Source organism: Streptococcus sp. 45, from assembly GCF_900108865.1.
GTDB classification, from domain to species: domain Bacteria; phylum Bacillota; class Bacilli; order Lactobacillales; family Streptococcaceae; genus Streptococcus; species Streptococcus ruminicola.
Map to the genome: position 1 here is coordinate 1 of NZ_FNXZ01000002.1, position 443870 is coordinate 443870.

428 protein-coding genes, 4 tRNA genes, 1 other RNA gene, 3 pseudogenes and 5 riboswitches are annotated in these 443870 nt (G+C 37.6%); of the genes and pseudogenes, 374 read left to right on the top strand and 62 right to left on the bottom strand.

Annotation, left to right across the window (positions count from 1 at the left end):
• The first annotated feature begins 21 nt into the window (after positions 1-21).
• Positions 22-93: transfer RNA gene (locus tag BMX18_RS03775), tRNA-Glu, on the top strand.
• 52 nt (positions 94-145) lie between these two features.
• Here BMX18_RS03775 and BMX18_RS03780 read toward each other — a convergent pair.
• From BMX18_RS03780 to recX, 3 genes are all read right to left on the bottom strand, one after another.
• Positions 146-457, bottom strand: a complete 312-nt coding sequence (locus BMX18_RS03780; RefSeq protein WP_074601281.1) for a DUF960 domain-containing protein — start codon at positions 455-457, stop codon at positions 146-148.
• Positions 458-510: 53 nt separating this feature from the next.
• The gene (locus BMX18_RS03785; RefSeq protein ID WP_006531621.1) at positions 511-1044 is read right to left on the bottom strand and encodes a nucleoside tri-diphosphate phosphatase; all 534 of its coding nucleotides are present in this window, start codon (positions 1042-1044) and stop codon (positions 511-513) included.
• Between the two features lie 85 nt (positions 1045-1129).
• A complete protein-coding gene (gene recX / locus BMX18_RS03790; RefSeq protein ID WP_093815172.1) occupies positions 1130-1906 on the bottom strand; it encodes a recombination regulator RecX in 777 nt (258 codons plus the stop codon).
• A gap of 56 nt (positions 1907-1962) precedes the next feature.
• On the opposite strand from recX, the gene BMX18_RS03795 reads away from it, so the two are divergent.
• From BMX18_RS03795 to BMX18_RS03805, 3 genes are all read left to right on the top strand, one after another.
• Positions 1963-2865 (top strand): tetratricopeptide repeat protein, encoded by a 903-nt coding sequence (locus BMX18_RS03795; protein ID WP_093815174.1) that lies wholly within the window; start codon positions 1963-1965, stop codon positions 2863-2865.
• Positions 2865-4217, top strand: a complete 1353-nt coding sequence (gene rlmD, locus BMX18_RS03800; protein ID WP_093815176.1) for a 23S rRNA (uracil(1939)-C(5))-methyltransferase RlmD — start codon at positions 2865-2867, stop codon at positions 4215-4217. Before BMX18_RS03795 ends, rlmD begins: the two co-directional genes overlap by 1 nt.
• A 136-nt stretch (positions 4218-4353) precedes the next feature.
• Positions 4354-4926, top strand: a complete 573-nt coding sequence (locus BMX18_RS03805; protein ID WP_074964908.1) for a GNAT family N-acetyltransferase — start codon at positions 4354-4356, stop codon at positions 4924-4926.
• An 83-nt stretch (positions 4927-5009) separates the two neighbouring features.
• Here BMX18_RS03805 and pnuC read toward each other — a convergent pair whose 3' ends face one another.
• The 3 genes from pnuC to BMX18_RS03820 form a co-directional block, all read right to left on the bottom strand.
• Positions 5010-5741: a nicotinamide riboside transporter PnuC gene (gene pnuC, locus BMX18_RS03810; protein ID WP_074869338.1), complete on the bottom strand. Its 732-nt coding sequence runs from the start codon at positions 5739-5741 to the stop codon at positions 5010-5012.
• Between the two features lie 6 nt (positions 5742-5747).
• Positions 5748-6386, bottom strand: coding sequence for a deoxynucleoside kinase (locus BMX18_RS03815; RefSeq protein ID WP_074563216.1), 639 nt, complete (start codon positions 6384-6386; stop codon positions 5748-5750).
• A 399-nt stretch (positions 6387-6785) separates the two neighbouring features.
• Entirely contained in the window at positions 6786-7553 is a 768-nt protein-coding gene (locus tag BMX18_RS03820; protein ID WP_074563217.1) for a nucleoside phosphorylase, read from the bottom strand.
• A 248-nt stretch (positions 7554-7801) separates the two neighbouring features.
• Here BMX18_RS03820 and BMX18_RS03825 point away from each other — a divergent pair, with 248 nt between their 5' ends.
• The 10 genes from BMX18_RS03825 to asnA all read left to right on the top strand — a co-directional run bounded on the left by BMX18_RS03825 (position 7802) and on the right by asnA (position 19530).
• Positions 7802-8056, top strand: a complete 255-nt coding sequence (locus BMX18_RS03825) for a DUF1912 family protein (protein WP_004230643.1) — start codon at positions 7802-7804, stop codon at positions 8054-8056.
• A gap of 1 nt (position 8057) precedes the next feature.
• Positions 8058-8375 carry a helix-hairpin-helix domain-containing protein gene (locus tag BMX18_RS03830; RefSeq protein ID WP_074559400.1) on the top strand — a complete coding sequence of 106 codons (318 nt, stop codon included), beginning with the start codon at positions 8058-8060 and terminating at the stop codon, positions 8373-8375.
• Between the two features lie 250 nt (positions 8376-8625).
• Entirely contained in the window at positions 8626-9204 is a 579-nt protein-coding gene (locus BMX18_RS03835) for a GNAT family N-acetyltransferase (RefSeq protein WP_093815178.1), read from the top strand.
• Between the two features lie 59 nt (positions 9205-9263).
• Positions 9264-11915: a valine--tRNA ligase gene (locus BMX18_RS03840; protein ID WP_074559403.1), complete on the top strand. Its 2652-nt coding sequence runs from the start codon at positions 9264-9266 to the stop codon at positions 11913-11915.
• 189 nt (positions 11916-12104) lie between these two features.
• Positions 12105-13175, top strand: coding sequence for a hypothetical protein (locus BMX18_RS03845; protein ID WP_093815180.1), 1071 nt, complete (start codon positions 12105-12107; stop codon positions 13173-13175).
• 97 nt (positions 13176-13272) lie between these two features.
• The gene (locus BMX18_RS03850; protein WP_093815182.1) at positions 13273-13836 is read left to right on the top strand and encodes a TetR/AcrR family transcriptional regulator; all 564 of its coding nucleotides are present in this window, start codon (positions 13273-13275) and stop codon (positions 13834-13836) included.
• A 111-nt stretch (positions 13837-13947) separates the two neighbouring features.
• Positions 13948-15726, top strand: a complete 1779-nt coding sequence (locus tag BMX18_RS03855; protein WP_093815184.1) for an oleate hydratase — start codon at positions 13948-13950, stop codon at positions 15724-15726.
• A gap of 72 nt (positions 15727-15798) precedes the next feature.
• The gene (locus BMX18_RS03860; protein WP_093815186.1) at positions 15799-16884 is read left to right on the top strand and encodes an MmcQ/YjbR family DNA-binding protein; all 1086 of its coding nucleotides are present in this window, start codon (positions 15799-15801) and stop codon (positions 16882-16884) included.
• Between the two features lie 101 nt (positions 16885-16985).
• Positions 16986-18194: an MFS transporter gene (locus BMX18_RS03865; protein WP_093815188.1), complete on the top strand. Its 1209-nt coding sequence runs from the start codon at positions 16986-16988 to the stop codon at positions 18192-18194.
• Between the two features lie 343 nt (positions 18195-18537).
• Positions 18538-19530 carry an aspartate--ammonia ligase gene (gene asnA / locus BMX18_RS03870; protein ID WP_074563225.1) on the top strand — a complete coding sequence of 331 codons (993 nt, stop codon included), beginning with the start codon at positions 18538-18540 and terminating at the stop codon, positions 19528-19530.
• 102 nt (positions 19531-19632) lie between these two features.
• On the opposite strand, the gene BMX18_RS03875 is transcribed toward asnA, so the two are convergent.
• Positions 19633-20376 carry a hypothetical protein gene (locus tag BMX18_RS03875; protein WP_093815190.1) on the bottom strand — a complete coding sequence of 248 codons (744 nt, stop codon included), beginning with the start codon at positions 20374-20376 and terminating at the stop codon, positions 19633-19635.
• Between the two features lie 120 nt (positions 20377-20496).
• Positions 20497-21342 carry a hypothetical protein gene (locus tag BMX18_RS03880; RefSeq protein ID WP_093815192.1) on the bottom strand — a complete coding sequence of 282 codons (846 nt, stop codon included), beginning with the start codon at positions 21340-21342 and terminating at the stop codon, positions 20497-20499.
• Between the two features lie 132 nt (positions 21343-21474).
• Here BMX18_RS03880 and rsmD point away from each other — a divergent pair, with 132 nt between their 5' ends.
• From rsmD to trpA, 22 genes are all read left to right on the top strand, one after another.
• Complete coding sequence (gene rsmD / locus BMX18_RS03885) at positions 21475-22014, top strand: 16S rRNA (guanine(966)-N(2))-methyltransferase RsmD (protein WP_039697336.1); 540 nt, start codon at positions 21475-21477, stop codon at positions 22012-22014.
• Positions 22015-22045: 31 nt separating this feature from the next.
• A complete protein-coding gene (gene coaD, locus BMX18_RS03890; RefSeq protein ID WP_093815194.1) occupies positions 22046-22543 on the top strand; it encodes a pantetheine-phosphate adenylyltransferase in 498 nt (165 codons plus the stop codon).
• Complete coding sequence (locus BMX18_RS03895; protein ID WP_074869306.1) at positions 22521-23606, top strand: SepM family pheromone-processing serine protease; 1086 nt, start codon at positions 22521-22523, stop codon at positions 23604-23606. Before coaD ends, BMX18_RS03895 begins: the two co-directional genes overlap by 23 nt.
• Positions 23607-23736: 130 nt before the next feature.
• Entirely contained in the window at positions 23737-23985 is a 249-nt protein-coding gene (locus BMX18_RS03900) for a DUF3923 family protein (RefSeq protein ID WP_093815196.1), read from the top strand.
• 102 nt (positions 23986-24087) lie between these two features.
• On the top strand, positions 24088-25416 hold the full coding sequence (locus BMX18_RS03905) for a bifunctional metallophosphatase/5'-nucleotidase (protein ID WP_093815198.1): 1329 nt from the start codon (positions 24088-24090) through the stop codon (positions 25414-25416).
• A 29-nt stretch (positions 25417-25445) separates the two neighbouring features.
• Complete coding sequence (locus tag BMX18_RS03910) at positions 25446-26006, top strand: YutD family protein (protein ID WP_074563232.1); 561 nt, start codon at positions 25446-25448, stop codon at positions 26004-26006.
• 20 nt (positions 26007-26026) lie between these two features.
• Positions 26027-27127, top strand: coding sequence for a dual-specificity RNA methyltransferase RlmN (gene rlmN / locus BMX18_RS03915; protein ID WP_039697319.1), 1101 nt, complete (start codon positions 26027-26029; stop codon positions 27125-27127).
• A gap of 9 nt (positions 27128-27136) precedes the next feature.
• The gene (locus tag BMX18_RS03920) at positions 27137-27643 is read left to right on the top strand and encodes a VanZ family protein (protein WP_039697318.1); all 507 of its coding nucleotides are present in this window, start codon (positions 27137-27139) and stop codon (positions 27641-27643) included.
• Positions 27644-27757: 114 nt separating this feature from the next.
• Positions 27758-29503, top strand: coding sequence for an ABC transporter ATP-binding protein (locus BMX18_RS03925; protein WP_074481836.1), 1746 nt, complete (start codon positions 27758-27760; stop codon positions 29501-29503).
• Positions 29493-31238, top strand: coding sequence for an ABC transporter ATP-binding protein (locus tag BMX18_RS03930; RefSeq protein WP_093815200.1), 1746 nt, complete (start codon positions 29493-29495; stop codon positions 31236-31238). Before BMX18_RS03925 ends, BMX18_RS03930 begins: the two co-directional genes overlap by 11 nt.
• Before the next feature lie 152 nt (positions 31239-31390).
• Positions 31391-32269 (top strand): ABC transporter ATP-binding protein, encoded by an 879-nt coding sequence (locus BMX18_RS03935; RefSeq protein WP_074481838.1) that lies wholly within the window; start codon positions 31391-31393, stop codon positions 32267-32269.
• The gene (locus tag BMX18_RS03940) at positions 32266-32997 is read left to right on the top strand and encodes an ABC transporter permease (protein ID WP_074481839.1); all 732 of its coding nucleotides are present in this window, start codon (positions 32266-32268) and stop codon (positions 32995-32997) included. Before BMX18_RS03935 ends, BMX18_RS03940 begins: the two co-directional genes overlap by 4 nt.
• On the top strand, positions 32994-34085 hold the full coding sequence (locus tag BMX18_RS03945) for a sensor histidine kinase (protein WP_180366622.1): 1092 nt from the start codon (positions 32994-32996) through the stop codon (positions 34083-34085). The genes BMX18_RS03940 and BMX18_RS03945 overlap by 4 nt, the downstream gene beginning before the upstream one ends.
• A 1-nt stretch (position 34086) precedes the next feature.
• The gene (locus BMX18_RS03950; protein WP_074481840.1) at positions 34087-34683 is read left to right on the top strand and encodes a response regulator transcription factor; all 597 of its coding nucleotides are present in this window, start codon (positions 34087-34089) and stop codon (positions 34681-34683) included.
• 127 nt (positions 34684-34810) lie between these two features.
• Complete coding sequence (locus BMX18_RS03955) at positions 34811-35968, top strand: permease (RefSeq protein ID WP_074481841.1); 1158 nt, start codon at positions 34811-34813, stop codon at positions 35966-35968.
• Between the two features lie 728 nt (positions 35969-36696).
• Positions 36697-38052 (top strand): anthranilate synthase component I, encoded by a 1356-nt coding sequence (gene trpE / locus BMX18_RS03960; protein ID WP_074481842.1) that lies wholly within the window; start codon positions 36697-36699, stop codon positions 38050-38052.
• On the top strand, positions 38049-38618 hold the full coding sequence (locus BMX18_RS03965) for an aminodeoxychorismate/anthranilate synthase component II (RefSeq protein WP_074481843.1): 570 nt from the start codon (positions 38049-38051) through the stop codon (positions 38616-38618). The genes trpE and BMX18_RS03965 overlap by 4 nt, the downstream gene beginning before the upstream one ends.
• Positions 38619-38633: 15 nt before the next feature.
• Positions 38634-39638, top strand: a complete 1005-nt coding sequence (gene trpD, locus BMX18_RS03970) for an anthranilate phosphoribosyltransferase (protein ID WP_074481844.1) — start codon at positions 38634-38636, stop codon at positions 39636-39638.
• Complete coding sequence (gene trpC / locus BMX18_RS03975) at positions 39635-40402, top strand: indole-3-glycerol phosphate synthase TrpC (protein ID WP_093815202.1); 768 nt, start codon at positions 39635-39637, stop codon at positions 40400-40402. Before trpD ends, trpC begins: the two co-directional genes overlap by 4 nt.
• Positions 40389-40970: a phosphoribosylanthranilate isomerase gene (locus BMX18_RS03980; protein WP_074481846.1), complete on the top strand. Its 582-nt coding sequence runs from the start codon at positions 40389-40391 to the stop codon at positions 40968-40970. The genes trpC and BMX18_RS03980 overlap by 14 nt, the downstream gene beginning before the upstream one ends.
• Positions 40967-42169 carry a tryptophan synthase subunit beta gene (trpB, locus tag BMX18_RS03985; RefSeq protein ID WP_074563251.1) on the top strand — a complete coding sequence of 401 codons (1203 nt, stop codon included), beginning with the start codon at positions 40967-40969 and terminating at the stop codon, positions 42167-42169. Before BMX18_RS03980 ends, trpB begins: the two co-directional genes overlap by 4 nt.
• Before the next feature lie 3 nt (positions 42170-42172).
• Complete coding sequence (trpA, locus tag BMX18_RS03990; RefSeq protein WP_093815204.1) at positions 42173-42955, top strand: tryptophan synthase subunit alpha; 783 nt, start codon at positions 42173-42175, stop codon at positions 42953-42955.
• 35 nt (positions 42956-42990) lie between these two features.
• On the opposite strand, the gene BMX18_RS03995 is transcribed toward trpA, so the two are convergent.
• Complete coding sequence (locus BMX18_RS03995) at positions 42991-44337, bottom strand: Nramp family divalent metal transporter (protein ID WP_093815206.1); 1347 nt, start codon at positions 44335-44337, stop codon at positions 42991-42993.
• 220 nt (positions 44338-44557) lie between these two features.
• Here BMX18_RS03995 and BMX18_RS04000 point away from each other — a divergent pair, with 220 nt between their 5' ends.
• Positions 44558-45184: a class I SAM-dependent methyltransferase gene (locus BMX18_RS04000; RefSeq protein WP_093815208.1), complete on the top strand. Its 627-nt coding sequence runs from the start codon at positions 44558-44560 to the stop codon at positions 45182-45184.
• A 215-nt stretch (positions 45185-45399) separates the two neighbouring features.
• On the opposite strand, the gene BMX18_RS04005 is transcribed toward BMX18_RS04000, so the two are convergent.
• Positions 45400-46050 (bottom strand): prepilin peptidase, encoded by a 651-nt coding sequence (locus tag BMX18_RS04005; protein ID WP_093815210.1) that lies wholly within the window; start codon positions 46048-46050, stop codon positions 45400-45402.
• Positions 46051-46189: 139 nt separating this feature from the next.
• Here BMX18_RS04005 and BMX18_RS04010 point away from each other — a divergent pair, with 139 nt between their 5' ends.
• The 18 genes from BMX18_RS04010 (at position 46190) to ileS (ending at position 64746) form a co-directional block, all read left to right on the top strand.
• Positions 46190-46714, top strand: coding sequence for a Dps family protein (locus BMX18_RS04010; protein WP_074559453.1), 525 nt, complete (start codon positions 46190-46192; stop codon positions 46712-46714).
• A 130-nt stretch (positions 46715-46844) separates the two neighbouring features.
• Positions 46845-47054: a YqgQ family protein gene (locus BMX18_RS04015; RefSeq protein ID WP_006531568.1), complete on the top strand. Its 210-nt coding sequence runs from the start codon at positions 46845-46847 to the stop codon at positions 47052-47054.
• The gene (locus BMX18_RS04020) at positions 47047-48015 is read left to right on the top strand and encodes an ROK family glucokinase (RefSeq protein ID WP_039697292.1); all 969 of its coding nucleotides are present in this window, start codon (positions 47047-47049) and stop codon (positions 48013-48015) included. The genes BMX18_RS04015 and BMX18_RS04020 overlap by 8 nt, the downstream gene beginning before the upstream one ends.
• Before the next feature lie 10 nt (positions 48016-48025).
• Complete coding sequence (locus BMX18_RS04025) at positions 48026-48406, top strand: rhodanese-like domain-containing protein (protein ID WP_039697291.1); 381 nt, start codon at positions 48026-48028, stop codon at positions 48404-48406.
• 14 nt (positions 48407-48420) lie between these two features.
• Positions 48421-49470 (top strand): hypothetical protein, encoded by a 1050-nt coding sequence (locus BMX18_RS04030; RefSeq protein WP_093815212.1) that lies wholly within the window; start codon positions 48421-48423, stop codon positions 49468-49470.
• A gap of 173 nt (positions 49471-49643) precedes the next feature.
• Positions 49644-51488: a translational GTPase TypA gene (typA, locus tag BMX18_RS04035; protein WP_074559456.1), complete on the top strand. Its 1845-nt coding sequence runs from the start codon at positions 49644-49646 to the stop codon at positions 51486-51488.
• Between the two features lie 89 nt (positions 51489-51577).
• Positions 51578-51850 carry a DUF3165 family protein gene (locus BMX18_RS04040; protein ID WP_039697289.1) on the top strand — a complete coding sequence of 91 codons (273 nt, stop codon included), beginning with the start codon at positions 51578-51580 and terminating at the stop codon, positions 51848-51850.
• 142 nt (positions 51851-51992) lie between these two features.
• A complete protein-coding gene (gene murD, locus BMX18_RS04045) occupies positions 51993-53348 on the top strand; it encodes a UDP-N-acetylmuramoyl-L-alanine--D-glutamate ligase (protein WP_093815214.1) in 1356 nt (451 codons plus the stop codon).
• A gap of 2 nt (positions 53349-53350) precedes the next feature.
• Positions 53351-54427, top strand: coding sequence for a UDP-N-acetylglucosamine--N-acetylmuramyl-(pentapeptide) pyrophosphoryl-undecaprenol N-acetylglucosamine transferase (locus BMX18_RS04050; RefSeq protein ID WP_093815216.1), 1077 nt, complete (start codon positions 53351-53353; stop codon positions 54425-54427).
• Positions 54428-55663: a cell division protein FtsQ/DivIB gene (locus BMX18_RS04055; RefSeq protein ID WP_093815218.1), complete on the top strand. Its 1236-nt coding sequence runs from the start codon at positions 54428-54430 to the stop codon at positions 55661-55663.
• Between the two features lie 135 nt (positions 55664-55798).
• The gene (ftsA, locus tag BMX18_RS04060; protein WP_039697286.1) at positions 55799-57172 is read left to right on the top strand and encodes a cell division protein FtsA; all 1374 of its coding nucleotides are present in this window, start codon (positions 55799-55801) and stop codon (positions 57170-57172) included.
• A gap of 19 nt (positions 57173-57191) precedes the next feature.
• A complete protein-coding gene (ftsZ, locus tag BMX18_RS04065) occupies positions 57192-58517 on the top strand; it encodes a cell division protein FtsZ (RefSeq protein ID WP_039697285.1) in 1326 nt (441 codons plus the stop codon).
• Positions 58517-59191, top strand: coding sequence for a YggS family pyridoxal phosphate-dependent enzyme (locus BMX18_RS04070; protein WP_006531551.1), 675 nt, complete (start codon positions 58517-58519; stop codon positions 59189-59191). The genes ftsZ and BMX18_RS04070 overlap by 1 nt, the downstream gene beginning before the upstream one ends.
• A 12-nt stretch (positions 59192-59203) precedes the next feature.
• Positions 59204-59812 carry a cell division protein SepF gene (locus BMX18_RS04075; RefSeq protein ID WP_074563268.1) on the top strand — a complete coding sequence of 203 codons (609 nt, stop codon included), beginning with the start codon at positions 59204-59206 and terminating at the stop codon, positions 59810-59812.
• A 3-nt stretch (positions 59813-59815) separates the two neighbouring features.
• Complete coding sequence (locus BMX18_RS04080; RefSeq protein WP_006531549.1) at positions 59816-60073, top strand: YggT family protein; 258 nt, start codon at positions 59816-59818, stop codon at positions 60071-60073.
• Positions 60070-60855 carry a YlmH family RNA-binding protein gene (locus BMX18_RS04085; protein WP_074869249.1) on the top strand — a complete coding sequence of 262 codons (786 nt, stop codon included), beginning with the start codon at positions 60070-60072 and terminating at the stop codon, positions 60853-60855. Before BMX18_RS04080 ends, BMX18_RS04085 begins: the two co-directional genes overlap by 4 nt.
• 10 nt (positions 60856-60865) lie before the next feature.
• Entirely contained in the window at positions 60866-61624 is a 759-nt protein-coding gene (locus tag BMX18_RS04090; protein ID WP_074559481.1) for a DivIVA domain-containing protein, read from the top strand.
• 323 nt (positions 61625-61947) lie between these two features.
• Positions 61948-64746, top strand: a complete 2799-nt coding sequence (gene ileS / locus BMX18_RS04095) for an isoleucine--tRNA ligase (RefSeq protein WP_093815220.1) — start codon at positions 61948-61950, stop codon at positions 64744-64746.
• A gap of 88 nt (positions 64747-64834) precedes the next feature.
• On the opposite strand, the gene BMX18_RS04100 is transcribed toward ileS, so the two are convergent.
• The 5 genes from BMX18_RS04100 to BMX18_RS04120 form a co-directional block, all read right to left on the bottom strand.
• Positions 64835-65137 (bottom strand): DUF1827 family protein, encoded by a 303-nt coding sequence (locus BMX18_RS04100; RefSeq protein WP_020916381.1) that lies wholly within the window; start codon positions 65135-65137, stop codon positions 64835-64837.
• A 71-nt stretch (positions 65138-65208) separates the two neighbouring features.
• Positions 65209-65655, bottom strand: coding sequence for an NUDIX hydrolase (locus BMX18_RS04105; protein ID WP_074563273.1), 447 nt, complete (start codon positions 65653-65655; stop codon positions 65209-65211).
• A 199-nt stretch (positions 65656-65854) separates the two neighbouring features.
• Positions 65855-68140 carry an ATP-dependent Clp protease ATP-binding subunit gene (locus BMX18_RS04110; protein ID WP_093815222.1) on the bottom strand — a complete coding sequence of 762 codons (2286 nt, stop codon included), beginning with the start codon at positions 68138-68140 and terminating at the stop codon, positions 65855-65857.
• A 139-nt stretch (positions 68141-68279) separates the two neighbouring features.
• Positions 68280-68813 carry a DUF3278 domain-containing protein gene (locus tag BMX18_RS04115; RefSeq protein ID WP_074964854.1) on the bottom strand — a complete coding sequence of 178 codons (534 nt, stop codon included), beginning with the start codon at positions 68811-68813 and terminating at the stop codon, positions 68280-68282.
• Positions 68814-68842: 29 nt separating this feature from the next.
• Entirely contained in the window at positions 68843-69040 is a 198-nt protein-coding gene (locus BMX18_RS04120; RefSeq protein ID WP_039697275.1) for a helix-turn-helix transcriptional regulator, read from the bottom strand.
• Positions 69041-69214: 174 nt separating this feature from the next.
• Here BMX18_RS04120 and argF point away from each other — a divergent pair, with 174 nt between their 5' ends.
• The 23 genes from argF (at position 69215) to BMX18_RS04235 (ending at position 90895) form a co-directional block, all read left to right on the top strand.
• Positions 69215-70195: an ornithine carbamoyltransferase gene (gene argF, locus BMX18_RS04125; RefSeq protein WP_074564742.1), complete on the top strand. Its 981-nt coding sequence runs from the start codon at positions 69215-69217 to the stop codon at positions 70193-70195.
• Positions 70196-70311: 116 nt separating this feature from the next.
• Positions 70312-70542, top strand: a complete 231-nt coding sequence (locus BMX18_RS04130) for a DUF1797 family protein (protein WP_004230761.1) — start codon at positions 70312-70314, stop codon at positions 70540-70542.
• Positions 70543-70850: 308 nt separating this feature from the next.
• Complete coding sequence (locus BMX18_RS04135) at positions 70851-71537, top strand: amino acid ABC transporter permease (protein WP_020916387.1); 687 nt, start codon at positions 70851-70853, stop codon at positions 71535-71537.
• On the top strand, positions 71537-72271 hold the full coding sequence (locus BMX18_RS04140) for an amino acid ABC transporter ATP-binding protein (protein ID WP_006531536.1): 735 nt from the start codon (positions 71537-71539) through the stop codon (positions 72269-72271). Before BMX18_RS04135 ends, BMX18_RS04140 begins: the two co-directional genes overlap by 1 nt.
• Before the next feature lie 365 nt (positions 72272-72636).
• Positions 72637-73113: a FeoA family protein gene (locus tag BMX18_RS04145; RefSeq protein WP_074559490.1), complete on the top strand. Its 477-nt coding sequence runs from the start codon at positions 72637-72639 to the stop codon at positions 73111-73113.
• On the top strand, positions 73110-75248 hold the full coding sequence (gene feoB / locus BMX18_RS04150) for a ferrous iron transport protein B (protein ID WP_093815223.1): 2139 nt from the start codon (positions 73110-73112) through the stop codon (positions 75246-75248). Before BMX18_RS04145 ends, feoB begins: the two co-directional genes overlap by 4 nt.
• A 5-nt stretch (positions 75249-75253) precedes the next feature.
• A complete protein-coding gene (locus tag BMX18_RS04155; protein ID WP_074563280.1) occupies positions 75254-75400 on the top strand; it encodes a FeoB-associated Cys-rich membrane protein in 147 nt (48 codons plus the stop codon).
• Between the two features lie 138 nt (positions 75401-75538).
• Positions 75539-76393 (top strand): bifunctional methylenetetrahydrofolate dehydrogenase/methenyltetrahydrofolate cyclohydrolase, encoded by an 855-nt coding sequence (locus tag BMX18_RS04160; RefSeq protein WP_039697272.1) that lies wholly within the window; start codon positions 75539-75541, stop codon positions 76391-76393.
• Positions 76390-77223, top strand: coding sequence for an NAD(P)H-hydrate dehydratase (locus BMX18_RS04165; RefSeq protein ID WP_093815225.1), 834 nt, complete (start codon positions 76390-76392; stop codon positions 77221-77223). The genes BMX18_RS04160 and BMX18_RS04165 overlap by 4 nt, the downstream gene beginning before the upstream one ends.
• A 322-nt stretch (positions 77224-77545) precedes the next feature.
• On the top strand, positions 77546-79609 hold the full coding sequence (locus tag BMX18_RS04170) for a GBS Bsp-like repeat-containing protein (RefSeq protein WP_093815227.1): 2064 nt from the start codon (positions 77546-77548) through the stop codon (positions 79607-79609).
• Positions 79610-79670: 61 nt separating this feature from the next.
• Positions 79671-80240, top strand: a complete 570-nt coding sequence (locus tag BMX18_RS04175) for a L,D-transpeptidase (RefSeq protein ID WP_093815229.1) — start codon at positions 79671-79673, stop codon at positions 80238-80240.
• Positions 80241-80502: 262 nt separating this feature from the next.
• A complete protein-coding gene (gene xseA, locus BMX18_RS04180) occupies positions 80503-81831 on the top strand; it encodes an exodeoxyribonuclease VII large subunit (RefSeq protein ID WP_093815231.1) in 1329 nt (442 codons plus the stop codon).
• Positions 81821-82036, top strand: a complete 216-nt coding sequence (locus BMX18_RS04185; RefSeq protein ID WP_006531527.1) for an exodeoxyribonuclease VII small subunit — start codon at positions 81821-81823, stop codon at positions 82034-82036. The genes xseA and BMX18_RS04185 overlap by 11 nt, the downstream gene beginning before the upstream one ends.
• On the top strand, positions 82036-82905 hold the full coding sequence (locus tag BMX18_RS04190) for a polyprenyl synthetase family protein (RefSeq protein ID WP_074563286.1): 870 nt from the start codon (positions 82036-82038) through the stop codon (positions 82903-82905). Before BMX18_RS04185 ends, BMX18_RS04190 begins: the two co-directional genes overlap by 1 nt.
• Positions 82898-83722 carry a TlyA family RNA methyltransferase gene (locus tag BMX18_RS04195; RefSeq protein ID WP_074563287.1) on the top strand — a complete coding sequence of 275 codons (825 nt, stop codon included), beginning with the start codon at positions 82898-82900 and terminating at the stop codon, positions 83720-83722. The genes BMX18_RS04190 and BMX18_RS04195 overlap by 8 nt, the downstream gene beginning before the upstream one ends.
• Positions 83709-84179, top strand: coding sequence for an arginine repressor (locus tag BMX18_RS04200; protein WP_074563288.1), 471 nt, complete (start codon positions 83709-83711; stop codon positions 84177-84179). Before BMX18_RS04195 ends, BMX18_RS04200 begins: the two co-directional genes overlap by 14 nt.
• A gap of 13 nt (positions 84180-84192) precedes the next feature.
• A complete protein-coding gene (recN, locus tag BMX18_RS04205) occupies positions 84193-85851 on the top strand; it encodes a DNA repair protein RecN (protein WP_093815233.1) in 1659 nt (552 codons plus the stop codon).
• Between the two features lie 138 nt (positions 85852-85989).
• A complete protein-coding gene (locus tag BMX18_RS04210) occupies positions 85990-86832 on the top strand; it encodes a DegV family protein (RefSeq protein WP_039697266.1) in 843 nt (280 codons plus the stop codon).
• Positions 86825-87673, top strand: coding sequence for an SGNH/GDSL hydrolase family protein (locus BMX18_RS04215; RefSeq protein WP_093815235.1), 849 nt, complete (start codon positions 86825-86827; stop codon positions 87671-87673). The genes BMX18_RS04210 and BMX18_RS04215 overlap by 8 nt, the downstream gene beginning before the upstream one ends.
• Positions 87642-88244 carry a YpmS family protein gene (locus tag BMX18_RS04220; protein ID WP_039697264.1) on the top strand — a complete coding sequence of 201 codons (603 nt, stop codon included), beginning with the start codon at positions 87642-87644 and terminating at the stop codon, positions 88242-88244. The genes BMX18_RS04215 and BMX18_RS04220 overlap by 32 nt, the downstream gene beginning before the upstream one ends.
• A gap of 94 nt (positions 88245-88338) precedes the next feature.
• Positions 88339-88614, top strand: a complete 276-nt coding sequence (locus BMX18_RS04225; protein WP_009853724.1) for an HU family DNA-binding protein — start codon at positions 88339-88341, stop codon at positions 88612-88614.
• 178 nt (positions 88615-88792) lie between these two features.
• Entirely contained in the window at positions 88793-88990 is a 198-nt protein-coding gene (locus BMX18_RS04230; protein ID WP_074559520.1) for a hypothetical protein, read from the top strand.
• Positions 88991-89410: 420 nt separating this feature from the next.
• Entirely contained in the window at positions 89411-90895 is a 1485-nt protein-coding gene (locus BMX18_RS04235) for a peptide MFS transporter (protein WP_081341867.1), read from the top strand.
• Between the two features lie 109 nt (positions 90896-91004).
• Here the strand turns inward: BMX18_RS04235 and BMX18_RS04240 are convergent, their stop codons facing one another.
• On the bottom strand, positions 91005-91940 hold the full coding sequence (locus tag BMX18_RS04240) for a dihydroorotate oxidase (RefSeq protein WP_074601406.1): 936 nt from the start codon (positions 91938-91940) through the stop codon (positions 91005-91007).
• Positions 91941-92261: 321 nt separating this feature from the next.
• Between BMX18_RS04240 and BMX18_RS04245 the strand changes: the two genes are divergently transcribed.
• The 10 genes from BMX18_RS04245 (at position 92262) to BMX18_RS04290 (ending at position 102937) form a co-directional block, all read left to right on the top strand.
• Positions 92262-92576 carry an ArsR/SmtB family transcription factor gene (locus tag BMX18_RS04245; protein ID WP_006531516.1) on the top strand — a complete coding sequence of 105 codons (315 nt, stop codon included), beginning with the start codon at positions 92262-92264 and terminating at the stop codon, positions 92574-92576.
• 2 nt (positions 92577-92578) lie between these two features.
• Complete coding sequence (locus BMX18_RS04250; RefSeq protein ID WP_093815237.1) at positions 92579-94462, top strand: heavy metal translocating P-type ATPase; 1884 nt, start codon at positions 92579-92581, stop codon at positions 94460-94462.
• A 372-nt stretch (positions 94463-94834) separates the two neighbouring features.
• Positions 94835-95527: a phosphoglycerate mutase gene (locus BMX18_RS04255; RefSeq protein ID WP_020916409.1), complete on the top strand. Its 693-nt coding sequence runs from the start codon at positions 94835-94837 to the stop codon at positions 95525-95527.
• 175 nt (positions 95528-95702) lie between these two features.
• On the top strand, positions 95703-96224 hold the full coding sequence (locus tag BMX18_RS04260) for a transcription repressor NadR (RefSeq protein ID WP_039697260.1): 522 nt from the start codon (positions 95703-95705) through the stop codon (positions 96222-96224).
• 176 nt (positions 96225-96400) lie between these two features.
• Complete coding sequence (locus BMX18_RS04265) at positions 96401-96949, top strand: hypothetical protein (RefSeq protein ID WP_039697259.1); 549 nt, start codon at positions 96401-96403, stop codon at positions 96947-96949.
• Positions 96950-97102: 153 nt separating this feature from the next.
• Positions 97103-99184: a penicillin-binding protein PBP2B gene (gene pbp2b / locus BMX18_RS04270; protein ID WP_093815239.1), complete on the top strand. Its 2082-nt coding sequence runs from the start codon at positions 97103-97105 to the stop codon at positions 99182-99184.
• A 59-nt stretch (positions 99185-99243) separates the two neighbouring features.
• Positions 99244-99840, top strand: a complete 597-nt coding sequence (recR, locus tag BMX18_RS04275) for a recombination mediator RecR (RefSeq protein ID WP_014334442.1) — start codon at positions 99244-99246, stop codon at positions 99838-99840.
• 104 nt (positions 99841-99944) lie between these two features.
• Positions 99945-100448 (top strand): MarR family winged helix-turn-helix transcriptional regulator, encoded by a 504-nt coding sequence (locus tag BMX18_RS04280; RefSeq protein ID WP_050482984.1) that lies wholly within the window; start codon positions 99945-99947, stop codon positions 100446-100448.
• On the top strand, positions 100426-101658 hold the full coding sequence (locus tag BMX18_RS04285; RefSeq protein ID WP_180366630.1) for an acyl-CoA thioesterase/BAAT N-terminal domain-containing protein: 1233 nt from the start codon (positions 100426-100428) through the stop codon (positions 101656-101658). The genes BMX18_RS04280 and BMX18_RS04285 overlap by 23 nt, the downstream gene beginning before the upstream one ends.
• 232 nt (positions 101659-101890) lie before the next feature.
• Positions 101891-102937 (top strand): D-alanine--D-alanine ligase, encoded by a 1047-nt coding sequence (locus BMX18_RS04290; protein ID WP_093815245.1) that lies wholly within the window; start codon positions 101891-101893, stop codon positions 102935-102937.
• Positions 102938-103015: 78 nt separating this feature from the next.
• Here BMX18_RS04290 and BMX18_RS04295 read toward each other — a convergent pair whose 3' ends face one another.
• The gene (locus BMX18_RS04295; protein WP_093815247.1) at positions 103016-103573 is read right to left on the bottom strand and encodes a folate family ECF transporter S component; all 558 of its coding nucleotides are present in this window, start codon (positions 103571-103573) and stop codon (positions 103016-103018) included.
• A gap of 44 nt (positions 103574-103617) precedes the next feature.
• Positions 103618-103708, bottom strand: a riboswitch (THF riboswitch).
• Positions 103709-103887: 179 nt separating this feature from the next.
• Between BMX18_RS04295 and BMX18_RS04300 the strand changes: the two genes are divergently transcribed.
• The 5 genes from BMX18_RS04300 (at position 103888) to BMX18_RS04320 (ending at position 111050) form a co-directional block, all read left to right on the top strand.
• Positions 103888-104835 carry a bile acid:sodium symporter family protein gene (locus BMX18_RS04300; RefSeq protein WP_093815249.1) on the top strand — a complete coding sequence of 316 codons (948 nt, stop codon included), beginning with the start codon at positions 103888-103890 and terminating at the stop codon, positions 104833-104835.
• A 67-nt stretch (positions 104836-104902) separates the two neighbouring features.
• Entirely contained in the window at positions 104903-106267 is a 1365-nt protein-coding gene (murF, locus tag BMX18_RS04305; RefSeq protein WP_093815251.1) for a UDP-N-acetylmuramoyl-tripeptide--D-alanyl-D-alanine ligase, read from the top strand.
• A gap of 10 nt (positions 106268-106277) precedes the next feature.
• The gene (locus BMX18_RS09455; protein ID WP_093815253.1) at positions 106278-107426 is read left to right on the top strand and encodes a polymerase; all 1149 of its coding nucleotides are present in this window, start codon (positions 106278-106280) and stop codon (positions 107424-107426) included.
• A gap of 155 nt (positions 107427-107581) precedes the next feature.
• A complete protein-coding gene (locus BMX18_RS04315) occupies positions 107582-109126 on the top strand; it encodes a peptide chain release factor 3 (protein WP_006531502.1) in 1545 nt (514 codons plus the stop codon).
• A gap of 346 nt (positions 109127-109472) precedes the next feature.
• Complete coding sequence (locus BMX18_RS04320; RefSeq protein ID WP_074964834.1) at positions 109473-111050, top strand: degradosome RNA helicase CshA; 1578 nt, start codon at positions 109473-109475, stop codon at positions 111048-111050.
• Between the two features lie 39 nt (positions 111051-111089).
• On the opposite strand, the gene BMX18_RS04325 is transcribed toward BMX18_RS04320, so the two are convergent.
• Both BMX18_RS04325 and BMX18_RS04330 read right to left on the bottom strand, forming a co-directional pair.
• Entirely contained in the window at positions 111090-111365 is a 276-nt protein-coding gene (locus BMX18_RS04325; RefSeq protein WP_093815254.1) for a GIY-YIG nuclease family protein, read from the bottom strand.
• Positions 111340-112101, bottom strand: a complete 762-nt coding sequence (locus BMX18_RS04330; RefSeq protein WP_074481911.1) for a tRNA1(Val) (adenine(37)-N6)-methyltransferase — start codon at positions 112099-112101, stop codon at positions 111340-111342. Before BMX18_RS04330 ends, BMX18_RS04325 begins: the two co-directional genes overlap by 26 nt.
• Positions 112102-112217: 116 nt before the next feature.
• Here BMX18_RS04330 and BMX18_RS04335 point away from each other — a divergent pair, with 116 nt between their 5' ends.
• The 8 genes from BMX18_RS04335 to BMX18_RS04370 all read left to right on the top strand — a co-directional run bounded on the left by BMX18_RS04335 (position 112218) and on the right by BMX18_RS04370 (position 120073).
• Positions 112218-112964 carry a lysophospholipid acyltransferase family protein gene (locus tag BMX18_RS04335; RefSeq protein WP_074481912.1) on the top strand — a complete coding sequence of 249 codons (747 nt, stop codon included), beginning with the start codon at positions 112218-112220 and terminating at the stop codon, positions 112962-112964.
• Positions 112965-113060: 96 nt separating this feature from the next.
• The gene (locus BMX18_RS04340) at positions 113061-113741 is read left to right on the top strand and encodes a helix-hairpin-helix domain-containing protein (RefSeq protein WP_074559558.1); all 681 of its coding nucleotides are present in this window, start codon (positions 113061-113063) and stop codon (positions 113739-113741) included.
• Positions 113731-115965, top strand: coding sequence for a DNA internalization-related competence protein ComEC/Rec2 (locus tag BMX18_RS04345; RefSeq protein ID WP_180366632.1), 2235 nt, complete (start codon positions 113731-113733; stop codon positions 115963-115965). The genes BMX18_RS04340 and BMX18_RS04345 overlap by 11 nt, the downstream gene beginning before the upstream one ends.
• Before the next feature lie 169 nt (positions 115966-116134).
• Positions 116135-116713, top strand: a complete 579-nt coding sequence (locus BMX18_RS04350) for an HD domain-containing protein (RefSeq protein ID WP_093815258.1) — start codon at positions 116135-116137, stop codon at positions 116711-116713.
• An 11-nt stretch (positions 116714-116724) separates the two neighbouring features.
• On the top strand, positions 116725-117405 hold the full coding sequence (locus tag BMX18_RS04355) for a hypothetical protein (protein ID WP_257609210.1): 681 nt from the start codon (positions 116725-116727) through the stop codon (positions 117403-117405).
• A 94-nt stretch (positions 117406-117499) separates the two neighbouring features.
• Entirely contained in the window at positions 117500-118537 is a 1038-nt protein-coding gene (gene holA, locus BMX18_RS04360; RefSeq protein ID WP_093815260.1) for a DNA polymerase III subunit delta, read from the top strand.
• Positions 118538-118631: 94 nt separating this feature from the next.
• Positions 118632-119243: a superoxide dismutase SodA gene (gene sodA, locus BMX18_RS04365; RefSeq protein ID WP_093815262.1), complete on the top strand. Its 612-nt coding sequence runs from the start codon at positions 118632-118634 to the stop codon at positions 119241-119243.
• A gap of 104 nt (positions 119244-119347) precedes the next feature.
• Positions 119348-120073 carry a YebC/PmpR family DNA-binding transcriptional regulator gene (locus BMX18_RS04370; RefSeq protein WP_024344280.1) on the top strand — a complete coding sequence of 242 codons (726 nt, stop codon included), beginning with the start codon at positions 119348-119350 and terminating at the stop codon, positions 120071-120073.
• A gap of 51 nt (positions 120074-120124) precedes the next feature.
• Here the strand turns inward: BMX18_RS04370 and queA are convergent, their stop codons facing one another.
• Positions 120125-121153 carry a tRNA preQ1(34) S-adenosylmethionine ribosyltransferase-isomerase QueA gene (gene queA, locus BMX18_RS04375; protein WP_093815264.1) on the bottom strand — a complete coding sequence of 343 codons (1029 nt, stop codon included), beginning with the start codon at positions 121151-121153 and terminating at the stop codon, positions 120125-120127.
• Between the two features lie 163 nt (positions 121154-121316).
• Here queA and BMX18_RS04380 point away from each other — a divergent pair, with 163 nt between their 5' ends.
• The 25 genes from BMX18_RS04380 to ribE all read left to right on the top strand — a co-directional run bounded on the left by BMX18_RS04380 (position 121317) and on the right by ribE (position 145604).
• Complete coding sequence (locus BMX18_RS04380; RefSeq protein WP_093815266.1) at positions 121317-121823, top strand: VIT1/CCC1 transporter family protein; 507 nt, start codon at positions 121317-121319, stop codon at positions 121821-121823.
• Between the two features lie 131 nt (positions 121824-121954).
• Positions 121955-122659, top strand: coding sequence for a glucosamine-6-phosphate deaminase (gene nagB / locus BMX18_RS04385; RefSeq protein WP_093815268.1), 705 nt, complete (start codon positions 121955-121957; stop codon positions 122657-122659).
• Between the two features lie 32 nt (positions 122660-122691).
• On the top strand, positions 122692-123408 hold the full coding sequence (locus tag BMX18_RS04390) for a pseudouridine synthase (RefSeq protein ID WP_093815269.1): 717 nt from the start codon (positions 122692-122694) through the stop codon (positions 123406-123408).
• A gap of 50 nt (positions 123409-123458) precedes the next feature.
• A complete protein-coding gene (locus BMX18_RS04395; protein ID WP_093815271.1) occupies positions 123459-124421 on the top strand; it encodes a competence protein CoiA in 963 nt (320 codons plus the stop codon).
• Entirely contained in the window at positions 124421-126223 is a 1803-nt protein-coding gene (gene pepF / locus BMX18_RS04400) for an oligoendopeptidase F (protein ID WP_093815273.1), read from the top strand. The genes BMX18_RS04395 and pepF overlap by 1 nt, the downstream gene beginning before the upstream one ends.
• A 72-nt stretch (positions 126224-126295) precedes the next feature.
• Positions 126296-126802: a GNAT family N-acetyltransferase gene (locus BMX18_RS04405; RefSeq protein ID WP_093815275.1), complete on the top strand. Its 507-nt coding sequence runs from the start codon at positions 126296-126298 to the stop codon at positions 126800-126802.
• 1 nt (position 126803) lies between these two features.
• Positions 126804-127415 (top strand): HAD-IA family hydrolase, encoded by a 612-nt coding sequence (locus tag BMX18_RS04410; protein WP_093815277.1) that lies wholly within the window; start codon positions 126804-126806, stop codon positions 127413-127415.
• A gap of 47 nt (positions 127416-127462) precedes the next feature.
• A complete protein-coding gene (locus BMX18_RS04415; RefSeq protein ID WP_093815279.1) occupies positions 127463-128164 on the top strand; it encodes an O-methyltransferase in 702 nt (233 codons plus the stop codon).
• A 69-nt stretch (positions 128165-128233) separates the two neighbouring features.
• On the top strand, positions 128234-129292 hold the full coding sequence (locus BMX18_RS04420) for a peptidylprolyl isomerase PrsA (protein ID WP_039697203.1): 1059 nt from the start codon (positions 128234-128236) through the stop codon (positions 129290-129292).
• 359 nt (positions 129293-129651) lie between these two features.
• Complete coding sequence (alaS, locus tag BMX18_RS04425; RefSeq protein ID WP_093815281.1) at positions 129652-132270, top strand: alanine--tRNA ligase; 2619 nt, start codon at positions 129652-129654, stop codon at positions 132268-132270.
• A gap of 1 nt (position 132271) precedes the next feature.
• Complete coding sequence (locus tag BMX18_RS04430; protein ID WP_006532280.1) at positions 132272-132457, top strand: hypothetical protein; 186 nt, start codon at positions 132272-132274, stop codon at positions 132455-132457.
• A gap of 111 nt (positions 132458-132568) precedes the next feature.
• The gene (locus tag BMX18_RS04440; protein WP_180366623.1) at positions 132569-133549 is read left to right on the top strand and encodes a M50 family metallopeptidase; all 981 of its coding nucleotides are present in this window, start codon (positions 132569-132571) and stop codon (positions 133547-133549) included.
• A 157-nt stretch (positions 133550-133706) separates the two neighbouring features.
• Complete coding sequence (locus tag BMX18_RS04445; protein WP_093815283.1) at positions 133707-134489, top strand: carbon-nitrogen family hydrolase; 783 nt, start codon at positions 133707-133709, stop codon at positions 134487-134489.
• A gap of 12 nt (positions 134490-134501) precedes the next feature.
• A complete protein-coding gene (locus tag BMX18_RS04450; RefSeq protein ID WP_093815286.1) occupies positions 134502-135680 on the top strand; it encodes a pyridoxal phosphate-dependent aminotransferase in 1179 nt (392 codons plus the stop codon).
• 112 nt (positions 135681-135792) lie between these two features.
• Positions 135793-136815 carry an N-acetyl-gamma-glutamyl-phosphate reductase gene (gene argC, locus BMX18_RS04455; protein ID WP_093815288.1) on the top strand — a complete coding sequence of 341 codons (1023 nt, stop codon included), beginning with the start codon at positions 135793-135795 and terminating at the stop codon, positions 136813-136815.
• A 19-nt stretch (positions 136816-136834) separates the two neighbouring features.
• Positions 136835-138028 (top strand): bifunctional ornithine acetyltransferase/N-acetylglutamate synthase, encoded by a 1194-nt coding sequence (gene argJ, locus BMX18_RS04460; RefSeq protein WP_074601509.1) that lies wholly within the window; start codon positions 136835-136837, stop codon positions 138026-138028.
• 12 nt (positions 138029-138040) lie between these two features.
• Positions 138041-138775, top strand: coding sequence for an acetylglutamate kinase (gene argB / locus BMX18_RS04465; RefSeq protein WP_093815291.1), 735 nt, complete (start codon positions 138041-138043; stop codon positions 138773-138775).
• 18 nt (positions 138776-138793) lie between these two features.
• Positions 138794-139924: an acetylornithine transaminase gene (locus BMX18_RS04470; RefSeq protein ID WP_074563343.1), complete on the top strand. Its 1131-nt coding sequence runs from the start codon at positions 138794-138796 to the stop codon at positions 139922-139924.
• 96 nt (positions 139925-140020) lie between these two features.
• The gene (locus BMX18_RS04475; RefSeq protein WP_093815293.1) at positions 140021-140578 is read left to right on the top strand and encodes an NAD(P)H-dependent oxidoreductase; all 558 of its coding nucleotides are present in this window, start codon (positions 140021-140023) and stop codon (positions 140576-140578) included.
• 197 nt (positions 140579-140775) lie between these two features.
• Positions 140776-141000 carry a helix-turn-helix transcriptional regulator gene (locus BMX18_RS04480; protein WP_074601513.1) on the top strand — a complete coding sequence of 75 codons (225 nt, stop codon included), beginning with the start codon at positions 140776-140778 and terminating at the stop codon, positions 140998-141000.
• On the top strand, positions 141000-141767 hold the full coding sequence (locus BMX18_RS04485) for a DUF3169 family protein (protein WP_093815295.1): 768 nt from the start codon (positions 141000-141002) through the stop codon (positions 141765-141767). The genes BMX18_RS04480 and BMX18_RS04485 overlap by 1 nt, the downstream gene beginning before the upstream one ends.
• Positions 141768-141820: 53 nt before the next feature.
• A riboswitch (FMN riboswitch) is annotated at positions 141821-142075 on the top strand.
• 219 nt (positions 142076-142294) lie between these two features.
• Positions 142295-143350, top strand: coding sequence for a bifunctional diaminohydroxyphosphoribosylaminopyrimidine deaminase/5-amino-6-(5-phosphoribosylamino)uracil reductase RibD (gene ribD / locus BMX18_RS04490; RefSeq protein ID WP_093815297.1), 1056 nt, complete (start codon positions 142295-142297; stop codon positions 143348-143350).
• Positions 143350-143952, top strand: coding sequence for a riboflavin synthase (locus BMX18_RS04495; protein WP_093815299.1), 603 nt, complete (start codon positions 143350-143352; stop codon positions 143950-143952). Before ribD ends, BMX18_RS04495 begins: the two co-directional genes overlap by 1 nt.
• Entirely contained in the window at positions 143953-145131 is a 1179-nt protein-coding gene (gene ribA / locus BMX18_RS04500) for a GTP cyclohydrolase II (RefSeq protein ID WP_093815301.1), read from the top strand. It abuts the gene before it with no gap.
• An 11-nt stretch (positions 145132-145142) separates the two neighbouring features.
• Complete coding sequence (gene ribE, locus BMX18_RS04505; protein ID WP_093815303.1) at positions 145143-145604, top strand: 6,7-dimethyl-8-ribityllumazine synthase; 462 nt, start codon at positions 145143-145145, stop codon at positions 145602-145604.
• A gap of 62 nt (positions 145605-145666) precedes the next feature.
• Here ribE and thiT read toward each other — a convergent pair whose 3' ends face one another.
• From thiT to nrdH, 4 genes are all read right to left on the bottom strand, one after another.
• The gene (gene thiT / locus BMX18_RS04510; protein ID WP_093815305.1) at positions 145667-146233 is read right to left on the bottom strand and encodes an energy-coupled thiamine transporter ThiT; all 567 of its coding nucleotides are present in this window, start codon (positions 146231-146233) and stop codon (positions 145667-145669) included.
• A 68-nt stretch (positions 146234-146301) separates the two neighbouring features.
• A riboswitch (TPP riboswitch) is annotated at positions 146302-146399 on the bottom strand.
• Between the two features lie 99 nt (positions 146400-146498).
• A complete protein-coding gene (gene nrdF / locus BMX18_RS04515; protein ID WP_093815307.1) occupies positions 146499-147461 on the bottom strand; it encodes a class 1b ribonucleoside-diphosphate reductase subunit beta in 963 nt (320 codons plus the stop codon).
• 261 nt (positions 147462-147722) lie between these two features.
• Positions 147723-149882, bottom strand: a complete 2160-nt coding sequence (gene nrdE / locus BMX18_RS04520) for a class 1b ribonucleoside-diphosphate reductase subunit alpha (RefSeq protein ID WP_093815309.1) — start codon at positions 149880-149882, stop codon at positions 147723-147725.
• Positions 149883-149952: 70 nt separating this feature from the next.
• The gene (gene nrdH, locus BMX18_RS04525; RefSeq protein WP_043895000.1) at positions 149953-150180 is read right to left on the bottom strand and encodes a glutaredoxin-like protein NrdH; all 228 of its coding nucleotides are present in this window, start codon (positions 150178-150180) and stop codon (positions 149953-149955) included.
• 284 nt (positions 150181-150464) lie between these two features.
• Between nrdH and acnA the strand changes: the two genes are divergently transcribed.
• The 9 genes from acnA to BMX18_RS04570 all read left to right on the top strand — a co-directional run bounded on the left by acnA (position 150465) and on the right by BMX18_RS04570 (position 166941).
• Positions 150465-153128, top strand: coding sequence for an aconitate hydratase AcnA (acnA, locus tag BMX18_RS04530; RefSeq protein WP_093815311.1), 2664 nt, complete (start codon positions 150465-150467; stop codon positions 153126-153128).
• Between the two features lie 3 nt (positions 153129-153131).
• Complete coding sequence (locus tag BMX18_RS04535; RefSeq protein ID WP_039697180.1) at positions 153132-154250, top strand: citrate synthase; 1119 nt, start codon at positions 153132-153134, stop codon at positions 154248-154250.
• A gap of 30 nt (positions 154251-154280) precedes the next feature.
• A complete protein-coding gene (gene icd / locus BMX18_RS04540; protein ID WP_093815313.1) occupies positions 154281-155456 on the top strand; it encodes an NADP-dependent isocitrate dehydrogenase in 1176 nt (391 codons plus the stop codon).
• A 77-nt stretch (positions 155457-155533) separates the two neighbouring features.
• Complete coding sequence (locus BMX18_RS04545) at positions 155534-156334, top strand: putative ABC transporter permease (RefSeq protein ID WP_093815315.1); 801 nt, start codon at positions 155534-155536, stop codon at positions 156332-156334.
• 219 nt (positions 156335-156553) lie between these two features.
• The gene (locus BMX18_RS04550) at positions 156554-156817 is read left to right on the top strand and encodes a phosphocarrier protein HPr (RefSeq protein WP_003064009.1); all 264 of its coding nucleotides are present in this window, start codon (positions 156554-156556) and stop codon (positions 156815-156817) included.
• A gap of 4 nt (positions 156818-156821) precedes the next feature.
• Positions 156822-158555, top strand: coding sequence for a phosphoenolpyruvate--protein phosphotransferase (gene ptsP, locus BMX18_RS04555; protein WP_093815317.1), 1734 nt, complete (start codon positions 156822-156824; stop codon positions 158553-158555).
• 350 nt (positions 158556-158905) lie between these two features.
• Positions 158906-160336, top strand: a complete 1431-nt coding sequence (locus BMX18_RS04560) for an NADP-dependent glyceraldehyde-3-phosphate dehydrogenase (RefSeq protein ID WP_074563359.1) — start codon at positions 158906-158908, stop codon at positions 160334-160336.
• A 183-nt stretch (positions 160337-160519) separates the two neighbouring features.
• Positions 160520-162163, top strand: coding sequence for a phosphoenolpyruvate carboxykinase (ATP) (locus BMX18_RS04565; protein WP_074559644.1), 1644 nt, complete (start codon positions 160520-160522; stop codon positions 162161-162163).
• Between the two features lie 203 nt (positions 162164-162366).
• Positions 162367-166941, top strand: coding sequence for a S8 family serine peptidase (locus BMX18_RS04570; protein ID WP_093815319.1), 4575 nt, complete (start codon positions 162367-162369; stop codon positions 166939-166941).
• A gap of 43 nt (positions 166942-166984) precedes the next feature.
• Here the strand turns inward: BMX18_RS04570 and BMX18_RS04575 are convergent, their stop codons facing one another.
• Positions 166985-168067: a DEAD/DEAH box helicase gene (locus tag BMX18_RS04575; RefSeq protein ID WP_093815321.1), complete on the bottom strand. Its 1083-nt coding sequence runs from the start codon at positions 168065-168067 to the stop codon at positions 166985-166987.
• A gap of 154 nt (positions 168068-168221) precedes the next feature.
• Here BMX18_RS04575 and udk point away from each other — a divergent pair, with 154 nt between their 5' ends.
• From udk to BMX18_RS04620, 9 genes are all read left to right on the top strand, one after another.
• Complete coding sequence (gene udk / locus BMX18_RS04580) at positions 168222-168854, top strand: uridine kinase (protein WP_039697172.1); 633 nt, start codon at positions 168222-168224, stop codon at positions 168852-168854.
• Positions 168855-169162: 308 nt separating this feature from the next.
• Entirely contained in the window at positions 169163-170728 is a 1566-nt protein-coding gene (locus BMX18_RS04585) for a 2-isopropylmalate synthase (RefSeq protein WP_074563365.1), read from the top strand.
• A 49-nt stretch (positions 170729-170777) separates the two neighbouring features.
• Positions 170778-171815, top strand: coding sequence for a 3-isopropylmalate dehydrogenase (gene leuB, locus BMX18_RS04590; protein ID WP_093815323.1), 1038 nt, complete (start codon positions 170778-170780; stop codon positions 171813-171815).
• The gene (locus BMX18_RS04595) at positions 171812-172090 is read left to right on the top strand and encodes a DUF1294 domain-containing protein (RefSeq protein WP_093815325.1); all 279 of its coding nucleotides are present in this window, start codon (positions 171812-171814) and stop codon (positions 172088-172090) included. Before leuB ends, BMX18_RS04595 begins: the two co-directional genes overlap by 4 nt.
• Before the next feature lie 38 nt (positions 172091-172128).
• Entirely contained in the window at positions 172129-173517 is a 1389-nt protein-coding gene (gene leuC / locus BMX18_RS04600; protein WP_093815327.1) for a 3-isopropylmalate dehydratase large subunit, read from the top strand.
• 12 nt (positions 173518-173529) lie between these two features.
• Positions 173530-174120: a 3-isopropylmalate dehydratase small subunit gene (leuD, locus tag BMX18_RS04605; RefSeq protein WP_093815329.1), complete on the top strand. Its 591-nt coding sequence runs from the start codon at positions 173530-173532 to the stop codon at positions 174118-174120.
• Between the two features lie 152 nt (positions 174121-174272).
• Positions 174273-174770: a GAF domain-containing protein gene (locus tag BMX18_RS04610; RefSeq protein WP_014334492.1), complete on the top strand. Its 498-nt coding sequence runs from the start codon at positions 174273-174275 to the stop codon at positions 174768-174770.
• The gene (gene dnaX / locus BMX18_RS04615) at positions 174770-176449 is read left to right on the top strand and encodes a DNA polymerase III subunit gamma/tau (protein WP_093815331.1); all 1680 of its coding nucleotides are present in this window, start codon (positions 174770-174772) and stop codon (positions 176447-176449) included. The genes BMX18_RS04610 and dnaX overlap by 1 nt, the downstream gene beginning before the upstream one ends.
• Before the next feature lie 87 nt (positions 176450-176536).
• Positions 176537-176731: a DUF3272 family protein gene (locus tag BMX18_RS04620; protein ID WP_043878416.1), complete on the top strand. Its 195-nt coding sequence runs from the start codon at positions 176537-176539 to the stop codon at positions 176729-176731.
• Here BMX18_RS04620 and birA read toward each other — a convergent pair.
• Entirely contained in the window at positions 176712-177644 is a 933-nt protein-coding gene (gene birA / locus BMX18_RS04625) for a bifunctional biotin--[acetyl-CoA-carboxylase] ligase/biotin operon repressor BirA (RefSeq protein ID WP_093815333.1), read from the bottom strand. The genes BMX18_RS04620 and birA overlap by 20 nt on opposite strands.
• A gap of 385 nt (positions 177645-178029) precedes the next feature.
• On the opposite strand from birA, the gene metK reads away from it, so the two are divergent.
• The 7 genes from metK (at position 178030) to BMX18_RS04660 (ending at position 185508) form a co-directional block, all read left to right on the top strand.
• Positions 178030-179220, top strand: coding sequence for a methionine adenosyltransferase (gene metK / locus BMX18_RS04630; RefSeq protein WP_074563374.1), 1191 nt, complete (start codon positions 178030-178032; stop codon positions 179218-179220).
• Positions 179221-179335: 115 nt separating this feature from the next.
• Complete coding sequence (locus tag BMX18_RS04635; protein ID WP_093815334.1) at positions 179336-180181, top strand: AraC family transcriptional regulator; 846 nt, start codon at positions 179336-179338, stop codon at positions 180179-180181.
• 266 nt (positions 180182-180447) lie between these two features.
• Positions 180448-181707, top strand: a complete 1260-nt coding sequence (locus tag BMX18_RS04640; protein WP_039697159.1) for a UDP-N-acetylglucosamine 1-carboxyvinyltransferase — start codon at positions 180448-180450, stop codon at positions 181705-181707.
• Positions 181708-181782: 75 nt separating this feature from the next.
• Positions 181783-182337, top strand: a complete 555-nt coding sequence (locus BMX18_RS04645; protein ID WP_093815597.1) for a GNAT family N-acetyltransferase — start codon at positions 181783-181785, stop codon at positions 182335-182337.
• The gene (gene spxR, locus BMX18_RS04650) at positions 182330-183613 is read left to right on the top strand and encodes a CBS-HotDog domain-containing transcription factor SpxR (protein ID WP_093815336.1); all 1284 of its coding nucleotides are present in this window, start codon (positions 182330-182332) and stop codon (positions 183611-183613) included. Before BMX18_RS04645 ends, spxR begins: the two co-directional genes overlap by 8 nt.
• A gap of 112 nt (positions 183614-183725) precedes the next feature.
• Positions 183726-184586: a methionyl aminopeptidase gene (locus tag BMX18_RS04655; RefSeq protein ID WP_006532325.1), complete on the top strand. Its 861-nt coding sequence runs from the start codon at positions 183726-183728 to the stop codon at positions 184584-184586.
• Between the two features lies 1 nt (position 184587).
• Positions 184588-185508 (top strand): YihY/virulence factor BrkB family protein, encoded by a 921-nt coding sequence (locus tag BMX18_RS04660; RefSeq protein WP_074559668.1) that lies wholly within the window; start codon positions 184588-184590, stop codon positions 185506-185508.
• A gap of 13 nt (positions 185509-185521) precedes the next feature.
• Here BMX18_RS04660 and BMX18_RS04665 read toward each other — a convergent pair whose 3' ends face one another.
• Positions 185522-185947, bottom strand: coding sequence for a GtrA family protein (locus tag BMX18_RS04665; protein WP_074559669.1), 426 nt, complete (start codon positions 185945-185947; stop codon positions 185522-185524).
• Between the two features lie 28 nt (positions 185948-185975).
• A riboswitch (PreQ1 riboswitch) is annotated at positions 185976-186088 on the top strand.
• On the opposite strand from BMX18_RS04665, the gene BMX18_RS04670 reads away from it, so the two are divergent.
• The 20 genes from BMX18_RS04670 (at position 186086) to addA (ending at position 210579) form a co-directional block, all read left to right on the top strand.
• Positions 186086-186595, top strand: a complete 510-nt coding sequence (locus BMX18_RS04670) for a QueT transporter family protein (RefSeq protein WP_074559671.1) — start codon at positions 186086-186088, stop codon at positions 186593-186595. It overlaps the preceding riboswitch by 3 nt.
• A 110-nt stretch (positions 186596-186705) precedes the next feature.
• Positions 186706-188664 carry an NAD-dependent DNA ligase LigA gene (gene ligA / locus BMX18_RS04675; protein WP_093815338.1) on the top strand — a complete coding sequence of 653 codons (1959 nt, stop codon included), beginning with the start codon at positions 186706-186708 and terminating at the stop codon, positions 188662-188664.
• Between the two features lie 20 nt (positions 188665-188684).
• A complete protein-coding gene (locus BMX18_RS04680) occupies positions 188685-189710 on the top strand; it encodes a diacylglycerol kinase family lipid kinase (protein ID WP_039697152.1) in 1026 nt (341 codons plus the stop codon).
• Positions 189711-190028: 318 nt separating this feature from the next.
• A complete protein-coding gene (locus BMX18_RS04685; protein ID WP_039697151.1) occupies positions 190029-190232 on the top strand; it encodes a F0F1 ATP synthase subunit C in 204 nt (67 codons plus the stop codon).
• Positions 190233-190270: 38 nt separating this feature from the next.
• Positions 190271-190990: a F0F1 ATP synthase subunit A gene (gene atpB / locus BMX18_RS04690; protein WP_093815340.1), complete on the top strand. Its 720-nt coding sequence runs from the start codon at positions 190271-190273 to the stop codon at positions 190988-190990.
• A gap of 14 nt (positions 190991-191004) precedes the next feature.
• Positions 191005-191502: a F0F1 ATP synthase subunit B gene (gene atpF, locus BMX18_RS04695; RefSeq protein WP_039697149.1), complete on the top strand. Its 498-nt coding sequence runs from the start codon at positions 191005-191007 to the stop codon at positions 191500-191502.
• Positions 191502-192038, top strand: coding sequence for a F0F1 ATP synthase subunit delta (locus BMX18_RS04700; RefSeq protein ID WP_039697148.1), 537 nt, complete (start codon positions 191502-191504; stop codon positions 192036-192038). Before atpF ends, BMX18_RS04700 begins: the two co-directional genes overlap by 1 nt.
• 15 nt (positions 192039-192053) lie before the next feature.
• Positions 192054-193559, top strand: coding sequence for a F0F1 ATP synthase subunit alpha (gene atpA / locus BMX18_RS04705; protein ID WP_039697147.1), 1506 nt, complete (start codon positions 192054-192056; stop codon positions 193557-193559).
• Between the two features lie 14 nt (positions 193560-193573).
• Complete coding sequence (locus tag BMX18_RS04710) at positions 193574-194449, top strand: F0F1 ATP synthase subunit gamma (RefSeq protein ID WP_020916491.1); 876 nt, start codon at positions 193574-193576, stop codon at positions 194447-194449.
• Between the two features lie 64 nt (positions 194450-194513).
• On the top strand, positions 194514-195920 hold the full coding sequence (gene atpD / locus BMX18_RS04715; protein ID WP_039697146.1) for a F0F1 ATP synthase subunit beta: 1407 nt from the start codon (positions 194514-194516) through the stop codon (positions 195918-195920).
• A 12-nt stretch (positions 195921-195932) separates the two neighbouring features.
• Entirely contained in the window at positions 195933-196349 is a 417-nt protein-coding gene (locus BMX18_RS04720) for a F0F1 ATP synthase subunit epsilon (RefSeq protein WP_074481984.1), read from the top strand.
• A 122-nt stretch (positions 196350-196471) separates the two neighbouring features.
• Entirely contained in the window at positions 196472-196708 is a 237-nt protein-coding gene (locus BMX18_RS04725) for a DUF1146 family protein (RefSeq protein WP_004231090.1), read from the top strand.
• Positions 196709-196769: 61 nt separating this feature from the next.
• A complete protein-coding gene (gene murA / locus BMX18_RS04730; RefSeq protein WP_307770178.1) occupies positions 196770-198044 on the top strand; it encodes a UDP-N-acetylglucosamine 1-carboxyvinyltransferase in 1275 nt (424 codons plus the stop codon).
• 3 nt (positions 198045-198047) lie between these two features.
• On the top strand, positions 198048-198236 hold the full coding sequence (locus BMX18_RS04735; RefSeq protein WP_020916495.1) for a DNA-directed RNA polymerase subunit beta: 189 nt from the start codon (positions 198048-198050) through the stop codon (positions 198234-198236).
• 104 nt (positions 198237-198340) lie between these two features.
• Entirely contained in the window at positions 198341-199207 is an 867-nt protein-coding gene (locus tag BMX18_RS04740; protein ID WP_093815342.1) for a DNA/RNA non-specific endonuclease, read from the top strand.
• Between the two features lie 291 nt (positions 199208-199498).
• Complete coding sequence (gene pheS / locus BMX18_RS04745; protein ID WP_014334511.1) at positions 199499-200542, top strand: phenylalanine--tRNA ligase subunit alpha; 1044 nt, start codon at positions 199499-199501, stop codon at positions 200540-200542.
• A gap of 32 nt (positions 200543-200574) precedes the next feature.
• Entirely contained in the window at positions 200575-201099 is a 525-nt protein-coding gene (locus BMX18_RS04750; protein WP_074964792.1) for a GNAT family N-acetyltransferase, read from the top strand.
• A 69-nt stretch (positions 201100-201168) separates the two neighbouring features.
• A complete protein-coding gene (gene pheT, locus BMX18_RS04755) occupies positions 201169-203574 on the top strand; it encodes a phenylalanine--tRNA ligase subunit beta (RefSeq protein ID WP_093815344.1) in 2406 nt (801 codons plus the stop codon).
• A gap of 146 nt (positions 203575-203720) precedes the next feature.
• Positions 203721-206963 (top strand): ATP-dependent nuclease subunit B, encoded by a 3243-nt coding sequence (gene rexB / locus BMX18_RS04760; protein ID WP_093815346.1) that lies wholly within the window; start codon positions 203721-203723, stop codon positions 206961-206963.
• On the top strand, positions 206953-210579 hold the full coding sequence (gene addA / locus BMX18_RS04765; RefSeq protein WP_093815348.1) for a helicase-exonuclease AddAB subunit AddA: 3627 nt from the start codon (positions 206953-206955) through the stop codon (positions 210577-210579). Before rexB ends, addA begins: the two co-directional genes overlap by 11 nt.
• A 103-nt stretch (positions 210580-210682) precedes the next feature.
• Here the strand turns inward: addA and BMX18_RS04770 are convergent, their stop codons facing one another.
• Positions 210683-211828 (bottom strand): cobalamin-independent methionine synthase II family protein, encoded by a 1146-nt coding sequence (locus BMX18_RS04770; protein WP_093815350.1) that lies wholly within the window; start codon positions 211826-211828, stop codon positions 210683-210685.
• Positions 211829-212011: 183 nt separating this feature from the next.
• On the opposite strand from BMX18_RS04770, the gene BMX18_RS04775 reads away from it, so the two are divergent.
• On the top strand, positions 212012-212452 hold the full coding sequence (locus tag BMX18_RS04775; protein WP_074869076.1) for a cytidine deaminase family protein: 441 nt from the start codon (positions 212012-212014) through the stop codon (positions 212450-212452).
• A gap of 25 nt (positions 212453-212477) precedes the next feature.
• Positions 212478-213212 carry a PHP domain-containing protein gene (locus BMX18_RS04780; RefSeq protein ID WP_093815352.1) on the top strand — a complete coding sequence of 245 codons (735 nt, stop codon included), beginning with the start codon at positions 212478-212480 and terminating at the stop codon, positions 213210-213212.
• Between the two features lie 49 nt (positions 213213-213261).
• On the opposite strand, the gene BMX18_RS04785 is transcribed toward BMX18_RS04780, so the two are convergent.
• Positions 213262-213438 carry a DUF3042 family protein gene (locus BMX18_RS04785; protein ID WP_074481996.1) on the bottom strand — a complete coding sequence of 59 codons (177 nt, stop codon included), beginning with the start codon at positions 213436-213438 and terminating at the stop codon, positions 213262-213264.
• A gap of 185 nt (positions 213439-213623) precedes the next feature.
• On the opposite strand from BMX18_RS04785, the gene miaA reads away from it, so the two are divergent.
• The 24 genes from miaA (at position 213624) to BMX18_RS04905 (ending at position 238134) form a co-directional block, all read left to right on the top strand.
• On the top strand, positions 213624-214523 hold the full coding sequence (gene miaA / locus BMX18_RS04790; protein ID WP_093815354.1) for a tRNA (adenosine(37)-N6)-dimethylallyltransferase MiaA: 900 nt from the start codon (positions 213624-213626) through the stop codon (positions 214521-214523).
• Between the two features lie 84 nt (positions 214524-214607).
• Entirely contained in the window at positions 214608-215846 is a 1239-nt protein-coding gene (gene hflX, locus BMX18_RS04795) for a GTPase HflX (RefSeq protein ID WP_093815356.1), read from the top strand.
• Positions 215839-216477 (top strand): cystathionine beta-lyase, encoded by a 639-nt coding sequence (locus BMX18_RS04800; protein WP_093815358.1) that lies wholly within the window; start codon positions 215839-215841, stop codon positions 216475-216477. Before hflX ends, BMX18_RS04800 begins: the two co-directional genes overlap by 8 nt.
• 41 nt (positions 216478-216518) lie before the next feature.
• Positions 216519-217448, top strand: coding sequence for a ribonuclease Z (gene rnz / locus BMX18_RS04805; protein ID WP_074869067.1), 930 nt, complete (start codon positions 216519-216521; stop codon positions 217446-217448).
• Positions 217445-218203 (top strand): SDR family NAD(P)-dependent oxidoreductase, encoded by a 759-nt coding sequence (locus BMX18_RS04810; RefSeq protein ID WP_074869065.1) that lies wholly within the window; start codon positions 217445-217447, stop codon positions 218201-218203. The genes rnz and BMX18_RS04810 overlap by 4 nt, the downstream gene beginning before the upstream one ends.
• Positions 218204-218238: 35 nt before the next feature.
• On the top strand, positions 218239-220443 hold the full coding sequence (gene recJ / locus BMX18_RS04815) for a single-stranded-DNA-specific exonuclease RecJ (RefSeq protein WP_093815360.1): 2205 nt from the start codon (positions 218239-218241) through the stop codon (positions 220441-220443).
• A 172-nt stretch (positions 220444-220615) separates the two neighbouring features.
• A complete protein-coding gene (locus tag BMX18_RS04820; protein WP_093815362.1) occupies positions 220616-221881 on the top strand; it encodes a DUF4352 domain-containing protein in 1266 nt (421 codons plus the stop codon).
• Positions 221882-222065: 184 nt separating this feature from the next.
• Positions 222066-223043 (top strand): choloylglycine hydrolase, encoded by a 978-nt coding sequence (gene bsh, locus BMX18_RS04825; RefSeq protein ID WP_093815364.1) that lies wholly within the window; start codon positions 222066-222068, stop codon positions 223041-223043.
• A 101-nt stretch (positions 223044-223144) separates the two neighbouring features.
• On the top strand, positions 223145-223663 hold the full coding sequence (locus BMX18_RS04830; protein WP_004231134.1) for an adenine phosphoribosyltransferase: 519 nt from the start codon (positions 223145-223147) through the stop codon (positions 223661-223663).
• 107 nt (positions 223664-223770) lie between these two features.
• On the top strand, positions 223771-224715 hold the full coding sequence (gene metA, locus BMX18_RS04835; protein ID WP_093815366.1) for a homoserine O-acetyltransferase MetA: 945 nt from the start codon (positions 223771-223773) through the stop codon (positions 224713-224715).
• Between the two features lie 78 nt (positions 224716-224793).
• On the top strand, positions 224794-225468 hold the full coding sequence (locus BMX18_RS04840; protein ID WP_074601616.1) for a DnaD domain-containing protein: 675 nt from the start codon (positions 224794-224796) through the stop codon (positions 225466-225468).
• Entirely contained in the window at positions 225468-226118 is a 651-nt protein-coding gene (gene nth / locus BMX18_RS04845) for an endonuclease III (RefSeq protein WP_093815368.1), read from the top strand. Before BMX18_RS04840 ends, nth begins: the two co-directional genes overlap by 1 nt.
• 91 nt (positions 226119-226209) lie before the next feature.
• Positions 226210-226896, top strand: a complete 687-nt coding sequence (locus BMX18_RS04850; RefSeq protein ID WP_093815370.1) for a tRNA (adenine(22)-N(1))-methyltransferase — start codon at positions 226210-226212, stop codon at positions 226894-226896.
• Positions 226883-227671: a Nif3-like dinuclear metal center hexameric protein gene (locus BMX18_RS04855; RefSeq protein ID WP_093815372.1), complete on the top strand. Its 789-nt coding sequence runs from the start codon at positions 226883-226885 to the stop codon at positions 227669-227671. Before BMX18_RS04850 ends, BMX18_RS04855 begins: the two co-directional genes overlap by 14 nt.
• A gap of 138 nt (positions 227672-227809) precedes the next feature.
• Positions 227810-228679: a glucose-1-phosphate thymidylyltransferase RfbA gene (gene rfbA, locus BMX18_RS04860; protein WP_074482010.1), complete on the top strand. Its 870-nt coding sequence runs from the start codon at positions 227810-227812 to the stop codon at positions 228677-228679.
• Entirely contained in the window at positions 228679-229272 is a 594-nt protein-coding gene (locus tag BMX18_RS04865) for a dTDP-4-dehydrorhamnose 3,5-epimerase family protein (protein WP_020916519.1), read from the top strand. Before rfbA ends, BMX18_RS04865 begins: the two co-directional genes overlap by 1 nt.
• Positions 229273-229440: 168 nt before the next feature.
• Complete coding sequence (gene rfbB, locus BMX18_RS04870; RefSeq protein ID WP_006532368.1) at positions 229441-230490, top strand: dTDP-glucose 4,6-dehydratase; 1050 nt, start codon at positions 229441-229443, stop codon at positions 230488-230490.
• Between the two features lie 193 nt (positions 230491-230683).
• The gene (locus BMX18_RS04875; protein WP_093815374.1) at positions 230684-231169 is read left to right on the top strand and encodes an NUDIX hydrolase; all 486 of its coding nucleotides are present in this window, start codon (positions 230684-230686) and stop codon (positions 231167-231169) included.
• A 34-nt stretch (positions 231170-231203) separates the two neighbouring features.
• Complete coding sequence (locus tag BMX18_RS04880; RefSeq protein WP_074559722.1) at positions 231204-232391, top strand: AI-2E family transporter; 1188 nt, start codon at positions 231204-231206, stop codon at positions 232389-232391.
• Positions 232381-233616, top strand: a complete 1236-nt coding sequence (locus tag BMX18_RS04885; RefSeq protein WP_074563420.1) for a tetratricopeptide repeat protein — start codon at positions 232381-232383, stop codon at positions 233614-233616. The genes BMX18_RS04880 and BMX18_RS04885 overlap by 11 nt, the downstream gene beginning before the upstream one ends.
• Positions 233600-233776 (top strand): sec-independent periplasmic protein translocation protein TatC, encoded by a 177-nt coding sequence (locus BMX18_RS04890; protein WP_074964779.1) that lies wholly within the window; start codon positions 233600-233602, stop codon positions 233774-233776. Before BMX18_RS04885 ends, BMX18_RS04890 begins: the two co-directional genes overlap by 17 nt.
• 271 nt (positions 233777-234047) lie before the next feature.
• Positions 234048-235721 (top strand): acetolactate synthase AlsS, encoded by a 1674-nt coding sequence (alsS, locus tag BMX18_RS04895; RefSeq protein ID WP_074563422.1) that lies wholly within the window; start codon positions 234048-234050, stop codon positions 235719-235721.
• Between the two features lie 73 nt (positions 235722-235794).
• Complete coding sequence (gene budA, locus BMX18_RS04900; protein WP_093815376.1) at positions 235795-236514, top strand: acetolactate decarboxylase; 720 nt, start codon at positions 235795-235797, stop codon at positions 236512-236514.
• Between the two features lie 216 nt (positions 236515-236730).
• Entirely contained in the window at positions 236731-238134 is a 1404-nt protein-coding gene (locus BMX18_RS04905; RefSeq protein WP_093815378.1) for an APC family permease, read from the top strand.
• A 51-nt stretch (positions 238135-238185) separates the two neighbouring features.
• Here BMX18_RS04905 and BMX18_RS04910 read toward each other — a convergent pair whose 3' ends face one another.
• Both BMX18_RS04910 and BMX18_RS04915 read right to left on the bottom strand, forming a co-directional pair.
• Positions 238186-239847 (bottom strand): Rqc2 family fibronectin-binding protein, encoded by a 1662-nt coding sequence (locus BMX18_RS04910; protein WP_074563425.1) that lies wholly within the window; start codon positions 239845-239847, stop codon positions 238186-238188.
• Positions 239848-239988: 141 nt separating this feature from the next.
• A complete protein-coding gene (locus BMX18_RS04915; protein WP_093815380.1) occupies positions 239989-240849 on the bottom strand; it encodes a LysR family transcriptional regulator in 861 nt (286 codons plus the stop codon).
• A gap of 218 nt (positions 240850-241067) precedes the next feature.
• Between BMX18_RS04915 and BMX18_RS04920 the strand changes: the two genes are divergently transcribed.
• From BMX18_RS04920 to BMX18_RS05125, 44 genes are all read left to right on the top strand, one after another.
• Positions 241068-241805 carry an amino acid ABC transporter ATP-binding protein gene (locus BMX18_RS04920; protein WP_374057265.1) on the top strand — a complete coding sequence of 246 codons (738 nt, stop codon included), beginning with the start codon at positions 241068-241070 and terminating at the stop codon, positions 241803-241805.
• Positions 241806-241825: 20 nt separating this feature from the next.
• Entirely contained in the window at positions 241826-243379 is a 1554-nt protein-coding gene (locus BMX18_RS04925) for an ABC transporter permease subunit (protein ID WP_093815383.1), read from the top strand.
• Between the two features lie 12 nt (positions 243380-243391).
• Positions 243392-244228: a dimethylarginine dimethylaminohydrolase family protein gene (locus BMX18_RS04930; RefSeq protein WP_093815385.1), complete on the top strand. Its 837-nt coding sequence runs from the start codon at positions 243392-243394 to the stop codon at positions 244226-244228.
• A gap of 63 nt (positions 244229-244291) precedes the next feature.
• Positions 244292-245377 carry a histidinol-phosphate transaminase gene (gene hisC / locus BMX18_RS04935; protein ID WP_093815387.1) on the top strand — a complete coding sequence of 362 codons (1086 nt, stop codon included), beginning with the start codon at positions 244292-244294 and terminating at the stop codon, positions 245375-245377.
• Positions 245355-246320 carry an NAD(P)-dependent oxidoreductase gene (locus BMX18_RS04940; protein WP_093815389.1) on the top strand — a complete coding sequence of 322 codons (966 nt, stop codon included), beginning with the start codon at positions 245355-245357 and terminating at the stop codon, positions 246318-246320. The genes hisC and BMX18_RS04940 overlap by 23 nt, the downstream gene beginning before the upstream one ends.
• A complete protein-coding gene (locus BMX18_RS04945; protein ID WP_093815391.1) occupies positions 246310-247932 on the top strand; it encodes a zinc-binding metallopeptidase family protein in 1623 nt (540 codons plus the stop codon). Before BMX18_RS04940 ends, BMX18_RS04945 begins: the two co-directional genes overlap by 11 nt.
• A gap of 348 nt (positions 247933-248280) precedes the next feature.
• Positions 248281-249282: a tryptophan ABC transporter substrate-binding protein gene (gene trpX / locus BMX18_RS04950; RefSeq protein WP_074869018.1), complete on the top strand. Its 1002-nt coding sequence runs from the start codon at positions 248281-248283 to the stop codon at positions 249280-249282.
• Between the two features lie 21 nt (positions 249283-249303).
• Positions 249304-250173 carry an ABC transporter permease gene (locus BMX18_RS04955; protein WP_074869015.1) on the top strand — a complete coding sequence of 290 codons (870 nt, stop codon included), beginning with the start codon at positions 249304-249306 and terminating at the stop codon, positions 250171-250173.
• On the top strand, positions 250170-250928 hold the full coding sequence (locus BMX18_RS04960; protein WP_093815393.1) for an ABC transporter ATP-binding protein: 759 nt from the start codon (positions 250170-250172) through the stop codon (positions 250926-250928). Before BMX18_RS04955 ends, BMX18_RS04960 begins: the two co-directional genes overlap by 4 nt.
• Positions 250929-251126: 198 nt before the next feature.
• Positions 251127-252788 (top strand): ribonuclease J, encoded by a 1662-nt coding sequence (locus BMX18_RS04965; protein ID WP_074869010.1) that lies wholly within the window; start codon positions 251127-251129, stop codon positions 252786-252788.
• A gap of 124 nt (positions 252789-252912) precedes the next feature.
• Positions 252913-254793, top strand: a complete 1881-nt coding sequence (locus BMX18_RS04970; protein WP_180366624.1) for a DUF2207 family protein — start codon at positions 252913-252915, stop codon at positions 254791-254793.
• A gap of 162 nt (positions 254794-254955) precedes the next feature.
• Complete coding sequence (locus BMX18_RS04975; protein WP_074559748.1) at positions 254956-255669, top strand: matrixin family metalloprotease; 714 nt, start codon at positions 254956-254958, stop codon at positions 255667-255669.
• A 77-nt stretch (positions 255670-255746) separates the two neighbouring features.
• A complete protein-coding gene (gene abc-f / locus BMX18_RS04980; protein WP_093815397.1) occupies positions 255747-257666 on the top strand; it encodes a ribosomal protection-like ABC-F family protein in 1920 nt (639 codons plus the stop codon).
• Positions 257667-257711: 45 nt separating this feature from the next.
• Complete coding sequence (locus BMX18_RS04985) at positions 257712-258569, top strand: Rgg/GadR/MutR family transcriptional regulator (RefSeq protein WP_093815399.1); 858 nt, start codon at positions 257712-257714, stop codon at positions 258567-258569.
• Positions 258570-258650: 81 nt separating this feature from the next.
• Positions 258651-259859 (top strand): MFS transporter, encoded by a 1209-nt coding sequence (locus BMX18_RS04990; RefSeq protein WP_093815401.1) that lies wholly within the window; start codon positions 258651-258653, stop codon positions 259857-259859.
• 228 nt (positions 259860-260087) lie between these two features.
• Positions 260088-260534: a MarR family winged helix-turn-helix transcriptional regulator gene (locus tag BMX18_RS04995; protein WP_074482029.1), complete on the top strand. Its 447-nt coding sequence runs from the start codon at positions 260088-260090 to the stop codon at positions 260532-260534.
• The gene (locus tag BMX18_RS05000; RefSeq protein ID WP_074868999.1) at positions 260527-262278 is read left to right on the top strand and encodes an ABC transporter ATP-binding protein; all 1752 of its coding nucleotides are present in this window, start codon (positions 260527-260529) and stop codon (positions 262276-262278) included. Before BMX18_RS04995 ends, BMX18_RS05000 begins: the two co-directional genes overlap by 8 nt.
• The gene (locus BMX18_RS05005) at positions 262278-264155 is read left to right on the top strand and encodes an ABC transporter ATP-binding protein (RefSeq protein WP_074868994.1); all 1878 of its coding nucleotides are present in this window, start codon (positions 262278-262280) and stop codon (positions 264153-264155) included. Before BMX18_RS05000 ends, BMX18_RS05005 begins: the two co-directional genes overlap by 1 nt.
• 129 nt (positions 264156-264284) lie before the next feature.
• Positions 264285-264956, top strand: coding sequence for an LXG domain-containing protein (locus BMX18_RS05010; RefSeq protein ID WP_257609223.1), 672 nt, complete (start codon positions 264285-264287; stop codon positions 264954-264956).
• 233 nt (positions 264957-265189) lie between these two features.
• Entirely contained in the window at positions 265190-265426 is a 237-nt protein-coding gene (locus BMX18_RS05015) for a hypothetical protein (protein WP_093815403.1), read from the top strand.
• Positions 265427-265723: 297 nt separating this feature from the next.
• Positions 265724-266548 carry a hypothetical protein gene (locus BMX18_RS05020; protein WP_074482033.1) on the top strand — a complete coding sequence of 275 codons (825 nt, stop codon included), beginning with the start codon at positions 265724-265726 and terminating at the stop codon, positions 266546-266548.
• Between the two features lie 47 nt (positions 266549-266595).
• On the top strand, positions 266596-267429 hold the full coding sequence (locus tag BMX18_RS05025) for a hypothetical protein (RefSeq protein WP_093815405.1): 834 nt from the start codon (positions 266596-266598) through the stop codon (positions 267427-267429).
• Positions 267422-267730, top strand: a complete 309-nt coding sequence (locus BMX18_RS05030; RefSeq protein WP_074482035.1) for a DUF4176 domain-containing protein — start codon at positions 267422-267424, stop codon at positions 267728-267730. The genes BMX18_RS05025 and BMX18_RS05030 overlap by 8 nt, the downstream gene beginning before the upstream one ends.
• Positions 267731-267842: 112 nt before the next feature.
• Complete coding sequence (locus BMX18_RS05035) at positions 267843-268721, top strand: hypothetical protein (protein WP_093815407.1); 879 nt, start codon at positions 267843-267845, stop codon at positions 268719-268721.
• Positions 268714-269022 (top strand): DUF4176 domain-containing protein, encoded by a 309-nt coding sequence (locus tag BMX18_RS05040; RefSeq protein WP_093815409.1) that lies wholly within the window; start codon positions 268714-268716, stop codon positions 269020-269022. The genes BMX18_RS05035 and BMX18_RS05040 overlap by 8 nt, the downstream gene beginning before the upstream one ends.
• A gap of 78 nt (positions 269023-269100) precedes the next feature.
• Complete coding sequence (locus BMX18_RS09460) at positions 269101-269406, top strand: hypothetical protein (protein ID WP_257609224.1); 306 nt, start codon at positions 269101-269103, stop codon at positions 269404-269406.
• Between the two features lie 59 nt (positions 269407-269465).
• Positions 269466-270041: a hypothetical protein gene (locus BMX18_RS09465; protein WP_257609225.1), complete on the top strand. Its 576-nt coding sequence runs from the start codon at positions 269466-269468 to the stop codon at positions 270039-270041.
• 1 nt (position 270042) lies between these two features.
• Positions 270043-270792, top strand: a complete 750-nt coding sequence (locus BMX18_RS05050; protein ID WP_093815411.1) for a hypothetical protein — start codon at positions 270043-270045, stop codon at positions 270790-270792.
• A 7-nt stretch (positions 270793-270799) separates the two neighbouring features.
• Complete coding sequence (locus BMX18_RS05055; protein WP_074482238.1) at positions 270800-271531, top strand: hypothetical protein; 732 nt, start codon at positions 270800-270802, stop codon at positions 271529-271531.
• A gap of 16 nt (positions 271532-271547) precedes the next feature.
• Positions 271548-272276, top strand: coding sequence for a hypothetical protein (locus BMX18_RS05060; protein ID WP_074482040.1), 729 nt, complete (start codon positions 271548-271550; stop codon positions 272274-272276).
• Positions 272277-272283: 7 nt separating this feature from the next.
• On the top strand, positions 272284-273015 hold the full coding sequence (locus tag BMX18_RS05065) for a hypothetical protein (RefSeq protein ID WP_074482041.1): 732 nt from the start codon (positions 272284-272286) through the stop codon (positions 273013-273015).
• 12 nt (positions 273016-273027) lie between these two features.
• Positions 273028-273252 (top strand): hypothetical protein, encoded by a 225-nt coding sequence (locus BMX18_RS09345; protein WP_074482042.1) that lies wholly within the window; start codon positions 273028-273030, stop codon positions 273250-273252.
• Positions 273253-273282: 30 nt separating this feature from the next.
• The gene (locus BMX18_RS05075) at positions 273283-274002 is read left to right on the top strand and encodes a hypothetical protein (protein WP_074482043.1); all 720 of its coding nucleotides are present in this window, start codon (positions 273283-273285) and stop codon (positions 274000-274002) included.
• A gap of 84 nt (positions 274003-274086) precedes the next feature.
• Positions 274087-274416 carry a hypothetical protein gene (locus tag BMX18_RS05080; protein WP_074482044.1) on the top strand — a complete coding sequence of 110 codons (330 nt, stop codon included), beginning with the start codon at positions 274087-274089 and terminating at the stop codon, positions 274414-274416.
• Positions 274417-274422: 6 nt separating this feature from the next.
• Positions 274423-275307 (top strand): hypothetical protein, encoded by an 885-nt coding sequence (locus tag BMX18_RS05085; RefSeq protein WP_074482045.1) that lies wholly within the window; start codon positions 274423-274425, stop codon positions 275305-275307.
• Positions 275300-275608, top strand: a complete 309-nt coding sequence (locus BMX18_RS05090) for a DUF4176 domain-containing protein (RefSeq protein WP_074482046.1) — start codon at positions 275300-275302, stop codon at positions 275606-275608. The genes BMX18_RS05085 and BMX18_RS05090 overlap by 8 nt, the downstream gene beginning before the upstream one ends.
• 178 nt (positions 275609-275786) lie before the next feature.
• Positions 275787-276779, top strand: a complete 993-nt coding sequence (locus tag BMX18_RS05095) for an LXG domain-containing protein (protein WP_257609226.1) — start codon at positions 275787-275789, stop codon at positions 276777-276779.
• Positions 276780-276947: 168 nt separating this feature from the next.
• Positions 276948-277118, top strand: a complete 171-nt coding sequence (locus tag BMX18_RS09350) for a hypothetical protein (protein WP_159427427.1) — start codon at positions 276948-276950, stop codon at positions 277116-277118.
• A gap of 125 nt (positions 277119-277243) precedes the next feature.
• Positions 277244-277792: a hypothetical protein gene (locus BMX18_RS05100; protein WP_074482047.1), complete on the top strand. Its 549-nt coding sequence runs from the start codon at positions 277244-277246 to the stop codon at positions 277790-277792.
• Positions 277793-277813: 21 nt separating this feature from the next.
• Positions 277814-278359, top strand: coding sequence for a hypothetical protein (locus tag BMX18_RS05105; RefSeq protein WP_142349352.1), 546 nt, complete (start codon positions 277814-277816; stop codon positions 278357-278359).
• Entirely contained in the window at positions 278356-278937 is a 582-nt protein-coding gene (locus tag BMX18_RS05110; protein WP_093815415.1) for a hypothetical protein, read from the top strand. Before BMX18_RS05105 ends, BMX18_RS05110 begins: the two co-directional genes overlap by 4 nt.
• Positions 278934-279524: a hypothetical protein gene (locus tag BMX18_RS05115; RefSeq protein WP_093815417.1), complete on the top strand. Its 591-nt coding sequence runs from the start codon at positions 278934-278936 to the stop codon at positions 279522-279524. Before BMX18_RS05110 ends, BMX18_RS05115 begins: the two co-directional genes overlap by 4 nt.
• A gap of 1 nt (position 279525) precedes the next feature.
• Entirely contained in the window at positions 279526-279819 is a 294-nt protein-coding gene (locus BMX18_RS05120) for a DUF4176 domain-containing protein (protein ID WP_093815419.1), read from the top strand.
• Between the two features lie 293 nt (positions 279820-280112).
• Complete coding sequence (locus BMX18_RS05125; protein WP_074625900.1) at positions 280113-280577, top strand: DUF2798 domain-containing protein; 465 nt, start codon at positions 280113-280115, stop codon at positions 280575-280577.
• 36 nt (positions 280578-280613) lie between these two features.
• Here BMX18_RS05125 and BMX18_RS05130 read toward each other — a convergent pair whose 3' ends face one another.
• A complete protein-coding gene (locus BMX18_RS05130) occupies positions 280614-280913 on the bottom strand; it encodes an ArsR/SmtB family transcription factor (protein ID WP_074482053.1) in 300 nt (99 codons plus the stop codon).
• A gap of 230 nt (positions 280914-281143) precedes the next feature.
• Here BMX18_RS05130 and BMX18_RS05135 point away from each other — a divergent pair, with 230 nt between their 5' ends.
• The 13 genes from BMX18_RS05135 to BMX18_RS05195 all read left to right on the top strand — a co-directional run bounded on the left by BMX18_RS05135 (position 281144) and on the right by BMX18_RS05195 (position 292932).
• The gene (locus BMX18_RS05135) at positions 281144-282298 is read left to right on the top strand and encodes an MFS transporter (protein WP_093815422.1); all 1155 of its coding nucleotides are present in this window, start codon (positions 281144-281146) and stop codon (positions 282296-282298) included.
• Positions 282299-282326: 28 nt separating this feature from the next.
• The gene (locus BMX18_RS05140; protein ID WP_093815425.1) at positions 282327-282845 is read left to right on the top strand and encodes a chorismate pyruvate-lyase family protein; all 519 of its coding nucleotides are present in this window, start codon (positions 282327-282329) and stop codon (positions 282843-282845) included.
• Positions 282846-283024: 179 nt separating this feature from the next.
• The gene (locus BMX18_RS05145) at positions 283025-285814 is read left to right on the top strand and encodes a cation-translocating P-type ATPase (protein ID WP_093815427.1); all 2790 of its coding nucleotides are present in this window, start codon (positions 283025-283027) and stop codon (positions 285812-285814) included.
• 79 nt (positions 285815-285893) lie between these two features.
• Positions 285894-287075: an Mbeg1-like protein gene (locus tag BMX18_RS05150; protein WP_093815429.1), complete on the top strand. Its 1182-nt coding sequence runs from the start codon at positions 285894-285896 to the stop codon at positions 287073-287075.
• 102 nt (positions 287076-287177) lie between these two features.
• A complete protein-coding gene (nmlR, locus tag BMX18_RS05155) occupies positions 287178-287570 on the top strand; it encodes a stress response transcriptional regulator NmlR (protein ID WP_093815431.1) in 393 nt (130 codons plus the stop codon).
• 23 nt (positions 287571-287593) lie between these two features.
• Entirely contained in the window at positions 287594-287917 is a 324-nt protein-coding gene (locus BMX18_RS05160; RefSeq protein WP_093815433.1) for a carboxymuconolactone decarboxylase family protein, read from the top strand.
• A 15-nt stretch (positions 287918-287932) separates the two neighbouring features.
• Positions 287933-288358, top strand: a complete 426-nt coding sequence (locus BMX18_RS05165; protein ID WP_093815435.1) for a cupin domain-containing protein — start codon at positions 287933-287935, stop codon at positions 288356-288358.
• Between the two features lie 130 nt (positions 288359-288488).
• Complete coding sequence (locus BMX18_RS05170; protein WP_093815599.1) at positions 288489-289343, top strand: hypothetical protein; 855 nt, start codon at positions 288489-288491, stop codon at positions 289341-289343.
• Between the two features lie 80 nt (positions 289344-289423).
• Positions 289424-289924 (top strand): YkgJ family cysteine cluster protein, encoded by a 501-nt coding sequence (locus BMX18_RS05175; RefSeq protein WP_021142109.1) that lies wholly within the window; start codon positions 289424-289426, stop codon positions 289922-289924.
• A gap of 152 nt (positions 289925-290076) precedes the next feature.
• Positions 290077-291129 (top strand): ABC transporter permease, encoded by a 1053-nt coding sequence (locus BMX18_RS05180; protein ID WP_093815437.1) that lies wholly within the window; start codon positions 290077-290079, stop codon positions 291127-291129.
• Positions 291130-291138: 9 nt separating this feature from the next.
• Positions 291139-291822, top strand: coding sequence for an ABC transporter ATP-binding protein (locus BMX18_RS05185; RefSeq protein ID WP_074601668.1), 684 nt, complete (start codon positions 291139-291141; stop codon positions 291820-291822).
• An 83-nt stretch (positions 291823-291905) separates the two neighbouring features.
• Positions 291906-292235 (top strand): potassium channel family protein, encoded by a 330-nt coding sequence (locus tag BMX18_RS05190; protein ID WP_074563462.1) that lies wholly within the window; start codon positions 291906-291908, stop codon positions 292233-292235.
• Positions 292236-292245: 10 nt separating this feature from the next.
• Positions 292246-292932 (top strand): pyrimidine 5'-nucleotidase PynA, encoded by a 687-nt coding sequence (locus tag BMX18_RS05195; RefSeq protein ID WP_093815439.1) that lies wholly within the window; start codon positions 292246-292248, stop codon positions 292930-292932.
• A gap of 40 nt (positions 292933-292972) precedes the next feature.
• Here BMX18_RS05195 and BMX18_RS05200 read toward each other — a convergent pair whose 3' ends face one another.
• Both BMX18_RS05200 and BMX18_RS05205 read right to left on the bottom strand, forming a co-directional pair.
• A complete protein-coding gene (locus BMX18_RS05200) occupies positions 292973-293644 on the bottom strand; it encodes a Crp/Fnr family transcriptional regulator (RefSeq protein ID WP_074482065.1) in 672 nt (223 codons plus the stop codon).
• Positions 293645-293723: 79 nt separating this feature from the next.
• Complete coding sequence (locus tag BMX18_RS05205) at positions 293724-294590, bottom strand: LysR family transcriptional regulator (RefSeq protein ID WP_093815441.1); 867 nt, start codon at positions 294588-294590, stop codon at positions 293724-293726.
• 106 nt (positions 294591-294696) lie between these two features.
• Between BMX18_RS05205 and BMX18_RS05210 the strand changes: the two genes are divergently transcribed.
• From BMX18_RS05210 to BMX18_RS05245, 8 genes are all read left to right on the top strand, one after another.
• Positions 294697-295722, top strand: coding sequence for a YeiH family protein (locus tag BMX18_RS05210; RefSeq protein WP_093815443.1), 1026 nt, complete (start codon positions 294697-294699; stop codon positions 295720-295722).
• A 177-nt stretch (positions 295723-295899) separates the two neighbouring features.
• Positions 295900-297276, top strand: a complete 1377-nt coding sequence (locus BMX18_RS05215; protein WP_093815445.1) for an NAD-dependent succinate-semialdehyde dehydrogenase — start codon at positions 295900-295902, stop codon at positions 297274-297276.
• Between the two features lie 119 nt (positions 297277-297395).
• On the top strand, positions 297396-299180 hold the full coding sequence (gene uvrC / locus BMX18_RS05220; RefSeq protein WP_093815601.1) for an excinuclease ABC subunit UvrC: 1785 nt from the start codon (positions 297396-297398) through the stop codon (positions 299178-299180).
• Positions 299181-299194: 14 nt separating this feature from the next.
• Positions 299195-300394 carry an AbiH family protein gene (locus BMX18_RS05225; protein WP_093815447.1) on the top strand — a complete coding sequence of 400 codons (1200 nt, stop codon included), beginning with the start codon at positions 299195-299197 and terminating at the stop codon, positions 300392-300394.
• A gap of 55 nt (positions 300395-300449) precedes the next feature.
• Positions 300450-302168, top strand: coding sequence for a hypothetical protein (locus tag BMX18_RS05230; protein WP_093815449.1), 1719 nt, complete (start codon positions 300450-300452; stop codon positions 302166-302168).
• Between the two features lie 142 nt (positions 302169-302310).
• A complete protein-coding gene (locus BMX18_RS05235) occupies positions 302311-302913 on the top strand; it encodes a nitroreductase family protein (protein WP_039697084.1) in 603 nt (200 codons plus the stop codon).
• Between the two features lie 162 nt (positions 302914-303075).
• Positions 303076-304482 carry a dipeptidase PepV gene (gene pepV, locus BMX18_RS05240; protein ID WP_074563476.1) on the top strand — a complete coding sequence of 469 codons (1407 nt, stop codon included), beginning with the start codon at positions 303076-303078 and terminating at the stop codon, positions 304480-304482.
• 70 nt (positions 304483-304552) lie between these two features.
• Positions 304553-305137 carry a uracil-DNA glycosylase family protein gene (locus tag BMX18_RS05245; protein ID WP_093815451.1) on the top strand — a complete coding sequence of 195 codons (585 nt, stop codon included), beginning with the start codon at positions 304553-304555 and terminating at the stop codon, positions 305135-305137.
• A gap of 36 nt (positions 305138-305173) precedes the next feature.
• Here the strand turns inward: BMX18_RS05245 and mnmE are convergent, their stop codons facing one another.
• Positions 305174-306547 carry a tRNA uridine-5-carboxymethylaminomethyl(34) synthesis GTPase MnmE gene (mnmE, locus tag BMX18_RS05250; RefSeq protein ID WP_093815453.1) on the bottom strand — a complete coding sequence of 458 codons (1374 nt, stop codon included), beginning with the start codon at positions 306545-306547 and terminating at the stop codon, positions 305174-305176.
• A 210-nt stretch (positions 306548-306757) separates the two neighbouring features.
• On the opposite strand from mnmE, the gene rpiA reads away from it, so the two are divergent.
• The 6 genes from rpiA (at position 306758) to BMX18_RS05280 (ending at position 312381) form a co-directional block, all read left to right on the top strand.
• Positions 306758-307432: a ribose-5-phosphate isomerase RpiA gene (rpiA, locus tag BMX18_RS05255; protein WP_093815455.1), complete on the top strand. Its 675-nt coding sequence runs from the start codon at positions 306758-306760 to the stop codon at positions 307430-307432.
• A 158-nt stretch (positions 307433-307590) separates the two neighbouring features.
• Positions 307591-308802 (top strand): phosphopentomutase, encoded by a 1212-nt coding sequence (locus BMX18_RS05260; RefSeq protein WP_093815457.1) that lies wholly within the window; start codon positions 307591-307593, stop codon positions 308800-308802.
• A gap of 10 nt (positions 308803-308812) precedes the next feature.
• Positions 308813-309625 (top strand): purine-nucleoside phosphorylase, encoded by an 813-nt coding sequence (locus BMX18_RS05265; protein WP_074482086.1) that lies wholly within the window; start codon positions 308813-308815, stop codon positions 309623-309625.
• A 29-nt stretch (positions 309626-309654) separates the two neighbouring features.
• Positions 309655-310947, top strand: a complete 1293-nt coding sequence (locus tag BMX18_RS05270) for a chloride channel protein (protein ID WP_093815459.1) — start codon at positions 309655-309657, stop codon at positions 310945-310947.
• Positions 310904-311611 (top strand): purine-nucleoside phosphorylase, encoded by a 708-nt coding sequence (gene deoD, locus BMX18_RS05275; protein ID WP_014334572.1) that lies wholly within the window; start codon positions 310904-310906, stop codon positions 311609-311611. The genes BMX18_RS05270 and deoD overlap by 44 nt, the downstream gene beginning before the upstream one ends.
• Positions 311611-312381 carry a LytR family transcriptional regulator gene (locus BMX18_RS05280; protein WP_093815461.1) on the top strand — a complete coding sequence of 257 codons (771 nt, stop codon included), beginning with the start codon at positions 311611-311613 and terminating at the stop codon, positions 312379-312381. Before deoD ends, BMX18_RS05280 begins: the two co-directional genes overlap by 1 nt.
• 36 nt (positions 312382-312417) lie before the next feature.
• Here the strand turns inward: BMX18_RS05280 and BMX18_RS05285 are convergent, their stop codons facing one another.
• Positions 312418-313326: a LysR family transcriptional regulator gene (locus BMX18_RS05285; protein WP_039697075.1), complete on the bottom strand. Its 909-nt coding sequence runs from the start codon at positions 313324-313326 to the stop codon at positions 312418-312420.
• A 450-nt stretch (positions 313327-313776) separates the two neighbouring features.
• Here BMX18_RS05285 and BMX18_RS05290 point away from each other — a divergent pair, with 450 nt between their 5' ends.
• The 32 genes from BMX18_RS05290 to BMX18_RS05445 all read left to right on the top strand — a co-directional run bounded on the left by BMX18_RS05290 (position 313777) and on the right by BMX18_RS05445 (position 343585).
• Complete coding sequence (locus BMX18_RS05290; protein ID WP_093815463.1) at positions 313777-315291, top strand: LCP family glycopolymer transferase CpsA; 1515 nt, start codon at positions 313777-313779, stop codon at positions 315289-315291.
• A gap of 5 nt (positions 315292-315296) precedes the next feature.
• The gene (gene cps4B / locus BMX18_RS05295; protein ID WP_093815465.1) at positions 315297-316028 is read left to right on the top strand and encodes a capsular polysaccharide biosynthesis protein Cps4B; all 732 of its coding nucleotides are present in this window, start codon (positions 315297-315299) and stop codon (positions 316026-316028) included.
• Between the two features lie 8 nt (positions 316029-316036).
• On the top strand, positions 316037-316726 hold the full coding sequence (locus tag BMX18_RS05300) for a Wzz/FepE/Etk N-terminal domain-containing protein (protein WP_093815467.1): 690 nt from the start codon (positions 316037-316039) through the stop codon (positions 316724-316726).
• Between the two features lie 20 nt (positions 316727-316746).
• Complete coding sequence (locus BMX18_RS05305; protein WP_093815469.1) at positions 316747-317499, top strand: tyrosine-protein kinase; 753 nt, start codon at positions 316747-316749, stop codon at positions 317497-317499.
• A gap of 34 nt (positions 317500-317533) precedes the next feature.
• Positions 317534-318910: a sugar transferase gene (locus BMX18_RS05310; RefSeq protein WP_093815471.1), complete on the top strand. Its 1377-nt coding sequence runs from the start codon at positions 317534-317536 to the stop codon at positions 318908-318910.
• Positions 318911-318948: 38 nt separating this feature from the next.
• Positions 318949-319398, top strand: a complete 450-nt coding sequence (gene pssD, locus BMX18_RS05315; protein WP_093815473.1) for a PssD/Cps14F family polysaccharide biosynthesis glycosyltransferase — start codon at positions 318949-318951, stop codon at positions 319396-319398.
• A complete protein-coding gene (locus tag BMX18_RS05320) occupies positions 319398-319889 on the top strand; it encodes a glycosyltransferase (protein ID WP_093815475.1) in 492 nt (163 codons plus the stop codon). The genes pssD and BMX18_RS05320 overlap by 1 nt, the downstream gene beginning before the upstream one ends.
• A complete protein-coding gene (locus BMX18_RS05325; RefSeq protein WP_093815477.1) occupies positions 319889-321040 on the top strand; it encodes a polysaccharide pyruvyl transferase family protein in 1152 nt (383 codons plus the stop codon). Before BMX18_RS05320 ends, BMX18_RS05325 begins: the two co-directional genes overlap by 1 nt.
• Positions 321024-322013 (top strand): glycosyltransferase family 2 protein, encoded by a 990-nt coding sequence (locus tag BMX18_RS05330; RefSeq protein WP_093815479.1) that lies wholly within the window; start codon positions 321024-321026, stop codon positions 322011-322013. Before BMX18_RS05325 ends, BMX18_RS05330 begins: the two co-directional genes overlap by 17 nt.
• A gap of 30 nt (positions 322014-322043) precedes the next feature.
• Positions 322044-323135, top strand: a complete 1092-nt coding sequence (locus tag BMX18_RS05335) for a glycosyltransferase family 1 protein (RefSeq protein WP_093815481.1) — start codon at positions 322044-322046, stop codon at positions 323133-323135.
• 261 nt (positions 323136-323396) lie between these two features.
• The gene (locus tag BMX18_RS05340; RefSeq protein WP_093815483.1) at positions 323397-324071 is read left to right on the top strand and encodes a DUF1919 domain-containing protein; all 675 of its coding nucleotides are present in this window, start codon (positions 323397-323399) and stop codon (positions 324069-324071) included.
• 24 nt (positions 324072-324095) lie between these two features.
• Positions 324096-324998 (top strand): glycosyltransferase family 2 protein, encoded by a 903-nt coding sequence (locus tag BMX18_RS05345; RefSeq protein ID WP_093815485.1) that lies wholly within the window; start codon positions 324096-324098, stop codon positions 324996-324998.
• A gap of 40 nt (positions 324999-325038) precedes the next feature.
• Positions 325039-326082, top strand: a complete 1044-nt coding sequence (locus BMX18_RS05350) for a glycosyltransferase family 4 protein (RefSeq protein ID WP_180366625.1) — start codon at positions 325039-325041, stop codon at positions 326080-326082.
• 29 nt (positions 326083-326111) lie between these two features.
• On the top strand, positions 326112-327350 hold the full coding sequence (locus tag BMX18_RS05355; protein ID WP_093815489.1) for an O-antigen ligase family protein: 1239 nt from the start codon (positions 326112-326114) through the stop codon (positions 327348-327350).
• A complete protein-coding gene (locus BMX18_RS05360; RefSeq protein WP_093815491.1) occupies positions 327343-328383 on the top strand; it encodes a DUF6625 family protein in 1041 nt (346 codons plus the stop codon). The genes BMX18_RS05355 and BMX18_RS05360 overlap by 8 nt, the downstream gene beginning before the upstream one ends.
• The gene (locus tag BMX18_RS05365; protein WP_093815493.1) at positions 328380-329822 is read left to right on the top strand and encodes a flippase; all 1443 of its coding nucleotides are present in this window, start codon (positions 328380-328382) and stop codon (positions 329820-329822) included. The genes BMX18_RS05360 and BMX18_RS05365 overlap by 4 nt, the downstream gene beginning before the upstream one ends.
• A 21-nt stretch (positions 329823-329843) precedes the next feature.
• The gene (locus BMX18_RS05370) at positions 329844-330122 is read left to right on the top strand and encodes an acyltransferase family protein (RefSeq protein WP_093815495.1); all 279 of its coding nucleotides are present in this window, start codon (positions 329844-329846) and stop codon (positions 330120-330122) included.
• A 357-nt stretch (positions 330123-330479) separates the two neighbouring features.
• Positions 330480-330791, top strand: a complete 312-nt coding sequence (locus tag BMX18_RS05375; protein ID WP_180366627.1) for a hypothetical protein — start codon at positions 330480-330482, stop codon at positions 330789-330791.
• Between the two features lie 198 nt (positions 330792-330989).
• Positions 330990-332150, top strand: a complete 1161-nt coding sequence (locus tag BMX18_RS05380) for an acyltransferase family protein (protein ID WP_093815499.1) — start codon at positions 330990-330992, stop codon at positions 332148-332150.
• Between the two features lie 499 nt (positions 332151-332649).
• Complete coding sequence (locus BMX18_RS09555) at positions 332650-332868, top strand: Fic family protein (RefSeq protein WP_093815501.1); 219 nt, start codon at positions 332650-332652, stop codon at positions 332866-332868.
• An 82-nt stretch (positions 332869-332950) separates the two neighbouring features.
• A complete protein-coding gene (locus BMX18_RS05390; protein ID WP_257609270.1) occupies positions 332951-333181 on the top strand; it encodes a helix-turn-helix domain-containing protein in 231 nt (76 codons plus the stop codon).
• A gap of 65 nt (positions 333182-333246) precedes the next feature.
• Positions 333247-334236, top strand: a complete 990-nt coding sequence (locus BMX18_RS05395) for a hypothetical protein (RefSeq protein WP_093815505.1) — start codon at positions 333247-333249, stop codon at positions 334234-334236.
• 125 nt (positions 334237-334361) lie between these two features.
• Complete coding sequence (rfbD, locus tag BMX18_RS05400; RefSeq protein WP_074868861.1) at positions 334362-335216, top strand: dTDP-4-dehydrorhamnose reductase; 855 nt, start codon at positions 334362-334364, stop codon at positions 335214-335216.
• Positions 335217-335399: 183 nt separating this feature from the next.
• Entirely contained in the window at positions 335400-336953 is a 1554-nt protein-coding gene (locus tag BMX18_RS09560; RefSeq protein WP_093815507.1) for a hypothetical protein, read from the top strand.
• A gap of 418 nt (positions 336954-337371) precedes the next feature.
• Complete coding sequence (locus BMX18_RS05410) at positions 337372-338178, top strand: dihydroorotate dehydrogenase electron transfer subunit (RefSeq protein ID WP_074868857.1); 807 nt, start codon at positions 337372-337374, stop codon at positions 338176-338178.
• Between the two features lie 12 nt (positions 338179-338190).
• Positions 338191-339135: a dihydroorotate dehydrogenase gene (locus BMX18_RS05415; RefSeq protein WP_093815509.1), complete on the top strand. Its 945-nt coding sequence runs from the start codon at positions 338191-338193 to the stop codon at positions 339133-339135.
• Positions 339136-339352: 217 nt separating this feature from the next.
• On the top strand, positions 339353-340045 hold the full coding sequence (gene pyrF, locus BMX18_RS05420) for an orotidine-5'-phosphate decarboxylase (RefSeq protein ID WP_074559858.1): 693 nt from the start codon (positions 339353-339355) through the stop codon (positions 340043-340045).
• 44 nt (positions 340046-340089) lie between these two features.
• Positions 340090-340413 (top strand): inorganic diphosphatase, encoded by a 324-nt coding sequence (locus BMX18_RS05425; protein ID WP_039697056.1) that lies wholly within the window; start codon positions 340090-340092, stop codon positions 340411-340413.
• Between the two features lie 14 nt (positions 340414-340427).
• Positions 340428-341057: an orotate phosphoribosyltransferase gene (gene pyrE, locus BMX18_RS05430; RefSeq protein ID WP_006532509.1), complete on the top strand. Its 630-nt coding sequence runs from the start codon at positions 340428-340430 to the stop codon at positions 341055-341057.
• A gap of 74 nt (positions 341058-341131) precedes the next feature.
• On the top strand, positions 341132-341632 hold the full coding sequence (locus BMX18_RS05435) for a YbhB/YbcL family Raf kinase inhibitor-like protein (RefSeq protein ID WP_093815511.1): 501 nt from the start codon (positions 341132-341134) through the stop codon (positions 341630-341632).
• A gap of 18 nt (positions 341633-341650) precedes the next feature.
• Positions 341651-342304: a uracil-DNA glycosylase gene (locus BMX18_RS05440; RefSeq protein ID WP_074559862.1), complete on the top strand. Its 654-nt coding sequence runs from the start codon at positions 341651-341653 to the stop codon at positions 342302-342304.
• Positions 342305-342316: 12 nt separating this feature from the next.
• Complete coding sequence (locus BMX18_RS05445; protein WP_074559863.1) at positions 342317-343585, top strand: dihydroorotase; 1269 nt, start codon at positions 342317-342319, stop codon at positions 343583-343585.
• Positions 343586-343605: 20 nt separating this feature from the next.
• Here the strand turns inward: BMX18_RS05445 and plsY are convergent, their stop codons facing one another.
• The gene (plsY, locus tag BMX18_RS05450) at positions 343606-344250 is read right to left on the bottom strand and encodes a glycerol-3-phosphate 1-O-acyltransferase PlsY (RefSeq protein ID WP_074563511.1); all 645 of its coding nucleotides are present in this window, start codon (positions 344248-344250) and stop codon (positions 343606-343608) included.
• Positions 344251-344473: 223 nt separating this feature from the next.
• On the opposite strand from plsY, the gene parE reads away from it, so the two are divergent.
• From parE to BMX18_RS05495, 9 genes are all read left to right on the top strand, one after another.
• Positions 344474-346423, top strand: coding sequence for a DNA topoisomerase IV subunit B (parE, locus tag BMX18_RS05455; protein ID WP_093815513.1), 1950 nt, complete (start codon positions 344474-344476; stop codon positions 346421-346423).
• A 69-nt stretch (positions 346424-346492) separates the two neighbouring features.
• Positions 346493-347305, top strand: coding sequence for a phosphate ABC transporter ATPase (locus BMX18_RS05460; RefSeq protein WP_074559868.1), 813 nt, complete (start codon positions 346493-346495; stop codon positions 347303-347305).
• Between the two features lie 47 nt (positions 347306-347352).
• Positions 347353-349812, top strand: a complete 2460-nt coding sequence (gene parC, locus BMX18_RS05465; RefSeq protein ID WP_093815515.1) for a DNA topoisomerase IV subunit A — start codon at positions 347353-347355, stop codon at positions 349810-349812.
• A gap of 126 nt (positions 349813-349938) precedes the next feature.
• Complete coding sequence (locus tag BMX18_RS05470) at positions 349939-350961, top strand: branched-chain amino acid aminotransferase (RefSeq protein WP_093815517.1); 1023 nt, start codon at positions 349939-349941, stop codon at positions 350959-350961.
• A gap of 66 nt (positions 350962-351027) precedes the next feature.
• Positions 351028-351258 (top strand): DUF2969 domain-containing protein, encoded by a 231-nt coding sequence (locus BMX18_RS05475; RefSeq protein ID WP_006532018.1) that lies wholly within the window; start codon positions 351028-351030, stop codon positions 351256-351258.
• A gap of 61 nt (positions 351259-351319) precedes the next feature.
• Positions 351320-351400 (top strand) — tRNA-Tyr (locus BMX18_RS05480).
• Positions 351401-351439: 39 nt separating this feature from the next.
• Positions 351440-351511, top strand: a tRNA-Gln gene (locus BMX18_RS05485).
• 127 nt (positions 351512-351638) lie between these two features.
• On the top strand, positions 351639-352835 hold the full coding sequence (rpsA, locus tag BMX18_RS05490; protein ID WP_009854084.1) for a 30S ribosomal protein S1: 1197 nt from the start codon (positions 351639-351641) through the stop codon (positions 352833-352835).
• A 71-nt stretch (positions 352836-352906) separates the two neighbouring features.
• Positions 352907-352978: transfer RNA gene (locus BMX18_RS05495), tRNA-Arg, on the top strand.
• Between the two features lie 188 nt (positions 352979-353166).
• Here BMX18_RS05495 and BMX18_RS05500 read toward each other — a convergent pair.
• From BMX18_RS05500 to BMX18_RS05510, 3 genes are all read right to left on the bottom strand, one after another.
• The gene (locus tag BMX18_RS05500; protein WP_180366628.1) at positions 353167-353862 is read right to left on the bottom strand and encodes an LrgB family protein; all 696 of its coding nucleotides are present in this window, start codon (positions 353860-353862) and stop codon (positions 353167-353169) included.
• Complete coding sequence (locus tag BMX18_RS05505; RefSeq protein WP_039697045.1) at positions 353855-354235, bottom strand: CidA/LrgA family protein; 381 nt, start codon at positions 354233-354235, stop codon at positions 353855-353857. Before BMX18_RS05505 ends, BMX18_RS05500 begins: the two co-directional genes overlap by 8 nt.
• Before the next feature lie 131 nt (positions 354236-354366).
• Positions 354367-354981: a TVP38/TMEM64 family protein gene (locus BMX18_RS05510; RefSeq protein ID WP_074601748.1), complete on the bottom strand. Its 615-nt coding sequence runs from the start codon at positions 354979-354981 to the stop codon at positions 354367-354369.
• 93 nt (positions 354982-355074) lie between these two features.
• Here BMX18_RS05510 and ssrA point away from each other — a divergent pair.
• Positions 355075-355425, top strand: a transfer-messenger RNA (tmRNA) gene (gene ssrA, locus BMX18_RS05515).
• A gap of 209 nt (positions 355426-355634) precedes the next feature.
• Here the strand turns inward: ssrA and BMX18_RS05520 are convergent.
• Genes BMX18_RS05520 through BMX18_RS05530 form a run of 3 tightly spaced genes read right to left on the bottom strand, consistent with a single transcriptional unit; the run spans position 355635 to position 357480 of the window.
• Complete coding sequence (locus BMX18_RS05520; protein ID WP_074868833.1) at positions 355635-356402, bottom strand: ABC transporter permease; 768 nt, start codon at positions 356400-356402, stop codon at positions 355635-355637.
• Between the two features lie 9 nt (positions 356403-356411).
• Entirely contained in the window at positions 356412-357110 is a 699-nt protein-coding gene (locus tag BMX18_RS05525) for an ABC transporter ATP-binding protein (protein WP_039696991.1), read from the bottom strand.
• A 1-nt stretch (position 357111) separates the two neighbouring features.
• Positions 357112-357480, bottom strand: coding sequence for a GntR family transcriptional regulator (locus BMX18_RS05530; RefSeq protein WP_006532025.1), 369 nt, complete (start codon positions 357478-357480; stop codon positions 357112-357114).
• 216 nt (positions 357481-357696) lie between these two features.
• Here BMX18_RS05530 and BMX18_RS05535 point away from each other — a divergent pair, with 216 nt between their 5' ends.
• The 9 genes from BMX18_RS05535 (at position 357697) to BMX18_RS05575 (ending at position 369073) form a co-directional block, all read left to right on the top strand.
• Entirely contained in the window at positions 357697-360804 is a 3108-nt protein-coding gene (locus BMX18_RS05535) for a DNA polymerase III subunit alpha (protein ID WP_093815519.1), read from the top strand.
• Positions 360805-360894: 90 nt separating this feature from the next.
• On the top strand, positions 360895-361911 hold the full coding sequence (pfkA, locus tag BMX18_RS05540) for a 6-phosphofructokinase (protein ID WP_074559978.1): 1017 nt from the start codon (positions 360895-360897) through the stop codon (positions 361909-361911).
• Positions 361912-361992: 81 nt separating this feature from the next.
• Positions 361993-363495 (top strand): pyruvate kinase, encoded by a 1503-nt coding sequence (gene pyk / locus BMX18_RS05545; RefSeq protein ID WP_074563519.1) that lies wholly within the window; start codon positions 361993-361995, stop codon positions 363493-363495.
• Positions 363496-363720: 225 nt separating this feature from the next.
• Positions 363721-364278 (top strand): signal peptidase I, encoded by a 558-nt coding sequence (gene lepB / locus BMX18_RS05550; RefSeq protein WP_074559982.1) that lies wholly within the window; start codon positions 363721-363723, stop codon positions 364276-364278.
• A 208-nt stretch (positions 364279-364486) separates the two neighbouring features.
• Positions 364487-366301: a glutamine--fructose-6-phosphate transaminase (isomerizing) gene (gene glmS, locus BMX18_RS05555; RefSeq protein ID WP_093815521.1), complete on the top strand. Its 1815-nt coding sequence runs from the start codon at positions 364487-364489 to the stop codon at positions 366299-366301.
• 98 nt (positions 366302-366399) lie between these two features.
• Positions 366400-366735 carry a zinc ribbon domain-containing protein YjdM gene (locus tag BMX18_RS05560; RefSeq protein WP_039696985.1) on the top strand — a complete coding sequence of 112 codons (336 nt, stop codon included), beginning with the start codon at positions 366400-366402 and terminating at the stop codon, positions 366733-366735.
• Between the two features lie 188 nt (positions 366736-366923).
• Complete coding sequence (locus tag BMX18_RS05565; RefSeq protein WP_014334657.1) at positions 366924-367565, top strand: amino acid ABC transporter permease; 642 nt, start codon at positions 366924-366926, stop codon at positions 367563-367565.
• Between the two features lie 11 nt (positions 367566-367576).
• Positions 367577-368206: an amino acid ABC transporter ATP-binding protein gene (locus tag BMX18_RS05570; protein WP_074482136.1), complete on the top strand. Its 630-nt coding sequence runs from the start codon at positions 367577-367579 to the stop codon at positions 368204-368206.
• Positions 368207-368230: 24 nt separating this feature from the next.
• Positions 368231-369073, top strand: a complete 843-nt coding sequence (locus BMX18_RS05575) for an amino acid ABC transporter substrate-binding protein (RefSeq protein ID WP_093815523.1) — start codon at positions 368231-368233, stop codon at positions 369071-369073.
• 158 nt (positions 369074-369231) lie between these two features.
• Here BMX18_RS05575 and BMX18_RS05580 read toward each other — a convergent pair whose 3' ends face one another.
• Positions 369232-370434: a cation diffusion facilitator family transporter gene (locus BMX18_RS05580; RefSeq protein WP_093815525.1), complete on the bottom strand. Its 1203-nt coding sequence runs from the start codon at positions 370432-370434 to the stop codon at positions 369232-369234.
• A gap of 175 nt (positions 370435-370609) precedes the next feature.
• On the bottom strand, positions 370610-371938 hold the full coding sequence (locus tag BMX18_RS05585) for an alanine/glycine:cation symporter family protein (protein ID WP_093815527.1): 1329 nt from the start codon (positions 371936-371938) through the stop codon (positions 370610-370612).
• Between the two features lie 374 nt (positions 371939-372312).
• On the opposite strand from BMX18_RS05585, the gene BMX18_RS05590 reads away from it, so the two are divergent.
• The 4 genes from BMX18_RS05590 (at position 372313) to radC (ending at position 376402) form a co-directional block, all read left to right on the top strand.
• Entirely contained in the window at positions 372313-373776 is a 1464-nt protein-coding gene (locus tag BMX18_RS05590) for a glycoside hydrolase family 1 protein (RefSeq protein ID WP_093815529.1), read from the top strand.
• Between the two features lie 67 nt (positions 373777-373843).
• Positions 373844-374458 carry a histidine phosphatase family protein gene (locus BMX18_RS05595; protein WP_093815530.1) on the top strand — a complete coding sequence of 205 codons (615 nt, stop codon included), beginning with the start codon at positions 373844-373846 and terminating at the stop codon, positions 374456-374458.
• Between the two features lie 92 nt (positions 374459-374550).
• Complete coding sequence (locus tag BMX18_RS05600) at positions 374551-375666, top strand: AI-2E family transporter (RefSeq protein WP_093815532.1); 1116 nt, start codon at positions 374551-374553, stop codon at positions 375664-375666.
• A gap of 55 nt (positions 375667-375721) precedes the next feature.
• On the top strand, positions 375722-376402 hold the full coding sequence (gene radC, locus BMX18_RS05605) for a RadC family protein (protein WP_014334663.1): 681 nt from the start codon (positions 375722-375724) through the stop codon (positions 376400-376402).
• Between the two features lie 96 nt (positions 376403-376498).
• Here the strand turns inward: radC and BMX18_RS05610 are convergent, their stop codons facing one another.
• From BMX18_RS05610 to BMX18_RS05630, 5 genes are all read right to left on the bottom strand, one after another.
• Entirely contained in the window at positions 376499-377140 is a 642-nt protein-coding gene (locus tag BMX18_RS05610) for a redox-sensing transcriptional repressor Rex (protein ID WP_093815534.1), read from the bottom strand.
• Positions 377141-377273: 133 nt separating this feature from the next.
• Positions 377274-377621 carry a DUF1831 domain-containing protein gene (locus BMX18_RS05615; protein WP_039696976.1) on the bottom strand — a complete coding sequence of 116 codons (348 nt, stop codon included), beginning with the start codon at positions 377619-377621 and terminating at the stop codon, positions 377274-377276.
• 1 nt (position 377622) lies between these two features.
• Positions 377623-378738, bottom strand: coding sequence for a cysteine desulfurase family protein (locus BMX18_RS05620; RefSeq protein WP_093815536.1), 1116 nt, complete (start codon positions 378736-378738; stop codon positions 377623-377625).
• Between the two features lie 8 nt (positions 378739-378746).
• On the bottom strand, positions 378747-379718 hold the full coding sequence (locus BMX18_RS05625; RefSeq protein ID WP_039696974.1) for a ribose-phosphate diphosphokinase: 972 nt from the start codon (positions 379716-379718) through the stop codon (positions 378747-378749).
• An 86-nt stretch (positions 379719-379804) separates the two neighbouring features.
• Entirely contained in the window at positions 379805-380374 is a 570-nt protein-coding gene (locus tag BMX18_RS05630) for a CYTH domain-containing protein (RefSeq protein ID WP_014334666.1), read from the bottom strand.
• A 137-nt stretch (positions 380375-380511) separates the two neighbouring features.
• Here BMX18_RS05630 and BMX18_RS05635 point away from each other — a divergent pair, with 137 nt between their 5' ends.
• The 5 genes from BMX18_RS05635 (at position 380512) to BMX18_RS05655 (ending at position 384717) form a co-directional block, all read left to right on the top strand.
• Positions 380512-381177, top strand: coding sequence for a GTP diphosphokinase (locus BMX18_RS05635; RefSeq protein WP_039696973.1), 666 nt, complete (start codon positions 380512-380514; stop codon positions 381175-381177).
• The gene (locus BMX18_RS05640) at positions 381152-381988 is read left to right on the top strand and encodes an NAD kinase (protein ID WP_039696972.1); all 837 of its coding nucleotides are present in this window, start codon (positions 381152-381154) and stop codon (positions 381986-381988) included. Before BMX18_RS05635 ends, BMX18_RS05640 begins: the two co-directional genes overlap by 26 nt.
• Positions 381985-382875: an RluA family pseudouridine synthase gene (locus BMX18_RS05645; RefSeq protein ID WP_074868817.1), complete on the top strand. Its 891-nt coding sequence runs from the start codon at positions 381985-381987 to the stop codon at positions 382873-382875. The genes BMX18_RS05640 and BMX18_RS05645 overlap by 4 nt, the downstream gene beginning before the upstream one ends.
• Positions 382876-382892: 17 nt before the next feature.
• Positions 382893-383891, top strand: coding sequence for a phosphate acetyltransferase (gene pta, locus BMX18_RS05650; protein ID WP_039696970.1), 999 nt, complete (start codon positions 382893-382895; stop codon positions 383889-383891).
• Between the two features lie 70 nt (positions 383892-383961).
• A complete protein-coding gene (locus tag BMX18_RS05655; protein ID WP_093815537.1) occupies positions 383962-384717 on the top strand; it encodes an SDR family oxidoreductase in 756 nt (251 codons plus the stop codon).
• Positions 384718-384748: 31 nt separating this feature from the next.
• On the opposite strand, the gene BMX18_RS05660 is transcribed toward BMX18_RS05655, so the two are convergent.
• On the bottom strand, positions 384749-385144 hold the full coding sequence (locus tag BMX18_RS05660) for a sodium transporter (RefSeq protein ID WP_093815539.1): 396 nt from the start codon (positions 385142-385144) through the stop codon (positions 384749-384751).
• A 163-nt stretch (positions 385145-385307) separates the two neighbouring features.
• Here BMX18_RS05660 and BMX18_RS05665 point away from each other — a divergent pair, with 163 nt between their 5' ends.
• Positions 385308-386150 carry a Cof-type HAD-IIB family hydrolase gene (locus BMX18_RS05665; protein WP_093815541.1) on the top strand — a complete coding sequence of 281 codons (843 nt, stop codon included), beginning with the start codon at positions 385308-385310 and terminating at the stop codon, positions 386148-386150.
• A 167-nt stretch (positions 386151-386317) separates the two neighbouring features.
• Positions 386318-387736, top strand: a complete 1419-nt coding sequence (locus BMX18_RS05670) for a glycoside hydrolase family 1 protein (RefSeq protein ID WP_039696966.1) — start codon at positions 386318-386320, stop codon at positions 387734-387736.
• Positions 387737-387781: 45 nt separating this feature from the next.
• Here the strand turns inward: BMX18_RS05670 and BMX18_RS05675 are convergent, their stop codons facing one another.
• Together BMX18_RS05675 and BMX18_RS05680 are read right to left on the bottom strand one after the other, a co-directional pair.
• A complete protein-coding gene (locus BMX18_RS05675; protein WP_093815543.1) occupies positions 387782-388438 on the bottom strand; it encodes an ABC transporter ATP-binding protein in 657 nt (218 codons plus the stop codon).
• A 13-nt stretch (positions 388439-388451) separates the two neighbouring features.
• On the bottom strand, positions 388452-389975 hold the full coding sequence (locus tag BMX18_RS05680) for an ABC transporter permease (RefSeq protein ID WP_093815545.1): 1524 nt from the start codon (positions 389973-389975) through the stop codon (positions 388452-388454).
• A gap of 383 nt (positions 389976-390358) precedes the next feature.
• Here BMX18_RS05680 and guaC point away from each other — a divergent pair, with 383 nt between their 5' ends.
• From guaC to BMX18_RS05695, 3 genes are all read left to right on the top strand, one after another.
• Complete coding sequence (gene guaC / locus BMX18_RS05685; RefSeq protein WP_093815547.1) at positions 390359-391342, top strand: GMP reductase; 984 nt, start codon at positions 390359-390361, stop codon at positions 391340-391342.
• 108 nt (positions 391343-391450) lie between these two features.
• A riboswitch (purine riboswitch) is annotated at positions 391451-391546 on the top strand.
• 179 nt (positions 391547-391725) lie between these two features.
• On the top strand, positions 391726-392307 hold the full coding sequence (locus BMX18_RS05690) for a xanthine phosphoribosyltransferase (RefSeq protein WP_074560020.1): 582 nt from the start codon (positions 391726-391728) through the stop codon (positions 392305-392307).
• Positions 392300-393577: a nucleobase:cation symporter-2 family protein gene (locus tag BMX18_RS05695; RefSeq protein ID WP_374057264.1), complete on the top strand. Its 1278-nt coding sequence runs from the start codon at positions 392300-392302 to the stop codon at positions 393575-393577. Before BMX18_RS05690 ends, BMX18_RS05695 begins: the two co-directional genes overlap by 8 nt.
• A 54-nt stretch (positions 393578-393631) precedes the next feature.
• Here the strand turns inward: BMX18_RS05695 and BMX18_RS05700 are convergent, their stop codons facing one another.
• Positions 393632-394567 carry an FAD:protein FMN transferase gene (locus BMX18_RS05700; RefSeq protein WP_093815549.1) on the bottom strand — a complete coding sequence of 312 codons (936 nt, stop codon included), beginning with the start codon at positions 394565-394567 and terminating at the stop codon, positions 393632-393634.
• 116 nt (positions 394568-394683) lie between these two features.
• The gene (locus BMX18_RS05705) at positions 394684-394869 is read right to left on the bottom strand and encodes a 4-oxalocrotonate tautomerase (protein ID WP_002888803.1); all 186 of its coding nucleotides are present in this window, start codon (positions 394867-394869) and stop codon (positions 394684-394686) included.
• A 1082-nt stretch (positions 394870-395951) separates the two neighbouring features.
• On the opposite strand from BMX18_RS05705, the gene BMX18_RS05715 reads away from it, so the two are divergent.
• The 9 genes from BMX18_RS05715 to BMX18_RS05755 all read left to right on the top strand — a co-directional run bounded on the left by BMX18_RS05715 (position 395952) and on the right by BMX18_RS05755 (position 405536).
• Positions 395952-396533 (top strand): thymidine kinase, encoded by a 582-nt coding sequence (locus BMX18_RS05715; RefSeq protein ID WP_039696960.1) that lies wholly within the window; start codon positions 395952-395954, stop codon positions 396531-396533.
• Between the two features lie 36 nt (positions 396534-396569).
• Entirely contained in the window at positions 396570-397649 is a 1080-nt protein-coding gene (gene prfA / locus BMX18_RS05720) for a peptide chain release factor 1 (RefSeq protein WP_039696959.1), read from the top strand.
• Positions 397649-398479: a peptide chain release factor N(5)-glutamine methyltransferase gene (prmC, locus tag BMX18_RS05725; RefSeq protein WP_093815553.1), complete on the top strand. Its 831-nt coding sequence runs from the start codon at positions 397649-397651 to the stop codon at positions 398477-398479. Before prfA ends, prmC begins: the two co-directional genes overlap by 1 nt.
• Positions 398472-399071 (top strand): L-threonylcarbamoyladenylate synthase, encoded by a 600-nt coding sequence (locus BMX18_RS05730; protein WP_074868788.1) that lies wholly within the window; start codon positions 398472-398474, stop codon positions 399069-399071. The genes prmC and BMX18_RS05730 overlap by 8 nt, the downstream gene beginning before the upstream one ends.
• 83 nt (positions 399072-399154) lie before the next feature.
• The gene (glyA, locus tag BMX18_RS05735; protein ID WP_074868785.1) at positions 399155-400405 is read left to right on the top strand and encodes a serine hydroxymethyltransferase; all 1251 of its coding nucleotides are present in this window, start codon (positions 399155-399157) and stop codon (positions 400403-400405) included.
• 41 nt (positions 400406-400446) lie between these two features.
• The gene (locus tag BMX18_RS05740) at positions 400447-401424 is read left to right on the top strand and encodes a nucleoid-associated protein (protein ID WP_039696955.1); all 978 of its coding nucleotides are present in this window, start codon (positions 400447-400449) and stop codon (positions 401422-401424) included.
• On the top strand, positions 401424-402026 hold the full coding sequence (locus BMX18_RS05745; RefSeq protein WP_074563562.1) for a lysozyme family protein: 603 nt from the start codon (positions 401424-401426) through the stop codon (positions 402024-402026). The genes BMX18_RS05740 and BMX18_RS05745 overlap by 1 nt, the downstream gene beginning before the upstream one ends.
• Positions 402027-402071: 45 nt before the next feature.
• Positions 402072-403796, top strand: a complete 1725-nt coding sequence (locus BMX18_RS05750) for an ABC transporter ATP-binding protein (RefSeq protein WP_093815555.1) — start codon at positions 402072-402074, stop codon at positions 403794-403796.
• Positions 403797-403799: 3 nt separating this feature from the next.
• Positions 403800-405536: an ABC transporter ATP-binding protein gene (locus BMX18_RS05755; RefSeq protein WP_093815557.1), complete on the top strand. Its 1737-nt coding sequence runs from the start codon at positions 403800-403802 to the stop codon at positions 405534-405536.
• Positions 405537-405612: 76 nt separating this feature from the next.
• On the opposite strand, the gene BMX18_RS05760 is transcribed toward BMX18_RS05755, so the two are convergent.
• Positions 405613-407070 carry an alpha-amylase gene (locus BMX18_RS05760; RefSeq protein WP_093815559.1) on the bottom strand — a complete coding sequence of 486 codons (1458 nt, stop codon included), beginning with the start codon at positions 407068-407070 and terminating at the stop codon, positions 405613-405615.
• Positions 407071-407184: 114 nt separating this feature from the next.
• A complete protein-coding gene (locus tag BMX18_RS05765) occupies positions 407185-407784 on the bottom strand; it encodes a TVP38/TMEM64 family protein (protein ID WP_074601811.1) in 600 nt (199 codons plus the stop codon).
• A 357-nt stretch (positions 407785-408141) separates the two neighbouring features.
• Between BMX18_RS05765 and BMX18_RS05770 the strand changes: the two genes are divergently transcribed.
• The 6 genes and pseudogenes from BMX18_RS05770 (at position 408142) to BMX18_RS05790 (ending at position 413705) form a co-directional block, all read left to right on the top strand.
• Positions 408142-409107, top strand: coding sequence for a thiamine pyrophosphate-dependent dehydrogenase E1 component subunit alpha (locus BMX18_RS05770; RefSeq protein WP_093815561.1), 966 nt, complete (start codon positions 408142-408144; stop codon positions 409105-409107).
• Positions 409108-409137: 30 nt separating this feature from the next.
• Positions 409138-410142, top strand: coding sequence for an alpha-ketoacid dehydrogenase subunit beta (locus BMX18_RS05775; protein WP_093815563.1), 1005 nt, complete (start codon positions 409138-409140; stop codon positions 410140-410142).
• 54 nt (positions 410143-410196) lie between these two features.
• Positions 410197-410325: pseudogene (locus tag BMX18_RS09565) on the top strand (biotin/lipoyl-containing protein); the annotation flags it as partial.
• A gap of 183 nt (positions 410326-410508) precedes the next feature.
• A pseudogene (locus tag BMX18_RS05780) lies at positions 410509-411501 on the top strand (dihydrolipoamide acetyltransferase); the annotation flags it as partial.
• A 26-nt stretch (positions 411502-411527) separates the two neighbouring features.
• Positions 411528-413267 carry a dihydrolipoyl dehydrogenase gene (lpdA, locus tag BMX18_RS05785; protein ID WP_093815567.1) on the top strand — a complete coding sequence of 580 codons (1740 nt, stop codon included), beginning with the start codon at positions 411528-411530 and terminating at the stop codon, positions 413265-413267.
• Between the two features lie 105 nt (positions 413268-413372).
• Positions 413373-413705, top strand: coding sequence for a DUF1648 domain-containing protein (locus BMX18_RS05790; RefSeq protein ID WP_093815569.1), 333 nt, complete (start codon positions 413373-413375; stop codon positions 413703-413705).
• 184 nt (positions 413706-413889) lie between these two features.
• Here BMX18_RS05790 and BMX18_RS05795 read toward each other — a convergent pair whose 3' ends face one another.
• The gene (locus BMX18_RS05795; RefSeq protein ID WP_093815571.1) at positions 413890-414783 is read right to left on the bottom strand and encodes a DMT family transporter; all 894 of its coding nucleotides are present in this window, start codon (positions 414781-414783) and stop codon (positions 413890-413892) included.
• Between the two features lie 90 nt (positions 414784-414873).
• On the opposite strand from BMX18_RS05795, the gene BMX18_RS05800 reads away from it, so the two are divergent.
• Positions 414874-416280: a MocR-like pyridoxine biosynthesis transcription factor PdxR gene (locus tag BMX18_RS05800; RefSeq protein ID WP_093815573.1), complete on the top strand. Its 1407-nt coding sequence runs from the start codon at positions 414874-414876 to the stop codon at positions 416278-416280.
• Between the two features lie 71 nt (positions 416281-416351).
• The gene (locus tag BMX18_RS05805; protein WP_093815575.1) at positions 416352-417341 is read left to right on the top strand and encodes a lipoate--protein ligase; all 990 of its coding nucleotides are present in this window, start codon (positions 416352-416354) and stop codon (positions 417339-417341) included.
• A gap of 45 nt (positions 417342-417386) precedes the next feature.
• Here BMX18_RS05805 and BMX18_RS05810 read toward each other — a convergent pair whose 3' ends face one another.
• The gene (locus BMX18_RS05810; protein WP_257609266.1) at positions 417387-417896 is read right to left on the bottom strand and encodes a hypothetical protein; all 510 of its coding nucleotides are present in this window, start codon (positions 417894-417896) and stop codon (positions 417387-417389) included.
• A 191-nt stretch (positions 417897-418087) separates the two neighbouring features.
• Positions 418088-418393 (bottom strand): annotated as a pseudogene (locus tag BMX18_RS05815) (DUF898 family protein).
• A gap of 244 nt (positions 418394-418637) precedes the next feature.
• On the opposite strand from BMX18_RS05815, the gene BMX18_RS05820 reads away from it, so the two are divergent.
• The gene (locus BMX18_RS05820; RefSeq protein ID WP_093815579.1) at positions 418638-420002 is read left to right on the top strand and encodes an MATE family efflux transporter; all 1365 of its coding nucleotides are present in this window, start codon (positions 418638-418640) and stop codon (positions 420000-420002) included.
• Positions 420003-420047: 45 nt separating this feature from the next.
• Here BMX18_RS05820 and BMX18_RS05825 read toward each other — a convergent pair whose 3' ends face one another.
• The gene (locus tag BMX18_RS05825) at positions 420048-420830 is read right to left on the bottom strand and encodes a protein-ADP-ribose hydrolase (protein WP_074563584.1); all 783 of its coding nucleotides are present in this window, start codon (positions 420828-420830) and stop codon (positions 420048-420050) included.
• Positions 420831-420961: 131 nt separating this feature from the next.
• Positions 420962-421222: a metal-sensitive transcriptional regulator gene (locus tag BMX18_RS05830; protein WP_074563585.1), complete on the bottom strand. Its 261-nt coding sequence runs from the start codon at positions 421220-421222 to the stop codon at positions 420962-420964.
• 169 nt (positions 421223-421391) lie between these two features.
• Here BMX18_RS05830 and BMX18_RS05835 point away from each other — a divergent pair, with 169 nt between their 5' ends.
• The 23 genes from BMX18_RS05835 to BMX18_RS05950 all read left to right on the top strand — a co-directional run.
• Positions 421392-421691, top strand: a complete 300-nt coding sequence (locus tag BMX18_RS05835; RefSeq protein ID WP_074563587.1) for a rhodanese-like domain-containing protein — start codon at positions 421392-421394, stop codon at positions 421689-421691.
• Complete coding sequence (locus BMX18_RS05840; protein WP_093815581.1) at positions 421688-423343, top strand: FAD-dependent oxidoreductase; 1656 nt, start codon at positions 421688-421690, stop codon at positions 423341-423343. Before BMX18_RS05835 ends, BMX18_RS05840 begins: the two co-directional genes overlap by 4 nt.
• On the top strand, positions 423336-423635 hold the full coding sequence (locus BMX18_RS05845) for a rhodanese-like domain-containing protein (protein WP_074563590.1): 300 nt from the start codon (positions 423336-423338) through the stop codon (positions 423633-423635). Before BMX18_RS05840 ends, BMX18_RS05845 begins: the two co-directional genes overlap by 8 nt.
• A gap of 75 nt (positions 423636-423710) precedes the next feature.
• Entirely contained in the window at positions 423711-424361 is a 651-nt protein-coding gene (locus BMX18_RS05850) for an HD domain-containing protein (protein ID WP_074563591.1), read from the top strand.
• 15 nt (positions 424362-424376) lie between these two features.
• Positions 424377-424841 carry a GNAT family N-acetyltransferase gene (locus BMX18_RS05855; protein ID WP_074563592.1) on the top strand — a complete coding sequence of 155 codons (465 nt, stop codon included), beginning with the start codon at positions 424377-424379 and terminating at the stop codon, positions 424839-424841.
• Positions 424842-424972: 131 nt separating this feature from the next.
• Complete coding sequence (guaA, locus tag BMX18_RS05860; RefSeq protein ID WP_074482188.1) at positions 424973-426535, top strand: glutamine-hydrolyzing GMP synthase; 1563 nt, start codon at positions 424973-424975, stop codon at positions 426533-426535.
• Between the two features lie 384 nt (positions 426536-426919).
• On the top strand, positions 426920-427405 hold the full coding sequence (locus BMX18_RS05865; RefSeq protein WP_074868730.1) for an NUDIX hydrolase: 486 nt from the start codon (positions 426920-426922) through the stop codon (positions 427403-427405).
• Positions 427406-427532: 127 nt separating this feature from the next.
• On the top strand, positions 427533-427994 hold the full coding sequence (locus tag BMX18_RS05870) for a LytTR family DNA-binding domain-containing protein (protein ID WP_074563605.1): 462 nt from the start codon (positions 427533-427535) through the stop codon (positions 427992-427994).
• Complete coding sequence (locus BMX18_RS05875) at positions 427991-428728, top strand: LiaF domain-containing protein (RefSeq protein ID WP_257609267.1); 738 nt, start codon at positions 427991-427993, stop codon at positions 428726-428728. Before BMX18_RS05870 ends, BMX18_RS05875 begins: the two co-directional genes overlap by 4 nt.
• A 147-nt stretch (positions 428729-428875) precedes the next feature.
• Positions 428876-429643 (top strand): CPBP family intramembrane glutamic endopeptidase, encoded by a 768-nt coding sequence (locus tag BMX18_RS05880; RefSeq protein WP_093815583.1) that lies wholly within the window; start codon positions 428876-428878, stop codon positions 429641-429643.
• A gap of 27 nt (positions 429644-429670) precedes the next feature.
• On the top strand, positions 429671-430411 hold the full coding sequence (locus tag BMX18_RS09470; protein ID WP_257609268.1) for an alpha/beta fold hydrolase: 741 nt from the start codon (positions 429671-429673) through the stop codon (positions 430409-430411).
• Between the two features lie 81 nt (positions 430412-430492).
• The gene (locus BMX18_RS05890; protein ID WP_180366629.1) at positions 430493-431314 is read left to right on the top strand and encodes a CPBP family glutamic-type intramembrane protease; all 822 of its coding nucleotides are present in this window, start codon (positions 430493-430495) and stop codon (positions 431312-431314) included.
• A 19-nt stretch (positions 431315-431333) separates the two neighbouring features.
• A complete protein-coding gene (locus BMX18_RS05895) occupies positions 431334-432005 on the top strand; it encodes a methyltransferase family protein (protein ID WP_093815587.1) in 672 nt (223 codons plus the stop codon).
• Between the two features lie 219 nt (positions 432006-432224).
• The gene (locus BMX18_RS05900) at positions 432225-433121 is read left to right on the top strand and encodes an Rgg/GadR/MutR family transcriptional regulator (protein WP_074563613.1); all 897 of its coding nucleotides are present in this window, start codon (positions 432225-432227) and stop codon (positions 433119-433121) included.
• 53 nt (positions 433122-433174) lie between these two features.
• A complete protein-coding gene (locus tag BMX18_RS05905; protein WP_093815589.1) occupies positions 433175-437524 on the top strand; it encodes a glycoside hydrolase family 70 protein in 4350 nt (1449 codons plus the stop codon).
• 227 nt (positions 437525-437751) lie between these two features.
• Positions 437752-438414: a CPBP family intramembrane glutamic endopeptidase gene (locus BMX18_RS09475; protein WP_257609269.1), complete on the top strand. Its 663-nt coding sequence runs from the start codon at positions 437752-437754 to the stop codon at positions 438412-438414.
• Positions 438415-438563: 149 nt separating this feature from the next.
• The gene (locus BMX18_RS05920) at positions 438564-439889 is read left to right on the top strand and encodes an MATE family efflux transporter (protein WP_074560095.1); all 1326 of its coding nucleotides are present in this window, start codon (positions 438564-438566) and stop codon (positions 439887-439889) included.
• 156 nt (positions 439890-440045) lie between these two features.
• On the top strand, positions 440046-440636 hold the full coding sequence (gene dhaL, locus BMX18_RS05925) for a dihydroxyacetone kinase subunit DhaL (RefSeq protein ID WP_074625784.1): 591 nt from the start codon (positions 440046-440048) through the stop codon (positions 440634-440636).
• Positions 440629-441006 carry a dihydroxyacetone kinase phosphoryl donor subunit DhaM gene (gene dhaM, locus BMX18_RS05930; protein WP_074482202.1) on the top strand — a complete coding sequence of 126 codons (378 nt, stop codon included), beginning with the start codon at positions 440629-440631 and terminating at the stop codon, positions 441004-441006. The genes dhaL and dhaM overlap by 8 nt, the downstream gene beginning before the upstream one ends.
• Positions 441007-441106: 100 nt before the next feature.
• Positions 441107-441379 carry a TIGR04197 family type VII secretion effector gene (locus BMX18_RS05935; protein ID WP_093815591.1) on the top strand — a complete coding sequence of 91 codons (273 nt, stop codon included), beginning with the start codon at positions 441107-441109 and terminating at the stop codon, positions 441377-441379.
• A gap of 1 nt (position 441380) precedes the next feature.
• On the top strand, positions 441381-441713 hold the full coding sequence (locus BMX18_RS05940) for a hypothetical protein (protein WP_074482204.1): 333 nt from the start codon (positions 441381-441383) through the stop codon (positions 441711-441713).
• A gap of 21 nt (positions 441714-441734) precedes the next feature.
• Positions 441735-443366, top strand: coding sequence for an LXG domain-containing protein (locus tag BMX18_RS05945; protein WP_093815593.1), 1632 nt, complete (start codon positions 441735-441737; stop codon positions 443364-443366).
• A 9-nt stretch (positions 443367-443375) separates the two neighbouring features.
• On the top strand, positions 443376-443870 hold a 495-nt coding region (locus BMX18_RS05950; protein WP_093815595.1), incomplete at its 3' end, for a TipC family immunity protein.

Below are 443870 nucleotides of genomic sequence, written 5' to 3' on the forward strand. Positions count from 1 at the left end.
CTTGTGCCCATTTATTAATATGGTCCGTTGGTCAAGGGGTTAAGACACCGCCTTTTCACGGCGGTAACACGGGTTCGAATCCCGTACGGACTATTTTATTTATTTTTGTTTAAAAGGTTTAAAAAGAAGGCGAAAGCCTTCTTTTTTAGTCTAGTTCATGTGGTAATAAAAGTGTTTCTGTTCCTGATTGATCAATCAGATAGACAATATTTGGAAAGAATGGGTCATACGGGTAATTATAATCAAAAGCAATAGTTGTTTGCTGCTTTTGATTTTGGTAGCAAATCGTTAATTTTCCTTTTTTCTCAGTTAAGCGAAAGCTGATGATTGACTCTAGTGGGATAACACCTTTTAGGTAGTTATCTAAGATATCCCAGAAGGTATCAATGATTTCGTGTGGAAGGCTTGTTGCTACGCCAAAACTGGCGTATCTTTCTTTACTGATTTCAAATGCCATATAGTAACTCCTTTCTTTAGTGTAAAAGCACCCCTATCGGAGTGCTCGCAACTTTAACGATTCTTAAGTTCAAGATAACGTTTGTACCAAATATTAATATAGGCTTCTGAGAACGGTCCTTTTCCATTGTTAATCCAATCAACAAGGATTTTGACATTCTCTTTTAAAATAAAATCAATGTCTGGAGAGTAGCCCATTTCTGCTTTGTGTATTTCGTACTCGTCGACGTCGAGTAGTCTTTTTTCACCGTCTGCAAAGACTTTGACATCCAAGTCGTAATCGATATACTTAAGAGCTTCTTCATCCATGACGTATGGACTAGCAAGATTGCAGTAGTATGAAACACCGTTATCTCTTATCATCGCAATGATATTAAACCAGTATTTTTTATGGAAATAAACAATGGCTGGTTCTCGCGTAACCCAACGTCTCCCGTCACTTTCTGTTACTAGTGTGTGATCGTTAACTCCTATAACAGCATTGTCTGTTGTTTTTAGTACCATAGTGTCGCGCCATGTTCGGTGCAAACTACCATCATGCTTATAACTTTGAATTGTAATAAAGTCGCCTTCCTTAGGTAATTTCATGCCTTACCAACTTTCTACAATTAAACTTATCTGTTATAGTTTATCATAATTTTCTGAAAAAGGACACTTAGAAATGCAATTTATTTCACAAATAATCTCTAAGAGCGCTCTTAATATCATCATATGAAAAACCTTTTCGAGCGAGAGCTTGCGTTAATCGTTGATTTAGTTCATATCCTTCGTATTTTTTACTAAATTTTCGATATTGTTTATCAAGTTCTTTATTTAAAAGTTCGAATTCTTGTTCTTCATCTTTTTCGATATCAAGTGTTTCAAAGGCATCTTTTGCTTCTGTGTATGAGAAGCCTTTATTCATCATATTTTGGATGATTTTATCTTTAAGTGTTTTTGTTGAGAGCTTGTTTTGATATTTACGTAAAAGTTTTTGAGCTGTTTTTTCAGCTAGGTCTGAAAAGTCTAATTCAGCTAATTTTTGGTCAATGAGTTGAGCATCAACTCCTTTTTGAAGTAATTTTTGTTTTAAAACGTAGCCACCCTTATCACCTGATGTTAGATTTTGTGATAAATAGGTTTCAACATATTGAGAATCATTAATCCAGTTTTCTTTTTTGAGGTTTTCAATGATTTCTGGGATATACTGACTATCAATTTCATGTTTTTCTAAGTATTTTTTGACTTCGTCTGCGGTACGTTGCTTGAAAGAAATTTGGTAAAGTGCCAGGTTTTTACCGTATGAAAATTGAGCGTATCTTTGAATATCTTTTAAGGTTGTTTCGTCAATTTCCATATTTTTACTTAACATAAAGTGAACAATAGTGTCTTCTGTTACGTAAAGTTTATCTTTTTCATCAATTTCTAAAAGATATAGCCTTTTTTTCTTTTCGATTTTAGTGATTTTCATACATTCATTATAACAAAAATGTTAAAATAGTAGTGATTAAAGTGTAGGGAGGTGATATGGTGAAAGATAGTAAAATCGTTGATTTAGATGAATACCGCATGCTTAAGTCTTTAAGTGATGACCTTGAAGAGTTTCCGTTTAATGATGACTTTTTAGAAGATGAAGAAGATGAGCTAGACTCTGAAAATTGGAATTTATTTGAGGATTTAACAGAGCTTAGAAAGCGTGTGGATTATTACCAAGAGCTTCATGAGAAGGGTGAAATATCTGAGAAAGATTATTATTTTTCAAAAGTTAATCTTGGTATGCTTTATAAGCAAAATGGACTTTATCAGAGAGCTCTTGAGCAATTTGAAGCGGTTTATGAGCTGGATTCATCGGATTTGTTTGCTTGTCGTCATGAGATGATGGCATTGTATATTTTGACGTCTCAATATGATAAGGCTTTGGTATTCTTTAAGAAACAGTCTGATGTTAAACATGATATTTTACTGGAAATTCCTTTGTTAGTTGGAGCTATTTTAGATGGTCATGATGAGATGGCACACTATTTGATTGAAGTTTTGAATGCTGATGTTAAGGATTTTGCTATTTTTTGTCAATCACCCGAGCTTTTGATGGATGATATTATGTCTGTCGGCTCAGCTGGCATTCATCGTCCAGATAGTTTAGAAGCGGTCTATGTAGGACTTTATCGTATTTTACCTTTACTGATGACTGCTGGAAATTATGTGCAAGCTTATTTGAATGATTATTTTTCAGAGCACAAGGCAGGTCAGGCAGAAGTTGAATCGTTAGCCTTTTTATCAGAATACCAAATTGAAATCTTGCTGGCGCATGATATTTATGATTTGCAGGATTTTCAAGTTTGGACAGAAGCAGATATTTTAGCTTTACCTCAGTTTGGTAAGGCAACTTTAGAAAAATTGAAAGAAGTAGGAGTTATATTTAGTCACTAATGAATTTGAAAGTAAAACAAAGAATTCCTTTGAAAATCAAGCGTATGGGAATCAATGGCGAAGGAATTGGATTTTATAAGAAGACTTTAGTCTTTGTTCCAGGTGCTTTGAAGGGGGAAGATATTTTTTGTCAGATTACGGCGGTTAAGCGTAATTTTGCTCAGGCAAGACTTTTGACAATCAATAAGAAATCTAAGTTTCGTGTGGAACCGAAATGTCCCATTTATCAAAAATGCGGTGGCTGTCAGATTATGCACCTACGTTATGATAAGCAGTTAGAGTTTAAGGATGATTTGATTGGTCAATCTTTGAAAAAATTCAAACCAGCTGGTTATGAAAATTATGAAATTAGGCACACACTTGGAATGGAAGTACCGTATCATTACCGTGCCAAGTTACAGTTCCAAACACGTTCTTTTAAAGGAAATGTTAAGGCGGGGCTTTTTGAAGAAGGCAGTCACCGCTTGGTCGATATCAAGGATTGTTTTGTTCAAGATAAATTGACGCAAGCGATTATTAATCGTGTGGCAGAATTGCTAACAAAACATCATATTCCAATTTATGATGAGCGCAAGGTAGCTGGTATTCGAACAGTAATGATTCGTAAAGCAAAAGCTACTGGACAAGTTCAGATTATTTTTATTACTAGTCGAGATGTCTTTTTAGCACCGCTTATTAAGCAATTAACGGCTGAATTTGAAGCTATTAAGGGAATTGCTGTCAATTTTAACCGTTCAAAATCAAGTGAGATTTACGGCGGAAAAACAGAGGTTATCTGGGGCGATGCTGATATTTCAGAAGAGGTTTTGGATTATCATTTCAGTCTTTCGCCTCGTGCTTTTTATCAGTTGAATCCTGAGCAAACACAGGTCTTGTATAGTCAGGCTGTGGCTGCGCTTGATGTGACAGAAGATGACCATGTTATCGATGCTTATTGCGGTGTTGGAACAATTGGTTTTGCTTTTGCAGGTAAAGTTAAGAGTGTTCGTGGGATGGATATCATTCCTGAAGCTATCGAGGATGCTAAGAAAAATGCACAGCGTATGGGCTTTGACAATACTTATTATGAAGCTGGTCGTGCAGAAGACATTATTCCTAAGTGGTATAAGGAAGGTTATCGTGCGGATGCTTTGATTGTTGACCCACCTCGTACTGGTCTTGATGATAAACTCTTGGATACTATTTTGAAATATCAACCTGCTAAAATGGTTTATGTGTCATGTAATACGGCGACTTTGGCTCGTGATTTGGTTAAATTAAGTAAAGTTTACGATGTTCATTACATTCAGTCGGTGGATATGTTTCCGCATACGGCAAGGACAGAAGCAGTTGTTAAGTTAGTCAAGAAATAAGAAAATGATGAAACGTAAGGGGCTCCTTGCGTTTTTTAATAATCGTGAATTTGACAAGTGGTGTTATGTTTATTTTGACACTGGGCTACTTTACCGTTATACTAAATTGTTGATTATTTTTGGAGGACTTGTGAGAATGGCCATTACGATCCGTTTGGCAAGCTTAGATGATGCAAAAGCTCTGCTTGATATTTATCGTTATTATGTTGAAGAAACAGCTATTACTTTTGAATATGATGTGCCGACTTTAGAGGAATTTACGGGGCGTATGCGCTCAATCATGGCTTTTTATCCTTATCTTGTGGCAGAAGAAGATGGCAAGATTCTTGGCTATGCTTATGCTTCTAAATTCCATCCTAGAGCTGCTTATGCTTGGTCAGCAGAAGCGACGGTTTATCTGGATAAGGCTGCGCGTGGTAAGGGTGTAGGACGTCAAATCTATGGAAAGTTAGAAGATTATCTAACTCAAATGGGCATCCTCAATCTTAATGCTTGTATTGCTTCAACTGATGTCGAAGATACCTATCTGACAAATGGAAGCGAGAAATTCCATCGAGCACTTGGTTATCAATTGGTTGGAAAATTTCATGATTCGGGTTATAAATTCAACCGTTGGTATGACATGATTTGGATGGAAAAAATGCTTGGAGAGCATGGAGCGGACGTTGCACCAGTTAAGTCCATTCATGAGATTACAAAAAAAGCTTAACTCTTTTGAGTTAGGCTTTTTGACTATGTTTGCTGATGATATCAAAAAAATCTGAGACTGATGTCCCAGATTTTCGATTTATATTAAGCAACGGTTTCTTGAGCAAGACTTTCTTGTCCTTGGCTCTTCTTCCAGATGATAATTCCTACGAAACCTTGTGCTACCATACCTAGGTAACTAAAAGCAACGATTGGGTTACCGATAGATAGGTAAAGGACAAAGCTAAGCAAATCAACAACTAACCAAATATAGTAGCCGTCGAGGTGTCCTTTTACCTGACGTTGTTGGGCAGTAAAGGAAAGCCCATTTGTGATAGCATCTAGGATGATTTTTTGTCCGCCCATCCAATAAGAAATAAATCCTAAGCCAAATGTCCAGAAGAAGACAGCGATAAGCACGTCTTTTAGACTGAATTTTTTATCAATGACTAATTCACCATCGTTATTGCGGCGTTTTTTCCAGTTATAATGTCCGATAAATTCGGTTGCAAGGTAGTAGCAACTTTTGAACATTTCACCGTAAACCCCTTGAATACCAGCGACTAAGATACCAGCAACATTTTGAACACCATTTGCTTTAAAGGTGTGCTGCCATTGAATCGCTAGTGTCCATGTCCCAATAAAACCAAAGATAGACATGATAATTGAGAGGACATGTAAGATGTTAAGGTCTCCTGAAAAGAGTGTCGGAATCATCCCGTATAGGGTAAATCCGAGAGAGACTAAGAAGGCAAAGATTACGAAAATCTTTTCTTTTAAGTCAAAACGATTCCAAGCGTTGTTAAATGATTCTTTAAGTGAAAGTTCTTTTTTCAAAAAATGTTAATCTCCAATTCCAATTGATTTCATTTCTTGACGGATCATTTGGTACACTTTATCCCAGTCCTCAGGTTTTGTAACATCGAGGTTGTCGGTGTTAATTTTCATTTTTGGACTGTATTGGTAATCTTCATACCATTTTGTGTAGTGCTTGTGAAGGAGTTTGTAGTAATCTGTTAGACCATTTTCGTCATCTGGTTGTTCAAAATCACGTCCACGTTTTTTGATGTTGTTCATGATGTGGTCAAAACTACCTTCGAGGTAGATTAGCAAATCAGGAGCTTTTTTAGGAAGTCCGTCAATTTCCTCCATCATGTTGTCTAGCAATTCCAAGTAGATATTATATTCTTGATCGCTGATGCTTCCTTGAAGGGTATTAATGTAAGTAAATAAAGCATCTTCGTAGATTGAGCGGTCTAAGACATTGTTGTCTGCTTCGTAAGCTTCTTTGATTGATTTGAAGCGTTTGTTCAAGAAGTAAATTTGTAAAGCAAACCCGTATTTTTCAGGGTCTTCATAGTATTTATCTAAAATTGGGTTATTGTCAACAGGTTCAAAGAATGCTGTTGTGCCAAGTTCTTTGGCTAAGAGAGAAGTGTAGGTAGTTTTTCCGACTCCTATCATTCCTGCTAGAATAATCACGATGGTAATGCACCTCCAATATGCTAATTCTGTAGTAATTATTTAAAAATGTAATGTGTAAAATGTATTTTTGATAGCAAAGCTATCTGTCTAGAGTAAGGTTAGTAAATGTATGTTTGGTGAGTTATTATGGTTTGGAAATAGGTGAAACAAGTCCTCCTTTCCCAGTAGAGTATCTATATGTGACAAAGTCAAGGCCTTGTATTTGTCATAATAAATGATTTAAGCACAATATCTTGTGCCCGGATAAAATAGTAGCACTATATTTTGTGTTTGACAAGAGCGAAAACTTAATTATTTTTGACTAAAAAGTCAAAGATGGCTAAAAATCAGGCTTTTAGCGTAAGCAAAAAAATTTTTTAAAAAAAACTCAGCTAAAAAAGCTGAGAGTTTTTGAGCTTATTTGAAGACTTGGGTGGCAAAGTGTAAGGCGATACTAGCGATGCGGTCTTTTCTTTCAAGGTCAGCGTCGTTTGCAAGGGTACGTGGGTCCCATTTTTCGCTGTCAAGATTGTCGGCGGAATAGAAAAACTGAAAATGATTAATCTGTCTAAATTTAGCTAGCGCGGCAATAGCAGAGCATTCCATGTCAACAGCGATAGCACCTTGTGCCTTTCTAGCTAGCATTTTGCTTTGTGTTTCACGGTAAATGCCATCTGTAGACCAGACTTTTCCTTCAGTATAAGAGATGCTTTGATGACTAAGAAAGTTTTTAAAGCGCTCACGATAAGTTGGATTAAGAGCAATTTCATTAGTAGCAGGGGCATAGTGATAGCTTGTTCCTTCGTCGCGAATAGCAGAGCTTGGAATAATAATCGAGGTTTCTTTAATGCTATTATCAAGGACGCCACAAGTTCCAAAGACAAGGAGATTTTCTGCTCCCATGGCAATGATATCTTCTAAGACGGCAACGCAGCTACTTGCCCCGACGTAGGAGTTAAAAAAGCCGATTTTTTCTCCATGAAAGTCAAGCTCATAAATTGGAATTTCGAGATTAGCCACACTTGTTTTAGCGATCTGACGGTGAGGAACTTCGGCTAAAATTCTAGCAAAGGTTGCTCTTGCAAAGCAGGTTACGACTGTTTTTGGAAATTGAGGAAGACTTGCCACGATATCGCTGGGATTGATGATGGCTCTTTTTTCTGGGTCAAATTGCGATAGAATCATACTGCATCTCCTTTATAAAGTGTGTCGAAATATTTTTAATATTCTACTTTAAATAGTAGAAAAAGACAAGTTTATGTGAGAAAAAAAGCTGAGGGACTCTTTTTTAGCTCTATCTGAGCTTATTTTCAGAAAAATTTCTAAAAAAGGAAGGGGATTCATGGAAATCATGTTACAAATCCTTTACAAGGCTCTCATTTTTTCAAGGTTTGTGTTATAATATGACCTAGGAAATCAGACGAGAGGTATTTATGACTTACGAACAAGAATTTTTAAAAGAATTTGAAGCTTGGGTTGATTCACAAATTACAGTTAATGAGATGGCAATGGAAGCCAGCCGTAAGATTGTGGAAGAAGATAAGGATGAACGTGCTGCTGATGCTTACATCCGTTACGAAAGCAAACTTGATGCTTACCGTTATATCCAAGGCAAATTTGCTAATTATAAAGCCGGCAAAGGTTTCCACGAATTACCAGATAATCTTTTAGGGGAGAGAAATTACTAAAATGGCAAAGAAAAAGAATCGAAAAAAAGAGTACTTATTGAAATTAAAACGTGCAGGTATCATCAAAACAGCTGCAACTTCAACTGTTAAAGCTGCTGCTAACGTTGTTTCAAAAGCAACTCTTAGTTTGGAAGAATTTTCAGCGATTTCTGCCGTAGAAGGCATTCGACCAAAACTTGTTGAAACACTTTACAATGAAGGAATTAAATCAGTATCTGATTTCCAAAATTACACTGAAAAAGAAGTTTTGGCCTTTAAAGGAATTGGTCCAGCAACAGTTAACAAACTTAAAGAAAATGGCGTAGCTTTCAAAGCTTAATCCATTTGCGTTAGCTGACCAAATCTGTTAAAATAAAAACATTCAGAGGTGTCTTGAAGAACATTTGTTACAGGGAGCGGTGTTGTTGAGAAATCCGCACAAATGTCGAGGCTGGTTGCTGAAGGTTGTAACTGAATAACAAAGTTGCGAGTGCTAGTCACTCGAATGTGGGTGGTACCGCGGATTTATAAAAGTTCGTCCCTGTCGAAAGACAGGGGCGATTTTTTTATCCTAGAGTGGAGGAATTGCCATGATTAAGATATTAGGTCAGATAAACGACAATAAACTTCCTGAGGTAGAGACAGAACGTCTTTACTTGCGTCAGCGTTTGGTGTCAGATGCTAAGGATATTTTTGATTATGCCAGTTTGCCAGAAGTGACGTGGCCAGCTGGTTTTCCGCCTGTTAAGAATGTGGTAGAAGAGGAGAATTACCTAGCAAACATTATGCCAAAACGCTGGAGTGAGCAGAAGATTCCAGCTGGTTACGGTATTTGTCCCAAAGGTTCTGATAAAGTCATCGGCTCGATTGATTTTAATCACCGCCATGCTGATGATGTGTTGGAGATGGGCTACTTACTCCACCCAGATTATTGGGGTCAAGGTATTATGCCAGAAGCTGCGCGTGCGCTTTTAGAAGTTGGTTTTAATCTGGTAGGCCTCCATAAAATCGAAATTGAATGTTATAGTTACAACAAAGCTAGCCAGCGTGTAGCTGAAAAACTTGGCTTTACTCTTGAATCAAAAATCCGTGATCGTAAGGATGCACAAGGAAAACGTTGTGATTTATTACGTTATGGATTGTTAAAAAGTGAGTGGGAGAAGTTATAAGCAGCACCTGATAAATTGAATTGATTAACTTATTGAAAAAATTGTAGAAAGGACACATTATGTCAAAAGAACTTTCACCAAAATATAACCCAGCTGAAGTTGAAGCTGGTCGTTATCAAAAATGGTTAGACGAAGATGTTTTCAAGCCTTCTGGCGATAAGAAAGCACATCCGTATTCTATCGTTATTCCACCACCAAACGTAACAGGTAAACTTCACCTTGGTCACGCTTGGGACACAACTTTGCAAGATATTATCATCCGTCAAAAACGTATGCAAGGTTTTGATACTTTGTGGTTGCCAGGTATGGACCACGCTGGTATTGCAACTCAAGCAAAAGTTGAAGCACGTCTTGCTGAAGATGGTATTTCACGTTACGACCTTGGTCGTGAAAAATTTCTTGATAAAGTCTGGGAATGGAAAGATGAATACGCATCAACAATCAAACAACAATGGGGTAAAATGGGTATCTCTGTAGATTACTCACGTGAACGTTTCACCCTTGATGAAGGTTTGTCAAAAGCAGTTCGTAAAGTCTTTGTTCAACTTTACAAAAAAGGTTGGATTTACCGTGGTGAATTTATCATCAACTGGGATCCAAAAGCTCGTACAGCTCTTTCTGATATCGAAGTTATCCACAAAGATGTCGAAGGTGCTTTCTACCACATGAACTACATGTTGGAAGATGGTTCACGTAGCCTTGAAGTTGCAACAACTCGTCCTGAAACAATGTTTGGTGACGTTGCCGTTGCGGTTAACCCAAATGACGATCGTTACAAAGATTTGATTGGTAAAAATGTTATCCTTCCAATCGTTAACAAAGCTATTCCAATCGTTGGTGATGAACACGCTGACCCAGAATTCGGTACTGGTGTGGTTAAAATCACTCCTGCACACGACCCTAACGACTTCCTAGTTGGTCAACGTCACAACTTGCCACAAATCAACGTCATGAATGACGATGGTACAATGAACGAACTTGCTGGTGAATTTGCTGGTATGGATCGTTTCGAAGCTCGTAAAGCTGTCGTTAAAAAATTGGAAGAAATTGGTGCACTTGTTGAAATCGAAAAAATGGTTCACAGCGTTGGTCACTCAGAACGTACTGGTGTGCCAGTTGAACCACGTTTGTCAACACAATGGTTCGTTAAAATGGACCAATTGGCTAAAAATGCCATTGCTAACCAAGACACTGATGACGAAGTGAAATTCTACCCACCACGTTTCAACGATACTTTTCTTCAATGGATGGAAAATGTTCACGACTGGGTTATTTCTCGTCAATTATGGTGGGGTCACCAAATCCCAGCATGGTACAATGCTGAAGGTGAAATGTACGTCGGTGAAGAAGCTCCAGAAGGTGACGGATGGACTCAAGACGAAGACGTGCTTGATACTTGGTTCAGTTCAGCGCTATGGCCATTCTCAACAATGGGTTGGCCTGATACAGAAGCAGAAGACTTCAAACGTTACTTCCCAACATCTACATTGGTAACTGGTTATGATATCATCTTCTTCTGGGTGTCACGTATGATTTTCCAATCATTGGAATTCACAGGACGCCGTCCATTTGAAAACGTGCTTATCCACGGTCTTATCCGTGACGAACAAGGACGTAAAATGTCTAAATCACTTGGTAACGGTATTGACCCAATGGACGTTATCGAAAAATACGGTGCTGATGCCCTTCGTTGGTTCTTGTCAAATGGTTCTGCACCAGGTCAAGACGTTCGTTTCTCTTACGAAAAAATGGACGCTGCTTGGAACTTCATTAACAAAATTTGGAACATCTCTCGTTACATCTTGATGAATAATGAAGACCTTACACTTGACCAAGCAAGTGCAAACGTTGAAAAAGTTGCTGCTGGTACTGCTGGTAACGTGACTGACCGTTGGATCCTTCACAACTTGAACGAAACAATCGCTAAAGTCACTGAAAACTTTGATAAATTTGAATTCGGTGTGGCTGGTCACATTCTTTACAACTTCATCTGGGATGAATTTGCTGACTGGTATGTCGAGTTGACTAAAGAAGTGCTTTACAGCGACAATGAAGACGAAAAAGTTATCACTCGCTCAGTTCTTCTTTACACACTTGATAAAATCCTTCGCTTGCTTCACCCAATCATGCCATTTGTTACTGAAGAAATCTTTGAACAAATTTCTGAAGGTTCAATCGTAACAGCTGAATACCCAACTGTTAACCCAGCATTTGAAAATGAAGCTGCGCACAAAGGTGTTGAAAGTCTTAAAGACCTTATCCGTGCTGTACGTAACGCACGTAGCGAAGTGAACGTTGCACCAAGCAAACCAATCACACTTCTTGTTAAAACAAGCGACAAAGAATTGGAAGACTTCTTTAACAGCAATGTGAACTACATCAAACGTTTCACAAACCCTGAAAAACTTGAAATTTCTTCTGATATCGAAGCTCCAGAATTGGCAATGTCTAGCGTTATTACTGGTGCTGAAATCTTCTTGCCACTTGCTGACCTTCTTAACGTTGAAGAAGAATTGGCACGTCTTGACAAAGAACTTGCTAAATGGCAAAAAGAATTGGACATGGTTGCTCGTAAACTTGGCAACGAAAAATTCGTCGCTAACGCTAAACCAGAAGTTGTCCAAAAAGAACGCGACAAACAAGTCGACTATCAAGCTAAATACGACGCAACTGTTGCGCGTATCGAAGACATGAAAAAATTGGTGAAATAAGTTTAAGGTTTCTACAAGGATTCGTTAAGATTGCCTTAAGTAAGGAAATCTATACTATAAACAATCCTAGTTAACTTTCTTTTTCACAGATAACTACAAACAACCTAAATCCACAATAGTTATCAAAATAGCCCCACTTCAAAAAACTGAAGTGGGGTTTTTGGTATGTTGATGTAAGGAGAAGAAAAGATGATAATATTTCCAAATTTTTATTATAAAAAACTAAATTATATTGTCCACCATTTTTTAGACTGTTCAGTTTTTCTTAAAATGACTGATGTTGGGGATTGGATTGAAGATATTTTTCCTAAATATTTGTATCATGAGCAGTTTCAGAGATGTAAGTCTGTTTTAGATGAATTATATAATTGGACAGAAGACCAATTTACCCATCAAATGACAGCCTTTCATGAGTTTACTTTGTTCCGTTTTCTAGATTTACTTTGTTCAGAACAAGAAGCGGATAAAGAATATTTTAATAAAACGTATTTTGATGAAAAGAGTATTCAGCTTATTCAGGAAATGGCAATGGCAGACTTTGAAGAATTTGATGATAAGGAAATGACTCAAGAAGATTTTGTTGAATCATATATGGATGTTTCATTTTATCAAGATATTTTGTTTGATGATTGGGATTTTTTAGCAATTTCAAATTTACAAACTAATCGATTCTTTGATTATGATGAAGTTGAAACAAGGCTAGGAATAAACATTGATTATTATAAAGAATTGCTTCCGCAAGATATTAGAGATTCATATAAGTCTAATATTACTTTGGCAGGTGATGTTTCAGAGTTCATTAATTTTTTTAACAGACGTTGTGATACTTCAAATTTATATAAATTATTTTGGGAAAGTAATAAGCCTGTTAAGGAAGAAAAAATTCAAATTGTTATCGATAATATGCTGAGTGCTTATTTTAGTTTACAAGGTGTTGAGATTAATAGGGAAGTAAATCTTGGAAATGGTCAAGTAGATTTTAAGCTCTATAGGGGTAATCATAATGATGAGAAAGTGTTGATAGAGATAAAAAAAGCAAGCAGTTCCTACTTAAAAAAAGGTTATGAGAAACAATTAACGGGGTATCTAAAGGCTTCTAATTATAAAAACGCCTTTTATTTAATTGCTTGTTTCACTGATCAAGAATATAAATTAGCAAATGATTTTATACGTTCTCATGTTTATACGGATAGTTATCAGCTATATATTAATATTGCAATATTAGATTTAAGAGTTAGACAAACAGCATCTAAGAAATAAAAAATTACTAATCTATTTACAAGTGATATTGTCCCCTGCTTTATTAGTTTAAATAAGTTTTGTAGTATAATAAAGAAAAGTGATAAAGGGAGAAATTATGACTCAGGTTACGAAGCGGGCTTTGGAAGAGTCTTTAAAGCATTTGTTGTTAAAAAAGCCACTCACTAAGATTACTATTAAAGATATTGCAGAGGATTGTGGGATTAATCGAATGACTTTTTATTATCATTTCAAGGATATTTATGATTTGGTGGAGTGGTCTTGTGTTGAGGATGCTCAAAAAGCTTTGGGCGAGAATAGGCACTATGATAGCTGGGAAAATGGGCTTCTTGATATTTTTAAGGCAGTTAAAGAGAATAAGCCTTTTATTATGAATGTTTATCATTCTGTTAGTCGGGAACAAATTGAGCGTTACCTTTATCAGTTAACTTATCAATTAATGCTTGATGTTGTTGAAGAAAAAGCTGTCGGGTTAATGGTAAGTGATAAGCAAAAAGAATTTATTGCTGATTTTTACAAGTATGCTTTGGTTGGATTAATGTTAGATTGGATAAAAAATGATATGAAAGAAAAACCAGAAGATATCGTTGAACGGCTAGCTATTCTGGTTCATGGCAATATTGTATCAGCTTTAAATCACTATCATCAAAAAAATAATTAATCAAAAGACTTTAAATGATAAAAAATTTATCATTTGGTCTTTTTTGTTTATTGAAGTAAAATCTTTGAATTATCTATAATGAAGGTAACAAAAAAGATGGAGGTTCTCGATATGTATTATTCAAGTGGTAATTATGAAGCATTTGCCCGTCCGTTGAAGCCAGAAGGTGTCGATCACAAATCAGCCTATATTGTAGGTGCTGGTTTGGCAGCTTTGTCTGCAGCATGTTTTTTAGTGAGAGATGCTCAAATGCCTGGTAAAAATATCCATATTCTTGAAAAAGAGCCCATTTCTGGTGGTGCTTGTGATGGTTACCAATATAGCGACATTGGTTATGTCATGCGCGGTGGTCGTGAAATGGATAATCACTTCGAGTGTATGTGGGAATTATTTCGTTCAATTCCTTCAATTGAGACAGAAGGTGTTAGTGTCTTAGATGAATTTTATTGGTTAAACAAAGCAGACCCCAATTATTCTCTTTGTCGAGCAACTGAAAAGCAAGGTCAAGATGCTCATACGGATAAAAAATTTGGCTTGTCTGATAAAGCGGCTTTGGAAATTATGAAACTTTATTTTACGCCAGATGAAGAATTGTATAACAGAAGAATTGATGAATTCTTTGATGATGAAGTGTTTGGATCAAACTTTTGGCTATACTGGCGAACAATGTTTGCTTTTGAAAATTGGCATTCAGCCTTAGAAATGAAACGTTACCTTAAACGCTATATTAACCATATTAGTGGTTTACCAGATTTTACTGCTTTGCGTTTCACACGCTATAATCAATACGAATCAATGATTTTGCCAATGGTAAAATACCTAGAATCATTTGGAGTTGTTTTCCATTACAACACAAAGGTGATTAACGTCGAATTTGATTGTCAAAAGGATAAAAAAGTTGCTAAACGACTTGATATTCTTTCTGATGCTGAAAAAAGTAGTATTGATTTGACGGAAAATGATTTTGTGTTTATCACAAATGGTGGTTGTGTTGAAAATTCAAGTTATGGTAGTCAAGATAAGCCAGCTTGCTTTAATAAAGACATCAAAGAAGGAAATGGCTGGGATATGTGGCGAAAAATTGCGGTGCAAGATGAGTCATTTGGTCATCCCGATAAGTTTTGTTCGTCACCTGAAAAATCAAATTGGATGAGTGCGACCGTGACTACCTTGGATGATAAGATTCCAACATTTATTCAAAAAATCTGTAAACGTGATCCGTTTTCTGGCAACATTGTGACTGGGGGGATTGTTTCGGTAAAAGATTCAAATTGGCTTTTGAGTTGGACTGTTAACCGACAACCACAATTTAGAAATCAACCTAAAAATGAGTTAACTGTCTGGGTTTATGCGCTTTTTACTGATAGGGAAGGAAATTATATTAAAAAGCCAATGCGTGATTGTACAGGACAAGAGATTTGTGCTGAGTGGCTCTATCATCTAGGAGTTCCAGTTGAAGATATTGACAAGTTAGCTGCAAATAGTGCGAAAACCGTTCCATGTATGATGCCTTACATTACAGCTTTCTTTATGCCACGCGAAAAAGGTGATCGTCCTGATGTTGTTCCAGATGGCGCTGTTAATTTTGCTTTCTTGGGTCAATTTGCTGAGACAGAACGCGATACTATTTTTACGACAGAGTATTCTATCCGAACTGCCATGGAAGCCGTTTATACTTTGTTTAATGTTGATCGAGCAGTCCCAGAAGTTTGGGCAAGTACTTATGATATTCGTGATCTTTTACATGCGACAGTTGCTCTAAGGGATGGCAAGCCGATTACTGAGATGAACTTAAATTTTGTTGAAAAATTTATCTTAAAACAATTCTTACGAAAAGTTGAAGGAACAGACATTGAAAAACTTTTACGAGATTATCACTTGATTAAATAATGAAAAGAAAGGGCTGGAAAATGTTATTCCAGTCTTTTTTTGCTATACTTATGCTAAATGAAAGGAGCTTCTATGTCAGTTGAGTCAGATTTTTTTGCTAAGAAGCGGGTGGTCTTTGAGCGCTTGGTGCCGTTTGGTTTTGAGAAGTCGCTGGCTGGTTATGATTATCGTGAGAAGATTTTAAATGGTGATTTTGAGGTTTGGCTTCATATTTCAGCAGACGGTCAGGTCAGTGGCAAAGTGATGGACACAGACCTAGGAGAAGAGTATTTGGCGCTTCATGTGCCAGCAGCGAGTGGGAATTTTGTCGGACAAGTCAGAGAAGCTTATCAAGAGGTTCTTGAAAGAGTGGCTGAAGCTTGCTTTGAAGCTCTGCCATTTGCTAGTGACCAAATGAATCGTCTTACAAATCATCTAAAGGTAACTTATGGCGATGATTTTGACCATCCTTTTGAAAAATATCCTGAGTTCTCTTCTTTTCGCTATCCTGAAAATCAGAAGTGGTATAGTCTTGTGATGACGATTGCGCGTGGCAAATTAGACCTTGGTGAGGAGCAGTGGTCGCAAGAAGCGCTGGATGACAAAGTTGAAATAATCAATATTAAGGTTGAACAAGCTAAGTTGCCTGAATTGATTGAAATCAAGGGCGTTTATCCGTCTTATCACATGAATAAGAAGTCTTGGGTGAGTGTGGTTTTAGATGAGACAGTTCCTGATGAGCTCCTTTTTTCTTTGGTGGATAATAGCAGAGCTTTGGTAGCTGGAAAGGCCTTGGGGAGCAGTAGTGGTCCAGATTATTGGATTATTCCAGCCAACCCCAAGTATTATGATATTGATGCTGAATTTGCAGCAAGCAAAATCATTTTATGGACACAAAAAGCAAGCATTAAAAAAGGTGATTTCGTGGCAATTTACATGACAGCACCGACTAAGGCAGTGCGGTATTTTTGCCAAGTCTTAGAAGCTGATTTGCCAAATGAAGCTTACCGAGATGATACTTCCATCAAAAAATTAATGAAAATAGAACTGCTTCATACTTTCTCAGATGAGCAAGTGACTTTTGAAACGTTAAAAAGTTGTGGCGTCAAAGCCGTTCGTGGTCCACGACGAATGACAAAGGAATTGATTGAAAAACTCGATTCACTCAGAAATAAATAGATAAGCCGTACCGTTAGGTGCGGTTTTTTGAAAATAAAATTGAAAGAATATTGCAAAAATAACTTTTGAAGAGTATACTATCTAACAATCGGGAGGTACTTATGAGGAAAATCGAACGAAAAAATACAGGTCTTTTAGTAACGAGCAGTACGATTTCAAAGATAGGTGATACTTTATTTGATTATGTGAATAATTCGTTTTTAGCGAGTATGAACGTGAAATCAATGATGTTGGTGGGAATTTACCAGGCACTTGAAAATATCATTGGAGCCCTGTTTAATTTATTTGGCGGAGTGATTGCGGACCGTTTCAGACGAAAGAAAATTATCATTTTAAGTGATTTTTTGAGTGGCTTAATTTGTCTGTGCTTGTCTCTTATTTCCAAGCAAACTTGGCTCATCTATGCGGTCATTTTAACCAATGCTTTACTAGCATTTTTGTCAGCATTTTCGACACCAGCCTACAATGCCTTTACCAGAGAAATCGTCGAAAAGGACAATATTACTCGAGTGAATTCTTACCTTCAAACGCTTGCGACTCTGGTTAAAATCATTGTCCCGGTGCTTGCTTTAGGAATTTACCACATGATTGGCATCCGTGGAGCCTTGAGTCTTGATGGGTTGTCCTTTTTATTATCAGCTTTGATTGTTGCTTTTGTTCAACCGATTTTAGAAGAAGCCAGTAAAACAGATAAATTTTCAGTTAAGATAATTTTAGATGATTTGGTTAGTGGGTTTCACTATGTAGCAAAAAATCGCCAGATTTATCTTCTGATTGCTCTTTCTGCTGGGGTTAACTTTTTTATGGCTGGTTACAGTCTTTTACTGCCTTATAGTAATCAAATGTTCCCAAAAATCACTGGAAATAGTTATGCTATGTTTTTAACAGCTGAGGCGATTGGTGGAGTGATTGGAGCGGTAGTTAGCGGAAAAATTAGATACAAATTATCGACTGGTCAATTAATGGCACTTTTGTCTATTTTTGGAGGATTTGTTGCCTTAGCTCCCGTTCTTTATTTTTTGAAACCGAGTATTTTTCTTTTGGCACTGTCGCCAGTTGGTTCTGGAATTTTTATGACCTTGTTTAACATTCATTCTTTTTCGCTTGTTCAAAGAGAAGTAGCAAGTGAGTATCTGGGGCGAGTACTGGGAATCGTTTTTACGGTTGCTATTTTATTTATGCCACTTGGAACAGCTCTTTTCACGCTGATTTTCACACCAAGTAATCCATTTAATTTCTTCTATATTGGTTGTTCGGTTATTATTTTGAGTTTTATCTTTTTAAAATTGTTACAAGGGTCAAAAGAGTGATATTTGATAACTGTCGTTATTTAAACACTATTTTGACAACGGTTTAATTATTAGAAAAAAGTTGAGCTATTTTTGTTTGATGGTTCAATTTTTTTAATACTATAAAGTGAAATTTTCTTCTAAAAAATGCTTATAAATAGCTGATTTTCCATCCTTTGTTAGGTTATCTAACATAAAATTCAAAAATATTGCGAAAATTTGCAAAAAAGTGTTTATTTTTTAAAAACATAGGTGTATAATAGCTCTATCGTTGTAAAGCGATCACGAAATACAAAATATACCTCACTATCGTTCATTATCATTTTGGTATTTCAAATTTAAAAAAATTTTTAAGGAGGAGCATATGAAGAAAAGCTTTATTCATCAACAGCAGGAGATTTCTTTTGTCAAGAATACTTTTACTCAATATTTGATTGATAAACTTGGCATCGTTGAAGTGCAAGGACCTATTCTTAGCCAGGTCGGGGATGGTATGCAAGATAATTTGAACGGCGTTGAACATCCTGTATCTGTGCACGTTAAACGTATTCCTGATGCTGAATATGAAGTTGTTCATTCACTTGCTAAGTGGAAACGTCATACCTTAGCACGTTTCGGCTTCAATGAAGGAGAAGGGCTTTTCGTACACATGAAAGCTCTCCGTCCAGATGAAGAAGAATTAGACCCAATCCACTCAATTTATGTCGACCAATGGGATTGGGAAAAAGTTATTCCAAATGGTCGTCGCAACATCGAATACTTGAAAGAAACTGTTGAACAAGTTTACAAAGCTATTCGTTTGACAGAACTGGCAGTAGAAGCACGTTTTGATATTGAAGCTGTTTTACCTAAGAAAATTACTTTCATTCACACAGAAGAATTGGTGGAACGTTATCCAGATTTGACACCAAAAGAACGTGAAAATGCTGCTGCTAAAGAATTCGGTGCGATTTTCCTTATTGGTATTGGTGGTATTTTACCAGATGGTCAACGCCACGATGGTCGTGCACCTGACTACGATGACTGGACTTCTGAATCTGAAAATGGATACCATGGTCTTAACGGTGATATTATTGTTTGGAACGAAGTGCTTGGCTCAGCTTTTGAATTGTCATCAATGGGTATTCGTGTTGACGAAGAAGCTCTTAAACGTCAAGTTAAAATCACTGGTGACGAAGATCGTTTGCAACTAGAATGGCACAAAGCTCTTCTTAACGGTCTCTTCCCACTTACAATCGGTGGTGGTATCGGTCAATCACGTATGGCAATGTTCTTGCTTCGTAAAAAACACATTGGTGAAGTACAATCAAGTGTTTGGCCAAAAGATGTTCGTGATACTTACGAAAACATTCTTTGATAGAAGAAACTTAATTTAAGGACTAAAAAAGGTCGGCTGGCACTCCAGTCGACCTTTTTGAATATAAAAACTGAGATGATATTTATCTCAGTTAATCATTTTTTACCATGGCAAGCCAGCAGCTGCAATTTCTGCTTTTGAAGCGTATTGTCCATTTGGGCGGTGCCATCTACCGCGATAATCTCTTTTATATCCACCAGCAGCTTGTTCTTGTTGTTGCGCTTGTTGAGCGGCAGCAGCGGCTTGTTCCTGTGCTTGACGAGCAGCTTCAGCGGCAGCTTGCTCTTGTGCTTGTCTAGCTTCTTCAGCTTTTCTTGCTTCCTCAGCTTGACGAGCAGCTTCGGCTTCTTTGGCATCGATAGCTGAAACGACAGCATTGATACGGTTGTTAAAGGCATCCTTTTTAGCTGAATCAGATACCGCGTTTACTTTATTTTTGGCGTCATCAACGTTTTCACGGGTTTGATTAGCTTCTAAGTTTGCAACGGCGGCTTCGGCTGCAGTTTGAGCTGCCTGTTCTTGTTTTTGTGCCTCTATTGCAACTTTGACAGAAGCAATACGTTTTTTGAGTTGTTTTTTTGTCTTTTTATTTTTGACGGCTTTAACCTTTTTGTTGGCTAAGTCAAGGTTTTCTTGAGTTGGAGTTTTCTCAAGTTTTTTAACAGCTTTTTTAGCAGCTTTGATTGCTTTGCCGTCTTTTTTAACTGATTTACTTTTAGTCTTAGTATCAGCTAAAACGACATGATTACCTCCAAATGATGTAGAGACTAGGAATCCTTGGTCTTGAGATGTACCAAGAAGAAGAGCAGTCATTAATAATAGGGCTAATTTTAGTTTCTTTTTCATTGTATCCTCCAAATAATTTGAAATATAAAACTAATTACAATAGAAGAATATCACTTTGAAATAATTCTGTAAATATGGCTAAGAAAAAAATCGCTAGAAAAAATTCTAACGACTAAACTGTTATTCAAATTTACAGCGTGTATATCCAGCAGCAATAGCATTTGATAGTGTTGTTGGTGTAGTACTGTTTGAGCGGTTAAGACCACGGCAGTATGGGCTTAGGTGATAACGACGACCAGTGTTTGTGATGTAAACAGTAGTAGCATCACCTTGTTGTGCAGCAGCGGCAGCTTGCTCTTGGGCTTGACGTGCGGCTTCAGCTTCTTGAGCTCTTTTGGCTTCTTCAGCTTGTTTCGCTGCCTCAGCTTCTTTGGCATCAATAGCTGAAACGACAGCCTTGATGCGGTTATTAAAGGCTTCCTTTTTAGCTGAATCAGATATCGCATTTACTTTATTTTTAGCGTCATCGACGTTTTCACGTTTTTGGTCGCTTTCGAGTTTTTTAACAGCTGTTTCAGCTGCATTGATAGCTTCTTGCTGTTTCTTAGCTTCGATGGCTGTTTTTACAGTTGTGATATGCTTTTGGAGTTTTTCCTTCAGCTTGCTATCTGTGACAGCATTCACTTTATTAGTTGCAGCATCGAGGTTAGCTTGAGTTTGCTCGTTTTCAAGCTTTGTGACAGCAGCTAGGGCTTCATCTTCGATAGCTTTGACTTTTTGGTATTCTTTTTTACCAATTTCAATGTATTTGGCGTTTTCTTCTTTGAAATCGCTGAGTTCGTCTTGACTATCAATTAAGTCTGATTTGGTATCGTCAATTTCTCGGCTGAGTTGTTCAATCTTAGTTTCAGCTTGGGTAAGTTCATGATCTTTACTTCCTTGAGCAGAGAAGCTACCAATCAATAAGACTGACAAGACAGTAAGGGCAATATTTTTCTTGTCTTTAAAGAATTTTTTAAAATCCATCATAACTCCTTTATCCTAAAAAACTTTGATAATTAAAATTATCCGATTCATCATATCAAATCTTAGTTTTAGTGTAAACCTTATCAATAATTTTTTAAGGCATTTTAGGTTAATTTTGTTATAATGGTTCTTATGAGAGTTGTAGCAGGAAAATTTGGTGGGCGTCCCTTGAAGACGCTCGATGGAAAAATTACTCGTCCGACAACTGATAAGGTTAAGGGCGCTATTTTTAATATGATTGGCCCATTCTTTGATGGTGGGCGTGTTTTGGATTTGTTTTCTGGTAGCGGTAGCCTTGCTATTGAAGCTATCTCACGTGGGATGGATGAAGCGGTCATGGTTGAACGCAACCGTAAGGCGCAAGCTATTATCACAGAAAATATCAAAATGACGAAATCTGAACAGCAATTCCATTTGATGAAGATGGATGCTAATAAAGCACTCGGCATGGTCAAAGGACCATTTGATTTGGTTTTGTTGGACCCGCCTTATGCGAAAGAGGAAATCGTTAAAAATATCACTGACATGGAAGAAGCTGGGCTTTTGTCTGAAGATGTGATGATTGTATGTGAAACAGATAAAGCTGTGGATTTGCCAGAAGAGATTTCAAGCTTTGGCATTTGGAAACAAAAAACATACGGAATTAGTAAGGTGACGGTTTACATTAGATAGTAAATGTCATGATATCCTTGATGGAGGCAATATGACAAAAATTGGTTTGGTGACGGGATCTTTTGACCCTGTGACAAATGGACATCTTGATATTATAGCGCGTGCGAGTCGACTATTTGATACGCTTTATGTAGGGATTTTTTACAATAAAAATAAGAAAGGGCTGTTTAGCATTGCTGAGAGAAAGGCTATGTTAGAAGAAGCAGTCCAAGCTTTCCCAAATGTAAAGGTCGTAACAGCGCATGATTCTTTGACGGTTGATGTAGCTAAAGAATTGAATGTTGGCTATTTAGTGCGTGGAATTCGAAATGCCAAGGATTTGGAATATGAAGCTGACCTTGCTTTTTATAATCAACATTTGGCAAGTGATATTGAGAGTGTCTTTTTGTTAACCTCACCAGAGTGGCTTCATGTCTCATCTAGTCGTATTCGCGAATTGATGCATTTTCATTCGGATATTTCGGCCTTTGTTCCAGACAGTGTTGTGAAAAAAGTGGAGGAAAAATATGGCAATCTTAAACGCATTTAAAGGGATTTTGAAAAAGTTAGGTCGTATTTTATATCGCTTTAAATGGTGGATACTAGGAGTAGTGGGAACTGTATTTCTCATCTTTAGTTTATTTTATCCCCTCGACTATTATGTTGAAATGCCTGGGGGTGCTTATGATGTTCGTAGTGTTTTAACCGTTAATAACAAAACAGATAAAGACGAAGGTTCCTATAACTTTGTAGCGGTGACAGTGAGCCAAGCGACGCTTGCTCAGCTGGTTTATGCTTGGTTAACACCGCATACGGAGATTTCAACGGCTGCCGCAACAACAGGTGGCTACAGTAATGAAGATTACATGCGTATTAATCAATACTATATGGAAACTTCACAAAATACAGCGACCTACCAAGCTTTAACCCTAGCAGGGAAAGACGTTAAGCTTGATTATCAAGGTGTCTATGTCCTAAATGTAACCAAAAATTCAACCTTTAAAGGACTTTTACATCTAGCTGATACGGTTACTGGTGTAAATGGTAAAACGTTCAAGAGTTCACAAGAATTGATGGCTTATGTAGCAGACTTGGACCTTGGCTCTAAAGTCACTGTTCAAGAAATTTCAAACGGTAAAACAAAAGAGGTTTCTGGTAAAATCATTGAATTGCCAAATGGTAAAAATGGTATCGGTATTGGTTTAGTCGATCATACCAAGGTGTCATCTGATGTCGATGTGACTTTTGATACCAGTGGTGTTGGTGGACCTAGTGCAGGCTTGATGTTTACCCTTGATATTTATGATCAAGTTAATAACGAAGATCTTCGTAAAGGTCGTAAAATTGCTGGTACTGGTACCATTGAATCAGATGGTTCTGTTGGTGATATCGGCGGAGCAGGCTTAAAAGTTGTCTCAGCTGCCAAATCTGGTGCAGATATTTTCTTTGTTCCAAATAATCCAGTCGATAAAGAAACATTGAAAAAAGATCCTGATGCTAAGACAAATTACGAAGAAGCCAAAGAAGCTGCTAAAGACCTTGATACAGACATGAAAATTGTCCCTGTCAAGAATGTCCAAGAAGCGATTGATTACCTAAGAAGTACAAATTAATACAAGAAGCATCTCTTTTAGACTAGCTAAAAGAGGTGTTTTTTGATGCATCAGTTAACTTTTTCTTAAGCTTTATTGTTTACAATGGTTTAAAATGAAGAGGTGGAATACTAATAGATTGGAGGAGTGTATGACAAACTGGCAGAAACGTTTGGTGATTGGCTTTAATATTGCAGCCTTGTTTATCTTTTTAGATGTTAGTTTGTTAATTTTTATTAGATCTGTAAATGGTCATGGTATTTATCAGACCTTAGGCATGAAGGGGCTGACTTTCTCAGCTTGGGTACTTTGTTATGCTTCCTTATGGATGGTCCAAGGAATTGCTTATATGTTTGTTAAACGTCTCTCCTTGGCAAAAGAACAGCGAAATAGTCGCTGAGTATTGAAAAGCTAGATTTTTTATCTAGCTTTTTTGGTTGATAATAGATTTGTAAAGGCACTGAAATATCACTATTGGGGTGGAAAATGCTATAATATTGCTATGACAGAAAAGCTAACGATTTTACATCTGAATGATTGGCATTCTCATTTTGAAAACTATCCAAAAATCAAACGTTTTTTTCAAGAATATCCTGAGACAAATGAAGTTATTCGCCTTGATATTGGGGATAATATTGACCGCTGGCATCCGATGACAGATATCAGTAAGGGAAAATGTAATGTTCAATTTTTAAACGAGCTTAAGATTGACTTTGCGACGATTGGAAATAATGAAGGTATTGGTTTAGCTAAAAACTGGTTAAATCAAGTTTACCAAGAGGCTGAATTTGATGTTATTTTAGGAAACTTAGAAGACGATAATGGTCGCCCAGCTTGGGCTGAGCCTTATAAGATTTATGAAACGAAAGCAGGCACTAAGATTGCTTTTTTAGCTTATACTTTTCCCTATTATCTGACTTATAAACCAGGTGGATGGACAGTCCTTGACCCTTTAGAATGCTTAAAAAGAGACCTTGCTATTAAGGAAGTGCAAGAAGCAGATTTTAGAATATTATTAAGTCATTTGGGACTTCCTTGGGATGAAAAAATCACTGCTGCTTGTCCAGAAATTGATTTGATTATTGGGGCTCATACGCATCATGTCTTTGAAGATGGGGCATGCCTTAACGGCACCTATATGGCTGCAGCAGGAAAGTACGGTCAGTTCGTTGGTGAAATTAATCTCAGCTTTGATAATCATGAAATGACTGATATCACAATCCACGCTCATGAAACTAGTCATATGGCAAGTAAACCAGGAGATAAAGAATGGATTGAAAAAATTGTTTCAGATGGTCGCAAGCTTTTAGGGCAAGAAATGGTGAAGCAATTTGATGAGGATTTGAGTTTAGACGAGTCTTGTCAATTGGTTATGGATGCCATGAAAGATTATGCCAAAGCAGATATTGCCATGATAAATTCTGGCTTGGTTGTAGAGCCTTTTACTAAGGACATTACTAAAGATACTTTGCACCATTCGCTTCCGCATCAAATGCGACTAGCAAGGTTAGAAGTAAGTACCGATGAGTTAGCCGAAATCTGTCAAGATGTTTATTCGCAAGCAGAATTGTTAGCAAGACAACAAATCCGTGGTATGGGATTTCGCGGTAAGGAATTTGGGACCGTTTTAACGAGTGGCTTTGCTTACAAAAACGGAAAAATAGTGTATAATGAAAAGGTTACGAATGAAAAGGAGACTGTCAGTCTAGTCTTGGTTGATCAATATTATTTTGCTCGTTATTTTGAAAGCATTAAATCACATCAAGCTGAGTTGCTTTTTCCTGAATTGCTTCGAGAACTGGTAGAAGACTACCTCAGACATAAAGAATAAGTTTTACGATGGATGAAGAGAGGAGACCGATGAGAAAAGATATCTCTCCTGAAATGTACAATTACAATAAATTTCCTGGTCCACAATTCGTGGCATTTTCTGATCGTGTCAAAAGCGATGATATCGAGTTGTTGATTTTAGCCAATGAAAAAGATGCTTTTAACGCAACCGTGTTTAGTCAACGTTTTTCAGATATCTTGCTTAAATATGACTACATCGTCGGAGATTGGGGAAATGAACAGCTACGTCTAAAAGGTTTTTACAAAGATGACCGAGACGTTAAAAAGGCTAATCGTATTTCACGTTTAGATGATTACCTTAAAGAATATTGTAATTTTGGCTGTGCTTATTTTGTTCTTGAAAATAAAGAGCCACGTGCTGTGAAGTCTGAAGAAGAAAAACAAACAAGACGTCATAAATCACAAAAACGTTCGTCTGGTAAGAAAAAAGCTGATCGTTCGGGAAATCAACATTTTACCAGCCAAAAACGCAAAGAAAGCAAAGGACGCAGTGAGCGTCACCAAAAACGTGAACAACAAAAAGAAATTCAGTCGGCAAAACAATTTGTCATTCGCCGCAAAGAGAAATAGGAAGGAAATAAATTTACAGAATGCAAACAGAAACTAAGGACATGAAGCCCTCTATTTACGGTTTAACACGTGATGAACTCATCGAATGGGCAATCGAACACGGTGAAAAGAAATTTCGTGCAACACAAATTTGGGATTGGCTTTACCGTAAACGTGTCCAATCTTTTGAAGAAATGACAAACATTTCAAAAGATTTTATCGCTATTTTAAATGAAAATTTCTGCGTTAACCCATTGAAACAACGTGTCGTCCAAGAAGCATCAGATGGTACCGTCAAATACTTGTTTGAATTGCCTGATGGGATGTTAATTGAAACAGTTTTGATGCGCCAACACTATGGTTTGTCAGTCTGTGTAACATCACAAGTCGGTTGTAACATGGGTTGCTCATTCTGTGCCAGCGGTTTGATTAAAAAACAACGTGATTTGACAAGTGGTGAAATCACTTCACAAATCATGATGGTACAAAAATACTTTGATGAACGTGGTCAAGATGAGCGCGTGAGTCACGTCGTTGTTATGGGGATTGGTGAACCATTTGATAACTACGATAACGTGCTTCGCTTTGTTCGTACGATTAACAATGACAATGGTCTTGCTATCGGTGCTCGTCACATCACAATTTCAACATCAGGTTTAGCACACAAAATCCGTGAATTTGCTCATGAAAGCTTGCAAGTTAACCTTGCCGTTTCTCTTCACGCGCCAAATAATGAATTACGTTCACAAATCATGCGTGTCAACCGTTCATTCCCACTTGAAAAACTTTTTGCTGCGATTGAATACTACGTTGAAACAACTAACCGTCGTGTGACGTTTGAGTATATCATGTTAAATGATGTTAATGACTCACCAGAAAACGCACAAGAATTGGCTGATTTGACGAAAAAAATCCGCAAATTGTCTTACATCAACTTGATTCCATATAACCCAGTTTCTGAACACGACCAATACCGTCGTTCAAGTAAAGAACACGTTGCAGCCTTTTACGATGTTCTTAAGAAAAATGGTGTTAACTGTGTCGTTCGTCAAGAACACGGAACTGATATTGATGCCGCTTGTGGTCAATTGCGTTCAAATACAATGAAACGTGACCGCCAAAAAGCTGCTAAAGCAAAATAAGAAGGTAAAATGAGAAAGCTATTTGATGAAGAACTTGAGTTGACAAGCTTAGGGCGTAAGGTGGCAATAACTTTGGTGGGGATTTACATCCTTGCCCTTTGCTTCTTGTGTTTTAGTCCGCAACCATTTAAAATCGATGGGGTTGAGACACCCAATATCATTTATTATGGACGCTTACGTTTGCTTTTGGTGCCGTTTAACAGTTTGATTGGTATTGGTCAGCTTGATAGTGCCTTTGAAGCATTTTGGGTATTTGCGCAAAATGTCACCAATATGTTTCTTATCTTTCCTTTGATGTTGGGATTGATTTGGCTATTTCCAAAACTACGTCATTGGAAGAGAGCTTGGCTATTTGCTTTTGGAGTGAGTCTAGTGATTGAAACGACTCAATTGCTTGTAGACTTACTCTATAATGCTAATCGGGTCTTTGAAATTGATGATCTTTGGACTAATTCATTAGGTGGCTTACTAGCTTTGGGGCTTTACACAGTTATTTACAAAAAATATCACAAGTAGTTATTTATAGGTCAGGAAAAACTCCTGACCTTTTTCATATGAGAAGCTTAGGGCAGGAAACTTGACTTAGAGTCTACTCAAGGGTGTATAATATCAGCTAGAAAGCAGGTTTTAATGAAAATTATAAAGGATCTCTGGTGGTTTTTTAGGCTGGAGAAAAAACGGTATATTATTGGAATTCTTGCTCTTATTTTGGTGGCAATTTTAAACCTTGTCCCTCCAAAAGTTATGGGCGGAGTTATTGATCGAGTGACATCTGGTGAGTTAACACAAGGGCAATTGCTGATGAGCTTATTCTTGTTGGTTTTATCAGCTTTTGCTATGTATTTTTTACGTTATATTTGGCGAATGTATATCTTGGGAACGTCGTATCGTCTTGGTCAGATTATGCGTTTTCGCTTATTTGATCATTTTACAAAAATGTCACCTAGTTTTTATCAAAAACATCGTACGGGTGATTTGATGGCGCATGCTACTAATGATATTAATGCGCTGACACGTTTAGCAGGCGCTGGAGTTATGTCAGCAGTAGATGCAACAATTACGGCTTTTGTGACTTTGGTGACAATGGCTTTTAGTATTTCTTGGCAAATGACCTTGGTAGCGGTGATTCCTTTGCCATTTATGGCATATGCAACAAGTCGTTTAGGACGAAAGACTCACCAAGCGTTTGGAAAATCTCAAGCTGCCTTTTCAGAATTAAATAATAAGGTTCAGGAGTCCGTGTCAGGTATCAAAGTAACCAAGTCATTTGGATATCAAGAAGATGAACTTCAGTCTTTTCAAGAAATCAATGACATGACTTTTGTTAAGAACATGAAAACCATGAAATATGATGTCATGTTTGATCCTTTAGTGCTTTTATTTATCGGGGCAAGTTATGTTTTGTCATTGTTGATGGGAGCTTTTATGGTATCAGCCGGTCAAGTGACGGTTGGTAATTTAGTAACCTTTATCACTTACTTAGATATGCTAGTTTGGCCCTTAATGGCAATTGGTTTTCTTTTTAATATGATTCAACGCGGTTCTGTCTCTTATAATCGTATTAATCGTCTTTTGAAAGAAACATCTGATGTCCAAGAAAGTAAACAGCCTTTGCAGACTATTCAGAATGGTACTTTGGTTTATGATATTGATTCGTTTCATTATGAAAATGAGGAGACGTTATCAGATATTCATTTTGCTCTAGAACAGGGGCAAACGCTGGGATTAGTTGGGCAGACCGGTTCTGGTAAGACTACCTTGATTCGTTTGTTGTTACGTGAATATGATTTGACTGATGGTCGGATTATGCTTGATGGCAACAATATCAAGGATTACAAGTTATCTGATTTACGCCGTTTGATTGGTTATGTCCCACAGGATCAATTTTTATTTGCCACTAGTATTTTAGAAAATATTCGTTTTGGAAATCCCGATGCCTCTTTAGAAAAGGTTGAAGCAGCAACGAAGTTATCTCGAGTTTATGATGACATTATGGCAACACCAGATGGCTTTGAAACTTTGATTGGTGAGAAAGGGGTTAGTCTTTCTGGTGGTCAAAAACAGCGGATTGCTATGAGTCGTGCCATGATTCTTGATCCTGAAATTTTGATTTTGGACGATTCTTTGTCAGCAGTAGATGCTAAGACAGAACATGCTATTATTGAGAATCTTAAGCAAACTCGTCAACATAAATCGACAATTATCACAGCACATCGTTTGAGTGCGGTGGTTCATGCTGATTTAATCTTAGTCTTGCAAGATGGGCATATCATTGAACGAGGGCGTCATGAGGATCTTATTAAGCAAGGTGGCTGGTATGCAGATACTTATGAAGCTCAGCAATTAGAAATGGAAGGAGATAGTGATGAAGAATAATGCAAATCAGTGGCGTGTATTTAAGCGCCTCATGAGCTATCTCAAACCTTATAAATTCTTAACCGCCTTAGCTCTAGGTCTTTTACTACTAACAACGGTTGTTAAGAGTCTGATTCCACTGATTGCTTCTTACTTTATTGATCATTTTTTGACGGATATGAATCAGACTGCTATGCTGATTTTAGTTGGTTATTACCTCATGTATGTCTTGCAGACGCTTATCCAGTATTTTGGAAATTTCTTCTTTGCGCGTGTGTCTTATAGCATTGTTAGAGATATTCGAAGAGATGCTTTTGCAAACATGGAAAAACTCGGTATGGCTTACTTTGACAAAACTCCCGCGGGTTCTATTGTCTCTCGTATTACAAATGATACTGAAGCTATCAGTGATATGTTTTCAGGCCTTTTATCAAGCTTTATTTCGGCTATTTTTATCTTTTCAGTAACTCTGTTAACCATGTTGAAATTGAATGCGACATTGACAGCTTGGGTTGTGATTTTCTTGCCATTTATCTTTGTTTTGGTTAATCTTTATCGCAAAAAATCGGTAAGCGTGATTGAAAAAACACGTGCATTGTTGTCAGATATTAACAGTAAATTGTCTGAGAGCATCGAAGGGATCCGAATTATTCAATCCTTTAGTCAAGAAGAGCGTTTGAAAGATGAATTTGAAGCTATCAATGAAGAGCATGTGCTTTATGCTAATCGTTCGATGGCATTAGATAGTCTTTTCTTGCGCCCTGCTATGTCACTTCTGAAGTTATTAGCATATGCTATTTTAATGGCATATTTTGGTTTTTGGGGAATGGAAATTGGTATTTCTGCTGGTTTGATGTATGCCTTTATCCAATACGTTAATCGTCTTTTTGATCCTTTGATTGAAGTGACTCAGAATTTTTCAACTTTGCAAACCTCAATGGTTTCAGCTGGACGGGTGTTTGATTTGATTGATGAACAGCAATATGAACCTGAACAAAATGGTGTGTTAGATTTTGTGCAAGATGGCAATATTGAGTTTAAAAATGTGAGTTTTTCTTATGATGGAAAACGCCGGATTTTAGACAATATTTCCTTTAAGGTTAATCAAGGTGAGACGATTGCCTTTGTAGGATCGACTGGATCAGGAAAGTCATCAATTATTAATGTCTTTATGAGGTTTTACGAGTTCCAATCAGGTCAAGTTTTACTGGATGGTAAAGATATTCGTGATTATTCTAAAAAAGCTTTGCATAAAAATGTTGGTTTGGTACTGCAAGAACCATTCTTGTATCATGGTACTGTGAAATCTAATATTAAAATGTATCAGGATATTTCTGATGATGCTGTTCAAGCTGCCGCAGCCTTTGTGGATGCTGATCAGTTCATTCAAAAATTACCTGATAAATATGAGACAAAAGTGACAGAACGTGGTTCAAGTTTTTCAACAGGTCAACGTCAACTTTTGGCATTTGCAAGAACCGTAGCTAGTCAGCCGAAGATTTTAATTTTGGATGAAGCGACAGCAAACATTGATTCAGAAACGGAAAACACTGTTCAAGAGTCTTTGAAGAAAATGCGTCAAGGTCGTACAACCATTGCCATTGCTCACCGCTTATCAACCATTCAAGATGCTGACTGTATCTACGTCCTAGACAAAGGTAAGATTATTGAGTCAGGAACTCATGATGAATTGCTAAGTTTGAAAGGAACTTATCATCGTATGTATCAACTGCAAGCAGGTATGATGGAAAAATAAACTGATAACCAATTTGCTAAAGAGCAGATTGGTTTTTTGTTGCCATAAACATGACAAAAGTCATGTGATGTCATGACATTATAAGCTAAAAAGCTCAGCTATTTTTTTCTAAAATAAAATCATCAAATAAAGAGAAAAATGGAGCTTATGAAATGATTACGGTTGAAAATATCTCAAAGACCATTAAAGGAAAAACTATTTTACAGAACATCTCGTTTGAAGTGGCTGACGGAGATTGTGTGGCTCTGATTGGTCCAAATGGTGCCGGGAAAACCACTTTGATGTCATGCTTGTTAGGAGATTTGAAAATTAGTAAAGGAAAGATTGTCATCAATGGTTTAGCCCCAAATAGTCAGCGATTAAAAGATTCAGTAGCTGTTTTACCACAAGAAAATCGCTTGCCAGAAAAATTGAGAGTATGTGAATTAATTGCATTTTTTAAAGCGATTAGCAAGACCCCTTTAACTGATAAAGAGATTGATTACATTTTGCAATTTAGCAAGGAACAAAAAAATCAGCTAACTGAGAAATTATCGGGTGGTCAAAAGCGCTTGTTGGCTTTTACTTTGTGCCTTATTAGCCAACCCAAAATTCTTTTCTTAGACGAACCAACAGCAGCAATGGATACTTCAACGAGACAACATTTTTGGCAAATTATCCAATCGTTAAAGGGAAAAGGCGTGACCATTATCTACTCAAGTCATTATATCGAAGAAGTCGAACACACGGCTGAGCGCATTTTAGTTTTACATCATGGAAAGTTGCTACGTGATACGACTCCATTTGCTATGAGAGAAGCTGAACATGAAAAACAAGTTACCTTGCCAAAAACATTTTTACCATTTGTTAACGGTCTAGCAAATGGTTATCGCATTAAAGTAAAGAATGACTCAGTTACTTTTATGACAAAAGAGATTGATAGTGTCTGGCAGAAATTACAGAAACAAGGTTGCCAGATTTCTGATATTGAAATTCAAAATAAAACCTTATTAAATACATTATTTGACCAAACACAGGAGAATGAAAAATGATTGCTTTATTAAAAGTTGAATGGATTAAAACGAAACGTACTTGGATAACCTTTGTATTATCTATTGGAATGCCGGTTTTCTTTTTCTTGTTCTTTTCTGGGATGGAACTCTCCCCAGATTTAAAAGAGCAGAAGATGTTGGTGATGAGTTATATGTTAACCATGACAGCATTTTCAATGTCAAGCTTTGGCTTCTTCTCATTTCCGGCTATGCTTGTGGAAGATAAGACTAGCTATTGGTTGACTTATATTGAACATTCTTCGGTTTCAATTTGGCAGTATTATCTATCAAAAGTGATTCGAGTTTTGGTTTGCTTTTTATTGTCTATTTTAGCAACGTTTTTATTTGGTGCGATTTTTCGTGGGGTGACAATGTCGCTTAGCCGCTGGTTGGGTTCAGCAGCCTTATTGTTATTGTCAAGTTTACTATTTCTAGCTTTTGGTTTGTTGATTTCGCAAATGAAATCACAACAGTTAATGACAATTGTCGGTGATATTGCCTTTCTTGGATTGGCTATTATCGGTGGTTCTTGGATGCCAATCGAGACCTTTCCAGAGTGGATGCAAAAGCTAGCCAAAGTAACACCGATTTATCATGTGAATATCTTGGTGACGGACTTTGCTAAAAATGCTCAATTAAATTGGCAGTCCTTGATTATCGTGCTTGGCTATGCCATAATAATAGCAGCGTTAGCGCTTATGATTAAGAATAAAACTGAGGTTAAATGATGTTGAAAAGGATTAGGAATGTTCATCCCTTATTTTATATGCCCTTAGCTTTCTTAGCTTTTCCTGTTTTGGGTGTTTTCTTTTTAGGCTATCCAGTTTGGACTCTGGGGATAACAGCGGCTTTTTTGCTTGGCTACCTTTTTCTTGTCAATTTTGAAGAAAATCCCTTAACCAATTCTTGCTGGTTACTCATGCTATCTTATATTATCTACATGACACTTTGTGTTGATGGTGGCATGATGTGGTTTACTTTTTATTTTAATAGTTTGCTTGTTTTTCAATTTCAAGATGATTATCGCTCATTTCGTTTTATTTCCTATGATTTAGCCATGCTTTTGATGATGTTTGTAGGAATGACTTTGGCAGAGGACATAACGACACGTGTGATGATTCTTCTTGTTCCTGTTGTGAATTATGCCATTTTATTTCACTGGATGAATGCTCGAAAAAATGAAGCACAAGAAAAAGCTATCATGGAAAAGAATCGTACCATTAATTTGTTACTAGCTGAAAATGAGCGAAACCGTATTGGACGTGATTTGCATGATACCTTGGGCCATGTCTTTGCTGCCATGACCTTAAAAACAGAGTTAGCACTTAAGCAATTGGAGAAGGGAAAATACGACCTTGTCAAAAAGCAATTAGAAGAATTAAACCAAGCTAGCCGCTCTTCGATGCATGATGTTAGAAATATTATCAATAACCTCAAATTTAGAACACTGGAAGAAGAGATTGAGCAGTTGGAGCATTTCTTTGCTATGACGGAGATTGATTATCAGTTGAAAAATGATTTGAATTTAGAAGCGATGGCACCGGTTTTGCAATCAACTTTGTGCATGATTTTGCGAGAACTAAGCAATAACGTCATTAAGCATAGTCAAGCTAATCAATGTCGTTTTCATTTATTTGAAAAAGAAGATAAGGTATTTGTCAGAGTAGAAGATAATGGTGTTGGTTTTGGAAAAATAACTGGAGATGAACTTCAATCTATTCGTGGTAGGCTTCTTCTAGTTGAGGGGAATATTCAGATTCTGTCACAAGCTCAACCGACACTTATCCAAGTTGAATTGGGATTAAAGGAGAAATAGGATGAAATTATTAGTTGCTGAAGATCAATCCATGCTGCGAGATGCTTTGTGCCAATTGTTGCTCATGGAAGATGATGTTGACGACGTTTTGCAGGCTGGGGATGGTGAAGAGGCTATTGAACTAGTCAAAACTAACTCAATAGATGTAGCGATTCTTGATGTTGAAATGCCTAAAAAATCAGGACTTGATGTTTTAGAATGGATTCGAGAGCATAAGGATTTGAAAGTGATTATTGTGACAACCTTTAAACGAGTTGGTTACTTTGAACGTGCAGTAAAGGCAGGTGTTGATGCTTATGTGTTGAAAGACCGTTCAACTTCTGAGTTGATGTCAACAATCCACACAGTGCTTGCAGGCAAAAAAGAGTATTCACCGGAATTGATGGAATCTATGATAAGCCAGGATAATCCGTTGAGTCCTCAAGAAAAGCGTATTTTACAATTGATTTCACTTGGAAAATCGAATCAAGATATTGCTGATACTCTTTATCTTTCAAATGGAACGGTGAGAAATTACACATCATCAATTTTTAATAAATTATCAGCCAATAATCGTGTTGAGGCGGCTAGAATTGCTAAAGACAAAGGGTGGTTATAAAGTAAATTAGAACTCGGTCAAATGGGTTCTTTTTTATTTTCCTCAATTAAAAAACGATTTCTGATTTTTGACATTTTGTTTACAGTTCCTGTTTTACAAGATTTCATTAGCATAATATAATGAAGGTATGGAAAATAAAAAATTAAGTATTGTGCTAGATCAGGCAGTTGTCGATCAGTTAAATCTGAGTAAAGGGCAGCAATTAAAAGCTGAATTATACAATGATAAATTGGTTCTTCAAAAAGAGGGAAAACCAAAACAAGGACGTTTATCAAGCTGGGTTTTAATTTTATCAACTGTCATTTTATGTGTCTTATTTTATGCAGTGAGTTCTATTGAGAAGATGGATCAGATTTTGTTGGTTGGGGATTATTCTATTATTACCTTCTTGATTGGTTTTGGTGGGATACTTGGAATGACCATTTTTACAACAACGCTCATTCGCAACCGGACAGTCTTTCTTGGTGGCATCAAAGCGCGAGTTTTTTGGCGCATGCTTCCTGTTATTGTTGCCTCGTTTGCAGTGATTTTACTGTTAGCTCTTCTCGGATTTGGTTGGCTGCTGGAGCAGATTTTCACGGGTGCTTCTTTTGACAAGTTAACTTCGAGTTTGATTTTAGGTGCATCAATCTATGCGGTCAGTCTTTTTTGGGGGCAAATAGCAGAGATGATTAGGGCGACTTGGTTGACAACCGTTTTTACAGTGATTATGGTCAGTGGTGTCTTTGTCGCAATGGCGACGAATCGATCTTTGCAGTGGTGGCATTTCAACTTAAGCTTTTTGGGAACACAAGCTGCTAAGGAAAGTTGGCAATTTAATCTGACTTTGATTTTGTCAGCCTTAGTTTTGGTTGCTTTGGTGGATTACTTGTTTGTCGCTTTAGGTGAAAAATATGGTAAAAACTGGAAATTAAGAGCTATACGTATCATGTTGACCATCTTAGGGATTGATTTGGGAGCAGTTGGCTTTTTCCCGAATGACGCTAGCTCACATCTCTTGCATACCAGAGTAGCAGGGTATCTGGTTTTGATTATCATTGCCTTAATTATCAGTGTTAAATGGCTTTTGCCAGAAGTAACGCGAGATTTCTTGATTATGTCTTATGCTATTGGTGGCATGTTGGTTGGATTAGAAATCGCCTTTCAGGGTATTCATTACTTATCTTTAACAGCTTTTGAATTGAGTGCCTTCTTACTTGCTTTTGCTTGGTTGATTCGATTAATCACCCATTTAGAAGGACTCTTATCCCCTGAAACAAAAGAAATTACTTTAACCCTTGAATAAATTCTAAATCTCTGAGTTTGACTTAGCGTTCTTGCTAGGAAAAACTTAGAGATTTTTTAATTAAATCAACAAAACAATGAAAAATGTTGAATTTTTAGAAAATTCATAAAAAACACTTGACAAGTCAAAATCAGGTGTTTATAATGATAACCAATCAGAAAGTAGCAAGGATTTGCTTACAGGGAGCTCGTGGTTACTGTGAACGAGTAGCAGGTGGTTGTGAAATTGGGCTGATGGTATATTGTTGAAGATAAGAAATATTTTTCAGGTAGGCACCCCTTATCGTGCAACTCCTTGTTAGAGGAGATAGAGATGACGGAGTATGAGTTTTCCGTTAAACTGAGGTGGCACCGCGCTATACATTAGACGTCCTCACACAGAAGTTTTTTCTGTGTGAGGTTTTTTGTTTAGATTCGGTGATTGATATAATACTGAAGAAGATTTCAAGATACAAGTGAGATAAACATCGTGAGTGATGGTAAGTCTCAGGTAGGCACTCCTTATCGTGCAGCTCCTTGTTAGAGGAGATAGAGATGACGAAATATTTTTCGTTAATTGAGGTGGCACCGCGCTATACATTAGACGCCCTCACACAGAAGTTTTTTCTGTGTGGGGTTTTTTGTTTAATTGGGAGGAAATCATGAGAAGAAGAGATAAAGGCTGGCGAAGTAGCTGCTAGAATTAAAAAAATTAATCACTATTAAAAATTCATGTAGAGAGGACATGACATGCGAAAAATTCTAACTGCTGATACTTTAACACCTATTCTTGCTTATATGCGAGTTCAAGGTGAGCATAAGGTTATTCTTGAATCAATTCCACGAGAAAAAGAAAATGCACGTTTTTCAATCGTGGCATATAACCCAGTCTTTGAAATCAAATATGAAAATGGCGAGTTAACCGAAAATGGTCAAGTCATTACTGGTGACCCACTGGATTATCTTAATCACGTAACGGTCAAAGGAGAAGCTACTGATTTGCCTTTTGGTGGCGGTGCGATTGGCTTTGTCGGTTATGACATGATTAGCCTTTATGAAAATATCGGAGAGATTCCAGAAGATACAATTGGAACGCCAGATATGCATTTCTTTGTTTATGAATCTTATTTGATTTTTGACCATAAAACTGAAAAAGTTTACGTGGTTGAAGATAACATCTACAGCCATCGTGACAACGATGCGACACGTCAAGCACTTGGTAAGGTAGTGAAAGATTTGCAGACGCAAGCACCAAACGAATTTTCACCACAGGAATTACATTCTCTTGAGTTTAAACACCACATTGAAAAAGAAAAATTTGAACAGATGGTTGACACGGCCAAGCAATTGATTCGCCAAGGGGATATGTTTCAATGTGTATTGAGTCAACGTTTCTCAAGTCCGTTTGAGGGTGACCCGCTTGATTATTACCGTAATTTGCGCGTGACTAATCCGTCAAATTATCTTTATTTCTATGACTTTGGGGATTATCAAATTATCGGAGCAAGTCCTGAAAGTTTGGTTTCTGTGAAAAATGGTGAAGTAACAACGAATCCAATTGCAGGAACTCGTCCAAGAGGTGCTGATGATGCTGAAGATGCTGCGCTAGCTAAAGACTTGCAATCTGATATCAAAGAAACAGCTGAACATCGCATGTTAGTTGATTTAGGACGAAATGATATTGGAAGAATTTCTCAAAATGGTACGGTCAAAGTAACCAAATATATGGAAGTGGAGTATTTCCGCTATGTCATGCACTTAACCAGTGTGGTTAAAGGGCAACTGTTACCTGGTGTTCAAAGTATTGATGCCTTAAAAACAACATTGCCAGCTGGTACTGTATCAGGGGCACCGAAAATTCGTGCCATGAAACGCATCTATGAATTGGAAGAAGAAAAGCGTGGCGTATATGCGGGAGCGATTGGTTACCTTTCAGCAACTGGTGATATGGATTTTGCCATTGCTATTCGAACAATGATTCTTAAAAATCAAAAAGCATATGTTCAAGCAGGCGCAGGAATTGTTTATGACAGCGTTCCAGAAAATGAATTTTACGAGACCATCAATAAAGCCAAAGCCATGACACGAATAGGGGATAGCAAATGATTTTATTAATTGATAATTACGATTCTTTTACCTATAACCTAGCACAGTACCTTGGGACATTTGCAGAGGTAAAAGTTCTACGAAATGATGATGACACACTTGAAAAAACTGCTCAAGAAGCAGATGCCATTGTTCTATCACCAGGTCCAGGTTGGCCTGCAGATGCTGGAAAGATGGAAGATATGATTCAAGCTTTTGCGGGTCAAAAGCCAATGTTAGGCATTTGTCTTGGGCATCAAGCTATTGCAGAGAGCTTTGGTGGCAAACTTGGTTTAGCTAAAAATGTTATGCATGGTAAACAAAGTGAGATTGAAGTACTGACACAAACACCAGTTTTTGCAAGCTTAGCTAAGAAAATGCCCATCATGCGTTACCATTCAATCGTAGTGACAGATATGCCAGAAGATTTTGAAGTTACTGCAAAAACGACTGATGACCAAGAAATCATGGCTATCCAGCATAAACAGTTACCAATTTACGGCCTTCAATTTCACCCAGAAAGTATTGGGTCACCAGATGGTCTTAAGATGATTGAAAACTTTGTACGATTAGTTGTTGAAAAGTAAAGTGAGGGAAAGATAATGAAAGAACTCTTTAATCAAATTGCTAACAGAGAAGATTTATCAGAAGAACAAGTCGAAGCATTATTTGATAGCATTCTAAATAATACTATTTCAGAAAGTGAAATTGCCGCTTTTCTAATGGGACTTAAGGTTAAAGGTGAAACACCTTCTGAAATTACTGGTATTGTCCGTGCTCTGAAAAGTCATGCCGTTGATTTACCAGAAGATTTTACAGATGCTATGTGTAATTGTGGTACAGGTGGTGACCAATCTTACAGTTTTAATATTTCAACAACAGCTTGCTTTATTTTAGCAGCAGGTGGTATTCGTATTGCCAAAGGTGGTAATCGTTCGGTGTCATCAAAATCAGGTTCTGCTGATGTTCTTGAAGCTTTGGGCATTAATATTGCTGCTTCACCAGCAACATTATCAAAAGCTCTTGATGAAGTTGGACTCGCCTTTATCTTTGCTCAAACCATGCACCCAGCTATGCGCTTTATCGGTCCCGCACGTAAAACACTTGGGATTCCAACTATTATGAATATCGTTGGTCCTTTGGCAAATCCGCTTGACCTTGAAACGCAGTTGATGGGCTTGTATCGGGCAGACCTCCAAGAAACAGCAGCACAAGTCATGCAAAAACTCGGACGCAAACGTGCCATTATTGTCACAGGGCCAAATAACATGGATGAAGCAGCTCTTTACGGCAAAAATACTTATACATTGTTAGAAGACGGTCAAATCACTCAACACAGCTTTACTTACAAAGACCTTGGCATGCCAAGAGTTGAGTTAGATGATATTGTTGGCGGAGATGCTAAGCAAAATGCAGATATTTTAGTCAGCGTTCTTGAAAATCAGGCTAGCCCATATCTTGAAACAACCGTGCTAAATGCTGGTCTTGGCTTTTATGCTAACGGTAAAGTTGATAGTCTAGCAGAAGGGATTGACCTTGCTCGTCAATTAATTGCGGATGGTTCTGCTCTTGCTAAACTTCACCAATTGCAAGAGGTACAAGTATGAGTAAAGAATTTTTACCAACCATTTTAAAGCAAAAAGAAAAAGAAGTTGCCTCTCTAGAACTTGAGCCACTGCAACCTCTTCGTGAGACTTATAAGCTCTACGATTACCTTAAAAATAATGCGAATAAGCTGCAAATTATCGCTGAGGTAAAAAAAGCCAGTCCCAGTCTTGGTGACATTAATCTCGAAGTTGATATTGTTAAGCAAGCCAAAATTTACCAAGATAGCGGTGCTGTGATGATTTCTGTTTTGACAGACCCTTTCTTTTTCAAGGGGGACATTGATTATCTTCGTCAGATTTCAAATCAAGTAAAAATTCCAACCTTGGCAAAAGATTTTATCATCGATGAAAAACAGATTATTCGTAGTCGAAATGCAGGAGCAACTGTTATTTTACTGATTGTGGCAGCTCTTTCTGAGACGCGTTTGAAAGAACTTTATGACTTTGCAACAGGATTAGGACTAGAAGTTCTGCTTGAAACGCATAACTTAGCAGAGTTGGAAGTGGCTCATCGCATTGGTGCTAAGATTATCGGAGTTAACAATCGTAACTTGGTGACCTTTGAAACGGATATCAATACAAGCTTGGAGCTATCAACATATTTTAAAGAAGGTCCAGTTTATATTTCAGAGTCAGCTATTTTTACTAAAGAAGATGCTGAGCTCGTTGCTCCATTTTTCAATGGTATTTTAGTTGGTACGGCTTTAATGACCGCTGAAAATGTAGCCGAGAAAGTGAAGGAGTTGCAAATTGACAAAGGTTAAAATTTGCGGACTTTCAACCAAAGAAGCTGTTGAACAAGCGGTTAAAAGCGGAGCTGATTATATTGGTTTCGTCTTTGCCAAAAGTAAACGTCAAGTCGGCATAAAACAAGCTAGCCATTTAGCTCAGTTGATTCCAAAAACTGTCCAAAAAGTGGGTGTTTTTGTAAGTCCGACCCTCTTGGAGCTTCAAGAAGCCATAACTAAAGTGCCTCTTGATCTTGTGCAAATTCATGGTGAGTTTGCTGATGAGGACTTTGAAAAAATTGGAGTTCCAAGTATTCGTGCCATTCCTGTCCAAAAAACACTGGGAGAAATTCATACTAAAGCGGATTTTCTATTATTTGACGCCCCCCTAGCTGGTTCCGGAAAGACATTTGATTGGGAGCTGCTAAAGGATAAAAAAATAGCGAAGCCATATTTTTTAGCAGGTGGATTGAGTGTCGATAATGTCGGACAAGCTATAACTTTCTTTCGACCCTACGCTGTTGATGTTTCTTCTGGTGTTGAGACGGATGGTAAAAAAGATTTATTGAAGATTATGAGATTTATAGAAAGTGTGAAAAAATGAGCTATAACCAACCAGATATTAATGGATTTTATGGAAAATTCGGTGGACAGTTTGTCCCTGAAACGCTGATGACAGCCGTTATTGAACTTGATAAAGCTTACCGCGAAGCAAAAGCTGACCCAAGTTTTCAAGCAGAACTTGATGAACTACTTAAAAACTATGTTGGACGTGAAACACCGCTTTATTACGCAGAGCGCTTAACTAAGCATATCGGTGGTGCTAAGATTTACCTTAAACGTGAAGACCTTAACCACACTGGTGCTCACAAAATCAACAACGCCCTTGGTCAAGTTCTCCTTGCAAAACGCATGGGTAAAAAGAAAATCATTGCCGAAACTGGAGCTGGTCAACACGGTGTGGCAACAGCTACAGCAGCTGCACTTTTTGACATGGAATGTACTATTTACATGGGTGAAGAAGATGTCAAACGTCAAGCCCTCAATGTTTTTCGTATGGAGCTGCTCGGTGCTAAAGTACACGCTGTCACAGATGGTTCACGTGTCTTGAAAGATGCTGTTAATGCAGCTCTTCGCGCGTGGGTAGCTAATATTGAAGATACACACTATATCATGGGCTCAGCACTTGGTCCTGCACCTTTCCCAGAAATTGTACGTGATTTCCAATCAGTAATCGGTAAAGAAGCTAAGAAACAATATGCTGAGATTTCAGGCGGAAAATTGCCAGATGCTGTTCTAGCTTGTATCGGTGGTGGCTCAAATGCAATCGGACTTTTCTATCCATTTGTTGAAGATGAATCTGTTGCCCTTTATGGTGCTGAAGCTGCAGGACATGGTCTTGACACTGAAGAGCACGCAGCAACTTTTGCCAAAGGTCGTCCAGGTATCTTGCATGGAGCTTTGATGAATGTTCTCCAAGACCGTCACGGACAAATCATGGAAGCTTTCTCAATTTCAGCAGGTCTTGATTACCCTGGGGTTGGTCCTGAACACTGTCACTTCCAAGATATCGGTCGTGCAACCTATGATTCAATTACGGATGAAGAAGCACTTGAAGCATTTATGCTTTTGTCACGACTTGAAGGGATTATCCCAGCGCTTGAATCAAGTCATGCCGTTGCGCTTACCCAAAAAGTTGCTAAGGAGCTTGGGCCAGACAAATCAATTATCGTTTGTCTATCAGGACGCGGAGATAAGGATGTTGTTCAAGTAAAAGAACGTTTGGAAGCAGAAGGGAAGTAAACGATGACTAAGACACTTACAAAACATCTAAATGAGATTAAAGCCAGCGGCAAAGGAATTTTTGTTCCTTATATCATGGCAGGTGACCATGACAAAGCTTTAGACGGTTTATTTGATACCATTACTTTTTTGGAAAATAGCGGAGCTTCTGCCATTGAAGTAGGTATTCCTTGGTCTGATCCTGTTGCTGATGGGCCAGTCATTGAACTAGCAGGGCAACGCAGTTTGGCTAAAGGTGTGAATTTGACAGCAATTGTTAAAAAATTACAAGAACAAACAGTCGAAGTGCCTTTGGTCATTATGACTTACATCAATCCTGTTTACCAATACGGCATTGAAAAATTTGTTAAAGATTTGGCCAATACCTCTGTTAAAGGTTTGATTATTCCTGACTTGCCACATGAGCATGAAAATCTTATCAAGCCATACCTTGATAATACAGATATTGCCCTTGTTCCACTGGTCAGCTTGACTACTGGCATCGAACGCCAAAAGACTTTGTGTCAAAATGCTGAAGGTTTCATCTATGCGGTTGCTATCAACGGTGTTACAGGTAAAACTGGTAATTACCGAGATGATTTGGATAAACATTTGGCAAATCTTGAAGCTGTTGCTGACATTCCAGTATTAACAGGATTTGGAGTGTCAACAAAAGCTGATATCGAGCGTTTTAATAAGGTGTCAGATGGCGTCATTGTCGGAACTAAAATTGTTCGAGATTTACACGAAGGTAAAGCAGATGACGTCGCAGCATTTGTAACGTATGGCTCAAATTATCAAAAATAAAAGAAAACCACTCGATTGAGTGGTTTTTATGATATTTAAAACAAATCAACAATTAATTTTAAATTTAGGACGGTTAAGATAACGGCGACAAGGTATCCTAAAATGGTATTCCATTTGCTATTGACGAAGTCTCCCATAATCTTGCGATTTGATGTGAAATACACCAAAGGGAAAATAGAGAAAGGAAGTGCAAGAGATAGGAAGACTTGCGAGTAAACAATTAATTGATCAAGGACACTTTCTTGACTACCGTAAAGAAGTGCGATAATCAAGACTGGAGCTAAGGCAACTAGGCGCGTGACTAGTCGGATTAACCATTGAGGTAATCTCAGTTTTAAGAAACCTTCCATGACAATTTGTCCAGTTAGTGTACCAGTGATGGTAGAGTTTTGTCCGCTAGCTAAAAGTGCAATAGCAAATAGAGTTGACAAAGCAGCACTAGCAACAGCTCCTGCAATATTTGAATCTTGAAGGGCATCATACATTTGTGAAAAAGCGTTAATGTCATTAGCGTGTCCATAAAAGAGTGATGCTCCTAAGATAAGAAGAAGTGAGTTCACCACAAAAGCAACTGTTAGTTGAATATTAGAATCCCAAGTCATAAAACGAACCGCTTGTTTAATAGAAGATTGACTGGAATAATCAACTTTACGTGTTTGTGAAATGGATGAGTGAAGATAGAGATTATGTGGCATTACGGTTGCACCAATAATCCCTAAAGCAAGTGTCAATTTACTATTAACACCACTTTGATGCAAATCTATGATAGACGACTGAGGAATATAGCCATGTAAGATACCTGAGAAACTTGGTTTTGATAACAAGACTAAATATAAGAAGATAATCAAAATCGTTGCAATCAAGGTTGAAACCAAAGCTTCAATTTTACGAAAGCCAAGCTTCATCAAGGATAAGAGAATAAAAACATCTAAGATAGTTATTAAAATGGAAAATAGCAACGGCCATCCAAATAGTAAATGGAGCGCAATCCCAGAGCCGATAACTTCTGCTAAGTCTGTTGCCATCAAGGCTAATTCAATGACAATGAATAAAAGAATACGTAGTTTCTTAGGTAAATGAGCAGCAGTCGCCTGAGCTAAATCCTTTCTTGTAACGATTCCTAATTTTCCCGCCATCTGCTGTAACTGCATCGCAATCAGAGATGATATCAGTATAACTGATAAAAGGAGATATTTATAAGTAGCCCCACCGACAACACTAGTAATCCAGTTACCAGGGTCCATGTAACCAACAGCTACTAAAGCTCCTGGTCCAATAAAGGCTCGAAGTGTTTGCCAAAATGAGGCATTTTTTGGAACCGCAATACTTTGATTGACCTCACTAAGTGATTTTTGAGAAGTAACAATAGTTTCCAAAAGCATCCCTCTTTTCTAAAACTCTTATTTAAGGCCTATTATAGCAGAAGAATTTTAAAAATAAAGTATTTTTAACTATATTTAACAAAAAAATTAAGTGCGCTTAAAATTATATAAAGACTTGGATATGCTCCAAAAATAGAGTCTTTTGTGCACTTTATCTATGCTAAAAGTTTTTTAGAACTGAGAATTAGTGTATAGTATATGGATATAGGGGGTACTAGAAATGTTAGACAATAAGGGATTTGATTTATGGGCGGATGGATATGATGTTGCTGTTGGACTATCAGATGAAAGTGACACCTATCCGTTTGCTGGATATAAAAAAGTATTGGGTGGAATATTTGAAGAAGTTTTGTCAAAGAAAAATGCTGCTGTTTTAGATATTGGATTTGGCACAGGTACACTTACAACACAACTTTATGAGAATGGTTGCAAAGTATATGGGCAAGACTTTTCGGCGCGAATGATTGAATTAGCTAAAGAGAAGATGAATAACGCAACTCTCTTTCAAGGTGATTTTTCAAAAGGATTAGTGCCAGAATTAAAAGATTGCAAGTTCGATTATATTGTTGGTACTTACTCTTTGCATCATCTTACTGATGAGAGAAAAGTACTATTTTTCAATGAGCTATTGAATCAGTTAAACGATGGAGGAAAGTTGCTTATTGGAGATGTTGCTTTCAATACCAGATTGGAACTCGAAGAGTGTAAGGCAGAATCAGGTGATGATTGGGATGAGGATGAAATCTATTTTGTATTTGATGAAATCAGAGATTTCTTTCCGCAAGCAACATTTGAACCTAAATCATATTGTTCTGGAATACTCACAATTATAAAAGAGCAGAACTAGGTGCACAATTAGATTTTGTGAGGACAACGTGAACAGAAGAGTATTTAGATGGATACTGTGTATTTTGAGAATGTACTAACTATAAGAACATATCATGAATTAAGGGATTCCGTTTATTGGAATGTTTTGGTAGTGAATAATCAAAGAAAATATTATCAAAGATTTGATACAGATGACTTTTAAAAGTAAAGTATTTTTATTATATCTACTAAAAATTAAGTGTACTTAAAAAACGACACAAGAAGGTATCCGAAAAAGAGAAAAGGCACAAAAGGGATTCGTTTATTTTTGTGTAAAAGACAAAAAATAATTCCTGTAAATGACCCGATTTCTACAATCCATAAAATATTTTGTAAGTCCAAAAAAAGGCTCAAAGTTGCTAGATAAAAACAATCTCCACTACCAAGTTTCACATCAATCAGCTCTGCAATGATTCCAAACAACAAAAGGATAATAGTGAGAGTTTTGATTGGTGTAACTGGGAGTAAACAGCAACTCGGGAGCAACCATATTAGTAAAGGAAATGATTGGTATTTTAAATCGTAGATACTGAGCGTGAGACTTAAAAAGATGATAAAGAGTGTCGAGAGTGGTAGCATTCCTTGATAGCAGACGGCAGTTAATATTCCGCAGATGAATTCAAAAATGCCATACCATAAAGGAATTTTACTTTTGCAAAAATGGCAGCGAGAATGGTTAAAAATCTGAGAAAAAACTGGAATCATGTCCAGCGGTCTCAGTTGTTTACCACAGGTATTACAATGACTAGCAGGAAATAAAATAGATTCCTTTGGAAAGCGATCAACAACTAATCCGATAAATGAAGCCAGCGATGCTCCAAGAAAAAAGAATAATAAAGTGTCCATACCTTATTATTCGAAAAAAATTTTTAAAACTTGTGAGCATATTATTTGCTACTTATTTAGAATTATTCTAAAATAGAATCATAAAGAAAAGGAAATATTTCCTAAAACCATTGATTTTATTTTTTAGAGGAGGTCGCTTATGACTCAAACAATGACTGAAACTATTTACGCATCTGTAACACATAACATTTCACAAAATACAAAAAATGCTAAAACAAAGGCTGTGCTTAATCAAGCAGTAGCAGACCTATCAAAGGCTGCTTCAATCGTTCACCAAATCCACTGGTACATGCGTGGTGCTGGATTCTTCTACCTTCACCCAAAAATGGATGAATTGATGGACGGACTTAACGCTAACTTGGATGAAATCAGCGAACGTTTGATTACAATCGGAGGCGCACCATTCTCTACACTTAAAGAATTCGATGAAAACTCTAAATTAGAAGAAACTGCTGGTTCATTTGATAAGACAATGGACGAAAATCTTGCTCGTTTGGTTGAAGTTTACACTTACCTTACAGCTCTTTATCAAGTTGGTCTTGATGTGACTGACGAAGAAGGAGATGCCCCATCAAATGACATCTTCACAGCAGCAAAATCTGATGCTGAAAAAACAATTTGGATGCTTCAAGCCGAACGTGGACAAGCTCCAGGACTTAAATAATTAAGAAAAAACACGATAGTGGGCCGAAAGGTCCACTATTTTTTCATGAAAACAAATGAAAACGTAAAAATAAAGAAAACGATTGCATATCCTATTGAAAAAGAGCCTTATTTTTGATAAAATGCTTTGTATGAAAACTTTATTTGACGTGCAGCAACTGTTGAAACGGTTCGGCATTTTTGTCTATATCGGTAAACGTCTTTATGATATAGAAGTCATGAAACTTGAACTTGAGAAATTGTATGAAAATGGGTTGATTGACAAGGCTGACTACCTGAATGCAGAATTAATTTTGCGTCGCGAGCACCGTTTAGAAATGGAGAAAGAAAATAATGACTAAAAAACTTTTAGGGATTGACCTAGGTGGAACAACGATTAAATTCGGTATCCTAACTCTTGAAGGTGAAGTTCAAGAAAAATGGGCAATCGATACAAATACACTTGAAGATGGAAAACACATCGTTCCTGATATTGTTGAATCAATCAAACACCGTTTGAACCTTTACGGTTTGACAAAAGATGATTTTGCTGGTATCGGTATGGGTTCACCAGGTGCTGTTGACCGTGAAAACAAAACTGTTACAGGTGCCTTCAATTTGAACTGGGCTCACACTGAAGAAGTTGGTTCAGTGATCGAACGCGAACTTGGTATTCCATTTGCTATCGACAACGATGCTAACGTAGCTGCTCTTGGTGAACGTTGGACAGGTGCTGGTGCTAACAACCCTGATGTTGTTTTCGTAACACTTGGAACTGGTGTTGGTGGTGGTGTTATCGCTGATGGTAACCTTATCCACGGTGTTGCAGGTGCTGGTGGAGAAATCGGTCACATGAACGTTGAACCAGTTGATGGTTTTGAATGTACATGTGGTAACAAAGGATGTCTTGAAACAGTTGCTTCAGCAACAGGTGTTGTTCGTGTAGCTCGTCACTTGGCAGAAGAATACGAAGGTGATTCAAAAATCAAAGCTGCTATCGACAATGGTGATGTGGTAACAAGTAAAGATATCTTCGTAGCTGCTGAAGCTGGTGACCACTTTGCTGACTCAGTTGTTGAAAAAGTTGGTTTCTACCTTGGACAAGCAACTGCTAACATTGCAAACATCTTGAACCCAGACTCAGTTGTTATCGGTGGTGGTGTATCAGCTGCAGGTGAATTCTTGCGTAGCCGTGTTGAAAAATACTTCGTAACATATGCATTCCCACAAGTTCGTAAAACAACTAAAGTGAAAATCGCTGAACTTGGTAACGATGCTGGTATCATCGGTGCTGCAAGTCTTGCAAGCCAATTTGTAGATTAAGAGGCAAAAAATGAACTGGATGATTTTTCTAATTGCTTTAGTCGTTATCATTGGCTGGTTTGCATGGACATACATTAGTGTTCGTCGTTCAGCTAAATTCATTGATAATGCAGAATTTGAAAGTATGATTCACACAAGTCAATTGATTGATGTTCGTGAAGCAGCTGCTTTCAAAACAAAACACATTATGGGAGCACGTAATCTCCCAGCTAGCCAAATTCAATTGTCTTACTCAGCTATTCGTAAAGACAAACCAGTTCTTTTATATGACAGCAGTAGAAGTGCTGCCCTTCCACGTGTTATCAAAACATTGAAAAAAGCTGGTTACACAAATCTTTACGTCCTCAAAGACGGCTTTGATTATTGGACTGGTAAAATTAAAGAAGGTTAATCATTTACCAATATATGGAATTTGAAAAAGAAAATTTAAAGAGAAAAAATGATGAGAGTAAGGATGTTCTAAAATCCAAACACCTCAAAAATCAGATTTTTCAATTAGATTTGGAATTAAGTCAAGCAACTGATGAGGATGAAAAGAAGAAGCTTGAAGCGTTACGTAATGTTTATGTCGAAAAACTGCAAGAAAACAAGAAACGTCGTTTAATCAGGATTCTTTTAATCAGTCCATTGGTTTTCTTGGCTCTGATTATTTTGTATCTCGTCACAGCTTTCAATCGAGAAACAACTGCCAATAATAAGGCAGAGTGGTCACCGTCTACAGTAGCGACTTCATCAAGTACTTCAAGTTCATCAACATCAACAAGCACAACTGAAACTGAGAAATCCTCAGGTATCAAGCAAGGTGTTCCTGCGGAGCTTGTTGGAAATTGGAAAACAGCTGATTTTGACGGAGTTATTTTGACAATCAGTGAAGACGGTACAATGACCAAAAATCAGTCTAATTATATTGTTACAGAGCGTGTTTCTGGTTATGAAGAAGTGGCGCAAGGTGTTTATCGTTTTTATCCTGCTGATGGAAGTGATAGTGAAGCTATTGGTGCACTTATTTTTAGTGGTATCGGTGGTGCTGGTTATCAAACAACACCAAAATTTGCTTCGGGAATTTATGTCAAAAATGGCTATATTTATCCACAATTCTGGACAACAACCTCTAGCAAATTCACTTATTCGTTAAATACTAATCTCAAATTAGTACCAACCGACCAAGCAGCTCTTGCTGATGCCATTGATACTAAAAATTTAACGTCTGAGCAAGTGGAAGCTTGGGTTCTTTCTATTTATGCTTCACAAAATCAATTATCTGACGCAGAAAAAGATGATTGTTTCGTAAATGTTAAAGCTTATGATGACAATTTAGTGTATGCTAGCGTTCGTAAAAATAGCGATAGCAAAACACGTCTAGCCCTATATCGTGTTAATGCAGACGGCTATCTTGAACAAGGCACACTCGAAGCAACCAATTGGAGCGTTGTCAGCACCGCTTATGTCGAGTAAGATGAGAAATAGTTAAAACATAACAAAAGATGGGACGTGGTTCCCATCTTTTTACATACTATAGAAGCTAAATCCGTTTCTGAAAACATTTACACAGCTTTTAACGATGTTTTTTTAGGTGAAATATGATATAATTCAAAAGTTAGAATAAATTAAAAATAAATCGAGGAATCATGACTAAATTAAGAGAAGATATTCGTAACGTGGCGATTATCGCCCACGTTGACCACGGGAAAACAACCCTTGTTGATGAATTGTTGAAACAATCACACACACTTGACGAACGTAAAGAATTGCAAGAACGTGCAATGGATTCAAACGATCTTGAAAAAGAACGCGGAATTACAATCCTTGCTAAAAATACTGCAGTTGCTTATAACGGTGTTCGTATCAACATCATGGACACACCAGGACACGCGGACTTCGGTGGAGAAGTTGAACGTATCATGAAAATGGTTGATGGTGTTGTTCTTGTTGTCGATGCTTACGAAGGTACTATGCCTCAAACACGTTTCGTGTTGAAAAAAGCTCTTGAACAAAACTTGACACCTATCGTCGTTGTTAATAAAATTGATAAACCATCAGCTCGTCCAGCAGAAGTTGTTGACGAAGTTCTTGAACTTTTCATCGAACTTGGTGCCGATGATGATCAACTAGAATTCCCAGTTGTTTACGCATCAGCTATCAATGGTACATCATCACTTTCTGATGATCCAGCTGATCAAGAACACACAATGGCTCCTGTCTTTGATACAATCATTGACCACATTCCAGCTCCAGTTGACAACTCAGAAGAACCACTTCAATTCCAAGTGTCACTTCTTGATTACAACGATTTCGTTGGACGTATCGGTATCGGACGTATCTTCCGTGGTACTGTTAAAGTTGGTGACCAAGTTACTCTTTCTAAACTTGATGGCTCAACTAAAAACTTCCGTGTTACGAAATTGTTTGGTTTCTTCGGACTTGAACGTCGTGAAATCCAAGAAGCTAAAGCTGGTGATTTGATTGCTATCTCAGGTATGGAAGATATCTTCGTTGGTGAAACAATCACTCCAACTGATTGCGTTGAACCACTTCCAATCCTTCACATTGATGAACCAACTCTTCAAATGACATTCTTGGCAAATAACTCACCATTTGCAGGTCGTGAAGGTAAATTCGTAACATCTCGTAAAGTTGAAGAACGTTTGCTTGCTGAATTGCAAACTGACGTATCACTTCGTGTTGATCCAACTGATTCTCCAGATAAATGGACTGTATCAGGTCGTGGTGAGTTGCACTTGTCAATCCTTATCGAAACAATGCGTCGTGAAGGATACGAACTTCAAGTATCACGTCCAGAAGTTATCATCAAAGAAATCGATGGCGTAAAATGCGAACCATTCGAACGTGTTCAAATCGATACACCAGAAGAATACCAAGGTTCAGTTATCCAATCATTGTCAGAACGTAAAGGTGAAATGATTGACATGCAATCAACTGGTAACGGTCAAACTCGTCTTGTCTTCTTGGCACCAGCTCGTGGACTTATCGGTTACCCAACTGAGTTCCTTTCAATGACTCACGGTTACGGTATCATGAACCACACATTCGACCAATACATGCCAGTTATCAACGCTGAAATCGGTGGACGTCGTCGTGGTGCTCTTGTATCTATCGATACTGGTAAAGCAACAACATACTCAATCATGTCTGTTGAAGAACGCGGAACAATCTTCGTTAACCCAGGTACTGAAGTATACGAAGGTATGATCATTGGTGAAAACTCACGTGAAAACGACTTGACAGTTAACATCACTAAAGCTAAACAAATGACAAACGTTCGTTCAGCTACGAAAGACCAAACTGCTGTTATCAAAACTCCACGTATCTTGACTCTTGAAGAATCACTTGAATTCTTGAACGATGACGAATACATGGAAGTTACACCAGAATCAATCCGTTTGCGTAAACAAATTCTTGATAAAAACTTGCGCGCTAAAGCAGCTAAAAAGAAAAAATCAGCTGAAGAGTAAAATAGTCTGCTAGACTATTTTAGTTCCAAACTTAAAATAAACTCGGAAAACAATACACATAAATTTGAATTGTAGGAAGGAATCATGAAATGTTTTATTTAATTATTGCAATCTTAATTATTTCATACTATATTTTCATGGCTCCTAAAACAATTCGTAATACTCTTGGGATGATTGGTTTTGTTGGCTTAGTTGCAATGCTACTTGTTTTAGCGGTAATGAGCTTTGTTAAAATCATGCAATCACCACCAGAAATTTTTCTTGCACTTGCTATGGTTGCCTTGGGATTTTTCGCGCTAAGGGATGTCTATCGCTTACCTGTTAAGAAAAATGAAAATGAGCAATATAGCGAAAGAGGCTGAGTATTTACTCAGCTTTTTTTGTCATAAACACTCTATCAGACATTGCGACACTAAGATTGTCTTAAATGCCGTAGAATGATTGAAAAACGCCTTAAATAAAGGTAGAATATTATTATATTTGCAATGTTAGAATGGATATATTATGAAAAAAATTGAAACATTTGAAAATAAAAAAGTCTTAGTTCTTGGTTTAGCAAAATCTGGAGAAGCTGCAGCGCGTCTCCTTGAAAAATTAGGTGTTATCGTTACAGTTAACGACGGTAAACCATTTGATGAAAATCCAGCTGCACAATCTCTTCTTGAAGAAGGCATCAAAGTTATCTGTGGTAGTCATCCACTAGAACTTTTGGATGAAAACTTTGAATTGATGGTTAAAAACCCAGGAATTCGTTACGATAATCCAATGGTAGCTCGCGCTATTGAAAAACATATTCCAGTTATCACAGAAGTTGAGTTGGCTTACATGATTTCAGATGCCCCAATTATTGGTATCACTGGTTCAAATGGTAAAACAACAACAACAACTATGATTGCTGAAACATTGAACAATGGTGGTAAATCAGGTCTTCTTTCAGGAAATATTGGTTTTCCTGCTTCTGAAGTGGCACAGACTGCTACAGATAAAGACACTTTGGTTATGGAATTATCTTCTTTCCAATTGATGGGAACAGATACTTTCCACCCACACATGGCTGTTATTACAAACCTTATGCCAACACATATTGACTACCATGGTAGTTTTGAAGAATATGTTGCTGCAAAATGGAATATTCAAAAGAATATGACAGCAGAAGATTATTTGGTACTTAACTTTAACCAAGATTTGGCAAAAGAATTAGCACAAAAAACAGCAGCACAAGTTGTCCCATTCTCTACAACTGAGAAAGTTGACGGTGCTTACCTAGATGGTGATACTTTGTATTTCAAAGATGAAGCTATCATGAAAGCATCTGAAATCGGTGTTCCTGGTAGCCACAACGTTGAAAATGCTTTGGCAACAATCGCAATTGCAAAACTCTCAGGTATTGCAAATGAAGCTATTAAAGAAACTTTGTCACATTTTGGTGGGGTTAAACACCGTCTTCAAGCTCTTGGTGAAGTTAACGGCATTAAATTCTATAACGATTCTAAATCAACAAATATTCTAGCAACTCAAAAAGCTCTTTCAGGATTTGATAATTCAAAAGTTATCTTGATTGCTGGTGGTCTTGACCGTGGTAATGAATTTGACGAACTTGTTCCAGATATTACAGGTGTTAAATTGATGGTTATCCTTGGAGAATCAGCTCCTCGTGTGAAACGCGCAGCTGATAAAGCACAAGTTCCGTACGTTGATGCTAAAGATGTCGCAGATGCTGCTCGTATTGCTTACAGTAAAGCTGAAGCTGGTGATGTTGTTCTCTTGAGCCCTGCTAATGCAAGCTGGGATATGTATAAGAGCTTTGAAGTTCGTGGTGATGAATTTATCGCAACCTTTGAAGCTATCAAAGGAGAATAAGCATGGCTAAAAAAATCGTATTTACCGGTGGTGGTACAGTTGGCCATGTTACCTTGAACTTGATTCTTATCCCAAAATTTATCAAAGATGGTTGGGAAGTTCACTATATTGGTGACAAACATGGAATTGAACACGAACAAATTGAAAAATCAGGTCTAGATGTAACCTTCCATTCTATTGCAACAGGAAAATTAAGACGTTATTTTTCATGGCAAAACATGCTTGATGTGTTTAAAGTTTCATTTGGAATTCTTCAATCAATTGCAATTATCGCTAAAATTCGTCCACAAGCTTTATTCTCAAAAGGTGGCTTTGTATCTGTCCCACCAGTCATTGCGGCAAAAACACTTGGAGTTCCTGTTTTTGTGCACGAATCTGACTTATCAATGGGCTTAGCCAATAAAATTGCCTATAAATTTGCGACAACGATGTACACAACCTTTGAACAAGCCAAAGGCTTGGTGAAAGCAAAACATGTTGGTGCGATTACAAAAGTTGGTAGCAAAGTTGCTTATGATAGCAGCAAAATTGAAGAAATTAAAGCACACTTTAACCCTGAATTGAAAACACTTCTTTTCATCGGTGGTTCTGCTGGTGCACGTGTTTTCAATGACTTTATTACAAATACTCCAGAATTAGTTGACCACTATAATGTCATCAACATTTCAGGAGATAAAAGTTTAAACGGATTGAGTCAAAATCTCTATCGAATTGATTATGTCACAGATCTTTATCAGCCTTTGATGGATATGGCAGATGCTGTTGTGACACGCGGTGGTTCAAATACCATTTTTGAATTAGTGGCGATGAATAAATTGCACTTGATTGTGCCTCTTGGAAAAGAAGCAAGTCGAGGAGATCAGCTTGAAAATGCAGCTTACTTTGAGAAAAAAGGTTATGCTCGCCAACTTTCTGAAGATCAACTCACTTTCACACATTTGCAAGAAGAGCTCACACAACTCTTTGAACAAGAAAATAGTTATCACACACAAATGAAAAATTCCACTGAAATCAAGTCACAAGAAGAATTTTATGATCTGCTTAAACATGATATTTCTAAGACTGCAAAAGGAATTTAAATGACAAAAAAGAAAGAGCCTAAAAAAAGTCAAAAAGATAAATCAGAAAAAAAATCAGCTTTGACAGAATGGCAAAAACGTAATATTGAGTTTCTAAAGAAAAAAGAAGCCGAAAAAGCGGAAAAGAAAAAACGCCAAGAAAAATTACGCTTAGAGCGCAAGCCGAAAGCAACAGATACTGATACCAAAGCTGAAAAAGTCGAAGAAAAAGCTTTGACTGCAGAAGAGAAGAAAAAGACTAAAGAAGCTAAAAAAGAAGAAGCTAGAAAAGCCAAAGAGGCTAAAAAATTACAAAAACTGGAAGCTAAAAAAGAGAAAACGCCTCTTCAAAAAGCGATTCATCATGCGCTACCAGTTATCATCACTTCTGCGGTTATTCTTTTAATTTCAATCTTTTTGGTAACCCCATTTAGTAAAAAGAAAATTGTTACGGTTACGGGTGCGACAACGGTTAGTCAGGAAGAAGTGATTAGAGATTCAGGAATTAAACCGTCTAACTATCTCTTTTCATTGATTTTCCACCATTCAGCTTATGAAAAAAATATTATTAGCAAAAATAAAATGGTGAAAAGTGCTAACTTTATTTACCGTTTCCCAAATAAATTAAATATTGATGTTAAAGAGTACAGCATAATTGCTTATGCCCAAACTGATGATGGCTATCAGCCAATCCTTGAAAATGGGACACGTATTGGTCTTGTAGGAGCTTCTGAATTACCAGAAAGTTTCTTAACGATTAATTTATCATCAGAAAAAGACATTCAAAAACTGGTTAAGGCTTTTTCAAAATTGGATAAAGATTTGGTTAATCAAATTCAAATTGTCAGCTCAGCAGATTCTGCAACAACATCAGATTTATTGAAATTGGAAATGCATGATGGAAACGTTGTTCGTGTTCCACTATCTGAGTTGGCTAAGAAATTACCATATTATTTGAAAATAAAAGATAGCTTGCCAGAAAACAGTATTGTTGATATGGAAGTGGGAATTTATGCAACTTCTGAATCCATTGAAGCATCTGTTGCAGCGGATAAAGAAAAAGCTAAAAACGAAAACAAAGAAGAATCAGAATCTGATTCTAAATCTGACGAAGAAAACTCTCAAACCGAGTCGAGTGAGGAAGCTACAGCAACGGAATCAAGCGAAGCTGAAGGCGCAGAAAATCAAGCTCCAGAAGCTACAAATGAAGAGCATCCGAACGAAACCGCAGTAGTTGAACAAGTAGCTCAACAATAAAATTAAGATTCTATAACAAAAAACGTAAAATGATAACATTTTACGTTTTTTTATGATATAATATTTTCTGAATAATTCTGATTTTATGCAGATTTTAGAATAGTAAATGATTGGAAAGATAGTGAGGTCGAGTGAATGGCTAGAAATGGCTTTTTTACAGGATTAGATATAGGGACAAGCTCGATTAAAGTTCTAGTAGCAGAATTTGTTTCTGGCGAAATGAACGTGATTGGTGTGAGTAACGTTCCCAGCACGGGAGTAAAAGACGGTATTATTATAGATATTGAAGCAGCTGCAGAAGCAATCAAAACAGCGATTGAACAAGCAGAAGAAAAAGCTGGAATGACAATCGATAAGATTAATGTTGGTCTTCCAGCTAATCTTCTTCAAATCGAACCAACTCAAGGTATGATTCCAGTTCCAAGTGAATCAAAAGAAATCAAAGATGAAGATGTTGATAGCGTTGTTAAATCAGCATTGACTAAGAGCATCACTCCAGAACGTGAAGTTATCTCTTTGATTCCAGAAGAATTTATCGTTGATGGTTTCCAAGGTATTCGTGACCCACGTGGCATGATGGGAATTCGTTTAGAAATGCGTGGTTTAATTTATACTGGACCAACAACAATTCTTCATAACCTTCGTAAAACAGTAGAACGTGCTGGTATCAGTGTTGAAAATGTTATTATTTCACCACTTGCTTTGGCAAAATCAGTTCTTAACGAAGGTGAACGTGAATTTGGTGCTACTGTGATTGATATGGGTGGCGGTCAAACAACCGTTGCTTCTATGCGAGCACAAGAATTGCAATATACAAACATCTATGCAGAAGGTGGCGAGTATGTCACTAAAGACATTTCTAAAGTCTTGAAAACTTCTATGGAAATTGCTGAAGCCCTTAAATTTAACTTTGGTCAAGCAAACTTAGAAGAAGCAAGCTCTTCAGAAACTGTTCAAGTAGATGTTGTTGGTAGCGAATCTCCAATTTCAGTTAGTGAACGCTACTTATCAGAAATCATTTCTGCACGAGTTCGCCACATTTTAGATCGTGTTAAACAAGATCTAGAACGTGGACGTCTACTTGACCTACCAGGAGGAATTATTCTTGTTGGTGGTGGAGCAATTATGCCAGGTGTGGTAGAAGTTGCTCAAGAAATTTTTGGAACAACTGTCAAACTACACGTTCCAAATCAAGTTGGTATCCGCAACCCAATGTTTGCCAATGTTATTAGCTTAGTTGAATACGTTGGGACAATGAGCGAAGTTGATGTTATTGCTCAACGTGCGGTATCTGGTGAAGAATTACTTCGTCGTAAACCAGTTGATTTCGAACCACAGCCACAAGTACAAGCGCAACAACGAGTGGTTTATAATAACGAACCTGTTGTACCAGTTAATGAAAACATGGTACCACAGCCAGCTCCAGTTCAGCCTGTACAAAGACACGAAGAACCAAAATCAAAATTTAGCGAACGTGTTCGTGGTATTTTCGGAAGTATGTTTGACTAATAATAAGTGAGGAATAAAAATGGCATTTTCATTTGACACAGCATCAGTACAAGGTGCAGTTATTAAAGTTATTGGTGTCGGTGGTGGCGGAGGTAACGCCATCAACCGCATGATTGATGAAGGTGTTGCTGGTGTTGAATTTATCGCAGCAAACACTGATATCCAAGCATTGAGCTCTTCAAAAGCTGAAACTGTTATTCAGTTAGGCCCTAAATTGACTCGTGGACTCGGTGCTGGAGGACAACCTGAGGTTGGTCGTAAAGCCGCTGAAGAAAGCGAAGAAGTATTGACTGAAGCTCTTACAGGTGCTGATATGGTCTTCATCACTGCTGGTATGGGTGGTGGATCTGGTACAGGTGCTGCACCAGTTATCGCACGTATTGCTAAAAGTCTCGGAGCTCTTACAGTTGCAGTTGTAACACGTCCATTTGGTTTTGAAGGTAACAAACGTGGTAACTTCGCTGCAGAAGGTATCCAAGAACTTCGTGAACAAGTTGATACATTGCTTATCATTTCAAATAACAACCTTCTTGAAATTGTTGATAAGAAAACCCCACTTCTTGAAGCTCTTAAAGAAGCAGATAACGTGCTTCGTCAAGGTGTTCAAGGTATTACTGATTTGATTACAAATCCAGGTCTTATCAACCTTGACTTTGCCGATGTTAAAACAGTAATGGCTAACAAAGGTAACGCTCTTATGGGGATCGGTATCGGTTCTGGAGAAGAACGTATCACTGAAGCAGCTCGTAAAGCTATCTTCTCTCCACTTCTTGAAACAACAATTGATGGTGCTGAAGATGTTATCGTTAACGTAACTGGTGGTCTTGACATGACTCTTACTGAAGCAGAAGAAGCTTCTGAAATCATCAGTCAAGCAGCTGGTAAAGGTGTTAACATCTGGCTTGGTACATCTATTGATGATACTATGAAAGATGAAATCCGTGTAACTGTTGTAGCTACAGGTGTTCATCAAGATCGTGCAGAACAAGTCGCTGGATTCCGTCCACAAGCAACTCGTTCATTTGCTCAAAACAACGCACAACAAGCAGCTGGCGCTCAATACGCTTCAGAACGTGCTCAACAACCAGGTCAAGCCGCTTTTGAACGTCGTTCAAACTTTGACTATGATATGAGCGAAAACCATGCAATGCCAGCTCCACAACAACCAACAGCAAATCAATCACAACAAAAAGATAATTCATTTGGAAATTGGGACCTTCGTCGCGATAACATCGCTCGTCCAACAGAAGGTGAACTTGATAGCAAATTGACAATGTCAACATTTACAGCTAATGAAGATGCTGATGATGAACTTGAAACACCACCATTCTTCAAAAATCGTTAATGACCGATTTTCAAAAAAATAAAGACCTTGTTTTTGAACAGGTTGCGCAAGCAACAAAAGCAGCCAATCGTTCACAAGAAAGTGTCAAGATTATTGCTGTGACGAAGTATGTTGATAGTGGTGTTGCTGCTCGTCTTATTGACACAGGTATTGAACATATTGGTGAAAATAGGGTCGATATGTTTCTGGATAAGTATGAAGCGTTAAAAGATAAAAATTTAACATGGCACCTAATCGGTACTCTACAGCGTCGTAAAGTAAAAAATGTCATTAATTACGTTGATTATTTTCACGCTTTAGATTCTGTTAAATTAGCTGCTGAAATCCAGAAAAGAGCAGAGCATCCCATTAAATGCTTCCTACAGGTTAATATTTCCGAGGAAGAGAGTAAACACGGCTTTAAAGTTTCAGAAATTGATGAAGCTTTAGCTGAAATCTCTGACTTTGATAAAGTGGAAATTGTAGGATTGATGACGATGGCGCCTAAGAATGCTTCTGAAAGTGAAATTGACGACATTTTTGGAAAAGCCGACAAACTTAGACAAGAGTTGCAGGCACGACAATTAGCTCATATGCCGTTTACCGAATTAAGTATGGGGATGAGTGGTGATTTCCCAATTGCTATTCGCAATGGGGCAACTTTTGTCAGAATTGGTTCATCATTCTTTAAATAACGGGAGAAAAACATGGCTTTTAAAGATAAATTTGACAAACTAATCTCTTATTTCGATACTGATGAGGTAAGTGATGTTGAAGAAACTGTTGAAGATGAGGTTAGACAACCTCGTGTTCAACAACAAGTTGAGGCTAAGCCACAGCAAGCACCTAGACGCGCAGAACAGCAATTCTCATCAGCACGAGCTCAACAAGTTCAAGCTGGTGGTGCTGTTCGTCAACGTGTGCAACCTCAACAAAGACGTGCTACTGATGAAAATCCGCACGTTCATTCATTGAATCAACGTCGTGAAGAACAATTACAAGTTCGAAACAATCAAACGACTACAACAATTGCCTTGAAATACCCTCGTAAATATGAGGATGCTCAAGAAATTGTTGATTTATTGATTGTTAACGAATGTGTATTGATTGATTTTCAATATATGCTTGATGCTCAAGCACGTCGTTGTCTTGATTTTATTGATGGTGCAAGTAAAGTTCTTTATGGTAGTCTTCAAAAAGTTGGCAGTTCAATGTATTTGTTGACGCCATCAAATGTCATCGTCAATCTCGAAGAACTTCCAATCCCAAATGCGGGACAAGATGTTGGGTTCGATTTTGACATGAAGAGACGCTAATATATGATTTTTGTATTAATTGTACTATTAAAAACCATTCAATTTTACTCTTATCTGCTAATTGCGTATGCGCTCCTATCTTGGTTTCCTGGTGCGTATAACACTGGATTTGGTCGTTTACTGGTTCAAATTGTTGAACCAGTAATTAAACCTTTTCAACGTTTAAATCTTCAATTTATGGGATTGGACTTTACGATTTGGGCCGCGGTTATTGCCTTAAATCTCTTAAGTCGCTTTCTTATTATGTTATTGGTTCGATGAAAAAAGAAATTTACCAACATTTTCGACCTGAAGAGTATGATTTCATTGAAAAAATGGATGACATCGCTCAGAGGGTAGAAGAGACATACGCTTATTCATTAACAGATTTTCTAAATCCTCGCCAAGTTGATATTGCTAAAAGTATTCTTGGAAATCGAGGCTTGCGCTACTTTGTTTCGAGTGATTATTATCCTGCAGAGTACGCACGTATACTAGTTGCACCTGATTACTATGAGCTAAATTTGGAAGATTTCGAGTTAGCACTGCTAGAAGTGAACTATAATTCGAAATTTAATCAATTAACTCACGCTCAAATAATGGGAACTTTACTTCACAAGCTTGGAGTTAAGCGAACGATTATTGGAGATATTTTAGTTGAACAAGGCTACGCACAGTTATTAGTTACGAAAAATATGGTTGATTATTTTCGAGTTAATGTTACTAAGATTGCAAAAGCAAGTGTAAGCCTAAAAGAGATTCCACTTGACCAGTTAATTAAGGGAGAAAAAGAATCTCATCAGCTAGATATCATGGTTTCAAGTATGCGTTTGGATAAAGTTCTAGCAACAGTTTTGAAGCTTTCTAGAAGTCAAGCTATTCAGTTGATTAGTGCTGAAAAGGTAAAGCTTAACTATCAGACGCTTGATAGACCTTCAGAAATGCTTCAAGTTGGAGATTTGATTAGTGTTAGAGGATTTGGTCGGTTTTCTATCTTAAGTGAGAATGGGCTTACGAAGAATGGAAAATACAAATTGACCGTAGATAAGATGATACATAAATAAGGAGAAATCAATGGCACTTACAGCACTTGATATTAAAGATAAAACATTTAAATTAAAATTTCGTGGATACGACGAAGAAGAAGTTAATGAATTTCTTGATATCGTTGTAGATGACTACGAAGACTTGGTTCGTCGCAATCATGAACAAGAAAACAGAATCAAAGATTTGGAAGACAAACTTGCTTACTTCGATGAGATGAAAGAATCTTTGAGCCAATCTGTTATTCTTGCTCAAGAAACTGCTGAAAAAGTTAAAACATCAGCTAATGATGAAGCTGCTAACCTTGTTAGCAAAGCTAACTACGATGCACAACATTTGATTGACGAAGCAAAATCTAAAGCAAACCAAATCTTGCGTGATGCAACAGATGAAGCTAAACGTGTTGCGGTTGAAACAGAAGACTTGAAACGTCAAACTCGTGTCTTCCACCAACGTTTGGTTGCTGCTATCGAAGGTCAACTTGGTTTGACAAATTCACCAGAATGGACAGAGTTATTGCAACCAACAGCTGTTTACCTTCAAAATTCAGATGCAGCTTTCCGTGAAGTTGTTGAAAAAGTTTTGGAAGAAGAAATGCCTGAAGCTGATGATGAATTGTCAATGGATGCTACACGTCAATTCACTCCAGAAGAAATGGAAGAATTGCAACGTCGTGTAGAAGCAGGAAACAAACACCTTGAAGAAACACAAAAACTTCCTGTTATTGATGATGCTGATGACATCAATCTTAACGAAACACAAACATTTAAATTAAATATTGAAGAATAAGAAAAACGCGATTGATATGCTATATTAACAGCGAGTGGACGATGGTGCGAGGTCTGCAATCACTGGGATATCAGTTATCCTTTTCTAAGATTTTATCTGAATAGAGTAAGATAAAAGGGATAAACTCACCTTACGGGTTAAAGAGGGAAATTTAGATTTCTACCCTATTTTTAGTGTAGCTAAATTTCTAAACTAAGGTGGTACCACGAGCTTTCGTCCTTATTGAGACGAGAGCTCGTTTTGTTTTACCACTTAAAAAAGTCATTTTTCTGTCAATGAGTCAATCATGGGCAGTTGAATATTATTTATTATAAGGAGTAGTCATGAAATTAAAAGAAACGCTTAATCTTGGAAAAACTGCTTTTCCAATGCGTGCTGGACTCCCAAACAAAGAGCCTAAATGGCAAAAAGAATGGGAAGAAGCAGACATCTATGCTAAACGTCAACAATTAAACGAAGGCAAACCTTCATTCAATCTCCACGATGGACCTCCATATGCCAATGGTAATATCCACGTTGGTCACGCCATGAACAAAATTTCTAAAGACATTATTGTGCGTTCAAAATCAATGTCTGGTTTCCGTGCTCCTTATGTTCCTGGTTGGGATACACATGGACTTCCAATTGAACAAGTGTTGGCTAAAAAAGGTGTAAAACGTAAAGAAATTCCTTTGACTGAATACCTTGAAATGTGTCGTGAATACGCTCTTAGCCAAGTAGACAAACAACGTGAAGACTTCAAACGTCTTGGTGTGTCTGCAGATTGGGAAAATCCTTATGTAACACTTATCCCTGCATATGAAGCTGCACAAATCCGTGTCTTTGGTGCAATGGCTGATAAAGGTTATATCTACCGTGGTGCTAAACCAGTTTACTGGTCATGGTCATCAGAATCAGCTCTTGCCGAAGCTGAAATTGAATATCATGATATTGATTCAACTTCACTTTACTATGCTAACAAAGTTAAAGATGGTAAAGGTGTTCTTGATACAGATACATACATCGTTGTTTGGACAACGACTCCATTTACAGTAACTGCTTCACGTGGTTTGACTGTTGGTCCTGATATGGATTATGTTGTTGTTAAACCTGCTAACGATGATCGTAAATTTGTTGTTGCAGAAGCACTTCTTGATAGCCTTGCTGAAAAATTCGGTTGGGAATCATTTGAAGTTCTTGCAAAACACAAAGGTACTGAACTTGAATACATCGTTACTGAACACCCATGGGATACAGAAGTAGACGAACTTGTTATCTTGGGTGATCACGTTACACTTGATTCTGGTACTGGTGTTGTCCACACTGCCCCTGGTTTTGGTGAAGATGACTACAATGTTGGTGTTAAATACAACCTTGAAGTTGCTGTTACAGTTGACGAACGCGGTATCATGATGGAAAATGCTGGTCCTGAATTCCAAGGTCAATTCTACGATAAAGTTGTTCCAACAGTAAAAGAAAAACTTGGTGATCTTTTGCTTGCTAGCGAAGTTATCACTCACTCATACCCATTTGACTGGCGTACTAAAAAACCTATCATCTGGCGTGCAGTACCACAATGGTTTGCATCAGTTTCTAAATTCCGTCAAGATATTCTTGATGAAATTGAACGCACAACATTCTATCCAGAATGGGGTCGCACTCGTCTTTACAACATGATTCGTGACCGTGGTGACTGGGTAATCTCACGTCAACGTGCATGGGGTGTTCCGCTTCCAATCTTCTACGCTGAAGATGGTACAGCAATCATGACTAAAGAAGTGACTGACCACGTTGCTGACTTGTTCGAAGAATTTGGTTCAATCGTATGGTGGGAACGTGATGCTAAAGATCTTCTTCCAGAAGGATTCACTCACCCAGGTTCACCAAATGGTGAATTTACTAAAGAAACTGATATCATGGACGTTTGGTTCGATTCAGGTTCTTCATGGAATGGTGTTATGAACGCTCGTGAAGGTTTGGAATATCCAGCTGATCTTTACCTTGAAGGTTCTGACCAATACCGTGGTTGGTTCAACTCATCATTGATCACTTCAGTTGCTGTTAACGGACATGCACCTTACAAAGCTGTGCTTTCACAAGGTTTCGTTCTTGATGGTAAAGGTGAAAAAATGTCTAAATCAAAAGGAAACATCATTTCACCAAACGACGTTGCAAAACAATACGGTGCTGAAATCCTTCGTTTGTGGGTTGCTTCAGTAGATACTGATGCTGACGTACGTGTTTCTATGGAAATCCTTGGTCAAGTTTCAGAAACTTACCGTAAAATCCGTAACACACTTCGTTTCTTGATTGCTAACACAACAGACTTCAATCCAAACGAAGATGCCGTCGCTTACGAAGACTTGCGTTCAGTTGATAAATACATGACTGTTAAATTCAACCAATTGGTAGCAACAATCCGTAAAGCTTATGAAGACTATGACTTCATGGCTATCTACAAAGCTGTTGTTAACTTCATCACAGTTGATTTGTCAGCATTCTACCTTGATTTTGCAAAAGACGTTGTTTACATCGAAGCAGCAGACAATATTGCTCGCCGTCAAATGCAAACAGTCTTCTACGATATCTTGGTTAAAATCACTAAATTGTTGACTCCAATTCTTCCGCACACAGCTGAAGAAATCTGGTCATACCTTGAATTCGAACCAGAAGAATTCGTTCAATTGTCAGAATTACCAGATGCTGAAGTCTTTGAAGGACAAGAAAACATTCTTGAAGAATGGGATGCCTTCATGACACTTCGTAACCAAGCTCAAAAAGCTTTGGAAGAAGCTCGTAACGCTAAAGTTATTGGTAAATCATTAGAAGCTCACTTGACAATTTACGCTGGTGAAGAAGTGAAAACTCTTCTTGCTGCCCTTGATAGTGACATTGCTCAATTGTTGATCGTATCACAATTGACTGTTACTGACGAAGCTGCTCCAGCAGAAGCAGTTGCCTTTGATGGTGTTGCCTTTACAGTAGCGCATGCTGAAGGTGAAGTTTGTGATCGTTGCCGTCGCGTAGACCCAACAGCTAAAGAACGTTCATACGGTGTTACAATTTGTGACCACTGTGCTGAAATCGTTGAAGCTAACTTCCCAGAAGCAGTTGCAGAAGGCTTTGAAGTAAAAGCAAAATAATGCGATAACCTATAATAACTAAAAACGAACTCATTTGAGTTCGTTTTTTTATATGTAAACTAAAAAAAATCAGGTTTTTAAAACCTGATTAGTGAACTGTTGGGAAGGAAATTTCAATTAGATTCGCTGTATGCAAGGTTTTCAACTGATCTAATTGAACGGTAGATTTGTCAATTTTGCGTTTGAGGAAGAATTCCCGAATGGCTTCGATTTCACTTTCTTTGATAGCACGATACTTGTTTGAAATCAACAGTTCGTAATGACTTGGTGCTTTAGTGAAAACAACATCGGTATTTCCTGCAGAGTAAGTCTCAACGAGTTTAGCGTCCGTGTTTCGAAGCTGGTTACGAACTAGCTCGGAATGACTACTTGTTGTGTTGATTAACCTCATAAATTTCCTCCTATGAACTTTCTACCATTATTATAACACTATTTTAGGTGAAAAACCTAGATTATGAGATTTTAATGATGATTTTTTTTCCAAGCATCAACACCCCATTTATGGCTGCCACGTTTTAATTTTACAATAGCTTCATCGACTGGGAACCAAGCAAGGTGATTGAAATCTTCAAGCGGTGCCCCAATTTTTTCATAATGTGTGACTTCATAGAGGTAAGCTGGGTTATAAAAATAAGTATCACGATGACGTGAGTAGAAGTACTCGTCAGCTTGTCCGTAATAATAACCAAGTTCAGCTGAGAAGCCGAGTTCTTCAATAAGTTCGCGTTTTAAGGCTGAAAAATGATCTTCGCCCGCTTCGATTTCTCCGCCTGGAAGGAACCAAGAGCCGTTAGGGGCTTGAACTAAAATGATTTGGTCTTTAGTTGCATTTGGAATGATGGCATACACTCCGTAGCGAGCTTTGTAATCAACATTATCAATTTTTTCACCAAAGGTTGGATTTGACATAAACTTCTCCTATAAACATGTGCCAGAAAGAGTGGAGATAATATTTTTAATCTCTAAAATGGATTTGTAAGAGTGGCTATTAGTCTCATTATACTAAAAAAATCTGCCTTTTGCTAGAAAATTGTCGGAATATTTTGATTTTGAATTTGAAGATGTTAAAAAAGCCTAGAAAGCTAAAACTTCCTAGACTTTGATGGTATTATTCTGCTGAAACAGTTTCTTCTTTTTCAACTTTTTTAGCTGATTTGATGATGATTTTACCATTGCTTGTCATCACAGCTTTCAAATCTTTTTCAGTTGGGTGTTCAAGGTAGAAGTCTGTAATAGCATCTTCAATGTGATCTTGGATAGTTCGACGAAGTGGACGAGCACCCATCTTAGGATCATATCCAAGGTCAACTAGTTTTTCTTTAACTTTATCTGTTACTTCAAGGTGAATATCGTTGGTTGCCAAACGGTTATTAACATCGTCAAGCATGAGGTTAACGATATGAAGGAGATTATCTTTGCTTAGGGCTTTGAATTCGATAATGCCATCAAAACGGTTCATGAATTCAGGGCTGAAGAAGTCTCCAAGTTGTCCAAGAACAGAATTTGTACGTCCTTCACGAGCAGCACCGAAACCAACAGAAGCTTCAGCTTTGCCAGTACCAGCATTAGATGTCATAATGATGATTGTATCTTTAAAGCTTACAGTACGTCCTTGACCGTCAGTTAAACGACCATCGTCAAGAACTTGCAAGAACATGTGCATGACATCAGGGTGTGCTTTTTCAACTTCATCGAGCAAGATGAGTGAGTATGGATTTCGACGAACTTTTTCAGTCAATTGACCAGCTTCTTCGTAACCAACATATCCTGGAGGGGCTCCGACGAGTTTAGCGACGGCATGTTTTTCCATGTATTCAGACATGTCAAAACGAATCATGCTATCAGCTGAACCAAAGAGTTCGATAGCAAGTTGTTTTGAAAGTTCTGTTTTTCCGACACCAGTAGGACCGACAAAGAGGAATGAACCAATTGGACGGTTTGGTGTACCAAGACCAACACGGTTACGACGGATAGCTTTGGCAATCTTATCAACGGCTTCATCTTGACCAATAACGTGTTCTTTCAAGTCATCAGCAAGGTGAATTAATTGTGATTGTTCTTTTTCTTTTAAGTCACCAACCGGGATGTTTGTTTTTTCTTCAACGATTGCTTCGATAGTTTTCTCAGTAATCACTGGAATATCATCTTCGTTGATGGTTTGTTTTTGCATTTCCTTGTATTTAGCGATTTGATCACGGAAATAAGCTGCGCGTTCATAATCTTCTTCACGAGTAGCTTGAGTTTTTAGGTTTTCGGCTTGAACTAAACGTTTGTCAATTTCTTTTGGATCAACAAAGTTGAGTGTCAAGTTCATCTTAGAACCAGCTTCGTCGAGAAGGTCGATAGCTTTATCTGGAAGGAAACGGTCTTGAATGTAGCGATTTGAGAGGGTAGCAGCAGCTTCGATAGCATCATCACTGTATTTGACATGGTGATAATCTTCGTATTTCTTTTGAATACCACGAAGAATAGTAATAGTTTCTTCGACACTTGGTTCGTCAACTTTTACAGGTTGCATACGACGTTCAAGCGCAGCATCTTTTTCGATGATACGGTATTCGTTCAAAGTAGTTGCACCAACTAATTGTAGTTCGCCACGAGCTAGAGCGGGTTTCAAGATGTTACCAGCATCCATGTTACCGTCACCAGCATTACCAGCGCCGACAATTTCGTGGATTTCATCGATGAAGAGGATAACATCTTTACGTTCACGGATTTCTTCCATGAGTTTTTGCATACGTTCTTCAAATTGACCACGAATACCAGTTCCTTGAACAAGGCTTACCACGTCTAGGCGGATAACTTGTTTATTTTGGAGTTTTTGTGGAACGTTACCGTCTACAATTTTTTGGGCTAATCCTTCAACAACGGCAGTTTTACCAACACCAGGTTCTCCGATAAGAACAGGATTGTTTTTTGTACGGCGGTTAAGAATTTCGATAACACGAACAATTTCAGCATCACGTCCGATGACAGGGTCGATATCACCACGACGTGCGATATCAGTAACATTGATACCAAATTCTTCTAGCAAGCCCTTAGGTTCTTGCTGTGCTGGTCCGTTTGGGCGGAAATTGTTGTTGCCATTGCCACCGCGTCCGTTATTATTGCCTCCACCAGATTGAGTTGGAGGAGTATTTTGGAATCCTTGGCTTCCAAATGCTGGGAAGCCGCTGAGATTACTAAAGAAATCGTCGAAAGGATTCGATGATTGGTTTGTTTGGTTAGAAGATGATTGAGGATTACCCCCTAATCCTCCTAAAATAGCGTTATTTGGGTCAGTTTTCATAATTTGATAGCAATTTTGACACAAATCAATTTGCTTTTGCTGACCATTGACATTTGTATACAGGTGAATAGTAGATTCATTTAAATGACAATTTTGACAGAGCATATAAAATACCCTCCTTTCGTAATGTCTGACTAAAACAATAAAGGTCAAATATAGTCAGATTTCATACTTACATTATAGCACTAGCCACTAGGAAATCAAGTAAAAAGCATTAAAAATTAGCACTCTTATAAAAAGAGTGCTAATCCTTTTCAGGGTCAATTTGGCTAGCAGCCATAGACCCCATAACAGCTCCAAAAATAAAACCAGAAAAAATGAGGATGCTTAAGAAGAGAGGATTGAACAAGATTTCAAGAGGATTTTCACCTTCTTGCCATTTGCTAAACATGTTAAAAACAAGCATAAAAATGGCAAAAACAACTCCATTAAGCCAGCCTTTTTTCTTAGCTTTTTGACGCTCTTTCTCAAGCTTATCTCTAGGGACTTCAAGAGGTCCCTGTAAGTCTCTATTGGTCAGCATTGTCATCATAACCATTGGCATGACAAAAATAATGACAAAAGCGTTGCAGTAGAGAAAAATTTCAGCAGATACTTTCCAGACAGTGCTCAAGAGAAAGGTAAGAGCTGTTGAAATAAATTCAAAAAGGAAGAGCAAGATAAATAATTTATTTCCAATACGGTTAACTTCTTGTTCACGGTATTCGTCCAATGCTCCATTAATACCATAAAATCGTTTGATGAATCGTGGCCATAGCGGCCCTTTACTTTTTTTCATGACTAAATCTCCTAATTCCCAATTCCTTTTTAAAGATGGCGAGTCTCCCAAAATAGTGTATTTAGATCAGTTCCTAATGCCTCGGCTAACTTGATGCAAAGGTCAAGTGAAGGATTGTACTTGTTATTTTCAATTAAATTAACGGTTTGCCTTGCGATTCCTATTTGCTTAGCAAGGGCTAGCTGAGAAATACCTAAATTAGTTCGAAATTCTTTAACTCGGTTCATTATTCCATCCTAATCTTTCTTGTACCAAGTATAGTACAATATATGTGACATGTCAATTATAAATGACATGTTTTTCTGAATTAAAATTTATTTTTATTCAAAATAGACTTGACAAGATGTATAATTATGCTAAAATTAGGTATATTATTCAAGAAGAAAAGGATGGATTGGCCTATGGTTTTTAATAATTCGTTTTTGAAAGAGATTGATTTTACTAAGGAAGAGCTAACTAATCTCATTGATTTGGGATTGAAATTTAAAGAGTTGAAAAAGAAGAAAATTGCTCATAAATATTTAGAAGGCTTAAATATTGCTCTTATTTTCGAGAAGACAAGTACCAGAACACGTTCTGCTTTTACAGTAGCTGGACAAGATTTAGGGATGAATGTGACTTATCTTGGAAGCAGTGAAATTCAACTTGGCAAAAAAGAATCCGTAATTGATACGGCAAAAGTTCTAGGTTCAATGTTTGACGGGATTGAATATCGTGGCTTCAAGCAATCTGATGTTGAAGCTTTAGCGGAATTCTCTGGTGTGCCTGTCTGGAATGGTTTGACAGATACTTGGCATCCAACGCAAATGATTGCTGATTTTATGACGTTAAAAGAAGTTTTTGGAAAACTAGAAGGTTTGACAATCGCTTATGTTGGCGATGGACGCAACAATATGGCAAATTCTTTGCTAGTTACTTCAGCTATTCTTGGCGTGAATGTAAAAATCATTGCACCAGCTAGCTTACAGCCAGAAAAAGAAATCATCGAGATTGCACAAGCACACAATAACGGAGCTGAGTTGACTATTACTGATGAGCTTGATGCCGTTTGTGGCGTTGATATGCTTTACACAGACGTTTGGGTGTCAATGGGCGAAAAAGTTGATTTTAAAGAACGTATCGACCTTTTGTTGCCTTATCAAATTAATGCTGATTTGGTTGAAAAGACAGGAAATCCAGATGTGATTGTCATGCATTGCTTGCCTGCTTTCCATGATTTAAACACAGAAATCGGTCAAGATATCTATGATAAATATGGTTTAGCAGAACTTGAAATTACAGATGAAGTCTTCCAAAAATACAGTTCAGTCATTTTCCAAGAAGCTGAGAACCGCATGCATTCCATCAAAGCGATTATGTATAATTCCCTAAAAGAGATTTAAAACGTTCTTTTTTGACGAGAAATTGTGATAAATGTGAGAAAATGCACTCTCTTGTTGTTTGTTTAGGAGAAATTATGTTAAAATAGTATGGACAATAAACGAAGAGGAGAATAGTCATGGAATCACATTTGGTGAGAATTATCAATCGTCTTGAATTAATGACGACTGATGGTAGCAATCTTAAACGTAATTTTGAACGTGATGGTGTCGTTGTGGCAGAAGTGTCTTTCAGCAATGACCCTGAAAATGGTCCAGTTTTCACTTTGCGTGATGTTGAAGCACGTGAGTCTTACTCATTTGACAGCATTGATTTGATCGCAATGGAAATTTACGATCTTCTTTACTAAGATAAAGAAAAATTCAGACACAGTATAAGGGCAAAGGATTTTAAGTCCTTTCCATCCTATTTTAAGTGTGGTTTCTGTGCTTTCTTATATTGCTATTTTGAATTGATAAAAGCCTAGGATTTTCTAGGCTTTTTTGTTTTTTATAAATGCTTGATAGTTAGGCAAAAATTCTTTTTAATCGTTTTGACTAGAAGTGTCTAAAATCCCTATATATCAAGCTTTTTAAGCCAAACTATCCTTTAGTGTTGATTGGTATTTTTATTCAATATATGTTATAATTAATTGATTATTGCTTATAGGAGACACAAATGGATTTTTCATTTTTACCAAAGTATTGGGCTTATTTTAACTACGGTGTCCTTGTAACCATCATGATTTCAGCTTGTGTTGTCTTTTTTGGGACAATCATTGGTATCTTGGTTGCTTTAGTTAAACGTACAAATATTAAAATTTTAAATTGGATTGCTAGTTTTTATGTTTGGGTCTTTCGTGGAACTCCGATGGTCGTGCAAATCATGATTGCCTTTGCTTGGATGCATTTTAGTAATGCACCTATCGTAGGTTTTGGCGTTTTGGACCTTGACTTTTCACGTTTGCTTCCAGGTATTATTATTATTTCGCTAAATAGTGGAGCTTATATTTCTGAAATTGTTCGTGCTGGTATCGAAGCAGTGCCAAAAGGGCAACTTGAAGCGGCTTATTCATTAGGAATTCGCCCTGTGAATGCAATGCGTTATGTTATTTTGCCACAAGCCCTTAAAAATATTTTACCAGCTCTTGGTAATGAATTTATTACGATTATCAAAGATAGTTCACTTCTTCAAACAATCGGTGTTATGGAATTGTGGAACGGTGCACAATCAGTCGTAACAGCTACATATCTACCAATTACGCCATTGTTGTTTGCTGCATTCTATTACCTCATGGTGACTACAGTCTTGTCATTCTTACTTAAAAAACTTGAAAATCGTATGGGAAATGGAGGTAGCAACTAATGTCAGAGACTCTTATTTCAATTAAAGGCCTTCACAAATACTTCGGAAAAAATGAAGTGCTTAAAGGCATTGATCTTGATATTAAAGCAGGTGAAGTTGTTGTTATCATCGGCCCTTCAGGATCTGGGAAATCAACATTCCTTCGTACAATGAACTTGCTTGAAACACCTACTAAGGGTGTGATTACCTTTGAAGGTGTCGATATTACTGATAAGAAAAATGACATTTTCAAAATGCGTGAAAAAATGGGAATGGTTTTCCAACAATTTAATCTCTTCCCAAATATGACAGTGCTTGATAATATCACTTTGTCACCAATTAAGACAAAAGGTGTTTCTAAAGAAGAAGCGCAAGCTAAAGCTTATGATTTGCTAGATAAAGTTGGGCTTCGTGATAAAGCTGATGCCTATCCAACAAGTCTATCAGGTGGTCAACAACAACGTATTGCCATTGCACGTGGTCTTGCCATGGACCCAGACGTTTTGCTTTTCGATGAGCCTACATCGGCTCTTGACCCAGAAATGGTTGGTGAAGTTCTTGGTGTTATGCAAGATTTGGCGAAATCTGGTATGACAATGGCAATTGTAACGCATGAAATGGGATTTGCGCGTGAAGTTGCTGATCGTGTTATCTTCATGGATGGTGGCGTGATTGTTGAACAAGGTTCACCAGAAGATGTTTTCGAAAACACTAAAGAAGCACGTACAAAAGATTTCTTGAGTAAAGTTTTGTAAGAAAAAAATAACCCCAGTTGAGTTACAAACTCGACTGAGGTTTTTTTGTTATAAAAAAAGAAAGTTAAAGGCACTTAAAAATGAGTGAAATATTAACTATAAATTAGTAGGTTTTATACATTAAGCACACTTAATTTTTATGTTTTAGTTATTTTTAAGAGTGCTTTAGTCTATGAAAGGGCCGTGAAAACAGCTATATTATAACGATTCTAAATAAAAGCTGATTTTATTTAGAATGATTCTAATCAATGTATAAATAAAGAAAAAAATTAATTTTTATGGTTTTTTTCGTCTATGTTTATGATATAATGATTCGGACGGAAGGTCAATTATTTTATCAAAAAAATTTGGGGAGGTCAAGAATTTTGATTTTGCAGAATGCTAAAGTTGGTATTCCTTACACTATTGTCAGTATTGATTTACCTGATGAGAGTGTTAGACACTTGTCAGACTTGGGGCTAAAAGTAGGAGCCTCACTTAAAGTGGTTTCTAAAACGCCAACTAGTGCGATTGTTATGCTTAAATCAAGTCGTTTGGCTTTTGATCAATCGATTTTAAGTCAAATTGATGTCACAGAAGAAGAAGGTGCTCTATTATCCCTTCCTCTTTCAGAGTTAAAAGTAGGTGAGTATGCTTACGTTGACGGTATTTATGCAATGAATGAAGCAAAACGTCGTCTTATGGATATGGGCTTGACTCGCCATACAAAAGTTTATTTACGTAAAGTTGCTCCTTTAGGAGACCCAATTGAAATTAGCTTACGCGGTTACGAATTGACACTTCGTAAGTCTGAAGCGCAAATGATTAGTGTCGTAAAAGTAGATAGCGAGGGGGAAAAATGACAGAGATAGCCTTAATCGGTAATCCGAATAGTGGTAAAACAAGTCTTTTTAACTTATTGACAGGAACAAGTCAACGCGTTGGTAACTGGCCTGGTGTTACTGTTGAGCGTAAAAGTGGAACAGTTAAGAAACACGCAGACTGGAAAGTTCAAGATTTACCAGGGATTTATTCAATGTCACCTTACACGCCTGAAGAAAAAGTTGCGCGTGATTATTTATTGAGTAATGATGCTGACAGCATTCTTAATGTTGTTGACGCAACAAACTTGGAACGTAACCTTTACTTGACAACTCAATTAATTGAAACAGGTATTCCAGTGACTGTTGCTCTTAATATGAGTGATGCCCTAAAAGCTCAAGGTAAAACAATTAATGTTGATAAACTTTCTTATCAATTAGGTGTTCCAGTTGTTTCAACTAGTGCGGTTAAAAATACAGGTGTCGATAAAGCTGTTAAAAAAGCAGCTAATACGACAAAAGAAAGTGTTGATTTTATTCAATACCCAACTTACAGTGACCAATTCGAAGCAGCTGTTAAGCAAATTATCGATATTTTAGGAGATGTTGTTCCAGAACGTTCAGCGCGTTTCTACGCTATCAAATTGTTTGAACGTGATAGCTTGGTTCAAGACGAAATTAACTTGTCAGATTTCCAAAAAGGTGAAATCAACCAAGTCATTAAGATTACAGAAGAACTCTTTACTGAGGATTCTGAATCAATCGTCATTAATGAACGTTACGCATTTATTGAACGAGTTGCTAAAATGGCTCAAAACCAAGATAGCAATTTCAAAATGACAGTTTCTGATAAAATTGACCGAATTGTTACCAATCGTATCTTGGCCCTACCAATTTTTGCTGTCGTGATGTTCTTGGTTTACTATCTTTCAATTCAAACTGTTGGTACAATGGGAACTGACTGGGTTAATGATGTTCTCTTTGGTGAATTGGTTCCTGGTTGGGTTCAATCTGGTCTTGATGCTCTTCATGTTTCAGGATGGCTAGAATCACTTATCATTGATGGTATTGTAGCTGGTGTCGGAACTGTCCTTGGTTTCTTGCCACAAATCTTTGTCCTTTTTATCTGTTTGGGTATTTTGGAAGATATTGGTTACATGAGCCGTATCGCTTTCGTTATGGACCGTGTCTTCAGACGTTTTGGTTTGTCAGGTAAATCATTTATTCCAATGTTGATTGCAACAGGTTGTGGTGTACCAGCTGTTATGGCAAGTCGTACCATTGAAAATGAACGTGACCGCCGCATCACTATTATGACAGCAACATTCATGCCATGTTCTGCTAAATTAGCGATTATCGCTTTGATTGCAGGTGCTTTCTTCCCTGATAATCCAATCGTTGCACCATCTACTTACTTTATTGGTGTGATTACAATTATCCTTTCAGGGATTGCGCTTAAGAAAACGAAATTACTCGGCAGCTATGTCAGTCCATTTATCATGGAATTACCAGCTTATCACATGCCAAAAATCATGAGTGTGCTACGTTACGCTTTTGGTAAAGCTCTTAGCTTTGTGAAACGTGCTGGTACAGTTATCTTTAGCTTGACAGTTATTATTTGGTTCATGTCAACTTATAACTTTACTTTCCAAGCTGTTGATACTGACCACTCTATCTTGGCTTCACTTGGTAAATTGATTTCATGGCTCTTTGCCCCACTTGGTTTTGGTAACTGGAAAGCAACAGTGGCTGCTGCAACTGGTCTTGCTGCCAAAGAAGCCGTTGTCGGAACATTTGGTATCTTGTACAATGACAGCACAACTCATGGTTTGTACCACGCATTGCAATTGGATTACTCAGCTCTTGCAGGTTACTCATTCTTGATTTTCAACCTTCTTTGTGCACCATGTTTTGCCGCAATGGGAGCTATCAAACGTGAAATGGGTGATGCTAAGTGGACACTTGGAGCTATTGGTTTCCAAACAGGTCTCGCTTACGTTGTTAGTCTGATTATTTATCAACTTGGGCTTGTTGCTTTCTACGGTAAAGGTATTAACTTCTGGACAATCGTAGCTGTTGTTCTATTAATTGCGATTATCTACTTTATCGTGAGAAAACCAGCTCAAGAAAAAGAAGAAGTGATTACATTAGATAATCTAGAAAAAGTTGGAGAATAGTGTTTATGGCGACTATTATTATTGCATTGCTAATTGCATTTGCTGTCTTTATGGGCTTACGAAGTTTCATCAAGGGTAAAGGTTCTTGTGGTGATTGCAATTGTTCGTGTCCCGTAAAAGATAGCCAACATAAAAGTGTGAAAATGAAATAACAGAGGAATGCTTGCTCAGCTGAGCAAGTATTTCTTTTGTTGTATTTTTATAGAATATTCTGATAATTTATCAAAAAATATTTTATTATGAAGTCGCTTTCTGGTATAATAAAAGAAATATATTTTCAGGAGAATTTCATGGCAAAACTTATAGATGGTAAAGCTTTAGCTGCTAAAATGCAAAATGAATTAGTTGAGAAGGTTGAAAAATTAAAAGCTGAAGCTGGTATTGTACCTGGTCTAGTGGTGATTTTGGTTGGTGATGATCCCGCTAGTCAGGTTTATGTGCGTAATAAAGAACGCTCTGCTAAGAAAGCTGGATTCTTGAGTGAAACGGTTCGTTTATCAGAATCAACTAGTGAGGAAGAATTGATTCAAGTCATTGAGCAATACAACAATGATGATCGCTTCCACGGGATTTTGGTACAGTTACCACTTCCTGCCCACATTAACGACAAACGTGTGATTTTGGCAATTGATCCTAAAAAAGATGTGGATGGTTTTCACCCTATCAATACAGGACACCTTTGGAATGGACGTCCTGTCATGGTGCCATGTACGCCAGCTGGAATCATGGAATTATTGCGTGCTTACGAAGTTGATTTAGAAGGAAAAACGGCAGTTATTATTGGTCGTTCAAATATTGTCGGAAAACCAATGGCGCAGCTCTTGCTTGATAAAAATGCAACAGTGACACTAGCGCACTCACGTACTCGTGACTTGGCGCGTGTAACAAAACAAGCTGATGTCTTGATTGTGGCAATCGGTCAAGGACATTTTGTGACTAAGGAATTCGTCAAAGAAGGTGCTGTAGTCATTGATGTTGGTATGAACCGTGATGAAAATGGCAAATTAATCGGGGATGTTAAGTTTGATGAAGTTGAACCAGTAGCTAGTCTCATCACACCAGTTCCTGGAGGCGTTGGTCCAATGACAATTACCATGCTGATGGAGCAAACTTATCAATCAGCTCTTAGAAGTGTGAAAGCATGATTATTGACGAACGCTTAGCACGCAAGGTTGTTGTCAAACGTCAAGCGGATTCCCATAAAGGGACTTATGGGCGCGTGCTCTTGATTGGTGGCTTTTATCCTTATGGCGGGGCTATTATCATGAGTGCTTTAGCTGCTGTTAAAAGCGGTGCTGGGCTAGTGACAGTAGCAACTGAACGTGAGAACATTGTAGCACTTCACACTCAGTTACCAGAAGCTATGGCTTTTGATTGTGAGGACGAAGAATTTTTAGCAGAAAATCTTACTAAGGCAGATGTGGTATTGATTGGTCCTGGTTTAGGAGAAAATAGCAAAGCTAAACGTGTGTTTGAAGAAGTGCTTTCTAAAGTTTCTGAAAATCAGATTTTGCTTGTCGATGGCTCTGCTTTAAATCTTCTTGCCAAAGCTATGCCAGTTTTTTGTCAGGCAGGACACATCATTTTAACGCCGCACCAAAAGGAGTGGGAGCGTCTGTCTGGTTTGGCAATTGCTGACCAAAGTCTTGAAAAGACCCAAGCAGCTCTAGCTAATTTTCCAAAAGAGACGATTTTAGTAGCTAAAAGTCATCACACCAAAATCTTGCAAGGTAGCCAAGTTGGAGAATTAACCGTTGGTGGTCCTTATCAGGCAACTGGTGGCATGGGCGATACCCTTTGTGGGATGATTGCAGGCTTTGTAGCACAGTTTAAGGGAAATCTCTTTGAGAGTGTAGCAGTGGCAACTTATTTGCACTCAGCAATCGCTGAGCAACTCAGTCAAGAAGCGTATGTCGTTTTACCGACAACAATCAGCGCCGCTCTTCCAAAAGCAATGAAAAAATTATCAGAATAAAATAGCAAAGTACACTTTTTATAATAAAAAGTGTACTTTTTTGCTCTCGAAAATACTTACAAAACAAAATATTTCAAAAATGTTACAAATATTACAATTTTGTATTGACTTCTGTAAAAAACTACTCTATAATATTGGCAGAATTGGCCGATTCTAAGATGACAATAGTTGTTGAAAAGGTTATTTATCACGCTGTATTAGCTTTTTTCTAAAATTATCCAAAAGATTTTTTTAGAAAAAACAGTGTAATCTTTTTGTAACAAAAAACTGGTTATAAGCAAGTTTTTGGGAAATGTTTATTTTATCAAAGGGGAAAGATATTATGAAAAAAGGTAACTTTAATCAAAGAGCACAACGCTTTTCAATTCGTAAATATAGCATTGGAGTTGCATCTGTTTTGGTAGCAAGTGTGCTATTTATGGGAGGACATGTTGTAGCAGCTGAGGATATGTTGTCAGCGGATACCATGTTACAAGAACAAGTCACTCAATCAGGTAATAATCAGGTAGTAACTAACGAAAACACTAAGCAGGAAACAAGTGAGGGAGAACTTGTTTCTAAAATCAATCAGCCTAGTGAAGTGCCTGATATCGGTGACAAAGAAGAAACTGTGAATGCTGAACAAGACCTAGCTTTAAAGGATGATCAAGTATCTACAAAAGAAAATCAGCCAGAACAAGAGACAGTTGTTAGCGAAGAAATTAATCAGTCAGCGGATTTTCCTAAAACTGTCACTGTTGATGCGGCTGATTTAGTAGGTGAAGCAAAAGCCAATCAAGAGTCATTTGTTAGAGAATCAAAAGTGTCTGTTACTGCTCAAAGTAATTTGCCAAGCCAAGGTTATTACACTTATTCTCAAAAGACAGAAGTAAAAAATGAACCGAGTGCCTCAGCTCCAGTTGCTTTTTATGCTAACGCTGGTGACCGTGTCTTTTATGACCAAGTCTTAACACGAGACGGTTATCAATGGATTTCTTATAATTCTTATTCAGGTCAACGCCGTTATGCTGCTATTTTTAAATTAACAGCTGAAGTTGTTCAAAAATTATCTGGCTCACTTAATTTTCAAAATGTGACAAGCCAAGGCTTTGATGTCCTAGTAACAAATATCTCAGATCCTAAGGAGATTACAAGTGTTAAAGTTCCTGTTTGGACTGTTAAGGACGATCAAGATGATATTATTTGGTACGACGCCACTAGACAAGGTAATGGTGATTACAAAGTCCGTGTGAATATAGTGGATCATAAAGGTGAAACAGGAACCTACAATGTTCACTTGTATTATCAAGAAAGCGATGGACATCTTCAAGGGGTAGCGGCTAAGCAAGTAACTTTACCAGAAAAAACAGCTGGTGCCAAAACGATTCCAGCTCAAGGTTCTTATGTATTTCAAAATACAGTAGAAGTAAAAAATGAAGCTCGTATGTCAGCACCGACAGAATTTACCTTTGAAAAGGGTTATAAATTAGATTATTACGACCAAGTTTTAGAGGCTGATAATCATCAATGGATTTCTTACGTCAGCTATGGTGGCGTTCGTCGCTATATTCCAATTGCAATTTTGACAAATCAAAAATCAACAGGAGATATTTCGGTTAATAATCATGCTAACGGTGATTTTGATGTGGTTATTTCGAATATTTCAGATGCCAACGGTGTATCAGCCGTCAAGGTTCCTATCTGGACCGTTAAGAATGACCAAGACGATATCATTTGGTACGATGGTGCCAAACAAAACGATGGGACCTATAAGGTAACTGTCAAGCTTTCAGACCATCGTAATGAACGAGGAGCCTATAATATTCACCTTTATTATGTAGAATCAAATGGTCAGCTGCAAGGTGTTGCGGGAACTCAAGTGACGATTCCTGAAGCAAGATTGTCGGGCGATTTACACATTAGCAATCAGTCTGCAGCAGGTTTTGATATTTTGGTAACTAATGTGTCTAATCCTGGTTCACTGAAAGCAGTTAAGGTACCTGTCTGGTCAACGCAAGGAGGACAAGATGACATTATTTGGTACACTGCAACTAAACAAGCTGATGGTAGTTATAAGACAAGGGTTAATGTTAGTGACCATAAAAATAATTATGGTGAGTACAATATCCACCTTTATTATGAGCAAGCAGATGGTTCTCTGAAGGGTGTCGGTGGTGTTAAAACAACCCTTGAAGCACCTAAGACACCAGCAATGCCACAAAGTGGGACTTATACTTTTACAAGTTTAAAAGAGGTCAAGGGTCAACCGCGTTTATCAGCACCAACAGAATTCACGCTTGATGCAGGTTACCAAGTCCGCTATGACAAGGCTTTGTATGCGGATGGTCATCAATGGATTTCTTATCTTAGCTATGGTGGTTTAAGACGTTACGTTTTAATAGATTAAAAGGAGAAGGGGCTTCTACCAGTGCTTAAACTGGTAGAGGTAGAGTTTAGGAAAAGGGAAAATGCGAAAGAAGTTTTCAAAAAAGGTTCTTATCTTACTTTTGACTTTTACTAACCTAGTGGTTGGTTATGGTCTGTGTCGACAACTGATGGTTACTCATCAAGAATCTGAGGTTAAACTTGATGAGTATGCTTTTGAAAAAAGCATGAAGAAAACTCAGAAGAAAATTTATCCTGACTTGTCAAAGTATGATCATTTAAGTATTTTAGTGTCAATTTCACAGCAGAAAATGATTGTTTATTCTAAAAATGATGTCATTTTTAAAACCAAAGTATCGACTGGCGCTAAAGATACGCCAACACCAACGGGGAAATTTTCTATCGAGGCAGAACGTGGTGACTTTTCTTATGATGATAGTTTGAACCGAGGTGTTTGTTACTGGGTATCCTTTAAAGACCATGGAGCATGTCAGTTTCAAAGTCTTCCGACGGATTGGAAAGGAAAGGTCTTGAAAGGAGAGGCGAAAAAACTCGGAAAGGCATGTACTGATGGGAATGTAAGGTTATCAAAAGAAGATGCCAAGTGGCTTTTTGAGAACATACCAGAAGGAGTTATCGTTAGTGTGCATTAGTTAGAGGTCCTAGAATTAGAAAAAATTTTCGATTTTCAATAGAGCCGCTTTTGAATTTCTAGGCTCGAGAAAAAACTGTCCACTGGACATAACTCGCTTTTGAATTTCTAGGCTCGAGAAAAAACTGTCCACTGGACATAACTCGCTTTTGAATTTCTAGGCTCGAGAAAAAACTGTCCACTGGACAGTTTTTTTCTGCTATAATAGTAAATGATATGCAAAATTTGTATGAAGTCAAAAATACTATGGAAAGGAGCCTGTTATGTCAGATTATTTAAGTGTTTCGACTTTGACAAAATACCTTAAATTGAAGTTTGATCGTGATCCTTATTTGGAACGCGTTTATTTGACAGGTCAGGTTTCCAATTTCCGACGTCGTCCAACGCATCAATATTTTTCTTTGAAAGATGAAAATGCAGTGATTCAAGCGACGATGTGGGCAGGGACTTTTAAAAAACTTGGTTTTGAGCTTGAAGAAGGTATGAAAATCAATGTTGTGGGACGTGTCCAACTTTATGAACCGAGTGGGTCATATTCTATTATTATTGAAAAGGCAGAACCAGACGGTATTGGTGCTTTAGCACTGCAATTTGAACAGTTGAAGAAGAAATTAGCAGAAGCTGGCTACTTTGATGAGCGTCATAAGCGTCAACTGCCTCAATTTGTGAAGAAAATCGGTGTGGTAACCAGTCCAAGTGGTGCGGTTATTCGAGATATTATCACGACAGTGTCGCGTCGTTTTCCTGGGGTTGAGATTTTACTTTTCCCGACAAAGGTTCAAGGAGAAGGTGCTAGTCAGGAAGTGGCTGCTAATATCGCCAAAGCAAACGAACGTGATGACTTAGATCTTTTGATTATTGGTCGTGGTGGAGGTTCTATCGAGGACTTGTGGGCTTTTAACGAAGAAATTGTTGTTCAAGCGATTTTTGAATCTCGTTTGCCAGTCATTTCGAGTGTGGGACACGAGACGGATACGACATTGGCAGATTATGTTGCCGACCGTCGTGCAGCGACTCCGACAGCGGCTGCTGAGCTTGCGACACCTGTGACTAAGGCTGATATTATTTCTTGGATTGCTGAACGTGATAATCGTATCTATCAAGCTGCTCTACGTCGCATTAAGCAAAGTCAAGAACGTCTTGATAAATTAGCTAATTCAGTGATTTTTAGACAGCCAGAGCGTTTGTATGATGGTTATGTTCAAAAACTGGATCGCTTGATCATGTCCTTGACAAATACCATGCAAAATCAATTTAGCCAAGCTAAACAACGTCAAGAGTTATTACACCAGCGTTTACTTGCTTTGGATTTTGATAGTCAGATTAAGCATTACAAAGACAATTTGCAAAGTTTAAGACGTTTATTGTTATCAAATATGACTAGTCAATACGATAGTAAGTTAGCTCGATTTGAAAAGGCACAAGATGCCTTATTGTCCCTTGATACTAGCCGTATTATTGCTAGGGGCTATGCGATGGTGCAAAAAGATGATAAAGTCATCTCAAGTGTGACCGATGTCAATCTAGGAGACAAATTGACGGTTCAATTAAAAGACGGTCAACTCGAAGTGGAGGTAAAAGATGCCAAGTAAAAAAACATTTGAAGAAAATTTACAAGATTTAGAAGCGATTGTAACAAAACTTGAAAACGGCGATGTGGCTCTTGAAGACGCTATTGCTGAATTTCAAAAAGGAATGCTTCTTTCGAAAGAATTGCAAAAAACACTAGATTCAGCTGAAAAAACACTTGTCAAAGTGATGCAAGCTGACGGAACTGAAACAGAAATGGATGCCTAATGGATAAAGTAAGTAAAATTGGTCAAGCCATTCATCGATATTACGAACAAAAAGATTTAGTATCACCAGATTTGATTGAGTCAATCTTGTATTCTGTTGATGCTGGGGGCAAGCGTATCCGTCCATTGATTTTTCTAGAATTGCTAGAAGGTTTTGGAATTTCTTTGACAGATGCTCATTATGATGTGGCTGCCGCTCTTGAAATGATTCACACAGGTAGTTTGATTCACGATGATTTACCTGCCATGGATGATGATGATTATCGTCGCGGACGCTTAACAAACCACAAAAAATTTGATGAAGCAACAGCGATTCTGGCTGGAGATAGTCTCTTTTTAGACCCATTTGATTTGGTGGCAAATGCTGCGCTAGCAGCTGACATCAAGATTCGTTTGATTGCAGAATTATCGCATGCTTCAGGAACTTATGGTATGGTCGGTGGTCAAATGCTTGATATGAAAGGGGAAGAATGCAAACTCAGCCTTTCAGAATTGCAGTTGATCCATGCCAACAAGACAGGAAAATTATTAACCTTCCCTGTTGTGGCGGCTGGTATTGTAGCGGGTGTAGCTGCTGAAGAACTTGAGGAGCTGCGCAAAGCAGGAAGCTTGATTGGGCTTGCTTTCCAAGTTCGCGATGATATTTTAGATGTAACAGCAAGTTTTGAAGAAATTGGAAAAACACCGAAAAAAGATTTGCTAGCTGATAAAGCGACTTACCCAAGCTTACTTGGTTTAGATAAGTCTTATGAAATTTTGAATCAATCGCTTGATCAAGCGCTAGCGATTTTCAAAAATCTCTCAGCCACTCATGGCTTACATGCAGAAAAAATCACAGAAATGATAGAAAGGTTACGACTAAATGCCTAAGGAAAGAGTTGATGTACTAGCCTATAAACAAGGGCTTTTTGAGACACGTGAGCAGGCAAAACGTGGAGTAATGGCTGGTTTAGTAGTTAATGTTATTAACGGCGAGCGCTACGACAAACCAGGGGAAAAAATTGATGATGCAACAGAATTAAAACTAAAAGGTGAAAAACTAAAATACGTCAGTCGAGGTGGACTAAAACTCGAAAAAGCTTTGCAAGTTTTTGGGATTTCTGTTGATGGTCAAACAACGATTGATATTGGGGCTTCAACAGGTGGTTTCACAGACGTGATGCTACAAAATGGTGCAAAATTGGTTTATGCTGTTGATGTGGGAACTAACCAATTGGTTTGGAAATTGCGTCAAGACGAACGTGTGCGTAGCATGGAACAGTATAATTTCCGCTATGCTGAATTAGCTGATTTTACCGAAGGGCAACCAACTTTTGCTAGTATCGATGTCAGCTTTATTTCGCTGAATTTGATTTTGCCAGCACTTCATAATATTTTGGCTGATGATGGTCAAGTGGTAGCTCTTATTAAACCGCAATTTGAAGCTGGACGTGACCAAATTGGAAAAAATGGAATCATTCGTGACAAAGCTGTGCACCAAAAAGTTTTGGAAACTGTGACAAGTTTTGCTGTCGATTTCGGATTTACAGTTAAAGGGCTTGATTTCTCGCCTATCCAAGGTGGACATGGTAATATTGAATTTTTGGCGCATTTGCAAAAATCAGCTGATGCGAAAAATTTAGTTGCTGCTATGATTCCAGAAATTGTTGAAAAAGCGCATAAGGAATTTAAAGATGAAAAAGAGTGAACGTTTAGAATTAATTAAAAAGATTGTTGCTGAAAATGCTGTCGAAACACAGCATGATTTGCTAAAGTTGCTTGAGGCTGAAGGACTCACTTTGACACAGGCTACCATTTCTCGTGATATGAATGAGATTGGTATCATCAAAGTGCCGTCAGTTGATGGACCATACATTTATGGCCTTTCAAAAGATAAAACTAAAAAAGTTGGACAAGTGTCTGTTCCAATTAAAAGCACTGTCCTTGCAGTTTCAGAGGAAACTGCAGGTCTTGAAAACATGATTAATCTTGATGTCATTCCAGGAAACAGCCGCTTAATCAAACGTTTCTTGTTGGAAGATTTCAAAGATAGTCTTTTTAGCGTTATTGCTGATGATGATAGTTTGTTAGTGGTCGCAAAAACAGCAGAAGATGCTGCAGCCATTCGCCAAGAAGTTCGTAAATGGATGACAGACCACAAATAAGAAAGGTCGTTCTATGCTTTTAGAAATTTCCATTAAAAATTTTGCCATCATTGAAGAAATCTCATTGACTTTTGAAAATGGCATGACCGTTTTGACGGGTGAAACTGGTGCAGGGAAGTCTATTATTATTGACGCCATGAATCTCATGCTTGGTGCGCGTGCAAGTCTTGATGTCATCCGTCACGGGGCAAATAAAGCTGAAATTGAAGGTCTGTTTTCAGTTGGTGAAAATGCTGCGCTCACGCAAATTCTGGAAGAAAACGGCATTGAAGTTACGGAAGAATTAATTATCCGTCGTGAAATTTTGCAAAATGGTCGATCGATTGGTAGGATTAATGGACAAATGGTTAACCTGACAACGCTTCGTGCTGTTGGTCAATATTTGGTTGATATTCATGGACAACATGACCAAGAAGAATTGATGAAACCAAACATGCATATTCGCATGCTTGATGAGTTTGGAGACGGTCATTTTGCTTCGGTCAAGAAACACTACCAAGACCTTTTTGAACGTTATCGCCGCTTGCGTAAACGTGTTTTAACCAAGCAAAAAAATGAGCAAGAACATAAGGCTCGTATCGAAATGCTGGAATTTCAAATTGCAGAGATTGAAGCAGCTGCCCTAAAATCAGGTGAAGACCAAGTTCTAAACCAAAAACGTGATAAGTTGTTAAATCACAAACATATCGCAGACACATTAACCAATGCTTATGTCATGCTTGATGATGAAGAGTTTTCAAGTTTGTCAAACATTCGTTCAGCGATGAACGACTTGATGACCTTGGAAGAATTCGATGCGGATTACAAAGATATGTCATCAAATGTTTCTGAAGCTTATTATATTTTAGAAGAAGTGACTAAGCACTTAGGTGATGTTATTGATGAGCTAGATTTTGATGCTGGTAGTCTTCAACAAATTGAAGCTCGTTTAGAAGTGATTTACAGCATTACTCGAAAATACGGTGGCAGTGTTGATGATGTTTTGGATTATTACGAGAATATCACTAAAGAGTACAATCTTTTAACTGGAAATGATGAGTCGTCTGATGATATGGAAAAAGAGCTCAAACGCCTGGAAAAAGAATTGATTGTTGCTGCTGAAAATCTCAGCCAAGAACGTCATCGATTAGCTAAAAATTTGGAAGCTGAAATCAAGCAAGAACTGGCTGATTTGTACATGGAAAAGGCTGATTTTCAAGTGCAATTTAGCAAGGGAAAATTCAATCGTGATGGGAATGAAGCTATTGAATTTTACATTTCAACCAATCCTGGAGAAGGTTTCAAGCCTTTGGTTAAGGTAGCCTCTGGTGGTGAAATTTCACGTTTAATGTTGGCTATAAAATCTGCTTTTTCACGTAAAGAAGACAAGACAAGTATTGTCTTTGATGAGGTTGATACAGGAGTTTCTGGACGTGTAGCGCAAGCTATTGCCCAAAAAATCTATAAAATCGGTAGTCACGGGCAAGTTTTGGCGATTTCACACTTGCCACAAGTGATTGCGATTGCGGATTATCAATTCTTTATTGAAAAACGTAGTGATGAAAATACAACTGTTTCAACAGTGCGTTTGTTAAGTGAAGAAGAGCGTGTGGAAGAAATTGCAAAAATGCTTGCTGGTAGTGATATTACGGAAATGGCGCGTGAACAAGCGCGTGAATTGCTAAAGAAATAAAATAGGAGCCCCAGGGCTTCTTTTTTTTTGTCTTCTAAAACCTGGTTGATAAAATGTCCCCCAACTGCTAAAAATTTGGTATAATGGTTGTTAGGATAAATTTTGATATAAAGTTTTGAAAGTATGATAGGATAAAAAATGAGTAAAATTAAAATTGTTACAGATTCATCTTTAACGATTGAACCAGAATTAGTAGAAAAATATGATATTACAGTTGTGCCATTGTCAGTTATGATTGATGGTGTTGTTTATTCTGATAACGACATGAAAGAGGAAGGAAAATTCCTCAACTTGATGCGCAATAGCAAAGAATTACCTAAGACAAGTCAACCCCCTGTTGGTGTGTTTGCAGAAGTTTACGAAAACTTGATGAAAAATGGTGCTGAGCACATTGTTTCAATTCACATCACGCATACACTTTCAGGAACTGTTGAAGCAGCTCGTCAAGGGGCTAACCTTGCTGGAGCGGACGTAACGGTTATCGATTCAACATTTACAGACCAATGTCAAAAATTCCAAGTGGTGCAAGCTGCCAAATTAGCCCAAGAAGGTGCAAGCTTAGAAGAAGTTCTTGCAAAAGTTGAAGAAGTTCGTCAAAAATCAGAACTTTACATTGGTGTTTCAACCCTTGAAAATTTGGTTAAGGGTGGACGTATTGGACGTGTTACAGGTCTTCTCAGCTCACTACTTAACATTCGAGTGGTTATGGAAATGATTGATTGCGAATTGAACACAGTTATCAAAGGTCGTGGTGTTAAAACATTTAACAAATGGCTTGATAGCTTTATTGAGCATGCACAAACATCTGGCAAGAAAGTCGCTGAAATCGGTATTTCATACTGTGGAACGGCTGATATGGCAAATGGCTTTAAAGAAAAGCTGCAAGTTTTGGGTGCTCCAATTGCTGTTTTAGAAACTGGTTCAATCATCCAAACGCACACTGGTGAAGACGCTTTTGCGGTTATGGTACGCTATGAATAAGAAAAAGAATATTTTAACTGGGTTTGCTTTCTTTTTAGCAAGCCTTCTTCTGTTTATCGCCGTTTTTAATATTTTGATTCCAAAATCAGATCAAGAATTAACCAAAAAGGATTTCTTAGCTCAGAAAACAAAGTCATTTCGTTATGTGGCTATCGGTGATTCCTTGACCGAAGGGGTTGGCGATACAACTAATCAAGGTGGTTTTGTCCCAATTCTATCCCAAAGTTTAACAGATACTTATCATTATCAAGTCACACATGATAATTACGGGGTTTCAGGAAACACCAGTAATCAGATTTTGACACGAATGAAAGATAAGCAAGACATCCAAAATTCCTTAGCTAAAGCGGATATGATGACCCTAACCGTTGGGGGAAATGATGTTATGGCCGTCATTCGCAAGCATTTGACGAAATTATCTGTGGCGACCTTTAAAAAGCCTGCCAAATCATATCAAGAACGTTTACGTCAGATTATTGAGCTAGCTCGTTCTGAAAATGAAGATTTGCCAATTTATATTTTGGGAATTTATAATCCTTTTTACTTGAATTTCCCTGAAATGACGGAGATGCAAGAAATTATCAATGATTGGAATGATGCTACTGAGAGCGTGACAAAAGAGTATCATCGTGTTTACTTCGTTCCAATCAATGATCAACTTTATAAAGGAATTGATGGTCAAGAAGGAATTGTGTCAACATCTGGTGACCAAACAACGGTTATCAACGATGCTTTGTTTAGTGGTGACCATTTCCACCCGAATAATATTGGCTATCAAATTATGTCAGACGTAACAATGGAGAAAATCAATGAAACTAAAAACGAATGGAACAAAGACTAACTGGTGGAAGTGGGCGTGTCTCCTCATTTTAGCTATTAATGTGGCTTTTGTGGGAGTGATTGCTAGCCGCTTAATTCAAGTTAGAGAACCAGCAGCACAAACGATTACTTCAAAAAAGGTTAAAAGTGTCAAAGTTGGGACGGTCTCAACGACACGTGAGCAATTGAATGATACGGTTGCTGCTTATTTGAAAGATTATCAAACAAAAAATTCGTCTTATAATGTTTACGCAACTTCATCAGCGATTTTGTTTGAAGGAACTTATACTTTTTTAGGTTATGAAGTACCACTTTATATTTATTTCCAACCAAGTCGCCTAGAATCGGGAGCTATTCAGCTAAAAATCACCTCATTTTCAGTCGGGACATTGACACTGCCTGAATCAGAAGTTTTGAAATACTTAAAATCAAGTGTAGACCTTCCAAATTTTGTGGAAGTTTTGCCAAAAGAGTCTGTTATTAATATCAATATTCAGAGCATAAAAAACGATGCAGGTATCTTTTTGAAAGCGACAACAATCGATCTTGTAGGCGATCAATTTAACTTTGATATTTACAAGAAAAACAGCTAATTAAACGTTTAATACTTGACCTTAAGCCTTTTTTTGGGTATCATAGACTTTGTTAAAGTGTTAACGCTTAGAAATTAATTGGAGGATTTGTTAAATGGCTAACAAACAAGATTTAATCGCTAAAGTTGCAGAAGCAACTGAGCTTACTAAAAAAGATTCAGCAGCAGCTGTAGATGCAGTATTCTCAGCAATCGAAAGCTTCCTTTCTGAAGGCGAAAAAGTTCAATTAATCGGTTTTGGTAACTTTGAAGTTCGCGAACGCGCAGCTCGTAAAGGTCGTAACCCACAAACTGGTGAAGAAATTGAAATTGCAGCTTCAAAAGTACCTGCATTCAAAGCTGGTAAAGCACTTAAAGACGCTGTAAAATAATTACATAGAAAAGAACCTTGTCATATCAACCTTTGTTGAGTCTGGCAAGGCTCTTTTTTTCTTGTAAAGAAGAAAAGTTTTACAGTAATAAGTCAAAGTAATCCATGCTTTTATGTTATAATCGAACATAGAAATATCGTGAACTTACGTGTGATAAATGTAAAGAAAGAGTTAAATCATGGATAAAACACTTTTGTTAGTTGTTATTTTTTTAGGTGCTTTTTCACTTTTTAAGGCTGTGATGTTGATTATGGTTGGACTTGCCATGAAACCAAAAGTTGATGAAAATGGAAATATCATCACTCAAGATCAAGCAGAAGAAGACGATAAAACAAGCCCAGATGAAGACGACAGTGATTTTTGGGATAATTGGTAAAGAATAAGGAAGTTTGGGGTGAGAGCTGATTTCTCAGCCGATTGCGGCTAAGTCAGCAGTGAGTATTTGCTTTTATAATAAAAAAATGTCTAAAGCAGGAAATCTAACTTGCCAAATAAACTAAGTTAATTAAAGCTGGCATATTTTTGACAGTCATTTTCAAAAATTTATTTCCAGATTGTTGAAATGCGTATATTTATTACAATTTTATAAATTGAGAGGCTGAGTATTTTTGACTCAGCCTCTTTAAAAGCCCAAAAATAGCGCCTTTGTGGCGCTATTTTTTTGAGCAAGTCATTTGAAAAAGATGTTGATTTTGAGAGGAATTTGCTGTGATTATATCCATTTTCAAGAATTTACTTAATATTTTAAATAAAATTTCTATTGCCCAAATTAAAAAAAATCTATATAATGGATTGTATGGAAAAAAATAAAGAAAAAACATTTTTTGGACAGCCTAAGGCTTTGTTTACTTTATTCCAAACAGAACTTTGGGAACGATTCTCGTATTATGGAATGCGTGCAATCTTAATTTACTATTTGTACGCATCTGTTACTTCAGCTAACGCAGGGTTAGGACTTCCTAAGCCACAAGCAATGGCTATTGTAAGTATCTATGGAGCTCTTGTATACCTTTCTGGTATTATTGGTGGATGGTTTGCAGACCGCGTCCTTGGCGCATCTCAAACAATCTTTATCGGTGGTATTCTTATTACCCTAGGGCACGTTGTTTTAGCTCTTCCGTTTGGCTTGACGTCTCTTTTCATCTCACTATTCTTGATTATCTTGGGAACAGGGATGTTGAAACCAAACATTTCAAATATGGTTGGTCACTTATATGAACCAGACGATCCTCGTCGTGACACAGGTTTCAATATCTTTGTCATCGGTATCAATATCGGTTCATTGCTTGCTCCTATCGTAGTAGGAACAGTTGGACAAAGTATCAACTATCACTTAGGTTTCTCTCTTGCCGCTATTGGTATGGTATTTGCTCTATTTGTTTATTGGTATGGACGAATGAAGCAATTCCCAGAAATTGGAAACAAACCTTCCAATCCATTAACGACAGCAGAGAAAAAAGGGTTAGCAATCAAATCAGTTATTGGTTTTGTTATCTTAGCTGTTGCTGGAACATTACTTTACCAAGCAAGCCCAGCTAAATTCGTTGATAACGTCATCAATATTCTATCAATGGCTGGTATCTTCATCCCATTTATCTACTTTATCTTGATGTTCGCATCTAAAAAAGTTTCAAGTACAGAACGTAAGCAATTGTTGGCTTACCTTCCATTGTTCTTGTCTTCTATCGTTTTCTGGTTAGTTGAAGAACAAAGTGCGACAGTTATTGCTGTCTGGGGTGAAACTCGTACAAACTTGCATCCAACAATCTTTGGTATTAACCTTTACATTGACCCTTCATGGTATCAATTGCTTAATCCATTGTTCATCGTTATCTTGACACCATTATTTGTTTGGATTTGGAACAAAATGGGTGAACGTCAACCATCAGCGGTTACAAAATTTGGATTAGGATTGTTGTTAACTGGTGTGTCATACATGATCATGGCTTTGCCAGGTATGTTGTATGGAACAAACAACCGTGTAAGCTTTATCTGGTTGGTGGTAATGTTTGCCGTTCAAATGGCTGGTGAGTTGTTAGTTTCTCCAGTAGGTCTATCTGTTTCAACTAGACTTGCACCACTTGCATTCCAATCACAAATGGTTGCACTTTGGTTCTTGGCAGACTCAACTTCACAAGCAGTGAATGCTTTGATTACACCATACTTTACTAAAGACACAGAAGTAGCATTCTTCGGTATCTTAGGACTTGTATGTCTTGGTATTGGTGCTTTGTTGCTACTTATCAAAAAACCAATTTTGAACTTAATGCGTAATAATTAATCTTTTAGGAACTCTTTCTCTTATGAGAAGAGCTTCTATGTCAACTGTAGGAGGTGGCAAATCCTAAAAAGAGTGAGGACAACATGTCCTTGCTCTTTTTGTTTTTTTATTAGTCGATATATTTCAATTTGCCACGGAAGTCTTCTAGGGTTTCATAACCTTTTTCTTCCATGATAGCTTTAAGTTCTTCTGTGATGCGGGCAAAGGCAGCAGGACCTTCTTGGTGAAGAATTGTTCCTAGTTGAACCATACTTGCACCACACAAGATGTGTTCAAATGCGTCACGACCTGATTTGACACCACCAGTTCCAATGATTTGGATAGAAGGATTTAGGCGGTTGTAAAAGGCATGGACATTAGCAAGGGCAGTTGGTTTTACATAATCACCACCGATGCCACCAAAACCATTTTTAGGTTTGATAACAACAGTTTCATCGTCAACCACCAAACCATTTCCGACTGAGTTGATGCAGTTAACGAATGTTAGTGGAAATTGATTGAAGATAGCTGCCGCACGGTCAAAGTGTGCGATGTCAAAATATGGAGGCAGTTTAACTCCAAGAGGTTTTGTAAAGTATGTGAAGATATCTTTTAAAATTCGTTCAGTTGTTTCAAAATCATAAGCGATTTGTGGCTTACCTGGGACATTTGGACAAGAAAGGTTTAGTTCTACAAGTCCTTGGTAGTCAGATTCTTGAACTGTTTTTAAGATAGTATGTGTTTCTTCTTCAGACATACCAACAAGTGACAAGAAGTGATTTTTACTATTTGGTGTGTTTTGGAGTTCAGTAACGTAGTCAAGATAATATTGGAAACCATTGTTTGGTAGTCCCATAGAATTGATTGAACCAAGAGCTGTATCAGCGTAACGCGGTTCGGGATTTCCTGGACGCGCAGCCAATGTTCCAGTTTTTGTGACGAAAGAGCCTGCAGCAGAAGCCTCAATTTCAGCTAATTCTTCTCGAGTCATACAATAAACGCCAGCAGCGTTCATCAAGCAGTTGTCAAAATCGAAAGCTCCAATTTTTGTTGCAGTTGAAACCATAAAGTCCTCCAAAAATCTATTATCACACAATAGTGAATTTTCTGATATTACAAGAAACATTTTACTATTTCAGTAACCTGAAAGCAAGTGTTTTTCCGAACAATCTTAAAAATATTATAAAAAACAGAAAGATTTTGCTTAATTTTGGATACTTTTTGTGTTTTTTCTCTTGTTAATAGACTGAAAAAATGAAAAATACCTCTCGAATTAAACAAAATTAGTTCATGCTTGCATAGTTTTTGTGAAAGTGATAAACTGATTACAGTAGAACATTTGAGTAATTGTTCAAGTGTTTTATAAAAGATATTGGAGATAATTAAGATGATTGAGACTAATGAATCACAAAAATTGCTAAAAGGTGATTTGCTAACGGATGTTTCCAGCTTTTTTAAAGCTCTTGGAAATACGACTCGTTTGCAAATTATTTCTTGTTTAAGCAAGGGAGAGTTAAAATCTAGTGAATTAGCAGAAATTTTAGAGATGACGCCATCAGCGATTTCACATCAGTTGACTATGCTAAAAAATCTCAAGATTGTTTCTGTTCGACGCGAAGGGAAAAATCAGATTTATGCCCTTGCTGATAAGCATATTAGCCAAGTTTTGGAGTCTGTTGTAGAGCATTATCAGGAGGATTAATCATGTCACATAAACATAAAAAGAAGCTCGCTCGCATCTTGCTAGCAGCGCTAGTTTTTCTTGTCGTTTTCCTTGTGGTTCGCTTGAACCATCTGGGCTTAGTAGCTCAAGCTTTTTTATATGCCATTCCATTTTTAATGGCTGGTTATGATGTTTTGAAAAAAGCCTTGGTAAAAATAAGTCAAGGGAAAGTCTTTAGTGAACATTTTTTGATGTCACTAGCGACACTTGGAGCATTTGCTCTTAGTTTTATGACTGGTGAGGCTGAATTTGCCGAAGCAGTATTTGTAATGATTTTCTACCAAGTTGGTGAATTCTTTGAGCATATTGCTGAAGGTAGCAGTGAAAAATCAATTTCAGAACTACTAGATTTGCGACCAAATCTTGTTCATTTGGAAGAAGGTGGTCGAACAGTTGATGTTGATCCGAAAACCTTACAAGAGGGTCAGGTGATTGTGATTCAACCTGGGGAGAAGGTTGCGATTGATGGTATCTTGGTTTCTGGTGAGTCTTCGGTTGATACAGCAGCTTTGACAGGAGAAAGTTTACCGCAAAGTGTTCAGGTTGGTGACCAAGTTCTCTCAGGGATGATTAACATGACTGGTGTGATTCGTGTTAAAGTTTTGCATCGTGTTGAAGATTCTACTTTGAGTAAGATTTTAGATTTGCTTGAAAATTCAACAGCTAATAAGTCAAAGAGCGAACGTTTTATGACTAAGTTTGCAGAAGTTTACACGCCAACGGTAGTTATTGCTGCTTTGATTTTAGCTTTCTTACCGCCAGTATTTTCAGGTGATTTTGTAGGGAATTTTCCAGAGTGGCTGAGCCGTGCGCTGACTTTCCTTGTTATTTCTTGTCCATGTGCTTTGGTCATTTCTATTCCGCTTAGCTTTTTTGGCGGTTTGGGAGCAAGCTCAAAAGCTGGTGTTCTCATTAAAGGCTCAAACTATCTTGAAAGTTTAGCTTCACTTGAAACGTTGCTTTTTGATAAAACAGGGACTTTGACAGAAGGTGTTTTTGAGGTAACAGCTCTTCATTCAGATGATATTAAGAAAGAGCATTTACTACACTTGGCTAGTCACGTGGAACGTTTTTCAAGTCACCCGATTGCTCAATCACTTCGTGAAGCTTATGAGAAAGAAGCAGATGATTGTTCGATTACAGATGTGACTGAAAAATCTGGTTACGGTATTAGTGCTAAGGTAAACGGTCATGATGTGGCTGTCGGAAATACTAAATTTATGGATAGCTTAGGAGCTAAATGGAAAACTTGCCATAAAGTCGGAACGATTGTTCATGTGGCTATTGATGGTGCTTATGCTGGTCATATCGTTATTTCAGATTGCATTAAATCAGATACCAAGGAAGCTCTGGAACAACTTAAAAAAGCTGGTGTGAAAAATCTTGTCATGTTAACGGGAGACCGTCACGAAGTAGCTGAAAAAATTGCTGATGACTTGTCAATGACAGATTACAAAGCGGAGCTATTGCCAGCTGATAAGGTCAGTGAACTGGAAGGCTATTTGTTGAAAAAATCTCCTCGTGCCACAGTTGGATTTGTTGGTGATGGCATTAATGATGCTCCTGTATTAGCTAGAGCTGATATTGGTATCGCCATGGGGGGGCTTGGTAGTGATGTTGCCATTGAAGCAGCAGATGTTGTTGTTATGAATGACCATTTGTCAAAAATTGCGCAGGCTATCAAGATTGCACGTCAGACAATCACTATCGCTAGAGAAAATATTATCTTTTCAATCGGTATCAAAGTTTTAGTCTTGATACTCGCTAGTCTAGGCTTAGCTAATATGTGGTTAGCTATTTTCGCTGACGTTGGTGTGACAGTACTTGCGACCTTGAATGCCATGCGAACAATGAAATTGACATAGAAAATTTTTTGAATTATAATAGCCTTAATCATATAGAAAGCTACCATTTTCGTTAGAAAGTGGGGTGGTATGACTGCTTTTGAATCTCTCTTTTTGAGAATCGATTGCTGGTCATGCCATTTTTTATTTTGAAAAAAATGAGAGTAAACGGTTGGTAAAGGCAGACTCTTTTACAGAAAATTAGCAATTATACTAGCTTTTTTAGAGCTTTTTGGGTAGAATAGTAAGAGTAAACGACTTTTGTCGTAATAATAATTGGTTAAAATGCTGAGCCAAAAATAGTTTAATGATTTGCCATTCTGGTAAGGGTTAAGATCTATTTTTCGCTGTGTATTTATAGCCTTTGGACTATTTTAAAGGAGACTTTATCTAATGGTAAAATTAGTGTTTGCACGTCACGGGCAATCTGAATGGAACAAAGCTAACCTTTTCACTGGTTGGGCTGACGTTGACCTTACAGAAGAAGGTACTAAACAAGCTACTGAAGCTGGTAAATTGATCAAAGAAGCAGGAATCGAATTCGATGTTGCTTTCACTTCGGTTCTTAAACGTGCTATCAAAACAACTAACCTTGCTCTTGAAGCTTCTGACCAACTTTGGGTTCCAGTTGAAAAATCATGGCGCTTGAACGAACGTCACTACGGTGGTTTGACTGGTCAAAACAAAGCTGAAGCTGCTGAAAAATGGGGTGACGAACAAGTTCACATCTGGCGTCGTTCATACGATGTATTGCCACCAGCTATGGCTAAAGACGATCAATACTCAGCACACACTGACCGTCGTTACGCTAACCTTGATGACAAAGTTGTTCCAGATGCAGAAAACTTGAAAGTTACTTTGGAACGTGCCCTTCCATTCTGGGAAGATAAAATCGCTCCAGCTCTTAAAGATGGTAAAAACGTCTTTGTAGGTGCTCACGGTAACTCAATCCGCGCTCTTGTAAAACACATCAAACAATTGTCAGATGACGAAATTATGGATGTAGAAATCCCTAACTTCCCACCACTTGTATTCGAATTTGATGAAAAATTGAACGTTACTGACGAATACTTCTTGGGTAAATAATCTGATAAGAGATTATAAGGCGTAAAGCCCTTGATATGAAAGCATTCTAGGCTAGTCCCTAGGGTGCTTTTTTTGAATTTGGTACCCTTTTTGTTATCAGTTCGGAGAAATTCTGTTTTCGTTCAATTTGTGGTATGATTAGTAGTAAGTATTATATTTTGTAAAGGGGGCTTTTATGAAAGCAGCAGAACGCCGTCAAAAAATTATTGATATTTTGAGTCAGACGCAAGTTCCCATTTCAGCAAGTGTTTTAGCAGGTCAACTTGGTGTGAGTCGCCAAATTATTGTAGGAGATGTGGCTTTGTTGAGAGCAGCTAATCATGATGTCATTTCTACGCCACGAGGTTATGTCTTATCTCAGGCACTTTACTCACACCAGTTTATCGGGAAAATTGCTTGTCAACACGGTCCAGAGCATACTAAAGAAGAATTGGAGAGTGTCATCTCAAAAGGTGGCATTATGGTTGATGTGGAAGTTGAACATCCAATTTATGGGATGCTGACAGCACCTCTTAATATCAAAAGTCAGGAAGATATTGATAACTTTATGGAGAAGGTTGAACATTCAAATGCTACACTCCTTTCATCTTTAACGGATGGTATTCATACACATACCTTGTCATGTCATTCAAAAGATGAATTTGAAGAAATCAAATCTGACTTGTCTGATAAGGGCTTGCTTTTGAAATCAAATTAAAACAGCTACAGGTGTCTTGACACCTGTTCTTTTTTTCTTTATAATAGGCTAGGTCAGTTAGCTACTTTCAAAAAAACGTGTGTATTGCTTGTTAGTTAATTGATTAAAGCTATCGTCATACCTGAGTGATAATTGGGGATCATTCAGGTATTATCATATATAAAAGGAGTTGTCATATGAGACGTCATCAAACTAAGTCTCTTGCTTTTACAGCTATTTTAGTTGCCTTTGGGATTTTAATTCCTATGGTTATGCCGGTTAAGGTTGTCATCGGTCCAGCTTCATTTACACTAGCTAGTCACGTGCCTGTCTTTATGGCTATGTTCATTTCACCACAAGTGGCTGTTTTAGTCGCTTTGGGAACAAGTCTTGGATTCTTGTTAGCTGGTTTTCCAATTGTCATCGTTTTGCGAGCTGTATCACATTTGTTGTTTGCAGTCGTTGGTGCTGTCATGATTAAAAAGCGCCCAACCTTGCTTGAAAAGCCAGTTTTGACATTTGGATTAGCTATTTTCTTAAATATTTTACATGGTTTAGCAGAATTCATCGTTGTTCTTGCTTTAACAGCTGGTGCACATACAGGAGCAGCTTATATTTGGTCTTTGGTAGGCTTGATTGGGTTAGGTTCTCTCGTTCATGGAACAATTGATTTTTACATTGCGTATTTCCTTTGGAAATTCTTACGTGATAAAGTTGGCGTTGATTTTTCAGTTGATGCTAAATAGAGTGAAAGGAGTGTTAAATCACTCCTTTTTTGGTGTTCTTTTTTTCTTGAAAAGTGGGGATGTAAAAAAGTGAAAAGTTTTACATTTTGTGTCACTCTCTTTTAAGTAAATTGTGATAAAATATAAAACGAAGCTTTTAATTGTGAGGAAAGAATGTCAGTTAAGAAGAGATTGAGCAAAATCAAAATTGCCAAAAAAACAACCAGTATTACAAAACGTATTTATTTGATTTTTGCAGTTATCGTCGTCTTATTTTCAATTATTATTTTAAGATTGGCACAGATGCAAATTTTAAATAAATCTTTTTACGATGATAAGTTAAATTCATCAACTACCTACAAGGTAACGTCCTCAAGTCCTCGTGGTCAAATTTTTGATGCCGCAGGCAATCTATTAGTATCAAATAATGTTAAACAGGTCGTTGCTTTCACACGTAGTAATACCATCACTGCTGAGGAAATGAAAAACTTGGCAAAAACGCTATCGACCTTGGTTGATTTTACAGAAACAAATGTTACAACACGTCAGAAAAAAGATTATTATTTAGCTGATTCAGACACTTATGCTAAGGTAGTCAAGAGTCTTCCAAATAATCAAAAATATGATAATTATGGTAATAACTTAACAGAATCAAAAGTTTACGCCAATGCTGTCAAGGCTGTAACAGATGATGAGATTAATTATTCAGAAGACGAATTGAAGTTGGTGTACATTTTCAGTCAGATGAATGCTGCCTCAACTTTCAGTACGGTTAACTTGACGACTGGTGATTTGACAGACGAGCAAATTGCTTATATCACAGCTAATCGTTCAAAATTATCAGGTATTTCAATTGCGACTGATTGGGATCGTCAAACATCAACAGGTTCTCTATCAACCCTTATTGGTACAGTTTCTTCAAAACAATCAGGTTTGCCAGCTGAAGAGGCAGAAGAATATCTAGCTAAAGGTTATTCGATGAATGACCGTGTCGGAACATCTTATCTTGAAAAAGCTTATGAAGATGATTTGCAAGGAACACACACAGTTCGTGAAATCACTACCGATAAGAATGGTAACGTTGTGGCAGATGATGTTACTAGCGAAGGTAAAGCTGGTAAGAATTTGAAGTTGACTGTTAACTCTGATTTTCAATCAGGTGTTGAAAATATTTTGAATCAGTATTACGGAGCTTCAATTGCTGCTGGTTTTGCTACTTATTCTGAAGGGGCTTATGCGGTGGCTTTGAATCCTAAGACAGGTGCTATTTTAGCCATGGCAGGTTTGTCACATGAAACTGGTTCGTCAACAACAACTCTAGACGCTCTTGGAACAATTAATGACCTCTTTGTTCCAGGGTCAGTTGTCAAAGCTGCAACTATCAGTTCAGGTTGGGAAAATAATGCGATTTCTGGTAACCAAGTCATTGCCGACCAGTCAATCAATCTTGCTGGCTCTCCAGCCATTAAGTCGTGGTTCACAGGTAGTGGGGCAACGAATATCACAGCTGTTCAAGCCCTTGAGTACTCTTCAAATACTTACATGGTTCAAGTAGCACTTAAAATGATGGGGCAAGAATATTATTCTGGAATGGCACTTGCCACAACTGGAACAAAAGAAGCTATGGAAGAACTTCGTGCTACCTATGCCGAATATGGTTTAGGAACAAGCACTGGAATGGATTTGCCAGAAACAACGACTGGTTACCTCTCAGAAGATTACAGCCCTGGTAATGTCTTAACAGAAGCCTTCGGTCAGTACGATTCTTACACACCAATGCAACTTGCTCAGTACGCTGCAACAGTCGCAAATGGTGGTAACCGTGTTGCGCCACACATTGTCGATAGTGTTTATGATAATGATGGCACAACAGGACTTGGCAACTTGTCTAAAACGATTGATACTAATGTTTTAAACAAAGTTAATATTTCAAGCGATGAAATGGCTCTTCTTCAACAAGGTTTCTATCAAGTGGTAAATAGTACAAGTGGTTATGCTACTGGTACTCACATGCGTGGAAATGTCACTATCGCTGGTAAAACAGGTACTGCTGAAACTTATGCTATTGACGCCAATGGTAATGCAGTGACAACAGTTAACTTGAGTGTTCTTGCTTACGATTACTCAAAAAATGATGATTCTAAAATTGCGGTTGCGGTTATCATCCCTCACTTGACAAGTGATGATAATCACCCTAACCAATTAATTGCGCGTGACATTATTAACTTGTACATGTCAACATACGCTAATAAATAAAAAAGAAGTTCGAGTCGGCGAAGGTCGGCTCGTGACTTTATCAGAAGAAAGGAGAAAAAATGCTTTATCCAACACCGATTGCAAAGCTAATTGATAGTTTTACAAAGTTACCAGGAATTGGGATTAAAACGGCGACGCGTTTGGCCTTTTACACGATTGGTATGTCTGATGAAGACGTGAATGAATTTGCTAAAAACTTGTTGGCTGCAAAACGAGAATTAACTTATTGTTCAGTGTGCGGGAATTTGACTGATGAAGATCCTTGCCAAATTTGTAATGATCAGACACGTGATCGTTCAGTGATTTTGGTGGTTGAGGATTCAAAAGATGTCTCAGCTATGGAAAAAATCCAAGAATATCACGGACTTTATCATGTCTTACACGGGCTTATTTCACCGATGAATGGTGTCGGTCCTGATGATATTAATTTGAAGTCATTGATTACACGTTTGATGGATAGTGAGGTTAGTGAGGTTATTATTGCAACCAACGCCACCGCAGATGGTGAAGCAACATCTATGTATATCTCACGTGTCCTAAAACCTGCAGGAATCAAAGTAACACGCTTGGCGCGTGGATTAGCGGTAGGTTCAGATATCGAATATGCCGATGAAGTTACCCTACTTCGTGCCATCGAAAACCGAACAGAATTGTAGATAAGAAAGCAACTTTTATTTTGAAGTTGCTTTTTTGCTTGTATATTTTTTTTAAACATAGTAAACTTTTGTTAAGTTACTTAACAAAAGAGATGAGGAAAATTTTGGAAAATATTAATAAACATCTGTCTGCTTTTATTAAAAGTTATAACCGTTTAGAAAAAAGACAGCACAAAATGGAAAAGTATCCAGAACTATCTATAACTGAGGTTCATTTTTTGGTATTTATTGCTAAAGAAAAGCCAAAATATCTATCCGAGATAGCTAGAAAAAAGAAAATTTCTAGAAGTGCAGTTACTCAGATGGTTAATAAACTAAGTGAAAAAGGTTTTTTAATGAAAGAAACGAAAAATAAAACTTCCAATACTCATTCACTATATTTAACGAATACTGGGTGTGACGTCGTCCAACAACATGATTTGCAACAAAGCTACTTAGAAAAAGAAATTTATAGTATTTTAGCTTCCTATTCAGCAGAATTTTTAAATGAGGTTTTAGAATTGATGAAAACTATTGAAAATGTATGGGAAAGTACAAATAATCATGATTACTGGAAGGGAGATGAGGAAGTTAGTGAAGAAAACGATCAAAATAAATTTGAAGAGTGAAAGTCTATTAGCTGATGATAAATTCGATATTATGATTAATCAATTAAAACCAAATCAGATTATTGATGTTCATATGACCTTACTGGATTATTATAATATTAATGCGCCGATGAGAATAGGTTCTGAAACACCTTGGTATGCTTGGGCAAAATATCAAGCTGACGATAATGGGGTAGTTTCTGTTAATAATTGTATATCTCTAGAAGGAAATTATATAGGTAAAATTGATATGGGATTATTTTTTTCTTGTAGACCTTTAAAATCAAAGAAAAATCATTTGTTGGAAGACGTTAGGGATATTCCTGTTTATGACAGTTTTTATGTAAAAATTGAAATTTTTTCTAAAAGTAAAAAAATAGCTGAAAAAATCTTCAAACGCTATTATCAGTTACCAGAGATTTCGCATGAAACGATTATTTCTTCAAAATATCAAGCAAGATTATTTTATCCTAGCAATGCTCAAAATTTACCAGCAATCATTGTATTTAGTGGTAGTGATGGTCGAATAGAAAAAGCACAAAATATAGCTCAGTTGTTGGCAAGTAGAGGTTTTGTAACTTTAGCGGTTGCTTATTTTGGTCTTAGGGGAATAAGCAGGTATTTGGATCGAATACCTTTGGAAATTGTAAAGGAAAATTTAGATTATTTAGCCAATTTAGACATTGTAGATGAAAATAGAATTGGTTTATATGGTCGTTCTAAAGGTGCGGAGTTATCTTTGGTTGCAGCAAGTCTTTTTTCACAATTTAGGTGCCTTGTTGTCAATTCCCCCTCTTGTGCCATATTAGAAGGTTTAAAAGGCAGGATAAATTCTAAACACTCTTCTTGGACATATCAGAATAAAGAACTACCTTATACAAAATTTAGTATCAGAGAATTTTTTAAAGAAAAATTTTTAGGACAAAAGTTTAGCGATTATGAACTCAGTAGCTTGATTAAGGCGAAAGAGATAGGAGCTAATGTATTAATGATAGGTGAGAAATCTGATGAAATTTGGAATACAGAGTTTTCAATAAAGCTATTAGAGAAGCAGTTGCAGAAGAGAAAAAATGGATTGGTAAAGTCTATTTTATTGAACAATGGAGGTCATATGCTAACAATTGCTTATCAACCTAATCAGCGATACACTAATATTTTAAAAGAGAATTTGTTATCAGATTCTGTTATTTCTTGGAAAGCAACAATAGATTTTTTTAAGAATTATTTGTAAAAGTATCTTATTTGCACCCCCTCACCCTTTGTCATCTTTTCTTCCATCTAATGCCCAATCTTGTTTGAAAGGCGGCATCTTTTGTGGTATGATAATTAGGAAATTGTAATAGAAAAGGAATTGAACTTGAACTGAGATTTTGCTTATTTTGTGAGGTTTCTTGGTTCGATGAAAAATGTTATTAAGTGTATTAAAACTTAGTACCTTTTTTCTGTTCAGGTAATTAAAGTTTATGGCAAAAGAAACGCTTGTTTTACTTTATGGTGGACGTTCTGCGGAACGTGAAGTATCTGTTTTATCAGCTGAAAGCGTCATGCGTGCGATTAATTATGATAAATTCTTTGTGAAAACTTACTTCATCACAAAATCTGGTGATTTTATTAAAACACAAGAATTCTTTAGCAAACCTGCTGATGATGAAAAATTGATGACTAACGACACAGTTGTTGAAAGTCAAAAAATTAAACCAAGTGATATTTATGAACCTGGCGCAGTAGTATTCCCAGTTCTTCACGGACCAATGGGTGAAGATGGTTCTGTCCAAGGTTTCCTTGAAGTTCTTAAAATGCCTTATGTTGGAACTAACATTTTGTCATCAAGTGTTGCAATGGACAAAATTTCAACAAAACATGTCCTTGAATCTGCAGGAGTTCCACTTGTTCCTTACGTGACTTATGTTGAAGGTTCTAATCTTGATGAAGCAGTAGCAGAAGTTAATGAAAAATTGACTTATCCAGTCTTTGTTAAACCAGCTAACATGGGTTCTTCAGTAGGTATTTCAAAAGCTGAAGACGAAGCAGCTCTTCGCACTGCTATTGATTTTGCTCTTAAATATGATAGCCGTATTCTTATCGAAACTGGTGTTAACGCTCGAGAAATCGAAGTTGGTATTTTGGGAAATGCTGACGTGAAGACAACACTTCCTGGTGAAGTTGTTAAAGACGTTGCTTTCTACGATTACGATGCTAAATACATCGATAACAAAATTACCATGGATATTCCAGCTCATATTGATAGCGACATTATGGAAGAAATGCGTGGCTATGCAACAACAGCTTTCCGTGCTATCGGCGGCTGTGGTTTGTCACGTTGTGATTTCTTCTTGACAGAAGACGGTCATGTTTACCTTAACGAATTGAACACAATGCCTGGTTTCACACAATGGTCAATGTATCCACTTCTTTGGGAAAACATGGGACTTGCTTACTCAGATTTGATTGAAAAATTGGTTGAGCTGGCTAAAGAGATGTTTGAAAAACGCGAAAGCCATTTGATTTAAAAATGAAAAGCACCGTTAGGTGCTTTTTTGCTGCAAAAAAATACCTCAGAGATGGGATAACTCTCTGAGGTTTTTGATTTATAAATTAGCAAGCTTGCGTAGTTCAGGGGTGCGCTGCAACCTTGGAACAACAAGCATGATGACGATAATACGAATTGGAATTTCAAAGATTTTTAACCAGCGACCTGCTAGATATTGTGCCCAAAATGGAACGTGAAAATAAATCTGAACAAGCAGTGGTGTGAAGATAAAAGTACTAATCAGCATGGTAACAAGTACTGCCAGAGTGACGTGAAGCCAATCTTTTTTATTTGACCATTTGAGCTCTTTTCCATAGAAGAAAAGTCCATAAAAAAATCCTTGAACAGCTTCCATCAAAGTCCACCAGATAATAAAGTTTCCTTGACCGCTTAAGAGATTATCAACGACATCAAGGATGGCAAAACTAATAAATCCCCAAATAGGACCAGCAACCATTCCGATAATAGCATTGACAATGAAAGTAAAGCTTATGACCAATTGTTCTGGAATAACTGGAATAGAAAACTTTCCAACAATGAATGCCAGTGCAATTAGCATAGCTAGGGTCACGAGTCGCTTTGATGTGAGTTTTGGTGTTTGAAAAATGTTTTTCATTTTTTGCTCCTTTTTACATTTGAAAACTGGAGCTGTTAAAAAATAACAGCGGATGCAACGATTCACCGCGCAAATTGCTTCGTTGTGTGACGACATCCCATTCACACACACTTAACGCGAATCATCTACTCTGTGTAAGGTTTTATCTCCTTACAGGTTTATTGTATCACAAAAAAGATTCTTTTGAATATGACTTGGAAAATAAATGAAAATGATTACGTAAAAAGATTAAAAATTCTGAAAATAGTCGTATAATGAAGCTGTAAAAATCAAAGGCTTTACTTAGAAAATGCTTTTTAGTTAAGGAGAAAATGATGGAAAAACTAACTGATTTTTCAAGACAACTTAGTAAATGGTTCACCTTAGTTGTCATTATTTGGGCTTTCTTTAATTATTTCTTACCTCAGACCAGTATCTGGGTTATCCCTAATACATCGTATCTATTGGGAGTTATTCTTTTTGGAATGGGACTGACACTGAAGACTGAAGATTTTATTCGTATTTCTAAACGTCCAATTCCTGTTGTTTTAGGTACAGTGGCACATTATATTATTATGCCGAGTCTAGCTTGGCTCTTATGTCATATGTTTCATTTAACAGGAGCAACGGCAGCGGGTGTTATTTTAGTTGGGTCTTGTCCTAGTGGAACATCTTCTAGTGTAATGGCTTTTTTATCAGGGGGAGATGTTGCTTTGGATGTTTCTATTGAAATTCTTTCAACACTTCTAGCACCGATTATGCTTCCTTTATTGTTATCGATTTTAGCAGGGCAATTTATTGCTGTACCAGCAGTTAGCCTTTTTCTTTCAACTTTAAGAATTGTTGTTGTGCCAATCATTTTAGGGGTGTTAGTTCATACGCTTTTAGGTAAAAAAATTAATACCATTATTCAGTTGATGCCTCTAATCTCGCAAGTAGCGATTCTTTTGATTATTGGAGCTGTTGTTTCTGCTAACCATGCTAATATTTTTACGACTGCAACAGCGCTAGTTATTCCGGTTGTTATGCTACATAATTTATGTGGTTATGGTCTTGGTTTTGCCTTTTCAAAACTTCTTCATTTGAAAGAGCCACAACAAAAAGCTATTACATTTGAGGTGGGAATGCAGGACTCAAGTTTAGGTGCAACTTTAGCAATGAAGTATTTTGTTCCGCAAGCAGCTATTCCTTCAACAATTTTTTCAATTTGGCATAATATTTCTGGTTCAATTTTATCTTCATGGTGGAAGAATCATTCTAAGGTCCATAAGGAAAATGCTTGAGAGCACTTTATTTTGTGATATAATAAGAGGAGCCAAAAGGCTCTTTTTATAATGGAGATAATAAAAAATGAAACTTAATTTACATGAAGTCGCCAAAGTTGTTGGCGCAAAGAACACTATTTCGGATTTTGATGACGTTCCTCTGAGACAAATTGAATTTGACAGTCGCAAGATTGAAAAAGGCGATTTGTTCTTACCCCTAAAGGGTGCGCGTGATGGACATGACTTTATTGAAACAGCTTTTGAAAATGGTGCTGTTGCAACTTTTTCAGAGCGCGAAGTAGAAGGTCATCCTTATATTTTAGTTGACGATTGTTTAGAAGCTTTCCAAGCTCTAGCAAGTTATTATCTTGAAAAACAACGCGTTGATGTGATTGCAGTAACAGGGTCAAATGGTAAAACAACGACCAAAGACATGATTGCTGCGGTACTTTCAACAGAATATAAAACATACAAAACACAAGGTAACTACAATAATGAAATTGGCTTACCTTATACAGCGCTTCATATGCCTGATGACACAGAAAAAATTGTCCTTGAAATGGGACAAGATCACATGGGTGATATTCATCTCTTGTCTGAACTGGCTAAGCCACACATCGGTGTTGTGACTTTGATTGGTGAGGCTCACTTGGAATTCTTTGGTAGCCGTGAGAAAATTGCCAAAGGTAAACTTCAAATCGTTGACGGTATGGACTCAGATGGTATTTTGATTGCACCAGCTGACTCAATCGTTGATCCTTACTTACCAGAAAGTCAAATGGTTATCCGTTTCGGTGATGGTGCTGAGATTTTTGTCAAAGATTTGCAAGAAAGCAAAGACTCACTTACTTTTACGACAAATGTGATTGACCGTCCGATTACACTTCCTGTTCCAGGAAAATACAATGCGACAAATGCTATGGTGGCAGCTTATGTTGGTAAGTTATTGGCGATTTCAGATGATGACATTGTTGAAGCCTTAGAAAACATTGAATTGACACGTAACCGTACAGAATGGAAAAAAGCAGCTAATGGTGCAGATATTCTGTCAGATGTCTACAATGCTAACCCAACAGCAATGCGTTTGATTTTAGAAACATTCTCTAAAATTCCTGCTAATGAAGGCGGTAAAAAAATCGCTGTGCTTGCTGATATGAAAGAATTAGGTGAGCAATCTGTTGAACTTCACAAGCGTATGATTATGAGCTTGTCACCGGAAACACTAGATACACTCATTTTCTACGGTGAAGACATTGCTGAACTGGCACAACTTGCTAGTCAAATGTTCCCACTAGGTAAAGTCTATTACTTTAAGAAAACAGCTGATGAAGATCAATTTGATGACATGCTAAAAACAGTTCAAACAGTTTTACAACCAGCTGACCAAATCTTACTGAAAGGTAGTAATTCAATGCATCTCGCTAAAGTTGTAGAAGCATTGGAAAACTAGTGAGGTGGAGATGGTAGAGAAAAGTGTTAGGGAGGGAAATAAAGACTCGGTTATTATCTACCGAGCGTTGTATTTCCTTGAATGTTGTATTTTATTTTTAGCGTGGTTTTTAAAACGTTATCCATTTCCACAACAGGTCTTCTTGTTTATGTCTAGCCTGTCAATTATTGGTGGATTTGCTATTTATTTATGGAACTTCCGTCGAACGGGCTTTTCACTTGATAAAATTTTAGCTGGGGTTTTCGCGCTTGCTTTTATGATTCTATTGCCAGCATCAAGTTACCTTGATACGGCAATTGATGATTTAAGTATGATTGTTTTCTTCTTACTATCAGTAAGTGTTGATAAAGATGATGATAATTTAATCACCGCACTTTTTTATTTCAAGCTAGTCGTGGCTATTATGGTTTTATTGGCTTACAATGGCCATCTTATTCACGATGTCTCTGGAATAAGACCACATACAGATATTGTAAGACATTCTTATGGCTTTATGCATCCAAATTCTCTTGGAATGTTCTTCATTACTCTAATTTATGATTTTTCACTGCTTAGAAAACCTTATCGCTTTGTCAGTGGTCTAATCATGTTACTAGCTGCTTTGCTTATTTTTTCGGTGACGGATTCAAGAACATCATTTTTCATTGCACTTGGTATTATCTTGTGTTATTTCTTGAAACCAATGTTATCGAAAATTAAAGTTTCAGGATATGTTATCATGCCATTTGTTATAGGAATGTTTGCACTTGGCCTTGCTTTACCGAGATATTTTACACCAGATAATCCTATCTTTGTCACATTGAACCATCTATTTACTGGAAGAACTGGCATCGGTCATGCGTATCTAGAGCAATTTGGTCTCAATTGGATGCCAAGAAATATTCCAACATTTACAGAGATTAACGGTGTTCCAATGTATGATGATAGTTTCTATGTTGATGCACTTTTGCGTCAGGGAATCATTCTTTTTTGCATGTATCCAATCTTTTTGTTGGTTCAGTTAAAAGGGAAAAAATTCACACTTTTCCATAGTTTACTTTTCTTGTTGACATTCTTTATTGGTACTATGGAACATTATGGAGCAAGTGTTGAAATCTGCACTATCTTATTGCTGAATTATTTTGCGGTTTCTGGTGATAAGCTAGAGGAGAAATATTGAAATAGCGTTTAATTTTCGTTATAATAATAGAGTTATGGGAGTCCATGGCTCTATTTTTGTATTGCAGTGAAAAAGGAGTGGACCAATGTAGCCACTATAATCGTTAATGAGTGATACGTTTTTAAAGAGATAATTAAGATTAATAAGGAAATAAAATGACAATTCAAGATGACATTAAAAAACGTCGTACATTTGCCATCATCAGTCACCCGGATGCTGGTAAAACGACAATTACAGAGCAATTACTTTATTTTGGTGGAGAAATCCGTGAAGCAGGTACCGTAAAAGGTAAAAAAACTGGTAACTTTGCTAAATCTGACTGGATGGATATCGAAAAACAACGTGGTATCTCTGTTACATCATCAGTGATGCAATTTGACTACGCTGGTAAACGCGTGAATATCCTTGATACGCCAGGGCACGAGGACTTCTCTGAAGATACTTATCGTACTCTTATGGCCGTGGATGCTGCGGTTATGGTTGTCGATTCAGCCAAAGGTATCGAAGCACAGACTAAAAAATTATTTGAAGTTGTAAAACACCGTAACATTCCAGTTTTCACTTTTATTAACAAACTTGACCGTGATGGTCGTGAACCACTTGACCTTTTGGAAGAATTGGAAGAAGTACTTGGTATTGCAAGTTATCCAATGAACTGGCCAATCGGTATGGGAAAATCATTCGAAGGGCTTTACGACTTGTACAACAAACGTTTGGAACTTTATAAAGGTGATGAACGTTTTGCGGACTTGGAAGAAGGGGATAAACTTTTTGCTAACAACCCATTCTATCAACAAGTTTTGGAAGATGTTGAGTTACTAGAAGAAGCAGGAAATGAATTCTCAGAAGAAGCTATCTTATCTGGTGATTTGACACCAGTATTCTTCGGTTCTGCCCTTACAAACTTCGGTGTGCAAACTTTCCTAGATACTTTCTTGAAATTTGCTCCAGAACCACATGGTCACAAAACAACTGAAGGTAATGAAATCGATCCTTACGATAAAGATTTCTCAGGATTTGTCTTCAAAATCCAAGCTAATATGGACCCACGTCACCGTGACCGTATTGCCTTTGTTCGTATCGTATCAGGTGAATTTGAACGTGGAATGAGCGTTAACCTAGCACGTACGAAAAAATCAGTGAAATTATCAAACGTGACTCAATTTATGGCTGAATCACGTGAAAATGTTGAAAATGCCGTTGCTGGTGATATTATCGGGGTTTACGATACAGGAACTTACCAAGTTGGTGATACCTTGACTGTTGGTAAAAACAAATTTGAATTTGAACCACTACCAACCTTCACACCAGAATTGTTCATGAAAGTTGCTGCTAAAAACGTCATGAAACAAAAATCATTCCATAAAGGGATTGAACAATTGGTACAAGAAGGGGCTATCCAATTGTACAAAAACTACCAAACAGGCGAATACATGCTTGGTGCGGTAGGTCAATTGCAGTTTGAAGTTTTCAAACACCGTATGGAAAATGAATACAACGCTGAAGTTGTCATGACGCCAATGGGTAAAAAGACTGTTCGTTGGATTAAACCAGAAGATCTTGATGAACGCATGTCTTCAAGCCGAAATATTTTGGCTAAAGACCGCTTCGACCAACCCGTTTTCCTTTTCGAAAACGACTTTGCACTTCGTTGGTTTGCGGATAAATACCCAGATGTTGATTTGGAAGAAAAAATGTAATAATAAAAAGTCTGAGCATTGCTCAGGCTTTTTTGGTTATTAGCATAAAAAAACAGCTCTGACGAATCAGAGCTGTTTCCTTGAGATTATGAAAAAGAAAAGTTTTAGGATGTTTACATTTTATCTGTTATACCTTAAAGAAAACTTAAAAATCGTCAAAAAAAGCGCCAATAACTTTTTTACAGAATATTTAAATAATTGACACTATGAAAACGTGTTAATCATATTAAATGAAACTGTTTCCTATCTTTTTGACCTAGAATGTGTTACACTAGTTAAGTTGTTAAACAACGAAACTAAAGTTTAATAAGGCAGCTTCGCACTGCCTTTTAGAAAAGAGAAAAATTTGAAATTTACAGAACTTAACTTATCGGAAGCAATCCTTGCTGCTGTTGAAAAAGCAGGCTTTGTTGAGCCATCTCCAATCCAAGAATTGACAATTCCTTTGGCATTGGAAGGTAAGGATGTTATCGGACAAGCGCAAACTGGTACAGGGAAAACAGCTGCCTTTGGTCTACCAACATTGGATAAAATTGATACAAGTCGTAATCTTGTCCAAGCCTTGGTTATTGCTCCAACACGTGAATTAGCGGTTCAAGGTCAAGAAGAATTGTTCCGTTTTGGTCGTGAAAAAGGTGTTAAAGTCCGTTCAGTTTACGGCGGTTCAAGCATTGAAAAACAAATTAAAGCTCTTCGTTCAGGTGCTCACATTGTTGTCGGAACACCAGGCCGTTTGCTTGATTTGATTAAACGTAAAGCATTAAAACTTGAACACGTAGAAACATTGATTCTTGATGAAGCAGATGAAATGCTTAACATGGGATTCTTGGAAGATATTGAAGCTATTATCAGCCGTGTGCCTGAGACACGTCAAACACTTCTTTTCTCAGCTACAATGCCTGAAGCAATCAAACGTATCGGGGTTAAATTCATGCAAAATCCTGAACACGTTAAAGTAGCTGCTAAAGAATTGACAACTGATCTTGTCGATCAATACTACATTCGTGTTAAAGAACAAGATAAATTTGATACAATGACTCGTCTGATGGACGTTGACCAACCAGAATTGTCAATCGTCTTTGGACGTACAAAACGTCGTGTTGATGAATTGACACGTGGTTTGAAATTGCGTGGTTACCGTGCAGAAGGTATTCACGGTGACCTTGACCAAGGCAAACGTCTTCGTGTCCTACGTGATTTCAAAAATGATAACATCGATATCTTGGTTGCAACAGACGTAGCTGCTCGTGGTCTTGATATTTCAGGTGTGACACACGTTTATAACTATGATATTCCTCAAGATCCAGAAAGCTATGTACACCGTATCGGACGTACTGGACGTGCTGGTAAACATGGTCAATCTATTACTTTTGTTGCCCCAAATGAAATGGGTTACTTGTCAATTATTGAAAAATTGACGAAAAAACGTATGAAAGGTTTGAAACCAGCAACTGCTGATGAAGCCTTCAAAGCTAAGAAAAAAGTTGCCCTTAAGAAAATTGAACGTGACTTTGCTGACGAAAAAATCCGTAACAGCTTTGATAAATTCAAAGGAGATGCGGTTAAATTGGCTGCTGAATTCACACCAGAAGAATTAGCACTTTACATCTTGAGCTTAACCGTTAAAGATCCTGAAACTCTTCCTAAAGTTGAAATTGCGCGTGAAAAACCATTACCATTCAAACCATCAGGTGGTGGCTTTAACAATCGTAAAGGTGGACGTGGAAATAATGGCCGTGGACGTGATAACCGCCGCGGCGGACGTGACCGCAAACGTGATGACCGTGATAACGGCTACCGCGATTTCAAACGCACATCATCTAAGAACAAACGTGATTTCCAAAACAAAGATAACAAACGCCCACACCGCACATCAAGCGAGAAGAAAAATGGATTTGTTATCCGTAACAAAGGGGAAAGATAATAGTAAAACGCACTCTGCTTGAGCAGGGTGCGTTTTTGGTTATGCTTTGTGTTCGTTAATATAATCGAGTTTTTGTTGTCGTGTTTTTTGTTTAAAATAGCTTTCTGCGGACATGGCGGCTTCTTTGCTATCAAAGCTTTCTTGGTAAATGAGTTTGACAGGTAAGCGGCTTTTTGTGTATTTAGCGCCTTTACCTGCATTATGAGTTTTGATGCGGCGTTCTACATCAGTAGTGTAGCCAGTGTAGAATGTACCGTCTGCGCACTCTACCACGTACATATAAGCTTTTTTAGTCTTTCTTTCCGTTTTTTCCATAATAGATTTCAAAAATATCGTCGGTATACTCGCCGTTTTCTTTGTGAACAAAGAGTGGTGGAAGGATTTTTAGACCATCGGTTGAACCATCTTTGATAGCTTCAATCAAAAGCATATTAGCATCTTTTCCCATTTTTGGGTAAACGAATTGGATGCGTTTTGGTGCTAGATTGTACTGTCTCATGGTATCGATGATGTCTAGAAAACGATCTGGCCTGTGCACCATAGCAAGTCTTCCATTTGATTTTAGAGCGTGTCTTGCAATGTCACAAATTTCTTCAAGGTTTGTTGTGATTTCGTGTCTAGCTAGAAGATAGTGTTCAGATACATTTTTCTTAGAAGTCTCTGACACCTTGAAATATGGTGGGTTGCAGAGAATTAAGTCAACGCCAGTTCGCGGTACGTGAGTTAGAAGATTTTTCAAATCATCATTAATCATTTGAACTTGGTCTTCTAGGTGGTTCAAGTGGATTGAACGCTCTGCCATATCAGCTAAGCGCTCCTGAATTTCAACTTCGATAATTGGCGCTTTAGTGCGGGTGCTTGCAAAAAGTCCAACGGCACCATTTCCAGAACAGAGGTCAACAATCAAACCACGTGAAGGGATTTTTGGAAAACGTGACAAGAGGACACTGTCGATAGAATAGCTGAAAACCTCTCTATTTTGAATAATTTTTACATCTGTCGAAAAGAGCTGATCAATACGCTCACCTTCTTTTAAAATTGATTTAGTCATGACATTTATTATAGCAGATTTTGCGTGTTCTCACTAGCGAGGTCGTTAATTTTTACTTTCTAAAACCGCTTAAGCATGGTACAATGTAAGGTAATGAGAAAAAAAGGAGTAAATCTGTGTTTTATACTTATTTACGCGGGCTAGTGGTTTTCCTTCTTTGGATTATCAATGGTAATGCCCATTATCACAATGAAGACAAAATTTTGAGCAAAGATGAAAACTATATTTTGGTTGCACCACACCGTACATGGTGGGACCCTGTTTATATGGCTTTCGCTGCTCGTCCAAAACAATTCATTTTCATGGCTAAAAAGGAATTGTTCACAAATCGTATTTTTGGTTGGTGGATTCGCATGTGTGGTGCCTTCCCAATTGACCGTGAAAATCCTGGTCAAAAAGCTATCAAATATCCAATTAATATGTTGAAAAAAAGCAATCGTTCACTTGTCATGTTTCCAAGTGGAAGTCGTCACTCAACAGATGTTAAAGGTGGGGTAGCCGTCATTGCTAAAATGGCAAAAGTTAAAATCATGCCAGTTGTTTACGCAGGACCAATGCAATTAAAAGGTCTTTTGACTGGTGAACGTGTTGACATGAACTTTGGTAACCCAATTGATATTTCTGATATCAAGCGTATGAACGATGAAGGTATCGAAGAAGTGGCTAACCGTATTCAAACTGAATTTGACCGTTTGGATGCTGAAAATGCAACTTACCACATCAATAAAAAACCAAATCCATTGACATACATTTATCGTGTTCCACTTGGTTTGGTAGCTATTGTCGTTGTTCTTTTGACATTACTCTTTAGCTACATTGCAAGCTTTGTCTGGGATCCTGATAAACACCGTAAAATGAAATAAATAAGAAAAAGCTCGGATTTTCCGAGTTTTTTTTCGAATAATTAAGTAAGGGCTCCGAGGAGCCTTTTTCTAATGCTAAAAAGGTGAGGTAATAGGATGATTGAAGAGATGAAAGAAAGACTTTTGGAACATAAGACGGTAGCGGCGGTTTTAGGAACGGTGCTTGTTATGCTTGTGGCATTCTTTGTTTGGTCTAGTATGACTAGACCACAAGCGCAGCTACAAAGTGATTTACCTGCGCTTTCTAGTAGTATCTCAGCAAGTTCAAGTCTTGAACCATCAAAGACAAAGACTATGACATCACATTCTCAAGATGATTCTGGCAAGATTTTTGTTGATATCAAGGGTGCCGTTAAAAATGAAGGTGTTTATGAATTGTCAAATGGTAGCCGTGTCACGGATTTGGTCAAAAAAGCCGGCGGATTTACAGATGATGCTGACAAGAAGTCAGTCAATTTAGCCGAAAAATTAGCTGACGAAGCGGTTGTCTATGTGGCAAAAATTGGTGAAGAAGTCACACCAGCAAGTACACCATCTCAAGCTAAAACAACGACAGCTAGCGGGGTACAAGGTGACGATTCAGCGCAAATCAATCTTAACACCGCAACTATGGAAGAACTCCAAACTATTTCTGGGATTGGGGCTAAACGTGCGCAAGATATCATTGATTATCGTGATGCTAATGGTGGGTTCTCATCCGTTGATGACTTGAAAAATGTTTCTGGCATTGGTGAGAAGACTTTGGAAAAATTAAAAGCAGAGGTGACTGTTGATTAAGCATTTTCCCATTAAGCCAATTCAATTGGCTTTTTTGCTCATTTTACTTTATTATTTTTGTTTTGAAAAAGTTCTGTTATGCCTATTTTTACTCTTGTTAGCCTTGCTATTTTTATGGCGATATTACGGGTGGAAAGTTTGGTGCCAGATTTCACTGTGCTTGGCTTTCTTTGCGATATTTTTCCTGACTAAGGCTAATCAGACAGAACAGGCTTATCAAGCGGCACCAGCTCAGCTATCAAAAATCCAGATAATTCCAGATACGATTTCGGTTAATGGTGACTTGTTATCCTTTCGAGGTAAGGAAGCTGGGCAGACTTACCAAGTTTTTTATACCTTGAAGTCAGAAAAAGAGCAGGAATTTTTTAAAAATCTTAATCAAACAGTGCTTTTATCAGGGCAGATGGACTTAGAAGAGGCGACGCCACAGCGAAATTTTGGTGGATTTGATTACCGTACTTATCTTAAACATGAAGGGATTTATCGGATTGCTAATCTTTCTTCGATTACTGAGATGAGGCAGCAGAGCTCTTTAAGTTTTTTTGAGCGGCTACATGAACTGAGGAGAAAGGCGATTGTCAGTATTCAAAGGAATTTTCCTGCTCCCATGCGACATTACATGACCGGCCTTTTGTTTGGATATTTGGATAAGTCTTTTGATGAGATGAGTGATGTTTACACTAGCTTAGGGATTATTCATCTTTTTGCTCTGTCTGGCATGCAAGTTGGCTTTTTTGTCGGACTTTTTCGTTTTATCTTTTTGCGATGTGGGCTAAGGCGTGATTTGGTGGGCATACTTCAGATTCCTTTTTCTTTGGTGTATGCTGGCTTGACAGGATTTTCTGTCTCGGTGATTCGAAGTTTGATTCAGTCTGCTTTTGCAAATCTTGGCATTAAAAAATTAGATAATCTTGCCTTTACTTTAATGACCCTTTTTATTTTGATGCCAAATTTCCTGCTGACGACGGGAGGAATTCTTTCGTTTACCTACGCTTTTATCCTAAGTTTTATTGATTTTGATGAGCTTAGTCATTATCGAAAAATCCTTACAGAATGTTTGGCGATTTCACTGGGAAGTTTACCGGTTTTGATATATTTCTTCTCAGTATTTCAACCCTTGTCGCTTCTTTTAACAGCCATTTTTTCACTGGCTTTTGATGTGCTTATCTTGCCTGTTTTGACCTTTGTTTTTCTTTTATCACCTCTGGTTAAAATTACCGCGTTAAATCCATTTTTTGTTTTTCTAGAAACTATCATCAAATTTAGCAAGTCGCTGGTTGGCACACCACTTGTTTTTGGCAGACCAAGTCTAGGAATTTTATTGCTATTACTTTTAATAATAGGACTTCTCTATGACTGTTATCGACACAAAAAAGTGGCCATTTTCCTTTTTAGCATAATGGCTTTGCTATTTTTCCAAATCAAGCATCCGCTGGAAAACGAAGTGACGGTGGTTGACATTGGGCAGGGAGATAGTATTTTTGTGCGTGATGTTAAAGGGCATACGCTGTTAATTGATGTCGGAGGAAAAGTGAGTTTTAGTGAGAAAAAATCGTGGCAAAAGCGCTTAGCTGATAGCAATGCTGAGCGGACACTGATTCCTTACCTGAAAAGTCGAGGAATTGGTAAAATTGACCAGTTGGTTTTGACGCACACGGATACCGACCATATGGGTGATATGCTGGAAGTCGCAAAAGAGCTGAAAATTGGTCAAGTCCTGGTGAGTCCAGGAAGTCTCACAAAGCCAGATTTTGTGGTTAAACTTCGACAAATGAAGACGCCAGTTCGCGCAGTTTCTGGAGGAGATACCTTGCCAATTATGGGAAGTCACTTGCAGGTCCTCTATCCAAATGCTGTTGGTGACGGTGGAAATAATGATTCTGTGGTGCTTTATGGCAATCTTCTGGGCAAGAATTTTTTGTTTACAGGAGATTTGGAAGAAGAGGGCGAGCAACAGATGATAGCAACTTATCCCAATCTGCCAGTTGATGTCTTAAAAGCAGGGCATCACGGCTCAAAAGGGTCATCAAGTCCAGAATTTCTAGAGCATATTTCACCGCAAGTTGCTCTGATTTCCGCAGGACAAAATAACCGCTACAAGCATCCTCATCAAGAAACGCTTGAACGCTTTCAAGCACAAAACATGACTATTTACCGTACTGATGAACAAGGCGCTATCCGCTTTAGAGGGCTGAAAACTTGGCACATTGAAACAGTGAGGTAAAAGAGTGAAAATTAGCCAAAGAAATACATATTAATTTCTTACCAGTTTTAATTGAAGTATTAGAGTTAAAATTGAAAGCATACTAAAAACAGTAGTCGATTGACGGCTGTTTTTGCTTTGCAATTAGATTAGCATAAGTATATACTATGTTATAAAAAGGAGGATGAGAATGGAAGTAATAGAGAGCAAAGTTGATTTTGTTAAAGAAATCGAGAAATTAAAAACTGTGACGCGTTTTAATAGGACATTGGATGGGCGATTTGAAAATAGTGCGGAACATTCTTGGCAGGTTGCATTAGTAGCAAACTTTTTTCAAGATTATTTTCCTGAAAAATTGGACATAGGAAAAGTGACTTTAATGCTTTTACTCCATGATTTGGGAGAAATTTACGCAGGTGATACTTGGGTGTATGATACCACAGGCAAAGCCGTATCTCATGATAAGGAATACTTATCGTTACAGAAAAGTTTAGCAGTCTTACCAATTATTCAAGGCGAGAAATTTACAGAATTGTGGCTTGAATTTGAAAAAGGAAATAGTCCAGAATCAAGATATGCTAGAATTATTGATGCTTTGGTACCGCTGATTAATCATTTGGTTGTTTCAGAAGAAGGTTATAATCCCGATAAATTAACGGCTGATAGAGTTTTGGCTAAGAAAGCTTTCATTAAAGAAGATTCAGAAATTTTGTGGCAATTAGCAAAGGAATTAATCGAAAAAAGTGTTGAAAAAGGACTATATGACTGAAGGTGAAGTGTTTGAGTAACACTAAAAATGAATTGGAATTGAAATATCAGCTATCTGAAGAAGTTTTGAGTATTTATAAAGAGAAAGTGAAAAAGGTGTGCTTTGTCTCTGTGGGTGAATGTCTTGAAACAGATATTACGGTTGATTTACCTAATTTTGAAAGCAAATCTAAAGGAATAGTCATTCGCTATCGCATAATAAGTGTTGGGAGATACTTGTTGACGATAAAACTCAAACGTCAAAATAATCATTGCCAAGAATATGTAGAATTAGAGTATTCTAGTGATTCTGATGATAGTCTTGCTTTTTCTGATATTCAATGTTTATTACAAAAGGAATTGGGTGTAGTACTTCCTCGGATTATTCTAGAAGGAAAAGATGTGTCTGAAAATTGTATTTATCTGATAAATCAATTGTACGATTTGGGGTTCACACGTTGTCGCATGTTTTCTCAGAAGAAACGTCATGAGTACAAAAAAGAAAATACGGCTGTTTGTTTTGATCTTTTTCCTAGTCATGTTGGGGCTTTTATTGAGCTAGAAGCTTTTAGTGAGGAGAAACTTATAGCTTTAAAGGAATTAATGGCTTTACCTGAACATTGTCGCATTAGCAAGAACTACGGTAAGATTATTCAAGATAGCTTGAAAAAGCAGGGATTGGATAGCGATAGAAGTAGAATTTGTCTTTTTTGATGAAACATTAAGGCAGTTTGCTTATAAAAAATTCCATCGTTAACTTTCGCATGAACCATGAGTTTTTCTCAGGGTTTTTTGTTATAATATTTCTATGATTGCAATCGAAGAAATTGATAAATTACGAAAAGAAAATCTTAGCTTGATTACGGTGGTGACGGGTGAGGATTTGGGACAATTTTCTCAGCTAAAAGAGCGTATGATGGAGCGCGTGGGATATGATAAGGATGATTTGACTTATTCTTATTTTGATATGGCTGAGGTTGATTACCAAGATGCTGAGATGGATCTTGAAAGCTTACCGTTTTTTGCAGATCAAAAAGTGGTTATTTTTGATAATCTGCTTGACATCACGACGGCTAAAAAATCTTATTTGGATGATAAGGAACTCAAGCGTTTTGAGGCATATTTGGAAAATCCCTTGGATACGACGCGCTTGATTATTTTTGCACCAGGGAAATTAGACGGCAAACGTCGCTTGGTGAAAATTTTAAAACGTGATGCTCAGATTTTTGAAGCCAATGAATTGAAAGAAGCAGAGCTAAAAACGTATTTCCAAAAATTAGCTCACAAAGAGAACTTAGTTTTTGATTCTGGTGTTTTTGAGGCTTTACTTTTGAAATCAAATTATGATTTCAGCGAGATTTTGAAAAATATTGCCTTTTTGAAATCTTATAAAAAAGATGGTCATATCACTTCAGAAGATATAAATCAAGCTATTCCGAAAACACTTCAGGATAATATTTTTGATTTGACGCAGTTTGTTTTGAATGGCAAAATCGACGAGGCGCGTGACTTGATTCGTGATTTGCGCTTGCAAGGTGAAGATGAAATCAAGTTGATTGCGATTATGTTAGGACAGTTCCGTATGTTCTTGCAAGTCAATATTTTAGCCAGTCAAGGAAAGACAGAGCAGCAGATGGTAGCAACTTTGTCTGATTATCTTGGACGCCGTGTCAATCCTTATCAAGTCAAATTTGCTGTGCGTGATTCGCGAACATTGTCAATGACTTTCTTGAAAAAAGCTATCGCTGTTTTGATTGAGACAGATTATGCCATTAAGACAGGAACATATGACAAAGATTACCTCTTTGATGTGGCTATTTTAAAAATTGCTCATGAGCATCATTAAGTACACTTAAAAAAGCGGTCAAATAATTTGCTAGTTAGACTTGATTCTTATAAAATGATGATAAGAAATAACGAAAAGAAAGAAGGTAACTAGCATGGCTATTATTTTACCGGAACTACCATACGCATATGATGCACTTGAACCATACATTGATGCAGAAACAATGACATTGCATCATGACAAACATCACGCTACTTACGTAGCAAATGCAAATGCTGCTCTTGAAAAACACCCAGAAATCGGAGAAGACTTGGAAGCATTATTGTCAGATGTTAATAGCATTCCAGCTGATATCCGTCAAGCGGTTATTAACAATGGTGGTGGACATTTGAATCACGCACTTTTCTGGGAATTGCTATCTCCTGAAAAACAAGAACCAACAGCAGATGTACTTGCGGCAATTGAAGAAGCATTTGGCTCATTTGAAGATTTCAAAACAGCTTTCACGCAAGCAGCAACAACTCGCTTTGGTTCAGGTTGGGCTTGGCTTGTCGTTAACAAAGATGGCAAACTTGAAGTAACCTCAACTGCTAACCAAGATACTCCACTTTCAGAAGGTAAAAAACCAATTCTTGCTCTAGATGTTTGGGAACATGCCTACTATCTCAAATACCGCAATGTTCGTCCAGACTATATCAAAGCTTTCTTTGACATTATTAACTGGGCAAAAGTTGCTGAATTGTACGAAGCAGCACTTGCTGATTAATTTTTATTATCATAGCACTCTCTAATCTACGAGGATAGGCGGATGTCTATCCTCTTTTTATGTTTAAATATGATATAATATCAGGGAATAGGGAGGAATTTTGCATGTCAGGACATAATAAATGGAGCAAAATTAAAAATAAAAAAGGTGAAGCAGACGCTAAACGCGGTGCGATTTTTAATAAATTGTCACGTGAAATTTTTGTAGCTGCTAAAGCTGGTGGTGGTGATCCATCAATGAACGCCAGTCTTCGTATGGTTTTGGATAAAGCGCGTGCGGCTAATATGCCAAAAGATAACATCAATCGTGCGATTAAGAAAGCAACAGATGTTGGTGATACAACAAATTACGATGAAATCACTTATGAAGGTTATGGACCTGGTGGGGTAGCTATCCTAGTTCACACCTTAACTGACAACAAAAAACGTACAGATGCGAACATGCACACTATTTTCACACGTAATGGCGGTAACATGGGTTCAACTGGTTCAGTTGCTTACATGTTTGACCGTAAAGGTTATATTGTTATTGACCGTGAAAATTTGGACTTGGACGAAGACAGCATGCTTGAGTTGATTTTGGATGCTGGGGCAGAAGATTTAAAAACATCAGATGATGCCTTTGAAATCTTCACTGAACCAAAAGAATTTCCAGCCGTTAAAGAAGCTTTGCAAGCACAAAATCTTGAATTCGCGCAAGCTCAACTTAGCATGATTCCACAAAACTACGTTAGCCTTGATGCAGAACAAGCAGACATTTTGGAAACATTGGTTGATAAACTCGAAGACGACGATGACGTTCAAGATGTTTACACCAACATGGCTGATTAATAATGAAAAAAGAACTTCGAATTTTTTCGAAGTTCTTTTTAAGTAATTTTGTTATTTAACAAACATAGCATCGCCAAAGCTAAAGAAGCGGTAGCGTTCATCGATGGCGTGTTGGTAAGCTTCTAGGACGAATTCACGTCCGGCAAAAGCTGAAACCAACATCACAAGTGTTGATTTTGGCAAGTGGAAGTTTGTTGAAAAGGCATCAACCACTTTAAAGTCGTAACCTGGTTTGATGAAGATATTTGTCCAACCACTGTCAGCTTTGATTTCGCCGTTGAATTTTGAACCGATGGTTTCAAGGGTACGAATTGATGTTGTTCCAACTGCAACAACACGTCCACCAGCAGCTTTTACGTCGCGAAGGGTTTGGGCAGCTTCTTCAGATAAGCGGTAGAATTCAGAGTGCATTTCGTGTTCTTCGACATTGTCAACAGAAACTGGACGGAATGTTCCAAGTCCAACGTGAAGTGTCACGTAGACAAGTTTCACGCCTTTGGCTTCGATTTTTTCAAGCAATTCTTTGGTGAAGTGAAGTCCAGCAGTTGGAGCGGCAGCAGAACCATTTTCTTTGGCATAGACTGTTTGGTAACGGTCTGGGTCATCCAATTTTTCGTGAATGTATGGTGGCAATGGCATTTCACCAAGGCTTTCCAAAACTTCAAGGAAGATACCATCGTAGTCGAATTCAACAATACGTCCACCGTGGTCCAATTCTTCTACAACTGTGGCAGTCAAGCGACCATCACCAAATGATACTTTTGCTCCCACGCGCAAGCGTTTAGCTGGTTTTGCCAAAACTTCCCATTGGTCGCCTTCAGTATTTTTCAAAAGAAGTAATTCAACGTGACCGTGTGTGTCTGGTTTTTCACCGTAAAGACGAGCTGGGAGAACGCGTGTGTTGTTCATGACAAGAGCGTCACCAGGATTTAGCTCATCAAGAATGTGGTCGAAGTGTGCATCAACCATCTCGTGTGTTTTGTGGTCAATGACTAAAAGTTTAGAACTATCTCGTTTTTCAAGAGGTGTTTGGGCAATTAACTCCTCTGGTAAATTAAAATCAAAATCGTCGGTATGCATAATCTAACATGTTTCCTTAATATTATATTCTCAACTAATCATTATAACACGATAAGCATTTTCCGTCATCTGGTCGAGTTTTAATTGTAACAATTCTAAAGAGATGGTATAATGAAAACAACAAAGAAAACGCTTAAAAATTAATGGAAAGTGATGAAAAAAGATGAAAGAAAAAATTGGAGATTACGCGAAATCAATCGTCTATGGCGGTATGGACGGGATTGTGACGACATTTGCGGTTGTTGCTGGTGCGGTCGGTGGAAATCTTGGTATCACACCAATTGTTATTCTTGGCTTTTCAAATCTTCTGGCTGATGGCTTTTCAATGGCGGTCGGAGATTATTTGAGTTCAACGACAGAAGAATCAGTTGTAAAAGGTAAGGCAGTTAAGAATGCTGGGGCAACTTTTCTTTCATTCATATTTTTTGGCTTGATTCCTCTTTTGTCTTACCTTTTGATTAATGTTTTTAGCATTTTCAAAGTCCATACTTTTATGATGGCTTGTATTTTAGTATCGCTAGCGCTAACCTTACTTGGATTTGTTAAAGCTTTGATAACAAAGAAAAGCAAATTCAAAGAAATTTTTAGAACGCTACTGATTGGCTTAATTGCTGCGCTGTTTGCCTACTATGTCGGAGATTTCCTAGGACAGATTGCAGGAACAAGATAGAAAAATGATGTCTGAGATTAATTCTCAGGCTTTTTTATTTCTCGAAATATTTTTCTTGACAATAATTGGTATATACCATATAATAATTTTAGATAAATGGTATATACCAAAAACAAGAATGGGGAAATATGATGAGAGTAATTCGTGTTAATGATCAAATTGAAGGTGGTAAAGCAGCATTTGCTTTGTTAAAAGGAGCTTTGGAAAATGGTGCTAAAACATTAGGGCTTGCAACAGGTAGCACACCTCTTAGTTTCTATAAAGAAATTGCAAATAGTGACCTTGATTTTTCAGAAATGACAAGCATTAATCTTGATGAATATGTTGGTTTGGCTGCAGATAATGACCAAAGTTATCATCATTTTATGCAGGAAAATCTTTTCCAATATAAACCTTTCAAAAAAAGTTTTTTACCAAATGGTTTGGCGACTGACTTACAAGCAGAAGCTCGCCGTTACAATCAAGTGATAGCTGAGCACCCAATTGATTTTCAAATTTTGGGGATTGGTCGAAATGGTCATATTGGTTTCAATGAACCTGGCACACCATTTGATATGACGACTCATATCGTCGATTTGGCTGAAGATACGATTGAGGCAAATAGTCGTTTCTTTGACAGCATGGAAGAAGTGCCAAAACAAGCTATTTCAATGGGAATTCACTCAATCATGCAATCAAAAATGGTTGTTTTAATGGCTTATGGCAAGGATAAAGCTGACGCTATTAATCAAATGATTAATGGTCCAATCAGCGAAGATTTGCCAGCTAGTGTTCTTCAAAATCACCCAAATGTTGTAGTAATTGTTGATGAGGCTGCAGCGAGTGAATTAGACTAAAAAATTGCTTCAGAACATGGTAAAATAGGAGCATGCGTTTAGATAAATTATTAGGTCAAGCTGGCTTTGGTTCACGTAATCAAGTTAAAAAATTAATCAGAAGTCGTCAAGTTTATGTGGATGGCAGGCTAGCTGAGGCAGACAATTTGAATGTTGAGCCAAGTCTGCAAGAGATAACTGTTTCGGGAAAACAGGTTACACTATCTACAGAAAAATATTTCATTTTAAATAAGCCAGCAGGTGTTGTTTCTGCGGTGTCTGATAAAGAACATCAAACGGTCATTGATTTGATTGCTGAAGCAGACCGAGTGCCAAGACTCTATCCAGTTGGGCGTTTAGACCGCGACACGGAAGGGCTACTTTTGATTACCAATAATGGTCCTTTGGGGTTTCGCATGTTGCATCCAAAATATCACGTTACAAAGATTTACTATGTTGAGGTTAATGGTTTGTTAGCAGCTGATGCGTCAGTATTTTTTAAAAATGGTGTGACCTTTGATGACGGAACGGTTTGTAAACCTGCTAATCTTGAGATTATCGAGGCAAGTTCTGAAAAAAGCTCCGCTTATATCTCGATTGCAGAAGGAAAATTTCATCAAGTTAAGAAAATGTTTTTGGCTTATGGGGTCAAGGTTATTTACCTCAAACGAATGACTTTTGGTGCCTTTGAACTTGGTGACTTGCCGAGGGGACAATACCGAGAATTGAATACGAAAGAAAAAGAAATCTTGAAAAATTATTTGGATTAATCCGGTGGTTTTTCAGGATTTTTTTCGAATAAAGAAGTAGGAGGTTTAATATGCTGTCTGCTCTTGATGAAAAAGGTCGTTTGGTCTCCTTGTTAGATGAGATTCCTAAAAAACAAGCTTTTACTTGTCCAGCCTGTCATTCACCAGTTCGACTGAGACATGGTCAGATTATGCGTCCGCATTTTGCGCATGTGTCACTGGAAAATTGTGACTTTTATAATGAAAATGAAAGTGATGAACATTTGCAGTTAAAAGCAGGACTTTATCAGTCGCTTTCGCAAAGTGAAAAAGTGGTCGTTGAGGCTGTTTTGCCAGAGCTGCATCAGGTTGCAGATATTTTGGTCAATGATAACCTTGCTCTGGAAATTCAGTGCTCCAGATTATCAGAAAAGCGTCTCAGAGAACGCACGGCTTCTTATCACAAGGCTGGCTTTAATGTTTTATGGCTTTTGGGAGAAAAACTGTGGCTTGGCAAGCGTTTAACGCCGCTACAGCGACACTTTCTTTACTTTTCGCAGAATATGGGATTTCATCTGTGGGAGTTAGATGCTAAGAAAAGGCTTGTTCGACTACATTATTTAATTTATGAAGATTGGCATGGTAAAGTGCATTATTTGACAAAAAACTGCTCGTTCTCAGAAAACTTAATGGCATTTTTCAGACTTCCTTATCAAAAACAAAAACTCTCAACTTATGAGGTTAAACAAGATTCAAATCTATTAAGCTACATTCAAAGACAACTATCTTCTCGAAATACTTCTTGGTTAAAGCGCCAAGAAAAGGCTTATTTGCAAGGGAAAAATCTTCTCACACTGCCTTTGTCAGCTTTTTTTCCGCAAGTTAGACCCCCAGAAACTAAGGCTGGTTTTTGTCAAATTTCACAAGACTTATCAGACTTTTATGAGACCTTTAGGTGTTATTATCAAAATCAAAGTGAAAAAGGTGTTCAAAAACTTTACCCACCAGCTTATTATGGTAGAATGGTTAATAATATCAAGAAAAGGAGAACATAATGTCAGATAATCGTAGTCATATTGATGAAAAATACAAATGGGATTTGAGCACTGTCTTTGCGATAGATGAAACATGGGAGGCTGAATTAGCTAAGTTAGATGCTGACTTAGAAGATGCCAAAAAATACAAAGGTCACTTGACAGAATCAAGCAAGGATTTATTAGCAATTACGGAGCACTATCTTGATTTGTCACGACGTTTGGAAAAAGTTTACGTTTATGCATCAATGAAAAACGACCAAGATACGACAGTGGCAAAATACCAAGAATACCAAGCTAAAGCCACAGCACTTTACGCTAAATACAGCGAAGTATTTGCTTTTTACGAACCAGAATTGATGCAATTATCAGCTGAAGATTTTGCGGCATTTGTTGCTGAAACGCCAGCGTTATCAGCTTATGCGCATTTCTTTGAACAACTTTTCAAACGCCAAGCACACGTCTTGTCACAAAAAGAAGAGGAGCTCTTAGCTGGTGCACATGAAATCTTTGGTGCTGCTGGTGAAACTTTTGAAATTCTAGATAATGCCGATATTGTTTTCCCAGTGGTTTTAGATGATGAAGGCAATGAAGTGCAATTAACACATGGTAATTTCATTAGTCTTTTGGAATCAAAAAATCGCGACGTCCGAAAAGCAGCTTATGAAGCGATGTATGCCACTTACGAACAATTCCAACATACTTACGCTAAGACATTGCAGACAAATGTTAAGGTTCATAACTACGATGCGCGTGTTCACCACTTCAAGTCAGCACGTGAGGCAGCACTTTCTGCTAACTTCATTCCAGAAGCAGTTTATGATACATTGATTGACCGCGTGAATGCCCACTTGCCATTGCTTCATCGTTATGTGGAACTTCGTAAAAAAGTTCTTAAATTAGATGATTTGAAAATGTATGATATCCATACACCATTGTCTGAAATGGATATGAGCTTCACTTATGAAGAAGCTTTGAAAAAAGCAGAAGAAGTTTTGGCTGTCTTTGGTAAAGATTATTCTGAGCGTGTTCATCGTGCTTTCACAGAACGTTGGATTGATGTTCATGTCAATAAAGGAAAACGCTCAGGAGCTTATTCTGGTGGGGCTTACGATACTAATGCCTTTATGCTTTTGAACTGGCAAGACACCCTTGATAATCTGTTTACTTTGGTACACGAAACTGGGCACAGCCTTCATTCAACATTTACTCGTGAAAATCAACCATATGTTTACGGTGATTACAGCATTTTCCTAGCCGAAATTGCTTCAACAACCAATGAAAATATTTTAACGGAAACGCTTTTGAAAGAAGTTGACGATGATAAAGCTCGCTTTGCGATTTTGAATCATTTCTTGGATGGTTTCAAAGGAACAATCTTCCGTCAAGCACAGTTTGCAGAGTTTGAAGATATGATTCATAAAGCAGATCAAGCTGGTGAAGTATTGACAAGCGAATACCTTAACAATCTTTATGCAGACCTAAATGAAAAATATTATGGTCTTAGCAAGGAAGACAATCCAGAAATTCAATACGAATGGGCACGTATTCCGCATTTCTACTACAATTATTATGTCTATCAATACGCAACAGGTTTTGCAGCAGCAAGTTACCTAGCTGATAAAGTGGTTCACGGTACACAAGTTGATATCGACCGTTACCTTGATTATCTCAAGGCTGGTAATTCTGATTACCCACTTAATGTGATTGAAAAAGCTGGAGTTGATATGACAAGTAGTGATTATTTGGATGCAGCCTTCAAGATTTTTGAAGAACGTCTAAATGAATTGGAAGCTTTGGTCGAAAAAGGAGCACACCTTTAAAATGCTTTATGAGGTTGGATATTCCAGCCTCGTTTTTTATGTTATAATGGAAAAAATTTTGGAGGTGCTAGTATGGAAATTAGGAGACTAGATGTTAATGATGAAGCGGCTTACCGAGCTTATCAAACAGCTTTGGAAAATGACGATAACCCCTTTATTACGACACGTGAGATTGGTGATTTTAAAACCTTTGTGGAAAATAGCAGAGCGCAAGAAACACAAGCTACTAATCCTGATTATTCAACGATGACTACCTATTATGCTTTTGTGAATGGAAAAATTGCTGCGCGTATATCTTGTCGATGGCAGCTGGAAAAGGGTAATCTTGCGACGATTGGTGGACATATCGGCTATCAAACCTCACCAGAATTTAGACGACAAGGTATCATGACCAGGCTTCTCAGCTTTGCTCTTGAGCAATATGCCAAACGTGGCATCAATCCTGTGCTTATCACAGCGCGTGAGGACAATATTGCCAGTCGTAGAACCATTGAAAAAGCTGGTGGTATTTTGGAAAATATTATTGACTTAGAAGACGGGCAGCGTTTAGCACGTTATTGGATTAGATTGGAGAAATAGATTGACAACTTTGATTTGGGATTTTGATGGAACTTTGGTGGACTCATATGAGGCAATTGGTGAAGCTTTGAAAGTCACTTATGCGCATTATGACTTGGTTTTTGATGAAGAATGGGTCATGGATTTTATCATTAAAGAATCCGTAAAAGCTTTGCTTTTTCAAGTGGCGAAAGAGCAAGAATTAGATTTTGCGGAGTTATCAGCCTTCTTTAAAAAAGAGCAGGAAGCGCGTGACCACATGATAAAACCAATGCCACATTTGGCAGAGGTCTTAAAGCAAACTAAGCAGGCTGGCGTTAGCCATTTTGTCTATACTCATAAAGGCATTACGGCTAATGATGTTTTAGAAAGACTTGGGGTGCGTCAGTATTTCACAGAAGTAGTGACATCAGCCAATGGCTTTGCACGTAAACCTGAGCCAGAAGCTATTAATTATCTGCTTGAAAAATACCATCTTGATAAGGCTGATACTTATTACGTTGGTGACCGTCGTATTGATGTTGAAGCAGCTGAAAATGCAGGTGTTAAGTCAATCAATCTGGGTCAACCAAACTCAAAAATCAATCAAAAAATCGCAGATTTGTCTGATATTCCAGGACTTTTAACAGCATAAAAAACTAGCTATTCACATCGGCTTTATTTTGCTATATAATAAGAGTTATGGTTAAATCATATTCAAAAACAGCAAATCACAATATGCGACGTCCTGTTGTTAAAGAGGGAGTCGTGCGTTATATGCGAACACGTCAAAAGCAAAATGAAGACTTTTTAGCTGAATTGGAAGCTTTTGCACACCAAGAAAATATTCCAATTATTCAACACGAAGTGGTAGCTTATTTCCGTTTCTTATTGCAAACTTTGCAGCCTAAGAATATCTTGGAAATTGGAACTGCAATCGGCTTTTCAGCGCTTTTGATGGCAGAAAATGCACCGGAAGCTAAAATCACAACTCTGGACCGTAATCCAGAAATGATTGCTTTTGCTAAGGAAAACTTTGCAAAATACGACACTCGCAAGCAAATCACATTAGTTGAAGGCGATGCCGTTGATACTCTTTCAACCCTTGAAGGTGAGTATGACTTTGTCTTCATGGATTCTGCAAAATCAAAATACATCGTCTTTTTACCAGAAGTGTTAAAACACTTAAAAGTTGGTGGTGTTGTTATCTTTGATGATGTTTTTCAAGGTGGTGACATTGTCAAACCAATCGAGGAAGTACGACGTGGGCAACGTACCATTTACCGTGGACTTCAACGACTTTTTGACTCAACTCTTGACAATCCAAATTTGACGGCAAGTCTTTTACCACTTAGTGACGGGCTGTTAATGCTCCGTAAAAATGCAGAAGACGTAGAACTGTAAAATTAAGCAACATTTAAGTTATTGTGGTATACTAATGGAGTTAAAGACAAATTAAGGAGTTTAATATCAATGGCTAACAAAGAAAAATCAGGATTTTCAAAAATGATCCAAAGCAAGGCTTTTAAAGGTGTTTCTATTGCCGTAGCGTCAGCTCTTATCGGTGCTGGTGTAACTTACCTTGCTACAAACAACAATTCTGAAACTAAAGCTCTTGTTACAATGAAAGGTAACACAATTACAGTATCAGACTTCTACAGTGCAGCTAAAAGCACATCATCATCTCAACAAACAATGTTGAACTTGGTTTTGTCACGTGTCTTTGAAGATCAATATGGTGATAAAGTTTCTGACAAAGACGTTACCAAAGCTTATAACACAACAGCTTCATCATACGGTTCATCATTCTCAAGCGCTCTTCAAGCAGCAGGATTGACAACAGATACTTACAAACAACAAATCCGCACATCAATGCTTGTCGAATACGCTGTTAAAGAAGCTGCTAAAGACAAATTAACAACTAAAAACTACAAAGACGCTTATAAAGACTACAACGCAGACACAACTGCTACAGTTATCGCATTAACTGACGAAGATAAAGCAAACTCAGTTCACGATCAAGCAACTGCAGACGGTGCTGATTTTGATAAAATCGCTAAAGAAAACACAACAGCTAAGAAAACTGAATACACATTCGATTCAGCAGACACTAAATTGCCATCAGATGTTATGGCAGCTGCCTTCAAACAAGACGAAGGGTCAGTATCAGATGTGATTAAAGTGATGAACTCATCAACATACTCATACACTTACTACATCGTTAAAACAACTAAGAAAACAGAAAAAAATGCTGACTGGAAAACTTACAAAAAACGCTTGAAGAAAATCATCATGGCTAAATACCAAAATGATACAAGCTTCCAAAACCAAGTTATCGGTAAAGCACTTGATAAAGCTAATGTGAAAATCAAAGATCGTAGCTTCGCAAGCATTCTTTCACAATATGCTACAAGCACATCTTCATCATCTTCAAAAGCTTCATCAAGCTCAAGTGAAGCAAGTTCTTCAGAAGCTAGCTCAACTGAAGACTCTTCAACAGCAGAATCAAGTTCTACAGATTCAGCTGAATAAGCTACTTGACCAGACGCCTAAAATACAGTACAATTAAAAAGATTGAGAATCGTTTTTAAACATTCAGATTCAGAAAAGTGGCGGTTGCTGCGAGCCATGGATGAAGTTAAAAATGTGCTACTCATGTTTTCTAATTGTCAGAAGTGGTAACCGAGTTACCATGGTCAAATACAAGAAAAAACAATTTAAGAGATAAATGAAGAATGACAGGTTCATTGAAAAGAGGTGGTACCGTGGCTAACGTCACCCTCTGTGAGATGGACTTGTCGTTTTTTTCTCCTTTGAACGAGAGCAAAAGATGATTTCAATCTATGGCAAGCGTTAAAATCGCTTAGAGTAAGAAGAAAAGGAAAGATGTAATGAAACAATTGACTAGTGCGCAAGTGCGCCAAATGTGGTTAGACTTCTGGAAATCAAAAGGTCACTCTGTTGAACCTTCTGCAAACTTGGTCCCTGTAAATGACCCAACTTTGTTGTGGATTAACTCAGGTGTTGCCACACTTAAAAAATATTTTGACGGATCAGTAATTCCAGAAAACCCACGTATTACTAATGCTCAAAAAGCTATCCGTACAAACGATATTGAAAACGTTGGTAAAACAGCTCGTCACCACACAATGTTTGAAATGTTGGGTAACTTCTCTGTTGGTGATTACTTCCGTGATGAAGCTATTACTTGGGGATTCGAATTGTTGACAAGCCCAGAATGGTTTGATTTCCCTAAAGACAAACTTTACATGACTTATTACCCAGATGATAAAGATACTTACAATCGTTGGATTTCACTTGGTGTTGAACCAAGCCACTTGATTCCAATCGAAGATAACTTCTGGGAAATTGGTGCTGGACCTTCAGGACCAGATACTGAAATCTTCTTTGACCGTGGAGAAGACTTTGACCCAGATCACGTTGGTATCAAACTTCTTGCTGAAGATATTGAAAACGATCGTTATATCGAAATTTGGAACATCGTGTTGTCACAATTTAACGCTGATCCAGCTGTTCCACGTTCAGAATACAAAGAATTACCACACAAAAACATTGATACGGGTGCTGGTTTGGAACGTTTGGTTGCGGTTATGCAAGGGGCTAAAACAAACTTTGAAACTGACCTCTTCATGCCAATCATTCGTGAAATCGAAAAATTATCTGGTAAAACTTATGATCCAGATGGCGACAACATGAGCTTTAAAGTTATTGCTGACCACATTCGCTCACTTTCATTTGCTATCGGTGATGGTGCTCTTCCAGGTAATGAAGGTCGTGGTTACGTGCTTCGTCGTTTGCTTCGTCGTGCCGTTATGCATGGTCGTCGCCTTGGCATCAACGAAACATTCTTGTATAAATTGGTTCCAACAGTTGGTAAAATCATGGAATCATATTACCCAGAAGTTCTTGAAAAACGCGAATTTATCGAAAAAATCGTACGCCGCGAAGAAGAAACATTTGCTCGTACAATCGATGCTGGTTCAAACATGCTTGACCAATTGTTGGCTGATTTGAAAGCAGCTGGTAAAGACACTGTTGAAGGTAAAGACATCTTCAAATTGTATGATACATACGGATTCCCAGTTGAATTGACTGAAGAATTGGCTGAAGATAAAGGATTCAAGATTGACCACGCTGGCTTTGAAGCTGCTATGAAAGAACAACAAGAACGTGCTCGTGCAAGTGTTGTTAAAGGTGGTTCAATGGGTATGCAAAACGAAACATTGTCAAGCATCACTGAAGAATCAGTCTTTAGCTATGAAGAAGAAGTTCTTGATTCTACATTGTCAGTTATTATCACTGATAACGAACGTACTGAAGCTGTTTCAGAAGGTCAAGCATTGCTTGTCTTTGCTAAAACTCCATTCTACGCTGAAATGGGTGGACAAGTAGCTGACCACGGTGTTATCAAAAACGATAAAGGCGACATCGTTGCTCGTGTGATTGATGTTCAAAAAGCACCAAATGGTCAAGCTCTTCACACAGTTGAAGTACTTGCAAGCTTGTCAGTTGGTACAACATACACACTTGAAATTGACGCTAAACGTCGTCACAGTGTTATTAAAAACCACACTGCAACTCACTTGCTTCACGCAGCTCTTCATCACGTTATCGGTGAACACGCTACTCAAGCTGGTTCTCTTAACGAAGAAGGTTTCTTGCGCTTTGACTTCACTCACTTTGAAGCTGTTACTGCTGATGAATTGCGTCAAATCGAAGAAGAAGTTAACCAACAAATCTGGAACGCTATCCCTGTTGTTACTGTCGAAACTGATATTGACACAGCTAAATCAATGGGTGCTATGGCCTTGTTCGGTGAAAAATACGGTAAAAACGTACGTGTCGTAACAATCGGCGACTACTCAATCGAACTTTGTGGTGGTACACACGTTTCAAATACAGCAGAAATTGGAATCTTCAAGATTGTCAAAGAAGAAGGTATCGGTTCAGGAACTCGTCGTATCCTTGCTGTAACTGGTAAAGAAGCCTTTGAAGCATACCGTCAAGAAGAAGAAGATCTTAAAGCAATTGCTGAAACTCTTAAAGTGCCTCAATTGAAAGAAGTTACTAAGAAAGTTGTTAGCTTGCAAGAACAATTGCACAAATTGCAAAAAGAAAATGCTGAATTGAAAGAAAAAGCAGCAGCAGCACAAGCTGGTGACGTCTTCAAAGATGTTAAAGAAGCAAACGGTCTTCGCTTTATCGCTAGCCAAGTAACTGTTTCTGATGCAGGTGCCCTTCGTACATTTGCTGATAACTGGAAACAAAAAGATTATTCTGATGTTCTTGTATTGGCAGCAGCTATTGGTGAAAAAGTCAATGTTCTTGTAGCAAGCAAATCAAAAGATGTCCACGCTGGTAACTTGATTAAAGCTTTGGCACCAATCGTATCAGGTCGTGGTGGTGGTAAACCAGACATGGCTATGGCCGGTGGTTCAGATGCTGCTAAAATCGCTGACCTTCTTGCAGCAGTAGCAGAAAATCTTTAAGATGACATCAAAAAATATCTTTCTAAAACTCGCCATTGCCTTAATCAGTGTAACAATCATAATCCTTGCTGGAGTGCTTATTGTCAATAGCATCCAAGGAAAGGTAAACTGGGTACTTATTGTCATTCTCTTTGCAGAAGCAAGCCTACTCAGTAGCCTGATTAAAACCTTGCAAGAAAGAAAATAAAATGAAAGCTCACCAAACGGTGGGCTTTTTTGCTATAGTTAAAAAATCTTATGATAAAATGGTAATATCATTTAGGAATTCCAGAGATATTCAGGAATAAAAGGGAAATATATGAGAAAATTACCTTCGCCAGTTTGTGTAACATTTTTGTTCTTACTTTTGTTGATGATAATATTTCCATCAGTACGAGAAACATTTATCTTAAGTTATATTAGCATTATGTTGGCTATTTTATTTCATGAATTTGGTCATTTTGCAGTTGGTTATATTAATGGCGTAAAACCACAGCATCTTATTGTTGGCTTTATCAAATTTGATTTTGAAAATGGATTTCGTGTGAGATTTAATGATAACTGGATTTACTATGGGGGGATTTATCGCTATAAGGTAGCAAAGTATCCAGAAAAATCAATGTTAAAGTTACTAGTTGGAGGTCCATTAGTTAGTTTACTTGGTTCATTTGTCTTGTTTTCACAGTTAGAATTTTTGAAAGTATTTGGATATTCTAGCCTATTATTATTTATAGCAACGGCAGCTCCAATAAACTTTTTTGGCTTATGCAACGATGGTTTTAAGGCATATAAATTGTTAATGAAAGATGACTTATTTCTTTTATATCAAAGAGTATCTAATCAATTATTGCAAGATTATAGCGTTACGACTTTTGATGAAGTTTCAAAAGTTTGTAGCACTTTAGAAAACAAAAATATTCCTGACTATATGATAAATACTTTTTTATTGTATCTGATTTATGCTTGGTTATTGCAAGGAGAAATGTTGCAGATTAGAAATAGTTATCAAAGATTGACAGAGATAAAGCCAAGTAATCAGTTTAATCGAAATTATTACTATAGCCTTCTAGTAAGTTTAGAAGCATTAGTGTATAAGAGGGTGTCTAGTGACTTATTTGCTAAAGCCAACTTGGAGAAATTAGATAAGATTAGCCAAAAACGTCTGCAATATCTATCATGTTTTTATTTAGAAAATAGTGAAGATATAAGTGAGAAAAAAATCGCTTTTCAAGAGGTGTTATCATCATATAGTGAACAAAAATCAGTTTTAGTTCAAGCCGAAAAACAGTTTTTGGTATAAAGTATTCAAAGCTCACCTGATGGTGGGCTTTTTTGGGGTTATAGTTTTTAACTATCAAATCTATTTAAAATAACTATTTTACGAGGAGAAGGCAGACTGCTATAATAGTCACTAAGATTTCAGAAAATTTTCAACAAAAGATAGAATCGAGGAAATCATGAAAGTTTCACTAATTCAGATGGCTATTTACGAAGCTGAGCCGAAGAAAAACATTGAGAATGTCTTAGCTTGGTTAGAAAAAGCAGCGCTTGATGAGCCTGATGTGATTGTTTTGCCAGAAATGTGGAATACAGGTTATGCTTTGGAGCAAATAGCAGAGCTTGCTGATGAGAATGGTCAAGAAATCAAAAACTTGCTTGGAAAGTTTGCGAAGGATCACCAGGTTAATCTGGTGGCTGGTTCTGTGGCAACAAAAAAAGAAACTGGCTTTTTTAATACGACTTATGTTTTTAACCGATCTGGTCAGGTGATTGCTGATTATGATAAAGCTCATCTTTTTGGCTTGATGGGAGAAGATCGTTTTTTGCAGGCTGGGCATCGTGAAAGTACTTTTGAGATTGATGGTGTCAAGGCTGCTAGTGTCATTTGTTATGATATTCGCTTTCCAGAGTGGGTGAGAACCTTGATGGCAAGTGGAGCTAAGCTTTTATTTGTCGTTGCTGAATGGCCAGAAGCACGTGTAGAACAGTGGGAGATTTTACTTCGTGCGCGTGCAGTTGAAAATCAAGCTTTTGTAGTGGCTGTCAACCGTGTTGGTCAAGGAGTGTTGGACGATTTTTCTGGGCATTCATTGGTAATCAACACTTTGGGACAGATTATTTTGCAAGCGCCAGATAATCAAGAAGGTGTTTTTTCGGTAGATATTGACTTATCAGAGGTTGAAAAAGTTCGTGGGTATATTCCTGTTTTTGCTGACCGAAAACCAGAGTTGTATCATTAAGGGGGAGTTAGGATGTTTTCACAATCAGATATTTTACAAACATTACCAAAACAATTTTTTGCTAGCCTTGTTGCTAAGGTCAATGCAAAAGTGGCTGAAGGTTATGATGTGATAAATCTTGGGCAGGGAAATCCTGATCAGCCGACCTACGATTATATCGTTGATGCCTTGATTGAATCTGCTAAGAATCCAGCATCCCATAAATATTCACAATTTCGAGGCAATGCTAATTTTAAAGAAGCAGCTAGTCAGTTTTATAAGGATAATTATCAGGTGGAACTTGATAGTGAGAAGGAAATTTGTGTGCTTGGTGGGGCAAAGATTGGCCTGGTTGAGTTTCCTTTAGCAATGATGAATCCAGGAGACTTGCTATTGTTGCCAGACCCAGGTTACCCAGATTATCTTTCTAGTGTTGCATTAGGGAAAATTGAATATGAAACTTTTCCTTTAAAAGCAGAAAATGATTTTTTGCCAGATTTGTCAGCCATTCCTGAAGAAGTGGCAAAGCGTGCTAAATTTATCTACATCAATTACCCTAACAATCCTACCGGAGCTGTGGCAACGGCAGCATTTTATGAAGAATTGGTTGCTTGGGCGAAAAAATACGAAGTAGGTGTGGTCAGTGATTTTGCTTATGGAGCTTTGGGAGCAGACGGTTACCAAAATCCAAGTTTTCTCTCAACACCTGGGGCTAAAGAAGTTGGTATTGAACTTTATACCTTTTCTAAGACTTTTAATATGGCTGGTTGGCGTTTAGCTTTTGCGGCGGGAAATGCGGAGCTGATTGAGGCACTTAACTTATTGCAAGACCACCTCTTTGTCAGCATTTTCCCGGCAATCCAAGACGCTGGCGCAGCTGCCCTTTTAGACAAACGTGCGAAAGCAGCAATCGCAGACCTAAATCACAAATATGACGAGCGACGCCACGCCTTTGTCAAAGCTGCTGCTAAAATCGGCTGGCACGCCTTTGAGTCAAAAGGTTCGTTTTATGCTTGGATGCCGGTGCCAGAAGGTTATAACAGTGAAAGCTTCGCTGATTTACTCTTAAACGAAGCTCACGTCGCAGTCGCACCGGGAAAAGGTTTCGGACAAGCAGGAGATGGTTACGTCAGAATCGGACTCCTAGTTGAACCAGAACGCCTTGAAGAAGCCGTCGAGCGAATTAGCAAACTGAAATTATTTGAAAAATAATGAAAGTACGAATGAAAATTCGTGCTTTTTTAATATTTTATGCAAAAAATACTTGACTTATGAATAAATATACTATAAAATTGAATACATATTTATTCAAGGAGTGTATATTATGAGAGTGTCGATTGTTGGTATCACTGGATACAGTGGTCTTGAATTAGTTAAATTATTGAATAATCATAAAAAAGTAACGATTGCTTCGATTCATGCAACTAAGGAAATCGGTCGACGATTATCAGACTTATACCCTTACTTAGTTGGTGTCTGTGACTTGGTTATCGAAGAATTTGATGCCGAGAAAATCATGGCAAAATCAGACTTGGTATTCTTTGCAACACCAAGTGGGGTCGCAAGCAAGTTGGCACAGCCTTTTGTGGAAGCTGATTTTCCAGTGATAGATTTGTCAGGGGACCATCGCTTGCCAGCCTATCTTTATGAAAAATGGTATAAAAAAACACCTGCTAGTGATGAAGCGTTGAATAAATTTACATATTCTTTGGCTGAGTTTACAGATGTTAAAGGTAAAAAATTCATTTCAAACCCTGGTTGCTACGCGACAGCAACAGAATTAGCTTTGATACCTTTGCTAAAAGCTGGTGTGGTTGAAGAAGATTCTATTATTGTGGATGCCAAAAGTGGTTTGACAGGTGCTGGTAAGGCACTTTCTGAATCAAGTCATTTTGTTAATGTGCATGATAATTACGTGACTTACAAGTTGAATCGTCACCAGCACATTCCAGAAATTGTGCAAGAGTTGAAGTTGTTCGATGACAAGGTTAATCACATTCAATTTTCAACATCACTTTTGCCAGTTAATCGCGGTATCATGTCAACGGTTTATGTTAAGTTGAAAAAACCACTAACAAACGCAAATCTTTTTGCTATCTATGAAGATTCTTACAAAGATACGCCTTTTGTTCGTGTGCAAGATGATTTACCAGAATTGCACAATGTTATTGGCTCAAACTTTACAGATATTGGTTTCCTCTACAATGAGGTCACAAATGTCTTAACCATCGTTTCAGTTATTGACAATTTGATTAAAGGAGCGGCTGGGCAGGCTGTTCAGAACCTCAACTTGATGAATGGTTGGGATGGGACAGAAGGATTATTGATTTCACCAAATTATTTATAGTCTAGAAAGGGTATGAAATATGAAAGTTATTGAAGGTAATGTAGCAAGCCCACTTGGATTTTCAGCAGATGGATTACATGCAGGGTTTAAGAAAAGAAAACTTGATTTTGGTTGGATTGTATCTGAAGTGCCAGCTAGTGTTGCTGGGGTTTATACGACAAATAAAGTTATTGCAGCGCCATTAATTGTGACACGTCAGTCTGTTAAAAAAGCACAAAAAATGAAAGCCATCGTGGTGAACTCAGGTGTTGCCAATTCTTGTACAGGTGTGCAAGGAATGGAAGATGCTTACACCATGCAAAAATGGACAGCAGAAAAACTTGGTGTTGAACCTGATTTGGTCGGTGTCGCTTCAACTGGTGTGATTGGTGATTTGTTGCCAATGGATACTTTAAAAACTGGTCTTTCTAAACTTGTGGTGAATGGGAATTCAGATGATTTTTCAAAAGCTATTTTGACAACAGATACTATGGTTAAAACTGTTGCAGTTACGGAAAAATTCGGTCGTGATGAAGTTACCATGGCAGGTGTCGCTAAAGGGTCAGGCATGATTCACCCAAATATGGCAACCATGCTTGCTTTTATCACCTGTGATGCCAATATTTCAAGTGAAACTTTGCAACTAGCTCTAAGCCAAAATGTTGAAACGACATTTAACCAAATCACCGTTGATGGCGATACGTCAACAAACGATATGGTTCTTGTCATGTCAAATGGTTGTACTTTGAACGAAGAAATTTTGCCAAACACACCTGAATTTGATAAATTCTCAGCCATGCTTAATTACGTGATGCAAGAATTGGCTAAAATGATTGCTAAAGATGGTGAAGGCGCAAGTAAACTCATTGAAGTAAATGTTAAAAATGCTCCAAATGCCCTTGATGCTCGTATGATGGCTAAAAGTGTTGTGGGTTCAAGCCTTGTGAAGACGGCTATTTTTGGTGAAGACCCTAACTGGGGACGTATTCTAGCAGCAGTTGGTTATGCAGGGGTTGATGTTCCTGTTGATAATATTGACATTTTCCTTGGTGATGTTCCAGTTATGCTAAAATCAAGTCCAGTTGACTTTGAAGCAGAAGAGATGCAAGATGTCATGCACGAAGATGAAATTACCATCACGGTTGATTTACATGCAGGGGAAGCACAAGGAAAAGCGTGGGGCTGCGATTTATCATATGATTATGTGAAAATCAATGCCCTCTATCGTACATAAAGGGATAAGACTATGAAAGATACAATTGTGATTAAAATTGGTGGCGTTGCTAGCCAAAACTTGTCGCAAGACTTTTTAGCACAAGTCAAAAAATGGAAAGATGCCCATAAAAATTTGGTCATTGTGCATGGTGGCGGCTATGCTATTAATAAATTAATGGAAGATAACCAAGTACCAGTAAAAAAAATCAATGGTCTTCGTGTAACCAGTCAATCTGATATGAAGTTGGTCAGCTACGCTCTTCTTCACATGGTTGGTGAAAATTTGACTAAAAAACTAAACCAATCATCTATTGATAGTATTCAGTTGCTATCAAATATCAAAAGAGTGGTGACAGCTGATTTTCTTGATAAGGAAACTTATGGTTACGTTGGTGATGTTTCACATATTCAGACACCGATTTTGGAGCAAATGCTTGATAATCAAATGTTGCCAGTACTTGCTTCAATTGGTTATTCAAAAGAAGGCGATATGCTCAACATCAACGCTGATTATTTAGCAACAGCGGTTGCGATTGCCTTGAATGCTGAAAAATTGGTTTTGATGACAGATGTGAAAGGTATTTTGGAAAATGGTGAAGTGCTTGATAGCCTGACTTCGAAAGAATTTCAAGAAAAGATCGATCAAGGCATTATCACTGGCGGTATGATTCCAAAAATTGAGTCAGCAGTGAACACTGTTTTAGCAGGTGTTGGTGAAGTATTGATTGGCGACAATCTTGTAACAGGAACTTCAATCATCTGCTAGGGATAAGGGGAGCAAGTAATGACAAAGTTATTTCAAAATTATAAACGCGCAGCTATTGAATTTGTTAAGGCGCAAGGAAATTATCTGTTTGATCAAGATGGTAAAAAATACCTTGATTTCTCAACAGGAATTGGGGTAACCAACCTTGGTTTTCACCCACAAGTTAAGGCAGCTCTTCTAAAACAAGCAGAAGAAATCTGGCATATGCCTAACTTGTATCATAATTCTTTGCAAGAAGAAGTGGCCGGCAAATTAATCGGTGACAAAGACTACCTGGCTTTCTTTGCCAATAGCGGTGCGGAAGCAAATGAAGCAGCCATTAAAATCGCTCGTAAATCAACTGGTAAGCAAGAAATTATCACTTTTGTCAATTCTTTCCATGGTCGTACTTTTGGTTCCATGTCAGCGACTGGTCAAGATAAAATCAAGACTGGTTTTGGTGATGGTGTGCCACATTTCAGCTACGCTACTTACAACGATTTGGACAGCGTTAAAGCTTTGGTAACGGAAGATACGGCAGCTGTCATGTTAGAGTTGGTTCAAGGAGAATCAGGTGTTCGTCCAGCTGACAAAGCCTTTGTGACAGCTTTGAGTCAATTCTGTCAAGAAACAGGAATTTTACTGATTGTTGATGAAGTGCAAACTGGTATGGGACGTACTGGTAAGCTCTTCTCATTTGAGCATTATGGTATTGAACCAGATATTTTCACCTTGGCTAAAGGTCTTGGAAATGGTGTTCCCGTTGGTGCCATGATTGCCAAAGAAAAACTTGGTTCAGCCTTTTCATACGGTAGTCACGGTTCAACTTTCGGTGGTAATAAATTAGTCATGTCAGCAGCCTCAAGCGTACTGGATATTATGCTGGCTGACGGTTTCTTACCACAAGCACTTGAAAATGGTAATTATTTGCAAACGGAACTGAAAAAAGTCTTGGCTGACAATCCTAAAGTGACTGACGTTCGCGGTCTTGGCTACATGATTGGGATTGAAACCAGTGAAAACCTAGCGGACTTGGTTGAAAAAGCGCGTGATAAAGGTTTGATTGTGTTGACAGCAGGAACTAATGTCATTCGTCTCTTGCCACCATTAACCTTGACAAAAGAAGAAATCGACCAAGGTGTAGCCATTTTAGCAGATGTTTTTGCATAAAACCTAAGAAGCTGGACAGTTTGTTTCAGCTTTTTTTTAGGTTGACAAATTGTGTGTAATTGTATAGAATTTTCTAATAATAGAAGAGGTGAAAAAATGGCTAAAAAAGTTCTTGTTGTTTCAGGACACCCTGATTTGAAAAATGATTCTTTGGCAAATAAAACCATTTTAAAAGAAATTAAAAAGCTCTATCCAGAAGTTGAATTGGATATTTTGAGCAATTTGTATCCTGATTATCAGATTGATGTGGCTGCTGAGCAAGATAAGCTTCGTTGGGCGGATGTCATTGTTTTCCAATACCCGCTTTATTGGTACATGACCCCATCTTTGATGAATAAATGGATTGAAAAAGTTTTTGTGCATGGTTTTTCTCACGGGTCAAATGGTAATGCCTTGAAAGATAAATACTTGATTGCATCTTTGACGACTGGTGCGGGAGAAGCAGCTTATAGCGCTGAATCTGGTACAACGATTGAAGATCTTTTAGCACCAATTCGTTTGACAGCTAAATTGACGCAGCTTAACTTTGTCGGTCATGTTGTCACACATGGTGTGTCTTATTCACTGCGTGAGGACGGTGACAAAGCCCAAGAAATGATTGCAAAATCTCAAGCACATGCTAAAAAACTGGTTGAAATGATTGAAAGTTTGTAGGAAATAAGGCTCGGTTTTATTAACCGGGTCTTTTTTTGACAAAAATTATGTTCTTTTTGACAATTATCTTTGTGTTTTTGACAAATATCCTTGTCATTTTTAGAAGGTAGTGCTATAATCAATTCATCAAGGGGAAAAGGAGAATAAGACTTGGTAGGAAAATTAAACTCAAAAAGTAATTTTTATCGATTACTAGGATGGAGGAAAATTTGGTATTAAAAAATCGTCTGAAAGAATTACGTGCGCGAGATGGTTTGAATCAGACACAGTTAGCCAAATTGGCGAAAGTTTCCAGACAAACGATTAGTCTTTTGGAACGTAATGAGTATACGCCATCGGTGATTATCGCTTTGCGCATTGCAAAAATTTTTAATGAACCTGTCGAAAATGTTTTTAGTCTTGATGAAGAGGGAGAAGAATAATGAAAAAGACAAAACAATTAACAACAAAACAACGTGTTTTATTTTATCTAGGAATTGTTACTGTTAGTGCTCTTGTCGGAGGGGTAACTGGTGCTTTGGGACTTGGTCTTGGTGATAAGGTTTTAACGTTTAATTTTGATATTTTTATGATTTTTGTCTACATACTGACTGCTATGTCAATTCTCGTGACATTATGGTTTATGTACCAAGCGAATCATTATCAAAATCGTTATGAGGCTATGGACGAAGATGCTGATGAAGATGAAAGTTACGAGATTTATCGTAAGACATTTAAAAATTTAGGATTAGCATCGACTTTTTATAATGTTTCCGTAGCATTTATTTTCTTTTCAATAGGTGTTGGTATTTGCGATTTTCATGACAGAATTAGTAATGGTTTAGCCTTTAAGATAACGACCTATGTTGTAGAAGCTATCTTTTTTATTCTTTTATTTGTACTTCAAATAGCGATATTTAAATTAACTCAAAAAATTCGTCATTACAAAATTTCAGTTTTCCCGACTATTAAAGAAGTAAAAGAATTTGCCTATTCTTACGATGAGGGTGAACTTCAAGCAAATTATGAGCAAGCTTTTTTGATTGTTTTCAATCTTAATCAGTATTTACCATTTGTTTATGCTATCTTGTGTGTGTTAGCAGTTGTGAGTTCGCTCGATGTTACTTCAGGTTTGGTAGTAACGACAGGAATTTATATCTATATCAACCTTGCTAACATTCGTTTTGTGAATAAATATTTCAGAAAATAATAAAAATGATTGACAGCACTTCTAATTCGTGCTAATCTAAAACAGAATTGAATAGTTTTCTTCGGGGCAGGGTGTAATTCCCGACCGACGGTGATGTTGTCTCGTTGATTGCTATTTGCTTTTATTCGCTGTTGACACCTCTTGCCTAACACCTGTTATGTCTGTGAGGCTGTCGCCTAAACTAAAAGCAAATCATCAATCAACTTTGTTTGGTTTGATATCCAAGTGAGATAGTTAAGTCCGTGAGCGTAAGCTGATCTGGTGCAATTCCAGAACCGACAGTATAGTCTGGATGAGAGAAGAATTGATAGAGTGTCAAAAGGCAAGCTCTTGCTTTTTGGAATACTTTTTTACTTGTCTTTAATTCCCCGTGGTGTAAGCTGCGGGGATTTTAGTTTAGTAACTTTATGGTATTGTCAGAATTTTTCGATAATACCTTGAGTGTTATCCCGATGAAAATAACTAGCTAGGCCATTCTAGTTTAGTGATTTTTATCGGGATTTTTTAGTCTAGAAAGGAGGACGATTATGGATAATTATTATATGTCGCAGGCAATTGCAGAAGCTAAAAATGGTTTTCGTCAAACTTATACCAATCCTTTAGTTGGCGCAGTGATTGTTAAAGATAATCATGTGATTGCTCGTGGTGCGCATTTGCAGTATGGTTATGAGCATGCTGAAAAGAATGCTATTTTACATTGTCAAACTCCTGAAGAACTAGTCGATTCAACACTTTATGTAACATTGGAACCTTGTCATCACAGGGGAAAACAGCCCCCCTGCACCCAAGCGATTCTAGCAGCTGGCATCAAAAAGGTGGTGGTTGGTCAACTTGATCCCAATCCTTTGGTGGCTGGGAAAGGGCTAGCTTTCTTGAAAGAAGAAGGCATCGAAGTGGTGACTGGTGTATTAGAAGAAGAGGCTAGAGGCCTTAATCCTCACTATAATTTTTACTACGAAAACCAGCGACCTTACGTGGTTTTAAAACAAGCGGTTAGCTTAGATGGAAAAATAGCGGTGCTTGGTAAACGCACAGCTTTAACGGATGCTGAAACTAATCGTTTTGTTCATGATGAACGCGATGATTATCAGGCTATTTTGGTTGGTGCTGACACTGTCTTGATTGATAACCCACGTTTACTGGGAGCGGGGACAAGTTTGTATCCTATTGTCCGTGTGATTTTAGATGAAGCTGGTCGTGTTTTTGAGAGAAGAGACTTACAGTTTTTTACGGATGATTCAGCTCCAATTTTGATTTTTAGTAAGCATAAGGTCACAGATTTACCTAGTCATGTGAAGGTGATTGATTTGCCTGAGTTCTCGATTGCAAATATCTTGCGGGTACTTTATGATGAAAAGATTCAATCAGTTTATGTCGAGGGCGGAGCGGCTGTTCATGATGCTTTCTTGGATAGTGGACTTTGGGATGAAATCATTTCTTATGTGACGCCTAAGCTTATTGGAGGAAATGGCAAAGCAGCAATGTCAAGTTTTCGTTTGGTAGAAGAAGTGCTAGAGTTGCAAGATTTTTCATGTCAAAAAATTGGAAATACAATCAGATTGTCAGCGAAAAGGAGAACGTGATGTTTACAGGATTAATTCAAGAACAAGGTCGTATCAGTCGGATTGTCAAACACCAACACCATATCAAGTTAACTTGCAAAGCTTCACGAAAAATTTTAGCAGACTATAAAATTGGTGACAGTATGGCAATTAATGGAGTATGCCTTACCTGCGTGGCTAAATCTGGAGATTTATTTACTGTTGATGTCATGCCTGAAACCTTTAGACGGACAATTTTTTCAGAAAGTCGTGTGGGCGATTTGGTTAATTTAGAACTGGCCATGTCAGCCAATGCTCGTTTTGAAGGGCACCTTGTGACGGGGCACGTAGATGGTGTGGCAACTCTTGTCCAGAAAAAGAGCGATGAAACTGCTCTGGTACTCAGCTTTGCTTTTCCAAAAGAACTTGAAGGGCAAATTGTCGCACAAGGTTCAATCGCAGTCAATGGGGTTAGTCTAACGGTGGTGTCTGTTGAGTCGGGACAATTTAGCGTGTCTTTGATTCCGCATACGGCAAAAGAAACCAACTTGGCTAGTCTTAAAAAAGGCGACAAGGTCAATATCGAGACTGATATTTTAGCAAAATACATGCAGGCACAAGTAGCAAGGATGAAAGGAGAATAAATGTTTAAGGATGTTGAAAAGGCTCTTTTTGATTTGAGAGCAGGAAAATTAATTATCGTGGTTGATGATGATGACCGCGAAGCTGAAGGGGACTTGATTGGCCTGGCAGAATTAGCAAGCCCAGAAAATGTGAATTTTATGACCAAGCATGCGCGTGGCTTGATTTGTGCACCAGTGTCTGAAGAGATTGCTAATCGTTTGGAACTTGTTCCAATGTCAGAAGAAAATACGGATGCACATGGCACAGCTTTTACCATTAGCGTTGACCACAAAGAAACCTCAACAGGAATTTCAGCTTTTGACCGCGCTAAGACTATTCAAGAATTGGCGTCGATAAGTAGTAAAGCAAGTGATTTTCACAGACCTGGTCACATGTTTCCATTGGTGGGACGAAGTGGTGGCGTTCTAGAACGTCGTGGGCACACGGAAGCAAGTCTTGATTTGGCACGTTTAGCTGGTGTGAGAGAAGCGACTTACATTTGTGAGATTTTAAAAGATGATGGCACGATGGCTCGTAAAGCTGATTTGCATGATTTTGCTAGCAAGTGGAATTTGACCATGATTGAAGTTGGTGATATCGCCCGCTATGTGAGCTTTCAAGATAGTCCTAAGGTAAAGTTGCCATCAAGTTATGGTGACTTTGACCTTCAGTTATTTGAAGATGAAGAAAAGCGCGAGCATGTTCTCTTGTCAAAGGGAGATTTGACGACAGATGAACCGCTTTTACTGCGTTTGCACTCAGAGTGTTTGACTGGCGATATTTTTGGGTCTTTGCGTTGTGACTGTGGAGAACAGTTGCATGCTGCCATGGAAAAAATTGACCAAGTTGGTCGCGGAGCTATTTTGTACCTTCGTCAAGAAGGTCGAGGCATCGGTTTAAAAAATAAACTGAAAGCTTATCAGTTGCAAGAAGAAGGTTTGGACACTTATGAGGCAAATCTTGAGCTTGGCTTTGCCCCAGATGAGCGTGATTACCAGATTGCAGCGGATATTTTGAGCTTTTTGGATATCAAGCAGGTAAAACTCTTGACTAATAATCCTGATAAGTTGGAGCAGCTTGAAATGGCAGGTATAGAAATTGTAGAACGCTTGCCCTTGCAGATGCCAGCCCACCAAGAAAATAAAGCTTATCTACAAACCAAGCAAGAAAAATTTCATCATTTATTACACATCGTATAAGGAGAATAATTATGACAACATTTGAAGGAAAATTTATCGGAAAAGACTTGAAAATCGCTATCGTTGTGGCACGTTTTAATGAATTCATCACCTCAAAATTATTAGGTGGTGCCGTGGACGGTCTAGTTAGAAATGAGGTGGCTGAGGATGATATCGATGTTTATTGGGTCCCAGGCGCTTTTGAAATTCCATTTATGACGAAAAAAATTGTAGCCAGCGGTAAATATGATGGTGTGATCACCCTCGGTAGTGTCATTCGTGGGTCAACAAGTCATTATGATTTGGTCTGTAACGAAGTGGCTAAAGGGGTTGGACAAATCAATCTCACTAGCGATATTCCAGTTATGTTTGGTGTGATTACCACTGAGGATATCGAGCAAGCTATCGAACGTTCTGGTTCAAAAGCAGGTAATAAAGGTAGCGAATGCGCTCAAGGTGTGCTTGAAATGATTAATTTGGCAAAACAACTGTAATAGAAAAAAGCTAAGACGATTTGTCTTAGCTTTTATGGTGTTAAGCTTAGAAAATAAAGATTTTATTTCTTCACCAAGAAAAGTTTTCCTTGTGTTGGGATGATGATAGCTAGTGCTAAAATGACGAAGACTAGAGTTAAGAGTCCAGCAGTGCCATTGACGCTGAGAGAATAAAGGTAAGGTGACATGCCTTTTGGTGCGTAGCTTCCCCAGAAGATAAGGCCAGCGACATAGTGCCAGAAGTAGCGGACAAAAACAGCAAGTGTGGCACCGATAGTAGAGTAAATCAAAGCACGTCCTTTATTGTCTTTAGAAAGAGCATTTTGAAATGGCGCAGATAAAAATCCAGCTAAGCCCATTGAGATAAAGGCAATGATGTATTCGATGATAACTTGTGACAAAGCCAAATACCAAACTTTACCTAAAATGAAGTGAAGCAAGCCCCAGATAAGACCAGCTAGAGTTCCGTACTTTGGACCGCGACGTAGGGCAAAAAGGACGACTGGCACCGCACCGAATGAAGGGGTGAACCAGCTAGCAAAATCTGGAATATAAGATAAAGCCATAGCAAAAGCAGCAACCAATGCAGTCTCAATTAAAGCAGACAATTGAGAATTCTTCGACGACATAAAAAAGCTCCTTCTAACACAAAGGAGCTTTTCTGATAATATGTTCAATGCTATTTTAATCACGTTTAAAAAAGTCATATCACAATCCCTACGCTCGTCCTAACGAGATCAGGTTATCAGGATTTCGCAAATGCGATCTCAGCCGATGGCACTCCTTTGTGAATTCAATTTGTTTATAGTCTAGCATGAAAGAAACTTTCTTGTCAAGACAGTTCGAAAATATTTTTTGAAAATTCTAATCGTTTTTCGCCTTTTCTTGAAAAGCTTAGTCAAGGCCATAATTGTAATCATCATCTTGCATAGCTTCAACAGAACCAAGAAGGTATCCGTTTCCGACCTGACTAAAGAAGTCGTGGTTTGAAGTTCCTGTTGAAATACCATTCATGACGATTGGGTTGACGTCATTTGCGGTATCAGGGAAAAGCGGGTCTTGCCCTAAGTTCATGAGAGCTTTGTTGGCGTTATAACGTAAGAAAGTCAGAACTTCCTCAGTCCAGCCAACTTGGTCATAAAGTGTTTTGGTGTAATTTTCTTCATTTTCATAGAGTTGATAGAGCAAGTCATACATCCAATCACGCAGGTCATCTTGCTCTTTTTCAGACAATTCATTGAAACCAAGTTGGAATTTATAGCCAATGTAAGTTCCGTGGACAGATTCATCGCGGATGATTAGCTTGATAATTTCAGCGACATTTGCCAATTTATTGTTGCCAAGATAATAAAGAGGGGTGAAGAAGCCTGAGTAAAAGAGGAAGGTTTCAAGAAAGGTTGAAGCGACCTTCTTTTGCAGCGCAGTGCCATTTTCATAAATATCATTGATGATTTTGGCTTTTTTCTGTAAGTATTCGTTGTTGTTCGTCCATTCAAAGATTGCTTCGATTTCTGATTTTGTGTTAAGTGTTGAAAAAATGGAAGAGTATGATTTGGCGTGGACAGATTCCATAAATTGGATATTGTTGAGGACGGCTTCTTCGTGAGGTGTTCTGACATCTGCACGAATCGCTTCTACACCAGATTCGGATTGCATGGTATCAAGGAGGGTTAATCCACCAAAAACTTTACCGACCAAATCTTTTTCTTGGTCAGAAAGCTTGCGCCAATCATCAAGGTCGTTTGACAGCGGAATACGCGTATCAAGCCAGAATTGTTCTGTTAATTTTTCCCAAGTTGATTTATCAATGACATCTTCAATCTCATTCCAATTAATGGCTTTATAATATGTTGTCATGTTTTTTGATTTCTCCTAAGAGTAGTTGTAAGAAAGCCAACCAAAAGACCGGCATTTCAAATAGTGATTCAAGTTATGTCTTTTATCCTGTTTGGGTCGTAACGCCTACAGAGATAAAATAAAGTGTTCAATAAAGTCACGACACGAAACCAAACGACTTGATAATAGTCATTTGATGAAGTTAGTAAGTGAACTAGGGAATCCGCCATAGCGGTTGCCGTCTTGTTATTAGGTCCTTTAGGAGCAATAACAAGTGTTCAGTTAAATCACACAGCTTTCGCATTGGTTTGAACCAACTTCTTCCCCATCATCAGTGAAAGTACGGATGTAATAAATTGATTTAAGGCCTTTATTGAAAGCATAATGACGCAAGATAGACAGGTCGCGAGTAGTTTGTTTACTTTGCGTTTTCCATTCATAGAGTCCTTCTGGAATGTCACTGCGCAAGAACAATGTGAGTGATAATCCTTGATCGACGTGTTCAGTAGCTGCAGCATAAACATCAATCACTTTTCGCATATCCATATCATAAGCAGACGTGTAGTAAGGAATTGTATCTGTCGACAAACCAGCAGCAGGGTAGTAAATCTTACCAATCTTCTTTTCTTGACGTTCTTCAATACGTTGCGTAATTGGATGAAGTGAAGCAGAGACATCGTTGATGTAAGAAATAGAACCATTTGGGGCAACAGCTAAGCGATTTTGGTGATAGAGCCCGTCTGTCATAATAGCATCACGAAGTTCAGCCCAATCTTTACCACTAGGGATAAAATGATCTGCAAAAAGTTCTTTCACGCGATCAGATTTTGGTACAAATTCACCTGTGATGTATTTATCAAAGTAACTACCGTCCGCGTATTTTGACTTTTCAAATCCTACAAATGTCTGCTTACGCTCGCGAGCAATCTGATTAGACTCGACTAAAGTCCAGTAATTGAGCAGCATAAAGTAGATGTTTGTGAACTCGATAGATTCTGGACTTCCGTAGTGAATGTGATTTTGGGCTAGATAAGTGTGAAGTCCCATGGCACCAAGTCCAAAAGTGTGGGCTTGTTCATTGCCGTGCTTGATTGTTGGCACTGCTTCGATTGATGACGTGTCTGAAACGAAAGTTAGAGCGCGTGTCATAGCTTTAATAGAGCGACCAAAATCTGGAGAAGTCATCATATTAACGATGTTAGTTGATCCCAAATTACATGAAATATCTGTTCCCATTTTGACAAATTCTTGGGCATCATTGATAATGCTTGGCTTTTGAACTTGAAGAACTTCAGAACAGAGATTTGACATGATAATTTTGCCATTGATTGGATTAGTGCGATTAGCGGTGTCAATGTTAATCACGTAGGGATAACCAGACTCTTGTTGGAGTTTGGAAATTTCAGTTTCCAAATCACGCGCTTTAATTTTGGTTTTGACAATGTTGGGATTAGCGACCATTTTGTCGTACTCTGCTGTGATATCGACGTAACTGTATGGCACACCATACTCACGCTCGACACTATAGGGGCTAAAGAGGTACATGTCTTCATTTTTACGGGCCAATTCGTAAAATTTATCTGGGATGGTGATCCCAAGCGAAAGGGTTTTGACGCGCACTTTTTCATCAGCGTTTTCTTTTTTAGTAGATAAGAAAGCCATGATATCTGGGTGGAAAACATCGAGATAAACAGCACCTGCACCTTGACGTTGCCCGAGTTGATTTGAATATGAAAAACTATCTTCAAAGAGTTTCATCACTGGGACAACACCAGAGGCTGCGCCTTCGTAGCCTTTAATTGGCGCGCCAGCTTCACGCAGATTTGAAAGGCTAATACCAACACCGCCTCCGATACGTGACAATTGTAGGGCTGAATTGATAGAACGTCCGATAGCATTCATATCATCTGTCACAGAAATCAAGAAACACGATACAAATTCGCCACGACGACTACGTCCAGCATTCAAAAAAGAAGGTGTCGCAGGCTGATAACGTTGGTTTATCATCTCAAGCGCTAAATCACGTGCCAGCTCCTCATTTCCGTCAGCAAAATAAAGGGCATTAAAGAGCACACGGTCTTCGATACTCTCAAGGTATTGGCTGCCATCATTTGTCTTTAAAGCATACTGTTGGTAGAACTTGTAAGCTGCCATGAAAGATTTGAAGCGAAATTTGTGAGCTTGCAAGTCTTTAGCCAAGTTTTCAATAAAGTCTGGTGAGTATTTACGGATGAATTCAGCTTCAATGTAATCATTGGCAATCAGATAATTGATTTTTTCTATGATAGTCGTAAATGTCATGGTGTTTGGAATGACATTTTCAAGAAAGAAAGCTTTGAGAGCTTCTTTATCTTTGTTTAAAGGGATTTGTCCATTAACTGGACGGTTGATTTCATTATTAAGGCGAAAGTAAGAGACTTCGCCAAGATTTTTAAGACTCATAAATAAAGTAAGTTACCTAGTTCATAGATTGAGTAAGGTAATTCCTTTCTAATTCAAGATGGAAGGACGGTTAAATAATTTCTTTTAGTTTATTTGGTTGAAATCCTGAAAAGGCAATTTCGCCCGCTTTGATAACTGGAGCGGCTGTAAAACCAAGACTTTTAACGTAATCAATCATATCTGGACGTTCATCCATGTTAATTTCTTGGAAATCAGCACCAGCTTTTTCTAAAAGTTTTTTGGTCATTTTGCATTGCATGCAATTATTTTTTGAAAAAAGTGTAATTTTATTAGCCATTAGGCTTTCCTCCATATATCGTTATCTTTTTTTAATTCAATGTTTAATTAGAATAGCCAAAATATACCAAAAAAGCAACCAAAAAGGCTTACAAAAACACCATATGTAGTGGCTGGTAAGAATAATTGGTACAAAATGTAGTGATATCGGGGTTTGTCAGACTTTCTGTTTTCAAGTAACACACCATGTCAGGAAAGCTGACATGCACCTGTAAATTAATGTTGACAAAATTTTCTGAATTTTGTATAATTAAAAACAATATCATTATAATCGGGGGTCCGTACATGACAGAGTTCTTATCTAAATTTTCTTTCAAAGAGAATGACTATTCTTACCTAAATCTTGAAGAAGCCGTTTCTCATTATGGAGGAAATATCAAAAGAATCCCTTACACTATTCGTATATTACTTGAAAGTTTACTCAGAAAGTATGATGGAGTAGATGTTACAAAAAGTCACATTAAAAATTTAGCAACTTACAATCCTAAAAACATCCAAGGCGAAGTGCCATTCAAACCAAGTCGTGTTATCCTACAAGACTTCACTGGTGTACCAGTTGTGGTTGACCTTGCCTCAATGCGCGATGCCATTGTTTCAAACGGTGGTGATGCAGAACTTATTAACCCTGAAATCCCAGTTGATTTGGTTATTGACCACAGTGTTCAAGTCGACTTCTTTGGCTGTGACACAGCTTTAGAAGATAACATCAACATGGAATTTAAACGTAACAATGAACGTTATGAATTTTTGAAATGGGCTGAGAAATCATTTGATAACTACCGTGCTGTTCCACCAGCAACAGGAATTATCCACCAAGTTAACATTGAATATTTAAGTGATGTTGTCATTGAAAAAGATGGCATGCTTTACCCTGATTCAATGTTTGGTACTGATAGCCACACAACAATGATTAATGGTATTGGTGTACTTGGTTGGGGTGTCGGAGGTATCGAAGCCGAAGCTGCAATGCTTGGTGAAGCGTCATTCTTCCCGATTCCAGAAGTCATCGGTGTGCGTTTGACTGGTAAATTACCAAAAATTGCTACTGCGACTGACTTGGCACTTAAAGTAACACAAGTCCTTCGTCAAGAAAAAGTCGTTGGTAAATTCGTTGAGTACTTTGGTGATGGTTTATCAAATCTTAGTCTTGCAGAACGTGCGACAATTGCTAATATGGCACCTGAATACGGTGCTACATGTGGTTATTTCCCAATCGATGATGAAACACTTAACTACATGCGTTTGACAAACCGTGATGAAACTCACATCGAATTGACAAAAGAATATGCTAAACGTAACAATCTTTTCTACGATCCAGAACATCAAGCTGAATACACTAAAGTCGTTGAAATTGATTTATCTACTATTTCACCAAGTATCTCTGGACCAAAACGTCCACAAGATTTGATTGATTTGACACAAGCTAAACAAACTTTCCAAGAAAGCTTGGTACGTGAAGCAGGTGTTCAAGGATTTGGTCTAACAGCTGATGAAATTAATAAAACAGCAACTGTTCATTTTGAAGATCAAGATGTTGAGATTAAGACTGGACATGTGGCAATTGCAGCTATCACGTCATGTACGAATACCTCAAATCCTTACGTGTTGATGTCAGCTGGACTTCTTGCCAAAAATGCTGTTGAACGTGGTCTACGCGTAGCTCCGACAGTCAAAACATCACTTGCCCCTGGTTCAAAAGTGGTGACAGGTTATCTTCGTAACTCTGGTTTGCAAACTTACCTAGATACACTTGGCTTTAACATTGTCGGTTACGGTTGTACAACATGTATCGGTAACTCAGGTAGCCTTCGCCCAGAAGTCGCTGAAGCAATTACGAATACCGATTTGTTAGCGTCAGCTGTTTTGTCAGGTAACCGTAACTTTGAAGGACGTGTTAATCCACTCGTCAAAGCAAACTTCCTTGCTAGCCCACCACTTGTTGTGGCTTATGCGCTCGCTGGAAATACTAACATTGACTTGACAACAGAACCACTTGGTTTTGATCAAAACAATGAGCCAGTTTATCTTAAAGACATCATGCCAACAAATGATGAAGTAGCAAAATACGTTGACCAATTTGTCACACGTGAATTGTTCGAACACGAGTATGAGCATGTTTTCACTGACAGTGAAAAGTGGAACCAAATTCCAACAGAAGAAAGTAAAATCTATCATTGGAATGAAGCCTCAACATACATCCAAAACCCACCATACTTTGATAACTTGGGTGATGATTTAGCAATCAAACCACTTAAAAACCTTAAACCATTGGCTAAATTTGGTGATAGTGTCACAACTGACCATATTTCACCAGCTGGTAACATCGCTAAAAATAGCCCTGCTGCTAAATACTTGACTGAACACGGTGTAGATTACCTTGATTTCAACTCATATGGTAGTCGTCGTGGTAATCACGAAGTCATGATGCGCGGAACATTTGCCAACATTCGAATTCAAAACCAATTAGCCGACGGTAAAATTGGTGGTTATACAAAATACAATGGTGAATTAATGCCAATCTACGATGCAGCCATGCATTATAAAGAAGATAAGGTTGATACTTTGGTCATTGCTGGTAAAGACTATGGTATGGGATCAAGTCGTGACTGGGCTGCCAAAGGGTCAAATCTTCTTGGTGTTAAAGCTGTTCTTGCTGAAAGCTTTGAACGTATTCACCGCTCAAACCTTGTCATGATGGGTGTGTTGCCATTGCAATTCTTAGAAGGTGATACAGCTGAAAGTCTTGGATTAACAGGTTACGAAACATACGATATTAACCTTTCAGAAAATCCTGGTATTCACGATATTGTAGATGTGATTGCGCGTGATGAATCAGGTGAAAAACACTTTAAAGCCATGGTACGTTTTGATGCGGATGCTGACATCCGATACTACAAAAACGGCGGAATTCTACCAATGGTTGTTAGAAAGAAATTAGGGGGTGCTTAATATATGACAGGATCAAGTGGATTAAAAGATTTAATCGCCTGTAATACCCGTATTAGCTCGATTATTAATGATAATTTATCTTATGCAGGTTACAATATTTCAGAATTAATGGACAATGATGCTAGTTTTGAAGAAGTGATTTACCTTCTTTGGAACCTTCATTTGCCAAATAAGACAGAACTCGATGATTTTGTGAAATTGCTTCGTGATAACTATGAAATCAGTGATGCTGTTGTACAATGTATCATGATTCAATCACGTAATCACTTGCATCCAATGAGTGTTCTTCGTTCAACAGTTAGTTTGCTAGGTGTTTACAATGTTAATGCAGAAGATAACTCAGAAGAAGCAACTTACGAACAATCCATTCAATTAATGGCTAAAATGCCAACGATTATTGCAACTTTTGCACGTTTGCGTGAAGGAAAAACTCCAGTAGCACCTCGTAAAGATTTGTGTTTTGCGGCGAATTTCCTTTATATGTTAAACGGCGAAGAACCAACTGACTTGCAAGTTAAAGCTCTTAATCGTGCTTTGGTACTACATGCTGACCACGAATTAAATGCTTCAACCTTTGCAGCGCGTGTTTGTGCCTCAACGTTGGCAGACATTTATTCTTGTGTGACAACAGCAATCGGTACGCTTAAAGGCCCTCTTCATGGTGGTGCCAATGAACGTGTTTTTGACATGTTAACTGAAATCCGTGAAATGGGTGATACCAAAGCCTACCTTAAAGAAAAACTTGATTCACAAGAAAAAATCATGGGCTTTGGTCACCGTGTTTATAAAACACAAGACCCTCGTGAAAAATATCTTCGTGAAATGGCGCAAGCTTTGACAGAAGGAACTGAAAATGAAATTTGGTTTAATTTGTCTTGTGAAATTGAACAATACATGAAACACACTAAAGGTTTGATTCCAAACGTTGATTTCTATTCAGCGACAGTTTATCATGTGCTTGGTATTGATAGTTCAATCTTTACCTTGATTTTTGCCATGAGTCGTGTGGCTGGTTGGATTGCTCATATTCAAGAACAACAAAAACATAATAAATTGATTCGTCCACGTTCTCGTTATAAAGGTGAACTTGGTTTGAAATATGTTCCACTTGAAGATCGTTAAGAAAGATTACGAAAGGAAAAAAGGAAAATTATGGCTGATAAAATCACTTTAGAAAATGGCCAATTGGTCGTTTCTAATCATCCAATTATCCCTTTTATTGAAGGGGATGGTGTTGGTCGTGACATTTGGAAAAATGCGCGTGCTGTCTTTGACGCTGCTGTTGAAAAAGCTTATCAAGGTCAGAAAAAAGTTGAATGGCATGAGCTTTTAGCTGGTAAAAAAGCGCATGAAGCAACTGGGAAATGGTTACCAGAAGAAACGCTTGATACAATTAAAGAAGATTTGATTGCTATTAAAGGACCTCTAGAAACACCAGTTGGTGGCGGGATTCGTTCACTAAATGTAACGCTTCGCCAAGAATTGGATTTGTATGCTTGTGTTCGTCCAGTTCGTTATTTTAAAGGAATTGAAAGTCCACTTAAAGAACCAGAAAAAACAAGTATTACTATTTTCCGTGAAAATACTGAAGATATTTACGCTGGTATTGAATGGGAAGCTGGTACAGCAGAAGTGAAAAAAGTCATTGAATTCTTGCAAAATGAAATGTCTGTCAACAAGATTCGTTTTCCTGAATCAAGTAGTATCGGTATCAAGCCAATTTCAAAAGAAGGTAGTGAACGACTTATTCGTTCAGCTATTGAATACGCCCTTGCTAATCAACTAACAAATGTCACAATTGTTCATAAAGGAAATATCCAAAAATTCACTGAAGGTGGTTTCCGCAAATGGGGTTACGAACTTGCAGAACGTGAATACGCTGATGAATTGGCAAGTGGGAAATTGGTTATGAATGACATCATTGCCGATAACTTCTTGCAACAAATCCTACTAAATCCTGAAAAATTTGATGTTGTCGCTTTGACAAACTTAAACGGTGACTATGCGAGTGATGCTCTAGCTGCTCAAGTTGGTGGTATCGGTATCTCACCAGGTGCAAACATCAATTATGTAACTGGTCATGCCATTTTTGAAGCAACACACGGAACTGCACCAGATATTGCTGGAAAAGATATTGCTAATCCATGTTCGGTTCTTTTGTCTGGTTGTATGTTGTTTGATTATATCGGATGGACAGAAGTTGCAAGTTTGATTTCTCAAGCAATTGAAACAACTTTTGCCAAAGGTCAATTTACAGCAGATTTGGCGCAAGGAAAAGCCGCTTGCTCAACAAGTGAATTTGCAGCTAAACTCATTGAAAATATGTAAAAGCTAGCCTAGAACAAGTCTTGTTCTAGGTTTTTTGCTATAATGAGAATAGTTTGAAATTTAGAGGTTGACGTTTTATGGGCTATTCTATAACGGATATTATTTTTCTATTTTTTATTTATTCATTTATCGGTTGGCTATGGGAGACCATTTATTGCTCCATCCATGATAAAAAGTTTGCCTATCGTGGTTTCTTAGCTGGACCTTATTGTCCAGTTTATGGCTTTGCGGTGACGACGGTTTTAATCGGGACCAAACCATTTCAAGACAATCTACTAGGCCTTTTTATCAGCGGCATGCTCATTGCGACGATTTTTGAATTTTTGGCTGGCTGGTTTTTGGAACATTTCTTTCATATGAAGCTTTGGGATTATAGCAATTTATTTGGTAATGTCAAAGGTTGGATTGCTCCTGAAATTTCACTTTTTTGGGGAGTTAGTATTCTGATACTTGTTAAATTTGTCCAGCCGACGGTCATGGCTGTTATCAATCGTTTGAATGGCTGGTTTGCCTTAGCGATTGTTTCTATCATGACAGCAGATTTGATTTGGACGGTTATGGATACTGTGAAATTCCAACAAGCAGCTGCAACGGTTGAAAAATATGTTCGTTCTGAGCAAGAAAGATTGCTTCGATCTGTTAAAGCGGAATTTGACGACTGGACTAAACAAAGAGAAGCTTTTAGTAAACGCTTGGAGAAATTTAGACTTCAGCTAAATGAGAATTTAAAAGTCAAGGGTGTTCAGCCATTTCGTTTTAACCAACGCCGTATGTTGCGAAACTATAAAGATTTCAGCTTGACAACAGCACCATTCTTTAACGAGATTCGTAAACAAACAGCAGCCCTAAAAAAGAAAAAAGCTGAGAAAAAAGATTAAATCATAAATGGAAGCGAGTTCAACTTGTTTCTATTTATTTTTGAAAAAAACAGGTAATTTTACAGCTTGAAAGTGGCGTTTTTCCTTAATTTTTCAAAAAAGAAGGCGCATACAAGCTGCCTAACTATTGAAATAAAAAAGGGTTTATGCTATAATCATAGCTTGTAAGGGTTATCATAAGGTAATCCGAAAAAACACAAATAAAAGGAGAACCATAATATGGCTTCAAAAGATTTTCACATTGTTGCAGAAACAGGTATTCACGCACGTCCAGCTACTTTGCTTGTTCAAACAGCTAGCAAATTCGCTTCAGACATCACTCTTGACTACAAAGGTAAAGCAGTAAACCTTAAATCAATCATGGGTGTTATGAGTCTTGGTGTTGGTCAAGGTGCTGACGTAACTATCTCTGCTGAAGGTGCTGACGCTGATGACGCACTTGCAGCAATCGAAGAAACAATGACAAAAGAAGGATTGGCTTAAGAAAATGACAGAAATGCTTAAAGGAATTGCCGCATCTGATGGTGTTGCTGTTGCTAAAGCGTATCTACTCGTTCAACCTGATTTGTCATTTGAAACTGTTACAGTTGAAGATACAAGTGCAGAGGAAGCTCGCCTAGATGCCGCATTGAAAGCATCACAAGACGAGCTTTCTATTATACGTGAAAAAGCAGTAGAAACACTTGGCGAAGAAGCAGCTGCCGTATTTGACGCACATTTAATGGTTCTTGCTGACCCAGAAATGATCAGCCAAATTAAAGAAACTATTCGTGCAAAACAAACTAACGCAGAAGCAGGACTTAAAGAAGTGACTGATATGTTCATCACTATCTTTGAAGGAATGGAAGATAACCCATACATGCAAGAACGTGCCGCAGATATCCGCGACGTTGCTAAACGTGTATTGGCTCACCTTCTTGGTGCTAAACTTCCAAACCCTGCTACAATTGATGAAGAATCAATCGTTATTGCACACGATTTGACACCTTCTGATACAGCCCAATTGAACAAAAAATTCGTTAAAGCCTTTGTTACAAACATTGGTGGACGTACAAGTCACTCAGCTATCATGGCTCGTACTCTTGAAATTGCCGCTGTTCTTGGGACAAACGATATCACTAGCCGCGTTAAAGATGGCGATATCGTAGCTGTAAATGGTATCACTGGTGATGTTATCATCAATCCAACAGATGAAGAAATTGCTGAATTTAAAGCTGCTGGTGAAGCATATGCTAAACAAAAAGCTGAATGGGCTCTTCTTAAAGATGCTGAAACAGTAACAGCTGATGGTAAACACTTCGAATTGGCAGCTAACATTGGTACACCTAAAGACGTTGAAGGTGTTAATGCTAATGGTGCAGAAGCAGTTGGTCTTTACCGTACAGAATTCTTGTACATGGATTCACAAGATTTCCCAACTGAAGATGAACAATATGAAGCATACAAGGCTGTTCTTGAAGGCATGAATGGTAAACCAGTTGTGGTTCGTACAATGGATATCGGTGGGGATAAAGAACTTCCTTACTTCGACCTTCCAAAAGAAATGAACCCATTCCTTGGATTCCGTGCACTTCGTATTTCTATTTCAGAAACAGGAAATGCAATGTTCCGTACACAAATCCGTGCACTTCTTCGTGCATCTGTACACGGACAACTTCGTATCATGTTCCCAATGGTTGCTCTTCTTAAAGAATTCCGTGCTGCTAAAGCAATCTTTGATGAAGAAAAAGCAAACCTTAAAGCTGAAGGTGTTGCCGTTTCAGATGATATCCAAGTTGGTATCATGATTGAAATCCCAGCTGCAGCTATGCTTGCTGACCAATTTGCGAAAGAAGTTGACTTCTTCTCAATCGGAACAAACGACCTTATCCAATACACAATGGCTGCTGACCGTATGAACGAACAAGTTTCATACCTTTACCAACCATACAACCCATCAATCCTTCGTTTGATTAACAACGTTATCAAAGCAGCTCACGCTGAAGGTAAATGGGCTGGTATGTGTGGTGAAATGGCCGGTGACCAAAAAGCTGTTCCACTTCTTGTCGGAATGGGGCTTGACGAGTTCTCTATGTCAGCTACATCAATTCTTCGTACACGTAGCTTGATGAAGAAACTTGACACTGCTAAAATGCAAGAATACGCTAACCGCGCTCTTACAGAATGCTCAACAATGGAAGAAGTTCTTGAACTTAGCAAAGAATATGTTAATGTTGATTAATTAACATGAGAAAGCTTTTAACGTAATGTTAAAAGCTTTTTTTGATGTTAAAAATCAGGAAATCCTAATTGAATTCATTTGAAATGTTACTGTTTTTTCTAATGAAAAAATATACGATTATCGAATAAAATAAAAAGTTATTCAATTGAAAAAATTCACTAAATTCTGATATTACAAGCACATAGAGGTATTACAATGGGATTATAAACATTATTTATAAGTTTTATAATTATAACTATTTGACACCACAAAGTTTTTGTCTAAATTTTCAGAATTTTTTCGTGTTAAAATATTGAAAAAAGCTAAAAAAGTGATAAAATGGAGTTATCACATTTAAAAGGAGATATCGCTTGACTAAACAATATAAAAATTACGTCAACGGTGAGTGGAAACTTTCTAAAGAAGAAATCAAAATTTACGCTCCCGCAACTGGTGAAGAACTTGGTTCTGTTCCTGCAATGAGCCAAGAAGAAGTTGACTATGTTTATGCATCAGCTAAAGCTGCTCAAAAAGCATGGCGTGCACTTTCATATGTAGAACGTGCTGAATACCTTCACAAAGCAGCTGATATTTTGATGCGTGATGCTGAAAAAATTGGTGCTGTTCTTTCTAAAGAAATCGCTAAAGGTTACAAATCAGCTGTCGGTGAAGTTATTCGTACTGCTGAAATCATTAACTATGCTGCTGAAGAAGGCGTTCGTCTTGAAGGTGAAGTTCTTGAAGGTGGAAGCTTTGATCCAGCAAGCAAGAAAAAAATTGCTATCGTTCGTCGCGAACCAGTAGGTTTGGTGCTTGCTATTTCACCATTTAACTACCCAATCAACCTTGCGGGTTCTAAGATTGCTCCTGCCCTTATTTCAGGGAACGTTGTTGCCCTTAAACCACCTACGCAAGGTTCTATCTCAGGTCTTCTTTTGGCTGAAGCATTTGCTGAAGCTGGACTTCCTGCAGGTGTCTTCAATACAATCACAGGACGTGGTTCAGTTATCGGTGACTACATTGTAGAACATGAAGCTGTTAACTACATCAACTTTACAGGTTCTACACCAGTTGGTGAACACATTGGTCACTTGGCTGGTATGCGTCCAATCATGCTTGAACTTGGTGGTAAAGATTCAGCTATCATTCTTGAAGATGCTGACCTTGACTTGGCTGCTAAAAACATCGTTGCTGGTGCTTATGGATACTCAGGTCAACGTTGTACAGCTGTAAAACGTGTTCTTGTTATGGATAGCATTGCTGACAAATTAGTTGAAAAAGTTTCTGCACTTGTTAACGACTTGACTGTTGGTATGCCAGAAGATAACGCTGATATCACTCCACTTATTGATACAAAAGCTGCTGACTATGTTGAAGGTCTTATCAAAGATGCTCAAGAAAAAGGTGCTAAAGAAGTTATCTCATTCAAACGTGAAGGTAACCTTATCAGCCCAGTATTGTTTGATAATGTAACAACTGACATGCGCTTGGCTTGGGAAGAACCATTTGGTCCAGTCCTTCCATTTATCCGTGTAAACTCAGTTGAAGAAGCTATCGAAATTTCAAACAAATCTGAATACGGTCTTCAAGCTTCTGTATTTACAAACAACTTCCCATTGGCATTCAAGATTGCTGAACAACTTGAAGTGGGTACTGTTCACATTAACAACAAAACACAACGTGGTACAGATAACTTCCCATTCCTTGGTGCTAAAAAATCTGGTGCTGGAACACAAGGTGTGAAATATTCTATTGAAGCTATGACAACTGTCAAATCTACTGTATTTGATATTGCCAAATAATAGATAAAAGGTTAGAACATTGTTCTAGCCTTTTTGTTTTTTCAGAAATAGAAGGAAGGGAAGTTGTTCTTTTTTTGAAAATTTTTAGAAATTATTTCTTTTTTCTAATATTTTACACTTTTAATTATGAAAACGCATACTTTTTTGGTAGAATGAAATTAACCATACAATAGGAGGTAGAAAATGGTAACACGTAATCAATTTTCAACTTTAGAAATGCGCAAATCAAGTCCGTATTTTTCTGCATTAAAAACTATTGTCGAAACAGCATTTTATGAAAACCAGGTTCACCCAATTAAAACCTTAGAAGAGGCATATCAACTGGCTTCAAATGCTGCAGGTACAGTGATTTTAGACATGCCTGTCATTCATACTAAGGAATTGGGACTGCCTTCCTATGCTCGTGTGTTGTTAACAAATTCTGGTGCAGTCGTTGGACGAACAGCTAAAGCACGTCGAATTTTTGGCCAAGACGAAGAGGAAGATGAACGTTTGCTATCCATTGTTAGAAGTGCAGTTTATCAAGCGCATCGCCGTCAATTTTACAAAGCTGATGCTATTGTAGGGTTAGATGAAAAATTCATGGTACGCGCCCATTTGATGGTGCCAGAAGAAGAAGTCAATAATCTCTATTCATGGTTATTGAATTTCCAAATTCTAGATGAAGAATTCAAAAATCGTTTGAAAGTTTCTAAGGTCTACAATGAAGATGATATTTTTGTCTTCTTTAATCCAAGATGGTCTCATCCAGATTACCCAGATGGTTTGGTTTATTTTGATACTAATCACAACTGTGTAGCTATTTTAGGACTCAATTATTTTGGTGAATTGAAGAAAGCGACTTTGACACTTGCCTGGGGAACAGCTGCACGTAATGGTTACGTGTCATGCCACGGTGGTTTGAAGATTTTCCAAGGAAAAGAAGGTCAGAAGGATTATGTAGCTTCATTCTTTGGTTTGTCAGGTTCAGGAAAATCTACTTTGACTCACGCTAAACATAATGGAAAATATGATATCAAAGTTCTACACGATGATGCTTTTGTTATTTCTGAAAAAGATGGCTCATCAATTGCCCTAGAACCATCATATTTTGATAAGACAAATGATTACCCAACAGGACATCCTGAACAAGATTTCTTTGTGACAGTTCAAAACTGCGGGGTGACTTTGGATGAAAATGGTCGTAAAAAATTGATGACAGAAGATATCCGAAATGGTAACGGTCGAACGGTTAAATCTCGTTTTGCGACACCAAATCGTGTTGACCATATCGAAGAGCCGATTAATGCCATCTTTTGGATTATGAAAGACGATTCTCTACCTCCATTGATTAAGGTTAATGACCCTCTCATGGCAGCTACAATGGGTTGTACTTTGATGACCAAACGCTCAAGTGCTGAAAATATTGAAGGAAATAAACAAACACTTGTCATCGAACCATTTGCCAACCCATTTAGGGTTTATCCGCTCGTTGAAGATTATCAAAAATTCCGTTCACTATTTGAAGGAGATGTTGATTGTTACATCATCAATACTGGTACTTACATGGGACAAAGTATTCCGAAAGAAGTTTCTTTAGGTATTATTGAAAAGTTAGTTGATGGTGATGCTGAGTTTAAAGATTTTGGACCAATCGAAGGTTTCCAATATTTGGATTTGGCAGAATACCCTGTTCATCATTTTGACAGCAAGTATAAACAACTCATCCGTTCACGTATGCAGTTCCGTTTGAATTATTTACTTTCATTCAACCAAAACAACCCAAAACTTGCTTTGCCAGTAGAAGCCATTTCACGTTTGGAAAAAGTGATTAATAATTTGAAATAATTTTTCTAATCCTTGAGAGAAATCTCAAGGATTTTTTATGCTTTTGAGTGGGGTATAGAACTTACTTATATATACTTAAAACAAAAAAATATCATAAGATATAGAATTTTCAGAAAAATATATTGAATTTATTTTTTGTTTGTGCTTTAATGTGTTTTATATTGGTTGAACCAGTATGCAAAACTTTTTTTGGAGGTTTATTTATGGGGAAAAAAGAACGTTTCTCGTTGAGAAAGTACAAGGTCGGATTGGTTTCTGTATTGATTGGAGCAGTCTTCTTAGCGGGGCATGTAGCAGCAGATGAGGTTAATTCTGCGGTACAGCCTAATCAGGTGGGAACAGAGCAAGTTGTTCAAGTAGTTGATAGCAGTCTGCCGGTAGATGAAAATCAAGCTGAGCTTGCTACAGAACAAACATCAGAAGTTTTGTCTCAGACTGTTAATCAAGGTGATGTCACTTTGTCTGACAATCAAGAAGCAAGTCTTCCGACAGAAAATGAAGTGACTGACAACACTCAAGATAAAATCAGTACAGTCAGCAATCAAACACTTGACACGGCATCACAGCAAGAAGCAAGTCAAGCTAAACAACCAGAAACTCCACAAAGTATTGATACAGATGAGCAAATCAAGGTTCCAGAGGTTTGGGAGAGCGGCTATAAAGGTCAAGGAACTGTTGTAGCAATCATTGATTCAGGTTTGGATGTTGATCATGATGTTTTGCATATCACAGATCCATCAAAAGCAAAATACAAAAGTCAAGAGGAAATGGATGCGGCTAAGGCTGCTGCAGGCATTACTTACGGAAAATGGTTTAATGACAAGGTTATTTTTGGTTATAACTACGTTGATGGAAATACCAATTTGAAAGAGGGAATTGAAGATTCTCATGGTATGCACGTTACAGGGATTGCAGCTGGTAACCCAACTCAAAAAGCTGGAGATGAGTATATCTATGGTGTGGCACCAGAAGCTCAAGTCATTTTCTTGCGAGTTTTTTCAGATTTGAAAAATACAACTGGTCCGGCATTGTATGTTAGAGCAATCGAAGACGCTGTTAAGCTTGGAGCTGATTCTATTAATCTAAGCCTCGGTAGTACCACGGGTTCAACAGCTAATATTGAGGAGAGCCTGCTTGAGGCTATTGAAGCAGCCCAACGAGCAGGTGTAACGGTTGTTATTTCAGCAGGGAACGATGGGGCATTTGGTGATAATCAAAAACCTTTTGCTGAAAATATTGATTATGGCTTAGTTGGCAATCCTTCAACGGCAAAAGGAGCCATTTCTGTTGCGTCTTACAATAGCGATTATACCAGAGGTCAAGCCATTACATTTGTTGGAATGGAGAATAATGCGGACTTAAACTACGGAAGATGCCCATTTTCTGACCCAAATAAAAGTGAAAAGAAATTTGAAATTGGTAGAGATTATGACTATGTCTACGTAGGTACAGGTACATCAGAAGAAGTGCAAGGGGTTGATTTAACAGGAAAAATTGCTCTTATTAAGCGTGGTGGCTCAACTTTTTCTGAGAAAATTGCTAACGCCATTGCTCAAGGAGCTGAAGGTGTTGTTATTTATAATAACGACCCTCAAGGAGCAAATATCAGCATGTCTCTTGATGATTCAGCCATTGCTATTCCAGCCGTATTTATTCCATATAAATTTGGTAATGCTCTTGCAAACGGTAATTATAAAATTCGTTTCAATGGTAATCTTGAAAAATTTGATAATATTGAAGCTGGGCGTTTTTCAAGCTTTAGTAGCTGGGGATTGACGAGTGATGGTGAGTTAAAACCTGATGTTTCAGCACCCGGAGGAAGCATTTATTCATCGTTTAATGATGGTCAATACGGTTTGATGAGTGGTACAAGTATGGCTGCTCCTCACGTAACAGGTGTTGTAGCTTTGGTTAAGCAGTACCTCAAGGAAAAATACCCAGAAAAATCAGATGCTGAAATAGCTTACTTGGTAAAAGCTTTGATTATGAGCAATGCTAAGGCGCATTATGATGAACAAGCAGGTGAATTTAGTTCGCCACGCCAACAAGGAGCAGGGCTAGTTGATACAGCATCAGCTATTAGTTCTGGTTTATATTTGACAGGTGATGACGGTTATGGCAGTATCACTCTAGGAAATGTTGGAGATGCTTTTAGTTTTGATGTAACTATTCATAACATTAGCGATCAAGATAAGACATTAACCTATGAAACAAATCTTCAAACAGATGCTGTCGAGGATGGTAAGATTACTTTATCACCACGACACTTGGCAACTATCGCTGGTAGAACCGTTACTGTGAAGGCTAATAGTTCTGAGAAAGTAACGATTACTGTTGATGCACGTCAGTTTGCTGAGCTATTAACAAAAGAAATGCCAAATGGTTATTATCTTGAAGGTTTTGTTCGTTTCTTGGATTCGGTTGATTTTGCTGAAGTTGTCAGCCTTCCGTTTGTTGGATTTAGAGGTGATTTCCAAAATCTAGCTGTTGTGGAAGATCCTGTCTACAAATTGGTGGCTGATGGTAAAGAAGGCTTTTATCTAGAAATTGATGGTGACCATATTGTTTCTGGTTCTGATGATACGACAGCCTTGCTAACAAATTCGACTGATAGTTCAAAACCAATCGTTCTCGGTACTTATGCCAATAATGCTGGAGACTTTGTCTTGCACATGGACGAAAATGGCACAACGCGACTTGCTATCTCACCAAATAATGACGGCAAGCAAGATTTCGTAGCTTTCAAAGGTGTCTTTTTAAGAAATTATACTGATGCTAGTGCTGCGGTGTATGCAGCAGATGATGTCAATTTTGAGCATCCTTTATGGCAAAGTGAGACTTTTTCTGGAGTTAAAAATTATAAGAGCGAAAGAGGTTCAACAGCTCTTTCATCAACGATTTGGTATGGTGATAATCTGGACGGTAAGGACTTGTCAGATGGTTCATACAAGTATGTCTTGACTTACTATCCAACCGTTATTGGTGCACAAGCTCAACATTTAGCATTTGATATTATTGTCGATCGTAAAAATCCAGTTATCACAACAGCAACTTATGATGCAGCTAGCCAAAACTTTAATCCTAGAAAAGCTTTAGATGATGGTTCAGGCGTTTTACGTGGACGTGTTTATTATATCGATGACCATTACACCCCTGTTTATCTTGAACAAAATCCAGATGGCTCGTTTACTTTGCCGCTTGATGCTGCTTCGCTAGAAGATTTTTACTATGTGGTAGAAGATTTTGCTGGCAATACGGAAACGGCTAAAGTTAGTGATTTGGTCAATGTCGGGAATGAAAGTGGGCGTGTTACAATCAACCTTCTTGATGGTCAGACAAATGTTGCAAGTTATGTTGATTATACGTTTATTGTCAAAGACCATGATGGTAATGTTATCACTGATTTGAAGTATTATGGCAATGATTTATCTACAGTTAATTTGCCATTTGGTGATTATACTGTAGAACTTGCACTTTATGATACAGATGCTGCCGAATTAGCTGGTCCAACTAGCCAAATTATTAAGCTTTCAGATGCGGATAGTTACAAAACAGTGAATTTCTATGTTCATACGCGTAATCAGGCAGCATTGGTACTTGATTTTGATAAGGAACTTCCAAAAGGTACAACAGTTTCTATTTCAAATAAAAATGGCAAACTGACAGTTATTCCAGCAGCAAGATATGCTAAGAAAGATTATGGTAAAAACGTATATGTTGGAGACTACACATTAGAATTGCCACTTCCAGTTGGTTATGAGCTTTATGAGGATCCACATTTCACAGTTGTTTATGGAAAACAAAATCATATTGCTTTTAGTATTATTGATAAAACTGCTTTGATTGCGGCGACACAAGCAATAAATGGTATTGAAAATGAAGCGCGTTATTATAATGCTTCACTAGAAAAACTCTTAGCTTATCGAGATGCATTGACAAGCGCGCAAGCCATTTTGTCAGGAAAATACACACAAGTTGAAGTTGATGCAGCACTTCAAACATTACAAGATGCTATTGAAGCTTTAGATGGCAAAACGACAGACTTTAAGGCATTGACTGAAGAAGATAGTCAGTTTCAAGCAGAACAAGAAGACCCAGCTTATTACAATGCTGGAGTCGCAGCACGTACCACTTATGACACTCAGCACCGTAAAGCGAACTTAGTGCTTGCAAAAGGTTCAGTAACCCAAGAAGAAGTTGATGCGACATTGAAAAAATTGAAATCTGCGCGTGAAGCTCTTGATGGAAAAGCAACAGATTTCCGAGCACTTTCAAATTTTTCAAACAAATCAAAAGTCTTGAAAGTCACATCAGCTAAATATAAAAATGCAAGTGAACCAGCAAAAACAGCCTATAATCAAGCTTTAGTCGAAGCGCAAGCTGTTTTGAGCAACTCAGAAGCAACTCAAGGTGAGGTCGATGCTGCCTTAGCTAACCTAAAAGCGGCAGAAGCTGAGCTTGATGGAAAAGAAAAGCAAACCACATCTACTCAAACTGAGCTTAATGATTTCATTCCAAAAGAGGTTATTAAGAGTGAAACACCACCACAATCGATGAGAACTCAAAGTGCCAGTGAGAAAGGAGGAGAGGTAGTAGCACTAGGGGTGAATAAACGAGGTTTAGCAGGAAAATCTGCTTCGCCACTTAAACAATCCAAAGAGACTGCTTATCTTCCTACGACATCTAGTCAATCAGAATCATTCTTAGTTTCATTAGGATTTATAATCTTAGCAGGTGTTTCTCTTATCTGGGAAAATCGAAAACACGTACAAGAATAAAAAATAATGCATAGCCTAGATGGCTATGCATTTTTAGATATTATTATTTCAAATGAAGTTCTTGTTTTTTAAGATAAATTTCTGAGACATCAGCGAATTTTTTAAGTTTTTTCAAGTCTTCTTTGTGGCTGACAAATGTGATAACGATACCTGATTTTCCCATACGTCCTGTACGGCCAGCACGGTGTGTGTAGGTTTCCTTATCACGAGCAACTTCAAAATTGATGACATATTCAAGATTGTCAATATCGATACCGCGTGCCACCAAATCTGTTCCCAGAAGAAGTGAGATATCATGATTCTTGAATTTTTCAAGGATGACTTTACGGAATTTTACGTTGATATCTGAGGCTAAAGAAACAGCAGAAGCACGGTTGAACTGTAAGCGTTCCTCAGCTGCACCGAGGTCTGAAAGGCTATTGAAGAAGACGAGACCACGAAAATCAGGAATGTTTGCGAATTTACGAAGCAATTCAACACGGTCACGCTTGTCAACTGAAATGTAGTAGTGAGCAATCTGGTCAAGTTTTTGGTCAGAAAGATCGATAGTAATCGTATTTTCAGCTAAAACTTCAGGATCGACTTTATCTGTTGCGCTCATGTAAATCATTTGATGGTCGCGCGGAACACGGTGAATGATATTTTCAACAAAGTGATATTGTGAATCGCTAAGCAATTCGTCAAATTCGTCTAAGATGATTGTATCGACATTCATCATTTTGATTTTTTTATGTTTAACGAGTTCAAAGACACGACCTGGTGTTCCGATAAGAATTTCAGGACCTTTTTTCAAACGTTCGATTTGACGTTTTTGGCTTGAGCCAGAAATAAAGAGTTGTGTAGACAGGTTTAATGGCTCAGCCCATGTTTTTGTAACTTCAAAAATTTGCCCAGCCAACTCGGTGTTTGGAGCTAAGATAAGCAATTGCTGAGATTTTTTAGGCTTTAATTTTAGAAGTGCGGGAAAGAGATAAGCTAGGGTTTTACCTGTACCTGTCGGGCTAATACCAAGAAGGTTATCTCCTTGTGAAATAGGTTCAAATACCTGTTTTTGAATGTCTGTCAGCTCTGAAAAGCTAAGTGATTTTAGCTGTTCTTGCCAAACTTGTGGAAATTGTGAAATCATAGTTTTCCTTTTCTATGTTTTAAATCTTTACTTCATTATAACATAGAAAAAGCTAAGTTTTTTTATTTAAAGGGTAAGTAAGGGATTTCAATGTTTGAAAATTTTAAAAAAAGTAGTAGAATAGATAGGAAATATTTTTTATTTGGAGTAATAAATGCGTAAAAAACCTATTATTATTGGTGTGACTGGTGGTTCTGGAGGCGGAAAAACCAGTGTTTCTAAAGCAATTTTGGCTAACTTCCAAGACCAAAAAATTGCTATGATTCAACACGATTCTTACTACAAAGATCAAAGCCATTTGACTTTTGAAGAGCGTGTTTCAACTAACTATGACCACCCACTTGCTTTTGATACTGATTTGATGATTGAACACATCAATGAATTGATTGCAGGTCGCCCAGTAGATATTCCAATTTACGACTACACACTACACACTCGTAGTGAAAAAACATATCGTCAAGAACCTCAAGATGTTATCATCGTTGAAGGTATCTTGGTTCTTGAAGACAAACGTCTTCGTGATTTGATGGATATTAAACTTTTTGTTGATACTGATGACGATATCCGTATCATCCGTCGTATTAAACGTGATATGGAAGAACGTGGACGTAGCCTTGATAGTGTTATTGAACAATACACTTCTGTGGTTAAACCAATGTTCCACCAATTTATCGAACCAACAAAACGTTATGCTGACATCATCATCCCAGAAGGTGCTTCAAACGTTGTCGCGATTGACCTTATCAACACTAAAATTGCTGCAATTTTGAAAGAAAACGAAGAATAAGTGAAGGGCTGGAAAATCCAGCTCTTTTTACTTTCAGTAATTATTTTCAGAAAATTTGTTTTATTTAGATTATTCTGTTGACTTTTACCTTAGAAAGGGGTATTATGTTAAAAAACGAAAAACATCGAAGGGAAAATAAGTCAATGACATTCGCAACAATGACAGTCTTGCTATTGCGTAATGAGGGCTAGTGCAGCATAAGCATTAGTCCTGTTTGGCTTACCAAGCGGGATAAAAACATCTCGCTTGACCGTGAGATGTTTTTATTTTTATCTTATTGTTTTTGCTAGAATTAGAAAGAGGTTACTATGCGTAAAGTTGAATTTCTTGATACCACTCTTCGTGATGGCGAACAAACGCCAGGGGTGAATTTTTCAGTTAAAGAAAAAGTTGCGATTGCTAAGCAACTTGAAAAATGGGGCATTGCATCAATTGAGGCTGGATTCCCAGCTGCCAGCCCAGATTCTTTTGAAGCTGTTCGCCAAATTGCTGAAGCTATGACAACAACAGCGGTGTCAGGATTGGCTCGTTCAGTCAAAGCCGATATCGATGCTTGCTATGAAGCTTTGAAAGATGCTAAATACCCGCAATGTCACGTCTTCATCGCGACAAGTCCAATTCACCGTGAATACAAACTGAAAAAAACAAAAGAAGAGATTCTTGATATTATCAAAGAACATGTAACTTATGCGCGTAGTAAATTTGATGTGGTAGAATTTTCTCCAGAAGATGCTACTAGGACAGAGCTTGATTATCTTCTTCAAGTGGTTCAAACAGCGGTAGATGCTGGCGCAACTTACATTAATATTCCTGATACTGTTGGGTTTACAACGCCTGAAGAGTTTGGGCATATTTTCAAATACCTTATTGAAAATGTAACATCTGACCGTGAAATTATCTTTAGTCCGCACTGTCACGATGACCTTGGAATGGCGACAGCTAACACACTTGCTGCTATTAAAAATGGTGCAGGACGTATTGAAGGTACGGTCAATGGTATCGGTGAACGCGCAGGTAACGTTGCCCTTGAAGAAGTTGCAGTAGCTCTTAATATTCGTGAAGATTACTATCAAGCGACATCGGATATTGTTCTTAACGAAACGGTCAATACCTCAGAATTGATTTCTCGTTTCTCAGGTATTCCAATTCCTAAAAATAAAGCAGTTGTTGGTGGAAATGCCTTCTCACACGAATCAGGGATTCACCAAGATGGTGTACTTAAAAATCCACTTACTTATGAAATCATTACACCAGAGCTTGTTGGGGTTAAGCATAACTCACTTCCTCTTGGAAAACTTTCAGGTCGACATGCCTTTGTTGAAAAATTAAAAGAACTTGAAATTGCGTTTGAAGAGGCTGAAATTAAACCACTCTTTGGTAAATTCAAGAAATTGGCTGATAAGAAAACAGAAATTACAGATGCTGATATCCGTGCTTTGGTTGCTGGAACAGAAATCGAAAATCCAGAAGGCTTCCATTTTGGTGATTTGAAATTGACATCTAATCCAGACGAAACGGTTACTGCTGAAGTGACAATGATTAATGCTGAGGATGAAGAAGTCGATGTAACAGCAGATGGTAAAGGTTCTGTTGAAGCTGTTTACAATGCCGTTGATAAATTCTTCAACCAAAAAGTTCGTCTGCTTAGCTACACAATGGATGCCGTGACAGATGGTATCGATTCTCAAGCGCGCGTATCCGTTTCAGTCGAAAATGATGATACAGGTACTATTTTTAACGCCTCAGGTATTGATTTCGATGTTCTTAAAGCTGGTGCCATTGCTTATGTCAATGCTAATGCTTTAGTTCAAAAGGAAAATGCGGGAGAAATTGGCAAAGCTGTTTCATTCCGTGATGTGCCAACAAATGATTAAGAAAGGATAGAGCAAGAAAGTAGTTTGTTTTCTTGCGAGTGATACAAGGATGACTAAAAAAATTGTGACATTGGCTGGTGATGGTATCGGGCCAGAAATCATGGCAGCAGGGCTTGAAGTTCTTGAAGCTGTTGCAGATAAGATTGGGTTTGATTATGATATCGATGCTAAACCTTTTGGTGGTGTAGGGATTGACGCTTGTGGTCATCCCCTACCAAAAGACACTTTGGATGCTGCCAAAGCTGCGGATGCTATTTTGCTTGCTGCTATTGGTGGGCCAAAATATGATAATGCAACAGTTCGACCAGAGCAAGGCTTACTAGCTATTCGTAAAGAATTGAACCTTTTTGCTAATATTCGTCCTGTTCGCATTTTTGATGCTCTCAAACACTTGTCACCATTAAAACCTGAACGCATTGAAGGGGTTGATTTTGTAGTGGTTCGTGAATTAACAGGTGGCATTTATTTTGGCGAACACAAATTAGGAGATGAAGCTGCGCGTGATATCAACGACTACTCTGCTCAAGAAATCCGCCGCATCATTCGTAAAGCTTTTGAATTGGCACAAGTTCGTGGCAAAAAAGTGACTAGCATTGACAAACAAAATGTTTTGGCAACATCAAAATTATGGCGAAAAGTGGCTGAAGAAGTGGCCTTGGAATTTCCAGATGTGACTTTGGAACACCAATTGGTGGATAGCGCAGCCATGATTATGATTACTAATCCATCACGTTTTGATGTTGTGGTGACTGAAAATCTATTTGGTGATATTTTATCTGATGAATCAAGCGTGCTTCCAGGAACTCTTGGCGTAATGCCTTCAGCTAGCCATTCAGAAAATGGGCCAAGTCTTTATGAACCAATTCATGGCTCAGCACCAGATATTGCAGGCAAAGGGATTGCAAATCCAGTCAGCATGATTTTGTCAGTTGCGATGATGCTTCGTGAAAGTTTCGGTGAACTTGCTGGGGCAGAGATGATTGAGGGGGCTGTTGACAAGACCTTTAACCAAGGTATCCTAACACGTGACCTTGGTGGCCAAGCGACAACGACAGAGATGACGGCAGCCATTATTGCAAATCTATGAGTTTAAAAGATTATACAGTCCTTATTTTCATGTTGTGGAATGCCTTTGTGTTTATCACTTATGGGATTGATAAGCAAAAAGCAAAGTCAGGCTATTGGCGAATTCCTGAAAAAACTTTGTTGTGGGAAAGTCTTCTGCTTGGTGGTATAGGAGCTTTTCTTGGTGGCAAGCTTTTTCATCATAAAACTTTAAAGTGGTATTTTAAAGTATCTTGGTATTTAGGGATTATCGTTGACATTGCTTTTGTATACTGGCTTTTAGCTGTTTGGCACTAATCTTAGGGAAAATGAGAATAAAGACAGTGGAGGAAAATATGAGCGGAAAATCGATTTTTGATAAGCTTTGGGAACGCCATGTGATTACAGGCGAAGAAGGCGAACCACAGCTTATGTATGTTGACCAGCATTATATTCATGAAGTAACAAGTCCGCAGGCCTTTCAAGGTCTTAGAGATGCTGGGCGTAAAGTACGTCGTCCAGAGTTGACGTTTGGAACAACTGACCATAATGTTCCAACGGTTGATATTTTTAACATTCGTGATTTGATTTCAAAAAATCAAATTGATACTCTTGCTAGAAATGTTGAAGAATTTGGTATTGATGCAGCAACGCACGGTACGGAACGTCAAGGGATTGTTCATATGGTTGGTCCAGAAACAGGACGCAGTCAACCAGGTAAATTTATTGTCTGCGGGGACAGCCATACGGCAACACATGGCGCTTTTGGAGCCATTGCTTTTGGTATTGGGACATCAGAAGTGGAGCACGTATTTGCGACCCAATGTATCTGGCAAGTGAAACCGAAAAAAATGAAGGTTGAATTTGTCGGAAAACCACAAAAAGGGGTTTATTCAAAAGACTTTATTTTGGCTTTGATTGCAAAATACGGTGTTGATGCTGGTGTGGGTTATGCTGTTGAATATTGTGGCGAAGCTATTGATGCCCTTTCAATGGATGAACGCATGACGATTGCTAATATGTCAATCGAATTTGGAGCCAAAATGGGCTTGATGAACCCAGATCAAAAGACCTTTGATTATGTGAAGGGGCGCGAAGCTGCACCAAAAGGTGAGAAATTCGAAGAAGCAGTTGCTGACTGGAAAACATTGGTTTCTGACCCTGATGCAGAGTATGATAAGGTGATTACGATTGACGTTTCTGAGTTGGCACCTATGGTGACTTGGGGAACAAACCCTGAAATGGGTGTTGAATTTGGTCAACCATTCCCAGAAATTAAAGACATGAATGACGAACGTGCTTATCACTACATGGACATGAAACCAGGTGAGAAAGCAGAAGATATTGACCTTGGTTATGTCTTTATCGGATCTTGTACCAATGCTCGTCTTTCAGACCTTCAATTAGCAGCTAAGATTGTCAAAGGAAAACACATTTCACCAAAATTGACAGCTATCGTTGTTCCAGGGTCTCGTCCTGTTAAGAAAGAAGCTGAGCGACTTGGACTTGATAAGATTTTCTTGGATGCTGGCTTTGAATGGCGCGAACCAGGATGTTCAATGTGTCTTGGAATGAACCCAGACCATGTGCCAGAGGGTGTACATTGTGCCTCAACAAGTAATCGTAACTTTGAAGGACGCCAAGGTTTTGGAGCGCGTACACATCTTTGTAGTCCTGCTATGGCAGCAGCGGCAGCGATTGCTGGTAAATTTGTAGATGTTCGTCAACTATCAGAAGTGGAATAAAGGAGAGAGACCATGGAAAAATTTACCGTCTATACAGGGAAGTCTGTCCCTTTGATGAATGATAATATTGACACTGACCAACTGATTCCAAAGCAATTTTTAAAAGCTGTTGATAAAAAAGGTTTCGGGAAAAATCTTCTTTTTGAATGGCGCTACCTTAATGATAATTACGATGAAAATCCTGACTTTATCTTTAATCAGCCTGAATATCGTGATGCGACGATTTTGATTTCTGGAGATAATTTTGGGTCAGGGTCATCGCGTGAACACGCTGCCTGGGCACTTGAAGACTATGGCTTTCGTTGTGTGATTGCAGGGTCATTTTCAGACATTCATTACAATAATGAATTAAAAAATGGAATGCTTCCTATTGTTCAACCTTTGGAAGTGCGTCAAAAATTAGCTGCGCTACCAGCAGGAGAAGAAATTACCATTGATTTGCCAAACCAAGTCATCAAATCATCAGCTGGCGATTTTACGTTTGATATCGATAGTGAGTGGAAACGTAAGCTTGTTCTTGGGCTTGATGATATCGGCATTACTCTTCAGTATGAAGAATTGATTTCAGCCTACGAAAAAAATCGTCCAAGTTATTGGCAATAAAGTATTAAGCAGTAGGCAACCAAACTAAGCAGTCATTTTAATATAAACTGAGTTGAGATGCCATTGTCTCAGCTCTTTTTTACGTCAAATTCACCAAAATATCATTTTTTCAAAGTATGACGAAGTAGGCTTTTTTTGATATAATTAAGCTTATGGAAAATACTAAGAAAATTGAGAATTATGAAATCATGTTAGCGCAAGCAAATGCTTTGTTTGCTAACGAAAAAAACTTGTTGTCTAACCTTTCAAATGCAAGTGCGCTCTTGAAGATGACTTTGCCAAATTCTGTTTTTACTGGCTTTTACCTTTTCAATGGTGAAGAGTTGCTTCTTGGCCCATTCCAAGGTGGGGTATCTTGCGTACACATTAAACTTGGTAAAGGTGTTTGTGGAGAATCAGCAGCTAAACGCGAAACAATGATTGTCGCAGATGTGACAAAACATGCTAACTATATCGCTTGTGACTCAGCTGCCATGAGTGAAATCGTTGTTCCAATGGTCAAAGATGACAAACTTGTTGGTGTTTTAGATTTGGATTCACGTTTGACAGATGATTATGATGCTGTTGACCAAGAGTATCTTGAAAAATTTGCAGCTATTCTTGTCGAAAAATCATATTGGAATCTAGATATGTTTGGAGTTGAAAAATAATGTATCAAGCCCTCTATCGAAAATACCGTAGCCAAACCTTTGATGAAATGGTTGGGCAAACGGTTATTTCAACGACTTTAAAACAAGCAGTTTCTTCTGGCAAAATCAGCCATGCTTACTTGTTTTCGGGTCCACGAGGAACTGGTAAAACCAGTGCCGCTAAAATTTTTGCAAAGGCTATGAACTGTCCTCACCAAGTCAATGGTGAGCCATGTAATCAGTGTGATATTTGTCGTGATATTACAAATGGTAGTCTTGAAGATGTCATTGAGATTGACGCGGCGTCTAATAATGGGGTTGATGAAATTCGTGAAATTCGCGATAAGTCAACCTACGCACCAAGCCGTGCCACTTATAAAGTTTACATCATCGATGAAGTTCATATGCTTTCAACGGGGGCATTTAATGCGCTTCTGAAAACCTTAGAGGAACCAACAGAAAATGTTGTTTTCATCTTAGCGACTACTGAACTTCATAAAATTCCTGCGACAATTTTGTCACGTGTTCAACGTTTTGAATTTAAAGCGATTAAGTTAGCGGCTATTTGTGACCATTTGGCTAACATTCTTGACAAAGAAGGTATTACGTATGAAGAAGATGCTTTGACCCTGATTGCACGCTGTGCAGAAGGTGGAATGCGTGATGCTTTGTCTATTCTTGACCAAGCGCTAAGTCTTACAAGTGATAATTATGTTTCACTTAGCATTGCTGAAGAAATCACAGGAAGCATTTCAATGACGGCTTTGGATGATTTTGTGGCAAATGTTTTAGCCAATCAAACTAGCCAAGCTTTGACAAATCTTGAAACAATTTTCGATAGTGGCAAGAGCATGAGTCGTTTTGCGACAGATTTATTGAACTATCTTCGTGATTTATTAGTGGTTCAAAGCGGTGGTGAAAATACCCATACGAGTCAAGTTTTTCAAGAGAATTTGACTAATGTTCAACAAGAACGTATTTTTGCGATGATTGACTTGGTGACCAAAGCTTTACCTGAAATCAAAAATGGTGTTCAGCCTAAGATTTACGCCGAAATGTTGACCATTCAGTTGTCAGAATCAGGGAAACAAACTGCTCTAGCTCAGGTACCAGAAGGCTTGTCAGATGAGTTGGCTAGACTACAGTCAGAAATCAAAGACTTGAAAAATCAACTAGCTAATCTGGACAGCTCTGCGATTTCACCAAAATCAACCAAGCGTCCAAAAACAAATTCTAGCTATCGCTATAAAGTTGACCGTGTCAAGATTTTAACTATCATGGAAGAAACGATTGTTGATAGTCAGAAATCAAGAGAGTATCTTGAAGCCCTTAAAGGCGCTTGGAATGAAATTTTAGATAGTATTTCTGCTCAAGATCGCGCGCTTTTGCTTGGTTCTGAACCAGTTCTTGCAAATAGCGAAAATGCTATTTTGGCTTTCGATGCAGCTTTTAATGCTGAGCAAGCCATGAAACGAACAGACCTTAATGACATGTTTGGTAATATCATGAGTAAAGCTGCTGGTTTCTCACCAAATATTTTGGCAGTGCCACGAAAAGACTTTAACAGCATTCGAGCTGAATTTGCTCAAAATCTAAAAAAGAAAAAACAAAACCCAGTAGAGGAAGAAGTCAAAGATGACTCTTTCATCCCAGAAGGCTTTGATTTTCTAGCAGATAAAATTAATAAAGTGGAAGATTAAAAGGAAGTTTCGATTGAAACTTCCTTTTAACGTGAAAACATATCAGTGAAAACTGCTAAAAGCGGTTATCTATGCTATAATAAACGTATGACTATAAAACGTTTTATTTTAATGGCACTCATGTGCGCCTTTGAAACCTACTTTTTTAATGAATGTTTATTTAATGGTGATTATTTCTTTGCTTTCTTTTGGGGGTTATTTTTGCTACGTGACCTTCAACGTGCCTACACGGTTGATAAGGTCTTACAAACTTTGACATCAACTACCAAGAAGAAAGACTGATTTCGCCACTACGAAGTAATTTTTCTTGACCATTGTCAAGTTTGACAATCAGGTGCCCTTGATTGGTAATGTCTTGGGCAATTCCTGAGTATAGACAATCATTTTCTGTAAAAGTCACTTGTTTATCTAAGACAAGTGATTTTTCTTTGTAAACTTTTACCAAATCTTTTTCTGGAATTGTGAAGAAGAGTTTCCAAATTTCGGTGATGAGTTGATTGCGCGTGATACTTGGTTGCCAAGAAAAAAGTGAGCCAGCTTTTTCGGAAATGTCATCTGGAAAATCCGTAACGTGAAAATTAATGCCAACTCCGATAATGACATCGGTAATTAAGCCTGTTTCAACCGATGAGATAGCTTCGGTTAAAATGCCAGCGATTTTTTTACCATTGTAATAGATGTCATTGACCCATTTGATGTCTGTTTCGATACCAGTTAGTCGCGAAATGGCTTTAACAACGCTTGAGGCTACCATGAGTGTATAAGGTTTCACTTCTTCAAAAGGAACATTTGGTTTAAGGTGAAGTGACATATAAATGCCACCTTGTTTTGAGGCAAAAAATTGTCTACCAAAGCGTCCTTTGGCTTGCTCTTGACTTGGAGCTAAGTAGAGGTGCGCTTCTTTATCTTCATCTAAATGATTTTTAGCATCTAATTGAGTTGATTGGCTTTTTTCGTTGAGACTAACGGCTATCTTTAAATCTTTAGAAATGATTTCCGGAAGTAGCAATTCACCTGAGAGAATTTTATAGCCACGTTTTTTAACAGAATCAATCTGAACGCCTTTTTCTTCTAAAGTTTTGATGGCTTTCCAAATAGCGGTTCTAGAGAGTTCAAACTCACTTGCTAACGTTTCTCCGCTAATATATTCACTTTGGTTTTGTAAATAATGATAAATTTTTTCGTAGGTTTTCATACCAATAGTATAATATATTTTTTCTAAATATTCTTAATGAAAAATGAATTTGTTACGAAATGGTAAGAATTTTTCTATAGGCAATTTGGGTAAAACGTGGTACAATATTCTAGTCAATGAGTCCCGATAAGACAATCTGGCGGTTTAATAGTGTGTTCTTCTTCGTTAGCTCATCTTGATATTCTTCAGTATTATCTGCGATTTCGCTGACTTGACTAACACGCTATTGACCGCGCCATCTCTTTTTAGATGATTTAGATTGGTACTTTGTAACTCATTAGAAATGTCTACTTTTAATGTGGAGGTTTCGAAAGGGAAAAATTCCCGACATTTTAATGCCTATAGGTATTAAAATGAAAAATTAATGATATGGGGGGACATTTTTATGTCAGAACGTAAACTTTTCACGTCTGAATCAGTTTCTGAGGGGCATCCAGATAAGATTGCAGACCAAATTTCAGATGCTATTTTAGATGCTGTGTTGGAACAAGATCCTGATGCACACGTTGCAGCAGAAACAGCTGTATACACTGGGTCAGTCCATGTTTTTGGAGAAATTTCAACGACAGCTTATGTTGATATTAACCGTATTGTTCGCGATACTATCGCAGAAATCGGTTATACAAATGCTGAGTATGGCTTCGCTGCTGAATCAGTTGGGGTTCATCCATCATTGGTTGAACAATCACCTGATATTGCACAAGGGGTTAACGAAGCATTAGAGGTTCGTGGAAATGCCGATCAAGATCCACTTGACTTGATTGGTGCTGGTGACCAAGGTTTGATGTTTGGTTTTGCTGTTGATGAAACGCCAGAATTGATGCCATTGCCAATTTCACTTTCTCACAAATTGGTTAAAAAATTGGCAGATTTGCGTAAATCAGGCGAAATTTCATACCTTCGCCCAGATGCGAAATCACAAGTTACAGTTGAATATGATGAAAATGACAAACCAGTTCGTGTCGATACTGTTGTTATCTCAACTCAACATGACCCAGAAGCAACCAACGAACAAATTCACAATGACGTGATTGAAAAAGTCATCAAAGCAGTTATTCCAGCTAAATACCTTGATGACAAGACTAAATTCTTCATCAATCCAACTGGTCGTTTTGTAATCGGAGGTCCTCAAGGGGATTCTGGTTTGACTGGTCGTAAGATTATCGTTGATACTTACGGTGGTTATGCACGTCATGGTGGTGGTGCTTTCTCTGGTAAAGACGCTACAAAAGTTGACCGTTCTGCATCATACGCTGCACGTTACATCGCTAAAAATATTGTTGCTGCTGGTTTTGCAAGCAAAGCAGAAGTGCAATTAGCTTATGCTATCGGTGTGGCACATCCAGTTTCAGTTCGTGTTGATACATTTGGTACTAACACAGTTGCTGAAAGCAAATTGGAAGCTGCTGTTCGTGAAGTCTTTGACCTTCGTCCAGCAGGTATCATTAAGATGCTTGATTTGAAACGTCCAATTTACCGTCAAACAGCTGCTTACGGACACATGGGACGTACAGATATCGATCTTCCATGGGAAAAACTTGATAAAGTCGATGCTTTGAAAGAAGCTGTAAAATAAATATAGAAACGTTGCACTGATAGTGCGGCGTTTTTTTATCCTAGATTTTTTGTTTTAAAAATAAGGGGAAAATCTTTCAATCTTTTGCTAGACTATACAGTAGGAGGTGAGGGTAATGATTTCACGATTTAATCAAACAATGACCTACCTTGAAAGTGTATTAACGACCGAAATTGATAAACAAAAAGTTCAACACTTATCAGGATATTCCTATGCTATGTTTTCACGTTTATTTTCCATGTTAGCAGATATGACCTTATCGGAGTATTTGCGTAAGCGTAGATTATCAGAAGCGGTTAATGATTTGAAGATGTCATCTGATAAGGTGATTGATATTGCTATGAAATACGGTTATGATTCTGCGGATAGTTTTAGCGCAGCTTTTAAAAAATTCCACGGTTCAACGCCAACTGAAGTTCGTAAGGGAATGCCCTACAAAGTATTTCCAAAAGTTTACTTATCATTAACGGTAAGTGGAGGTAAGTCTATGAATGTCACAATTGAAAAGAAAGCGGCTTTTGCGGTTGCTGGTGTTTTAGCATCACACATTGAAAGTAAAGACTGCCCAGGAGTTTGGGATGAACTCTATGCTAAATTTGATATTGCTGATTTAAAAGCATTAGGAAATGGTCAAAGTTTTGGTGTCTGCTCAGAGCTCTCATCTGGTGTGGGACTTAATTACTTAGCGGGATATGATGTTACAGATAAGAAAAAGGCACAAGAGTTGGGCTTGAGTCTTTTAGAAGTAGCAGAAACGCAGTATGCGATTGTTCCAGTCAGAGGCAATGTTCCAGAGGCTATTCACGAAGCCTGGAAATATGTTCTTGAAGTATTTTTTCCAGAAAATGGTTATTGTCACTCTGGTGCTCCAGATTTTGAAGTTTATGCAGGAGGAGATATTCACGCTGAAGATTATGAAATGGCTTTGTGGATACCGATTGTTAAAGAAGAGGTTAAATAGCTGACCAATATTTTTAATAAAGTCCATCAGTTTGTTACACTTGCCATAAAGTAGACATTTGAAACAGGTTTAACCTTGATTTTAAAGTTTTTTGACTAAAAAAGTTTGAAAAATAAAAGTAGTAGTTTCTGCTTATGATATTAAAACACGAAAAAATATGACAAAATCTTAACAAAGTGTCAAAATATTCACCATAATCAGTTTGTCAAATGCCATAATCTATGATAAAATGTAAAGGTTGAATTCTAGCAGAAAGTTTTGAATGTATGCGTAAAATTGTTATTAATGGTGGCAAACCTTTAAAGGGAGAGGTTGCTATTTCGGGTGCTAAGAATAGTGTTGTGGCTTTGATTCCAGCAGCTATTCTATCTGATGATATTGTTATTTTGGATGGAGTTCCTGCCATTTCCGATGTTGATAGTTTGATTGAGATTATGGAAGTGATGGGAGCTAAGATTAAGCGAGAAGGCGAAACGCTTGAAATCGATCCACGTGGTGTTAAAAATCAACCAATGCCATACGGAAAAATCAATAGCTTGCGTGCTTCTTATTATTTCTATGGTAGTTTGCTTAGCCGATTTGGTGAAGCGACTGTTGGACTTCCAGGTGGATGTGATCTTGGGCCTCGTCCAATTGACCTTCACTTGAAAGCTTTTGAAGCTATGGGAGCTCAAGTATCTTATGAAGGCGAAGCTATGCGCCTTGCAACAGATGGAGAACCAATTCATGGAGCTCACATCTACATGGATACTGTTAGTGTTGGTGCAACAATCAACACTATGCTTGCTGCGACAAAAGCTAAAGGTCGTACTATCATCGAAAATGCCGCTCGTGAACCAGAAATTATTGATGTTGCGACATTGTTGAACAATATGGGGGCTCACGTACGTGGCGCAGGTACTGATGTTATCACTATTGAAGGGGTCGAAAGCCTTCATGGAACACGTCATCAAGTGATTCCTGACCGTATTGAAGCAGGTACTTATATTGCTATGGCAGCAGCAATCGGTGAAGGTGTTCGCATCACTAACGTCCTTTATGAACACTTAGAGAGTTATATTGCAAAACTCGAAGAAATGGGTGTTCGTATGACGGTTGAAGAAGATGCTATTTTTGTTGAAAAACAGTCAACTCTAAAAGCTGTATCAGTAAAAACATCACCATATCCTGGTTTTGCAACTGATTTGCAACAACCAATCACACCATTGTTATTAGTGGCAGAAGGTCGTGGTACGATTTTGGATACCATCTATGAAAAACGTACTAACCACGTCGCTGAATTGGTGAGAATGGGTGCGGATATTTCAATTGTTGGCGGACGTATTGCTTATCAAGGACCTAATAAATTGACAGGAGCACCTGTTAAAGCGTCAGACTTGCGTGCTGGTGCAGCTCTTGTGACAGCTGGTTTGATGGCAGAAGGTCAAACAGAAATTACCAACGTTGAATTTATTTTACGTGGTTACTCAAATATTATCGAAAAATTGACAGCCTTAGGTGCTGATATTAAATTAATCGAAGAATAAGAAGGAGCCTTAGGGCTTCTTTTTTGTTTGAATTCTGCTAAACCAAATTTTAAAGTCGTGTGTTATAATAAGGACATGGATATTTGGACGCGTTTAGGACGTTATGCCTCTTTTGAAACAGAACGCATGTATTTACGTCCTTTTACATACAAGGATAGTCAGGATTTTTTTGAGATTTGTAGCAATCCTGATAATCTTCATTTTATTTTTCCAAGTCGTGCCACACGTGAGGAAAGTGATTTTCTCATGGTTCATTATTTTATGAAGGAACCGCTCGGTGTTTGGGCGATTGAAGACAAAAAAACTCGTAAAATGATTGGTTGTATTCGTTTTGAAAAACTTGACCATAATCGTATGACAACAGAAATTGGTTATTTTATGAATCAAGCTTTTTGGGGTAAGGGATTAATGACTGAGTGTTTAAAAACACTTGCTTTTTTGAGCTTTCAGGAGTTTGGTTTACAAAGGTTACATGTGATTGCTCATGCAGAAAATATAGCCAGTCAACGAGTAGCGCAAAAATCAGGTTTTCGTTTGAAGCGTCAATTCAAAGGAAGCGACCGTTATAGCCGGAAAATGCGCGATTATGTTGATTATCAGTTGAGTAAAGGTGACTATCGTTATGAGTAAACATCAGAAAATATTAGAGTATCTGGAGAATTTGGCGGTTGGTAAGCGCGTGAGTGTGCGTAGTATCTCTAATCACTTAAATGTTAGTGATGGGACCGCTTATCGTGCCATTAAAGAGGCTGAAAATCGTGGAATCGTTGAGACCAGACCTCGAAGTGGAACGGTTCGTATTGAAAAGAAACCTGCCGTTCGCATTGAGCGATTGACTTATTCAGAAATTGCTCGTATCAGTGATTCAGAGGTTTTAGCAGGAAAAGCAGGACTTAGCCGTGAGTTTAGCAAGTTTTCAATTGGTGCTATGACTCAAGAAAATATCTTGCGTTATCTGGTTAAAGGTGGCCTTTTGATTGTTGGAGACCGTGAAAACATTCAATTGCTAGCGCTTGAAAAACATAACGCTATTTTGGTAACTGGAGGATTTTCTGTCTCAGAAGCTGTTATTCGTCTAGCTGATGAGCTTGGCATTCCAGTTATGGTGACTAATTACGATACGTTTACAGTTGCCACGATGATTAACCATGCTTTGTCTAATTTGCGCATTAAGACAGATTTGACAACGGTTGAGCAAGTTTATCAAGTCAAAGCAGAATACGGATTTTTGCACGAAGGTGACACCGTGCGTGATTTTAACACCTTGATTAAGCAAACCAAGAATGTTCGTTTCCCAGTTGTTAATAGTAAAAATGTAGTCGTCGGTGTTGTCAGTATGTTTGACGTTGTTGATAAGGAAAATAACGTCGATATCAAGAGTATCATGTCTCGCAATTTGATTGTTGCTAAACCGCAAGCAAGTCTGGCTAATATTAGTCAAAAAATGATTTTTGAAGACCTTAATATGCTGCCAGTTGTAGCAGAAGATTTGACTTTGCTTGGAGTGATTACACGCCGTCAGGCTGTTGAGAATCTACAGAACCTACAGCATTCAAGTCCCTACACTTACAGTGATCAGATGCTTTCTAATTTGAAGCAAGAAGATGGTGTTTACCAATTCATCGTTGAGCCAGCGATGATTGACCATGCAGGGAACTTTGCGCAAGGTGTTCTGACCGAATTTATCAAAGAAATTAGTGTTCGAGTCTTAACGAAAAAACATCAAAAGAATATCATTATTGAACAATTGATGCTTTATTTCTTGCAAGCTGTTCAAATTGATGATCGCTTAATTATTCAACCACGCATAATAACTGAAAAGCGTCGTAGCTCGGTGATTGATTTTGAAATTCTTTTAGATGATCAAATTGTCGCCAAAGCTCTGGTAACGACAAAAATCAATTAATTTTTTCTATCAAAAAGTGACTAGAACGTTACCTTTTTGACAGTTTGGTGACTATCAGTGTATAATTAAGAGTACTGATTCTTTTTAGAGTTTATTATAGGAGATAGATAATATGATTACATTAAAATCAGCTCGTGAAATCGAAGCAATGGATCGCGCAGGAGATTTCCTTGCTTCTATCCACATCGGTTTACGTGATGTTATTAAACCAGGTGTTGACATGTGGGAAGTTGAAGAATATGTTCGTCGCCGTTGTAAAGAAGAAAATGTTCTTCCACTTCAAATTGGTGTTGATGGTTCAATCATGGATTACCCATATGCTACATGTTGTGGTCTTAATGATGAAGTGGCTCACGCTTTTCCACGTCACTACATCCTAAAAGAAGGCGATTTGCTTAAAGTTGATATGGTTATGAGTGAACCACTTGATAAGTCAGTGGTTGACGTATCAAAACTAAACTTTGATAACGTTGAACAAGTTAAAAAATACACGCAATCATATTCTGGTGGTGTGGCCGACTCATGTTGGGCATACGCTGTTGGTGAAGTTTCAAAAGAAGTTAAAGACCTTATGGACGTCACAAAAGAATGCCTTTATATCGGTATTGAAAAAGCAGTCGTTGGCAACCGTATTGGTGATATCGGTGCAGCGATTCAAGAATATGCTGAAAGCCGCGGCTACGGTGTCGTTCGTGATTTGGTAGGTCACGGTGTTGGTCCTACAATGCACGAAGAACCAATGGTCCCTCACTATGGTAAAGCAGGTCGTGGACTTCGTTTGCGCGAAGGTATGGTATTGACTGTTGAACCAATGATTAATACAGGAACATGGGAAATCGATACTGACATGAAAACTGGCTGGGCTCACAAAACCCTTGATGGTGGGCTATCATGTCAATACGAACATCAATTTGTTATCACAAAAGACGGTCCTGTTATTCTAACAAGCCAAGGAGAAGAAAGAACTTACTAAGATGAAGCGAAAGCAATTCTTAGACAAATTATGGTCTAAATTAGAGTGGCAACCGCTGCAAGTTTATTTAAAACACTATCGCAGTGCTGAGATTGATTTATCAGCAATTGCTGTTGCTTATTATTTACTGCTGACAGCCTTTCCGCTGATTGTCATTGCAGCTAATATTTTCCCTTATCTGAACATTGATGTTAATATTTTGTTGGCATTTATGAAGAAAAATTTGCCAACTAACCTTTACCCATCGGTGTCGGCTATTACGATTGATATTTTCTCAAAACCTTCAGGTAGTATTTTGGGAGTTGCCACTTTAACAGCATTTTGGACTATGTCTAAATCGTTGACCTCTCTTCAAAAAGCAATTAATAAAGCCTATGGCGTAGCGCAACACAGAGATTTTGTGATTGGTCGATTAGTGGGAGTAATTGGAAGTCTCTTGATTCTTTTCTTACTGACTTTCGTCTTAATCTTTTCGACTTTTTCAAAAGCTGTTTTGCAAGTGATCAATTCATACTATGATTTAAGTGACACGATGGCTACCGTGATTTTGAATCTAGCACAGCCGGTGACTGTCTTGACCATTGTTATCGGATTGATGTTATTGTATTTTATTCTGCCTAATGTCAGAATTCGACGCTTTCGCTACATCTTACCTGGAACCATTTTTACCTCAGTCGTCATTGTGTTCTTGAATAACTTGTTTAGTAGTTATATTCTAAGAACCTTTGAGCGAATGGTTGACATTAAAACATTTGGATCGGTCGTGATTTTTGTATTAATGTTATGGTTTATTTTCCTAGCTCATATCCTGATTTTAGGAGCTATTTTTAACGCAACTTATCAAGAATTACGTCAAGGAAAAATGGAAAGTAGACGAGGCGATTTGTTGTCACTTTTGGCACAACGAGGCAAAAAAAAATAACACCTTCTGGGTGTTATTTTTTGTCTTTGAAAACTAATAGCTTGCTAAGAACATAATTCAGCACAATGATTAAGACTTGAGAAAAGAGTGTTTCAATAGCATTAACCATTGAAAGATTGTCATTTACAAATTGTCCGATGATGTGCGGGAATTTTGTGACCAAGAAGAATGCCAAAGCTAAATCTAAAATGAGTGTTGACAAACGTGCAATGGTGAATTTGACCAAACGCTCAAACCAACCTTTACGAACTTGATTGAAAACAAAATAATCATTGGTAAAGAAGGCAAATAAAATAGCAACAATATTAGCAATGACAGCTGAAAAAGTCGCCGAGCTAGTCAATGAAAAGATAAGTAAACGTGTTCCCATGTAGACAAGAGTTGTTAGAACACCAAAAAAGAGATACTTAAAAACTTCGCTTGTGATTAATTTTTTCATAGGTCTACTATATCAAATTTTAGAAAAATGTGCTATACTTTTAAGCGTTGTCTTGACGACCCTTGGTGCTTAGTTCCCTTTCGCCAAGCATATTACAAACGTTGAAACCTAAGCTTTCAAACGTCAAAGGAGAAGAAAATGGAAAAATTCACTATGCGTGATTTTGTTCGAGTTGCCCTTGTTGCGGCACTTTATGTTGTTTTAACAATCACACCGCCTTTAAATGCGATTTCTTACGGTGCTTATCAGTTCCGAGTATCTGAAATGTTAGTATTTTTGGCTTTTTATAATCGTAAATATATTATCGGCTTAACAGCAGGTTGTATGATTGCTAATTTATATAGTTTTGGTCTCATCGATGTCTTTGTCGGTGGTAGCCAGACTTTTGTTTTCTTGATGCTAGGTGTAACCTTGTTTGACCGCTATAAAGATCAATATCTCTTTAATGGTTTATTTAACAAAGCATTCTTTTATTTCTCACTATTATTTGCAGCTTCAATGTTTACCATTGCCACAGAGTTGCATATTGTTGCTAACGCACCTTTCTTGATGACATGGTTTACCTCAGCCGTGGGAGAACTTGCATCACTTCTAATTGGCTCACTTGTCATGGATAAATTAGCCAGTCGTATTGAATTGACTGCTTGATATACTAAAAGAATTTCCCAAAGTGGAAGTTCTTTTTTTCTATAATAATATCTTCAAAAAATGATAAGTTTTAAAGAGTATTTTTCTTTAGATGTGTTAAAATAGTATATATGAAAGAACGTATTCAAAAATTGGTTGACGAACTCAACCAGTATCGAAAAGAGTATTATACACAAGACCAACCAACGGTCTCTGATAGTGAGTATGACAAGCTCTATCGTGAATTGGTAGAGCTTGAAAAGGCTAATCCAGACTTAATTTTGCCGGATAGTCCGACACAAGCAGTTGGGGGTCTTATTTTAGATGGTTTTGAAAAATATCAACACGAAACACCACTGTATAGCTTACAAGATGCTTTTTCACGCGAGGAATTAGATGATTTTGACCGTCGCGTCAAGGCAGAATTTCCAAATGCATCTTACATGGCTGAGCTTAAGATTGATGGACTTTCAGTATCCTTAGTCTACGTAGACGGTGTGCTTCAAGTTGGTGCGACACGTGGTGATGGTTCAATCGGTGAAAATATCACTGAAAATGTCAAACGCATCAAAGATATTCCGCACAAATTGGAAGAGCCTTTAACAATCACGGTTCGAGGCGAAGCTTATTTGCCAAGAGAATCTTTTGATAAGATTAACGAAGAACGTCGTGAAAGTGGTCAGTCAGAATTTGCCAATCCTCGTAATGCCGCAGCTGGAACACTACGTCAGTTAAATACTGCAGTTGTTGCAAAGCGTAATCTGGCAACTTTCTTGTATCAAGAAGTGGCTTCAACAAGCATGACCACACAAAATGATGTCTTAGAAGAGTTGGCTCGTTATGGTTTTTCAGTTAATCCAAAACGCATTACAACATCTTCGATGGAAGATATCTGGGCATTCATTCAAGAAGTGGCTGCAGAGCGTGATAGTCTGCCATATGATATTGACGGTATCGTTATTAAGGTGAATAGCCTTGCTATGCAAGAAGAACTTGGTTTCACAGTTAAGGCACCACGTTGGGCGATTGCTTATAAATTCCCAGCTGAAGAAAAAGAAGCTGAGATTTTGTCAGTAGATTGGACCGTTGGGCGTACAGGTGTTGTTACTCCAACAGCTAATTTGACGCCAGTTCAGCTTGCAGGAACAACTGTTAGTCGTGCGACTTTGCACAATGTCGATTATATTGCTGAAAAAGATATCCGAATCGGAGATACCGTTATTGTCTACAAAGCGGGAGATATTATTCCAGCGGTGCTTCACGTGGTTGAAAGTAAGCGTGATAAGCAAGTCCCAATGCCAATTCCTGAGGCGTGTCCGTCATGTGGCAGTGAGCTGATTCACTATGAGGATGAAGTAGCGCTTCGCTGTATCAACCCACTTTGCCCAAGCCAGATTCAAGAGCGCTTAACGCATTTTGCCAGTCGAGATGCCATGAATATTACTGGTCTTGGACCTTCAATCGTTAAGAAACTCTTTACAGCGGATTTGGTTCATGACGTAGCAGATATTTATCGACTAAGTGTCGAAGATTTGCTGACGCTTGATGGCTTTAAAGAAAAATCGGCTGAAAAACTTTACAATGCTATCCAAGCATCAAAAGCTAATTCAGCAGAAAAATTATTATTTGGTTTAGGAATCCGTCATGTTGGTGCTAAAGCAAGTCGTCAGCTCCTAGAAGTTTTTGAAAGTATCGAAAATCTTGTGGCAGCAGACGAAGAAGCTATTGCTAATATTGATGGTCTTGGAACAGTTATTGCTAAGTCACTGCGCAGCTATTTTGCAAAAAAAGAAGCCGAAGAACTTTTGGCAGAATTGAAAAATGCTGGTGTTAATTTTGCTTATCTTGGAAAGAAAGTTTCCAAAGATGCTCAATTAGCTGGTTTGACAGTGGTTCTAACTGGAAAACTCCAACGCTTAACGCGAAATGAAGCTAAAGAAAAGTTGCAGGATTTAGGAGCTAAGGTTACAGGCAGTGTTTCTAAAAAGACAGATATTGTCGTTGCAGGAGCAGATGCTGGATCAAAATTGACAAAAGCCCAAGCTCTTGGAATTGACGTTCGTGATGAAGCTTGGTTAGAAAGTTTATAATCTTTTTGAGGTAATATAATATGGTCAAAAAACAAAAACGAGCACGTTTAATCTATAATCCGACCTCTGGCCAGGAAATTATGAAGAAAAATGTTGCCGAAGTTCTAGATATTTTAGAAGGCTTTGGTTATGAAACTTCTGCCTTTCAAACAACACCTGAAGAAAATTCAGCTCGCAATGAAGCTGAGAGAGCAGCAAAGGCTGGTTTTGATTTAGTCATCGCTGCAGGTGGTGACGGAACGATTAATGAGGTTGTTAATGGAATTGCTCCGCTAGAAAAACGACCAAAAATGGCAATCATTCCAACAGGTACGACAAATGACTTTGCGCGTGCCCTTAAAATCCCTCGTGGAAATCCCGTTGAAGCTGCAAAAATTATTGGTAAAAACCAACTGATTCACATGGATATTGGTCAAGCGCGTGAGGATACGTATTTTATCAATATCGCTGCTGCAGGTTCATTCACAGAATTGACTTACAGTGTGCCAAGTCAGTTGAAAACCATGTTTGGTTACCTAGCTTATTTGGCAAAGGGGGTTGAACTTCTACCAGGAATTCGTACAGTTCCAGTTCGAATTAAACATGAAAAAGGTGTCTTTGAAGGTGATGTGTCAATGATTTTTGCTGCCATCACTAATTCAGTTGGTGGTTTTGAACAAATCGCTCCAGACGCTAAACTTGATGATGGTAAGTTCACTTTGATTTTAGTGAAGACTGCTAACTTGATTGAGATTTTACGTTTGATTCGACTAGTTCTTGATGGTGGTAAACATATCGGTGATAAGCGCATTGAGTATATCAAGACAGACTTCTTGGAAATTGAACCTCTATCAGACAAGAAAATGATGATTAATTTGGATGGTGAGTACGGTGGTGACGCGCCAATCGTGCTTCGTAATCTTAAAAATCATATTACTTTCTTTGCTAACACGGATGAAATTTCAGATGATGCCTTAGTTTGGGATCAAGAAGATTTAGCGCTAGAAGCTATTGCTCAAAAATTTGCTCATGAAGTTGAAGACTTAGATGAGTCAATGGACAAATAATTCACACTTTAAATAGTAGAAAGTGTTTTCAAAATTATATGGAAAATTGTTTATGAAAGCAGTTTCTGGACATTCTGTCCAAAAACGCATTTTCCAACATGATTTGTATAGAAAATCTACCATAAAATGTTAGTAAATAAGGCTCATAAAGCCTAAAGGAAAGCGGATTTGACCGTTTTCCTTTTTTTATTGCTCAAAAACTAAACAAAGGTTAAGTATAGTTTGGGAAAACGTTTCCGAAAACGGTGATTTCGTTGACAATTCCTTAAAATAGGACTAAAATAACGAAGTAAAAAATTTTAAAAGGAGATTCATATCATGTTGAATTTAAAAATCTTAGCACTTGGTCTTGCCGTACTAGGAGTTAGTCTTGGTGAAGGTATCCTCGTTGCCAACATTGCAAAATCTGCAGCACGTCAACCTGAAATGTTCAGTAAATTGCAAACACTTATGTTCCTTGGAGTAGCCTTCATCGAAGGTACATTCTTCGTCCTTCTTGCATCTACATTCTTCGTTGGATAATTCTAACTAAGAACTTATAAAAAGAAGGAGGGATAAAGTTGGAAACATCTGTAAATCCAACAGCGCATGTCTTTGGTATTGAGTTTGACTTAACCATTTTAGCGATGTCTCTCTTGACGGTGATTATTTCCTTCGGTATCATTTTTTGGGCAACTCGAAAAATGACTCTGAAACCTAAAGGAAAACAAAATTTCATTGAGTATGTCTACGAGTTCGTACAAAATACGATTAAACCTAATCTTGGAGAATACACTCCTAAGTACAGCTTGTTGATGTTCACATTCTTCTTTTTCATTCTGATTGCTAACAACCTTGGGTTGCTAGTTAAATTGGAGTCTGATGATTATAACTTTTGGACATCTCCAACATCAACTTTTATGGTCGATTTTACACTATCTTTAATCATCGCGATTGTTGTCCATGTTGAAGGTATTCGAAAGAAAGGTGTTAAAGCATATTTGAAAGGTTATCTAAGTCCTTTCCCAATGATGCTCCCAATGAACATCTTAGAGCAACTTACTAACGTATTGTCACTTGCTCTACGTTTATTTGGTAACATTTATGCTGGTGAAGTCGTTACTGCTTTGATTGTAGGCTTTGGTACAAAAAGCTTAATTTTTGCACCATTGGCATTTGCCCTTAACTTGGCTTGGGTTGCTTTCTCAGCCTTTATCGGATGCATTCAAGCGTACGTATTCACTATTTTGTCATCTAAATATATCTCAGAAAAACTCCCAGAAGATGAGGATGAATCTTAAGAAAGGAATAATCAATGGAAACACTAATCAATAGTACAAGTATTGGTAATATTATTATTACTGCTGGTTCAGTGATCCTTTTGTTGGTTCTCATCAAACTTTTTGCTTGGGAACAATTGACAGGGATCTTTACCGCTCGTGAAGAAAAAATTGCTAATGATATTGATGGTGCAGAAGCAGCACGTAAAGAAGCAGAAGCTCTTGCTGCTAAACGCCAAGAAGAGTTAGCTGGCGCTCGTACTGAGGCAACTCAAATTATTGATGATGCCAAAGAAACTGGTAAAAATCAAGAGGCTAAAATTGTCGCTGAAGCACGCGAAGAAGCTAGTCGCTTGAAAGCTAAAGCTAATCAAGATATCGAACAAAGTAAAGCAGAAGCTCTTTCAAGTGTTAAAGGTGATGTCGCTGATTTGACTGTCCTTTTGGCAGAAAAAATCATGACAGCTAATCTTGACAAAGAAGCTCAAAGCAATCTCATTGATAGCTATCTTGACAAGCTAGGAGATGCCTAATGGATAAAAAGACACAAGCTCTTGTTGAGCAATATGCGAAAAGTCTCGTAGAAATTGCTATTGAAAAAGACAGTTTAGCTGAACTCCAATCAGAAACAGAAGCTTTGTTGTCTGTTTTTGAAGAGACAAACTTAGCTGACTTCTTGTCAAGTTTAGTCGTTTCACGTGATGAAAAAGTAAAACTTGTTAGGTTGCTTCAAGAGTCTAGTTCAGTTTACATGAACAATTTTCTTGAGGTAATTTTACAAAATGAACGAGAAGCGTTCTTGAAAGCCATCTTAGAAGGTGTTCAAAAAGATTTTGTTATTGCTACAAATCAACACGATATTGTTGTGACAACCGCAGTAGCTTTAACTGATGAACAAAAAGAACGTATCCTAGCTTTAGTTGCTGAAAAATTCGGTGTTAAAGCTGGAAAACTCGTTGAAAACATTGATGAATCAATCCTAGGTGGATTTGTTATCAATGTTAACAATAAAGTAATTGACACAAGTATTCGTCGTCAATTGCAAGAATTTAAAATGAATTTGAAATAGAAAGTGGTGTGACTTTTGGCAATTAATGCACAAGAAATTAGCGCTTTAATTAAAAAGCAAATTGAAAACTTCCAGCCAAATTTTGACGTCACAGAAACTGGTGTTGTCACTTATATCGGTGATGGTATCGCTCGTGCTCGTGGACTTGATAATGCCATGAGTGGAGAACTTCTTGAATTTTCAAATGGTGCTTTCGGTATGGCTCAAAACCTTGAGTCAAATGACGTTGGTATCATCATTCTTGGAGATTTCTCTACAATTCGTGAAGGTGATGAAGTAAAACGTACTGGTAAAATCATGGAAGTACCAGTAGGTGAAGCTCTTATCGGTCGTGTTGTTAACCCACTTGGTCAACCAGTAGATGGTCTTGGTGATATCAAGACAACTGCTACACGTCCAGTTGAAACACCTGCACCAGGCGTTATGCAACGTAAATCAGTTTCTGAACCACTCCAAACAGGTCTTAAAGCGATTGACGCTTTGGTTCCAATTGGACGTGGTCAACGTGAATTGATCATTGGTGACCGTCAAACAGGTAAAACATCTGTTGCGATTGACGCAATTTTGAACCAAAAAGGACAAGATATGATTTGTATCTATGTTGCGATTGGTCAAAAAGAATCAACTGTTCGTACACAAGTTGAAACTCTTCGTAAATACGGTGCCCTTGATTACACAATCGTTGTGACAGCCTCAGCTTCACAACCTTCTCCATTACTTTACATCGCTCCATATGCTGGTGTTGCAATGGCTGAAGAATTCATGTACAACGGAAAACATGTCTTGATTGTTTATGATGATCTATCAAAACAAGCGGTAGCTTACCGTGAACTGTCACTTCTTCTTCGTCGTCCACCAGGACGTGAAGCTTACCCAGGTGATGTCTTCTATCTTCACAGCCGCTTGCTTGAACGTTCTGCGAAAGTTTCTGATGCTCTTGGTGGTGGTTCAATTACAGCCCTTCCGTTTATCGAAACACAAGCTGGTGATATCTCAGCTTACATCGCAACTAACGTAATCTCAATCACTGACGGACAAATCTTCTTGCAAGAAAATCTTTTCAACTCAGGTATTCGTCCTGCGATCGATGCTGGTTCTTCAGTATCACGTGTTGGTGGTTCAGCACAAATCAAAGCAATGAAGAAAGTTGCTGGTACACTTCGTCTTGACTTGGCTTCTTACCGTGAACTTGAAGCCTTCACTCAATTTGGTTCTGACTTGGATGCCGCAACTCAAGCTAAACTTAACCGTGGACGTCGTACAGTTGAAGTGCTTAAACAACCTGTTCACAAACCACTTCCTGTTGAAAAACAAGTTGTAATTCTTTATGCACTTACTCATGGTTTCTTGGATGATGTGCCAGTAAATGATATCCTAGCATTCGAAGAAGCTTTGTATGATTACTTTGATGCACACTACGAATCAATCTTTGAAACTATCCGTACAACCAAAGATTTACCAGAAGAATCTGTCTTAGATGCAGCTATTCAAGCCTTTAAAGATCAGTCAGAATTCAAATAAGAGGGAGGTAGCATATGGCAGGCTCTCTTAGTGAAATCAAAGGGAAAATTATTTCAACTCAGAAAACAAGTCACATCACAGGTGCCATGCAAATGGTATCTGCTGCGAAATTGACTAAATCTGAGCAAGCAGCAAAAGATTTCCAAGTTTACGCTTCAAAAATTCGTCAAATCACTACTGACTTATTGAAATCAGAACTAGTTAATGGTTCAAAAAATCCAATGCTAGCCGCTCGTCCGGTTAAAAAGACTGGTTACATTGTTATCACGTCTGACAAAGGACTTGTTGGTGGATATAACTCAAAAATCTTGAAAGCAATGATGGATCTTATTGAGGAATATCACCAAGATGGCAACTATGCTATTATTGCCATCGGTGGTATTGGTGCAGATTTCTTTAAAGCTCGTGGAATGAACGTTGTCTTTGAATTGCGTGGTTTGGAAGATCAGCCATCATTTGAACAAGTTGGAAATATCATCGCAAAATCTGTTGAGATGTATAAGAACGAATTGTTCGATGAATTATATGTATGTTACAATCACCACGTGAACAGCTTGACTAGTCAAGTTCGTGTGCAACAAATGCTTCCAATTGCTGAATTGGATGCTGATGAAGCAGCAGAAGAAGGTGTAAGTGGATTTGAATTGGAACCAAATCGTGAAATGATTTTAGAACAACTCTTGCCACAATATACTGAAAGCCTTATTTATGGTGCCATTGTTGATGCTAAAACTGCTGAACATGCCGCTGGTATGACAGCTATGCAAACAGCCACTGATAATGCCAAAAACGTTATTAACGATTTGACTATTCAGTACAACCGTGCACGTCAAGCTGCTATTACACAAGAAATCACAGAAATTGTAGCAGGTGCTAACGCACTAGAATAATATGAGAGCTTCTTAGCCTCATAAAAAGGGAGAAAATCCCTAAAAAATCTAAAAGGAGAAAAACATGAGCTCAGGCAAAATTGCTCAGGTTGTAGGTCCAGTTGTCGACGTTGCGTTTGCTGCTGGTGACAAACTACCTGAGATTAATAATGCATTGATTGTTTATAAAGATGGCGATAAATCTCAAAAAATCGTGCTCGAAGTTGCTCTTGAACTTGGAGACGGTCTTGTACGTACTATCGCTATGGAATCAACTGATGGGCTTACACGTGGATTAGAAGTTTTCGATACTGGTCGTCCAATCAGTGTACCAGTTGGTAAAGAAACTTTGGGTCGTGTGTTTAACGTTCTCGGGGATACAATTGACCTTGACGAACCATTTGCAGAAGATGCACCACGCGAACCAATTCACAAAAAAGCACCAGCTTTTGATGAATTATCAACATCATCAGAAATCCTTGAAACGGGTATCAAAGTTATTGACCTTCTTGCCCCTTACCTAAAAGGTGGTAAAGTCGGACTTTTCGGTGGTGCCGGTGTTGGTAAAACCGTTCTTATCCAAGAATTGATTCACAACATTGCCCAAGAACACGGTGGTATCTCAGTATTTACCGGTGTTGGGGAACGTACACGTGAAGGTAATGACCTTTACTGGGAAATGAAAGAATCTGGCGTTATCGAAAAAACAGCCATGGTCTTCGGTCAAATGAATGAACCACCTGGAGCACGTATGCGTGTTGCCCTTACTGGTTTGACTATCGCGGAATACTTCCGTGATGTTGAAGGACAAGATGTACTTCTCTTCATCGATAACATCTTCCGTTTCACTCAAGCAGGTTCTGAAGTATCAGCCCTTCTTGGTCGTATGCCATCAGCCGTTGGTTACCAACCAACATTGGCAACTGAAATGGGTCAATTGCAAGAACGTATCACATCAACTAAAAAAGGTTCTGTTACATCAATCCAAGCCATCTACGTGCCAGCCGATGACTACACTGACCCAGCGCCAGCAACAGCATTCGCTCACTTGGATTCAACAACTAACCTTGAACGTAAGTTGACTCAAATGGGTATCTACCCAGCCGTTGACCCACTTGCTTCAAGTTCACGTGCCCTTGCACCAGAAATTGTTGGTCAAGAACACTATGAAGTAGCAACAGAAGTTCAACGTGTTCTTCAACGTTACCGTGAATTGCAAGATATCATTGCCATCCTTGGTATGGATGAATTGTCAGACGAAGAAAAAACATTGGTTGGACGTGCTCGTCGTATCCAATTCTTCTTGTCACAAAACTTCAACGTTGCTGAACAATTTACAGGTATGCCTGGTTCATACGTACCAGTTGCTGAAACTGTTCGTGGCTTTAAAGAAATCTTGGAAGGTAAATATGATGATCTTCCAGAAGATGCTTTCCGTAACGTAGGTCCAATCGAGGATGTAGTTGAAAAAGCTAAGAAAATGAATTACTAATGAGGTGATACCATGACATTTATGACTGTTCAGGTAGTAACACCAGATGGTATTCGCTATGATCACCATGCTAATTTTATTTCAGTAAAAACACCGGATGGTGAGATGGGGATTTTGCCAGAACACATTAACCTCATTGCTCCGCTAACAGTTCACGAAATGAAGATTCGTCGTACAGATGATGACAATCACGTGGATTGGGTAGCTATCAACGGTGGTATTATTGAGATTAAAGATAATCTTGTGACAATTGTTGCAGATTCTGCAGAACGTGAACGCGATATCGATGTTAGCCGTGCTGAACGTGCTAAACTTCGTGCTGAACGTAAATTGGAACAAGCTCAAAGTACTCACGATATCGACGAAGTACGTCGTGCACAAGTTGCACTTCGTCGTGCTTTGAACCGTATCAGTGTTGGTAACAAATAAACATAAAAAGTCTGAGATTTTATCTCAGACTTTTTTGTTACTTTTTGATGATTTTTTCATGAAGAAAGCTTACACTTGTGCAGTTTTTTGTTGTCGAAAATGAAATCTGATATAATAGTTCTATGGAAATTTTAAATAGTTCAGTGACTTTGATTAGTCACCTTGTTTTTATTGCAATGACACATCAAATTCTTCGAAATTTATTTGATTGGTCAAAATTAATTAAAAATACGCCTGAGAATATTGGTCGCCTTAAAGTATTTATTCTTTTGGTTAGTATTGCACTTGGTTATATGGTAAGCCATTTTATTTTAGAAATCATTACAGTTAGTCAGACTTTCTTCTTTGGTTTTCAATAAAAGCAATAATCGCTAAACTATGATATAATTTTGATATTATAATATAAGAATGGAGTTCATTTTGGATAAAATTATTATTGAAGGCGGTAATACACGCCTAGAAGGAGAAGTAATCATTGAAGGAGCAAAGAATGCGGTTCTTCCTCTTCTTGCAGCGACAATTTTACCGAAGGAAGGAAAGACAGTTTTAACAAATGTCCCAATCCTTTCAGATGTCTTTACGATGAATAATGTTGTCCGTGGTTTAGATATTCAAGTTGATTTTGATGAAGCGAATAACACGATTGAAGTGGATGCTTCAGGAGATATTTTGGATATTGCCCCATATGAATATGTTAGCAAAATGCGTGCTTCAATCGTTGTTTTAGGACCAATTTTAGCACGTAAAGGTCATGCAAAAGTATCAATGCCTGGTGGCTGCACGATTGGTAGTCGTCCAATTGACCTTCACCTTAAAGGTTTGGAAGCTATGGGGGCAAAAATCACACAAGCTGGTGGTGATATCACAGCGACTGTTGATGGGAAACTTAAAGGGACAACAATTTACATGGATTTCCCATCAGTTGGTGCAACACAAAACTTGATGATGGCAGCAACTTTGGCAGAAGGTGTGACTGTTATTGAAAACGTCGCACGTGAGCCAGAAATCGTTGATTTAGCGATGCTACTTAATAAAATGGGTGCTATCGTTAAAGGTGCTGGTACAGAGACTTTGACCATTACTGGTGTTGATAGCCTTCATGGTGCTGAACATGATGTGGTTCAAGACCGTATTGAAGCTGGAACTTTCATGGTAGCGGCAGCTATGACATCAGGTAATGTTCTTGTTAAGGATGCTATCTGGGAACACAATCGTCCTTTGATTTCAAAATTGATTGAGATGGGTGTGACCGTTATTGATGAACCTGAAGGGATTCGTGTTATTGCTGATACAGCGAAATTGAAACCTGTAACGGTTAAAACACTTCCTCACCCAGGTTTCCCAACTGATATGCAAGCGCAATTTACAGCTTTGATGGCAGTTGTCAATGGCGAATCAACAATGATTGAAACGGTCTTTGAGAATCGTTTCCAACATTTGGAAGAAATGCGCCGTATGGGCTTGCAGTCAGAAATCATGCGCGATACAGCTATGATTCATGGTGGGCTAGAGCTTCAAGGTGCTCCAGTTATGTCAACTGACCTTCGTGCTAGCGCAGCCCTTATTTTGACAGGGATGGTGGCAAAAGGAACAACAACAGTTGGTCGCTTGAATCACCTTGACCGTGGATATTACAAATTCCATGAAAAATTGGCTAAACTCGGTGCAAATATTAAACGTGTAAGTGAGGCTTAAAAAATGACAAGTGGCTGGAAATACGTAGCAAAACAGTTAGGATTAGTTCTAGTGGTTGCTCTTTTGGCTTGTTTATTTTTAGCAGTTGGATTGATGATTGGATATGCCGTCATTGGTGATGGTAAAAATCCATTCTCAATTTTATCGATTGATAAATGGCAAGCAATTATTGGCAAATTTACAGGCCAATAAGCTATTTGTATTTTAGAGCAGCTTGACGAAAATGTAGAAGTGGGATAATCGACTTTATGATTTTGATAAAGCACGATGTTCCACTTTTTTAGTGAAAGGATTTTATGGCAAAGAAATCGAAACTGTCTAAACAGACAAAATCATTTATTTCTTTATTAGTTTTATTGGTTAGTATTGGTGCGGGTTGGCTGACAACTTCAGATTCAAGTGATCCTGTTAATCAAGTTATTTCCTTGATTACGGGAGAATCATCTGCAAAGATTGTGTCAAATCAGTCTTCTGCTAATCAAGCAACACCAAGTCAAGAATTAGCAGACTCAGTCTTAACAGACAGCGTTAAAGCTCAGCTTGGTTCAAATTTTGAATGGAACGGTGCGGGAGCTTATTTGGTTAACGGAAATAAAACCGATTTGAATGCAAGAGTAGCCAGCAAACCTTATGCCAATAACAAAACAAAAATTGTGCAAGGTCAGACTATTCCAACGGTCGCAAATGCTTTGTTGAGTAAGTCGACACGTCAGTATAGAAGCCGTGAGGAAACTGGAAATGGCTCAACTTCATGGACACCAGCGGGCTGGCATCAAGTGCAAAATCTTTCTGGAACATACAGTCACGCCGTGGACCGTGGGCACTTGCTCGGCTATGCTTTAGTTGGTGGCTTAAAAGGCTTTGATGCTTCAACAAGCAATCCTGAAAATGTAGCCACTCAGACAGCCTGGGCAAATGAAGCTAGTTCAGAAGACTCAACGGGTCAAAATTACTACGAAGGTCAGGTCAGAAGAGCACTTGATCAGAATAAACGTGTTCGTTACCGCGTGACTTTAATCTATGATGGCGATAATATTCTTGCTAACGGGACACATTTGGAAGCAAAATCATCTGACGGTAGTTTAGAGTTTAATGTTTTCATTCCGAATGTCCAAAGTGGTTTAAGCTTTGATTATTATTCAGGTCAGGTTAGTGTGAATTAAGCTGCTATATTCAACCTTGTCAAATGGCAAAAAATTTGCTAGAATGGGGTGTAAATTGAATAGTGTCTTATGAGACTAGTAACCTTATGGCAGTTTAACAGGGAATGGAAGTCGTGACTGGAAGCTTCCTAGATGAAAGTTTGGCGAATTCACTCATGTTAAAGACGATGAATTAAGGTCTGCTAGTCAGATAAAAAACGGATGGTACCGCGTGTCAACGCTCCGCTATTGGAGTGTGGCACGCTTTTTTCGTTTAAAAACATTAGGGGTTGCCCCAAGGAAGGAATTTTAATGGATTTACAAGCGCAGTTAGAAGAATTAAAATCATCTACGCAAGCTAAATTGGCTGAAATGCGTGGAAACAATGCAAAAGAACTTCAAGAATTACGTGTGCAAGTTCTTGGTAAAAAAGGATCATTGACAGAATTATTGAAAGGTTTGAAAGATCTTTCTAAAGAAATGCGTCCAGTTGTCGGAAAACAAGTTAACGAAGTACGTGACGTTTTGACAAAAGCTTTTGAAGAACAAGCTAAAATTGTTGAAGCTGCTAAAATCAAAGCACAATTGGAATCAGAAAGCTTGGATGTGACTCTTCCAGGACGTCAAGTTAACCTTGGTAACCGTCACGTTTTGACACAAACAAGTGAAGAAATTGAAGATATTTTCCTTGGTATGGGATTCCAAGTTGTTGATGGTTATGAAGTTGAATCAGATTACTACAACTTTGAACGCATGAACTTGCCAAAAGATCACCCAGCTCGTGACATGCAAGATACTTTCTACATCACTGAAGAAATCTTGCTTCGTACTCACACAAGTCCAGTTCAAGCTCGTACACTTGATAAACACGACTTTTCTAAAGGTCCATTGAAAATGATCTCACCAGGACGTGTGTTCCGTCGTGATACAGATGATGCGACACACAGTCACCAATTCCATCAAATCGAAGGTCTTGTTGTTGGTGAAAACATTTCTATGGGTGACCTTAAAGGAACTCTTGAAATGATTATCAAGAAAATGTTTGGTGAAGATCGTAAAATCCGTCTTCGTCCTTCATACTTCCCATTCACTGAACCATCAGTAGAAGTTGACGTATCATGCTTCAAATGTGGTGGTAAAGGTTGTAACGTATGTAAGAAAACTGGTTGGATTGAAATCCTTGGTGCTGGTATGGTACACCCTCGCGTTCTTGAAATGTCTGGCGTTGACTCAGAAAAATATTCTGGATTTGCTTTTGGTCTTGGTCAAGAACGTATTGCGATGCTTCGTTACGGTATCAATGATATCCGTGGCTTCTATCAAGGCGATGTCCGTTTCTCAGATCAATTTAAATAATTAATTAGTAAGAAAAAGAATTGGAGGTCATCATGGCAGAAATCAAAGTTGAAAAAGTGACCTTGGATAAGTTAGATGTGCTACAAAAGCTTAGTATCGATACTTTCCGTGAAACCTTTGGTTTTGATAATACCGAGGAGGAACTTCAACAATTTTTCGATGAGAATTATACTTTAGCGCAACTTAAAAAAGACGTGACAGATAAAGAATCTGATGTTCGCTTTGTCAAAGTTGATGGGCGTGAGGTTGGCTTTATGAAAGTGAACTGGGGCGCAGCACAGACAGAGCATGAACTAAAAAATGCTTTTGAAATCCAACGTATTTACATTCTTAGTGAATGTCAGGGACTAGGCTTAGGTAAGAAATTATTTGAGCTGGCGCTTGATATGGCTAAGGCAGGCGAATTTGATTGGGCTTGGTTAGGTGTCTGGGAAGGCAATGTCAAAGCTCAAGGTTTCTACCGTAAATACGGCTTTGAAAAATTTTCAGAGCACTCATTTAAAGTTGGCGATAAAGTAGACACAGATTGGCTTATGCGAAAAGCCTTAAAAGAATAAGAGTAGAAAGGGATAAAGAAGCTTACCTGTCAAACGTATTTTGACTGCGAAAAGCTTTTAACACATATTATGTTAGTAAGTTATAAATGGTTAAAAGAGCTTGTTGATGTTGATGTAACAACACATGAGCTTTCTGAAAAAATGTCAACAACAGGGATTGAGGTTGAAGGAGTTTCATCACCATCTGAAGGATTGACAAAATTGGTTGTTGGTCACGTTGTATCTTGTGAAGATGTTCCTGAAACACACTTGCACCTTTGCCAAGTAGATACTGGTGATGATGAATTGCGTCAAATCGTCTGTGGTGCTCCAAACGTGACTGCAGGTATTAAAGTTATCGTTGCAGTTCCAGGTGCACGTATTGCTGACAACTACAAAATTAAAAAAGGTAAAATCCGTGGTATGGAATCACTTGGTATGATTTGCTCACTCCAAGAACTTGGTTTGCCAGAATCAATCATTCCAAAAGAATTTTCAGACGGTATTCAAATCTTGCCAGAAGATGCTAAACCAGGTGACAGCATTTTCCCATACCTTGATTTGGATGATGAAATTGTTGAGTTGTCAATCACACCAAACCGTGCAGATGCCCTTTCAATGCGTGGGGTTGCACATGAAGTAGCTGCTATCTACGGAAAAGAAGTTCACTTCCCAGAAAAAGAACTTAAAGAAGTTTCTAAAGCTGCAAAAGACGTTATCGATGTTGCTATCGAGTCTGACAAAGTCTTGACTTACAAAGCACGTGTCGTTGAAAACGTGACTGTTAAACCAAGTCCACAATGGTTGCAAAACCTTTTGATGAACGCTGGTATTCGTCCAATCAACAATGTTGTCGACGTGACAAACTACGTGCTATTGTACTTCGGTCAACCAATGCATGCTTTTGATTTGAATAAATTTGAAGACAATAAAATCGTCGCTCGCAATGCGCGTGCTGGTGAAAAATTGGTCACTCTTGATGGCGAAGAACGTGAATTGACAGAAGAAGACCTTGTTATCACAGTTGCTGACAAACCAGTTGCTCTTGCTGGTGTGATGGGTGGTCAAGCTACTGAAATCGACAACGCTTCTAAAAACGTTGTTCTTGAAGCTGCTGTCTTTGATGGTACAGCTATCCGTCGTACTGGATCTCGTTTGAACCTTCGTTCTGAAAGCTCAGCTCGTTTTGAAAAAGGTATCAACTACGCTACTGTTGATGAAGCGCTTGATTTTGCAGCAGCAATGCTTACAGAATTAGCTGAAGGCGAAGTTCTTTCTGGTCGTGTGGAAGCTGGTTCAGTTCCAACTGAAGATGTTGAAGTATCAACAACACTTGACTACGTTAACGTTCGTTTGGGAACAGAATTGACATATGCTGATATTGAAGATGTCTTTGCAAAACTTGGTTTTGGTTTGTCAGGAAATGCTGATAAATTCACAGTTTCAGTACCACGTCGTCGTTGGGATATTGCTATCCAAGCTGACTTGGTTGAAGAAATTGCTCGTATTTACGGTTACGAAAACCTTCCAACAACACTTCCAGAAGCTGCTGGTACTGCAGGTGAATTGACAGCAACACAAAAATTGCGTCGTAAAATGCGTTCAATCGCTGAAGGTGCTGGATTGACTGAAATCGTATCATATGCTTTGACAACACCTGAAAAAGCAACTGAATTCACATTGCAACCAAGCAACTTGACTGAATTGATGTGGCCAATGTCAGTAGAACGTTCAGTTCTTCGTCAAAACGTTGTTTCTGGTATGCTTGATACCATTGCTTATAACGTTGCTCGTAAAAATAGTAACATGGCAATCTATGAAATTGGTAAAGTCTTTGAACAAAAAGGTAATCCAAAAGAAGAATTACCAAACGAAATCAGCACATTTGCCTTTGCTATTTCAGGTTTGGTAGCTGAAAAAGATTTCCAAACAAAAGCAACTCCAGTTGATTTCTTCTATGCTAAAGGTATCGTTGAAGCTATCTTTAACAAACTTGATTTGACAGTTGAATACGTTGCCGAAAAAGGTCTTGAAAGCATGCACCCAGGTCGTACAGCAAGCATCTACTTGGATGGTCAATTGGTTGGTTTTGTTGGTCAAATTCACCCACAAACAGCTAAAAACTATAACGTTCCAGAAACTTACGTAGCTGAATTGAACTTGGATATCATCGAAGCTGCTCTTCAAGCTGATAAAGCATTTGTTGAAATCACTAAATTCCCAGCAGTTTCTCGTGATATTGCTTTGCTATTGCCAGCAACTACTACTCACAAAGAAATCGTTGCTGCTATTGAATCAGCTAAAGTGAAACGTTTGACTGATATCAAGCTCTTTGACGTTTATGCTGGTGCTAATATCGCTGAAGGTATGAAATCAATGGCTTACAGCCTTACATTCCAAAATCCAAACGATAACTTGACTGATGAAGAAGTTACTAAATACATGGATAAAATCACTAAAGTCCTTGTTGAACAACTCGGAGCAGAAGTTCGTTAATCATTTGATACAATATTAGGCTATTTGGGTTAATATAGATAAACCACCGCTACGAAAGTAGTGGTGGTTTCTTGTTTATCAAAAGGCCAAACCAACAGCAGAATTTGGTATAATAGGATTATCTAGTGACATGACGAAGGATTATTATGAAATTATTATATACAGATATTCAGTTTGATATGACTGAAATTTTGGCAAGAAAAGCGATGGAAGAGGCTAAAGCTGGAAAGCGTGTTTTTTACATCGCTCCAAACTCTTTGTCTTTTGAAAAGGAAAGGGCAGTTTTGGAACTTTTGCCTGACCAAGCGTCTTTTGCCATTACTATTACACGTTTTGCTCAAATGGCGCGCTATTTTGTCTTAAATGAACCTCAGACCAAAGAAACGATTGATGACAATGGCTTAGCCATGATTTTTTATCGTGCGCTGTCTCATTTTTCTGATACGGATTTGAAAGTTTTCGGGCGTCTAAAACAAGATACGAATTTTATCAAGCAATTGGTTGATTTGTATAAGGAATTAAAAACGGCTAACATGACCGTGCTTGATTTGACAGAATTGCATTCAGCTGAGAAGCAAGAAGATTTGGTGAAAATCTTTTTGGCAGTTAATGACATTTTGTTAGCTAACCAGTATGACAATCAGTCAAAAATTGCATTTTTTGCTAAGCAAGTAGCTTCTGGCCATTTGGATGATGCGCTTGAAAATGTTGTTTTGGTTATCGATGGCTTTACTCGTTTTTCAGCAGAAGAGGAAGACCTAGTCAGCCTTTTAGAGGAAAAATGTGCTCAAGTGATTATCGGAACTTACAGTAGTCAAAAGGCTTATAAGGCTACATTTTCAACGGGAAATGTCTATCAGGCAAGCTTGGATTTTTTGCGTTCTTTGGCAGCAAAATTTCAAACACAACCAGAGTATGTTGAGAGTTCTCAAAAATCTCAAGAAGCATTTGCTAAATTGTCAAAACTCTTTGAAGCGAAGCACGACTTTACAACATCAGACATTACTTTAACGCAAGATGATAAGAAACATTATGCCATCTGGGATGTTATTAATCAAAAAGAGGAAGTTGAGCATGTGGCAAAGGCTATTCGTCATAAGCTTCACCAAGGCTATCGTTATAAGGATATTTTGGTACTTTTGGGTGATGTGGATAGCTATCGTCTGCAGATCGGTAAAATTTTTGATAAATATGAAATTCCCTATTATTTTGGGAAGGCAGAGTCGATGAGTGACCATCCTTTGGTGCATTTTATTGATTCCTTGGAGCGTGTGAAACGTTATCGTTTTCGTATGGAAGATGTTGTTAATCTTTTGAAAACAGGTCTTTATGGTTCCTTCAAGCAAGATGATTTGGATCTTTTTGAGCAGTATTTGATTTATGCAGATATCAAGGGGCAAAGTAAATTTGCTAAAGAGTTTACCATTGCTTATAAAGGTGAGGAGCATTTAGACTTTGTTAATGGTATGCGCGAGCAAATCATGGCGCCTTTGCTAGCTTTATTTAAGGCACAAAAGCAGCTTGGCTCAAGTTTACTTGAAAAATTGATGACTTTCTTACGTGCGATTTCTTTGCCTGAGAATTTGGAGCGTATGGTAGCCACTTTCTCAGAAAATGAACAAGAAAAGCACGAGCAAGTTTGGCGAACATTTACTGGCATTCTCGAGCAATTTCAAACGATTTTTGGGCAAGAAAAATTATCTTTGGATGAATTTTTATCCCTTTTAAGAAGCGGCATGTTGGCTGCCCAGTACCGTGTGGTGCCGGCAAGCGTTGATGTAGTTTCTGTAAAATCTTATGATTTGGTTGAACCACACACCAATAAATTTGTCTTTGCACTTGGTATGACGCAGTCGCATTTCCCAAAAATTGCGCAAAATCGTAGTTTGATTTCAGATGAGGAACGTGCCAAGGTCAATGAAACAACAGCTGAAAATCAACGTTTTGATGTGATTAGTCGTGAAAACATCAAGAAAAATCATTTTGCTGCCTTGTCACTGTTTAATTCAGCGACGGAAGAACTGGTGCTCAGTTTGCCACAAATTGCTAATGAGTCAGAAGATAAGGAATCTTCTTATCTTGCGGAATTAGCTAGCTTTGGTGTGCCTGTTTTGGTTAAGGGACGAAATCGCTTGTCGACAGATGCTGAAGACATTGGAAATTACAAAGCGCTCTTATCTCGTGTGATTGAGGTTAATCGCTTGGCTATTGAAGAAGACCGCGAGCTTAGCAAAGAAGAGCAAACCTTCTGGTCAGTAGCTGTACGTTATCTTCGTAAAAAACTGGCTAACGAAGGTGTTGAATTGCCACTGATTAAGGATAATATGCAGACCAAACCAGTTTCTGCCGAAGTGATTGAGACACGTTTTCCAAGTGATCAACCGATTAATTTATCTTCTTCTGCGGTGACAACTTTTTATAATAACCAATACAAGTATTTCTTGCAGTATGTCCTTGGGTTACAGGAAGTTGAGACAATCCATCCGGATGCTAGAAATCACGGGACTTATCTTCACCGTGTCTTTGAATTGGTCATGAAAGATGGTTCAAATCAACCATTTGATCATAAACTCAATCGTGCTATCCAAGCAACGAATTCAGAAGATGCTTTCAAATTTGTCTACGAAGAAGATGAGGAAAGTCGTTATTCATTGACGGTCTTGGAAGATATCGCAAGAAGTACTGCAACAGTTTTACAGCAAGATGCTCAGATTCAGGTAGAAAGTGAAGAAGAACCATTTGAATTAATGATTGCAAATGCTATTCGTATCCGAGGTATTATTGACCGTGTTGACCGTTTGTCAGATGGTAGTCTTGGTGTCGTTGATTACAAGTCAAGTCATAATACATTTGATATTCAAAAGTTCTACAATGGCCTTAATCCACAATTAGTGACTTACATGCAAGCTCTTCGTGATAAGAAGGAGAGAAGTGAGTCTGATAAGATTTTTGGTGCCATGTATCTACACATGCAAGAACCTAAGGTAGATTTGTCATCGGTGGCTACAACCGATAAGATTTTGGAGAATTTGTCTAAAGAGTTGCGCTACCGTGGCTTGTTCTTAGAAGATGAAAAAGGCTATTTATCAAATGGAAATTATCATCTTAATGATTCTGTTTACACGCAAGAAGAGTTAGATATTTTACTAGCTTACAACCAAAAATTATTCCTTCAAGCAGCTGAGCAGATTAGACAAGGACACTTTTTGATTAATCCTTACAGCGAGGATGGTAAGACGGTTAAGGGTGATCAATTAAAAGCTATTACTCGTTTTGAAGCTGATCGTCATATGCCATATGCTCGCAAGTGGTTTAAGTTACCAAGAAAAGACAGACGTCAAGGCTTTTTGAACTTGATGCAAGAAGAGGAGGAGAAAGATGACCTTTAAACCTTTTTTAACGGCTGAAGACATTTCTTCTCTACAACAAGAAGAGGCTCAGTCGTCCAAAACACAAAAACGAACTCCTGAACAAATTGAAGCTATCTACAGCTATGGCAATAATATTCTAGTATCAGCGTCTGCTGGTTCAGGGAAAACCTTTGTTATGGTCGAACGCATTATTGATAAAATTTTGCGTGGGATTACCGTTGACCAGCTCTTTATTTCGACCTTTACGGTTAAAGCAGCGGGAGAATTAAAGGAACGTCTTGAGAAAAAAATCAGCCAATCTTTGCAAAAAGCGACGGATAATGATTTAAAAACTTATCTTAACGAACAGTTGCTAGCCTTACAGACCGCTGATATTGGAACCATGGATGCCTTTACGCAAAAGTTGGTTAACCAATACGGCTACACGTTGGGAATTTCACCTACTTTTCGTATTATGACGGATAAGAGTGAACAAGACCTTGTCAAAAATGACGTTTTCGCAGACCTTTTTGCTGATTACATGACGGGGCAAAATCAAGACATTTTCCGCAAATTAGTTCGTAATTTCTCAGGTAATCGTAAGGACAGTTCAGCTTTTAGAGGAATTGTTTACAAAATCTATGATTTCAGTCAAGCAACGGATAATCCTAAGAAATGGCTGGCTGAGGTTTTCTTGAAAGGTGCTAGAACCTATACTGATTTTTCAGCTATTCCAGATCAAGAAGTTAATGACTTTCTAAGTTGTTTACATGATACGGCAAATCATTTGCAGGATGTGACGGACTTAGAGGATTATAAGCAGGTTACAGCTAAGGGGACACCTACTGCCAATTATAAAAAACACTTGAATATGATTGAGCATTTGCATGAATGGGCCATGCATTTTGAGACGCTTTACGGTCGTGATGGACTTGGTCGTTTGGCGACAGATGTGGCTGACTTGATTCCGTCTAGTCCAGCTGTGACAGTTGCAGGGGTAAAATATCCAATTTTCAAGACTCTCCAAGGTCGTTTGACTGGTCTGAAACACTTAGAAACAATCTTCAAATACCAATCGGAAAGTCTGCCTTTGTTAGAACTTTTACAAGCGTTTATGCAGGATTTTTCTGAGCAATATTTGCAAGCTAAAATCCAAGAAAATGCTTTTGAGTTTTCAGATATCGCGCATTTTGCTATCCAGATTTTGGAAGAAAATCCAGATATTCGTGAGCTCTACCAAGATAAATACCACGAAGTCATGGTCGATGAGTACCAAGATAACAACCACACGCAAGAACGCATGCTGGAATTGTTGTCAAATGGTCATAATCGATTCATGGTGGGAGATATCAAGCAATCCATTTATCGTTTCCGTCAGGCTGATCCGCAGATTTTCAACCAAAAATTTAAGGATTTTCAAGAGCATCCAGAACATGGAAAATTAATTTTGCTAAAAGAAAACTTCCGTAGTCAATCAGAAGTCCTAGATGCGACAAATAGCGTCTTTACGCACTTGATGGACGAGTCTGTTGGTGAAATTTTGTATGACGGCATGCACCAGTTGGTAGCAGGCAGTCCCGCACAAAAAGAAGTTCATCCAGAAAATGAAACACAAGTTCTTATTTACGACACTGATGAAAGTAGTGAGCTTGCAAGTAGCCCAGAAGAGGAGCAAATCAATCCGAACGAGGTTAAGCTGGTAGCTAAAGAAATTATTCGTCTGCATAATGAAGAAGGTGTTGCCTTTGAAGATATTACTTTGTTGGTATCATCGCGCACACGTAATGATGGCATTTTACAGACTTTCGAGCATTATGGCATTCCTTTGGTAACGGATGGCGGTGAGCAAAATTACCTCAAATCAGTTGAAGTCATGGTGATGCTTGATACGCTTAGAGCCTTGGATAATCCGCTCAATGACTATGCTTTGGTAGCTCTTATGCGTTCACCAATGTTTTCTTTCAACGAAGATGACCTTGCTCGCTTGGCACTTCAAACGATAGAAGATGAGCACAAAGCTAATTTGTACCAAAAATTGGAACATGCTTTGGCTAATCAAGGGCAACATGCAGAGCTAGTCAAACCAGCTTTACGTCAAAAATTAAAAGATTTTATGACTTGCTTTAGCAAGTGGCGTGATTTTGCCAAATGGCATTCGCTTTATGATTTGATTTGGAAGATTTATAATGAGCGTTTCTATTATGATTACGTGGGTAATCTTCCCCGTGCCGAGCAGCGTCAAGCCAATCTTTACGCCCTTGCCCTTCGAGCTAATAATTTTGAAAAGACCGGCTTTAAAGGCTTATCACGTTTTATTCGCATGATTGACAAGGTTCTTGAAAGCGAAAACGACCTTGCTGATGTTGAAGTGGCACTTCCTAAGCATGCGGTTAATTTAATGACCATCCATAAAAGTAAGGGACTTGAGTTTAAGTATGTCTTCATTTTGAATATTGACAAGAAATTCAGTATTCAAGACATGATGTCACCGTTAATCTTGTCACGTCAAAATGGAGCTGGAATTAAATATTTGGCTGACATGCGAGAAGAGTTAGATACGGATGTTTTTCCAACTGTTAAAGTCAGCATGGACACTTTGCCTTATCAGCTTAATAAACGTGAACTGCGACTAGCAACCTTATCTGAACAAATGCGTTTGTTCTATGTTGCCATGACCCGTGCTGAGAAGAAATTGTATCTAGTTGGAAAAGCAAGTTCTGAAAAATTGGTTGATAAATACAGCGGTAAGTCTGAAAATAATCACCTTCCAGTTGCAGAACGAGAGGCTTTCATGACTTTCCAAGATTGGATGTTAGCCATTCACGAAGCATATAAAAACTTGCCATTTAAAGTCGAATTTGTCACAGATGAAGACCTGACAGAAGAAAAAATCGGTCAGATCGAAGTCAAATCAGCTATTAAACCTGATGATTTGTCAAATAACCGTCAGTCTGAAAATATCGCAGAAGCTTTGGATAGACTTGAGGCAGTTGAAGAGTTGAATACCAAATATCAATCAGCCATTAACTTACCAAGCTTAAGAACACCTAGTCAGGTCAAGAAACTTTATGAGCCTGTCATGGATACTGATGGTGTTGATGTGATGGCTAAGACTGACCACGTAAAACCAAGCTTTGCCTTACCTAATTTTTCGAAAAAAGCCAAAGTTGAAGCAACAGCGATTGGTTCTGCCATGCATGAGCTCATGCAGCGTATTTCCCTGTCTCAAAAAGTGACACTAGAGGATATTTCGACAGCTCTAGCACAAGTTTCAGCTGAAGATGAGGTTAAAGCGCGCATTCGTCTAGAAAATGTTTTGGATTTCTTTGAAAATTCAACTCTTGGACAATTGATTCAGCAAAATACTGACAAAATCTACCGCGAAGCTCCATTTGCCATGCTAAAAGAAGACCCTGAGAGCAAAGAAAAATTCGTTGTTCGTGGGATTGTCGATGCTTATCTTCTTTTAGAGGATCGTTTGGTTCTTTTAGATTACAAGACTGATAAATACACAAACAGCGAGGAAATCAAAGACCGATACCAAGGTCAAATGGCACTTTATGCCGAAGCACTTAGCAAGTCATATCATATTGATCAAGTTGATAAATACCTTGTTTTACTTGGTGGAGAGCGTCTGGAAGTAGTTAAACTTTAAAAGTAATTAAAAAAAACGACCGTTTAGCATAAAGCTTGCGGCCGTTTTTGGTATAGTATATTGTATTATTGTATATTGAAAAAATAAAGGCGAGTTGATTGGATTAACTCCAGAATTTAGCGGCGATGTCTTGACCTTGCTTGATTTTAGCCCATTGTTGTGGGATGGCAAGTTCATTTCCTGAATCACATGAAGCAAAACCACATTGGTGAGAAAGGAAAAGACGGTCTTTAGGGATGATTTGGCTAGCTTCTTCAAGCATTTTAAGTGCGCGGTCTTCATCGTCAAGATCAGTTGTTTTACTTGAAAGAAGTCCAAGAACGACTTCAGCATCTGAGTCTTTCAAGCTTTCAAGAGCTTTGAGGTCACCAGCCACTTCGCTATCCCATTCAAGGAAGAAACGGTCATAGTGTTGGTCTTTCAAGAATTTTGTTGCGATAGCTTCGTAAGTACCACCAGCAGCAGAACGACTTTCGTAGTTACCACGGCAGTTGTGAGTCCAAACTTGCAAACCAAGCTCATGACCATAGTCAGCAACATCGTTATTTACTGCGATGAATTCGTCAGCAAGGTTAGCAAGAGCGCTATTTCCTTGAGCAAAGAAACCAGCTGGGTTTGTTTCGTCGAAAAGTTCCCAGAGGCAGTCGTCAAATTGGATAATTTCTCCACCAGCTTCTTTGTATTCTTTCAAGAATTCTTTATAGGCATTTGTAAGACCAGCTTTTAGTTCTTCTTTAGTTTTGTAAACTTGGTCTTCGCCAACTAATTGATTAAAGACTGTGAATTCTGTGTAGGCGTGAGCAGGTCCCCAGATAGTCAATTTTGTATCTGAGTCTCCAGCTTCTTCCTTAAGCAAATTAAAGATATCAAGGAAGTGGTGGTTCTTACCTGAAAGTGGCTCTGTGATGCGGATACCAATGTCTTTACGTGTTTCGAAGTGACCACCATCATGGTCTTTGAAAGTATAACCGTGGTCTGCAATGTAGCGTTCAATCCCTTTTAGTCCCCAGACGAAGTCAAGGTGCCACATTGATTTTGAAAATTCACCATCAGTTAAGACATCAATACCATTTGCTTTTTCTTTAGCGATAACTTTTTTGATGTCAGCCGTTTCTGTTTCACGATAGCCATCAAAAGCATCGTAGAATGGGTATGTGATATCATCACGATGTTCGATTGCGATTTTATATTCGCGTAAATCTGCTGGTCGTAGAAGCGAACCAACTAATTGAAATCTTGATTTTGCCATTTCGTATACCTCGTTTGTTTTTTGTGATTCCTATTGTAGCGGAGCTTTGCCATTTTGAAAAATAGTTATTTTTTTAGGACTATGTATAGTTTTAAACTATAACTAAAAAAATCAAAATCTCTGTCTAATTAACAGAAAATTTGATATACTAAGAAAATACAGACAATTACAAGGAGAATTAGAATGGATATTTGGGAAAAGTTATATCAAGCAGCAAAAAAGGATTATAATCCTCATTATGTGACGCCATTTATCTATTCAAATCATGTGGTTGCAGCAATTGAAGCAGAAGATGGTCAGATTTTTACAGGCTATTGTTTTGAAGCGACTTCTGGTGTTTTTCATCTTTGTGCGGAACGCGCAGCAGCTTTTAACATGTTTCAACAATCTGGTCAAACCACTATCAAACGCATCATTGCTTTTCGCGATAAACCACCTTACGGTGAAGGTTCGGGAATGCCTTGTGGTGCTTGCCGTGAATTTTTGATGCAATTGTCGCCTAAAAACAAAGATTTGGAATTTATGCTGGACTATGAAAAGCGTGAAACCATCACTTTGGGGGAACTTATGCCATTATGGTGGGGTGAAGAACGTATGGCAGCAGGCATTGATGATTTAGACTAATAATATAAATACAGCGAGGTTGAGGATGCGAGATAATCATTTACACACACATTTTTCTTATGATTCAGATGCGCGGTTTGAAGATTATTTAGACCATTATACAGGGGATATTGTGACGACTGAGCATTATGATTTGTCAAATCCATATACCAAGCAAGATGATGTGCCAGATTATGAGGCTTACTCACGTGAAATAGCTAAGCTTAATCAAAAATACGGCAATCGCATTAAAAAAGGCATTGAAATTGGTTACTATCAGCCACGTGAAGCAGATATTCTTGCTTATTTGGCGGATAAGGACTATGATTTGAAACTCTTGTCGGTTCATCATAATGGGACAAATGATTACCTTGATGATGAAGTGGCAGATATGAATAGAGATGAGATTATCCAAGAGTATCTGGACAAATTGGAGTATGCGATTGGACGCGTGGATGCGGATGTTTTAGCGCATTTTGACTATGGTTTTCGCATTTTCGACATGGCCGTCACGGATTTAAAAGTTTACGAACCTCAACTCAAACGTATCTTCCAGAAGATGATTGATTATGATTTGGCTTTTGAGTTAAACAGCAAATCGATGTACTTGTATGGCAAGGAAGACCTTTACCGTTATGCTTTAGGCTTGGTTAGAGAATTGGGATGCCACAAGTATTCTATCGGTTCAGACGGTCATAAGTTGGAGCATTTTCGTCTAGCTTTTGATAAAATCCAAGACTTACTTGATGAATTTGGCATTGAAGATTGGGAAATTTTGTAAAATAAAAAGCCCGTGAGCATAAGGCTCAGGGCTTTTTAGCGTTTAAAAATTAGTGAGAAATACGTTTGCGGGCTGCTTTTTTACGATTTTCTTGAATGAAAGCAGCTTTTTCTTCTTCAGGATCAATGATTTTTTTCTTAACTGCGAAAATAGCACCTGCGACAGTAGCTGCAGTGGCTACAACACCAGTAGCAAGACCTTTAGCGAATGCAAATTTTTTAGCCATAATAATTCCTCCTCACTGATAAGAACAGGGAGTATAAAGAGGTCTTTATACTCTTTTATAGCAGTAGGATTTGTTTTCTTGTCCTACCACCTTATGTTATAATAATGGTAACTAAAATTGCCTAAAAATTCAAGTGAAAACGTTATATTTACTAAAAAATCAGGCTTAGGACGGATAAAAAATAGATGTCAAAAAAAATAAAACTGCTAGCTGTGGTTGGACCGACAGCTGTTGGAAAAACAGCTTTAGGAATCGAACTCGCCAAGCAATTTAACGGAGAAATTATCAGCGGTGATAGTCAACAAGTCTACCGTAAGCTGGATATTGGAACGGCTAAGGCAACGCCTGAAGAACAAGCAGCAGCTCCTCACCACTTAATAGATGTGCGTGATGTTGATGAGACTTATTCTGTTTATGACTTTGTGACAGAAGCCAAAGCTGCTATCGATGATATTGTTAGTGGAGGTAAGTTGCCTATCATTGTTGGAGGAACTGGACTTTATCTTCAAAGTTTGCTAGAAGGTTATCATTTAGGCGGTGAGGTTGACCAAGAAAAAGTCCTCGCATACCGAAAAGAATTGGATTTGTTAAGTGATGAAGAACTTTTTGAAAAAATAGCAGAGCAGAAGATCGAGATTCCTCAAATCAACCGCCGTCGTGCCATTCGTGCTTTGGAGTTAGCTAAGTTTGGACAAGATTTGCAAAATAAAGAAACCAACTATGATGCCTATTTGATTGGTTTAAATGATGATCGTCAAGTGCTTTATGACCGTATCAATCGTCGTGTTGACCTCATGGTTGAAAATGGTGTTTTAGATGAAGCAAAATGGCTTTATGATAATTATCGTGAGGTTCAAGCCGCGCGAGCAATTGGTTACAAGGAACTTTTTCCATATTTTGCTGGGGAAGATTCTCTTGAGAACTGTGTTGAAAAATTAAAACAAAACACGCGTCGCTTTGCAAAACGCCAGTTAACATGGTTTAGAAACCGTATGGCAGTTAAGTTTTATAATGTTTCAGAAGATGACTTTAAAACTAATGTAACAAGTGATGTAGATTGTTTTTTAAATGATAAGAAATTGTAAGGGAGTAAAACGCTCCCTTTCACTTTTGAAAAGATTTTATGATATAATGAGATTTACGGATTAATTAAGAAGAGGGGTGAGTGCATGATTGAAACAAGCGAACATCAAGAGCGCGTGATTTTACTAGGCGTTGAGCTGCCAGACACTGAAAATTTTGACATGTCCATGGAAGAGTTAGCTTCGCTGGCTAAAACGGCAGGAGCTCAGGTGGTTTCATCTTATCGCCAAAAACGTGAAAAATACGATAGTAAATCATTGATTGGCTCAGGAAAATTAGCCGAAATTAAAGCGATTGTTGACGCTGATGAGATTGATACCGTCATTGTTAATGACCGTTTAACACCCCGTCAAAATGTTAACTTAGAATCAGAACTTGGGGTTAAAGTGATTGACCGCATGCAGCTGATTTTAGATATTTTTGCCATGCGTGCTCGTAGTCACGAAGGTAAATTGCAAGTTCATCTGGCTCAACTCAAATACATGTTGCCCCGCCTTGTCGGTCAAGGGGTTATGCTTAGCCGTCAAGCAGGTGGAATTGGTAGCCGAGGACCTGGTGAAAGTCAATTGGAATTGAACCGCCGTTCGATTCGTAATCAGATTTCAGATATTGAACGCCAATTGAAGGTGGTTGAGAAAAATCGTGAAACTGGTCGTGAAAAACGTACAGAATCACAAGTCTTTAAAATTGGACTCATTGGTTATACAAATGCTGGTAAATCAACCATTATGAATGTCCTAACCAATGATAAACAATACGAAGCTGATGAATTATTTGCGACTTTGGATGCGACAACTAAGCAGATTTACTTGCAAAATCAATTTCAAGTGACGCTTACAGATACGGTTGGTTTTATTCAAAATTTGCCGACTGAGTTGGTGGCAGCCTTTAAGTCAACCTTGGAAGAAAGTCGTCATGTTGATTTGTTGCTACACGTGATTGATGCCAGCGACCCAAATCATGCGGAACACGAAAAAGTTGTTTTAAATCTGCTAAAAGAGCTGGATATGTTAGAAATTCCGCGTTTAGTTGTTTATAACAAGATGGATGTGGCGGAGCACTTTGCAGCGACAGCTTTCCCGAATGTGCGTATTTCTGCGCGTGATAAAGATGCTCGTTCACTTTTGCGCCGTTTGATTATCAATGAAATTCGTGAGATTTTTGAACCATTTAGCATTCGTGTTCACCAAAATCAAGCCTATAAGTTATACGATTTAAATAAAATCGCGCTGCTTGATCGTTATGATTTTGTTGAAGAATACGAAAGCATCACTGGTTACATTAATCCAAAAAATAAATGGAGACTAGAAGAATTTTATGACTGATTATATAAGCTTAGCTTTAAAATATGGTGGCTTCACGTCACTAGATAAAGTGTATTTGCAAAATGTTTTGGAGGGTTTAACAGATGAGCAAAAATTGAGTTTCATCACACCACCTCCAAGTGTTATCAATGCTTATTTTGCAGAAATGTATCAAAAACAATCTCCGCAAGCCGCAACAGATTATTATTTTGAACTATCAAAAGAATTGCACTTGTTAAATAATAAGCCATCTTTTGACGAACACAAACCTTTTATTCGTTTGAATTTATCAGGGAAATCATATGGTTTCACTTATGAAAATGATAAAGAGGTTGCTCTTGTCTTTTCTGAAAAAGATGAAGCTTTGACAAGAGATGTCTTGTTTGAATTGGCTCAAGTTTTTCCTCAATATAAAATTTATGTTGAAAATGGTGAAATCAAAATGTCAAAAATCACTTTTGATGACCAAGAACTTGAAGACCTTACACCAGAAAGTAGTCTGCTCAGCCATGTTTCAAAATTAAAAGGAAATATGGTTAAGCTAAAAAGTTTTAATCGCGATGAATTGTCAGACTTGCTAGCTCACTATCAAGGGCAAGTTTATTATACGTTTGATCAACGTGAATTTATCGCTTATGTAAAAGTATCGTAAATAGGAAGGATAAGTAAAAACTTCGGTTTTTATAGGTATATATGGAATTACAATTTTTGGGAACAGGAGCGGGTCAGCCCTCAAAGTCACGTAATGTGTCAAGCTTAGTGTTAAAGTTACTTGACGAGATTAATGAGGTGTGGATGTTTGACTGTGGTGAAGGAACACAGCGTCAGATTTTAGAAACAACGATCCGTCCTCGTAAAGTGAAACGCATTTTTATCACGCACTTGCACGGTGACCACATTTTTGGTCTTCCTGGCTTTTTGGCAAGTCGCGCTTTCCAAGCAAATGAAGAACAAACTGACCTTGATATTTATGGTCCAGTCGGTATTCGTTCATACGTTTTGAGCAGCTTGCGCTTGTCTGGTGCTCGTTTGCCATACCGTATTCATTTTCATGAATTTGACGAAAACAGTCTGGGCAAAATAATGGAAACTGACAAGTTCGTGGTATATGCTGAAAAATTGGACCACACGATTTTCTGTATTGGTTACCGTGTGATGCAAAAAGATTTGGAAGGAACACTTGATGCAGAAGCGTTGAAAGCTGCAGGTGTGCCATTTGGTCCATTATTTGGAAAAATCAAGAGCGGTCAAGATGTTGTCTTAGAAGATGGGACAAAAATCATTGCCAAAGATTACATTTCAGCACCGAAAAAAGGAAAAGTTATCACTGTTTTAGGTGATACACGTAAGACTGATGCTAGTGTGCGCCTTGGTTTGGGAGCTGATATTTTGGTTCACGAATCTACATATGGTAAGGGTGATGAAAAAATTGCTCGTAAGCATGGGCACTCAACAGGTACTCAAGCTGCTCAAATTGCTAAAGAAGCATCAGCTAAATGCTTATTGCTTAATCACATCAGTGCACGTTTCTTGGGACGCGAATGCAAACAAATTGAAACGGATGCTCAAGCAATCTTTGAAAACACACACTTGGTTAAAGATTTGGAAGAAATTAGCTTATGAGAATAATTGCTATTACAGGAGCAACAGGTGGACTTGCCAAAGAAATTGTCAAACAGTTACCATCTGATGACTTTGTGATTGCCTTAGGACGTAATGTAGAAAAACTTGAAGCCTGTTATGCTGAACGTCCTAATACAGTTTGCTACGAACTTGATATGTCAAGTGATGAAGCGATTGGGGCAATGGTTGAAAAACTATATGCTGAACATGGTCACATCGATGTCTTTATCAATAACGCTGGTTATGGTGATTTTAGTGAGTTTGATGCTTATACAACCGCTGAAATCCGTGACATGTTTGATATCAACACCTTTGCGACGATGACTTTTTCACGTTTGGTTGGGCATAAGATGAAGAAGTCTAGGCACGGTCATATTGTCAATATTACCAGCATCGCTGGTTTGATTGCTTCAGCAAAATCATCAGTTTACTCGGCAACAAAATTTGCGGTGATTGGTTTTTCAAATGCTCTACGTTTGGAATTAGCTGATAGCAATGTTTATGTGACAACGATTAATCCTGGACCGATTGCAACAACCTTTTTTGACAAAGCAGATCCATCTGGAGAATATCTAAAAAGTGTTGGACGTTTTGTTTTGCAACCAGAAGAAGTTGCCAGACGTACGGTTGCCATTTTAGGTAAGAACAAACGTGAAGTGAACATGCCTTGGTCAATGGCTGCAGCACACAAATTATATACCCTTTTCCCTAAGATTGCTGATTTTTTAGCACGCAAAGTTTTTAACTATAAATAACCTCCTTTCAATTCTACATAAGAAGTGAGAAGTGAATGATAACAAGTAAATACAATTGGAAAAAAATTGAAAAAGAGCCAGATGATGGCTTTTTTGAACTGACAAAAAAAGAAAATATTACAGCTTTAGCCAGCAAAATCCTATACAGTCGTGGCATTGACAACGACGAAAAACTAGTTCAATTTTTATCGAATGATTTGTCACAACTTCATGATCCATATCTTTTGCACGATATGGACAAAGCAGTTGCCCGCATTCGTCAAGCGATTGAAAATTACGAACAAATCTTGGTTTATGGTGACTATGATGCCGATGGTATGACTAGCGCTAGCATTATGAAAGAAGCGTTGGAAATGCTTGGGGCTGAGGTTCAAGTCTATCTCCCTAACCGATTTGTTGATGGCTATGGACCAAATGAATCGGTCTATAAATACTTTATTGAGCAACAACAGGTTTCTTTGATTATTACGGTGGATAATGGCGTAGCTGGGCATGAAGCTATTAGCTATGCACAAAGTCAAGGAGTAGATGTCATTGTTACTGACCACCACGGCCTACCAGCAGAGCTTCCAGACGCATTTGCCATTGTACATCCAGAGCATCCGGAAGCGGATTATCCGTTCAAATATTTAGCAGGATGTGGCGTAGCTTTCAAAGTTGCTTGTGCCTTGTTGGAATCAATTCCCACAGAAATGCTAGATTTAGTTGCTATCGGAACGATTGCTGATATGGTTAGCCTAACAGATGAAAACCGTATTATGGTTAAGGTTGGTCTTGAAATGCTCAAGCAGACCGAACGCATTGGTCTCATGGAGCTTATGAAAGTATCTGATATTGACATGTCAGATGTTAATGAGGAAACTGTTGGGTTTAAAATTGCTCCGCAGCTAAATGCTCTTGGTCGTCTAGATGATCCAAATCCAGCTGTTGAGTTATTGACTGGCTTTGATGATGAAGAAGCGCTAAGTATTGCGCAAATGATTAATGCCAAAAATGAAGAACGTAAAGAAATCGTTCAAAAGATTTATGACGAAGCCATGGGCATGGTTGACCTTGATAAGCCTGTGCAGGTGTTGGCAAAAGAAGGCTGGCATCCAGGTGTTCTTGGGATTGTCGCTGGTCGTATTTTGGAGCATATTGCTCAGCCAGTTATTGTCTTAAACATTGAAGACGGCATGGCAAAAGGTTCTGCTAGAAGTATTGAGGCTATCAATATCTTCCATGCGCTTGATGAACATCGTGATTTATTTGAAGCCTTTGGTGGACATGCTGGCGCAGCTGGGATGACCTTGCCCGTTGATAACTTAGAGCAATTGTCACAGGTCTTATGTGATTACATTGCTGAAAATGATATTAATTTAGCTCAGAAAAAGACTTTGATCATTGATGAAGTGCTAGACTTGTCAGAAATTGACTTGGACACTGTTAAAAGTCTTGAGAAGATTGCACCTTTTGGGATGGATAATGCTAAGCCGGTCTTTGAAATCAAAGACTTTACCGTTAAACAAGCACGTACCATGGGACAAAATGGTGCTCACTTGAAGTTAAAAATTGCTCAGGGAAGCACGGCTGTAGACCTTGTTGCCTTTAATCAAGGTCACTTGGTGCAAGAATTTCAACAAGCACAGAATCTCTGCCTTGCCGTTACCTTGTCAATCAACAAATGGAACGGGCAAACCACAGTTCAGTTGATGCTTGAAGACGCGCGTGTTGACGGCGTTCAGTTGATTGATATTCGTGCTAAAAATGCCAGTCTTCCTGAACGTGTTCCTGTTTTGAGCGAAGACACTAGTGCCAGTGAAGTGGTTGTTCTGGACATCCCTGAGAAGGCTGAAGAACTCAAATCACTTTTTGTTGGGCGACAATTTGATGCTGTTTATTTTAAAAACCATATCAAACGTGCCTATTATTTGACAGGCTATGGAACTCGCGAACAATTTGCTAAATTGTATAAAACGATTTACCAATTCCCTGAATTTGATGTTCGTTATAAACTAAAAGACTTGAGTCAATACCTCAATATCCCAGATATTTTGCTGGTGAAAATGATTCAAATCTTTGATGAATTAGACTTTGTAACCATCACAGATGGTGTTATGGTTGTTAACAAAGATGCTCAAAAACGTAGCATCTCAGACAGCCAAATTTATCAAAACCTGAAACAAGAAGTGAAGTACCAAGAACTCATGGCACTTGGTACCCCACAAGAAATCTATGATTGGTTAATGGATAATAACTAAGAAAAGGCTCCTTCGGATTGCATTAAAATCCAAGGAGTTTTTAAATACTTTTTAGGTTCAAACTAAATTATAAATTAAGAAAATTTAATAAAAATGTGAAATAAGGGTTTATTTTAAGTTTTGTTTAAGGTATAATGGTAAGCGTGACCAAAAATGGGAAAAGGAGATAAAAATGGATTCAAAGAATTCGAATCAAAATGAAAAGGGAACAAATAAGTTTTCTGACTTTACTGGTAAAGTAAAATCACAGTGGAATGGTTTGAGTAAAACCAAGAAAATCATTGCAGGTGTTGCTGGTCTTGCAATAGTTGGGGTAGCAGGTGTTGCGGTATACCAAGCAACGACTGGAACAACAGTAACAAGTGCTGTGACTGGTAGCCCACTAAAAATTACAGTTAATTCAGCTGATGTCATTGTGCCAGAAGATGCTGAAAAAGGTAGCACCTATGTTGCCTATAATATTACCTTTGAAAATAAAGGTAGCCAAAAGATTGAACTCAATTCAACAGATGTTCAATTGGTAGATAAAGATGGTGAAACTCTCTCAAATGAGATGATTTATTCATCTACTGATGATTTCAAGGATATGGATCTTGTTGGTGCTGGTTTAGGAAAAGGTAAAAAACGCACAGGATATCTTGTTTATAAAATTGATCCAAAGAAAAGTAAAGACTATTCAATCGAAGCAGAGTGTACAGTAACAGGTGATGATAGTTACGATAAGAAAGAAACAGAAGAGTCACTCTCAAAAGTTAAAGTTACAGATAATCGAGACGATATTAAAAAAATGGCATCTGATTATATTAATAAAGTCTTTTTGGCGTCTCAATCAACATCAATTAGTGGTTCAGCATCAGTTGGATTTGATGCATCAGATGATGTACAAGTAACGACTTTGTCAAATAAATCTGACAAGAAAAAAGAAAACGACTTCCAACTTGGAAATAATATCGAAGCAGATAAAGAATTATTTGTGAAACGTTTCAAAGAAGAATTGGGCTCAAGTTTTGATTATTTCACACCAAGCGACAGTGAAATGGATGCCTTCGTTGATAAATACATGGAAGCTAACGCCAAACGTGCACAAGTTAATGTTTCAATCGAAGAATTATATCCAACTTCTGCAAAAATTAAAGTAGAATCTAAATCAATTGATCTTGGTAAAGTTGATATGAGTGATTTGGTTGATGATTATATCGAACAAGCAACTGGCAAAGATTTCTCAGATGACGATGCAGTGATGCAAGATGCTGAAAAATATGTTTTTGCTAGTGTCCCTAGCCGATTTAGTTCAACAGATTTAGCTACTGAAACTGATGAGAATAGCATTTCTGTATCACTTAAAGAAAAAAAATGGATGGTTGATTCATCTGATAAATCAATGAATTATGGTTACGATGGTTTGCAACGATCAATGTCAGGTCAATTTTTCTATTAATAAATCATAATTGAAAACTATGACAAGTTTTAGCTTGTCGTAGTTTTTTTGTCGACTAAAAGTAAGCGGTTGCTAAATATTTGTTTTTCTATTGAGACAGAACTATAATATGGTTATGTAGGGATGGCTCTCTACAAAAACATTTAATGGCTTATTGAATTTTCTTGTAATAAGGAGGTTTCTTATGTGTACTGCGATTACTTATACAACTAAGGATAGTTACTTTGGTCGTAATCTTGATTTGGATTTTTCTTACAATGAAACGGTGACCATTTGTCCTAGAACTTACCCATTCTCGTTTAAGCACAAAGGTGAAAATAAGGACCACTATGCCATGATTGGAATGGCGACGGTAGTGGCTGACTACCCACTTTATTACGAAGCGGTTAATGAAAAAGGTTTAGGAATGGCAGGTTTGAATTTTCCTGAAAATGCCGACTACAAAGAAGTAGTAGAAGGAAAAGACAACCTGGCATCTTTTGAATTGATTCCATGGTTTTTATCACAATGTCAATCTGTTGCTGACGTTAAGAAACTTTGCCAAAATCTTAATGTGACAAATGAAGCTTTCAGTGTTGATTTTCAACCAAGTCCTTTGCACTGGTTGATTGCTGACCGAAATGAAGCTATTGTACTCGAATCTGTAGCCAGCGGCTTAAAGGTTTATGATAATCCAACAGGTGTTTTGACGAACAATCCAACATTTGACAAACAATTATTTAACTTGAACAATTATCGTCACATTTCTCCAAAAGTTTCCGAAAATCTCTTTTCTACAGAAATTGCCTTGGACACTTACAGCCGAGGAATGGGTGGCCTTGGTTTGCCTGGTGATTTATCATCTATGTCACGCTATGTTAAGGTAGCCTTTACTAAATTAAATTCAGTAGCAGAAGATACTGAAGCATCTAGTGTTAACCAATTCTTCCATATTTTGAAATCCGTTGAACAACAAAAAGGTTTGTGTTATGTGGATGAAAGTGGCAAATACGAATACACTATTTACAGTTCATGTATCAATACAGAAAAAGGTATTTACTACTACACAACTTACGATAATTCACAAATTACGGCTGTCGATATGCATAAGGAAAATTTGGATGATAACAAGTTGGTTACTTATCCATTAATCAAAGATTGGCAAGTGAATTACCAAAATTAAGGTTTTAAAAAAATATTACTTAAATTCCTTCCTTTTTTCAAAAAATATGCTATAATGAAATGTAAAACATTTTTTGGCAAAAAGCCCATAGAAAGAAGAAAATGGATTTAAAAAATTATATCGCTACAATTGAAAACTATCCTAAAGAAGGAGTCACTTTCCGTGATATTTCTCCTTTGATGGCAGATGGAAATGCTTATAGCTATGCTGTTCGCGAAATTGTACAGTATGCTACTGACAAGAAGATTGACATGATTGTTGGTCCAGAGGCACGCGGATTTATCGTTGGATGCCCAGTTGCATTTGAACTTGGAATTGGTTTCGCACCAGTTCGTAAACCTGGTAAATTACCACGTGAAGTAATCTCAGCTGATTACGAAAAAGAGTATGGTATTGATACACTATGTATGCATGCTGATGCTATCAAACCTGGACAACGTGTCCTTATCGTTGATGACCTTTTGGCAACAGGTGGTACTGTGAAAGCTACTATCGAAATGGTAGAACGCCTTGGTGGTATCGTTGCTGGATGTGCTTTCCTTGTTGAATTGGACGGATTGAACGGACGTAAAGCACTTGAAGGTTATGATACGAAAGTCTTAATGAATTTCCCAGGATAATTATAGCTAAAAACTATAACTACCTAAAGAAATTATATAATTGAAAACTATATCTCCATCTTTTATAATATTACTTAAATATAATATTATAGAGTGGAGATATTTTCATGCCAATAAAACTTGATAAAGAATTACCGGCCTTAGACATTTTGCGCAAAGAGAATGTCTTCATCATGGATAATAAACGTGCAAAGCATCAAGATATTAGACCGATGGATTTTCTCATTGTTAACTTGATGCCGACAAAAGAAGTGACAGAGACACAACTCTTGCGTTTGCTGGCCAATACGCCTTTGCAGATTAATGTTGAATTTCTCTATATGACTAGTCATGAGTCAAAAAATACGACGGCTGAGCATTTAGAAACCTTCTATAAAACTTTTGCGGATGTTAAACATAAGTATTATGATGGGTTGATTATCACGGGTGCTCCAGTTGAAACCTTGGCTTATGAGGATGTGGATTACTGGGATGAATTGTGCCAAATCTTTGATTGGGCAAAATCTCATGTCTATTCAACCTTGCACCTGTGTTGGGGAGCGCAAGCTGGGCTCTATTATAAATATGGTATTAAGAAGGTTTTGCTAGAGGAAAAATTATCAGGCATCTTTTCTCAAAATGTCAAACAACCTTCTAATCCGATTGTCCGTGGGTTTGACGACTGCTTTATGGCGCCGCATTCTAGATATACAGAAGTTCGTCATGAAGATGTTGCTAAGGTTGATCGATTAGAAGTAATTGCTGAAGGTCCCACAGTTGGTTTGTCTATCGTAGCTAGTAAAGATTTGCGCGAAGTTTATAGCTTTGGACATTTGGAATATGACCGTGAAACTTTGGATCGTGAGTACAAGCGTGATGTTAAAGTTGGAAAAAATCCTAATGTGCCTGCGCATTATTACGTCAATGACGATCCTGAGCAAGATGTTCCGATGAAGTGGAACTTAGCGGCAACAACTTTCTTTAGTAATTGGATTAATTATGCTGTTTACCAAGAGACGCCTTATCAGTTGGAGCAATTGGAAAAAGAACCATCTTTTTACGGTTACTTGTGATGAGATGATTGTCGGTCAAATCTTGCTTTATCTTTGTCAGGTTCAGTTTTAAATGTGATGATTTTTTAGGAATATATTATGAGTTATTTGGAAAATTATAAATCAGGCAATCTTGTATTGCCGAGTGCTCTTCTCTTTCATTACAAAGACATTTTTAAACGTGCAGATGATTTTTTGATTTGGCAGTTTATTTATCTCCAAAACACGACTAAGATGGATGATTTGGCACCTAGTCAAATTGCTAGCGCGTTGAATAAAACAGTGGCAGAAGTTAACCGCTCGATTTCTGATTTGACTGCCCAAGGTTTGCTTGATATGAAGACTATTGAACTTGGTAGTGAAATCGAAGTGATTTTTGATGCTAGTCCTGTTTTAGCCCTTTTGGATAAATTAGTATCTGAACCAAAACAAGTTCCTGAAAAACAAGATGTAAATCCTGTGAAAGAACTTGTCGAAGATTTTGAACGTGAGCTAGGTCGTATGCTAAGTCCATTTGAATTGGAAGATTTGCAAAAAACTATTCGTGAGGATAAAACGGATCCAGACCTAGTGCGCGCAGCGCTTCGTGAAGCTGTGTTTAACGGCAAGACAAACTGGAATTACATCAATGCCATTTTGCGAAATTGGCGTCGTGAAGGCATTACAACAATGCGCCAAGTTGAGGAACGTCGCAAAGAGCATGAAGATTCAAAAGCAGGTAAAGTCAATGTGTCAGATGACTTTTTGGCTGCAATGGATTTGTGGAGTGACTAATGAGAGTTGGACGTGAGCGTTTAAAGAAAATCTTAGCTATTATTGGTGATATGTATCCAGAAGCGCGTGGCGAGTTGGAATGGGAGACGCCATTTCAACTGCTTATCGCGGTGATTTTGTCTGCTCAAACGACGGATAAAGCAGTGAATAAGGTGACTCCAAATCTTTGGAAATATTACCCAGAAATCGAGGATTTGGCTAAGGCAAATTTGGCTGATGTTGAGGAGTGTTTGCGAACTATTGGACTTTATAAGAACAAAGCTCGAAACATCATTAAGACAGCAAGAGCGATTTTACAAGATTTCGACGGGCAAGTCCCTAAGACCCACAAGGAGTTAGAAACCTTGCCAGGAGTGGGGCGAAAAACGGCTAATGTTGTGTTAGCAGAAGTTTATGGTATCCCATCGATTGCTGTGGATACGCATGTGTCACGCATTGCTAAGCGCCTGAATATTTCTGCACCAGATGCTGATGTTAAAGAAATCGAAGAAGATTTGATGAAAAAAATTCCAAAGAAAGATTGGATTTTGACACATCATCGCTTGATTTTCTTTGGACGCTATCATTGCTTAGCTAAAAAGCCTAAATGTGATATTTGCCCAGTTCAAGCTTATTGCAAATATTATAAAGACAATGTGAAAACTAACTAAGCAGCTCACTTGAGTTGCTTTTGTTATGCTTTTGTAAGGAGAAGTTGTTTTTGATATAATTAAAAAGAATGATATTTTAGAAGGAAGAATTATGCAAACAGTATTATCTAAGCGTCTAGCTGCCGTAGCAGAATTTGTACCGCAAGGAGCACGCTTACTGGATGTCGGAAGTGACCATGCTTACTTACCGATTGCCTTGATGGAAGAGGGAAAAATTGATTTTGCCATTGCTGGTGAAGTTGTCAAAGGTCCATATGAATCAGCAGTTCGTAATGTTGCTGGCGCTGGTTTGGCAGATAAAATCGTTGTGCGTTTGGCAGATGGTTTGGCAGCCTTTGAAGCATCAGACCAAGTAACAACGATTACGATTTGTGGTATGGGCGGCGGCTTGATTGCTGATATTTTGGCGGCAGGAGTTGAAAAATTAGCAAGTGTAGACCGCCTCATCTTGCAACCTAATAATCGTGAAGATGAGCTTCGTGCTTGGTTGATGAACAATGGCTTCAAACTTGTCACTGAAGAAATTATGACAGAAAATGATAAATTTTATGAAATCATGGTTGTTGAACACGGACAAATGACTTTGTCAGAGACAGACTTACGCTTTGGTCCTTTCTTGAACCAAGAAAAATCAGCTGTCTTCAAAGCACGTTGGCAACGAGAATTGAAAAAATTAGAAATCGCTTTGCCTCACGTTCCAGAAAATCGCGTTGACGACCGCGCAGCTATTTCACAAAAAATGGCAGCTATCAAGGAGGCTATCAATGAAAGCAAGTGAAATCATTGAACGTTACGAAGCTTACTGTCCGCGTGAGCTTTCTATGGAAGGTGATATTTCAGGTCTTCAAATTGGAACACTTGATAAAGAGGTCAATCGTGTTATGATTGCTCTTGATGTGCGTGAAACGACAGTGGCAGAAGCAATCGAGAAAAATGTTGATTTGATTATCGTTAAGCATGCTCCCATTTTTCGTCCGCTAAAAGACCTTGTGGCGACTCCCCAAAATCAGATTTACCTTGACTTGGTAAAACATGATATCGCCGTATACGTGAGTCACACAAATATCGATATTGTACCAGATGGTTTAAATGATTGGTTCTGTGAGCTGTTAGACATTACCGATACAGAGATTTTAAGTCCTACGGCTGATGGTTACGGGATTGGTCGAGTTGGAACGATTGAGGAGCAAACTTTTTCAGAATTTGCTCTTAAGGTTAAAGAAAAATTCAACTTAGATAGTGTTCGTTTGGTTGCATACGGAAACCAAGATAAGCTCATTAATCGTGTGGCTATTTGTGGTGGTAGTGGTCAAAGTTTTTATCGTGAAGCAATGGCAAAAGGGGCACAAGTCTACATTACTGGTGATATTTACTATCATACTGCTCAAGAGATGATTACAAACGGTATTCTTGCTATCGACCCAGGGCATCATATTGAAGTGCTCATGGTTGATAAATTACTTGAAAAATTTAATGCTTGGAAAAGTGAAAATCACTGGTCAGTTGATTTTGTAGCTAGTAAAGCTGAAACGAATCCGTTTTATCATTTATAAATAATTACTGACATTTGTCAGTAATTTTCGTTAAAAGCTTGTAAAATTAGGAAATTTAGTGACAGCATTTGCAAAAAATGATAGAATAGTTTCTGATAGTTAATATTGATATTTAATAATAAAGAGGGAGACCTAACTATGAAAGGTATTATTCTTGCAGGAGGTTCAGGAACACGTTTGTATCCTTTGACTCGTGCGGCTTCAAAACAACTTATGCCAGTGTATGATAAACCAATGATTTATTATCCACTATCAACATTGATGTTGGCTGGTATCCGAGACATCTTAATTATCTCAACACCAACTGATATTCATCGTTTTGAAGAACTACTTGGAGACGGTTCAGAATTTGGTATTTCACTTTCTTACGCTGTTCAACCAAGTCCAGATGGATTGGCACAAGCCTTTATCATCGGTGAAGAATTTATCGGAGATGACAATGTTGCTCTTGTTTTGGGAGATAACATTTACCATGGAGCAGGTCTAAGTAAAATGCTTCAAAAAGCAGCAAGCAAAGAAAAAGGTGCTACTGTCTTTGGTTACCAAGTAAAAGACCCAGAACGTTTTGGTGTTGTTGAATTCGACGAAGATTTCAATGCTATCTCAATCGAAGAAAAACCAGAACATCCAAAATCACACTACGCTGTAACAGGTCTTTACTTCTACGACAATGATGTTGTGGAAATTGCTAAAAACATCAAACCAAGTGCACGTGGTGAACTTGAAATCACAGATGTTAACAAAGCTTATCTTGAACGTGGCGACCTTTCTGTAGAAGTTATGGGACGTGGTTTTGCATGGCTTGATACAGGTACACACGAAAGCCTTCTTGAAGCAGCTCAATACATTGAAACAGTGCAACGTATGCAAAACCTTCAAGTGGCAAACTTGGAAGAAATCGCATACCGCATGGGCTACATCACAAAAGAAGATGTTTACAACCTTGCACAACCACTTAAGAAAAACGAATACGGAAAATACTTGCTCCGTTTGATTGGAGAAGACTAATGACAGAACAGTTTTTTGGTAAAGAATTAGCAGCACGTAAAATCGAAGCCATCCCAGGAATGATTGAATTTGATATTCCTGTTCACGGTGACAACCGCGGATGGTTTAAAGAAAACTTCCAAAAAGAAAAAATGCTTCCTCTTGGTTTCCCAGAATCATTCTTTGCAGAAGGAAAATTACAAAATAACGTCAGCTTTTCACATAAAAACGTTTTGCGTGGACTTCACGCAGAACCTTGGGACAAATACATCTCAGTTGCTGACGAAGGTAAAGTCCTAGGTTCATGGGTTGACTTACGTGAAGGTGACAGCTTTGGTCATGTTTACCAAACAGTTATCGATGCTTCAAAAGGTATCTTTGTACCACGTGGTGTCGCTAACGGTTTCCAAGTATTGTCTGATAAAGTATCATACAGCTACTTGGTTAACGACTACTGGGCACTTGAACTTAAACCAAAATACGCTTTTGTAAACTATGCTGACCCAACTCTTGGTATCAAATGGGAAAACTTGGAAGAAGCAGAAGTTTCTGAAGCAGATAAAAATCACCCATTGCTTAAAGACGTTAAACCATTACGTAAAGAAGATTTGTAATAAAAATAAAAAATTAATCAGAAAGGAGTGTTCAGTTTTAAGAAACTGAACACGGGACTAAATCTCTAAGAAAAAAGATAAATCTTCCTAGACGCTAGTCGTCTGCGTCAGATTTCCTATTTTTCTATGAGATTTTTCGCGAGCGAAACGTCCCTTTGTATCTTAATTATGTCTGAATACAAAAATATCATTGTAACCGGTGGTGCAGGTTTCATCGGTTCAAACTTCGTACACTATGTTTACAACAATCACCCAGATGTACACGTTACTGTTCTTGATAAATTAACATACGCTGGTAACCGTGCAAACTTGGAAGAAATCCTTGGTGACCGTGTTGAGTTGGTTGTTGGTGATATCGCAGATGCAGAATTGGTAGATAAATTGGCTGCAAAAGCTGATGCAATTGTTCACTACGCTGCAGAAAGCCACAACGATAACTCACTAAAAGATCCAAGTCCATTCATCCAAACAAACTTTGTTGGTACATACACACTTTTGGAAGCAGCTCGTAAATACGATATCCGTTTCCACCACGTGTCAACTGACGAAGTTTACGGAGACCTTCCACTTCGTGAAGACCTTCCAGGACATGGTGAAGGTCCAGGTGAAAAATTCACTGCTGAAACTAAATACAACCCAAGTTCACCATACTCATCAACAAAAGCTGCATCAGATTTGATCGTTAAAGCTTGGGTACGTTCATTTGGCGTTAAAGCAACAATCTCTAACTGTTCAAATAACTACGGACCATACCAACACATCGAAAAATTCATTCCTCGTCAAATCACAAACATCTTGTCAGGAATTAAACCAAAACTTTACGGTGATGGTAAAAACGTTCGTGACTGGATTCACACAAACGACCACTCAACAGGTGTTTGGGCAATTTTGACTAAAGGACGTATCGGTGAAACTTACCTTATCGGTGCAGATGGCGAAAAGAACAACAAAGAAGTTCTTGAACTTATCCTTGAAAAAATGGGTCAACCAAAAGATGCCTACGATCACGTAACAGACCGTGCAGGTCACGACCTTCGTTACGCAATCGACTCAACTAAACTTCGTGAAGAATTAGGTTGGGAACCAAAATACACTAACTTTGAAGAAGGACTTGAAGCAACAATCAAATGGTACACAGATAACCAAGATTGGTGGAAAGCTGAAAAAGAAGCAGTTGAAGCTAACTACGCTAAAACACAAAAAGTTCTTGATAAATAATTTAAAAAGCCTATCGTATCAAGCCACGCTTGGTGCGGGGCTTTTTTTAGTTTTTGAGAAAAAAGCAAAGCTAAGATAAGGTTAATTGAAAAATATCTATAAAAACTTAGAATTATTTTACAAGTTATGCTTTGATTCAAGAATTGTCTTTGGTTTTCTGGTACAATAGAAGAAAACGAGAAAGAAGAGAAAGATGACAAAGTTAGCGACGATTTGTTATATTGATAACGGTGAGGCACTTTTGCTTTTGCATCGTAATAAAAAGCCAAATGATGTTCATGAGGGAAAATGGATTTCGGTTGGTGGTAAACTTGAAGCGGGTGAAACGCCTGATGAATGTGCCAAACGTGAAATTTTTGAAGAAACGCATTTTACAGTTAAGAAAATGGATTTTAAGGGAGTGATTACTTTCCCTGAATTTACACCTGGTCACGATTGGTATACTTATGTCTTTAAGGTGACTGATTTTGAAGGTGAATTAATCTCTGACGAAGAATCACGTGAGGGTACTCTTGAGTGGGTTCCTTATGATAAGGTATTATCAAAACCAACTTGGGAAGGTGACTATGAAATCTTTAAATGGATTTTAGATGATGTGCCATTCTTCTCAGCTAAGTTTACTTATGATGACAAGCAACGTTTGGTCGATAAGAGCGTTACTTTTTATGACAATAAGTAGTCTTTATTGAAGTTGTCTAAAGAGAGGAGTTTTTATGGATCGTCATCAAGAAAAGAAATTTACGGAGTCTTGGTTTTTTAAATGGGTTTTAAACAGTCAAGCTACTGTGACAGTTATGGTCACTTTTCTTGTCTTTTTGACCCTTTATTTGTTCACTAAGATTTCATTTTTATTTAAACCTGTTTTGTCTTTTTTAGCCATCATCATGCTTCCTTTGGTGATTTCGGCAATTCTTTACTATCTGATTAAGCCTTTGGTTGGATTGATTGAACGACGTGGTGTTAATCGAACGGCTTCAATTTTCATTGTTTATGCTGTTATTGTGGCTTTACTCATTTGGGCTGTGGCAAGTTTTATTCCTATGATTGAAGGGCAATTAACCTCATTTGTTGAGAATTTACCTGCTTATGTTAAAAGTGTCAACGTTGAAAGTTCTAAGCTTTTGAAGAGTCCTTGGTTGGCTAATTATCAGTCAGAATTGCAGGACATGTTGGCTAATATCAGTAATAAAGCTGTTGATTATGCGGAAAGCTTTTCTAAGAATGCTATTGACTGGGCATCAAGCTTTGCTAGCGCTATTGCTCGTGTGACCTTAGCTATCATCATGTCGCCTTTCATTCTCTTTTATTTCTTAAGAGATAGTCATAAGATGAAAGAGGGGTTGATTAAGGCACTTCCGACTAGAATGCGTCGCCCAACGTCACGTATTCTTGGAGATATCAACAAGCAGCTTGCTGGTTATGTTCAAGGTCAAGTAACCGTTGCGATTGTTGTTGGAATCATGTTCACAATCTTCTTTAATATGATTGGTTTGCGTTATGCGGCAACTTTTGGTATTATTGCAGGGTTCCTTAATATGATTCCATATCTTGGTAGTTTCTTAGCTATGGTTCCGGTTGTGATTATGGGGATTGTTCAAGGACCAATTATGCTGATTAAGGTTCTTGTGACCTTTGTGGTTGAACAAACGATTGAAGGGCGTTTTGTAGCACCTTTGGTTTTGGGAAGCAAGCTAAGCATCCATCCGATTACCATTATGTTTATTTTGCTAACGTCTGGCTCAATGTTTGGTATTTGGGGAGTATTCCTTGGAATTCCGGTTTATGCCTCTATCAAGGTGGTTGTTAAAGAAATTTTTGACTGGTACAAAGCTGTCAGTGGTTTATATGAAGAAGAGTTAATTGTAGAAGAAGGAGAAGAAGAATCAAAAGATGTTAAATAGTGAAAAAATGGTTGCCTCAATTCAGAGTCAAGATTTAGAGCATGCCAATAAATATTTTAAACGAGCTTTGAAAGAAGACGATGCTGAGACTCTTTTGGAATTAGCGGAGTATCTTGAGAGCATTGGTTTCTTGCCACAAGCAAAAGAAATTTATTTGCAAGAACGTGAAGATTATCCTGAAGTTAATATTAACCTAGCTCAGATTGCGACAGAAGATGGTGACATCGAAGGTGCTTTCTTATATCTTGATGCGATTTCGCCTGAGAGCGATGCTTATTTGTCTGCTTTGCTTGTTATGGCAGATATCTATGAAATGGAAGGGCTAGCTGACGTTGCGCGTGAAAAACTTCTCCAAGCGAGTCAGATTAGTGATGAACCTTTGGTTATTTTTGGTTTGGCTGAAATCGAAATGGAACTTGGTAATTACAATCAAGCTATCAAAGAATACGCTAAGCTAGATAATCGAGATATTCTTGAACTAACTGGTGTCTCAACTTATCAACGTATCGGTCGTGCTTATGCCAGTCTCGGAAAATTTGAAGCAGCTATCGAGTTTCTTGAAAAAGCTGTTGAGATTGAATACGATGACAATACAATCTTTGAATTAGCGACAATTTTGTATGATCAAGATGAATACCAAAAAGCAAATATTTACTTCAAACAATTGGAGACAATGAATCCTGACTTTGAAGGGTATGAGTATGTTTACGCACAATCTCTTCATGAAGAAAATAAAACTGAAGAAGCACTTCGTTTGGTTCAAAAAGGTTTGGCTAAAAATGAATTTGATACCAATCTTTTGCTCGCAGCATCACAATTTTCGTATGAATTACACGATACCAAACAAGCCGAAAGCTATCTTTTGAAAGCAAAAGACGTAGCGGTTGACGATGAAGATGTTTTGATGCGTTTGACTAACTTGTACTTAGAAGAAGAACGCTATGACGATGTTGTTGCCCTTAATCGTGACAACATTGATAATGTCCTTACTAAATGGAACATTGCCAAAGCCTATCAAGCGCTTGAAGCTGATAAAAAAGCCCTCAAGATTTATGATGATTTGGCAACGGATTTGGCAGATAATCCAGAATTCTTGCAAGACTATGCTTATATTTTGCGCGAATTTGGTTATACAGATCGTGCCAAAGATGTGGCTAAACGTTACTTAACCATGGTTCCAGATGATGTCAATATGGTGGAATTTTTAAATGAAGATGAATTTTAAGAGTCTTTTGGCTAGTAACCTGATAACGGTTATTATCATTTTTGTTTTGCTATCATTCTTTGATCAAAGTGGTGAACCACTTCGCAATATTCTTGTGGTATTTGGTGGTTTTATCTTGATGACCATCTATGATTTTGTCAGAACAAGCCGAAAAAAATAGAGTAAAAAGCACGACAATTTCGTCGTGTTTTTTCTTGTAATTTTCAAGAATGTTTTCAATCTTACTTTAGAAAGATAAAGAAAAATTTCACAAGCGAAATTTCACAAACTTTTCGTAAAACTATGGTATAATTGATTCATATTTGTGAAAAAATAAAAATTTGTGATTTAGATTTGACTAATTTTATCGCCAGATTTTCTTGAAATTGTGATGTATTGGAACTTTAAAAATCTGTTCTTAATTAGTCATCTAAAGACATATAGGAGATAAAATGACTGAACAAAAGCAATATGGGGCTGATCTTGTTGTAGATAGCCTTATTAACCATGACGTCGAATACGTTTTTGGTATTCCGGGCGCAAAAATTGACCGTGTTTTCGATACACTTGAAGACAAAGGTCCAAAATTGATTGTTGCACGTCATGAGCAAAATGCAGCCTTTATGGCGCAAGGTATCGGACGTATCACAGGTAATCCAGGTGTTGTAATTACAACAAGTGGTCCTGGTGTGTCAAACTTAGCAACTGGTCTTGTAACGGCGACTGATGAAGGTGACCCAGTTCTTGCCATCTCAGGACAAGTAAAACGTTGTGACTTGTTGAAACGTTCACACCAATCAATGAAAAACGTTGCGATGATGGAACCAGTAACGAAGTCAGCTGTTGAAGTGCATGACCCAAATACACTTTCTGAAATCATCGCCAATGCCTACCGTGTAGCTAAATCAGGTCGACGCGGCGCAAGCTTTATCTCAATTCCGCAAGACGTTACGGATAGTTTAGTATCTGTAAAAGCTATTAAGCCACTAACTGACCCTAAACTTGGTTCAGCATCTGTTGATGACGTGAACTATCTTGCTCAAGCGATTCGCAATGCTGAGTTGCCAGTTTTACTTTTGGGAAATGGTGCTTCAACACGTGCGGTCACAAAATCAATTCGTAAATTGCTTGAAGCTGTTAAATTGCCAGTTGTTGAAACTTTCCAAGGGGCAGGTATCGTATCACGTGAACTTGAAGAAGACACTTTCTTTGGTCGTGTAGGACTTTTCCGTAACCAACCAGGTGACATGTTGCTTAAAAAAGCTGACCTTGTCATTGCGATTGGTTATGACCCAATTGAATACGAAGCCAGAAACTGGAACGCTGAGATTTCAGCACGTATCATTGTTATTGATGTGGCTCAAGCTGAAGTTGATACTTATTTCCAACCTGAACGTGAATTGATTGGTGATATTGCTGATACGATTGATTTGCTTTTACCAGCAGTTAATGGTTACACTTTACCAAAAGCATCAGTAGACTACCTTCAAAATCTTAAGAAAAATGTGGTTGAAGATGTGAAATTTGACCGTGACTCAAATCCTGGTGTGGTTCACCCACTTGATGTGATTGATGTTATGCAAGAAAATATCACAGATGATATGACTGTAACTGTTGACGTTGGTAGTCACTACATCTGGATGGCACGTTACTTCAAATCATACGAAGCACGTCACCTGCTCTTCTCAAATGGTATGCAAACACTCGGTGTAGCACTTCCTTGGGCAATTTCAGCAGCCCTTGTTCGTCCAAATACAACCGTTATCTCTGTATCTGGTGATGGTGGTTTCCTCTTCTCAGCGCAAGAATTAGAAACTGCAGTTCGCCTTAACTTGCCAATCGTTCACATTATCTGGAACGATGGTAAATACAACATGGTTGAATTCCAAGAAGAGATGAAATACGGTCGTTCTTCAGGTGTTGATTTTGGTCCTGTTGATTTTGTCAAATACGCAGAAAGCTTCGGTGCTAAAGGTTACCGTGTTGATAGCAAAGAAGGTTTTGAAGCAACCTTCAAAAAAGCCCTTGCTGAAGCAGAAAACGGACCAGTACTTATCGATATTCCAATCGATTACAAAGATAACATTAAACTTGGTGAAACAATCTTACCAGACGAGTTTTATTAAGCTTGCAATTTAGCTCATTTGGCAATAAAATATTAATGACAGTTAATTTTAAATGACGAAAGTGAAGGAGAATATGTCAGAAGCAATTAAACTTTTTCAATATAATACCTTAAGTGCCCTGATGGCTGGTCTTTATGGTGGAACATTAACCATCGGTGAGCTACTAGAGCATGGTGATTTAGGAATCGGGACACTCGATTCTATTGATGGAGAGTTGATTATTCTAGACGGTAAAGCCTATCAAGCTATCGGTTCAAACGGAAAACCTGAAATTGTTGAGGTTTCTGATGATGTCAAAGTTCCTTACGCTGCAGTTGTTCCTCATCAAGCAGAAGTGATTTTTAAACAACGTTTTGAAATGACAGATGCTGAGTTGAAAAAGCGTATCGAGTCATATTATGATGGGGTAAACTTGTTCCGTTCGATTAAGATTAAAGGGGCTTTTTCTAACATGCATGTTCGCATGATTCCAAAATCTGCGCCAAATACAAAATTTGCAGAAGTCGCAACACGCCAACCTGAATATTCACGTGAAAATGTCACGGGGACTATTGTGGGTATCTGGACACCTAAGATGTTCCATGGTGTGAGTGTTGCTGGTTATCATTTACACTTTATTTCAGATGATTTAACCTTTGGTGGTCATGTGATGGATTTTGTGATTTCAGAAGGTGTTGTTGAAGTAGGACCAGTTGATCAACTTGATCAACGTTTCCCAGTTCAAGATCGCAAATACCTTTTTGCAAAATTTAACATGGATGAATTGAAAGAAGACATCAAAAAAAGCGAATAAATCGTCTAGTTATCGCATATGAAAAAGGCGCATTTCTAAAAACGAGTTTATCTTGTTTTAGTAATGTGTTTTTTTACGGATAAAAATGAGATATAGAGTTGATTTTTACTTATATTTATCCTAAAATAAAAGACGTTGTGCATGTGAATCTTGTATCAAGAATTGATAGAATTATAAGAATTGCATGACGATTTCAAAGAAAAAACAGGAGAATGTATGGATATTTTTCGAAAGACCCCGATGGCGCAAAAGACAAGTCATTTGCAACGACGCCTGGGGCTTGCTGAACTTATCTTTTTAGGGGTAGGTTCGATTGTTGGGACTGGGATTTTCACGATAACAGGAGTAGGTGCTTCTCAATATGCAGGACCTGCGATTACTATTTCAATTATTATTGCTGCTATCTGTGTAACCATGTCAGCTTTATTCTTTGCAGAATTTTCTTCACGCTTGCCACATTCAGGTGGTGTGTATCGCTATTTGTATACTGTTTTTGGAGAGTACCCAGCTTGGATTGCAGGTTGGTTTATGATGATTGAATTTGCAGGAGCGATTTCAACGGCAGCCTCTGGTTGGGGAGAGTATTTAAAAGCTTTCTTGAAAACTTTTGGCATTAGTTTGCCGACAGCTTTGAGTGGTCCTTTTAATCCTGCAAAGGGAACTTATATTGATATTGTTCCTGTTATCTTATTACTTTGTGTGACAGCCCTTGTTGTACTAGGGGTTCAAACGGTATTGAGATTTAATTCTATTTTGGTTATCTTTAAATTAGCGGTTTTGCTTATCTTTATCGCTCTTGGTTTGACAGCAATTAATACGCAAAACTGGAGTGATTTCACACCGTTCGGATTTGGTCAAATTTATGGTGGAAAAGTTGGTATCATGGCTGGTGCGTCATTGATGTTCTTTGCTTTTCTTGGATTTGAATCAATTTCTATGGCGGCTGATGAGACCAAAGAGCCTCAAAAGAAAATTCCGCAAGGTATCTTCTTTTCAATTGGATTGACAACTTTATTGTATGTTTTGGTTACTTTGGTTTTAACTGGAACTGTTCACTATACAAAATTAAATACAGCTGACGTGGTACCATTTGTTTTACGTAGCATTGGTTTTCCATTAGTAGGTAATATCGTTTCTGTTGTGGTTATTTTCACATTGGTAACGGTATGTATTTCTATGATGTTTGCCTTGTCACGTGTGATTTACAATGTCAGTTGTGATGGGCTTTTGCCGGAACAATTCCAAGAATTGACACCTAAGAGCAAAGTTCCTAAGAAAGCGACTATTTTTGTTGGGATTGTCACAATGTTCTTCTCTGGAGTCTTTCCTTTGGAAATCCTAGCTTTATTGGTAAATATTGTGACTTTGGCTTACCTTATCTTGCTTGCTTTTGGTGTTATCAAACTTCGTAAAGATTTTGGTGAGCCAAAAGAAGGGGAATTCAGAACACCTTGGGTGCCATTTTTGCCAATATTATCAATTGTGGTTTGCTTGGCTTTGATGACACAATGTAAGCTTGAGACATGGTATGGCTTTATCATTGCCTTTGTCATTGGAACAATCATTTACTTTGCTTATGGTTACCGTCACTCAAAACTAATCGATAAAACTGAAGAATAAACAAAAAGCATTGGCTAAAAGCCAATGCTTTTTTGCAATCTTAATAGCAAGTTATTTCTTATTTTCAATGCGCATGCTATTGATTTTTTCTTCGGTTGGTGTAACGCGAAGTGTTTTTTGACCAGTGTATGTGACAAAACCAGGTTTGGCACCAGTAGGTTTGTTGAGTTTTTTAGCTTCAATCATATCAACTTGGATAAGATTTGATAGGCGAGCTTTTGAGTAATAGGCTGCCAATTCAGCGGCGTCAGTTTTGACTTCATCGCTTGGGTTAAGATTGTCCTTGATGAGTACGTGGCTGCCTGGAATATCCTTAGCGTGGAACCAGAGTTCACCTTTTTTCGCCATTTTGAAAGTTAATTCATCATTTTGCAGGTTGTTGCGTCCGACCATGATGATTGTCTTGCCATCCGAAGCAAGGTATTGTTCTGGTTTTTTACGCTTGTGACGTTTATCGCGCGTGCGGCGTTTGACAAAACCAGTTTCCACCAACTCTTCACGAATGTCTTCGATATCAGAGATAGAAGCGTGGCTTAGAGCTGTCTCGACGCTTTCAAGATAAGTGATTGTGTGTTTTGTTTCTTCGATGAGTCCTGTTAAGTGTTTGACAGCTTCTTTTAGTTTTTGGTATTTCTTGAAATAGCGCTGAGCATTTTGGTTAGGGGTCAAACTTTTATCAAGAGCAATAGTGATTTTTTCATTAGTGTAGTAGTTATCAAGTTCCACTTGGTCTTGGTTGTTTGGCACCATTGAGAGATAAGTGGTTAAGAGTTCGCCTTTTTGGCGGAATTCTTCGGCGTTCTCAGTAGCTGCTAATTCTTTTTCTTGTTTTGCTAGTTTTTTGATGTTTTTATCGAGTTCAGTCTGAACACGGTGAATCAAGTCACTTGATTGTTGGTTGACGCGATCGCGTTCAGCTTTATCTTGATAGAAAACATCTAGCAATTCTGAAAGGCTGTCAAAAGTTTGACCACTCTTATCAAATGGCACTGCAGCAAATGATTTGTCAGTCATATTTGGCTGGACAGGTCGAGCAAAGAAAGCACGGAACTGTTTGAGTTTGTCATCACTAAGCTGAGCTGCCAAATTTTCAGCGGTATCACGTCCCAAACCTTGGAAGAGTTTTTGAAGATGACGTGGTGCCAAATCCTCGGTTTGTAAGATTTCAAATAATTTTTCATCTGAAACAGTAAAAGGATTTTTAGCATCTGTCTTTGGCGGAGCAATGTAAGTTGAACCAGGCAAGATTGTTCGGTAGCTATTTTGTGAGAAACCGATATGTTTGATAGATTCGATAATCTTACTTTCAGCCTTATCAATCAAGATGATGTTACTGTGTTTGCCCATGATTTCAACAACCAAGGTAACCTTGATGTTGTCACCAATTTCATTCTTATTTGAAAAGGCAATTTCTAAAACACGGTCATTCTCAATTTGTGTGATGCTTTCAATAACAGCACCTTGAAGGTATTTACGCATAATCATGGTAAAAGTATTAGGTGTTTGAGGGTTTTGAAAGTCTGTTTTAGTAATTTGCAGGCGCCCAAAAACAGGGTGGGCAGAAAGTAACAGTTTATAATTTTTACGGTTATTACGAATGGTTAAAACAAGCTCGTGCTCAAAAGGCTGATTAACTTTTTGAATGCGTCCGTAGAGAAGCTCGTCTTGTAATTCTTTGGTTAAATGGTGTAGGAAAAAACCATCAAATGACATGATTAAAGTTGCCGTAATGCTAGCTAACCGAGAGCGATAAGAAGCTTACGACGTCTCCTTTCTAATCTCATGTTTTCAATTCTTCTATTATACCATAACCCTTGCAAAATCTGGACTCTGCGATATGGGAAAGTTTGCCCCTTACGATTTTTTTAATTTTTGAATGATTGCTAGAAGGTCTTGGTAATGTTTATTTTCCATTTTGACGATGGCATAGGTCTTGATGAAAATGTCTTTTAGCTTTTTAGAGCTTGAAATGATATTTGGATTTTCAAGCAGACGTTCAGCGATGTCTTGACTGACAATGGTAATGCCAGTACCTTTAAGCACTTCGTGTTCGATAAGTGAGAGGTTATCGATAGAAATATGGTGTTGGGTTGGCAGCTGATTAATCTTGATAAATTCTTTTAAGAAATTATGGTAGCTGCTGGTCATGTGATAGAGTAAGAAAAGTGATTCTTCACCCTTGTCAAATTTTTCGATGAGCTCTCTTTGCCCGACAATCATCAATTTATCAGAGCGAAGTGGAAGTTTGAGCACACCTTTTTGGGTGTAGCTACCTGACATAATTCCAAGATCGATTTGGTCATCCAAAAGCGCTTGAAAAATCTGATGGGAATTACTGTAAGTTTGGACATTGAGTTTACGGTTTTCTGGCAAATATTTTTGAATGGTTGACAAATAGGTCTTGAGATAAGAGGTATCAGAACCAAGAATGATACTTTGCTCAAAGGTAGAGTCCAGATTATCAAGCAGGCTGTTAAAAGCAAGCAAAGTCTGATTGGCAAATTGATAAATGTCTTTTCCCTTAGGTGTCAGGGAGATTTTTTTATTTTTACGTAAGAAAACCTCACATAAATTGCTGTTAATTTCTTTTACACGCTTAGAAACAGCTGGTTGACTGATATTATTAAGCTTAGCAGCTTCAGAGAAACTCTGTGTTTCATAAATGTCTTTGATTAATTTGAAGTCAAAAATAGATAATTTATAACTAGATTTCATATTTCTGATTTTATCATAAATAAAAGTTATAAACAAGGATTCGAAAATAAAGAAAATAATCAATAAAATCATAAAAAAATAGAAAAAATCCACACATATGTTATAAAACCTTACATAAACTATTGAAATAAAATTCTGAAAATTATAAAATATTGACATCAATTAAGAAAGAGGTCTGCAGTATGGTGGCTTTGGAAGAGGAGTTGGCGACTTTCGATTTGACAGCGAAGTATATGATTGAAATGAAGGGCATTCGAAAAAGTTATGGTAAGCAAGAAGTTCTAAAAAACATCAACCTGTCTGTTAAAAAAGGTGAGGTTGTGGTTTTGATTGGACCATCTGGAAGTGGAAAATCAACCTTGATTCGAACGATTAATAAATTGGAAAAGGTTGACGGTGGTGAAATTGCGGTTATGGGGAAAAACATTTATGACATGAATATGAATGACAATTTGCTACGAGAACATGTCAATATGGTCTTTCAACACTTTAACCTTTTTAATAACATGACCATTGCTAAAAATATTGGTATTGGTCCAGAAAAATTACACCGGAAAAGCAGCGAAGAGGTGGATGAAATTGTTTTTCGCTTGCTGATGGCAGTTGGCTTGCTTGATAAGAAAGATGTTTATCCTGAAAATCTGTCTGGCGGTCAGAAACAACGTGTTGCTATAGCAAGAGCTTTGGCAATGCAACCTGACATTATTTTATTTGATGAGCCGACTTCAGCGCTTGATCCTGAGATGGTTGGTGAGGTTTTGCAGGTGATGAAAGCTATTGCTAAAAGTGGTACGACAATGATTATTGTGACACACGAGATTGGTTTTGCAAAAGAAGTGGCAGATCGTATTGTATTTCTTGAAAATGGTGAGTTAATCGCAGACATGCTACCTGAAGAGGTGAATCGTTCTTATCCAAATCAACGTGTGGCAAGTTTTTTGAAGCAAATTTTATAAGTTAGGTCTAGGAGAGAGTTATGTTTGGTGGGTTTCTGGAAAGTTATGGTGGATTTATTTTAGATGGTGCCCTGATGACAGTCTTTTTGTCGGTGGTTTCCATGGTTTTAGCCCTGATTTTAGGGGGTGTTGTCACTGCAGCTAGGATGAGTGACAATCTTTTGATTAGTGGATTGACAAAACTTTACATTGAAGTGATTCGTGGTTTGCCGATGCTAGTCATTTTGTCACTCTTCTTTTATGGTTTGCCCATGCTGGGGCTAAATATTCCTAAAAGTACGCTTTTTGGTGTTGATTTAGACCGTTTGATTGCAGCCTTAACGGGTTTAACGGTTGGGGAATCGGTCTTTGTTGCTGAGATTTATCGGTCTGGGATTCAAGCGGTAGATTCAGGACAATTTGAAGGGGCTAGAAGTATTGGCTTTAATAAATTTCAAGCTTATCGGTATGTGATTATCCCGCAGGCGTTTAAAAATATTTTGCCAACTTTGGGAAATGAATTTGCGAATAACATTAAGTCAAGTTCGCAAGCATCGGTAATTGGGGTTGCTGATTTGATGTTTACAGCAAGCACTATTCAGGGGATTTCTTATAAACCTTTTCAAGCGGTGATTGCTGTTGGGATTGTTTATTTGGTTTTTACTTTTTCAACCACACGTATCGTTGCACATTATGAAAGAAAGATGAATCGCAGTGCAGACGAATTAACTTTGCGTGATAAATGGGATGAGCTGGTGCAAACTATTAAAGCTAGCTGGAAGAGTTTGCTAGTGACAGCAGCTTTTATAGTAATGATTGTCGGGGCTTTTGCTCTTAATCATAGGGAAATAAACACGGCTGCTGGAAGCATCGAGAAGATTCAGAATTCTGGACAGCTGGTTGTTGCAACTAACATTGGCTACGCTCCTTATGAGTTTTACGATTTGTCATCAGGTCACAAGAAAGCTGTTGGAGTTGACTTAGCTTTTGCCAAGCAATTAGCAAATAAATTGCAGGTGAAATTAGTGGTTAAAAATATGAATTTTGATTCGATTCTAGGAACTATCACGTCAGGAAATGCTGATATCGCCATTGCCGGGATGACAAAAACAAAAGAACGTGAAAAGTCGGTCGATTTTACACAAAACTACGTTAAGCAAATCAATAAAGTTGTTGTTCGTAAAGATTCAGCTCCTCAGTACACTGCGATTGCTGATTTAGCACAAAGTTCGATTGCAGTACAAAAATCAACTACGCAAGAAGATGTGGTCAAAGAGGACATCAAACCTAAGCAGATAGTTGCCTTATCAAGTTTGCCAGATGCGTTTTTGAATTTAGCACAAGGTAAAGTGGATGCTGTGGTTGCAGATGATACGGTAGCTGACCAATATATCGCAAGTAACAGTGAATTGACTTATGCTGACATTGATTTACCAGGGACAACTGAGACAGCTATGGCATTAACTAAAGGCAATCAATCGCTCAAGGCTTACGTGGATAAATTGATTGAGCAAGATAAAAAAGATGGTAGCTTTGATAAATGGATGAAAACCTATAGTGCTTTAGCACAAAAAAATACGGGAGAAAATGAGTAGGAGGAGATTCTTATGGCAGTAATTGATGGAACCAGCCGTTTACGAAAAGTGTTAATGTGTCGACCAGATTTTTTGGTAAATGCTGCGCCGATTAACGTCATTTCAGAGCAGTACACAGAGCCATTAGACCACGACAAAATGATGCAAGAGTACGGCGCTGTGGTCAAAGCTTACCAGGATAATGGCGTGGAAGTGGTCCAGGTCACTTCTGGTAAAAAAATGCCAAATGCAGTTTTTGCTAGAGATTTTGGAGGTGATGTTAAGGAAGGATATATCTTAGGGCGTTTTAAAAAGCCTATTCGTTTTGAGGAACGTCGTCATTACGAAGATATTATGGCGGGGCTTGGCATTCCAAAAATTGCTGAAGTTACTGAAGGTTACTTTGAAGGGGGTGATTTTGCATTTATTGATGAGAAGACATTAGCGATTGGGGTGATTGATCGCACCAATCTCACAGGTGTTGATGAAATTCGTAAGCAATTAGAACCATATGGTTACAAGGTCTATGCTGTTAAGGCAAATCCAGACTATCTTCATCTGGATATGTGCTTTAACTTAGTGGCACCGAAACTTGCTATTGCTTATGAAGCTGGATTGCCAGAAGATTTTGTTACCTTGGTCAAAGAAAAAGGCATTAAGATTATTTCTGGAACGCAAGACATGATTTTTAAACATGGTTATAACGTTGAAGCTTTAGGAGATAATCGTGTGATGAGTTTAAAACAAAATATTTTTATTAACGAAGCACTTCGCAGTGAAGGCATGGAAGTCATAGAGGTCGATATGACGGAGTTATTGAAAGCAGGTGGTGGCGTGCATTGCATGACTTTCCCGCTTGAACGTTATTAATCACTTTTAATTATCATTTGTAGATGTGGATTGCCACGTAAAAAACAATTTAGAAAGTTTGTTATGTCAACATTTTTAGCTAAATCATTTGAAACTATTGTCGCTTACAAACCTGGTGAACAACTTGGAGATGATTACCTTAAATTAAATGCCAATGAAAGTTCACAAGAGCCTAGCCCTCGTGTTTTAGAGGTTTTGAAAAATGCTCAGAATTTAAATTATTACAACGATCCTTGTCAGCACAAATTACGTCAAAAATTGGCTGATTTGCATTCTTTGGATAAAACAAACATCATTGTTGGAACAGGAGCAGATGATGTTTTAGATTTAATCTTTAGAACATTTTTTGAACGAGGCGATAAACTTGCTTTTCCGAAAGTGACTTATCCTTTTTATAAAGGCTATGCTGACACCTTTGGGTATGATGCGTTAGAAGTGCCTTTGACAAAAGATTTACGCGTTGATTTATCAGATTATGAAAAACTTCCCCACGCTGTTTTAGTGGTGAATCCAGATGCCCCAACAGGATTTTTAAAACCTTTGTCAGCTATCAAGAAGTTGCTTGCCTCGAATCTTGAGCGATTGGTGATTGTTGATGAAGCTTATATTGATTTTGGTGGAGCTTCGCAATCAGCGATTTCCTTGGTTGAAGAATTTTCAAATCTCATTGTGGTTCGTACTTTTTCCAAATCGCGTCAATTAGCCGGCGGTCGTATTGGTTACGCGGTTGCTTGTAAAGAACTTATCAAAGATATGGAAGATTTAAAAATGACGGTTAATCCATTCAATGTGAGTTTGCTACAAGAAGAAGTTGCTCTAGCAAGTCTTGAAGATGAATTTCATTTTGAAAGACATGTTAAGGAAATTATCGAAAATCGTGATTTCTTGACATCAGCTTTGCGAATTTTAGGTTTCAAGGTTTTAAACAGTAAGACAAACTTTGTCTATGCCTCTTCACCTGTGATTTCAGGAGAGGAATTGTATGAGAAATTGCGTGAGCGTCATATTTTGGTTCGTCGTTATGACATAGCAGAGGTTAAAGATTATGTTCGTATCACAATTGGAACCAAGCAAGAAATGCACCGTCTAGTCAGTGAGGTAGATGCTATTTTAAAGGAGAAAGATCATGTTAAAAGTGTTAATTTCTGATTATCCAAATGTTTTGGCGGAGCGTGATTTGAGTATCGAAGTTAACCTTTTAAAGGAACTTTTACCTGCCGATAGCGAAATTTCTGTTTACCCTTATATCAATGAGGATGAATTCATCGAGCGAATGTCTGGTGTGGATGTTCTTTTGACAGCCTTTCTTCCCTTGAAGGAAAATATTCTGGCAAAATTTCCAGATTTGAAAGGTATTGCGGTTAATGCTACGGGAACAAATACCATTGACTGTGAGTATGCTGAGAAGTTAGGCATTGCTATTCGAAATTTAGGAGCTTATTCGACTGAAGACGTTGCCAACCACACGATTGCTCTATTACTAGCACTAAATCAAAAACTCTTTATTCATCGTAAATACATTGAAGCTGGTTTTTGGAGTTATCAAAAAGCTGGTGAAGTGAAGCGTTTGTCCTCGCAAACTTTGGCGATTTTTGGGCTTGGTCGAATTGGCCAAGCAGTGGCAAAACGTGCGAAAAGTTTTGGCATGTCAGTGATTGCCTACGATCCTTTTTTGCCAGAAGAAGTGGCAGAAGAAATTGGGGTCAAATTGGTCTCGGTTGAGACTATCCAAGCAGAAGCTGACGTGATTAGCTTACATTTATTTGCTAACTCGGCAAATGAGCATTTCTTTAATCGTGAGTTCTTTAAGAAATTGAAGAAGCCGGTGCTTTTTATCAATGTGGCGCGTGGGAGTCTGGTTGACGAAGCAGCCTTGGTAGAAGCACTTGATGAGGGAAAAGTGATTGGTGCTGGCTTGGATGTTTTAGAAAGTGAAAATCCAGACCTGACTAACAATCCTTTGCTTGGACGTGAGAATGTTATTCTAACGCCGCATTCAGCCTTTTATAGTCAAGAAAGTCTGAATACCTTGCAAGTTCAAACGGTTAAAAATGCAGTTGCCATCTTAAAGGAGTATCATCATGAAATTTGAAACGATTCAAGCCTACAGTTTGCCAGAGCGCATCGAAGTAATCGCTAAATATTTGGTGTCCATTCTTTCGGTAAATGGCACAGCAGGCGAGGTCAAACTGGCAGATGCCATTTATGAGTTATTGCAGTCAGCACCTTATTTTAAAGCTCACCCAGAAGACCTTTGGCAGCAGGTTTTGGACAACGACTCCTTGAAGCGAAAAAATAATTTTGCGCTGCTCAAAAAATCAGGAACAGCTAAGACTGTCATTCTACATTCGCACATGGACACCGTAGGTATAGAGGATTATGGTTCACTAAAGACAATCGCAAATGATCCAGATGCTCTGCTAGACTTTTTTAAAGAATATGACGATGACCCAGTCGTTCAAGAGCATGCTAAATCAGGTGATTGGCTCTTTGGACGAGGTATTCTTGACATGAAATCGGGCGATGCGGTCAATATTGCAACACTTTTCTATTACATGGAACACATGGATGAACTTCCCTGTAATTTACTTGTGATGACCAATTGTGTTGAGGAAAATGACCATACGGGTGCTATTCAAGCCTCAAGTGAACTTTTACGTTTACGTAAAGCTGGCTATGATTTTAAAGTGGCTATCAATACAGATTTTATTTCGCCATCATATGACGGTGATGATAAGAAATATATCTACACGGGCGCAGCTGGAAAAATGCTGACATGTTTTTACATTAAAGGGAGAGAAACGCATGTTGGCAGTTGTTTGATGGGCATTGATGCCACGATGATTTCCAGTGCGATTAATCTTAAAATAAATACCAACCTTGATTTAGTTGAAAAAATTGACAATGAAGATATTTTGCCAAGTTCTGTGCTTTTACAACGAGATTGTAAGGATTTTTATAATGTCCAAACCAACAAGCGTGCCAATCTTTACTTCAATACTTTCTTATATGAAAAAAGTGCAGATACCATTTTGCACACCTTAATGGAAGCCAGTCGTGAGGCTGTCCATGAGGTTTCAAGACATTATCAAGAACGATTTAAGATTTATTCGGAGAGAAGTCATATTCATAGCCAGATTTCGCATGACATTACTGTGATGACTTTTGCGCAGTACCTAGATGTTTTGGAGAAAAAAGGTTTTGATAGCCAAGCCTTGATTAGGGAGTTCTTTGAAACTGTCGGAGATTTTGACAAACGAGAAGTTGGTTTTGATTTAATTGACTACCTTGAGGCAAAAACACAGTCTGATGATGCAAAAGTGGTCGTCTTTTTAGCGCCGCCATTTTGTCCCCACAATTATACTGACAAAGACAGTGATGTTGACCAAGCGCTTGAAAAAATGATGGCAGAATTTCCTGAAGAACATTTTGTGAAACGACGATTTTTCCCATTTTTAAGTGATTCTAGTTATCTTGCGATGCGAGAAAGTCCAGAAGACATTGAAAAACTAAAAGCGAATTTTCCTCTGATGGATGCGATTTATCCTTTGCCAGTTGATACCATCAGAAAGTTTGACATTCCAGCTCTTGACTTGGGCGTTTATGGTATTGGAGCTCATACTTGGAAAGAAAGACTCTACAAACCTTATTCTTATCACACTCTTCCAAAGGTTATTAGAAGTTTTATCAAGCATTTAAGCTAAAGTTTGAGCATGGCAAATAAGTGTTTTGAATAAAAATAAGAAAATTTCGAAAAGAACTTGAAATTTTCAGAATTTAGGTTATAATTATTAAAAAACACAGGAGGAAGCTAAGATATGAACATGACACAAACTCTTACAAGTTGGCAAAGTTGGCGTATGTAAAAGTTGTGTTTATGTTGTTGCATAGATACGACTTTTGGAGTACTTCTAAAAAGTATCTATGCGCTAATCTTAGTTAAAAGATAAAAAAGCGTGTAGTAAGCAATTACTAGACGCTTTTCTTTTTAGTTGACTCATCAAATTGAAAATAAGGTATTAAATAAATTAGATTGTTCAACGGAGAAAAATATGAAAAATAAAGCACTTATTGGAACACTTATTGCCCTTGTCATTTTAGTAGCTGGTTCAATGATTTATGACCAGACTAAAAATGAGTCAGCAAAAAATGGAGATATTAAAATCGGTATTTTACAATATGTTACCCACGATGCTCTTGATGAAATCGAAAGAGGGATTGAAGAAGGCTTAGCTGATGCTGGCTACGACAAAGCAAATGCTAAGATTACCGTTTTAAATGCCGAAGGTGACCAAAGTAAAATCCAAACCATGAGTAAACAATTGGTTCATGCTAAAAATGACGTGGTTATTGGGATTGCAACACCAGCTGCTCAAGGACTAGCTTCAGCAACCAAAGACATTCCAGTTGTGATGGGAGCTATTTCAGACCCAGTCGGAGCAAAATTGGTTAAGAATTTGAAAAAACCGGAAGGAAACGTAACAGGAGTTTCTAACCAAGTGCCAATTAAACAAACGGTTGAGATGATTCAAGAAATTACACCAAACGCTAAAACAATCGGAGTCTTGTATGCTAGCAGCGAAGATAATTCCGTATCTCAAGTGGCTGAATTTAAAAAATACGCTAAAGCAGCTGGTATCAATGTAATCGAGTACGCTGTCCCATCAACCAACGAAATTAAAACAACCATGTCTGTCATGACTGGTAAAGTCGATGCTGTTTTTGTTCCACAAGATAATACCATTGCCTCAGCTTTTTCAACTGTTGTTAACTCAGCAAACGCTGCTAAGATTCCAGTTTATTCATGTGTGGACACCATGGTTGAACAAGGAAGCATCGCTTCAGTCGCTCAAAGTCAATATGATTTAGGGGTTGAAACAGCAAAAATTGCTGTTAAATTACTTGCTGGTAAAAAAGTATCAGACGTCCCAGTTAACATCGTTAATACTGGTACCCCAACCCTTAACTTAAAAGAAGCTCAAGAACTTGGCATTACAATTCCAGATAGCATGTTGTCAAAAGCAACAGTAGCTGTCAAAGCAGATGAAAATTAGGAGAGAAGGAGAAAACATCATATGATTATTTCGTCAGTTTCACAAGGACTTTTGTGGGGGATTCTTGGTTTAGGAATTTACCTGACTTTCCGAATTCTTAATTTTCCAGATATGACGACTGAGGGTTCTTTCCCTCTTGGTGGAGCAGTAGCTGTTACTTTGATGAATCACGGAACACATCCTTTGTTAGCTACTTTGGCAGGTATGCTTGCGGGTTGTTTAGCTGGTCTTGTTACTGGTCTTCTTTATACTAAAGGAAAAATTCCAACGCTTTTAGCAGGGATTTTGGTAATGACGTCATGTAACTCTGTCATGCTTATGGTTATGAAACGCGCCAACCTTGGTTTGCTAAATATCAAACCTTTGCAAGCCTTGCTTCCATTTGCTGATAGTACAAATCTTTTGGTAATCGGTCTTTTGGCAGTGGTAATCGTCATTTCAGTGTTGATTTTCTTTCTATACACACGTCTTGGTCAAGCTTACATCGCAACTGGTGATAACCGTGATATGGCAAAGAGCTTTGGAATCAATACTGACCGTATGGAAGTTATGGGACTTACCATTTCAAATGGTTTGATTGCTTTGTCAGGTGCGCTTGTTAGTCAACAAGACGGCTACGCTGATGTTTCAAAAGGGATTGGTGTTATTGTAATCGGTCTTGCAAGTATCATTATCGGTGAGGTGCTTTACTCAACTGGTTTGACACTACTTGAACGTTTGATTGCTATCGTGGTTGGGTCAATTTTGTACCAATTCTTAATCACAGGTGTGATTGCCCTTGGTTTCAATACCAACTACCTCAAATTATTCAGTGCCATTGTCTTAGCTATTTGTCTTATGGTTCCTGTTCTTAAAAATAAATTCTTTAAAGGAGTGACCTTATCACGATGAAAAAAATTGTCGAATTAAAAAATGCAACAGTTCAAGTTAATAATGGTCTTGATGAGGTCAAAACAATCCTTGACGATGTGAATTTGACCATTTATGAACACGACTTTTTAACGATTTTAGGTGGGAATGGTGCTGGTAAATCAACTCTTTTCAATGTGATTGCTGGGACTTTGATGTTAACTAGCGGAAGCATTTCAATCCTTGGAAAAGATGTGACGCATCTGCCTGCTGAAAAACGTGCTAATTACCTTGCGCGTGTCTTCCAAGATCCTAAAATGGGGACAGCACCGCGTATGACGGTGGCAGAAAATCTTTTGATTGCCAAATACCGTGGTGAAAAACGTGGCCTTTTGCCACGAAAAATTCACAGTTTTACAGATGAATTTAAGAAATTGGTGGCACGAACAGGTAACGGGCTTGAAAAACATTTGGATACGCCGACTGGTCTTTTATCAGGTGGGCAACGTCAAGCTCTTAGCCTTTTGATGGCAACACTAAAACGCCCAGAATTGTTGCTACTTGATGAACATACGGCAGCCCTTGACCCTAAAACGAGTGTGTCATTAATGAATTTAACAGATGAATTTGTAACGGGTGACCACTTGACAGCACTCATGATTACACACCACATGGAAGATGCTTTGAAATACGGTAATCGCTTGATTGTCATGAAAGACGGAAAAATCATCAAAGACCTCAACCAAGATGAAAAAGCCCAAATGGCAATCGCTGATTACTATCAATTATTTGAATAAAATGAAACGCCCTCGGGCGTTTTTTTGTGCCTTGAGTGACTTTTCCAAATCATAAAGAAGAAAATCTTCTGAAAATATGTTACAATTAAATTGCTGTAATTCGACTTGCTAACCTTTTTGGAGGCAAGGACCGTTAGTAAAATTCATAAGCAATTAATTTGCACGTATAAAAAATAAAAAAGAGGAGAAAACATCGTCATGAGCGATATTAAAATTATTGCCCTAGGTGGGGTTCGTGAAAATGCGAAAAACCTCTATGTGGTAGAAGTTAATGACTCAATTTTCGTTTTGGATGCTGGACTGAAGTATCCTGAAAATGAGCAACTTGGTGTGGATGAAGTCATTCCAAACCTTGATTATCTAATTGAAAACAAAAAACGTGTGCAAGGGATTTTCTTGACACACGGGCACGCCGATGCTATCGGAGCTTTGCCTTATATTTTGCAAGAATTCAAAGCGCCAGTCTTTGGTTCACCACTTACTATTGAGTTAGCGAAGCTCTTTGTTAAGAAAAATAACAACGTTAAGAAATTCAATAATTTCCACGTTATCGACGCTGAAACTGAAATCGAATTTGCGGATGCGACAATTTCATTCTTCAAAACAACTCACTCAGTTCCTGAAAGTTTAGGGATTGTAGTTGGTACCGATAAAGGAAATATCGTCTACACAGGTGACTTTAAGTTTGACCAAGCTGCGCGTAAATATTACCGCACTGACTTGGGACGTTTGACTGAAATTGGACGTGAAGGAGTACTTGCCCTTCTTTCTGATTCTGCAAATGCTACAAGCCACGTCATGACAGCAAGCGAAGCAGAAGTTGCTGCTGAAATGGATAGCGCTATTGCTGACGCTGAAGGTCGCGTTATCATTGCTGCGGTAGCCTCAAACCTAGTGCGTATCCAACAAGTCTTTGACTCAGCTGCTGAATACGGTCGTCGTGTGGTCTTGACTGGTTTTGACGCTGAAAACATTGTTCGCACAGCGATTCGTATGAAACGTCTTCGTTTGGTTGATGAAAAATTAATCATCAAACCAAAAGACATGCACAAATACGAAGACCATGAATTAATTATTCTTGAAGCTGGTCGTATGGGTGAACCAATCAATGGTCTACATAAAATGGCACTTGGTCGTCACCGTTATGTTCAAATTAAAGATGGTGATTTGGTTTACATCGTTACAACACCAAGTCTTTCAAAAGAAGCAGCGGTTGCGCGTGTTGAAAACCTTATTTACAAAGCTGGTGGTACGGTTAACCTTATTACGAAGACACTTAATGTCTCAGGTCATGCCAATGGACGTGATTTGCAGTTGATGCTTAACCTTCTTCAACCGAAATACCTTTTCCCAGTTCAAGGTGAGTACCGTAATTTAGCAGCTCACGCTGAATTGGCACAAGAAGTGGGAATGTACCCTGAAAACATCTACATCGTGAAACGTGGTGATGTTATGGTTCTTGGTAAAAATGGTTTTAACCATGAAGGTAGCGTACCAGCAGGCGATGTCATGATTGATGGTAATGCTATCGGTGATGTTGGAAACATCGTTCTTCGTGACCGCAAAGTCTTGTCAGAAGATGGTATCTTCATCGTTGCCTTGACTGTTAATAAACGCGAAAAGAAAATTGTATCAAAAGCAAAAATTCACACACGCGGATTTGTTTATGTTAAGAAGAGCCGTGATATTCTTCGTGAATCAGCTGAATTGGTTAACCAAACCGTTGAAAACTACTTGGAACAAGATAGTTTTGACTGGGGTGAACTAAAAGGAGCTGTCCGCGATGAAGTGGCTAAATTCCTCTTTGACCAAACCAAACGCCGCCCAGCGATTTTACCAGTCGTTATGGAAGTGAGATAAAAAAGATATTATTTCAATAATATAGTTGAAAAAGCTTTCCTCGACATAGTCGAGGGGGCTTTTTCTTATTCAAAAACTGTTTTTATTGTGATAAAATATCGAATATGGGAGGAAATAGGAGATAGTGAAAAAAATATTTTTATGTTTATTTGTTATCCTATCGTTTGTAGGAGTAACAAGTTATGCGGATGATGTGGAGTACAGCATAAACAATTATGATGGTGTATTAAAAATACACCAAGATAATACAGCTGATTTCTATCAGACGATTACATATAACTTTACTTCGGATTATAATGGACAGATTGTAACTTTAGGTGAAGCAGGGCATATGCCAACAGGATTTAAAGTTGATAGTCAACCCAAGGTTAGTGTTGAAACTGACTATGAATATTGTACGGTAACATCTGATATTAAAAAGATTAATAATGGATATCAACTAAAAATATATAACTCAGGTGTAGTAGGTGATACTGTGGTTGTCAAAGTTCACTGGAAGTTACGTAATTTATTTTTTGCTTATCAAGATGTTGCAGAATTAAACTGGGTTCCAATCAGTGATTGGAATGTAGTATTGAATAATGTTTCTTTTAAAGTTCTAACAGATAAAACAGTTTCAGATAGTCAGCTTTGGGCTCATAGGGGATATCTAAAGTCAGCTAATGTTAGAAAAATCTCAAATGGATATCAGATATCAGCTAAAAATATTAGCGGAAAACTAGAGATTCACGGATATTGGAATAAGTCTATTATCAGCGGATCTAAAGTAATACCTAAGAAACGAAAATCTGCTATTCTTAATCAAGAAAATAGAATTAATAAAGTTAATTTTTTTTTAATAGCTTTATTACACCATTTTTCTATAGTATTTAGTGGTATTTTGGCAACGATTGCCATAATTATGTTTGTTACAGTAATGGTAGTTATTAATAAGAATAATTATTCTAATCATTTTTCTAAAACTTATGAAATACCAGATGATTTACCACCACTTGTGGTATTGAAGTATGTTTATGATTTAGATGTATTTCAATTATTTCCAAAATATCGTTTTATTCCCAAAAGATTTAGTTTTAGCAGGACAGTGCAAGCTACTTTGGTAGATTTAATTAATCGCCAAGCTATTGTTGTCAAAGGTGAACGCTTGATTCGTAATCGTGGAATAGTTTTACGTGCTTATGAGCGTGATGTCATAGATATGGCTTTCGGAAATAAGAATGAAGTTGATATACATTCACTTTTTTCTAGCTATCGATTTGATAAAAAAGTAGTTAAAAAATATAAAAAACGCTATAAGGGGGATGAACGGAAGAGAAAACTTAACAGCCTTGCAGAAAACTATAATAGACGTTTCAAGTCAAAACTTAACTCTATTTCTATAAAAGTTAATAGAGATATAAAAAATAGAAAACTTCCAAATATTCGTACAGAACTTCCTCAGAATTTAAAAATCTGCTTGAATATTGCTCTTTACATATTATTCATTTCTTTAGCATTGTTAGTTATATGTACGTTCTATCTATTTATCAAAGAGGATGACTATGCTTCAATTTATTGTCTAGCGATGGTAATTGATGGTTTAATAACTTATTTTGTTTATAAAGTAATATCAAAAATCAAAAACGGTACTATTGTAACAGCTAAAGGAAAAGATTATATTCAAGAGTGGAATAGCTTTCGAAATATGATCAGAAGTGCTGGAAAATTTAATAAGGTTAAACTTGAAAATGTAACTTCATGGGATAATTTTTTGGTTTATGCTACATTATTTGGATATGCTCATCGTATTCGAAAATATCTTAAAAATAGTGATATAAAATTTGTAAACAAACAGTTAACGATGGTTAATGAAGATACATGGAATATGATTGGTATGCAAGCTAGGTATTGTGAGTCAATAAATTATACAACAAGTTCTGCAACGTCCTTCTCAGTTCCTTCTAGTGGATCAGAATCAGGTGGCTTCTCTGGCGGAGGCGGAGGAGGTGGTGGCGGAGCATTTTAAATGTTTCGACATTCTAATTTTTTTGAGGCTAGTTTTTTTACTAGCTTCTTTTTTGTAGTGTACCGAAATGTTTATTTTTTCTTGTTTTTTTAAGCTGGGCTTGTTATACTAAAGCCCGAGGTAATTTGTTAATGCTTAGAATTCTAGAAAGAAAGGGTACGTATGAGAACACTATTTAAGATTATCTTTTTCATTCCAAGCCTCATTATTAATATTATCTGGAATTTTTTCTGGGCTATTATTAAGACAATCATTTTGATTGCGATTGTGTGTTTTGGTCTGCTTTATTATGCCAATAATAGTAGCTCACAGTTAGCAAATTCCATTTTAGATGCTGCTAATAGTGTGACAGCATATTTTCAGGATAATAAAGATGATATTGCTAAAAATTTAAAGGATTTATCGACTGATGATTTCACGCATTATTCTGGAGCACGTTGGTCAAGTAATTCAGCGACAGTTTATATTAAAACGACCAATAAAACTTTGGTAAATGCTTATGAAGAAGCCATCAATGCTTGGAATGCAACGGGGGCATTTACTTTTACGCTTGTGAGTGATGAAAGTTCTGCTAATATTGTGGCGACAGAATATTCTGATGCCAGTTCCAAAGCAGCAGGGCTTGCTGAAACCGAAACCAATGCGCTGACTAATCAGATTACGCATGTGGACGTCAAGTTAAATACCTATTACTTGCTTGATAATGATTATGGCTACACGCATAATCGTATCGTCTACACAGCAGAGCACGAATTGGGACACGCGATTGGGCTTGACCACGATGATAATGAAGAATCTGTTATGCAGTCTTCAGGATCATACTACGGCATTCAAACGGTTGATATCCAAAAAGTGCAATCGATTTATAATCAATAGTAATGAAATCTGCTCATTTGAGCAGATTTTTTGATATTATCCTAGTTTAACGAGTGAGGATTTGTTAAAATAGACATATGATTATTTTACAAGGAAACAAAATTGAACGCTCATTTTCGGGCGATGTCTTATTTGATAATATTAATATTCAAGTTGATGAGAAGGATCGCATTGCGCTTGTTGGGCGAAATGGTGCTGGTAAATCAACTTTACTTAAAATTTTAGTCGGTGAAGAAGCTCCAACATCAGGTGAAATCAATACAAAACGTGACTTAATTTTGTCATATTTGGCGCAAGATAGCCGTTTTGAGTCAGAAAATACCATTTTTGATGAAATGTTGCACGTTTTTGATGATGTGCGTAGCATGGAATCTCGTCTTCGTAAGATGGAAATGCAAATGGCAGAGCTAACAGGTGATGCTTTTGATAAATTGATGTCGGATTACGACCGTTTATCAGAAGAATTTCGTGTTAGAGGTGGATTCACTTACGAGGCAGAAATCAAAGCCATTTTAAACGGGTTCAAATTTGATGAATCGATGTGGCAAATGAAGATTTCTGAGTTGTCTGGTGGGCAAAATACGCGCTTGGCTCTTGCTAAAATGTTGCTTGAAAAGCCTGAACTTCTTGTACTTGACGAACCAACCAACCATTTGGATATTGAAACCATTGCTTGGCTTGAAAATTACTTGGTCAACTATCAAGGCGCTTTGATCATTGTCAGTCACGACCGTTACTTCCTTGATAAAGTTGCAACAGTGACGCTTGATTTGACAAAACATTCGCTTGACCGTTATGTCGGTAATTACTCAAAATTCATGGACTTGAAGGCTGAGAAATTAGCGCTCGAAGCCAAAAATTATGAAAAACAAGCGAAAGAAATTGCTAAGTTAGAAGACTTCGTTCAACGTAACATTGTGCGTGCCTCAACGACAAAACGTGCTCAAGCTCGACGTAAACAATTGGAAAAAATGGAACGCTTGGACAAACCAACCGCTGGTCAAAAATCAGCTAATATGACTTTCCACGCTGATAAAGTGTCAGGAAACGTTGTATTGACAGTAGCAGATGCAGCGATTGGCTATGATGACCAAATCTTGTCAGAACCAATCAACATTGATGTCAAGAAATTTGATGCCATTGCCATCGTTGGACCAAATGGTATCGGAAAATCAACCTTGATTAAATCAATTGTGGGTCAGATTCCATTTATTAAAGGCTCATCGACTTATGGCGCTAACGTTGAAGTGGGTTACTATGACCAAACACAATCCAATTTAACACGTACCAATACTGTCCTTGATGAGCTATGGAATGATTTTTCAACAACACCAGAAGTGGAAATTAGAAATCGCCTGGGAGCCTTTCTCTTCTCTGGTGACGATGTTAAGAAATCTGTTAGTATGCTTTCTGGTGGTGAGCGCGCTCGACTATTGCTTGCTAAATTGTCAATGCAAAATAATAACTTCCTTATCCTTGACGAACCAACCAACCACTTGGATATCGACAGTAAGGAAGTTTTGGAAGACGCCTTGATTGATTTTGACGGGACACTTTTATTTGTCAGTCACGACCGTTATTTCATTAACCGTGTGGCAACGAAAGTGCTTGAAATCTCTGAAGAAGGTTCAACACTTTATCTAGGTGACTATGATTATTACCTTGAGAAAAAAGCAGAGCTTGAAGAATTGGAACGCTTGAAAGCTGAAGAAGCACAAGAAAAGACAGCTACGGTTGTTGAAAAAGCGCCCGCAAATGATTATCAAGCCCAAAAAGCTAACCAGAAAGAACTTCGTAAGCTCACACGTCGCATTGCTGAAATCGAAAATCAATTAGAAGAGATTGAAGCGCGTGAAGAGGAAATCAATCAAGCCATGTTGGCTACAAATGACGCAACAGAACTTGTTGATCTTCAAAAAGAACTCGATGAACTAACTGAACAACAAGAAACCCTCATGTTAGAATGGGAAGAACTCAGCGAAAAAGTTGAGGGGTGAAATTGACCTAATGAGTGCAATGCTGAAGTGGGGAAAGGAGAATTTATGCAAGATTATGGACCAATCTTTAAAGAATCTCGAATCAATCGTGGTTTTTCTTTGAAGCAGGTAGCCTGCGATGATTTATCCATTTCACAGCTATCGCGTTTTGAACGAGGTGAGTCCGATATTTCTCTAAATAAATTTCTTCTAGCCTTGCAAGCCATTCAACTTTCACTTGATGAATTCATGAATCGAGCCAATAACTACAAAAAACATGGACAGAAGAAATTGATGTCTCAAATGGCTGTTTACCATTATCAGAAGGATGTTCAAGGCTTGGAGAAAATGATTCAAGAGGAACAAAAGAAACTTGAAAAAGATTTTACCGATATCCAAGCAAAGCTTAATATCATTCTCTTTCGAGGCATGATTTGCCAATGCGACGACACTCGTACTATGTCAAAAGAGGATTTGGATTTTGTGATTGATTACCTCTTTCAAAAAGAAAACTGGGAAATTGGTGATTTAATCTTAATTGGTAATTTTTACACCTTTTATCCAACTCCTTTGATGAGTCGCATGGTTAGAGAAATTCTGAAACGAGTTGATTATTATTCTGAGATTTCAACGAATCGAAATTTGGTTGAATGCACCTTGATTAATATGATAGAGATTTGCACAGAGCGTGGGGAATTAGAGGAAGCGAGCTTTTTTGAGAAAGAAGCTGAAAAGTTATTGTCAAATGAGCGAAATGCTTATCACCGTACGGTTTTTCTCTACGAAAAGGGCTTCTTAAAATATGCTAAAGGTGATTTCAGCGGGATAGATGATATGAAAAATGCCATTTTTTGTTTTGAAGTGACTGGTGCTATCAATCACGCGAAACACTATCAATCTCATATGGAAAAAGTTTTAAAATGAAAAAATTCTCGTATTCGGGAATTTTTTTATTCCCTTAAAAATCTCATTTATAATAATGGAAAAGATTTAAGGGGGATGAAAGTGGAGAAAAACAGTTTAAAACTTTTAGCAAGTAGGGCAGTTAACAAACTTGGAGATGTTTTATATGATTATGGGAATAGCAGTTGGATTGCGTCCATGGGCAGTTTTGGACAAAAGATGTTGGGAATTTACCAAATTGTCGAAGTTGTGATTGCTATTATCCTTAATCCATTTGGTGGAGCAATTGCAGATAGGTTTAGGCGTCGCAAGATTTTGCTTTGGACTGATGGACTTTGTGCTTTGCTGTGTGTAATCTTGGCATTTATTCCTAGTAATCGCTTGATGTTATACGGTTTGATTCTGGCAAATATGCTGCTTGCTGTATCGAATGCTTTTTCTAACCCAGCTTATCGAGCTTATGTTCCTGAGGTTGTCAAAAAAGAGAAGCTTGTTAGTTATAATTCGTATTTAGAAACCTCTGTTCAAATCATTAAGGTGAGTTCACCTCTATTAGGATTTCTTATTTACCATTATTTGGGGATTCGTTGGACTTTAATTGTGGATAGTTTGACTTTTGGGATTTCTTTTCTTTGTCTGCTGATGATTAGGCATGTTGACTATGTTGGACACGAAATCAGACAGAATTTAACATCTAGAGAGATTCTTAAAGATATTTGGAAAGGATTTTTATATATTGTTGCTCAAAAAGAGATATTTTTTCTTTTGATAATGGCTACAACGGTAAATCTTTTCTTGGCAATGCTGACTTATTTATTGCCTTTTAGTTCTAGTATTTTTAAAATGTCGAGTGCTTATGCGACACTCCTTAGTTTATCGGCAGTTGGTTCTATTTTCGGTGCGATAGTGTCCAAAAGAGTTCCTAATACGATATCAGCATTATTATGGGCATTAGGGTTTAGCGGGCTAGGAATAACTGTTTTGGCTATTTCACCCTTAACAGGTTTGCCTATTTTTTTGAGTTTTTCTGGAGTGTTGTTTTACAATCTTTTTGAAACTATCTTTAATATTCATTTCTTTAGTCAAGTTCAAAGTCGTGTCGCTAATGAGTATATGGGACGAGTGATTTCAAGTATTTATACTTTAGCGATTCTATTTATGCCATTAGGAACTTTAGTGATGACTTTGATAAGAAGTAGTATTTCGGCTTATAGTTTTATCATTATTGGCTTAGCTGTTTTTCTATTAGCCATGGTAGGATTATGTTATAGCAACAAACGATTGAAACTATCTCACGAAAAAGAAGGGTAACTCTTTAATGGTATGCAGCTGTCTGGGATTGGCAATATGCTAATTTTGGATAAGTTTGCATATCATTTTTTAGTTTTTTGAAAATCAATAGCAGGCTATTGACTTTTTGACTCAAAGTTTTATAATAATGAATGGAATAAAATGAAATGTTTAGCAAACTTTAAAAAATGTCTACAAATTCTGACGGATGTTTTTTAGGGACTTGCTTTTTTATTGTCGGAGGTAACTATGAATCCTAAAAATGCTCCATATGGTTGGCTTGTTAAGCGAATTGCGCATCGTTTGGAACAAAACATGAATAATTTCTTGAAGCCTTATAACATTACTATTATGCAATCTTGGGTGTTGTTGTACTTAAAAGATGACAAGGATTGTTGTACTTATAAGGAATTAGAGAGAGAATTTGAAGTGTCGCAACCAACCATGGCTGGGATTATCTCGCGTTTGGAACAAAAGGAATTAGTTATTACAGGTCAGGATGAAAAAGACAAGCGTATCAAGAAAGTGCGTATTTCTGATAAGGGCTTGGACTTGATTATGCTGGTTTGTGGTCACTTGGAAGAGTCTGAAGACGATATCATTAGAGGCTTTTTTGATAAAGATCAAGAAACATTTCATTCATTGCTCGAACGAGCTTATTATAATGTTGTAGAAAGAGGTGACGAGAATGATTAAAACTCTTTTAGCTCAAGTTAAGGAGTATAAAGCTCCATCTTTATTAGCTCCTTTGTGTGCAGCTTTAGAGGTTTTCTTCGATATGTCAGTCCCTTTTGTCATTGCTAAGTTAATTGACCAAGGGGTACAAGCTGGGAATTTAGCTGTTGCCATGAAGTACGGAATTTTAATGTTGGTTCTTGCTTCATGTGGTTTGACAACAGGTTTCTTGGCTGGTAAATTCGCTGCGCAAGCCTCAGCAGGATTTGCCGCTAATTTGCGTGAAGGAATGTATGAAAATATTCAAACCTTCGCCTTTTCAAATATTGATAAATACAGTACAGCTGGTCTTGTCACTCGTATGACAACAGACGTTACAAATGTTCAAAATGCTTATCAAATGATTATTCGTATCGTTGTGCGTGCACCGCTGACAATCATTGTTAGTATGATTATGTGTTTTGTGGTGGATCGTCGCTTGAGTTTGATTTTCCTTGCTGCAGTTTTGATTTTAGGAGCAGCGCTTTTATTTATCATGCGTAAGGCTATGACAACTTTCAATTACGTCTTTCGTAAATACGATGATTTGAACGCGAGTGTTCAAGAAAATATTTCAGCCATTCGAGTGGTGAAAGCATTTGTACGTGAAAAATATGAAAATAAAAAATTCACGAAGGCTGCTGAGAATATTTATCGTCTTTTTGTAAAAGCTGAAAAAATTATCATCTTTAATGTGCCAGTCATGATGTTTATCATCTTTACATGTATTATTTGCTTGTCATGGTTTGGGGCACAGTTTATCGTTGATGGTAGTTTGACAACTGGGGAATTGACTTCATTGATGTCATATATTTTTGCCATGATGATGTCACTAATGATGTTGTCAATGATTATGGTCATGATTTCAATGAGTACAGCAAGTGCTGAACGTATTGCTGAAGTCTTGAATGAAAAAGCTGACATCGTTAATCCTGAAAATCCTTTGATGGAAGTTCCTGATGGAAGCATTGACTTTGATCATGTGCATTTTTCATATAAACATGGTAATGGTGAAGAAGTTCTTTCTGATATTGACCTTAGTGTGAAATCCGGCGAAATCATTGGGGTTATTGGTGGCACAGGTTCAGGTAAGACATCATTTGCTAACTTGATTTCTCGTCTTTATGATGTGGATGCTGGGTCAGTTAAAGTTGGTGGACACGATGTTCGCGAATATGATTTGGAAGTTCTTCGTGACCAAGTTGCCGTAGTGCTTCAAAAAAATGTCCTTTTCTCAGGAACTATTCTTGATAACCTTCGTTGGGGGAATGAAAATGCGACTGACGAAGAATGTATGGAAGCTTGTCGCCAAGCTTGTGCAGACGAATTTATCGAACGCTTCCCTGACAAATACAATACATGGATTGAACAAGGCGGAAGTAATGTCTCAGGTGGACAAAAACAACGTCTTTGTATCGCTCGTGCTTTGCTGAAAAAACCAAAAGTTTTGATTTTGGATGATTCAACAAGTGCCGTAGATACTGCGACAGATGCTAATATCCGTCAATCATTTGAAGAAACCATTCCTGGAACAACTAAAATCATCATTGCTCAACGTATTTCAAGTGTGCAACACGCTGATAAAATTTTGGTCCTTGATGATGGTAAAATCTCAGGTTTTGCTAGTCACGATGAATTGCTTAAAACAAACGCTATTTACCGTGAAATCAACGAGGTTCAACAACAAGGTAGCGGGGATTTTGATGAGGAAGGAGGTAATAACTAATGTCTCAACCTAAAAAAGAAGTGAACAAACAAGCCACACTAAAACGCGTTTTGGCTTATGTGATTAAGAATTATAAATGGCGATTCATGGCTGTTTTTGTCTTGATTCTAATTGCTGCGCTTTGTATGGTTCGTTTTAGTTTGTTCATGCAAACCTTGATTGATAGTTATGTCACACCTCTTTTAGCTGCAAAAAATCCTGACTTTTCTGGTTTAGCACATGCCATTTTCCAATTAATCATTATTGGAATCATCGGGGTAGCAAGTACTTACACTTATAACCGTTTGATGGTTTATGTGGGACAAGGAACAATGCGCCGTATTCGTATTGACCTCTTTACGCACATGGAAAGCTTGCCAATCAAGTACTTTGATACGCATGCTCACGGGGACATCATGTCAATCTATACCAATGACGTTGATACTCTTCGTCAATTGATTGGACAAAGTATCCCGCAAGTGGTCAACTCAAGCTTTTCGATTTTGACAACTTTTGTCAGCATGTTAGTTCTAAATGTGCCATTGTCAGCCTTGTCAGTTTTCATGGTTATTGTTTTGCTTTATGTAGCTCGTAAAATCGCTGCGCAATCATCAAAATATTTCCATGACCAACAAAATGACCTCGGTCGCGTTAATGGTTTCATCGAAGAAATGATGGATGGTCAAAAAGTCGTTAAAGTCTTTAACCACGAAGAACGTGCCAAAGAAGATTTTCGCAAACTCAACCAAGAACTCCGTCATTCGGCTACAAATGCCAATATTTTTGCCAATATCTTGATGCCAGTATCTGCTAATATTGGTAACTTATCTTATGTTCTTTGTGCCATGCTGGGTGCTGTTTTAGCTCTTCATGGTTATGCTGGATTGACTTTAGGAACTCTGGTTTCTTTCCTTGCTTTGAACCGTGGATTTACAAACCCAATCACGCAAATTAGCCAACAAATTAACTCAGTAGTTATGGCGATGGCTGGTGCCAATCGTGTCTTTAAACTGCTTGATGCTGAAGTAGAAGTTGATGAAGGTTATGTTGAATTGGTTAATGCTAAAGAAGATGCTGATGGTAATCTTCAAGAAGTTGAAGAAGCAACTGGTACATGGGCATGGAAACATCCACATGAGGATGGTAGTGTCACTTATCACAAACAAGAAGGTCGTGTAACCTTCTCAGATGTAACTTTCGGTTATAACGATGATAAGATGGTACTTCATGATATCAATCTATTTGCGGAACCTGGTCAAAAAATTGCCTTTGTTGGGTCAACTGGTGCTGGTAAGACAACCATTACAAACTTGATTAACCGTTTCTATGATATTCAAGAAGGTAAGATTCATTACGATGGTATCAACATTCGTAAAATCAAAAAAGCAGATCTTCGTCGCAGTTTAGGTATTGTACTTCAAGATACACACCTCTTTACAGGAACAGTCATGGATAATATTCGTTATGGACGTTTGGATGCGACCGATGAAGAATGTATTGATGCTGCAAAATTGGCTAATGCGCATGACTTTATTAAACGTCTGCCTGATGGTTACGATACGATTTTAACTGGTGACGGAAGCAACTTGTCTCAAGGTCAACGTCAATTACTTGCGATTGCGCGTGCAGCCGTCGCTAATCCACCTGCATTGATTCTTGATGAAGCAACCTCATCAATCGATACGCGTACAGAGGTTCATGTTCAAGAAGGTATGGATGCTCTTATGAAAGGTCGTACAACCTTCGTCATTGCTCACCGTTTGTCAACAGTTCGCAATGCTGATTGTATCATGGTACTTGAACAAGGACGTATCATCGAACGTGGTAACCACGACGAATTAATTGCCCAAAAAGGACGATACTACCAACTCTACACAGGTAACGCCATTAGTGAATAACATACTAAAATACCTTTTGAGAAATAGCACCGCTGTTTTTCAAAAGGTGTTTTTTGTTGTATTTCTGAAAACTGTTTCAATTTATGTTATAATGATTAGAAAAAATCGGTTAAATTTTGGGAGAGATTTATGAAGATTAAGATGAGCGAGGTTTTGGAGCAAAAAGCTAGCCTCGCAAGTTCGATAAGTAAGACAAAAAGCCAACTTTCAAGTGCTAAGGAAAAGCTAAAGAGTGCAGCAAATTCTGATGCTCTAAAAGGTGACGTCAAAGATGCTATTGATAATAAAATCAATAACTATCAAGTGCCTTTGCTGACAAATTATGTCAACAGCCTTGATGTCATTATGCAAGGTTATGATAACCTTATCAGTACTTTTAAGAGTATTGTGAGTGAAAACAGCGACTCTGCCATTATTGACACAGATGTTCTTCAACAAATGGTGGATAAGTTTGATTCACCGCTAGAGCAGTTAAAAACTAGCTCAGATGCGATTAACAAGGCGATTGATGAAGTCGCAGACATTGTCACGCTGACCAAGGTGACAACAGACGATGCCGTCTCAGAATTCAAAGGTGGCAAAAAAGTCCTTACCAATACCATCAAGGACATGGGGATTTTTAATAACACTGTCTTTACAAGCGAAGTAGGTAGTATCCTCGATGAGCAAAACACGCAAATTGGCAGTCTGTCAGACCTAGGCAGCAGCTCATATACAAGCAAGAAAGCCAAAGATTTCTATAGGAAAACAGACTTCAAAATACAGTGGATATATGAATTTATCGGGTGCCGGGTGCCCTAACGCTTGAGGCAACAATGCCACTTATGCTGACTTTGAGAAAGAGTGCTAAGGTTAACAAAATGCTATCTAAACCAGGTGGTCCAAGTTAGAAAGATTTAGAAAACATCGGTGTAGGAATCAAGGAAGATAAAGAAATTCTCTTATATGATAACCTGTATGGTTATGCCAAATGTACCTTTGAAAGCTCCGCATCAAGCAAAGGAAAGGTTGCTTTTACTTTTAATCGTTCAGGTTTGAACAATATTAAGTCGGGTGCTATTAAGCTGAAAAAAGGAGAATTAACCTTACCAGTTTCTGGGTCAGCTATAGAAAATTATCCATCATACGATGTTACTGCAATTTCTAAGGGGATCGCTGGTGTATCAGGCAGTATCGGAAATGAAAAGTCTAAGACAACATATGGTGTTAAGTATATCAATGGCGCTCTGGCAGCCTATACCAGCAATGAATCAAACTTCACCTTACCTTAAGAAAATAGAAACGGAGTCCCTAACCTAAAAGAAAAAGTCACTTTTGAACAAGGACAATATCTGAGAGATGGCGGGGATGGACCACATTTAACTAAGTATGATTATTGGGTTAGAAAACACAAGACTGAAATCGCTATAATTGGAGGAGTTGGGGCATCTGCACTTGCTATATATTTTTCAGGTGGATTAGCAGCCATTCCCAAAATAGCTGATGGACTTTTTACAGTTGGTTCGGTAGCAGCCTCAGGTGTTGCTTTATTAATTTCAAAAGTTATTACGCCAAAGGGAGATTAAAAATTGTTTGAAAAATTATCGCTAATGTCAGCGAAGAATTTTGTGACTGTATTAAAAATAAGATTATTACTTTATTATTTACTTGAAGCGTTATTTATTGGCTTGTACTTTTATTTTGCGTTGTCTAAAAAGCAGTACAGTGTTGGATGTGTAATGCTTCTGATTGCTTTTATTATTATAATGTTAAATCAGTTAATGATGGCAATCATTTTGAGTCAAAGAAATAACATTCTTATTGAACGTTTAGAATTGCAAAAATTTAAGTCATTAATTGAAACGATTTATTCAAAACAGTTGGCTAAGGGAAAGATAAAATTAAAAAAAGAAAGACTAGATTTTTATTTGTCAAAAGCTAAAGTTTTGTTTTATCAAGGAAATTTTGAAGAATCATTAAAGAGTCTAGGACTTCTTCAGAAAAATGATTTTTTGGGGTTAAATAGTGAAATTTGGATGTTGGACTATTATTATTTATTGTATTTGAACAATATTTTTTTAGAAAAAACGTTTAGTGCAGAAAAAATATTATCAGAAATATCCAAAATTAATGGTGGTGAAAAAGTACAACTTCAGAAAAAAGAGTACTCACAAGAAGTAAATGCTTTAAATGATATATTTGTTTTAAAACAAAATAATGCTTTTTTTGAAATACTACCTAATCGAAATAAACTTGGATTAGTGACATCAATTTACTATAGTGGAATGAATAATTACTTTCAAAATGAATTTAAAAAAGCCAAAGAAAACTTCCAAAAAATCGCAAATGAGAATCCAGAACTTTTCTACGTTCGTGAGGCTAAGAAGTATTTAGAGGAGTTAGACGATGAATAGAGAGCATTTGCCAATTGGGACTGTCGTTCGTGTAAGGAGAATATCTTTTGTTCAATAATATTTCAAAAAAAATATCAAAAATGTCGACTGAGAATATTCAAAACTATCAGTTTCGTATAAAACTGTTAATGTTTTTACTTACAATTATTTATATTATCGGTACGTTTTTTCTGCTTAGTAAGGACATGATGTTTGTTTTTGGGCTATTAACTATCGCAATGGTAACATTTATAGTTTTTTATCTATTAATAGCTGCTGCTATAACAAAAGGAGTTTACATGATTTTAACTGATGTCTTATCTCCTGAGCGTTATCTTAAATCATTGGATAAAATTTCTTCTTACAAACAAGGTGGTATAGGATCAAATAATTATAACTTAAGGATATTATATGAATCTAATAAAGCTTTTGGATTGATAGCAAATGGAAAATTTTTTGAAGCACTTGACTGTTTAGAAAATATTGATGCAAGTCGATTCAATAAATATCAGAAAAAGCGTTATTATCCTAACTATCTTCTTCTTAAATTTATGGCATTGTTATTAAGTGGGCAATCATATCATTTACCTGATTTTACATCATCATTTGAAAAATTAGGAGTTGATATCAATGATACAACTATTGGGAATCGACAGTTGAACATGATTGAGGCAATGGACAGTATTATTACAAACAAAGAAGTTAATTATTATTTTGAAGCAGCTGATGCTAAGAGCAGATATTCAAGCCTTGAGAATAATTATTTTAAAGCCAAAAACCAACTATTGTTGGGAAATTATAAAGATGCCAAAGAAAACTTCCAAAAAATCGCCAATGAAAATCCGGAGCTTTTCTATGTTCGTGAGGCTAAGAAATATTTGGAGGAATTGGATAATGAATAGAGAGCATTTGCCAATTGGGAGTGTTGTTCGTGTGAATGGTGGTTCGCAGAGTTTAATGATTACGACACTTTTTCCTGTCACTGAAAAAGGTGGAAAAAAAGGTTATTTTGATTTTGGAGCAGTGCCTCTTCCTTTAGGAGTGGTTAATCAGGATTTAGCTTTTTTCAACAAAGAAGATATTGATGAAGTTCTCTTTTTGGGCTATGTTGATGTGTCATTTCAGCAATTAATCGCTAATTACGATGAACTCATTTCAAATATTCAATATCCTAAATTTACAGTTGAAGGTTATAAAAAATAAAGAAGCGGACCGCTTATATCAAAGTAGAATATAAATTGTAGGCTATTTTTATAAGATGTGTCCTGTTCTTTCTATTTTATAGTTAGTATCAAGAAGTATTTGGAATAGAAAAATGAAAAAATCTATATTTAACGCAAGTTTTGAAGAAAGTCTGAATTTAGAAGATGATGGATTTCGGAAACTTCAGCAAGAACAACATGATAAAACAGAGAAATATTTCAAAAATGGAAAGCCATCTTTGTGGTTTAGAATTTATAGTTTTATTTTGGGTTTAGTGTTTGCTGTGGGGCTTAATTTTATGCTATTAGCTATTTCGTTTACACTTCATGATGATGCAAATAATTTGAGACTTGCAATAACCCAAAACAGTTTCTTGACAGCTAACGTCTTTTTGATTGGTTTATTTATATGGCTGTTATTAGTGGTTTTAGGAAAATTTATTAGGCAAAATAGCATATTACCCTACCGTTATAATTTTCATATCTTTACCAATATGATTTGGTTTATAGTGGAATTAGATTTGTTATTTATGGATTTTATAGTGCCAGCTATATCGTTTTGGGGAGTAGCTGTCATTTGTATTGGATTTCTTGCAATGCTTATATGGTTAATAATAGCTGAAAATCATCATTTAGGCTGCCTTTTATACCACAAAACTAATAAAGTATTATTACGAGATAAAATCTCTAAGACAATAGCGGTTTACGGTATGAGTTTGTTAGGAATTGTACTTCTTATTAAACATGTATTCTTTGCTGGGTCAGTAGATATAAGTGACTCAATGAAGGCGCTTGGATTTTTTGTGACGTGGATTGCTATAAATTTAGCAACAGTAGTGACAGTTATATTTATAGGGACTCCTTATTTTTTGCAAGCCTACTACAAACTCAAATATCCAGAAGAATATCGTAATTGGGAAGGTAAATCTCTTGAAGAATGGTATGGGAAAAAATATTTGAAAAAACACAAGGAGCTACTAGAACATGAATAAGTTAAAAGAATTATTACCACTAGGAAGTATTGTTTATCTTGAAGAGGGAACACAAAAGTTAGTGATTGTTGGTCGCGGGGCTATTTTTGAAGATCCAGATACAGGTGAACAGGTCTTTGCGGACTATATTGGTGTTCTTTATCCAGCAGGACTGCAAACAAATTCAACGTTATTTTTCCAACATGAAAATATTGATGAAGTTGTTTTTGAGGGTTATCATGATGATGAAGAAGACAGATTTTTAAAAGTTTATCATGAGTGGGAAGAAAATTTGAAAATTCCCCGAAAACAGATTGATTGATTTTAAGGCGCTTTTGCGATTTTTCTATATCTATTAACGCTAGAAGCGACTGTTGGTAGTATCGCAACACCTTACTTGGTGGGTAAAAAATACTATAAAACTGCTAAAAAATGGGCAACAGCAGCTTATGCTGAACATCGTTTTTCAGAAGATCGACTTGGAAGTACAATCATCAAAAAATCTGAGAAAACTGTTGATCATGTTTTGAATTTTGTTTTTGGGACAAGTAAAATTCTTAAAAAGAAAAAATCACATGGTATTGTTCAATATCATGGCAATAAGACAGTGACTAAGAGTTTTGAAAAAATGATGAAAACTCTTGGTGAAACAGACTATTCAAAAGAAATCAGAAAGTCATTAAAAACAATTGAAAAAATGGTCTAAAAGGGACAAGTAGGGCAAAAGAAATTGCTAAAGGTGTTATAAGAGGAACAAAATCTAATGTGATTTCTGAAGCTGAAGAAGCATTTAATGCAAAAACACTAAAAAATGTAGTTAAAGCCACTAAGAAAACAGGTCAAATCACTAAAGGTGTGAAAACAGCATTTAAAGAATCAAATATTGGAACGGCTCTAAAAACTGGTTCAAAATTTGCCAAAGGTGTGGCGGTTCTTAATGTCATTGATGGTGCTATTGAGACTTTTGATAATGTCGGAAAAAATAAGACACAAGCTAAGAAGCAAGGCCTACATGGTGCAGAAGTCTCAGCTAGTGTAGCAACAGGTTTTGTCGTCGATGCTGCCAAAGCAACTGTTAAAGGAGTCGCAAGTACAGCAGCAGCTACAGCAGGAGCGGCGTTTGCGGAGGCAGGATTTGGACTTCTTGCAACAACAGTTGGTATTACAGCTGGAGCACCTGTTTTAATAACAGGCGTAGCAGCTATTGGTATAGGTGCCTTAGTAGCTAAAGGAGTTGAAATTGCTGATAAGAAATTTAACATAACTGGTAGTGTAAAATCTACAGCTAATTCTTTTATTAAAGGTTGTGGTGATTTTGTAAGAGGAATGAAAGGACGGTAAAATGGGGCTAATTGAACGTTTAAAATTACAAGAAAAGCGTAGAAGAGAAGGAGTTAAAAAAGGAGTATCTCGTTTTGGAAATTTATTAGGATTACTTATTTTCTATCCTCTTATATTTCTATTATTTTATGGTACGATGAATGAATCTGAATTACCAATGGAATTAAATAAGTGTATTTTTTACTTAGGTATTGTTGTCTGGATAACTTCCTTACTTTTAACAATTTGGGATTTCCTTCACAATAATCGAGTACTTGTTGGAATTTCATCGTGTTTAATGTATACATATGGTTTTTTTGTAATTCCTATTATCTCAGTAATATCATTTAATAATGGTGAATTAAATTTTATTATTTTACAGGAAATCTCACTTATTCTGTATCCAATTATCTTATATGTAATTGCAACTTATGTGATTTCTGATAAAGATGGAAATTTCCGATCGACTAAATTTAGAAAGATAATTAGTAGTCTTTACTTACTACCATCTCTATTATTGATAATTATTGGATTAATAATGTCAACCATAGCTTCGGATTATTATTTTATTTATTTAAGTTGGGGAATAGAATTATTATTTTCCTTATTTATAGATATGATATGGTACATGGCTTTCTACCCCCTCCATCACAAGGATGATGAAGTTGCTGATTTGGCAGAAGCTTCAGAAGTTCAAAGTAAAGCAGTGAATGCATTAAATGAGACGTTACAGGACAAACGTTTTGATAAAGATGAAGTTAAGGAAGATTGATGGTCACATGGGATTAATTGAGCGTTTAAGAATATTGCTAAAGTATCAAGAAGGGAATATAAAAAAGGGAGCAAGTCAATTAGGAAATTGTAGTTTATTATTTATTTTATATCCTCTTGTATTCTTAATATTTTATGGAACAATGCAAGATTCAGAATTACCAACATTATTAAGTGAAATTATTTTTTATATTGGAATTCTTGTGTGGATGGCAGCTCTTTTATTAGCAATTCTATCATATTTCAAAAAAAATCAAGTTCTTGTTGGAATTTCTACGTATCTTATGTCTGTATACGGGTGTTTTACATTACCAGTTTCATCAACAACAGCATGGGGAAATGGTCATTTGAACTTTATTATTTTGCAAGAAGTATCTATTATTTTATGGCCATTGATTTCATATCTTATTTTTGTCTATTGTATGGTAAATAGAAATGGTGAAATTATACATTCTGAAAAGTGGAAAAAATTGCTACTTTATGTAGTAATGGGACCAGGATTATTTTTGTCTTTTATTTCCTTACTATTGATATATTTTGTATCAGATTACTATTGTATTTACTTAGTTTGGGGATTAGAATTAGCTTTATCTCCAGCTTTAATTTCCGGCTGGTTTACTATCCTCTACCCCCTCCGTCACAAGTCTAACTTAGCAGTTGCTTCAGAAGTACAAAGCCAAGCAGTGGATGCCTTGAGTGATACGTTGCAAGAAAAATATTTTGATACTGATAAGTTTTAGGGAGGTTGATGGCAACATGGGGTTAATTGAGCGTCTTAGAATTTTGTTAAAAAAACAGCAAGAAAATATTTCTGGAGGAGTTCCTTATTGGGGTGTATATTCAGGTTTGTTAATTTTATATCCATTGGTCTACTTTGGATTTTTAATAATAGTTAGCAACTCGATAGTTCCTAATTCTTTAGTAAGCTTTGGAATATGGCTTGGTGGTATAATTTGGCTACTTTCTATTCTTTTGGTAGCTATTTCACATAAATTAAAAAATCAGTTTTACTCAAGTTTAGCAGTATTTTTCATGGCAGTATACGGTTTTTTAGCTTTACCCTTTATTACAACTGCTTCAGAGGGGGGAACTTTAAGATTTATAGTAATCCAAGAAATTTTAATTTTTATCTGGCCATTGATATCTTATGTTATTTTAGCTTTATTTATTTTAGATGATAAAGGGAACTATATAGATGATAGCCAAAAAATAAAGTATATGCACTTGATATACTTGCCTATGTATTTAGGAAGTTTATGCATACCATTCAATATTCTCTTAGGAAATTTTATGAGGTTTGTATTTTTAGGATTTGAAATGACAATGTCAAATTCTTTAATTCTTATATGGTCATATATTCTCTACCCTCTCCGTCACAAGGATGATGAAGGTCTTGATTCAACAGTTCAAATTCAAGCTGTCAATGCTTTGAATGACACGTTACAAGAACAGCATTTTGATAAAGATGAATTTAAGGAAGATTGATGGTAACATGGGACTAATTGAGTGTTTAAGGCTACAGCAAAAACGAAAAAAAGAGGCTGTAAAAAAAGGAATATCTCGTTTGGGAAATTTATCAGGACTGTTTATTTTATATCCTCTTATATTTTTAATGTTTTATGCCACTATGAATGATTCGAAACTTCCAATGGTATTAAGTAGAATGATTTTTGGCTTAGGACTTTTAATTTGGATAATTTCTTTATTCTTAACTATTTGGGATTTTCTTCATAATAATCAAGTTCTTGTTGGACTTTCAACATATTTAATGTTTATTTATGGTCTTTTTGTAGGTCCTATTGTATCAATAACAGCTTGGGGTGATGGTAGTTTACAGTTTATCATTTTGCAGGAAGTTTCCATTATTCTGTATCCAATTATATTTTCGCTTATAATGGCTATGGTATTCACTGGTAGAGATGGTAATTTTCGCTTCGCTAAATTGAGAAATATAGTTGGCAATATTTATATTTATATCCCAGTTCTTATGACAGTATTTGGACTATTAATGTCGTATCTTGTTTCAGAATATTATGTTGTCTACCTATTCTGGGGGTTAGCAATGTTTTGTTCTATTATGATTGATTTGGCATGGTATATGGCATTATACCCCTTCCGTCACAAGTCTGACTTAGCGGTTGCTTCAGAAGTACAAAGCCAAGCAGTAGATGCATTGAGTGATACGTTGCAAGAAAAACATTTTGATAAAGAGAGATTTAAATAAAAGGGAGTTAAAATGATTGAAAAAGCTATTATTAAGCAGACACATTTGGTGAAAAAGACAGTTCGTATTGCGGCAGACCAGCTACCTGATTTATTTGAATATACGGAGTATTTGCCGTTTGAATTTGGAATTTATAAAGATGGTCCAACATTCTTTGAAATCACACCATGTTGTTGGAAGATAAGTGCCAAGAGGCTTCACCAATCTTTTTCATGTCTTCAAAGATTAACGGAATAGTTTATACAGATATTAGAATAGGTGTTCGTTTTGAGTAAATCAAAAAAACAAGAAGTAATTATTTTAGAGCGTTACCATGGCCCTTTAATCACGAACGGTGTGGAACTAGGGTATATTAAAATAGTTCCGTGGTTGAATTTAGTAGCTGATATTTTCTGGTATTTTGCAGCAGGATATAATGATAATTTAGGAATATTGAAAGGAACCTTTTTGCTTTGTATACTTATCAACCTTTTTAGTATTTTGTACTCATTCTTCAATTATACTATTGTAAAACATAAAGTCTTAACGTACCTTTTATTAACCTTAAATTTTCTTACTATGATAATTTGGTTGAATTTTATCGGCTTAATGATGTTTGTATCTAATATAGATGATTCTATGGATGCTAATACTTTTTATGATTCTCCTTTAACAATGTTTTATGTCATTCCTATGATTGCTCTTTTTGTTATTATGATCTTCTTTGTCTACCCTTACTTCTACAGACGAGACCGTAGGACAAATGGTGCTTATCGAGAAAAAGAATCAAAATTTAATAGCTATGACAATAAGATGTTTTCAAGTAAATTCTTGATAATCTTCGGTTTGGTTGTTTTTGTTCCGCCATTGTTAACAGGTTATATAGAAAATGCTTTTGGATTATTCTCAGGATTTTTATTTACTTCGACACTTTCAGCTTTGGTAGTTGATTCATTTTATGCAGCGCTTTATGCCAAACAACATCCAGAAGAGATTGATGAGCTTTAGGAGAGAAAAAATGGATATTAAACTGAAAAAATTAAGTTTCGTTCAAATCGTTGGCTTTGAAGCAAGTTTGCCGGGAAAGCTGCCATGGTAGTAACTTTTGCGGATTTAGCTGTTTCTGGTGTTTCTGGTGGGGCTAAAGAATTTTCAAAAACTGGAGATGTCGGTAAAGGTGTTATTGCTGGGACCTTCTCAGCAGTTAAAAGTGTAGGATCTTTGGAAGGTGCAACGATTGGAGCAGCTGTTGGATTAGGGATATACATTCTTGATAAAACGGGAGTATTGGATACTGCTGAAGATCTTACAATGAAATTCTATGATAAATCTAAAGAAGTAGTCGGAAAAGCTGTTAAATCAGTAGGTGAAGCTATTTTAACTACATTTGGAGGTATTGGAAAGGCAATAGGTTTTGGGTGATAAATAATGGAAAAAAAATCAATATTCAATGCAAGTTTTGAAGAAAGTATCAATTTAGAAAATGATGATTTTAGAAAATTTAATCAAAAATCTTATGACGATCTTCTAAAATATTTTGAAAATGGAGGCCCATCTACTAAATTTAAATTAACCTATTTCTTCCTTTCACTAATTTTTCCAATTGGAATAAATTATTTATTTACTGTATTGACACAAGAGGCAGTTACTCAAAAACAATTTATGGGGTATCTTGCTTTAGAACATAATATTCTACCGATAAAATATTATGGATTTTTTCTAGTTATTTGGCTGGGAATTATCTTAATAGGAAAATGGTTTAATCAAGTGTTTATTTTATGTTATCGAATGCAGTTTCACGCTCAAGTTACAGCTTTTATTTGGCTATTTATAGAAGCTAATTTAACCTTTATTACAATTTATTTCCATACAATAACTATATGGGGAGTCTTATTATTGTTATTGATTTCTATTATGTTAGGTTATGCGATGATGCAAACTCAACTAAGACGGTTGAAACGTATTTTGTATGGTGAAAAGTTTCCTATTTCGACTATTGAAAAACTTGTAATGAAATTTTCTATTTATGGTATGGGATTGCTAGGGGGAGCAATTATTGTCAAAATGATAACGAAAGTATTCTCAGTTAATTTGACTAATTCAATGGAGTATTTTGCTTTCTTTTTATGTTGGCCAATTAGCAATGTCTTATTTTTAGCTTTGTTCATATTTGTAGAGTTGTCCCATTTCCTTCCAGCCTACTACAAACTTAAATATCCTGAACAGTATCGAAAGTATGAAGGTAAATCTCTTGAAGAGTGGTATGGGAAAAAATATTTGAAAAAACACAAGGAATTAACAGAAAATGAATAAGTCAAAAGAATTATTACCGTTAGGAAGTATTGTTTATCTTGAAGAAGAAACTCAAAAAATAGTTATTGTTGGTCGAGGGGCTATTTTTGAAGATCCAGAAACTGGTGAACAGGTCTTTGCGGACTATATTGGTGTTCTTTATCCAGCAGGACTGCAAACAAATTCAACTTTGTTCTTCCAACATGAGAATATCGATGAAGTGGTTTTTGAAGGTTATCATGATGATGAAGAAGACAGATTTTTAAAAGTTTATCATGAGTGGGAAGAAAAATTGAAAATTCCACGAAAGCAAATTGACTAATTGATTTTAAGACGTTTTTGCGATTTTTCTATATCTATTAACGCTAAAAGCGACTGTTAGAATCGGAGCCTGTTTTGAGTGAAAAACAAGAAGAAATTATTTCTGAAAACTGTTTCAATTTATGTTATAATGATTAGAAAATATCGGTTAAATTTTGGGAGAGATTTATGAGATTAAGATGAGCGAGGTTTTGGAGCAAAAAGCTAGCCTCGCAAGTTCGATAAGTAAGACAAAAAGCCAACTTTCAAGTGCTAAAAAGAAACTCAATCAAGCAAGTAATTCTGACGCCTTAAAGGGAAATGTCAAGGACGCTATTGATGATAAAATCAACAATTATCAAGTGCCTTTGCTGACAAATTATGTCAACAGCCTTGATGTCATTATGCAAGGTTATGACAACCTGATTAGCACTTTTAAGAGTATTGTCAGCGAAAACAGTGACAGTGCCATTATCGACACGGACGTCCTCCAACAAATGGTGGATAAGTTTGATTCGCCACTAGAGCAGTTAAAAACTAGCTCAGATGTTATTAACAAGGCTATTGATGAAGTCGCAGACATTGTCGCACTGACCAAAGTGACAACAGACGATGCCGTCTCAGAATTCAAAGGTGCCAAAAAAGTCCTTACCAATACCATCAAGGATATGGGGATTTTTAATAACACTGTCTTTACAAGTGAAGCAGGGGATATTCTAGAGGAGCAGAATACGCAACTCAGTAGCTTGTCAGATTTAGGAAGTAGCTCATATACAAGTAAGAAAGCCAAAGATTTTTACAAAGATAGCACCTTTAAAGCTGAAGTCAAAGAGGTTAAGTTAGTTGTTAACGGCAAAGCTAGGAAAAGTCACTTAAAAAACGAACTCGCTAAAAATTTGTATGATTCCAAGTATAGTGGGTATATGAATGAGAAAATTTTATCATCTACTAATGTGCCTGAACCAGTTATGGTGACCTGTAAGAGTTCTAAAAAACAAAGTGAGAAACTTGATAAAAACTCACAAGCACTTTTGAAAAAAGCTAAAGAGGACAGGGATAAGGGACTTATTTCTGAATCAACTTATCAATCTATAAAAAGTGGACTGGTCAGTGGTGGCGGAGCGTTTTTGAAAGAATTTGCTCAAGAAAAAATTACTGATGAAGCTGCTGAAAAATTCACTAAAGGAGCATGAGAGTGGCTGGTACAAAATACTCAAAACACACAATATGCTGCAGTAGGTGCACTTGCTGGAGGTGGAGTTCACACTGTTCCAATTGATGTAAATCCTGCTTATAGTCATTTTGTTGTTGGTGTTGCAAAATATGGCGCTCCCGTAGTTGGCTCAGCTTTAGATTTTGGTATGCAGCTGTCAAGTGGTGAGGATATTGTTGATCCAGGAATAAAGACTGGAGCACATACGGCTATTGGAGTAGCGGGAGCAGAGTTAGGAGCGACCTTAGGGAGCGCAATCCCAGTTATTGGTACTATTGGAGGTGGCGCTGTTGGTTTTGCACTAGGTGTAAGCGGATGATTCTGCGTATGACAATGTTATTAAAACTTTGGCGGAGAATCCAAAAGAGTATATGAATGATGTCGGTAAGGCAGTATATGGATTTTTGAATGGATTTGGAAGTGCAATTCAATAAGTGAGGTTATATGTTATATTCTAATAAATTAACAGCAATTGGAAACTATAGAGGTGATTCTGTTTTTTATGATGAGGAAAAGGAAGCATTTTATTTAGCGAGTCAGAAGCATGAGGAAAAAGCTCTTTCAAATACAGTACTTGCTGGATTAATATTGGCAAGCTTGCCACTGATTAGATGGTTAGATGATTCTTTTAAAGTAGATAATATTGTTTTTAGGGTAATTCTTTTAGGTATTTCAAGCCTTTTTATGGTATTTTTGGCTAGTCACTATTTAAAACAGAGATATCTCCGTTTGCAATTAGAAAGATTATATTTTAGTGATGTTGAATTTAGAAGTTTTATCATTCAGGAAGAAAAAAATGCAAGAATTGCCTTGTCAGTTCTTTATGCTTTATTTTTAATAATTTTTATTTCTGGAATAGTATACCTCGTAACATCAATATTTCTATTTTTATTTCTAACAGTGATTTTCTTATTTCCGTTGATACTTTTTTTATTAATTAAACCCTGGAAAAGGCGGATTATTATTTTGAAATTGTCAAAAATTTATAAGTAAAAATATCTTAGTAAGAGGAGAATGATGTTAACAGATAATACTAAAGTGACATTGGTTAAAAAAGATGATTACTATCTTTATGGTGATTCTTTAACAGGTGGTTTTTATAAAGTTTTTGAAACAAAACAGCTGATTATTAATAAATACAAGCAAGTCATTTTTTATATCATAGGTGCGACTGTCGTTAAACAATTGGAGAGACTTTATTTGTCCATCTCTTCTATGGGATTAAATTCTTGCTTGCTTCTGGTGGTAATGATATTGATTTCTTTCAAATCATATCAGCAGTTAATTGAATGGCAAGATGAAATTGATTTTGAGAAAGTTCAGATACCTCAAAATCAAGTAGCATTAATAGCTGAAGATGCAGCAAAGAGTCTAAAACAAAATCTGATATTAGTGGTCATTTTAATAACTTTATGGGGAATGGTATCTTTCTTTTTTCTTATCTTTTCTTCGACGTTTTTTCTAGTTATTTCACTAGTCTTATGGTATGTTTTAACACTTATTGTTCCGACTATTCATTTATGTAAACGAAAATATTTTATAAAAGAGAAGTTACAATGACGAAAATACCGTTATACCCGATTGACAAAGATTTTTATCTTTATTTTGACATTGATGATAAGTCATTTTATCGTGCCTTTAATCAGTCAATGTATGAAAAATCAAAAGAAAAAGAGATTGTTTCAAAGATATCAATACTTAGAAAAAGCATTCCCATTTTTCTTCCCATTTTCCTGATGCTAGGAGCATTTTTTACAAATAAATATAGCATTTGGTCGACTTTATTTGTCAATATTGTTAATTTAGCTATTGTCACGTTGATCTGTATTTATGGCATAACGATGTATGCGATAAATTTCAAAAAGAGAGTTACTGAACACTATAAAACATTGACCTATATTAAAGTTGACTGCTGCCAGGAAGAGGTATTAGAAAAACTGAAGCAGCATAGTTCTAAAATTTTAAAAATTAGATTACTTTTTATTGTGTTAACTATTGTTTTAGGATTAGTTTTTCTGTTATTTTCAAATGTATTAGTGCTTTTCTTATATTTTTTGATGTTTTTAGTGACAAATTATCTTTTTATTGTAACTACAGTAAAGCCATATGCTATTTTAAAAAGGGTATTTAATAAATGAATTATCAAGACAAAATTGAGTTATATCATGATGGAGAGAAGACGTATTATTACGATCTTGATGAGAAAAAATTGTATGTTCAGTTGATGAATACAATGAACTATAGAGAAAAAACAAGAAAGTTTTTAAAAAAATCTTCAGAATTGTCACTAGCAGTAGGAATTCTATCCATTATTCTCAATCGGTGGTATAGAGAAGTGGCTAGTTTGGAGCTTAACTTATCTCTTTTAGTCTTTTCTTGTCTTGTGCTTATTGGTTTGATATGTTGGCTAAGTAATTTTTTTACAAAGCAACAAAGTAATCTTTTTTCATTTGTACTAGTTAATATGGATGAATTTGATGTTGAAAATCTAATTGAACAATCAGGAAAGTTAGCTGATAGCTTGCGAAATTTAAGTATCATTTCACTTATCATTGTGATGCTTGGGTTGCCTTTATTTCTGATTAATTCTTTATTAATCGCTTTAGTGGTGGCAATATTCGGTGCTCTGCTATTTTGGGGAAGTCTTTCTTATTTTGATATTTTAAAACGTTACAAAGCTATTGATAGTTTAAAAGAAAATTATTTCAATGTGAAAAGGGGTTGAAATGAGTACTTTATTACCTATTGGAAGTGTCGTGCAATTAGAAAACGGCAAAGTGAAATTAATGATTATTAGTCGTTTTCCACTTTACAATAATAATGGTGAGATAGGTTATTTTGATTATTCTGCCTGTCTTTATCCAAATGGAAATGTAGATAATCAAGCATACTTCTTTAATCAAGAAAATATCGAGAAGGTTTGGTTTAAAGGATATATTGATGAAAATGAAGAAAAATTACTGCAAAAATTTGAATCAGAGAGAGCCAATATCAAGTATCCTCGATTAGAATTGAAGTAGTAGATTAGATGCTCTAATAACGATGTTAAAGAATAAGCTTGTCATAATAAAATAGTGATTATAATTCCAGAAGTAAGCGTGTAAAACGTTTACTTTTATTTTTTCTTCAAAAAAACTTACGAAGAAAATTTTTTTATGGTAGACTGAATCCTGTTGACTGTAAACTGGAGTTGATTGGAGAAGTGTTGGAGTAAAAAATCCATTCAGGCACTATCCTAGCGGAGGACATTTTGTTGTACGCCGACCTAGGTTGAGGGTCGATAATCGATTATATAAAATGAATGGAGAATAAGATGCCTCGTAATTTTAAAGAAGCAATGGTGTTTACATGTTTGATGTGTGGAATGATGGTTTTTGGAATGAGTATTTGGAATTTAGTTGTTGCAGGTGCTTTTTCATGGCAACATGTCTTTTTAGGTTTCATTCCAGGATTTATCGTTGCTTTTATTTTAGATACTCTAATCGTTGGTCCAATTGCTAAGAAAATTGCTTTTGGAATCCTACCAAGTGGTTTAAAACACCAATTAGTAAAAATCCTTACAGTGTCAGGCTGCATGGTTCTTGGTATGGTAACTTGCATGTCACTTTATGGAATGATTTTTAGTCATGGCTTGTCAAATGTTAGTTTGGCTTTGTACGGTCGTACGTGGTTGACAAACTTTGTTGTTGCTTTACCTTATAACTTTATCATTGTCGGTCCAATTGCACGTTTCTTCTTGGGAGAAATTCAAAAACAAGGAATTTTGGCCGCAGAATAAGCATAAAAAAAGCTGGAGTAATCTCCAGTTTTTTTATTATAAATTATTAATTAAATCGGTTAATGAGTATTTTTCAAGAGTGTCATGGTTTAATCGGACAAATTTATTTTGCCCAGCTTTTCGGGTAATCGTTAGGCCAGCCTCGCGTAGAGTTTTAAAGTGGTAAGAGACAGCGGATTTGCTCATATTGAGCAATTCACCGATTTCACCACACCCAAGCTCACTTTCTCTCTTCGATAAGATACGAAGAATATTTAATCTGACTGGATCAGCTAAGGCTTTAAAAATTTTGATTAAATCTTCATCATTATAGTTAGAATATTGTTCAATAGTCATACGAAAATTGTACTATCGAAAGTTTTATTTGTCAATTTATTAAGTGTTTTTTTAATTTTCTGAAAATAAATCTTGACAGTATTTCCTTTGAGTAGTAATATTATTACATAATATTTCAAAAGTCTTTGAACTATTTAACTAGAGTGAGAGGAGATTGCAAATTTTTGATTGCTGGGTGATGCTGATAATATCAGCTTGCTTTTCAATTAATAGAAAGTGTGATTATAAAAATGAAAAAATATGCTTCCTTGTTCTTTTTAACAATGTTTATCATTGGAACAGATACGTTTTTGATTTCTCCATTGTTAACGACTTTATCTAGTCTTTATCATATTGATACGTCAATTTCTGGATGGATGGTTAGTGCGTATGCTATTGGTTATGCTCTATTTGCTTTGGTTTCAGGGCCAATTTCAGATGGAAGAGATCGAAAAAAAGTGATGGTCTATGGTCTATTAGCCTTTACGATTTCAACTTTTTTGTGTGGCTTTGCCAATTCATTTACTTTGATGCTTTTGTTTCGTTTTTTGGCTGGGATTAGTGCCTCTTTTGTGACACCTCAAGTTTGGGCATCGATTCCAGTGGTGGTTGATAAAAAACACATTGTTCAGGTGATGGGTTATGCAACTGCTGGTTTATCTGTTTCTCAAATGGCGGGTGTTCCAATCGGTGGTTATCTTGCGGGAATTTCATGGCGTGCACCATTCATTACCATTTCAGCGGCTTCTTTGGTCTTATTACTTCTTATCAATTTTTGTATGCCAAAATTGGAAATTGGAACGGGACACAGAATTTCCTTTACAGTAGCTTATAAAAATGTTTTAACGAATAAAAAATCCGTGTCTTATCTTCTAGCTTATTTTGTGTTTCAGACGGGATCATTTACAGCAATCACTTTTATTGCGACTTGGTTTAATCATAGCTTTGGTTTGTCTTTAGCTAATATTAGTACAGCAATTATTGCTATTGGTGCTGGTAATCTTGCTGGATCACTTTTGGGCAGTCATATTGTTAAACGTTTTGGTTTACAAAAGACATTTAAAACAGAACTGATGACACTTGTTATTCTTTACGTGGCGCTGTTATTTGTTCATCATTTTTGGATGGCAGAAGTATTATTGACTATTATTTATGTGAACAATGGATTTATTTTTCCATTATTTATGACAACATTGCAAAGTACTGTAGAAAATGCTCGAAGTACGATTTCATCATTATCAAATGCCGTGATGTATTTAGGAGAAACCATTGCGGGTATCGTTGGTGGTGTTTTATTTGAACAATTTGCAGGATTTTCTGGCATTGCTGTTTTTGCAGCAGTAACGATCGCTCTTTCGTTGCTATTGTATTATCAAGCAGGAGCTTTTAAGAAGGTTGATAATTAATGGTTCTTTGTTGTAACAAGGTGGGCAAATGAAAAGAAATTTGAAAAAGGTTCTTAGTGATATTTTATTTCAAAATACTGGATCAACTACTTCAATTTTAGAAGCGATAACGAATAAAACAGTTGAAGTAGAAATAATTCAAGAACGTATTATTTGCGATAGTGACTATTCTACTCAGTATAATTGGGGAGATTCTTTGGTTATGCGAGCTACAACATTAAAAGCTGGAGGTATTGACATCTCAAATAATATTGTTATTTATGATGCTGATAAAGTAAAGCAATTAGATGATTTTTGTGTTCAGAATTGTTCAATACCTATTGGTAAAATTTTAGAAAAAATTGATTACAGGAGAGTAAAAATTTTTTCTGGTTTAAGAAAGCCGGCTTATTTAAGCAAATACTGTGATTTTTTTAATCTAACAACTACAAAGTATCCAGTAAAAGAGTACCAATTTATACATAATGGTGAAGTTTATTTTCATATCATTGAGTTATATTTAGAAGAAAATTTACTTGATCTTTTGAATGATACGTTAATAATTTAGAGTATATTTTTAAAATACAAAAACATCTTAGATATATAGGTCTAAGATGTTTTTGTACACATATGAAATGTCTGTTGAAAATGCTTTGAAAAGCTGACTTCATTTATCTCTTTATTTTTAAAAAGTAGTATAATGGCCTTAAGAACGTGAAACCGTTTTTAGAAATCGAGGAACAAGTTATGACTGATAGAACACAAAAAAATAATGTTCAACTTGGCCTTGAAACTTACGCAGCAAAGGACGTTTATCAGGCCGCTGCTACGCAAAGCTCTGGACTAAGTCGAAAACAAGTTAAAGAACGTCAAAAACAATATGGTCCTAATCGGTTAAAAGAAGCGCAAAAAGAACCTATCATTGTGACCTTTATTAAAAACTTCACCAGTCTAATGGCGATTTTGCTTTGGGTAGGTGGAGCGGTGGCTATTTTATCTCATAGTGTTGAACTAGGGCTTGCTATCTGGTTTGTCAATATTATCAATGGGGTTTTTAGCTTTGTTCAAGAATATCGGGCTAGTCAAGCAACTCAGGCGTTGAAGAAAATGTTGCCTTCTTATGCGCGTGTTATTCGTGAGGGGCAAGAAGAAAAAGTCTTAGCTGAAGAATTGGTGCCTGGTGACCTTGTCTTGATTGAAGAAGGAGACCGTATTTCAGCTGATGGTCGTATTATCTTTGCGACTGATTTGCAGGTTAACCAATCTGCCTTAACCGGTGAATCAAATCCTGTTTATAAAAATAGCGAAGCTGATACTGACCCGCAAAAAACAGCTCTCGAGTATGACAATATGGTCTTTGCCGGAACGACTGTTTCATCTGGTTCAGCTAAAATGGTTGTGTCTGCAATCGGTATGTCAACACAATTTGGGCAAATCGCTCATTTGACGCAAAATATGACTGATGACAAGAGTCCACTTCAAAAAGAATTGGACCATTTGACCAAACAAATTTCGGTCATTGCCATTACAGTAGGTGTTATCTTCTTTATCGCAGCAACTTTATTTGTTCGTGAACCTTTTGCTAAATCTTTCATTTTTGCCCTTGGGATGATTGTTGCTTTTATCCCAGAAGGTTTGCTTCCAACAGTAACCCTTTCTTTGGCAATGGCGGTGCAACGCATGGCTAAGTCCAATGCCTTGGTTAAAAAATTATCGTCAGTTGAAACCTTGGGAGCAACCTCAGTCATTTGCTCGGATAAAACCGGGACATTGACTCAAAATGCCATGACAGTCAATCACCTCTGGCAAGTGTCTGGTCAATATGAGGTGACTGGCCTTGGTTATGCAGCTGAAGGTGATATCCGCAACAGCAATGGTAAGAAAGCTGCGCTTGTCGAAAATCAACCGCTGGAATACTTAGTCCGCTTCGCTCACCTCTGTAGCAATGCACAAGTCTTGGCGCCAAATGATGACAATCCTTCTTACACAGTACTTGGTGACCCAACGGAAGCCTGCTTGAATGTCTTGGCGGAAAAAGCTGGCTTAACCTTAGAGAAAAATAATGACTGGGCACCGCGTTTGAAAGAATTACCTTTTGATTCAGTGCGCAAGCGCATGACGACTGTTAACCAAGTTGACAGCTTAGTTGATGGCAGTTCTTTGGTGTCCATCACCAAAGGTGCTCCAAAAGAAATGGTAGAGCTCTGCCATTTTTACAAAGATCAAAAAGGTATTCATGAAATGACGGCAGACGTTCAAGCGAGAATCTTAGCTGCCAATGATGCTTTTGCTAAGGATGGTTTGCGGGTTTTGGCACTTGCTTATCGAACTTTGGAAAGCGACCAATTGACTCAAGAAGATGATTGGACACAAGAAACTCTTGAAAAGAATATGATTTTTCTTGGTTTGATTGCCATGAGTGACCCACCACGTGACGGTGTTCGTGAAGCTATTGAAAAATGCCATAAAGCAAGTATCCGTATTATCATGGTGACTGGTGATTATGGATTGACAGCTCTTAGTATCGCTAAGAAAATTGGTATTGTGCGTGGTGATGACGCGCGTGTGGTAACAGGTCTTGAGTTAGAAGAGATGTCTGATGATGCCTTAAAAGAAGCTCTTAAAGGTGAGATTGTCTTTGCGCGTGTGGCACCAGAACAAAAATACCGTGTGGTAACAGCTCTACAAGAATTGGGCGAAGTCGTTGCTGTAACTGGTGATGGTGTCAATGACGCTCCAGCTCTTAAAAAGGCTGATATCGGTGTTGCCATGGGGGTAACTGGTACTGATGTTGCTAAAGAGTCTGCGGATATGATTTTAACAGACGACCACTTTGCTTCCATCGTTGATGCGGTTGAAGAAGGACGTGCCGTTTACCATAACATCAAGAAATTCTTGACCTACATCTTTAATTCCAACACACCAGAAGCGGTACCGTCTGCATTCTTCCTTTTGTCACGAGGCTTTGTGCCACTTCCTTTGACTGTTATGCAAATTCTAGCAGTTGATTTGGGAACAGATATGATTCCAGCGCTTGGTTTAGGGGTTGAACCTCCAGAACCAGGTGTCATGAATCAACCACCTCGCAAGTTGACAGACCGTTTGTTAGATAAAAAATTGCTTATCAAAGCTTTTCTATGGTATGGCTTGATTGAATCAGCGCTTGCTATGGGGGCCTTCTTTATCACTTATCTCTTGCATAATGGCAATTTGACTGAGCTTGCTGGTTCAGGTCAACTTTATCAAGAAGCTACAACTATGACTCTTGGTGCTATTATTTTCTGTCAAATTGGTATGGTGATGAATAGTCGAACATCTGATCAATCGATTCGCAAGTTACAATTATTTGGTAATCCTTTGATTAATATCGGTTTGATTGTTGAATTGATTATTTTTGTCATTTTAGTTTATGTGCCTATTTTCCATAATCTATTCAATACCGCAAGTCTAGGTTTTTGGCATTGGGTATATTTGGTACTGTGTCCGTTTGTCATTGTTGGGCTTGAGGAATGGCGTAAGCGCATCATGCGGAAGTAGAATGACTTGCTATTGTGGTCTGGTTTTTCCTTGACACTCTTTGCAAATCTCTGTAAAATTCAAGAGTTAGGGGAGAATTATGGCAACAATTAATGATTATTTAGACTGTAATGGTAGTCGTACGTTTGACGAATTTGCATTTAACGAAGCTGATATTTTATGTTTAAATGAGCTTGGTTATTTTTGCTTTGAAGAGTTGGATGCGTCAATTGATTTTAAAAAGACCGTTAATCTACATGAGGTCTTATTACCTTATATCACAGGAGAAAAGACCTTTAGTCATAGTTTTTTAGTGACTGAAGAGCGGATTAACCTCTTGCAGAAAGTTGTGGCTTCAAAACGTTTTGCCAATTTGAATTTGTCTGATTATGTCAATGACGTTGATGCGGAATACGAAAGACAGTTTTCAGCTATGGTCTTTACTTTACCTGAAATTAACCATCATCAGCTGGTTTTTCGCGGGACAGATGATACCATGATTGGCTGGAAAGAGGATTTTAAACTGACTTATGTTCAAGAAATTCCTGCTCACCGAGCAGCGGTTGCTTACCTTGAACGTTATTTGGAAGAACATTCTGGCAAGGTTACCGTCAGCGGTCATTCTAAGGGTGGAAACTTGGCCCTTTATGCTGTGGCCCATGTTAATGACCTGCTTCGTGAGCAAATCGAAAAAGTTTATATGCTTGATGCGCCAGGTTTGCAAGAAAAAGGTCTTGAAAGTGATGGCTATAAGGCGATTCGCGAGCGCGTGACGGTGATTCGACCAGAAGAATCTATCGTTGGCATTATGCTTTACAACGACATTGAGCCGATTGTGGTTAAGAGTAATGCTTCAGGCATCATGCAGCATGCCCTTACGTCGTGGCAATTTAATGAAGAAACAGGTGAGCTAATCTTAGCTGAGCGCCAAACTGATTTAAGCCAAAATCTTGAGAAGACTTTCAAGCAATGGATGAATGAATTGTCTAGCCAAGAATTGAAAATACTTTTTGACACACTCTTTGATACTTTGATGTCAAGCGGAATTCATAGCATCAATGACGTCACAATCGACCGAGAATTTGGAACCAAATTAGCCACCAGCATTGCTTCCTTTTATTCTATCGGAACAGAGAAAAAGCTCTTGCTAGCTAAATCAGCTAAATTATTCTTGCAAGCCTTTGTTGGGCACAGTCGCTTGGGAAACTTTAGCAGAGATAAGATAAATTTATCGCTACCTGATTTCAATAGTCTTTTGTCACGTTTAGATAAGAAGAAATAAGAGTAAAAACTTGGGTTTTCCCAAGTTTTTTTGTGCGATTTGCTTGACTTGGAGTTAACTCTAAGGTATATACTGTGTTAGAAAGATGAGAGGAGATGAGTTATGAATATCAAAAAAGTCAGTGAGCAAACGGGCGTTTCAGCAGACACTATCCGCTATTATGAGCGTATTGGATTATTGCCTCGAGTGCGCCGAAATAAATCTGGTGTCAGGGATTTTTCTGAACAAGATATTGCTGCTCTTGAGTTTATTCGTTGTTTTAGAAGTGCTGGCATGAGCGTAGAATCTTTGATTGAATACATGAGTTTGGTTGAAGAAGGTGAAGGCACGGAAAAAGCACGAATGAAAATTTTAGAAGAACAACGCGAAAAATTAATTTCTCGTATTGCTGAACTGCGAGCTGCCAAAGAACGACTAGATTATAAAATTGAGAATTATAAAAACATCATTTTGAAAAAAGAAGAGAGTCTTTTTGAAGAAGGAACAGCTGATTAAGCGTTTAGAAAAGAGGAGTCAACATGACAATTAAACAAACAGCAGGACGTGACCAATTGGGTGAATTTGCACCAGATTTTGCGCATTTTAATGATGACGTACTTTTTGGTGAGAACTGGAATAATAGCGATATTGACCTTAAAACACGTTGTATCATCACGGTTGTAGCTCTTATGTCATCTGGTATCACCGACAGTTCTCTTGTTTATCATTTACAAAATGCTAAGAACAATGGTGTTAGCAAAGCTGAGATTGCTGCTGTTATCACACACGTAGCTTTCTACGCAGGTTGGCCAAAAGCTTGGGCAGTCTTCAATCTTGCAAAAGAAGTTTGGAGCGAAGATTAAGTGAGGGAGAAATCGATGACAGATAAAGAACTTTTTGATAGAGAAAATGTCTTTGGAAAAGGGCGAGCAAACGACGCATACGCACAATATTTTGATGGCAATTCTTTCCTCAATCCCTTGGTTGATGCGGAATCACCACTTCATTTAGCAAATGTGACCTTTGAGCCAGGATGTAGAAATCACTGGCATATTCACAAGGCTGACAAAGGTGGCGGTCAAATTCTGATTTGTACCGCAGGTCAAGGTTGGTATCAAGAAGAAGGTAAGAAAGCTGTCAGTCTTGAACCGGGTAAAGTTATTGTGATTCCAGCCAATACAAAACACTGGCACGGTGCTAAGAAAGACTCATGGTTTAGCCATATTTCGCTAGAAGTCCCAGGTGAAAATACCTCAAACACTTGGCTAGAAGCAGTAAGCGAAGAAGATTATAACAACCTATAAAATCTAATTAACCTTTTACTCCTAAAACCAAAAAATAATCCATTCAATAATAACGTCCAAGAAATAGTTTGGGCGTTTTTTGATACTACTTATCGTGACAATTTCTTTTGACCATGTTAAACTAGAAATCATGATGCAAATGAAACACACGAGATTGGTTCGGGCTGGCAAGTTTTTAAAACTCTTTAAAAAAGATACTCAATACGCCACACCGATTTTTAGAATAGACCAGAAACGAAAAAATTTACAATTTGTTATTGTTTTTAAATTGGATGAGTCGGCTGATTTTTACGTGCTTAATCGCTCGGAAAAAGGTTATAGCAAGGAATTAAAACGTATCAAGGTGTTTACGACATCGATGCTTTACAATGCCATGATGTCTGTTCCGATTAAGGCGCGTGAGACGATTCAGATTTTACAAGTCCCAAGTAGTCGAGATGACCAAAAAGATTATATAACTTATTATAATCAAGCAGCTATGGATTGGATTGCATACGGGAAAAAAATTGATGATGTTTATGATCCCTTTCGTGATGCGCATTCGGCGCTTTTTCACTCAGATGATTCTGACAATGCCATCTCTTACGATGATTATCAAGGGATTCAGGATTTCCATCCTTTTTCTCTTTTAGATAATCAAGCCGTTGCTCTGCCGTGCTTTTACCAAGACCCGATAAAAAACAAGCAAATAGCTCTGCAATTGATGGGCTGGTATTATCACGGGCAGCAGCTCAAAATCAGCTGGAAACCAGACAATCAAGCAAAGTCGCGTTGGCGTTCCTCAGTTGTTGCCATTGACCGAAAGACTCGCCGCTATTTCTTTCAAGGAAATATTTATCAAGAAAAGGGAACTGACCCCGTCTTTTTAGAGAATCTTTCATTTGATTGTGATTTGAAAAATAGCAGAGCAGCAAAAGCAGAATTTGACAGATTTATTCGAGAGATAAAAGAACAAGAGCGCGTGGCTTTGTTAAAGCTGCGCTGACAATCAAAGAGGTTTTTGAGTCCTCTTTTTATTTGTGCTATAATATTTTCTGACTGAAAACAATATTAGAAAGTATGAAAATGACAGATATTGACATTGAACGTTATCATGAACTAGCTCAACAAAAACAAAAAGAACACCGCAAATTTTTAGCAACACTCAAGAAAAAAGCTCCTAAAAATCTTGATAAAATCACTCAAGAAATTCACACAGAAGTTTTCAACGAGATTGATTGCACCAAATGTGCTAACTGCTGTAAAAGCTTAGGTCCGCTCTTTACCGAGGCTGACATCACGCGTATCTCAAAAGTCTTTCGCATGAAACTTGGCGTATTTGAAGACATGTACCTTCGTGTTGATGAAGACGGCGACAAAGTCTTTCAATCAATGCCTTGTCCATTTTTAGGCGATGACAACCTTTGTACCATTTACGACGTGCGCCCGAAAGCTTGCCGTGAATTTCCACACACAGACCGCAAAAAAATCTATCAAATCAATAATCTAACCATTAAAAATACCCTTTTCTGCCCAGCAGCCTACCTCTTTGTTGAAAAACTCAAAGAACGATTGGAAGGGAAATAAAGATTTAGAAAGCATCTCATTTTGAGGTGCTTTTTTCCTATCCCTTGCTGTGTCTGGGTTTTCATGAAAACGGTAAAATTTGCAATCAAATTAATGTACTTTACTTGAAAATCATAGTAAGCTAACAGTAATCGAAATAGAGGAGGGCACTTATGTTTTTAGCCTGGAATGAAATGAAACACTCGAAGCTGCGTTATGGATTAGTGATTGGAGTGATTTTCTTGATTGCTTACTTGGTCTTTTTCCTGACGGGCTTGGCTAATGGTTTAGCCCAGACCAATCGCTCGGCGGTTGATTCTTGGAAAGCTGACCATGTTATCTTAAGCGAACAAGCTAATAAAAATTTACGTTTGTCACGCTTTTCTACAGCCTTAGCAGATGAAGTCAAGGCAGACCAAACTGCTGAATTGACACAAGATTCAGCGACCATAAAAGCTAATGATAAGTCGAAGGTGAATGTCAATTTATTTGCCATTAAGTCAGATGAATTCTTACGACCAAAGCTTAGTGATGGAAAGATTTTCTCAAAAACTGGACAAGTTGTAGCAGATAGTAGTTTGAAAAAAGCTTATCAACTAGAGATTGGTGATGAGATTATTCTTGGAGATAGTGGCAAAAAGTTGACTATCACTGGTTTTACGGATAAGGCTAGCTTTAATGTGCAACCTGTTTTGTATCTGAACAAGGACACACTGACAAGCATTCTCGGTGATAATAGCCAAGCTACTACAATCAGTGCTCTTGTGGTTCGTGGCAAGGTTAATCAAGTTCCAAAAGGGCTTGAAAGCATGACCACAGCAAGCTTCATCGAGAATCTTCCAGGTTATAAAGCTCAAAATCTGACCTTTTCTTTCATGATTGGCTTTTTAATCGTCATCGCTGCTATCGTGATTGGGATTTTTATCTACATTTTGACCCTTCAGAAGAAAGAAATTTTTGGCGTCTTAAAAGCTCAAGGCATTTCTAACGGCTATCTGTCACGAATGGTTTTCGCACAGACCTTCATTCTGGCGCTCTTGGCAGTTGGGTTAGGGCTTTTGGTGACAATGGCTAGCGCTTTAGTGTTGCCAACTAGTGTGCCTTTCCAGATTAATCCCATTTTCTTTGCAGGCATCAGCGTGCTGATGATTCTTATCGCTGTGTTTGGTGCCCTTTTCTCAGTGGTAAGCATTGTCAAAGTTGACCCTTTAAAGGCAATCGGTTAGGAGATAATCATGACAGCAATTGAATTAATCAATATCAAAAAATATTTCAAAGATGGCCCAGAGCAAATTGAAGCTTTGAAAGAGACAAATTTGACGATTAACAAAGGTGAATTTGTCGCAGTGATTGGCCCATCAGGTTCTGGAAAAAGTACTTTTTTGACCATTATCGGTGGGCTGCAATCACCGTCACAAGGTGAAGTGAGATTGAACGGCCAAGCTTTTAGCCAGAAAAAGGAAAAAGCGCGTGCTAAGATGCGTTTTGACCAAATCGGCTTTATCCTGCAAGCTTCCAACCTAGTGCCCTTTTTAAAAATCAAAGACCAGCTGCGCTTGGTTGACAAGGTCGATAAGAAAAAGCAGCGCGAATCAATTGACAGCCTTTTTGACCAGCTGGGTATTGCCAGTATCGCAAACAAATACCCTGAGGAAATTTCAGGCGGACAAAGGCAACGAGTGGCTATTGCCAGAGCTTTGTACAATGATCCGACTATTATTTTGGCTGATGAACCAACAGCGAGTTTAGACACCGAAAAAGCTATGGAAGTTGTCAAAATTCTAGCCGATGAAGCCAAAGAAAAGAATAAAGCAGTCTTAATGGTTACACACGACAGACGCTTAGTTGCTTATTGTGACCGATTGTTGGTCATGGAAGACGGCTTTTTACGAGAAGAAGAGATTGCTACTTATCAGTAGTAATGTGTCTTGAGATGCGATGTGTGATATAATGAAGTCAAATCTTACTGACTTAAAAAAGGGTCGTTAGTAAAGGAGACGTCATGATAACTTTTTTCTTGCAAATGCGTCGGACATTGCGTGTCTTATGGTCACTCTTTAAGGATGATGAAACCAGGGGAATTGCTGGTGTCACAGCTGTTTTATTGCTTAGTGGGACACTTTTTTATGCACACGTAGAACATTTTACTTATTTAGATGCCCTTTACTTTTCATTTACAACTTTAACAACGATTGGCTACGGGGATATTTATCCCGTCACAGCGGCTGGAAAGATTTTTACCATGGCGTATTCAGTTGTCGGATTAGGGGTTATGGGGAGTTTTCTAGCTGTTGTGGTTAAAAAATTGGGTCAATTGGATAGAAGAAAGTGAGAGAATATTTGTGACTTACCGTGATTTATTGTTTGATTTGGACCATACTTTGCTTGATTTTAACGCGGCAGAAGATGTTGCTTTGACAGAGCTTTTGACAGAGGCGCGCGTGGGTGATGTTGAAACTTACAAAGAAGTTTATATTCCTATGAATCGTAAACTTTGGAATGATTTAAGCTTGAAAAAAATTACCAAAAAAGAATTGGTGGACACGCGTTTTTCTCGTTTATTTGCGCATTTTGGGCACGAGGTTGATGGTCATGCCTTTGCCATGCGCTATCAAGATTTTCTTAGCCAACAAGGTCAGATTCTTCCAGGAGCTGATAAGCTTTTAGACCAGCTAAATCAAGAAGGTTACCGCATTTTTGGTGCAACAAATGGTATCACCAAGATTCAAACTGGTCGTATGGCCAATTCAGGGATTAAAGATTATTTTGAGCACGTCTTTATCTCTGATGAAGTTGGTTATCAAAAGCCTGATAAAGGTTTTTATGATGCGATTTCTGGAGCCATTTCACGATTTAATCATGACAAAGCTTTGATGATTGGTGATAATTTGCTGGCGGATATCCAAGGTGGCAATAATGCTGGCATCGATACTGTCTGGTATAACCCAGATAAAAAAGCCAACCACACCGCAGCCAACCCTACCTACACCGTCCACAACTATCAAGAATTGTTAAAATTATTACGATAAAAACAAAAAGCTAGGAGTTTCAAACTTCTAGCTTTTATCTTTAATAGTCGATTTTGCGTTCTTCGGTGATTAGTTTTGCCATTTGATCAGGATTTATAATATGAATCTGATGGCCTGTTTTTTCAATCATTTCTTCAGCGCGAAGTGCTTTTACCATTCGTGCAATGGTTACTGAGTGCATGCCTAGGTAGCAGGCGATTTCTTGATAGGTAAAGAATGTGTTTAAGGCTAGATTACCAGCTTCACACGGTTCAGCCTGATCAAGTAAGAAGCGACAAAATTGGACCAAAGCGGGTTCATTTTTACTACTGTGAAAATGTTCCATGAGATAAATATGATTTTCTGTCAATGTATTTAACATCAGGCTAACAACTGAAGGAAAGCCCAACAATTCTTGAAATTGACGATTAGAGATGCGGTAAGCCACGCAAGGCGTTTTAGCAACAATTGAAAACGATTTTTTCCCGTAATAGTTCAAATGTAGCGTGTTCATCAATGGCACGAAGCCGACAAATTGTTGCTTTTTAAAGTAAAGGTAGGTTGTTTCTCTACCATCGCAAGAAATAGATGAAAGAGCACAAATGCCTGAAGATAGGATATAAATATCACCGCTTGTTTCGCCAGCGACGGATTGTGCGAGATTATCTCCCTTTTTAAAGGTCACACGTTCGCCGTATTGATAAAGTTCTGTAATATCTAGTGTAGAGTGCATAATTGCCCTTTCTAAAATTAACATAGGCTATATAACTATATAGTTTACGTTAAAAAAGCGTTTTTATCAAGCTAAAAAATTAGAAGAAGAGCTTAAAAACATCTTGATAATGATGTTTGAAGTGGCTATTTTTGCGCCAAATAAAGGTAAAATCATGGCTCATGGCAGGAATATCCAAAGTGATTTTTTTAAGTTTGCCTGCTGAAATTTCTTTTTGAACCACGCTTTGGTAGACAAAACTAATCCCTAGATTTTTTTGGACCAGCTCACAAATGGTATTGAGGCTGCCAATTTCGGTGATTTTGCGAAAATCTGAAATAGTCAGGTTGGCTTCCTTGAGCGTGATTTCAAGCATTTCGCGTGTTCCAGACCCTTGCTCGCGAACGATGATAGGATAGGCTAGTAGGTCTTCTAAAGAATAGCTACCGCTTGCTAGGGGTGAGTCGGGAGAAGCGACAGCGATAAAAGGTTCTGTGCGATAAGGCAGAAAATCATACTTTTCTTTTGAAAAGAATCCTTCAATCAAGGCAAAATCAATCTGCCCATTATCAATAGCCTTCAATAGTGTCTCGGTATTATCCACCAGCATTTTGACTTGAAAGTTTGGATGATTTGCCAAAATATCCACTAAAGAATCAGTCAAAACATACTCACCAATGGTCAAAGTCGCCCCAAAATTTAGCGGTTGCAAATCTTGCTTGAGGTGTGTCTTAAAATGCTGAATATCAGTATTCATGGTAGTCAGTAAATCAAGCAATTCTTTACCACTTTGAGTCAGTTGACAATGTTTGCCAGAAAACGTGAAGAGTTTGGTTTGATATTCTGTTTCCAAAGCTTTGATATGCTTAGTGACAGCAGGCTGAGTGATATGCAGTTCTTTTGCGGCTTGGGTGAAATTAAGCGTTTCGCAGACTTTCATAAAAGTAAACACACGATAATCAAGCATGACAAATCTCCTTTGCAATTATTATTCGTTATTGTATCATAATAAATCATAATTTTACATTATAGATTGAGCGCGCTATAATGAGTGACGTGAAAAGGAGTTCATTATGTTAACAATTCAGAAAAAAGCGCCAGGAGTGATTCTTTGCGCGATTTTAGCTGTGCCAGCTTGGTTCTTAGGGCAAGCCTTTCCTTTGGTCGGTGCACCAGTCTTTGCTATTTTACTGGGCATGTTTGTGGGAAGTTTCTATCAGAAACGCGATAAAACAGCTAAAGGCATTGCCTTTACTTCAAAATACATTTTGCAAACAGCAGTCGTTTTACTGGGGTTTGGGCTTAATTTGATGCAGGTTGTCAAAGTTGGTGTACAGTCGTTGCCGATTATCATCTCGACAATCGCGACGTCTTTGATTGTAGCCTTTTGCTTGCAAAAATGGTTGAAACTGGACGTTAATACAGCAACCTTGGTCGGCGTTGGCTCGTCGATTTGTGGTGGTTCAGCTATTGCAGCGACAGCGCCAGTCATTAAAGCTAAAGACGAGGAAGTGGCTAAGAGTATCTCAGTTATCTTCCTCTTTAACATCCTAGCAGCGCTGATTTTCCCGACATTGGGTGATATGCTTGGTCTTACGAATCATGGTTTTGCTCTTTTTGCGGGGACAGCTGTCAATGACACTTCATCTGTAACAGCGACTGCAGCGGCATGGGATGCCATTCATCACTCAAATACCCTTGAAGGGGCGACCATTGTTAAGTTGACACGCACGCTCGCTATTATTCCAATTACGCTTGGTTTGTCATTTTATCAGGCTTATAAAGCATCGAAAAATGGCGGAGCTTCTGAGAAAACGTTCAGTCTAAAAAGAGCATTTCCGATGTTTGTGCTTTATTTCTTGCTAGCCTCAGTTGTTACAACTGTCGCAAGTGCTTTTGGCTTTGATACCATGATTTTTGACCAACTTAAAGTACTCTCAAAATTCTTCATCGTCATGGCGATGGGAGCTATTGGTCTAAATACGAACCCCGTTAAACTCATCAAGACAGGTGGACAAGCTATCGGTGTCGGTGCAGCCTGCTGGTTAGCCATTACTTGCGTTAGCCTCTTGATGCAACATATTTTAGGCATTTGGTAAAAGGTGAAAAAGAAACAATGTTTGGCATTTTCCAAGCATTGTTTTTTATTTTTGAGAAATGCACTTATTTCTTGAAAACGCTTCCCGTAGTGCTATAATGGACTCATATGGACTTGCTTAAAGCTCATCATAATAGCGCAAGCTATTAGCTAAAAAAAAGCAAGAAAGGGAGATATTATGGCATACAAAACAACTTATCCTTACACAAACGAAGTTCTTAAAAGCTTTGATAATGCGACTGATGCAGACTTAGAAGCTGCTTTGGCAAATGGGCATGCGCTTTATAAGAAGTGGCGTGCTGAAGGTGGCTTAGCAGAGCGAAAAGCACAATTGCATAAGATTGCTGACCTGCTTCGCCGTGACATCGATAAATATGCTGAAGTCATGACAAAAGACATGGGAAAACTTTTCACAGAAGCTAAAGGCGAAGTCGAACTTTGTGCTCAAATTGCGGATTACTACGCTGACAAAGCTGAGGAATTTCTCCAACCTCGTCCGCTAGAAAATATTAACGGCGATGCTTATTACATTAAGCAAGCTACAGGTGTTTTGGTAGCTGTGGAGCCATGGAATTTCCCATTCTATCAAATCATGCGAGTCTTTGCTCCGAATTTCATGATTGGAAATCCAATGATTCTAAAACATGCATCAATTTGTCCTGCGTCAGCTCAAGCTTTTGATGATTTGGTCTTGGAAGCAGGAGCTCCAGTTGGGGCTTTCAAGAATCTTTTCTTGTCTTACGACCAAGTTTCAAAAGCTATTGCAGACCCACGTGTGGTTGGTGTTTGTTTAACAGGTTCTGAACGAGGTGGTGCCTCTATCGCGGCAGAAGCAGGGGCTAATCTCAAAAAATCATCTATGGAACTTGGTGGTAATGATGCCTTTATTATCCTAGAAGATGCTGATTTTGACTTGCTTGATAAGACAGTCTTCTTTGCACGTCTTTATAATGCTGGTCAAGTTTGTACGTCATCAAAACGCTTTATCGTTGTCGGACAAGAAAATTACGATAAATTTGTCGATATGGTGGTTAAACATTTCAAATCAGCTAAATGGGGTGACCCAATGGACCCAGCGACAACTTTAGCCCCATTGTCATCAGCAGCTGCCAAAGAAGAAGTTCTTGATCAAATCAAGCTAGCTAAAGAAAATGGTGCGACAGTGGTTTATGGTGATGAACCAATTGATCACCCAGGAAACTTTGTCATGCCAACCGTTTTAACAAATATTACCAAAGAAAATCCAATCTACAACCAAGAAATCTTTGGTCCAGTTGCTTCAATTTACAAAGTGGACACCGAAGCAGAAGCCATTGAGCTTGCAAACGACTCAAGCTATGGTCTTGGTGGGACTATTTTTTCTAAGAATCTTGACCATGCTAAAGAAGTGGCTGCCAAAATTGAAACTGGCATGTCATTTATCAATTCTGGTTGGACATCACACCCAGAAATCCCATTTGGAGGCATTAAAAATTCAGGCTACGGTCGCGAATTAAGCGAACTTGGCTTTGACGCTTTTGTCAACGAACACCTGGTTTTTGTCCCAAATGATTAACCAGCTCTCCTTTTATTAAATCCCATACACGAAAACCACTTCCTGAGCCTCGGGAGTGGTTTTTCTTTTCCTAAATGTCCTAACAAGCAATGCCGCAGCCTTTTTGCTATAATAAAACCATGAATGAACTGATTAAACATAAATTGGAATTACTGCCAGATAGCCCTGGTTGTTATATCCATAAAGATAAAAACGGCAAGATTATCTATGTCGGAAAAGCTAAGAATCTGAAAAATCGTGTGCGCAGCTATTTTCATGGTAGCCACAATACTAAGACTGAACTCTTGGTTTCTGAGATTGAAGATTTTGAATACATTGTTACTGGGTCAAATACAGAAGCCCTTCTTCTTGAAATCAATCTGATTCAAGAAAATATGCCAAAGTATAACATCAAGCTTAAAGATGATAAATCTTATCCATTTATCAAAATTACAGTGAATGAACAGTACCCACGCTTGATGATTACTCGTCAAATCAAAAAAGATGGTGCTATGTATTTTGGTCCTTATCCAGATTCTGGGGCGGCAACAGAAATTAAGCGACTTTTGGACCGCATTTTCCCATTTAAAAAATGTACAAACCCAGCTAATAAAGTTTGCTTTTACTACCATCTTGGTCAGTGTAAAGCCCATACCATTTGCCATGTAGATCACGATTACTTTGTGAATATGGCACAAGATGTCAAGAATTTCTTAAATGGGCAAGATAATAAAATCGTTGATGCACTTAAGGAGAAAATGCAAAAAGCATCTGAAATGTTGGAATTTGAACGCGCAGCTGAATACCGTGACTTGCTTCAAGCCATTTCAACCCTTCGTACTAAACAACGTGTTATGAACCAAGATATGATGGATCGTGATATTTTTGGTTATTACGTCGACAAAGGTTGGATGTGTGTCCAGGTATTCTTTGTTCGCCAAGGAAAACTCATCCAACGTGATGTCAATATGTTCCCGTATTACAATGAACCAGAAGAGGATTTCTTGACTTACGTCGGACAATTTTACCGTGATAGCAAGCACTTTGTGCCAAAGGAAATCTTTATTCCACAAGATATTGATGCTGATTTGGTTAAAGCCATTGTTGATACAAAAATTATCAAACCACAACGTGGTGAGAAGAAGCAGTTGGTTAATCTAGCCATCAAGAATGCTCGTGTTAGCTTGCAACAAAAATTTGATTTGCTAGAAAAAGATATCCGTAAAACACATGGTGCCATTGAAAATATCGGTGAATTGCTCAATATTCCAAAACCAGTTCGCATTGAGGCTTTTGATAACTCAAATATTCAAGGAACAAGCCCTGTTGCTGGGATGGTTGTCTTTGTTAATGGGAAACCAAGTAAGAAAGATTACCGTAAATTTAAGATTAAAACTGTGGTTGGACCAGATGACTATGCCAGCATGCGTGAAGTTATTTATCGTAGATACAGTCGTGTCATGAAAGATGGATTGACACCACCAGATTTGATTATCATCGATGGTGGTCAAGGTCAGGTCAATGTGGCGCGTGATGTCATTGAAAATAAACTCGGTCTTGATATTCCGATTGCTGGTCTGCAAAAAAATGACAAGCACCAAACGCACGAATTGCTCTTTGGTGACCCATTAGAAGTGGTCGAATTGCCACGAAATTCTGAAGAATTTTTCCTCTTACAGCGTATTCAAGATGAAGTTCACCGATTTGCCATTACTTTTCACCGTCAATTACGCTCTAAAAATTCATTCTCATCAAAACTGGACGGCATTGCTGGCTTGGGTCCAAAGCGCAAGCAATTACTCATGAAACACTTCAAGAGCTTGCCAAATATTCAAAAAGCAGACGTGGAAGATATTATCAATTGTGGCATTCCACGAAATGTCGCCGTGGCTGTTAAGGTAAAATTGGCTGAGGAGAAGAAATAGTAAGGAGATAATTTGTGGTAGAAAATATTTTAATATTAGGAAACGGCTTTGATTTAGCGATGGGACGAAAAACCAGTTATGGAGACTTTTTAAGATTTTTGGATTTAATATCTGTTTCAAAAAGAAATGATTTTGATGCTGAAATAATTGATGGCTTAATTCAAGAGAAAAAGATTGAAAAAGTTGACTACTTTTCAAAAATTCGCAAAAATCTTTTTTGGAAATATATAAATAAAAATGAAAAAAAACTTGGCAAAAAATGGTCAAGTATTGAGCTTGTAATTTCTGATATTGCAGAAGCTATTGCCTTTTTTAAGGAGAGAGGGACATTAGATACTGATTTTAAGGGTGAATCAAATTTTACAGCAATAAAATATTTGAAAAATAACATAGTAAAGATTGTTCCTGAATATTCGCAGGTTTTAGATGATAGTGGCTTTCAAAAAGTCATGGACAAGTGCAATGAAGAATTTATTCGAGCACTTGAAGAGTTGACTGATTATCTAGAGTTTTACTTAACTTATCTTGATAAATTAGATTTTGAGAAACAAAAAATAAAGAAAAAAGGAAGTAATCTTGATGCTATTGAAGGGCTTGAAAAAGCAAAAGTGTTAACATTCAACTACACAGATACTGCGAATAGACTATTTGGTATTTCTGAAGAAAATACTCATTTTATTCATGGAAGAATTGATTTTGCTCGTGATAAAAAATCAATTAATACTATGGTTTTTGGTATTGAGGATAAAGAGGACAAAGAGGATAAAGAGGAGAAAACTGAAAACATTAACCCTGATTTAATCTCCTATCAAAAATTTTATCAAAGAATAATAAAAGAGACAGGAAGCGACTATAGGAAATTCTTTGAAAATCCTAAAGATTCAGGGAAATCTGTCGATGATATGAATATTATTGTTTTTGGACACTCGGTCGATCCTTTAGATAAGGAAATTTTCAAAAAATGTTTTAAGTTAGCCGAAGAAAGAGGCGGAAAGTATAAGTTTATATTTAACTATTATGACGAAAAAGCTAAAAGAGAAATCGTTAAAAATTTAACTATAATTTTAGGAAAAGAAAAAATGATATCATTAACAGCTGAACAAAAAGTTGCATTTGTAAAATGTGATGATGTCGAGAAAATGAGAAAAGAGCTTATAAAGCTGAAGAAATGGAAAAGTAAATTGAAAACTTTCATAAAACTTTCTTTTTTCTGATTGTAATCTATTTTAAACTGTGCTAACATGGATAGGGATTTTTAAGGAGATACGCATGTTTAAAAAAATGAAGCAAGGCCTCTCTCAGTTAAGTCAAAAGAGCACTTGGCTTCCAAGCATTGTGATTGTTTTGGTCGCCGTGTTACTCTTGCTTCCCCAATTAACGTCTCGTGGTGTTATTGCGGGTAGTGATTTTCTCTTTCACTACAATCGTTTCTATGAGACAGCGATGCAACTTAAGACTGGAAATTTTAGCTACTTCATTTCCTTATATGGCTTTTATAGTTCAGGTCGAATTGTTAATGCTTTATATGGCCCGTATTTTGCTTATTTTCAAGGGATTTTGGTACTCATCAGCAAAAACTGGTATACCTATCAGCTTTTGTCACGTTTCTTGTTGAGTGTGATTGCTGGCTTTTCGATGTATCGTTTGAATCGCAGAGCTTCTGTCAAATCGAAAATAGCCCTTGGAGTAGCAGCCTTTTACATGATGACGTTTTCGGTTCAGTACTGGACCTTTAGACAAGGTTTCTCAAGTTGGGGCGCAGCTTTTATGCCATGGTGTTTAATCCCAGCTGTTGACTTTATCAGAACGAAAAAAGTAGGTGTGCTGCGCTTGGCAGTAGCAGTGGCAGTTATGATGCAGGTGCATATGCTCAGCTGTTTCTTGCTGATTGTCGCCTACTTGCCATTTTACTTGTACGGATTTTTCAAATCTGACAAGAAAAAAGAAGTCTTTATTAAGGGCGTTCAAGCTGTTTTGCTTAGCCTTTTACTAACGGCAAATGTCTGGGCAGCTTTGATTGATGTTGGACGTAGCAACAATTTGGTTGAGCCATTCATCAATTCAAAATTGTACATTATGACCGTCAACCAACGCAGTATCGAGTGGTTGTTAACGCCTAAGGCGCTTGTTTTGGTACTTTTGTATCAACTGTACTTTTCATTTAGACACTGGCGTCATTTTGATCAATTGCTGCGCGTGGTGACAGGGGCATTTTTCCTTTTCTTGGTGTTATCAAGCAGTATTTTCCCTTGGTATACGGTCAACCAATTGAATCTTCCGCTGGTTAATCTGATTCAATTTCCATTTCGTTTCTTTGTGCCAGCCACTGTCTTGTTGCTTTTAGCAGCGGCTATGGTTTTAGATCGTTATTTTGATAAAAAATGGTCAAAAATCGTTACTGTCGGATTAATTGTCATCAATGTTTTAAGCCTAGCACAGTTATCACAATTGCAGAGCGAAAAGATTGATGAGTATTACAATACTAAATACCCAATTCAACGTAAGAAGCACACCTTTATCTGGGGAAATCCTGCCGATGTGCGAGCAAGCTTTTACGACTCAGATAAATTTAAACTGCTGGATATTGTGTCAAAATCAACGCCAGATTACTTGCCTGCTGATAAATCAAACAAAGAAAACAAATACGTCTTGTATGAAGAATTTGTCTTAGGCCATACCGATTTATTCAAAAAAACACAAGGGGATAATGAGCTAACCTTCACTTGGTATGCAGATACCAGCGATTGGGCGATCATCCCAGCTGTTAAGTATAAGGATACTGAGTTGACGCTTAACGGCAAAAAACTGAGTGATAAGGATTATTCTTTATCTGGTATTGGCACACCAACCGTGATGCAAAAAGCAGGAAAAAACACGCTAACCATTACCTACCACATCAGCACTTGGTTTAAGGCATTGATTGTCGTGAACATCCTCTCATGGCTAGCAACCCTAGCTTACCTCATTAAGAAAAAAACGATGAAATAATAACTGATAACCAGAACGCAAGTTCTGGTTTTTCTTTTTAAGTCGACTTAATTTTTGAATCAGCAGCCGTGCAAAATAGCTGTAAACTCTTCCAAAAAATGATAAAATAAAAGAGCATAGAATTAAAAAAGGAGGGTCGCTTATGAAATTTCTAGAATTGAACAAAAAGCGCCATGCCGTCAAAACTTTCAATGACAAACCCGTAGACTATAAAGATTTACGTACTGCTATTGAAATTGCTACCTTAGCACCTAGTGCTAATAACATTCAACCATGGAAATTTGTGATTGTTGAAGAGAAAAAAGCAGAACTGGCTGAACATCTCCCAGATATTAACAAAAAACAAGTTGAAGAAGCTCAATATGTTGTGGCACTCTTTACAGATACTGATTTAGTACAACGCTCTCGCAAGATTGCTCGCATTGGTGTCAAATCATTGGACAATGCCAAGCTAGAATATTATATGGAAACTTTGCCAGCACGTTATGCAGAATATGATGACAAACGTAAAGGCGAATACCTAGCACTCAATGCTGGTATTGTTGCGATGAATCTGGTTCTAGCTTTGACTGACCAAGATATTTCATCAAATATTATTCTTGGTTTTGACAAATCTCTGCCAAATGACATTCTAGGAATTGACAAACGTTTCCGTCCAGAACTTTTGATAACAGTTGGTTACAGCGATGATAAACCAGAACCAAGTTATCGTTTGCCAGTGGATGAAATCATCGAACGTCGATAAGCAGAACTTTTTAAGCTTTATGCATAAAACTTAGTGAAGAATTTACCAAACTAGGTTTACAAATCTTAAAATATGAGTTACTATTGGTAAGTTGGCTCAAAAGATAAAATGACGTGGCTTTTCTGTGAAAGAGAAGCTACATTTATGGAGGAGTTATAAGAAATGACAGTAGACTTTAAAGCAGAAGTTGAAAAACGTAAAGATGCCATGATGGAAGACCTCTTTGCACTTTTGCGCATCAACTCTGAACGTGATGACAGCAAAGCTGATAAAGAGCACCCATTCGGACCTGGTCCAGCAAAAGCTTTGGAACACTTCCTTGCAATGGCTGAACGCGATGGCTACAAAACTCGTAACATCGACAACTACGCTGGTGACTTTGAATTTGGTGAAGGTGACGAAGTACTTGGTATCTTTGCTCACTTAGACGTTGTGCCTGCAGGTAGCGGTTGGGAAACTGACCCTTACGAACCAGTTATTAAAGACGGTCGTCTTTATGCGCGTGGTTCCTCAGATGACAAAGGTCCAACAATGGCATGTTACTATGCTCTTAAAATCATCAAAGACCTTGGTTTGCCAGTATCTAAACGTGTTCGTTTCATCGTTGGTACTGACGAAGAATCAGGTTGGGGCGATATGGAATACTATTTCGCACACAATGGCTTGAAAGATCCTGATTTTGGATTCTCTCCAGATGCTGAATTCCCAATCATCAATGGTGAAAAAGGTAACATTACTGAATACCTTCACTTCGCAGGTGAAAACAACGGTGCTTTCACTTTGAATACTTTTGAAGCTGGTCTTCGTGATAACATGGTTCCAGAATCAGCAACTGCAGTATTCACAGCTGACAGCACTTTGGCTGACCTTCAAGAAAAATTGGCTGCCTTTGCCGCTGCTGAAAACCTTGAAGCAGAACTTGTTCAAGAAGGCGATGCTTTCCGCGCAACTGTTATCGGTAAATCAGCTCACGGTTCAACTCCAGAACTTGGTCTTAACGCAGCAACTTACCTTGCTAAATTCTTGGATCAATTTGCCTTTGACGGTGCTGCTAAAGTTTACCTTGACACAACAGCTAATGTTCTTCACAAAGACTTTGCTGGTGAAAACCTTGGTGTTGCTTACACAGACGCTAAAATGGGTGCCCTCAGCATGAACGCTGGTGTCTTCAAATTTGACCGTAACTCAGATGACAACACAATCACACTTAACTTCCGTTACCCACAAGGTACTGATGCTCAAACAATCAAAGCTGAGCTTGAAAAACTTGATGGTGTGACAGCAGTGACATTGTCAGAGCACGAACACACTCCACACTATGTTCCAGCTGATGATCCATTGGTTTCAACACTTCTTTCAGTTTACGAAAAACAAACTGGCTTGAAAGGTTACGAACAAGTTATCGGTGGTGGTACATTTGGTCGTCTTCTTAAACGCGGTGTTGCCTTCGGTGCAATGTTCCCAGACTACGTGAACACAATGCACCAAGCAAACGAATTCGCAGATGTTGAAGATCTTTACCGTGCAGCTGCTATCTACGCTGAAGCACTTTATGAATTGATCAAATAATATAGAAAAAAGAAGAGGGCTTTTGCGTTAGCAAAAGACTCTTCTTTATTTTTTAGGAAGAAGTGATTGTATGGATACCCTTGAACAATTAGTGGCAGATATTATGGCTGATGAGCAAAATGCTTCATACACCGAGCAAGGTATTAAGCCACTTTTTACTGTTCCAAAAACCGCTCGTATCAATATTGTTGGCCAAGCTCCAGGTATTCGAGCACAAGAATCAGGACTTTATTGGAATGACCCGAGTGGGGATAATTTACGAAAATGGTTAGGCGTTGACCGTGAGACATTTTATAACTCTGGACTTTTTGCGGTGGTACCAATGGATTATTATTTCCCAGGTAAGGGGAAATCAGGTGATTTAGCGCCGCGAAAAGGTTTTGCGGATAAATGGCACAAGCGCACCCTAGCTTTAGCACCCAATATAGAGTTGCATATTTTAGTTGGTTCTTATGCGCAACGCTATTATTTGAAGCAAAAATCTTCAGCTAAGCTTACGGATACCGTCAAACACTATAAAGATTATTTGCCAGAATTTTTCCCATTGGTGCACCCATCGCCACGAAACAACATTTGGCAGCGCAAGAATCCATGGTTTGAAGAAGAAGTCATCCCAGATCTTCAAAAGCGTGTCAAAGCTATTTTAGAAAAATAGGTATTAAAAAACTCGCCATCGTCTGGCGAGTTTTTCCTATTTTCCAAGACAGAATTGTGTGAAGAGTTTTGTGATGAGCTCGTCTGGTGCTGCTTCACCAGTAATTTCTCCAAGAATTTCCCAACAACGTGTCAAGTCAATTTGTAGAAGGTCAACTGGCATACCAGCTTCAAGTCCTTCGTTGACTGATTGCAAGCTTTGTACAGCTTTTTCAATCAAACCGATGTGACGTGCATTTGAAAGGTATGTTGCGTCTTTTTCAACGATACCAGCGTTGTCAAAGAAGAGTTGGTTGATACGTTCTTCAATCAAATCAATGTTTTGATTTTTAAGAACTGAAATGCGAATCACATCATCAGGCAACTCATCAGCTTCGATTTTTTCTGGTAGATCAGTTTTATTAAGCAAGATAATGCGGTTGCTATCCTTGCTAAGTTCAAGAAGAGCACGGTCTTGGTCGGTTAGCGGTTCAGAGCTGTTAAGGACAAGAAGGACCAAATCAGCTTCCTCAAGAGCTTTTTTAGAACGTTCCACACCGATTTTTTCAACCACGTCATCTGTTTCGCGAATACCAGCGGTATCGACCAATTTTAAAGGCACACCTTTGATGTTGACGTATTCTTCAATCACGTCACGAGTTGTTCCTTCGATGTCAGTAACGATAGCTTTGTCTTCACGAAGCAGATTGTTCAAAAGACTTGATTTCCCAACGTTTGGACGACCAATGATAGCAGTTGACAAACCTTCGCGAAGGATTTTACCACGTTTTGCAGTAGCCAAGAGATTTTCCAAAAGGCTTTGGAATTCTTGTGTTTTTTCACGAATAAGAGCTGTTGTCATTTCTTCCACGTCGTCGTACTCAGGGTAATCGATGTTTACCTCAACTTGAGCAAGGGTGTTTAGGATTTCTTGACGGGTATCATTGATAAGTTTTGAAAGCGAACCATCAAGTTGTTTAACAGCGATATTCATGGCTTTATCAGTTTTAGCACGGATGATATCCATAACGGCTTCCGCTTGAGTCAAGTCCACACGACCATTCAAGAAAGCACGTTTTGTAAATTCACCAGGTTCAGCAAGACGAGCGCCTTGACGAAGAAGGAGTTGCAAGATTTCGTTAGTAACAGCAACCCCACCGTGCGTGTTGATTTCAATGACGTTTTCACGTGTGAACGTTTTTGGTGCCAACATGACAGAGACCATAACCTCATCGAGAATTTCATCATTATCAGGGTCAACAATATGCCCGTAATTAATCGTATGTGAGGCAACTTTTGACAAATCTTTACCACGATAAACTTTTTGGGCAATAGCTAACGCGTCAGTCCCAGAAAGTCGGACAATTCCGATAGCCCCTTCCCCTAAAGGTGTTGAAATCGCAGCAATTGTGTCGAATTCTTTTGTAATCATTTATGTCATTCCAATCTAGTTTTTCAAAAAATATCTTATTTAATTGTAACGCAAATAAGATTTTCAAGCAATAGAAGAGGATTGAAAGTAAAGGAGCAGAAAAGCGATTTTTGAGTAATCCCCTGTAGCGAAAACACCCTAAATCATGGTATAATAGTTAGTTGGAAATAGGTAATTTTTGTTTTACATATAAATTTAGGTGAGGTTGTTATGGAAAAACTTAAAAAAATGGCTGGTGTTACAGCTGCTCAGTATGTGAAAGACGGCATGGTCGTTGGACTTGGAACTGGTTCAACAGCATATTTCTTCGTTGAAGAAATCGGTCGTCGTATGAAAGAAGAAGGTCTTAAAGTTGTCGGTGTCACAACTTCAAGCCAAACAACAGCTCAAGCAGAAGGTCTTGGTATTCCTTTGAAAGCCGTTGATGATATTGATGTGATCGATGTGACTGTTGACGGTGCTGATGAAGTGGATAAAAACTTCAACGGTATCAAAGGTGGCGGCGGTGCCCTTCTTATGGAAAAAATCGTTGCTACACCAAGTAAAGAATATATCTGGGTTGTTGACGAATCTAAAATGGTCGACACACTCGGTGCTTTCAAATTGCCAGTTGAAGTTGTGCAATATGGTGCTGACCGCATTTTCCGTGAATTCGAGAAAAAAGGTTACAAACCATCATACCGCATGGCAAACGGCGAACGCTTTGTCACTGATATGAAAAACTATATCATCGACCTTGACCTTGGCATCATTGAAAATCCAGTTGAACTCGGTAAAGAATTGAAAGCCATGGTCGGTGTTGTTGAACACGGTCTCTTCAATGGTATGGTTAACAAAGTCATCGTTGCTGGTAAAGACGGCGTTAAAATTTTAGAAGCTAAATAAAGAAAGTTTACAGGAGATGGTTTGACTAAGAATAGCCGATAGTCTCCTGTTTGCTATGTTATCGCAAAAAATCAAATTATCATTTCTAATCCTGCATACCTTGCAGTTGATTAGGAGGTTTTGGGTGCCAACCGTAACCACCCTAGATTAGGAAAATTATGTCAACTTTTAATCGTATTCACCTTGTTGTGCTTGATTCAGTCGGAATTGGTGCAGCACCAGATGCCAATAATTTTGTCAATGCTGGTGTCCCTGATGGTGCCTCAGACACACTTGGTCACATTTCAAAAACAGTCGGACTTAACGTTCCAAACATGGCTAAAATCGGTCTTGGAAATATTCCGCGTGAAACACCTTTAAAAACTGTTCCAGCTGAAGCTAAACCAACTGGTTATGCAACAAAACTGGAAGAAGTATCACTTGGTAAAGACACAATGACAGGTCACTGGGAAATCATGGGACTTAATATTACAGAACCATTCGATACTTTCCTTGGTGGCTTCCCTGAAGAAATCTTGACAAAAATCGAAGAATTTTCAGGTCGTAAAGTCATTCGTGAAGCTAATAAACCATACTCAGGAACAGCTGTCATCGATGACTTCGGACCACGTCAAATGGAAACTGGCGAATTGATTATCTACACATCAGCTGACCCAGTTCTTCAAATTGCTGCTCACGAAGACGTTATTCCAGTAGAAGAACTTTACAAAATCTGTGAATACGCCCGTTCAATCACTCAAGAACGTCCTGCTCTTCTTGGTCGTATCATCGCTCGTCCATACGTTGGTGAACCAGGTAACTTTACGCGTACAGCTAACCGTCGTGACTATGCTTTGTCACCATTTGGACCAACTGTTCTTAACAAATTAGCTGACGCTGGTGTGCCAACATACGGCGTTGGTAAAATCAATGATATCTTCAACGGTTCAGGTATCACAAATGATATGGGCCACAACAAATCAAACATGCACGGTGTTGATACCCTTCTTAAAACAATGCAGTTGCCTGAATTCACAAAAGGTTTGTCATTTACAAACCTAGTGGACTTCGACGCTATGTATGGTCACCGTCGTAACGCTGCTGGTTACCGTGATTGCCTTGAAGATTTTGACAAACGCATGCCTGAAATCTTGGAAAACATGAAAGAAGATGACCTTCTTTTGATTACAGCAGACCACGGTAATGACCCAACTTACACAGGTACAGACCACACACGTGAATACATCCCATTGTTGGCTTACAGCCCAGCCTTCAAAGGCAATGGTGTCTTGCCAGTCGGACACTTCGCTGATATCTCAGCAACAATCGCCGAAAACTTTGGCGTTGAAAAAGCGATGATTGGTCAATCATTCTTAGATAAATTAGTATAAGAGGTAATACATGTCTACAATTATTGAAAAAATTGAAGAAGCACGTCAGTTTTTAGTCTCACAAGCTTGTGATGCTCCAGAATTCGGACTTATCCTAGGTTCAGGTCTTGGTGAACTTGCCGAAGAAATCGAAAATGCAGTTGTCATCCCTTACGAAAAAATCCCAAACTGGGGTAAATCAACAGTAGCAGGTCACGCAGGTCAATTGGTTTATGGTGATCTTGGTGGTCACAAAGTCCTTGCTCTTCAAGGGCGTTTCCACTTCTACGAAGGTAACCCAATGGAATTGGTAACTTTCCCAGTGCGCGTGATGAAAGCCCTTGGTTGTAAAGGTCTTATCGTAACAAACGCAGCTGGTGGTATCGGCTTTGGTCCTGGTACTTTGATGGCTATCTCAGACCACATCAACATGACAGGTCAAAACCCACTGATCGGTGCTAACCTTGATGACTTCGGACCACGCTTCCCAGATATGTCAGATGCTTATACAGCAGACTACCGTGCCATTGCTCACAAAGTTGCTGAAAAAATCGGTATCAAACTTGACGAAGGGGTTTACCTTGGTGTGTCAGGTCCTTGTTATGAAACACCTGCAGAAATTCGCGCCTTCCAAACACTTGGTGCAGACGCAGTTGGTATGTCAACAGTTCCAGAAGTTATCGTTGCCGCTCACTCTGGTTTGAAAGTTTTGGGAATTTCTGCAATCACAAACCACGCCGCTGGTTTCCAAAGCTCACTTAACCACGAAGAAGTCGTAGCAGTGACTCAACAAATCAAAGAAGACTTCAAGACACTCGTTAAAGCTGTTTTAGCAGAACTATAATCAGATACATTAGTATTTATTACTAAAAAATGATGACAACATCAGATAAAAATCACGACTGGTCCTATAACTGGCGCTTTTTGTCAGTATTAGTGCTGACAGCAGTCGTCGCAGGTCTTGGCGGCATTCTACTTCATGAATTTTTAGAAGTGGTTGAGAAAGTCGTCTTAGGCCACGGTGAAGAGGCAAAAGCGCTAGCTGTTTCCCAAAGACAGTTTATCTTAATTGTACTAGCAGGCTGCGTCTCAGCTACCATTTGGTATGTCTTGCAGCGCAAGAATCGTCAGATTATCTCTGTCAAAGCTCAGGTGAAAGCTGATACTATAGAGGCGGAACGCCCAGCACTCTTGATTCATTTGGCTAATATCTTTTTACAAGTGGCATCAGTTGGTGCAGGCTCACCCATCGGAAAAGAAGGGGCGCCACGAGAGTTAGGAGCTCTTGGCGCTGGTCGCTTGTCTGACCACTTCAAGCTTAGCTTGCCAGATCGACGTCTCGCCATTATCTGTGGGGCGTCAGCTGGTTTGGCAGCTGTTTATCAGGTGCCAATTGCTAGTATTTTCTTTGCTTTTGAGACGCTTGGCTTAGGGTTATCTTTTTTAAATGTCCTTTGGGTATCGCTGACGACTTATTTAGCGAGTTTGGTAGCAGGGCTTGTCATCTCAGATGCACCCCTGTACCATGCTGGACAAGTCTCACTTAACCTAGGGACATGCCTCTTAGCTATCTTTCTTGCTGCCCTCATCACCCCGCTTGCTCACATTTTCCGCCGCTTGACGCAAAAAGTACAAGCAGGTAAAGAGACGCATCAAGCTATTTTGTGGAAGTTACCCTTAACTTTCCTACTTTTAGCTAGTTTTGCTCTTTATTTTCCAGAGATTTTGGGAAATGGCGGAGCTTTGGCACAAGCTGTCTTTGATGGCATGGGAGTCTGGTATGCTTTTGCCATTTTACTCATCAAAGCTTGCTTGGTTTTGTTGACGCTAAAAAATGGTGCTTACGGTGGTACCTTGACGCCTTCATTTTCAATGGGAGCTGTCCTTGGTTTCTTGGGTGCTTGTCTTTGTCAGCTTGCCTTTTCAGGACTTTCTATGACTTCGGCTATGTTAATCGGCTCAAGCGTCTTTCTCGCTATTACCATGAATGCACCGCTGACAGCGGTTGGCTTAGTTATCTCATTTACGGGACAGAAGCTTCAAGCCTTGCCAGTCTTATTGCTCGCAGTAGCGCTAGCTATTGTCATCAAAAAACTTATTGAATATATTGAAAGGAAAATTTATGTCAATCCATATCGAAGCCAAACAAGGCGAAATCGCAGATAAAATCTTACTTCCAGGAGACCCACTCCGTGCAAAATTCATCGCAGAAAACTTCCTTGAAGATGCTGTTTGCTTTAACAACGTTCGCGGAATGCTTGGTTTCACTGGTACTTACAAAGGTGAACGCGTCAGCGTTATGGGAACAGGTATGGGGATGCCTTCAATCTCAATCTATGCGACTGAACTTATCCAATCATACGGTGTTAAAAAATTAATCCGTGTCGGAACAGCAGGTTCACTTAATAAAGACGTTCACGTGCGTGAACTTGTCCTTGCGCAAGCAGCCGCAACAACATCAAGCATGATTAAAAACGAATGGCCACAATACGATTTCCCACAAATCGCAGACTTCACATTGCTTGATAAAGCTTACCACATCGCTAAAGATCTTGGCATGACAACACACGTTGGTAGCGTCTTGTCAGTTGATGCTTTTTACTCTGATTTCGCAGAAAACAACATCAAACTTGGTCAACTTGGCGTGAAAGCCGTTGAGATGGAAGCAGCTGCACTTTACTATCTCGCTGCCAAACACGGTGTTCAAGCACTTGGTATCATGACAATCTCTGATAGCTTGGTTGCTGACGAAGACACAACAGCTCAAGAACGTCAAACAACTTTCACAGACATGATGAAAGTTGGTCTTGAGACTCTTATTGCTGATTAATGCAAGAAATATACGAGACGATAGACATCCTTTTGGATGTCTATGCTTATAATCACGCTTGGAAAATAGCAGAGCAGCATGCAGATTTTCCATCGACAAGCCGCTATCTTTTAGAAATGCTAAAAGAGCGTCGTGAATTAAACGTTGATTTCCTTTTTGCTCATCAATCTGAAAACAAGGCTATTTGGCGTCATTATGATTTTGATTTGATTACGAATCATAGGCAAGAAGAACAATTGGCCAACTATATCATGGACCTAGAAGCGAAAATTAGAAATGGTAATATCATTGATTTTGTCCGCTCAGTTAGCCCAATTCTTTACCGCCTTTTTTATCGCTTAGCAAAGCGTGAGATTCCTAATCTAGACGAGTTTATCCATGATGCTAAAAATGATCAGTATGATACTTGGCTTTTTACAGAAATGAAGCAGAGCGACTATCCTATTTTTCATAAGTATTTGGTGATTCGCCGTGATGCAAAGGTGACGTCTCGTAGTTTAGCAGAGCTCTTGCAATACAGTCAGTTGCCAGATCGTATTAAAAACTTAATCACAGAGCTTCGTCAATTTGAGAAATCTGTCCGAAACCCTCTTGCTCATCTGATTAAACCATTTGATGAAGAAGAACTTCATCGCACAACGAATTTCTCATCGCAAGCCTTTCTAGATAAAATCATTGATTTAGCCCTTTATGCAGGCGTTAAATATGACACAGAGGCCTTCTATTTTGACAAAATCAATGAGATAATAAAGCATGAATTAAGACAATGAAGCATAAAAAGTTCTTGGACAAAGTCCAAGAACTTTTTATTTATCAAATTGTACTTCTTCAAGTAAGTAATCGATAAAGCGTTCTCCCATTTTTGAGAGATTAGCTTTTTCGTGGCGAATGTAGACAATATCAATCATATCTTCAACGTCAAGTGGAATTGAGACGATGTCATCGCCGTTGAGGTTGCTATTTAAGATACCTGTAGCGATAGTGTAACCGTCAAGACCAATCAAGAGATTAAAAAGGGTCGCACGGTCACTGACAACGATTGATTTTTTGTGTGGAATTTGTGACAAGATTTCTTCAGAGAAGTAAAAAGAGTTATGAATCCCTTGGTCATAGCTAAGGTATGGAAATTCTTCCAAATCTTCCATAGTCACAAGTGACTTTTCAGCTAGCGGATTGTTTTTACTGACAAAAATGTGCGGACGAGTTTTGAAAAGACTGGTATAAGTCAAATGATTGTCATCAAACATCTTTGTCAAGACATCACGGTTGTAGCTGTTTAGGAAAAGCACCCCGATTTCAGAACGAAAATTTTTGACGTCATCAATGATTTCATACGTTCGGGTTTCACGAAGGAAAAGCTCGTAACGTGTCATATCTGTCTTTTTCAGAAGGGAAACAAAAGCATTGACCACAAAAGCATAGTGCTGCGCTGAGACGCTAAAAAGCTCACGGTTGGTATTTTTACTCTTATAACGTTCCTCTAAAAGCGCCGTCTGCTCAAGGATTTGACGCGCATAAGAAAGAAACTCGACCCCGTCTTTAGTTAGAGTGATTCCCTTAGGATTACGAATGAAAATCTCAATCCCCATCTCGCGTTCCAAATCACGAACGGCATTTGATAGACTGGGTTGCGTGATGAAGAGTTGCTTTGCAGCCTCGTTCATACTGCCTGTTTCCACGATTTTAACGATGTAATGTAATTGTTGTATTCTCATAGCCTTAGTTTAGCTCAAAATCGTAAATCCCGCAAGTAGTGGAAATGTAGTAGATGTGAAAGCGATAAAAAAACGAACTTTTCGATTAAAAGTTTAGACAAAAATAGAATGATTTTTTCTAATGATTGCGCTTGCTGTTTTAATAGTGGGAATAATGTTTTGTTTGGAAATATTCTCTAAAAATGGACAAAATTTTAAAAATGTACAAAAAACAACATCTAAAACCGAACGATTACATAAAGATGACTTCTTTTCAAAAACGTAACCAAAACGTAACAAACCCATAAAAATGGTATTTTTAAAGGAAGTAAAACGTTGTCAAAACTAATATTTATAAAAAGTATACGAATTATCGTGTAAAGTTTCAGATTTTTTTGAAATTGCAACAACTCTTATAAAGTGCTAAAATAAGAACGTTAACAATTAATTAGGAAGCGGAGATTTATTAAAATGCCGACTTACTCACATCATCATGGTAATCACCATGGTCACCATCACAGTAGTCATCACAAGCACCGTAAGAGCTCACGGCGACGCTCTCGGTTTGCTGATTTAAAGATTGTGAATGCGGCGCTTTTAGTCTTGTATGCTGTGCTTGCTGGTCTGGCCACTTATATGATGTATGCTCATCATATCTTGGCCTTTAGACATCTTAACGTTGTTTATACTATTATATTAGTAGCTATTTTTGTTTTGTGTCTAACATTGAGCATTCTTAAAAAAAGCAGAGTTCTAACAACAGTGCTTTTGGTTGTCTTTTCAATCATTGCTGCAGTTTCCCTCTTTGCTTTTAAGTCTTTGGTTGATGTGGCACATAATATGAATGAAACGGCATCTTACTCAGAGATTGAGATGAGCGTAGTTGTTCCAAGTAATAGCTCAGTTAATGATGTATCTGACCTCACAAGTGTTCAAGCACCGACAGATGCTGACGGTAGCAATATCAATGAACTGTTGTCTCACATTAAGTCAGAAAAGGGAGTAGACTTAGCGACAGAAAAAGTTGATTCTTATCAAGCTGCTTATGAGAACTTAGTTAATGGATCAAGCAAGGCTATGGTCTTTAACAGTGCTTATTCAAGCTTGCTTGAAATGTCTTATGAGAACTACCAATCAAATCTTAAGGCCATCTATTCTTATAAGATTAAGACAAGTATCAAAGATGAAGCCAAAGCACATGATTCAAATGTCTTTAACATTTATATTAGTGGTATTGATACCTACGGTTCAATCTCAACGGTCTCACGTTCAGACGTCAACTTAATCTTAACAGTTAATATGAATACTCATAAGATTTTGATGACGGAAACGCCTCGAGATGCTTATGTTAAGATTCCAGATGGCGGTGCTGATCAATACGATAAATTAACCCACGCTGGTATTTATGGTGTTGAAACCTCAGAGAAGACTCTTGAAAATCTCTATGGTATCACCATTGACTACTATGCTCGCCTAAACTTTGATTCTTTCTTGAAGTTGATTGATGCACTAGGTGGTGTGACTGTTTATAATAGCCAGGCATTTACAAGTCTCCATGGTAACTATGAATTTCCAGTTGGAAATGTGACTCTTGATTCTGATAAAGCTCTTGGTTTTGTTCGTGAACGTTATAGCCTTGAACATGGTGACTATGACCGCGGTAATAACCAGATGAAAGTTATTCAAGCTATTCTTGATAAGATAACTTCATTAAAATCAGTTTCAAACTACTCAACAGTTATTTCTAATGTTCAAGATTCTATTCAGACAAATATGAAATTGGATACCATGATGAAGTTAGTCAATACTCAATTGGACTCAGGTAAGAAATTTACTGTAACGTCACAGGAAGTCACTGGTACGGGTTCAACTGGTCAGTTAACGTCATATGCGATGCCATCATCAAGTCTTTATATGATTCAGCTAGATGATGCTAGTGTTGCTAAAGCTTCGCAAGCCATTAAAGATGTTATGGAAGGTAAATAAGTTAGATGATAGATATTCACTCGCACATCGTCTTTGATGTCGATGATGGTCCTTCTACTATAGAAGAAAGTTTAGCCCTTATCGGTGAAAGCTATCGCCAAGGGGTGCGGACCATTGTCTCAACTTCACATCGTAGACGTGATTTATTTAAGACCTCAGAAGAGAAAATCTTTGCTAACTTTAAGCAAGTTAAAGAAGCAGCAGAAGCTAAGTATGACGATTTAACCATTTTATATGGTGGTGAACTCTACTATAATAATGCTCTACTTGATAAGTTAGAACATCATAAAGTCCCTCGAATGGCAGATACTCAGTTTGCTTTGATTGAGTTTAGCATGACAACACCATGGAAAGAGATTCATGAGGCGGTCAATAAAGTCCTCATGCTTGGTGTGACACCAATCATTGCTCACATCGAACGTTACAATGCCCTTGAAAATCGAGAAGACCGTGTGCGAGAGTTGATTAACATGGGCTGCTACACACAGATTAATAGTGCCCATGTCTTAAAGCCAAGACTTTTTGGTGATAAGTACCGTGTCTTTAAAAAACGAGCACGTTATTTCTTAGAGAAAAATCTAGTTCATATCATTTCAAGTGATATGCATAACTTAGGACCTCGTCCACCTTATATGGATCAAGCACGTGAGATTATTACTAAAGACTTTGGTGGAAAACGTGCTGATGCCCTTTTTGAAGGAAATGCGAAAACCTTATTAGAAAATAAAGATTTATAGGAGTTTATATGAATACAAATGACAACGCAAGTATTGAAATTGACGTTTTGTACTTGTTAAGAAAGTTATGGAGTAAAAAATTCTTCATCGTTTTTGTTGGCCTTTTGGTTGGGACAATTGCTTTACTAGGTAGTGTTTTCTTCATTAAACCAAAATACACATCTACTACTCGTATTTACGTGGTTAGCAGAAGTAGTGATGCAACCTTAACTAACCAAGACCTCCAAGCAGGTTCTTACTTGGTTAACGATTACAAAGAAGTCATCACATCAAGTGAAGTTTTAGCATCAGTTATTGATCAAGAAAAATTATCAATGTCAGCTGGTCAACTGTCTGGTGAAATCGCAGTTAATATTCCAACAGACACACGTGTGATTTCTATCTCAGTCACTGATACAGATGCTCAAAGAGCATGTGATATTGCAAATACTGTTCGAGAAGTTGCCGCTGAAAAGATTAAAGCTGTTACAAAAGTTGATGACGTAACAACACTTGAATCTGCAACAAAACCAAGTCACCCATCATCACCAAATGTTAAGAAAAATGCAGCTATCGGAGCTCTTGCTGGAGTATTCTTAGCCGTTGTTGGTATCTTAGTAGCAGAAGTGCTTGATGATCGTGTGCGTCGTCCAGAAGATATCGAAGAAGTTCTTGGTATGACCCTTCTTGGTGTGGTACCAGACGTCGATAAATTATAAGGAAAGGAATTGTATAACTCATGCCACAATTAGAATTAGTTAGAGCCAAAGCTCAAATGGTTAAGTCATTGGAAGAATATTACAATTCTATCCGCACTAATATTCAATTTAGCGGTCGTAACCTTAAAGTGATTACTTTAACGTCTGCTCAACCAGGTGAAGGTAAATCAACTACAGCGACTAACCTAGCTGTTTCTTTTGCAAAAGCAGGTTTTCGTACGCTTTTGATTGACGCTGATACACGTAACTCTGTTATGTCAGGAACTTTCAAATCACAAGAACGCTATGAAGGTTTGACAAGTTACCTATCAGGTAATGCTGAGTTATCTGATGTTATTTGCGATACAACGGTTGATAATCTTATGGTCATCCCAGCAGGGAAGATTCCACCTAATCCCACATCACTGATTCAAAATGATAACTACGACAAGATGATTGAGACTGTCCGTGATCTTTATGATTATGTCATTATCGATACACCGCCACTTGGTCGTGTGGTCGATGCCGCCATCATCGCTCATAGTTCAGATGCTAGCCTTTTGGTCACAAAACCTGGTGTCGATAAACGTCGTACCCTTACAAAACTGAAAGATCAACTTGAACAAAGTGGTTCAGTATTCCTAGGCGTTATCCTTAATCGCTTTGACTTTAAAGCTGATAAGTATGGATATGGTTATGGCTACGGTTATGGCTATGGATATGGTTACGGAAAATACGGTAAAGATGAAAAAGAAAAGTCAGATAAATCTAGCCGTAAAAAAGCAAAAAAATAAGCTATATATGTAAAGTTTGAAAGGGATAGGGAGAATGTATAGCGAAGATTCGAAAAAGAAAGTTTATTATCTTCTATCTGACATTGTAGCGCTATTAGTAGCTTATAAGATTTTGGCAAGTTTTTATCCCTATCACTTTTTTGGGAGTAATTTCTTTGGCATCATTTTTGCAGCTCTTCTAGCCCTTATCAGTGTCTTAAATGATGAGTATTCAAATGTTTTAAATAGAGGTTATTTTCAAGAGCTTAAAGCATCAATTGTCTATGGTACTAGAACGGTTGTTCTGCTCTCATTAGTTCTGATTTTAGGAAAATTTAGATTTATCCATGATATTTCAAGTATGTCTTATTACTTCTTGGTGTATCTTTTCCTTGTTGTGACGGCTTTAGTATTTTTTGGACGAGTTTTTTTCAAGAGATGTCTTAAGCCTAAGAAATCAGATTCTAAGAAAATTATTTTGGTGACAGATTTTAGTGACGAAGACAAACTTGAAGAAGTGCTTAAGAGCAGCAATTACCAGGTACTTGCTTATGTTAGTCACAATAAGCGTAGCGATTTGGAGTACCCAGTTATCTGGGAACTCGATGAGATTCGTGACTTTGTGGCTAACCATCAGGTTGATGAGATTTATGTTAATAAAGATTATCGTTCTGACTTCAGAGAAGTTGCTAGGTACATCCGTCTACTCGGCATTCCAACAACGGTCAAGATTGGCAATTACTCAGATTACTATGTTGCTGACAGCGTGATTAAGAAGTTAGATGACATTACTTTTGTGACGACGGCAACTAATATCGTTAAATGTCGTCAGCTTGTTTTGAAACGTATGATTGATATTCTTGGTGCGATTGTGGGAATCATCATAACAGGTATTGTAGCTGTTATCATTGCTCCAATTGTTAAGAAACAGTCACCAGGACCGTTGATTTTCAAGCAAAAACGTGTCGGTAAAAATGGTAAAATCTTTAATATTTACAAGTTCAGAAGCATGTATACAGATGCAGAAGAACGTAAAAAAGAACTGTTAGCGCAAAACGATTTGGATACTAATTTGATGTTTAAAATGGAAGATGACCCTCGAATCTTTCCGTTTGGACACAAGCTTCGCGATTGGTCCCTTGATGAGCTACCACAGTTTATCAATGTGCTAAAAGGTGAAATGTCTGTTGTTGGGACTCGCCCACCAACGCTTGATGAGTATCGCCATTATGAATTACATCATTTCAAACGAATGACAACAAAACCTGGTATCACAGGACTTTGGCAAGTCAGTGGTCGTAGTGATATCACCGACTTTGAAGAAGTTGTTGCTCTTGATATGAAGTACATTCAAAACTGGAGTATCAGCGATGATATCAAAATCATTGCAAAAACAGTAAAAGTAGTATTGAAAAGAGAGGGAAGCAGATAAAATCTGCAACTCTCTTTTTATTTAGTTTAGGAGAAAAAATGAAAATTTGTTTAGTAGGGTCATCTGGAGGGCATTTAGCACATCTAAACATGCTAAAACCATTTTGGAAGGATGAAGAACGTTTTTGGGTAACCTTTGATAAAGAGGATGCAAGAAGCATCTTAAAAGACGAAAAAATGTATTCTTGTCACTTTCCTACAAATCGAAACTTAAAAAATTTAATTAAAAATACTTTTCTAGCTATTAAAGTATTAAAAAAAGAAAAGCCTGATGTGATTATTTCATCTGGAGCTGCTGTTGCTGTGCCATTCTTTTACATTGGTAAACTATTTGGGGCTAAGACAGTTTATATTGAAGTTTTTGATAGAATCGATAAACCAACTGTCACAGGTAAATTAGTATATCCTGTAACCGATAAATTTATCGTGCAGTGGGAAGAAATGAAAAAAGTTTATCCAAAGGCTATTAATTTAGGGAGTATATTTTAATGATTTTTGTTACTGTTGGTACACACGAACAGCCTTTTAATAGATTAATAAAGGAAGTTGATCGTTTGGTTGAAACAGGTGTTATAAAAGACGACGTTTTTATTCAAACAGGCTACTCTACCTATGAACCCCAGTTTTGTAAATGGTCAAGTTTGATTAGCTTTGATAAGATGAATGAGCTGATGGAGACATCAGATATCATTATTACGCATGGTGGGCCAGCTACTTTTATGAGCGCTATTGCAAATGGTAAAAAGCCGATTGTTGTGCCAAGACAAGAGAAATATGACGAGCATGTCAACGACCATCAAGTGGATTTTGCACAACAAGTAAAAGAGAGATACAATAGTATCGAAGTTGTTACAGAAATTTCAGAATTAGGAAATTATTTAAATCAAGATTTGAAAATTGATGGGAATGAATCATCAAATAACAAATTGTTTAATGATAAACTTCGTGAGGAAGTAAGAAAATTATTTAAGGAGAGTTGATGAAAAAGGTTGGAATTATGTCAATGCAGCGTATTGCTAATTATGGTTCTTTTTTACAGGCATACGCATTAAAGCAACTTATCGAAGAAGAAGGTCACGAAGTTCAATTTGTAGATTATCATGTTGAGTCCCCAATAATAAGTTCGGGAGATGAACATAAAAATAAAATAGTTCGAAAAATAAATAAAGGTTTAGAGACGTTCAAGCAAAAAGTTCCTTTAAGTCATAAAATTTCTTTTATTAAACATAAGCAGAACTTTTCTAAGAAATACATGCCTTTTTTAGGTATTAGTGACGAAATGAATTATAATCCAAAGCTAGACTGTTTAGTTATTGGAAGTGATGAAGTTTTTAATTGTATTCAAAAAAATACTAATGTTGGTTATTCTCTAGAGTTATTTGGAAAGAATAATAATGCTGAAAAATTAATTACATATGCAGCTTCTTTTGGTAATACTACTTTAGAAAAATTATCAAACTATAAAAAAATTGATGAAATTGCTTCTTATTTGAAACGATTTGATGCAATTTCGGTACGTGACAATAATTCTGGAAAAATTGTTAAAGAATTAACGAAAGCTGAGCCATTATATAATCTTGATCCAGTTTTGACATATGATTATATGAATGAGTGTGATAAGATTCCTTACATCAATATAGAAGAAAAATATTTAATTCTTTACGCATATTCTGGACGAATTTCAGATGCAGAAGCTGATTGGATTTCTTCATATGCTAAGCAGAAGGGACTAAAAGTATACGCAATTGGAGGAGTTCAAAGGGGAGCTGATAAGTTCATTGATTGCTCGCCATTTGAAGTTCTTGCATACTTTAAAAACGCTGAAGAAATTATTACTGACACATTTCACGGTACTATTTTCTCAATAATAACTCATCGGCCATTTGTTACTCTAGTTCGCAAGAGTGTGGGGACTAGCTATGGTAACGAAGAAAAATTGATGGATTTATTGAACCGAGTTGGATTAAGCGAGAGAGCAACATATGATGTACAGCAATCTAATCAGATTATGAACAAAGTAATCGATTATGGTAAAGTAGATTTGTTTTTGAACGAGCAGAGAAAAAAAGCAAAAGAATATTTGAAAAATAGTATTGGAAAAATTGGAGTTTTAGATGAGAAAAAACGATAAACCACTTATTTCGATTATTGTGCCTGTTTATAATACAGGATTATATTTACAAAAATGTATAGAATCATTGATAAGTCAAAGCTATGAAAATATTGAAATTATTTTAGTGAATGATGGTAGTACCGATAATAGTAAACAGATTTGCGATAGTTATAAAGACAAGGATAATCGTATAAAGGTTGTTCATAAAAAAAATGAAGGTGTAAGCTTGGCAAGGAATACGGGAATTCAACATTCTTCAGGTCAGTATTTGTGTTTTGTTGATGGTGATGATTTTGTAATGCAAGATTATGTTGAATATCTATACGAATTAATAGGTGATGAAAGTGAGATATCGCTGACTACTGATATGTTTGGAAATTTTAATAAAAATCAAGTGCCAAAAGAAGTAAAAGAACTTTGGACACCTGAAAAGGCTGTAGAATCTATTCTTTGTTACAGAGTTCCAATTGGATGTTACTGTAAAATGTTTAAGCGAGAATTTATTTTAAAAAATAACTTGCTATTTAGTAGCGATATTTTTATTGGAGAAGGTTTTAACTTTAATGTTGATTGTTTTCAAAGAGCGAATAGCGTTGTAAGGGGCAATAGAAAAGTATATTATTATCGACGCGACAATGAGTTAAGTGCTACGACTAAATTTTCAGAAGAAAAATGGGTTAATGGTATTTATGCATTAGACTATATGAATGAGCGCTTTGTTATTAATACTGAAAAAATAAAAAATGCATGGGAATATGCAAAATGGCGAACATATTCGGATGCATATGATGCAATGGTTTTGTCAGGTGAAATCAACTATAAAAGTGAATTGTATATGGAGTGTAGTGCAAATATTAAATCAGGATTTTGGAAATCATTAAAAGTTCCTGTTTCTCTTCAAGATAAGATTCGTGCATTTGTATTGATGGTATGCCCAAAGATGATTCCGGCTGCAATGAAAATTAGGAAAAAGATTTATATAAAAAAATAAGTGTTCAAAAAAATAGGTGTTCTAGGATAAATGAAAAAAATTAAAGTTGCTTTTATTACAAATCATCTTGATGTAATGGGAATTAGTGCTGTAATTATGAATTATAGTAAATCAATAAATCTAAAAAAATATGAGTTAACAATTATAGCAGGTAGTCCTATAGCAAGTCGTTATTTGAATGAGTGTAATTTATATGGAATTAAAATAATTGAGTTACCATCACGTCATCATGAATCTTTAAAACATTATTTTTATCTATATAAAGCGTTAAGGACTGGAAAATTTGATATTATACACGTTCATGGTAATAGTTCTATTATGGCTATTGAATTGACAATAGCTAAACTGGCGGGTGTAAAAAATAGGATAGCTCACTGTCATAATAGTACCTGTCCGAATATAACAGTCCATAGGTTTTTAGCCCCATATTTTAGCAAAATCTATACAAAAGCACTTTCTTGTGGGGTATTAGCTGGCGAATGGTTATTTGGAAAAGATAATTTTGAAGTTCTACCTAATGGTTTTCATACAGAAAAATTTAAGTTTAGTTTGGATAAAAGAAACAGCATACGTAAGAAACTTCAATTAGAAGATAAATACGTAATTGGCCATATCGGCCGTTTTAATCAACAAAAAAACCAAACATATTTACTTCGGGTATTTGAAGAAACTGCTAAGATAAATAAAGACGTATATTTGCTTTTAGTTGGTACAGGTCCAGATTTTGAAAAAGTTAAATCCTTGATCGAAACTCATCCACATAAAAATCGTATTATTTTGTATGGAGAGTCAAATGAACCTAATGCTTTATACTCAGCTATGGATCTTTTTGTCTTACCTTCTTTTCATGAAGGATTACCAGTAGTTCTACTAGAAGCTCAGATTTCTGGTTTACCGTGTTTAGTTTCAGATACTGTTACACGTGAAATGGATTTTGGTAATATTAGTTGGGCTTCAATTGAGGCTGATCCACAAATTTGGGCTGATGAAATTTTGAGAATAAAAGATAAAGTAAATATAGATAGAGAAACATACTATGAAAAAAATAGAAAACAAATTTTAGAGTATGATATAAGTAATAATGTGAAACAGCTGGAACGTATATACCAGGATTTCTTTTAATTTACTTGGGTGCGATAGAATTATCTTAGGTAGTTTATTTATTATTCAAGCGTAATGGTGAAATTTTTGATACTATACTAGATGTTATACATATTGAATAAAAAGATATTTTTGTTATAAAGTTCCTGTATTTCTTTTCTCTAGTCTAGCTTTTTTAATTTAGCTAATAAAGATATTGAAAGTAATGCTTTATTAATGCAAAAATAAATATTACTGTTTTTATAATAATTATAGAAGTATAATTATTTAAGGAGGTTTTAGATGTCATTTATTGAATTATTTCGTTTAAAATTTAGAAATCAAATTTATATCCCGCTAACTTGTAAAAAGCGTGGAAAAAAATTAAATGATAAAAATTTTACAATTATTTCTAATAATTGTTGGGGTGGAACGGTTTATGAAGCTCATAACTTGCCTAAAGAGTCACCTACAGTAGGATTGTTTTTTATGGCAAAGGATTATATTGAATTTTTATCTGATTTGAAAGGATATATAGAAGGAAAACTTACTTTTATTCAACCCGAAGATTCAAGATGGAAAGATTATGAAGAGGTTGGTGGAGATAAACGATTTGGTACATATCCAATAGGTTTATTATCGAATGGAAAGAATACTGTTGAAATTTTTTTCTTACATTATCATGATGAAAAAGAAGCCTATAATAAGTGGATGAGACGTATAAAAAGAATTAATTGGAAGAGGATTTTAGTAAAATTCAATGATCAAAATGGTTGCACAGAAAGAGATTTAAAACAATTTAATAATTTACCGTATGCTAATAAAATATTTTTTACTTGTAATAAGTGGTCAAATTTTCCTAATAAGAATGGTATATACATAAAACAATTTCCGAAATCAAAGACAGTAAGAGCTTCTTACGAACCATTTGGAAAAAATAGTAAAGTTAACATAACTAAGATTTTAAATTCATTATAAGTACGTTTGTGAAGTGGAGGTATTATGAAAATTGCGATTTTAATGTCAACATATAATGGGCAAGAATATTTAAATAAGCAATTAAAAAGTATTAGTGAACAAGATGTTGAAGCTGATGTTACTGTGTTTATACGTGATGACGGAAGTTCAGATGGTACATTAGATATTATAAGAGAATGGGAGAAAAAAATTGATATTGTTTTTTCAAGTGGGATAAACTCTGGTCCCGCTCTAAGCTTTTGGGAATTACTTAGTGATTCAAAAATTCAGGCTGATTATTATGCTTTTTGCGATCAAGATGATATTTGGGACAAAGATAAGTTAAGTGTTGCTGTCTCGTTACTTTCAAGTGATAAAGAGGCTAATCTATATGCTAGCAATTGTAGGATAATTAATGAGCGTGATGAGGTCATTAGTGAAAAGAGGCTTGAAGGATACCCTATAATCAATATAAATAGATTATTTGTTTCTGGTTTTACTCAAGGATGCTCTATCGTTTTTAAAAATTCATTACGTTCTTTTGTCATAGAGAAGAAGATTAGTTGTATCCCCATGCATGATTTAATACTATTACTCTATGCAATGCGCAATGGAAAAATTATTTGGGATACTTGCCCAAGATTTAGTTATAGAGTTCATTCTAATAATGTTGTTGCTAATGATAATAAATCATTTTTCAAAAAAATAGCAACAACAATTTGGAATTGGAAAAATAAAAAAAGAAATTCAATGTCAAAAGTAGCAGCAGAGATGGTAAAAAATATTGATAATTTATCAAAATCAGATAGAGACTTCTTAGAATGTGTTATAAATTATAAGTCTTCTACCAATTGTAAGAAAAAGTTACTTTTTAATGATAAGATTAGTAAATTACCACGAAGGATATTACTATCTTATCGGTTGCAAGTCATATTTAATTTATATTAAAGGGAGTTTTATAATGAATATATGTTTTGTATTACCTCAAATGCTTCGAAAACCAATTGGCGGTTATAAGATGGTTTATGAGTATGCAAATAGATTGTCTAATAATGGTCATAATGTTGCAATACTCTTTCTAAATGAGAATGCTTTGGAGAGATTTAAATTGCCATTTTGGTTGCGAAAAGCTTTCATTGAAGTGTTTACTCAGGTGGAACCAAAGTGGTTTAAACTGAATAAAAATATTACTAAGTACAGTAGTACGAATAGTAAAGAAATTGAGAAATTGGATAAAAAATTTGATCTTGCAATAGCTACTGGGGTTGATACTGTAGATAAAACAATTGAAATTTTTTCAAAGACAAAAAAGGCTTATTTTATACAAGATTATGAAAGTTGGGTTTATCCTGGAGAAAAAATTAATAATACTTTTAAAGCTGGGCTTGATAATATAGTTATTGCAGAATGGTTGCAAGATAAAGTGGAATCTTGTGCAGGTAAAACGCCTATTCTAATCAAGAATCCCATTGATACGAAGTTTTATAAAATGGAACGTCCTATTAATGAACGAAATTTATATACAATTGGACTTTTATATCATTCTGCTGAGCATAAGGGAACTAAGTATGCTTTTGAGGCAATTAATCAATTAAAAAAAATATATCCTAAACTTAAGGTAAAGATGTTTGGTACGTCACAACCTGATTTTACTTTACCGTCATGGATAGAATTTACATTAAATGCATCAAAAGAAGATACTGTAAAAATATATAATAGCGTGTCAATTTTTTTATGTGCTACAGTTTCTGAAGGTTTTGGATTAACAGGTTTAGAAGCAATGAGTTGTGGAGCAGTTTTAGTAAGTTCGGATTATGATGGGGTAAGAGAGTATGCGATTAATGGTGTTAATGCTTTGTTATCACCCATACGAGATTCAAATTCTTTGGTACAAAATGTTGTTTCAGTTTTTGAAGATGAATCATTGCGAAATACACTTTCTAAAAATGGAATTCAGTCTGCAAAAGAATTGACATGGGAAAATGCTATGGATAAATTTGAAACTTATTTGAGCTCCATTGATATGAATTGAGTTTATAAAACTATATTGGTGAAAGAAAAATGGTGAAGATTAGATATTTTGAAATTACTATGTTAGTAGTCATTATTTTGCAAAATGGTTTTTTAAAAAACCTACCAGCACTATTATTAATAATTCCGATTATATTAGGATTAATAAAATCAAATTGGAAATTAAGACCGTTAAACTCGAGAGAAATTTTAGTATTATTATATGGTAGTTATTTATTATTTATCTCGATTATCAATGTAAAAAATCTTTATAATCCGGTTAATGTTATCAATATTTTCATTCAATATTTGTTGATTTTCTTATCTGTACATATTTGCTATGATAAGATCCAAATAGACAAGTTCTTTATTTCATATAGAAATATAGGCGTAGTTTTGTCACTATTATGCGTTGTTGAACAAATTTTAAAAATTCATTTTTTTGACATATTTTTAGGTAAGGGTGGAATGTACTCAAAATATTCTTATAGGGTTTCTTCAATTTTTGGACATCCAATTTTGTGCGGAGTATTTTTGGTGATACTTCTTTTGACTCTTCTATATTTTTCGTACAAAAATATTTTTTTTCAATATATTGCAATTGTAGTAACTATTGCAGCGATACTTTTTACTCAATCTAGGAGCTCTTGGATTGCCACTATAGTAACTGTTTTTCTGTATTGGGTAAAAAAAAGAAAAATTACTTCTCAAAAAATACAAAGCAATAAGTTTCTTTTCTTTTTGTCATTTGTAATTCCAACTTTGGCTATTTTTATTTCTTTATTTTTTAATCATTTAAAGCTTTTTTTTACGAGTCTATTTGTTAGGGTTTCAGGATCCTTAGATGCAGGTGAAGGTCATATTGTTAGAATTGAAAATATTCTTAATTCTATAGATTTTTGGAATAGTGGTCATCATTTACAGTTGATATTTGGATCTGGGAAAAATGCAGGACTACTTTTTTTAATAAGTCATCCGGTATCTAAATTTGGTGGATTATTTGTTTGGAATTCTGCGCTTGATAATCAATATTTAACGATTGTACATGAGTGTGGTATTATTGGACTTATCCTTTTCTTACTAATGATGGTCGATTCGTTAATGACTATTCTAAGATCAGAGGATAAAATTAGATTACTAATTAATAGTTCATTATTATCTATTAATATAGTATTATTTTTCTTTGAAGGACTTGATTATGTAACGGTAGTTTTATTTTTAGTATTCTTATACGTAATAGATAATAAAGAAGTCAAAAATAAAGGTGAGGTAGAAATAGTATATGAGTAATAGAGTTTGTTTGATTATTCCTTATTTTGGGAAATTACCCAATTATTTTAATTTATGGACGTTATCGGCATCATACAATACAAATATAGACTTTTTGATTTTTTCAGATAACCCTGAGCCACAAAATTTGCCTAATAATATTTATTGGAAAAAGACTACTCTTGATTCAATTCGTAAAAAAGCTAGCAGCCTTGTTGATTTTACGATAAATCTTGAAAAGCCTTACAAATTGTGTGATTATAGGCCAGCTTATGGTGAAATTTTTAAAGATTATATCAATAGTTATGAGTGGTGGGGATTTTGTGATCTCGATGTTATTCTCGGAGATTTGTCAAGATATATTACCGATGAAAAGTTAGATAATTATGAAAAAATTCTTGAACTGGGTCCGTTGACCTTTATGAAGAATACTGAGAGAATAAATACTTTATGGAAATTAAAGTCAAAAAATTGTTGGTCATATAAGCAGGCATTTAAATATGATAAATCATTCCATTTTGATGAAGGTGGAGGGTTATCGTTTATTGCTTTGAATAATGGAGTTAGGACATATTCAGAAATTCCAACTGAAATGAGTTTTGCAGATATAGATCCTTTTATGAATGGGTTTAGACTTTCTTATGTGAATAAAGAGGAGTACTTTATTTTCTTGTGGAAAGATGGAAAATTATTTGGATACTATTTTGATAAAGATTCAAATGTAGTGAGAAAAAAAGAATATACTTACTTACATCTTCAAAAACGAAGGATGATTTTTAAGGATGAAGTAGGTGATTTTGAAAGTAAAGGTTTTATTATTTCACCAAATTCTTTTTCACTTAATCATAACTGCAATATAACATCTTCTGATATTTTACAAACAATTTATTATCCAGGAAACAAGAGTAACAAGAAATCTTTGATTAATCGTATAAAAAATGTACATTTAGGTTGTTATATCAGATGTAAAATTATTCAAAAAATTAATAATATTCCTTTTCTGGGAAATGAAGAATACTTTGAAATTTTAAAATCTAATAAGGAAATAGAATGATTAGTAAAAAAATAGTAAAAAATACAGCGTATAATTTTGCATACAATCTTTTGAATGTTATTTTTCCTCTTGTAACAGTTCCAGTTGTTTCAAGAGTATTGTTGAGTTCAGGATTGGGTAAAGTGAACTATGCTTCTAACATAGTGGGATGGTTTACTTTATTTGCTGCACTAGGAATTCCAAGATATGGTGTAAGAGAGGTTGCAAAGCGAAAAACTAATCAATTAGAATTAAATAAATGTTTTTCTGAGATATTTTTGATAAATACTGTCAGTACAATAATTTCTTCCTTAGCATATGTTACATCTATTATTGTATTCCCATACTTTAGAAAAGAAGTATTACTTTATTTTGTTGCTGGAGTACAGTTATTTTTTAATGTTTTTAACGTTGATTGGTTCTACCAAGGTATAGAAGAATATGGATATATTACCAAACGATCTTTTTTTGTAAAGTTAATCTCTTTGATTGCAATTTTGTGTTTGGTAAGATCTAGGGAAGATTATATTATATATGCTTTAATACAAAATATTGCAACAATCGGTAATTATGTTTTAAATGTTATCCATTTGAGAAAATATATATCATTTTCCAACGATAAATTACATTTCAAAAAACATTTAAAATCAATTTTCTTATTACTATCAACCACATTAGCAATTAGTATTTACTCATTGTTAGACGTAACAATGGTAGGAGCTTTTTGTGGTGATAGCGCAGTTGGGTATTATACAAATGTCCACAAGATTATTAACACACTAGCAATTGTTTCTACATCATTGGGTGGGGTACTATTGCCGCAGCTAGTTTCTTATTATTCAAAAAATGAATTAGGAAAATTAGAAGAACTGTCTGAAAAAGTTTTAAGTATCATTTTAGTGGTAACCGTTCCTATATCAACTGGACTTTTTATACTGTCACCGTATATTGTTAGTGTATTATTTGGGAATGATTTTATTCCAGCAATACCTACTATGAAAATATTTGCTCCTTTTATAGTTCTTAATACTTTAGGTAATTTTTATGGAACACAACTATTAATGGCATTTAATAAAGAGAAAGAGCTACTTTATACTGTAGTTATTGGAGCAATATTAAATTTTATGTTAAATATTCTTTTAATAAGGATAATACAGCAAAATGGGGCAGCTATTGCATCAGTTGTTGAGGAATTGATAGTTATGCTTATTCAGAGACATATAGCGAAAAAGGCTGTAAGAATTAATATAAATTATTTTGAAGTAGTCAAAATTATGTTAATGAATGCTTTTTTGATAATAAGTGTATTATTGGTTTGCAGTATTTTTTCAAATCCATTAATCATTATGGTAGTTTCGTTTTTAATTGGAGTAGTTTCGTATGCGCTAATAGGTTATATTGTTAAAGAAGAAGTAGTATGCACTATTATTAATAAAAAATCAAAGTCAATTGATTTTTAAATAAATTTTTTAGGAGAACAAATGAAAAAGAGAATAGTAGAACTCGATATAGCTAAAGCTATATCGATTGCAATAATTGTTTTTTCACATTTGACATTTTCAGGACAATTTCAGAGAAATTTTGTATCCTTATTTGATGTTCCTGTTTTTTTCATTCTATCTGGTTTTTTTAAGAATACTAGTTTTAAAGAGTCTATATCTGAAGGGATAAAAAGATATTTAGTGCCAGCCTACTTTTTTTTACTATTGGATATTTTTAAAGATATTTTTATATCAAATGGTTTTGTATCTTTTTTTTAATATTGAGTATTTTTTCTAGGTGGTGCATTTAGAAATTATCCACTTTGGTTTTTGGTAGTTCTGTTTTGTTTAATTGTTATATTTAATTTCATAAAAAACGACAAAGTAAGATTGATTATATCAGTTCTATTGATTATAAGTAACAATTTTATTAAAATTCCTTTTAATGGTTATTTCTGGCCAATATGTATTCTTTTATGTTGGATATTTATTAAGGAAAAAATCTGTTGCTTTGAATAAGAGAAAAAAATTTATAATTTTCTAGTATCACTTATTCTTTTAACTATAATGACTAAAATATTTGGATATAACAGTATGATTGAACAAATATTCACCAAGAGTTACATTTTATTTTTTGTGGCAGGATTGGTTGGATTTTATAATATTATTTCCTTGAGTAATATTATTGTAAATATACCATTTAGAAAATATATTATATCTATTGGATTACATACAAAGTTTATTTTGATTACACACTATTATTTATGTAGAGGGTTAGTAGTTAAATTTTTAGTGGTAGTGGGACTTGAAATTCAAAAATATGATGTTTTTTTTCAATTAATTGCAACATTAATTATTATTTTTATGTATGGAGCTTTTTTTGAACTTTTTGATAAATATGGTTCTAGTTATATGAAACGAATAGTTAAAAAAATTAGTATTTTATAACTATATATTAAAATAATATTTTGTCCCATACGACTAAAGGCTATAGTTTGACCTCTTTAATCTTTAGTCAATGGTGTGACAAAAATACTTGACCAGAACATAGTTTATAAGTATTTTTGTTTATATTATATTCAAACAATTTTTGATATATAATAAAAATTGTCAGAATTTATCATATTGAAATTGAAAGGTTTGGTAATGGATTACAAAGAACAAACATTTATTAATCATCCAGCAAAGGTTCGTAATTCAAGCATTGAATTATTGAAGATTATTGCGATACTCTTAATTGTGGTTAGCCATGTTGTTCAAACACTTTATACACCTAATGATATGGTAAACATGCAAGATTACATATTAGGTATATCTACTTCAACAACAAATATACAATGTTTAATCTTAGCGATGTTACAATCTAGTGGTGCTTTTGGCAATACTATATTTTTTATATGCAGTGCTTGGTTTTTACTAGATAGCAGTAAAGTGAATAAGAAAAAGATGCTGCAAATGCTGTTAGATATATGGGTTGTATCTATTATAATTCTTATTACTGTTTATTTTTTGAGAGGTGGGGATATTGGTTTAGTGATGATCATAAAACAAATATTTCCTATAACTTTTCAAAATAATTGGTATGTGACATGTTATTTGCTTTTTTATCCAATACATCCATTTTTGAATTTGATAATTAGCAAAATAAATCAAAAAACGTTATTTAGGACATCTTTTATTTTGTCATTTTTATATATTGGAGTAAATTTTGTACAAGATGGACATTTCTTTACCTCTCGACTGATTTTATGGGTTACACTTTATTTAGTAATTGCTTACATGAAATATTACCTTGTAGATATATCAAATGATTTTAAAATTAATATTAGATTATTCATTGTAGGATTTGTAGGAAATTACGGAATAATAGCTTTGACTAATTTTTTAGGACTACACATTGGTGTTTTTAATGATAAACTACTAAGATGGGGGTCTAATTGTAGTCCGTTTATTATATTAATGGTAATCGGCATGTTAAATATTGCTAGAAATATTCATTTTGAAAATAGTATTGTAAATTATATATCGAAGTTATCATTATTGATATATATAATCCATGAAAATATTTTGCTTAGAACATACTATAGACCCTTGATGTGGCAATGGGTATATACGAATATGGGGTATAGTCATGTGTTACTTTGGACGATCATTCTTACTGTAATAGTGTTTACTTTTGGATTAGTTGCAAGTATTATATATAAAAATACAATTCAAAAATGTGTTACAAAATTTATTAATGCTACATATCCGTCATTATGCAAGAAATACGCGAAATTTGAAATGCTATTATTAAGACTTCATTGATATAGGCTATAAAAATACAGTGCTATAATTAAGACTTAGCAATCATAACTAGTGCTAAGTCGTTTTTAGCCTCTTTGTCAACTGTAGTTGGTAGTAAAGTTACGCTCTAGCGAGAACAATTTTTGTTCTCGCTTTTTTTATTCGGAAATTTTTAAAATCAAAAAAGTAGTAAGTAGTGTAGAACGAAATTATTAAATTAAAAATGAATATCAAATTTGCTTCAATTTTAAAAAAATGCTAAAATATTGAAAATGATTTTGAAAAAACTGAGTCTCTATCAGATTATAGAGAGATTTATGATAAGCTTTTTTTAGATGAAATTCCAGATAGTGACAAACCAGATGGTGACTTATTTAGAACGGGTTTGGTATTCGTGTCTGGTGGGAATATGTCCATCAAGGTGATGTAAGTGAAGCTGCAATCAATGATGATTTGACAAAACTAATTATTTTTATGAATGACCCTAAGTGTCCTTCTCTTGTAAAAGTAATCATTACACATTACTTTTTTTGAGTATGTCCATCCATTTTATGATGGTAACGGACGGATGGGAAGTTTTTTGTTGTCATCTTGTATCGCGAGAAAGACTGACTTACTGACTGGAATATCTTTATCAGAAGTAATAAATCAAAATTGCAAAGAGTACGAAGAAGCATTCCTTCAAGTTTCTCATCCAAGAATAGAGGAGAAATCACGATATTTATTGGCAAATTGTTGAAACTTATTGAAAATGGTCAAAAGAACATGTTATTTAAGCTTGATAAACTAAATAGTTAAACGAAAGAATTAAGAATCTTGGAATTTCAGAAATTGAAATGAATCTGTTTTTTGTTTTGGCACAAAATGAGTTGTTTGATTTGAGTCATCATCAATTGTCAAATAAGAACTTATTAGAGATTTTAAAAGATGAAAAATATGCACGAACAAAACTTGATAAAGCAATGAAAGAACTTGAATCAAAAGGCTATGTCACTAAAATCAAAAAATCCCCAGTGACATATAAGCTTGCTATTGATTTCTTTGAAGACTAGTGCTGAGAGAGGTGGTCCATACTCTCTCTTTTAGAATTTGTATTTATATTAAGTAGGAAGGAAAAGTGGAATTGGTATTAGATGACAAAATGCTTGAAAAAGTAGACGAGTCTGCTGTTTTAGCCCGTCGATTAATTATGGGTGAAGAAAGGGATAATGCTAAGATTTTTGAAAAAGCTATGGAATATGGTGTTGGAATTTATTTAGTAGAAAGCGAAGACTACGATGCTTTTTCAAAAATTGAGAACAACAAACCCATAATCTATTTAAATAAAACACTAGATGAGAGTAGACGCATTTATGCGACCGCATGTGAGTTGGGGATGATTTTCTTAGGTTCAGCTTCTAAATGGTTGTTTACAAGAGATTATCCTAGTGATTCAAAATCATTAGTTCACATATGCTATAAAAATAAAAATCCAAAAATTCAGCAAGATGATGATAGGGTTGCTGAAAGATTTGCCAATGTCTTCTTATTTAAGGCTGCTGAGTTTACTAAAAAAGAGATAGAAGAAAAGTTAAAATCTTTTGTTAAAGAGTTTAATAATCATTCAATTCGAATAGGTGGACCTTCAGCAACAGGTAGGATTACAATTTATAACAATTCTAGTAGTCCGGTTGAAACAGCAAGTGAACTCAAAATCATTGAAAAGATTGAAAAAAGTAAAGAAGATTATCATGAAAAACTTTTGAAAGAACAAGCAAGACGACAAACTCTTGTAAATGATTGGATTGATGATTTAACTAATCCTCTTTTAAAAGAGGTAAATGCTAAAAATAAATTCCGACCATTTGTTTTAATTGTTTATGCACTATATTTCTTTAAAATTACTTGTTGGATTATCGAAAAAATTAATTTTTTACAAAAAGATGATTTTACAGGTAATGAAACAGTAATTGTTAATTTTCTTATTACAGGTTTATTTGTCAATCTTATAGGGTTAGTAATGGTTATTTTCAAATATCTTTTTGATGAAAATAATACTTCTTTTTTAGGTTTAAACGATTTAATTTCAAAGGTAATTCAACACGAAGAAGAGAATGAAGATAAATAATTCTATTTCTTTTTCTAATAATCCCCGCTCTTTACTGCTTTTTCTGAAAAAATAGTGTAAAATAGTAGGGAATGATTTAAAAGGGTTACAGGCCTTTAGATATTAAAAAAACGAGGAGTGCTAAAATGATTTTAGTTACAGGTGCCAATGGGCAATTAGGAACAGAATTACGTTATCTTTTGGATGAACGTGGTGAGGAGTATGTAGCGGTTGACGTTGCAGAAATGGACATCACTAATGCTGAAAAAGTTGATGAAGTATTTGCACAAGTAAAACCAACACTTGTTTACCACTGTGCGGCATACACTGCGGTTGATGCGGCTGAAGATGAAGGTAAAGAACTTGATTACGCGATTAACGTAACAGGTACTGAAATCGTAGCTAAAGCTGCAGCAAAATATGGTGCAACTCTTGTTTACATTTCAACTGACTACGTTTTTGATGGTAAAAAACCAGTTGGTCAAGAATGGGAAGTTGATGATACTCCAGATCCTCAAACTGAATACGGTCGTACAAAACGCTTGGGTGAAGAAGCAGTTGAAAAATACGCTGAAAAATTCTACATCATCCGTACAGCTTGGGTATTTGGTAACTATGGTAAAAACTTTGTTTTCACAATGCAAAACCTTGCCAAAACTCATGACACATTGACTGTTGTTAATGACCAACACGGTCGTCCAACTTGGACTCGTACTTTGGCTGAATTCATGACTTACTTGACAGAAAACCAAAAAGAATTTGGTTACTACCACTTGTCAAATGATGCTACTGAAGATACAACTTGGTATGACTTCGCGGTTGAAATCTTGAAAGATACTGATGTTGTCGTTAAACCAGTTGATTCAAGCCAATTCCCAGCAAAAGCAAAACGTCCACTTAACTCAACAATGAGTCTTAAAAAAGCAAAAGCTACTGGTTTTGTCATTCCAACTTGGCAAGAAGCTTTGCAAGAATTCTACAAACAAGACGTTAAAAAATAATCTTAATAAATAGAAGAAACTGAGTTACGACTCGGTTTCTTTTTTGGTTTAAATATATCGTTCGGTTTTTCTTTTTATTTTCAGGCTTCTTGTCTTTTTTTCGTTGTCCTTTTGCCTATTATATGATATATTAGTAGTAAAAGATTGTAATAAAAATGTAATATAAATTGTAAGGTGAGTGTGATGGTAGTGAAGAAAGATATGAACTCAAATGGACATCGTTTATTAATTCAAAAATTACTTGTCAGCATTCATTACCTAACACTTTTCAGAGATGAGATTGTTTTGGTTGAGAAGACCCCATCTTTATTGGGGGCTTCTTTTTCGCCAAATGTTGTGCAATCAGAGTTAGGTGAAATTTTGGCAGCAGTGGATGCGCTTTCTAAGCAAGAAAAGTTGATTAAGTCAACTTTCTGGTATGATGAAGCGTCATTCAGATTGATGAATCACTCTTTGGATATTGTCGGTACTTGGGTTCGTGGGATTGATAACGTCTTAGAAATTTGCGAGTCTAAGTCTGTTTTCCATGCGATTTTGGGTGATAATCGTCAACGTGTTTTTGGTGTTTTGATTGATGTTTTTACCTCTCTTCGTGTGACAAATTTATCAATCAAAGAAGAATCTGAATACCCTCTTTTGGTCGATCCGCTACAAGTTGTGGAATACAAGAAAAGAGAAGTCAAAAAAGCAGAGCTAATGGCTAAGATTGATGCCTTGACGCCAAGAAAATCTGAAGAAGTTTATGATGACAGTAAAGACGAAAAAGTTGAGTCTATCCCAGAATTAGTAGAAAAAGAATTAGCTAAAGAAAAAGCAGCTAAGTCCGAAAAAGTTCTTGGACCAGGCGAATTAAAAGAAGTTGTTAAAGAAAATGACGAAGTAGCCGATAACCAAGAAGCTGCTGAGGAAGCCCTTGAAACTGTCGTTACTGACGAAGCAGAAACTGTTGAAACTACTGATGCTGAAGAAGATACTCCTCAAACTGAAGAAGTAAGCGAATCAGTTGACGAAGAACCAGTTGTTGAGGTGGAAAATTCTGACGAGGAGAATGAAGAGCAATTTCAAGAAGTGACTCAATCTCCTGAAGAAGAAACTGAACAAGAAGTCTTAGAAGAAGCAGAGCTTGAAGAAGTTTCTGATGAAAATGAAGAAATTGAAGAAACTGCAGAACTAGAAGTTGAAGACGACCTTGTCGAGGCAGAAGAGCCTGAGACAGTTGAGTTGGAAGAACCAGCTGACGAAGTTGCCACGAGCGATGAAAAACAAGTTAGCGATAACGAAGTGGTTGAGGAAGTACTTCTTGACGAAGAATCTGAAGAGCAAGAATCAAAAGAGTCTGAATTTCCAGTAATCAGTCGTGATGAGGCTGTTAAACAGTTTCGTCACTTCCTTTTCGACCATAAAGGTTTGGTGTGTGTCTTGGATGCTGGAGATGATTTGAAGCGCGAGATTAACTTCCACAATGCGTTTGATCGTTTTTACGGTGCAGTAGATAATATTTCAGATTGTTTGGTTATCCTTGAAAATGTTTTGGATGAATTACGCCGCCGTAAAAAAGAAGTCTTTGATGCAGAAGGAAATTTGATTAGCGAACCGACTGAACCAATCAATCTATTGGTTTACGGACAAAATATCTTGCTAGAAGATAGTCGCTTTGAAACCTTGATGTCAGAAATCGCCCCATTTACCGGACGCTCTGATTTACACATCTATTCTTATGCAGCATATCTAGATTAAAAAAACAGTCCAGTGGACTGTTTTTTCATGAGCCTGAAAATAAGAAAGCGAATAAGTCCAGTGGACAGTTTTTTCATGAGCCTGAAAATAAGAAAGCGAGTTAAGTCCAGTGGACAGTTTTTTACGAGCCTAAAAATAAGAAAGCGAGTTAAGTCCAGTGGACAGGTTTTTCACAAGCCTAGAAATAGAAGAGCGAGCTAAGTCCATCAGAAACTTACAAAAATAATTGACAAGCAAATGAAAACGCGTTATAATAGTGAAAATTTGAAAACCTTTAATTAAGTCCAGAGAGACTTTCAAGGTTACTGTAAAAAAGAGTGTGATCTCTGATAAAGGGTATGAGTGTACTTTGGTGTGCTCTGCTTATTTTGCTGTAACCTTGCCTTCTGGCGAGGTTTTTTTGTGTGAAAGGAACACTATGAATTCAAGTTGTAAAGACAAAACTTCTGTGTTAAAAGAAGATTTACTGATTGTTAGTCAACGTGAGATTGCCCCACGCATTTTTGAGATGAAGCTTTCTGGTGAGATGGTCTTGGACATGGCACCTGGTCAATTTTTGCACTTGCGTGTGCCGGACCCTAGCAAACTTTTACGACGTCCGATTTCGATTTGTCAGATTGATAAGGTCAATAAAGTGGCAACGATTGTTTACCGAGTAGAACGTGCTGGGACGGCTATTTTATCTCAGCTAAAAGCTGGTGATCGCGTTGATACCATGGGACCTCAGGGAAATGGCTTTGATCTGTCAGTCGTCTCAGCTGGTCAAACGGCTCTTCTCATCGGTGGGGGTATTGGTGTTCCGCCTTTGGTTGAAACAGCTAAGCAGCTTGCTGCTAAGGGTGTTGAAGTCGTTTCTGTGCTTGGCTTTGCGACTAAAGATGCTGTAATTCTAGAAGAGGAACTGTCAGCTTACGGTAAAGTTTATGTGACAACAGATGATGGCTCATATGGTATTAAGGGTTATGTGTCAACGGTTGTCGATGATTTGGTTGAAAAGCAGTCGTTTGATGCCATTTATTCATGTGGTGCGCCCGGTATGCTAAAATATGTGGACAAGAAATTTGAAAATCACCCACATGCTTATCTGTCAATGGAATCACGTATGGCTTGTGGCATGGGAGCTTGTTACGCTTGCGTAGTACATTTGCGAAATGCTAAAGAAGCAGCCAACAAGCGCGTGTGTGAAGATGGTCCAGTCTTTGAAACTGGTCAAATCATTTTGTAAGGAGGCAAAATCATGTCAGAAAATCGTTTAGCGGTCAAACTTCCAGGGCTTGATTTGAAAAATCCGATTATCCCAGCGTCAGGATGTTTTGGTTTTGGACAAGAATATGCCAAATATTATGATTTGGATAAACTTGGCTCAATCATGATTAAGGCAACGACCAAGGATGCGCGTTTTGGTAATCCGACGCCTCGTGTGGCAGAAACACCGTCAGGCATGCTAAATGCTATTGGGCTGCAAAACCCTGGTGTTGACGTGGTTTTGTCAGAAAAACTGCCTTGGTTAGCTGAGCATTTCCCAGAATTGCCAATGATTGCTAATGTTGCAGGATTCTCAAACGACGAATACGCTTATGTGTCAGAAAAGATTTCAAAAGCTCCAAACGTCAAAGCAATTGAGCTTAACATCTCATGTCCGAATGTTGACCACGGTAATCATGGCCTTTTGATTGGTCAGGTACCAGAATTGGCTTATGCTGCTGTTAAAGCCAGTGTTGAGAACTCAGATGTGCCAGTCTATGTCAAGTTAACACCAAGCGTCGCTGACATTACGACAGTTGCTAAGGCTGTTGAAGAAGCCGGTGCGACAGGATTTACCATGATTAATACTTTGGTTGGTATGCGATTTGATTTAAAAACTCGTAAACCAATCATTGCCAATGGTACTGGAGGTATGAGCGGTCCAGCGGTCTTTCCAGTAGCGCTTAAGCTCATTCGTCAAGTAGCGCAAAGTTCTGATTTGCCAATTATTGGTATGGGTGGTGTTGATTCGGCAGAAGCAGCCATTGAGATGATGATTGCTGGTGCGTCAGCTATCGGTGTTGGAACAGCAAACTTTGCAAATCCTTACGCTTGTCCAAATATCATCGATCGTTTGCCAGAAGTCATGGATCAATATGGCATCACAGATCTCGAGACTCTACGTCGTGAAGTTCGTCAAGAATTACGCGGCAAATAAGCTCTGCTATTTGATTAAAAAGTCAGTAAATTTTTGACTTTGATTGTAAAAAAAGATATAATATTAACAACTGAATAACCTTTAATTGAGTCCAGAGAGGCGAGAAAGGTTCGTGAAAAAAAGAAGATGTAATCTTTGATAATGGGGTGTTTGCTACCCTGCTTTTCGTGTAACCTCGCCCTCGGGCGGGGTTTTCTTTATAGAAAAAGGAGAAAAAATGCACGAAAGTCGTCCGATTATTGCTCTTGATTTTCCATCATTTGATGATGTGAAATCATTTCTTGCTTTGTTCCCTGCAGATGAGAAGCTCTATGTCAAGATTGGTATGGAACTTTATTATGCTGAAGGGCCAGAGATTGTTCGTTATGTGAAATCTCTTGGACACTCAGTTTTCCTAGATTTGAAATTACATGACATTCCGAATACGGTTAAATCAGCCATGCGTGTGCTTTCAAATCTAGGTGTGGACATGACCAATGTTCACGCAGCTGGTGGTGTTGAGATGATGAAAGCGGCGCGCGAAGGTCTTGGACAAGGTCCAAAACTGATTGCAGTAACTCAATTAACCTCAACATCAGATGAACAAATGAAAGCAGACCAAAACATTCAGACAAGCTTGGTTGATTCTGTGCTTCATTATGCGAAAAAAGCTGAAGAAGCTGGTCTTGATGGCGTTGTCTGCTCGGCTTGCGAGGTTGCCGTTATCAAAGAGGCAACGTCAGAGGATTTCGTTTGCTTGACACCAGGTATTCGTCCTGCGGGAGCTTCGGTTGGTGACCAAAAACGCGTCATGACGCCAAGTCAAGCATCAGCTATCGGATCAAGTTATATCGTTGTTGGACGACCAATTACTAAAGCTGAAGATCCAGTGGCAGCTTACAAAGCGATTTACGACGAGTGGAATGCTTAGTATTGGAATACTAAAATTGTTTTAGAGTTGGTATGGAGTTAACAATGAGGAAATCTTACACAGCGGTTATTGATAGACCAATCGGTTATCAAGATAGATACGGGAATAACTATCCAATCAATTATGGTTACATTCCAAATCTGATTGGAGGTGACGGTGAGTGGCAAGATGTCTATATTATTTCAGAGAATGTCTCAGCTCCCCTAGAAGTATTTGAAGGGGAATTAGTAGCCATTATTCATCGTGCTGATGATGTGGAGACTAAATGGATTTTAACAACCGCTGGTGAAATAGTTACTTATGACCAAATAAAACAAGCAACCCATTTTTTAGAACAATATTTTACATCAACCATTGAGTTATTATAGAAAAGAGGAATAAAATGACTTTAGCATCACAAATTGCATCAGATTTGCTTGATATTCAAGCAGTTTACTTAAAACCAAATGATCCATTTACATGGGCATCTGGAATCAAATCACCAATTTACACAGATAACCGTGTGACTTTGTCTTACCCAGAAACACGTACTTTGATTGAAAATGGTTTTGTTGACAAAATCAAAGAAGAATTTCCAGAAGTTGAAGTGATTGCCGGAACTGCAACAGCTGGTATCCCACACGGTGCCATTATCGCTGATAAGATGAATCTTCCATTTGCTTACATTCGTAGCAAACCCAAAGATCACGGTGCTGGAAATCAAATCGAAGGTCGTGTAAGAAAAGGTCAAAAAATGGTTGTCGTTGAAGACCTTATCTCTACTGGCGGTTCAGTCCTTGAAGCCGTTGCAGCTGCAGAACGTGAAGGTGCTGATGTTATCGGCGTGGTTGCCATCTTCACTTATGAATTGCCAAAAGCAACTGAAAACTTTGAAAAAGCAGGTGTAAAACTTGTAACACTTTCTAACTACACAGAGCTTATCAAAGTGGCTAAAGTGCAAGGTTACATCACTGCTGATGATTTGACATTGTTACGTAAGTTCAAAGAAAATCAAGAAACTTGGCGTGACTAATTGAGTTAGTATTTGGCTACTAAGGTGAAAAAACTTTGGTGGCCTTCTTGGTTTAAACATGGAAAGGGGTTATAATGAAACTATCATCACCATTTAAAGATAATGTTTTACCAGATACCTATGCTAAAGGGGCTAGTGTTCAAGTGAGAGGAAACGCTGTGATTTCTTTTCCTTTTACGATTGAGGATGCTCCCAAAGGAACAAAGACATTTGCTTGGACCTTTGTTGACTATGATTCTATTCCAGTTTGTGGCTTTGCTTACATTCACTGGGTAGTGGCTAATGTTCCTAGTGATATGACAGCTATCTCAGAGGATTTTTCTCGTCTAGATGCTAAGCACACTCATGGTAAAAATAGCTTGGTTAGCAAGTTTTTAAATGAGGATAACTCAGATATTTATGATGGTTATATGGGACCATATCCACCGGATAAAGACCATGTTTATACCCTTACGGTCTATGCTTTGGATTGTGAATTGCCACTTGAAAATGGTTTTTACATGAATGATTTGCGACATGCTATGGATGGTCATGTCTTGGCAAAAAAAAAGCTAGATTTAGTAGGGAAATACTAAAACTAACGAGGAGTGAACATGCAACATTCAACTTGGCATGAATTAATTAAAAAGGAATTACCAGAGCATTATTTTGGGCAAATCAATCAGTTTATGGACTTCGTCTATCAACAAGAATTGGTTTACCCACCACGTGAAAAAGTCTTTAACGCGATTCAGACAACAGCACTAGAAAATGTAAAAGTTGTCATCATTGGTCAGGATCCTTATCATGGTCCGAATCAAGCACAAGGTTTGTCATTTTCAGTGCCAGAAGACATTCCAGCTCCGCCATCTTTGCAAAATATTTTGAAAGAATTGGCAGACGATTTAGGGCAACGTGACCACCACGATTTAACACCGTGGGCACAGCAAGGAGTGCTTCTTTTAAATGCTTGCTTGACAGTTCCAGCTGGTCGTGCAAATGGGCATGCTGGTCAAATCTGGGAACCTTTCACAGATGCGATTATCAAGGTGGTTAACCAAAAAGAAACACCTGTTGTCTTTATCTTGTGGGGCGGCTTTGCACGTAAGAAAAAAGCTCTCATTACCAATCCTATCCATCATGTCATTGAAAGTGCGCATCCAAGTCCACTCTCAGCTTATCGAGGATTTTTTGGCAGCCACCCTTTCTCAAAAGCTAACGCTTATTTGACAGAGGATGGCCTCGAACCAATTGATTGGTTGAAATAATAGGAGTTTAACATGTTACTTATTAAAAATGGTCGTGTTGTTGATCCGAAATCTGGTTTTGATCAGGTAGCGGATGTGCTTGTTGATGGTAAAAAAGTTGTTAAGATTGCGGATGCAATTGAAAAAGCTGGCGCTGAAGTGATTGACGCGACTGGTCTTGTTGTGGCACCTGGCTTGGTAGACATTCACGTGCACTTCCGTGAACCAGGTCAAACGCATAAAGAAGACATTCACACAGGTGCATTAGCAGCGGCAGCAGGTGGTTTCACATCAGTTGTGATGATGGCAAATACCAATCCTACCATTTCTGACGTCGAGACTTTGAAAGAAGTTTTGGCAAGTGCGGCTAAGGAGAACATTCACGTTTACACTAATGCAACCGTAACGAAAAACTTTGACGGCAAGACTTTGACTGATTTTAAGGCTTTGCTTGAAAATGGTGCTCTTAGCTTTTCTGACGATGGTATTCCGCTTCAAAGCACAAAAGTGTTAAAAGAAGCCTTGGATTTGGCTAAAGCAAACAACACATTTGTGGCTGTGCACGAAGAAGACCCAGAATTAAACGGCATCCTTGGATTTAACGAAGGTATCGCACGTGATAAATTCCATTTCTGCGGAGCAACAGGTGTGGCAGAATACAGCATGATTGCGCGTGATGTTATGATTGCCTATGACCGCGGAGCTCATTTGCATATCCAACACTTGTCAAAAGCTGAATCAGTGAAAGTGGTTGAATTTGCTCAACAATTAGGCGCAAATGTCACTGCAGAAGCAGCACCGCAACATTTCTCAAAAACAGAGGATTTGCTTTTAATCAAAGGCTCTGCAGCTAAGATGAATCCACCACTTCGTACAGAAAAGGACCGCTTGGCGGTTATCGAAGGTTTGAAATCTGGCGTGATTTCAGTGATTGCGACTGACCACGCGCCACACCATGCTGATGAAAAGAATGTCGAAGACATCACAAAAGCCCCATCAGGTATGACAGGGCTTGAAACGTCGTTATCACTTGGTTTGACAAACTTGGTAGCGACAGGCGACTTGACGCTTTCAGAATTGCTTGCTAAGATGACCATTAATCCATCATCTATGTATGATTTCGATGCAGGTTATTTGGCTGAAAATGGCCCAGCTGACATCGTGATTTTCGCTGATAAAGAAGAACGTGTTGTATCTGACCATTTTGCTTCTAAAGCTTCAAATTCACCATTTATCGGTGAAAAACTTCAAGGTGTTGTTAAATACACTATCTGCGACGGTAACATTGTATATAAAGCATAAAAAAAGAAATTAGCATTTTGCTAATTTCTTTTTTGTTCTTGATGACTTAAATTCATTCCCCAAGGAACGAGGTTTTCTTGGTGATTTTTAATACGAATGATATTATCTTTGTGTCGTACAATGATGATGCCTGCAATAATGATAATCAGTAATGTAAAGAGCAAATCATAGTGAGTAAGCAAGAAACCAAATGCTGGAAAGACAAGAACGCTCACCACAGCTGCGCTTGCAGCAACAACACTAGACAATGAAATCATGCTATAAAGGTAAAGGGTGATGACAAAGATAACGGCAAGAAAGAGAAGAAATAGCGGTGCATATCCAAGAAGAACACCAGCACTTGTCGCAACTGCCTTTCCACCTTTAAACTGTGCAAATAGTGGGAAGGTATGACCAATAATGGCAAACAAACCGATAAGAACAGGTGACACACCACTAACACCAAAGATAAGTGGAAGGAGTGCTGCCAGAGTTCCTTTTAGCATGTCAATCACAAATGTGACAATTCCTGCTTTGACACCTAAAACTCGAAAAGTATTGGTTGTCCCAGTATTACCGCTACCATGTTCTCTGAGGTTGACATGATAGAAGAATTTTCCAATCCATAGACCAGTTGGGATTGACCCCAACAAGTATGCAATCACAATCATAACTAAAATTTTCATGTTTTCATTATAACATAATCAGTTCTTATGAAAAGGTAAAATTTGAAAAATAAATAACTTGAAGAATCAAGTTAAATTTGTGATAACGCTTTAAATTTGTTATACTATTTCATGAAAAAATTAGTGATTTTCCTTGTAAAATCCTTATTCGATTTGATTTTTTTTTTGCAAAATCTGGGAAAAACTTGTAAGATAAAAAAGATGAATTATTTGGAGGTCGCTTTTGGCTAAAAAAGAAATTAATGTAAATAATTATAATGACGATGCCATTCAAGTGTTAGAGGGGCTAGATGCCGTACGTAAACGCCCCGGAATGTACATCGGTTCAACAGATGCGACAGGACTACATCATTTAGTTTGGGAGATTGTTGACAATGCCGTCGATGAAGCTCTTTCTGGCTTTGGTACTCAGATTGATGTTATTCTTAATCAAGATGGTAGTGTGACAGTAAAAGACCAAGGACGTGGGATGCCAACTGGTAAGCATGCTATGGGGATTCCAACTGTAGAAGTTATCTTCACTGTGCTTCACGCAGGTGGTAAATTCGGTCAAGGTGGTTATAAAACATCTGGTGGGCTTCACGGTGTGGGGTCTTCAGTTGTTAATGCCCTCTCAAGATGGCTTGAAGTCGAAATTACTCGTGATGGTGCGGTTTACAAACAACGTTTTGAAAATGGTGGTAAACCTGTGACAACCCTTAAAAAGATTGGAACAGCACCAAAAACTAAGTCAGGTACTATGGTTACTTTTATGCCTGATGACACGATTTTCTCAACGACAGACTTTAAATTTAACACCATTGCTGAGCGCTTAAAAGAATCTGCCTTTTTGCTTAAGAATGTTACATTGACGTTGACGGATAATCGTCCAGAAGAAGCAGAACATCTAGAATTCCATTATGAAAATGGGGTGCAAGACTTTGTTGAATACCTTAACGAAGACAAAGAAACATTAACACCTGTCATTTGGGTGACTGGTGAAGACCAAGGTTTCCAAGTCGAAGTTGCACTTCAATACAATGACGGATTCTCAGATAACATCCTTTCGTTTGTTAACAATGTTCGTACTAAAGATGGTGGAACACACGAGACAGGATTGAAATCTGCTATTACCAAGGCGATGAATGACTATGCTCGCAAGTCAGGTCTTTTGAAAGAAAAAGATAAGAACCTTGAAGGGTCAGATTACCGTGAAGGGCTATCTGCAGTGCTTTCAATCTTGGTTCCAGAAGAACATTTGCAATTTGAAGGGCAAACCAAAGATAAACTCGGTAGTCCTCTAGCGCGTCCGATTGTAGACAGTATTGTCTCTGAAAAACTCACCTTCTTCCTTTTGGAAAATGGTGAAGTGGCGTCTAACCTTGTTCGTAAGGCGATTAAAGCGCGTGATGCCAGAGAAGCAGCTCGTAAAGCGCGTGATGAATCTCGTAATGGTAAGAAGAACAAGAAAGACAAAGGACTACTTTCTGGTAAATTGACACCAGCACAGTCTAAGAACCCTAAGAAAAATGAATTATATCTAGTCGAAGGGGATTCTGCCGGCGGTTCAGCTAAGCAAGGGCGTGACCGTAAGTTCCAAGCTATTTTGCCACTTCGTGGTAAAGTCTTGAACACGGCAAAAGCAAAAATGTCTGACATCGTGAAAAATGAAGAAATCAATACCATGATTTACACCATTGGTGCGGGTGTCGGTGCTGAATTTAACGTTGAAAATTCTAACTACGATAAGATTATTATCATGACCGATGCTGATACCGACGGTGCTCACATTCAGACATTGTTACTAACTTTCTTTTATCGTTACATGCGTCCGCTTGTTGAAACAGGGCATGTCTACATCGCTTTACCACCTTTGTATAAAATGTCTAAAGGTAAAGGCAAGAAAGAGCAAGTTGAGTATGCTTGGACTGATGGTGAGTTAGAAGAACTGCGTCAAAAATTTGGTAAAGGAGCGCAACTCCAACGTTACAAAGGTCTTGGTGAAATGAATGCCGACCAATTGTGGGAAACAACCATGAACCCTGAAACACGTACCCTTATTCGTGTGACTATTGATGATTTGGCGCGTGCCGAACGCCGTGTCAGTGTCCTTATGGGTGACAAAGTTGAACCACGCCGCAAATGGATTGAAGACAACGTTAAATTCACCTTGGAAGAAAATACAGTGTTTTAATCGCTATTTACAAAGTTGATTTTTAATGAGTGATATTATAGTCAATTAATATCTTTAGAGGACAAGCTAATGCTTTTAGATATCTGGACTGAAAAATATAGTATTCAATGGGCTGGAGTTTATCATTTGGTTTTATCAGAATATCCTTTGATACAAGATTGGGAATTGGAAAAAATTTCTGCTTTTATAGCATACGAGAAATTAAATGCTCGAACTACCCAAATTATCTGCGAGAATAAAGTACTTCGTGACAAGATAAAAGATATTGAGAGAAGGCCGTGTAAGGAATTTCCATATACTCCAAGTTCTAAAATAGTTGCTTCAACTTATGACGAAAAAGGTAAATATGTATATTCAGATTTTTTAAGCCATACCTGTACCGTTCAAGTAGCGAAAGAAATATTTAGAGAAAACAAGATTCTATCAGCGGTTAAGGCATTTAGATTGTCACCTGAGAAATTAGTTCAGAGTTCTCGTAATGCTGCGGGAGATCCAGCTGACTATTTTCAATATGTGATGCTTGGCTGGTCAAATACAACGTCTGGTTATCGTCTTGCTATGGAAAGGCTTTTGGAACGAGAACCTACAAAAGATGAATTAGGTCCGCTTTTTGTTCCGGGGGTAAGTTTCCACTTCAAATATGATGATATTATTGAAAGTGATGGTTATGTATTTGATGGCTATCACGCTGCGAAGGTTAAGGATGAAATTTCTTTGAACAAGCTTTATCTTTGCATTATTCCTGAGGATAAACGAGAGGTTATTGAGCCCTTGGTTCCAAGTTGTTTAGTCCCTAAAGTATTTTATTTGAAGTACGATGGTGATGGTCTTTCTGCCTGGTCAGAAAAAGTTTTTAATGTTGTAAAAAACTTTGTTAGTTAGTATAGAAAAAGTTAATTTTTTGACGTGAAAAGTAAAGGATAATAATTATGTCAAATGTACAAAATATGTCTCTTGAAGACATTATGGGGGATCGTTTTGGGCGATACTCCAAATATATTATTCAAGAGCGGGCTTTGCCAGATATTCGTGATGGTTTGAAGCCTGTTCAACGTCGTATCCTTTATTCAATGAATAAGGACGGCAATACTTTTGATAAGGGTTTTCGTAAATCGGCTAAATCAGTCGGTAACGTCATGGGTAATTTTCACCCACACGGTGACTCGTCTATTTATGATGCCATGGTGCGCATGAGTCAGGACTGGAAAAACCGTGAAACCTTGATTGAAATGCATGGTAACAACGGTTCTATGGACGGTGATCCACCGGCTGCCATGCGTTACACCGAAGCACGCTTGTCAGAAATTGCAGGCTATTTGCTTCGTGATATTGATAAAGATACTGTTCCATTTGCTTGGAACTTTGATGATACCGAAAAAGAACCAACTGTTTTACCAGCTGCCTTTCCTAACCTTTTGGTGAATGGTGCGACAGGTATTTCAGCAGGTTATGCAACAGATATTCCGCCACACAACTTGGCAGAAGTGATTGATGCGGTGGTTTACCTTATTGACCATCCAAATGCTAAATTAGACAAATTAATGGAATTCTTGCCTGGACCTGATTTCCCAACAGGAGCAATCATCCAAGGTAAAGATGGTATTCGTAAGGCTTATGAGACTGGTAAAGGTCGTGTTGTGGTTCGTTCACGCACTGATATTGAAAGTCTTCGTGGCGGTAAAAAACAAATCGTCGTCACTGAAATTCCTTACGAAGTCAATAAAGCCGTACTCGTTAAGAAAATCGACGATGTTCGTGTCAACAATAAAGTCCCTGGCATTGCAGAAGTTCGTGATGAGTCAGACCGTGATGGACTTCGTATTGCTATCGAGCTTAAAAAAGATGCTGATGAGCAAACGATTCTCAACTATTTGTTGAAATACACTGACTTGCAAGTCAACTATAACTTCAACATGGTTGCTATTGATAACTATACACCACGCCAAGTGGGTATCATTCCGATGTTGACAAGTTACATTGCTCACCGTAAGGAAATCATCGTTGCTCGTTCAAAATTTGACAAGGAAAAAGCTGAAAAACGTCTTCATATCGTGGAAGGCTTGATTCGTGTCATTTCAATTCTTGATGAGGTTATTGCGCTTATTCGTGCATCTGAAAATAAAGCTGACGCCAAAGAAAACCTCAAAGTCAGCTATGAATTTTCAGAAGAACAAGCCGAAGCCATTGTGACTTTGCAATTGTACCGTTTGTCAAATACTGATATTGTTGCACTTGAAAACGAAGAAGCGGAGCTTCGTGAACGTATCACTATGCTTAAAGCTATTATCGGTGACGAGCGTACTATGTACAATGTTATGAAACGTGAGTTACGTGAAGTTAAGAAGAAATTTGCAAATCCACGTTTGACAGAATTGCAAGCCGAAGCACAAACGATTGAAATCGATGTAGCAAGCTTGATTGTCGAAGAAGATACTTATGTTAGCGTGACAAAAGGTGGTTACATCAAACGTACAAGTCCGCGTTCTTACAATGCTTCTACGGTTGAAGAAATCGGTAAACGTGATGATGACGAACTAGTCTTTGTCTCACAAGCTAAGACAACTCAACATTTGTTGATTTTCACAAATCTTGGTAATGTTATCTATCGTCCAGTTCATGAATTGACAGATATTCGCTGGAAAGACATTGGGGAACATTTATCACAAACCATCACTAATTTTGCGACAGACGAGTATGTCTTGTATGCTGAAATTGTCGATGAATTTGGTTCGCAAACTTATTTTGCAGCCACAAAATATGGTCAAATCAAACGCTTTGAACGCAAAGAATTCACGCCATGGCGCACTTACAAATCAAAAGCTGTTAAGTACGCTAAGTTGAAAAAAGACGATGATATTGTTGTGACTATTGCGCCAATTGCACTTGATGATGTCATGGTCATTACGCATAATGGCTATGCTTTGCATTTCAATATTGACGAAGTACCAGTAGTCGGTGCCAAAGCGGCTGGGGTTAAATCAATTAACCTTAAGGATGATGATTTTGTCGTGTCAGCCTTTATCGCCAATACAGAAAGCTTCTTTATCTTAACGCAACGTGGTAGCCTTAAACGTATGGCGACTGAGCTAATTCCAGCAACAAGTCGTGCTAATCGAGGCTTGCAAGTCCTTCGTGAACTCAAATCAAAACCACATCGCGTCTTTATGGCAGGACCAGTCCATGCCTCAAATGATGTGCAAAATATTGATTTGTTCACCATTGAGCCACTTGATTCTGATAAGATTGAAACCTTGGAAGTTTACTCAAATAAGGGCAATCACTATCAAGCCATTTTGGAAGATTTGACACTCTCAGAGCGCACAAGTAATGGTTCCTTTATCTCAGATAAAATTTCTGATGAAGGCGTCTTTAGCGCAAGAATTAAATAGCGATAATAAGTCGGAGTTTTTCTCCGATTTATTTTTTGAACAAATTTTCTGAATTTTATGAAAAAGTACTTGAAAAAAGATTTAAAAAGCGTACAATAGGATAAAAACAAAGAAAGAGGAATAGTTATGACAGTAGATTTAGACTGGGAAAATCTAGGCTTTGCCTATCGTAAATTACCATTTCGTTACATCTCTTACTACAAAGATGGTAAATGGGATGAAGGAATATTAACAGAAGATTCAATGCTTCACATTTCTGAAGCATCACCAGCTTTGCACTATGGCCAACAAGCCTTTGAAGGGTTGAAAGCCTATCGTACAAAAGATGGTTCAGTACAATTGTTCCGCCCAAATATGAACGCTGAACGTTTGCAACGCACTGCAGATCGTCTTCTTATGCCACAAGTGCCTACAGAAAAATTTATTGATGCTGCAAAACAAGTCGTTCGTGCTAACGAAGAATTTGTACCACCATACGGCACTGGTGCAACACTTTATCTACGTCCTCTTTTGATTGGTGTCGGTGACATTATTGGTGTTCACCCTGCAGATGAATACATTTTCACTATTTTCGCAATGCCTGTTGGTAACTACTTCAAAGGTGGTTTGGTACCAACTAACTTCTTGATTCAAGACGAATATGACCGTGCTGCTCCACATGGTACAGGAGCTGCAAAAGTTGGTGGTAACTATGCTTCAAGTCTCCTTCCAGGTAAAATGGCGCATGACCGCAAATTCTCAGACGTTATTTATCTTGATCCAGCTACTCACACTAAAATCGAAGAAGTGGGTTCTGCAAACTTCTTTGGTATTACAGCGGATAACGAATTTATCACACCACTTAGCCCATCAATCTTGCCATCTATTACAAAATACTCACTCCTTTATTTGGCAGAACACCGTTTTGGCATGAAAGCTATCCAAGGAGATGTTAAACTTGATGAATTGGATAAATTTGTTGAAGCAGGTGCCTGTGGTACAGCAGCCGTCATTTCACCAATTGGTGGTGTTCAACACGGTGATGATTTCCATGTCTTCTACAGTGAAACAGAAGTAGGACCTGTTACTCGCAAATTGTATGACGAACTTGTCGGCATCCAATTTGGTGACATTGAAGCTCCAGAAGGCTGGATTTACAAAGTTGACTAATAAATTAAAGCTTGCTCTTGCAAGCTTTTTTGTTTTTCGGTAAAATGAATAGCGTGAGGTGGAAAAATGAGCAAAAAAGATAAAAAAATCGAAATTCAACTTGCTGACGCCAAAGTTACCATCAATAACGCTAATGTCGATGGTTATAATTTGACTGCTGGAAAAAAAGTTATCGGTGAAATTGCTGAACTAGATAACAAATTTGCTGTTGTCAAAAACGGAGAAGTGGAAGCACTTTTCAAAACTTTAGAGCAAGCAATTGAAAGTATTATTGAAAATTACAACTTAAATCGCTAAAAAATAGCGAAAAGTACTTGTCAGAGAACAAAAACTATGCTAGAATAGTTTTTGTCGTAACGGAAGGGTAGCGAAGAGGCTAAACGCGGCGGACTGTAAATCCGCTCCTTCGGGTTCGGGGGTTCGAATCCCTCCCCTTCCATTTCTAAGATTTTATCTTAGAATTATTGAACCTTGTTTTTGGGGTATAGCCAAGCGGTAAGGCAAGGGACTTTGACTCCCTCATGCGTTGGTTCGAATCCAGCTACCCCAGTCAAAGGTATCGAGTTTCGGCTTGACACCGTCAAAGATAAAAGTTGTTGTCGTTGCGGGTTACCTTGAGAAATATTATTGTTGTCAAAAGCTAGCTTAAGCTAGCTTTTGTTGGAGGATTTTTTAGAATGAATGAATTTGAAGATTTGCTAAACAGTGTTAGCGAAGTAAACCCTGGTGATGTTGTCACTGCGGAAGTTTTAACTGTTGATAATGATCAAGCAAACGTTGTTATCGAAGGAACAGGTGTTGAAGGTGTTCTTACACTTCGTGAATTGACTAACGATCGCGATGCTGATATTAACGATTTCGTTAAAACTGGCGACACAGTTGAAGTACTTGTTCTTCGTCAAGTAGTAGGTAAAGATACTGATACAGTTACTTTCCTTGTCTCTAAAAAACGCTTGGAAGCTCGCAAAGCTTGGGATAAACTTGTTGGTCGCGAAGGCGAAGTTGTTACTGTTAAAGGTACACGCGCTGTTAAAGGTGGTCTTTCAGTTGAATTTGAAGGACTTCGCGGATTCATCCCTGCTTCAATGATCGATACACGTTTCGTACGTAACACTGAAAAATTCGTTGGTCAAGAATTTGAAGCTAAAATCAAAGAAGTTGTTCCAGCTGAAAACCGCTTCATCCTTTCACGTCGTGAAGTTGTTGAAGAAAAAGCTGCTGCAGCTCGTAAAGAAGTCTTCTCTAAACTTGAAGAAGGCGCAATCGTTAAAGGTAAAGTTGCTCGCTTGACAAGCTTCGGTGCTTTCATCGATCTTGGTGGTGTTGACGGACTTGTTCACGTAACTGAATTGTCACACGAACGCAACGTTTCACCTAAATCAGTTGTTTCTGTTGGTGAAGAAGTTGAAGTTAAAGTTCTTTCAATCGACGAAGAAGCAGGTCGTGTATCACTTTCACTTAAAGCTACAACACCTGGACCATGGGATGGCGTAGAACAAAAACTTGCTGCTGGCGATGTTGTTGAAGGTAAAGTTAAACGTTTGACTGACTTCGGTGCTTTCGTTGAAGTATTGCCTGGTATCGATGGACTTGTTCACATCTCACAAATCTCACACAAACGTGTTGAAAATCCAAAAGATGTTCTTTCAGTAGGTCAAGAAGTTAACGTTAAAGTTCTTGATGTTAACGCTGCTGCAGAACGTGTATCACTTTCAATCAAAGCTCTTGAAGAACGTCCAGCACAAGCTGAAAACGAAGAAAAACGTCAATCACGTCCACGTCGTCCAAAACGTGAAGCTAAACGTGATTACGAACTTCCAGAAACTCAGACTGGATTCTCAATGGCTGACTTGTTTGGCGATATTGAATTGTAATTATAAATGAGAAAAAGACTTACTTTGTAAGTCTTTTCTTTTTACTTCGATGTGGTATAATATAGTAGTTGCCACTCTTAGTGTAATGGATATCACGCAAGATTCCGGTTCTTGAAATAGGGGTTCGATTCCCTTAGAGTGGAGTATTATACCAATTAGAAAAAGTCAATAACTGGCTTTTTCTTTTTATATATGCCCATAAAAGCCGTGTTGTGAAGCTTGTAGAAGAATTTAAGGAAAGTTGTCGCAAGTTAATATTGGATGGCATTACGAGCAATTTAAGGGCAAATAAAAGGCCTGTGATTTTCACCACAGGCACTTATAAAAAAGCTTATTTTAAAATAATTTGAGCTACGATTGGACTGATAATAACATAAACGATTCCGGTAACTCCGATAGCAAGTCCGCCCATCGCACCTTCAACGAGACCGTATTTTAGAGCTGTTCCAGTACCGATTGCGTGCCCTGTTCCTCCAAGACTAAGCCCGATAGCAACAGGATCTTCGATTCGTAAAAGTTTTAAAAAAACGGGTCCAAGAACACTTGTCAAAATTCCAGTAATAACAACGACAACAAGTGTTACAGTTGTAATTCCTCCCATTTTTTCAGTGATTCCAACAGCCATTGCAGTTGTTACTGATTTAGGGAATAATGAAATAGCTAGCAAATATTTAATACCAAATGTTTTCGCAACAAGAGCGGTAAAAGTCGTGTTGACGATACAAGCAGCAAGAATACCAGTTAGGATACTTCTGATGTGATGTTTCATCAAGTGGAATGAACGGTAGAGTGGAATACCAAGTGCTACTGTTGATGGAACAATCAATGTGTTAAGATAACTTCCGCCAATGTAATAATCATGGTAGGAAATCTTAGTAATCTTTAAAAAGACAATAATAAAAAAGGTTGCCAATAGTAAAGGGGTAGTAATTGGGTGTGGAAAACGCCTAAAAATAAGCATGCCCATAAGGTATGCTAGGATTGATAGCATGATACCAAAGATTGGGTTTGTAAGAATATCAGTCATGATGACCTCCTTTATCAACATAGTCTCCCTCAAAGCGTGTTTTGATGAATTGAACAACAAAACCAATAGTAGCAACATTCAAAAAGATAGCTACAAGAATGATAATGGTGATAGGAAGCAAATAATCCTTGATGTCATTGAATCGATCCATGATTCCGACAGCCGCAGGCAAGAAAAGAATGGTCATATTATTGAGCAAGAAATTTCCCACAACATCTATGTGTCTCAAACGAATTACCTTGAATTCCAGGGCAAGAAAAAGTAGCACTAACCCAATAATGCTACCAGGAACAGGTAAATTGAGTAAATTAGAAATCGCCTCCCCAATAAATGAAAAGATGAGAATTATCATAAATTGAACGTATAACTTCATTAGTAAACTCCTTCGTTATAAGTCTACTACTATGTAAGAATTTTTCAATACTGTGAAAATGTTTACATGAATTTTTTTTGAAAAATTACAGTTGTAATGAAAAAAAGAAAAAGCCGAGCAAAGCTCAGGCTTTAGTGACCTAATAGTAATTTTAGGATATTTCCTCCAAAAATCCAGATATAACTATAAGAAATAATTGAAATTGGCTTGGTTAGTAGGATAATGAAGATGAAACGTTTTAATGAAATGCGAGATAATCCAGTTATCATCACCACGATATCAGCTGGTGAAATGGGTGATAACATGCAAATGATGAAGAAGTTTTCATAATTTTGAGTGTTAAGCTTCGCTTCGTATTTGTAAAAAGTCTTCTCATCGACAAAAAGTAGAATAAACTTGCGGCCATATAGTCTAACAAGAATAAATAGAATGATACTACCAATCACAATACCCACATAGTTGTAAAAGAAGGCTAGGATTGGATCAAAAATTAAAAAGCCAGCAACTGTTGTGACACCACCTGGAATAACTGGGAAGACGACTTGAAAGATTTGTACTAAGATAAAAACTAAAGGCCCGCAGACACTGTGCTGATTAACAAAATCTTTGAGTGCATTACTATCGTTTAGAATCCCTAAATGGTAGAACCAGATGACTAAAACAAACGTTCCCAGCAAGGCTAATACTCCCAGAAACTTGATCAGTCGCTGCCAAAAGGCATAATGGTCAAACATCTTCATTTTCATAATTCTTATCATATCATAAGAATTATTTTTTTGCTATTTTAAACATTATTTGCTATAATAACAAACGTAGCTTTTGACTACTTTATAATATCTGGGGTCGTTACGGATTCGACAGGCATTATGAGGTACATTCTGCGACTCATCGGCAGATGTAAAAATGCCAGTTAAATATAACTGCAAAAAATACAAATTCTTACGCTGTAGCTGCCTAAAAAACAGCTCGCGTGATCTCTACAGGATTGCTTGTGTTTTGCTAGAGGTTTCATTGATTAGCAAGCTACGTTTGACTATTGCCTAGCTAGTCAAAAAGAGATTTATAGGCTCGCTTAATCTAGGTTTGAGTTATGTATCGAGCTTAAGTTAAATTAAAGACATAACCTATGGTTGTAGACGAATGTATTGGCAGGTGTTTGGACGTGGGTTCGACTCCCACCGGCTCCATAAAAGCTTTTCATAGTTTAGCAAAGTTACGAAAAACGTTGATATATCAACGTTTTTTATTTTTACGTTTTGCCTAGTTTTGCCTTTTAGAGAAACACAAAAAATTTTTTTCACTATCAGTAGTAGGAAGACTGCGAGAATGTTTTTTGTGCTTTCACCCAGACACAATTCCATATATAAAAATAGCCACCAGAATTTGGTGGCTATAATATTTATTGAATATTAATTTTGTTTTTAAGCAAGTAATGTGTTGCTAAGTAGAAGATGGCACCTTCGATAAAGCACTCAATACAAGAATAGATAAAGAAATGGATAGTAAGGTCACTATTTAGTTCGTGGCTTCCGAGGATTTCAGACACTAATAAAAAGATGAATGAAACGACGAAGTAGGCAACGAATGCCATAAGACCACGTCTATTAGCAAATAATTGACCAATTGTAATAGCTAAGTAGATGAGCAGAATTCCTGAAATAGAAGAGATTGCTAACCAAAGGAAGCCAATTCCCCATTCGGCAGGAGTGAGCATTTTAGCTAATTGTGGTAGGAAGGCTAAGAAATGGCCTAAACCAAAAATCGGTATAACAAGTAAGGTCACTCCGATGGTAACAACAATAGTGTTAAACGCTGTCCAAATCAGTGAAGCAATCAGTTTAGATAAAATGATTTGGTGAGTAGATACTGGCAAGGTTAAAGTAAGGTAACCTTCACGACCAAAGATATTTTTATAAAAACGTCGCACGATGATAGCTAGTGTAGCAATCCATGCACTGGCAACGACCACACCGAACATAATTGCCAAAATAATTGGAATGAGTTTAGTGAAGTTGCCAGGGTTGCTTGTTGTATAGTTTTCAGCATAGTCTGTAAGTGTCTTGATGCTAAAGCCAAGGAAGATGGAAATAGCGATAATTGACGCATTAAGTGCGAAGTACCATTTACCGACAGATTTTAGTTCGTATTTTAAAAGTTTTGAAAACATAATTCCTCCCTAAGCTTTGTAAGTCTCACGGAAGAGTGAATCAATGGATTGACCGTGCTCTTCACGAATATCATCCGTATTGCCTTGCAAAATAATTTTTCCGTCTTTAAGGAAAATGATTTCATCAAGGATTGGTTCGATTTCTGAAATTAAGTGCGTTGAGATAATAACAGAAGCCTCTTCACAGTAATTATTGATGATAGTGCGTAAAATGTAGTCACGCGCGGCTGGGTCAACACCACCAATTGGTTCATCAAGAATATAAAGTTTTGCTTGTCGGCTCATGACCAAGATTAGCTGCACTTTTTCTTTATTCCCTTTTGATAGATTTTTGAGGATATCATTTGGATTAAGATCTAAATCTTCTAAAAGGTGTTCAGCTTTTTCACGAGAGAAGTCTTCGTAAAAATCTTCGAAGAAAGCAAGGGCATCCTTGATTTTCATATCTTCTCTGAGGTAAGAAGTATCTGGAAGGTATGAAATGATTTTTTTAGTGTCGACTGAAGGACGGTAACCATCAATGACGATTTCTCCAGTTGTTGGGTGAAGAAGTCCGTTGATTAGTTTAATCAGTGTTGTTTTCCCGCTTCCATTTGGACCGAGTAAGCCAATAATCTTACCGGCAGGTAAACTAAGTGTCACATCGTCAACAGCTACATGTTTTTTGTATTTTTTGGTAACGTGATGTAGTTGGAGTAATTGACTCATCCTATTTTTTCTCCTTAATATACGATTCTAGTGTAGTCACAATATCGTCGATTTCAAATCCTATTTTTTGCATGTTATTAACGAATGATTGTAATTCTGCCTCAGCAACTTCGCGACGTTTTTGCATGATGAGGTCAGTGTCATCTGTAACAAAGCGGCCAGATGTTCGTTGAGAGTAAACCATGCCTTCGCGTTCTAGTTCTGAAAAAGCGCGTTGCATTGTGTTGGGATTGACACCAGCTTCTTCAGCTAATTCGCGAACGGTTGGGAGTTGATCACCGCTTTTGATTTCTTGACTGATGATTTGCATCTTAATATGTTGTGCGATTTGGACATAAATAGGTGATTTTTCATCAAATTTCCAGGACATACGATAACCCCTTTCTATTAAAATTTAAAGAAGTCTTAATTGTATTAATTAGAAGAAGTCTTGAAAGAAGTCTTGTACTAAATAAATGGTACAAAAATAAGTTTGAAATGTCAAGGAATCAATCGCTAAGGCATCTTATTTCAATTTAAACGCAAATATGCTTTGATTTTTAGTGTATAATAGAAAAAGAAATCAATCGGAGAAAGGAGGGCTTTTATGTTTGCCCAATTAGATACCAAGACTGTTTATTCTTTTATGGATAGCTTAATTGACTTAGAGGGCTATGTCAAAGAAGCAAAAGTATTAGGCTACCAAACCATTGGGATTATGGACAAAGATAATCTCTATGCCGCCTTTCATTTTATTACAAAAGCTAAAAGCGAGGGTCTGCGTCCTGTTTTGGGGCTTGAGTTGACGCTTAATTTACAGGAAAATCTTTCCTTAAGTGTGTACTTAATTGCGCGTGATACGACAGGTTACAAAAACTTGATGAAAGTGTCTAGTCGTCAGATGACATCTGGTATTCAGGTAGAGGATTTAAAGGATTACTTGTCAGGCTTAGTGGTTATTATCCCGTATTTTGATGGTTTGGAGAGCTTGTCGCTTCCTTTTGAGTATTATATCGGAGTGAATGTTCACTCAGAAGAAAGGGATTATGACAAACCTTTAATTCCACTTCATACAGTACGGTATTTTAATACTAACGAAGTTGAAACGCTTCACATGCTTCACGCTATTCGAGATAATATTAGCTTGAAGGATGCGCCGGCTGCACCACAAGGACAACAGTTGATGGCTTGTGATATTTTAACACAGGCTTTTGAGCAAAAATTTCCACAAGCTCTAGAAAACTTAGAAAAATTAGTCGCTGAAATTCATTATGACTTTAATAGTGAATTAAAATTACCGCGTTTTAATCGTCAAAAGCCTGCTCAAGAGGAATTGATAGAATTAACTGAAGCAGGGCTTAAGGCTAAAAATCTTTGGTTGCCAGAGTACCAAGAACGCTTAGCTAAAGAACTTTCGGTCATTCACAAGATGGGATTTGATGATTACTTCCTTATCGTTTGGGATTTGCTGCGCTTTGGTCGCAGTCGAGGGTATTACATGGGAATGGGACGCGGTTCTGCTGCGGGAAGTTTAGTTTCCTATGCTCTTGATATTACTGGTATTGACCCAGTGAAGAACAATCTGCTTTTTGAACGTTTCCTAAATGAAGAACGTTATAGCATGCCTGATATTGATATTGACCTCCCAGATGTTTATCGCAGTGAGTTTCTTCATTATGTCCGTAATCGTTACGGTAGTCTTCATTCGGCTCAAATTGTGACTTTTTCAACTTTTGGTGCTAAACAAGCTATTCGCGATGTTTTTAAACGTTTTGGTGCACCAGAGTACGAGTTGACCAATATCACTAAAAAAATCAGTTTCAGAGATAACTTAAGTACGGTTTACGAAAAGAATTTATCTTTCCGTCAAATTATTAATTCTAAAATCGAGTATCAAAAAGCTTTTGCTATTGCTAAGCGTATAGAAGGAAATCCTCGTCAGACTTCAATTCACGCCGCTGGTGTCGTTATGAGCGATGACAATCTGACCGAGCATATTCCATTAAAAGCTGGCGAAGATATGATGATTACTCAATACGATGCGGCTGCGGTTGAGGCTAATGGTCTTCTTAAAATGGATTTTCTTGGGCTTCGTAACCTTACTTTTGTGCAACGCATGCAAGAAAAGGTCGCTAAAGAATATGGTATCACAATTGACATCAAATCGATTGATTTAGAAGATCAGCAAACGCTGGCTTTATTTGCTGCAGGAAAGACCAAAGGGATTTTCCAATTTGAGCAAGCTGGCGCTATTAATCTATTAAAACGCATTAAACCACAAAAATTTGAGGATATTGTGGCAACAACGAGTTTGAATCGTCCAGGGGCTAGTGATTACACCGAAAATTTTATTAGACGTCGTTTTGGACAAGAAGCGATTGACTTGATTGACCCTCTGGTGGCAAAAATTTTGGAGCCAACCTATGGCATCATGCTTTATCAAGAGCAGGTTATGCAAATTGCACAGGTTTATGCAGGATTCACTCTAGGAAAAGCGGATTTGTTGCGTCGTGCCATGTCAAAGAAAAAGGCAGAAGACATGCAAAAAATGGAAAGCGAGTTCTTAAAAGGCGCACAAGCTCTTGGTCGACCGCTTGAAACGGCTAAAGATTTATTTTCTCGCATGGCTAAATTTGCTGGCTACGGTTTTAATAGAAGTCACGCCTTTGCTTACTCAGCATTAGCTTTTCAACTAGCTTACTTTAAGGCACACTATCCTGCAGTTTTTTATGATGTCATGCTGAATTATTCAAGTGCTGATTATATTACAGATGCTATGGAATCAGAGTTTCGCATCAAGAAAATCGACATCAATACAGTGCCTTATAACGATAAGATAGCTGATGGTCAAATTTATCTTGGCTTGAAAAATCTACGCGCACTTCCACGTGATTTATGTTACTGGATTATTGATCATCGACCATTTTCAAGTATTGAGGACTTCTTGACCAAGTTGCCTGAGAATTACCAGAAGAAGGAACTTATCACACCATTGGTTGAAGTCGGTGCTTTTGATAATTTTGAAAAAAATCGCCGCAAGATTATTGAAAATCTGGAACCTCTTTTCATGTTTGTTAATGAGTTAGGAAGTCTTTTTGCAGAGAATTCCTATAATTGGATTGAAGTAGAAGACTTTCCAAATACTGAAAAATATCGTCAGGAACAGGGATTGCTAGGTGTGGGAATCAGTCCTCATCCTCTTCTTGAAATTGCCAAGAATTCATCTATTGCTTTTACGGCTTTGTCCGATTTGCATGAAAATACTGAAGCGACTATTCTTGTTGAATTAAGTCAGATTCGTGTGATTCGAACAAAAACCAAGGGTGAGCAGATGGCTTTTCTAAATGTAACAGACACACAGAAAAAATTTGACGTCACTCTCTTTCCAGAAGTTTTTACACATTATAAAGACGAATTGCAAGAAGGAAGATTTTATTATTTAACAGGTAAGATTCAAAATCGCAACAATCGATTGCAGATGGTGTTAAATCATGTTCAAGAAGCAAGTAGTGAACGCTTGTGGTTATTACTTCCAAATCATTTACATGATAGAGAAGTTTCAGAAATCTTGTCACAATATCCAGGAAATATTCCCGTGATTTTGCATTATCAAGATAGTAAGCAAACCTTGCAAAGTCAGAGACATTTGGTTAAAAAGGACGAAGAACTTTTACAAGCTTTAACTCCATATACAGTGAAAACGATTTATCAATAAAAATTTAGTAAAAATAAAATAAAGTAAAGCTTTTTACAAAGTAATGTGCTATAATAAGAACGTTAGATTAATAAAAGGAGTATTAGCAAAATGAAACGTATTGCTGTTTTGACTAGTGGCGGCGACGCTCCTGGTATGAATGCTGCTGTTCGTGCAGTTGTTCGTAAAGCAATTAAAGAAGGAATGGAAGTCTTCGGAATCAACCGCGGTTATGCTGGTATGGTCGATGGCGACATTTTCCCATTGGATGCTCAAAGTGTTTCAAACATTTTGTCACGTGGTGGTACTTTCCTTCAATCAGCTCGTTACCCTGAGTTTGCAACTCTTGAAGGACAACTTGCTGGTATCGAACAACTTAAAAAACACGGTATCGAAGGTGTCGTTGTTATCGGTGGTGACGGTTCTTATCACGGTGCTATGCGCTTGACAGAACACGGATTCCCAGCAGTTGGTATCCCAGGTACAATCGATAACGATATCGCTGGTACAGATTACACTCTTGGGTTTGATACAGCTGTAAACACAGCTATGGAAGCTCTTGACAAAATCCGTGATACATCTTACAGTCACAAACGTACATTCGTTGTTGAAGTAATGGGACGTAACGCTGGTGATATCGCTCTTTGGGCAGGTATTGCTGCAGGTGCTGACCAAATCATTATTCCTGAAGAAGAATATGACATCAACGAAGTTGTTGCAAAAGTTAAAGATGGTTACGAAAACAAAGGTAAAGAACGTCACCTTATCGTTCTTGCTGAAGGTGTAATGCATGCTGAAAAATTTGCAGAGTTGATGAAAGAAGCTGGTGATACTAGCGACCTTCGTGCAACTAACCTTGGTCACATCCTTCGTGGTGGTGCACCATCACCTCGTGATCGTGTTCTTGCTTCTTGGATGGGTGCTCACGCTGTTGAATTGCTTCAACAAGGTCGTGGTGGACTTGCCGTTGGTATCCACAACGAAGAATTAGTAGAAAGCCCAATTCTTGGTACTAAAGAAGAAGGTGCTCTATTCTCATTGGCAGAAGATGGTAGCATTATCGTCAACATGCCACACAAAGCACGTCTTGACTTTGCTCAATTAAATCGAGACATTGCTCATTTGTAATATAGTATAGTATTAGATTAAAAATTATTGTTATTAATAGTCGTTCATTCGGCTTAAAAATAAAGGGAGTTTCATATTATCATGAATAAACGCGTAAAAATCGTTGCAACACTTGGTCCTGCGGTTGAAATCCGTGGCGGTAAAAAATTCGGTGAAGATGGATATTGGGGTGAAAGCCTTGATGTTGAAGCATCAGCACAAAAAATCGCTCAATTGATTAAAGAAGGTGCAAACGTCTTCCGTTTCAACTTCTCACACGGTGACCACGCAGAACAAGGTGAACGTATGGCAACTGTACGTCGTGCCGAAGAAATTGCTGGACAAAAAGTTGGTTTCCTTCTTGACACTAAAGGTCCTGAAATCCGTACTGAACTTTTTGAAGGCGAAGCTAAAGAATATTCATACAAAACTGGTGAACAAATCCGTGTTGCTACTAAACAAGGTATCAAATCAACTCGCGAAGTTATCGCTTTGAACGTTGCTGGTGCCCTTGACATCTACGATGACGTTGAAGTTGGTAAACAAGTTCTTGTTGACGATGGTAAACTTGGTCTTCGTGTTGTCGCTAAAGACGATGCAACTCGTGAATTTGTTGTTGAAGTTGAAAACGATGGTATTATCGCTAAACAAAAAGGTGTAAACATTCCTTACACTAAAATCCCATTCCCAGCTCTTGCTGAACGTGATAACGCTGATATCCGTTTTGGTCTTGAACAAGGTCTTAACTTCATCGCTATCTCATTCGTACGTACTGCAAAAGACGTTGAAGAAGTTCGTGCAATCTGTGAAGAAACTGGCAACGGACACGTTCGTTTGTTTGCTAAAATCGAAAACCAACAAGGTATCGAAAACATCGACGAAATCATCGAAGCTGCTGATGGTATCATGATCGCTCGTGGTGACATGGGTATCGAAGTTCCATTTGAAATGGTTCCAGTTTACCAAAAAATGATCATCACTAAAGTTAACGCAGCTGGTAAAGCAGTTATCACAGCAACAAACATGCTTGAATCTATGACTGAAAAACCACGTGCAACTCGTTCAGAAGTATCTGACGTGTTCAACGCTGTTATTGATGGTACTGACGCAACAATGCTTTCAGGTGAATCTGCAAATGGTAAATACCCAGTTGAAGCAGTTCGTGCAATGGCTACAATCGATAAAAACGCTCAAACTCTTCTTAACGAATACGGACGTCTTGATTCATCATCATTCGCTCGTACTTCTAAAACAGAAGTTGTTGCTTCTGCAGTTAAAGATGCAACAAGCTCAATGGATATCAAACTTGTAGTTGCTCTTACTGAATCTGGTAACACTGCTCGTCTTATCTCTAAATACCGTCCAGATGCTGACATCTTGGCTGTAACATTCGACGAAAAAACTCAAAAATCATTGATGATTAACTGGGGTGTTATTCCAGTCGTAACTGAAAAACCTGCATCAACTGATGACATGTTTGAAGTTGCTGAAAAAGCTGCTCTTGAATCAGGTTTGGTTCAATCAGGTGATAACATCGTTATCGTCGCTGGTGTTCCTGTTGGTTCAGGTGGTACAAACACAATGCGTATCCGCACTGTAAAATAATTGAATAATAAAAAAGCCTATCATATCAAGCTTTTCAGCCTGTCTGATAGGGCTTTTTTTATGTCAAAATGGTAGCGAGGGGCACAGAAGGGGCAAATATTCTCATTTTTTATTCTTTTATCTAGATAAAACAAGGCTAACTTACTTACTTTGTGTCAAAAGTCACATGCCCACTTTTTTTATGTTCAGAAACATGATATAATAGAACAAAGAATAGGAGAAATTATGGTTAAGCGCGATTTTATTCGAAACATTATTTTAGTCTTAATTGCTATTTTAGCGATATTTTTGTTGAGAATTTTTGTTTTTTCAACATTTAGAGTGCATGAAGATGCCGCTAATTCATACCTATCAAATGGTGATGTCGTAGTTGTTAATCGTAATCGAGAACCACGCTATAAAGATTTTATCGTTTATAAGAAGGATGGCATTTTTTACATTAGTCGTGTTGTCGCAACAGCTGGACAAAGTGCGACTGTAATGGATGATATTCTTTATGTTAACAACAAAGTAAAAGAAGAACCGTACATTAGCAAGATAAAATCCGAATATTTGTCAACTTCGGATACCCAACAGCCATTTACTTCTGATTTTTCTGTTAATACAGTTTCTAATGGTAAATATAACGAAGTGCCAAAAGGGTATTATCTAGTCTTAAATGATGATCGTCAGAATACTAATGATAGTCGTAGTTTTGGACTAATCAAGGAAAGTCAAATTCGTGGTGTTGTTACTTTCAAAGTTTTACCACTTAATCAATTTGGATTTATTACAACAGAGTAGTTTAGCTACTCTGTTTTTTGTTGGTTTAATTTTCCTTTTATACCAATAGAGAATTGGTATAGTATATTTTATACCAATCTTTCTGTTGACAAGGTAAAAGTAAAGTTATATACTGTTGCTGTAAGGTTTTGGAAGGTCTTTATTAGACTATACCAATTCAAAAAATAAGAAAGAGATAATAGGTTTTTCCTATTAAAGGTAAAAAAATATGTGTGGTATTGTTGGTGTTGTTGGAAACAAAAACGCAACAGACATCTTAATGCAAGGTCTTGAAAAATTGGAGTACCGTGGTTACGATTCTGCAGGAATTTACGTTACTAATGGTGTTAATCAAGGTCGCTTAATTAAATCAGTTGGACGTATTGCTGATCTTCGTGCGAAAATTGGAATTGATATGGCTGGTTACACTGGTATTGGTCATACCCGTTGGGCAACTCACGGTCAACCAACTGAATTGAATGCTCACCCACATACATCTGAAACTGGACGTTTCGTCTTGGTTCACAATGGTGTTATTGAAAACTATCTACAAATTAAAGAAACATATCTTTCAAATCACCATCTTAAAGGTGAAACTGATACTGAAATCGCAGTTCACTTAGTTGGAGAATTTGTGGAACAAGGTTTGTCAGTTCTTGAAGCTTTTAAAAAAGCTTTGAAAATCATTGAAGGTTCATATGCGTTTGCTTTGGTTGATGCTGAAGATCCTGATACTATTTATGTAGCTAAAAATAAATCACCTCTTTTGATTGGTTTGGGTGACGGATACAACATGGTATGTTCAGATGCTATGGCTATGATCCGCGAAACTAGCGAATTTATGGAAATCCACGACAAAGAATTGGTTGTTTTGACAAAAGATTCTGTTTCAGTTATGGATTATGATGGCAATGCTATTGAACGTGATTCTTACACAGCTGAACTTGACTTATCTGATATTGGTAAAGGGACTTACCCTTACTACATGTTGAAAGAAATCGATGAACAACCAACAGTTATGCGTAAGTTAATCACTGCTTACACAGATGACAATAATCAAGTCACTGTTGATCCTGAAATCATCAAAGCTGTTCAAGAAGCTGATCGCATTTACATCTTGGCTGCCGGAACATCTTACCATGCTGGTTTTGCTTCAAAATCATTCCTTGAACAAATGACTGACACACCAGTTGAACTTGGTATTGCATCTGAATGGGGCTATAACATGCCTCTATTGAGCAAAAAACCACTTTTTATCATGATTTCACAATCTGGTGAAACAGCTGATAGTCGTCAAGTTTTGGTTAAAGCAAATCAAATGGGCATTCCTAGCTTGACTATTACAAACGTTCCTGGTTCAACATTGTCACGTGAAGCAACTTACACAATGCTTTTGCATGCTGGTCCTGAAATTGCAGTGGCTTCTACAAAAGCTTATACAGCTCAAGTTGCAACATTGGCAATTCTTGCTAAAGCAGTAGGCGATGCTAATGGCAACAAAGCAGCAGCTGATTTTGATGTTGTTCACGAACTTGCTATCGTTGCACAATCTATTGAAGCAACACTTTCTGAAAAAGACACGATTGCTGAAAAAGCAGAAGCACTTCTTAAAGAAACTCGTAACGCCTTTTATATCGGTCGTGGTTCAGACTACTATGTTGCCATGGAAGCAAGTTTGAAATTAAAAGAAATTTCATACATTCAATGTGAAGGATTTGCAGCTGGTGAATTGAAACACGGTACAATTTCATTGATTGAAGAAGGTGTGCCTGTTATCGCACTTATCTCAAGCAATCCTGTTCTTGCATCACATACACGTGGTAATATCCAAGAAGTTGAAGCACGTGGAGCAAGCGTTCTTACAATTGTTGATGAAAGCCAAGCTCGTGAAGGTGACGATATCATCGTAACAACTGTACATCCATTCTTGTCAGCTATTGCAATGGTAGTCCCAGCACAATTGATTGCTTATTACGCAACACTTCAACGTGGTTTGGACGTCGATAAACCTCGTAACCTTGCGAAATCGGTTACTGTGGAATAACACTTGCCAAAATTTACTTTCTAAGGTAGAATGGATAATGTAACTTTTAACTTTATGACAGTAATAAAGTTATAGCTATTTTTTGATAAGGAGAAATGATGTCTTTACCAAATTGTCCAAAATGTAACTCTGAGTATGTTTACGAAGATGGATTAATGTTAGTTTGCCCAGAGTGCGCTTATGAATGGAACCCAGCTGATTCAGTTGAAGAAGAAGATGGCTTGGTTGTTCTTGATAGCAACGGAACTCGTCTTGCTGACGGTGACAGTGTTACTATCGTTAAAAACTTGAAAGTAAAAGGTGCACCAAAAGATCTTAAACAAGGAACTCGTGTTAAAAACATTCGTCTTGTTGAAGGTGACCACAACATTGATTGTAAAATCGATGGTTTCGGTGCAATGAAATTAAAATCAGAGTTTGTTAAAAAACTATGATGACATTAACGCTATGAGTTTTGCTCGTAGCGTTTTTTATATTTAAAGATATTATTTACATAAATATAGTTATGTTATTAAAATTCATTTTTATAAGGTCAAATGATAAAATATTCTTCTTTACTCCCCAATTGTTTGAAAATTTGATATAATACTATAATAGTAACAAATTCTTTTTAGGAGATAACATGTCATATATTTCACAAGTTCTGCCTAGCTTGTTAGATGGCGCTGCGGTAACTTTGCAAGTTTTCTGTATTGTTATTGTGCTTTCCATTCCGATTGGTGCTATCCTAGCTTTTTTGATGCAGATTAAATTTAAACCTTTGCAATGGTTGTTGACATTATATGTATGGATTATGCGTGGAACACCATTGCTATTGCAACTTATTTTCTTCTACTATGTTTTACCAAGTGTAGGAGTGGTTATGGACCGTATGCCTGCGGCAATTTTGGCATTTACCTTGAATTATGCAGCTTATTTTGCTGAAATTTTCCGTGGTGGGATTGCTGCTATTCCTAAAGGTCAATACGAAGCTGCAAAAGTTTTGAAATTAAATCAGTTGCAAACCATTCATTATATTATTTTGCCACAGGTTTTCAAGATTGTTTTACCAAGTGTTTTCAATGAAATTATCAACCTTGTCAAAGACTCTTCACTCGTTTATGTTCTTGGGGTTGGTGATTTGTTGCTTGCAAGTAAGACAGCTGCCAACCGTGATGCAACACTTGCACCGATGTTTGTGGCAGGGGCTATTTACTTGCTTATGATTGGTATTGTTACCTTGATTTCAAAACAAACTGAGAAAAAATTTGATTATTATAAATAAGAGGTGACCAGATGTTAGAATTAAAAAATATTTCCAAACAATTTGGTCAAAAGAAAATTTTTGATCATTTTAATTTAACAATTGAAGATGGTAAAATTTTGTCTCTTGTAGGACCTTCAGGTGGTGGTAAAACCACTTTACTACGCATGCTTGCTGGTCTTGAAAAAATTGATTCGGGTGAAATCATCTATAATGGTGAAGTTGTTCCGATTGATCACTTAGAGACACTTAACTTGCTTGGTTTTGTTTTCCAAGACTTTCAATTGTTCCCACATTTGTCTGTTTTAGATAATTTGATTTTGTCACCTGTTAAAACAATGGGAATGACAAAAGAAGCGGCAAAAGAAAAGGCGCTTGGTCTTCTTAAACGTCTTGGTTTGGGAGAACATGCGGATGCTTATCCTTACTCATTATCAGGTGGGCAAAAGCAACGTGTCGCCCTTGCTCGTGCGATGATGATTGATCCTCAAATCATTGGTTATGATGAACCAACGTCAGCGCTTGACCCAGAATTACGTCAAGAAGTTGAAAAATTGATTTTACAAAACCGAGAAGCTGGAATGACTCAGATTGTGGTTACCCATGATTTACAATTTGCAGAAACGATTTCAGATCACATTTTAAAAATTAATCCAAAATAACAGAAAGTCTCATTAGGTGTCTTTATGAAATTGAAAAAAGTTCTTTTAAGTGCTATGGTGCTTGTTGCGACAGTTAGTTTAGCTGCTTGCGGGTCATCGTCATCAAAAAAAGTTGCTAAGACAGACCAATGGAAAACTTATCAAAAAGATGGAAAGATTACGATTGGTTTTGATAACACTTTTGTACCAATGGGGTACGAAGATGAAGATGGCAAAAATGTTGGTTTTGACATCGATCTTGCCAATGCCGTCTTTGAACAGTATGGTATTAAAGTGAAATGGCAATCAATCAACTGGGATATGAAAGAAACTGAATTGAACAACGGTACGATTGATTTGATTTGGAATGGTTATTCTATTAGTGATGAACGTGCCGAAAAAGTTCTCTTTACAAATCCTTACATGGTTAATGAACAAGTGCTGGTCACTAAAAAATCTTCAGGTATCACAAGTTTTGCAGGGATGAAAGATAAAGTTCTCGGAGCGCAATCAGGTTCATCTGGTTACGATGCTTTCAATGCAAAACCAAAAGTCTTAAAAGATATTGTATCTGGCGGTGATGCGACACAGTATGAAACCTTCACACAAGCCCTCATTGATCTTAAAAACGATCGTATTGATGGTCTCTTGATTGATAAAGTTTACGCTAATTATTACCTTGAACAAGAAGGTGAATTAGATAACTACAATATCATTGCTAGTGAGTTTGATGGTGAAGATTTTGCTGTAGGTGCTAGAAAAGCAGATAAAACATTGGTTAAGAAAATTAATCAAGCTTTCCAAAAACTTTATCAAGAAGGCAAATTCCAAGAAATCTCAAACAAATGGTTTGGTGATGACGTGGCAACTGATGCCGTTAAAAAATAATTTAACAGAGTTTCAAGTAGCAATACTTGGAACTTTTTGTTTTCATTTTTTTCTTGATTATTAATGGTATCGTGCTATAATAGATATTAGTTAACCAGTTAACAAAAATAAACTTCTAAGCACCTAAAAAACCAGGAGTATTAGTCCTGGTTTTAAGGTTAATCTTTGGATGTAGTTTGTGGAGTGATTTGGTGGAAGACAAGGAACCAATTTTCCTTGCGACGCCAGATACTGGTATGAGTCATATTATCGAGCTTATAAGTGATAAGCTTTGTTTTTTGGCTGATAGAGGTCATTTCAAAGGCTTCGATATTGCTCATGTAATGTCTTTTACGAGCCGTCATTTCAGATTTGGTATAGGAATGACCGTCAACGTCAATGAGGTAGAAGTCATCTGAGATTAATTCTTCATAATCTGGAATCTTAGCAAGAATGGTTTTTTCTGCCTTGTAAAGTTTCTTGTAGACATTATCCCAAATCTCATCTTCAGGGATTGCTCCTGGTTCAACGTGAACATCTGTATCGTAAACAGAGAATTCTTTACGAAGGAGTTCTTCGATTTGTTCAGTAACTTCGTGGCTTTCGTAAACTGATAGGTCAGGATTCATCTCAACAACAATATCAAGATAGATGTTGCTTCCGTATGAGCGACCACGTTGGGATTTTACATTTGACACTTTTGGTAATTTGAGGATAGCTTCTTTGTATTTTTGAAGTTCTTTTTGGTCAAAGCCATCTGAAAGACTAAAGGCACTTTCGATAAAAATATCATAGGCTGTTTTCAAAATGAAGTAAGTAATAACGATGGCAGCCAATCTATCAATGATGACTAAGTTAAATGAAGCTGCGAGGATGGCTACAGAAGTACCGATAGAAGTGACAGCATCAGAAAGATTATCTTTTGATGCGGCTAAGAGTGCGCTTGATTTGACACGTTGTGAGAGGCGTTTATTGTGAAGGTAAACACCATACATAATCGCTGCAGAGATGACTCCGACAATGGCACCTTCAGGATCAAGAGGTGTCATGCTACCTGAGATGATTTTTTCAATGGTTTGAAAGAGAACTTTAAAGCCAATGTAAAACATGATGAAAGAAGTGATCAAACTTGATAAATCTTCCATTTTCCAATGACCAAAGCGGTGATCTTCATCGGCTGGTTTGCTCGCCAAATGTAGTCCAATTAAAAGCACAACATTTCCGAGAATATCAGACAAGTTGTTAAAACCATCAGCGATTAATGATGATGAATTCAAAAAATAACCAGTGACTAGCTTCAATAAGGTGATGACCATGTAGGCAATAATACTAACAATGGGCCCTCGTTTTGCTAAGCGTAGATTTTCTTCTGGTGTTGACATAAGAAATGCCTCCTTTGTTCAAATGAGGTTATAAATGTATCAGTAGATTATGTTAAATTTGAGCTACCTTTTATTATATCACTAAAACGCCTCTTTTGGCACAGAAATCCCGTTAATAAGCGTTTTCTTTAAGAGGAAAAATAAGAGATTAGGATAATCCCTAATCTCTTATTTTTTAATGTGTATCGAAATAGTGTTTTGTTTCTTTGATAATAATTGGTGAAAGGGCTAGTAAGGCAATCAAGTTTGGAATTGCCATCAAACCGTTAACGATATCAGCGATAACCCAGATAGTTTCAAGGCTAATGTAACCGCCAAGAGCGACCATAGCGATGAAAATGATACGGTAAACTGGAATAGCTTTGACACCAAATAGGAATTCAAAACAACGTTCTCCGTAATATCCCCAACCAAGAATTGTGGTAAAGGCAAAGAGAATTAAACTGAATGTCAAAGCATAGACACCAAAGTTTCCAAAGACACTAGAGAATGCTGATTGTGTCAAAGTTGCTCCGTTAAGATTGCTTGACCAACCACCAGTAACAATAATTGAAAGTCCTGTTAGGGTACAAATAATGATGGTATCAATGAAAGTACCAGTCATAGAAACAAGACCTTGTTCAACAGGTTCGTCAGTTTTCGCAGCAGCAGCAGCGATTGGTGCAGAACCAAGCCCAGATTCATTTGAGAAGATACCACGTGCGATACCAGCTTGGATGGCTGTGATAACAGTTGCTCCAGCAAAACCACCAGTTGCTGCTTTTCCAGTAAAGGCTGATTTAATAACCAAAGCAATACTTGGAAGAATTTGGTTACAATGGAAAGCAAGAATTGTAATTGTTGCTAGAATATAAATGATTGCCATAAAAGGAACAATTTTTTCAGCAACTTTTGAAATTGATTGAATACCACCGAAGATGATAATGCTGACAAGGACAGCCAAGACAATACTGATGATTTTTGGTGACCAGCCAACAGTGTTGCTAAGTGAATCAGTGATTGAGTTAACTTGTGTGAAAGTCCCTGAACCAAACAAGGCAACCATTACCCCAAAAATTGAGAAGGCAATGGCCAAAGGTTTCCAACGTTTTCCCATCCCATTAACAATGTAGTGCATTGGACCACCAGAAATTTCACCATTTGCATCTGTTGTACGGTATTTGATGGCTAAAACACCTTCAGCATATTTTGTAGCCATTCCAAAGAATGCGGCCATCCACATCCAAAGAAGTGCCCCTGGACCACCAAGTTTGATGGCAGTTGCGACACCGACAATATTACCAGTACCGACAGTTGCTGCAAGAGCAGTAGCTAGTGCAGCAAAACTTGAAATATCCCCTTTACCTTTTGCTTCAGATTTAAAGATTAGTTTTAAGGCCTTTGGGAGGCGGAAAACTTGCAATAATCCTAAGCGAGAAGACAAATAAATTCCTGTTCCAACAAGAAGAACAAGAAGAGGTGGTCCCCAGACTAGACTGTCTAAAGACGATAGAAAATTATACATAATTAAACTCCTAAGTCAGTCATAGTACTGTAATCATTGGTTAAAGGGTAAATCATCAAGTGACTCTTTATCTTTTAGCCATTAAATCAGTACTACTTATTAAAATATATTTCCCATTTTCAGAAAAAATAGAATAATTTCAACTAATTAATTATATAGAGAGAAAGGGCTTTTGTCAAATTTTCTTCTATAGAATGAATGAAAAATGAGTAGTTTTCATACTTGATTTCATTTTTTGAAAAGATTTTTCCTTTAAGGTGAGGAAATGGTTTTATTATCATGTGATAGTATTGTTTTTTAAGATAATAGTGATAGAAAACACTTACATTTCAAGATATAATACAAGAGTAAACTAAAGTATGAGGTGAGAAAATATGACAAAACAATTTCCAAAAGATTTTTTATGGGGTGGTGCAACAGCTGCCAATCAATTTGAAGGGGCGTGGAATGTTGATGGACGCGGACCTGCTACCTCAGATACGTCACGTGCAGTAGCGCCAGAAGAGAGAAAATCAATGGGAAGTGAATTCAATAGCCCAATGACTCGTGCTAAATTGGATGCTGCTTTAAATGACACAGAAGGTTTGTATCCGAAACGTTGGGGTTCAGATTTTTATCACCGTTACAAAGAAGATATTGCTCTTTATGCGGAAATGGGCTTTAAGACTTTCCGTATGTCAATTGCCTGGTCACGTATTTTTCCAAATGGTGATGATGCCATTCCAAATGAAGTAGGGCTAGCCTTTTATGACAAAGTTTTTGATGAGCTTAATAAATATGGCATCGAACCCCTTGTGACATTGTCACATTATGAATTTCCAATTCATCTAATCACAGAATATGGTGGTTGGAAGAATCGTAAAGTGATTGATTGCTTTGTGCGCTATGCTGAAACAGTCTTTAATCGCTACAAAGATAAAGTCAAATACTGGTTAACTTTTAATGAAATCAACATCATTGGCATGACAGGTTATTTATCTGGTGGTCTCTTATTTGAAGATGGAAAATTGAATCTCCAAGACATGTATCAAGCAGCGCACCACCAATTTGTGGCATCAAGCTTAGCCACAAAAGTTGGTCATGAAATCAATCCTGACTTTAAAATTGGTTGTATGTTAGCGCGCATGCAAGCCTATCCAGCTACATGTAATCCTGATGATGTCATGGAAGAGATTAAAAAAGACCATGAAAATCTGTTTTTCTCTGATGTCCAAGTACGTGGTAAATACCCATCATATGCTAAACGTTTCTTTAAAGAAAACAATATTGAGTTAGAAATTGCTGATGGTGATCTGGAAATTCTTGAAAAATACCCTGTTGATTTCATGTCATTCTCATATTACATGAGCTCTATTGCACGTAAGCAAAAATCTGGTGAAGAAACTGATGGAAACCTTATTCTAAGCGAACCTAATCCATATCTGGAAGCTTCTGACTGGGGCTGGCAAATTGACCCTGTTGGGCTTCGTATCACTTTAAACAAGCTTTACGACCGTTACCAAGTACCACTTATGGTTGTTGAAAATGGTCTTGGCGCCCTTGATAAGGTGGAAGAAGATGGTTCAATTCATGACCAATACCGTATTGATTATCTGGAATCTCACGTCAAACAAATGTATGAAGCTATTGAAGATGGTGTTGACTTGATGGGATATACTTGGTGGGGTTGTACAGACCTTGTTTCAGCTTCAACTTCTGAAATGTCTAAACGTTACGGTTTTGTTTACGTTGATGCGGATGACCAAGGAAATGGTAGCTTTGACCGCTCACGCAAAGATTCATTCTTCTATTACAAAGATTTGATTGCAACACGCGGTGCAAATATTTTAAACGATTAATAAGCTAAACTCGGTTGAAGGCATTCAACTGAGTTAGTTTGCTTATATTGAGATTAGGGAGGAAAAGATGGTTAAAACATTTTACCTAATGCGACATGGACAAACTCGGTTTAACGTTCAAGGACGTATTCAAGGAGCTTGTGATTCTCCATTGACAGAGGAAGGGATTGAACAAGCTAAGGCAGCAAGACAGTATTTTGAGCAAGAAGGGATTACTTTCACGCGTGTCTATTCGTCAACGCAAGAGAGAGCTTGTGACACAGCTGAACTAGCGACTGGGCGAGCAGACTACATTCGCTTAAAAGGCATTAAGGAAATGGATTTTGGAGCTTATGAAGCGCATCAAGAGTATTTGAATCCGCCAGTTCACCACGAAGATGGCTCAGGCTATCGAGACTTTTTCGTACGTTATGGTGGAGAATCAAACGTTCAGGTTTATGAACGCATGGAGCGGACTATTCGTGAAGTTTTGGAAGATAGCAAAGAAGATGAGACTTTGTTATTTGTCAGCCATGGTGGAGCTATTATGCAGTTTTATTTGCATGCTACGAAAAATCCGCCAACTCCTAAAAAACGTCCAGCTAACTGTGCGATTTTCAAAATAACTTATGACGGAAAAGAAATGTGTGTTCAATCGATTTATAATCCAAGCACGCAAGAATATATCTTTGAGCGGGATTGAAATGATAAAAGCAGGCAAAGCAGCAGACTTTTCGACATTTTAATAAAATTTGCTATAATGGGAATAACTTTATTAAGGAGAATTTATTCCCCATGAAATTTGAGAAAAAACAGGTCTATTATATAGTTCTTGCTTTTGTGATATGTTACGCGATTAAAGCATATTGGGATACGGGAACATCACTTGTGGCGACGGTGATTAAAGCGAGTCAGCCATTTCTGATTGGAGCTGGTATTGCTTATATCGTAAATATCGTCATGAGCCTTTATGAGATGATTTTCACACGTCTGATTAAAAATAAATACCTTTTGAAGGTAAAACGGGCTGTCTCAATGATTTTGGCTTATTTAACCTTTATCTTGTTGATTAGTTGGCTCTTTTCAATTGTTCTACCAGATTTGATTGCTAGTATCAATTCACTGTTGAAGATTGATACTAGTGGTATTGCGAACTTCATCAAAGAAGTTAATGACAATAAAGTTGTCAAAGATGTTTTGGCATATTTTGGACCATCATCAGATGTGACGACGACATTGTCAGATTACAGTCAACAGATTTTGAATCAAGTTCTGTCAGTTTTGACAAGCATTTTAACGTCAGTAAGTACCATTGCCTCAACGCTTCTGAATGTCTTTATTAGTTTGGTCTTTTCAATTTATGTGCTAGCTAGCAAAGAACAACTATCTCGTCAATTTAATCTGTTAATTGATTCTTATCTTGGAAAATACGCTAAGACTGTCCACTATGTTTTAGATATTTTACACCAGAGATTCCATGGTTTCTTTGTCGGACAGACCTTGGAAGCAATGATTCTTGGTAGTTTAACAGCTGGAGGTATGCTTTTGTTGCATTTGCCTTATGCAGCAACTATCGGGATTCTAGTGGCCTTTACAGCCTTAATTCCAGTTGTAGGAGCTTACATTGGTTTGACGATTGGATTTATTCTGATTGCGACCCAGTCAGTCTCTCAAGCTATTTTCTTCGTGATCTACCTTGTCGTTCTTCAGCAATTTGAAGGAAATCTTATTTACCCGCGCGTGGTTGGTGGCTCAATCGGATTACCTGGTATGTGGGTATTGATGGCTATTACCATTGGCGCAGCGCTTTGGGGCGTTTTAGGAATGCTAGTAGCTGTACCTTTAGCAGCTAGTCTTTATCAGATTATCAAGGACAATGTCGCTAAACGCCAAGAAAATCGTTTAGAATAGCGAATTAAAGAAAAAAATACCTCTAACTTACGAATAAATAAGTGGAGGTATTTTTATGTATGCAATAGAAATGAAAGCAGATGCCATGTTGCCACGCGAACGATTGAGAGATTTAGGTGCCGAGCAATTAAGCAATCAAGAATTATTGTCCATTTTATTACGAACAGGTACCAAGACAAGACCAGTTTTAGAGGTAGCTAATGATATTTTAAAACACATCGATACACTTGCTGACTTTCAGCATTTATCCTTACAAGAATTGCAAAAAATTAAAGGAATTGGCTATGTCAAATCTATTGAAATCAAAGCAATGATTGAACTGGCAAAGCGCATTAGCAAAGCAGAATATGTCCAAAAAGAGCGTATCATGAGTAGTGAACGTTTGGCTAGAAAGATGATGTTAGAGTTGAGCGATCAGAAGCAGGAGCATTTGGTGGCGATTTATTTGGATACTCAGAATCGCATTATCGAACAACGGACGATTTTTATTGGTTCGGTTCGTCGTTCAATCGCAGAACCTCGTGAGATTTTGTACTATGCTTGTAAAAACATGGCAACTTCAGTGATTATTATTCACAATCACCCGTCAGGTTCACCAGCACCGAGTGAAAATGACCTACGATTTACCGAGAAAATGAAACGAGCTTGCGATGATATTGGCATAGTCTGTTTAGATCACATTATAGTAGGCAAATACCAATATTATAGTTTTAGGGAAGAAACAGATGTACTGTAAAACTAAAAAAACCTGAAAGGAAAACTCTCAGGCAAGAAAAAGTATTCTAATACTAAATAAACTCAGCTAAGCAAAAAGCAGTTGGATTGCAGTTTGTTATTGATTTGATTGACTCATGAAATAAAGAAGTGTCTGTAATTCACTCGTTAAGTCAACGTATTGGACGATGACACCTTTTGGAACATTTAGATGAACGGGAGAGAAACTCAAAATACCACGGATACCAGCTTCAACCAAGATATCAGCAACTTCTTGAGCTTTAGTACTTGGAACCGTTAAGATAGCTGTTTCTATGCCAGCTTCTTGTGCGTATTCTTTAAGTGATGAGATACCATAAACTGGAATACCATCTGATGTTTGATGTCCAACAATTTCATTATCGTCCGTATCAAAAGCCATAGCAATTTGCATCTTGTTACGATCATGGAAACGGTAGTGAAGTAATGCTCGACCGATATTACCACATCCAACCAATAAAACATTTGTTGTTGAATGGTCGTTTAGGATATCAGCGAAGAAGTTCATTAATTTTTTGACGTCATAGCCGAAGCCACGTCTTCCTAGCTCACCAAAATAGGAAAAATCTCGGCGAACAGTTGCAGAATCGATTCCCATAGCATCTGCAATTTGTTTTGAACTTGCTTTTTCGACATTATCTGTATTAAAACGTTTGAAAATGCGATAATACAGCGAAAGTCGCTTAGCCGTTGCTTTAGGAATAGATTTCTCAGTAGTCACAATACCATCTCCCTTTTACTTGTTACATCTATTGTAACAAAAACTTTGTGAAATTAAAAACAAATTTTACAAAATAGAGTAAAAAAACAACCCCAAAGCTAATAAGAAGTAGCTAGGGAGTTGTTTTTATTGATTAAGCTTCTTTTTTAGTGAAAATATCACGTTCAACGAGGCTGTCCATCAAGAAATAGAATTTTTCTTGGAGGATTTTATTATCTTCAGATTTGAAGATATTAACGAAACGAAGCCCTGATTTGTCAGTAATGCTTAGTTTGAAGCCTGTCAAATCTTTGTTGATAGTGATTTTTAATGGGAATCCATCACCTGAATTAGGGACTTTTTCCAATAAACGCGTTAATTCGTAATTACCGATACGGTTTTGCGTAAAGGTTGTGTCACGAAGCGTATATTTTTTAATATTATCGCTAATAGCATAGCTGTAAAGACAGTCTTTTAAAGTGATTTCTTTTTCAAATGCCATCCTATTTTCCTACAATTTCTATTAATTTTTTAGCGAGTTCTTGAACTTCTTCGATAGTGTTAAGTTCTGAGAAGCTAACGCGGATTGATTCTGCCAAACGTGGTGAATCTTCACCATATAGGCTTGCCAAGACGTGACTTGGATCGACAGTACCAGCAGTACATGCAGAACCAGTTGAAACAGCGATACCAGCTAAATCAAGTCGAGTTAGGAGAATACCGTTGTTTTGATTTGGAAAACCAATGTTGAGCACGTGAGGCATTTTGTTTTGGCTACCGTTGATGTAATAGTCTAAGCCAGAAATAGCATCAAGGAAGGCTTGACGTAGTTCTTGGACGTGTTTGTAATTAGCATCTTTGTTAGCAACAGCATCTGATAGGGCTTTTGCCATACCAGCAATACCAATCATATTTTCAGTGCTAGCTCTGCGTTTTTCTTCTTGTTCCCCACCATGGAGCAAATTATCAAAGTGTTGTGGTGTTGAGTAAAGAATACCCACACCTTTTGGTCCGTGGAATTTATGAGCAGAAGCTGAAAGGAAATCAGCTTTAATCTCTTCAGGATAAACATCAATTTTCCCGATTGCTTGAACAGCATCAACGTGGAAAGCAGCTTGATGGTCTGAGAGAAGTTCGCCAATTTCTTTAACGGGAAGAAGGTCACCTGTTTCGTTGTTTGCAAACATTGTGCTGACTAAAATCGTATCATCGCGAAGAGCGTCAGCCACTTGTTTAGCAGAAATGTGACCATCTTCAGGTTTTAGGTATGTGACTTCAAAACCAAAACGTTTTTCCAAATACTCCATTGTATGAAGAACGGAGTGGTGTTCGATAGAAGTGGTAATGATGTGTTTACCTTTTTCTTGGTTAGCAAGAGCATAGCCTTTGATGGCAGTGTTGTTGCTTTCAGTAGCACCAGATGTAAAGATAATGCGGCGTGGGTCAGTTTTTAAAGCTGAGGCAATGGTCTGGCGGTAAGAACGCAAACGCTGGTTAGCGTGACGTCCAATCCCATGAATACTTGATGGGTTACCAAAATCGTTGACCATAATTCCTGTCATTGCATCAATAACAGAAGGTGTGAGAGGGGTAGTTGCAGCATTATCGAGATATATCATATAGTAAATTAATCCTTTTTAGCGTTATATGAGAATAGTGGGCTGAGCGGAGTTTTTTCGTGGATACGAATAATCGCGTCAGCAATCAATTTGCTTGCTGAAAGGTATTTAATGTTCTTAGGCAAGCGTTCTTTAGTAGCAACTGAGTCAGTTACTAAGATTTCTTTAATAGGAGCAGCATCAAGGCTTTCTGCAGCAGCTCCAGCAAATAGACCGTGACTAGCAACGGCATAAATTTCAGTAGCGCCATCGCGTTCAACGATTTTAGCTGCCTCAGCAAATGTTTTACCAGTGTTCAAAATGTCATCGATAAGGATTGCTTTTTTACCAGCAACATCACCGATAATGTAGCCTTCTTCACGGTGTGCATCATCTTCAGCGTAGTCGATGATAGCGATTGGTGAATCAAGGGTTTGAGCCAAGCTACGAGCACGTTTGATACCAGAGTTTTTAGGGCTGACAACAACAACGTCTTCACCTTTCAAACCAAGGTCGCAGTAGTATTTAGCAAACAATGGAACAGTGAAGAGGTTATCAACTGGGACATCAAAGAAACCTTGTACTTGAACAGCGTGAAGGTCAAGAGTCAAAAGACGGTCAACACCAGCTTTAACAAGCATGTTTGCTACAAGTTTAGCTGTGATTGGTTCACGTGATGCAGCAATACGGTCTTGACGTGAGTATCCGAAGTAAGGGATAACGACATTGACAGTGTGGGCGCTGGCACGTTTACAAGCGTCTACCATAATCAAGAGTTCCCAAAGGTTGTCATTAACAGGGTAGCTAGTTGATTGGATGATGTAGATATCATCACCACGAACTGTTTCTTCGATGTTAATCATGATTTCGCCGTCTGAAAACTTGCGTGTTGACACTTTTCCAAGAGGGACTCCAACTTCGTCCGCAATTTTTTGTGCAATCTCTACGTTAGAAGAAAGAGAAAAAAGCTTGAATTGTTTGTCGGCGTAATGTTCTGCCATGATATAAATAAACTCCTTTAAAATTAATACTTATATTTTACCAAAAAAACTGAAATAATTCAGCATTTTCTAAGGAAAAAGCGCCTTTAATTTCGCTTAAGGGTTGCGCTAAAGCGAGCAACTTTGCTTTTAGCATACTTAAAGTCAATGTCATGCTGAGCTAAGAAGTTGTCAAAATCTTTTTTGCCTTTTTCAGCATTTTCAACTTCTAGTTCAAGTTCATAGTCTTTAATATCAGCATATTGATTGCTATCAAGAGCCATAAGACCAATATCTGTCATTGTTTCGCGGCGTGTTGTCGTCAGACTACCAAAATTTTTAAGGCTTGATAGTTTAACACCATTTTCTTCGATAAGTTTCAAAAAATCAACTTCTGGAAATTGACCAGATTTGATGATTTCTTTGGCATCAGCCACACTCAAATCATAGTTGTATTCCAAATTACCAACTTCTTTTGGAATTTTCAATGTGATTTCTGCGCGATTTGGCAATGTCCGAATGCGAAGAGACATGCGATGTGCTTTCATGTCAAAATTATCTGAATCGAAGTAGTAATTCGTTTGCGTTACTGGTGTAACGTGTGAAAGTTGACTGTTAAGACGATTGAATTCGTCTTTAGTGAGTAATGTTTTGTACTCAATTTCAAGGTGTGTCATAAAATAATTTTCCTTTTTTCCTCAATTAGAAATATGGTATAATAGGTTTGTTATATTAATTCTATACAAAAGTCAATTTTTTGACAAGGATTGGTTATGTCTGCGTGACAAGCCCATCCCATTAGGAAGGAAATGTGATGGACTGGGAGAAATTTTTAGATCCTTACATACAAACTGTTGGTGAATTGAAGATTAAATTGCGCGGAATCCGCAAGCAATTTCGTAAACAAAATCGACATTCACCGATTGAGTTTGTGACTGGTCGTGTAAAATCGGTCGAAAGTATCAAGGAAAAAATGGTGCTACGCGGGATTAAACCAGAGAACATTGAACAAGATTTGCAAGATATTGCTGGTCTTCGTATTATGGTTCAATTTGTTGATGACGTTGATGAAGTTTTGGCACTTTTACGTAGTCGACATGATATGAAAATCGTGCAGGAACGTGATTACATCACGCATATGAAAGCCAGTGGTTATCGTTCATACCATGTTATTGTGGAATATCCTGTTGATACCATTGATGGTCAAAAAACAGTTCTAGCTGAGATTCAAATTAGGACTTTAGCGATGAACTTCTGGGCAACGATTGAACATTCATTGAACTATAAATATAAAGGCGAGTTTCCTGATGAAATTAAAAAACGTTTGGAAACAACAGCAAAAATTGCCCTTGAGTTGGATGAGGAGATGCGAAAAATTCGCGAGGATATTAGGGAAGCACAGCTTTTATTTGATCCCGCAAGTCGGAAATTAAGTGATGGTGTAGGAAATAGTGATGACACAGACGAATATTACAGATAAAGTAACACGTGTTGCTATCGTAGCAAACGGGAAATATCAGAGTAGACGAGTTGCCTCAAAGCTTTTTGCGGCATTCAAGGAAGATAAAGGATTCTATTTGTCTAAAAAAGATCCAGATATTGTCATTTCCATTGGTGGTGATGGCATGCTGTTGTCTGCTTTTCACACGTATGAAAAGATCCTTGATAAAGTCCGCTTTGTGGGAATTCATACCGGTCATCTGGGGTTTTACACCGATTACCGAGATTTTGAAGTAGAAAAGTTAATTGAGAATTTGCGAGCTGATAAGGGGCGTAAGGCATCTTATCCAGTTTTGCGAGCTAAAATCACTTTAGATGATGGTCGTGTGGTGAAAGCGCGCGCCCTTAACGAAGTAGCCATCAAACGTATTGAGAAAACAATGGTTGCTGATGTTGTCATTGATAAAGTGAAGTTAGAGCGTTTCCGTGGTGACGGTATTTCGGTATCGACACCGACAGGAAGCACAGCTTACAATAAATCTTTAGGCGGAGCTATTTTGCACCCAACGATGGAAGCGATGCAGTTGACAGAGATTTCTAGTCTTAACAACCGTGTTTATCGCACCCTTGGGTCATCTGTGATTGTGCCGAAAAAAGATAAAATTGAAATCATTCCTAAACGCCAAGGCGTTTATACAGTGTCAATCGATAACAAAACCATGCATTATAAAAATGTGTCTAAAATTGAATATTGTATTGACAATAAAAAAATTAGTTTTGTGGCAACCCCCTTCCATACAAGTTTCTGGGAGCGCGTGAGAGATGCCTTTATAGGAGAAGTAGATTCGTGAGATTTGAATTTATTGCGGACCGACGAACAAAAGTAAAAACATTTTTAAAGGGACATGATGTCTCAAAAGGTTTATTAGCCAAAGTTAAATTTAAAGGTGGAAATATTTGGGTAAATGGCGTTGAGCAAAATGCCATTTATTTATTGGATGTGGGAGATGTGGTGACGATTGAAATTCCTGATGAACAGGAACATGAAACCCTTATTCCAGTCAAGCATGACCTTGATATTGCCTATGAAGATGATCATTTTTTGATTATCAATAAACCCCATGGTTATGCAAGCATTCCAAGTGTTTTGCATTCAAATACCATTGCTAATTTTGTCAAATATTACTACATGGAGCAAAATTATCCTAACAAGCAAGTTCACATCGTAACTCGACTTGATAAGGATACAAGCGGCTTGATGCTCTTTGCCAAACACGGTTATGCCCATGCTCGACTTGATAAACAACTACAAAGTAAGACCATTGAAAAACGTTATTATGCCTTGGTTTCTGGTCAAGGTGAACTAGAAGATGAGGGTGAAATCATTGCGCCGATTGCTCGAGATGAAGATAGTATTATCACACGTCGCGTTCATCCGTCTGGAAAATACGCTCACACAAGTTATCGCGTTGTGGAACGCTTTGGCGATGTGGCTTTGGTAGATATTCGACTTCACACAGGACGAACTCACCAAATTCGTGTGCATTTTGCTCACATTGGTTTCCCACTTTTGGGAGATGATTTGTATGGTGGTCGCATGGATCTTGGCATTACGCGACAAGCGCTTCATTGCCATTATCTACGTTTTGTAGACCCTTACACAAATAAAGAGATTATCCAAAGCGCAAACTTGACAGATGACTTTGATAGCGTTATCATGAAGCTACAACAAAAATAGATGGAAGGTTAATTTTTATGGGAATTCGATCTTTATTTGGTAGCTTAAGGGAAAAAATTGTTGGTAAAAACCTCAAAATTGTTTTTCCTGAAGGAAATGATGAACGTGTTCTTCGTGCAGCCGCTCGTTTAAAATTTGAAGGTTTGATTGAACCAATTATTTTAGGAGAAGCTACGGAAGTTCGAGAATTATTGGCTAAATTCGGTTTTGCTGATCAAAACTATGTGATTATTAACCCGCAAACTTATGATAAGTTTGATGAGATGAAGGAAGCCTTTCTTGAAATCAGAAAAGGTAAAGCAACTCCTGAAGATGCTGATCGTCTATTGAAAGATGTTAATTATTTTGGTGTTATGTTGGTCAAACTTGGTTTGGCTGATGGTATGGTTTCTGGTGCGATTCACTCAACAGCAGATACTGTTCGCCCAGCTCTTCAAATCATCAAAACAAAACCAGGCATTTCCAGAACATCAGGTGTCTTCTTGATGAACCGTGAAAGCACTGATCAACGTTTTATGTTCGCAGATTGTGCTATCAATATTGATCCGAATGCTCAAGAATTATCTGAAATTGCTTTAAATACTGCTGAAACGGCAAGAATTTTTGACATTGATCCAAAGATTGCCATGCTTAGCTTTTCAACAAAAGGAAGTGCAAAAGCACCTCAAGCTGAAAAAGTTCGTGAAGCTACACAACTGGCTAAAGGACGTCAGCCTGAATTGGCTATCGATGGTGAATTGCAATTTGATGCCGCTTTTGTTCCAAGTACAGCAGAAGTAAAAGCACCAGATAGTGACGTCGCTGGACAAGCAAACGTCTTTATCTTCCCAGACCTTCAATCAGGAAACATTGGCTACAAGATTGCTCAACGTCTCGGTATGTTTGAAGCAATCGGTCCAATTCTTCAAGGATTGAACAAACCAGTCAATGATTTATCACGTGGTTCAAGTGCAGAAGATATTTATAAATTAGCTATTATCACAGCAGCTCAGGCCGTTGATGACATGAACGAATAATAAGAAAGAATCAGTTGGCTGATAACCAACTGACTTTCTTATATATAGAAGAGTATAGAAAGAGAATGACATGACAAAAATCGCATTAGTAACAGGCGCTTCGGCAGGATTTGGAAAAGCCATTGTTAAGAAATTAGTAGCAGATGGTTACCAAGTCATTGCAAGTGCTCGTCGTTTGGAGAAATTGCAGAGCTTACAAGCAGAACTAGGTAGTGACAAGGTTTATCCTTTGCAAATGGATGTTTCTGAGCCAGAACTCATTGATCAAGCTTTAGCAAGTTTACCAGAAGCTTGGCAGCAAATTGACCTTTTAGTCAATAATGCTGGGTTGGCACTGGGCTTAGACAAGGCATATGAGGCAGATTTTACTGACTGGATGACTATGATTAATACTAACATCGTCGGTCTAACTTATCTGACACGTCAAGTCTTACCAGACATGGTTAAGCGTAATTCAGGGATAATTATTAACCTTGGGTCAACAGCAGGAACTATTCCATACCCAGGAGCCAATGTTTATGGTGCTTCAAAAGCATTCGTCAAACAATTCTCGCTAAATTTGCGTGCTGATCTTGCCGGTACAAAGATTCGTGTGACGAATATCGAACCAGGACTTTGTGAAGGAACAGAGTTCTCAAATGTCCGCTTCAAAGGTGACGATGAACGTGCTGAGAAACTTTACGAAGGAGCGCACGCCATTACGCCAGAAGATATCGCAAACACCGTTTCTTGGGTGGCTAGTCAGCCAGAGCATGTTAATTTTAACCGTATTGAAATGATGCCAGTGTCTCAAACATACGGTGCGCAGCCTGTTTATCGTGATTAAGAATAAACAAAAAGAGCCTTTTGGCTCTTTTTTAATCATCGAAAATAGGATTGGTGCTAGAAGGTCCAGAAGTGACATCAGACCAGCCAACGATTGCTTGACCAGATTCATTTAGGTAACTTGCCAGAACAGGCTTTAAGTCTTGGATAAAAGTAATAACACCCATAAGTTCACCAGAATCATCTTTAACTGCTTGATAAGTTTGAAATAAGATACGGTCAAATGATTCGGTAGGAATTTGAAAATGAAGGGCTTGTTCTGGTGCTTGCTCAAGGCTGGTCCAAATCCATTGTGGTAATTCATTTTCTTCGGGTTCAGAGAAAAAAGAGCCGTCTGAACGATTATTGCTATAAATCAGTTTTAAATTTTTATCATAAAAACTAGCTCGGTAAGGAAGATGAGCCAGTAAGTCTTTTACATTTTTCATGGTTTTAGGATAGCGATTTTGTATCAGAAATGCAAGCAAGCTGTCTGAAAGCTGTCAGCTGGAAAAAAAGCAGAGGAAAGTATCAGTTTTTCGTAAGATATAACTATCGTTTTCAAACTTTTCTTAGTAAAATAGAGGCATTAAAAACGAAGAGGACAGTGCTGTGAGTAAAATTATTTTTTTAGATGTTGATGGAACCTTGGTGGATTATCACAATCGTATTCCAGAATCTGCTGCGATCGCAATTCGACAAGCGCGTGCTAATGGGCATAAAGTCTTTGTCTGTACGGGACGTAGTCGTGCAGAAATGCAACCTGAATTATGGGAAATTGGGCTTGATGGCATGATTGGGGGCAATGGTTCATATGTCGAGTACAATGGAGAAGTTATCATGCATCAGATGATTTCAAAAGAAGATTCGAGAGCGATTGTTGACTGGTTACATGAGCGCGGATTGGAATTTTATTTGGAATCTAATAACGGATTGTTTGCTTCAGAAAACTTTAAAGAAGCTGCTCGCCCAGTCATGCGCAAGTACGTCATGCAAAAAGGAAAAACAGCCGCAGAAGTAGAACACATGGAAGCTGAAGATGCTCTTCATGGCTTGGTTTATGGTGGCAAATTATACCGTGATGACCTAAATAAAGTCAGCTTTATTTTGAATTCTTACCAAGATCATTTGGATTCTGCTAAGGCTTTTCCAAACTTAAAAGCTGGCACTTGGGGTGGTCGAGGGGAAACAGCTTTATTTGGCGACCTCGGCGTTAAAGATATTACCAAAGCGCATGCCATTGACGTTATTTTAGAGCATTTGCAGGCTAGTCGTGAGGATACCATTGCTTTTGGTGATGCCAAAGTGGACATTCCAATGCTTGAGTGTTGTAAGATTGGTGTTTCTATGGGAAATGGTGGCCCAGAAATTCTAGCTATGGCTGATATGGTGACTGACGATGTCGAAGAAGATGGCCTTTACAATGCCTTTGCCAAATTAGGTCTGATAGGATAAGACGGGTTTAAAATAGGATTTGTCAGATTGTTTATATTTTGTTTAGATATCTGATATTTGTCCTCGTTTTTTCGTATGATAGTACAAGGATAGCGTTGGATAGCATTAGTTTTTTAGAAATGATAGCGCTATAATTGTAGTCAATGAAAAGTTAAAAGGAGATTGACATGTTACACAAAACGCTAAAACCATTTCCAGATTATTTCTTGTGGGGAGCTTCAACCTCTGCTTACCAAGTAGAAGGTGCCTCTTTAGAAGACGGCAAAGGACCTTCTTGTCAAGATGTGAAAGAATTGCCAGCAGGAACTGCAGATTTGACAGTTTCAGTTGACCATTATCATCACTACAAAGAAGATATTGCCTTGATGGCAGAAATGGGCTTTAAATCTTATCGTTTTTCAATTTCTTGGTCACGTGTTTTGCCAAACGGGACTGGCGAAGTGAATCCAAAAGGAATTGAGTTTTATAACAACTTGATTGATGAATGTTTGAAATATGATATCGAACCAATTGTGACAATGTTCCACTTTGATATGCCAGCAGCGCTTGATGAACGTGGCTCATGGTCAACACACGAATCAGTAGATTGGTTTGCTGAATATGCGCGTGTCTTGTTTGAAAACTTTGGTGACCGTGTTAAATATTGGTTGACAATTAATGAACAAAACATGTTGACCTTGGTTGGTCCGGTTATTGGTACTCTTCACGTGCCAGAAGGAACAACAAACCTTACAAAAGAAATTTACCAACAAAATCACCATCAATTGGTAGCGCAAGCTAAAGCTATGCAACTTTGTCACGAAATGCTTCCAGAAGCTAAAATTGGTCCAGCACCAAATATTTCATTGGTTTATGCGGCTTCATCAAAACCAGAAGATGTTCTAGCTGCTCAAAACTTCAATGCAATTCGTAACTGGCTCTATCTTGATGCTTATATCCTAGGTGAATACAATAACCTTGTCTGGGCATACCTTGAAGAACAAGATGCTACACCAGTGATTACTGATGAAGATCGTGCCATCATGAAAGCTGCAAAACCAGACTTTATCGGATTTAACTACTATAATACAGCAACAGTAGCTGCATCAGATGGTACAGAAAGCTTGAACCCATCAGCTGACCAACAAACAGCGCGTGGAGAAGCAGGTTTCTACCGTGGTGTTGACAATCCAAACCTTCCAAAAACTGAATTTGGTTGGGAAATTGACCCAGTCGGTTTCCGTGCAACTGTTCGTGAAATGTATAGCCGTTACCGCTTGCCACTTTTGGTTACTGAAAACGGTCTTGGAGCTTACGATACTTTGACAGAAGATGGTAAAGTTCACGACCAATACCGTATCGATTATCTTCGTGCTCACATTGAACAAATTCAATTAGCGATTACGGACGGTGTTGATATGCTTGGTTACAATCCATGGTCAGCTATTGACCTTATCTCAACACACGAAGGCATTCGTAAACGTTATGGTTTCATTTACGTTGACCGTACTGATGAAGAAGTTGGCAGCCTTGAACGTTACCGCAAAGATTCATTCTTCTGGTATAAAAAAGTTATCGCAAGTAACGGACAAGATTTGTCAGATTAAAATAAGAAGAAAAAGCACTCAGCAGTTTTGCTGGGTGCTTTTCGTTTATAGTTGGGTGAATTGTTTTTTCTTGAGTTCAAAAACGACATCTGTTTCTTTAGCGACAGCCGTTTCATGTGTCACGATAATCACGGTTTTATTTTGCTGATGGGCGATGTCTTTAAAGATATTGACAATGTCTTGGGTGGTTTCTTCGTCTAAGTTTCCCGTTGGTTCATCAGCGATAATGACATTATGATTGGTTGCTAGGGCTCGGACGATGGCAACACGCTGTTGTTGACCTCCGGAAAGTTGAAGAACTGGTTTATCAATCATTTCTTTAGGAATGCCCACCAGCTCAAAAAGCTCATCGATTTTAGCATTGTCAACGGGAGTGTTTGTGATTTCGAGTGCTGTTTGAACATTTTGACGTGCAGTCATGTAAGTCATTAAATTATAAGCTTGAAAGATAGTTGAAACAGCGTTTTTACGGTAATTGGTCAAGCCAGACTTATTAATATCTTTGTCATCTAAGTAAATCTTGCCTGTTTTTGGGCTATCTAAGCCAGCCAGCAAGGAAAGAAAGGTGGTCTTTCCACTTCCTGATTGACCAAGAATGGCATAAATTTTTCCTCTTTCGAAGCTTAAATTAACATCTTTGAACAGGTAATCATCTGGATTATTAGTGTACCAATAGCCAATATTTTTAGTGTGTAAGGTCATATGAGTGTCCTTTCTAATTTGATGATAAGATATCTTTTGGTTTCATGCGAATGATACCAATACTTGCTAAGATAGTTGAGATAAATGAGATGATAAGGGCAATTCCACCGAGTTTAGCGACATCAGTTCCTGTTAGTTTGATGTCGAGATTATCGATTTCTTGTGGTGAAGTTGTTGCCATTGACATCATGTTGCCAAAACCACCGCCGGATGGTTTGTCATTTTGGGGTTTTGAGCCATTTTGCTTATTGTCATCATTAGAAGAGTTTGTTTCTTGACCAGGACCACCGCCATTAGGTCCTTGGTTTGTAGTTTGTTGTGTCTGAGTCGAAGATGATAACAGTTGGTTACCAAGAGCATTTCCAACAAAATTTCCTGCAAATGATGCAATCACAAGAGAAACAATAGTTACCATGAATAACTCTGTGAAGAATTGGCCGATAATTTTAAGGCGATTTTCACCCAAGCTCATGAGAACTCCAATTTCGTAACGGCGCTCACGAATGCTTAAAATAACAATCAAGGTTAGGATAACTGCGCCAGCAATAGCCACCAAAATAACAATATTTTGTGCAATTGATGAAATGTTATTGAGTGGTGAAAGCATTTGTTCGTAGATTTCATCGCTTGATGTCACAGAGTAAGTGTCGGTGTCGATTTCTGATTTTACTTCTTTAACGAAACTGTTCATTTTTTCAGGATTTGAAAGGGTATAGACAGCTGAATCAAGTTTATCTGTTTCACCTTTCATGGTATTAGCTGTTGTCAGTGTTGTGTAAATGTTGTTTTGTGGGTTTGAGGCATTTGACATCATTTGTGCTGTCGTTGCTGTTGATGAATTGTCGTAGATACCAATGACAGTTAGAGTGTAGTTTGTCTCAGTACTATCTACAGTAGTTGTTACTGTGAAAGTATCACCTACACTTAAATTGTTTTCGCTAGCCAAATCTGAAGAGATAAGTGCGGAGTTGTCGGCAGTTTCTGAAGTAATGCCGTCTCCTTTAGAAATCGTACTTGTTCCTGAAGTGAAGTCACTGACATTGTCAGTTGTGTTAACACCAGTAATGGTAAAATCACCCGATGCCATCATGGCGCCGTGGTTCTCAGGTTGGTTGCCATTTTGTGAAGCATTATCGCTTGAATCATCGGAAGATGAAGAAGTAGAGATAGCAGAAATACCGTCACCTGCATTAGCCGTTGTGGTTGTTGTGAAAAGGTATGATGAGACACCGCTTTTTTTTGCGATTGATTTTGCTGTTGCAAGGTCAACAGAAGTAGTAGCTGTGGTGGTGCTACTTGAGTCAGAACTATTTTCGCTGTCAGGTTTAAAAGCCTTCATCATAGCTTCGCGATTAACGGATAAAGTCACTGTTGCACCCGCTTGTTTTTTAGCTGATGTGACAGCAGAATCTGCCGCATTTTTAATGGTTAATCCAGCTAGCACAAAAATTAAAATCGCACTAGTCACCAAAACGAGTAGTCCCGTGCGTCCTTTTTTAGCTTTTGTCGCAAGCCATGCTCGCTTAATAAAATTCATGTCAATAACTCCTTTGCAATCGTATTACAAAAAAAGTCTAGGGGATTAAACTTAAGTCAAACTGAAAGAAAACTGAAATAAAACTTAAAAATTGTGAAAATGCAACCACCAAATATCGTCCGTAAAAACCGAACGATATAAAAATATAAAATAAAAATAATTGACATAAAACGAATGAAGTTGTAAAATGATAATGGAAGGGTAAGGTTTTACCTAGCGATGCTCTATTGTGTTAAGGCACAGTAGAGTTATAGGAAGGTCATTTTTTAATGAAAGAGTCGATGTGTTTTTGAGCTACTCTGACAGAGAAAAGGTGACCTTTTTAGATTGTCATTTGACCTTGTCTGAGTGTTTGCTGACACAAAGACCACGGAGAAATTGATATGTATAACGAAATGCCTGTCTTTGATTATGAAGATATTCAACTCATTCCTAACAAATGTATCATTAAAAGCCGTTCGGAAGCTGATACGCATGTAACACTTGGTGATTATACCTTTAAATTGCCAGTTGTTCCTGCTAATATGCAGACGATTATCGATGAAAATATCGCTGAAAAGCTTGCTAAAAATGGTTACTTTTACATTATGCATCGTTTTGATGAGGCTTCTCGTAAACCTTTCGTCAAACGCATGCATGACCAAGGCTTGATTGCTTCAATCTCAGTAGGTGTTAAAGATTATGAGTACGACTTTGTCTCAAGCTTAAAAGATGATGCGCCAGAATTCATTACCATTGATATCGCTCATGGGCATTCTGATAGTGTCATTGAGATGATTAAGCACATTAAAAAAGAATTGCCAGATACTTTTGTTATCGCTGGTAATGTTGGAACACCTGAGGCTGTTCGTGAGTTGGAAAATGCTGGTGCTGATGCCACAAAAGTTGGGATTGGTCCTGGTAAAGTTTGTATCACAAAAGTGAAAACTGGTTTTGGAACAGGTGGCTGGCAATTAGCAGCACTACGTTGGTGCGCAAAAGCAGCTCGTAAACCAATTATTGCTGATGGTGGTATTCGTACTCACGGTGACATTGCCAAATCTATTCGTTTTGGTGCGACAATGGTTATGATTGGTTCTCTCTTTGCTGGACACTTAGAAAGCCCAGGAAAATTGGTAGAAGTAGATGGAAAACAGTATAAAGAATACTACGGTTCAGCTTCTGAGTACCAAAAAGGAGAACACAAAAACGTTGAAGGTAAGAAAATCTTACTCCCTGTCAAAGGACATTTAAAAGACACACTTGTTGAAATGCAAGAAGATCTTCAAAGTTCAATTTCATACGCTGGCGGTCGTGATTTGCATGCCTTGACACGTGTTGATTATGTTATCGTTAAAAATTCAATCTGGAATGGTGATTCAATTTAGAACAGGAAAGTTGTCATTATTTTCAGAATATTACTTCTTTAATAATAGGACCAATGTCATCTTGAAATCCAAGTTTAAAATGATACAATAGTTCTATCATTAATGTGATGGTTAAAATTCAATATTACTTATTTATGCTACGAATAGGCGTAGCGTTTCTACAAGACACCGTAATGTCTAACAATAAGTCGATTCTCAGTTGCTGTCTGAGAAAACATTTTTGCATACCTGTAAAAATGTGACCGAGTTTTGCAAGAGGTGTTTACAATTTGTAAACACCTCTTTTTATACAATCTGTCTTTGTTTAATGACGCTTGAAAAGTTTCATAGTAAGTTGTTTATTTTAACAATCCGTTTTTAAAAATTTTTCAAAAGGAGAATCCATGAAATTATTGGAAGATCGCATCTTAAAAGATGGTAATGTTTTGGGTGAGGATATCTTGAAAGTAGATAGTTTCCTTACTCATCAAGTTGACTATGAACTCATGCAAGAAATTGGTAAAGTTCTTGCAGAAGCTTATAAAGACGCTGGTATCACAAAAGTGGTTACAATTGAAGCATCTGGTATTGCACCAGCTTTATATACGGCACAAGCCATGAACGTTCCAATGATTTTCGCTAAAAAAGCTAAAAATATCACAATGACAGAAGGTATTTTAACAGCAGAAGTTTATTCATTTACTAAGCGCGTGACAAGCACAGTATCAATCGCAAGTAAATTCTTGTCAGAAGATGACACTGTTCTTATCGTTGATGATTTCTTGGCAAATGGACAAGCTGCTAAAGGACTTCTTGAAATTATTGGTCAAGCAGGTGCTAAAGTTGCTGGTATCGGAATTGTCATTGAAAAATCTTTCCAAACAGGTCGTAAATTACTTGAAGAAACAGGCGTTCCTGTGACATCTCTAGCTCGAATCAAAGAATTTAAAGATGGACAAGTTGTCTTTACGGAGGCTGATGCATAAGATGGAAATGAATGAACAAAAACACTCACAAGCCGCTATCCTAGGTTTGCAACATTTGCTTGCCATGTATGCAGGGTCAATCTTGGTTCCTATCATGATTGCCAGCGCTCTCAACTATTCAGCTGAACAATTGACTTACCTCATTTCAACTGATATTTTCATGTGTGGGGTTGCTACGTTCTTGCAATTGCAGTTGCGTAAGCACTTTGGTGTAGGACTTCCAGTTGTTCTTGGTTGTGCCTTCCAATCTGTTGCACCGTTATCAATCATCGGGGCGAAACAAGGTTCTGGTTACATGTTTGGTGCCTTGATTGTTTCTGGTATTTATGTGATTTTGATTTCTGGCATTTTCTCAAAAATTGCTGATTTCTTCCCACCAGTTGTTACTGGTTCTGTCATCACAACTATTGGTTTGACTTTGATTCCCGTTGCTATCGGTAACATGGGTGATAACTCAGACAAACCAACAGTTCAATCATTGATTTTAGCACTTGTAACCATTGCGATTGTTCTTGCGGTTAATATTTTTGCTAAAGGTTTCATTAAATCAATTGCCATTTTGATTGGCTTGATTGGTGGAACGATTGTGGCTGCCTTTATGGGCTTGGTTGATACATCAGTAGTCGCTAACGCACCGCTTGTTCATATTCCACAGCCATTCTACTTTGGCGCACCAAAATTTGAAATCACATCAATTATTATGATGTGTATCATCGCAACGGTTTCTATGGTTGAATCAACTGGTGTTTATCTTGCATTGTCAGATTTGACTGGTGAAAAATTAGACAGCAAACGTCTTCGTAACGGTTACCGTGCAGAAGGTGCCGCTGTTCTTCTTGGTGGTATTTTCAATACTTTCCCATACACTGGATTCTCACAAAACGTTGGTTTGGTTCGTATTTCAGGAATCAAAACACGTCGTCCAATTTACTATACAGCCTTGTTCCTTGTGATTCTTGGGCTTCTTCCAAAATTCGGTGCAATGGCACAAATGATTCCAAGTCCAGTTCTTGGTGGTGCTATGATTGTTCTCTTTGGTATGGTTGCTCTTCAAGGGATTCAAATGCTAAATCAAGTTGATTTTCAAAATAACGAATACAACTTTATCATTGCTGCGGTTTCAATCGCTTGTGGAGTTGGTTTTAACGGAACAAATCTCTTTGTTAGCCTTCCAAATACAGTTCAAATGTTCTTAACAAATGGTATTGTTATTGCTGCATTATTTGCTGTTGTTCTTAATTTGATTTTAAACGGAAAACCAAAAAAATAAGCGTTTAGACATAAATAAACACATCTAGGATTTTTCCCTAGATGTGTTTTTCTTTTATCTTAGAAGTTGAAAGTGGGAGCGTAAGCCATTTGTCAAAGCTAAGCGATTATCTTTAGTGATGAGAATGCCTTCTATATGCGGAGTGGCTTGAATAGTTGCTAGAGCTTGCATGACAGGAAGACCAAAGAGTCGTGTCGTCCAGATTTCGCAATCAACAGACAAGTCAGAAACGATGGTAAGACTTGCCATTTCGGTCTCGATAGGATAGCCAGTTTCTTGGTCAAAAATATGGTGGTATTCTTTATTTCCAACTTTTAGGCGACGTTCGTAAATACCTGAAGTGACGACAGATTGATTTTTGAGAGTCAAAATCCCGATATGATTGCCTCGTGGTTTTTGAGGATTTTGAATACCAATTCGCCAGCTGCCGTTATCGTTTCTTGGATTATCGCCGTAAACAAGGACATTTCCACCAAGGTTAATCATGGCAGAAGTGATTTTTTCTGATTTTAAGTAATCCATGATTTTATCAGCGATATAACCTTTGGCAAGAGCACCAAGGTCGATTTTCATGCCTTTTTGGCTTAGAAAGACACTTTGTTTAGTCGCATCTAAAATGATATTTTCTGGTTTAGATAAGGCTAGCGCTTTTTGGATTTTTTGAGGACCAGGAACCCTAGCATCGTCAAAACCAATGCGCCAGCTTTGCACCAAAGGACCAATAGCGATGTTGAGGTTGCTAGGATTTGCTAAGCTATGCTTTTTGCCAATCGCAATTAAATCAAATAAATCTGGGTGAACAGTGACAGGAGTGATGCTAGAGTTATCATTAATGACCATGAGTTCAGAGTCAGCATCGTTGGCACTGAAGCGATTCTTGTAAAGTTCTAGAAGATGACAAACTTCGGCAATGTGCTCTTTTGGGGTGTCAGAATCAATTAAGATATCAATAGTAGTTCCCATCATCTGAATACTATGGCTAAGTTGCATGCTTTTCCTCCTGAAAGTTTCTTAGTTTTAGCATAATGTTTTCTGGTCAAAAAAGCAATTTCTAGGTCAGCAAAAAAGCTTGAGACAATTGCCTCAAGCTCAGTAGCTATGAAAAATTAGTTTTTCTTTTTCATTTCGCCGTGTGGGTAGTAAGTACCTTCTGGCATGTCATTGATGAAAACGTGGATTGCTTCTTTTGGAGCTTTAGCAATACGTGAAACAACTTCAGTTACTTCGCGAGCAAGCTCAACTTTTTGTTCTTGAGTACGACCTTCAAACAAATCGATTTTTACGAATGGCATAAGAGTCTCCTTTTTTAATCATTTAATAGTAACATTGTAGCATATTTTGCAGGAAAATTCAGGAAATTGCAGGAAAGAGAAGCAGCAATTTCAAAGGTAAATGTTATTTAAAAAGTTTCAGATTGTTTTTTTATGAAATATTAATCTGAAAGGTAACGAGATAATCCACCATAAAGCCTTTAAGATAGATTTGATTATAAAGAACCCCATCCAAAACTCTAATTGAATTGGCCAAACTATACAGAGAAAACATAAGAATTTTATGATATTAAAAGCCAAATATTCGCCTGGAGTATATCTTACAATATAGCGACGCCCATTTCCCATGTCATGACTTTCTCTTATGTATGAATGCATTTATTTACCTTCCTCCCTAAATGCTCTCTAAATGGTATAATACTCTAATTTGCATTCTACAATAACTATCTGATAAGGTCAAGCATTATTTTTATTTGCTCAACTAAATGATTTTATTGATTTACTGATTTTCATTAAAGAATTTTACCGTGTATTATTTTTGTTCTTCAGAGAATCAAAAATATCATATTTAATTTGTAAATAAAAAATTACTTTTCAAAGAGTAAAAAATACTCTTTGAAATCATTAAAAATAAAGACTTTTAAAGTTTGTGACTCTTACTTATATCTATATATGATACAGATATGATACAGATTTTTTCTAAACCTTTTTAATATCATTTCTATCGGTTTAAGCTCGAAAAATCAACTTTAAAAACATTTTTGTAACATACTCGTGATTCTTTTAATAAAGTGTCATCAAATTTACATGGGGTGCTGTGTTATAATTTCTAGTGAGCATTAACAATTTAACAGCACAAGGAGTGGCGTTTTGGTCGCTCTTTAGTGCGTTGATTTGTTATTCAATAGTGTTGGTTACCGATATCACATTAAGTGATGAAAGCTAGAGCAGTTTTTGCCTCTAGCTTTTTTTAATCGGTCAAATGCCAAGAACGGTGGGGAGAGGACGGCTTTGGCTGGCTAAATTGCTTGTTCTTCTTGTTTATCCATGAGCGATTTTATGGTAGAATAGTAGAATATTAGTAGAAGGTAGGAATGTCACTTTTGGCTCAACTCTATTATAAATATGGAACCATGAATTCTGGTAAGACCATTGAAATTTTAAAAGTAGCCCATAACTATGAAGAACAGGGAAAACCTGTTGTCATCATGACTTCAGCACTTGATACACGTGATGGGTATGGTATTGTTTCTAGTCGTATCGGTATGCGCCGTGAAGCTATTGCAATTACTAATGAGATGGATGTTTTTGCTTACGTCAAAGCTTTACCAGAGAAACCTTATTGTGTTCTTATTGATGAATGTCAGTTTTTAACGAAAAAGCATGTCTATGAATTAGCTCGTGTGGTTGATGAACTAGAAGTCCCTGTGATGGCTTTTGGGTTAAAAAATGATTTTCAGAATGAATTATTCGAAGGTTCAAAATACCTACTGCTTTTAGCAGATAAAATTGATGAAATTAAAACCATTTGCCAGTTTTGCTCGAAAAAAGCCACAATGGTTTTGCGAACTGAAAATGGAAAACCGGTTTACGAGGGAGATCAAATTCAAATTGGTGGAAATGAAACTTACATCCCTGTTTGCCGTAAACACTATTTTAATCCCATGATTTCAACTGAAAAATAAGAAATGAATTTGTAAGAGAGAGGATAACAAACACACATGAACATTTATGATCAGCTACAAGCGGTCGAAGACCGTTATGAGGAATTAGGAGAATTACTAAGTGACCCAGATGTCGTTAGTGATACAAAACGCTTTATGGCTTTGTCAAAAGAAGAAGCAAGCACACGTGAAACAGTAGCCGTTTACCGTGAATACAAAAAAGTTCTTCAAAACATCGAAGATGCCGAAGAAATGATTAAAGATGCTGGTGGTGATCCAGAACTTGAAGAAATGGCAAAAGAAGAACTCAAAGAATCAAAAGCAGCAAAAGAAGATTACGAAGAAAAACTTAAAATCCTTCTTTTACCAAAAGACCCTAACGATGATAAGAACATCATCTTGGAAATTCGCGGTGCTGCTGGTGGTGATGAAGCAGCCCTCTTTGCAGGTGACCTTCTTCAAATGTACCAAAAATACGCTGAAAGCCAAGGTTGGAAATTTGACGTCATGGAAGCTTCTTACAACGGTGTCGGTGGTATCAAAGAAGTTGTTGTCATGGTTTCAGGTCAATCTGTTTATTCTAAATTGAAATACGAATCAGGTGCTCACCGTGTACAACGTGTCCCTGTTACAGAAAGCCAAGGTCGTGTCCACACATCTACAGCGACAGTTCTTGTCATGCCTGAAGTTGAAGAAGTTGAATACGAAATCGATCCAAAAGACTTGCGTGTGGATATTTACCACGCATCAGGTGCTGGTGGACAAAACGTCAATAAAGTTGCGACAGCCGTTCGTATGGTCCACATTCCAACTGGTATCAAAGTTGAAATGCAAGAAGAACGTACACAACAAAAGAACCGTGATAAAGCCATGAAAGTCATTCGTGCGCGTGTTGCGGACCACTTTGCTCAAATCGCTCAAGACGAACAAGATGCTGAACGTAAATCAACAGTTGGTACTGGTGACCGTTCAGAACGTATCCGTACATATAACTTCCCACAAAACCGTGTGACAGACCACCGTATTGGTTTGACATTGCAAAAACTTGATAGCATTTTGTCAGGTAAATTGGATGAAGTGATTGATGCGCTTATTCTTTTTGATCAAACTAAGAAACTAGAAGAGTTAAATAAATAATGAACTACGCTGAAACAATCAGCCAACTAGAAAAAAACTTACAAGAAATTGGAGAAGATCCAGAAAACCTCACTTACGTTTTTCGTGAGTTAAAGGGCTGGAGTCTTCTTGATTTCATCTTACATCAAAATAAAGAAGTGACTGAATCAGATCAGAAGCTCCTTGAGTCAATCATGACTCAGCTAAGAGACCATCGCTCACCGCAGTATATCACTGGAAAAGCTTACTTTCGTGATTTGGAGCTTGCGGTTGATGAGCGTGTCTTGATTCCGCGACCTGAGACGGAAGAATTAGTTGACTTAGTGCTAAAGGAAAATAGCAAAGCTGATTTGCGTGTTTTAGATATTGGAACAGGCAGCGGAGCTATTGCCATTTCACTTAAGTCTGAGCGACCTGACTGGCAAGTTACAGCCTCAGATATCTCGCAAGGTGCTCTGCAATTAGCAAAAGAAAATAGCAATCTCAACCAAGTGTCGCTTGATTTTGTGGAATCAGATGTTTTCAGCCAGATTACAGGGACTTTCGATGTGATTATCTCAAACCCGCCTTATATTGCCTATGATGATAAGGATGAAGTTGGGGTGAATGTCCTTGCTTCTGAACCTCACTTGGCGCTTTTTGCGGACGAGGATGGTTTTGCCATTTACCGTCAAATTATCGAAGGTGCTGCTGAGCATTTATCAGAAAATGGAAAACTTTATTTTGAAATTGGCTACAAGCAAGGAGATGGTTTGCGTGCTTTGCTTAGCAAGCATTTCCCACAAAAACGTGTCCGTGTCTTAGAAGACATATTTGGTAAAGATAGAATGGTCGTGATGGATAATGGCTAATTTGGAAGAAATACTTCAAACGGGTGGTGCGGTGATTTTGCCGACAGAAACCGTCTATGGGCTTTTTGCACAAGCCATGAATGAAGAAGCAGTTGAACATGTGTATCACTTAAAACGTCGTCCTAAAGACAAAGCCATGAATTTGAATGTGGCAGATTACGAGACGATTTTAGCTTTTTCAAAAAATCAGCCAACTTATCTTAAAGACCTTTATGACGCCTTTTTACCTGGACCGTTAACCATTATTTTACAGGCAAATGACCGCGTGCCAGCTTGGATCAATTCTGGCTTATCAACAATTGGTTTTAGAATTCCAAAACATCCGCAGACTTTGGCACTTATTAAAGAGACCGGTCCTCTCATTGGACCGTCAGCCAACATTTCTGGTCAAGAAAGTGGCAAAGTTTTTGCGCAAATTCAGAAGCAGTTTGGCAACTCAGTTGAAGGACTGGCGGACGATGCTGCTATCACTGGTGTTGACTCGACAATTTTGGATTTGTCTGGTGACTTTGCACGTATTTTACGTCAGGGAGCTATTACAAAAGAAGATTTGTTAGCGCAAGTCCCTGAGTTGACGTTTGCAAAAGATTAGATTTGGAGTTTATTTGATACTGTTTCGGCTTTTACAATCGAGAAAAGATTGTGACTTGATCTTATCAAAAGGGAGATAAGGATATGATTTTTGACAAGGAAAACTACGAAGCATTTGACACCGAACTTTGGCAAGCTATCCATGCTGAAGAAGTTCGTCAACAAAATAACATTGAACTCATTGCCTCTGAAAATGTGGTCTCCAAAGCTGTTATGGCAGCTCAAGGAACAGTACTGACAAATAAATACGCCGAAGGTTATCCTGGAAAGCGTTATTATGGCGGTACTGATTGTGTGGACGTGGTTGAAAATTTGGCTATTGAACGTGCCAAAGAATTGTTTGGTGCTAAGTTTGCCAATGTCCAACCGCACTCAGGAAGTCAAGCCAATGCCGCAGCTTATATGGCTTTAATCCAACCAGGTGATACTGTCCTTGGAATGGATTTGGCTGCAGGTGGTCACTTGACTCACGGGGCATCAGTCAGCTTTTCAGGAAAAACATATCACTTTGTCTCTTATTCAGTTGACCCAGTCACAGAACGCATCGATTACGATAAATTAGCGGATTTGGCTAAAGAAGTCAAACCTAAATTAATCGTTGCTGGGGCGTCAGCTTATTCACGTATTATTGATTTTCCGAGATTCCGCGAGATTGCAGACAGCGTTGGTGCTTATCTAATGGTTGATATGGCCCACATTGCTGGTCTTGTGGCATCTGGTCATCACCCAAGTCCAGTCCCATATGCTCATGTGACAACGACAACTACCCACAAAACCCTTCGTGGCCCTCGTGGCGGACTCATTTTGACAAATGATGAAGCTATTGCTAAGAAGATTAATTCTGCAGTCTTTCCGGGTCTTCAAGGTGGTCCATTGATGCATGTGATTGCTGGAAAAGCTGTCGCTCTAAAAGAAGCGCTGGATCCAGCTTTCAAAGAATACGGTGAACAGGTGATTAAAAATGCAGCTGCTATGGCTGATGTCTTTAATCAACACTCTGATTTCCGTGTCATTTCAGGCGGTACAGATAACCACGTCTTTTTGGTTGACGTGACAAAAGTGGTTGAAAATGGAAAATTGGCACAAAATATTCTTGAGTCTGTTAACATTACGCTCAACAAAAATTCAATTCCATTTGAAACCTTGTCACCGTTTAAGACATCTGGTATCCGTATTGGTTCACCAGCCATTACCAGTCGTGGAATGGGTGAGAAAGAATCACGCCTTATTGCTGAATTGATTGTAAAAGCTCTTGAAAACTATCAAAACGAAACTATTTTAGAGGAGGTTCGTCGTGAGGTTAAAGCATTGACAGATGCTTTCCCACTTTATTAACGAACAGCTGAACACTTTTAAGTGTTCAGACAGACTTAACCATGATTGATTTGTATATTAAACGCATTGTTATTCATCAATTTACGCCAAATGATACGGAATTGATTTTGTCAGATCAGTTATTGACGATTACGCCACGTATTGATGAGTATTTTCGTAAAAAATTAAGCAAAGTTTTCTCAGATGAAGCCAAACGTGGAACGTTCTCAGAAGACAATGTCTTTCTTAGTTATTTGAGTGATGATTTGATGGAATCATCCGTTAAAATCGCTCAGCTTTGGAAAGAAGAGTTTGTCATTTCTGATAATCAAAAGACAAATGATTTGGTCTTCATCCAATTTGATAAAGACGGTGTTGAGCATTTTGCTTTCCTTCGTGTTGCGTTAAGAGAAAATTTCACGCATATCTCAAGTGACAGTGAAAGTCCGATTAAAATCACACAAAATAATTACCCATCTGCGGCTCAAACACCAGATGAAGCCTTGGTGATTAATCGTGTTAACCATCATTATTATTTGATTGAAAAACGCATTAAGCACAATGGTAGCTTTGCCAACTATTTCTCAGAGAATCTCTTGCAAGTTCAGCCTGAACAATCGGTCAAAAAATCGATTAAAATGGTAGAACAAGCTGCCCAGAAAATCGCTGAAAATTTCCAACAAGATGATTTTGCTTTCCAATCAAAAATGAAAGCAGCCATTCACAAAAACTTGGAAGAAGAGCAAGAATTATCTCCAGAAAAATTGGCGGACCAACTCTTTGACAATAATTTAACAGCTCGTTTGACCTTTGTTGATGAGTTGAAAGAAAGCATTCCAGAGCCTATTCAGGTGTCGGATATTGACCACTCGCGTCAAACGAAAAAATTAGAGAATCAAAAATTGTCACTGTCAAATGGTATTCAATTGATTGTTCCTAATAATGTTTATGAAGACGCTGAGTCGGTTGAATTTATTCAAAATCCAAATGGAACCTATTCCATCTTGATTAAAAATATAGAGGATATTCAAAATAAATAATGTTTAAGTTCTTAAAACGCCTGATTGTACTGGCATTTGTCATTTTCTGTGGCTACCAAGTTTACGTCACTCATGAAAATGTTCATAATGTATTGCAGTATAAAAGCATGGTCAAAGAGATTTTAGACGATAATGACACCACAGCCAACGTTGAGTTGGTCTTGGCAATGATTTACACAGAAACAAAGGGAAATGATGGCGACGTTATGCAATCTAGCGAAAGTTCAGACGGCGTTGCTAATTCCATCACTGATAGTAAAACGAGTATTCGCCAAGGGGTCACAGTCCTTTCAGAAAATCTTTCTTTAGCCCATGAGGCAGGAGTAGATGTTTGGACAGCTGTTCAAGCTTATAACTTTGGAACATCTTATATTGATTATGTTGCAAAGCACGGTAGTAAAAATACAATTACTTTAGCTAAAACTTATTCACGCGATGTAGTAGCTCCAAGTCTTGGTAACACGACTGGTGAATCTTATTTTTACTATCATCCTCTGGCTTTGATTTCAGGTGGACAGCTATATCGAAATGGTGGTAATATTTACTACTCGCGTGAGGTTCATTTTAATTTATATTTGATTGAATTAATGAGCTTATTTTAAAATAGTAAGGTTTAGAGTTTAATATCTCTATTAAAAAAGAGAAATATGAAATATTTAAGTCGTTATTTCAAAGGGTACCTTAAAGAGACTGTCTTAGGTCCCCTTTTCAAATTGTTTGAAGCATCTTTTGAATTATTAGTTCCTATTATCATTGCGCGAATCGTTGATACGATTATTCCAAGCAATAACAAGATGAATCTTGTTTTGATGATTGGACTTTTGTTCCTATTCGCTGTTGTCGGTGTCATTGTGGCGATTACCGCACAATACTTTTCTTCAAAAGCCGCAGTTGGCTATACGCGTCAGCTGACCAAGGATTTGTTTAAAAAAATCATGGGCTTGAGTAAGGAAGACCGTGATAAACTGACAACTTCAAGTTTGGTAACACGCTTAACCAGCGATACTTACCAAATTCAAACAGGAATTAACCAATTCTTGCGTCTTTTCCTACGCGCACCGATTATTGTCTTTGGTGCCATTATCATGGCTTTTAATATCAGCCCTAAGATGACTATCGACTTTTTGGTTATGGTTGCCATTTTATTTGTGATTGTCTTTACTATGTCGCATCTTTTGAATCCAATCTATGCTAGTATTCGTCGTGCGACTGATAAGATTGTGAACATGACACGTCAGCAGTTGGAAGGGGTTCGTGTTATTCGAGCTTTTGGTCAAGTGGACAAGGAAGAAAGAGAATTTGCGGCTGCTAACCAAAACTACACTGATTTACAATTAAAAGCAGGGCGCTTATCAAGTTTAGTAACGCCTTTGACTTACCTTGTGGTAAACAGCACTTTGATTCTTGTCATTTGGCAAGGAAATATCCAAATCGGTAAAGGTCTTCTTTCTCAAGGAATGTTGATTGCCTTGGTTAACTATCTTTTGCAAATTTTGACTGAATTGCTTAAGATGACAATGCTTGTAACCTCTCTTAACCAATCATTTATCAGTGCTAAACGTATCACAGAAGTTTTTGAAAAAGAGTCTGAAGACTTGTCGACTGAGCTTGAAGAAATGACATCTGATTTTGCGGTTAGCGTGAGTGATATGAGCTTCACTTATCCAACAGCAGCAGAACCATCACTATCACACATTGATTTTCAACTAAATCCAGGTGACTTTTTAGGAGTTATTGGGGGAACTGGTTCAGGGAAATCAACCTTAGTTGAACTCCTTACACATCTCTACACACCTCAGGAAGGTAGCTTAGCTATTTTCCAAAATCAAAAATCGCCTAAAACCTTAGGTGAGTGGCGCTCATGGGTCAATGTGGTGCCGCAAAAAGCTGAGCTTTTCCAAGGAACAATTCGCTCAAACTTGACTCTAGGAATGAAGGGTGACGTGAGTGACGAGAAGCTTTGGAAAGCTTTGGATATTGCACAGGCTAGTGATTTTGTTTCTGAAAAAGAAGGACAGCTTGATGCAACCGTCGAAGCTTTTGGACGTAATTTTTCTGGTGGGCAACGTCAACGTTTGACTATTGCGCGTGCCATTGTTCAAAAAGCTCCGCTTCTTATTTTGGATGATTCAACGTCAGCCCTTGATTACTTGACAGAATCAAAATTATTGACAGCTATTCATGAGCAACTAAGTGATACAACTTTGATTTTGATTTCACAACGTACTAATAGTTTGAAGGCTGCTGATAAGATTTTGCTTTTGGATAAGGGACATCAACTAGGATTTGCAAGTCACGATGAATTGCTTGCAACTAATGAGCTTTACCGAGACATCCATTACTCACAACACCAAAAAGGAAAGGAGGACTAGAAGATGAAAGCTAGAAAACAATCTGATACAAGACGTCGTTTGTTTAAAGAACTTCTTTCTCAAAAAGGACTTGTGATTGGAGCGACTCTTGGAACAATTGCCCAAGTTGCTCTAACGGTTTACCTTCCTGTCCTAATTGGTAATGCTGTTGACGTGGTGTTATCACCAAAATCATTGACCTTGATTATGCCGATTATCACGAAAATGGCAATTGTTATTGGTCTAAATACTTTGGTTCAATGGTTGAATCCTTTGATTTACAATCGTTTGACCTTTGGCTATATCTATGATCTTCGTCAAAGAGTTATGGCAAAATTGAACCAAATGCCGATTTCTTATTTGGATAAGAAAAGCTCTGGTGATTTGGTCAGTCGTGTCACAACTGACGCTGAGCAATTAAGTAATGGTCTTTTGATGGTCTTCAACCAATTCTTCATTGGTGTTTTAACCATCATCATTACAATTGTGACAATGGCAGATATTGACTTATTGATGCTTGGTTTGGTGCTTGTTTTAACACCATTGTCTCTTTTCTTGGCACGATTTATTGCTAATAAGAGCTATCATTTGTATCAAAAACAAACCAAATCTCGTGGTCGTCAAACACAGTACATTGAAGAGATGATTCGTCAAGAAAGTCTCTTACATGTCTTTAATGCACAAGAAGCAGCGATTGATACTTTCACAGATATCAACGATACTTATGCGGATTATTCGCAAGGTGCCATTTTCTATTCATCAACGGTTAACCCATCAACACGCTTTATCAATAGCTTGATTTACGCTTTGCTTGCTGGTGTCGGGGCTCTTCGTATCATGTCTGGTGCCTTTACCGTTGGTCAATTGACAACTTTCTTGAATTACGTCACTCAATATACCAAACCATTCAATGATATTTCATCAGTCTTGTCTGAATTGCAAGGTGCTATTGCCTGTGCAGAACGTCTTTACGACATTTTAGATGAAGAATACGAACCACTTCCAGTAAAAGCTCAGCTTGATGCTGATAAGATTCAAGGACAAATTGAATTTAAAGATGTGTCATTTGGTTACACACCACAGAAAACACTGATTAACCATTTGAACCTATCTATTCCTGCAGCTTCAAAAGTTGCTATCGTTGGGCCGACTGGTGCTGGTAAATCAACTTTGATTAATCTTTTGATGCGTTTCTACGAAGTTGATAAGGGTGCAATTTACCTTGATGGCGTGTCAATGGCTGATTACTCAGTTGAAGAGCTCCGCCAACAAATCGGTATGGTTCTGCAAGAGACTTGGTTAAAAGTCGGAACAATTCATGATAACATCGCTTATGGTAATCCAGAGGCTACTCGTGAAGAAGTGATTGCAGCAGCAAAAGCAGCCAACGCAGATTTCTTCATTCGTCAATTGCCAAATGGTTATGACACTTACTTGTCTGATGCGGGAGCGTCATTGTCACAAGGTCAACGTCAGCTTTTGACTATCGCTCGTATTTTTGTGAAATTACCAAAAATCTTGATTTTGGATGAAGCAACTTCGTCAATTGATACGCGTACTGAAATTCTTGTCCAAGAAGCCTTTGAAAAATTGATGAAAGGTCGTACAAGCTTTATCATCGCTCACCGTTTGTCAACGATTCAATCAGCCGACTGTATCTTAGTAATGGTTGATGGTGACATCGTAGAATACGGTACCCATGATGAGCTAATGACAAAACAAGGCGTTTATTATCAAATGCAAACAGCACAAGCTGGATAGACCATTTGTTTTGTTACATAAATATAAATATGCAAAAAGCGGTTAGAAAATATTTCTAATCGCTTTTTTTAGATCATTATTTTGTTAGTGGTATCCAAGTGCTGATTGATTTTTCACCGACTAGGAAATCGCCATAACCTTGCTCATCGATTTGGACATGCGCAGCTTGGTTGCCAAGAGCATCAGTGAACAATTTACCAGCCCATTTTTCTCCAACAAACATGCGCTTTGATGTGGATTTACTATTGTTGATGAGAACAGCAAGAGCAGTAGGGTGTTTGTCATCTCCAAGGCAAGTCCAGCCTATACAGTTAGCTTGGTCAAAGTAATCTAGTTCTTGACCATAAACGGCGTTTTTTCTAAGTTCAAGCAATTTATCAATGACAGTTTGGAAGCTTTCCTGAGCAAATTGTCCCGAAATGCCGTAATAATCTCCGTAGAAAATGCAAGGAAGTCCAGTTTGACGAAGTAAAATGAGGGCATAAGCTGCTGGTTTAAACCATTCTTCGATAGTTGATTCCAGTGCTTGACCACGTTGGGTATCATGATTATCAACAAAAGTGACAGCAGAATCTGGATGATTTTTCACTAAAGTTTGCTCGAAAATCTGACGTAAATCATAAGCTTCCTTGGCTTTACTTGCTTCAAAGAGATTTTGGTGGAGGCGAACATCGACCAAATCAAACCGATAATCAGTACTTGCTAGGTAATCATTATTTGACTTTTCATCACCGTTCCAAAATTCACCAAAAACGTAAAAATCATTGCCGTACTTGGCTTTCATATCACGGATAAAGTTTCCCATGAAGAAAGAATCGATGTGTTTAATGGCGTCTAAACGGAACCCCTTAACTCCAGTTGTTTCAACAAACCAATCTGCCCAATCGTAGATATTTTTGATGACTTCTGGATGTTTGAAATCTAGGTCGGCATACATGAGGTAATCGTAATTTCCATTTTCACCGTCAACCAAGTCTTGGTTTGCCCAACCTTTGTTGTCTCCTTGAATTTGGAAAATGCCAGTTTTACCAGTTCTGACATCATAGTCTGTACCCGTAAAGTGGTACCAATGCCATTCAAAGTCGTTGTAGGCACGGTGGCGACCCTCAAAGGTAAAATTTGTCCACCCTTCAATTTCAAAAGGTTGACTGAGAACCTTTGTTCGGTCTTCTGGAGCAACTTCAACAACCTTAAAGGTTTCGGTGTGGTCAGCAGCAGCCTTATGATTTAAAATGACGTCAGCTAAAGGCTCAATACCATTATTTTTAAGAGCTGAAATAGCTTCTAGGCAATCAGCTTTTGTTCCGTATTTTGTTCGAACGGTTCCTTTTTGGTTAAATTCACCTAGGTCAAAAAGGTCATAGACGCCATAGCCCACATCACCATCATGCGTCGCTTTAAAAGCAGGGGGCATCCAAATTTTGGTGATACCTTTTTGGGCAAGATGAGAAGCATCGGCTGCCAAACGTTTCCAGTGTTTGCCGTCATTTGGTAAATACCATTCAAAGTATTGCATCAAAGTTTCATTTGTCATGATAGAGTACCTCAAAGAGAAAGACTTTTTCTTTTATTTTAGCAGAAAGTTCAAATAATGCAAACGTTTGCGCTATAAAAATAACTAAAAAGTTCTAAGAAAAATTCCCAGAACTTAGATGATATGAATGACCCATTCACCACCATAAAAAAGCAGTAAAATGTGACCAATAATTGAGATGGGTTTGCAGCAGATGATGATTCTAGCGAAGGTTTTAAACGGCATGTTACTGAGAGCTGCTAACATAACCAGTAAGTCTGCAGGGGCAAAAGGTAGAAGCATACAAATAATGAAAATCACGGTAAAGGAACTGTGACGAGAAATTAAGTCCTCATATTTTTTTAGTGTGGCTTCTTTGATGAAAAGAAGGCAAAATCGCTTACCATACCAACGCGTTAGCAAAAATAAAATCATTGTGCCGATAATAATTCCGATACAACTTGTCAAAACGCCAACAAGAGGATGGAAAGTCATGACAGCAAGCATCATAGTAAGGCTAGCAGGAACGATAGGAACGACAACCTGCATCATCTGGAAGATGGTGAACATGATTGCTCCCCAGACTTTATCCTGACCGATGAGTGCTTGAATTTTTTCCTGATTGGTCAGATAACCGTGCTGATATAGCCAGAAAATACAGGCACAAGATATGATAAAGATAAGTGCTGATAGGATATGAATTAAGCGTTGAATAATTTTATAGTGCTGAAACAAAAATTAATCTCCCATCTGATTCTTTCTTTGCTGCTATCATTGTAAAACTTTTTAGAGATAAGTCAACTTTTTTTAAAAAGTAAAATAGGTCTTAAGACGGATGCATCATAAAAGTGAAAATCATATAATATAATCATCCTAAAAACTTTTCATATAACTCCGAAGCAAGTGGTTTTCCCGGCCGCTTGCTTTTTTTATTGGCCGACTATTTTTAGAAATCTTGTTAATCCAAGGCGTAGCAAGAGTCTTTTTAATTTACCTCGAAGCGTTTGCAAAAAAGCGGTTAAATAATTTGTGATTTGCTGGATATTATCATATGATGAATGGACTACGAAAAAGATAATTGGAGGGCAAAAGATGACTTTGTCTCGAGAACTATATATGGAAATGTATCTGAAGATGCAGCGTATTCGTGAATTTGATATGCGAATTAATAAGCTAGTCCGTCGTGGCTTTGTCCAAGGAATGACACACTTTTCTGTTGGAGAAGAGGCGGCTAGTGTTGGGGCGATGGCTCATTTATCTTACGATGATATTATTTTTTCAAACCACCGTGGTCATGGACAAAGCATTGCCAAAGATATGGATTTGAATAAAATGATGGCCGAGCTTGCTGGAAAAGCAACGGGTGTGTCAAAAGGTCGCGGTGGTTCTATGCACTTGGCTGATTTTGAAAAAGGCAATTACGGCACGAATGGGATTGTTGGTGGTGGATATGCCCTTGCTGTTGGCGCAGCGATTACCCAAGATTATCAAAAAACTGGCAATATCGTTGTGGCTTTTTCTGGCGACGGGGCAACCAACGAAGGCTCTTTTCATGAATCGGTCAACTTAGCAGCTACTTGGAAACTCCCAGTGATTTTTTATATCATCAATAATCGCTACGGAATTTCGATGAATATCAAGCGTGCGACAAATACACCTCACCTTTATACACGCGCAGAAGCTTATGGTATTCCAGGATTTTATTGTGAGGATGGCAATGATGTTTTAGCAGTTTACGAGACAATGGGCAAGGCAGTGGAACATGTGCGTTCTGGTAATGGCCCTGCGATTGTTGAGTTAGAATCTTACCGTTGGTTCGGGCATTCAACAGCTGATGCTGGAAAATATCGCAGCAAAGAAGAGGTGGATGAGTGGAAGAAAAAAGATCCGCTTGTCAAATTCCGTACTTATTTGACGGAACATGAGCTAGCAAGTATTGCCGAGCTTGATGCTATTGATGCTCAAGTGGTGAAAGAAGTCGATGAGGCTTATGAATTTGCTAAAAATAGTCCTGCACCAGATTTGTCAGTCGCTTTTGAAGATGTCTGGGTAGACTAAGCAGCCTTTCATTAATAGAGGAGAAAAATAATGACTGAAACAAAACAAATGGCCTTGCGCGAGGCAATCAATCTTGCCATGACAGAAGAAATGCGAAAAGATGAGTCCATTTTTCTCATGGGAGAGGATGTCGGAATTTACGGCGGAGATTTTGGCACATCTGTAGGAATGCTTGAAGAATTTGGTCCGGAACGTGTCAGAGACACTCCAATTTCAGAAGCGGCTATTGCTGGGAGTGCAATTGGAGCTGCTATTACAGGTCTTCGTCCGATTGTTGACGTGACTTTCATGGATTTTATCACCATTATGATGGATGCCATTGTCAACAATGGTGCTAAAAACAATTACATGTTTGGTGGTGGGTTGAAAACGCCGGTCACTTTTCGGGTAGCATCAGGTTCAGGAATCGGTTCAGCGGCTCAGCACTCGCAATCTTTGGAGGCTTGGTTGACGCATATTCCAGGCATCAAAGTGGTGGCACCTGGAACTGCAAATGACGCCAAAGGTCTTTTAAAATCAGCCATTCGAGATAACAATATTGTCATTTTCATGGAGCCAAAAGCTTTGTATGGCAAGAAAGAAGAGGTTTCTCTAGATAGTGATGCTTACATTCCTCTTGGTAAAGGAGACGTTAAACGTGAAGGAACTGATTTGACGATTGTGACTTATGGTCGCATGTTGGAGCGTGTTCTTAAAGCTGCTGATGAAGTGGCTGCTGACGGCATTAGCGTTGAAGTGGTTGACCCTCGCACCCTCATTCCGCTTGATAAGGATTTGATTGTCAACTCGGTTAAGAAAACGGGCAAGTTGATGTTAGTCAATGACGCTTATAAAACGGGTGGGTTTATTGGAGAAATAGCTGCGCAGGTTACAGAAAGCGAAGCTTTTGATTATCTTGATTATCCAATTGTGCGTTTGGCGAGTGAAGATGTACCAGTGCCTTATGCCAGTGTTTTGGAACAAGCTATCCTACCTGATGTCGAAAAGATTAAAGCGGCTATTTATAAGATGACTCGAAACGGGCGCGCGAATTAAAAGGAGGTGCTTTCTGTGGCAAATGAGATTATCATGCCAAAACTTGGCGTTGACATGCAAGAGGGAGAAATTCTCGAGTGGAAATTTTCCGAAGGCGATGTTGTGAACGATGGTGACATTCTCCTTGAAATCATGTCCGACAAAACTAATATGGAAATCGAAGCTGAAAACTCAGGTGTTCTACTGAAAATCGTGCATCCTGCTGGCGACGTGGTGCCAGTGACTGAGGTAATCGGCTATATCGGAGCAGTAGGGGAAAACGTTGATGATTTGGTGGGAGAAGGGCAGGCTGAACAGTTAGAGCCTGTTCAGGAAGCACCAGCTGATTTCTCTCAACCGTCTGATGCGCCAGCTATTTTTCAAAAAGGTAAGATTCGTGCGACACCAGCAGCAAGAAAGCTAGCCTCAGAGCGTGGAATCGCGCTTGATGAGGTTAGTGGGACTGGTGAAAATGGGCGTATTCATAAAGATGACGTGGCGAAGTTTGCTAAGGTGCGCGTGACGCCGCTTGCTCGTAAGATTGCGGCAGATATGGGCCTTGAGCTTTCTGGTATCGCTGGAACTGGTGCTAGTGGCAAGATTACTAAAGATGATGTCCTTGCTAAAGCAGGTGCCGATAAGAGTGAGAGTAGTGAGGAGGTTCACAGTGTGCCAGATGGTATCGAAGTGATTAAAATGTCTGGCATGCGTCAGGCGATTTCAAAAGGCATGTCGAAGTCTTACTTTACAGCTCCAACTTTCACGCTTGATTATGACATTGATATGACGAATCTTTTGGCGCTTCGTAAGCAGTTGATAGGGCCAATCATGGCAAAAACAGGCTACAAGGTGACTGTAACTGATTTGATTGGACTTGCGGTTACGAAGACCTTGATGAAAGAGGAGCATCGTTATTTAAATGCCTCTTTGATTAATGACGCGAAAGCTATTGAGCTGCATCATTTTGTTAATCTGGGTATTGCCGTGGGCTTGCCAGATGGTTTGGTGGTTCCAGTTGTTCATGGAGCTGATAAGATGACCTTGTCTGATTTTGTGGTTGCCTCAAAAGATGTGATTCAAAAAGCGCAAGCTGGCAAATTAAAAGCAGCTGATATGTCTGGGTCAACTTTCTCTATCACAAATCTTGGGATGTTTGGGGTTAAGTCCTTTAACCCAATTATTAATCAGCCAAACTCTGCTATTTTAGGAATTTCAGCGACTGTTGACACGCCGGTTGCCATTGATGGACGGGTAGTGATTCGTCCAATTATGGGACTTAGCTTGACCATTGATCACCGTTTGGTCGACGGGATGAATGGCGCTAAATTTATGTTGGATTTAAAAGCGTTGCTGGAAAATCCTTTGGAACTATTGATTTGAGATTAAAAAGATAAGAAAGGAAATTTATGGCAGTAGAAATTATCATGCCAAAGCTTGGTGTGGACATGCAAGAAGGTGAGATTCTCGAGTGGAAATTCTCTGAAGGCGATGTAGTGAACGAAGGTGATATTCTTCTTGAAATCATGTCCGACAAAACTAACATGGAAATCGAAGCTGACGACTCTGGTGTACTTTTGAAAATTGTGCACCCAGCTGGTGATGTGGTGCCAGTGACTGAAGTGATTGGATATATCGGAGCAGAAGGGGAAGTGATTGCTGAAGAGGTCAGTCTCAAGGAAGCTGCTAGTCAACTTGAGTCTGCAGGCCTTGAAGTACCAAATGCTGTTTCTGCTAAAGCTGGAGTTTTTAGCGAAGCTGATTTAGCTGCAGATGAATATGACTTGATTGTCGTTGGTGGTGGCCCTGCGGGTTACTATGCCGCCATTCGCGGAGCTCAGCTAGGGGCTAAGGTTGCTATCGTTGAAAAATCAGAATTCGGTGGGACTTGCTTGAATGTCGGATGCATTCCAACCAAGACTTATCTCAAGAATGCTGAAATTTTAGACGGCCTTAAAATTGCTGCAGGTCGAGGTATTAATCTTGCCTCAACGGATTACAGTATTGACATGGATAAGACCGTTGATTTTAAAAATACGGTTGTAAAAACGCTAACTGGCGGTGTCCGTTCACTTCTAAAAGCCAATAAAGTAACCATTTTTAATGGAGTTGCCAAAGTCAATCCTGATAAAACAGTCCATATCGGTTCTGAAATCATTAAAGGGCGCAAAATTATTCTTGCTACAGGTTCCAAAGTGTCACGTATTAATATCCCTGGCATTGATTCGCCACGTGTTTTGACATCTGATGAGATTCTTGATTTACGTGAGATGCCGAAATCTCTTGTTGTCATGGGTGGTGGCGTTGTTGGTATCGAGCTTGGTTTGGTCTGGGCATCTTACGGCGTTGAGGTGACTGTTATCGAAATGGCTGACCGCATTATTCCAGCAATGGACAAAGAAATCTCACAAGAATTGCAAAACATCTTGACGAAAAAAGGCATGACCATTAAGACAAATGTTGGGGTGAGCGAAATCATTGATGAGACAAGTTACTTAAGCTTGAAATTATCAAATGGTGAGACTATCCAAGCTGATAAAGCTCTGCTATCAATTGGACGTGTGCCACAGATGAAAGGTCTTGAAAATCTCGACTTAGAGATGGACGGTAATCGTATCAAAGTTAACGATTATCAAGAGACGTCAATACCAGGCATCTATGCCCCAGGCGACGTCAACGGTCAGAAAATGCTGGCGCACGCTGCTTACCGCATGGGAGAAGTGGCTGCTGAGAATGCTCTTTCTGGTAATCATCGCAAAGCAAAACTCAAGTACACTCCCGCAGCAGTTTATACGCATCCAGAAGTTGCCATGGTCGGATTGACCGAAGAAGCTGCGCGCAAGCAATACGGTGATATTTTGATTGGCAAATCAAGTTTTTCAGGAAATGGACGTGCTATCGCTTCAAATGAAGCCAAAGGATTTGTCAAAGTCATTGCAGATAGCAAGTACCATGAAATCTTGGGGGTTCATATCATTGGACCAGCAGCTGCAGAGCTCATCAACGAAGCAGCAACTATCATGGAAAATGAATTGACCGTTGATGACGTGGCCCAAGCTATCCATGGGCATCCGACTTTCTCAGAAAACATGTACGAAGCTTTTCTAGATACCATCGGACAAGCCATTCACAACCCACCGAAGAAATAATTTGACATGTGCTATGAATGTTAACACTTGAAAAATTATTTTTAAGTTGTATACTTTTTAAGAAATTAGACATTATGAAATTAACTAGTTTATTGGAAGTGTAACATGAACAAATTTTCTTTATATGTTAGGTTGCTTTATTTTTTAGTATTTGTCTTTGCAACGGCTCTATTTTTATTCTCACCTGAGATAATTGTGGTGCATTTCAATAATGGTATACCTGATGGTTATGACAATAGAATATTTCTTTATGTATTCTTTATTATTTCTTTGTTAATTGGTGAAATCAGTATCTTTTTTTCAAAATATTATCGAAAAAAAGGAAATACACAAGAGTTTCCGTTACTTTTCCCAGGTGAAATTAGATTTCTTCAGGTTTATTTACTGATAAATTTGACATTTATTTGTGCTATGATTCAACAAGTTCTTACCAGTTAGTATAGATTAAAAGGAGTACGAGATAAGATTCTCAACTTCTTTATAGGTGAATTTTTCACAAAATAAAAAAAGGATTGCAGTCACAATCGAGTGATTTTTGCAATCCTTTTTAGCTGAGCATGAAAATTGAAGTGTGAATTAAGTTTTGAGGATGTTTCTGTTTTGAATGTAACAATTAAAAAGACTAAACTTTTTCTTGTGCGATGTTAGTTGATGTTTGTGTTTTAGCAAGGTAAACACCTGTCAATGTAATTAAAATGGCGATGACAGTTTGGAGATTTAAGCTCTCGTTGAAAATTACCCAAGCGTATAATGCGGCAACGACTGGCTGAGATAGGGTAATTAAGGATGATAGGCAAGCATTTACTTTTCCCAAACAATAAGCTAATAAGCCTTGCCCTAAAATTTGAGAGACGAGAGCTAGTGCCAAAAGTGGCCAAAGCTCACCAAAATTCTGTGGCACATAAAAGCCTTCGGTAAAGAAAATCACAGTAGCTAGTACCAGTAGAGTTCCAAAAGCACTGATAAACATAATGATGGTTGATGTTACCGAATCGCGCAATTTGTAAACTGTAATCATAAACATGGCGTAAAAGACAGATGAGCCAAGACTCAGTGAATCTCCAAGCAGACGGTCTGGAGACATACTCACTTTATTTGCCATGAGAACCAGCACACCAATAAGTGTAACGAGACCGCCAAACAAAAATTTAGGCGTCATTTTTTCTTTGAATAGGAAATAACTGACTGGAATAACAGTGAATGGGGTAAGATTCACCAAAAGATTGGCATTAGCCACACTAGTATACGAAAATGAGCTATTCCATAAAGTCAAATCCCCTGCTAAAAATGCTCCCGCTAAAACGATTGTTGCGATCTGTTTGCGGTTTAAAGCCTGTAACTCAGACTTCTTGAGAAAAGGCATCAACATAGGAATGGAAAATAAAACACGGTAAAATCCAGTGTTGATTGGTGGTAGGGGACTGAGTTTGACAAAGATGCCACCAGTTGCTAAAAAACAGATAGCTAGAAAAATTAAGAAAATATATTTGCTATCATTTGTACGATTTTGCTTCATTTTTTCACCTCAGTCTAAATTGTAAAGGATACGTGGTATAATAAAAAGTACCAGTATTTAAAAATTTTTAGGTGCCACTTTGGAGGAAATATGATACATCTTAATCGCAGTGCAGGGAGTAGTCCCCTGTACCAGCAGATTTACCAGCAGATAAAATCAGATATTTTGCAGGGCTATTTAGCGCCTGATGAGAAATTGTTAGGAACACGAACCCTAGCAAAAATGCTAAGCGTCAGTCGAAATACGGTTGACCGAGCTTACATGCAGCTGACCCTAGAAGGGTATATCGAGAGCCGTCAAAATGCAGGCTTTTACGTTTTAAAAATGCCAAAAGCTTTTCAGTCAGAAAGAACTTTGACCGAGCCCATTTCAAAAACTGAAGCCAAGTCTGATGACGACCACATTGTTTACGATTTGACCAACAGCAGCCATACGAGTAATCTATTTCCCAAGAAAGTTTGGAAAAAACATTATCAAAATGCCCTTGATGAGCTAGATAAAGCAGAGCAATTGTCGACCTTGCAGCCTTTTCAGGGAGAGTACAAACTGAGAAAGGAAATCAGTCGTTATCTGGAGCGTATTCGTGGGGTAAAATGTCACCCAGACCAAATCATTATCACTAGCGGGCTTCAACAATCTTTGGATTATATTTGCCAGTTTTTAGGGAATACGAAAAGAAGTGTCTTGATGGAGGACCCGAGTTATCCTAAAGCGCGTGAAATCTTTAAGAAAAATCACTATCCTATCATAACTGCTGACGTTGATGACAAGGGCTTAGAATTGACGCAGGTAGATAGAAATGCTGAGATTGAAATGATTTACACCACACCATCTCACCAATTTCCGCTTGGTATGATCATGCCGATTTCTAGACGTCGTGAACTCTTGAGTTTTGCTGAAGCGCACAATTCTTTTATTCTTGAGGATGACTATGACAGCGAGCTCCGCTATTACCAACGTCCCATTCCAGCCTTGAAATCAATTGATTATCTGGATCGAGTGATTTATCTGGGGACTTTTTCAAAAATTCTTTCACCGTCTTTTCGTATGGGCTATATGGTTTTGCCAGAACAGTTCACTGAGAGTTTTTTAGAAAAATTCAAGCTTTACAATAGCACGGTTAATCTCTTAAATCAGATTGCTCTAGCCAATATCCTATCGAGTGGTGATTACGACCGCTTGGTTCGTAAGATGAACCATGTTTTTAAGAAACGCTATGAAGCCTTTAAAAAAGAATTCGAGCAGTTTAATGCGCCGATAAAATTATCTTCAAACGTCAGTGGACAGTATTTTTTGGTGACTTTTCCGGATAAAATCAACCAGTGTGATGTTATCAAGCGTGCAGAAAAAGAAGGTGTTCGAGTCTACGATACCATGCAATTTTGGCAAGAAAAAGCGGCTTGTCCGCAGGAAAGCCTCTTTCTTGGATTTAGTAAAATTGATTTGGAAGACATCCCAGATTGTGTCAGACGCCTTAGAAAAGCTTGGGAGAATTGATGAGCAAATTAAGAGACGGTGGGATTGGATTCTGATATACTGAGCCTAATGAAAAATGAAGGAGCTTTCAGATGAAATACATCGTTAACAAGTCCCACAATCCCTTTTACAATATTGCCTTGGAAGCTTACGCTTTTCGTGAATTGCGAGACGAAGATGAGCTTTTTATTCTCTGGATAAATGAGCCGACCATTGTGATTGGAAAACACCAGAATGCAATTGAAGAGATTAACAAGGCTTACACTGATGAACACGGGATTCATGTCGTTCGCCGTTTGTCAGGTGGCGGAGCTGTTTATCACGACCTTAATAATCTGAATTACACCATTATTTCTAATAAAACCCAAGAAGGTGCCTTTGATTTTAAGACCTTCTCACAACCTGTCATTGAAACCCTTGCTGATCTTGGTGTGACAGCGACCTTCACTGGAAGAAATGACCTTGAAATCGATGGTAAAAAGTTTTGTGGGAATGCACAAGCTTATTACAAAGGTCACATGATGCATCATGGTTGCTTGCTTTTTGATGTTGATATGACAGTGCTTAGCAATGCCCTTCAAGTTTCAAAGGATAAAATTGAATCAAAAGGTGTTAAATCAGTGCGTGCGCGTGTGACCAATATTTTGGATGAGTTGCCAGAAAAAATGACTGTTGAAGCATTTTCAGAACAATTACTTAACAAAATAAAAGAACAATACCCTGACATGACGGAGTATGTTCTTTCTGAAGCTGATTTAGAAAATATTCAAAATCTAGCCGATAACCAATTTGCAACTTGGGATTGGAATTTTGGCAAATCGCCAGATTACACCATCAAACGTTCAGTCCGCTACCCAGCAGGTAAGCTGACAAGTTATGTGAAAGTCGAAAAATCTGTGATAACAGGTCTTAAAATTTACGGTGATTTTTTTGGCATCAAAGATGTTTCAGATATTGAAGAAGAACTCATTGGTCTTCGCTACGAATACCAGGACATCTTAGACAAACTCCAAACAATCGATACCACACCATACTTCACCAACATCACCCCACAAGAAATTGCGGGAGCAATCGTGGAGTGAGGAAAGAAAAAGCACTTTACGTTGTAACGTAAGGTGCTTTTAAAATTAGTTCCCGTAACTATTAACTGTATATTTAGTTCCATCCATTGATGGTAGGGTAACTTCTTTACCCCAAGTACTTTCGTAAGATGTTAAACCTTCTGCAGTACCGTAGAAAGTAACGTTATCATCTTCTGCAATGACATCACTATATTCATATGAAGATAGCTCAATGAGAACAACTTTATCATAATCTTCATCCATTGCTAAACGGAAATTATAGTAAGATCCGTCTTTTAAAGTTTGAAGTACTTTACCAGTGATTTGTACTTTTTTTCCATATTCTAATTGGTCGTGATTCCATGTGTTGAAATCAGGAACTTCGTATTCTGCAGGATTGAATTCAGAACTAGAACTGTATGAGTAACTTGATGAACTGTAACTGTAATCATCATCGTCATCATAATCGTAGTCGTCATCATCGTCATTGCTTGAGCTAACTGATTGACTGCTTGAAGAACTATTATCAGTTGTAGAATCCGTTGATGGGTATTGTCCGGCTAAAGCTAAAAACATTATAAAAGTTGCAAGCATTCCTAAGGCACTTGGCCATCTTAAGGTTTTAAATTTTTTAAAGAAGCTTAGGATAAATAGTACTAAAGCCACAAAGAAGAAAACAAAGCAAATTACTAAGAAAAACTCTAACATATATTTCATAACTCCTATCAGCTTTTTACGTGGTTCAGTTTTTGCACGTGTATTCTTTATTAATTTAAATGATGTGTGTGTTTGGTAATCCATTGTTCCAACTTGATGTTAAGCCAGAATGAGTAGATACCAACTGTGATAATTGTAAGAAGTAGCCATTTGATCCAGTTTCCAAAGAGTTGCATGGCTGTGCGTCAAAGTACAAACGGTGACCGTCGATGACAGTGTGTTTGACTTTCCAATTAATCATGATACAAATCCCCCAAGGCGCACAAATGTAGGGTACAAATAGTAATCAGACTAGCGATGATACGGTGGCCAACATAACTTAGCAAACCACTATCAAAATAACTTTCTTGCTTCATAAAAACTCCTATATATGAAATTCTAAACATTTTAATGTTAGCAAAACGATATTAGTTTAACATATTGAAAATAGCTATGCAATATAGATTGAAAAAATAGTGAAAATTACATTTGCGCCTTTGAGCTGGATGCTACAAGCTGGAAATTAATGATGAGAAATTCCAGAAAAATTAAAAAAGTTCTTGACTTTGAGTAGACTCCAAGGTGTAATATTATTAGTAGTTATCAGAATAGGAGGAAAGAATGGACAGTTTTTCGGATAGGGCTATGAAAGAGGATTACTTTTTTAGTAATCGTGATTTAGCTAAATTATTTATTCCATTAATTATCGAGCAGGGTTTGGAATTTTTGGTTGGGTTAATTGCTTCCATCATGGTTTCAAGGGTTGGTGAAGCAGCGGTGTCAGGTGTATCCTTGGTTGAATTCTTGATGGCACTCTTTATCAGTATTTTTGCGGCTTTTGCGACTGGTGGAGGGATTGTTGCTGGGCAATATCTCGGTGACCGTGATAGTAAAAATGCCAATAAAGCGGTCAACCAGTTGGTGAAGTTCACTTTGTACTTTAGCTTAGCGATTACGCTTTTGATTTTTGTGATTAAACCTTTTATTTTGAGTCATTTGTTTGGATCAATCACGCCTGAAGTTCACGCGCAAGCTGATCGTTATTTTAATATCGTTGCACTCTCAACACCGTTTATCGCTCTTTATAACTCAGGCGCAGCCATTTTCAGAACCTTAAATAAATCTCGTCTGCCAATGAATATCATGCTGGTGATGAATGGCTTAAACATTATCATGGGTGTTAGCTTGATTTATGGTTGTGGTTGGGGTGTTGAAGGAGTAGCTGTTCCAATTCTTCTTTCTCGTGTTGGTGCCATGCTGTTAATTCTGTGGTTTGCGCATCATATCAAGTCAGATTTGACCTTAGGAAACTTCTTAAAAGAAAAAGTCGACTGGCAAATGATTAAAAAAGTTCTTGGTATTGGACTACCATTTGGTTTTGAAAATGGCATGTTTTTCCTTGGACGCTTGATTGTCTTATCTGTTGTTTCTTTGTTTGGGACAGCAGCGATTGCGGCTAATTCAGTTGGTGGAACCATCATCATGTTTCAAGGTTTGCCAGGAATTTCAATTGTACTTGGTTTAGCTGTTATCATTTCAAAATGTGTCGGTGCTGGTGACTATGAGCAGGCTGAGTTTTACAAGCGAAAAGTTAGTCGCATCATTCATGCTGCAAATGCTTTATTTTCAGTAGTTGTCGTTGCTTTAATGCCTTTTTTGATGATGATTTATGATTTGTCAGACCAAGCGACACATTATGTTTGGATTATTGTACTTGCTCATGGGATTTTAGTAAGTATTTTCTGGAATTCAGGTTATGTTTTGCCGGTTGTCTTTCGTAGTGCTGGAGATGCTAATTTTCCAATGGTTATCGGAATCGCCTCAATGCTTTTAGTTCGCGTGGTATGCGCCTACTTTTTATCGGTCGATTTTGGTATGGGAATGCTTGGAACTTGGGTAGCTATGTTCTTAGATTGGATTGTTAAAGGTATCATTTATGAAATCCGCTACCGCAAAGGCACTTGGAAAAATTACAAATTAGTATGATAAAACTAAAAAAGGAACTGGATTATCCAGTTCCTTTTGAGTTGTTTAATGCAACAATTCGTGATAAATAGCTGCTTCATCGTCTTGGTCAACATTGAAAATGATTTTTTTGACATACTGACTTTGATCTAGAAATGCTTTAACAGTGTTTACAGCGATTCTAGCAGCATCTTCGTTGATAAAGTGTTTGTCATGATTTGTTGCTAGCGACGCTAGTGCTACAGACTCTAACTGATTTTTTTCAGCTAAGGTCAAGCAAGAAAGATAACTTTGTGCAAGCAAATCAGCATCAGACTCTGTTAAGTGCTCGTTGATGGCAGGACCAACGGTGTGAAGAATGAATTTTGCTGGAAGGTTGTAACCAGGAGTGATTTTTGCACTACCTTCTGGTTCGTCGTGCCCTTGGTCTTTCATAAGATTATAGCATTCTAGACGCAGTTGAACACCGGCATAAGTATGAATGGTATTGTCAGTGCATTCGTGAAGCGGTTGGAAGCAACCTAGCATTTGGCGATTAGCCGTATTGACGATAGCATCGACTTGAAGTCGTGAAATATCACCTTTCCAGACATACAAGCGGTCGTCTGTCGCAAGTGGCTGTAAATGATTTAAAAAAACGACCACCCGTTCAGCTTTTTTTAATTGAAGGTAATCATTTTGCATGATTAAAAAACGCGTTGAGACAGCCATTGGCGGTCTGACATTAAGAAGAGCACGCAAGAGAGTTTCTTGTCCAGGTAAGTCATCTGGAACATCGATGGCTTTAAATTGCGGATTCTCCATAATAAGGTAATCTAATAGGAAGCTTACCATTTCTTTCTTAGTCATATGGACTCCTTACTAATTTTAAAATCGCTTTCTCAAATGCTAGTATATCACCTTTTTAAGGAATTCGCATCAAGAAAAAGAAGTTTGAAAGTTGAAATTAAAAAAGTAGAGATTGCCTTTTCAGTCAATCTCTACTTTTTAATAATCAAATCAATAGCTTTAGCAAGGTTATCTTCTTGCTGTTTAGGATCTGCTACGGGCTCTTCGATGACTTGATTGATTTTATTGCCAATGACAATACCAATGGTACGATTGATACTTGAGCGAACAGCAGTTAGTTGTGTCACGATATCAATACATTCTTGGTCTTCGTCAATCATTTTTTGAATGCCCCGAAGTTGGCCTTCGGCACGTTTTAAACGGTTGATAATATCTTTTTTATCTGTTTTCATGAGGCCTCCTTTGATTTTATTATACCGGTGGTAGGTATATTTGTCAAACCTAAGACCTTTTCGTTGACAGGATAAAAGTAGCTATGATATTATTTTATCATACCTATAGGGGTATTCGATAGAAAGGAGAAAAAAGCTTATTTTTCTTAAAAAACTATTTTCTCAGTCAGTGAGAACAATTACGACAAGTGAACTAGAAGCTGTTATGCAGGACAAGTCTACGGTCTTACTAGATGTGCGAACAGCTCAAGAATACGCTGGGGGGCATATTAAGGGAGCACGACTTTTCCCGCTTGATAGAATTCATACCTATGAGGGTAAAAAAGGTAGTACGATTTACTTGATTTGTCACTCTGGCACACGTAGTAAGCGTGCAGCTAAACTTTTGAGTCAAAAAGGCTATGATGCGTTTTCGGTAAAAGGTGGCATGATGGCTTGGCAAGGAAAAATCATTGGAGGAAAGAAATGACTAAGATTATTATTGTTGGAGGTGTCGCTGGGGGTATGTCAGCTGCGACACGTCTTCGCCGCTTGATGGAAGACGCTGAAATTATTGTTTTTGATAAAGGACCATACGTGTCATTTGCTAACTGTGGGCTACCTTTCCATGTTTCTGGGGAAATTGCAGAGCGTGATAACTTGCTAGTTCAGACACCTGAGCGATTGAAGGCGCGTTTTAACATTGATGTCCGTCCAGAATCAGAGGTCTTATCAGTTGATGCAGACAAAAAAGAAATCACAGTTCGACATGAAGACAAAGTTTACACAGAATCATATGACAAACTAATCTTGTCACCAGGTGCCAAACCATTTGTCCCAGAAATGGAAGGTCTAGACAGTGCAGACAATGTTTTTGTGCTTCGCAATATTCCAGATTTGGATAAAATCATGGCAGCTTTATCTGATGTACAATCAGGAAATGCAACAGTCATCGGTGCTGGATTTATCGGGCTTGAAATGGCAGAAAGCTTGGCTAAAAAAGGTTTGAACGTGACTATCGTTGAAAAAGCTCCGCATGTTTTGCCACCACTCGATGAAGAAATGGCAGCCTTTGTGAAAAACGAATTGGCTCGAAACGGTATCACAGTTTACACTAATCAATCTGCCAAAGCTTTCAAAGAAAATGGAAAAGTGATTATTTTGGAAGACGGTAGTGAGTTGACTTCAGATATTACTATTATGTCTGTTGGGGTTCAACCTGAATCAAGTCTCGCTAAAGAAGCTGGTCTTGAGCTCGGCCTTCGTGGCGGTATTTTGGTTAACCAAAACTACCAAACAAGTAACCCAGATATTTACGCAGTGGGTGATGCCATTATTGTCAAACAAGAAATCACTGGTCAAGATGCGCTTATTTCTCTTGCCAGTCCAGCAAACCGTCAAGGTCGTCAAGTAGCTGATAATATTGCTGGGATTGCTCGCCAAAATAAAGGTAGCATCGGAACAGCTATTGTTCGTGTCTTTGATTTAGCAGCTGCTTCAACAGGACTTAGCGAACGTATTGCTCGTCAAAACTTTGATGATGTTGCTGTTGTTCACACAAATAACAAAGATCATGCTGGTTACTATCCTGGTGCGACAGATGTTGTCCTAAAACTAATTTTTAATAAGAAAACTGGTGTTATTTATGGAGCTCAAGCAGTTGGTCAAAAAGGTGTTGATAAACGTATCGATGTTTTAGCGACAGCCATTAAAGCAGGCTTGACTGTGGCAGATCTTCCAGAATTAGAATTTACTTATGCGCCACCATTTGGAGCAGCAAAAGATCCGGTTAATATGGCAGGATATGCTGCACTTAATATCATTGAAGGCGTTAGTGAATCTATCCAATGGTATGAATTAGCTGACGAATTAGCCAAAGGTAAGGTCTTTCTTGATGTCCGTACTGAAGCAGAAGTTGCTAGAGGTTATATTGCAAATGGTATTAACATACCACTAGATAGTTTGCGTGACCGTTTGTCTGAGTTAGACCCTAACAAGGAATACATTATTAGCTGTCACAGCGGTCTTCGTTCTTACATTGGCGAACGTATCTTGAAACAACATGGCTTTAAAGTGAAGAACCTTGATGGGGCATACCACCTTTATAGTACTGTAAAACCAGAGGAGATTAAACGTGATTAAATACATTTCAGCTAGTCAACTACAAGAGGCTTTAAAGGAACAGCCATTAAACATTATCGATGTCCGTGAGCGAATGGAGTTTGCCATGGGACACGTTCCAACAGCAGTTAACCTTCCTTTGAGTGAATTTGTATCTGGCTACCAAGCACTTGATAAAGATAAAACATATCATATCATTTGCCAAAGTGGTGCCCGTTCAGAACAAGCCTGCTTTTTTCTAGATGACCAAGGCTATAAAGTGGTAAATGTTGATGGCGGCACATCAGCGTGGCCAGGAGCATTAGAATACTAATAGAACATTTTCTTTAAACATCTTCCTATTTTTTAGCAGGGCAAATTTGTCCTGCTTTTATGATATAATCATTTTATGACTGATAAAAATGATATTTTACAAAGGGCTGAAAAGCTTGTTTATGATAAATTACACGCAGAAGCTAGTGGTCATGACTGGTGGCATGCGGTTCGTGTAAGAAATACAGCGCGTGAATTAGCCGAAAAAGAAGGAGCAGATAGCTTTATCTGTCAGTTGACAGCTTTGGTGCATGATATGGCTGATGAAAAGTTAAATGATGATCCTAAGCAAGCTCTAGCTAATTTAAAAGCTTGGCTCGTTGAGCAGCAACTTTCTCAAGCAGACGTTGAACACGTTATTCAAATCATCAATACCATGTCTTTTAAAGGAGATGGTAGCAGTGTTCCAGCAACTTTAGAAGGAAAAGTTGTACAGGATGCAGACCGATTAGATGCTATTGGTGCGATTGGGATAACGCGTTGTATGGCTTATTCAGGAAGTAAAGGCCGTCCGATTCATGACCCCAACATGACTGCTCGTGAACATTTGACTGCTGAGGAGTATCGTAATGGCAAGGACACAGCAATCATGCATTTTTACGAGAAACTGCTTAAACTTAAAGACTTGATGAACACAAGCCACGCTAGAAAAATGGCTGAGCACCGCCACGCTGTTTTGGAAGAATTCTTAAAAGAATTCTACGCAGAATGGGATGGCAAGTTGTAAGAAGGAGAGACTGATATGACGATTAGACGAGCAAAAGAAAGTGATATTTCAAAACTGATTGATTTACTAGAACAAGTTCTTTTGGTTCATCATAAGGTTAGACCTGATTTGTTCCAAGAAAAAGGTGTTAAATACACGCAAGCCCAATTAGCTGAGCTGATTGCAGATGATAATCGTCCGATTTTTGTCTATGAAGACGAAAAGGGACAAGTTCTTGGACATATGTTTACCATTATCGAGCATTCGTCAGCGCCAAAAGTGCCGCAAAAGACACTTTTTATTGATGATTTGTGTGTGGATGAAGCTGCGCGTGGGCAAAAAATCGGTGAGCAGTTATATCAGTTTGCCTTGCAGTATGCCAAAGAGATTGGTTGTTACAACTTAACGTTGAATGTCTGGAGTGCTAATAAATCAGCAGTTCGTTTCTATGAACGCCAAGGCATGACACCGCAAGAAATACGCATGGAACAGATTATATAATTATGAGAATAGTTGTTAAATTGCTAATTTTAATGAGATACCGAAAATCTACTGCCAAATATGGGAAATTATGCTACAATTAAGGAGAACACAGTTAGCTAGAATAGCTGACTTTAATAGAAAGGGTAATAATGACTGACAAATCTACTTTGAACGATGTTCAAAAAATCATTGTTCTTGACTATGGTAGCCAGTACAACCAATTGATTGCTCGTCGTATCCGTGAATTTGGTGTCTTCTCTGAACTACGAAGCCACAAAATCACAGCAGACGAAGTTCGCGCAATTAACCCAATTGGTATCGTACTTTCAGGTGGTCCAAACTCAGTTTATGCTGATAATGCTTTTGGCATTGATGAGGAAATTTTTGAATTGGGTATTCCAATTCTTGGTATCTGTTATGGTATGCAATTGTTGACTGACAAACTTGGTGGTAAAGTTGTTCCAGCTGGACAAACTGGTCACAGCGAATACGGTCAATCAACACTTCGTCTAAAAGCTAAATCAGAACTTTTTGCTGAAACACCAGATGAACAAACTGTTTTGATGAGCCACGGCGATGCTGTTACTGAAATTCCTGCAGGCTTCCACTTAGTTGGGGACTCTGCTGATTGCCCTTACGCAGCAATTGAAAATACTGAGAAGAAAATCTTCGGTATCCAATTCCACCCAGAAGTTCGTCACTCAGTATATGGTAACGATATTTTACGTAACTTTGCTTTCCGAATCTGTGGTGCTAAAGGCGATTGGTCAATGGATAACTTCATCGATTTGCAAATCAATGAAATCCGTCAAAAAGTTGGAGACCGTAAAGTTCTTTTGGGACTTTCAGGTGGTGTTGACTCATCAGTTGTAGGTGTCCTTCTTCAACGTGCTATCGGTGACCAATTGACATGTATTTTCGTTGACCACGGTCTTCTTCGTAAAGGAGAAGGTGACCAAGTTATGAACATGCTTGGTGGTAAATTCGGTTTGAACATCATCCGTGTTGATGCTTCAAAACGTTTCTTAGACCTTCTTGCTGGCGTTGATGACCCAGAGAAAAAACGTAAAATCATCGGTAATGAATTTGTCAGTGTATTTGACGACGAAGCAAGCAAACTTAAAGGTGTTGACTTCCTAGCACAAGGTACTCTTTACACAGACGTTATCGAATCTGGTACAGATACAGCACAAACAATCAAATCACACCACAACGTTGGTGGTCTTCCAGAAGACATGCAATTTGAATTGATTGAACCACTTAACACACTTTTCAAAGACGAAGTTCGTGCGCTTGGTACAGCTCTTGGTATGCCTGACGAAATCGTTTGGCGCCAACCATTCCCAGGACCAGGACTTGCTATCCGTGTAATGGGTGAAATCACAGCAGAACGTCTTGAAACAGTTCGTGAATCTGATGCTATCCTTCGTGAAGAAATTGCTAAAGCTGGTCTTGACCGTGATATCTGGCAATACTTCACAGTTAACACAGGTGTTCGCTCAGTTGGTGTTATGGGTGATGGACGTACTTACGATTACACAATCGCAATCCGTGCAATCACATCAATTGACGGTATGACAGCAGACTTTGCACGTATCCCATGGGATGTTCTTCAAAAAATCTCTGTTCGTATAGTAAATGAAGTTGACCACGTTAACCGCATCGTCTACGATATTACAAGTAAACCACCAGCAACAGTTGAGTGGGAGTAATGCACAGCGATTCGCAGTACGTTAGTACAAGAGAGCTGATGCATTACCCCTGCAATAGTGGCCTAAGAGCAAGGAGTGAAAACGACGCAGCGATTAGTTAGCCACGAACTGCTGGGAGTTTAAACGATATAGCCACTTAGAACAAGCTAGTCTAAGTGGTTTTTATGTTCGACACAAGAAGTACCATCAGAACTGATATACCCCTGTGATAGCTGTCTCAGAACAAGGAGCGAAAGCGACGATGTGATGAGGTTGCTGAGAGGTGAATAATATAACCACTTAGAAGAAAATCTTCTAGGTGGTTTTTTAGTTGAATTTATCAAGTCAAGTGGTATAATATCAAAGCTTATTAACAGTATTTGTCTGGAATAAAGGAGGTTTGAAATGGAACTTTGGGATGCTTATGATGCGCATTTGAATGTTATCGGTGGTCAAGTTTTGGTTCGTGGGAAAAAGATTCCAAAGGGTGTTTATCATTTGGTGAGTGAAGTTATCGTGAGGCATCAAGATGGGACTTATTTGCTAACTCAGAGAGATCCAAGAAAAAATCTTGGTGGTATGTGGGAAGCGACTGCTGGTGGTTCAGCTTTGCAAGGTGAAAGTCCTTTAGAGTGTGCCAAACGCGAACTGCGTGAAGAGACAGGAATCGTGACAGGTGATTTTGTTGAGGTGGGGCGAGTGTTGCACCAGAGACATCAGACCTATTATGTCAATTATCAGTGCATTACTGATGTAGACAAGGCTAGTATTGTTTTGCAAGAAGGTGAAACATCAGCGTATAAATGGGTGACAGCTGAAGAATTGCGTCAAATGTCTCGAGAAGAACTAGCCACGCAGAGAATACAGAACTTTATCGAAGAATTGAGCTAACCAAATCTGGTTAGCTTTTTCCTTTGCTTTCAGTTACCTTTTATCACCAAAAATTAACCTCTTGTCCCAAACTATTGCTAATTAATAGCAAGTGTGTTTTACTATAATCAAAAGGAGGGTTGGAGGAGTGAAAATCACCATTGATGTCGATGATTCTTTGGAGCAAGATTACATTACCATTCATTGTAAAGAGTTGACAGATGATATCTTGGAGCTGCAAAAGACTTTGGTCAGTCAATCTTCTGGCAGTCTTCGTCTATCAGCTTTTCAAGATGATGTTGAGCATTTTTTGGAGCTTAAGTCCATTATTTTCATGGAATCTGATGGTAACTACATTCTGATTCACACGTCAACAGATATTTTCAAAACGAGGCGAAAATTATACGAGTTGGAAGAGCTTCTTCCAAGGGACTTTGTCAGAGTTTCGCGCTCAACGATTGTGAATACGCTAAGGATTTCTGGCATTAAGAAAAATATCACGGGAGCTAGTGAGATTGCCTTTAGCCATTCCAGCAAAAAAGCTTACGCATCAAGAAATTACATTAAGGCACTTATTGATATTATGAACGAAAAGAGGTTAAAAAGATGAAAAGACATAGAATCAATTCCATTATCACAGGACTTTTATTAATTTTATTTGCTGCCATGCTAATGCTTAATAAAATGGGTATTCTGACAGCATTTCCGCCTGTAAAAATGATGCTGAAAGTAGTTTTAATTGCGATTTTAATCTACTTTATCATTGTAAATGGTTTTGGCAAACGCAGTTTTTTGGGAGTTACAGTGCCACTTGGTATTATTGCTTGTTTATTCTCTGATTTGCTTGGAATTAGCATGGTTTCACCTGTTACTATTATCTTGGTGTCAGTTCTCGTAGGGATTGGCTTATCAATGATTTTTGGTCACACACCAAGAGTAAACGTCGCATCAACTAAATACGAACACCGACAAAGCAATGGATTTAGTTCTAAAGAATATTCTGATAGCGAAGGGACTTTTGCGGTTGATAATAGTTTAGGCGAACGAACAGCATATATGTCTGTTAATGAGTTAAGGCATGGTAAAATTGAGAATGCTCTTGGTAGTTTGACGGTTTATCTTAACGGGACAAGTCTAGATGAAGCAGGCGCTACGATTGATATCGATAATGGCTTAGGTAAGCTGCAAGTCTATGTGCCAAAAGAATTTAGAGTACGCCTTAATGCTGACAATGGTCTTGGAAGTATTAATGCACACGGCACATCATCTACAGATACTAACCAACCGCTCTTGACCCTTAACGTTGACAATGGTCTAGGAACTACGGATATTTATTTTGAGTAGACTTGCTAAGCACAGAGCCTTGAAGAATTTCTTTGAGGCTTTTTTAGTTTTGTCTTGAAATGCATTTTTAGGTAACGTATAATAAAAATGTTTTGAAAATTTAATGAAAATAGTTGTGGCAGCGACACTTAGAATTAGGAGATAACGATGATACATAAGCTACCAAGACTGAAAGTGCTGATTTTAACTTTGCTAATGGCTTTTATGGAGCTCTCAACCCTACCTGCAGCTTTTTTAGGTCAAGTAACTTTCAAAGATATTAAACCAATGTATTTTACATTGATGCTAAATTTTATTCTAGCCTTGCTTATTTGCTGGTTGTGCCAAAAATTTTGGATTAAATCATTGAAGTTCGGTTTACAAAAATCAGGTCTTTTTTCAGGTTTACAAAGATTTGGCTTACCAGCTGTGATTGCGACGCTAGCTGTTGCAATTACTTTTTGCATCAGCTTAGCACCATTTGACAATCAACCGACTTTTTGGCGTGTTTTAGTTGAAGGAATTATTTATTATATTGGTGTGGCTGTTGTAGAAGAAGTGTATTTGAGAGGATTGCTGCAAAATCTTTTAGAAGATTGTTTTGAAAATAGTCAGAATGCGGTCTTGTATGCTATTTTGATAACTTCTTTCCTATTTGGTTTTGGTCATGTCTTTGGGGCACTTGGACAACCACTTGGAACAGTTATTTGTAAAACTGTCTGGGCAATGGCTCTTGGTGTTTATCTTGGTAGTGTCTATGTTAAGACGCGTAACCTTTGGGTACCAATCGTCTTGCACTTTGTTATCGATCTTTGTGGTATTCCTTTTTGTTTTTCAACAAGTGATCAGTATCCACAAATTGCCTTGGTAACGTCGCTTGTTGCCTATGTTTTGTTAGGCGTTTATGGCTTATTGCTCTTGAAAAATAAAGATTAAAAAGTTAGTGAAAGAAGTGAATGATACATGTATATCCATGAATTTGGTAATCCTGAACATCCTAAGGTAATCCTCTTAGCACCGATGATGATATCTGGTGAGAATTTATATCATTTGATGAAACCATATTTGAAAGGTGATTATTGCATTATTGTACCTGATCAAGGTGGTCATGGTAAAGCGGGACAGTATTTGAGTGCTGATGATGAATATCGGCAATTGAAATCTTATTTGGAAGAAAAAGGGTATTTTGATATTAAACTGGTTTATGGCGCCTCACTGGGTGTAGCTATTGGATGGCGATTATTTAATGACCAACGTTTCAAAATTGAACACGCTTGGTTTGATGGAGTTGCTTTGAAGAAAAATGCTTGGTTGTTGGAAAATGTCACGCGCCTTCTTTTCAGACAAAAGAAAAGAGCACTAAAAAAATCTGGCGCAGCAGCATCACAATCTCTTATTAGAATGTATGGTAATGATTTGGCTGAGTTGATGACGAAAAATTTTGATAGAATTACTAGTCAGGATATCGATGTTATTTGTCACGCATGTTGTCATTATAATTTACAGCTGTTAGCAGCAGAACAACAAAGCAAACTTCATTTAGAATATGGCGAGAAAGATTTTGATCTCGGCGTTTCAAAAAAAGCTTTTAAAAAATATCTTCCAGAAGTTGATGTGATTATCCGAAAGGGCTACCCACATTGTGGTTATTTTGCTGGTAATACGGCAGCTTATGTGACAGAATTAGAAGCATTTATAAAATAAAAAAATCTTTTACTCAATTTGGGTAAAAGATTTTTAAATATGATATGATAACTATAATTAATAATCACGATGAAGAGAATTATGAAAAAAGAAAATATGAAATTAAATAGAGTGTGGCTATCATTTTTGATATATTTGCTGTTTTTTTGGCTAGGTAGTCTAATACTTAATCAAAAACAGCTTGTTTGGCTTCTTTTAGAATTTTATGCGCTTGTGATTTCTAGTTTTATCCTTTGGAAATACTATCGTTACTTGCAGCCTAAGCACTTGATTATTTCTGGCGGGCTTTGTGGCTTGTATACTTTGTCAGAACTGATTCATCTAACACCTTTGTCGATATTTAATATTGTCCTTGTCTTTTTATCGGCTTGTGCTGTGATGGGTGTTTTTGCTCAAAAACCAGAAGGAGCACTAAAATGGTTTAAAGGACATTCAAGAAAAAGTATTGCAATAAGTGTTAGTATTGGAATACTATGTGGACTCATTTGGGGTGCTATTAATTGTATACTGATGTTGGGAAGTAATGACCTTCAGCCTTCTAGTATTTTTAAAGCTTTTTTACTTTCTTTAAGCCCAGCTATTATTGAAGAAGTTGCATATCGAACTGTTTTTTACGCTTTTTGTTTAACCATGATAAGTGGCGAGAAGCTGAATACGAAAGGTCAGGAATTGACAACTTATGCCATGATGACTGTTCCGCATATATTACCGCATACGGTGGAGTGTTTTAACAATGGTTTTCTATCTGGATTGCTGGAATGGCTGATTTCAGTGGTTTTATATATCCTTATTTTTGGACTGATTTTTGCTTTTTTGCAGAGAAAACGAGATATTGTATCGGCTATGATTGCCCACGGTACCGTTGATTTTATTCGCTTTTGTTTATTTGGGTTGCCTATTTGATTTGAATGGGGTGAGATAAATGAGTAAGAAACTTTTTATGCAAGCTATCAGCAAATTTTTACTTGGCTTTTTGCTTATCGCTCTTTTGTTATTTCTTCCAGCGGGGACTATACATTATTGGAATGCTTGGCTTTTGTTAGCGATTCTGTTTATTCCCATGTTTATCGCAGGGCTTGTCATGATAATTTTTAGTCCAGAATTGCTTAAAAAGCGTCTTAATGCCAAAGAAAGTGAAAAAGAGCAGCAGCAGGTCATTAAGTTTAGCGCGCTGATGTTTATCACAGCTTTTTTGACAGCTGGTTTTAGCTTTCGTTTCCATTGGCTGCGCTTATCACCTAATATCAGTTATGTTGCAGCTGTGATATTCTTACTAGCTTATGGTTTATATGCAGAAGTTTTGCGTGAAAATGCCTATCTAGCTCGAACGATTGAGGTTCAAGAAGGGCAAAAAGTGATTGATACAGGATTGTATAGCATTGTTCGCCACCCCATGTATGCTGCAACTTTACTTTTATTCTTAGCGATGGGACTTGTTCTCGGGAGCCTTGTATCATTTCTCATATTACTTGCTTACTTGCCTCTTATCGTAAAACGTATCCGTAATGAAGAAGCGGTTCTGGTACGTGACTTGCAAGGTTATGAAGTTTATCAGAAAAAAGTTCGTTATCGCTTAATTCCTTATATTTGGTGAAAGTCATTTCATTTTTTGAAATGGCTTTTTTATTTATTGACTACCTTTTCACTAAAAATAATTTCAATTATCAAAGTAATGTTTTGCAATGATGCAAAAATCGAATGATAATTGTAACTTTTCTGAAATTTTCTTGAAAACATACAAAAATGTCTTTTCATAAACCTAAAAATGGAGTAATATAGATAATGTTCTATTTTTTATGGAAAGGGATACATCATGGAAAATAATTTGGGAAAATGCTTTAAGCTTTTGAGAGAATCAAAAGGTTTATCGCAAAAGGAAATAGCTGGGGAGGTTATTTCCATCGCGCAGTTATCACGTTTTGAACGTGGTGTTAGTAATATTAACGCTGATACGCTTTATCAGTGTTTGGAGAATATGAATGTCTCTATTGCAGAATTTCAGTGTGTTTGTAGGAATTACTTACAAAATCAAACACTGCTTTTTCAAGATGAAGTGGCTAAGGCTTACATTGAAAAAAATACACTAACCCTAAAACACTATCTAGTCAAATGTCAGCAACTTGAAGCTTCATCACCACACCAAAAATTTTACAAACTCAATACAATCATTGTCAAAGCTGTTTTGCAGCAGTGTGACAAGAAAGAAAAGGTCGCAAAAAAGGATGTTCAATTCTTGGTAGATTACCTGTTTTCAGTTGAAGAATGGGGGCGTTATGAGCTCTGGCTTTTCACTTACAGTGCCTCATTGATGACAAGTAACTTGGTTGAAACTTTCGCTTGTGAAATGATTAACCGCACGCAGTTTTATCAAGAAATTCCTGAGAATCGTCGCTTGGTCAATCAAATGTTGTTTAACGTGATTAACGTTTGTATTGAAAGAAGTCGTTTTTCATTAGCTTTCAAATTGCTTAACTATGCTGATAATTTGAAAAAAGATGAAACCGATTTGTTCATTCGCAATGCGGTCAAGTATTGTCGAGGTTATTACCTACTTAAAACAGGTAATCTATCTGGCCTTCAAACGATGGAAAAATGCGCAGAAATCATGATGTTTCTAGAATGCCACAGCATTGCACAGCAAATGTTGGACAGAATTTCTGATTTAAAACAAGAAACATCACATATGCAAAAAGAATTAACCCATTTGTAATTTCGAGTAAACTATTCGTGTAGTCTTTTTATGGAATTTATTTAGGAGGATTTATGGAAAACAAGATTCGCTATAAGCTACACAAAGTTAAAAAACAATGGGTAACCATTGCTGTTACAAGTATGGCACTCGTTGGAGTTGGTGTTGGAGTTGCTTGCTCAACACATGAAGTATCTGCCGACGAAACAAACGTTGTTGCCGTTACAAGAGGAAGTGACACCCCAGCGTCAAGTAGTAGTCAAACACAAACAAGCACTGCTACAGAACAAAGTCAAGAAACAACAACTGAAGCTTCATCAACAGAAGAAACAGTAGTTGCGGAAGACTCACAAAAAACTACAGATGCTACATCTGCTAAAGCTGATGACAAGACTACTGAAACTTCAGCAACTGAAGCATCTGAAGAAACAAAAGCATCATCTGAAGAAACAACTAAACCTTCAGAAGCTACTTCAACAGAAACAAGTGAAACTTCTGAAACTAACCCATCAGAAGAATCACACAAAGCTACTGATGAAGAAGTACGTGATGACAAAACAAACAAAGCTGCTGATTCAGACGCCGAAAAAGCTGCTGTTGACCAATTGAGCTTGGATAACATCAAAAAAATTGATGGAAAATACTACTACATCCAAGAAGATGGTACAGTTAAGAAAAACTTTGCCATCACAGTAAATGGTCAATTGCTTTACTTTGATGCTGAAACAGGTGCTTTGTCATCAACATCAACTTACTCATTTACAGAAGGATTGACAGACCTTGTCGATAACTTCTCAAAAAATAACCAAGCTTACGATTCAACAGAAAAAAGCTTTGAATTGGTTGATGGTTATTTAACAGCTAATTCTTGGTATCGCCCTACTAAAGTTTTAGATAATGGTGAAAAATGGGTAGATTCAACTGAAGAAACTTTCCGTCCATTGGTAATGGCATGGTGGCCTGATGTTGACACACAAGTGAACTACCTTAACCACATGTCTGAATACTTTGGCATGGATAAAAAATATTCAGCAACTGATAAACAATCAACATTAAACGTTGCAGCAGAAGCTATTCAAATTAAAATTGAACAAGAAATCAAACGTCGTGGTGACGTAGCTTGGTTGCGTGATATCATTGCTTCATTTGTATCAACTCAAGACAAATGGAACATGAACTCAGAAGATCGTGACACTGACCACTTGCAAGGTGGTGCCCTTCTTTACGTTAACAGCGATTTGACTGAATGGGCTAATTCAGACTACCGTCTTCTTAACCGCGCACCTACTTACCAAAATGGTCAAACAAACTACCACAAAGCTGACCGTACAGGTGGTTATGACTTCTTGCTTGCAAACGATGTTGATAACTCAAACCCAGTTGTTCAAGCAGAACAATTGAACCAACTTTACTACCTTATGAACTGGGGTAAAGTGGTCTTTGGTGATGCTGACGCTAACTTTGATGGTGTTCGTGTCGATGCCGTAGATAACGTGGATGCTGACCTTCTTCAACTTTACACTGACTTATTTGAAGCAGCTTACGGCGTTAATAAAACAGAAGCACAAGCACTTGCTCACATTTCTATCCTAGAAGCTTGGAGCTTTAATGACCCTGATTATAACCACGATACAAACGGTGCTGCACTTGCTATCGATAATGGTCTTCGTATGGCTTTCCTTGATGTTTTGACACGTCCAGAAGGTAGCCGTTCAAACTTGGAATCATTGATTCATAATAGCCTTGGTATGACTGACCGTACTGTAGACAGCGCTTATGGTGATACAATGCCATCATATGCTTTCGTTCGTGCACACGATAGTGAAGTTCAAGGTATCATTGCATCAATCATCGCTGGTCAAATCAATCCTAAAACAGATGGTTTCACATTCACACTTGATGAATTGCAAAAAGCCTTTGAAATCTATAACGCTGATATGAACAGTGTTCACAAAAAATACACTCACTTCAATATCCCAGCAGCATACGCTCTTCTTTTGACAAATATGGAATCTGTTCCACGTGTTTACTACGGTGATTTGTTCACTGATAACGGTCAATACATGGCAGTGAAATCTCCATACTATGATCAAATCGTAGCTCTTCTTAAATCACGTATCAAATACGCAGCTGGTGGGCAAGCAATGAACGTTCAATACCCAGAAGGTGCTAACGGTGGCGTTTTGACATCTGTTCGTTTTGGTAAAGGCATCATGACTGCTGATCAAAAAGCAACAGATGAATCAGTTCCAACTTCAGGTATTGTGACAATCATTTCTAACAATCCAAACCTTAAATTGAACAGCTCAGATAGAATTGCTGTACAAGTTGGTATTGCTCACGCTGGTCAATACTACCGTCCATTGCTTTCACCAACTGAAAATGGTTTGCAAGCTTACCTTAACGATTCTGATACAGACATCACTAAACTTGTAGACGAAAACGGATTTATCTACTTCACAGGTGATGAAATCAAAGGTTTCCAAACTGTTGATATGAATGGTTTCCTTACTGTTTGGGTACCAGTTGGTGCAGCTGCTGACCAAGATATCCGTGCCAAAGCAAGCACAGAAGCAAAAGAAGCAGGTAAATTAACTTACGAAACTTCAGCAGCTCTTGATTCACAAGTTATCTTTGAAGGATTCTCAAACTTCCAAGACTTTGTTAAAGACCCATCACAATACACTAACAAAGTCATTGCTGAAAATGCTGATCTCTTTGCTTCATGGGGTATCACATCATTTGAATTGGCACCACAATACGTGTCATCAACTGACGGTACATTCCTTGACTCAATCATCCAAAATGGTTATGCCTTCAGCGACCGTTATGACTTGGCAATGAGCAAAAACAATAAATACGGTTCAGCAGAAGACCTTAGAAATGCTATCAAAGCTCTTCACTCTAAAGGTATCCAAGTAATCGCTGACTGGGTTCCAGACCAAATTTACGCTCTTCCAGGTGAAGAAATCGTTACTGCAACACGTGTTAACGACTACGGTGAAGAACGCGAAGGTGCTCAAATTAAGAACAAACCATATGCCGCAAACACTAAAAGTAGTGGTAAAGATTACCAAGCTCAATACGGTGGTGAATTCTTAGAATACCTTCAAGAAAAATACCCATCAATCTTTGAACGTGTCATGATTTCTAACGGTAAGAAAATTGACCCATCAACTAAGATTAAAGTTTGGAAAGCTGAATACTTCAACGGTACAAACATCCTTGGTAAAGGTTCAGATTACGTTCTTAACGACCAAGCAACAGGTACTTACTTCACCGTTAATGAAAACGGCGCATTCCTTCCAAAACAAATGACATCAGATTCAGCACAAACTGGATTCTACTATGATGGTAAAGGTATGACTTACTACTCAACAAGTGGTTACCAAGCTAAATCTTCATTTGTTCTTTACAACGGAAATCGTTACTACTTTGACGAAAATGGTCACATGGTAACTGGTATGCGTGAAATCGACGGTCAAACTTATTACTTCTTGCCAAATGGTATTGAACTTCGTGATGCTATCTACGAAGATGCAGAAGGAAACCAATACTACTTCGGTAAAACAGGTAGCCGTTACGAAGGTGGTCATTACTATGCCTTCAACACAACTGAAACAGTTGATGGCGTTGCTAAGACTGTAACAAACTGGCGTTACTTCGGTAAAGACGGTGTTATGGCGCGTGGTCTTGTTAAAATCGGTGAAGATTACCAATACTACGATGAAAATGGTAACCAAGTTAAAGGTCAACTTGTTAAAGACAAAGATGGTCAACTTCGTTACTTCAAGGGTGACTCAGGTGCCATGGTTGCTTCTGAATTCGCTCTTATCAATGGCGGATGGTATTACTTCAACGAAGACGGTGTAGCTGTTAAAGGTGCTCAAACAATTAACGGTCAACAATTGTACTTCGATGAAAATGGTGTCCAAGCCAAAGGTATCTTCGTAACAAATGAAGATGGTACACGTAGTTACTACGATGCTAAATCTGGTGAAAAATTTGTTGGTGATTTCTTCACAACAGGTGACAACCACTGGTATTTCGCTGACGAAAATGGTAACTTGGCAACAGGTTCACAAGTTATCCGTGGTCAAAAACTTTACTTTGCTGAAGATGGTCTTCAAGCTAAAGGTATCTTCGTAACAGATGCAGAAGGAAACCGTCACTTTTACGATCCAGATTCAGGTGACCTTGCCACAAATAAATTTATCGCTGATGGTGACAACTGGTATTACTTTGACGAAAATGGTCAAGTCGTAACTGGTGACCAAGAAATCAACGGTCAAGAATTGCATTTCGATGAAAATGGTGTTCAAACTAAAGGCGGATTTGCTACAGACGCTGAAGGTCACCAACACTATTACGATGCAAAAACTGGTGACTTGGAAGATGAAGATGTAGCTCTTGTAGAAGCTTAATCAGTCATCAAAAGCGTGTTAGTATTTTAATACTAAACAAATTTAAACAAGCAATAACTCCATAATAAAAAGCTATCAAATCTAGTGATGTGCGTGCTAGTATTTGGTAGCTTTTTTATGCTTAAAACTTTAAGTTTCATTAGTATTGGTGTATAATTTGGGTGAAGGAAGGTGCCTTAGTATTTCAATACTAAGTGAATTAACATCTAAAAAGGAGATTTCAGGCTATGATGAGTAAACAGAAAAAGACTAGTTTTAGAGATTACATCGCTTTAAACGCTATTCCTATTATGATTGAAGTGGTCTTTATCTTGTCGTGTTTGATTGTCCCGTCAAGCTACCTTATCTACACCAACGCTTTATTTTACTTTTTGCTTTTGGTTTATTTTCTCATCTCTAAAGACCTTAACTTAAAAGAATGGTTTAGGAGTTTTAAAAGCGGAAGAAAGTACTGGATTCAGGTTTTATTGACGTTTTTAGGGTTCGTGCTTACCTTTGCTTTGACAAGGATGTTAGAAGGATTTTTTCCCAACTTTGAGATAGGGAGTATCAGTTTAAGAAGAGATAGTTGGTTGACCTTAATCGTATTTTCCATTTCGACTATCTTTTTGCCAGCCGTGACCGAAGAGACATTTTACCGAAAAAACATGATTCTGTTTGATAGTAAGAAGGCGATTATCCTCACGACCTTTTTTAGCATGCTTCTCTATGCTTTGGAACACTCGTTTTCTTGGTGGGGAATTTTCTTGACCATGATTTGGGCATTTTCGTTGAGCTTATCGTATATCAAAACTAGAAATATTTACGTTGTCATGACGGCGCATTTTATTGGAAATCTTATCGGTAATGGCAGCGATGTGATAGCTACCATGATTCATTGGTTATCTTAATTGAAATCTTACAAATAGCACCTTTAGCTGAATTTGGCTAGGGGTGCTTTTTTAGGTTTAAATGACCAAAAAAATTGTGCAGATAGACCACTAGTGATATGCAAGCGTTTGCGATATAATGCACTTAGTAATAATGATGGAGAAAAATTATGGCAAAAAGAGAACATTTTTTAAGAGAAGCAATGGCGATTGCTATTCCCGTAGCCTTACAAGCCATGTTGCAGTCATCGTTTTCAATGATTGACCAATTAATGGTCGGACAGCTTGGGAAAACTGCTATTGCAGCGGTGGAAGTTGGCGGAAAGCCTCAGTTTGTCTTTGCCTTTGTTAGCGGAGCGATTGCGACCGTAACGGGTATCATGGTTTCTCAGTATATGGGAAAAAATGACCAGAAAAAGATTAATACCAGCATGTCAGTCAATCTCTTAGTCATGCTGTGCTTGGCTCTATTTACCATGGGCTTGTGTTTGATTCTGCCTGATTTCTTGGCGGGAATCTTCACTAAGGATACTGAAGTTGTGGTGACGGCTAAACCATATATTCAGCTCTTAGCTTGGGTTTATCCTTTATCTGGGGTTGCAACACTTTTAGCGGTTCAACTGCGTTGCCGAAATTACGCTAAGTATCCGCTCTATATCAGTGCAGTCGCTGCGGTGGTCAATACATGCTTAAACTATCTTTTGATTTTTGGGCATTTTGGTTTTCCTGCCATGGGAATCAAGGGGGCAGCGCTAGCTAGTTTAATGTCTCAAGTAGTGAATTTGTCTTTGATGGTTTATTTTTACCATAGAACTTGCCAATTTAGCTTTGATTTGCGTATGAAGGGTTCTGAGATTAGTCAGTACCTCATCATGCTAACGCCTATTGTGGTTAATGAGTTGCTTTGGACTTTGGGGCAAAATGTCAATACCTACATTTATGGACACATGGGAACGAGTGAACTTGCGGGGATGTCTCTAACTGGTCCTATTCAAGGTTTATTTATCGGGGCTTTGTCTGGGTTGTCTCAAGCTGCGGGGATTTTAATTGGACGCAGGCTTGGTGAGCATGATTTCGAACGAGCTTATCAAGATTCAAAACGTTTGTGCTTTTATGGTTTTGTAGGCTCTCTCATCTTATCACTCTTCTTGGTTTTGGGTGAGAATCTCTACATTGACTTATATAATGTTGGTCCTGATGTTAGACAAGTCGGGTCGCAACTCTTGTTGACTTTTGCGATTTTAGCACCAGTTAAAGTCCAAAATATGATTTTGGGTGGTGGTGTTATCCGAAGTGGTGGGAGAACCAAGTACATCATGATTATCGATATTTTGGGAACGTGGTGCATTGGTGTGCCTTTGGGGCTCTTTACGGGATTGGTTCTTAAACTTCCGATTGTCTGGGTTTATTTCATCTTGTCACAAGAAGAAGTCTTTAGATTTATCGTTTCTGTCTTTATGTTCCGTAGTAGAAAATGGATGAACACCATTAAATAAGCTAATTTTAGCCTGAATTGACAACTTGTCAAAAAAGTTGGTTATTTTATGACTTTATTTAAGACCTTTTGTTCAAAATGGTTTATAATGAAGAAAAAGGTTTCTCTGATACCGCTTTCTTTTAGCAGTGTTTAGGATAACAAAAGGAGTTCTTATATGAAGTTAGAAACTGCAAAAAGGTGGCTCATCTTGTTTTACGAAAAAATCCAAGACAATGTGGCTGTTCTAGCCGAGTTGGATTCGACGATGGGAGGAGATGGAGACCATGGTGAAAACATGCTACGTGGTATGACAGCTGTTGTCAATACCGTTGAACCAAAGGAATTTACTTCGACATCTGATTTATTTAAGGAGACAGGAATGCTTCTTCTTACAAAAGTCGGTGGCGTATCTGGAACCTTATATGGTTCAGCATTTTTAGGAATGGCAAGGGCTGAAGAAGCAGGTGACTCGCTTTACTATGATATCAAAGAAGGTTTGGTCATGATTCAAAGGCGTGGTCGAGCAGAAATCGGTGATAAAACTATGGTTGATGTCTGGGCGCCTGTAGTAGAAGATTTGAAAAATCATCAGCTAACACCAGAGCGTATTGATGAGTATATTCTAAAGACAGCTCTTTTGAGAGCTAAAAAGGGACGTCATGCATATGCTGCAGATGGTTCACTTGGGCTTGTCGATCCTGGTTCGTATTCATCAGGTCTATTGTTTAAAGCACTATTAGAAGCGGAGGAAAATGATTATGTCTAAGAAAACTGGTATTGTTATTGTGTCACACTCAAAAGATATTGCTCAGGGTGTCGTAGATTTAATCTCACAAGTGGCAACAGATGTTCCAATTACATTTTCTGGTGGAACTGAAGATGGTAGAATCGGAACAAGTTTCCAACAAATCAAAGAAACTGTCAATAACAACGCTGCAGATACCTTGCTAGGATTCTTTGATTTTGGCTCTTCAAAGATGAATCTAGAAATGGTTGGGGAGTTGTCTGAAAAGAACATCCTTATGTGTAAAGTTCCTCTCGTTGAAGGGGCTTATACAGCAGCCTCTTTACTGCAAGCAGGTGTTCCATTTGAGGCTGTCATTGAACAACTTCGTGAAATGGATATCGATAAATAATGATAAAAAAATCTAAGCGGGCCTAGGTTCGCTTTTTTTCTGTCTTGTAAGCATTTTTATGATAAAATGAAAAATAAATTAGGTGAAAAGGGATTTTTTTATGGGAACAGTCAAAAGTAATCAAGAAGTAGTGCATGCCTATGCTAGTCAGTTAGCTAACGCTTGTCAGACCTTGTCTTCAAGTGCCACTGTCAGTAAAGACACACAGACTAATTTAGCAGGAAACACACGTTGCCACGAAGCGATTGATAAATCTGCAACTATACTGGCACAAATCACATCAGCTGTTAAAACAGCGTCAGATAACCTTCATTCAGTGGCGAGTGATTTTGAAGCTGTCGATCAAGCTGGTGCTAAATCTTTTGGAGGCTAATATGGCAGATACTTGGGAATTATTAGATCAAAAAGAACGTGCTTTACTTAAAAAAATAGATGATTTAGCTGATAGACAATATCAAGCAGAGCAATTATTTAGCGACTTTGAGGCTTATGATGAAGCTACTTATGATTCGGAAAATAATTTGTGGGAAGCTGCTTATCATAGCCGTTATAGCAATCAATTAGAAAATTTGAATGAAGGACGCCGTTGTCATAAAGAACGATTGGTAGATGATTTTCTGCGCTATAGAGATGATTTAAAACGTGAGGAAAGTCACCTTGAAAGAAAAATAGAAGTCATTCGAACTCAAAAACATAAAGAAAAATAAGGGATAAGGAGAAAACATGAAATGGGACTTAATATGACTTTAGAGCAATCACAAGCTCAGTCAGCAAGTGTTAATAGTGTCTGTCAAGCTCAAGTTCAGGGGTATCAGGCTTTACAGCGTGCTATTCAAAACTTTGCAGAGGATACTGAAAATTTACAAGGAAAAGCCTATAACTCTGCTAGAAGTTATTATCAAGCGGTTTTGTTGCCACTTGCTCAAGGTGGACAATTGTATGTGGAAACTTTAAAAAAAACAAGCACTGATTTTCCTGCTGGCTATGAAGAAAAAGTAGATACGAAGAGTTGGAGCGAAGAGCAGCTTCAAGAATATATTCAAAAAGAAGAAGAGATGATTGCTAAACTTAACGATTATGCCAAATCATTAGCACACTCGGGGATACCTTCGGAGCATAAGCATCAACTTGAAGTCAATAACACAGAATTATTGCGTGGACATCATATGACAAAACACGTTTATGAGACAATCTTGGCTCATTTACGAGCTTATAGCACAGATTCTGTCCATTTATTTGATGAATTAAATGATATTGATGCGCAGTTAGCAATAGGTATCTCACAGACAAAAACTTGTTGGGATGCTTCATCTGGTACCTTTACCATTCCAAGTGATTTGACTTGGGTGAATTATTTATCAGCTTACTCAGCGACAAAAGATTTAAATCTTAGTCAATCTGACCGTGCTTTTGTCAATACCATGATGGCTGAATACGGTTTTGATCTAACAACAGCTAAGCAATTGTTGACCGTCAAAAAAGGCATTGATAAGAAATTTTCAAACCTTTCTCAAAAGGAGAGAGACTATATCTTTTTAAGAGTGGTTGGTGCAGCTAATTATGATGGCTTTAAGTGGGACGAAACAGCTGGCTATTTAACACCGTACTTCTACATCGAAGTTCCCATCACTGATGAAAAAGCTAAAGTTGTTAAACCATTGCTTAGCATTTATCGAGATTTAGGACTTAGCGAACAAGAAGCCAAACAATTAAATTACAACCTTAGATTGCAGCATAATATGGCTGGGGGCGGAGTGTCTGCTAAAGAAATGAAGTCAGATACACCGAAGAATTATGAAAGTGCTAAAAATTGTTATAAATCAATTTACGGAACAGCAGAAGGTTTTGATGAGTTTTGGAATAGTCGTTTAAAATCATATTCTAATAACGGTGCAGGTCACGCTGATTTTACTCATCAATCTATCACGATGGCAACACATTTGAATCCAACAAGTATCCAGTTATCAGATGTTTATGGCGGGAGAGAGCATGTCAAAGATTTAGCAGGATGGGAAGGGGATACTACCTTTAATGCTAATGATATGGATCCTAGCATTGGTGAGGATGATTACAAGGCAGATTTAGACTCTGTCAATATTATCGGACGAATGGAAAAGGGTCAAACCTACAGTCAAGCCAGTGTTTCTTATTACCGTGATGTTAACAAAGATAGCACTACTCGTGAAAAAGAATTCGTCAAAAATAAGGATTGGGATGAAGTCAAAGGTACTATTTATGTTAGCTTGGCTCCTGATGATATCCTTAAAAAAGGTGAAGAGGCAACTAAAGAGTATATTTCTGAAAGTTTTGAAGATGTTTCAAAATTTTTGAATCGCATAGAGTCTGCGACAGGTAAATAGGAGATAATTATGACAAAGAAATTAATCGGTATTCTAGTCTTGCTAGTTGCGGCCCTAGCTTTTAGCCTTCATCATTATCTTAGTCAGCCCAAGAATATTTTTGATGAGATTTATCAAGAAACCAAAAAGACATACCAAAGTAATAATGTTTTTAATCAATTAGGTGATGTAGATATTCATAAGTATCAAGAATATAACAATGATTCAAAATTTTACTCAAGTATAACTTATCGTGAGGAGTCTTTTTCAAAAGATTATAGTAATGTACATTTAACTTTTCATTTTACACAAGATACAAAATCAGTGTTTATTTCTTTTGAAAAAGAAATCGCGACAGGCACACGTCTTTGGATATATGGAAAATATTCCTCAAATGATAAGTCATTTCAGAAAAATATTCAAATTATCTTAGAGAATGGCGATTCAGATAAATACATCGAAGATCAATCTAAGGTCAAAACTTATCTTGCAAAATACGGCATCACGGCATCTGATTTAGACAAA

What these genes read in the sequence shown, in the direction of transcription:
- BMX18_RS03780 (WP_074601281.1), bottom strand. Translation starts at nt 457, where the DNA reads ATGGCATTTGAAATCAGTAAAGAAAGATACGCCAGTTTTGGCGTAGCA.
- BMX18_RS03785 (WP_006531621.1), bottom strand. Translation starts at nt 1,044, where the DNA reads ATGAAATTACCTAAGGAAGGCGACTTTATTACAATTCAAAGTTATAAG.
- recX (WP_093815172.1), bottom strand. Translation starts at nt 1,906, where the DNA reads ATGAAAATCACTAAAATCGAAAAGAAAAAAAGGCTATATCTTTTAGAA.
- BMX18_RS03795 (WP_093815174.1), top strand. Translation starts at nt 1,963, where the DNA reads ATGGTGAAAGATAGTAAAATCGTTGATTTAGATGAATACCGCATGCTT.
- rlmD (WP_093815176.1), top strand. Translation starts at nt 2,865, where the DNA reads ATGAATTTGAAAGTAAAACAAAGAATTCCTTTGAAAATCAAGCGTATG.
- BMX18_RS03805 (WP_074964908.1), top strand. Translation starts at nt 4,354, where the DNA reads ATGGCCATTACGATCCGTTTGGCAAGCTTAGATGATGCAAAAGCTCTG.
- BMX18_RS03820 (WP_074563217.1), bottom strand. Translation starts at nt 7,553, where the DNA reads ATGATTCTATCGCAATTTGACCCAGAAAAAAGAGCCATCATCAATCCC.
- BMX18_RS03825 (WP_004230643.1), top strand. Translation starts at nt 7,802, where the DNA reads ATGACTTACGAACAAGAATTTTTAAAAGAATTTGAAGCTTGGGTTGAT.
- BMX18_RS03830 (WP_074559400.1), top strand. Translation starts at nt 8,058, where the DNA reads ATGGCAAAGAAAAAGAATCGAAAAAAAGAGTACTTATTGAAATTAAAA.
- BMX18_RS03835 (WP_093815178.1), top strand. Translation starts at nt 8,626, where the DNA reads ATGATTAAGATATTAGGTCAGATAAACGACAATAAACTTCCTGAGGTA.
- BMX18_RS03840 (WP_074559403.1), top strand. Translation starts at nt 9,264, where the DNA reads ATGTCAAAAGAACTTTCACCAAAATATAACCCAGCTGAAGTTGAAGCT.
- BMX18_RS03845 (WP_093815180.1), top strand. Translation starts at nt 12,105, where the DNA reads ATGATAATATTTCCAAATTTTTATTATAAAAAACTAAATTATATTGTC.
- BMX18_RS03850 (WP_093815182.1), top strand. Translation starts at nt 13,273, where the DNA reads ATGACTCAGGTTACGAAGCGGGCTTTGGAAGAGTCTTTAAAGCATTTG.
- BMX18_RS03855 (WP_093815184.1), top strand. Translation starts at nt 13,948, where the DNA reads ATGTATTATTCAAGTGGTAATTATGAAGCATTTGCCCGTCCGTTGAAG.
- BMX18_RS03860 (WP_093815186.1), top strand. Translation starts at nt 15,799, where the DNA reads ATGTCAGTTGAGTCAGATTTTTTTGCTAAGAAGCGGGTGGTCTTTGAG.
- BMX18_RS03865 (WP_093815188.1), top strand. Translation starts at nt 16,986, where the DNA reads ATGAGGAAAATCGAACGAAAAAATACAGGTCTTTTAGTAACGAGCAGT.
- asnA (WP_074563225.1), top strand. Translation starts at nt 18,538, where the DNA reads ATGAAGAAAAGCTTTATTCATCAACAGCAGGAGATTTCTTTTGTCAAG.
- BMX18_RS03875 (WP_093815190.1), bottom strand. Translation starts at nt 20,376, where the DNA reads ATGAAAAAGAAACTAAAATTAGCCCTATTATTAATGACTGCTCTTCTT.
- BMX18_RS03880 (WP_093815192.1), bottom strand. Translation starts at nt 21,342, where the DNA reads ATGGATTTTAAAAAATTCTTTAAAGACAAGAAAAATATTGCCCTTACT.
- rsmD (WP_039697336.1), top strand. Translation starts at nt 21,475, where the DNA reads ATGAGAGTTGTAGCAGGAAAATTTGGTGGGCGTCCCTTGAAGACGCTC.
- coaD (WP_093815194.1), top strand. Translation starts at nt 22,046, where the DNA reads ATGACAAAAATTGGTTTGGTGACGGGATCTTTTGACCCTGTGACAAAT.
- BMX18_RS03895 (WP_074869306.1), top strand. Translation starts at nt 22,521, where the DNA reads ATGGCAATCTTAAACGCATTTAAAGGGATTTTGAAAAAGTTAGGTCGT.
- BMX18_RS03900 (WP_093815196.1), top strand. Translation starts at nt 23,737, where the DNA reads ATGACAAACTGGCAGAAACGTTTGGTGATTGGCTTTAATATTGCAGCC.
- BMX18_RS03905 (WP_093815198.1), top strand. Translation starts at nt 24,088, where the DNA reads ATGACAGAAAAGCTAACGATTTTACATCTGAATGATTGGCATTCTCAT.
- BMX18_RS03910 (WP_074563232.1), top strand. Translation starts at nt 25,446, where the DNA reads ATGAGAAAAGATATCTCTCCTGAAATGTACAATTACAATAAATTTCCT.
- rlmN (WP_039697319.1), top strand. Translation starts at nt 26,027, where the DNA reads ATGCAAACAGAAACTAAGGACATGAAGCCCTCTATTTACGGTTTAACA.
- BMX18_RS03920 (WP_039697318.1), top strand. Translation starts at nt 27,137, where the DNA reads ATGAGAAAGCTATTTGATGAAGAACTTGAGTTGACAAGCTTAGGGCGT.
- BMX18_RS03925 (WP_074481836.1), top strand. Translation starts at nt 27,758, where the DNA reads ATGAAAATTATAAAGGATCTCTGGTGGTTTTTTAGGCTGGAGAAAAAA.
- BMX18_RS03930 (WP_093815200.1), top strand. Translation starts at nt 29,493, where the DNA reads ATGAAGAATAATGCAAATCAGTGGCGTGTATTTAAGCGCCTCATGAGC.
- BMX18_RS03935 (WP_074481838.1), top strand. Translation starts at nt 31,391, where the DNA reads ATGATTACGGTTGAAAATATCTCAAAGACCATTAAAGGAAAAACTATT.
- BMX18_RS03940 (WP_074481839.1), top strand. Translation starts at nt 32,266, where the DNA reads ATGATTGCTTTATTAAAAGTTGAATGGATTAAAACGAAACGTACTTGG.
- BMX18_RS03945 (WP_180366622.1), top strand. Translation starts at nt 32,994, where the DNA reads ATGATGTTGAAAAGGATTAGGAATGTTCATCCCTTATTTTATATGCCC.
- BMX18_RS03950 (WP_074481840.1), top strand. Translation starts at nt 34,087, where the DNA reads ATGAAATTATTAGTTGCTGAAGATCAATCCATGCTGCGAGATGCTTTG.
- BMX18_RS03955 (WP_074481841.1), top strand. Translation starts at nt 34,811, where the DNA reads ATGGAAAATAAAAAATTAAGTATTGTGCTAGATCAGGCAGTTGTCGAT.
- trpE (WP_074481842.1), top strand. Translation starts at nt 36,697, where the DNA reads ATGCGAAAAATTCTAACTGCTGATACTTTAACACCTATTCTTGCTTAT.
- BMX18_RS03965 (WP_074481843.1), top strand. Translation starts at nt 38,049, where the DNA reads ATGATTTTATTAATTGATAATTACGATTCTTTTACCTATAACCTAGCA.
- trpD (WP_074481844.1), top strand. Translation starts at nt 38,634, where the DNA reads ATGAAAGAACTCTTTAATCAAATTGCTAACAGAGAAGATTTATCAGAA.
- trpC (WP_093815202.1), top strand. Translation starts at nt 39,635, where the DNA reads ATGAGTAAAGAATTTTTACCAACCATTTTAAAGCAAAAAGAAAAAGAA.
- trpB (WP_074563251.1), top strand. Translation starts at nt 40,967, where the DNA reads ATGAGCTATAACCAACCAGATATTAATGGATTTTATGGAAAATTCGGT.
- trpA (WP_093815204.1), top strand. Translation starts at nt 42,173, where the DNA reads ATGACTAAGACACTTACAAAACATCTAAATGAGATTAAAGCCAGCGGC.
- BMX18_RS03995 (WP_093815206.1), bottom strand. Translation starts at nt 44,337, where the DNA reads ATGCTTTTGGAAACTATTGTTACTTCTCAAAAATCACTTAGTGAGGTC.
- BMX18_RS04000 (WP_093815208.1), top strand. Translation starts at nt 44,558, where the DNA reads ATGTTAGACAATAAGGGATTTGATTTATGGGCGGATGGATATGATGTT.
- BMX18_RS04005 (WP_093815210.1), bottom strand. Translation starts at nt 46,050, where the DNA reads ATGGACACTTTATTATTCTTTTTTCTTGGAGCATCGCTGGCTTCATTT.
- BMX18_RS04010 (WP_074559453.1), top strand. Translation starts at nt 46,190, where the DNA reads ATGACTCAAACAATGACTGAAACTATTTACGCATCTGTAACACATAAC.
- BMX18_RS04015 (WP_006531568.1), top strand. Translation starts at nt 46,845, where the DNA reads ATGAAAACTTTATTTGACGTGCAGCAACTGTTGAAACGGTTCGGCATT.
- BMX18_RS04020 (WP_039697292.1), top strand. Translation starts at nt 47,047, where the DNA reads ATGACTAAAAAACTTTTAGGGATTGACCTAGGTGGAACAACGATTAAA.
- BMX18_RS04025 (WP_039697291.1), top strand. Translation starts at nt 48,026, where the DNA reads ATGAACTGGATGATTTTTCTAATTGCTTTAGTCGTTATCATTGGCTGG.
- BMX18_RS04030 (WP_093815212.1), top strand. Translation starts at nt 48,421, where the DNA reads ATGGAATTTGAAAAAGAAAATTTAAAGAGAAAAAATGATGAGAGTAAG.
- typA (WP_074559456.1), top strand. Translation starts at nt 49,644, where the DNA reads ATGACTAAATTAAGAGAAGATATTCGTAACGTGGCGATTATCGCCCAC.
- BMX18_RS04040 (WP_039697289.1), top strand. Translation starts at nt 51,578, where the DNA reads ATGTTTTATTTAATTATTGCAATCTTAATTATTTCATACTATATTTTC.
- murD (WP_093815214.1), top strand. Translation starts at nt 51,993, where the DNA reads ATGAAAAAAATTGAAACATTTGAAAATAAAAAAGTCTTAGTTCTTGGT.
- BMX18_RS04050 (WP_093815216.1), top strand. Translation starts at nt 53,351, where the DNA reads ATGGCTAAAAAAATCGTATTTACCGGTGGTGGTACAGTTGGCCATGTT.
- BMX18_RS04055 (WP_093815218.1), top strand. Translation starts at nt 54,428, where the DNA reads ATGACAAAAAAGAAAGAGCCTAAAAAAAGTCAAAAAGATAAATCAGAA.
- ftsA (WP_039697286.1), top strand. Translation starts at nt 55,799, where the DNA reads ATGGCTAGAAATGGCTTTTTTACAGGATTAGATATAGGGACAAGCTCG.
- ftsZ (WP_039697285.1), top strand. Translation starts at nt 57,192, where the DNA reads ATGGCATTTTCATTTGACACAGCATCAGTACAAGGTGCAGTTATTAAA.
- BMX18_RS04070 (WP_006531551.1), top strand. Translation starts at nt 58,517, where the DNA reads ATGACCGATTTTCAAAAAAATAAAGACCTTGTTTTTGAACAGGTTGCG.
- BMX18_RS04075 (WP_074563268.1), top strand. Translation starts at nt 59,204, where the DNA reads ATGGCTTTTAAAGATAAATTTGACAAACTAATCTCTTATTTCGATACT.
- BMX18_RS04080 (WP_006531549.1), top strand. Translation starts at nt 59,816, where the DNA reads ATGATTTTTGTATTAATTGTACTATTAAAAACCATTCAATTTTACTCT.
- BMX18_RS04085 (WP_074869249.1), top strand. Translation starts at nt 60,070, where the DNA reads ATGAAAAAAGAAATTTACCAACATTTTCGACCTGAAGAGTATGATTTC.
- BMX18_RS04090 (WP_074559481.1), top strand. Translation starts at nt 60,866, where the DNA reads ATGGCACTTACAGCACTTGATATTAAAGATAAAACATTTAAATTAAAA.
- ileS (WP_093815220.1), top strand. Translation starts at nt 61,948, where the DNA reads ATGAAATTAAAAGAAACGCTTAATCTTGGAAAAACTGCTTTTCCAATG.
- BMX18_RS04100 (WP_020916381.1), bottom strand. Translation starts at nt 65,137, where the DNA reads ATGAGGTTAATCAACACAACAAGTAGTCATTCCGAGCTAGTTCGTAAC.
- BMX18_RS04105 (WP_074563273.1), bottom strand. Translation starts at nt 65,655, where the DNA reads ATGTCAAATCCAACCTTTGGTGAAAAAATTGATAATGTTGATTACAAA.
- BMX18_RS04110 (WP_093815222.1), bottom strand. Translation starts at nt 68,140, where the DNA reads ATGCTCTGTCAAAATTGTCATTTAAATGAATCTACTATTCACCTGTAT.
- BMX18_RS04115 (WP_074964854.1), bottom strand. Translation starts at nt 68,813, where the DNA reads ATGAAAAAAAGTAAAGGGCCGCTATGGCCACGATTCATCAAACGATTT.
- BMX18_RS04120 (WP_039697275.1), bottom strand. Translation starts at nt 69,040, where the DNA reads ATGAACCGAGTTAAAGAATTTCGAACTAATTTAGGTATTTCTCAGCTA.
- argF (WP_074564742.1), top strand. Translation starts at nt 69,215, where the DNA reads ATGGTTTTTAATAATTCGTTTTTGAAAGAGATTGATTTTACTAAGGAA.
- BMX18_RS04130 (WP_004230761.1), top strand. Translation starts at nt 70,312, where the DNA reads ATGGAATCACATTTGGTGAGAATTATCAATCGTCTTGAATTAATGACG.
- BMX18_RS04135 (WP_020916387.1), top strand. Translation starts at nt 70,851, where the DNA reads ATGGATTTTTCATTTTTACCAAAGTATTGGGCTTATTTTAACTACGGT.
- BMX18_RS04140 (WP_006531536.1), top strand. Translation starts at nt 71,537, where the DNA reads ATGTCAGAGACTCTTATTTCAATTAAAGGCCTTCACAAATACTTCGGA.
- feoB (WP_093815223.1), top strand. Translation starts at nt 73,110, where the DNA reads ATGACAGAGATAGCCTTAATCGGTAATCCGAATAGTGGTAAAACAAGT.
- BMX18_RS04155 (WP_074563280.1), top strand. Translation starts at nt 75,254, where the DNA reads ATGGCGACTATTATTATTGCATTGCTAATTGCATTTGCTGTCTTTATG.
- BMX18_RS04160 (WP_039697272.1), top strand. Translation starts at nt 75,539, where the DNA reads ATGGCAAAACTTATAGATGGTAAAGCTTTAGCTGCTAAAATGCAAAAT.
- BMX18_RS04165 (WP_093815225.1), top strand. Translation starts at nt 76,390, where the DNA reads ATGATTATTGACGAACGCTTAGCACGCAAGGTTGTTGTCAAACGTCAA.
- BMX18_RS04170 (WP_093815227.1), top strand. Translation starts at nt 77,546, where the DNA reads ATGAAAAAAGGTAACTTTAATCAAAGAGCACAACGCTTTTCAATTCGT.
- BMX18_RS04175 (WP_093815229.1), top strand. Translation starts at nt 79,671, where the DNA reads ATGCGAAAGAAGTTTTCAAAAAAGGTTCTTATCTTACTTTTGACTTTT.
- xseA (WP_093815231.1), top strand. Translation starts at nt 80,503, where the DNA reads ATGTCAGATTATTTAAGTGTTTCGACTTTGACAAAATACCTTAAATTG.
- BMX18_RS04185 (WP_006531527.1), top strand. Translation starts at nt 81,821, where the DNA reads ATGCCAAGTAAAAAAACATTTGAAGAAAATTTACAAGATTTAGAAGCG.
- BMX18_RS04190 (WP_074563286.1), top strand. Translation starts at nt 82,036, where the DNA reads ATGGATAAAGTAAGTAAAATTGGTCAAGCCATTCATCGATATTACGAA.
- BMX18_RS04195 (WP_074563287.1), top strand. Translation starts at nt 82,898, where the DNA reads ATGCCTAAGGAAAGAGTTGATGTACTAGCCTATAAACAAGGGCTTTTT.
- BMX18_RS04200 (WP_074563288.1), top strand. Translation starts at nt 83,709, where the DNA reads ATGAAAAAGAGTGAACGTTTAGAATTAATTAAAAAGATTGTTGCTGAA.
- recN (WP_093815233.1), top strand. Translation starts at nt 84,193, where the DNA reads ATGCTTTTAGAAATTTCCATTAAAAATTTTGCCATCATTGAAGAAATC.
- BMX18_RS04210 (WP_039697266.1), top strand. Translation starts at nt 85,990, where the DNA reads ATGAGTAAAATTAAAATTGTTACAGATTCATCTTTAACGATTGAACCA.
- BMX18_RS04215 (WP_093815235.1), top strand. Translation starts at nt 86,825, where the DNA reads ATGAATAAGAAAAAGAATATTTTAACTGGGTTTGCTTTCTTTTTAGCA.
- BMX18_RS04220 (WP_039697264.1), top strand. Translation starts at nt 87,642, where the DNA reads ATGAAACTAAAAACGAATGGAACAAAGACTAACTGGTGGAAGTGGGCG.
- BMX18_RS04225 (WP_009853724.1), top strand. Translation starts at nt 88,339, where the DNA reads ATGGCTAACAAACAAGATTTAATCGCTAAAGTTGCAGAAGCAACTGAG.
- BMX18_RS04230 (WP_074559520.1), top strand. Translation starts at nt 88,793, where the DNA reads ATGGATAAAACACTTTTGTTAGTTGTTATTTTTTTAGGTGCTTTTTCA.
- BMX18_RS04235 (WP_081341867.1), top strand. Translation starts at nt 89,411, where the DNA reads ATGGAAAAAAATAAAGAAAAAACATTTTTTGGACAGCCTAAGGCTTTG.
- BMX18_RS04240 (WP_074601406.1), bottom strand. Translation starts at nt 91,940, where the DNA reads ATGGTTTCAACTGCAACAAAAATTGGAGCTTTCGATTTTGACAACTGC.
- BMX18_RS04245 (WP_006531516.1), top strand. Translation starts at nt 92,262, where the DNA reads ATGATTGAGACTAATGAATCACAAAAATTGCTAAAAGGTGATTTGCTA.
- BMX18_RS04250 (WP_093815237.1), top strand. Translation starts at nt 92,579, where the DNA reads ATGTCACATAAACATAAAAAGAAGCTCGCTCGCATCTTGCTAGCAGCG.
- BMX18_RS04255 (WP_020916409.1), top strand. Translation starts at nt 94,835, where the DNA reads ATGGTAAAATTAGTGTTTGCACGTCACGGGCAATCTGAATGGAACAAA.
- BMX18_RS04260 (WP_039697260.1), top strand. Translation starts at nt 95,703, where the DNA reads ATGAAAGCAGCAGAACGCCGTCAAAAAATTATTGATATTTTGAGTCAG.
- BMX18_RS04265 (WP_039697259.1), top strand. Translation starts at nt 96,401, where the DNA reads ATGAGACGTCATCAAACTAAGTCTCTTGCTTTTACAGCTATTTTAGTT.
- pbp2b (WP_093815239.1), top strand. Translation starts at nt 97,103, where the DNA reads ATGTCAGTTAAGAAGAGATTGAGCAAAATCAAAATTGCCAAAAAAACA.
- recR (WP_014334442.1), top strand. Translation starts at nt 99,244, where the DNA reads ATGCTTTATCCAACACCGATTGCAAAGCTAATTGATAGTTTTACAAAG.
- BMX18_RS04290 (WP_093815245.1), top strand. Translation starts at nt 101,891, where the DNA reads ATGGCAAAAGAAACGCTTGTTTTACTTTATGGTGGACGTTCTGCGGAA.
- BMX18_RS04295 (WP_093815247.1), bottom strand. Translation starts at nt 103,573, where the DNA reads ATGAAAAACATTTTTCAAACACCAAAACTCACATCAAAGCGACTCGTG.
- BMX18_RS04300 (WP_093815249.1), top strand. Translation starts at nt 103,888, where the DNA reads ATGGAAAAACTAACTGATTTTTCAAGACAACTTAGTAAATGGTTCACC.
- murF (WP_093815251.1), top strand. Translation starts at nt 104,903, where the DNA reads ATGAAACTTAATTTACATGAAGTCGCCAAAGTTGTTGGCGCAAAGAAC.
- BMX18_RS09455 (WP_093815253.1), top strand. Translation starts at nt 106,278, where the DNA reads ATGGTAGAGAAAAGTGTTAGGGAGGGAAATAAAGACTCGGTTATTATC.
- BMX18_RS04315 (WP_006531502.1), top strand. Translation starts at nt 107,582, where the DNA reads ATGACAATTCAAGATGACATTAAAAAACGTCGTACATTTGCCATCATC.
- BMX18_RS04325 (WP_093815254.1), bottom strand. Translation starts at nt 111,365, where the DNA reads ATGGAAAAAACGGAAAGAAAGACTAAAAAAGCTTATATGTACGTGGTA.
- BMX18_RS04330 (WP_074481911.1), bottom strand. Translation starts at nt 112,101, where the DNA reads ATGACTAAATCAATTTTAAAAGAAGGTGAGCGTATTGATCAGCTCTTT.
- BMX18_RS04340 (WP_074559558.1), top strand. Translation starts at nt 113,061, where the DNA reads ATGATTGAAGAGATGAAAGAAAGACTTTTGGAACATAAGACGGTAGCG.
- BMX18_RS04350 (WP_093815258.1), top strand. Translation starts at nt 116,135, where the DNA reads ATGGAAGTAATAGAGAGCAAAGTTGATTTTGTTAAAGAAATCGAGAAA.
- holA (WP_093815260.1), top strand. Translation starts at nt 117,500, where the DNA reads ATGATTGCAATCGAAGAAATTGATAAATTACGAAAAGAAAATCTTAGC.
- sodA (WP_093815262.1), top strand. Translation starts at nt 118,632, where the DNA reads ATGGCTATTATTTTACCGGAACTACCATACGCATATGATGCACTTGAA.
- BMX18_RS04370 (WP_024344280.1), top strand. Translation starts at nt 119,348, where the DNA reads ATGTCAGGACATAATAAATGGAGCAAAATTAAAAATAAAAAAGGTGAA.
- queA (WP_093815264.1), bottom strand. Translation starts at nt 121,153, where the DNA reads ATGCATACCGACGATTTTGATTTTAATTTACCAGAGGAGTTAATTGCC.
- BMX18_RS04380 (WP_093815266.1), top strand. Translation starts at nt 121,317, where the DNA reads ATGAAAGAAAAAATTGGAGATTACGCGAAATCAATCGTCTATGGCGGT.
- nagB (WP_093815268.1), top strand. Translation starts at nt 121,955, where the DNA reads ATGAGAGTAATTCGTGTTAATGATCAAATTGAAGGTGGTAAAGCAGCA.
- BMX18_RS04390 (WP_093815269.1), top strand. Translation starts at nt 122,692, where the DNA reads ATGCGTTTAGATAAATTATTAGGTCAAGCTGGCTTTGGTTCACGTAAT.
- BMX18_RS04395 (WP_093815271.1), top strand. Translation starts at nt 123,459, where the DNA reads ATGCTGTCTGCTCTTGATGAAAAAGGTCGTTTGGTCTCCTTGTTAGAT.
- pepF (WP_093815273.1), top strand. Translation starts at nt 124,421, where the DNA reads ATGTCAGATAATCGTAGTCATATTGATGAAAAATACAAATGGGATTTG.
- BMX18_RS04405 (WP_093815275.1), top strand. Translation starts at nt 126,296, where the DNA reads ATGGAAATTAGGAGACTAGATGTTAATGATGAAGCGGCTTACCGAGCT.
- BMX18_RS04415 (WP_093815279.1), top strand. Translation starts at nt 127,463, where the DNA reads ATGGTTAAATCATATTCAAAAACAGCAAATCACAATATGCGACGTCCT.
- BMX18_RS04420 (WP_039697203.1), top strand. Translation starts at nt 128,234, where the DNA reads ATGGCTAACAAAGAAAAATCAGGATTTTCAAAAATGATCCAAAGCAAG.
- alaS (WP_093815281.1), top strand. Translation starts at nt 129,652, where the DNA reads ATGAAACAATTGACTAGTGCGCAAGTGCGCCAAATGTGGTTAGACTTC.
- BMX18_RS04430 (WP_006532280.1), top strand. Translation starts at nt 132,272, where the DNA reads ATGACATCAAAAAATATCTTTCTAAAACTCGCCATTGCCTTAATCAGT.
- BMX18_RS04440 (WP_180366623.1), top strand. Translation starts at nt 132,569, where the DNA reads ATGAGAAAATTACCTTCGCCAGTTTGTGTAACATTTTTGTTCTTACTT.
- BMX18_RS04445 (WP_093815283.1), top strand. Translation starts at nt 133,707, where the DNA reads ATGAAAGTTTCACTAATTCAGATGGCTATTTACGAAGCTGAGCCGAAG.
- BMX18_RS04450 (WP_093815286.1), top strand. Translation starts at nt 134,502, where the DNA reads ATGTTTTCACAATCAGATATTTTACAAACATTACCAAAACAATTTTTT.
- argC (WP_093815288.1), top strand. Translation starts at nt 135,793, where the DNA reads ATGAGAGTGTCGATTGTTGGTATCACTGGATACAGTGGTCTTGAATTA.
- argJ (WP_074601509.1), top strand. Translation starts at nt 136,835, where the DNA reads ATGAAAGTTATTGAAGGTAATGTAGCAAGCCCACTTGGATTTTCAGCA.
- argB (WP_093815291.1), top strand. Translation starts at nt 138,041, where the DNA reads ATGAAAGATACAATTGTGATTAAAATTGGTGGCGTTGCTAGCCAAAAC.
- BMX18_RS04470 (WP_074563343.1), top strand. Translation starts at nt 138,794, where the DNA reads ATGACAAAGTTATTTCAAAATTATAAACGCGCAGCTATTGAATTTGTT.
- BMX18_RS04475 (WP_093815293.1), top strand. Translation starts at nt 140,021, where the DNA reads ATGGCTAAAAAAGTTCTTGTTGTTTCAGGACACCCTGATTTGAAAAAT.
- BMX18_RS04480 (WP_074601513.1), top strand. Translation starts at nt 140,776, where the DNA reads ATGGAGGAAAATTTGGTATTAAAAAATCGTCTGAAAGAATTACGTGCG.
- BMX18_RS04485 (WP_093815295.1), top strand. Translation starts at nt 141,000, where the DNA reads ATGAAAAAGACAAAACAATTAACAACAAAACAACGTGTTTTATTTTAT.
- ribD (WP_093815297.1), top strand. Translation starts at nt 142,295, where the DNA reads ATGGATAATTATTATATGTCGCAGGCAATTGCAGAAGCTAAAAATGGT.
- BMX18_RS04495 (WP_093815299.1), top strand. Translation starts at nt 143,350, where the DNA reads ATGTTTACAGGATTAATTCAAGAACAAGGTCGTATCAGTCGGATTGTC.
- ribA (WP_093815301.1), top strand. Translation starts at nt 143,953, where the DNA reads ATGTTTAAGGATGTTGAAAAGGCTCTTTTTGATTTGAGAGCAGGAAAA.
- ribE (WP_093815303.1), top strand. Translation starts at nt 145,143, where the DNA reads ATGACAACATTTGAAGGAAAATTTATCGGAAAAGACTTGAAAATCGCT.
- thiT (WP_093815305.1), bottom strand. Translation starts at nt 146,233, where the DNA reads ATGTCGTCGAAGAATTCTCAATTGTCTGCTTTAATTGAGACTGCATTG.
- nrdF (WP_093815307.1), bottom strand. Translation starts at nt 147,461, where the DNA reads ATGACAACATATTATAAAGCCATTAATTGGAATGAGATTGAAGATGTC.
- nrdE (WP_093815309.1), bottom strand. Translation starts at nt 149,882, where the DNA reads ATGAGTCTTAAAAATCTTGGCGAAGTCTCTTACTTTCGCCTTAATAAT.
- nrdH (WP_043895000.1), bottom strand. Translation starts at nt 150,180, where the DNA reads ATGGCTAATAAAATTACACTTTTTTCAAAAAATAATTGCATGCAATGC.
- acnA (WP_093815311.1), top strand. Translation starts at nt 150,465, where the DNA reads ATGACAGAGTTCTTATCTAAATTTTCTTTCAAAGAGAATGACTATTCT.
- BMX18_RS04535 (WP_039697180.1), top strand. Translation starts at nt 153,132, where the DNA reads ATGACAGGATCAAGTGGATTAAAAGATTTAATCGCCTGTAATACCCGT.
- icd (WP_093815313.1), top strand. Translation starts at nt 154,281, where the DNA reads ATGGCTGATAAAATCACTTTAGAAAATGGCCAATTGGTCGTTTCTAAT.
- BMX18_RS04545 (WP_093815315.1), top strand. Translation starts at nt 155,534, where the DNA reads ATGGGCTATTCTATAACGGATATTATTTTTCTATTTTTTATTTATTCA.
- BMX18_RS04550 (WP_003064009.1), top strand. Translation starts at nt 156,554, where the DNA reads ATGGCTTCAAAAGATTTTCACATTGTTGCAGAAACAGGTATTCACGCA.
- ptsP (WP_093815317.1), top strand. Translation starts at nt 156,822, where the DNA reads ATGACAGAAATGCTTAAAGGAATTGCCGCATCTGATGGTGTTGCTGTT.
- BMX18_RS04565 (WP_074559644.1), top strand. Translation starts at nt 160,520, where the DNA reads ATGGTAACACGTAATCAATTTTCAACTTTAGAAATGCGCAAATCAAGT.
- BMX18_RS04570 (WP_093815319.1), top strand. Translation starts at nt 162,367, where the DNA reads ATGGGGAAAAAAGAACGTTTCTCGTTGAGAAAGTACAAGGTCGGATTG.
- BMX18_RS04575 (WP_093815321.1), bottom strand. Translation starts at nt 168,067, where the DNA reads ATGATTTCACAATTTCCACAAGTTTGGCAAGAACAGCTAAAATCACTT.
- udk (WP_039697172.1), top strand. Translation starts at nt 168,222, where the DNA reads ATGCGTAAAAAACCTATTATTATTGGTGTGACTGGTGGTTCTGGAGGC.
- BMX18_RS04585 (WP_074563365.1), top strand. Translation starts at nt 169,163, where the DNA reads ATGCGTAAAGTTGAATTTCTTGATACCACTCTTCGTGATGGCGAACAA.
- leuB (WP_093815323.1), top strand. Translation starts at nt 170,778, where the DNA reads ATGACTAAAAAAATTGTGACATTGGCTGGTGATGGTATCGGGCCAGAA.
- BMX18_RS04595 (WP_093815325.1), top strand. Translation starts at nt 171,812, where the DNA reads ATGAGTTTAAAAGATTATACAGTCCTTATTTTCATGTTGTGGAATGCC.
- leuC (WP_093815327.1), top strand. Translation starts at nt 172,129, where the DNA reads ATGAGCGGAAAATCGATTTTTGATAAGCTTTGGGAACGCCATGTGATT.
- leuD (WP_093815329.1), top strand. Translation starts at nt 173,530, where the DNA reads ATGGAAAAATTTACCGTCTATACAGGGAAGTCTGTCCCTTTGATGAAT.
- BMX18_RS04610 (WP_014334492.1), top strand. Translation starts at nt 174,273, where the DNA reads ATGGAAAATACTAAGAAAATTGAGAATTATGAAATCATGTTAGCGCAA.
- dnaX (WP_093815331.1), top strand. Translation starts at nt 174,770, where the DNA reads ATGTATCAAGCCCTCTATCGAAAATACCGTAGCCAAACCTTTGATGAA.
- BMX18_RS04620 (WP_043878416.1), top strand. Translation starts at nt 176,537, where the DNA reads ATGACTATAAAACGTTTTATTTTAATGGCACTCATGTGCGCCTTTGAA.
- birA (WP_093815333.1), bottom strand. Translation starts at nt 177,644, where the DNA reads ATGAAAACCTACGAAAAAATTTATCATTATTTACAAAACCAAAGTGAA.
- metK (WP_074563374.1), top strand. Translation starts at nt 178,030, where the DNA reads ATGTCAGAACGTAAACTTTTCACGTCTGAATCAGTTTCTGAGGGGCAT.
- BMX18_RS04635 (WP_093815334.1), top strand. Translation starts at nt 179,336, where the DNA reads ATGATTTCACGATTTAATCAAACAATGACCTACCTTGAAAGTGTATTA.
- BMX18_RS04640 (WP_039697159.1), top strand. Translation starts at nt 180,448, where the DNA reads ATGCGTAAAATTGTTATTAATGGTGGCAAACCTTTAAAGGGAGAGGTT.
- BMX18_RS04645 (WP_093815597.1), top strand. Translation starts at nt 181,783, where the DNA reads ATGGATATTTGGACGCGTTTAGGACGTTATGCCTCTTTTGAAACAGAA.
- spxR (WP_093815336.1), top strand. Translation starts at nt 182,330, where the DNA reads ATGAGTAAACATCAGAAAATATTAGAGTATCTGGAGAATTTGGCGGTT.
- BMX18_RS04655 (WP_006532325.1), top strand. Translation starts at nt 183,726, where the DNA reads ATGATTACATTAAAATCAGCTCGTGAAATCGAAGCAATGGATCGCGCA.
- BMX18_RS04660 (WP_074559668.1), top strand. Translation starts at nt 184,588, where the DNA reads ATGAAGCGAAAGCAATTCTTAGACAAATTATGGTCTAAATTAGAGTGG.
- BMX18_RS04665 (WP_074559669.1), bottom strand. Translation starts at nt 185,947, where the DNA reads ATGAAAAAATTAATCACAAGCGAAGTTTTTAAGTATCTCTTTTTTGGT.
- BMX18_RS04670 (WP_074559671.1), top strand. Translation starts at nt 186,086, where the DNA reads ATGGAAAAATTCACTATGCGTGATTTTGTTCGAGTTGCCCTTGTTGCG.
- ligA (WP_093815338.1), top strand. Translation starts at nt 186,706, where the DNA reads ATGAAAGAACGTATTCAAAAATTGGTTGACGAACTCAACCAGTATCGA.
- BMX18_RS04680 (WP_039697152.1), top strand. Translation starts at nt 188,685, where the DNA reads ATGGTCAAAAAACAAAAACGAGCACGTTTAATCTATAATCCGACCTCT.
- BMX18_RS04685 (WP_039697151.1), top strand. Translation starts at nt 190,029, where the DNA reads ATGTTGAATTTAAAAATCTTAGCACTTGGTCTTGCCGTACTAGGAGTT.
- atpF (WP_039697149.1), top strand. Translation starts at nt 191,005, where the DNA reads ATGGAAACACTAATCAATAGTACAAGTATTGGTAATATTATTATTACT.
- BMX18_RS04700 (WP_039697148.1), top strand. Translation starts at nt 191,502, where the DNA reads ATGGATAAAAAGACACAAGCTCTTGTTGAGCAATATGCGAAAAGTCTC.
- BMX18_RS04710 (WP_020916491.1), top strand. Translation starts at nt 193,574, where the DNA reads ATGGCAGGCTCTCTTAGTGAAATCAAAGGGAAAATTATTTCAACTCAG.
- atpD (WP_039697146.1), top strand. Translation starts at nt 194,514, where the DNA reads ATGAGCTCAGGCAAAATTGCTCAGGTTGTAGGTCCAGTTGTCGACGTT.
- BMX18_RS04720 (WP_074481984.1), top strand. Translation starts at nt 195,933, where the DNA reads ATGACATTTATGACTGTTCAGGTAGTAACACCAGATGGTATTCGCTAT.
- BMX18_RS04725 (WP_004231090.1), top strand. Translation starts at nt 196,472, where the DNA reads ATGGAAATTTTAAATAGTTCAGTGACTTTGATTAGTCACCTTGTTTTT.
- BMX18_RS04735 (WP_020916495.1), top strand. Translation starts at nt 198,048, where the DNA reads ATGACAAGTGGCTGGAAATACGTAGCAAAACAGTTAGGATTAGTTCTA.
- BMX18_RS04740 (WP_093815342.1), top strand. Translation starts at nt 198,341, where the DNA reads ATGGCAAAGAAATCGAAACTGTCTAAACAGACAAAATCATTTATTTCT.
- pheS (WP_014334511.1), top strand. Translation starts at nt 199,499, where the DNA reads ATGGATTTACAAGCGCAGTTAGAAGAATTAAAATCATCTACGCAAGCT.
- BMX18_RS04750 (WP_074964792.1), top strand. Translation starts at nt 200,575, where the DNA reads ATGGCAGAAATCAAAGTTGAAAAAGTGACCTTGGATAAGTTAGATGTG.
- pheT (WP_093815344.1), top strand. Translation starts at nt 201,169, where the DNA reads ATGTTAGTAAGTTATAAATGGTTAAAAGAGCTTGTTGATGTTGATGTA.
- rexB (WP_093815346.1), top strand. Translation starts at nt 203,721, where the DNA reads ATGAAATTATTATATACAGATATTCAGTTTGATATGACTGAAATTTTG.
- addA (WP_093815348.1), top strand. Translation starts at nt 206,953, where the DNA reads ATGACCTTTAAACCTTTTTTAACGGCTGAAGACATTTCTTCTCTACAA.
- BMX18_RS04770 (WP_093815350.1), bottom strand. Translation starts at nt 211,828, where the DNA reads ATGGCAAAATCAAGATTTCAATTAGTTGGTTCGCTTCTACGACCAGCA.
- BMX18_RS04775 (WP_074869076.1), top strand. Translation starts at nt 212,012, where the DNA reads ATGGATATTTGGGAAAAGTTATATCAAGCAGCAAAAAAGGATTATAAT.
- BMX18_RS04780 (WP_093815352.1), top strand. Translation starts at nt 212,478, where the DNA reads ATGCGAGATAATCATTTACACACACATTTTTCTTATGATTCAGATGCG.
- BMX18_RS04785 (WP_074481996.1), bottom strand. Translation starts at nt 213,438, where the DNA reads ATGGCTAAAAAATTTGCATTCGCTAAAGGTCTTGCTACTGGTGTTGTA.
- miaA (WP_093815354.1), top strand. Translation starts at nt 213,624, where the DNA reads ATGTCAAAAAAAATAAAACTGCTAGCTGTGGTTGGACCGACAGCTGTT.
- hflX (WP_093815356.1), top strand. Translation starts at nt 214,608, where the DNA reads ATGATTGAAACAAGCGAACATCAAGAGCGCGTGATTTTACTAGGCGTT.
- BMX18_RS04800 (WP_093815358.1), top strand. Translation starts at nt 215,839, where the DNA reads ATGACTGATTATATAAGCTTAGCTTTAAAATATGGTGGCTTCACGTCA.
- rnz (WP_074869067.1), top strand. Translation starts at nt 216,519, where the DNA reads ATGGAATTACAATTTTTGGGAACAGGAGCGGGTCAGCCCTCAAAGTCA.
- BMX18_RS04810 (WP_074869065.1), top strand. Translation starts at nt 217,445, where the DNA reads ATGAGAATAATTGCTATTACAGGAGCAACAGGTGGACTTGCCAAAGAA.
- recJ (WP_093815360.1), top strand. Translation starts at nt 218,239, where the DNA reads ATGATAACAAGTAAATACAATTGGAAAAAAATTGAAAAAGAGCCAGAT.
- BMX18_RS04820 (WP_093815362.1), top strand. Translation starts at nt 220,616, where the DNA reads ATGGATTCAAAGAATTCGAATCAAAATGAAAAGGGAACAAATAAGTTT.
- bsh (WP_093815364.1), top strand. Translation starts at nt 222,066, where the DNA reads ATGTGTACTGCGATTACTTATACAACTAAGGATAGTTACTTTGGTCGT.
- BMX18_RS04830 (WP_004231134.1), top strand. Translation starts at nt 223,145, where the DNA reads ATGGATTTAAAAAATTATATCGCTACAATTGAAAACTATCCTAAAGAA.
- metA (WP_093815366.1), top strand. Translation starts at nt 223,771, where the DNA reads ATGCCAATAAAACTTGATAAAGAATTACCGGCCTTAGACATTTTGCGC.
- BMX18_RS04840 (WP_074601616.1), top strand. Translation starts at nt 224,794, where the DNA reads ATGAGTTATTTGGAAAATTATAAATCAGGCAATCTTGTATTGCCGAGT.
- nth (WP_093815368.1), top strand. Translation starts at nt 225,468, where the DNA reads ATGAGAGTTGGACGTGAGCGTTTAAAGAAAATCTTAGCTATTATTGGT.
- BMX18_RS04850 (WP_093815370.1), top strand. Translation starts at nt 226,210, where the DNA reads ATGCAAACAGTATTATCTAAGCGTCTAGCTGCCGTAGCAGAATTTGTA.
- BMX18_RS04855 (WP_093815372.1), top strand. Translation starts at nt 226,883, where the DNA reads ATGAAAGCAAGTGAAATCATTGAACGTTACGAAGCTTACTGTCCGCGT.
- rfbA (WP_074482010.1), top strand. Translation starts at nt 227,810, where the DNA reads ATGAAAGGTATTATTCTTGCAGGAGGTTCAGGAACACGTTTGTATCCT.
- BMX18_RS04865 (WP_020916519.1), top strand. Translation starts at nt 228,679, where the DNA reads ATGACAGAACAGTTTTTTGGTAAAGAATTAGCAGCACGTAAAATCGAA.
- rfbB (WP_006532368.1), top strand. Translation starts at nt 229,441, where the DNA reads ATGTCTGAATACAAAAATATCATTGTAACCGGTGGTGCAGGTTTCATC.
- BMX18_RS04875 (WP_093815374.1), top strand. Translation starts at nt 230,684, where the DNA reads ATGACAAAGTTAGCGACGATTTGTTATATTGATAACGGTGAGGCACTT.
- BMX18_RS04880 (WP_074559722.1), top strand. Translation starts at nt 231,204, where the DNA reads ATGGATCGTCATCAAGAAAAGAAATTTACGGAGTCTTGGTTTTTTAAA.
- BMX18_RS04885 (WP_074563420.1), top strand. Translation starts at nt 232,381, where the DNA reads ATGTTAAATAGTGAAAAAATGGTTGCCTCAATTCAGAGTCAAGATTTA.
- BMX18_RS04890 (WP_074964779.1), top strand. Translation starts at nt 233,600, where the DNA reads ATGAAGATGAATTTTAAGAGTCTTTTGGCTAGTAACCTGATAACGGTT.
- alsS (WP_074563422.1), top strand. Translation starts at nt 234,048, where the DNA reads ATGACTGAACAAAAGCAATATGGGGCTGATCTTGTTGTAGATAGCCTT.
- budA (WP_093815376.1), top strand. Translation starts at nt 235,795, where the DNA reads ATGTCAGAAGCAATTAAACTTTTTCAATATAATACCTTAAGTGCCCTG.
- BMX18_RS04905 (WP_093815378.1), top strand. Translation starts at nt 236,731, where the DNA reads ATGGATATTTTTCGAAAGACCCCGATGGCGCAAAAGACAAGTCATTTG.
- BMX18_RS04910 (WP_074563425.1), bottom strand. Translation starts at nt 239,847, where the DNA reads ATGTCATTTGATGGTTTTTTCCTACACCATTTAACCAAAGAATTACAA.
- BMX18_RS04915 (WP_093815380.1), bottom strand. Translation starts at nt 240,849, where the DNA reads ATGAAATCTAGTTATAAATTATCTATTTTTGACTTCAAATTAATCAAA.
- BMX18_RS04925 (WP_093815383.1), top strand. Translation starts at nt 241,826, where the DNA reads ATGTTTGGTGGGTTTCTGGAAAGTTATGGTGGATTTATTTTAGATGGT.
- BMX18_RS04930 (WP_093815385.1), top strand. Translation starts at nt 243,392, where the DNA reads ATGGCAGTAATTGATGGAACCAGCCGTTTACGAAAAGTGTTAATGTGT.
- hisC (WP_093815387.1), top strand. Translation starts at nt 244,292, where the DNA reads ATGTCAACATTTTTAGCTAAATCATTTGAAACTATTGTCGCTTACAAA.
- BMX18_RS04940 (WP_093815389.1), top strand. Translation starts at nt 245,355, where the DNA reads ATGTTAAAAGTGTTAATTTCTGATTATCCAAATGTTTTGGCGGAGCGT.
- BMX18_RS04945 (WP_093815391.1), top strand. Translation starts at nt 246,310, where the DNA reads ATGAAATTTGAAACGATTCAAGCCTACAGTTTGCCAGAGCGCATCGAA.
- trpX (WP_074869018.1), top strand. Translation starts at nt 248,281, where the DNA reads ATGAAAAATAAAGCACTTATTGGAACACTTATTGCCCTTGTCATTTTA.
- BMX18_RS04955 (WP_074869015.1), top strand. Translation starts at nt 249,304, where the DNA reads ATGATTATTTCGTCAGTTTCACAAGGACTTTTGTGGGGGATTCTTGGT.
- BMX18_RS04960 (WP_093815393.1), top strand. Translation starts at nt 250,170, where the DNA reads ATGAAAAAAATTGTCGAATTAAAAAATGCAACAGTTCAAGTTAATAAT.
- BMX18_RS04965 (WP_074869010.1), top strand. Translation starts at nt 251,127, where the DNA reads ATGAGCGATATTAAAATTATTGCCCTAGGTGGGGTTCGTGAAAATGCG.
- BMX18_RS04975 (WP_074559748.1), top strand. Translation starts at nt 254,956, where the DNA reads ATGAGAACACTATTTAAGATTATCTTTTTCATTCCAAGCCTCATTATT.
- abc-f (WP_093815397.1), top strand. Translation starts at nt 255,747, where the DNA reads ATGATTATTTTACAAGGAAACAAAATTGAACGCTCATTTTCGGGCGAT.
- BMX18_RS04985 (WP_093815399.1), top strand. Translation starts at nt 257,712, where the DNA reads ATGCAAGATTATGGACCAATCTTTAAAGAATCTCGAATCAATCGTGGT.
- BMX18_RS04995 (WP_074482029.1), top strand. Translation starts at nt 260,088, where the DNA reads ATGAATCCTAAAAATGCTCCATATGGTTGGCTTGTTAAGCGAATTGCG.
- BMX18_RS05000 (WP_074868999.1), top strand. Translation starts at nt 260,527, where the DNA reads ATGATTAAAACTCTTTTAGCTCAAGTTAAGGAGTATAAAGCTCCATCT.
- BMX18_RS05005 (WP_074868994.1), top strand. Translation starts at nt 262,278, where the DNA reads ATGTCTCAACCTAAAAAAGAAGTGAACAAACAAGCCACACTAAAACGC.
- BMX18_RS05010 (WP_257609223.1), top strand. Translation starts at nt 264,285, where the DNA reads ATGAAGATTAAGATGAGCGAGGTTTTGGAGCAAAAAGCTAGCCTCGCA.
- BMX18_RS05030 (WP_074482035.1), top strand. Translation starts at nt 267,422, where the DNA reads ATGAATAGAGAGCATTTGCCAATTGGGAGTGTTGTTCGTGTGAATGGT.
- BMX18_RS05035 (WP_093815407.1), top strand. Translation starts at nt 267,843, where the DNA reads ATGAAAAAATCTATATTTAACGCAAGTTTTGAAGAAAGTCTGAATTTA.
- BMX18_RS05040 (WP_093815409.1), top strand. Translation starts at nt 268,714, where the DNA reads ATGAATAAGTTAAAAGAATTATTACCACTAGGAAGTATTGTTTATCTT.
- BMX18_RS05050 (WP_093815411.1), top strand. Translation starts at nt 270,043, where the DNA reads ATGGGGCTAATTGAACGTTTAAAATTACAAGAAAAGCGTAGAAGAGAA.
- BMX18_RS05055 (WP_074482238.1), top strand. Translation starts at nt 270,800, where the DNA reads ATGGGATTAATTGAGCGTTTAAGAATATTGCTAAAGTATCAAGAAGGG.
- BMX18_RS05060 (WP_074482040.1), top strand. Translation starts at nt 271,548, where the DNA reads ATGGGGTTAATTGAGCGTCTTAGAATTTTGTTAAAAAAACAGCAAGAA.
- BMX18_RS05065 (WP_074482041.1), top strand. Translation starts at nt 272,284, where the DNA reads ATGGGACTAATTGAGTGTTTAAGGCTACAGCAAAAACGAAAAAAAGAG.
- BMX18_RS09345 (WP_074482042.1), top strand. Translation starts at nt 273,028, where the DNA reads ATGATTGAAAAAGCTATTATTAAGCAGACACATTTGGTGAAAAAGACA.
- BMX18_RS05080 (WP_074482044.1), top strand. Translation starts at nt 274,087, where the DNA reads ATGGTAGTAACTTTTGCGGATTTAGCTGTTTCTGGTGTTTCTGGTGGG.
- BMX18_RS05085 (WP_074482045.1), top strand. Translation starts at nt 274,423, where the DNA reads ATGGAAAAAAAATCAATATTCAATGCAAGTTTTGAAGAAAGTATCAAT.
- BMX18_RS05090 (WP_074482046.1), top strand. Translation starts at nt 275,300, where the DNA reads ATGAATAAGTCAAAAGAATTATTACCGTTAGGAAGTATTGTTTATCTT.
- BMX18_RS05095 (WP_257609226.1), top strand. Translation starts at nt 275,787, where the DNA reads ATGAGCGAGGTTTTGGAGCAAAAAGCTAGCCTCGCAAGTTCGATAAGT.
- BMX18_RS09350 (WP_159427427.1), top strand. Translation starts at nt 276,948, where the DNA reads ATGCAGCTGTCAAGTGGTGAGGATATTGTTGATCCAGGAATAAAGACT.
- BMX18_RS05100 (WP_074482047.1), top strand. Translation starts at nt 277,244, where the DNA reads ATGTTATATTCTAATAAATTAACAGCAATTGGAAACTATAGAGGTGAT.
- BMX18_RS05105 (WP_142349352.1), top strand. Translation starts at nt 277,814, where the DNA reads ATGATGTTAACAGATAATACTAAAGTGACATTGGTTAAAAAAGATGAT.
- BMX18_RS05110 (WP_093815415.1), top strand. Translation starts at nt 278,356, where the DNA reads ATGACGAAAATACCGTTATACCCGATTGACAAAGATTTTTATCTTTAT.
- BMX18_RS05115 (WP_093815417.1), top strand. Translation starts at nt 278,934, where the DNA reads ATGAATTATCAAGACAAAATTGAGTTATATCATGATGGAGAGAAGACG.
- BMX18_RS05120 (WP_093815419.1), top strand. Translation starts at nt 279,526, where the DNA reads ATGAGTACTTTATTACCTATTGGAAGTGTCGTGCAATTAGAAAACGGC.
- BMX18_RS05125 (WP_074625900.1), top strand. Translation starts at nt 280,113, where the DNA reads ATGCCTCGTAATTTTAAAGAAGCAATGGTGTTTACATGTTTGATGTGT.
- BMX18_RS05130 (WP_074482053.1), bottom strand. Translation starts at nt 280,913, where the DNA reads ATGACTATTGAACAATATTCTAACTATAATGATGAAGATTTAATCAAA.
- BMX18_RS05135 (WP_093815422.1), top strand. Translation starts at nt 281,144, where the DNA reads ATGAAAAAATATGCTTCCTTGTTCTTTTTAACAATGTTTATCATTGGA.
- BMX18_RS05140 (WP_093815425.1), top strand. Translation starts at nt 282,327, where the DNA reads ATGAAAAGAAATTTGAAAAAGGTTCTTAGTGATATTTTATTTCAAAAT.
- BMX18_RS05145 (WP_093815427.1), top strand. Translation starts at nt 283,025, where the DNA reads ATGACTGATAGAACACAAAAAAATAATGTTCAACTTGGCCTTGAAACT.
- BMX18_RS05150 (WP_093815429.1), top strand. Translation starts at nt 285,894, where the DNA reads ATGGCAACAATTAATGATTATTTAGACTGTAATGGTAGTCGTACGTTT.
- nmlR (WP_093815431.1), top strand. Translation starts at nt 287,178, where the DNA reads ATGAATATCAAAAAAGTCAGTGAGCAAACGGGCGTTTCAGCAGACACT.
- BMX18_RS05160 (WP_093815433.1), top strand. Translation starts at nt 287,594, where the DNA reads ATGACAATTAAACAAACAGCAGGACGTGACCAATTGGGTGAATTTGCA.
- BMX18_RS05165 (WP_093815435.1), top strand. Translation starts at nt 287,933, where the DNA reads ATGACAGATAAAGAACTTTTTGATAGAGAAAATGTCTTTGGAAAAGGG.
- BMX18_RS05170 (WP_093815599.1), top strand. Translation starts at nt 288,489, where the DNA reads ATGATGCAAATGAAACACACGAGATTGGTTCGGGCTGGCAAGTTTTTA.
- BMX18_RS05175 (WP_021142109.1), top strand. Translation starts at nt 289,424, where the DNA reads ATGACAGATATTGACATTGAACGTTATCATGAACTAGCTCAACAAAAA.
- BMX18_RS05180 (WP_093815437.1), top strand. Translation starts at nt 290,077, where the DNA reads ATGTTTTTAGCCTGGAATGAAATGAAACACTCGAAGCTGCGTTATGGA.
- BMX18_RS05185 (WP_074601668.1), top strand. Translation starts at nt 291,139, where the DNA reads ATGACAGCAATTGAATTAATCAATATCAAAAAATATTTCAAAGATGGC.
- BMX18_RS05190 (WP_074563462.1), top strand. Translation starts at nt 291,906, where the DNA reads ATGATAACTTTTTTCTTGCAAATGCGTCGGACATTGCGTGTCTTATGG.
- BMX18_RS05200 (WP_074482065.1), bottom strand. Translation starts at nt 293,644, where the DNA reads ATGCACTCTACACTAGATATTACAGAACTTTATCAATACGGCGAACGT.
- BMX18_RS05205 (WP_093815441.1), bottom strand. Translation starts at nt 294,590, where the DNA reads ATGCTTGATTATCGTGTGTTTACTTTTATGAAAGTCTGCGAAACGCTT.
- BMX18_RS05210 (WP_093815443.1), top strand. Translation starts at nt 294,697, where the DNA reads ATGTTAACAATTCAGAAAAAAGCGCCAGGAGTGATTCTTTGCGCGATT.
- BMX18_RS05215 (WP_093815445.1), top strand. Translation starts at nt 295,900, where the DNA reads ATGGCATACAAAACAACTTATCCTTACACAAACGAAGTTCTTAAAAGC.
- uvrC (WP_093815601.1), top strand. Translation starts at nt 297,396, where the DNA reads ATGAATGAACTGATTAAACATAAATTGGAATTACTGCCAGATAGCCCT.
- BMX18_RS05230 (WP_093815449.1), top strand. Translation starts at nt 300,450, where the DNA reads ATGTTTAAAAAAATGAAGCAAGGCCTCTCTCAGTTAAGTCAAAAGAGC.
- BMX18_RS05235 (WP_039697084.1), top strand. Translation starts at nt 302,311, where the DNA reads ATGAAATTTCTAGAATTGAACAAAAAGCGCCATGCCGTCAAAACTTTC.
- pepV (WP_074563476.1), top strand. Translation starts at nt 303,076, where the DNA reads ATGACAGTAGACTTTAAAGCAGAAGTTGAAAAACGTAAAGATGCCATG.
- BMX18_RS05245 (WP_093815451.1), top strand. Translation starts at nt 304,553, where the DNA reads ATGGATACCCTTGAACAATTAGTGGCAGATATTATGGCTGATGAGCAA.
- mnmE (WP_093815453.1), bottom strand. Translation starts at nt 306,547, where the DNA reads ATGATTACAAAAGAATTCGACACAATTGCTGCGATTTCAACACCTTTA.
- rpiA (WP_093815455.1), top strand. Translation starts at nt 306,758, where the DNA reads ATGGAAAAACTTAAAAAAATGGCTGGTGTTACAGCTGCTCAGTATGTG.
- BMX18_RS05260 (WP_093815457.1), top strand. Translation starts at nt 307,591, where the DNA reads ATGTCAACTTTTAATCGTATTCACCTTGTTGTGCTTGATTCAGTCGGA.
- BMX18_RS05265 (WP_074482086.1), top strand. Translation starts at nt 308,813, where the DNA reads ATGTCTACAATTATTGAAAAAATTGAAGAAGCACGTCAGTTTTTAGTC.
- BMX18_RS05270 (WP_093815459.1), top strand. Translation starts at nt 309,655, where the DNA reads ATGATGACAACATCAGATAAAAATCACGACTGGTCCTATAACTGGCGC.
- deoD (WP_014334572.1), top strand. Translation starts at nt 310,904, where the DNA reads ATGTCAATCCATATCGAAGCCAAACAAGGCGAAATCGCAGATAAAATC.
- BMX18_RS05280 (WP_093815461.1), top strand. Translation starts at nt 311,611, where the DNA reads ATGCAAGAAATATACGAGACGATAGACATCCTTTTGGATGTCTATGCT.
- BMX18_RS05285 (WP_039697075.1), bottom strand. Translation starts at nt 313,326, where the DNA reads ATGAGAATACAACAATTACATTACATCGTTAAAATCGTGGAAACAGGC.
- BMX18_RS05290 (WP_093815463.1), top strand. Translation starts at nt 313,777, where the DNA reads ATGCCGACTTACTCACATCATCATGGTAATCACCATGGTCACCATCAC.
- cps4B (WP_093815465.1), top strand. Translation starts at nt 315,297, where the DNA reads ATGATAGATATTCACTCGCACATCGTCTTTGATGTCGATGATGGTCCT.
- BMX18_RS05300 (WP_093815467.1), top strand. Translation starts at nt 316,037, where the DNA reads ATGAATACAAATGACAACGCAAGTATTGAAATTGACGTTTTGTACTTG.
- BMX18_RS05305 (WP_093815469.1), top strand. Translation starts at nt 316,747, where the DNA reads ATGCCACAATTAGAATTAGTTAGAGCCAAAGCTCAAATGGTTAAGTCA.
- BMX18_RS05310 (WP_093815471.1), top strand. Translation starts at nt 317,534, where the DNA reads ATGTATAGCGAAGATTCGAAAAAGAAAGTTTATTATCTTCTATCTGAC.
- pssD (WP_093815473.1), top strand. Translation starts at nt 318,949, where the DNA reads ATGAAAATTTGTTTAGTAGGGTCATCTGGAGGGCATTTAGCACATCTA.
- BMX18_RS05320 (WP_093815475.1), top strand. Translation starts at nt 319,398, where the DNA reads ATGATTTTTGTTACTGTTGGTACACACGAACAGCCTTTTAATAGATTA.
- BMX18_RS05325 (WP_093815477.1), top strand. Translation starts at nt 319,889, where the DNA reads ATGAAAAAGGTTGGAATTATGTCAATGCAGCGTATTGCTAATTATGGT.
- BMX18_RS05330 (WP_093815479.1), top strand. Translation starts at nt 321,024, where the DNA reads ATGAGAAAAAACGATAAACCACTTATTTCGATTATTGTGCCTGTTTAT.
- BMX18_RS05335 (WP_093815481.1), top strand. Translation starts at nt 322,044, where the DNA reads ATGAAAAAAATTAAAGTTGCTTTTATTACAAATCATCTTGATGTAATG.
- BMX18_RS05340 (WP_093815483.1), top strand. Translation starts at nt 323,397, where the DNA reads ATGTCATTTATTGAATTATTTCGTTTAAAATTTAGAAATCAAATTTAT.
- BMX18_RS05345 (WP_093815485.1), top strand. Translation starts at nt 324,096, where the DNA reads ATGAAAATTGCGATTTTAATGTCAACATATAATGGGCAAGAATATTTA.
- BMX18_RS05350 (WP_180366625.1), top strand. Translation starts at nt 325,039, where the DNA reads ATGCTTCGAAAACCAATTGGCGGTTATAAGATGGTTTATGAGTATGCA.
- BMX18_RS05355 (WP_093815489.1), top strand. Translation starts at nt 326,112, where the DNA reads ATGGTGAAGATTAGATATTTTGAAATTACTATGTTAGTAGTCATTATT.
- BMX18_RS05360 (WP_093815491.1), top strand. Translation starts at nt 327,343, where the DNA reads ATGAGTAATAGAGTTTGTTTGATTATTCCTTATTTTGGGAAATTACCC.
- BMX18_RS05365 (WP_093815493.1), top strand. Translation starts at nt 328,380, where the DNA reads ATGATTAGTAAAAAAATAGTAAAAAATACAGCGTATAATTTTGCATAC.
- BMX18_RS05370 (WP_093815495.1), top strand. Translation starts at nt 329,844, where the DNA reads ATGAAAAAGAGAATAGTAGAACTCGATATAGCTAAAGCTATATCGATT.
- BMX18_RS05380 (WP_093815499.1), top strand. Translation starts at nt 330,990, where the DNA reads ATGGATTACAAAGAACAAACATTTATTAATCATCCAGCAAAGGTTCGT.
- rfbD (WP_074868861.1), top strand. Translation starts at nt 334,362, where the DNA reads ATGATTTTAGTTACAGGTGCCAATGGGCAATTAGGAACAGAATTACGT.
- BMX18_RS09560 (WP_093815507.1), top strand. Translation starts at nt 335,400, where the DNA reads ATGGTAGTGAAGAAAGATATGAACTCAAATGGACATCGTTTATTAATT.
- BMX18_RS05410 (WP_074868857.1), top strand. Translation starts at nt 337,372, where the DNA reads ATGAATTCAAGTTGTAAAGACAAAACTTCTGTGTTAAAAGAAGATTTA.
- BMX18_RS05415 (WP_093815509.1), top strand. Translation starts at nt 338,191, where the DNA reads ATGTCAGAAAATCGTTTAGCGGTCAAACTTCCAGGGCTTGATTTGAAA.
- pyrF (WP_074559858.1), top strand. Translation starts at nt 339,353, where the DNA reads ATGCACGAAAGTCGTCCGATTATTGCTCTTGATTTTCCATCATTTGAT.
- BMX18_RS05425 (WP_039697056.1), top strand. Translation starts at nt 340,090, where the DNA reads ATGAGGAAATCTTACACAGCGGTTATTGATAGACCAATCGGTTATCAA.
- pyrE (WP_006532509.1), top strand. Translation starts at nt 340,428, where the DNA reads ATGACTTTAGCATCACAAATTGCATCAGATTTGCTTGATATTCAAGCA.
- BMX18_RS05435 (WP_093815511.1), top strand. Translation starts at nt 341,132, where the DNA reads ATGAAACTATCATCACCATTTAAAGATAATGTTTTACCAGATACCTAT.
- BMX18_RS05440 (WP_074559862.1), top strand. Translation starts at nt 341,651, where the DNA reads ATGCAACATTCAACTTGGCATGAATTAATTAAAAAGGAATTACCAGAG.
- BMX18_RS05445 (WP_074559863.1), top strand. Translation starts at nt 342,317, where the DNA reads ATGTTACTTATTAAAAATGGTCGTGTTGTTGATCCGAAATCTGGTTTT.
- plsY (WP_074563511.1), bottom strand. Translation starts at nt 344,250, where the DNA reads ATGAAAATTTTAGTTATGATTGTGATTGCATACTTGTTGGGGTCAATC.
- BMX18_RS05460 (WP_074559868.1), top strand. Translation starts at nt 346,493, where the DNA reads ATGCTTTTAGATATCTGGACTGAAAAATATAGTATTCAATGGGCTGGA.
- parC (WP_093815515.1), top strand. Translation starts at nt 347,353, where the DNA reads ATGTCAAATGTACAAAATATGTCTCTTGAAGACATTATGGGGGATCGT.
- BMX18_RS05470 (WP_093815517.1), top strand. Translation starts at nt 349,939, where the DNA reads ATGACAGTAGATTTAGACTGGGAAAATCTAGGCTTTGCCTATCGTAAA.
- BMX18_RS05475 (WP_006532018.1), top strand. Translation starts at nt 351,028, where the DNA reads ATGAGCAAAAAAGATAAAAAAATCGAAATTCAACTTGCTGACGCCAAA.
- rpsA (WP_009854084.1), top strand. Translation starts at nt 351,639, where the DNA reads ATGAATGAATTTGAAGATTTGCTAAACAGTGTTAGCGAAGTAAACCCT.
- BMX18_RS05500 (WP_180366628.1), bottom strand. Translation starts at nt 353,862, where the DNA reads ATGACTGATATTCTTACAAACCCAATCTTTGGTATCATGCTATCAATC.
- BMX18_RS05505 (WP_039697045.1), bottom strand. Translation starts at nt 354,235, where the DNA reads ATGAAGTTATACGTTCAATTTATGATAATTCTCATCTTTTCATTTATT.
- BMX18_RS05510 (WP_074601748.1), bottom strand. Translation starts at nt 354,981, where the DNA reads ATGAAAATGAAGATGTTTGACCATTATGCCTTTTGGCAGCGACTGATC.
- BMX18_RS05520 (WP_074868833.1), bottom strand. Translation starts at nt 356,402, where the DNA reads ATGTTTTCAAAACTTTTAAAATACGAACTAAAATCTGTCGGTAAATGG.
- BMX18_RS05525 (WP_039696991.1), bottom strand. Translation starts at nt 357,110, where the DNA reads ATGAGTCAATTACTCCAACTACATCACGTTACCAAAAAATACAAAAAA.
- BMX18_RS05530 (WP_006532025.1), bottom strand. Translation starts at nt 357,480, where the DNA reads ATGTCCTGGAAATTTGATGAAAAATCACCTATTTATGTCCAAATCGCA.
- BMX18_RS05535 (WP_093815519.1), top strand. Translation starts at nt 357,697, where the DNA reads ATGTTTGCCCAATTAGATACCAAGACTGTTTATTCTTTTATGGATAGC.
- pfkA (WP_074559978.1), top strand. Translation starts at nt 360,895, where the DNA reads ATGAAACGTATTGCTGTTTTGACTAGTGGCGGCGACGCTCCTGGTATG.
- pyk (WP_074563519.1), top strand. Translation starts at nt 361,993, where the DNA reads ATGAATAAACGCGTAAAAATCGTTGCAACACTTGGTCCTGCGGTTGAA.
- lepB (WP_074559982.1), top strand. Translation starts at nt 363,721, where the DNA reads ATGGTTAAGCGCGATTTTATTCGAAACATTATTTTAGTCTTAATTGCT.
- glmS (WP_093815521.1), top strand. Translation starts at nt 364,487, where the DNA reads ATGTGTGGTATTGTTGGTGTTGTTGGAAACAAAAACGCAACAGACATC.
- BMX18_RS05560 (WP_039696985.1), top strand. Translation starts at nt 366,400, where the DNA reads ATGTCTTTACCAAATTGTCCAAAATGTAACTCTGAGTATGTTTACGAA.
- BMX18_RS05565 (WP_014334657.1), top strand. Translation starts at nt 366,924, where the DNA reads ATGTCATATATTTCACAAGTTCTGCCTAGCTTGTTAGATGGCGCTGCG.
- BMX18_RS05570 (WP_074482136.1), top strand. Translation starts at nt 367,577, where the DNA reads ATGTTAGAATTAAAAAATATTTCCAAACAATTTGGTCAAAAGAAAATT.
- BMX18_RS05575 (WP_093815523.1), top strand. Translation starts at nt 368,231, where the DNA reads ATGAAATTGAAAAAAGTTCTTTTAAGTGCTATGGTGCTTGTTGCGACA.
- BMX18_RS05580 (WP_093815525.1), bottom strand. Translation starts at nt 370,434, where the DNA reads ATGTCAACACCAGAAGAAAATCTACGCTTAGCAAAACGAGGGCCCATT.
- BMX18_RS05585 (WP_093815527.1), bottom strand. Translation starts at nt 371,938, where the DNA reads ATGTATAATTTTCTATCGTCTTTAGACAGTCTAGTCTGGGGACCACCT.
- BMX18_RS05590 (WP_093815529.1), top strand. Translation starts at nt 372,313, where the DNA reads ATGACAAAACAATTTCCAAAAGATTTTTTATGGGGTGGTGCAACAGCT.
- BMX18_RS05595 (WP_093815530.1), top strand. Translation starts at nt 373,844, where the DNA reads ATGGTTAAAACATTTTACCTAATGCGACATGGACAAACTCGGTTTAAC.
- BMX18_RS05600 (WP_093815532.1), top strand. Translation starts at nt 374,551, where the DNA reads ATGAAATTTGAGAAAAAACAGGTCTATTATATAGTTCTTGCTTTTGTG.
- radC (WP_014334663.1), top strand. Translation starts at nt 375,722, where the DNA reads ATGTATGCAATAGAAATGAAAGCAGATGCCATGTTGCCACGCGAACGA.
- BMX18_RS05615 (WP_039696976.1), bottom strand. Translation starts at nt 377,621, where the DNA reads ATGGCATTTGAAAAAGAAATCACTTTAAAAGACTGTCTTTACAGCTAT.
- BMX18_RS05620 (WP_093815536.1), bottom strand. Translation starts at nt 378,738, where the DNA reads ATGATATATCTCGATAATGCTGCAACTACCCCTCTCACACCTTCTGTT.
- BMX18_RS05625 (WP_039696974.1), bottom strand. Translation starts at nt 379,718, where the DNA reads ATGGCAGAACATTACGCCGACAAACAATTCAAGCTTTTTTCTCTTTCT.
- BMX18_RS05630 (WP_014334666.1), bottom strand. Translation starts at nt 380,374, where the DNA reads ATGACACACCTTGAAATTGAGTACAAAACATTACTCACTAAAGACGAA.
- BMX18_RS05635 (WP_039696973.1), top strand. Translation starts at nt 380,512, where the DNA reads ATGGACTGGGAGAAATTTTTAGATCCTTACATACAAACTGTTGGTGAA.
- BMX18_RS05640 (WP_039696972.1), top strand. Translation starts at nt 381,152, where the DNA reads ATGACACAGACGAATATTACAGATAAAGTAACACGTGTTGCTATCGTA.
- pta (WP_039696970.1), top strand. Translation starts at nt 382,893, where the DNA reads ATGGGAATTCGATCTTTATTTGGTAGCTTAAGGGAAAAAATTGTTGGT.
- BMX18_RS05655 (WP_093815537.1), top strand. Translation starts at nt 383,962, where the DNA reads ATGACAAAAATCGCATTAGTAACAGGCGCTTCGGCAGGATTTGGAAAA.
- BMX18_RS05660 (WP_093815539.1), bottom strand. Translation starts at nt 385,144, where the DNA reads ATGAAAAATGTAAAAGACTTACTGGCTCATCTTCCTTACCGAGCTAGT.
- BMX18_RS05670 (WP_039696966.1), top strand. Translation starts at nt 386,318, where the DNA reads ATGTTACACAAAACGCTAAAACCATTTCCAGATTATTTCTTGTGGGGA.
- BMX18_RS05675 (WP_093815543.1), bottom strand. Translation starts at nt 388,438, where the DNA reads ATGACCTTACACACTAAAAATATTGGCTATTGGTACACTAATAATCCA.
- BMX18_RS05680 (WP_093815545.1), bottom strand. Translation starts at nt 389,975, where the DNA reads ATGAATTTTATTAAGCGAGCATGGCTTGCGACAAAAGCTAAAAAAGGA.
- guaC (WP_093815547.1), top strand. Translation starts at nt 390,359, where the DNA reads ATGTATAACGAAATGCCTGTCTTTGATTATGAAGATATTCAACTCATT.
- BMX18_RS05690 (WP_074560020.1), top strand. Translation starts at nt 391,726, where the DNA reads ATGAAATTATTGGAAGATCGCATCTTAAAAGATGGTAATGTTTTGGGT.
- BMX18_RS05695 (WP_374057264.1), top strand. Translation starts at nt 392,300, where the DNA reads ATGCATAAGATGGAAATGAATGAACAAAAACACTCACAAGCCGCTATC.
- BMX18_RS05700 (WP_093815549.1), bottom strand. Translation starts at nt 394,567, where the DNA reads ATGCAACTTAGCCATAGTATTCAGATGATGGGAACTACTATTGATATC.
- BMX18_RS05705 (WP_002888803.1), bottom strand. Translation starts at nt 394,869, where the DNA reads ATGCCATTCGTAAAAATCGATTTGTTTGAAGGTCGTACTCAAGAACAA.
- prfA (WP_039696959.1), top strand. Translation starts at nt 396,570, where the DNA reads ATGAACATTTATGATCAGCTACAAGCGGTCGAAGACCGTTATGAGGAA.
- prmC (WP_093815553.1), top strand. Translation starts at nt 397,649, where the DNA reads ATGAACTACGCTGAAACAATCAGCCAACTAGAAAAAAACTTACAAGAA.
- BMX18_RS05730 (WP_074868788.1), top strand. Translation starts at nt 398,472, where the DNA reads ATGGCTAATTTGGAAGAAATACTTCAAACGGGTGGTGCGGTGATTTTG.
- glyA (WP_074868785.1), top strand. Translation starts at nt 399,155, where the DNA reads ATGATTTTTGACAAGGAAAACTACGAAGCATTTGACACCGAACTTTGG.
- BMX18_RS05740 (WP_039696955.1), top strand. Translation starts at nt 400,447, where the DNA reads ATGATTGATTTGTATATTAAACGCATTGTTATTCATCAATTTACGCCA.
- BMX18_RS05745 (WP_074563562.1), top strand. Translation starts at nt 401,424, where the DNA reads ATGTTTAAGTTCTTAAAACGCCTGATTGTACTGGCATTTGTCATTTTC.
- BMX18_RS05750 (WP_093815555.1), top strand. Translation starts at nt 402,072, where the DNA reads ATGAAATATTTAAGTCGTTATTTCAAAGGGTACCTTAAAGAGACTGTC.
- BMX18_RS05755 (WP_093815557.1), top strand. Translation starts at nt 403,800, where the DNA reads ATGAAAGCTAGAAAACAATCTGATACAAGACGTCGTTTGTTTAAAGAA.
- BMX18_RS05760 (WP_093815559.1), bottom strand. Translation starts at nt 407,070, where the DNA reads ATGACAAATGAAACTTTGATGCAATACTTTGAATGGTATTTACCAAAT.
- BMX18_RS05770 (WP_093815561.1), top strand. Translation starts at nt 408,142, where the DNA reads ATGACTTTGTCTCGAGAACTATATATGGAAATGTATCTGAAGATGCAG.
- BMX18_RS05775 (WP_093815563.1), top strand. Translation starts at nt 409,138, where the DNA reads ATGACTGAAACAAAACAAATGGCCTTGCGCGAGGCAATCAATCTTGCC.
- lpdA (WP_093815567.1), top strand. Translation starts at nt 411,528, where the DNA reads ATGGCAGTAGAAATTATCATGCCAAAGCTTGGTGTGGACATGCAAGAA.
- BMX18_RS05790 (WP_093815569.1), top strand. Translation starts at nt 413,373, where the DNA reads ATGAACAAATTTTCTTTATATGTTAGGTTGCTTTATTTTTTAGTATTT.
- BMX18_RS05795 (WP_093815571.1), bottom strand. Translation starts at nt 414,783, where the DNA reads ATGAAGCAAAATCGTACAAATGATAGCAAATATATTTTCTTAATTTTT.
- BMX18_RS05800 (WP_093815573.1), top strand. Translation starts at nt 414,874, where the DNA reads ATGATACATCTTAATCGCAGTGCAGGGAGTAGTCCCCTGTACCAGCAG.
- BMX18_RS05805 (WP_093815575.1), top strand. Translation starts at nt 416,352, where the DNA reads ATGAAATACATCGTTAACAAGTCCCACAATCCCTTTTACAATATTGCC.
- BMX18_RS05810 (WP_257609266.1), bottom strand. Translation starts at nt 417,896, where the DNA reads ATGTTTTTAGCTTTAGCCGGACAATACCCATCAACGGATTCTACAACT.
- BMX18_RS05820 (WP_093815579.1), top strand. Translation starts at nt 418,638, where the DNA reads ATGGACAGTTTTTCGGATAGGGCTATGAAAGAGGATTACTTTTTTAGT.
- BMX18_RS05825 (WP_074563584.1), bottom strand. Translation starts at nt 420,830, where the DNA reads ATGACTAAGAAAGAAATGGTAAGCTTCCTATTAGATTACCTTATTATG.
- BMX18_RS05830 (WP_074563585.1), bottom strand. Translation starts at nt 421,222, where the DNA reads ATGAAAACAGATAAAAAAGATATTATCAACCGTTTAAAACGTGCCGAA.
- BMX18_RS05840 (WP_093815581.1), top strand. Translation starts at nt 421,688, where the DNA reads ATGACTAAGATTATTATTGTTGGAGGTGTCGCTGGGGGTATGTCAGCT.
- BMX18_RS05850 (WP_074563591.1), top strand. Translation starts at nt 423,711, where the DNA reads ATGACTGATAAAAATGATATTTTACAAAGGGCTGAAAAGCTTGTTTAT.
- BMX18_RS05855 (WP_074563592.1), top strand. Translation starts at nt 424,377, where the DNA reads ATGACGATTAGACGAGCAAAAGAAAGTGATATTTCAAAACTGATTGAT.
- guaA (WP_074482188.1), top strand. Translation starts at nt 424,973, where the DNA reads ATGACTGACAAATCTACTTTGAACGATGTTCAAAAAATCATTGTTCTT.
- BMX18_RS05865 (WP_074868730.1), top strand. Translation starts at nt 426,920, where the DNA reads ATGGAACTTTGGGATGCTTATGATGCGCATTTGAATGTTATCGGTGGT.
- BMX18_RS05875 (WP_257609267.1), top strand. Translation starts at nt 427,991, where the DNA reads ATGAAAAGACATAGAATCAATTCCATTATCACAGGACTTTTATTAATT.
- BMX18_RS05880 (WP_093815583.1), top strand. Translation starts at nt 428,876, where the DNA reads ATGATACATAAGCTACCAAGACTGAAAGTGCTGATTTTAACTTTGCTA.
- BMX18_RS09470 (WP_257609268.1), top strand. Translation starts at nt 429,671, where the DNA reads ATGTATATCCATGAATTTGGTAATCCTGAACATCCTAAGGTAATCCTC.
- BMX18_RS05890 (WP_180366629.1), top strand. Translation starts at nt 430,493, where the DNA reads ATGAAAAAAGAAAATATGAAATTAAATAGAGTGTGGCTATCATTTTTG.
- BMX18_RS05895 (WP_093815587.1), top strand. Translation starts at nt 431,334, where the DNA reads ATGAGTAAGAAACTTTTTATGCAAGCTATCAGCAAATTTTTACTTGGC.
- BMX18_RS05900 (WP_074563613.1), top strand. Translation starts at nt 432,225, where the DNA reads ATGGAAAATAATTTGGGAAAATGCTTTAAGCTTTTGAGAGAATCAAAA.
- BMX18_RS05905 (WP_093815589.1), top strand. Translation starts at nt 433,175, where the DNA reads ATGGAAAACAAGATTCGCTATAAGCTACACAAAGTTAAAAAACAATGG.
- BMX18_RS09475 (WP_257609269.1), top strand. Translation starts at nt 437,752, where the DNA reads ATGATGAGTAAACAGAAAAAGACTAGTTTTAGAGATTACATCGCTTTA.
- BMX18_RS05920 (WP_074560095.1), top strand. Translation starts at nt 438,564, where the DNA reads ATGGCAAAAAGAGAACATTTTTTAAGAGAAGCAATGGCGATTGCTATT.
- dhaL (WP_074625784.1), top strand. Translation starts at nt 440,046, where the DNA reads ATGAAGTTAGAAACTGCAAAAAGGTGGCTCATCTTGTTTTACGAAAAA.
- dhaM (WP_074482202.1), top strand. Translation starts at nt 440,629, where the DNA reads ATGTCTAAGAAAACTGGTATTGTTATTGTGTCACACTCAAAAGATATT.
- BMX18_RS05935 (WP_093815591.1), top strand. Translation starts at nt 441,107, where the DNA reads ATGGGAACAGTCAAAAGTAATCAAGAAGTAGTGCATGCCTATGCTAGT.
- BMX18_RS05940 (WP_074482204.1), top strand. Translation starts at nt 441,381, where the DNA reads ATGGCAGATACTTGGGAATTATTAGATCAAAAAGAACGTGCTTTACTT.
- BMX18_RS05945 (WP_093815593.1), top strand. Translation starts at nt 441,735, where the DNA reads ATGGGACTTAATATGACTTTAGAGCAATCACAAGCTCAGTCAGCAAGT.